Here is a 454,428-nt window from a genome sequence, read left to right as displayed (position 1 = left end):
GCGATGGCGTTCACCGTCACGCCGTAGCGGGCGAGTTCGGCGGCGGCGATGAGGGTGAGGCTGGCGATGCCGGCCTTGGCCGAGCCGTAGTTGGACTGGCCGGGGTTGCCGAAGATGCCGGACGGGGAGGTCGTGTTGATCACCCGGGCGTCGTTGTCCTGACCGGACTTGGCGCGCTCGCGCCAGTACGCGGCCGCGTGGTGCAGGGTGGCGAAGCTGCCCTTGAGGTGGACGGCGATCACGCTCTCCCAGTCCCGCTCGGTCATCGACACGATCATCCGGTCGCGCAGGATGCCGGCGTTGTTGACCAGCACGTCCAGACCGCCGTAGGTGTCCACGGCCTGCCGTACGAGCCGGCCGGCGCCCTCCCAGGTGGAGATGTCGTCCGTGTTGGCCACCGCCTCGCCCCCGGCCGCGACGATCTCGTCGACCACACTCTGGGCGGGCCCGGCCGAGGCGCCCGCGCCGTCCCGTCCGCCGCCCAGGTCGTTGACGACGACCTTCGCCCCGTGCGCGGCGAACGCCAGGGCGTGCGCCCGGCCGATCCCGTTGCCGGCGCCGGTGACGACCGCGATCCGGCCTTCGACCACTCCTTCAGACATGCTCAATTCCTCCATCAGAAGGGTCAGTTGGCCTCGGCGAGCAGGACTCGCGGGTTGTCGCTGCCGCAGCCGCAGCGGCCCGCGACGACGCGTCCGGGGATGCCGAGCGGTGTCTCGGGCAGCGGCGAGGTGCGCCCCTCCCCCGCGGCCACGGTCAGCCGTCCGTCCCGCTCGCCGAACCGCCATTCGGTGGCGTTGACATGGGCGCCGCTCCGTTCGGGGCACTCCAGCGCGAGAGCCGGTCCCACCGCCGAGATCACGGAGGCAGGCACTCCCACTGCTCGCAGCAGGGGTACCGCGGCGGGCCGGGCCAGCACGACGGGCGTGGACCGGAACATCTCGCCGATGTCGGCCGTGCCGGCGAGCCCTTCCAGCGTCTCCGCCGACAGGCCGATCACCGCGTGCGGGGTCAGTTCGCGGTGGAAGACGGCGGTGCGGCGGTGGTCCCAGCCCATCGCCTCGGCGATGCCGTACGGCACCTTCAGCGTGCGCAGGGCGCCGATGACCGCGTGCCCCCAGAAGCCCTCGAAGCCGGAGGCGGTCAGCAGGGCCCGCTGCCCGGCGGCGAGGCCGTGTTCGCGCAGCCGTGCGGTGGCCCACTCGGTGTCGCGGGCGAGTTCCGCCCAGGTCAGCTCCAGGTCCCGCATGCCGTCGGCGGTGGGGAAGCGCAGGAGGTAGGCGAGTTCGGGCCGGTCGAGCGTCCTGGCACGGGCCAGGGTGTCGGCGCGGGCCATCAGGTCTTCACCACCCGGGGGAATTTGGCGACGCTGGTCATGGTCTTCAACAGGTCCTCCTCAGTGCGCATGTCGAGCACCGGCTTGACTCCGGTCCGTTCGCGCACGGCCTCGCTCAGACGTCCGGCCAGGGCGTCGACGTCGCCGGTGAGATGGGGGTCGTAGCCGACGCGCAGCCGCAGTTCGTCGACCTCGCGCCGGTCCCGGACGATCTGGAAGACGCCCGCGACGGTCTCCGGCTGGTCCTCGACCGCCTGCCAGACGTCCCGCAGGACGACGGAGCGCCCCTGGACCACCGTCTCGTCGCCGCGCCGCCCGGCCACCCACATGCGTGCGTGGGTGCGGCCGCAACCGCAGGTGTCGCGGGAGAGGCGGACGAGGTCCTCGCTGCGGTAGCGGATCAGCGGCGCGGCCCGGTTGTCCAGGTCGGTGGCGACCAGTTCGCCGAGGTCGCTCTCGGGGACGTCCTGCCAGCCGTGCTCGTCGACCTCGACGCACTCGGCGAAGACGGTGTCCTCCCAGAGGTGGAAGCCGTCGTGCTCGCGGCACTCCCACGCCGTGCCGGTGTCGGCGGCGCTGGTGTACTCGTAGACGTCGATGCCCCAGTCGTCGCGGATCCGCTCGCGCATCTTCCGGCTGAGGGGCTGGCCGGCGCAGGAGGCGCCCTTGAGGGAGGAGAAGGCTTCCCTCAGGTCGGTCTTCTCGGCCAGGTGTTCCAGCTCCACCATCTGCGGATACATCATCTGCAGGTAGGCGGGTCGGTAGGTGCGCAGGGCCTCGACGACCTCGGTCATGTTGCCCATCCAGGTGTCGACCTCGATGACCACCGCACCCAGCGCCTGGAAGCCGGCGTCCATGAAGTTGCGGAAGGTGCCGGGCGGGCTCAGGACCCGGTCGCCGGGTCTCAGGCCCAGCTCCCACAGGTCCCGCACCTGTGCGGTCACCAGGGGCGGGGCGTCCTGCCAGATCTCGGCGAAGAACTCCGGGTCGCCGGTGGTTCCGGAACTGGAGGAGACCGAGGTCAGCTCCCCGACCGGGACGCAGAGCAGGCCGGCGAAGGGATCGCCGGTGCGGCTGCGGCAGGTGCGGATCATGTCCTTGGTGATGAACGGGATGCGTGCCCGGAAGTCCGCCAGGGACCGGATGTCGCGGGGGTGGACCCCGTGCTCGTCCCACAGCTCGCGGTAGAACACCGAGTTGGCGTAGGCGTACTCCACGAGCTCCAGGAGTCCTTCTTCCTGCCGCGCGCGCAGTTCCTGGCGCGGCATGGTCTCCACCTGGGGCTCGAAGTACCTGTCAGCGGTGTCCCTGTCACCGACCATGGCGCCTCCTCGCGGCTCAGTGCCCAGATCTTCCAGCTATCAGCGCAATCAGTCAACCAATTCGACGGATTGGGGCGCGGGGCTCGCGCTCCGCCGATCCATATAGTTAACTATTAGAACTCATTCAACCATAGGGGGCTGTCGTGAAGATCGTTGTCTGCGTGAAGCACGTGCCCGACGCCACGGCGGACCGCACCTTCACCGAGGACGGCACCACCGATCGGGCGTCGGTCGACTCGCTGCTGTCCGAACTCGACGAGTACGCCGTCGAGCAGGCGCTGCGCCTGGCCGAGTCGGACGCCGACGCCGAGATCAGCTATCTCACCGTCGGACCCGACAATGCGCGTGACGCCCTGCGCAAGGCCCTGGCCATGGGCGGTGACGCGGCGATCCATGTCAGCGACGAGGACATCGAGGGCAGCGACGCGTTCGGTACGTCACTGGTGCTGGCCAGGGCGATCGAGCGGCACGGCTTTGATCTCGTGCTGTGCGGGATGGCCTCGACGGACGGCACTATGGGCGTGCTGCCCGCGCTGCTGGCCGAGCGGCTCGGCGTCCCGGCCGTCACCCACCTCGAAGACCTGGCGATCGAGGACGGAACCGTCACCGGGCACCGCGAGGGAGACAGCGCGACCGTACGGATCCAGGGCGCCCTGCCGGCCGTCGTCTCGGTGACCGACCGCTCCGGGGACGCCCGCTACCCCTCCTTCAAGGGGATCATGGCCGCGAAGAAGAAGCCGCTGGAGACCTTCGGCCTCGCCGACCTCGGCATCGAGGCCGCACAGGTCGGCCCGGCCGGAGCGCGGTCGGCCGTGGACACCGCGACCCGACGCCCGCCGCGCACCAAGGGCGAGATCGTCGCCGACGAGGGGACGGGCGGCATCGCACTCGCCGCGTTCCTCACGACCAAGAAGTTCATCTGACCGCGCCCCCGCCCTGACAACCTGCCTGAAGGAGTTGCATCACCGTGGCCGAGATCCTCGTCCTCGTCGACCACGTCGACGGCGCCGTACGCAAGCCGACCCTCGAACTGCTCACCCTGGCCCGCCGCTTGGGCGAACCCTCGGCCGTCTTCCTGGGGCCGGGCGCGGACCGCGCGACCGAGGTTCTCGGCCGGTACGGCGCCCAGAAGATCCATGTCGTGGACGCCCCCGAGGTCGACGAGTACCTCGTCACCCCGGCCGTGGACGCCCTCACACAGCTCGCCGAGCGCACCGGCCCGGCCGCGGTCCTGGTGCCGTCCGGGCCGGACGGCAAGGAGATCGCCGCGAGGGTCGCGCTACGGCTCGGCTCCGGACTCATCACCGATGCCGTCGATGTCACCGCGGGACCCGAGGGGCCGGTCACCGAGCAGTCGGCGTTCGCCGCGACGTACCAGGTCACCGCACGCGTCACCCAGGGCGTGCCGGTGATCACGGTCAAGCCGAACGCCACCGCCCCCGAGGCCGCCCCCGCCGAACCCCTCGTCGAGAAGCAGGACGTCACCTTCGGCCCGCCCTCGCAGGCCGTCCGGGTCCTGTCCCGCACACCGCGGGAGCGCGGCGACCGGCCCGAGCTGACCGAGGCCGACATCGTGGTCTCCGGCGGTCGCGGGGTGAACGGCGCCGAGAACTTCGCCCTCATCGAACGGGTCGCGGACGCGCTCGGTGCGGCCGTCGGGGCGTCCCGCGCGGCCGTGGACGCGGGCTGGTACCCGCACAGCCACCAGGTCGGCCAGACAGGCACCCAGGTCTCCCCACAGCTCTACCTCGCCGCCGGCATCTCCGGCGCGATCCAGCACCGGGCGGGCATGCAGACGTCCAAGACCATCGTCGCCGTCAACAAGGACGCCGACGCACCGATCTTCGAGCTCGCCGACCACGGCGTGGTCGGGGACCTGTTCGCGGTGCTGCCGCAGCTGGTGGACGAGATCGAGCGGCGCCGGAGCTGATCTTCACGGCCCGGCCTTCCCTTCAGCCAGCCAAACAACTAAAATCGCTAACTGATTGCATCCATTGATGCGTGCAGCCTTGACCCGAAGGAGTGTCATGACGAAGATCTGGGTCAACTCCGGGGACTCCCACGTGATGGAGCCCGCCGACGTGTGGACCGCGCGGTTGTCCGCCCGGCTGGGCGCACGGGCGCCGCGCAGTGAGCGCGGCGAGAAGTACGAGATGCTCTACATCGACGGCGAGCGCATCGACCGCCAGCTCGGCGACTTCATGGACGCGATGCGTCCGCCGGGCGCCTGGGACCTGAACGTCCGGCTCAAGGACCTCGACCAGGAGGGCGTGTGGGGCCAACTGGCCTTCCCCTCCATGGGGTTCTGGCTCGTGTCGATCACCGACCGGGAACTCGCCCGGGAGACGGTACGGGCCTGGAACGACTGGGCCCACGACGAGATCCTCCGCAGGAACCAGCGCGTCATCACCACGGCATGCGTATCGACGGCCGACATCAACGACGCGGTCGCGGAGGTCGAGCGGGTGGCGGAACTGGGCTTCCAGGCGGTCTTCCTGCCGTGTTCGACACGACCGGGCGAGGAATACGCCCTGGACCGCTGGGAGCCGTTGTGGACCGCGGTCGAGCGGGCGGGCCTGGTGCTCGGCTTCCACATCGGCACCGGCGCGCAGAACGTCGTCTTCCGCGGACCCGGCGGCGCGGTCGTCAACTACATGGAGACCACCTACCCGGGCATGCGCGTCGTGTCCCACATGGTCGCCGGCGGCGCGCTGGACCGCCACCCCGACCTGAGGATCCTCATCGCGGAGGGCGGCGCGGGTTGGGTGCCGGCCATCGGCGACCGGATGGACGAGGCCTACCGCCAGCACGGCATGTTCGTCCGGCCGAAGCTGAGCCGGCTGCCCAGTGAGATCATCAGGCAGCAGGTGTACGCCTCCTTCCAGCACGACAAGAGCTCGGTGGAGATCGTCGAGTCGACCGGCTACCGCAACGTGATGTGGGGCGACGACTACCCCCATCTGGAAGGCACTTACGGCCACACCCAGTCCACGCTCCACGACCTGTTCGACGGCGTGCCGGACGACATCCGCGAGCGCGTCACCCGCGGCACCTTCAACGAGCTCTTCCGCCTGCCGGAGCAGACTCCCCAGGAGGCGGCCGTCTGAGCGGCGCCGGCGGAACCACTGCGGTGACCACTCCCCCGTACCCCTCGTATCCCTCCTATCCCTCATATCCCGAAGACCTGGAACGGCCCGGACTCGTCAGGACGGGGCGGTCGACCTTCGTCCGGCCCATCCGGCCGGAGGACGCCGACCGCCTGGTCGCCTTCGTCGGCACCCTGTCCCGGGCCACCCTGGCCTACCGCTCCCTCGGTCCGGTGGTCCGCGCCCGCGACGACGTCATCCGGCGGGGCGCCCACGTGGACTACCTCAACGAGCTGGCGCTCGTCGCCCTGGCAGGTGACGAGATCGCCGGCCTGGTGCGCTACGTCCGCGACCCGGAGGAACCGGAACACGCCGAGGTCACGTTCACCATCCGGGACGACCACCAGAGCGAGGGGTTCGGCAGGCTGCTCCTGGAGCACATCGCCGCCGCCGCGCGAGCACGGGGCATCCGGGTGCTGGAGGCAGACGTTCTCGCCGACAACACGCGGATGATCAACGTGTTCCTCGGCTCCGGCTACCGGACGGAAGCCGGTCCGCCGGGCCAGATCATCCACTTCGAGATCGCCGTCGACCCGCAGGCCCAGGCCGTGGCGCGGGCCGAGCGTCGCGAGCAGACGGCCGTACGGCGCTCGCTCAAACCCCTGCTCGAACCCCGCTCGGTCGCCGTCATCGGCGCCAACCGCGACCCGCTGACGATCGGTCACGAGATCGTCGCCAACCTGCTGCGGGGCGGCTTCGCCGGCAGCGTCTTCCCCGTCAACCCGCGGGCCGAGCGGATCGCCGGGGCGCGCGCGTACGCAAGCGTCCGGGACCTGCCCGAGCCGCCGGACCTGGCGCTGGTGGCCCTACGGGCCGAGGCCGTTCCCGGTGTCGTGAGGGAGTGCGCGGAGGTCGGGGTCAAGGCGGTGGTCGTCGTATCGACGGGCTTCGGAGAGACCGGCGTCGAAGGACGGGCCGGCGAGCTGGAGCTGGCGCGTTTCGCCCGCGCCTGCGGAATGCGACTGGTGGGCCCGAACTGCATGGGCGTGGTCAACACCACCCCGGCGGCGCGACTGGCCGCGACCTTCTCGCCCGCCCTGCCGACGCCCGGCCGGGTGGCGATGTCCAGCCAGTCCGGGCCGCTCGGGCTCGCGGTGCTCGACTTCGCCCGGCGGCTGCGGCTCGGCTTCTCCGGCTTCGTGTCGGTGGGCCACGCCGTCGACGTCTCCACCGACGAACTGCTCCAGTGGTGGGAGGAGGACCCGGGGACGTCGGTGATCCTGCTGCACGTCGAGACCTTCGGCGATCCGCGCCGGTTCGCCCGCGTCGCCCGCCGGGTCGCACCGCGCAAACCCATCGTCGCGGTCCATCCGGGCCACGCCGATTCGACCGTGAGCTCGCTGTTCGCCCAGTCCGGTGTGATCCGTACCCGCAGCCTCCAAGAGCTGTTCGACGTCGCCCTGCTGCTCGCCCACCAGCCTCCCCCGCCCGGCGACCGGGTCGCCGTGATCACCAACGCGGGCGGCCCGGCGGCTCTGACGGTCGGCGCGTGCGCGGCGAGCGGCCTGTGCGTGCCCGCGCTCGGTGAGCGCACCCGGCAGACGCTCCGTCCGGCCCTCGCGCCCCACGCCGACGTCTCCAACCCGATCGACCTGACACCCACCGCCACCGCCGCCCACTACCGGCAGGCGCTGGACGCCGCTCTGGCGGACGACGGCATCGACGCGGCCGTCGTCCTGTTCATGCCGCCGCTGGCGGACAAGCCCGACGAGGTGGCGTCGGCGATCCTCGACGCGGCCGCGGCCCGGCCCGACAAGCCCGTGCTGGCCAGCTTCCTGGGCGGTGCGGGCGTCGCCGACCTTCTGCACAGGGGCGACCTGGTGGTACCGACGTACACGTTCCCCGAGGCCGCTGCCACCTCGCTCGGACACGCGGCGGCCTACCAGACCTGGCGCAGCACCCCCGCGGGCGTCGTACCCGACCTCGCGGGAGTCGACGCCGAGCGGGCCCGCACGCTGATCGCCGCCTGTGCCCCCGGGCCGGTCCCCGCGGCGGTCGCCGCCGAACTGCTCGCCTCGTACGGGATCGCCGTACACGGGAGTGAACCGGGCCCCGGACCCGACGCGTTCCTCACGGTCCGTGCCGACCCGGTCTTCGGCCCGGTGGTCGCCTTCGGCCTCACCGGGGACTACGCCGACCTCATGGCGGACGTCGCCCACCGCGTCACCCCCCTCAGCGACCGCGACGCCCGCGAGATGGTCCGCTCGCTGCGGGCCGCCCCGCTGCTGGACGGCAGGACCGGGGGCCCGGGGGTGGACCTCGCGGCCCTGGAGGAGACCGTCCTGCGCATCTCGGCGATGGTCGAGGACCACCCCGAGATCGAGGCGCTCGAACTGCGCCCGGTACGGCTCCTGGCACCCGGGGACGGAGTGGCCGTCGCGCACGCGACGATCCGGCTGGCCGACAACACAGCAGCAGGAGGTTCCTCGTGAAGGTGGGCATCTACTTCGACCTGCGCAACCCGCCGCCATGGCGGCAGAGCTGGTCACGGGTGTACGGGTTCGCCCTGGAGATGTGCGAGGAGGCGGACCGCCTCGGCCTCGACTCGGTCTGGTTCTCCGAACACCACAGCTTCGAGGACGGCTATCTCCCCCAGCCGCTCACCATGGCGGCCGCGGCCGCCGCCCGCACCCGCCGGGTCCGCCTGGGCACCGCGGTCATCCCCGCACCGCTGCACGCGGCCCCCGAGATCGCCGAACAGGCCGCGCTCGTGGACATCATCAGCGACGGCCGCCTGGACCTCGGGCTCGGCACCGGCTACCGGGTGCCCGAGTACCGGCTGTACGACGCCGATCTCGCCAAGCGCTACACCACCACCGATCAGCGGGTACGGGAGATCCGCGGCCTGTGGGCCGAATCCCTGGTCACCCCGGGCCCGCTCCAGGATCCGCTCCCGATCTGGCTCGGCTACCAGGGCCCTCAGGGCGCCCGCCGGGCCGGCCGGCTCGGCACGGGGCTGCTGTCGCTCAACCCGGCCCTGCTGACGCCGTACCGGGAAGGGCTCGCCGAGAGCGGGTACGACGTGGCGGCGGGCCGTATGCAGGGCTCGTTCACCACGTTCGTCACCGAGGACCCCGACGGCGACTGGCCGGTGGTGCGCCAGCATCTGGCCTACCAGTGGGACAGCTACCGCCGGTACATGGTGGAGGGCACCGACCAGCCGCTCCCTGGCCCCATCGACCCCGAGAAGTGGCGGCAGACGGGGCTCAGCGCGACCGGTGTCGGTCAGTTCCTGTACGGCACCCCGCAGGACGTCGCCGACGCCGTCAAGGCGTACGTGGCAGGGTTGCCGGTGGAGGGCGTGTTCCTGTGGGCCTCGCTGGCCGGGATGCCCGAGGACATGGTGGCCCGGCAGGTTCAGCTCATCGCCGGGAAGCTGCGCCCGCTGCTCGCCGATGTCTGACACCTCGCTCTCCGACACCCCGATCTCTGAGCCCCCATGTCTGGACCCCCATGTCTGGACCCCATGCCTGCCACTCCGAGGCCCGACAAGAGGAGTCACACCATGTCCACCACGCCACCGACCGGGCCCTGGGCAGGGGTCGACTTCCAGGAGCCGCCCCGGACTCCCGGCGGAGTGGCCCTGTGCGGGGCGTGCCGCGCCGCCGGTTCCTGCCGGCTGGGAGTGGAGCAGGAGCGGCTCGACGAGGACGGGTCGGCGCGGTTCGAGCTGTCCTGCCCGCGAGACCAGGAGGGCGGGCCCGACGTGGCGCACGGCGGCTGGACCGCGGCCGTACTGGACGACTGCCTCGGCCATCTTCCGCTGCTGCACCGGGTGTTGAGCGTGACGGCGGAACTGACCGTGAGCTTCGTGAAGCCGGTGCCGGTGCAGCGGCCGCTGGAGGTCCGGGCCTGGGTGGAGAAGCGGGAGGGCAGGCGCTGGTACATCGCCGGCGAGATGGTGCTGCTGCCGACGCGGGCCGTGCTGGCCCGGGCCTCCGGGATCTGGGTGACCCGGGACCGGGGCCACTTCGCACGGCACCAGGAGTGGCTGGCCGGTCAGGACGGCGAGGCTCGGCAGGAACAACCGGCAGGCCGGGGCGGCGGGACCAGTAGGACCTGAACCAGGTTGGGGCAGCGGAGCTCAGTACGACCTGAGCCCCATGCTGCGGGCTATGCCGTTGCGCTGGATCTGACTCGTGCCCCCAGAGATCGTGGCCACGATCGACTCCCGGTACCGGAAGCTCATCACGCTCTCCGTCGAGAAACCGTGCCCCGCGCAGACCTGCATCCCGAGCCGGGCAGCCGCCACGTACGTCTCCGAGCCCTTCAGCTTCGCCATCGACCCCTCCCGTGTGCAGGGCTCGCCCTGGGCGAGCTGCCAGGCCGCCCGGTAGGCGAGCAGCCGGGCGGAGTCGATCTCGGTCTGCAGGTCGGCCATGGCGTGCGCGAGAGCCTGGAAGTTACCGATCGGCCGGCCGAAGGCATGCCGGTTACGGGCGTAGTCGAGCATCTCGTCGAGCGTGGCCTGCGCGGCGCCCAGATAGCCCCCGCTGATGATCACCTTCTCCAGCTCGATGTTGGAGAGCATCACCTTCCAGCCCTCGTCACGCGGGCCGACGAGGTTCTCCTTCGGCACCAGGGCGTCTTTGAAGAAGACCTCGTTGGTGCCCAGGATGTGCCGGGCCAGTGTCGGCGTCCGGCGCACCTCGACGCCCTCGGTCGCGGGATCGACGAGCAGCAGGCTGATGCCGCCGTGCTTGGGCTCGCGGGGCCCGGTCCGCACGTACGTGGCGATGGTCGTGTCGGGCAGGCCGCCACCCGTGCACCAAGCCTTCTGGCCGCGGACGAGGAAGTAGTCCCCGTGGTCCTCGGCGGTGGTCCGCAGCGCCGCGGCGTCGGACCCGCTGTCCGGCTCGCTGAGGCCGACGGCGAGCCGGTGGCGGCCCGTCATCACCTGCGCGCGGATGAAGTCGCGCTGCGCCTCGCTGCCCCAGCGGAACACCGTGATGCCGGGGATGAGCACCCCGATATAGCACATGGCCACGTCGAAGCTGGCCCTCCCGAGCTCCTCGGCGATGAGGATGAGCTCCAGCGGTCCGCCACCGTCACCGCCTTCGTCCTCGGCGAACGGGAGCGAGAACCACCCCAGCTCGGCCATGCCTCGAGACAGCTCGGGCGGTAGGACGCCCTCCTCGTCCCACTGCTTGGCCTTCTCGGCCGGGCACACGTCGGCGACGAACTTCCGAGCCGTCGCACGCAACAGCTCCTGCTCATCGGTCAGCCCGAAGTCCACGGCCACTCCTCGCCAATACTAGGCTATTCATCTATCTAATTGTTCTATGTTAGCGGATAGAGGGCAGTGGCGGTAGCGCCTCACCACGCGCGGCCGCAGTAGCGGGTCACGGCCAACCCGAAGCGCAGGGCGAGGACGACACCGGGCGCGATCATGCCCCAGCCCCGTCCCAGCCCTGCGTCGGCCCGGGCGCCGAAGGAGAGGATGGCCCGCACACGGTCGGCGGACAGCTGGTCGACGGCGCCGCCCCCCCTCCGCATGACCAGCGGAAGCGCGACGGCCCTCGGCAGTTGGATCCGTGTCACGCGGGGAGGGAGCAGCGCGCCGGATGATCCGTGCCTCGGGACCGTTTGTGGAGTCAGTGTCGCGGTTCGCGGCTGTCGGCGCCGGCGAAGCACCGTGAAGATCCTTTCCACGCTCATCACCGCGACGATCGAGACAGAGGGCGTCCATGCTCTCGTTAGAGAATTGGTGACGGGGGAAAGGCGATCCATTCGTCGTGGGGTTCGGCGAGGACCCGCGGTGGCCAGGCGGAGGCTCGCGCGCGGGTCAGGGAAGACCTGGACGACGTCGGTGCGGCGTTCGATCTCCCGGTTCAGCCGCTCGAGCGGGTTCGTGGACTGGATCTTCAACGGCATGGGGGCTTTGTGCGTTGCGGCCCTCACCTCGACCTCACCGGCGTCACCCGATCCGTGGCCACGCTGAAAACGCTCAGCCATAGCGAGCGAGGACGGGACGAGCCCGGGGAAGCAATGTCAAAACCTGTGGCTGGGAGCCACGCCGTCACGCACGAGCCCTGGGCGCAACCGCTGATGATCGTCCAGTGGCGTTTGGTCGATCAAGCGCGGTCGTGGAGCGTGACCTGGTAGCCGTCGGGGTCGGCGAAGGTGAAGGTCCGGCCGAAGGGACCGTCGATCGGTGCGGAGGCGATGGTGTGTCCGTCGGCGACGAGCGCGTCGTGGATGGCCTGGACATCGGTGGCGTGGAGCCAGATCGCGGCACCGATGCCGGGCTGAGCGACGGATGCGAGGTCTGTGCCGGGAATGACGTCGCGGAGTGCGAACGCGATCGGCTTCGTCTCGAAGACGACGGCGTGCGGTGGTCCGGCCGGCGAGCGGACGAGGCCCAGGTACTGCTCGTAGAACGCCTGTGAAGCGTCGAGGTCGTGCACTTGGAGCGAGATGAAGTCGGGGCCGGTAGCGGGCATGATGACGCTCCTTGCGTTCGTGTCAGTTTTCTGACACGAGGAACCTATGTCAGAATACTGACATGAGTCAAGAAGGTGTCGGCGTCGACCTGGAGACGTCACTGGGCTACCTGCTCAAAGAAGCGTCGAGTGCCCTCCGCGCGGCCATGGAGGAAGTACTGCGGCCGCTCGGGATGAGCGTGACGCACTACTCCTGCCTCGAGCTGCTGGCGCAACGACCGGGCTTGTCCAACTCCGAGCTTGCGCGGGGCGCGTTCGTGACACGGCAGACGATGAACGTGCTGCTCCAGGCCCTGGAACGAGACGGCTACGTGACCAGGCCCGCGGAGGCACCCGTCGGGAAGGTGCTTCCCACGCGGCTCACGCCTCGCGGCCGACGAAGCCTCGAGAAGGCGAGCGCGGCGGTCCGGTCCGTCGAGGCCAGAATGCTGGCCGACCTGACCGAGACCGAGCAGTCAGGCGCGTTCCGGGTCCTGCAAAGCATGATCCATTCCCTGCGCGGTGACAACGAAGGTGCATAGCTCGTTCCGCGGCGCACGTCTCGTCGCGCTCGGACAGGAGTGCATCCGAGCCTGAAATCCGTGAGGGCGACCCCGAAAACCGGCAGACCCCGACTACACCCTCTGCTGCGATGAGCCGACTATGAGCCGGGGCCGACTCGGCCCGGAAGCCGGGGCCGCTTCAAGCCGGAGTCTCCGCCCAACCGATCTTCGAACGGGGCCACTTCAAGCCGCAAAAACTGGGGCCAACTCAAATTGTGCTCAGATCCGGAGGACGCCGTCGCGCTCGGCCGCTACGCCCCCGTATCGACTGGGCGACCGCGGCACAGACCCGTTCGGAGTCGGTCAGTACGGGTGGTCTGCCTATCGCGGCCCTCCCAGTTCGTCGTCGATCCTCACTTAGAGGTTCCAACAAAGGCGTTGGACGTGTCGGTAGGTGATCAGGCAGACGGCGAGGCCGAGGAAGGCTTCGTGGATGTCGTCGCGTCGTTCCCGGCGGATACGCAGGCGGCGGAAGCAGTGGAGCCAGGAGATGGTGCGTTCGACGACCCAGGGAAAGATGCCCAGGCCGGAGCCGTGCGGCTGGCCGCGTTCGGCGATCACTGGACGGATACCTCGCTGCCACAGCAGCCGCCGGTACTTGTCGTGGCCGTAGCCGCGGTCCGCGAAGGGCGTGTCCGGCCGTCGCCGTGGCCGCCGACGGCGCCGGCGACTGGCGTGCGCTGTGGAACGATCGTCCGACACAAGAACACCGACGACGACGGTGAGCCGCTCCGGGATCGCGGAAGATGGCGCCCTTCTTCTCGACGTGCCGGAACAGCGACCGCAGCACGCTGACGGCGTGGTGCCGCTTCGAGCCCTCCAGCCGGTGACATGCCTCCCGGACCAGGTCGCGGTGTGCATCCGTCGACGCCGCGCGGGGCGTCGAGGAGACAGCCGTCGCGCCCCCAGGCCGGGAGAAGGTGACGCTCGCCGTGGGCGTGGAGGCGCTGTCGATGATCGCTCAAGACTGGCGGATATATTCCGTAGCTCGATATATACTCGATGCATGACCAGACGGAAGCCGCCTTTGACGGAATCTCAGTACTTCATCCTTGCTGCGCTCATGGACGGACCGTTGCACGGTTACGGCATCATCAAGGCTGCCGAGCAGGCCACCGACGGGCGGCTCCGGATCGCTGTCGCCACGCTCTACGGCGCACTGGAGCGGATGGAGGGGGCCGGGCTGGTGGCCGCCGGCCATGAGGAGATCGTGGACGGGCGGGCGCGGCGCTACTACCGGCTCACCGAGGACGGCACCGAGGCGCTCGGCCGGGAAGCGCTGCGGATGCAGCAGGCGGCGGCCGTCGTCATCGGACGCGCGCGGGATGCCGGAGCGGCCCCGGCATGAATCGCCTGCTGCTTGCTGCCTATCCCACGTCCTACCGTTCCCGGCAGGGCGAGGAGTTGCTGGCCTGCCTGGCCGAGGCATATCCCGGCCGTTCCTGGCCCCCGCCGCGGGAAGTTGCCGCCTTGGTGTGCGCCGGGGTGCAGGCCCGCGCCCGTGCCACCGTTGACGACATCACTCGGCCGTGGTGGCTGGACGGCATCCATCTGGCCGCCCTGGCCCTCGCCGCGCTGGCGCTGGTTCCGTACTTGCAGGATGTGTGGCACTGGGCACTGCACATCGACCCCGGACAGCACGCCATCGCCTTCCACTTCTCCGGCTGGTACCCGTGGGCCAAAGGACCCACACGGATACGGCTGCTGCCCTACGGGCTGCTCCCGCTGGGCTGCCTGATCGCTCTACTACGTGGCAGGGCATGGGTCGCGCTGCCGGCCGCGGCAGCCATGATCTGGGCCGGCGCTACGTCCCACGGCCGCACCCTCTTCGGCAGCGAGGGCAAGGCGGGCTTGAGCTACTACGGGTTGGGCGCCCCGCTGACGGCCCGTGACCTGGCGCTCTCGGGGGCACTGTGCGCCGCGTGCGCCGTGCTGGCGCTCTGCCGTCCCAGTCGTCTGCGACGTCGCTCGTACCGTTGGCTGGCCCCTGTCGTGCTCGCCATGTTCGTGGCCGGTGGCCTGCACATCATCTCTGTCAGTCCGGCTTTCCAGCGCGGCTTGTTCGTCCTCGAGGTCGCCGCGCTGCTCGGCGCGTGGGTGGCGACGGCAGCCACCGGCGACCACCGGTGGCTGATCCCCGTCTCGGCGGTCGCGATCGTCCGCACGCAGGCGATCGTCGTCCAGCCGGACGCGTTCATGCAGTCCCTTCCGGACGTGGTCGTACTCCTCCTGCTGATCGCGCCCCTCCCCGCCCTGGCGATCACCGCCCAGCGCCGACAGGGGCAGGCACTCCCCGAATAGGAGCGGACCCCTGGTGGGCGGCCGAGCCCGGCGGCCCACGTCGCGCCACAAGGCGTGCGTGACCTAACTCCCCTCAACGGAAGAAACAGAGCGATGACTCAGTTCGATTCTCCGACCCTGCCCACGCACCGTCCGGGGGCCTCAAGGCAGGCCCCCGACGCCCCCGGCCTGTCGCGTACGACACGGCCGTGGATGCCGGCTCTGCTGTACGCCCTGGGGTTCCTGACGGTCTACCTACTCGCCGTCTGCACCCCGTGGGGGCAACGAGCTGAGAACGCTCTGTTCGGTCTCGGCAAACAGGGCGGCGAAGAAGCATGGATCTACCCCCTGTCTGGAGCGGCCTACGGCTCGACGCCCCTGCCGCCGCTGGAATTGAGCGCCAAGCCCACCGTCATGGTGGGCCTGGCCGTCATCGTGGTCCTCACCCTGGTGCGGCGGTGCTGGTGGCCGGGGTGCGCGGCGCTCGGCATCGTCATTCTCACGACCGGAGGCAAGGATGTGCTCAAATCGACCCTGCCCCGCCCCGATCTGGTGGGCGCGCCCGAGAATCTCCTTGATCAGGGCTTCCCCAGCGGGCACACCGCCATCCCCGCTGCGCTGACTCTCGCCGCCGTCCTCGTGGTCTCCCCCCGCATCCGCCCGTACGTCGCCACGGCCGGTGTGCTTTGGCTCGCCTGCATCGCCGCCGCCAGCGCGACCATGGGCGGCCACCGGCCCAGCGAAGTGCTGGGGGCCACACTGCTGGCCTGTGCCTGTTACGGCCTCGCAACCTGGCTGCTGCCGCCGACCGCCGCGCCGGCCGCCACGCGGAGCACCCGTGCCCTGCCCGTCATCACCCTGACGGCGGCATTGGCCATTGCCCTCGTTTCCGGCGCACGCAACGACACCCTCACAAGGTCACTGGTCTCCGCGGCGACGGCCTTCATATGTGCGGCCCTGGTCTGGTACGCCGCAGTCGGGCGGCCCGCACGCACCGCACGCCGCACACGTCCCGCACTGGGCTGACCATGTGGCCGGCTCCGGGCGGGAACCGGCGCATCCCGGCAACGCGGCGATCGGAGCCACCGCCCAGCCGTAGAAGCCGTCGACGCCGAGCGGGGATGCGCTCCCGCCCGGCCTCTCCTCCCATAGTCCGGTCAACAGGTCTGCGACGCCCCCCAGCACACACAATGACTGCAACGACGCTTGGGGTCGACCCGGCCGACGTGCCCAGCGTCCTGCGGGCCGTCCTGGCACCATTCTGAGGCCGGAGCCCTTGACCGCCCGGGGACCGACCCCATCACCGGGGAGACCCGCGACGAGCGATGCGTCCGCCGGCGGACGGGCGACTGGCAGGCGCCCGCGTGGCTGCTCGTATGCCTCGACCTCAAGCCGAAGACACTCGACGAGCTGCTCGACGAGGAGGACGCCCGCATACGAGCACAGCGCGGCGAGACTCGGATGGAGAGGGTGCTCGGCCCACAGGGACATTCCGAGCCTCAAGAGGCGCGAGGTAGCGCTGTAGCAACTGCGCCTGATCGACGGGACTTTGTCCGGTGAAGCGGTGTTGTCCGGAGTAGCCGCAAACAGGTCACGGGCTACCAGCGGCTTGGGCCAGAAGGGGAGCCGTGGGGACAGGGATGCGGATGAGCGCTCGTTCGCCATGCGGGCGGCCGCAGACGCAGCCGACCGCGACAGTGAAGTCAGACGACTCCATCGTGACCAGCACCACCCAGCGCCAACCCGCGTACTGAGCTTGGCGTTTAACCTCGGCCGTTCACCTGACCCGCTGATCTTGGTTCGTTCCCGGGACAGCAGGGCGGCCGTTCTTCACGCTTCGAGGCGTCGAGCAACGTCGCGTGAGGGAACGGCCGCTGGTGAAGCGTCTCGCCCCTGAACAGTCCGCTGACGCCGCGTTGGGCGTCCTGTCCCACTTTCGTGTCCAGTTCTACGACTGCCTCTACACGCGGGCGGATGCGCTCTTCGAGCTCACCGACGCGGTGCTGTGCTCGGAGGGGCCGGTGACGTCGCTGGTCGAGTTGACGCTCACCGCCGAGCACAGGTCCCGCCGACGTGCCCCGACCCTCCAAGCCCGGACCCGGACGCCCACCCGGCTCGAAGAGCCGCAGGCCAGCCCTACGTCACGAGCCTGGGAAGACCGTGAAACGAATCGAATCCCTCACCGAACACGTCCGCCTGAAACAGCAGCGAGGTTAATGATCAAGCTCAGAAGCCGTTGCCATACCGATCATGGAGTCTGTCGATCGAACGGGAGTCTCGGACCGCGGGCCCTGCTCGGCATGAGAGCAGAGCCTGGCGGTATGCGGGGAAAATCCAGGGGAGCGGACGGCCGCGCGCTGCTACGGTCGAGCGCCATGAGCTGGCTTCCCGATGACTTCGTCCACCCCGCCCTGGTACCGCTGCCAGGCGGTGGTCATCACCTGCGGCCGATCCGGGAGGCGGACACCCCGCTCGACTATCCGGCTGTGATGGGTTCGCGCCAGCGGCTGTGGACGATCTTCGGCCCGGCCTGGGGCTGGCCCGCGGCCACCATGACCTACGAGGCCGACCAGGCCGACCTTTTGCGGCACGAGAAGGAGATCGCCGCGCACCAGTCCTTCAACTACGCGCTGTTCGACGCGGCGGAGACAGTTCTGCTCGGCTGTGTCTACATCGACCCGCCGGAGAGAGCCGGCGCGGACGGCGAGATCTCCTGGTGGGTGGTGGACGAGCTGGTGGGCGGCAAGGTCGAGCAGGCCCTCGACGCGCTGGTGCCGCTGTGGATCGCCGCCGAATGGCCGTTCGAGCAGCCACGCTTCCTCGGCCGCGAGATCTCCTGGTCGGACTGGCTCGCCCTGCCGCAGCATCCCGACACGTAAGCGGTAGTGCCCCTAACGATCTCGAAGGCTGTCGGTCGATCGGGTGACTGCGGCGGTTTCCGCGCGTGGGCCGCGCGAGCGGCAGGCGAAGCGGGCTGTGCAGCACCCTTCGGACAGGCGTGCTGTTCGACGTCGTCGGCGTCCGACCGGTGGGTTGGGGAAGGCTGCTGAGGGTCCGTCATGGGCCGGACTTTCGCACAATGCAGGTCTCAGAGGCGGGCCCGTCCCGCTCTTGAGTGAGAACGGGTTCTGCGAACGAATCCAGGTCCGGTGGCTGAGCGGTGCACGACTCACCGGCACGGCGGACGGCGCGTGGCGAGGGGACTTCGTCCGCGCGCTGCGCGCGGAGTGGACGAAGCTGCGCACCGCAGGGGAAGTGGGCAGGTTGCTCCTGCTCGCCGTCGCGCTGACCGTGGCCGTCGGCTGCGGCACCGCCAAGGCCGTGAAGTGCCCGGACGCGGGGTGCGGCCAGGACGCCGTCAGGCTCGCCCTGACCGGCGTAACCGTCGGGCAGGCGGTCGTCGCCGTCCTCGGGATCGTGCTCGGGCTCCTCTACCTCGTCCCGGTGGTCACCCGGGTGGTCAACGACCTGGAGTGGCAGCGCCACCTCCAGCAGATCTCGCCCATGACCGCCGGACTCGCGATCCAAGCCACCGTCAATCTGCAGGAGTTGCCCATCGGCCCATGGGCCGGCCCGGGCGTGCTCGCCACGTGGGCCGCAGCCGCGCTACTGGTCGGCAGCCTGCTGCTGCACAGACGCGACGCGCAGCCGAATCGAGCCGTCCGCGAGCCCGGTGGCCAGAGCCGGTCTGGGCGAAGGAGCAGCACCCACCGTCAGTTCGTCACATCTGCATGCTGACTGGACAGGCCCGCTGCAGCTGCCCAGAAGAAGACGTGCCCGCACCTGGGGGACGGCACTCGCGACCGTTCGGCGAGGACGTTCAGCGCACGACGCACTTCTGTGCTCAGTTGGACAAGCCGGAGGCTGTACAGCCCGTCCCTGTAGGTGTACAGCCTGAAGACCTTGACGGCCAGTTCGTCGCGGCCGTCGGCGAAGGTGTTCGGGAGCCCGGCGAGCAGCTCGAAGTCGCGTTTACCGGTCGCGGCGTCAGCCACCGCGCTCAGAGGCAGGACGTCAAGTTCTGCGGCAGACGCGGAAGTATCGACCGCGACGGCATGGGCGGCCAGGGCCGCGAGGACCTCGATCAGCCGCTCGCCTTCCGCGATGCCGATACCCCAGGTGCCCAGGCGCTCGTGACGGCGGGCCCGGCGCCATTTCTCCTCGTCCACCACCGGCAGCAGGAGCCGACCCAGGTGCGCGCAACGACGCCACAGCGTGTCGTGGTCGGAGGTCACGGTCGACTCCCTGGAGCGAGTGGAACACGTGCGGATCGAGGCCCGGCCCGTCCGTGTGCAGGCCTTCCAACTTCTCACTGCGCACAGTTCACGTACAGAGCGGAAGCCGAGATCCGCGAAAGTGTCGTGGCGGGAACCCGGCAGGCCGGTTGTCACGAACTACGCTGACATCCCCTTCCAACAGCCCAGGGAGCAGCGTGCCGCCGTCCTTCGCCTACCGGATCAAGTACAACCCTGCCGACCGCGACGAGCGTGGGCACTACAACGGCGCTGAGGACACGATGAGCGACCACGGGCCGGTCGAAGCGGCCTACTTGGAAGGGATCGCCGCCTTCGCGCAGAAGTCGGGCATCGACCGACTGGAGATCCGTGAACCGGAGGTCACCGGCTTCGTCAACTTCGGCCTGGAGGCGCCGGTTGACGGACACGGCCTCGCTGGGCTGTTCCCGCCCGACCACACCGGCTACTACGACGGTGCTGAAGTCTCGGTGCCGGTCGCGCTGGAGCTGGTCCGGGCCATGCTCCGTGACCAGGGCGCCTGGTGCCGACTGGAGCAGCAGGACACGTTCACCGTGCACGTCGGGTGGGATCAGTATGTGTACGTCTGCAGCGACCAGCCGTGCGAAGCAGCCATCGTCCGGACCCGCGAGCTCGGCCTGTTCGCGGAACCGATCACGTCCTCGCCCTACGCCGCAGACCTTGAGGAACCAGAGGCGACACAGGCTGCGGACGAGGAGTTCTGGGAACAAGTACGCGCAGAACTGGCCGCACCGCAGATGCTCCTCCTGGAGGAGACCTACCTCCGCAACGCCACCCGCTGGCACCGTCTCACCGAGAACAACCTCGATACCGTCCGCGCCGCGCTCGGCCCACGCGCGCTCCTGACCGTCTGGCCCGACCTCGACCCTGATGTCGATGCGGTCCTTGCCGCGCTGCCCGAGGACGAATCCGTGGACTTCGTCCGGGAGGCGGCGAACGGAACGATCCGCCATGTGACCGTCGATGGGCCCCACCACCAACAGCTCGCCACGTTGGCGGCCGGCGCGAGGGCAGCCTGCACCCTGCCCCTGGCCGTCGACGAGCGGTGAGACGTCGAGTCCTTGATCGTTGATCATGGTTGAGTGGTGGGGAACTCGACTCGTGCACTGGTCATCGGCAACCGACGGATCACGGGCTTGACGGCCGATGTGATTGCTGAACTCGTGCCCGAAGTGCGGCCGTTGTGGCATGAGCGCCACCAGGCCAGGCTTGCCTCCCGGCAGGGGAAGCGGGCCATGGGTGCCGGCGCGAAGCATCGGCTGGTGTTCATCGACCGGCTCCTGGCCACTCTCGTCCATCTCCGCCACGGGACTACCCACGACGTGCTGGCCTGCTGGTTCGGCGCGGACCGCTCCACCATCACCCGGGCCATCAACGAGGTGGTCGACGACTTCGGCCAGAGTCCGCAGCCGTACGTCGGGGCTGATGGTGCAGCCTCGCTCGGCGAGCCGTATCCGCGTCGAGCACGGCATCGCACATCTCAAGAACTGGCGGGCACTGGCCCGCCACCTCGGCCGCCGCGAGCACATGAGCGACACGGTCCAGGCCATCGCCAGCTGTCCCATCAGCAGATGTGAACCCCGGGCCCCACCAAAGTCCTCGACGTCTCACCGCCAACCATGCACGAGCTCGTTAGGCCCCGTCGTTTGGATCAGGCCGTGGGGTGGCGGCGGGCGCGGAGCCAGTGGACACCCTTCACGGCGTAGACGGCGGTCAGGAGTGGGAAGCCTGCGATGCCGAGCCAGAACCAGGATTCCCCCGCCAGGAAACTCAGCAGGCTGCCGCCGAAGAGCAGCAGGGAGCCGACGACCTCCAGCTGGTCAAGGCGCGCCTTGAAACTCAGCGCGGAGTTGGCTTCCCGCAGTCGATGGATGACGGGGACGAGACAGAGGACCTGCCATAAGAACAGAACGAGAAAGATCCAGACGAACCAGCCGGGAATGCCCACGGCGCGCACTCTATCGGCCGCCTGGAACCGTCCGGGGGAAGATCCAAAAGAAGCACCCCAGGTCTTGTCCGAGGGGTCAGGCATTCCCCGCCGGATGGTCAGCCGGCGTTGAAGCCGGCGAGGGTGCTTTGGAGCCGACGAACCGCGTCTTCGGCTTCCGTGGACGATTTCACCGCCACCGACCTGAGCAACGCAGACCTGACCGGCATTGACCTCGGCGGTGTCTACTGGTCCGAACACACCACACGGTGGCCGCCGGCCATCAACGTCGAAGACCTCAAGGCCCGCTCGAAAGAAACCCCGTCCGGCAGCGGCACCTGGATCGTCCGGTCAGGTACCGCGACCATCCGCGACCTCGCAGAACGGTGAGACGTACCGAAAGCTGGTCGTGCCCAGGGGCAGGCAGTTCACGAATGGCTTGAGCACCGTTGGCATGGCCCTCGTGCCCCACCACCGATAGCCAGCGCCGCCGCCCGCGGTGATCACCTCCCAGCGCCGCCGATCGCCCGGCCGGGCAGGGTAGTTATCGCCAGGCCAGACGATCGGCGTCGAGATGGGCACTCGGTTAAAGCAACAAGCTGTACGTCTGTCAGATGACGTACGGCGCGCCACCGAGAGCGTGCTCCTGGTGGCACGCCTCGCGTGAAGCCGCTGGGGCGTGCGCCTATCTCCGGAAAAGGCATTGCAGCCCGTCCCAGTTAATGGCAGGGGTTACAGGAGGGCGGCGCAGAGTTAAGGCTCAGCGGCTCGGCTTGGCTGAGACACGCTGGTCGCCGGAGACGTCCGGCGACCGGCTGGATCGCCCTCGGCAGGCAGAACGCGTACAGCAGCGTCGGCATCAGCGTCTACGCCATCTGACGACGCCTCCAGCCGCTCCAACGCCCCCGCCCCAGTCACCCGACGGCGGGGGCGCCTCTCATCCGCCTACTACCGCGAGATGTACGGCCAGGCACCGTCCCGCACCGCCGAAAGGCACTGAAGCCCACCGGATCGAGGCACACCCAGAACCGCTTCAGAAACCGACCCGGAAACCCGGGTCCGTTTCCAGGGGCATATCCGCCGGGGTAACGGATCCGGGCCTTCCTGGCTATCCGATACGCGCGGAGCACTCTGCGGGTAACGGATAGAGAGGTTGATCCGTAACTCATACGCTGGAACCGAACTCAGAGCACAATTTACCGACAGTCTTTCTCTTGACCGGAATCCCGAAAGGTGCAGCATGTCCTTGCAGGAAAACCAGAATCGGAAGACGTGGCGGAACCGGCTGACCCGACGCGGTCTCGCGCTGGCGGGAGCGGGGGCCGTTCTGGCCACCCTGGCGTCCGCCACGCCCGCCGCCGCCGCGATTGGCGGGGGCTGCACCACCATTCAGAACAAAACGGGTTTGCTGTGCGTCGGATGGGACGCCCAGACGACCAAGTACCTCAACACCATCAGGGGGAACTTCGATTCCCCCCTCTGGGGCGTGGGCAACCCGCGCATCGAAGTCCGGGTCCTGGACGCCCAGAACAGGGAGATGTTCAAAAGGGAACGCTCGTGGGGCGGCAACCGGCGCAGCGAGGACGCCGAATTCGAGGTCACGGTCCTGATGCCCCGCGACGCAGCGCGCGTCTGCGCCGCTCTCTTCGAAGGGGGCGGCTACATGGACATGGCCTGCAACCCGGTCTACACCTGAGCCGACACGCATCCGCCCAGAAACTCCGTATACCCTCTCCGAAAGGAAGTACAACAGCATGAAACACCGCATGGCCGCTGCAATGACCGCCGCAATGGCCGCAGGAACCGTCATGGCCGGAATCGCCTCCGGCCCCGCCTCCGCCTCCGCCTCCGCAGCGGCGGACAACGAGCGTTGCCAGTCGGCCAACTATCCCTCGGTTGCCTTTTCCCACACGGTGTGCGTGACCTTCCGAGGGAACGGGACCGGCGCACCCCCCAACGACGTCAGCAAAATGAACGTCCGTTCCTCCGGCAGAACGGGAATTGGCCACTGGGAGCTGTTCGGCCCGCACGGCACCGTCAGCAACAGCCTGGACGGGGAATGGAAAGACCGTACGCATGACTGGGCCGGATACCAGGACAGCTCGTTCGGTGACCGCTGGTGCGCGGTCTTCTGGAGGGACGGCGGCGGCGGATCCGGTTACTACCAGGCTACCCCGCCGCTATGCGTGACATCGTATTACCCCTGACCTGCCGCTCCCGGAGGTTCCCAAGGCTTCAGAAAGTACCGCCGGGGCCCTTGTCCGTTCCGTGAGGGCTAAGGGCTGTCCCGTAACTGGCGGGATAACGAGGTGCGTTGTCAGCCGGACATAGGACGTGGGTCTGGCGCGTTGATATTCAGGGCGCCGACTGAGGTAGCCGGTCTACGCTGGCCGAGTGATTGAGGACGGCTCCACTGACCGCGGGAGTGTCACGACGGTGCGACGGATCGGCGCGACGATCCGTAGGCCGACAGGCGCGTGGACACCTGCCGTGCACGCCCTGCTGAGACACCTGGAGGCGGTGGGATTCAGCAGGGCTCCGCGCGCGTTGGGCACGGACGGTGCCGACGAAGTGGTGTCGTTGCTCTATGGCGAGCCCGCATTCACGCCCTGGCCAGAGGCTCTGCGCTCCTCACACGGAGTCGGTGAGCTGGGTCGCTGGCTGCGGGGCTACCACGATGCCGTCCGGACCTTCCGGCCGCCGGCCGATGCTTACTGGCAGGGTCAGGAAGAAGAGTGGCGGCCAGGCATGGTGATCCGGCACGGAGACCTCGGGCCGTGGAACTCGATCTGGGACGGCGGCCAGCTCACCGGCTTCATCGATTGGGACTTCGCGGCACCCGGCCATGCCATCGACGACTTGGCTCAACTCGCCTGGTATGCCGTGCCACTGCGACCCCTGGAGCAGCAGCGAAGAGCGTCGGTCACTGGCTCCAGCACCCTGCAGGCTCGCCTTCATGCGCTCTGTGCTGCCTACGGGGAGCGGCCCGTAGCTGTGATCGAGGCGCTGGACGCCCTTCAATTCCGCGAGGCCGCGCGCATCGAACGCCTCGGCAGGCAGGGCACCGAGCCATGGGCGACTTTCCTCGCCCGCGGTGACGCGGCTGAGATGTTGGCCGAGCAGTGCTGGATCCGCTCGGAACGCGACGCACTCTTGGACGCTGGGCGCTAGTGACAACCACCTCCGGCCCGTAGACCACGGGTGAGATGATCTTGGTGTGGCTGGTGTGATCACGGCGTCGGAACCGTCTTGGATAGCCCCGTTCACCGGGACGAGCCCGCGATGCTTCGGAAAGTTGGTGACCGCGCTGCACCGCGAAGGAGCCGACGAGTTGCGCCGGGGGCGGCCGTGGGGCCTGCCCCTGGAAGACCGAGTTCTGCTGGTCACGGCGTACTGGCGAACCAACCTGACACTGCGTCAACTCGCGCCGTTGTTCGGCATCTCGAAGTCTGCCGCGGACCGCGTCATCGCCCAGCTCGGACCGATGCTCGCCCTACCGCCCCGAAAGCGGTTCCGCAAGGACACTGTGCTCATCGTGGACGGCACGCTGGTCCCCACCCGCGACCACGCGGTGGCCGAACAGTCGAAAAACTACCGGTACTCCACCAACCATCAGGTCGTCATCGATGCCGACACCCGTCTCGTCATGGCGGTCGGCCGCCCGCTTCCCGGCAACCGCAACGACTGTAGGGCGTCGGCGGAATCCGGTGCCAAGGATGCCGTCGGGGCCACCATGACTATCGCCGACGGCGGCTATCCGGGCACCGGCCTGGTGATGCCGCACCGCCGCCGCACGGGTGAGGAACTGCCCGCCTGGAAGGAAGCGCACAACAAGTCCCACAAACAGGTACGAGCCCGCGTCGAGCACGTCTTCGCCCGCATGAAGTGCTGGAAGATCCTTCGCGACTGCCGCCTCAAAGGCGATGGAGTCCATCACGCCATGCGCGGCCTTGCCCGCCTGCACAACCTCAACCTCGCGGGATAGGAGAGCGGTCCCGCCGCCCTCGACCACACCTTGACCGCACCAAAGATCATTTACGGGACAGTCCTTAGGGAGTGTTCTGGGTTTGGATCTGTAGTGGGTCGAGGCTTCGGATCCAGATGAGTGCTCCGCAGAGGTGCAGCCCGAGGAAGCTTTCGGGGGTTTTGTCGTATCGCGTGGCGAGCCCCCGCCATTGCTTGATCTTGTTGATGCAGCGTTCGACGGTGTTGCGGTCGCGGTAGAGGTCTTCGTCATGGGAGACGGGCTGGCCGCCTCGGCTGCCCTTGTTCTTGCGGTGCTGGGCTTGGTCTTGGCGGGTGAGCCGAAGCACGATGGTTGTCACCAAGGCAGGCGGGTTGTCACGTCGCGTCCGTGGCTGCCTCGGTGCGACTTCCGCGGTGGATAGCATCGGGTCGATCGAACGACACCGGCCTGCGCCTGCCGAAGGCGTCTGTACCCTTTACCCCGGGCCGCCGACCTGGCGGGCAGACTGCGTGCATGCAGCTCCCCACCGAAGCCGTTACCGCCACCGTGCTGATCGAGGTCGTACGGATCTCCGCCCTTCCCACCAGGCGGGACGTCCCGTACCCCGGCACGGCGGTTGCCCACTGGGCCGGGAGCGAGGCCGCCGCCGCCCTGGCCTTGATCGAGAGCCTGCCCGGCAGTGAACAACACCGCTGCGGCTTCTCACCAGGCTGGAGCGTCCGGGCATACGAGGACTCTCTCGATCTGGCGCTGTTCGAGGCGGCGTTCTGCTTCACCTGCCACGAGGTCCGCATGCAGGGAACGGCGGTGCCGCCCGCTCTGGCCACGCAGTTCTTCGACCCGGACACCCTGCCGGCCCGGACCCTGCTGTCTCTCTTCCGCAAGGCAGCTCCGTAGCCGACCGACCGGATGAGCGTCCGCGTCCCTCGACCTGGTGACAGTAAGGCTGCCGATTGAAACGTCTGTGACAAGTAGCCTGCCTCCTGGGTGACAACCAGGCTGCTTCGGCCTGCTTTCACCAGCCCATTCGGCTCTACCGGTGACAGGTGTCGTGCTTCGGCTCAGCGGGGATGACGGCTTTGATGCCGCAGCGGCGCAGCTACAGTCCAAAGTCGATGTAGTCGATGTAGTCGATGTAGTCGATGTAGTCGATGTCCGTGAACTCGTCGGTGAGCCCTCCGGCGCGGCGGCCGCCGTCTTTGAAGTACACCTCCTGCAGTCCTTCTGCGGCGATCCGCTCGAGCTCGCCCTCGGACGCGCCCTGTTCGCGGGCGAAGAAGAGCCGGCCCGGGTACTCGGAGGGGCCGGCGCAGGTCACCGCCGGGCGAGCAGCTGCACCACCACCACGGTGAGGCACGACGCACCGACGTGCGTGGCCGTCGACCTGACGGCCCGTACGGCGCGACGAGCCGTGCGCTTCGGTGCGGTGAGCCGTGCGCGACCGATGCTCACGACGATGTACGGGCGGCGCTCGGCTGGCTTCTCATCGCGGCGGGTGGTCTTCTTGGCGGGCATGTTCCTTCTCCTGTCTGTTCGCTGACAGACAGGACTTTGTGGGATGCGGGGGTTAGCGGCGCAACTCCGAAAATCTCACGCTCGGTCACGGGTACAGGTGGAACTCCGGTCGTATCTGTGAGGAGTGTAGATCCGGCTGGTCTGCCCGCTGGCTCTTCGCGCGCAAGGAAGAGCTCGGCCCGCACGTACGGCTCGCGGAGTCCGGGGCGCTGCGACACCGCCGGGTCGAGGGCGGTCTCCCGCCCACCTCGGTGGCGACCAACGAGATCTGCCGCCAGTGCGTCGACCTGTTACGCGAGACGCTGGGGATGCCCGCGCTGCGCCTGGGCGGCGGGGAGATCCCGCTGCAGCCCGCACCGAGGGCGGCCACCCTCTCGCCCTGGCCCGCCAGCTCGACCAGTACCTCGCGGGCCCTTGTCCCCGGCGCAGACCCGGCTGACGGCCGTGCTCGCGCTGGAGCTGGACACCGCAGCGGGGAGCTGGCCGACCTGCGCAGCACGGGCAGGCTCAGAACCGATTCACTGCGTAGATTCGCGAGGGCGTCGTCGGACGAGGTACAGGGGTCTGGGTGGGATCTGCCCTTGCAGCGGGTACGAGTGGTCCTCTGTGCTCGCCTTTGCCCTGCGGTGCCGATTCCCATCGGTGAGATCGGCAACCGAGTGTCCGTACTCGATCGTCTCTCGGGTATGTCTCAGCCCAACCCCAGCCCCAGCCCATCCCCACCTGGCTGGCCACACTGCGGCGAGGACGCCAGTGCGGAGAACTCAACCGGCTGCCCTGGCATCCACGTTGCCGGCCACACCACCTGCATCGCCCACCTTGGCGGACCCGAACGCGATGCCTACCTTGCGGGCCTGGCACCCGGCGCCCACATCGACCACCGCGGTACTCAATTCACCAAATCCCTCCTCGACGCCTTGCTCACCCCCCTCCGCGCCCCCGCAACCGGCCACCCACACCTGGGTCGTGCCCTGTTCGAGTCAGCGACCTTCAAGGACAACGCCAGGTTCGAGTCAGCGACCTTCGAGGGCGACTCCGAGTTCGAGTCAGCGACCTTCGAGAGGGCTGTCAGTGTGGGACCGTTGGTATGCGCGGGGCGGGTCGTGCTGTCAGGGGCGGTGTTCGGTGTCCCGGTGACTGTTTCAGTTGTCGCGCGTCGTCTGGAGTGCCGGCGGACCCGCTGGTCGTCGACGGCTGAGGTACGTCTGCGTTACGCCATGGTGGATTTCGCGCATGCGGTGTTCGAGTACCCCCTCACGATCGCCGCGGAGCCGGATCCCTTCGTACTCGCCGACGGCCGGCAACTCAACGAGTACCTTTTCGCAAGTGCGCCCAGCCCGCGGGGGCGACTGGTGTCGTTGCGCGGAGTGGTTGCGGCCCATCTAGGGCGTGTGTCGAAGTGGATCTTGAACGTGGGATGATCTTGGTTTGTGGCACGTGGAGATCTGACGGACGCGCAATGGGCAGTGCTGGAACCGCTGTTACCGAAGGGCAAGAAGCCCGGACGGCCGCCGACGTGGGCTAGGCGGCAGCTGATCGACGGCACACGGTTCCGGGTCCGCACCGGCATTCCGTGGCGGGACCTGCCCACCGAGTACGGGCCGTGGGGCCGGGTGTACGACCTGTTCCGCCGGTGGCAAGGGAAGGCACCTGGTATCGCATCTTCACCGCGCTCCAGGCCCGGGCCGACGCGAAAGAGCTGATCACCTGGGCCATCAACGTCGACTCCACGGTGTGCCGGGCCCACCAGCACGCCGCCGGTGCGAGGAAAAAGGGGAGCTGCAGAAGGAGCCCGCCCGGCGGCGTCAGCGTCGAGCCCGACGACCATGGCCTCGGGCGCTCGCGCGGCGGCCTGACCACCAAGCTGCACCTGGCCGTCGAACAGGGCCAAAAGCCCATGTCCATCGTGATCACGGCTGGCCAGCGGGGCGATTCCCCGCAGTTCGAGCCTGTCCTGAACAAGGTCCGTGTCCCGCGGCTTGGGCCGGGCAGGCCGCGCACCCGGCCAGATCGCGTGCGCGCCGACAAGGCGTACGCCTCCCGGAAGAACCGCGCTTACCTGCGGCAGCGCGGGATCCGCTGCACCATCCCGAACAAGGCCGACCAGGCCCGCAACCGTAAGAAACGCGGCTTCCGCGGCGGCCGGCCGCCGAAGTTCGACCCGCAGGACTACAAGGCGCGGCACGCGGTCGAGTGCGGCATCAATCGCCTCAAGAGGCACCGGGCCGTGGCCACGCGCTACGACAAGCTCGCGGTCCGCTACGAGGCGACCGTTCTTGTCGCAGCCATCAACGAGTGGCTGTGACCAGCACATTCGATAATGCGTCCTACGCGGGCAATGCCGTGCGGTCGAGGCGCTGCCGCTGGGATTCGGCCAGCTGGAGGTCTGCCGCGGCGAGATTTTCCTCCAGGTGGGTAAGCGAGCTGGTCCCAGGGATGGGCAGGACGACCGGGGACCGGGCGAGCAGCCAGGCGAGCATGGTCTGGGGTGCGGTGGCGCCGAGTTCGGTAGCGATGGCGTGTACCGCGGGTGCCGAGCCGGAGGCTGCGGCGGCGACTGGCTGCCAGGAGAGGAAGGCGATGTTCGCGGCCTCGCAGGCCTGGAGAACGGGCTCGTGCTCTCGGTCGAGGAGGTTATAGCGGTTTTGCACACTCGCGATCTCAGCGGTCTGCCGGGCCTCGGCAACCTGCTCGGCAGTGACCTCAGACAGCCCGATGTGCCCGATCTTTCCTTCCTGCTGAAGTTCGTGGAGCGCGCCGATCTGTTCGGCCAGGGGGACCGTCGGGTCGATCCGGTGCAGCTGGAGCAGGCCAACGCGCTCGGTACGGAGCCGGTGCAGGCTCCGCTCGACCTGCTCGCGCAGGCTCTTCGGCCGCGCATCGTGCGCCCACCCGTCAGGGCCGGACCGGGTGATCCCGGCCTTGGTGGCGATCAGCAGATCGTCCGGGCACGGGTGTAGGGCCTCGGCGAGGAGCTCCTCGTTGGCTCCCCATCCGTACATGTGGGCAGTGTCGATTAGGGTGACGCCCAGCTCGACGGCACGCCGGACCACCGCGACGGCGGTCCCTCGGTCGGAGCCGGGCCCGGTCGGCAAGCGCATAGCGCCGAAACCGAGCCGGGATACCCGGTACTCACCCCCGACAGAGAACGTGCTCGGCGGGCCGGACATGTTCGATGGACCTGACGTCATCGGATTCCCCCTCGACGGCCGACCACACCCGGCCGCTCACTGGCCAATTCAAGCACTCAGGCATATCACGCCCAAGATCTACTTTCGATACACGCCCTAAGGCGTGTTGTGCAAGTGCTGGTCACAGCGTCTCGTTGAGGACTGTGACCAGCACGGTCGCTTCTGTGGCGGCAAGTGGCTGGTCAGTTCACCAGCAGGTCGATCACTCCCGTCAGGTCCTCCTCGCCGCTGCCCTCGGCCAGGCGGCGGCGCATCAGCCCGAAGTACGGGCTGAGCAGTTCTGGGCTGACACCCTGCTGCTCGGCGGTGCTCAGGAAGGTAGGCGTGCCAGCCACCTGCATGGCGAGGTTGGAGACGACGCCCTTGGTGTAGTCGCCGCTCCGCAACTGGTCGGCGGTCTGGTGAACTGCCGGGGCCATCGCGACGAGCCAGTCGGCGAGCAGCGGGGCGAGCGCCGCGGGGTCGATGTCCTCCTTGCGGATCAGGGCGAAGGCGTGCGCGGCGCCTGCGAACATCCCGTACATGGCGCTGAGAAGGGCCACGTCGTGGAGGGCCGCGAAGCCCGCGTCCTCGCCGACGTAGGTAGTGCCGGCCGGGACCCTCAGGGTCTCCTGGTGCCGCTCGAACAGCTCCCGCGAGCCGCTGTAGAAGACGTAGCCGCCGGTTTCCGGGACGCCGATCATCGGAGGGACGGCCATGATCCCGCCGTCCAGGTAGCGGGCGCCGCGCTCGCGCGCCCACTCTGCGCGGGCGCGGGCCTGGGCGGGGGTGCTGGTGGTCAGGTTGACCAGGTCCCTGTCGGCCAGGTCGGTGCCGGCCAGCACCTCATCGACCGAGGTGTCATCCAACAGGCAAAGGAGGATCAGGGTGTTCGCTGCGACCGCCTCAGCGGCGCTGTCCGCGACCCTTGCGCCCTCGGTGGCGAGCGCTGCGGCGCGGGCTGGGGTGCGGTTCCAGACGGTTAGTGGGTGGTCGGCGGCAAGCCAGGTGCGGGCCAGCGCGGTGCCCATCGCACCGAGGCCCAGCATCGTGACGGGAGTTTTCTCAACAGTGTTCTGTGCCATGCCGATTAGGCTGGTCACAGCTCCGGAGGTGATCAAGTACGCACTTGGTAGTGGGTGGTTACCTCGGGGTGAGCAAGCACGTCAGAAGGGTGGGGCATGACGACGCTGAACCGGCCGGGCACACCAGACGGACACGTCTGCGGGATCGACACCGCGATGGAGGTGATCGGCGGCAAGTGGAAGGTGCTGATCCTCTGGGCGCTCCACGAGCATCCCCACCGTCGCTTCGGCGAGCTGCGTCGGCTACTTCCGGGGATCACCGAGAAGGTGCTGGCCTCTCACCTACGTGAGCTGGAAGCGGACGGCGTCGTGCACCGCGTCTCCTACGACGAGGTGCCGCCCCGCGTCGAGTACTCGCTTACCGAGGACGGCATGCGCCTCAATGACGCACTCCAGCCGCTGGCCGCCTGGGGCCGAGAGCGGCCGACCATTCGACGGCTAGAGGAGCAGGCAGGCTAGGGTCTGTTGTGAACGTGCTGGTCACAGCCACTCGTTGATGGCCGCGACCAGCACGGTGGCTTCGTAGCGGACGGCGAGTTTGTCGTATCGAGTGGCCCCGTCGGGGGCCTGGTTTGGGCAGATCACCCTGAAGGCGACGTTCTCGCGGCGGGGCGCTGGCTCCCGCGCGAGCGTCGTTGGCCGGCGCAATAGGAGTGGCGAGCAGGGGGACGATCGACTTCGGCTCGCGGGTAGCCCGGTCGTGCACCCTCCGAGCGATAGGCGAAGATTCGTGCGACAGCTTCCTTGAGAATCAGGCGCCAGAGTTGTCGACGAATCCTACGATGTCGAGGTACTCGATTTTGGGCGGGACGCCATCCATCTCCGTCACCTTGTCGACGAGCTCCTCCGTGAAGAAGGATCGGCCTTTCTCCTCGTCATCCCACACGTAGAAGTTCCTTTCCTGAACGCCGTCTTCGTCGAGCATGAAGCTCTTGACGCGAAGGCCGGTCGTGCCTTCGAATGGTCCGCGGAGTTCGCCAGCAATCTTTGCGACAGTTGAACGATCGAACTTTTCGGCAGCGATGCGGGCCAGGAGCGCGTCAAGATTTGCATGCATGAACGCCCGCTGGAGCGGGTGGGCGGTTTGGCGCGCATCATTCGGCCGATACTTGCGGCCGCACCTGCACGGCACGTATCGAGTCGTGTTTGAACGGGAACTGATGGAGGGTCTCTACAGCCTGCTGAGCCGCGTCCCCGAGCCTCCCCTTGACGCCTTCTACGACGGAAGCGCACGCTGAGAATACGAGGCACACATCGGACATACACCTACGTCGGCAAGTGCGTCGTCGAAACCGCCGAGGTGAGTACGACGGCGCCCGGAAAGTGGCCGCCATGTCCAGCGAGAACAGCACCCTCCGCGTCCGTGTCACGGCCGAGGACGCCGACACGCTGCGAGCACTTCTGCGCGAGGTCCGTCCCGACGTCGGTGGCGGCGTCCGCCGGAGTGAGGACGGCACCTTCGGCATCGACGCCTACGTGTCGCCCGAGCAGGCCGAGGCCCTCGACCGCGAGGGCGTGGTGGTCACCGTCCACGACGACGCCACGGCCACCGGCAGGGCCCGCCAGAGCGAGGTCGGCGAGGGAGACCGGTTCGCTCCCGAGGACGCGGTTCCGCACGGACTCGCCCTCAAGGCGACGCGCACCTAGGAGGGACACATGCAGTATCTGAACGTCACCGAGGTCGAGTCGGCCGTGACCAGTCTGGCCGCCGTCTACCCGGCCGCAGAGCTCACCGAACTCCCCGAGCCCTCCGTCGAAGGCCGGACCGCGCACGCCCTGCGGATCGGTACGGGAGGCCGGGACGTCAACGACGCCGTCGTGCTGATCGGCGGCGTGCACGCCCGCGAATGGGGCAGCTCCGAGATCCTGGTCGACCTTGCGGCCGACCTCCTGGAGGCCCACCGCGACGGAACCGGACTCGTCTACGGCGGCACCGCCTTCACACCCGCCCAGGTGCGTGACGTCCTCGAGAGGCTCGACGTCGTCGTCTTCCCGTTGGTCAATCCCGACGGCCGGCACTACAGCCAGACCGTCGACCCCATGTGGCGAAAGAACCGCAACCCTGCGCTGTCCGGCGGCGACCCGGCAGGAGTCGGCGTCGACATCAACCGCAACTACGACTTCCTCTTCGACTTCGGGACCGCGTTCCACCCGTCCGCTCCGGTGCGGGTCTCGACCGACCCGGCCGACCCCCAGCAGGTGTACCAGGGCCCCAGCCCCTTCTCGGAACCCGAGACCCGCAACGTCCGCTGGCTGCTCGACCGGTTCCCGCGCACCCGCTGGTTCGTCGACCTTCACAGTTACTCCGAGGACATGCTCTTCGTCTGGGGCGACGACGACAACCAGTCCCTCGACCCCAGCCGGAACTTCCAGAACCCGGACTTCGACCACAAGCGCGGACTGGCCGACGACCTGCTGTACGGGGAGTTCGTGCCCAGGGCCGACGCCGACGACTCCGTCGTCCTCGCGGAACAGTTCAGCCGGGGCGCGAAGGGCGTGCGCGGCAAGGACTACACCCCGATGCCCGGCTTCGACCTGTACCCGACCTGCGGAACCAGCGACGACTACGCCTACGCGCGCCATCTCATGGAGTCAGGCAAGGGCAAGGTCCTGGCCTTCACGGTGGAATGGGGCAAGAGCTTCCACCCGCCGTGGTCGGAGATGGAGCGGATCATCCTCGATGTCGACGCCGGCCTGCTGCAGTTCTGCCTGACCGCTGTCGCCTAGCCTCGCGCGCCCACGCCTGACCGCTCCCGCCGGGGGCCGGGTTGGGAAGCGGTCAGCGACGCCCAGGCCTACGCGGCGCGGTGGAAGAAGAACGGGTCGATCGACGGCGGCACACGCGTCACGTTGTCCAGGTCGAACAGCTGGTGGCTGACGAAGTCGGCGTGCCGTTGGTACGTCACTCCCTCGGGGAAGTCGGCGGGGTCGGGCGTGTTGTTGCCCGAGAACACCCCGTAGAAGTCCCGGCCGACCGAGAGCAGCCGGATGTAGTCGCCCAGGTACGGCAGGAAGTGCGCCCGCGGCACGTCCGCCGGCGCCTGGTGCAGCACGTGGCGTTCCGCCGGGGTCTGCCAGCCGTCACCGGTCAGCTCCAGCGTCGTCACCCATTGCCCTTGCTTGAACTGTTGGTACGCCAGCCCCAGCAGGGAGTCCGTACTGACCGCGAGCGCTGGGTTCTTGGCGTCGGTGACGGTGCGGGCATCGGCCGACCAGGTCTGCCCGTGGTCCGTGGAGTGGCGTACGTGCAGCGTGCAGCCGCCCCCGGGCGCCGCGCCGCCGCGGTCGCACCAGGCCACCCACACGCCGGCCGGGTCCGTCGGGTCCACCGCGATGGCGAGATCGCCGCCGAGGCGCTCCTGTCCCATGGAGGCGTTGAACCTCTCGGTGCGCTCTGCCACCACCCTCTGGCCGATCTCGGAATCCTCGGCGTCCTTCAGATCCTGGAACGGGTTCGGCCCTACGCCCCCCTCGTCGTCACGGGTGACCACGACGTCGAACGTGATGTTCAGGATGTCCCCGCCGGCTTCGCTGACGTCGCGCCAGCTCTCGAAGACCGCATACACCGTGCCGTCGGGATGCAGCGCGATCCGCACCGGCGGCCCGTCCTGGCCGGACGGCGCGCGCCGCTCGATCACGCTGGGCTTGAACCCGGCGGGCGCCGACGCCGTGCGAGCGTTGTCGGAGACGTCGACCGCAGCGGTCTGCGGCTGCCGACCCAGGTCGTTGTTGGCGACGTAGACGCGGTCGCGGGTGCCGTCGTGCAGCCGGACGCTGCCCGCCACCACCCACGGCTGGTCCGGCCTGTCCCGGGTGACGAGGACTTCCATGGGAGCCGTCGAGGAGATGCCCGGCGAGCGCAGGATCTGCATGCGGGTCACCTTGGCCGGGTGCCGTCCGCTGAGGATGCCCGCGTACAGGGCGCCTCCCTGGGACGCGAACCCGACCGAGATGTCCCCGGTGCCCGTGCCGGCGGCTGCGCCCGGGACGATGCTCCTGAGACCCCAGGTCTGCCCGCCGTCGGTCGACACGTAGATCGGGGCGAGAGGGCCTCCCATGGGGTCGGGCGTGAACGCGGTCGCGACGATCTCTGAGGGGCGTTCGGGATTGACCGCGAGGTTGGGCTCAGCGTCCTGGCTGCGGTCGCCGCTCAGTGCTGCGGGAGTGATGTTGACGACTTTGAGCGTGGGCATGCCCGCTCACCTCCGTGCCGCCTGCAGCGTCTGAAGTCTCTGCACCGGCTGGTAGTCATCGGGGTGAAGGATTTGGAACGGGGCCCACTCAGCCAGAGCTCCCTCGGTGGCGTGCAGCATCCACATCCCCTCCTGCGAGGGCTGTGGCTTGGGCGCCTGGTACCAGTGGAAGTCCCGGCTGTTGGGATAGAGCACCGTGATCCGCCCGGGAGCAAGCTCCCCCTGCTCCACATGAGACACGTCGAGCTGCGCGCGCCACCAGTCGGGGGCGTGCTCGCTGAACCTCTCGTCGGGGGTCCGCCCGCTGCCCGCCTGCTCCAGACCGACGACCACGGCGATCACGACCGCGTCCGCCTCGTCGGCGTGCGTGACCAGGCCCTCGTCCCCGATGTCGCGTTCGAGCGCGGAGAACGGCATCGCATCGGCGGTCCTGGCGACCCGGGAGACGTTCGGGGCCACGGCGTCGGCGGGCAGGCGTCCGACTTCCCGGACGGCGAGCCCTTCGCCGTAGGCCATTCCGTCGGTGAAGAACGCGGCCGCCTCGCCGACGGCCGGCAGATCGAGGTCGTCCGACAGCTGAATGGTGACCTCGCTTCCCCCGAGCCTCGTGAAGGCGTCGGGTGCGTGCAGCACCGTGTCCACCTTGACCACAGCCGTGCGTTCGCCGGCCGGCACCTCCGCTAGCCGTGTGTCACCGACGCGGGTGACCGTGCCCAGGAAGCTCAGCGGAGTCCGCCGGACCAGTCCCAGTACATCTTCAGGACCATCGGGCATGACGGCCCTCCTCTCGCCTCAGCCGGCCGCGCTACCGCGAGGCGTGCACCGCGGCCGGGTGGGTTCGCCGCCACTCCGTCCGGGCGCCGATTGCGCACAGGACGGTGACCAGGGCCGTGACGGCCACGATGAGCCACTCGACGGCTCCGCTCCCGGCGTCGGGCTCGACGCCGAAGAGTGTTTCGATCCAGTCGCGCCAGATGAGCGTGACGAGGAAGAGCAGTCCGGAGAGGGTTCCCAGGGCGATCTCCGCCCAGAAACGCCTGCGGACCGGCCGCCCCTCCTGGAAGGCATGGAAGCCCATTTGGAGCCTCCCTTCTCTGCCCCCGGGGACGACCCGTCAGGCCGCCCCGGGTGGATGCCGGGCTCGAGGCAAGGGCTCGGTGCCGGAGCCACCGCGGCGCCGGGCGCCCTCGGCGGGGCGAGCGGACGCAGCGGTACTCGACGTACACCTACGCTGCACACGTACTGCCTATACCAGCCTCCGCGCCCCCAACGCCCAAGTCAAGCGGGGCTCTCGGCGCACCGGGAGGCCAAAGGAACAGCCCTGCCGTCTGAGCCAGGGCACCACTCCACGCAGCGCCGCCACGGACCGGGAGCGATCTTCGCCGTGGTGACGACGGCGTCGAAGGAGCGGCCGCCGGCTGCTGTCACGACGCGTCGCCAAAACGAACCCGAACTCCTCCGAATCCTCACCGGGGTTTCGCCTCCGGGCGACGGGGTGACCTGGGACATCGACCTGGCCGACGGCGGGGCCGCCCTGGCCATCGCGATCCTCCTCGCCCACGATCAGCCGCTGCGCTGCATCTCCGGCCGGGCCATCCACCGCGCCTTGAGAGCTACCGCGGCGAAGGCAAGACTGACGCCGAGGACGCCGCCTTCATCGTCGACCAGGTCCGCATCCGCGCGACCTGCAATGCTTACGCACCGGTGACGAGGCGGCCACCGACCGCAAGATCCTCACCGGCTGACGCATGGACCTGGTCGCCGACCGCACCCGCACCGTCAACCCGCTCCGCACCCAACTCACCGACATCCTCCCCGGCCTGGAGACGGCTCTGGACGCGCCCAACACCGGCCCGCTCATGCTGCTGACCGGCTACCAGACCCCGGCCTCCCTGCGCCGGACAGGCAGGAAGACGCTCGAGACCCGGCTGCGCAACGCAAGGTCCTCCGCGCCGACCGGCTCGCCGAGACAGCCCTGGAGGCCGCCGGCGCCAGCACACAAGCCTGCCGACGGGAAAGTGACCGCCCGGATGGTGCACACGCTCGCGCGGGAAGTGATGGTCCGCGACCAGCAGGTCGCCGAGCTCGACAAGGCGATCGTGGTCGGCCTCGCGAACACCGCGACTTCGAAGTGAGCACCAGCCCTGAAGGCAAACGCCACATCCAGGAGCCGTCCTCGCCCTGGCCCGCCGCCGCGTCAACGTCCTCTGGGCACTCCTGCGCGACGGACGGACCTCCGAGGCCAGCCTCGCCAATTCGACGTAGGAGGGTCAGTACTTGGCGGCGAGACTTACCTGGGTGTCGCCGCCGGCCCCTTCGAGACGCCATCGCAGCCACTTGCGGTCCGGCGCGTTGGTGTTCACGGACAACCAGTGTCCGGGGACGACGGCGCCGTGCCAGTTCTCCACCCAGAAGCACTCGTGGCCGCCTACGCAAAAGGGGCCGACGCAGATGCACTCCCACACGTCGACGAACAGGGTGCCGTTGCGCGAACCTTCCGCTCCGACCATCGCGATCCCGGTCCCGTAGCCCACGGCGTGATCCGTGCCGCAGATGGCCCAGTCCCAACCCTGCACACAGGCTTGGGCACCGTTGCAGAAATTGTCCTTGAACCAGCGTTGTTCGTCCGTGGTACGGAGGATCCCCTCGCTGTAGCCGGCCGGTTCGCCTGCCGAATTAACTCCCGCCTCGGGCGGGGGCGCGATGTCGCCGGTGGTGGCGGGGAGTTGGTCGACGGCTCGTCCGCCTTCCACGATCGCCCGCACTCCGGAGGGAAAGTCGAGGATTTGCAAGGCGTGGTCGTCCCCCAGATCCATGATGGTGCTGGCTCGCGGCGGCAGTCCGCGCTTGATGCGGCTGTTGGTAGTGGTCATCGCAGCTTTCCTCCCTATGACACCGAAGCGCACCGATGATGCGATCCGATCGGCAAAGGCGGCTGTGCTGAGCGGAATTGGGGAGATCGTCAGGGGCCCGGTCGCGGACTCACGCCCGTTCGTCTCCATCACTCCTCAGTCTGGCACGTAGCACGCCCACTGTCGTGCCGGCCCGCAGCGCCTGCCCGCCAGCTCTCCACCAGGGCGTCCTGGCCAGCGGAAGGGCTCCTACTACATCGCCTACTGTCCCGCCGACACCACCCTGGATCAGCTGATCCGCGTCGCCGGCAGCCGCTGGGCGGTGGAGGAGTGCTTCCAGACCGCCAAACAGGAGTGCGGCCTGGACGACTACCAGGTCCGCCGCTATCCGGGCTGGCACCGCCACATGACCCTCGCCATGGCCGCCCACGCCTGCCTCACCGTCCTGCGGGCCCGCCCGCTGGACACAGGGAAAGCAGAACCGGATCCTCCCAGCTCATACAGCTGAGCCTCGCCGAAATACGACGACTGATCACCCGCCTCACCGACCGTCGCCCCACCCCCATCGACCACATCCTGCACTGGTCGACATGGCGCCGACGACGCCGACACCAAGCACGCACCACTCGCTACAAACGACGCGGGCACAGCCCCTGAAGACTGCCCCGCACTCAGGACAAACACCGTTGCAGCAATGGCACCGGCCTGCGACCGGGTACCCAGCCGCCCGGCCGTCACCGCTCTCGGACGGTGTGGGGTCAGGGGTCAGGCCCCGTGCGCCCTGCGTTGGCCCGTGTGACTGCCAAAAGGATGGGACTGATGTGCACGGTGATGGCGGTGATGCTCACTGCTGCTGTGCCGTCGGCTCACGCCTGCCCATCGGTCAGACGGTTGTGGAGGCCCCGAGCATGGCGGAAGCCTCCTGGTACGCGCTGAGCGGGCGCGTGGGTGCAGCGGCTTGGGGACGGTCGCGGCAGGTGAAGCCGAGCTGGGTCATGGCCCGCAGGACTTCTCCGGCGCTGAAGTCGCGGCGGTCCTGGCGGGTGAGGACCTGCCCGACCTGCTTGACGGGGTAGGTGCGACGGCCGACGACTACGGACGCCCCGGAGACTTCCTCGGGCTTGACGCCCTTCATCGATTCCAGGACGCCGCTCTTGGTGAGGTCGAAGGGGAAGCGGGCGATGACACAGCGCATGATGCCTCACAGGAGAGGAGAAGAACGAGGGGATGGTTCTGCCGCGGTTGGGGCGGTTCAGCGGGCCAGGGCGAGGACGCCCAGGGCGTTGCCGTGTTCGTCGACCACGGGCAGGGCACCGAGGCGGCGGCAGCGCATCGCGTGCTCGGCTTCGGCCATCGTGGTCAGGGGCGAGGCGAAGGGCCGCGGGTCGACGAGGATGTCCCGCAACTGGACCCGGTCGGTGTACAGGGAGCTGTCGCGGATCGCGGTGAGCTGGGTCCGGGTGACAAGCCCGGTGCACACGCCGTCGTTGTCGCAGACGAGCAGGTGTCCGGTGCGGGCGCTCGCCATGACGGACAGGGCCACCTCGACGGTCATGTCGTCGCAGACCTGTGGTCCGGCGGTCTCCATGGCGTCGGCCGCTGTCCTGGGCACGGGGGCGGCGCCCGTCGAGCGGGGCTGCATCTGAACCATCGTCACAACGTGCCTCCTGCAGAGGTGGGCCAGATTCCTGAACATGAAGTCCTTACGCCGCCGCGTCGAACGACGACTGCCGCCCGGTCCTGCGCCGGTTGGCCGAGGCGGGGCTGCGTCGGCCGCGTGAGGACGACGTGCTGCGCTGACGCCGCTCGGCGACCGGGGCGGTGATCGTCACGGGAATGCCGGAGGGCGTCTGAGCGCCGGTGATCTGGCTGAGTGCCTCTTCGCCGGAGCGGACCTGGGTGGTCCGGGGCACGATGCCGGCGGCGGTCATGAGGCGGGTCATGTCGCGGCGCTGGTTGGGGGTGACCAGGGTGACGACCCTGCCTGACTCACCGGCGCGCGCGGTGCGACCGCCACGGTGCAGGTAGTCCTTGTGGTCGGTCGGCGGGTCGACGTTGACGACCAGGTCGAGGTTGTCGACGTGGATGCCGCGGGCGGCGACGTTCGTGGCCACGAGCACGCTGACGTGCCCGGTCTTGAACTGGGTCAGGGTTCGGGTGCGCTGCGGCTGTGACTTGCCGCCGTGCAGGGCGGCGGCCCGCACCCCGCTGTTGAGCAGATCCTGCGTCAACCGGTCGACGGCGTGCTTGGTGTCCAGGAACATGATCACCCGGCCCTCGCGCGCCGCGATCTGCGTCGTCGTCCAGTGCTTGTCCGCTCCGTGGACGTGCAGCACGTGATGCTCCATCGTGCTGACGGCACCTGCGGACGGGTCGACGGAGTGGACGACCGGGTCGGTGAGGTAGCGGCGGACCAGCAGGTCGACGTTGCGGTCGAGGGTGGCGGAGAACAGCATCCGCTGGCCCTCGGGGCGGACTTGGTCCAAGAGCGCGGTGACCTGGGGCATGAAGCCCATGTCGGCCATCTGGTCCGCCTCGTCCAGGACGGTGATGGCGACCTGGTTCAGTCGGCATTGCCCGCGGTCGATGAGGTCCTTGAGCCGTCCCGGCGTCGCGACGACGACCTCGGCACCGCTGCGCAGCGCGTTGGCCTGCCTGCCGATCGACATGCCTCCCACGACCGTGGCAAGACGCAGCTGCACCGAGCGGGCGTAGGGGGCGAGTGCATCGGTCACCTGCTGGGCCAGCTCACGCGTCGGCACGAGGACCAGGGCCAACGGCTGGTGGGGCTCGGCGCGCTGTCCGGCGGTGCGGGCGAGCAGGGCCAGGCCGAAGGCCAGGGTCTTGCCGGATCCGGTGCGCCCGCGTCCCAGGGCGTCGCGGCCTGCGAGGGTGTTGGGCAGGGTCGCGCCCTGGATCGGGAACGGGACGCTCACGCCTTGCGCGGTCAGCGCGGCCAGCAGCTGCCCCGGCATGTCGAGGTCGGCGAACGCCTCGACCGCCGGCAGCGCGGGAGTGATCGTCTGCGGCAGGGCGAACTCGCCCTGCACCGCTGCGGGCCGCCGGCCGTAGCCGCCCGAACGGCTCGGACCTCCAGAACGGCTCGGGGCGGAGGATCCGAAACGGCTGCCCCGCTTCGAGCCTGCGCTGGAACCGAACGAGGGGCCTTCGCCATGGCTGCGGCGGGAAGAGCGGTCATTGGTGCGTGCGGAATTCATGGAGAACCTTCCTTGATACGGCACGGCACGCATCAAGGAATTCCCGCAGCGAAAGCAGCGCGGGGAATCTCAAGAACGGCCGAATGGAATACGGAAAAGAATCTGGCGAGTGCAGTGGATCGGGCGTCGGTTGCATCGACGGAATTTCTCACGCCATATGTAGCTGAATCTTCGGACGCCGGACGCCTACCGGTTGCGCCGTGGACGAGGCGCGCGGCCCTGGACGAGGGACTGCGGGCGCTTCTCGTCCCGCAGGTCGCACCACTGCGGGAAATGTCCGCAGCTGGGGCCCGCACCCCGAGGGATGCGGGCCCCAGCTACGAAGTGCGCGTCAGCGTCAGGCGAGGACGATGTTCTCGGCCGTCGGGCCCTTCTGGCCCGCCGCGATGTCAAAGGTGACCTTCTGGCCTTCGAGCAGCTCGCGGAAGCCCTGGGCGGCGATGTTCGAGAAGTGGGCGAACACGTCCACACCCCCACCGTCCTGCTCGATGAAGCCGAAACCCTTGGCCGCGTTGAACCACTTCACTGTACCTGACGCCATGTCATATCTCCTCTTGGGCAGTACGCCGGGACCCGCGATCCGCGGATACCGGGTCGCCGCGATGATGCCCCGTCCGGGAAACGACCGGCCATACGAAAGCGCCGCCGACGGCTGGAAACGTCGGCGAGGACGCTTGAAGTTTTTGGGAACCACAACTGCAACTGAGATCGACAGTAGCACGAGGCGATGGTCCGAGGGCGGAAAATTCCTCTACGCTGCCGATTGCGGCAAAAACACTTTCCGCGTGACGTGTCAAACCCTCACTTCGCGGCCATAGATATTGGCCCACCCGAAGCGCAGTGATTCAGGAACAGCGGCCGCCGTCAAGCGCTCAAAAGAGCGCATACGCCGGTGGAGATTTCCTGCCCGGCGTGCACCCCGGTGGCCCGCGCGCCCGTCTCGTTGCGGATCCGGGCCGCTGGTTCGAGCGGACCGAGAACCGTGCCCTGTCCGCAGCCCGGGCCATCACCAAGGCCGCCCTCACCCTGGAGAAGCAACGCTGAAAACGCAACGACTGATTCCGCTATGTCCGCCGGGTGTTCGCCGGGCGCCAGGCGAAGTCTCGAGTGGCCGCTTCCCGTCTCCCTCATACCCCCCTGGGTATACCTGCTAGGGTGAGGACCAGATACCCCCGGGGGTACATCGCCCGATAGGAGTCATGCGCCGTGTTCTTCATCGACACCTTGGAGTTCGAGGGCCTGGGCAACCGCAGTTACCTGGCCGGCGGGCCCGATGCGGCAGTGGTCGTGGACCCGCCGCGGGACATCGACCGGGTCATCGCCGAAGCGGCCCGCCGCGGGGTGCGCATCGCTTTCGTGGCCGAGACCCATGTGCACAACGACTACGTCACCGGCGGTCTGGAGCTGGCGCGCGTCACCGGCGCCCGGTACCTGGTGCCGGCCGGGGCGAACGTGTCGTTCGACCGCACCCCGGTTGCCGACGGCGACACCGCGACGGTGGACAAGGGTCTGGTGCTGCGCGCGATCGCCACCCCGGGGCACACCCCGCACCACACCTCCTACGCCCTGACCGAGGACGGGCGCGGTGTGGCGGCGTTCACCGGCGGATCGCTGCTGATCGGCACCGTGGGCCGCCCGGACCTGGTCGAGCCGCGGCTGACCGAGCAGCTGGCACGTGCCCAGCACGCCTCCGCCCACCGCCTCGCCGACGAGCTGGACGACGAGGTGCCGGTGCTGCCCACCCACGGCTTCGGAAGCTTCTGCTCCTCCGCCCAGGCCGAGGGGGACGCGACCACGATCGGCAAGGAGCGCGAGACCAACGAGGCGCTGACCCTGGACGTGGACACCTTCGTCGCCCAAACGCTCGCCGGGCTGGACGACGTGCCCGCCTACTACACGCATATGGGCCCGGCCAACGCCGAGGGCCCCGCGCCGGTCGACCTCACCCCGCCGAGGCGTGCGGACGCCGAAGAGATCGCCTCCCGGCTGGCCGCGGGCGAGTGGGTGGTGGACCTGCGCAGCCGCATGGCCTTCGCCGAGGGACACGTGGCCGGATCGTTCAACTTCGAGGGCGAGGGCAAGCTCGCCACCTACCTGGCCTGGCTGATCCCGTGGGGCAAGCCCGTCACTCTGCTCGCCGACATCCCGGAGCAGATCACCGCCGCGCAGCGGGAACTGGCGCGGGTGGGCATCGACCGCCCGGCCGCCGCCGCCACCGGCGACCCGGCCGGCTGGATCCGCGAGGGCGAGCGGCTCGCCTCCTTCCCCCGCGCCCGCTTCGCCGACCTCGCCGATGTCCGCCAGCGCGGCGACGACGTGGTCGTCCTGGACGTACGCCGGGACTCCGAGCGTGCGGGCGGTTACATCGACGGCTCGGTCCACATCCCGATCCACGAGCTGCACGGCCGCATCGGCGAGGTGTCGGACGGGGTGGTGTGGGTGCACTGCGCCGGCGGGATGCGCGCGGCGATCGCCGCCTCCCTGCTCGACGCGGCCGGCCGCGACGTGGTCGCCATCGACGACGGCTTCGGCGCCGCCACCGAGGCAGGACTGACCCTCACCCACCCCGGCCGCACCGACTGACACGCCCTACCGCGCCACCCGCACGAAAGTGATCATCCGATGTTGTCGCTTCTCCGACGCGGCCCCGGCCGCCTCACTCCCCAGCCGGCCCACCAGCAGACCAGCGACGGCACCGTCGTGCTGCTGGACGTCCGCGAAACCCCGGAGTGGAACGCCGGGCACGCGCCCGACGCGCTGCACCTGCCCCTTTCTCGTCTGGTGGCAGGGGTGTCGCTCCCGGCGGCCGCGCAGGGCAGGCCGGTGGTCACGATCTGCCGCTCCGGTCACCGCTCCCGGCAGGCGGCAAAGCTGCTGACCGTACGCGGCGTTCAGGCCATGGACGTCACCGGCGGCATGACCGCCTGGGCGCGTGCGGGACTGCCGGTCATCGGAGGTCGGGGCGGCAACGAGGGTGTCATAGCGTGAGTGCTCCGATCCTGGCCCTGCTCGCGGGGGCGGTGGTCGGGCTCGCGCTCGGCGCGCTCGGCGGGGGCGGCAGCGTCCTGGCCGTCCCGGCGCTGATCTACCTGCTCGGCTTCACTCCGGCCGCCGCCACCACCGCCAGCCTGATCATCGTCACGGCCACCTCGCTCACCGCCCTGTGCGCCCACGCCCGCACCGGCAACGTCCGCTGGAAAGCCGGCGCCCTGTTCGCCGCGGCCGGACTCCTGCCCGCGGCCGCAGCAGGAGCCGCCGCATCCCGCCTGTCCCAGCCCGCACTGACCGCCGCGTTCGCCGCCATCGCCGCACTCGCCGCCGTCAAGATGCTGCGCCCCAGCCGCACTGCCACCGGCCCGGCGGCCCGCGAGGCACAGCCCGCCCGGGCCGCAGGCGCCGGCGCCGGGCTCGGCGCGCTCACCGGACTGCTCGGGGTCGGCGGAGGCTTCCTCGCCGTCCCGGCCCTGGTCACCGTGCTGGCGTTCGAGATGCAGGCCGCCGTCGGCACCAGCCTGCTGGCCATCTCCGCGAACTCCCTGGCGTCCCTGGCCACCCGCGGCGCCACCACCGCCGACGTCAACTGGGCGGTCATCGGCCCCTTCACCGGGGCAGCCATCCTCGGCGCCTGGGACGGCAAACGCCTGGCCGCCAAGGTCACCGGCCTCCTGCTGCAACGAACCTTCGCCGTCGTGCTGCTGGTCGTAGCCGCCTTCATGCTCATCGACGCCCTCACCTGAGGAGCCGGAGTGATGATCGGCGCCGCAGCACCACGGCTCAGGCCAGAGACAGGAACAGTTTCTCCAGCCGGGCGCGCATCTGCTCCCGGTCGCCGGAAGCGGCCATGTCGGCGTCGGTCAGGCAGTGCTGCAGACCGGTGGCGATGATCGCGAAACCGGCCTTGTCCAGAGCCCGGGACGCCGCGGCGAGCTGGGTGACGACGTCCTCGCAGTCCCGCCCCTCCTCGATCATCTTGATCACACCCGCGATCTGGCCCTGCGCGCGGCGCAGCCGGTTGACCACCGTCTTGAGTTCCTCAGCCGCCATCGCCAGTTCCACAACCCACACTCCTTCGAGATACCCCCTTGGGTATCCTACCGAAGGGGTGACCCGAACCAAGCAAAGGAAAGTCCCGTGGCACCCACCACCGCCCTCACCGCCGACCAGGCCAACGCCCGCCTGCACGAGTTGACCGTCATCGACGTGCGCACCCCCGGCGAATACGCTTCCGGCCACCTGCCCGGCGCCCACAACATCCCCCTCGACCACCTCGATGCCGCCCTGCCCGCCCTGAAGACCGCCGCAGACCGCGGCGACCTCCTCATCGTGTGCGCCTCCGGCGCCCGCTCAGCCCAAGCCTGCCGGCGCCTGGCCGCCCAGGACATCACCGCCGCTACCCTCGACGGCGGCACCACCGCCTGGACCCAGCTGGGCCACGGCACCCACCGCCCGGCCGGCACCCGCACCCCCTGGGCCATGTACCGCCAAGTCCGCCTCGCCGCCGGATCGCTGGTCCTGACCGGTCTGATCGCCGGACAACGCTGGAATGCGGCCCGCTGGCTCTCCGCGAGCGTCGCGGGCGGTCTGGTCTTCTCCGCCCTCACCGACACCTGCGGCATGGCCCAGATCCTGGCCAAGCTCCCCCACAACCAGCCCAAGGCCACCGACCTGGACGACACCCTCGCGGCCCTGACCGACTGACCCCCTGGGCTCGGCGCGCCCCGCACCGCCACCGCGCTGGACCGGCCGATCGGGCAATGGCTGTCCAACCTCCGCCGACCCGGTGCCCTCGACGACCACCCCGAGTGGAAGACCGCGCTCGAGGAGGTCGCCGAGGACTGGAACCCGGCATGGCCGGCCGGCCGGCAACGCCACTACGCCGCACTGCGCGAACTCGTACGCGAGGAGGCCGGTCAGACCGAGGTCCTGCCCGGCGTCACCGTCCACGGGATGGACGTCGGCCGGTGGCTTCACAAACAGCGGCGCCCCACCGTATGGCAGGTGCCGAAGGACGGGCAGCGCGAACGTCTGGAAACCCTCGGCATCGAACCTCTCCCGGAGCAGAAGGCGGCCGCGAGAGCCCGTACGGGCGGTCCCAGTGCATTCGAGCGGGGCACGGTGGCCCTGGCCCTGGCCCCGTACCGGGCCCGCACCGGGTCGGGGACCTGGAGGCCTCTGCGCCCTGGCGGCCGATGTCCGCCGAGGATGCCCGGGAGCGGGATGCCGCCGGGCTTCCGTACGTGGTGGTGTACCGGGAGTCGGGTCGGAAGGCCCCGCTGGAAGTCCGGCTGGTGTCCTGGCGGGACACTACGTCGGGCTGTGGGTCTACGACGCCCAAGGTCGCCCGCACCTACGATCTGGACATGCGGCTGCTGGGCGACCCGTCGCGGCTGCTGCGCCGATACTCCGTCGGCTGGCACTACACAGGCCCAGAGATGGCGGAGTTCGACAAGGCGTGCCCACGCATCACGGTGGACCTCTTCCCGGACGGCAGGGGCCGACGGACGGAGGAGCGGCAGGGGCAAGGCGGCGGCTCCTACGTCACCTCGCCCAGGCTCCGGGACGACGAGCGCTGGATGGACCGCCGCGCGTTCGGGGAGTGGCCGCTGCTCTCGGCCCAGGTACACGGCCTCATTGAGCCGCCGGCCTTCGAGGCGGCCGAGGTGACCGAGGTGACCGAGGTAGCCGAGGTAGCCGAGGTAGCCGAGGTAGCCGAGGTAGCCGAGGTAGCCGAGGTAGCCGAGGTAGCCGAGGTAGCCGAGGTAGCCGAGGTAGCCGAGGTAGCCGAGGTAGCCGAGGTAGCCGAGGTAGCCGAGTGCGAATCCAGCCACTCCTCCTTCACGAAAAGCGGACGTGTCAGGCGCGCTGCGCCGACTTGCTGTCGAGCCCGCGGACTTCGTCGCCGGCCTCGGTAATCGGCTTCGGCCAGACCCTCGACCGGCCCGCCGCCCTCGTGGCAGCCGGTCCTCACACCACCGAATTCACCGAACACGACCCTGCCACAAGGAGCACGACCCCGCCGCGGTGCGCCTTCGTACAAGACCCGTGTCACTTGGATCTCCAGGCCGAGCGTGTCCCAGTAATCAACGCCGAGCCTGTCATCGGGCGACTGCTCTGCTCGCCGAAACTCGATGTCGCGTTACCGCCAGCGTTGGCGTCTCGCTCGCGAGAGAGTCAGCGACGGTTCGTGTGCCTGATCGCGGACCTGTCCGTCTGACACTCCCGCGAAAGGCACAGCGCATGCATGTCGTCCCCGGACTCAAGGTCCTGTACTTCGGAACGCCCGTGGTGCTGATCAGCTCACTCAACGAGGACGGCACAGCGAACCTCGCGCCGATGTCCTCAGCGTGGTGGCTGGACCAGTCCTGCATGCTCGGTCTCGGCAACAACGCCCAGACCACCGCGAACCTGCTGCGGGAAGGCGAATGCGTGCTCAATCTGCCCTCGTCGGCGATGGTCGATGCCGTCGACCGGATCTCGCTCACCACCGGAAAGCCCGCCATGCCCGACTACAAGGAGAAGCAGGGCTACCGATACGAGCCGGACAAGTTCTCGACCGCGCAGCTGACGGAGCAGGCATCGGACCTGGTCCGGGCCCCCAGGGTTGCGGAATGCCCGGTCCAGCTGGAGTGCAGGCTCCTCGCGGCCCATCCTTTCGGCGGTCCCGAACCGCATGCCACCGCCTTCGAGGTCGAGGTCCTTCGCGCCCATGTCGAGGAAAACCTGGTCATCCCGGGGACGCACTACGTGGACCCGCTCGGCTGGGACCCGCTGATCATGAAGTTCTGCGAGTTCTTCGGCGGGGGACGCAACGTTCACCCGTCGAGACTCGCTGAGGGCTGGAACATGCCGCACCAGCTCCGGTCGGCGACCGCCTGAACATGCATCCGGCGCCCTCGCCCACGTCTCGTGACCATTCATGCGGGATGATCACGGTAGGCGTGATGGGGATGGGCTGTTCGAGGTCGGGCCGGTCGGGAAGAAGCGGCCGCAAGGCCCTGCGACGGCGGTCGGCAAGACGTTCCGGGCGTTCGATCCGCATGGGGTCCTGCTCCTACCGCCGTCGCTGGACGACTGGCTGCCCGAGGACCACCTCGACCTCGGGCCGGTCCTGGCCGACTACACCGAAAAGTTCGGCAGCCCTCCCTACGACCCGCAGCTGATGGTGCGGCTGCTGATCTACGGCTACACCACCGGCGTCCGCTCCTCCCGGGCAATCGAGCGCCGCCTGGCCGACGACCTCGCGTTCCGGGAGACCGGCAACCTCGGCGAGATGGCCCTGGTCTACGACCGGCACCGCTGACCCTTGACGCGTTGGTGCTTGAGCAAAACCTCAGCGGCGGCCTGGAAGTGGAGCACTGCTCTTCTCCCAGATGCCGTCGAACGAGCACATCCGCAGCCCGTTGTGGGCTCCCTTCCACGACCCGAACCGCACGGGCAGGTCCGTCCAAGGACTGCCGGTGCGGTACTCGAACGCTGTCGCGTCGATCACCTGCCCGTGGTGCCGCCACCACCCGCTCGCCGGGGCGCCCGGTCCAGCAGCAACGACTCTATCCGCGTCAACTGGGCATCCATGGAAAGGCCGTCACGCTTCCAGGGGATTGACCGCATACTCCTGCCCTCCAAAGGGAGGCCCCCGCCGTCCAGAAGCGTGAAGGGCATCCGGACGGGCGGAGCTCGAGGGATGGAACGGCGCGTCAGGGCGCTTGCGTCGAGATCTCGAAGGGCTTGCCCTGCGGGGTCGATTCGGTGCCGTCGGCGGCCACGGCGGTGACGACGTAGTAGTAGTACGCCGGAGCCAGGCGGGGGTCCGCGTACGTCAGTTCCGTCACGCCCGAGGCGATGCGGTGCTCAGGGGCGAAGACGTCAGAGCCGGACATGGACCGGTAGACGTTGTACGAGACGGTGACACCCTGATCGCACGCTCCGACCTCCCAGTTGAGCCGTACGAAGTCCGCGCCCCTGCCGCCGCCGGTGATCCGGGGAGTGGCCGGTGCGGTCATGACCGGGCAGGGCACGGTGACCTCGGCCATCGGGGAGAAGTCGGACCACAAGCTGTGCGTGCTGACGGCGCGCACCACGTAGTGCCACGTCGTGCCGGCGGGCACGTTCTCGTTCGTGAACGTCGTGCCGGTGATGAGCGGGGAGACCGAGTAGGCCGACGCAGGGTCTGAAGAGGTCGTGCGGTACACGTAATAACCGGCCACATCGGTCGACGTGCTGGCGGTCCACTCCATCGTGACGTTGCCGTTCTGGGCCGTCGCGGTCAACGAGGCGGGCGCAGCCGGCTTCTCGTAGACCGGCAGGCGCTTGCCGTAGACGGTGCCGTAGCCGGGCTCGGGCATGGGCGAGACGTTGCCGACCTCGTCGACGGCGCGGACGGTGTAGCCGAACTGCTTGTCGACCTGGGCGCCGACGTCCAGGTACTTGACGTCCCGCACCGCGGCGATCTGCTCCCACGCGCCGAACATCGGCTTACGCATGACGAGGTAGTGATCCGTGTCGTCGGTGTTGGCCGTCCAGACGACGTGCACGCCATCAGTGCCGTTCCATGCGTCCAGGCCATACGGCATGCGCGGCGGGGTGACGTCGCCGGTGCGGGTGGTCGAGGCCGTCGCCGAGGGGTTCGACTCCGTGCCGCGCGTCGTGACCGTCCTGACCTGGTAGTGGCGCACCTGGCCGATGGGCGCCGTGAAGTCGTCGTAGCCCGGGCCTGTGACCGGCGTTTCGGTCAGCCGGGTCCACGGGCCGGCTGCCGACTCGGCGGCGTAGACGTGGAACCGGTGGGACGCGTCACCGTCGTACCGCCAGCCGACGGTGTTGCGGTCGACCCAGCCGTTGGCTGAGACGGCGGTCGGCGGCAAGGGCTTGAGGTCGGTCCCGTCGAGCTGGATGGGCGCGGAGTACGGGGAAGCGTTGCCCGCGGTGTCCAGGGCTCGCACGCGGTAGTAATAGGTCGTGCCCACGGCGGCGTTGGAGTCGGTCAGGACGGTGCTCTGAGTCGGGGTGGAGACGGAGGAGAACGGCCCCTCGGGCGCGATGGACCGCTGCACGTCGTAGGAGCTCGCCCCACTCACCGCAGACCAGGAGAGCCGGGCGCCGGACTCGTCGTGCGTGGCCGTGAGCCCGGTGGGGGCGGCTGGGGCCGTCTTGTCGGAGCTGACAACACGCGTCAGCGAGGACAGCGGGGAGGGGTTGCCGGAGCGGTCGAGGGCGCGGAGGGCGTACTCGTAGGTGGCGCCCGTGGGCGGGGGTGTGTCGGTGAAGGTGGTGCCGGTGATCGGGGTGCTGTTGCGCAGGCTCCAGGCACCGGTGCTGCCGGTGCGGCGGTAGAGGCGGTAGCCGGCCACGTCCAGCTCGTGGTTGCGGGACCAGGCCAGGGTCGTCTTCAGGGTGGCTGCCGCGTAGACGGCCTTCAGGCCGACCGGGGCCATGGGGGCGACCCTGTCGTAGGCGGCGCCGATGACAGGCTCGTAGGCGAAGGCGATGTTGGCTGTGCCGGTGAAGGCGACGAAGTCCACGCGCAGGGTGTGGACGCCGCGCGGGACGGTGAGGCGGAGGGTCTTCCTCTGGGTCCGGTTGACGTTTCGCCACAGATCGATCTTGCGGTAGCCGTCGAGGTAGACGCGGGCGCCGTCCTGGACGGCGACGCTGAGATCGAAGGGGCCGCCGGAGCCGAAATTGCGGGTGGTGCTCCACCGGACGCCGAAGTTGTCCCGCGGCAGGGTGACTCCGGCGGGGTCGCCGAGGCCGTAGTCCTCGGCGATGGAGGCATCGCAGGCGATGGCCTTCGGGGTTCCGGTGAGAGTGGTGTTGGCGTAGTACTGGGCCTTCCACACACCGGCCGAGCAGGTCACAGCCGCCTGCGCGGTAGCGGGGAAGGCGAGTCCGGTCAGGGCGGTGGCCAGGGAGAGCACGGCCGCCCCGGCGGTACGGCGAGCCATGCCGAGGGATATGCGCATCTGCTGACCGTCACACTTTCGATCGGGAAATGGGTACGGGGCGCGTACGCCGCCCCGATCGTGTCATTCCCAAGATCGCTCGCGAAAGAGAGCTGGTGCGGAATCAGGTCAACCACTTCTCCGCTGCCCGCGTGTCAGGCGGCGGACGTCGTGTCATATGCCCGCCGTGCCTCAGAGCGAGCATCTCGGCGCAACACGCCACCTGAGGGAAGCCATGGGCAGCATCGCTGAAAAGCAAGAAGGTCAGGCGGTTGCGATTGAGTCATCGGGCGCACCACCCCATCAGCTGGCCCCTGCCGACCGGACCAACCGACCAACCCACATGTCCATCAGGCGTACTCCTCCCCCGCGATCCGCAACCACCTGAGCAAGCGCCGCATCCGTGCGGTGATCCCGTACCGACAGACCAACGTGGCCACCGGCTGCGGCGGGGCAGCCGGGGCGGGAGACCGCCGGCGTTCGACCGCGAGACCTACGAACAGCGCAACACCGTCGAACGGTGCAGCAACCGCCTGAAGCAGTGGCGCGCCATCACCACGCGCTACGAGAAGACCGCGACCATCCACCTGGCCGGACTCCACATCGCCGGCGTCTTTCTCCGGTCCGCCGGCTGATGTGGAAAGCCGCGTGGTGCCAAGTGACGTGACTCGGACGCCCATTGTCAGACGTTGCTGGCAACATCCCCACCATGAACGCCACCTTTACCACCCCGCCGCGGCCGTTCGACGTCACCGCGCTCTTCCCTCGACTGGCCCCGCTGGCGCGGACGGCGACCCGGCTGCACCCGCGGCCGGGGGCGCCGACCGTGCACGACAGCTCCGTCGGCGGGCCACTCCTGTGGCCCGCCGACGAGCCGTGGCCGCACTGCGAAGAACCGCACGACAGGCATGCCGCGCTCAGGATCAACTCCCCGGACGACGTCCGGCTCCAGCGCCGTATCCTCGCCGCAGCGGCCGAGCGCGTTCACCTCGACCCCGAGGCATCCGAGCGGACCCCCGAGGAACAGGAGACCTTGGATCTGATCAGGGCGGGCCGCCCATGGTTCGACGGCCCGATCCCTCTCGTGCCCGTCGCCCAGTTGTACGCCCGCGACATTCCCTTCCCCTGCCCGCCCGACGCGGACCTGCTCCAAGTCCTGTGGTGCCCCTTCGACCACGAGATGGCCCACCCGAAGACCGCCCTCTTCTGGCGGACCTCCGTCACCGTCACCGACGTCCTCGACGCACCGCCCGAGCCGCCGATCGTCCAGGACGGCTGGTACCTCCCGGAGCCGTGCCTGTTCTCACCGGAGCAGGTCACCGAGTTTCCCAACCCCATGGAGCTGGACAAGGAGCTTCGGGACCAGCTGGACGACATGAGCCGCTGGGAGACGATCGACCCCGGGCAGTACAACGCGTACGCGGACGATCCGGGCGAGCTCTACCTGAACAACCTCTGCACCGCCCCCGGTTGGAAGACCGGCGGCTGGACCCGCTGGAGCCCCACCGACCCCGTCGACCGCGCCTGCCCGGAGTGCGGCACCGAGGAGGTCCCGCTCCTCACCATCGCCTCCTCGGAATGGGACGGCGGCAGCGCGACCTGGATCGCCGAGGAGAACCGGCCGGCCCCGGGCCCGCCGCCCCTGGGCGCTCGGAACGGCAACTTTACCTTGATCGACATCACCGGCGGCAACAACTTGCAGCTCCACGTCTGCCCGTCTTCTCCGTACCACCCTCACTTCGAACTGCTGCAGTGAGCTCGTGCGGAAGTCCTCCGCTCCGACGCCTACGCCACAATCGCCTCTCCCACCAGCCGCCTTGGCCAACTATCTGAGGCCCGGAACGACGGGCCCGGGCTCAGGCCCGGAAGCAGGGACTCACCTTGTCGTTCAACAGACGGCTGGTTCAGCCACGGGCATTGTCAGTGTCGACACGTAGGTCGGCCTGATGAGCCGGGATGTTTTCATCATGCGGTTTCCGCCCGATGCCGGGGCAGTAGACGAGATCGCAGACGACTGGGAGCCGCCGAGTCTGGGCTCGGGTCGAGACGTTCGTGCTGTCCTTGCAGAGGTGCTGCCGGGCATCGAGTACTCGAAGAGCGGTTGGGGCGACTACGAAGGCCCGGGCTTCTCCATCAGCACTCCGGTCGACGAGGCTGACGACGCGCCGGTCGCCGGAGTCAGCCTCTTCATCCACGGCGGTAGCGAAGCAGCAGCTCACGCTGCCCTCGCGATCGCCGATGCGTTGAAAGCACGGGCCTTCGACACCGGGTCGGGAGACTTCCTCACCGCGGACTCCGCCCGGTCGGCATTCGATGCCTGGCGTGCATACCGAGACCGTGTCCTGGACCAGCGCGGGCCCTGAGCTCCGCCGTCACTCTGTGCGCCGGGACTTGGTGCCGACCGTGTGGTGAGTGGACGGCCCGATGCCGATCCGGCCATCGACGTCCAGGCGGGACAGGGTGCGCACCCGCAGCATCTCCCTCAGTTGGCGGACGTCGGCACCGTGATGGCGCAGGGCGCCGTTCAGCCCCCTCAGGACTGCGCCGGGGCGGCGGGGGCCTACACGACGGGAGACAGGTGCGCCATCACCACGTGGTCCGCCGCTGGATCGAACCCGAGCACCGGGTTCCCCCAGTCGCCGCCCGCAGTCATCCGCACGGGCTTGCGCAGCCGACGTCCGATCGCCCCCAGGAAACCGCACAGGATGTCCACCCCCGCCTGGCCGTGTAGTTCCCGAAGGTCGACATCGAAATCGATCTCACCCGACGACATCGGCCAGAAGTTCACCAACACGTCCTCTGCAGGCCACACCCGCAGCACGGCCGTGTCCGCATCGGCAGAACGCGACAACACCACCTCCGCCGAGGGCAACGGCACCAAGACATCGCCGTCCCGGTACTCCCACACCCAGCCGCACGACCGGACCAGGTCGAACACCGACTGCCAGTCCTCGACCGAGGCGCCCTCCACGCACACGTCCGGCAAAGCGCCCATCAGGTCCGGGTCGAAGAAGTCCTTGACGTTGTCCCACAGCAGATCCGGCATGCCGCCATGCTGCCTGCCGGTGGCACCCGACCGCAGCCTGATTCCCCTGACGAACCTCATGGAAGCCCCCGCAGAAGCAACGGGCCTCTCAGCGCCGAGGTCACGTGTATGGCCCACCGCGGGGCCCCTCTACCGTCTGCTTGCTGCGCCAGGTATCTTGCATTACATGGAACCAGGTGATTCGACCAAGCAAGCTCGGGCAGCCGCCCAGCTGCGCAAGGGCGTGCTGGAGTACTGCGTACTCGCCCTGATGCGGGATCGCCCCCGCTACGGCGTGGAACTCCTGCACGCCCTGGAGGACTCCGGTGCCCTGGCCACCAGCCAGGGCACCGTCTACCCGCTGCTCTCCCGGCTCCGCCGCGACGACCTGGTCACCACCACCTGGCAGGAATCCGCCTCGGGGCCGCCTCGCCGCTACTACGCGCTCACCGACAGCGGCCGGTCCGCACTCGACGAGTTCACCCGCGTCTGGCCCGGCTTCCGCAACGCCGTCGATGCCTTCCTGGCCACCCCGCACCCCTCCCCTGGAGACCCCGCATGAAGACCTCTGCCGACCCCATACGCGACTACCTCCGCGCCGTCGAGCGCGAAGCCTGCACACTTCCCGCCGACCGACGTCAGGAACTCCTCGCAGACCTCGCCGAACACATCGACGTGACGCGCGCCGAACGCCCCGACGCCGCGATCGGCGACGTCCTGGCCGAGCTGGGGGACCCCCGCACGATCGCGGCGTCGGCGCTGACGGAGGCGGGGAACTGGGCCGCCGGAACCTCGACTCGGGACGGTGACGGAACGCCTGCCCGGCGCGGCAAGGTCCACCCCCTGATCCCGCTGCTGCTGCTCACCCTCTCGCTGCCCTTCATGATGGTCTTCCCCGACCTGCCGGGCCCGCTGTTCGGCGTCCTGTTCCGCGTCACCGGCGCGGTACTTCTGTGCACCTCAGTGCACTGGGGCGCCGTGCACAAGACCACCGGCGTACTGCTTACGGCCGTCCTGCCCAGCGCCGTCATCGCCACCTGGAACCTCTCCAGCGGCGGCCCGGCAGGCGACACCCCCGCCCTCTGGGCCAACCTGACGATGCTCACCCTGCTGGCCGCCACGACAGCGTGGCTCTGGCGCGCCCGCCGCCCCTGAGACCTCGACTCCAGTCTGCCAATTCCAGGCGGCTCATCGCGCGGGCCCCGGGCACTTGCTCACCGTCGGTGCACAGGCTCTGTCCACTGCCCGCAGCCCGAGCAGCGTCGCCGAAACCGCCGCGATCACGAGGCAGCCCGGACGTGAGGAGTCGCCAGGCCCGACACCCTCACAGCACACCCACAGCACAGGTTGCGATGACCCCCGACGCCGCCGTCAGCAGCAGCACGGCGACGCCGAGTCCGACGCCGACGGCCGCCAGGCGGACGACGTGGCGGCTACCCGCGGGGACGGCGGCGCGAGTTCCGGATTCCCGCATCGCCCTGTGACGTCGCGATGCGGTTCGTGCTGGCGTTGGAGATCCAAGACCGTCCACGCTGAGGATCCGTCCGAGCAAGAACGGGGCTTGGGCCTCGACGAACGACGCGCAGGGGCAGGGATTGGACGTGGTGGCTGGCAGAATCGGGGCATTGTCGAGCCTGTGGGGGCGTAATGGGTCTGGGAACGGTGGCGGTCACCGGTGCGGCAGGCAACATCGGGTCTGTGATCCGGGTGGCCCTACGAGACGATGCGGATCGGCTGGTCCTGTTGGACCGTGTTCCACTCCGGGCGGAGACGGAAACGGAAGAGGTGCACGTCGTCGATCTGCGGGATGCGGCAGCTGTGGAGTCGGCGCTGACCGGTGTCGATTCGGTGCTTCACCTGGGCGGGTTGCCGGATGAGGCGCCTCTTGCCGATCTCCTGCAAGCGAACGTGTCGGGCACCCACCATGTCCTGGAAGCAGCGCGGCGTGTGGGAAGCAGACGTGTGGTGCTGGCCAGCAGTAATCGCGTCACCGGCTTCTATCCCACGGGTCATTGCACACGTCCGCTGGATCCTGCGCGGCCTGACGGTCTGTATGGCGTGAGCAAGGTAGCCGTTGAGGCCCTGGGTCAGCTGTATGCCGACAAGTTCGGCCTCTCGGTCGTATGTCTGCGCATCGGCAGCTTCGAGGAAGCGCCCACAGAACCTCGGCATCTGGCGACCTGGCTCAGCCCGCGCGACACTGTGGGATATGTCCGGGCAGCACTCAACGCCCCGCAGTCCACCCGCTTCGTCACGGCGTATGCAGTCTCCGCCAACACTCGGCGCTTCTGGGAACTCCCCGACGAGTCAGTGCTGGACTACACACCTGTCGACAACGCCGAGGCGTATGCCTCGCGCGTAACCTACGCCGAGGTTCCCGCCGATCCCTCGGCGCCTCAAGCCGGACCGTATGCGACGCCTGAATTCACGCTCAAGCACATCTGGCCCTGATTCTGGCCGGCCTGACGGCTACCAAGACCCAACCGTCAACCGGTGCTGGAGTCCTGGGCGACTGTTCGGGCTTGGGTGATGGCGAGGCTGTAGGAGACGGTGCCGATCTGGAGCAGGTTGCCGCGGAAGGAGATGCGGTCGACCATGGCCGCGCAGAGCCGGGGGCGGTGAACGTCTTGGCCGGCCGCTGAAACTCTCGTTCGAGGCGATGGCGACGCTGTCCTTCTCCTCACGGCACGGCACACGCGAGAACCGCGCCGCCGACGCTCCGGCACCGACGTTCACCGCCGAGACGTACCGCTGGACCTGGTCCCTGCGCAGCTCCTTGCCGGTAGGCCGGACTCCTGTCGGTGGAGCGGCCGCCGGCCCTCGATCGGCGCCCCGGCAGCACCGCGCGTCGAGCGGGATCACGCACCGGATGCGGCCGTGGCCCCGGCCCGCAGGTCGATGCGGTGTTCGCCCGCGTACACGTTCATGGAGCCGCCGCGCAGGAAGCCGACCAGGGTGAGTCCGGTCTCCGTGGCCAGGTCCACCGCGAGGGAGGAAGGAGCGGAGACGGCGGCGAGCACGGGGATGCCCGCCATGACGGCCTTCTGGGCGAGTTCGAAGGACGCCCGTCCGGAGACCAGCAGGACCGTTCGGGACAGCGGGAGTTCGCCGGACCGGAGCGCGCGGCCGACCACTTTGTCGACGGCATTGTGCCGGCCGATGTCCTCCCGCAGGTCCAGCAGGTCGCCGTCGGGCGAGAACAACCCGGCCGCGTGCAGTCCGCCGGTCCGGTCGAACACCTGTTGCTCGGCCCGCAATCGGTCGGGCAGGAAGGCCAGCAGGTCGGGGGTGACCCGGACCGGGGGCGTGTCGGCGATGGGCCACCGCGCCGTGGTCCGTACGGCATCGAGGCTCGCCTTCCCGCACAGGCCGCACGACGACGTGGTGTACACGTTGCGCTCCAGCGTGATGTCGGGCAGCGGCACGCCGGGGGCGAGACGGACGTCGACGACGTTGTAGGTGTTCCGGCCGTCCTGGGTGGCACCGGCGCAGTACACGATGTTCGCCACGTCCGATGCCCGGCTCACGACGCCCTCGCTCACCAGGAAGCCGGCGGCGAGGGCGAAGTCGTCGCCGGGGGTGCGCATGGTGATGGCCAGGGGCCTGCCGTTGAGACGGATCTCCATCGGCTCCTCGGCGACCAGCGTGTCGGGGCGGGTGCTCGGCGCCCCGTCCCTGATCCGCAGCACGCGCCGTCGTTCGGTGACCCGGCCCATGGCCTCACTCCCAGTTCTGTCGTCGGGGCCGCAGCCGGTGCTCCGCGGTGCTCAGCACTCGATGACGTTGACGGCGAGGCCGCCGCGGGCGGTCTCCTTGTACTTGACCTTCATGTCGGCGCCGGTCTCCTTCATGGTCTTGATGACCTTGTCGAGGGAGACATGGTGGCGGCCGTCGCCGCGCAGGGCCATGCGGGCGGCGGTGACGGCCTTCACCGCGGCCATGCCGTTGCGCTCGATGCAGGGGATCTGGACGAGGCCGCCGACGGGGTCGCAGGTGAGGCCGAGGTTGTGTTCCATGCCGATCTCGGCGGCGTTCTCGACCTGCTCGGGGCTGCCGCCCATGACCTCGGCGAGACCTCCGGCGGCCATGGAGCAGGCGGAGCCGACCTCGCCCTGACAGCCGACCTCGGCGCCGGAGATGGAGGCGTTCTCCTTGAAGAGCAGTCCGATGGCGCCGGCGGCCAGCAGGAAGCGGACGATGCCATCCTCGTCGGCGCCCGGCACGAACTCCAGGAAGTAGTGGAGGACGGCCGGGATGATGCCGGCCGCGCCGTTGGTCGGCGCGGTGACGACCCGGCCCCCGGCGGCGTTCTCCTCATTGACGGCCATCGCATACAGCGTGATCCACTCCATGGCGCGGGGCAACGGGTCCCCCTCGCTGCGCAGGGCGCGGGCGGCCGCCGCGGCCCGGCGACGGACCTTGAGACCGCCGGGGAGGATGCCCTCGCGGCCCAACCCCCGGGAGATGCAGGCCTCCATGACGCGCCAGATCTCCAGCAGGCCCGCGCGGATCTCCGCCTCGGTGCGCCAGGCCCGCTCGTTCTCCAGCATCAGCGCGGAGATCGACAGCCCGGTCTCCCGGGCGAGCCGCAGCAGTTCGTCCCCGGTGCTGAACGGATGGGGCAGTACGGTGTCGTCGAGCTTGATGCGGTCCGCGCCCGCGGCCTCCTCGTCGACGACGAAGCCACCGCCCACCGAGTAGTACGTCTTCTCCAGCAAGGGGACGCCCTCGGCGTCGTACGCGAAGAGGATCATGCCGTTGGCGTGGTACGGCAGTGACCGCCTGCGGTGCAGCACCAGTTGGGTCGAGGCGTCGAAGGCGACCTCGTGGGCGGGTCCGATCTCCGCGCCGAGCAGCCGTAGGCGCCCGGTGGCGTGGACCCGCTCGACGTCCAGGTCGGCCCGGACGATGTCGACCGTGTGCGGCTCGTTGCCCTCCAGGCCGAGCAGCACCGCCTTGGGGGTGCCGTGGCCATGGCCGGTGGCACCGAGGGAACCGAACAACTCCGCCCGTACGGCGGCGGTCTGGGCCAGCATCCCGTCCTGCTTCAACCGCCTGACGAACATCCCGGCGGCGCGCATCGGACCCACGGTGTGCGAGCTGGACGGGCCGATGCCGATCGAGAACAGGTCGAAGACGCTGATTGCCACGCCACGCTCCGTGGAGTTGAAGGGGGCGTTCCCGTCGGTGACGGCATGCCCCCTGCGGGAGGTTGTCGGTTACAGCCCGGGGTAGAGCGGGTGCTTGTCGGCGAGGGCCTTGACCCGGTTCTTGAGGGCTTCGCCGTCGTAGGACGGCTTGAGGGCTTCGGCGATGACGTCGGCGACCTCGGTGAAGTCCTCGGCGGTGAAGCCGCGGGTGGCCAGGGCGGGGGTGCCGATGCGCAGGCCGGAGGTGACCATCGGCGGGCGGGGGTCGTTGGGGACGGCGTTGCGGTTGACGGTGATGCCGACCTCGTGGAGGCGGTCCTCGGCCTGCTGTCCGTCCAGTGCGGAGTTGCGCAGGTCGACCAGGATCAGGTGCACGTCCGTGCCGCCGGACAGCACGTCGACGCCGGCCTCACGGGCGTCGGGCGTCGTCAGCCGCTCGGCGAGGATCCTCGCGCCCTCGACGGTGCGCCTTTGGCGCTCCTTGAACTCCTCGCTCGCCGCGACCTTGAAGGAGACCGCCTTGGCTGCGATGACGTGTTCGAGCGGGCCGCCCTGGAAGCCCGGGAACACCGACGAGTTGAGCTTCTTCGCGAACTCCTTGCTCCGGGCGAGGATGATGCCGCCGCGGGGGCCGCCGAGGGTCTTGTGGGTGGTGGAGGTGACCACGTCCGCGTACTCGACCGGGTTGGGGTGCAGCCCGGCCGCGACCAGCCCGGCGAAGTGGGCCATGTCCACCCACAGGTAGGCCTCGACCTCGTCGGCGATCCGGCGGAAGGCGGCGAAGTCCAGCTGACGCGGGTAGGCGGACCAGCCCGCGATGATCACCTTCGGGCGGTGCTCCTTGGCGAGCTGCTCGACCTCGTCCATGTCGACGAGGCCGGCGTCGTCGACGTGGTAGGGAACGACGTTGAACTGCTTGCCGGAGAAATTGATGCGCATGCCGTGGGTGAGGTGGCCGCCGTGGGCCAGATCCAGGCCGAGGATGGTGTCGCCGGGCTGGGCCAGGGCGAACAGCGCGGCTTGGTTCGCTGAGGCGCCGGAGTGCGGCTGGACGTTGGCGTACTCGGCGCCGAAGAGGTCCTTGACCCGGTCGATCGCGATCTGTTCGGTGACGTCGACGTGCTCGCAGCCGCCGTAGTAGCGGCGGCCGGGGTAGCCCTCGGCGTACTTGTTGGTCAGCACCGTGCCCTGGGCCTCCATGACGGCCACCGGAGCGAAGTTCTCCGAGGCGATCATCTCCAGGGTGGACTGCTGGCGGTTCAGCTCGGCGTCGACGGCGGCGGCGACCTCGGGGTCGAGGTCGTGCAGGGACTGGTTGAGCAGGGTCATCAGCGGTCTCCTGTGCGGGTTCCGGAGGGAGGAGGGAGAGCGGGGACGTCACGAGCGGGCGCTCAGGACACGGCGACCGCGGCGGCGGGGACGAGCGCGTCGGCGTCGATGTCGCCCTTGAGGAAGTCCTTGGACAGCGGAGGGCGGTCGTAGGGGGTGTGGCGCTCCTCCCCCACGACGACGATCTCGCCGTCGTAGCCTTCTGCGCGCAGCGCGCGGACCGTGCTCAGGCCCGCCAGTGACGCACCGACGACGGTGATGCTCCTCATGCGGGCTCCAGACGAAGGGGTGTCTCACATGGCACAACGACACGCGTTATGTGCAACATGGTTTCGGTGGAATTCGGGAGTGTCAAGGGGGCGGACCACTGATCTGTTCCTCATGGCGACAGGGGTTGCGGGGAACACAACGACCCAGCCCGGGCCCGCCCACCTGCCGGAGGGACCGGAGCGGCAGGTGGACGGGAGTTCGGGAGACGGGACCGGGTCAGTGCGCGGGTCCGACGTCGAGCTTGTTCTGGAGCCAGGTGTGGAACTCGCCGATGTGGTGCTCGCTGGGCACCAGCACACCGCCCTTGGCGTACGCTTTCGAGCTCATCGCCGGCTGGGTGCGCTCACAGGCGTCGAAGTCCTGCTGGTTCACCCGGTGGAACAGCTCCACCGAGCGCTCCACGTCCTTGCCGCTTTCCACGACGTGCGGCAGATACAGCCAGTCGCACTCGACGATCGTGCGGTCGGCCGCCATCGGGTACATCCGGTGGAAGATCACATGGTCGGGGACGAGGTTGATGAACACCTGCGGCCGCACGGTGATCGCGTAGTAACGACGGTCCTGGTCCTCGGCCACCCCCGGAATACGGTCCAGACCCTCCGAGCCGTCGACCGTGAACCCCCGCACCTCCTCACCGAACTCCGCGCCGTGGCCCACGTAGTACTGGGCCGCGTAGCCGTCGGCGAACTCCGGCAGGACCTCGGTCAGTTCCGGGTGGATCGTGGCGCAGTGGTAGCACTCCATGAAGTTCTCGATGATGAGCTTCCAGTTCGCCTTCACGTCGTACGTGATCCGACGACCGACGGACAGATTGTCGATGTCGTACCGCTCGATCGACTCGACGTCGCCCAGGCGCTCGACGACCGCGCCCAGGACGTCCGCCTCGAAAGACGGCGGCTCGTCGGCGAGGCACACCCACACATAGCCGAGCCACTCCCGCACATGGACGTTGATCAGGCCGTACTCGGTCCGGTCGATGTCCGGCATCGAGGTCAGGTTCGGCGCGGCGACCAGCTTGCCGTCCAGGCCGTACGTCCAGGCGTGGTACGGACACTGGAAGGCCCGCTTCACCTCGCCCGACTCCTCGGTGCAGAGCTTGGCCCCGCGGTGCCGGCAGATGTTGAGGAAGGCCTTGACCGACCCGTCCCGGGAGCGGGAGACGAGGACGCTCTCACGTCCGACCTGGTACGTGCGGAAGGCGCCGGGTTTGGCCAGCTCGGAAGCGCGGGTCACGCAGAACCACATGGCTTCGAAGACCCGCTCCTGCTCCTGGGCGAAGACTCCGGGGTCCGTGTAGTACTCGCCGGCCAGCGTGGGGATGAGGCTGGGGGGCAGGTTCGTGAGGGTCATCGAGTCACCTTCGGGGAATTCGTGATGCGGTGGCGGGCGGTTCAGTGGCCGCGGGCGATCCAGTCGGCGAGGTGGGGCGCCTCGGCCCCGATCGAGGTGGTGTCGCCATGACCGGTGTGGACGGTCGTGGCGGCGGGGAGCGTGAGCAGCCGGTCCCGGACGGAGGCGATGATGGTGCCGAAGTCCGAGAAGGAGCGGCCGGTGGCTCCGGGGCCGCCCTGGAAAAGGGTGTCGCCGGAGAACAGGGCGTTCAGTTCGGGCGCGTGGAGGCAGACCGCGCCGGGCGAGTGGCCGGGGGTGTGGAGCACCGTCAGCTCGACGCCTGCGACGGTCAGGGTCTCGCCCGCGACCAGTTCCCGGAAGTCGGGCGCCCCCTCGCCGTGCGCCATCTTCCACAGCACCGTGTCGGCGGGGTGGAGCAGGATGGGCGCCCCGTGGCGAGCGGCCAGGGCCGGGGCGGCATTGACGTGGTCGTTGTGGGCGTGGGTGCACACGACGGCGACCAGGCGGCGGTCACCGACGGCGGCCGTGATGGCGTCCGCGTCGTGTGCGGCGTCGACGACGAGGACCTCCTCGTCGTCGCCGATCAGCCAGACGTTGTTGTCGACCTCCCAGGCGCCGCCGTCCAGTTCGAAGGTGCCGGAGGTGACGATGCGCTCGATGCGGGCGGTCACAGGACCACCACCGAACGCAGGACGTCGCCGTGGTGCATCTTGGCGAACGCGGCCTCCACGTCGTCCAGGCCGATGGTCTCGGTGACGAACTCACCGAGGGCGAAGCGGCCCTGGAGGTAGAGGTCGATCAGGGCGGGGAAGTCGCGGGAGGGCAGGCAGTCGCCGTACCAGGAGGACTTCAGCGCGCCGCCGCGCCCGAAAACGTCGAGCAGGGGCAGGTCGAGGGTCAGCTCCGGCGTGGGGACGCCCACCAGGACGGCGGTACCGGCCAGGTCGCGAGCGTAGAAGGCCTGCCTGAAGGTCTCGGGGCGGCCCACCGCGTCCACGACGACGTCGGCGCCGAAGCCGCCGGTGAGTTCACGGATCGCCTCGACGGCGTCGGTCCTGGAGGAGTCGACGGTGTCGGTGGCGCCGAACCGCTCGGCCCACTTCAGCTTCCGCTCGTCCACGTCGACGGCGATGATGCGGCCGGCGCCGGCGACCTTGGCGCCCGCGATCGCGGCCATGCCCACCCCGCCGCAGCCGATCACCGCGAGGGAGTCGCCGCGTCCCACGCCGCCGGTGTTGACCGCGGCGCCGAACCCGGCCATCACACCACAGCCGAGGAGGCCGGCGGCGGCGGGCGCGGCCATGGAGTCCACCTTGGTGCACTGTCCGGCGGCGACCAGGGTCTTCTCGGCGAAGGCGCCGATGCCGAGGGCCGGGGAGAGCGGGGTGCCGTCGGCCAGGGTCATCGGCTGGGTGGCGTTGTGCGTGGCGAAGCAGTACCAGGGCCTGCCCCTGCGGCATGCCCTGCAGGTACCGCAGACGGCGCGCCAGTTGAGGATGACGAAGTCGCCGGGGGCGACGTCGGTGACGCCCTCGCCGACCGACTCCGCCACGCCCGCGGCCTCGTGGCCGAGCAGGAACGGGAACGTGTCGTTGATCCCGCCCTCCCGGTAGTGCAGGTCGGTGTGGCAGACGCCGCAGGCCTGCACGCGCACCAGCGCTTCTCCTGGGCCGGGGTCCGGCACCAGGACGGTCTCCACCGAGACCGGGGCGCCCTTCTTGCGGGCGACGACGGCGCGTACCTCGTGTGTCACGGTCGATCTCCTCGTCGAGGTGCGGCCGAATCCGTGCTTCGGCCGGATGTGCGGGATGGCGGGAGGACGCCGATCGCTCCCCGAGAGCCGTCGGCGAGGTGGGGGGCGGGAGTGTCTTCGTCGGCCCCCGTAAGGATCCTGCGGCCGAGCCGCCGGCCAGAGTTTTATATAGCGCAACCGACATCGCTATGAGCAACGATGAGCAAACTGTCTCCTTGCGGGCACTCACTGTCAAGAGGTCGCCCTCGCCCACTTGCCCGCTCCCGTTCGGCGCCGCGGTCTTCCCCTGACGGGAGCGGCCGTGCGACCATGCGGGCGACCGGTTCCAGCCAGGGCCGCCCTGCACCGCGAACCCCTCGGGACCTCGGTGAGACTGCGTATAGTTGCACCATGAGCAACCACGCCGCAGAGGGCGCAACAACGGGCTCGGTGAACGGTGTGCAGTCCGTCGACCGCGCCGTCAGCGTTCTGGAGATTCTCGCCCGGCGCGGCGAGGCCGGTGTCAGTGAGGTCGCCGCCGAGATCGACGTCCACAAGTCGACCGCCTTCCGCCTCCTCGGAGCGCTGGAAGCACGCGGGCTGGTCGAGCAGAGCGTCGAGCGGGGCAAGTACCGGCTCGGCTTCGGCATCGTGCGGCTCGCCGGCGCCGTCACGGGCAGACTCGACATCACCCAGCAGGGCCGACAGGTCTGCGAGCGGCTCAGTGAGGAGATCGGCGAGACCGTCAACATCGCGGTGCTCCAGGAGCACTACGCGGTCAACCTCCACCAGGTACGCGGGCCGGGCGCGGTCGGTACCCACAACTGGGTCGGCCAGCTCACCCCCGTGCACGCCACCTCCAGCGGCAAGATCCTGCTGGCCCACCTGTCGGAGCGGCGGCGCGCCGAGGTGCTGGAGGCGTCCGGACTGCGCAAGCTGACACCGCACACCCTGACCGCCAGGACGAAGCTGGAGAAGGACCTCACCGAGGCACGCGAGCTCGGCTACGCGGTGACGCTGGAGGAGCTGGAGCTCGGGCTGCACGCGATGGCGGCCCCGATCCGCTCCCGCGAGGGCGAGGTCATCGCCGCGCTCAGCGCCTCCGGCCCGGCCTACCGCTTCACCGAGGAACGCATGCGCGAACTCGCGCCCGTGCTGACGCAGGGGGCCGAGGAGATCAGCCGCAGGATGGGCCATCTGGGCTGACCGCCCACGAAAGGACGCTCAGCCCAGCGGCACCCGCGCCGCCGTCGCCTCGACGCCCCAACGGGCCGTCACCCGCACCGCGTCCAGCGTCGAGGCGACGTCGTGCACCCGCAGGCACCAGACGCCCTGTGCGGCGCCGAGCACGGACACGGCGGTGGTCGCGGCGTCACGGTCCCGCGCCGGACGCGGTTCCCCGGTCGTCCGGTCGGCCAACAGACGCCCCAGGAACGCCTTGCGGGACGCCCCCAGCAGGACGGGACGACCCAGCGCGCGGAACTCCCCGAGACGGCCCAGCAGCTCCCAGTTGTGCTCGGGCGCCTTGGCGAAGCCCAGTCCGGGATCGACGATCAGCGATCCGGGCGGGACGCCCGCCTCCAGGGCGGCGTCGATCCGCAGCCGCACTTCGCCGAGCACCTCGTCGACCACGTCGCCGTAGACGGCGTTCGCCTGCATTCCGGCGGAGTGGCCACGCCAGTGCATCAGCACGTACGGCACGCCCGCCCGCGCCATCAGGGGCAGCATCCCGGGATCGGCGAGGCCCCCCGAGACGTCGTTTACCAGCCGTGCGCCCGCCTCCAGGGCGCGGGCTGCGACCTCGGCCCGCATGGTGTCGACGCTGACGACCGCGCCCTCCGCCGCGAGCACCCGGACGACGGGCAGCACCCGTCGCAGCTCCTCCTCGACCGGTGGGCGCACCGCGCCGGGGCGGGTCGACTCACCGCCGACGTCCACGATGTCCGCACCCTGCTCCAGCAGGGCGAGCCCGTGCGCCACGGCAGCGTGCCCGGCGAACGACAGCCCGCCATCGGAGAACGAGTCCGGCGTGACATTGACGACGCCCATGACCAGCGTCCGGCCGGGCCGGGGAAGCCCGTGCGGATGCCGATCCGGCGTGCCCGGATACGAGGGTCTGCCGGTGACGGGGGCCGTGACGATCACTGGTGTCCGACTTTCGACGCGCTGACAGGACGGCGCGGGCAGGACGTGGTCGCCTCCCTGCCGCACACAGCCCCGCGGGAGCCCCTCACCGGAGCTCCCGCGGGGGTGACGGGATCGCCCCCGCCGGGGTGACTCAGACGTACTCCGTCGCCGCGTCGAGCAGCCAGTCCGCCAGATACCCGGCGAACGACGAACGGACCAGGACCCAGAAACCGGCGCTGGGCTCCTCGCGCGCCACCAGGACGACCTGGGTGCGACCCAGGGTCGTCTGGGCGCAGCGGCCGGAACCGAAGGCCCTCGGATGCAGGTCCAGCGAGCAGCCATGAGCCAGCAGGCCACGGGCTCCCGCGCCGGCGACGAGGACCGTGGTGCGCTGCGCGGAGACGTCGGTGACCGAGACCGGCTCCTCTCCCGCGGCCTCCCGGATCCGGCTCTCCAGTTCGCGCTCGCCGCCCGGCGGCCCCACGAGCAGCCACTCGTCGGGGCCGAGCCACAGCGCGGTCAGCTCCCCCGCGCGGACGACGGTGTCGGGCTCCAGGGGAAGCTGGAGCCCCAGCGCGAGGCCGACGGCGTCGGCCGCCGCCCCTTTCGCGTCGAGACGCACGTCGAGCTGGGTGAGGAAGGGGAGTTCGGCCAGCCGGATCGTGCCCCCGCTGTCCCGGGTGGCGGTGGCCAGACGATCGGCGGCCTGGGACAGCGGGCTGCGGGGCCGGGAGGTCAGGGCGGTGTCAGCCATCGCGGCGGGCTCCCTCGGGGTCGTAGAGGACGGGGCTCGCGACGGTCACGGGGACCAGTCGGTCGCCCACGGGGGCGTACAGCCGCTCGCCGATGCGGTCCCGGCCGCCCTTGACCAGGGCGAGCGCGAAGGTCCGGCCGAGGGCGGCGCTGCGGTAGCTGGAGGTGACATGGCCGAGCATCGGGACGGGCGGGGCCGGCAGCACACTGTCGGCGACCAGATGGGTGCCCTCGGGGAGGAAGGCGGCCGGGTCCTCGGGAAGCAGACCGACCAGGTGCTTGCGGTCGGGTCGGACGGTGTCGGGGCGGGTGTAGGACCGCTTGCCGATGAAGTCGGGCTTCTTCTTGGAGACCGCCCAGCTCATGCCGAGGTCCTGCGGGGTGACCGTGCCGTCGGTGTCCTGGCCGATGATCGGGTAGCCCTTCTCGGCGCGCAGGACGTGCATGGTCTCGGTGCCGTACGGGGTGATGCCGTACGGGGCGCCGGCCTCGTACAGGGCCTCCCACAGGGCGAGGGCCTCCCACGGCGACACGTTGATCTCGTAGGCCAGTTCACCGGAGAAGCTGATCCGGCAGACCCGGGCCTCGATGCCCGCGACGGTCGTCTCGCGCCAGGCCATGAACGGGAAGTCCTCGTTGGCGACGGCGAGCCCCGGTGCGAGGGAGCCGAGCACCTCACGAGACCTCGGACCGACCAGGGCGACCGTGGCCCACTGTTCGGTCACAGAGGTGCAGTGGACTTTGAGTTCGGGCCACTCCGTCTGGAGCCACTCCTCCATCCAGTCGAGCACGGCGGCCGCGTTGCCGGTCGTCGTGGTGACCAGGAAGCGGTCCCGGTCGACCCGGATGACCGTGCCGTCGTCGAAGACCATGCCGTCGGGGCGGCACATGACGCCGTAGCGGATCATGCCGACCTTCAGGGTGCTCATCATGTTGGTGTAGAGCCGGTCGAGGAAGACACCGGCGTCCGGGCCCTGCACGTCGATCTTGCCGAGGGTGGAGGCGTCCATGAAGCCCACGCCCTCGCGGGTCGCGGCGCACTCGCGCAGCACCGCGGCCTCCATGTCCTCGCCGTCCTGCGGGTAGTACCAGGGACGCTTCCACTGGCCGACGTTCTCGAACAGCGCCCCGTGCCCGACATGCCACTCGTGGAGCGCGGTCGTGCGGACCGGGTCGCTCAGCACGCCCCGGTCGCGGCCCGCGAGGGCGGCGAACGAGACCGGGGTGTACGGCGGGCGGAAGGTGGTCGTGCCGAGGGCCGAGACGTCCACGCCGAGCAGTTCGGCGACGGCCCCGCTCGCCAGCACACCCGAGGTCTTGCCCTGATCGTTGGCGGTGCCAGCCGTGGTGTACCGCTTGGTGTGCTCCACCGAGCGCAGACCGGCGCCGGTCGCGCGGGCCAGATCGGCCACCGTGACGTCACGCTGGAGGTCGACGAACCGGGGAGCGTCCGACTCGCCCGGGACGACGTACACATGCATCGCCGGTGTCGGCCGCGGCTGCGCCGCCACGGCGGGGAGGCGCGGCTCCAGGGGCGTGTACCCCTCGGCCTCGATCGCGCGGGCGCCGGCGGCGGCGCCCTGGGCGAGGACGGCGGCCGGGTCGAGGACACCGCTCGCGCTGCCCACCACCTCGACGGCCTGGCGACCGGTGTCGGGCACGAAGGAGCCCAGCGTCTCGTCGTGGCGCAGCTTGCCGCCGGACTGGCTGAACAGGTGCGCCGCAGGGTTCCAGCCGCCCGAGACCAGCAGCAGGTCGGCGGCGAACTCCCGCCGCCCGGCGGACTCGCCGTACGGGGCGACGGTCACGGCGGTGAGGCGGGACCCGCCCTGCGTGCCGGTGACGGCGTGCCCCGCCAGGACCTCGATGCCGGCGGCCGTGGCGCGCTCGGCCCACTCCCCCGGTTCGGGGCGGGTGTCGACGATCGCCGCGACGGCCAGGCCTGCCGAGGCGAGGTCCAGGGACGCCGCGTAGGCACTGTCGTTGGTGGTGAACACGACCGCGTGGCGGCCGGGCAGGGCCCCGTGGCGGTTGACGTGGGTGCGCGCCGAGGAGGCCAGCATCACGCCGGGGCGGTCGTTGTCCGCGAAGGCCAGCGAGCGTTCGTGGGCGCCGGTGGCGAGGACGACGCGGCGGGCGCGGATGCGCCAGACGCGTTCCCGGGAGACGTTCTCGGGGGCCGCGCCGCCGAGGTGGTTGGTGCGGCGCTCCACGGCGAGGAGGTGGTTGTCGTCGTAGTAGCCGAAGACGGTCGTACGGCGCAGGACCCGGACCTCCGGGGCGGCGTCGAGCAGGTCGGCGGTCTCCCCCACCCAGTCGAGGTGTTCGGCGGTGCCGAGGAGGCTGCCGCCGAGCTCCGGCTGGTCGTCGGCGAGGATGACGCGGGCGCCGCTGTTCGCCGCCGCCGCTGCGGCGGCGAGGCCTGCCGGGCCCGCGCCCACGACCAGGAGGTCGCAGTGCGCGTGCACGGCGTCGTAGCGGGCCGGGTCGGGTTCGTTGGCGAGGCGGCCCTGGCCGGGGAGGCTGGTGGCGACCAGGCCGTCGTAGAGCTCGACGGTGGTCGCGGGGAGCATCGGCTCGGGGAACGGGGCCTCGATCTGGATGACGGCGTTGGGTTCCTCGACGCCGGCGGAGAAGACGCCTCGGGGGCGGCCGAGCTTGATGCTGGTGCCCGCCTGGATGACGCCGTTGGCGAGGAGGGCGGAGGCGAGGGTGTCGCCTCGGTGGCCCTGGTACTCCGTGCCGTCGAAGGTGAAGGTGAGGAGGGTGTCGCGGTCGATGCGGCCTCGGGTGGGGTGACGGTACGGCTGGGTCGTCTCGCCTCCGCTCCTGCACGTCCCGTCCGTGCGGGCTGCGCCCCAGGCCCCCCCTTCGGCCTGAACGGCCTCGCCCTCAAGCTCCCCCAGAGGGGGGACCCCCGTACGGGCTAGGACATCCCGACCGGCGTCAAGAGGCGCAGCCGAGATCGCCGGCCTCGGTTCCGGGGTTTCCGGGCGGTCCTCGCCCGAGCGGTACACCGACAGGATCTCGTTCGTCGAGGTATCGCGGACCGCGTTGAACCAGCGGCGGCAGCCCGCCGCGTGGCTCCAGCGCTCGGCGAAGGGGCCCTTGGTGTTGTCGCGGAAGAAGAGGTAGCGGGCCCACTCCTCGTCATGGAGGGCGGAGGGGGTCTCGGGGTAGGCCACGTGGGCCTGGCCACCGTAGTGGAACTCGGCCTCGTCGCGGGGCCCGCACCACGGGCAGGGGATGAGCAGCATGGTTGGGCTCCCTAGTGGGCCACCGCGGCCGCGCCGTGCTCGTCGACGAGCGCGCCGGTGGTGAAACGGTCGAGCGAGAAGGGGGCGTTGAGGGCGTGCGGGGTGTCGTGGGCGATGGTGTGAGCGTAGACCCAGCCGACGCCCGGGGTGGCCTTGAAACCGCCCGTTCCCCAGCCGCAGTTGAGGTAGAGGTTGTCGACGGGGCTGAGCCCGATGATCGGCGAGGCGTCGGGGCTGACGTCGACGATGCCGCCCCAGGTGCGCAGGACGTGCGCGCGGGCGAAGATCGGGAAGAGCTCCAGGGCCGCGGCCATCTGCTCCTCGATGATGTGGAACGCGCCGCGCTGGGTGTACGAGTTGTACGCGTCGATGCCCGCGCCCATCACCAGCTCGCCCTTGTGCGCCTGGCTGACGTACACATGGACGGCGTTGGACATCACGACCGTCGGGTGCACCGGCTCCAGGAGCTCGGAGACCAGGGCCTGCAGCGGATGGGACTGGACGGGGAGCTGGATGCCCGCCATGGCGGCGAGGACCGAGGTGTGGCCCGCCGAGCAGAGCGCGACCTTGCCGGCCGCGATGCGGCCCCGTGTGGTCCGGACGCCGACGACGCGGTTGTCGACCACGTCGAGGCCGGTGACCTCGCAGTTCTGGATGATGTCGATGCCGGCCGCGTCGGCGGAGCGGGCCAGGCCCCAGGCCACGTGGTCGTGCTTGGCGATGCCGGCGCGCGGCTGGTAGGTGGCGCCCAGCACCGGGTAGCGCACGTCCTGCGAGATGTTGACGATCGGGCAGACTTCCTTGACGCCGTCGGCGTCGAGCCACTCCGCGTCCACCCCGTTGAGGCGGTTGGCCTCCACGCGGCGGACGCTGTCGCGGACGTCCTGGAGGCTGTGCGCGAGGTTCAGCACACCGCGCTGGGAGAAGAGGATCGGGTAGTCGAGCTCCTCCTCCAGTCCCTCCCAGAGCTTAAGGGCGTGCTCGTAGATGCCGGCGCTCTCGTCCCACAGGTAGTTGGAGCGGATGATCGTGGTGTTGCGGGCCATGTTGCCGCCGCCGAGCCAGCCCTTCTCCAGCACCGCGACATTGGTGATGCCGTGGTTCTTCGCCAGATAGTGGGCGGTGGCCAGGCCGTGTCCGCCGCCGCCGACGATCACTACGTCGTACGACTTCCTGGGCTCGGGGTCACGCCACAGCCAGTCAGGGTGCTCGGGGAGTTCTGCGCCGGGGGTGCGGGGGCTCATCGGACGTCTCCGTCTTCCGAAAGGTACGGATACTGCGGGTGCTGGGGGACGTGCGCGTTCATAGGGCGGTGGCGTTCCTCTCGGCGGCCTCGACGACGTTGGCCAGCAACATCGCGCGGGTCATGGGGCCCACCCCGCCGGGCATCGGCGCGATCCAGCCGGCGACCTGGGCGGCGTCCGGGTGGATGTCACCGACCAGGCCCTGGTCGGTGCGGGTGATGCCGACGTCCAGGACGGCCGCGCCGGTGCGCAGCATGTCCTTGGTGATCAGCCCTGGCGAACCGGCCGCGGCGATGACGATGTCGGCCTCGCGGGTGTGCCAGGCCAGGCCCTTGGTGCCGGTGTGGCACAGGGTCACGGTGGCGTTCTCGGAGCGGCGGGTGAGCAGCAGGCCGATGGGGCGGCCGACCGTGATGCCCCGGCCGACCACGCAGACCCGGGCGCCGGCGATCGGTACCCCGTGGCGGCGGAGGAGTTCGACGATGCCGCGCGGGGTGCACGGCAGCGGGGCGTCGACGCCGAGGGTGAGCCGGCCGAGGTTGACGGGGTGCAGTCCGTCGGCGTCCTTGGCCGGGTCCATGCGTTCCAGCACGGCGTTGGCGTCGAGGTGGCGTGGCAGCGGGAGCTGGACGATGTAGCCGGTGCAGGCCGGGTCGGCGTTCAGCTCGTCGATCACGTCCTCGACCTGCTGCTGGGTGGCGTCGGCGGGCAGGTCGCGGCGGATGGAGGCGATGCCGACCTGAGCGCAGTCGCGGTGCTTGCCGCCGACGTAGGCGCGGCTGCCGGGGTCGTCGCCGACCAGGACCGTGCCGAGCCCCGGCGGGCGGCCGCCGGTGGCGGTCAACTTGGCCACGCGCTCCGTGAGTTCGCGGCGGATGTCGGCGGCGGTGGCCTTGCCGTCGAGCAGCTGTGCGTTCACCGGCGGTGTTCCTTCCCTCTTCGGTCGTGGCCGGGATCAGCCACGGAGGCGGGACATGGTGGGGTCGAACAGGGGCTCCTCGGTGACGACCGCCTCGACGCGCTGGTCGAAGTAGCCGATGTGCAGCACGGTCCCGGGAGCCGTGAGCTCCGTCGGGAGCCAGGCGTAGGCGATGCCCTTGCCGATGGTGTAGCCGTAGGCGGCGCTGGTGACGTAGCCGACCGGCCGGTCGCCGTCGAAGACCGGTTCCTTGCCCAGGACGACCGACCGGGGGTCGTCGATCACGAGGCAGGACAGCTTGCGCCGGACGTTCTCCTTGCGGCGCAGCAGTGCGGGCTTTCCGATGAAGTCGTCCTTGTCGAGCTTGACGGCGAAGCCGACGCCGGCCTCGTAGGGGTCGTGCTCGTAGGTCATGTCGGTGCCGAAGGAGCGGTAGCCCTTCTCCAGGCGCAGGCTGTTGAAGGCGCCGCGTCCTGCGATGACGCCGCCGAGGGGCCGGGCCGCCTCCCACAGGGTGTCCCAGAGCTTCTGGCCCTGGTCGGCGGTGGTGTAGATCTCCCAGCCGAGTTCCCCGACGTAGCTCAGGCGCATGGCGGTGACGGGCACCGAGCCGATGTAGGCGGGCTTGGCGCGGAAGTACTTCAGGCCGTCGTTCGAGAAGTCGGTGTCGGTGAGCGGCTGCAGGACCTTGCGGGCGAGCGGCCCCCACAGGCCGATGCAGCAGGTGCCGGGGGTGATGTCGCGGACCTGGACGGTGCCGTCGGCGGGGAGGTGGCGGGTGATCCAGTCCAGGTCGAGGTTGCCGTTGGCGCCGATCTGGAAGGTGTCGCGGGCCAGCCGGGCGACGGTGACGTCGCTGCGGATGCCGCCGTCGTGGTCGAGGAAGAGGGTGTAGGTCACCGAGCCGACGGATTTGGCGACCTTGCCGGTGCACAGGCGCTCCAGGAGGTCGGCGGCGCCGGGGCCGCTCACCTCCAGGCGCTTGAGAGCCGTCATGTCGTACATCGCGACGGTCTCGCGGGTGGCCTGGGCCTCGGCGCCGACGATCGGCGACCAGAACCGCGCGGCCCAGTCGCCCGGGGTCGGGATGCTGCGGCCGTCCACGAGGGGGGCGTTGGCCTCGTACCACTGCGGGCGCTCCCAGCCGTTCGCCTCCAGGAAGAAGGCGCCGTGCTCCTGCTGGCGGGCGTGGAAGGGGCTGGTGCGGATCGGGCGCGGGTCCCCGGACGGCTGGAGGGGGTGGAGGATGTCGTAGACCTCGACGAAGTTCTGGCAGTCGCGGGCCAGGACGTACTCCGGGGAGAGCTGGTGCGGCTCGAAGCGGTTGAGATCGCACTCGTGCAGGTCGAAGGAGGAGCAGTAGCCGTCCACCAGCCATTCGGCCATGGCGCGTCCCACGCCGGCGGAGTGGGTGACCCAGACCGCCTCGGCGACCCAGAAGCCCTTGACGTCCCGTGACTCGCCGAGGAGGGGGAAGTTGTCGGTGGTGAAGGAGAACAGGCCGTTGATGCCCTCCTCGATGTCCGCCTCCTTCGTGGCGGGAAGGAGCGCCTGGGTCTCGGTCCAGGCGTCCGCGAAGTCGTCCTCGGTGAACTTCAGGATCGACGGCATGTCGTCGGCCTCGTCCACGGAGAGAATCTCGTCGGCGGTGATGGGCATCGGGCGGTGGCCGTAGTAGCCGATGCCGATGCCGTCGAAACGGTCGCGGTAGTAGAGGTCGGCGTCCTGGTGGCGCAGGATCGGCCGAATCGCCTCCTCGGTCTGACCGGCGAGGGCCGGGATCGGGCCGGTCCAGGCGAGTTGGTGGGCGAGCGGGGTGAGCGGGAGGTTCATCCCGGCCATGCGGGCGATCTTCGGGCCCCAGATGCCGGCACAGCACACGACGATGTCCGCCGGGATCTCACCCTGGTCGGTCAGGACGCCGGTGACCTCGCCGTCCGCCTTCAGGACGTCGAGGACCTCGTGGCGGGGCAGGAAGGTCACGCCGCGCTCGGTGGCCCGGCGGATCTGGGCCTCGACGGCGAGGACGGCCTTGGCTAGGCCGTCGGTGGGCACGAGGAGGCCGCCGAGGATCTTGTCGGGGTTGACCAGCGGGTGCTGCTCGAGGCATTCGTCCGCGGTGAGCAGGCGGGCCTCGATGCCCCAGGCGGTGATCCAGCCGTGGCGGCGCCGCAGTTCGGTCAGGCGCTCGGGAGTGGTGGCCACTTCGAGGCCGCCGACCTGGAGGAAGCAGGGCTTGCCGTCCACGTCGAGGGAGCAGAACTTCTCGACGGTGTACTGGGCCAGCTCGGTCATCGTCTTGGAGGAGTTGGTCTGGAAGACCAGTCCGGGGGCGTGTGAGGTGGAGCCTCCGGTGGCGGGCAGCGGGCCCTGGTCGACCACGGTCACCTCGGTCCAGCCTCGCGCGGAGATCTCGTCCGCGAGAGCCGCTCCCACGACTCCCGCTCCGATGATGACCACTCGGGGTCCCGCCATCGCCGCACCTCCGGTCTGTTGATCAGCCGAGCCGATCGAGTTGCTGTTTACGCAACGCGGTTCAGGTTGCGCAACTCAATGTGCCTTCCGCGCAGGTGGGTGTCAAGGGTCCCGAGACCTCGGAAAACAGGGGGACGACAGGCCCAGGACACGGCGATGCCCGGTGGGCGGCGCGCATCCCGCGCACGCCGCCCACCGGGCATGGCCCGACCGGCTTCCCTCGCCCGGTCTGCGCCGCTACTTGATCCAGGCGTCCACCTTGGCGCGGTTGGCGTCGACCCACTTCTTCGCCGCGGCCTCGGGGGTCATCTTGTCGACCGCGATGTACTTGGCCACGACGTTCTGGTCGTCGTTCGTCCAGTTGAACTTCTTCACCAGGTCATAGGCGGGGCTGCCCGACTCGGCGAACTTCTTGGCCACGATCTTGTCCAGCTTGTAGACCGGGTAGTCGCAGGCGACCTTCTCGGCGTCGGCGTCGCAGCCCTCCTTGTAGTCGGGCAGCTTGACCTTCACCAGCGGCACCTCGGACATGAACCACTGCGGCTCGTAGAAGTAGCCGATCACCCATTCCTTGTTCTTCTCGGCCTTGCGGAAGGACTGGATGAGCGCCGTCTCGCTGCCGGCGTACACGACCTTGTAGCCCAGCTTCAGGTTCTTGACCAGCGCCTCGTCGTTGGTGACGTACGACGGGTCGCCGTCGAGGAGCTGGCCCTTGCCGCCGGACTCGGACGTCTTGAACTCGGCCGCGTATTTGTTGAGGTTCTTCCAGTCGGTGATGTCCGGGTGCTCCTTGGCCAGCCACGGCGGCACGTACCAGCCGATCAGGCCTTCGTTTCCGGTCGCACCGGCGTCCACGGCGGTCTTCTGGCCGGTGATGTACTTCTTCTTCAGGTCGTCGTGACCCCAGTTCTCGACGACCGCGTCGACCTCACCGGTCCCGAAGCCCTGCCAGGCGATCTCCTCCTTCAGATCCTTCTTGGTGACCTTGCAGCCGAGGTCGTTCTGCGCGACGTAGGCGATGACCGCCGCATTGGCCTCGTAGCCGACCCACGGGTTGACCGCGAGGTTGAAGGCCCCGCACTTGGCGGAGCTGCCCGAGCCGCCCGCATCCGAGGAACTGTCGCCGACCTTCGCGCCGCCGCAGGCGGTGAGGGTGAGACCGAGCACCGCTATGCCGGCCGCGCCGACTCTCCATCGTCTTGCTTGCCTTGCCATGGTCAGTTGCTCCTTACGCGCTGGTTCGCCGCGCCGCGGCCTGAGTGATGCGGTCGAACATGACTCCGAGAAGGACGATGGCGAGCCCTGCGGCGAGCCCCTTCCCGAACAGTTGGCCCTGCGAGAATCCGGCCACGACGTCGTAGCCGAGGGCGCCCGCGCCTACCAGGCCGCCCACCACAACCATCGACAGCACGTAGATCAGGCCCTGGTTCGTGGCGAGGGTCAGGGCGCTGCGTGCCATCGGCAGCTGGACCTTGGTGATGATCTGCCAGGTGTCGCACCCGGCGGCGGTGGCCGCCTCCACGGTGGTCGTGGGCACGTTCCGCACCCCGTCCGCGATGATCTTGATGGCGACGGGGGCCGCGTAGACGACGGCGGCGACGATGGCCGTGAAGCGGGTCGCGCCGAACAGCGCGAGGAACGGCACCAGATAGACGAACGGCGGCATGACCTGCGCCGCGTCCAGGCTCGGCCGCAGCATGCGGTCCACCAGCCGGTTGCGGCCCATCCACACGCCGAACACGACGCCCAGCAGCATCACGAGAAGGGTGGCGACCACGGTCGAGGCCAGCGTCGTCATGCTGTCCGACCACATCCCGGTGGCGACCAGCAGCCCCACGCACACCGCCGTGGTGATTCCGGCCCGGCGGCCGCCGAGCACGACGCCGAGCGCGATCAGCACGGCGCCGACGAGCCACCACGGCGAGTCGGTGAGCAGCGACTGGAAGGGGTTGAGCAGTGCGTTGGTGATGAGGTCGCGGACAGTGTTGGTGAGGCCCGACAGGTTGTCCTGGACCCAAGTCGTCGTGGTGTCCGCCGCCCTCGCGATGGAACTGCCGACGCCGCCGTCACCGGGGAACTCGGCCGCCCACAGATAGGTGTGCGACATGAAGACCAGGACGGCCGTGACGGCCGCGCCCGCGGCGAGCAGCGGGCGGCGCCAGGCGAGGAACCGGTTCTTGGAGCGCCGGGCTTCCTCCTCGCGCACGCTGGCCGCGGTGGTGACCCGGTCGAGGACGATCGCCAGGACGACGATGGACAGACCCGCGTTGAAGGCCGTGCCCACGTCGAGCGACTGCAGCGCCTGGACGACGGTCTTGCCGAGGCCCGGGGCGTCGATCAGGGCGGCGATGGTGACCATGGCCAGGGCGGCCATGATGGTCTGGTTGACGCCCATCACCACGGTCCGTTTGGACATCGGCAGCAGGACCTTCACCAGCGCCTGCCGCCGGGTCGCCCCGAGCGAGTCGGCCGCCTCCACCGTCGTCTCCGGCACGGTCCGGATGGCGTGCGCGGTGATGCGGATCGCCGGCGGGGCCGCGTAGATCACCGTGGCGATGCTGGCGGAGGCTCCGCCGATGAGGAAGAACAGCGTCAGCGGGGCGAGGTAGACGAACGTCGGCATCGTCTGCATGAAGTCCAGGAAAGGAGTCATGATCCGGTGGAAGCGGTCGGACAGCCCCGCCCACACCCCGAGCGGGATCGCGAACAGCAGCGCCACGAAGACCGCGGACAGGGTCAGCGCCAGGGTGTCCATGCTCTCCTGCCACAGGCCCTGCAGCCCGAGGAAGGTGAACCCGGCCACCGCCAACAGCGCCACCCGCCAGTTGCCGAAGGCCCAGGAGACATAGCCCGCGATGCCGACGACCCCGAGCCAGCCGATCTGCGGGACGGGCCGGGCGCCGGACGGCTGCGAGATCAGCTCCTGCACGAACGTCACCAGGTTGTCGATGACCAGGCGGATCTCGTTGAAGAAGTAGAGGAAGAGCGGGTTGGAGTCGCGGTTCGCACCGATCGAGTCGTTGACGTCGTTGAACCACCGGTGCAGATCGGTCAGGTCCGCCGCCGCGAGCGCGAGGGTCTGCTTGCCGCGCAGCACGGCGAACAGCAGCAGCCAGACGACCAGGATCGCGCCGATCACCAGGGAGCGGCTGATCCTGCGGGGTTCTGCGGCCGGGGCCGGCTCCCCGACGGGCCGTGTCTTCTCCGGTGGCCCTGGCGGCTCGGTCTTCTCCACGACTACGGTCATCGCAGGTCGCCTTCCTGTCCGGCGACCACGGCGAGGATCTCCTCGTCGCCGACGATGCCGAGCAGCTTGCCGTTCTCGACGACCTTGACGGGCTTGTCCGCCGCGAGCACCGCCCGGGTCGCCTCGCGCACCACGACGTCCGGGCCCAGCTCGGGGCCGTCCAGGGCGTCGCCGTCGGCCGGCGGGCGCATGATCCAGCGCAGGGTGAGCACGTCGGCGCGGGGCACGTCCTTGACGAACTCGCGCACGTAGTCGTCGGCCGGGGCGCCCACGAGCTCGTCGCCGGTACCGCACTGGACCGTCTTGCCGTCACGCATGATCAGGATCCGGTCGCCCAGCTTGAGCGCCTCGGACAGGTCGTGGGTGATGAACACCATCGTCTTGCCGACCTCGTGGTGCAGACGGATGACCTCGTTCTGCATGTCGCGGCGGATCAGCGGGTCGAGCGCCGAGAACGGCTCGTCGAAGAAGAGCACGTCCGGGTCGCCGGCCAGCGCCCGGGCCAGGCCGACACGCTGCTGCATGCCGCCGGAGAGCTGGTCGGGATAGGAGTTCTCGTAGCCGGCGAGGCCGACCAGCTCGACGACCTCCAGGGCCCGCTTGACGCGCTCGGCCCTGCCCATGCCGCGGATCTCCAGGCCGAAGGACACATTGTCGACCACCCGGCGGTGCGGCAGCAGACCGAAGTGCTGGAAGACCATGGAGAACTTGCGGCGGCGCAGGTCGCGCAGACGCCTGTCGTCGGCCTGACGGATGTCCTCGCCCTCGAAGACGATCTCGCCCGCGGTGGGCTCGATCAGCCGGGTGAGACATCGCACCAGGGTGGACTTCCCGGAGCCGGACAGCCCCATCACGACGAACACCTCGCCGGGCGCCACCTCGAAGTCGATGTCGCGCACGGCGGCGGTGCAGCCGGTGCGGTCCATCAGCTCACGGCGGGTGAGACCGCACAGCTCCTCGGACTCCGGCACCCGGTCGGCCTTCGGCCCGAACACCTTCCACAGATTGCGCACGGAGATGACCGGGGTGGGACCCGAGTCCTGGGGGGCGCCGCGCCGCTGCGGCACCTCGGTCTGGGTGGTCATGTTCGACCTTCTTTCGGCGTTCAGCCGCTGAACCAGCGCTGCGGCCGGGGTTGGATGTTCTGCCAGATGTGCTTGGGCTCTCGGTACTCGCTCAGGCCGGTCGGTCCCAGCTCCCGGCCCACGCCCGAATGCCCGAAACCGCCCCATTCCGCTTGCGGCACATAGGGGTGGTAGTCGTTGATCCACACAGTGCCGTGCCGCAGCCGCCGGGCGACCCGCTGGGCCTTGCCGGCGTCCTGCGTCCACACGGCTCCGGCGAGTCCGTACTCGGTGTCGTTGGCGATGCGCACGGCATCGTCCTCGTCGGCGAAGCGCTCCACGGTGAGCACCGGACCGAAGGACTCCTCGTGCACCACGCGCATGTCCTGCCGGCACTCGTCGAGCACAGTGGGCAGGTAGTAGTGGCCGCCCGCCAGCGCGGGGTCGCCGGGGCGTTCCCCGCCGCAGCGCAGGACGGCGCCTTCGGCGAGGCCCGCCGCGACGTACTCCTCGACCTTGGCCAGGTGCTGTGCGGAGATCAGCGCCCCGGTCTCGGCCTCGGGGTCGAAGGGACCGCCGAGGCGGATCAGCCGGGCCCGGCGGACGACCTCGTCGACGAAACGGTCGTGCAGGCAGTCCTCGACGATCAGCCGGGCCCCGGCCGAGCACACCTGGCCCGAGTGCAGGAAGACCGCGGTGAGGGCGAAGTCCACGGCCGTCTCGAAGTCGGCGTCGGCGAAGACGACGTTGGGGTTCTTGCCGCCCAGTTCCAGCGCCACCTTCTTCACGGTCGAGGCGGCGGTGGCCATGACGCCCCTGCCGGTGGCCAGGCCGCCGGTGAAGGACACCATGTCGACCGCCGGGTCCTCGCAGAGCGGTGCGCCGACCTCGGAACCGGCGCCGAGCACGAGGTTGGCGGCGCCGGCCGGGAGGCCGGCCTCCTCGAGCGCCTTCATCAGCAGGATCGAGGTCGAGGGGGTCAGCTCGCTGGGCTTCAGGACGATCGTGTTCCCGGCGGCCAGGGCCGGGGCGACCTTCCAACTCGCCTGCAGCAGCGGATAGTTCCACGGGGTGATCAACGCGCACACCCCGATCGGCTCGTAGACGACCCGGCTGACGGCGTCGTCGCGGCCGGTGTCGATCACGCGGCCCGCGTCGGTTCCGGCGATCCCGCCGTAGTATCGGAAGCACGAGACGACGTCGGCGATGTCGTACTCGCTCTCCACGAGCCGCTTGCCGGTGTCGAGCGACTCCGCGCGGGCGAAGGTCTTGATGTCGCGCTCGATGATGTCGGCAGTGCGCAGCAGCAGTGCGCCGCGCTCCCGCTCGGGGGTGTGCGGCCAGAGGCCGGCGTCGAAAGCCTCCCGGGCCGCGGCGATCGCCGCCTCGGCATCGGGACGCGTCCCTTCCGAGACGGTCGCCGTGAGCGTGCCGTCAGCGGGACATCGGATCTCCCGGCACCCGCCGGCCAGCGGGTCCCGCCATTCGCCATTCACATACAGGTCTGCCACGCGCCGAGCCTTCCGAACGAAATTCGTTGCGCATCGTGCACCCGATTGCTTGTGATGGAACACCCTGTCGGCTGGCCAGACGGGCGTCAAGATGTTGAGGGATGACGATTTGGACATGTGGTCACTTCGCCACCCACTCTTGACCGCAGGCGACACCGGGCTGACCATGTTGCGTATCGCTCACCTTGTTGTGCAATACGCACCGACGGAGGCCGCACATGTCCCCTCGACCGCAACCTGGCCGTGAGTACGTCCTGACACTTTCCTGCCCCGACAGTGCGGGACTGGTTCACGCCGTGAGCGGCTTCCTCGTCAGGAACTCCGGCAACATCCTGGAAAGCCAGCAGTTCGACGACCGACTTCAGGGCCGGTTCTTCATGCGGGTCCACTTCGACGTCTCCGACCCGAACGTCGACCTGGAGGGCCTGCGGTACCGCTTCGGCCCCGTCGCCCAGGCCTACGGCATCTCGTGGGCCCTCAGCGACGCCTCCACGCCGACCCGGACCCTGATCATGGTGTCCAAGTTCGGGCACTGCCTGAACGACCTGCTCTTCCGTCAACGGGCGGGCGCGCTCAACATCGAGATCCCCGCGATCGTCTCCAACCACCGGGAGTTCGAGAAGCTCGCGGAGACGTACAGCATCCCGTTCCACCACGTCCCGGTGACCCGGGACACCAAGCCGGAGGCCGAGGCACGACTGCTCGAACTCGTCCGTGACCTGGACATCGACCTGGTGGTACTGGCCCGCTACATGCAGATCCTCTCCGACGACCTGTGCAAGCAGCTCGAGGGCCGCGCCATCAACATCCACCACTCCTTCCTCCCCAGCTTCAAGGGCGCCCGCCCCTACGAGCAGGCCTACGACCGCGGGGTGAAGCTCGTCGGCGCGACCGCCCACTACGTGACGCCAGACCTGGACGAGGGCCAGATCATCGAGCAGGACGTGGTCCGGGTGGATCATTCGCTGGACCCCGGCGAGCTGGTCACGGTGGGACGGGACGTGGAGGCGCAGGTCCTCGCGCACGCCGTGAAGTGGCACAGCGAGAGCCGCGTGATGGTCGAGGGCAACCGCACGGTCGTCTTCCGCTGAGCGCTGCGACGTCCGTATACGAACGCCGGACGGGCCGAGGGCCCGTCCGGCGTTCCGCGTCCGGCGACAAGCGGCAGGAGCGGTGTGCTCAGCCCTCCAGCCGGTCCAGCAGGGCCCGGCGCCACCGCTCCGTCTCCGCGATCTGGTTGAAGGTGAACAGGTGCAGGCCCGCCACCCCCGCAGAGGGGGCGGTGAGGGCCTGCCCGGTGCCGATGAGCAGCTTCTCGGGCGCGTAGCCGCCGGGCGCGGCGAAGCGCAGGAACCACGACGGGTGCCGGGTCAGGAAGCGGGCCGACTCCCCCACCCCGATCTTCGTCGCCATGGCCAGCAGCTTCGCCCGCTGCACCGGCCCCGCGACGCCCACGTGGACCGGCAGGGTCACCTCCCGACGCCTGATTCGAACGAGCCACTCCCCCAGCACGCGCGGGTCGAAGCAGAGGTTGCTCACGATGTACGTAGCGTGCTCACGCTTGTCCCACATCGCCTGGACGGTGACGTCGTCATGGATGAGCGGATGGCTCTCGGGATAGCCGGTGACCCCGACACGGGCGAACGGCCCTCCGAGCTCGCTCAGGCGGCGGAGCACCGGCAGCGCCCCGTCGTAGGGCCCGGCCGGCGGGTCGGCGTCGCCCGCCGGGACGAACACGTCGTCCACGCCGGCCTCGCGCAGCCGGTCCACGACCTCCTTGAGGTGCAGGTCGTCCCGCAGAAGCCGGGCGGGGACGTGCGGAACCGTACGGTACCCGTGCGCGGCCAGCCGACCGGCCAGGTCGAGGGTCGGTTCCAAACCCTTGACCGGCGACGCCGTCACGGTGACGACGATGTCGCGCGGGACATGGGCGAGGACCTTCTCCTCGGTGGCCTTCGCGGGCAGCACCTCGTAGCGGACCGTCCTCAGCAGTGCGCGAAGCCCTGCGGCGGCCAACGTCTACTCCGCCTGGCTGTGGACGTCACGGTGGCGGTAGTAGGCGGCCTTCGAGGGTCCCTGCGGCTCCTTGCCGAGGATGAGGTCGGCGGCCTTCTCGGCGATCATCATGACGGGGGCGTAGATGTTGCCGTTGGTGACGTAGGGCATGACGGAGGCGTCCACCACCCGCAGTCCGTCCACGCCGTGCACGCGCATGCTGGTGGGGTCGACGACCGCCATCTCGTCGGTGCCCATCTTGCAGGTGCAGGACGGGTGCAGGGCCGTCTCGCCGTCCTTGGCGACCCAGGCGAGGATCTCCTCGTCCGACTCGACGGACGGTCCGGGGGAGATCTCCCCGCCGTTGTAAGGGGCGAGCGCGGGCTGGTTGAGGAGCTTGCGGGCCACCCTGATCGCCTCGACCCACTCGCGGCGGTCCTGCTCGGTGGAGAGGTAGTTGAAGCGCAGTGCCGGGTGTTCGCGGGGGTCCTTGCTCTTGATCTTCACCGAGCCGATGGCGTCGGAGTACATCGGACCCACGTGCACCTGGTAGCCGTGGCCGCCGGCCGGCACCGAGCCGTCGTAGCGGACCGCGATGGGCAGGAAGTGGAACATCAGGTTGGGGTAGTCCACGTCCTCGTTGCTGCGGGCGAACCCGCCGGCCTCGAAGTGGTTGGTGGCGGCCGGGCCCTTGCGGAACAGCCACTGGAGCCCGATGAAGGGCGCCCGCCACTTCGCCAGGTACGGCTGCATGGAGACGGGCTGCTTGCAGGCGTACTGGATGTAGACCTCCAGGTGGTCCTGCATGTTCTCGCCGACGCCCGGGAGGTCGTGGACGACGTCGATGCCGAGGGCGCGCAGTTCCTCCGCGTTGCCGACGCCGGAGAGCTGCAGCAGCTGCGGGGAGTTGATCGCGCCGCCGCAGAGGATGACCTCCTTGGCGCGGACCTGCTGCGGGGCGCCCTTGCCGCGCCGGTACTCGACGCCGACGGCCTTCTTGCCCTCGAAGAGGACGCGGGTGACGAGGGCGCGGGTGGTGACGGTGAGGTTGGGCCGCTTGCGGACGGGCTTGAGGTAGGCCTTCGATGCCGACAGCCGGCGACCGCGGTGGACGTTGCGGTCGAACGCGGCGAAGCCCTCCTGCCGGTAGCCGTTGACGTCGTCGGTGGGGGCGTATCCCGCCTCCTCGGTGGCCTTGAGGAAGGCCCCGAAGAGCGGGTTGGAGGCCGGCCCGCGTTCCAGGACGAGGGGGCCGTCGTGGCCGCGGAACTCGTCGTCGGGGTCGGCCGCGAGGCAGTTCTCCATCCGCCGGAAATAGGGCAGGCAGTGCGCGTAGTCCCAGGTCTCCATCCCGGGATCGGCGGCCCAGCGCTCGTAGTCCATGGGGTTGCCGCGCTGGAAGATCATGCCGTTGATGCTGCTGGAGCCGCCCAGCACCTTGCCCCGCGCGTGATAGACGCGCCGCCCGCCCATGTGCGGTTCCGGCTCGGACTCGTACTTCCAGTCGTAGAACCGGCTGCCGATCGGATAGGTCAGCGCCGCCGGCATGTGGATGAAGACGTCCCACGGGAAGTCCGACCGGCCCGCCTCCAGGACCAGAACCCGGTTCGCCGGGTCCGCGGACAGCCTGTTTGCCAGTGCACTGCCCGCGGATCCACCACCGACGATCACAAAGTCGTACTGCACAGGAGCCATGGTGCCTCGTCTCACTCGCGCCGTAGATATGCGTGGCATGCTAGACCGGTCGCGCTATACGCACCAGGTTGCGAACCGCGCAACTTAGGGAACTTCGTTTCAGGGCGGTTACTTGCAATCGCGTTGTTTACTGCGCGTATAGTTGCACTGTGAGCAACTACAGCCTTGACACAGAAACGTCGAACGCACCAGCGGGCGGGGTGCAGTCGGTCGACCGCGCCATCAGCGTCCTGGAGATCCTCGCGCAGCGCGGCGAAGCCGGTGTCAGCGAGGTGGCGGCCGAGATCGAGGTGCACAAGTCGACGGCCTTCCGTCTCCTCGGGGCCCTGGAAGCGCGCGGCCTGGTCGAGCAGGCCGGGGAGCGCGGCAAGTACCGGCTCGGTTTCGGCATCGTGCGCCTGGCCGGCGCGGTCACGGGCCGTATCGACATCACGCAGCAGAGCCGTCCCGTGTGCGAGCGGCTGGCCGAGGAGATCGGCGAGACCGTCAACATCGCCGTGATGCAGGAGCAGTACGCGATCAACCTGTACCAGGTACGCGGACCGGGGGCCGTCACCGCGCACAACTGGGTGGGCCAGTTGACTCCCCTGCACGCCACGTCGAGCGGCAAGATCCTGATGGCCCACCTGTCGGCGCAGGAGCGCGCCACGCTGCTGACGGCCGTGGGCATGAAGAAGGTCACCCCGCACACCATCACGGCGAAGACGAAGCTGGAGAAGAACCTCGTCGCCGCCCGGGAGCGGGGTTACGCCTTCACCTTGGAGGAGTTGGAGATCGGCCTGCACGCCATGGCCGCGCCGGTGCGCAACCGGGACGGCGAGGTCATCGCCGCCCTCAGTGCCTCCGGGCCCTCCTACCGGTTCACCGAGGAACGTCTGCACGAACTGTCCCCGGTGCTGGTCAAGGGCGCCGCCGAGATCAGTCACCGCATGGGTTTCCTGGGCTGATTCACCCCGAAGGAGTGCCGAGGCGCTCGTTCACCCAGTCGTGGAAGGCGCCTATGTGGTGCTCGCTAGGCACCAGCACGCCCCCCTTGGCGTACATCCGCGAACTCATCCCGGGCTGGGTGCGCTCACAGGCGTCGAAGTCCTGCCGGTTGACCCGGTCGAAGAGCTCCACGGACCGGCTGACGTCCTTCCCGCTCTCGACGACGTGCGGCAGATACAGCCAGTCGCACTCCACGATCGTGCGGTCGACCGCCACCGGATACATCCGGTGGAAGATCACATGGTCCGGCACGAGGTTGATGAACACCTGCGGCCGCACGGTGATCGCGTAGTAACGACGGTCCTGCTCCTCCGCGACGCCCGGGATACGGTCCAGACCCTCCGAGCCGTCGACCGTGAACCCCCGCACCTCCTCACCGAACTCAGCGCCGTGGCCCACGTAGTACTGCGCGGCGTACCCGTCCGCGAACTCCGGCAGCACCTCGGTCAGTTCCGGATGGATCGTCGCGCAGTGATAGCACTCCATGAAGTTCTCGATGATGAGCTTCCAGTTCGCCTTCACGTCATAGACGATCCGCCGGCCGACCGACAGATTGTCGATGTCGTACCGCTCGATCGACTCCACGTCGCCCAGCCGGGCGACGACCTCACCGATGACGTCCTCCTCGAAGGGCGGCGGATCCTCCGCCAGACACACCCACACATAGCCGAGCCACTCCCGCACGGCCACGCTCACCAGGCCGAACTCGGTACGGCCCACATCAGGCATCTTGGTCAGGTTCGGCGCCGCGACGAGCTTGCCGTTCAGGTCGTACGTCCAGGCGTGGTACGGACACTGGAAGGCCCGCTTCACCTCGCCCGACCCCTCGGTGCACAGCTTGGCCCCACGGTGCCGGCAGACGTTGAAGTACGCGCGGACCGAGTGGTCCCGGGCCCGGGTGACCAGGATGCTCTCGCGGCCCACGTCGACGGTGCGGAAGGCCCCCGGCTTCGCCAGCTCGGAGGCCCGCGCGACGCAGAACCACATCGTCTCGAAGATGCGCTCCTGCTCCTGGGCGAAGACCACCGGATCGGTGTACGAAGAGCCGGGAAGAGTGGCGATCAGGCTGTCGGGCAGGCCGGTCGAGGTCACGGGTCACTCCTCGGTGAACGTCGCGGAGGGGTCAATCGGACGCCGGGAGGAACGACTCCGGACGGCGTTGTGCATGGAGCAACGCTGCGTGCTATGGGCAACCGCAGCATGGGGTGACGCCGGGGTGCTGTCAAGACGTGGTGGCGGCCAGTTGTTTGCGCGCCCGCATGAACAGCCGCGGCTGGTTCATCCCGAGCACGGCGACCGGCCGGCCGTCACGCCGGTAGACGGCCAGGACGTCGCGGTCGCCTGCCGCGCCCGCCTCGACGGTGATGCTGTCGGCCTCGGCCGCGTGGCCGGCGAACTGGATGCGGACGCCGTACTGGTCGGACCAGAAGTACGGCGGCCTGGGCACACCGGGCTCGACCGCACCCCCCGCCAGCAGGGTGGCGACGGCGGCCTCCGGGCGCTCGCGCGCACCGGTCCAGTGCTCCACGCGGCGGTGGTGGCCGGCCCGGGGGTCGTACCAGTTGGCACAGTCGCCGACCGCGACCACGCCCGCCAGGCTGGTACGGCCGTCAGCACCGCACTTCACGCCGTTGTCGAGGGCGATGCCGGATCCCTCCAGCCACTCGACGCACGGGCGGGCCCCGACTCCGACGACGACGATGTCGGCAGGGACGCTTCGGCCGTCCTCCAGCAGGACGGCGTCGACCCGGTGCTCCCCGCCCAGCCCCTTGACGCCCACGCCGCACAACAGCCGCACACCGTGGTCCGTGTGGAGGCCGGAGACGATGGCGCCCATGGCGGCGCCGAGCGGCCCGGCGAGCGGGGTGGGGGCCGCTTCCACGACGGTCACGTCGAGGCCGAGGGCATACGCGGTGGAGGCGACCTCGGCGCCGATGAAACCGCCGCCGATCACAACCAGACGACCGCCGCCGGCCAGTTCGTCCCGCAGGGCGCGGGCGTCGTCCAGGGTGCGCAGAGTGTGCACTCCGGCAAGGCCCGCGGAGCCCGGCAGGGCGCGCGCCACGGCGCCGGTGGCGATGACGAAACCGTCGGCGCGCACCTCACGTCCGTCGGCGAGACGGACGGAGCGCGTGGTGTGGTCGAGGCCGGTGGCGCGGGTGCCGAGCAGCCACTCCGCCGCCAGGTCCTCGCCTTCCGCCTCCAGGGCGAGGTCAGCCTCGCCGAGGGCGCCGGACAGGAACTCCTTGGACAACGGGGGCCTGTCATAGGGGCGGTGCGGCTCGTCCCCGATGACGACCAGGCGTCCGTCGAAGCCCTGCTTGCGCAGCGAGCGCGCCGCCGACAGGCCGGCGAGGGAGGCGCCGACCACGGCGACGCTTCTCACGCGGGACCCCCGGCGAGCCGGGCGGAGATGCAGGGCGGCAGGTTGGGCGCCTCGGTGGAGAGCCGGACGTAGATCATGTCGTTCTCGACGACGACCTCGTGCGTCCGGACCGGCAGCTTCGCCGGCGGGGAGTCGACCGCGCCGGTGCGCAGGTCGAACTTGGAGGCATGCAGGGGGCATTCCACCTCGCAGCCCTCCAGCCAGCCGTCGGCGAGCGAGGCGTCCTGGTGGGTGCAGGTGTCGTCGATGGCGAAGACCTCGCCGTCGTCGGTGTGGAACACCGAGACCGGCGGGTCGACGTCGAGCCGGAAGGCCTCGCCTCGCGGGAGATCCGCGAGACGGCACGCGGGAATCATCATGACACCTCGGTGCGTATAACGAAACGGTTTGCGGTAAGCGCAACATCAGTTTGGAGTCGCCCAGAAACCTTGTCAAGGCATTCAGAGGCCCCACTGAAGCGGCCATAACGTTGCGATATACAAAACTCACCTCACATAGAACAACGAAAGCCCGTCTCGTCACCTCGCGGCAACCACACAGCGCGGGCAGGCGCATGAGCCCTGAGGGGGATGCGAAAGCTCTGCCGGGCCGTGGCCGCATCAGCGATGCCCGACCCCGCCGGGCGGCCGGTCCGCCCGCCTCAGGCGGCGCGGGAGGCGGACCGCGCAGGCGTCCCGGCCTGCCGGAGCCCTACGGCCTTCGCGACGGCCGTGGAGGTCGCGGAGCCGGCGCGGAGTTCGAAGTCCCCGTCGCACCGCTCGGGGTCGCGCCTTGGCGGCGCCCGCCGCCGACCGACGCCACCTGGAGCAGTCGGCGCGCCTTCAGGCAGGTCTCGTCCCACTCCCTTTCCGGGTCGGAGCCCCAGGTGATGCCCGCCCCCGTACCGAAGCGCAGGCAGGCTCCCCCATGAGCCGTGCGGTCGACCCAGAAGGTGCGGATGCCCACAGCCAGCTCGCCCGTGCCGCGATCGGCGTCGACCCAGCCGACGCCACCGCAGTACGGGCCTCGCGGCACGCTCTCCAGCGCCTCGATGACACGCAGCGCGCTGGATTTGGGGGCGCCCGTGACGGACCCGGGCGGAAAGGTCCCGTCGAGCAGCTCCGGCCATCCGACGTTCTCGGCGAGCCGACCGCGCACGGTGGACACCAGGTGTACCAGGCCCGGGTGCCGCTCCACCGCGCACAGCTCGGGAACCGTCACGGTGCCGGTCGCGCAGACACGCCCCAGGTCGTTGCGGACCAGGTCCACGATCATGACGTTCTCGGCCCGGTCCTTGTCCAGGAGGTCGTCGACGGTGCGGCCGGTGCCCTTGATCGGGCCGGACTCCACCGTGCGGCCGGTGCGGCGGAGGAACAGTTCGGGCGAGGCCGTGGCGATCTCCACCCCGTGCGCGGGGAGCCGGACCGTGCCGGCATACGGCGCCGGGTTGCCGTGCGCCAGCAGGGCCGTGAGCGCGTCCACGTCCGCGTTGTCCGGATCCGGCAGCGGAGCGGACAGGATCCGGCACAGATTGACCTGGTAGACCTCGCCGGCCGCGATGTGCGCGCGGATACGGCGGACTCCGGCGGTGTAGGCGTCCCGGTCGAGCGACGAGGTCCACTCGCGCGGGCCCGGTCCGTGCCACGCGCCCGGACGGACGGCCGGCACGGGCTCACGGCGTACGTCCCCGAAGCGCGCGCAGACCAGACGGCTTTCGAAGTCGGCGACCACGGCCCAGAAACCGACGGAATCCAGGGCCGCGGGATCGCCGGTCACGTCCCGGAGATCGGTGGCGACCAGAGCGCCGAAGCGGGCCAGCGGGGCGAGGAGGCGCCCTGTTCTCCTCATCGGACCTCAGACCCCGGTGGGCAGACCGGAGGGGGCCGGTTCCAGGCGGACGACGATCGACTTCGAGGTGGGGGTGTTGCTGACCGCCGCCGTGGAGTCCAGAGGAACGAGGACGTTGGTCTCGGGGAAGTAGGCGGCGCAGCAGTCGCGCGGCGTCGGGTAGGGCACCACGCGGAAGGCGGGCGCCCTGCGTTCCACACCGTCGTCGTACTCGCTGACGATGTCGACCAGGTCCCCGTCGGCCAGGCCCCGGTCGGCGAGGTCGTCGGGGTGCACGAAGAGGACCCGGCGGCCCTGGTGGATACCTCGGTAGCGGTCGTCCAGGCCGTAGACGGTGGTGTTGTACTGGTCGTGGGAGCGGAGCGTCTGGAGCAGCAGCCGCCCCGGCGGCACATGGGGCCGCTCCAGTGGGTTTGCGGTGAAGTTGGCCAGCCCGGTGGCAGTGGTGAACCGGCGTTCGTCGCGCGGCGGGTGGGGCAGCGCGAAGCCGCCCGGCCGTCGTACCCGCTGGTTGAAGTTCTGGAAGCCGGGGATCACGCGGGCTATGCGGGCGCGAATGCTGTCGTAGTCGCTCTCGAACTCCTCCCAGGGCACGTGGGAGCCCGCTTCCCCGAGCGCGGCCCGCGCGATCCGGCAGATGATCGCGACCTCACTCAGCAGGTACTCGGAGGCTGGAGCCAATCGCCCTCGGGAGAGGTGCACCATGCCCATGGAGTCCTCGACGGTGACCGACTGGGGCCCGGAAGGCCTCAGGTCGGCCTCGGTGCGGCCGAGACACGGGAGGATGAGCGCCTGCTCCCCGGCGATGACGTGCGAGCGGTTGAGCTTGGTGGAGATCTGCACGGTGAGGCGGCAGTTGCGCAGCGCCCGCTCAGTGAGGTCGGTGTCGGGGGCGGCAGCGACGAAGTTGCCGCCGAGGGCGACGAAGACCCGTACGTCGCCGTCGCGCATGGCGCGGATGCTCTCGACGGCGTCGTGGCCGTGGCGCCTGGGGGGCGTGAACGCGAACTCGGCGCCGAGCGCGTCCAGGAACGCGTCGTCCGGCTTCTCGTAGATGCCCATCGTGCGATCGCCCTGCACGTTGGAGTGGCCGCGCACCGGGCAGAGGCCGGCGCCCGTGCGGCCGATGTTGCCGCGCAGCAGGAGGAAGTTGACGACGTCCCGGATGGTGGGGACCGAGTGGCGGTGCTGGGTCAGGCCCATCGCCCAGCAGACGACGATCTTCTCGGCGGCCAGCACCTCGCGGAACGCGGCCCGGATCTCCTCCTCGGGCAGACCGGTGGCCTTCAGGATCTCGTCCCACGACACCTTGCGGGCGTGCTCGGCGAACTCCTGGAAGCCGTGTGTGTACCGGTCGATGAAGGGCGTGTCCAGACAGGTGCCGGGGGCCTCTTCCTCCGCCTCCAGCAGCATGCGGTTGAAAGCCTGGAACAGCGCCTGGTCCCCGCCCAGCCTGATCTGGAGGAACAGGTCGGCCAGACGGGTACCGCCGCCGAGGACACCGGACGGCCGCTGGGGATTCTTGAACCGCAGCAGCCCCGCCTCGGGAAGCGGGTTGACCGCGATGATCCGGGCGCCCCGGCGCTTGGCGGTCTCCAGCGAGGAGAGCATCCGGGGGTGGTTGGTCCCGGGGTTCTGACCGACCACGAGGATGAGGTCGGCGTCGTGGAGATCGTCCAGGGTGACGCTGCCCTTGCCGATCCCTATCGTCTCCGTCAGCGCCGAACCGCTGGACTCGTGACACATGTTGGAGCAATCCGGCAGATTGTTGGTGCCGAACATGCGAACGAAGAGCTGGTACGCGAACGCGGCCTCGTTGCTCGCCCGGCCGGAAGTGTAGAAGGCCGCCTGGTCAGGACAGTCGAGCGCAGCGAGTTCACGGGCGATCACGGCGAACGCGTCGTCCCAGGAGATCGGCCGGTAGCGGTCATCGCCGGCCGTGCGGTACATGGGCTGGGTCAGACGGCCCTGCTGGCCGAGCCAGTAGTCGCCGGCGGGGAGCAGGTCCTCCAGAGTGTGCCGGGCGAAGAAGTCAGGGGTGACCCGGCGCACGGTGGCCTCCTCGGCCACCGCCTTGGCTCCGTTCTCGCAGAACTCCGCCCGGTGCCGGTGCTCCGGCTCGGGCCAGGCGCAGCCGGGGCAGTCGAAGCCCTCCTTCTGGTTGACCCGGAGGAGGGTGAGCAGTCCCCGACGGGCTCCCATCTGCTCGCCGGCGTGCCGGAGAGAGGAGGTGACCGCGGGAAGGCCGGCGGCGTACTCCTTCGGGGGGCCGACCCGCAGCCGGGCGTCGCCGGGGTCGTCGACAGGTGCGTTGCGAGTCATCTGAAGCGCCACTCCGGGATATAGGGGAATCAGAGCCGTTCCGTCGAAGGACGGCCCGGTCTCTCGGGCGGGCCGCCGTCACGGGGCTCCAGGAAGTTGTGCAGCACACACAGTGCCGGGGCGCCGGGGCGTGGTCCCATGCATCCCCGTACCCCGTCGGACATCAACGGCCGGACATCACCGGCCGGACGTCAACCGTCGGACATGAACCGTCACAGGACCACGACGGAACGCAGGACGTCGCCCTGACGCATGCGCGCGAAGGCCTTCTCCACCTCGTCGAGCTGGACGGTCTCCGTCACGAAGGCGTCCAGATTCAGGCGGTTCTGGAGGTAGAGGTCGATGAGCATGGGGAAGTCGCGGGAGGGCAGGCAGTCGCCGTACCAGGAGGACTTCAGGGCGCCGCCGCGGCCGAAGACGTCGAGGAGGGGGATTTCGAGCTTCATCTCCGGTGTGGGGACGCCGACCAGGACGACCGTGCCGGCCAGGTCGCGGGCATAGAAGGCCTGCTTGTACGTCTCAGGGCGGCCCACCGCCTCGATGACTACGTCGGCGCCGAAGCCGCCCGTCAGCTCACGGATCGCCTCGACCGCGTCCGTCGCGCGGGAATTGACGGCGTGGGTCGCGCCCAGCTTCCGGGCGGTCTCCAGCTTGAGGTCGTCGATGTCCACCGCGATGATCTTCGCCGCGCCCGCGAGTTCGGCTCCGACGACCGCCGCCGCCCCGACTCCGCCGCAGCCGATGACGGCGACCGAGTCGCCGCGGCCGACGTTCCCCGTGTTCAGCGCGGCGCCGATGCCGGCCATCACCCCGCAGCCCAGCAGACCGGCGACCGCCGCCGACGCGGCCCGGTCCACCTTGGTGCACTGACCGGCGGCGACCAGCGTCTTCTCCGCGAACGCGCCGATACCCAGTGCTGGAGACAGCTCGGTGCCGTCGAGCAAGGTCATCTTCTGGGTGGCGTTGTGGGTATTGAAGCAGTACCAGGGGCGCCCGCGCCGACAGGCCCGGCAACTGCCGCACACCGCACGCCAGTTGAGGATCACGAAATCACCCGGGGCGACATCGGTGACCCCTTCGCCCACGGACTCCACCACACCCGCCGCCTCGTGGCCGAGCAAGAAGGGGAAGTCGTCGTTGATGCCGCCCTCCCGGTAGTGCAGGTCGGTGTGACAGACCCCGCAGGCCTCCACCTTCACCAGCGCCTCACCCGGGCCCGGGTCCGGTACGACGATCGTTTCCAGGCTGACAGGGGCGCCTTTGCCCCGCGCGACGACAGCACGGACCTGGTGAGCCATGGCCACTCCTCGGCTGGTTCGAGAGCTGATTAAAGTTCCTTATTGCGATACTCATCGCGTGTACCGCAACACAGCATGGTGGAGTGCCGACCCTGGGTCAAGGATCCGTCGCGAGCACGATGCGCAGCTCGTCGCGGGTGCCCGGCGCCGTCAGGCGCCGTCCCGTGGGCACATCGGCGACAGTGCTGTCCGACGCGGAACCGTGCGGGTCAGGGAACTTGCCGCGGACCGTCTCGATCCGGTCGCGGCCGATCTTGGCCCGCAGCGGACGGAAACAAGAAGACCGCTGCGCTGGAGGCACGGGGCGTGCAGACGTACTCCTTTGCCGACGGCGCCTGGGCCTTCCTGGAGCCTGACGTCGCCCTTTGGCAGCGGCACAACCGGCAACCACTTCCCGCCGCCCGTCACACCAAGGGCCCGGCGCGGATCTCCACCTCCGACGGCAGCGCGGTCCGACGCAGCCGCGGTTCCCGGCGCGAGCGTCCCACGCATGCGCGCGGTTCCCGAACTGCTCCTCAAGGCCGCGGCTACCTGGGGAGACGGCGTGTTCGGCTCGGTCTCCTACATCCGACGCCTTCGCATGTGGCGCCCGGTGACCAAGTGACGTCCAGACTCGACCGGCGCACCGAGTTGAAGAAGTTCCTGCGTTCGCGCAGGGCCCGGCTCAAGCCCGAGGGCGGGGGAATGCCCACGTACGGGCGACGGAGGGTTCCCGGACTGCGGCGCGAGGAGCCGGCGAGGGTGTCGTACGCCTACTACGCGCGCCAGGAGCAGGGATACGGCGAGACCATGCCGACCGGGGAGTTGGACGCCGTCGCCCGCGCCCTTCGGCTGGGCGAGGAGGAGCGGGAGCATCTGTTCCGGCCGGCCCAGCCGGAGCGGCAGAGAGCGACGGAGACCGTGCCGCCGTTGCAGCGACTTCGGCCAAGCGTGCAGCATCTGCTCGACGCCCTCGCCGTGCCCGCCTACGTCGTCGACCGGCGACTCGACATCCCGGCGTGGAATCGGCCCGTTCGCGACCCGACCATCTCGATCTTGACGTTGATGGCGGCCACGAACAGGACCGGGTAGACGCGGTCCAGCGGGCGGTTCTGCCATTCGACCATGCTCGCCATCACCTTGTCGGTGATCGTGGAGATGGCCTGCTTCGAGACCTCGACCCCTTTGACCCCGGCCGGGTGCGCGGAGACCTCCCCGTGCGTGAGGCCCTTCGCGGACAGGGACAGCACCATCTCGTCCACTCCGGTCAGCCGGCGCTGCCTCTTCATGACGATCTGCGGCTCGAAGCTGCCGGTCATGTCGCGGAACACCCTGACCTCGACCGGGTCGACGTCGGTCAGCATGTGGTCACACCGGGAAGGTCGGCGGACTAGACAGGGTTCCTCGCTCTGCGCGGCGAATGGCTCAGCAGGGCTTCAGCCGAGATTGCGGTGGGAGCGGCGTTTGCCGGGATGCGGGACGGAGGGGGTTACCGGATGTCCTCTCCGCCATGTGCGCGCGGTTGCCGCAGTCCCTGGAGGAGCAGTTCGATCAGCCGACGGGGGTCATAGCGGGGGTCGCTGTCCTGTCCGATGCAGAGGTTGCCGATACCGCGCATCAGCTCATAGGGCTGTACGCCGGGCCTGATATCGCCGGCATCGACCGCGACGTCGAGGAGTTCGGCACAGACGGGCATCAAGCGGTCAAGGAAGTGGGTGTGCAGCGCGGCGAAGCGGTCGCTGTCGGACTGCAGGGCGTCGGCGAGTCCGTGCTTGGTGACCAGGAAGTCCACGAAGAGGTCGACCCATCGGCACAGCGCCTCGAACGGGGAGGCGGCGTCGGCCAGCAGTTTCGGGCCGGCCTCGGCGCATGCCTCGATCTGATGGCGATAGACGGCGGTGACGAGGTCCGCCCGGGTCGGGAAGTGGCGGTAGAGCGTCCCCAGGCCGACGCCCGCCCGGGCCGCGATCTCCCGGATCGGTGCGTCGATCCCCGAGGTCACGAACACCTCCGCGGCGGCATCCAGCAGCGTCTGCTGGTTGCGCACCGCGTCTGCTCGCTTGCTGCGGGCGGACGCCCCCTTGGGCTGACCAGCAGTGGGCACCACACTCTCCTTCCGATCGACCGTTGACGAAACGGAACAGCGATCCGTATCGTAAGTGGAACAACGATCCGCTTTCAGTTTAGCTGAGTGCGGGCACTCCGCCATACCTACCGCCGGTCGCACGCAGCCGACGGCAGGGGCCATCGAAAGGCAGTCTCGTCATGAGTGAACCTGCTTACACAGCCGACACCTCCAGCGCACCGGCTGCGGTCGTCTCCGTCAGTCCGGTGGTGCTGCCGGCTGCCGACCGGGCAGTGGACTTGCAGGTGCGCGTCTCCGCTCCGATGACCGGGAGCGAGCTGCCGGTCATCCTCCTCTCGCACGGCCTCGGCTTCTCCAACAACCTCTCCTCCCTGAACGGCTACGCCCCGCTCGCGAACTTCTGGGCGGCACACGGCTTCGTCGTGATCCAGCCGACCCATCTGGACTCCAGGACGCTGAGCCTTGATTCCCACGCCCCTGGGGCTGCTGCGCACTGGCGCACCCGGGCCGAGGACATGACGCGCATCCTCGATCAGCTCGGCATGGTCGAGACCGCCGTCCCGCAGCTCGCCGGCCGCCTCGACCCCAGCCGAGTCGCTGTCGCCGGGCACTCGATGGGCGGTCACACCGCGAGCCTGCTCCTCGGCGCCCGGCTCACCGACCCCCACAACGGAACGGAACTGGACCTGTCCGACTCCCGGATCAAGGCCGGCGTACTGCTCGCCGCGCCCGGCCGTGGCGGGGATGCCCTGACCGAGTTCACCGTCGAGAACTACTCCTTCTTCCTGACCACCGACTTCTCAAAGATGACGACGCCCACGCTCGTAGTCGCCGGCGACAAGGACGACTCCGCCTTCCTCACCGTTCAGGGCCCCAGCTGGCACACCGACCCGTACGTCCTCGCCCCGGGTCCCAAGTCCCTGCTCACCCTGTCCGATGCGGAACACGGGCTGGGCGGGATCTCCGGATACGACGTCGCCGAGACCACCGACGAGAACCCCGAACGGGTCGCCACGGTCGCCCACCTCACCTGTGCCTACCTGCGCAGCGAGCTCTACCCCGGCAACCCCGCCTGGCAGACGGCACGTGACGCACTGCTGACCGGCACCGACCCACTCGGACGGGTCGAATCCAAGTAGACGCAGGAGCCCTCGATCCGTACTGTCCGGCGCGAGATGACCCCACCCCTCACGCCGGCCCTGCACTCCCGAAGCGACAGGGGCGGCGCACCCCGTCACTCGGTCTGTCCGGTGGGCCGAAGGTCGACACACATGGCGGACCCGGCGGTGCGCACCGCGATGACCTTCAGCCGTCACGTCACTCACGAGACCCGGGACCGGCTGCTCGCACTGGTCGAAGCCGAGAAGGCCGCCGGTAGCGTCGACGCCTGGGTCGCCCTCGACTGGTCCTTCAGGGAGCCGGAGCCGGCTGCTGTGTTTGTGGCACGGCCCAACCCTGTCCGTCTACCTGTCGCTTGACGCAGCTTCAGGAGAGGGTCTTGAAGGCGGGCGACGCTGAAGTAGGCTGAGATTGTTCTACTTCAATGAGAACAATGTTCCGAGGGAGAGTCATGACCGTCCTTCGCAGGTGCGCCCTGACGGCCGTTCCGTTCGGCGTCGCTACCGCCGCCTACGTCGGTGTCTTCCTGGCGAGCTACGACCGGCTGCCCGGACGGATCGCCACCCACTTCTCGGGGGATGGTGAGGCTGACGGCTTCACGAGTCGGACCGCCGCGCTATGGATCGGCAGTGGCCTGCTCGTTGGTCTCGGACTGCTTTTCACAGTGCTGGCCCTGGTCTCCAAGGAGAGCCCTGGGGGGAGGTTGACCGCCGCGGTCGGTGCCGGCACAGCTGTCACGCTCGGCTACCCGCTAGTCCTCACCGTCCTTTTCAACACGGACGTCCAGGATCCGGCCCAAGTACAACTGCCGATGTGGCACATGGCCGTACTACTGCTGGCGGGCGTGGCCACCGGCACGCTGGTCTGGTGGCTGACGAGTGGCGTCCCGGGCTCCGCGCCCGCGAGGCTATCCCCTGCGCTAGTGCTGACCGAGGGCGAAACCGCGGCCTGGAGCCGCACCGTAACCTCCCGCGCACTCCTGATCCCGGCCGGCGTCGTCGCCCTCAGCGGGCTGTTCGCCGTGACGTTCGGCCTGTGGCAGGTAGGACTGCTGCCGCTCCTCCTCGGCCTCACGTGCGCACCCTTCGCCGGTGTCCGGGTAACCGTCGACCGGCGCGGAGTTTCTGTTGCCTCGACGGTCCTGCCCAGGCCCCGGCTGGCCCTGCCGCTCCGCAGCATCGTCAGCGCAAGCAGCGTCCAGATCAATGCCATGGGAGACTTCGGCGGCTGGGGCTATCGGATACGACCGAACCGGCGGGGCGTGGTCCTGCGATCGGGGGAGGCGCTCTCGGTCCGCACGGCGGAGGGACGCGAATACGTGGTCACCGTCGACGACTCGACTACCGCGGCCGCGCTGCTCAACGGCCTGGTCGATCGCCACGCGGCGGGAGCGTGACGAGGAATGCTGTTTCGGGTGCTTTCGAGTTCTCCCGTGCCGCTGGGTGAGCAGATCGCTGCCTGTGTACGAGGGGCGATCGCCAACGGCACCGCAGCCCCGGGTGAGCGACTGCCGCCTGCCCGCGAGGTCGCCGAGTCGTTGGGCGTCAACGTGCACACGGTTCTGCGCGGTTACCAGCGACTGCGTGACGAGGGCCTGATCGAGCTGCGCCGTGGCCGGGGCGCGGTGATCACCGCGGCGTCCGGCGTCGCAGACAAGGCACGGCTCACCGAGGCCGTGCGCGGCCTCATCACCCAGGCGCGAGAGTTCGGTCTCACGGACCAGGAACTCCTGTCCATGGTGCACGACTGCATGTCCAGCGCAACCGTCACCGCGTCACCCTGAACACCTCGGGCTCGGGGGTTCTGCCTCTCCCTGGGCAAGGTGAGGGGTCGGGGCCGCGGTGGGAGGGACGGGCTCCCCCAAGACATTTTCTCGAGACAGGACGTGGTCCTGCTCCTCACTTCCCCCGTCGGAGAGCCACCAGCATGCAACCAGGGTGGCGCCTTGGGCTGAATGCGTCCTACGGCCGTCGAGAGGCGGGGTTCCGGTCAGGCGAGAACGATCTCCTCCGCCGCCACCCGTTGAGTGCATGCCGCTCGGTCCGCTCAGTCCTTGAAGCCGCGGCGGAGGTCACTGACGGCCGTGCCGAACTCGCGTTTCAGTGCCCTGCCAAGGTGCTTGGGGTCACGTATTCCCCATCGCGCTGCGATGACGGCTGTCGAGATGTCCGCGGCGGCCGGTTCGAGGAGGCCTCGGCGGATCCGAAGCAGGCGTTCATGTCGGACCCAGGCGGCGAAGGTCAGGTCGCCACTTTGAAGAGCGCATGGAGATGGCGGACGGAGATGTGGTGCCTGCGGGCCACGTGTTCCGCACCGAGACGGGGATCGTGCAGGTGCGCTAGCACATAGGCACGAACACGGTCGCCCAGATCACTGCCGACGGGGGCCCGCTCGGGGGTGGTGTCGGCGAAAGCGGCGAGCAGGAGTGCGGTGAGCGCGTCGCCCACGTGCGTCCGTGCCGGACTGTGCCGGACTGTGATCAGCGAGCTCTTCGGTGGCGGATGACAGCGCGTGGCCGACGAGTCTGCCGATCCCGATCCGGGCGCTGAGGGGGATTGCCGTGCGCCGGCTTACGGAGTTGATACGTCTCCCGAGACTCGCCCTGGGAACGCAGAGCACAGTCATGTGGGTGTGATCAACACCGATGAGCCGGTAGGGCCGGGTGTTGTCACAGGCGAACAGTTCACCGGGTCTGACCGTCGTTGTCCGGTCATCCTGGGTAGCCGGAGGCGCGTCCTCTCCGGCCCGCCGGCGCGCTACCACTGGACGGCCCTCGTCGGCATGATTTCCACGGTTCGAAGGTCGAGGGGACGCAGGTAGCACCTGGAGCAGTCGGCCTATGCGGCTGTGGCAGCCCCGGATGGCTGAACCACGACCTTCACTACCCCCTCACACCACTGCGCGGTCATCGTCGACCGCCTCGCCTTCAACGGCGCTGTCATGGAGTCCGAGACCGACTCCTACCGCCTCGCCACCACCCAGAAAGGTGCTGAGGCACCCGCCAAGGCCGGCTGACAGCTGCCCCTCCCCCGCCGAGACGCGGGAGTCACCTACGCCCCGGCACGGGCCACGAGCAGTGGCTGGAAGAAGCCCGTTGCCTGCGGCGTCCGCCACTCGAGGTCGACGAACCCGACCTCGGCGGCGAGACCGGCCAGCCGGTCCCCTCCGAGTGCCCAGTAGGTAGTACGGCGGGCCTGGACCCGCCATTCTCCGCCTGCCGGGAGGAGTTGGAAGTGCTCCAGGTCGTAGTGCTCGCCGTCGTCGTGCCAGTGCCAGAGCTGGAAGGTGACGGTGCATTCCTCGCCGTCGGCACGGTCGACGTTCCCGTGGACCTGTGGAGGCGTGTCGAAGACGGGCGGTCGCGCAGCAGGTCGTCGTAGGGGCGCGTGCTGACCAGCAGCAGGCCGTCGGGACGCAGCACTCGGCGCATCTCGGCCAGGGCGGCGTGCACATCCTGCTCGGTGAGCAGGTGAGGCAGTGAGTTGTCGGCGCTGACGACCGTGTCGAACCGGCCATCCGGAAACGGGAGGCGTCGCATGTCGGCGGCGGCCGTGCGCAGGCTCAGGTTCCGGCGGGCGGCCTCACGGGCAGCGCGGGCGGCGGCGCGGCGGCTGACGTCGGTCCCGGTGACCCGATGCCCACGCAGCGCCAGACCGATGGCCTGCGTGCCGATGCCACAGGAACAGTCGAGGACCGTCGCGCGATCCTGGCCGATCAAGGCGTCAAGGACGCGACCCTGCCGACGAACGCTCGCGTCCCAGTCTGCATAGATCAGGTGGTAGTCATCAGCCAGTTCGTCATAGAAGTGCGCCACCGATGCCTCGAGCATGGCGCGAGATTACCGTGCCTGGTCCCTTGGATGCGCCGGTCATCCCGGTCATCGTCGTGGTCGGCGCGAACGCCCTCACTCACGGCAGTATCGCCATTTCCCGTGCACTTCTGCGGATCCGTCGATCGCCAAATGCCGGTGAAATTGGTTCTGGGACAGACCTTGGGGAGCGTGACGACGTCGTTCGATCGAAGGGGTTCGTCGCGAACCGAGGTTCAGCGCCCCCGAGCCGTTCCCGACCTCGACACCCTCGCTCATACGCTCCGTGCGCTCAGGCGACCGACCGCCCACGGCAGGAGCTCCTTCGCCAACGCAAGGCTGAACGGCCTTACCAGCGAGCACAGTTCGTCGCAGGCCGTGGAACCGAGCGTGAGATACGGGAGGGCGGCCAGCCTGTCGGTGGTGTGCTCGATCTCCGCCCTGCGCCGCGCCCCCTCCTCGGTCAGGACCAGGTCCGGTCCGTCGTCGAGCCATCCACGCTCACGTAGGCCCTGGACGGCCTGGTCCCACTGGTGCGGTGTCCATGCTCGCGAGTCGCGAAGGACCCCGGCATCGACGTCGCCTGCGGCGGCATGCGTGACGAGAGCTTCGATCCCGCTCAGTCCGGCGGTCAGCAGTGCCCCCACATGGCCGTCGCCTCGGAACTCCCTCAGCAGAGTCTGCGCATGCCAGAGCACGAGGTGGGGCGCGCTCGGCCACGGCAGTGCGGCGTGCGCGGCAAAAAGAGGTCGGCCCTGTGGGTGATCAGCAGTCACTTCAGCTGCGGTACGGGCCAATTCCGCGGCGCGGGCCATCGCCGGCGAGGAGACGTCCGCGCCGAGGATGCGCCGGAGCGTGGCATCGATTCCTGCGAGCCGAGCAGCGGCGAACTGCTGCGGCGTAGCGACCTCCCATGCCGCGGGTACGGCCCGGCGCACCAGTTGTGGATTGAAGTTGTAGAACGTGGCGATGACCAAATCCGCCGAAGCCGCGCCGAGCGCGGCCGAACGGGACGCGAAGTACCCTGTCCTGGCGTCCACGCCCAACTCGCCATACCGGCCTGCGGCTTCGGGAGAGAAGTAGACAGCTCCATGGTAGGGCTCGAGGGTTCTCCAGGTCTCGCGCGCGAAGGCGAGGCTGTCGCGGTTCACGTTCTGCGTCATGATCGGCTCTCCGTCCCGTGGCGGATGAAACATTCGTATTCATCGAGCACATGACGGCGTACAAGACATCGCCAGACGTACCGCCTGGTCGGTACGCTACCGGAGAGCGGATCCGGCGACTACTGTCTTTCAGCCAGTTCTCCGCGCCGGACCACGATGACCACGCCTCCCATGCGCCTGCGAGACGGGCCCTGGGAGTGACGCACCGCACGGTCGATGCGAGCGTCATCCACAAGGCTCGTAGGCCGCCCGGTACTTGGGCACTCTCGCCATGCAGGCGTGGGAGATCCGCTGCAGGCAGCCTATGGAGCAGGACGTCAACCAGTCCTAGAACGCGGAGTTGGCGAACCAGTGAATCAGCAGGTCGTTGTCTCCGTCACGTGTGAAGACCGCCGCATCGTGGTGCAGTCGGCCGTAGACAAGCAGCAACAGGTCGGCCGCGGTTCCATGAACGGTTGCGTCGGCGGTTTCGGCAGCACCGGGATTGGCGTCGAGCCCGAAACCTTCGGACCGCAGGCGGACCACCCAGTTTCCCTCACCGTCGGTCGCGTGAAAGCGGATGGCCTTGTCGGGACCGCGTAGCTCGGCGACTCGGGGCGCGAAGAAGGTGGCGAAGGGCAGATTGACGAGGAACTCGTCGACCCCGTCCACCGCCAACGGGCGGTCCACGGTGGGTCGGCGACCCAGGGCCAGTTCGGCGTCGACCCGATGCAACAGAGTCTCGAAGAGCATCCGGCGTGCCCAGAAGCGGGCGTGCTGATCGACGCCCCAGGCCCACATGGGCAGGTCCGGCTCGGTGGCCGCGAAGGCCTCCGCGGCCACGGTCGCACTTTCGGTCAGCCACTCTGCGTACTCTTCCTGCCGTTCCGGGAGCCGCAGGTCCACCTCCCGCTTGCGCGGGGGCTCCTGGATGCGCGCGTGCAGAAGACTCGAGAACCAACGCTGGACGCTACCGGTGTGCTTGACCAGGTCTGCCAGTGTCCAACCTGGGCAGCTCGGCACGGCTGTCGTCAGGTCGGCGTCCTTGAGGGCTGCGACGAGTCGGGCGGTCTCCACCGCGATCTCGGCGCGGTGGTCGACCGGACCATGTCCGTGTGCGGGGCGGTCCAACGAGTTCATCGTGGGAGCCTTTCTGTGGGTGTGCTTGGGGAGCGGCGTGGCGGCCGCCGGCCGCCGGCAGAACTTGTCGCGCCGCAGACAGTCAGCGGCGGAGTGCTGGCTGCCTTCGGCCTCACGCACCTCCGATGGTCGCACCGCACACGCACCCCACCCGCACGGGACCCCTCCCCGTCCAGCTCATCACACGCGACCGTCCCCGAGCAGGCTGCCCGCCTGTGGACACTCTCGGTCGAGCTCACGGGCGTAGACGCATCCAGGGGCAGTGTAGGCCGGGTCCGCAAAGTCGGTTTGCGGGCTGGGGCTGAGCCGACGGACAAGTCCATTCAGGGTCAGACCCCAGCCATTGAAACCTTCTGTGAGCGTTCCTTGGTCTGCCAGGACGAGCTTTTGTGGTTCGTGGCTCTGCCCCGGCTCAGCCGCAGATCTGGCGTCCCCATTCCCCGTACGGGTAGGCCGTTCCGGAGCCGGTGTCGGCGTTGCCGGTCCCGCAGGAGCGGGTGTTGGGGGTGTAGACCATCAGGCTCCACTGATAGGGCTCGCCCGCGGCCACGCTGCCGCGGCCCACGGTCAGGGCCGGGCCGTCCGCCCCCGCGGGGCGGGTGATCTCCGCAAGGTTGCGGCAAGGCTCACCGCTACAACTGGTCCGGTTGGAGTGAACGCGGATCCATTGGGTCATGCAGGTGTTGCTGTAGCGCATCTCGATGGTGCCGGCCTGACTGGTCGTGTTGGGCAGATAGAGAGGCGCGGAGGCAAGAGTCTTGGCATTCGAGGAGCAGCCCGTGGCGGCCGGGTCCGCGCCGTCATAAGGGTTGGCGGCATGGGCAGCGGAGGCACCCTGCCACGTGAGAACCGTCGTGCAGACGGCTACGGCGAACACCATCGCCAGCGTTTTGCGGCGGCCGCCGCTGTTCACTGCAAGCATTCGTGTATCCCATTCTGATCGTCGTGTTCCTGCACATGTACTTACAGCCCTGGAATTACTGCGGACTTGAGCACAGGGAGACATCCGGCAACCGGGGGCAAATACGTCCACCAGTCGGCACGTCGTGGCCAGGTGCGTCGGCCGTGGTGCAGGTCTCCCGCTTGTCGGACACGTGCAACCGGGTGTTCTGCGACCCGCCAGGTGGGGCCTGGCGGGCCTGCTGCTTTTAGAGCCGCGCTTCCTGCCGGGCCCCTTCGCACTGGTGGATCGCAGTGTTCGCAGTGCTCTGCCACCCGCGATAGTCGGGATCCGCGTCCATCAGCCCCCGATTGGTAGCGTCCCAAACTGCTATCGGCAGTTCGTGATGGAGTTCACGGGATTCCAGTCAACGTGGTATCCCTGCATAGAGTACGCCGCAGGCATATCCCACCAGCTCAAATTCCTGAAGTAGAGCCTCGGAACGGTACCGGCGGTCTGGTTATTCATCCAGGAACCCTCGGAGACCCAGGGGATGAAGTAGTTATCGCAGTCATACATGCCGATAGAGTCACCCCCACCCCACTGGAACCTGTAGGCACAGAACCACCCGTAGGGCACTGGAGACCATGATGAAAAGTCCTTACACACGGTCGCCTGAGGAACGGCTTGACTGGGTTGCACGAGCTGTCGGGGCCGCGCTTCCCCGGGAACGGTCACGTTCAGGACTGCCCCCTTCATGCTGATCTGGTTCGGCGAGACCTGCTTGCCCCTCCCCTGCAGCCTGGCCAGGTAGTCGTCGACCTTGGCCTGCAGTGCCGCGGCCTTCTCGGCCGACACCCCCGCTGCTCGCGCCTGTGCCACAAATCCTGCGTCGGTCGAGGACGCGACCGCCGCTCCCTGCCCGGCTGCCCCTAAAAGGATCCCCATGACCAGAGCAGTCATGAACCACCTGATGCTCACTCGCAACTTCAATCCCCCTGTTTCTGACGTGCTGCCGTTGCCGCGCCCTCGCAAGTGCTGCATGCCTTCGCCGGGTTTGGCCGTACTCGCCGATCGAGTGCAGCATATGAGTGGCGGACGACCGCTCGCTATCCGTTCTCCGCCGGCAGATCCGCGCGTATCGGATTGCCGGGACGGTGCGGATCGGTCAAGGACCGGAGGACAAGTTCCAGCAGAAAAGGGATCCCGATCTCGAGGCCCTTTACTGAAACAGTCCAGGGCGCACCTCAAAATGAGAGCGCGATCATCAAAGGGAAGCAGAAGAAGCTCCCCAAGCAGCTCGAAACCCCTCCTCGGCAGGCCATCTGGCGCAACCTGACAACGGCTGACTCAATGAGCCGAGTTGTCGGTAAGTGATGAGGCAGCGGGCGAGTTTGAGGAACGCTTCGTGGATGCCGGCTCGCCGTTCCCATCGGATGCGCAGACGTCGGAAGCCGTGCAGCCACGCAAGACTTCGCTCGACCACCCAGCGGTAGGTGCCCAGTCCGGTGCCGTGCAGGGTGCCGCGGCGGGGCGATCACGGGCACGATGCCGCGGGCGCGGACCTGATCGCGGTAGATGTCGTGGTCGTAGCCGCGGTCGGCACATAGCGAGTCCCGCTTGCGGCGGGGCCGGCCGATCCTGCCGCGGACCGGCGGGATCGCGTCGAGCAGGGGCAGGAGTTGGGTGACGTCGTTGCGGTTGCCGCCGGTCAGCAGGACGGCGAGCGGGGTGCCGTGTCCGTCGGTGATCAGGTGGTGCTTCGAGCCGGCCCGGCCTCGGTCGACTGGCGAGGGGCCCGTGTGGATCCCCCTTTCAGCGCTCTGCCGTGGGAGGAGTCGACCACGCAGCGGGACCAGTCCCCGCAGGCTGCTGGACGGGCTGCCCGTCGCGCTGCACGTCGTATCCGGCGGCGGGCCCGACGCCGTACTCGACCACCTCGCCGCCGAGGTCGCCACCGACACCCCGGGCAAGCAGGTGGTCCTCGACCGGCTGCTGGACTGGAGGCCGCCGCGCGAGCGTCCTAGACCGTCGGCCTCGGGGGCGAAGCCGCCGGGCGGTTCCTCCTGCGGTGCGGCCGGATACGTCTCCTGACACTTTGCCATCTCTTTACAACACGGTGCGCGGCAACCCCGTCTCTCCATCCGGAGTCCAGGGCATCACAACCGCCTTGTTCGTGGTCTCCCGCGCCCGGGCACCCGGGCGCACCCGCCATCAACCCCCTCGGAGGGGCGCGCACCGATGCACCCGATCAGCACGCCAGGTCGCCGTACAGCCGGCCCCCGCACGCCCCGGCCCCGCGCATCCTCCCGCCTCCGCCGCGCGACCGCGGTCCTCGGCCTGTCTGCCGCCGTCGTGGCCGGCGCCCCCGCCGCCATGGCCGAACCCCGTACGGACGTCACCCCGCCCGTCGTCACCGCCGACCAGGTCATGCCGCACCTGGGCGCCTTGCAGCGGATCGCTGACCGCAACGGCGGCAACCGCGCCCACGGCACCCAGGGTTACCGCGACTCGGTCGCCTATGTGAAAGCCGCGCTGGACAGGGCCGGTTTCCGTACCAGCCTGCACCGCTTCACGCACAACGGCGCCACCGGCTACAACCTCATCGCGGACTGGCCCGGCGGCGACCCCGAACACATCGTGTTCACCGGGGCGCACCTCGACAGCGTGGAGACCGGCCCCGGCATCAACGACAACGGCTCCGGCTCCGCCGCCCTGCTCGCTACCGCCCTTGAGGTGTCCGAATCCGGCCTCAAGCCCAACAGTCATCTGCGTTTCGCCTGGTGGGGCGCTGAGGAGGCCGGAACGGTGGGATCCAGTGCCTATGTGCGGGAGTTGCCCGCCGCCGAACGCGACCGGATCGACGTCTACCTGAACGTCGACATGGCCGGCACCAAGAACAACCGGCCCTGGCTCGTCGTCCAGGACGACCCTGCAGCGGCCGAGGCCTTCAAGGCGTACTTCGCGGCCCGAAATCTGCGCACGGTGAAGATCGGCATCGGCGGCAGCGACCATGTCTCGTTCGGTGACGCGGGCATCCCGGTGGGCGGCTTCGCCACAGGGCTCGACGACTGCACTCACGAGGCGTGCGACCGCGTCGAGAACGCGGACCCGGTGACCGAGACGACCAGCACCAACGCGTTCATCAGCACGGTCTGGCAGCTCGCCGCGCGCCCCTGACCCAGTCCCGGCCTCTCGACACCTCCCCTGAACGCCCTGAACGCCTTGAAGGAGCTGACGCATGCCTGCCCGCTTGAAATATGGCCGCCGCACCACCCTGGCCACGGCCCTGGCCACCGGAATCGTGCTCACCGCCCTGCCCGCCTCCGCTGCTCCCGGCGACTCCGGCGTCGGTGACCCGTACTTCCCCGACGACGGCAACTCCGGCTACGACGTGTCCGAGTACGACGTCCGCGTGAACTACGACCCGGCCCGCCCCCGCCATCTGGAGGGCGACACCACGGTGCAGGCCGTCGCGACACAGGACCTGGACCGCTTTCACCTCGACCTGGAAGGCTTCCAGGTCACCTCCGTCACCGTGGACGGCACACCCGCCCGCGTGGTCTCCCGCGAGGGCGCGCACGAGCTCGTCATCACCCCCGCCCGACCGATGGCGAAGAACACGCGCTTCTCCGTACGCGTCCGCTACTCCGGCGAACCGGTCGGCGAAGGCTGGCACACCCTCGCCGACGGCGGCGCGAACGTGTCGGGCGAGCCGCACGCCGCCACGGCCTGGTACCCGGCCAACGACCACCCCTCGGACAAGGCGACCTTCCGGCTCACGGCCACGGTCCCCACCGGCTGGACGGTGGTCGGCAACGGGCAGCCCGGCGACACGACCACCCAGCAGGGCACGAGCACGTTCCGCTGGTACGAGGACCGGCCGATGGCCACATTCCTCAGCACCATCGCCATCGACAAGTTCACGATGCGCACCTCGAAGCTCTCCGACGGCACCCCCGTCATCAACGCCTACAGCCCCGGGTCCCGCATCGAGCGGGATAAGGAGGCGCAGCTGCCGGAGATCATCGACTTCCTGGCTTCGAAGTTCGGCCCGTACCCCTTCTCCTCGGCCGGGGCGATCGTCATCACCGGCAACGAAGACGACAACGGCCCACTCGCCCTGGAGACACAGAGCCGCCCGACGTACCACGGGGGGTTCTTCGACGTCTCCATGGTCCACGAGAACACCCACGCGTGGTTCGGCAACAGCATCTCCATCTCCGACTGGCGCGACGGCTGCCTGGCCGAGTGCTTCGCCCAGTACGCCGTCCAGCTGTGGTACGAGAAGGACGGAGACAATCTGGACGAGACCTTCTACCGCGGCATGGTGGAGGAGAGCACGGCGGACCCCGAGTTCTGGACGACGAAGCTGTACGACCCCGGCCAGGGCCGTGAACTGGACAGCGCCCTGTACTTCAAGGGGTCCATGATGCTGCACGCCCTGCGCCGTACGGTCGGCGACGCGGCGTTCTTCGGCACCCTCAAGCGCTGGCAGCGCGACCACCGCTACGGCAACGCGTCCTGGCCGCAGTTCGAGGCGCTCATCGAGAAGGTCTCCGGCAAGGACCTCACCGGCTTCTTCAGCTCATGGGTGCATGGCACCACCGTTCCGGAGAAGAAATACCTCTTCCCGGGATCCCTCGGGTCGCTCGACCCGGCAGCCGGACACGCCGGCGCAACGGCCACGGCGCGCACTACGTCGAGCGGGTCGTGAGATCACCCATGAGAATCACGACCCGTCTGGCCGCCGCGCTGCTACTCGTCTCCGCCCTGCTGTCGGTGGGCGTACAAGTGCCCGCCACGGCGCAGGACAGTGGCGGCTCGGTCGCGCTCGCCGAGTACGACCTGGGTGACACGGCGTTCACCGACTCCGAGTCCGGCACGGTCAGCGAGGTGCGCGCGAGGGTGCACTATCCGCGGCACCTCCCCGGCCGGCTCCCCCTGATCGTCATGGCACACGGCTCCTGGTGGGCCTGTGACTCCCAGGACGCCGTTTACTGGCCCTGCACGGAGGGCTCGCGCCCGTTCCCGAGTTACCGCGGCTACGACTCTCTGGGCTCCGCGCTGGCCGCCCGCGGTTTCGTCGCAGTGTCGATCAGCGTGGACGCCATCAACCAGACGTCCTTCGACTACGGCGACCGTGCCCGGCTGGTCAACGAACACCTGCGGCTGTGGCAGCAGTTGGCCGCGGGCAAGGGCGGCCCGCTGGCAGGACACTTCGTCGATCCGTCCGGGCGGCCGGTCGCACCGGACTTCACGGGCCATGTCGACATGACCCGCGTCGGTACCCTGGGACACTCACGTGGCGGTAAAGGCGTGATGTGGCAGGCATCGGACAAGCACCGGCGCGAATGGCCGGCCGGTGTGCGCGTCCGTGCGGTCCTGGGGCTCGCTCCCGTCAAGTTCGACGACCCGCAGGGCGACCACAGCGACACGCTCATCACCAAGCTGCCGTTCGCGGTGGTCACCGGCTCCTGTGACGGCGCCGTCCGCGAGGGTGGCCAGGAGTACCTGGACGACGTCACCGGGCTGAACACCACGACGGACTACTCGATTTCGCTGAAGGGCGCGAACCACAACTACTACAACACGACATGGACGCCGCCGTACCTGTTCGGTGAGGACGACAGCACCTGCCCTGCCCAGGAACTGTCCCCCTCCCGGCAGCAGGACGCACTGACCGCCTACGCGACCGCGTTCTTCCGTTATGAACTCCAGGGCGACCGGGACGGGTTGCCGGTACTGAGCGGCGAACGGGCCCTGCCGGGCGTGACCGCGACGACGCGGGTGGTGCCGGCTCGTCGGTAATGCCCCGGGCAAGCCGGACAGGACGCACCGCCGACCGGTCATCGCTCACCACCGGTCGGCGGTTGCACCGGCGATCCGGTCTCCGGCTGCTCGGCTCCGGCCACACCGGTGCCAACGCCGTCGTCACCGCGCGGAAACCGACTCCCTAGTGCCTGCAGGACGGCACAGACGCGGACACGGCAGCAGACGCTTCCTTGCCTTCGGCCTCCACCGCGACGGTGCTCTCCTCGGCAGACGCGGCCAGGGCATCGACGAGCCGGCACCACCCGCGTCGTCGCCACCGCGCACCCCTCGACGATCTAGCGGAAACAGAACGTCGAGACCATCCCTCAATCCGACCGAAACCATTCCTGACCAGCAGGAACTCAAAGCTCATGCCCGGTTCGACAACGGCTTCTCAGCGCACTGACGGGACAGCCTTTAGGCGCGGGCCCCTGTGCATCGCCGGCACCCAGAACGTCGTCGCCGCACTCCGGACCAACCCCCGCCACCCGAAACGTCCGCTCGCCCTACTCGGCCCTTCGCGATCACGAACGGGGTCGGGGCCAGCAGCGCGGCCACGACGGCGGCCCGGACGCGGGCATGGGCGAGCGGGTACGCGACAGCGGGACCTTCAGGAAGGCCGGGAACGGGGTGGGTGCGTCTGCCTGCAGAGTCGCAGAACGCCAGGTCAGCCGCCGTGTTGGCGTGTGACGGCGACTGGTGAGGAACGGTCATGGTTCCGTCACATTCGCCGCGCGGAGCGGTCATGGACCGCTGTGAAGCTCCTGTGTGTCCCCGCGACCGGTCCGGGGAGAAGGGGAGGTTCAGACCGTGTCAGCACTGCCCGTTCCGCCCAGCCACGATTGCCGAGCACGGGGCCAGGGCCCGGTCCTGCGAACCATCTCCGCAGAGACCTACCACGCCTTCCTCGCGCCCCCCGACGGCGCCGCGTTCGGCACCGCGTTCGGCGCCGGATTCCTGCAATGCCCGTCCTGGGCCGACGCGAAAGAGGGCTGGCACGCCCAACTGCTGGGCTGGGGGCCGGATCCGGAGGCAGGCGAGCTGACGGGCGTGGTCCTGGTGCTGCTGTGGCAGGTCCCCGGCAACAGCAAGTACTTCGCCTACCTCCTCCCCGAAGGACCCGTCACCGGCTGGACCGCCCCCGATGTCGACGGCCGGCTCGGTCTGCTGCTCGAACACCTGCGCCGCGCGAGCGCCCTTGCCTGCGCGGTGGTGGACAGCGCTGTAAGCACGCAGACCGGCGAACCACCCGCCGCCGCGCTGCGTTTCGCCCCCGCCCTCGCAGACGGCGACCCGGTGATGGCCGCGTGGCTGGGGACCGCGCGTACCCCCGCGCAGTGCGAACAGAACTTTGTGCACAGCCTGGCGGATCTCCATTCGCAGGACCACTCTGCCGCGCTGCCCGCGCACGCCCGACCTGAGCTGTCGAGTGCCGTACGACGGGCCATGGAGTATTGCGAGGAACACGCGGCTGAGCTCGTGTCGGTAGCGGACATGGCTGCGGCAGCGCGGGTCAGCCCCCGTACCCTCCAGGATCGTTTTCGGACCGACCTCGGGACCACCCCTGCGGCCCACCTTCGGCGCGTACGGCTGGACCGGGCACACCAGGACCTGCTGCGCATCGCGGACGGTTCCGCGTCCGGGACGGTAACCGACGTCGCGGCGCGCTGGGGCTTCACTCACCTGGGCCGGTTCGCCGCGTACTACCGCGAGGCGTACGGACAGGTGCCGTCCCGCACCGCAGAAAGGCGCCAGATGTTTTGACCGTCAGGGTTGTTCACACGGCTGATCGGCAGCCGACCTCCGAGGGCCATGTGGCACCGAAGGCATTTGTAGCCGTGAAGGAAGTCGTCCAGGGCGGTCGTGCGTACAGCTTCGAGATGTCGCCGACGGGCACGTCTCGGGAGGTGAACACGTCGGTCCGCCGGGCACACTCGAGGGTTATGTCGCCTTTCGGCAGCCAGTGAGAGGTGGCACAGCTCGGAGTCAGGCTGACTGACCGCCTTCGGGCTCCGCCGGTAGCTCGTCGGCGGGAAGGGCACCGGTAACACCGTCGCCGGCCCCAGCTCCATCAGATGCCACTCCGCCCAGAAATCGGAGGCATGGATGCTGATCGCGTCGCTCGTACGCTTCCGGCCGACAGGTGCCCGCCGGACGTCGAACCGATCCTGCGTCGGCACGCCCTCACTCCGCAACGGCATCCCGACCATTTGGTCCCGTCCACGAGTGCCGCCGTCATGCCAGTTCGTGAGGCAGGGCCGCATAGACGTACTCGCTGCCCCAGCCCGTCCGGTCGAGGTCGTTCTCGACAAGGTGTGCTTCGCGACGCATACCCAGGCGTTCGCACAGCCTGACGGAAGCGCTGTTTCGCGTGTCGAGGCGGGCAAAGAGACGGTGCGCGCCGAGCGGGCCGAAGGCTGCCGCCGCCGCTGCTCCGGCCGCCTCGGTGGCATAGCCCTGGCCGGCATGGTCCGGGTGGACGATCCAGCCGATCTCCACCTGGCGGGCATGCGCATCGGCGAGTTTGAGGACGATCTCTCCGATGACCTGCCGCGTGCTGCTGCGGCAGACGGCCAGCGTCAGGTTGTCGCCATCGTGTGCCCAAGGGGGAGCCGTCGAGATCTTGGCGATGACATCCGCGCATTCCTGGCGAGTGCGCGGTGGTCGATACAAGTATCGCGCAACCTCGGAAAGGCCTTGGTAGGCGTACATGGCGTCGATGTCATCGGAGGCGAACAGTCTCAGATGGAGACGGTCGGTACGGAGCGGCCGGAAGGCGCCTGTCGAACCGTTCGGCCACGCGGGGGACCGTCCGAGCAGGGCGACTATCTCGTTCAGCGGCGTCTCGCGGGAGTCTGAGATACCTGGAGCGAAGGCGGCGCCGGAGGCAGTGCGGGTGGAACCGTCGGGGACTGCCCGGGCTACGGCCGAAGCGGCGGCGAGCAGTGGAGAGCTGAAGTCCACCGCGACGTCCAGGCTCCTGGCCACGTCCCACGTGTGCACTACGTAGTCGACGAGATGGAATCCGACGGCCCGGGTTCCTGGGAACGGCCGCTCGCCGTCGATCTCGGGCAGCAGGAAGGACCGCTCGAGGACGTTCTCCTCGGCGAAGGCCGCCAGGACGTGTTCGGCCGAACGCCGGTAGACGCCGACAGGATCGGATTCGCCGGGCCGCGGCCGCCACGGCCCAAGGCTGCTCCCCCCTCGTGCCGCAGCCGCGAAGCCGTCGTGCTGGGCAGTCATATGGGCCAGAAGTTCACGTAACGTCCAGGCGGCACAAGGCGTCGAACGGCCCAGATCCTCTGCGGTCACCAGCGACACCACCTCCATGCTCGTGCGCACAGCCTCGGCATCCAATGCGAGCAGTTCCCTGCCTGTCGGCCATGACGAAGGACCGCGCCTCGTGGACTCGGCAGACCCAACGCCTTCCCCATTGATATGCATGCGCCTATGATCTGCTTCCGTTTACTATCTGTCAACGGACATACGATGTCGCCATGACCTTCAACGACAGGAGTCGCGACCTCGCTGCGATGCTCCAGCCCCTGCTCGACTCGTTGATCGAGGTGGAACTGCCGGTCCTTGCCGAGCACGGCCTTTCGATGTGGGGATACGCCGTACTCGGCGCCCTCGCCGACGGCCCGGTACGGACGCAGGCGGCACTGTCCGAAGCTATCGGTGCGGACAAGACGCGCATCATCACCACCTTGGACAAACTCCAGGCGGCCGGGCTCATCTCCCGCTTGCCTGACCCGGCCGATCGCCGGGTCCGACTCCTGTCCATCACGGAGGAGGGCCGTGCAGTTCAGCACTCGGTGCGCGCCGCCATCCGCGTCGGTGAGGACCGCATCCTCGCCATACTCCCGCCGGCCGACCGTCGCAGCTTCCTCAGAGCACTCAACGCCTTGACCGAGACAGCGAATGCCCAGCGCCGCGGATGAGACGTGGGGAGCCGGGACCCTTTCGCGCCCCTGACGCCCGCTGGGGTTCCTGCTTCACCGACGATCGCCCCGTCCGGGAGGACTCCCGTTGAGGTCTCACACCGTCTCCCCAGGCAGACGCCGCCAGCCCGGCGGCCAGAATGTTGCGTGCCGCGTTCACGTCGCGGTCGTGCACGGCGCCGCAGTGCTCGCACGTCCACGCGCGGACGTTCAGCGGCAGTCTCGCCGCGACCGTGCCGCAGGCCCCGCACAGCTTCGAGCTGGGGAACCACCGGTCGATCACGACAAGCTCGCGCCCGTACCAGGCGCAGCCGTGCGGGAGCGGACGCGACCAGCGGATGTCCAACGGCTCGGCCATCTTCGCCAGCGTGAGTTGCCCGTCACGGAACTTGAAGGCGGAGCGGGTGTACTCGGCGGACGCGCGGGACTTCTTCCGCGACTTGAAGCGCGGGTACTTGGCACGCTTGGCGAAGAAGTGGGCGAACGCCGTCTGAAGATGTCGCAGCGCCTGCTGGAGCGGCACGGAGGACACCTCCGTCAGAAAGGCGAGTTCCCCGGTCTTCTTCCACTCCGTGAGCGCCGCGGAGGACTGCACGTAGGAGACACGGCGCTGCTCGCTGTACCACGCGCGAGTGCGTTCCTCCAGCGCCTTGTTGTAGACGAGCCGGACGCAGCCGAACGTGCGCGACAGCTCGGCCGCCTGCTCGGCCGCCGGCGTCGGCGTGGTTCGAAGCCCGGCGCGGCGTAACCGCCGGCGTCCTCCTGACGCGGCTTGGCCCGATGCCGGCACGCCGATGAAGACTGGTGAGCTAGAGCGGAACCGCACCAAGAACCAGGTGCGGACGCCTTTCGGCTACCGGGTCCAGGTGAGGCCGGAAGCGGACACGACCCGCCACCGGCCCATCTGCCACATCCTTGACTCCACCAGTAGGTTTCCAGGTGGCCCCCGGGTCCAGGGACGGACCGCTCAGCCTCGCTGGGCGGCGTCGTAGACGGCCCGCGCGGTCTTGTCGAACGTCGGCCCGTACATCGGGGTGCCGCCGCCGTGGCCCTCGCCGTGGCTGTTGACCGACACCACCGTGCCCTTGCCGGTGGCGGAGTTGAAGCCGGCGAGCCAGGGACCGCCGCTCGCGCCGCCGCCGAGGTCGCACGGGACGCGGTGCTCGCCCCCGGGGGCGAGCTGAGAGGTACCGGCGCAGTACAGCAGTTCTTCGCCCCGCTGGGGAGTGGTCGCCGGATAGCCGAAGGCGGTGACCCGCTCACCGGCCGAACGGCCGAAGGCGATGTTCTGCGCCCCCACCGCGTCGGTAAGGCGCTTTCCGTACGCCGGGGTGGCGACGACCATCGCCGCTACGTCATTGACGGTGTCCTCGGCCCAGGAGCGCGGTGTCATGGTCGCCTTGACGGCATAACGGCCGTACGGCATCTTCCCCTTGGCGTAGCCGGGGACGAAGACGATGTCGCTGTAGGTGTTGACCGGCGAGGAGCCGAGGCGTGCGCAGTGGGCGGCGGTCATGATCACTGAGCGGTTGCCGCTGGTGACGGCGCTGGCGGTGCACCAGGTGTCCTGCCCGCTCGAGTCGACGAAGAAGAGCCGGCCGATGCTGGGGATGCCCGTTCCGGTCCAGGGCTTGCTGAGCGGACCGGTCGGCCCCAGGTCGACGGCGCCGCTGACCTGCTTCATGCGCGCGGGCGTCCAGTACGAGAGTGCCTCAGTGAGGTCCGCCGCCGAGTAGGTGACCGTACTGACCTGCCCGGTTGCGGCGGTTGCGGGCAAGGCCGGGGCCGCCAGGGGGCTGGCCAGGGCCAGCAGGGCGGTGGCCAGACCGGCGACGGTGCGGCTGGCGCCTCGGGACGAGCTGGGCGACATGAGTGTCCTCTCGGATGATCGGGATCGGGTCATCACCCGGAAGGATGCGATTCCGGCGAGTGGCGTGCATCCACCGTCTGATCTTGGTTGTCACGGCAGTCTCGGCACCCCGGTCCGTAGGGCCTCGGCACCCGCGTCCGGCCACCCCGAACGGTGTGGGCAATTCCCGGTAGTGCAGCATTTGCTCAGCTATCGCCTGCCCGTGAGGGGACGTCATGCGCTCCATCCGCTGCCTTGCTGCGCCCATGCTGCTCACCTGCCTGTTCCTGGCGAGCTGTTCGCCGCTGGGCGCACCGGACCCGTCCGTGTCTGACGCTTCGACGCCGTCAGCCTCCGCACCGGGCGCCGCCGGCGACGGGCGGTCTATCGCCGTCGGCGCCGGCCCGCAGACGAAGTACACGGTGCAGCAGCAGCCCGCAGCGGGAAGCTGCCACTACCGGTATGAGAAGGGGGAGCCGCTGGAGGACCCGAAGTGCACCCCGGGTGCGATCTCTCCGGCCGTGACGCAGGCGAATCTGAAGTCGACGATCTGTCGCAAGGGCGGCTACACCTCCGGCATCCGGCCCTCCGCCTACGTCACCGGCAAGGAGAAGAAGCTGAACTCGGCCTCCTACGGCTACACGGGTCGTATGGGGGACGCCGAGTACGACCACCTGATCAGCCTGCAGCTCGGCGGCGACCCCAACGACTACCGCAACCTGTGGGTCGAGCCCGCCGACCCCGGCCACCGGGCGGGCTCCGGGGTCAACAACCTGAAGGATCCGGTGGAGACGAAGCTGCATACGGCGGTCTGCTCGGGCAAGATAACCCTCGCACAGGCGCAGCAGGCGATCGTCACCGACTGGACCACCGCCCTGAGCACCCTCCACCTCAGCTGACAGCCCGCAGGCGGCCGGCGGCGAGCGCTCGTCAGGGCTTGTGGTTCGGGTGACGGGTGATCACCTTCGACGGTCTCCGGACGCTCGGCCAGGACGCCGTTCTCGAACTTCGCTCCGGCCTGGCCGTCCGCCGTGCGAGATCCCCCGACCTGGCAGGCATACGCTGACGCGCCCCTTCTTCGACGGAAGTCTCCGCGGACGGCGACGGGGCGACCGCTGCGCGTCCTGTTCCGGAGGGGTTCGGGGATGACGGCGCCGACACCGATCTTTGCGAGCATCATGGGTGCTCATGAATGAGATTTCCGAGCTGGTCGGTCTTCTGGGGCTGGAACCGCACATTGAAGGCGGATGGTTTCGGCAGACGTGGCGAACCGGGCCGACAGCGGTTCCGGACGGGTACGCGGGGCCCCGTCCCTTCGCCACGGGCATCTACTTCCTCCTGCACCCCGGCGAGATCTCCCGTTGGCACCGGGTGCGTTCGGACGAACTGTGGCTGTGGCACCGGGGCGGCCCGCTGACGCTGCGGCTCGGCGGAAACGGAGTCGCTCCGCAGGAGGCGGCCATCACGTCGATCGGGCCGGACGTAGAGCGTGGGCAGCAGCCTCAGCTCCTCGTGCCTGCCGGGGTCTGGCAGACCGCGCAACCAGCAGGTGACCAGCCGGTCCTGGTGTCCTGCATCGTCGCTCCGGGCTTCGAGTACGAGGACTTCGAGATGTTGTGACGCCGCACGAGCTCGGCTTGTCGAAACGCTCATCTCGACGGGAGTGGACGCCGTCCGGCCGTCTGGCCGCCCTCCGCATCTGGACAGGGCGCTGACGGCCGAAGGGAGGCAGAACCTAGCGGTGGGCGGCCGGGGGGCGGTAGGCGTCCGCGGTGGCGCTGAGCACCTCGGTCCAGGGGGTGGGCTTGAGGCCGAAGGTGGCGGTGGCCGCGGCTGAGTCCATCACGAAGGGCTTTTCGAACTGGTAGCTGACCTCGCGCAGAGCGCGCACGGTCGGGTTGAGCAGACCCAGCGCCGCCAGCATGACGGCCGGGATCTCGCCGACCCGGACCGGTGCCACCCCTGCCGCCCGGGCAAGGTCGGCGACGGCTTCGCGCTGGGTGCGGGGCGGGTTGGTGGGGACGTGCCAGGGCCGGCCCCAGGCCCGTTCCTCGCCGCCGACGGTGACCAGCAGGCGGGCGGCGTCCTCGGTGTAGGTCCAGCTGTGGGCGGTGTCCGCGCTGCGCAGCACCTGAACGCCGCGGCCGGCCAGCAGTCGCGGCACCACCCTGGCCCCGAGCGGGCTCTCGGCGTGCGGGCCGATGTAGTCGGAGCTGCGGATCTCGGTGGCCCGGATCCGTCCGGCCCGGTGCAGGGCGAGCGCGTCCTCCCACATGCGGGCACGTACCCCGCCCTTCACCGAGTTGGGGTCGAGCGGGGTGTCCTCGGTCATCGGGGCGGTGACCGCGCCGTAGCCGTAGAGGTTGCCGACCGTGGCCAGGACGGCGCCGGAGCGCTCGGCGGCGGCCAGTAGGGCGGCTGCGAGCGGGGGCCAGTCCGTGGCCCAGCGGTGGTAGGCCGGGTTGGCGCAGTTGTAGAGCACAGCCGCCCCGGCGGCCAGCTCGCCGAGCGCTGCGGCGTCGGTGGCGTCCAGCCGGACGAACCGTACGCCTGGCAGGTCGGCGAGTCCGGCTGTGGCCGGCGCGGAGCCGGAGCGGCTGACCAGGACGACCTCGTCGCCGCGCGCTGCGAGGAGTCGGGCGGCGGCCGAGCCGATGGGTCCCATGCCGACGATCAGGTGCCTGCTCACGGTTTCCTCCGATGCGCCAGAGAACAGTGTTCTCGTTTGGTCGATGTCGAGAGACTGGCGCAGCACCGGGGGCATTGTCAAGAACGGTGTTCTCGTTTGCGTCCGGTGTTCTCGTTTTCCATGTCGCATGACAGGATGGATGCATGTCCACCCCTGAGAAGCCCCGCACCGCACGGGAACGGGCCCGGATCGAGTTCACCGCGGAGATCAAGGCAGTGGCCCGCAAGCAGCTCGCCGAGAGCGGTGCCGCCGCGCTCTCGTTGCGCGCCGTCGCCAGGGAGCTCGGCCTGGCCTCCGCGTCCGCGCTCTACCGCTACTTCCCGAGCCGCGACGCCCTGCTCACCGCGCTCATCCTGGACGGCTACACCTCCCTGAGCGACGCCGCCGAAGCCGCGTACGCCACCCTGGACGTTGCGGACGCCGACCCGGCGGTCGCGCTGGAGCGCTGGGTCGGCGTCTGCCACGCGGTGCGGGACTGGGCTTTGGCGCATCCGCACGAGTACGCGCTGATCTACGGCTCGCCGGTGCCCGGCTACGCCGCCCCCCAGGACACGGTGGCGCAGGCGACCCGGCTCCCCTACCTGATCGGCGCCCTCTTCTCCGACCGGCTCGACCCGGACGGCCCCCGCCCCGCAGACACGTCGCCCGCGATGCCCGACGACGCCCGGCAGTCACTCGAGCCGCTGCTCTCCGCGCTTCCCCCGGACACCCCGGCCGACCTGGTCATGAGCAGCCTGATGGCGTGGACCTACCTCCTCGGCGCCATCTCCTTCGAGCTCTTCGGCCACCGCCGCGACATCCTCGCCGACCCCCGCGCCTTCTTCGACCATGAGGCCCGCCGCTTCGGCGCAGCCCTCGGCCTCACCAACTGAAGAAACGACCGGACGCGGGCCGGGGTGGGCCGAGCGGACTCGGCCCGCTGCTCGCAGGGGCGGCGAGGTCGGCAGCGGCCTGGTGGAGAAGCCGGATGCCGAATCTCCCCAGGAAGACCTGCCGGCGACGGTCGGCGTCGGTGCCGGTCATGCCCCTTCTTGGAGGACGACGGCCAGACTGTCGCTGAGTCACCCGCCGCCGGGCAGGCGGTCGCCTTGGAGGCGAAGCAGCCCGACACCGCACCGGCCGACGGAGTCGAGCGACGAAACGCGAGGGCTCGCCTCAAACGCCCGGCCGACGCATGCCCGGTACCCGCTGCGGCGAAGCGAGTTGCCACCCACGCTCCGCCGCGCTGTCCGCCGCGAGACGGTCCTGGAGTCCGTGGTCAGGGCATCATCTCGTACGTGCCCGACAGAGCCTCGACGCGCTGCCAGACGCGTTCGGAACGCGGCGCGTCGACCACCGGGCGCCTGACCGCGCCCAGCGCCCAGAGCTGCTGCCCCTCGGTCGCGGAGTCCTTGCCGTGCAGCTCCACCGCGTGCGCGGAGAAGTCGCGTACGAGGACGGCGAACAGCTCGTCGAGCACGTCCTCGTCGAGGCCTGTCAGGGCTGCCTGTTCCAGGACCAGCTGCCCGTGGACGACGAGCGCGAACAACTGCCCGACGGCGAGGAGCAGGTCGAGGTCCCGGCTCTGCTCCTCGTCAGGCGCGGCGGTGCGTACGAACTCGCAGAGGGCGTCGGCCTGTTCACGGAATCGGCTCACGTTGGAGAGGTGGGCGTACGTGTCGAAGGCAGGCCGCCAGTCATGGAAGCGGACCGAGCCGAGGCCGCGAGCCGGGCCCTGGCGGAAGAGGAAGTCGTCGTCAACCGCGTCGAGGCGGGTGAGGACGGGCGGGTAGGCGACCGGGTCGAGGAGGTGGTTGCGCATGAACTTCAAGATCAGTGCCAGGTTGACGTGGACGGTGCCCTCGAGCTTCGGCAGGCCACGTATCTCGACGGCGGCCTGGGCGAAGTAGTTGTCCTTCTCGAAGCCCTTGGCGGCGATGACGTCCCACATCAGGTCGATGACCTTCTCGCCCTCGGTGGTCACCTTCATCTTCGTCATCGGATTGAAGAGGAGGTAGCGGCGGTCGTCGGGGCCGGCGGTGCGGAAGTAGTCGACGGCGCGGTCGCTGAACAGTTTCATCCCGACGAGTCGGACGTAGGCGTCGGTCAACTCGCGCCGCACGTGCGGGAATGCGGTGACGGGACGGCCGTACAGGATGCGGTTCTGGGCGTGCGTGACCGCCTCGTACATCGCGTGCTCGCAGATGCCGATCGAAGCGGTGCACAGGTTGAACTTGCCCACGTTGACGGTGTTGAGGGCGGCGTCGAAGGCGGCGCGGCCGGTGTGCAGGACGTCCGCCTCGGCCACGGGGTAGTCCTCGAGGCGGAACTCGCTGACGAACTTCGACGAGTCGACGACGTTCTTGACCAGGTGGTAGGCCGGGTGTCGGCTGTCCGCCGCGAAGAACACATAGCCGTCGGGGCCCTCGACGTCGGTACGGCGGCCGAACACGGAGACGAGTGCGGCGGCGTTGCCGTTGCCGATGTAGTACTTCGACCCGGTGGCCCGGAAACCGCCCGCGCCGTCGGGCTCCAGGAGCATGTCGGTGGAGTAGATGTCGGCGCCGTGAGACTTCTCCGACAGACCGAAGGCGAATACCTCACCCTGGGAGAGGAGTTCCGCGGCGCGGGCACGGGCGGCGGCGTTGTCGCTCTGCCAGACGGGTCCGAGACCGAGAACGGTGACCTGCCAGGCGTACCAGTAGTCCAGGCCGTAGAAGCCCAGGATCTCGTTCAGGGCTGCGATGCGGGCGGTGTCCCAGCGCTTGTCGACCTCTCCCTCCGCGGCGGCGGAGGCGGGGGTGAGGAAGGACGCGAAGAGCCCCTCCTTGGCGGCGAAGGCGAGGAAGTCGCCGAGCCAGGCGCGACTGCGGTAGTCCTCGATCAAACGACTCTTACCGCGCTCCTCGAACCAGTCGACGGTCGCGCGCAGCAACCTGCGGGTCTCCGGGTCGAAGTGCGCGGGGTCGTAGGTGCGCGGGTTGAACAGCAGCGCGTCGGCCATGGATGCCGCCTTTCGGCTGGGAAGAGTGAGGGTGGTCTGCGGGCAGGGAGCCGGAAGGCTGTTCGGCCGGTCAGCGACCGGCAGCGAATCCGGCGAGTGTGACGAGGACGTCGTCGAGCCAGGCGATCATCATGCGCTCGTATGCGATGCCGCCGCGCAACACGACGTGCTGGAGCTCCTGTTCGGCGTCGGGTGCTCCGTCCGTCGTCGGCGGGAAGTCGCGGGCCTGGCCGGCGAGATAGCGGGCGAGACGTTCCTCGTGCGCCTGCCGGTGACGCTCGACCTCGCTGATGAGGGCGGCCGGGGCACCGAAGGCGGCACCGCGGACCTTCACCGCCAGGTCGTGCCGCACGCTCTCCGGTTCGGTGCGTTCCTCCAGCCAGGCGCGGAGCGCGTCCCGGCCCGGGCGGGCGACGGAGTACTCCTTCTTGTCCGGACGCCCCTGCTGCGGGACGTCCCGGACGTCGATCCACCCGTCGCTGCCCATTCGCTTGAGCACGCGGTAGATCTGCTGGTGCGTGGCCGTCCAGAAGTACCCGATGGACCGCTCGAACCGCCGGGCCAGCTCATAACCGGAACCCGGCTTCTCCAGCAGGGAAACGAGGATCGCGTGCTCCAACGCCATGCACACGATGCTGCTGTGCACCTCGTTGCATAGCAATGGCGTCACGATGAGAAAGAGGTCACCCGAGAAGCGTCGCACGGGTCACAGGTCACCGGGCACCGCACCTGGATCCGGAAGTCCAAGAGTGTGACCACCTCGGCCCGACGACGACTGTGCACTCGGTAGGTTGGCCGCATGTCTTCTGCACTCGTTGTCGGATACGACCCGCAAGCGATACCCGGCGTCGACGGAGAGGCCCTTCGCGCGGCGCTCGATGCGGAGTCGGCCCGATTCCGTGAGCACGGCATCGACGCGGCCATGACTCTGATCGTGTTCGACGAATCGGCCGAGTCCACCCTCGTCGCGTCGTTGACCAAGCAGCCGTGGGATGTGGTGGTCGTCGGCGGCGGGATCCGCAAGGCCGAGCCACTGCTTCCGCTCTTCGAACAGATCGTGAACCTGATCCGGCGCCATGCGCCCCAGGCGGCCATCGCGTTCAACACGAGTGGCGGGGACAGCGTCGAGGCGGCACAGCGGTGGCTCTAGTGCTGCTCCGCGGAAGTTCGCGGAGGGGTGTCGGAAGGCAGGTCTGGACACGTCGGATGTGTCAGACGAAGGAGAAGTGCGCGGCGGCTTCGACGGGCGCGGTCGCTTGGCGACGTCCGGGGACATCATGGACCGTGGTTGCGCCCTCATAGCGGAGCTGGTCGGCACCGGCGTTGCGGGTCATGGTGGCGGCGTAGGCACGGACGTCCGCTGCGGTGAGGTCCGTGCGGCCTCGCTCGGTGTACTGCTGGAGAAGGCCGGTGACGTCCGGGTTGAAGCGCAGCACGGTCACCGGGGCGTTGAAGCGCCTGGCGATGGCCATGAGCCGATCACGACCTCAGCCAGACCGTCCTGTCGAGGCCGGTGGGGCGCTTCCTCGTCGCCACCGTCGGCGCCACCTCGAACACCCTCGGCACCCTCGCCCTCCCGGGAGTCGCCGCCGTCGGACGCTCCCTCGCGGACCGACGACGTCGAGCGGACCATGGCCCGGAGCCGGCGTGACGCACGCGCCCGGTGTCGCGCCGGTGCGCCGCATCGCCTCGGTAACTGTGCGGCAGCGGAGGTGAGCGGTCGGCGTCCGGCTCGACGGAACGAGGGCGGAACCCGTGACTGGACGGGCCCAGCAGTGCTAGAAAGGCCGGATGGGAGACCGTTTTGCCAGCGTTCGACGCATATCACGGATTTGGTCACCGGCACGGAAGGGCACGCGGACCGTCGCGGGTCAGATGTTCCTCATGCAGGTGACCCTGGTGGTGCTGCTGGTGGCGCTGGCCGTCCTCGCGCTGGTCCTGCAGTCCGAGCGGCACACCAACGCCGAGGCCAGACGGAGATCCATCGCGGTCGCCCAGACTTTCTCTCATTCCCCGGGCGTGCTGGCCGCACTGCGGGCCCCCGATCCCTCGAAGATCCTCCAGCCGCTGACCGAGTCCGGGCGCAAGTCCGCCGGCGTCGACTTCATCGTGGTGATGGACACGAAGGGGATCCGCTACACCCATCCACTGCCGGACCGGATCGGCAAGCGGTTCGTGGGGGAGATCGAGCCGGCGCTGGCGGGAAAGGTCTACACCGAAAGCGTGCACGGCCCCCTCGGCCATGAGGTCCAGGCCACCGTGCCCATCCTCAATCCCCGCGGGCAGGTGGTGGCTCTCGTCTCCGCCGGGCTGAAGGTCAAGAACGTCACCGGGCTGGTGGAGCGGCAGATACCGATCATCCTGACCGCCGGAGCGGTCGCGCTCGCAGCGGCGACCGCGGCCACGGTGCTGGTCAGCAGGCGGCTGCGACGGCAGACGCACAGCCTGGCCCCGAACGAGATGACCCGCATGTACGAGCACCACGACGCAGTGCTGCACTCCGTGCGCGAAGGGGTGCTCATCGTCAATGACGAGGGGCGGCTGCTGCTGGCGAACGACGAGGCCGAGCGGCTTCTGGAACTGCCCCCGGAGGCGGAGGGACAGTTCGTTTCGCAGATGTCCTCACTCGAGCCCGAGATCCTGTCGTTGCTCAGTTCCGGCCGCGAAGCCAGCGACGAGGTGCACCTGGCGGGACCGCGGCTGCTGGTGGTCAACCAGAGGTCCACGGGTTGCGGTGCGGGCCCTCGGGGCACTGTCGTGACACTGCGCGACTCCACGGAACTGCAGGCGGTGTCGGGCAGGGCCGAGATCACCGGCGAGCGGCTGAAGCTGCTCTACGACGCCGGAGTGGGCATCGGCACCACCCTCGACGTCGTCCGGACGGCCGACGAACTCGCCCGGATCGCCGTGCCCCGCTTCGCCGACTTCGTCACCGTGGACCTGGCTGACGCCGTGCTGCGCGGCGAGGAGCCGGCCACCACGGCGAAGGGGATGAGACGTGTCGCCGTATGCGGCATCCGCGAAGACCAGCCGCTCTACGAGAAGGACCGGCTGATCGACTTCCTCCCCTCCACGCCCCAGGCACGCGGCTTCGGCACCGGCCGCTCGGAACTGGTGACCGACCTGTCCACCGCGACGGGCTGGCACCGACAGGACCCGGAACGCACCGAACAGATAGTGGACTACGGCATCCACTCGCTCATAGCGGCTCCGATCCAGGCCCGCGGCGTCGTCCTGGGCATGGTCAACTTCTGGCGCTCCGAGGAGCACGCGCCCTTCGACCAGGAGGAACTGTCGCTGGCCGACGAACTGGTGGCTCGCGCCGCGGTGAGCATCGACAACGCCCGCCGGTACACGCGCGAGCATGCCCTGGCGGTGACCCTCCAGCGCAGCCTGCTGCCGCAGGGCCTGCCTGTGCAGAGCGCCGTCGACGCCGGCTACCGGTACCTCCCGGCCAGGTCGGGCGTGAGCGGGGACTGGTTCGATGTGATCGCCCTGCCGGGCAGCCGCGTGGCGCTGGTCGTCGGTGACGTGGTCGGCCACGGCCTGCACGCCGCCGCGACCATGGGACGGCTGCGGACCGCGGTGCACAACTTCACCACGCTGGATCTACCACCCGACGAACTGCTGAGTCATCTGGACGACGTGGTCGGTCGCATCGACCAGGACGAAGCGTGCACGGACGAACCCGCCGTCGTGGGCGCCACCTGCCTCTACGCGATCTACGACCCCACGACGCTCCGCTGCACCATGGCCCGCGCCGGGCACCTGGCCCCCGCCCTGGCCGACCCTGAAGGGAACGTGGTCTTCCCGGACCTGCCGCCGGGCCCGCCGCTGGGACTCGGAGGCATGCCCTTCCAGGCCGTCGAGATGGACATCGCCGAAGGCTCCCAGCTCGTCTTCTACACCGACGGTCTCGTCGAGGATCGCCACCGCGACCTCGACGAAGGGATGGAAATCCTGCGCAAGGCCCTGGCGGGTCACCCGCAGCGCGCGCCGGAGGAGAGCTGCCGGGCCGTGCTGGGATCGCTGCTGCCCGACCACCCCACCGATGACGTGGCCCTGCTCATCGCCCGCACCCACGCGCTGCCACCGGACCGGATCGCCGACTGGGACGTGCCGCCCGACCCGGCCGCCGTCGCCGGGGTGCGTGCCGCGGCGACCGAGCAGCTCGACGCGTGGGGGCTGTCCGAGCTGGCCTTCGGTATGGAGCTGGTGCTCAGCGAGCTCGTCACCAACGCCGTCCGCTACGGCTGCGAACCCATACACGTGAGGCTGATCCACGACCGCACGCTCACCTGCGAGGTCACCGACGGCAGCAGCACCTCGCCCCACCTGCGCCACGCCGCGACGACCGACGAGGGCGGCCGGGGCCTCTTCCTGGTGTCGCAGCTGACCGAGCGCTGGGGAACCCGCTACACCCCCCGCGGCAAGGTCATCTGGGCCGAACAAGCACTGCCGGAAAGCTGAGCCACCGGTCCTCGCCGCCCGGGCGACCAGAACCGGGCGCAGAGCGGTACCCGCCGACGCGACGCCGGCCGTCATGCCAAGGATGCCGTGGGGGGCTGACCGGTCCCTGCGCGCACGAACCGCTGGGCGGCAGCGGCGCCCCGTTGCCACGCGGGAACATGGCGTGCATCAGCAGCCCGAACGATGTCACGAGGGCCGCCCCACGGCGGGATACGGGAAGTAGCCGTGGAAACTTCCCAGGTCGGGGCGGCACTCGCCCAGGGCCGTCCGCAAGGGCAGGAAACGCGCCTCGGTGAGCAGGTCATTCAGGGGGACGTCCCTGTCGGGGCACGGTCAGTCGGCCAGTGTCGCGAGCACCGGATCCGGATCCGTGGGGACGTCCCGTGGCTCGGGTAGCAGGACGACCCGCCCGTGTCGGTGAACCGGGCGGGTCGGCCGATCCGCGTCTTGCGGTGCTTCGCGTCGTGGACCGGGTTCCCGGTGCTCCCGCAAACTCCGGGCAGACGTCGGGCAGATCACTCGAAGCCGGACGTCGTGCGCGCATGACCCGGGCCTGGCGGCAGCAAGCGTTCCACCAGCGCCTCGCACTCCTCGACGAGCCGGGCGGTCACCTGATCCACCAGGGCGATCGGCTGGAGCCGGAGGGTGACTCCCGCCAGCCAGCCGGCCAGATCCGCGGCGATCACCGAGCCTGCGGGCCCGGTTTCGAAGGCAGGGACGAGGGCCAGCAGCATCCGGGCCCACGTGGCCCCGAAGTCGTGGAACTGGAAGCGCATGGACAGCACCTGGGCACGGGAGGCCGCAGCGAAGAGGTAGTGCGCCTCGCGCCCCAGGAGGCCGGCCTCCCGGGCACTGTAGGGGTCCGGATCGTTCAGGAGATCGACTGCGAGGCCGGCCAGCAACGTCGCGATGGCGGGTGCGATCTGCCCCTCGCAGCGCAGCGAGGGGACCATGGTTGTCGCCCCGTCCGCCGGATCGAAGGCGAGGTCTCGCAGTACCGACGGCACCCGGTCGTCCCCGAGTTTGCGTGCCGCGGCTGCCAGTGCGGCGGCGAAGGACATCGAAGGCGGTCTCGCGGCGCTCGCGGCACCCTGTGCGGTCAGGGACGCCCATGCCCGGGTCGCCTCGGCCGTGGCCAGGGGGTCGAGCTCGCGGCCCTCCCTGATGAGCTCCCCGCCTTCATCACTACGACCCGCTTCGCGAAGATTCAGTCCGTGGTGGACGAGCGCGGTCACCAGGTGCGCGAGATCCCCGGGCGCGTTCGTCCGGGCCATCGCCCTCGCGCTGTGCAGCTCCGTCGCCCCGACGGCGAGAGCGATGTCGAGCCGACCCTGCTGGGTGTGCACACGCGCCGCGATTGCGGCGGAGCCCCGCAGGTATCGCCCGTGCACGAAGGACTCCGCCAGGGGGGCGCGGTTGATCGCTTCGGCCTGGGAGAGGTAGAAGCGGACCGCCCAGTCCGCCGAGCAGACGGCGAGGTCTCGGTCGCCGTAGTCGTACAGGACGTTCGCGTTCAGGCTGAGCACCCGGGCCAGGTCGAGGACCAGGGGCGAGTCGCTGCTGCCCGCGCCGAGGTCCAGATACGCCATGACGGCTTGGTCCGCCTCGATGACGGCGGAGACCCCGCGCCCCAGCTCGGCCAGGACCTGCGCCTTGCGCGCGCGGACATCGGCAACGAGGGGTTGCATGTCGGGTTCGCCCAGCTCACCGAGCTGCTCGTAGACACCTGCGCACTCGGTGAGCGCCGCGAGAGACTCCTCCGGCTGCCCCGCGCCGACCAGCGTCGAACCCAGTCCGTACAGCACGCTGCCGAGCATCCGCTTGGTGTCCCGGTCGTCAGGGTGCCGCCCGACCAGCACGTACATCAGCCTTCGGGCCTCCTGCTGAAGCGGTGCCGCGTCTGCCGACCGCCCACCCACCATCAGCACCTGCGCCTCGGAGAACAGCTTCGCAACCCGTCGCTGCAGGTCCCCGGTCGCAGCGCCCGAGTCTGCGTCGCGGCGGGGGTCGGGGTCTCGGTCCGGGTCCTGGTCTCGGCGAGGGTTCGGGCCTCGGTCCGGGCCCGGACCCGAACCCGGACCCGGACCCGGACCCGGACCGTCAGATGATGAAGCGGACTTCGCCGTACGACGCCACTTCATGCGCCGCCCCCTCTCGAATGACAGGACACCCGTCTTCTCAGGCACGTCGAGAGACACGTCCGGCACCGGACCCCCTCTTCACGCCCCACCCCACCCCCTTCCTCCCCGGTCAACTGCACGCGAAACAAAGACCGTTGACGTCCAAGATGCCGCTCGAGCCGCAGCGTGCCCATGGTCGGCGACCATCACTGCACTGACGGCCCACCCACTTGAGCAGCCGGAATCCCGGATGCCGATGGGGCCGCCACCAGGACGACTGGAGGTATGTCGGCCTACTCCTCGCTCACCTGCCGCGAGGCGGGCGGGGACCTCCAGAGGGTGACCTGTTCGTGCAGGTAGCCTTCCGTCGCCCACTGCTTCAGGTGATCGCCGTCCAGCAGGTGCACGCCTTGACGGGCGGCCCACCGGACGTCCTCGTCGGTGAACGCGCCGCTACCGATCACCAGCCGGGCCGCGCGTCCAGGGCCGAACGGCACCGCATCCCACGGAGGGGCCGTGTCCCGCAGCGGGGCCGGACCGGTGTGAACGGCGATCTCGAGCCTCTCGTCAATAGGGTGCCAGGCGAACACGCGAGGTCTGCCCTCCTGGGTCTCGGATATCACGCGCCAGAAGCCCTCGCGCAGCAGTATCCGTTCTGCCGCCTTCGCCAGTCCCCACTCGTCCAGTCCCGCGAGTTCCCGCGGCTTGTACACGCCTTCGCGCCGGCGGAGATACCGCATGAAGAGCACCGACAGGACGACGCACGGCACGACGAAGAGTCCGGCGGTCAGGCGGCTGAACCGGGCTTCAATGCTGTTGAACGCCCCAGGGACGACGAGGGCGAAGGTCACGATGACGGTCCCGCCGACGAACTTCCCCACATCCCGCGAGGTGAGCCGGCTGTTCCCGCTCAGTCGCAACTCCAGCCGCTTCCGCTGACGCACGGCCCGGCGCGTCCCCGGCGCAGGCGGTCGCAGCCGTCTCAGCACCGCGTCCTTCACCCCGCACCACCGCCCCTCCGCCTGTCGTGCCCCTTACGCATACCCATGCGGGGCGCGGTGACATCGCTTCCCCCCGACCGGCGACCACCGGACCGTACGCGGCGGCCGCGCCGGGCCGGCCGCGGTGAGTGAGCCCCTCCGTGCGCAGACAGTCGGCCGGGAGGTCACACGCCGTCGCGTAGAGCCGCCAGAGCGACGTCATGCCGCCCGAGCCCTCGTCTCGCACGATGAATCCCTCCGCGGCCACGACGGCGAGCATCCGCGACAGCCGGGCTGCGGTCGCGACCCGGCCTTCAGGCCGGGCTTCGGCCGGGCTTCGGCCGGGTGCGAGCCGGAAGGCCGGGCAGCGGCGGGGCAGCGGGTGAGCGCCGACAGAGCGTCGAGGCTGTCCGCGACGCTTCGGTCCGCGTGTTCCTCCGCCGTGGCGACGCGTGCTTTCCCGGCGGTGCCGTCTTCGTCACTCTCGGTACGCAACGGCGCATGCACCTCCCCAGGCGCTCGAAGTGTGCAGCATTTGCATCTTGCCGTGCATTTAATGCGCGCCTAGCATCCTTGCATCACCCGCCGACGGATGCCGAAGGAATGAGACGCGCATGGCCACGACGACGATCACGCCGGAACCGACAGCAGAGGACCGGAACGGCGCCCACGCGTCCGTCCGGCGCCGGACGGTCCGGACGATCAAGGTGTACTGGCCGGTCGCGAGCGCGACCCTGACCGCGTGCGCGAAGGGCGACCTCGACGCCCTGCGGACCGATCAGTCCTTCGCCTCTCTCCTGCGCATCATGGAGACCTCCCCCGAGCTCGGCGACTTCGGCGTCTACGGCGATGTCTTCGAGGTCTCCCTCGGCGCCGAGGGATTCACCGTCCAGCCCGGCGCCCGCCCCGCCCTCGGCTCGATCGGCGGACGGTTCCTCTCCGCCACGCTCGCCGTGACCACGCATGTCGACGCAGCCGCGGACGACGACACCCTCACGCGGATCCTCACCCGGCTCGTCGACGCCCACCCCTGGGAGGTCCCGGTGATCGAACTCTCCGCCCCGCTGGACCTCGTCTCCCGGGCCTGACCCGTCGCCCCGTCCCCGTGAGCCCGTCGCCCGCACCGGGCGTCCGCTCCCCTCGGTCCGCGACCACCCCGACGCGCACCAGCAGCCCTCGAAAGTGGCCCCACCCCGCAGCCATGCCGTGCCGATCGCCCCCCACGCCCGTCCCCCTCTCCCCGCTCAGCTCCGCAGAGGAGACCGCCATGTCCGTCTCAGCAGAACCGGACAACGCTCCGGCCGCCGCAGACACCGTTCCCCGGCCGCCCGGCGACGGCCTGCGCCGCACCATGCGTTCCCGCCACCTCGTCATGATCGCGATGGGTGGTGTCATCGGCTCCGGGCTCTTCCTCAGCTCCGGCTTCACCGTCTCCCAGGCCGGCCCCCTCGGCGCCGTGCTGGCCTACCTCGTCGGCGCGTTCGTCGTCTGGCTGGTGATGGCCTGCCTCGGTGAACTCGCGGTCGCCTATCCCGTCTCGGGTGCCTTCCACGTCTACGCGAGCCGGTCGATCGGCCCGGCCACCGGGTTCGCGACCGCCTGGCTCTACTGGCTGACCTGGGCCGTCGCCCTCGGCTCCGAGTTCACCGCGTGCGGGCTGCTGATGCAGCGCTGGTTCCCCGGCGTCGGCGTCTGGGTCTGGTGCGTGGTCTTCGCCGCCGTCGTCTTCGGAGTGAACGCGTTCTCGGCCCGCGTCTTCGGCGAGACCGAGTACTGGTTCTCCCTGGTCAAGGTGATCGCCGTGGTCGCCCTCATCGTGTTCGGCGGCGCCGCGCTGGCCGGCTTCCACCCACTCGCCGAGGGCGGCTCCCACCCCCTGCTGCTGGAGAACTTCCACACCCCCGACGGCCTCTTCCCGAACGGCTTCTCGGGCGTCCTGGTCACCGTGCTGGCCGCGTTCTACGCCTTCTCCGGGTCCGAGCTGATCGGCGTCGCCGCGGGCGAGACCGAGAACCCCGCCGAGGCCGTGCCCAAGGCCCTGCGCGTCACCGTCATACGCCTGCTGGTCTTCTTCGTCGGCGCGATCACGGTGATCGCCGCGACCATCCCCTACGACGAAGTCGGCCTGGACGAGAGTCCGTTCGTCACCGTCTTCTCCTCCATCGGCTTCCCCTACGCGGCCGACGCCATGAACTTCGTGATCATCACGGCGCTGCTGTCAGCCGGCAACAGCGGCCTGTACTCCTGTGCCCGCATGCTCTTCTCGCTCGCGGAGGAGAAGCAGGCGCCGCAGGCACTGCGCCGCCTCAGCCGCCGTGGCATCCCCCTGACCGCGCTGTCGCTGAGCATGCTCGGCGGTCTCGCGTCCCTGGTGAGCAGCGTCGCAGCGCCCGAGACGGTCTATCTGGTGCTGGTGTCGATCGCCGGATTCGCCGCGGTGGGGGTCTGGATGTCCATCGCCGCCTCGCAGTTCTTCCACCGGCGGGCCTTCGTCCGCGCGGGCGGGAACCCGGACGCCCTGCCCTACCGGACTCCCCTCTACCCGGTCGTGCCGGTGCTCGCCTTCCTCCTGTGCCTCGCCTCGCTCGTCGGCATCGCGCTCGATCCCGCGCAGGCGACGGCCCTGTACTTCGGCGTTCCGTTCGTCGCGGGCTGCTACCTGTACCACTGGCTGCGGCACGGCCGCCGCCGCACCGCAGGAGCGGCCGCGTGAGAGCGCCGACCTGCGTACTGCTCGACCTGGACGGCACCCTGGTGGACTCCGCTCCCGGCGTGACCGCAAGCGCCGCCGAGGCTCTGCGCTCCGTCGGAGCCGCGGTCCCCGACGCGGCCACCCTGCGCTCCTTCGTCGGCCCGCCGATGCACGACACCTTCCGCCGCGTGGTCGGGCTCGACGAGCCCGTCGCACGGGCCGCCCTCACGGCCTACCGCGCCGCGTACGCCCGCGACGGCGCGACGGCCGCCGCGCTGTACGACGGTGTCCCCGAACTGCTCGACGCCCTGGCCGCACGCGGTCTGCCGATGGGCATCGCGACCTCGAAGGTGCAGGACCAGGCCGAACTGATGGCCCACCGCTTCGGTCTCGGCCCCCGGCTGCTGACGGTGTGCGGTGTGCGCGAGGAGGCAGGCCGTACGACGAAGCGGGAGGTGATCCGGGAGTGCGTGGCCCGCCTGCGGGCGGGCGGCGCCGACGTCCGCCGGCCGCTCATGGTCGGCGACCGCGCCTACGACGTCGAGAGCGCCGCCGCCGAGGGCATCCCCGCCGTCCACGTGCGGTGGGGGTACGGAGGCCCCGCGGAGTCGGCCCACGCGGTCGCCTCCGTCGGCCGGCCCGCCGAACTCGTCGACTGGATCGATCTGTTGGACAACGCCGGAAACGGCGCCGAGATGGAGGACGAACACGCATGACCCAGGACACGGCCGTCACGGCCGCACCCGCGACCGCCACCGAACCCCCGCTGTGGGCCCTGCACCGCGCACTGATCGGCGGAACGGTCCGCACCGACCTGACGCACGCCTTCCATCCCGGGCAGCCCCACTTTCCCGCCTTCCCCGACGAGAAGCGCGAGATGCCGTTCGACATGTCCCGCGGCGACGGTTTCAACGTGCACCTGTACACGATCGTCGGACAGTGGGGCACCCACGTCGACCCGCCGGTCCACTTCGTCGCCGGCGGCCGGACCCTGGACGAGATACCCGTCGACGAGATGATCCTGCCGCTCGTCGTCCTCGACATCACCGACCGCGTCGCCACGGACCCCGACGCGGTGCCGACCCTGGCGGACGTCGCGGCCTGGGAAGCCCGCCACGGCCGCGTTCCCCAGGGCGCGTTCGTCGCGCTGCGCACCGGATGGGGCCGGCGCTGGCCGGACCCTGCCGCCATGGCCAACAAGGACGAGGCAGGCGTCAGTCACTGCCCGGGCTGGTCCGCCGAGGTCCTGCGCTACCTCTTCGAGGAGGCCGGCGTCACCGCGATCGGGCACGAGCAGACCGACACCGACCCCGGACTGGCCACCTCCGCGGGCGACTTCGGCCTCGAGGACTACGTCCTGCGACGCGACCGCTGGCAGATCGAGCTCATGGCCAACCTCGACCGGGTGCCGGAGGCGGGAGCGCTGATCGTCGCCACCTGGGCCAAGCCACAGGGCGGTTCGGGCTTCCCCGCCCGCGTCTTCGCCCTGCACCACGAGAACTGAACGACGTCACGAGAACCGGCGTCACAGGGACGGACAGCGTCGTTGGGGACGGGGGACGGCGTCACAAGGACGAGACGACGTCGTAAGGGCAGACGGCGTCACGAGGACGAGACGGCGTCGTAAGGACGGATGACGTCGCGAACCGGCACAGCGGCTCCGGTGGTCCCTCGGCCACCGGAGCCTTCGCCAGTCAGGAGACACAGAGCGCCATGGACGCCATCGACGAGCGGATCATCACCGAGCTCACCCGCAACGCCCGGATCTCCCACGCCGAACTGGGCCAGCGCGTACAGCTGTCACGCAACGCCGTGCGCCAGCGCGTCGAACGGCTGGAGAGGCAGGGGCACATCGGCGGTTACACGATCGTCCGCCCGTCGTGCGGCGCGGACCGCGAGACGGTGGCCGCACACGTCCTGGTCTACCGGGAGGACCGGATGCGCGGGGCCGACGTCCTCGCGGCGCTCAAACGCATCCCCGAGGTGGTCTCGTGCGACGTCCTCAGCGGCCAGTTCGACCTGCTGGTCAGTGTGGAGGCGGACTCCCTGGAACGCGTACAGGGCATCTGGGAGCAGATGGCCCAGATGCCCGGTGTACGGGACACGGTGACGGCGCTGGCGCTGTCCCGGGTCGTCAGCCGGCCGCGGCGATGAGGCGCAGCGCGCTCTCGCGGTCCAGCAGCCCGCGCCGTACGACGACGTCCACCACGTCGGCGCCGGTGCGCGACGCGTCCCGGGCCACCTCCGTCGCGGCCTCGTGTCCGATGCGGGCGGCGAGCGCCGTCACCGCGCCGACCGCGCCGGCGCCCCCGCGCGCGAGTCGCTCACGGTCGGCGGTGATGCCCACCACGCACAGGGTGCGCAGTGCCGAGCAGCCGTGCGTCAGCCAGACGATGTGCTGCAGCAGCAGATGTCCGATCAGCGGTTCGAACGCGTTCAGCTGCAGCTGACCGTTGTCCGCGGCCATGGTGACGGCGACGTCCGCGCCGACGGTCGCGAAAGCGATCTGGTTGACCATTTCGGGGATCACCGGGTTCACCTTGCCCGGCATGACCGACGAACCGGCCTGCCGCGGCGGCAGGGAGATCTCCGCGAGGCCTGCCCGGGGCCCGCTGGCGAGCAGTCGCAGATCGCTGCACACCTTGGACAGCTTGACCGCCGTCCGCTTCAGCACCCCCGACACCAGGAGGAACACGCCCGTGTCCGACGTGGCCTCCACCAGGTCGGCGGCCGGTGTCACGTCGAGCCCGGTCAGCGCGCGAAGGTGGCGTACGGCCGCTGCGGCGTAGCCGGGTGCGGCGGCGATGCCGGTGCCGATCGCCGTCGCCCCGAGGTTGGTCTCGGCCAGCAGCGGCAGCGTCTCGCGGATCCTGCCGACGTCCTCCGCGAGCGTCACGCCGAACGCGCCGAACTCGCGGCCCAGCGTCATGGGCACGGCGTCCTGCAACTGCGTGCGTCCGACCTTGACGACGGTCGCGAACTCAGCGCCTTTGGCGGTGAACTCCGCTGCCAGCAAGGTCAGTTCGGTGCTCAGTTCGCTCAATGCGGCGCTGACGGCGATCCGTAGCGCCGTGGGGTAGGTGTCGTTGGTGGACTGGCAGCGGTTGACGTCGTCGAGCGGGTCCAGGTGCTCGTAGTGCCCGCGTGCGTGGCCCAGACGTTCCAGTGCGAGGTTCGCGATCACCTCGTTGGCGTTCATGTTGGTGCTCGTGCCGGCGCCGCCCTGGATGACGTCCACGCAGAACTGTTCGTGGTGGCGGCCCTCCGCGACGGCCCGGCAGGCTGCCGCGATCGCCCGTACCTTGTGCGGCTCGAGGACCCCGATCTCGCCGTTGGCCAGGGCCGCGGCGTGCTTGACCTGAGCCAGGGCCCGTACGAGGTGGGGGTGGACGCTGACGGGGACACCGCTGACGCGGAAGTTGTCCAGGGCGCGCGCGGTGTGCGCGCCCCAGTAGGCCTGCGCAGGCACATGCACCTCCCCCAGCGCGTCCGACTCGACCCGCGTCGGCGGACCGGCAGACGCCGGGGAGCCTGCGCCGGATCCGGCGTCGGAGTCGCTCACGCCGACTCCCTGTTGAGGCAGACGACCTTCGGCTGGGTCATCTCCTCGTAGGCGAACCGCACGCCTTCGCGGCCCATGCTGCCGTACTTGAAACCGCCGAAGGGCATGGCGTCGAAGCGGTAGTCGGAGGAGTCGTTGATCATGACGCCGCCTGCCTCCAGCAGCCGTGCCGCGGCCATCGCCCTTTCCAGCGAGCCGGTGAAGACTCCCGCGTGCAGGCTGAAGTCGATCTCGTTGGCCCGCTCCACGGCCTCCTCGAAGGAGTCCACGGCCTGGAGCACGACGACCGGCGCGAACACCTCCTCACGCCACAGGTCAGAGGTCTCCGGTACGTCCTCGAGCACGGTGGGGTCATACAGGCTGCCCTGCCGCTCGTGCCCGCACAGCAGCCGAGCGCCCTGCTCGATCGCTCCCGTGACCGTCTTCTCGGCGGCGGCCGCCGCCGGTTCGCCGATCATGGGGCCGACATCGGTGTGCCCGTCCATCGGGTCGCCGGTGCGCAGCCGCAGAGTCCGTTCGACGAAGGCGTCCCGGAACGCCGGGTACACCTCGCGTTCGACGAGGATCCGCTGGGTGCCGATGCAGTTCTGACCGGCCGCCCAGAAGGCACCGGACACGCAGGCCTCGACCGCCGATTCCACGTCCGCGTCGGCCAGGACGACGACCGGGGCGTTGCCGCCCAGGTCCATGGCGAGCTTCTTCAGCCCCGCCGAGCGGGCGACCGCCTCACCCGCGCGGAAGCCCCCGGTGAAGGACACCATGCGCACCTCAGACGCGGACACCACGGCGGCCCCCACGTCGGCGCCGCCGTTGACCACCGTCACCACCTCCTCCGGCAACCCGGCCTCCACCAGCGTGTCGACGAGCCTCAGCGCGGACAGCGGGGTGAGCAGGGAGGGTTTCAGCACGACGGCGTTGCCGCCGGCGATCGCGGGCCCGAGCTTGTGGGCGACCAGGTTGAGCGGGTCGTTGTACGGGGTGACCGCCACGATGACGCCCAGCGGCTCGCGTGTGAACCAGCCCAGCCGTCCCTCCGATCCCTCGTAGGCGTCGAACGGCACCACCTCGCCCGCGTTGCGGCGCGCCTCGGCGGCCGACAGACGCAGGGTGTTGACAGCCCGGGAGGTCTCCTTGCGGGCCTGGACCAGGGTCTTGCCCGCCTCGGCGACGATCAGCCGGGCGAAGGACTCGGCGCGCTCCTGGACCAGCCGCGCCGCACCGTCGAGCACGGCCGCGCGAGCGGCGCGGGAGAGACCGCGCGCTTTGGTCCGCCCCTCGCGAGCCCGCCGCATGACGTCGTCCACCGAGGAGACCGGGGTGACGCACACCGACCCGATGGCCTCGCCGCTGTAGGGGTTGCGCACGACGGCCATGCCGTCGCCGACCTGGTCGTGGCCGCTCAGGCCGGCCCCCGTCCCGCCGCCGGACGCGGTGTCCGGGGCGGCGTTCGTCAGGGGGGTGACGTTCAGGGCGGTGATGCTCAGGGCGGCGTCAGGCACGGCCGGCCTCCAGGAGGGTCTCGACGGACGCGGGCGTCGTGGTGCGTTCGTGGATGCCGATGACGTCCGACAGCAGGGCGTACGCCGTCTCGACGCGTCCGGCGCCGGGCCCGGCGATCGTGACGGTGCCCAGCAGGTCGGTGTGAAAGGCGACGGCGTTGACGGGCCCGGAGACTCCGGCGAGCGCGTGTTCGGTGGGCAGGGCGACCGGCGCGACCCGGGCCTCGACGGTGCCGTCCGAGCGCCGGGAGGCGGAGCCGACCAGCTTCCAGCGCAGGCCCTCGGCCGCGGCGCGGCGGACGTCGTCGGTGGTGAGGGCGGACAGTCCGGTGCAGGGCACGTCCGCGCGTCCGAGGTCGGCTCCGAGCACCTCCCCGGCGAGGATCATGACCTTCAGCTGGACGTCGTAGCCCTCGATGTCGGCCGTCGGGTCGGCCTCCGCGTACCCCAGGGCCTGAGCCTCGGCGACGGCGTCCGCGAAGGACAGGCCGGACTCCACCCGGCCGAGGACGTAGTTGGAGGTGCCGTTCATGACACCCTCGAAACCGTTCACGGCCAGCCCGCCGAACATACGGCGCGCGGTGCGCAGCACCGGGGTCCCCGACATCACGGTTCCCTCGAACTCGAAGCACACGCCGTGGCGTCGAGCCAACTCCTTCAGGGCGCCGCCGTGCAGGGCGACCGGCCCCTTGTTGGTGGTGCAGACGTGCTTGCCGGCCTCGACGGCCCATCGCACGTGGGACAGCGCGGGCTCACCGTCCGTGGGGTTGGTGAAAGTGGCTTCTGCCACGATGTCGGCAGGCACCTCGCGGATGACCCATTCGTTGCGGGGGTCCGGGCTGCCGCCCGCCAGCATCGAGAAGTCGAGCTCACCGGGCTCCACGGCGAGCAGCGGCGCCAGGTCTATCCCCGGGCCGTCCGTGCGCACGAGCGATCCGGCGCGCAGGTCGGTGATGGCCACCACCCGCAGCGTGAAGCCCAGTTCGGCCTCCAGGGTGTCTGCGCGTTCGGCGATCAGCTCGGCGAGCGCACGGTTCACACCGCCGAATCCGATGAGTGCGAGGTCGTATCGGGTCATCCGGAGCCTCCTCCTTCCGTGACGGCGCCACCCCCCTGGCGGCGCGACCCCCACAGCGTCACGCCTCGGGACGTCAGTACGGCCATGCCGAAACGTCCGGGAGGACTGCCGATGCGCACGGGCGGGTGCCGTTCGTCCTGCACGGGGGGGCGTCCTGCACGGGGGGCGTCCTGCACGGGGGCGGGCCTGGCCGGGGCCGCCCGCCGCGTCCAGGTACGGGCTCCGGCGGCTCCCGGACGAGTGGTCCTGGGGACCGCCGTGGCGTGGTGGTCGTACTCGGCGATCAAGACCTCGGGACCTCGATCACGGAGTTCCCGCTGCCGGCCGCGGCAACCGGACGTCCCGGCAGGCACTGCAGCGACGCCTGCCACCGGAAGGCCCATCGGCTGCGTGCTCACCAGGACCTGTCCTGGACGAATCGTCGCTCTGTCCGCCCGAAGCCCGAGGGTCGAAGGCCGGGCTTCACGCCGTCCGGTGCCTGTCGACGACACGACGACACGAGGCAGGGCTCACTCGTATAGTGCGGTCGTGACGACGAACGGCCCCGCCTCCGGACAGACCGGCCCTGGAACAGCCTCCTCGCTGCGTATGGCCCTGCGCGTGGTCAACGCCGTGCTGGACCGCGAGGGCTCCGGCCGTACCGGTTTCAACGTCAGCAGGCTCGCGAGCGAGGTCGGCATCGAGCGCAGCAAGGCGTCACGCACCACACAGGACCTGTGCGACAAGGGCTTCCTGCAACGTCTCGACGACTCGACGCTGCGCGCCGGTGACGCGTTCTTCACCGCCGCTGCGTCCCTGCACCCCGGACTGCTGCGCCGCAGCCGTCCACTGCTGCGTCGCATGGCCGTGGCACACGGGGCCGGCGCGCGGCTCTCGGTCCGCGACGGCGTCCAGGTCCGGCTGCTGCGCGCCGAATCCGCCGCCGGCTGGTCCCAGGAGTGGCAGGGCCGCGCGAGCCTCGTCACCCCGTGCTGGTGCACCGGCGCCGGCCGCGCACTCCTCCTCGACCACACCGCCGAAGACCTCACCGCCCTGCTCGACGACTACGAGCTGATCGGCGTCGGCGGCCCCAACGCGGCCCGCACCGCCGCAGAACTCGTCGCGGCCAACGACCACGACCGGCTGCGCGGTGTCGTCGCCGCACACGGGGAGTTCGAACACGGGGTCACCGAGTACGCGGTCCCGGTGCGTGACCCCGACGGACGCATCAGGGCCGCCGTGTCGGTCGTCGGCAGGGAGCAGGACCTGGTGCCGCACCAGCGGGCGATCCGCACGGACCTCGCCGCTGCCGCCGCCGCACTGACGGACGCCCTCGGCGGCAACGACGGCAACGACACCGTACGGTAGGGCCCTTCACTGTTCAGAGCATGTCGCGATGTGCGCCCGGTCCCACCCGAAGGTGCCGGACGACTGTGCCGTCGCAGGCCTTTCACCAGGAGTTGTAAGGCTGCCAGGACTCGGCCGCCTGCCATGTCGGAACGTCGGTTTCGGCGCCGTACGCCAAGGGTGCTGCCGGGCCGTCGTCGCCGAGCATCATGTCCGGGTCGAACATGACGATGACGGCGGCGACCAGGAGGACCACGAGCGGCCCCGCCAGCATCAGCAGGAGGAACGAGATCAGTCCGGTGGAGGACTGCGAGACGCCGGAACCGCCGGTGAGATGCACGGAGACCGCGGCCATGCCGGTGTAGTGCATACCGGTCACGGCCACCCCCATGACCAGGCTCGCTCCCAGGCTCGACCACAGGCCGCGGATGGATACAGCCGCCCACAGTGCCGCCGTGGCCGCCGCGACGGCGATCGCCACGGACAGCGCCACGGTCGGCGTGTCGTAGTGCAGGCCGCCGTTGGTGTGGATGGCGGCCATGCCGAGGTAGTGCATGGCCGCGACTCCGAGCCCGGTGATCGTGCCCGCGACGGCGAGGTTCACGGCCGAGCCGCCGCGATAGCCGACGAGGAAGACTCCGATGGCGACGACGACGATGGCGACGACGAGACTGAGCACGGTCTTCGTCGTGTCGTACTCGACCAGCGCGCCCTGAACGTTGAAGCCGATCATCGCGATGAAGTGCATGGTCCAGATACCGCAGCCGATGGACACGGCGCCCAGGGCCAGCCATCTGGCTCTGTGATGCGGGCGCCGCAGAGAGCGTGTCGTGCAGCGCAGACCGAGTGCCGCACCGAGACAGGCCATCAGGTAGGCCGCGATCGGCGTCGCGGCCCCGTAGTAGAAGTTGGAGACGGTGGCGGTCATCGGCGTTTCCTTCGGGGTGGGTGACGGGCGACGGCTCAGCCGAAGCGGTCCGGCGCACGCGTTCGCGCGCCGCCTGGCGCGGATGGCTCGACTCCCCGCGGTCCCGGCGTGCGGGCAGGCCGAGGGAGGCACCGGACGACCGGGCGACCGGATCAAGCCACTGACCAAGTTGTACACGATTCAATCACACAGTGCGCACCCCTCCTTCACGTTTTGCGCAATGATTCTCCGAATCGAAACGGCGCCGCACTTCACCCCAAATCACCCCGTTACGCGACGTGACAGCCCTACGGCCGGGCTCACCGACCCCGAAGGACCGGATGGGTCCGCTCCCCGATCAGGACCGTGGGCCGACCTCCTACAGCTGTTTCAGGACAGCAGTGCCTGCAAGCAGGGGCCGGTCCAGAGGCGTGTCCCGCGGAAGGCACCCCTGGCGCGCGGCCCCAGGCGCCGCCGCGTCCTCACCCATCCGCTCGACCGTCGCGAGGAACCGGCTGACTTTGTTGGTGAGTTGCAGGTGTTGGGCTTCTCCCGCCGCAGGTGGAAGCCGAACGCTGGATCGCCTTCCGCTCGCACTACGAGCTGGGGGCCTTCTGCTGCCGGCCCGGCATCCGCGGCGCCCACGACAAGGGCAGCATCGAGGGCCAGATCGGCTGGTTCCGCCCCAACCCTCTCGTTGCCGTCCACGGAGTTGACACGCTCGCCCTGCTCAACGCCATGACCGACCGGTGGGCCAGGAGGACGACGCCCGCCGCATCCGGCCCCGCCCCCGCACCATCGGCGAGTGCTTCGCGGCCGAGCAGGCGTTGCCGGCACCACTACCGGAAGATCCCTTCGAGACGGGCCGGCTCTCCACGCCCGGGTCGACCGATAGAGCCGGATCTGCGTCCGGATGAACCGCGACTCGGCCAAACTCGACACCGACGAAGCCAACCCCATCTCCGACGCGGACAGCGCGCGAACGCGGCTTGCGCAGTCCCTCGCCCCGGGCTTCGATCCATGAAGGGCGTCATGGACAAGTGATGTCGACCGAAGCAGCAGCACTCGCCCTGCAGGACCAAGCCGCACTCTGGAGCATGGGCGAGATCTGTGCCACCGACGTCGTCACCGCTGCCTGTAATGCGCTCGTCGCCGGCCTCGACAGTCCCGCCCTGCGGATGCTGGCCGCATGCACACGCGCCGAGGCGACTTACGACGTCCCCGATCTCCTTCCCCCAGCACTCGAGGAACTGGGACTCACCTTGCACCCGATGGGCAGCGTCGCCGGACAAGAAGGGGTGTCGTTAACGAGTGGCGAACCAAGTGACAAGTAACCCGCCGGTAGCTTTCAGGGTTTCGCCGAAGCGGTCTTCTTCGGCTGGCGGGGCACGGTCTTGGTCTTGTCGAGGTGTCCGTAGACCGTGGAACGAGGCACGTTGAGCATGTCGGCAATCTGCTGGACGGTCTTCTCCCGGGCGTCGTAGAGCTGCTGGGCGAGCTCGGCCTGGTCGGCCGTGAGCTTCGGTCGGCGCCCGCCTACCCGGCCGCGGGCCCGCGCGGAGGCGAGCCCGTCGTTCGTGTTCGCCACGATCAGCTCTCTCTGGAGCTCCGCGAGCACGCTGAGCATCCCGAACATGGCCCGACCTTCCATGGTGGAGGTGTCGATGCCCTGCTCGATGACGTGCAGCCCGATCCCGCGCTCGCGCAGCTCGGCGCCGAGGGTCACCAGGTGCAGCACGGAGCGGGAGAGCCGGTCGAGCCGGATGACCTTCAACGTGTCACCCTCGCGCATCAACTGCAGGACGAGATCGAGCTTGGGGCGGGAGGCTTTCGCGCCGCTGGCGACGTCGACGTGGATGTTGTCGCGGTCGACGCCGTTGCGGAGAAGTGCGTCGATCTGGTGGTCGGGGTTCTGGTCGGCCGTCGAAGTGCGGCAGTAGCCAAGAAGCGTTGTCGGAAACTACTCCGACGACCGTTCACCGACGTTGATTTCCGACGCGAGTTGTCGACAGCGCCCACCTGTGGGTTCGTGATCACGCGCATGAGTGTCGACAGACGTTCGTTTGCCGACACTTCGACCGGGGAGAGGCCCGCGATCGGCGCGGCGCGGATGCTGCCTCCTCCGCGCCGCTCGTCGACCCCCGGCCGTCTCTTTGCCCGCTGTCGTAGCTCCGCCTACCGCGCGGCAGCCGGGACTTCGGGGCGAGGGTCGATCGGCGTGAGCACGCCGAGGCGGTCCTCGATCTCCTGGGCAGCGGCCAGGCAAAGGTCTTCCCGGAACGCGCGCCCGATGATCTGTACGCCGGACGGCAGGCCGTCGCTGACTCCGGTCGGCACGGCGACGGCGGGAACGCCCACAAAGCTGGTCACCGTGCACAGGCGCATGCCCTCGGAGACCCGGTCCCGTCCCGCTTCATCGCGTGACTCCAGTCCCGGCTCGACGGGCGGCTCGGCGAACACCGGTCCAAGCAGCAGCGGGTACTCGTCGAGGAACTCCGCCCAGGAGCGGCGGATGCCGAGCCAGGTCCCCATCAGCTTCGTGAGCTCTGCGGCGTTCGCAGGCGGAGTCTTCTCCATGGCCATCTGGATGTAGCGGTCTCCGCCTTCGCCGAGCAGTTTCCGCACCGCTGGCCAGGTCGGCGCGAATTCGGTCACGGTGATCCGGCCGTATGCTTCGAGTGCCTCGTCCAACCGCGGAACATCCGCCATCTCTCGCACGTCGTACCCGGCGTCGCGCAACGCGTCGGCCGCGGCCGTGACAGCCGCGCGGACCGTGGGATGAACGCCGTGGCCTCCGGGGTCGGCCACGACCGCGACCTTGACCGTTCCCGGCAGGGGCTCGCCGTAGAGGGGCACGGGTACGGCCCGCGGGTCCCGCGGGTCGGTCCCGGCCAGCGCCTCGTACGCCAGCCGCAGGTCGGCGACCGTACGGGCCAGGGGTCCGTCGGTGACCAGCATCTGTGAGGCTGGTCCCGGGTCTTCGGGGCCGAGGACACGGTGGTCGGCTGGGAACCGCCCGGTGGTCGGCTTCAGCCCCGCCACGCCGCAGAACGAGGCCGGGATCCGCACTGATCCACCGGAATCATTGCCGAGACCGAGCGCGGCCATGCCGGTGGCGACGGCCACTCCGTCACCGCCACTGCTGCCGCCCGGGGTCCGGCTCCGGTCCCACGGGTTGACGGTGTCGCCGAACAACTCGCTGCGGGTGTGCATCCCGGCCAGGACCAGGGTGGGCATGTTGCTGTGGCCGATCGGTATGGCTCCCGCCGCGCGGAGCCGGGCCACCGGGGGTGCGTCGGCCGGAGCCACCAGGTCGTGGAAGCGTGCCGTTCCGAGTGTGGTCGGCACGCCTTCGACAGCGGTTGACTCCTTCACCGTGAACGGCACGCCGGCCAGCGGCCCGAGTTCTTCGCCCGCTGCTCGCCGCTGGTCCGTGTGTGCCGCGGCCTCGCGGGCTCGCTCGGCCATCAGCTGCGTGACCGCGTTGACCTGTGGGTTGACCTCGGCGATGCGTTCAAGGTGGCTGTCGACCACTTCGAGGGCCGATATCTCGCCGCCTCGTACGGCCTCCGCCTGGGCGGCGGCCGTCATTGCCCACAGGGCGTTCTGCCTGATCATCGTGCTTCCTATCCACATGCCGAAGTGCTTGTGTCCGAACCCTAGCCCGGAAGCGATACGATCGTATTGGAATAAGGAGGCTGACCGAGCATGCCTAAACAGGTGGACTACGAAAGCCGACGCCGCCGGATCGCCGAGGCCGTTTGCCTCCTCGCCGACGAACACGGACCGGAGGGAGTGAGCATGCGCGACGTCGCCGCCCGCGCGCAGGTCTCACTGGGCGCCGTTCAGCGCTGCTTCCGCAGCAAGGGGGAGATGATCCTCTTCGCCGTCGACCACGTCGGCGACCGCATCACCGAACGTGTGAGGGCACGCCTGGCCGCGAGCCCGGCCCAGTCGGCCGCCACCGCCCTGGGCCACGCGGCCAACGAGATCGCCCTGCTCCGCGAAGAGCACCGCGCCGAAGCACGGATCTGGCTCGCGTTCGTCGCTCAGGCCGCTGTCAGCGAGCCACTCGCCGGCCCGCTGAAAACCAGCTACGCGGCCCTCCAGAACCTCTTCGTCCGCCTCATCACGGAGGCCGCCGAGAGCGGATCGGCCGACGAAGGCGCTACGCCGCCCGACCCGCAGCACGAGGCTTGCACTCTGCTCGCCCTCGCCGACGGCCTCACCACCCATGTACTCATAGGCCACTTGACCGCAGAGGAAGCCGAGGAAGTCCTGCACGCGCATCTGGTCGGCCTCTGGGAACGCCTCGGCACCACCCGCCCCCGAAAGGCCGTCTGACACTCAGGGGTCATGTCCCGTGTAGTGGTGTAGCCGGGTCGGCGAACAGCGGCTGGGGCAGCTGCGGGTGGGCGAAACCGTCCGGCACCTCCGCCCGAACGGCTGCCCGGCCCCGCTCAGCTCTTCCGCTCACCCAGGACACAGAATTCGTTGCCCTCCGGGTCGAGGAGGGTCACCCAGTGCTGCTCGTCCTGCACGGTGTCGGCGCGCCGGGCACCGAGGGAGAGCAGCCGGGCGACCTCGGCCTCCTGGTCGTCGGGGCGGAAGTCGGGGTGGAGCCGGTTCTTCGACGTCTTGCCCTCGGGGACAGGCACGAAGAGCAGCCCCGGCATCTGGTCCGGCTCAGGCCGGATCTCGATGATCTCCTCGGATTCGTCGACCACTACCCAGCCGAGAGCCTCGGCCCACCAGCGCCCAAGGGCGATGGGGTCGGAGGAGTCGACGATGATCTGTTCCCAGTCGAGTGCCATGGGCGTGAGCATAAACAGGGTCGGCTGGTTGCCAGGGCTGGGGTGACTGCCTCGCATCGCGGCATGGCCTGACGGAGCGGGATCAGCTGCCCCCGGTTCCGGTCCGTGCAAGCCCGGCGGCGCCAGCAGGTCAGGCCTGGACCGAAGCCGAGTTGCTGCGGACGCGTTCCCAGGCGATCCCGCTGCGCGGCACGATCAGGATGCCTTGGGAGCACGCGTATCCGACTCCCCCGCCGCCGATGCCCTGCACCACCAGCTCCGGCCCGAGCGCCCCCGGATGCCGGGCGACTCAGCCACCCGCCCGGCCGATCTCGACCCGCTGCCCGCAGGTTCAGGTTCCGGACGCCACGGCATAGAACGACATGCCCGGGAAGAAGAGGAGCATGGCCAGGGCGGCCCCGCAGGTGAGGCGCCATCGGAGTCTGCTCCGCGCTCCGCCCGCCGGGCCCTCAGGAGTGTCGGTGCGCCAGACCGGCGGGATGTCGACGCGACCTTCGGCGATAGCAGTCGCGGCCCGCCGCGCATCGCCGGGGTGATAGGAGCAATAGGTCGGCGCCGCCTCGTACGTGCCCCGACTCTCCCCGCCGAACCGGCGGACGCCGACACCCGCACAACCAGCGGTCCCCGGCAGCCGATCCTCACGCACAGGCCACAACTTGGCGACCTCGGAACGGTCCAGCCAGGGCTCGTCCTCGTTCCCTGACTCGGGTACCTCCCGGATCGGGCATTCGCGAGCCTTACCGAAGTGGATGACGGAGGCAAGACGTGAACACCGACGCGGACCTGGATTCGCTTCGCTGGGCAGCGGGATGGATGTGCGTCACCTTCACCCGTGACCTCAGCCCCGAGGACGTCTTCACACGGTACGGGGCCGACCCGGACCAGGCCCACATACTCGACTGGGAAGCGGCCTCGGACCTGGTCTCGGACGATGCCGGTGACGGGATGGTGTCGTTGCTGCGGTCCGGAAGGATCGGTGAATGGGCCTTCTGCGTCGAGGAGGAAGGTGACATCGGCTCAGGCGGAGAATGCCTGGCGGAGTTGTCTCGGAACACCGAAACGTACAGTGTGTTGACGACCGAGGGGATCGACGTCTTCCAGCATTGGCGTGACGGTGAGTGCATCGAGTACTTCGAACCCGGTATGGAGCACACCCGGTCCGCACCGTTCGGCCCGTGGTGGGGACGGGTCGAAGCGGCGCTCGCCGCACACGAGGGCACTGACTCCGGGACGGCCCCTGTGGTGGCCCTTGTACTGGACCACCTCGGGATTTCCCTGGACGACGCCACCCTCGGCGGCCCATGGCCCAGCTTGACGCTCGTCGAGGATGACGCACCGTCGGAGCCACTGGGCGACACCTACGCGGGCGAAGGGCCGGTTCCGCCCGGCAGTGTCGTGATCTCGTAGGGCTTCGCAGCAGCCCGCTCACGGCACTCCCGATCCAGCGGGCATGTCACAGCACTCCCCCGTTGACAGTCGGTTGGGTTTGTGGCGGGGCCAGGTTGCCGGCTGGTGCCCTTACGGCCTTCGCAGGGGCAACGGCTGAAGCGTGGGCCATCGCGTGAGCACGGCCTCCTTGACGGCCGCGGCGAGTCGTCCCAGACCGTTGAGCTCACTGCCGTCAGCGGTCATCTCGCTGACCGTTCCGAGACGGTGGACAAGCCGCTGCCGGGCCGTTGCCGTGCCCCATTCCCAGTCCTGGTCCGGAATACGGGCCAGGTGCTCGACGGTTCCACGTTCGGCTCGCTGGACCAATGCGTCGCCTCGTAGCAGCCAGGCGGCACATGCCTCGGCGTCGACGCGGTCGCCCGGCACGTCGCTGAGCGCGACCCGGTTCGCCGGTGAACATCCACCCCCACGTCGTCAGCGAGATCCGGTAGATCCGCGCGGAGGACTTCGCGATGCCCGCGCCGGTGAGATACCGCTCGACCGCCGCGGTGTACGACGCCGGCAGGGCGGACAGCGGCACCACCCGGGCGCGCGGCACACGCAACGCGCCCCCGCTCCCGAGTTCGGTCACCGGTTCGATCGTCACGCCCCCCGCCCTCCCGGCACTGCCGCAGTAAATGCGTACACCTCGGCCGGGCGGGCGAAATGGCCCGCCGCAGGTCGCGATGATCACGGTAGAGGCTCCGCCACAGTAAATCCGGTATTTACTGCGGCGCCACCCTGACGAGCCAACAGGTGCGGGAGGTCTGGTAAGCAGAACCGCCGCTCATGCGTTCCCTGCACGGTGTCATACCGTCACGACGCGTGTGTGCTCCCATGGTTGGCGTGGCGTTGGCGGCACGGGAGTCGTCCTGGAACACTCACCGCCTTCGAAGCGCCACCGGCCCGCTGTGTCGTAAACGTTCACCACGCTCAGTTGACCCACTGTCGGATTCGATGAGATGCGGCATACCCGATATCAGGTCCGTCCGCGCCTCCGCCTATTCCAACAGGTTCGCCTTTCTCATCTTGTCAAGAAGTGCGTTGAAATCATCCTTCAGCTGGCCAATGTTCGTCGCATTCGATTTCGTCTGTTTTTCCGCGCGCTGTGGAAGCGGTTCAATGCACCATTTATTTGCGGGATCATCCAAGTCGTAGAGCGTCTGCCAAACTAGGTGATTGTCGGTAGTCAAGCTTCCAACGCTCTGGGTGTGATTGTCCCAGGGATCCTGCTCACCGGAGACATTGAGTCCCGGGTCCAACGGGCCATCGGTGATGTAGGCGGTCAGCCGATACAGGAAGTGATTGGCGTGCGTCGGCCTGACGGTTTGCCCTATGTGGTAGTGCGTCCCCCGAGTCCAGGCACGAGCCAGTTCCCCCTTTCCACACGCAGCCTGCACCGCCCACCCGATCGGGCCTCGGCGCGTTTTATTATCGAGGGCATTGAGGATCAGATCACCTGGGCTGTAGAAGTTGCAGCTACCCACAGAGGTATCGAAGGGAGTTCCGCTATAAACAACGCAGATTCGCCGCTCACCTTTATCGGTATCATATCTTCCAATCCATGCTTCCGGAAGCATCAGCTTGCCGGGAAGCGGACCGTTTTCGTACGCGGTTTGATAGTACGTATGGAAAGGCAACCCATGACTCAGAAGGGACGCTTCGACCCTGCCCTTGATACCCGGGGGACCTGTCTGGACTTGGGTGCGGAAGAGGGAGTCCCCCGCGAGTTGCAACTTGCCGTCCACCGTCACGATCTGAAAATCATGAATGATCGTGGGATCCTCACCATAGCTGCCGAGGGTGTTGGACGTTGTGACCTGAGGCTTATATTCGCCCTCACACTCCCACACCAAACCATCGAGCTCTTCCAGGTCTGTATCCGGCTTGAAGTCGGGCATGCCCTTCTTTTCGGGAGGTAGGCCGTTCACTCCAAAAGTACGCCCGGCGCGAGTTGCTCGATATACGTATCCGTTCCCGGGCGTCTGCACCTCGCCTTCCTCGATATCGACCCCCGTCTCGGCGATCCAATACTTGTGCACTTTGGAATAGTCATTTACCACGCGGAGTGCAGAAGGTCCCTTGCCGAGAGAGTTGAAGCCCCAAAACACTGAGTCGGAGGTGGTGTCTATATCGCCTCCAATGACAGCGATATTCCTACTCTTGAATACCGATGGTGCATCGATTTCGCCGTAGCAGCCGACGTACACGGAGGGCCTCGTTTTGCCGTCACAGCTATAGTTTCGGCGTCGGTTTGCTGCAGTGTGACACGAAACGAAGGTGGAGCCAAGTCGCGAATTGTCGCAAATTCCATCACGCCCATTTGCTGTGGCGGAAACGTTCATAATTAGCATGTTACTGGCGTTGTCGTTGCCCAGGCTGCCCATGTCGAGCCCATTTTGGCCGTTGCTGGTAAGAAGGCAATCACGTATCTGCACGCCGCTGGCGTCGACCGCCGGCGCGTCGAGGTTTGAGGATATCTCTATTCCGTTACGCCTAAAACTGACCACGCTCATTCTCTCGATGCATGCGCCGGTCGCCATAACTCGTATGCCATCCATCTGCGGAGCCTGGAAGGTGGCGGCAGGCATCCCTTGAGCGGGGATCGAATGGAGGGCGAGCTGACGAAGCACAGCATAGTCCGCACGGCCGCGAGGGGGCGTCATGGCCAATCCGGTTGCATAGCCCACCAGGGCAATTGCGCAATAAACGATCTCCCCGCCGACTGCACCTATGTTGAGATTGAAATTTCCGGATTCGACATCTGCGAGTATGCGACTGGTTTCGTCATGACGAGCAAGGCCGGCACCCTCCAGAATGCAACCCTTCGAGATAACGAGAGGCTTCTTAATACGGTAGTCTCCGGGCGGGAGGTAGACGACGCTGCCGTCAGTAGTGTCGAGTCGCATCGCGCAGTCCAGGGCGCTTTGGATCGCGTCCGCGTCGTCGGTGTTGCCGTTTCCCACTGCTCCGAAGTCGAGCACGCTCAGGCGCGTGTCGCGACGGGGGCGGATTGTCACCGTGCCTGAAGCATCGCAGTCGCCGATCCAGTTCGGAGCGCTCACGCATTCCTTACTTGCAGCGCGGACGAGCTGTCCCGAACTGTCGACGCCAACCGCGCCGGACTTACCACCGTCGGAGCCCAGGCTGCGAAGGGTGAAAACACCACTTATTTGAACTTTGACTTTGACGTTGTGCGGGGGATCCACCGTTTCCAGCGCGACCCCGAAGAACGGACTGGTATGCAACTTCTCCGTCTCGATAGCCGGGGTGACGGTGCCTGATCCTGTGGTGCGGACCGCCTGGCCGGCTGTGATGCGCTGTGCGGCTTTCATGTTTTCGATGTCCATCGGAACGTCCCTGCCGTCGAGGCTTCGTCGGTCGGACGGGTCGGCGTGAGCGCGGCCGAAGCGCGCGAGCACCCGACCTCGGGGGCGAAGGTCGGTATCCTTCGGCGGTGCACGCAACACAACACCGTTTGGGGCCTCTTGCGCTATTCGCCCTTTCCACGCTAGGCGTGATCACCAGCCTTCGCACTTCGCCAAGGCTCGATGGCCGTCCCGACAGCGATCATGTTGATCAGGGCCGAGTGCATCCACGGCCGGGAGTTCGCCACCAAGGGCCGGCTCCAACTCCCTGGCCAGTACCACACCGAAGCAGTTGGGAGCACGATGTCGATGTCGTCGACGTGAGCGTCCTCCTCGGGATGGACGTCCGCAAGACCGCTCACCAATGGCCACGGACTCATCCCGGCCGGCAATAAGGTCTTCGACAAGCAGCTGCCCAACAGTGAGCCGAAGCTGCGGGCCGTCTTCGACAAGGTGGTTGCAGAGCGCGCCATTGGAGCTCGGGTGCCCTTTCGGCTGTACTGGCGCAGTTCATGGCATGGATTGCACCGTCACGCGACCATCCGTAGCCGCCCTACTGCTTCGTTCTCGGGCGGCTCCATGTCCAGGTGCCAGGTACCGAAGCGGCGGGTCTTGCTGGTGATGTACGGGGTGACGGTGGCCAGGTCCACCGGGTCCACCTCCCACCCCTCGTCGATGAGGTCATTGGCCACCTTCGTAATGTCCACCGCGGTATGAAAAATGAGGCAGTTCGCCAGCAGCTCGTTGAACTTGATGGTCTTCTCCTGGTGGTCCGGGTCGTTGTCCTGGAGCACGTCGGAGGCGAACATCAGCCAGTTGCTGAACTTGTGGAACGCCTCGACCTTGTTCGTCATCGCCTGGATCGACTCGCGCAGCTCCGGTTCCGACAAGAACCTGAGGAGCACGATCGTCCTCATGACCCGACCGAGTTCGCGGTACGCCTGGTAGATGCGGTTGCGCCTGGACTCGTTGCCCAGCCTGCGCAGCAGCGCGGCCGAGGACAGCCGCCCCTCGCGGATCGACAGCACCACGCGCATGAGGTCCTGCCAGTGGTTCTCGATCAGCCGCCAGTTGATGACGTCCTTCTCCGGGTCGCCGAACAGCGGGTCGATGTGCTGGTACTTCATCATGGCGCTGGGCCGGTAGAAAGTCAGGTCCTTCCAGTTACGGATGCGCGGCAGCAGCTCCACCCCGAGCATGTGCGCGAGCCCGAAGACAGGCAGCGACTGGCCTTGCGTGTCCCCGTGGACGATGTCCACGGTCACCTCGGACTGGTTCTTCAACAGGCCCTCGAACAGATACACCGCCTCCCACACGCCACACGGGATGAAGTGGCTGAAGAGTGCGATATAGGTATCGGACACGTGCCTCATCGAGATGCCACCAAATCCCCCATACCGGATGTGGGACTCGGCCAGCATGTTGTTCTCCCAGGTGTCGTACTGGGAGCCGTCGATCCCGGCCTTGCCGACATCGCCCCACACGTGCGCCATGTCGATCTGAATGAACATGTCGATCACGTCCGCCGAGGCGGCGTTCAGCTTTTCCGCGGTGATGTGCTGATTGCCCGCCAGTGACAGCTCATGCACCGAGACCTTCTGCCGCATGTGCCGGGCGACCTGCGCGGGCCCCGCAGCGCGACCTGGTCGCGGTGGAGGACGTCGAGCACGTCGAGGATGTGCCCGGTGCCGCGTACGAGGCGGAACATCTCGGAGATGTGCACGGTGTCGCCCGGCCGCGCGTAGGTGAGGAGCTCGCGGAACTTCGGGCGCTGGAGGGGGTGGAGACGACTGGAGGTTCCCGGGTCCTCCTCGAAGACGACCGGGTCCTCGATGCCGGCCTCGTCCAGGACGAGGTTCTGCCGGGCGGTGGACTGCTGGTCGGTCGAGACCCGCTTGTCCTGTCGCACTGCGTCTGGCGTGTGGTGGGCTGCTGACCTGCGTGGTTGCCGGGTCGTTTGAGACCGCCGGTGACCAGCGTTGCGTTCTCAAACGACCCGGCTTTCGCGGAAGTCTCGTTCGCGATAGATGGAGGAGCCCACCAAAATCGCCAACCGTGTCCGCCGGAGATCGCCGCTCCTCATGGTGCTGTGATGTGGAAAGCCCCGAACCCGCCCTCGCCGCCTCGGATCTGCACGTGGTGATGTGCTGTGCGATGTGCACTGTTACCTGTACGCGGTGCTGAGCTGCACTGTTATATGGGGAGTCGAACCCCCGCGTTGCTCTTCACGCGCCAGGAGTGGGCTGGAAAACCACCAGCCCTCGGTGTGTGCACGCCTCCGAAGCTGCTACCTGCTCCACATCGTCCCAGCTTGCTGGACTACTCAGTCCAGCAGCTCGACCTCCCAGTTCGTACGCTGGATCCGCACATCGACCTCGCGGATCTCCCGAGCGAGCGCATCCGCCTGTCCCCGTAGTTCTGCGACCGGAAGCGCGGAAAGCATCATCAGCTCGGACCGAAGCTGCCGGCCGTATCCCCGATCGCCCTTACCCGCCGCTGCGTCCGCCGCCGCGGTGACCACAGAGTGACGCAACCGCAGGACATCCCGGCGTGCGAGGGCATCGGTGAGCGTGCCGTCCGGCCCCATCTCCACGGTGGCATTGGTGCGGTTGATCCGCCGGATCAACGTTTCCAGAGCGTCCAGCACCTCACCGGCCTCAGCCAACAGCTGAGCTGCATCCTCGGCGGGTGTCTCCCCCTCCTGGTACCGTGCACTGCTGACGACACGCGCTCGCAGTTGTTCTACACGGCGCGTCGCCTCCGCGCGTTCTGCCAGTGCCTCAGCAAGCTTCACCGTCTCCACCTCCCCCTCCATGAACTCGCACGAGTATACGAATGCGAACCGGCTCATACGCACCTGGATTTTGATCCGCCGGATGTCTGATCAGCCACTGGGTGAGAGCGGACAGCCGCTGTCCTGTCGAAGTGCATCTGTCAGATAGCGAGCCGTTGACCTGCTGGGATGCCAGGCCGATTGAGGAGACGGAGGCTCGGGCTTCTCAAACGACCTGGCTTTCACGCAGGAGTGGTTCACAGAACCACTCATGGCGGCAGCAGGTGAGACGTACGTGCGGAATCCCCCGGCACCCCGGCGCAACCGGTTGTCAGTGCTGTTCGGCAGGGTGTGCATGTGACGAATCGAGACGAGGAACGTGGCGCCGCCATCTGGTCTGGACTGCCTCCGACGGTCGCGTCGCGGTCACTGGCAAGCACGGCGAGGGCGAGGCCGTCCTGCGCCGGGTGCGGCACCTGTTCGTCAACCGCACCAACCTGCGCGCGGCGCTGGTGCGGCTGGTCAACGCCACCTTTGCCGCCCGCGATGCGGCGTGGTGGGGCGAGGGAACCGCCTGCACCAGCGACTCCAAGAAGTTCGGCTCCTGGTCCAGCAACTTCATGACCGAGTGGCACCAGCGCTACCGCGGCCCCGGGGTGATGATCTACTGGCGCGTCGAGAAGAAGTCGCTGTGCGTCTACAGCCAGCTCAAGTCCTGCTCGGCCTCCGAGGTCGCCGCGGTGATCGAGGGCGTGCTGCGGCACTGCACGGACGTGGAGATCGACCGGCAGTACACCGACACGCACGGCGCCTCCATCGTCGGGTTCGCCTTCGCTCACATGCTCGGCTTCGACCTGCTCCCGAGGCTGAAGAATGTCGGCTCGGCCAGGTTGTACCGGCCGGCGGCCGGGGAGGACGAGAAGTGGCCGAACCTGGCGCCGGTGCTGTCGACCAAGACGATCGACTGGGACCTGATCCGCCAGCAGTACGACCAGATCGTGAAGTACACCACCGCCCTGCGCCTGGGCACCGCCGAGGCCGAGCTGCTCCTGCGGCGCTTCACCCGCGGCGGACCCAAACACCGGACGTAACGGGCGATCGAGGAACTCGGGCGGGCGGTGCGTACGGCGTTCATCTGCGACTACCTCGCCGACGCGGACCTGCGCCGGGAGATCAGCGACGGGCTCCAGGTGGTGGAGAACTGGAACTCCGCCAACCATGACCTGTTCTACGGCAAGGACGGCGACCTGACCGGTTCCGACAAGGAGTCCCAGGAGGTGTCCATGCTCGCCCTGCACCTGCTTCAGTCGGCGTTGGTGCACGTCAACACTCTGCTCCTTCAGGACATCCTGAGCGAGGAGAAGTGGCAGAAGCGGCTCACCGACGCCGACCGGCGGGCCCTGTCCCCGCTGTTCTGGACCCACGTGAACCCCTATGGCCGGTTCGAGCTGGACATGAACAGCCGCCTCGATCTGGACCTGTCCATCCGGACGACGGTGCCCAGCCCCCGCACCCCGCAGGGAGAGACAGCCGCAGCCCCGGCATGACACCTCGGGCCCTGTGCCTGGTCGGATCCCGAGGCGCCTCGACCGCGTCCGTGTGAACCGCTCGCCACCCTCGCCCGCCCCGATGCGTTTCGGGTGATGTCGTCCGGGTGGTCAGTTGTGGTGTTCGCGGGCGGGCATGTCGCTTCGAGTGGCCCGTCGTTCAGTCGGGTGTCTCGGTCGAGTCGGCGCGTTTCGAGTCGTTGGCCGGCGCGGACCGCTCGATGTCCTCGTTGTCCGTGGCCCAGCTGGCCAGCAGGTTCAGGGCGTCCTGCGAGGGTGAGTGGGGCTCGGCGGTGTAGGTGAGGAGGAACTGGCTGGGGTCGCCACCCACCGGGAAGGTTTCGAACGGTAGGTCGAGGTCGCCGACGACCGGGTGGTGCAGAAGTTTCACGCCGGTGGTGTGCATGCGGACGTTGTGGGCGGCCCAGCGGTGACGGAATTCCGCGCTGCGGGTGGACAGTTCGCCGATCAGGTCGGTCAGCCGCCGGTCGTAGAGATCGCGGCCGGCCTCGGCGCGCAGCATGGCGACACAGTCGCCTGCGACCTGGTCCCAGTCGCGGAAGAATTCAGTCGCGTGCGTGTCGAGGAAGACGAACCTGGAGTTGTTGGGCGGGCGCACCGGGTCGGCGTAGACCGGGGAGTACAGGGCGCGCCCGAGGTGGTTGGCGGCCAGGATGTCCCCGCGTCCGCTGAGGATGAAGGCGGGTGTGCCGGTCATCGAGTCGAGGACGCGCTGCACCGTGGGCCGTACACGCTGCTGGGCCGGTCGGCGGCGGGGCGGACGGGTAGTGCCGGCGCCGCGCAGGAGGTCGAGCAGGTGGATGCGTTCGGCCTCGTCGAGCTGCAGTGCTTGCGCGATGCCCTCGATAACGCTCTCGGAGACTCCGGTGGCGTTGCCGCGCTCCAGCCGGGTGTAGTACTCGCTGGAGATGCCCGCCAGCAGGGCGACCTCCTCGCGGCGCAGCCCGGTGACCCGTCGGCGCTCTCCGCCGTACAGGGGCAGTCCGGCCTGCTCGGGGGTGACCCTGGCCCGTCGCGTGCCCAGGAATTCCCGGATCTCCGCACGGAAATCATCGCGGATATCGCGGATTGTGCCGTTGGGGTCGTTTCTGCCTGCCATGCGCTTCACTCTACGAGCGCGTCCGCCGGGTTGGGGGTCCCTGTCAGGGACCCCCTCAAGAGGGACTCCCACACTCTCGTGACAAGCGGTTTTGTTGGTGGTGCACCGCCCACGGCGGTGTGAACCGCCCGGACGGACGGCGCTCGTACCGCCGGTCCCAGCCCCCTCCGCGGCGCTGCATGCATCACCCCCCGCACACACCAGGTGCCGGATCACGGCGTCTGAAAGGAAAATCCTCATGAGCAAGGTCATTCTCGTCACCGGCGCCGGACGCGGCCTGGGCGCCGACATCGCCCGCGAGGCCCTCACCGCCGGCCACCAGGTCGTCGCCACCGGCCGTCGCCCCGACGAGGTCGAGAAGGCCCTCGGCGGACCGCAGGACAACCTGCTGGTCACCGAGCTGGACGTCACCAGCCTGGAAGACGCCGAGGCCGCCGCGCAGGCAGCCGTCGACCGTTTCGGCCGTATTGACGTCCTGATCAACAACGCCGGGTATCTTGTCGCCGGCTACTTCGAGGAGATCTCGCCCGCACAGATGCGCCAGCAGTTCGAGACCAACCTCTTCGGCCCGATGAACGTCACCCGCGCCGTCCTGCCCATCCTGCGCAAGCAGCGCGCCGGGCACATCATCACCATCACCTCGACCGCCGGACTGGTCGGCATGGAATTCACCTCCGCCTACGCCGCCTCCAAATTCGCAGAAGAGGGCTGGATGGAATCCCTGCGCTACGACGTCAAGCCCTACGGGATCCACACCACAGCCGTGGAGCCTGGTTACTTCCGCACCGAATTCCTCGTGGACGGGTCCCCCACCTGGCCCGAGCTGTCCATCGGCGACTACACCCCGCGCACCGCCCCCAGGATCGAGGGCATCAAGAGCATCAACGGCAAGCAGGCCGGCGACCCCGCCAAGCTCGCCCGTGCCCTGCTGATCATCGTTGACCAGGACAAGCCCCTGCAGCGCTTCGTCGCCGGCGCGGACGCCATCGAGGCCGCCGAGGCCAAGGCGAAGGAACTCCTCGCCCAGGCCAACGCCTCCCGCGAACTCGGCGACAACCTCGCCTACGACGACGCCCACGCCTGAGCACCACACCCGGATCCCGGCTGAGGCGCAGGGCCGCCCCGGGTGCGTTTCGACAGCACGGAGAGAGTCAACATGCCCCTCAAAGGCGAGTACGAGCCGAGCAAGGCGCAGTTTGTGCGGGACCAGGTGGAGCTGTACGAAAGCTCCGGCGGTACGCAGGGAACAACGCTGAGCGTCCTGGTCGCACGGAAGGAAGACGAGAGACTCCGGGACCTGCCCGTCGTCCTCCTGACCACCCTGGGCGCGAAGAGCGGCAAGATCCGCAAGACCCCGGTCATGCGGGTGGAGCACGACGGCGTCTACGCTGTGGTCGCCTCCATGGCAGGAGCCCCCAAGCACCCGGTCTGGTATCACAACGCGGTGGCCGACCCCCGGGTCGAGCTGCAGGACGGCCCGGTGCGCCAGGACATGCTGGCACGCGAGGTGACCGGGGACGAGAAGGCCCTGTGGTGGGCCCGGGCCATCGAGGCGTTCCCCGACTACGCGGAGTACCAGAAGAACACGGAACGTGAGATTCCCGTCCTCGTTCTGGAGCCGGCGGCCCACGAGCACTGACCCGACGCAGCCCGCGGGCCCACCGCAGCCTGGCCCTGGTAACCCCAGCGTCGGACCCCACCTGACAGCGGCCAGCTCGAATCCCCCGCGGTCGGCCCGCCCGGCCGCCTGGACGAAGCACATCACAGACGACCGCGGCATCGATGTCCTCGGCAGCCTGACTTTGAGACGACACCACGCCTGAGCACCATGCCCGGCCGAGGCCGGAAGCCGCCGGGTGCGCCCACGGCGCTGACCCGCTACCCGGGCAACGACGCCCGCGTCGTCAGCGCGCGGATCACCCCAGCACGGTCCGCCAACGAGTGGCGCCCCACTACTCACGACCACCGAACGGTCTGACGGCCGTCACGACAAGGAGTACCTGATGAAGCACGTATCCCTGGGCGGGCTCGATGTCTCCCGCATCGGCCTGGGAGCCATGACCATGGCCGGCATGTACACCACGGGCGGAGGGCTCGACGACGCCGAGTCGATCCGCACCATTCACCGTGCGCTCGACCTCGGGGTCACCCACATCGACACCGCCGAGATCTACGGCCCCTTCCACAGCGAGGAAATCGTCGGCAAGGCCATCAAGGGCCGCCGCGACGACGTCGTCGTGGCGACGAAGTTCGGAATCGTCTCCCACGGCGGCGACGGCCCCGGCGTCATCGACAGCAGCGCGGCCAACGTGAAGACCGCCGTCGAAGGCTCGCTCATGCGGCTCGGCACCGACCATATCGACCTCTACTACCAGCACCGTGTCGACCGGAACACGCCCATCGAGGAGACCGTCGGCGCGCTGGCCGAACTGGTCGCCGAAGGCAAGGTTCGCCACATCGGACTCTCCGAGGCCAGTCCCGAGACGATCCGCCGGGCACACGCCGTGCATCCGGTGGCCGCGCTGCAGACCGAATACTCCCTGTGGACCCGCGACGTCGAGGCCGAGATCCTCCCGCTGCTGCGCGAGCTCGGTATCGGATTCGTGCCCTACTCGCCGCTCGGCCACGGCCTGCTGACCGGGCAGATCCGCACCGTCGACGACTTCGCCGACGACGACTGGCGCAAGACCAACCCGCGCTTCACCGGCGAGAACTTCCAGCGCAACCTGCGCATCGTCGATGAAGTACGGGCCATCGGCGCCGAGATCGGTGCCACCCCGGCCCAGACCGCGCTGGCCTGGCTGCTGACCCGCGGCGACGACATCGCCCCCATCCCCGGAACCCGCCGGGTCTCCCGCGTCGAGGAGAACACCGCCGCCGACGGCATCGAACTCAGCGCCGCCCAGCTCGACCGCCTCAACAACCTCACACCGGCCGCGGGCGAACGCCACGACGAGGCGAACATGGCCACCATCGACCGCTGATCCGACGCCCCGGCGATGTGCTGACCCGTCGCATCCGACCAACCCGCATCCGCTCACCCATCTCCCTGATCACTGAAGAGGTTTTCTCATCATGTCCAAGGTTCTCCTTGTCGTAGCTCACCCCGACCTGTCCCAGTCGAAGGCCAACGCGGCTCTGGTGGAAGCCGTTCGCGATCTGCCCCATGTCACGGTGCACGATCTCTACGCCACCTACCCTGACTTCCAGATCGACGTCGACGCCGAGCAGGCCCTGCTGGCGGAGCACGACGTAATCGTCTTCCAGCATCCGGTGTTCTGGTACAACACCACCCCGCTGTTCAAGCTGTGGCAGGACAAGGTATTCACCTTTGGCTGGGCCTTCACCCTGGACGGTTCTGCCTCGCAGCTGGCCGGCAAGAAGGCCGTCGTCGCCGTCACCGCCGGTGTCCCCGCCGATCACTACACCCCCGAGGGCGCGAACAAGGCCACTCTGGAGACCCTCCTCAACAGCTGGGAGGCGACCCTGCGGCTGTGCCAGCTCGACTTCCAGCAGCCGATGGTCAAGGTGTACGGCACCGCCTTCGGGCTGTCCGACGAAGACCTGAACACCGCCGCCAAGCAGTACAACGAACTGCTCGCCTCCTTCGCCGCCTGACCGCACTCTCAATACAACAGCCGCCCTCGCTGATCGCAACGCCGCGGGCATAACCCTGCCAGTCTTCCGGTCACTCCTCGCCGGATCAGTGCCAAGCGACTGGAGACTGGTAGGACCACCCGCGCCGCGGAGATCTACGAGGAACTTGCGGCTCGCTGGTCGGCTGCTCGACTGGTCGGCTGCCCGGCTGCCCGGCTGCCCGGCTGCCCGGCTGCCCGGCTGCCCGGCTGCCCGGCTGCCCGCGAAGGATCTCGAAGTCGTGCCGCAAGCGAAAGCAGCATCGAGGCCCTCGAAGAACAGCCCCTCTCATAAACGGTCCTTTGCGCGAGCAAGATCAATACTGGGCCGCCGAACCCCTGTCGGTCCCGGATTCGTTCTCAGAACCCGTTCTCACTCAAAAGCGGGACGGACCCCCTTCTGAGACTTGCATGGTGCGAAAATCCGGGCCCATGACGGCCCCTCAGCAGCCCTCCCCGTCCGACCGGTCGGACGCGGGCGACGTCGAACAGCACGCCTGTCCGAAGTGTGATGCTCAGCCCGGCTCGCCGTGCCGCTCGCGCGGCGGCGCGGTCGCCTCCGCCTACCACACCCGCCGCTTCACCCAGGTGCCCCGGCTGAAGAAGGCGCTGCGTGTGCCGACCCCGGCCGACCGCGGACCGGGCCGGCCGTGGCGGCCGGGCACCCTGCCGCCGGCCCCGATCGACCCGGAGCTACCGAGCGGGGACATCCGCATCGGCTACGCCCGCTGCTCGACCCCCGGGCAGGAACTCGACTCCCAGCTCGACGCGCTCAGCAAGCACGGCATCCCGAGAGACAAGATCTTCAGCGAGAAGATCAGCACCCGCGTCCGGGTCCGCCCCCGGTTCGAGGAGGCGCTCCGTACAGCTCGAGAGGTCAAGGCGCACGCCCCGCACTGCCGCGTCATCTTCACCGTGTACGAGATGAAGCGGCTCGGCCGCGACGCCGCCGAATTCACCGCACTCGCTGACCACCTCACCGCGCACGGCCTGGTCCTGGAGATGCTCGCCGGCCCCCTGCCCGGCATCTACGACCCGACGGGGCCGGGGAAACTGCTGTTCGCGTTCTTCGCGGCGATGGCGGAGACCGAGCGGGAGAACATCCGGGAGTCGACGCTGGAGAGGCTCGACACCGCGGCCCGCAAGGGCAAGCACGGTGGCCGGCCGCCGGTCATCACCGATGACATGCTCCACACCGTGCTGAGGCGCCGTGCGGGCGGCGAGTCCGTCGAGCAGATCCAGCCCGACCTGATCATCCCCACCGGCAAGCGCAAGGGACACAACCCCTCCGTCGCCAGCATCTACCGGGCGCTCGCCGAACACGCCAAGCGCGAGGCATACCCCGAAGCCGTCGACCAGGCCCACGCCGACTTCGCCGCCCTTCAGGTCGGCGAAGTCCCCGGACCCCGCCCTGCTTTCCGCGACCGAGCGTCACTCTGATTACAGAGAGCTACTTGTCACTTCGCCGTAGCTTCGGGAGAACAGGGCCTTGTAGACGTCCTGTCGCATTGGATCTGTCGGCTTCCCACCCGTTCTCGTTCGTGCTGTCCGATTCTCATCCGGGCAAGTGCTGAGGGCCGCCGCCTGCTCCGTTCGTGGAACCTGTGCTCACCTCGCCGGGACCTGACGAAACGCAGACGGTGACGGCGGCAGGTCGGCGAACGAAGTCGGCCACGCGACGTCGTCGATCGCGAGCCACGGTGCAGCGGCCACGGCGGTGGGCGTCACCCCGGTGAACGCCTTGACCTCGCGGTGGAGGTGGGACTGGTCGACGTAGCCGCTTGCGGCCGCCACCCGAGCGGTGGCGTCACCCGCTGCGAGAAGGTGGGCGGCGTGGTCGAAGCGCACCAGCTGGGCGGCGCGCTTGGGAGTGAGGCCGATCTGGCACCGGAAGCGGGACCACAGGCGCTTACGGCTCCATCCCACCTCGTTCGCCAGGCTGTCGACCCGTACCCGTCCCCGGCTGGTGAGCATCCGCCACCAGGCAGCCGCGATCTCCGGATCGAGCGGCGGGCGGGCGTCCAGCCGTCGGCCAAGGACATCCGCCGCGATCGTGAACCGTTCGTCCCACGACGTGGCGGCGCGCAGCCTGTCCTCGGCTCGCCCGGCGTCGCGACCCCAGACATCTTCCAGGCAGACCACGGTCCCGACGAGCTCGGTCGATGCGCCGAGCACTGCAGCCGCCACGACCGGCGACAACCGAATCTGGAGGCACTGGCCTGCCTCGGCCGTCCGGCCGCTGATCCGAAGGTCGCCCGGGATCAGTCCTACGACCACGCTGCCGCGTTCGCGTCGGCCGTGGGCGTCGTAGACGAGACCGTCTCCTTCGCTCAGGTCCACGAACAGGGTGACCGAGGGGTGCGCGACCATGGCGATGTCCACGAGCGCCGGGACACGTTGACCGAACCCGGCCATGCTGATCCCGGGCAGTCGCTCTGACTGCCGCGGGATCGCGACCTCCACCGACGTCCAGTCAGGTGGTGACTCTGTGGCCCACACAGCACCAGGGTAGCGATCGGTGTCAACGGCCTGCCGCCGCGAAGGCCAGCAGCAACTCGCTTGTCGCCTCCGGCGCTTCGAACATAGGGAGGTGCCCGACGTCGGGCAGTTGCTCGACGCGCGCGTTCGGCACCGTGTCGTAGTGGTGTGCCGAAGACGGATCCCAGCGGCGGTCGGCAGCGCCGAAGATCACCAGGACCGGGACGTCGAGGGCGGTGAGGCGCTCGGAGACGCTCCGCTCGGCGATGTACGCGGTGTTTCGGCGCAGCACCGTCCTGAACGTGCGATAGCCGATGCCCCGGACCTCGGCGACCAGGTCGTCAGGGACGTCCACCGGGCGGTTGCATACCGCGGTCACCCCCCTGCGGAGCATCGCGTCCGAGCGGATCGACCAGAGGAGCGGGCCCAGCGGCGGGGCAATCAGCATCCGAAGGAGGACGGGCTGCGGAAGGAGCGCGTCGGGACTCGGACCGGTGCTGATCAGCGCGAGCGAACCAACCAGGTCAGGGCGCTGTTCGGCAAGCGCGGTGGCGATGTATCCACCGCTGGAGTGCCCGACCACGGTGACCGGACGAAGGCCGAGCTCGTCGAGCACCGCGGCCAAGCGGCTCGCCTGCTCAGGCACGTCGTACGACGGCGCGGGCGAGGACTGGCCGTGACCCGGGAGGTCGACTCGGATGACGTGATACTGGTCGGCGAGTGTCGGCACCACCGGGCTCCAGGAGCCGCCCGAGAATCCCGATCCGTGGATGAGCACCAGCGGCGGCGCCTGCAGCGGGCCATAGTGGACCACATGCATCCCGAGCAAGTGCGTGACGTCGTCATGTCCCATGTACGGGACGATGCCTGCGCTGCCCGCTATCAGTCTTGTACAAATGTCGTCGCGAGGCTGACGCTCGCCGGACACCTCTACCTCCACGGCGAGCAGGACTTCCACGAAAGCCAGGCCGTTTGAGAACCTCAGCCATCGGCAGTCTCCAACCATCTGGCATTCATGCAGGTCAACGAGTCGCTACCCGCCACCTACACCGCGACGGGACAGTAGACCAGGTTCGCCACCGAAGGGCCCCTTCCGTACGGAGGATCGGACCGTATCTGTCATCAAACCCTGTCAGCAATCACCAACGGATCTGATTGGATTCGCGCCGCCGCGAACCCCCGGATTGCACGGGTTCATTGGACGCGTCGACTGCCTGTCGTCAAACGATCGTCTGCCGACAGGCGCAAGCTGGCCGGCGATCAGCCTTGGGGAGATTGACCTGTGCCAGTGAACGTTGATCGATGGCCACTGACGGATGATCGATGGCTGTCTGTGTCAGTGAAGGACGACTTGCAGATTCGTGTCAGCCAAGGACAACCGTTCGGCTCTGTCGTTTCGCACTGACAGGTCTCGTTAGGATCTCCTGACCATGGACGTGATGACGGGGAACGAGATGATCGCCATCCCGCCGGGGCAGGTGACGCTGTCGGACCGGCGGACACAGCGCAGTTGGTCGGTCGAACTTGCGCCCTACCAGCTCGCGGCATCCCCGGTCACCCAGGCGTTGTACGCACAGATCACAGGCCAGCGGCCCAGTACCACCCCTGGGGACCAGTTGCCCGTCGAGTGCGTCTCCTGGTGGGACGCGACGCGGTTCTGCAACGCCCTGTCCCGGTGGGCCGGCCTCACACCGCGTACCACATCCGTGCCGAGGCTGAAGTCATCGAGTGGGACGCGTCCGCCGACGGGTATCGACTGCCGACCGAAGCCGAGTGGGAGCACGCCTGCCGGGCCGGGACGACCGGGCCGCACTACGGGGATCTCGACGAGATCGGCTGGTACCGCGGTAACTCGCACGAGCGCATCCACGAGGTGGGCGGCAAACGCCCCAACTCGTGGGGGCTTTTCGACATGCTCGGCAACGTCTGGGACTGGTGCTGGGACGTCTACGACGCCGAGGTCTATGGCGCCTACCGGGTGCTCCGTGGCGGTGGTTGGTTCGATGAGCACTGGAGTTGCCGGGCCTCCGCGCGGCGCCGCAGCCACCCGACTTTCCAGGTCGACGACGTGGGATTCCGCGTCGCGCGTTCCGTCGTACGTTGATCCACGTCGTGCGCAGGCCGCCCCGCGCGGGGTCGATCTGCCGATAGCGTGATCCTCATGACGGCTGAAGACGAGGCGCTGGTCGGCGGGATGGTGAACGTGGGGGCGGTCTTCCGCCGGAGGGAGTTGGTGGAGCGACCGGCACCGCGCAATGCACGCGCCCTGCATGCCTATCTCCTTGCGCTGAAGGAGCACGGCTTCGACGCGGCGCCGGCCCCTGTCGGTCTCACAGCGGATGGCCGTGAGCAGCTGACCTTCATCCCTGGCGACGTGGCTCTGCCGCCGTTCCCGGACTGGGCGATGAGGAGTTCTGCCCTCGAATCGGTGGGGAGCCTGCTGCGGCGTCTGCATGAGACCAGCGCGGCCGTCGCGGTCGACACCCGTGCCGAGTGGCCGCGGGACCTGGCCGACCCGGAGGGGGGAACGATGCTGTGCCACAACGATGTGTGCCCGGAGAACGTCGTCTTCCGCGACGGTCGTGCCGCGGCCCTGATCGATTTCGACTTGGCGGCCCCGGGCCGTGCCCTCTGGGACATCGCCATGACCGCCCGTTATTGGGTGCCCATGCTTGATCCCGAGTCCGCGGCTGCTCTCCATCCCCCTGGGCTAGAGACGGCCGCACGGCTGCGGATTCTTGCCGACGGCTACGGCCTCTCGGCGGAGGGCCGCGCCGAGTTGCCTGGCGTCGTCGAGCAGGCCACGGAGGTCTGCCGGGCCTTCGTCGCCCACCGCGTAGCCAGCGGAGACCCTACCTATCTCCAGGCGTTGGCCGAGCGTGGTGGATGGGATCGCTGGGACCGCGTGCAGAGGTGGCTGGTGGACCACCGCAAGACGTTCACAGCTGCCCTGCTGAACTGACCGGCCCGGCCCCGTTCGAGGACAAACTCAACGGGTGTCTCTTGGTGCCGCGTGCGGCAACGCTGGGAGCACATCCGGCTGCGGGCCGGGATCGAGGGCACCGCGTAACCCTTGAGCAGCGCCCTCCTGCTCACTCCTCGCCCTGTTCGTCCTCATCCAGTTCGTGCGCATCCGGGTCGCGAAGCGGACGCAGGGCACCGGCGGCCGGGACGCTGCCGGCGAAGTTGTAGCGGCCGAGCAGGTTCAGGTTGCGGTGCTTGAGCGGGGAAAGTCGGGCGATGTCCTCTTCCCGGATGTCGTGGCCCTCGGCTTGGAGCTGGGCGACGGCGGCGTCGATGTACTTCGTCGTCCAGAGCACGATGGCGTTGAGGACCAAGCCGAGCGCGCCGAGCTGGCCCTCCATCCCGTCCCGGTACGCCTGGTGGATGGTGCCGCGCTTGCCGTGGCACACGTCCCGGGCCAGCTCAGTGACTTGAGATCAACTCGCCTTATCCCACAGTTGGTTCGGGTCAATGTCGCGAGCCGTCCCGGGACCCGGGCGCGGCACATCCTCACACGCTCAGCACCCGCTTCGAGCGGGCGCTCCTCGTTGCCCGGTCGGGTGATCTCCACGATGCCATCCGCAGGCTCCAAGTCCTCCTCGGCGACCAGGAACGCATTCTCGGGCTGCACTCACGCACTCTGAGCAACCGCCACCAGCTCGGCAGACTCCTGGCACAGACCGGCGAACCGGGACAAGCCCTGCGAGCCCTGTCCGAGGTGCTCCGCGACCAAGAACATTTCCACGGCACCTCCCATCCCCGCACGCCGGCAACTCGGTACGACCACTTCCTGGAAAGCGCGGAAGGATGTGGCGGATGCGCGACCTTTCGCGGCGGCCGTACCGGCAGAGGTGAGCGGGTGAGCGGGTGAGCATCCTCCCAGCGCGATCCCGCCGAGGCGCAGGGTTGCCGCGTTCAAGGGACCCGTTCCGCGAGCCGAACCAGGAACGTGCTCATCCTTCGGGAACCCTGACGGCGCCGCTCAGGCGATCCATCCCTCAACGTGTCGGTGACGCTCCAATCCCAGAGCGGTGAACTCGTCCTCCCCGGCGCCCGCCACGACACCCAGCCGCCGAAGTGCCTGCGAGATGGCACTGCCGGCCGGCGGGAGAGGACGACCCTCCGGTACCCGGAGCGGTCCCAGCACGATGGCGCCGCCGTCCCACACGACAGCCTGCTGCTCGCCTACGCCGCCGAAGTACTCGGCTTCCACGTAGGCCACCGGTCCAGCGGTCGACCAGTCAGCGAGGGTCTTCGCGAACCCTCCGGGCAGCCGCCAGAACCCCAACGCGCCCGTATCGACGCCCTCCGAGAGGGAATCAAAGAGGGCGTCCGTCATCGGCAACAGCGACAGGCCTTGCCCGAGCGACGCCAGCCGAGCAGCGGACAGCACCCTCACCGCGGCGTTCAGCACCTCTTCTCCAGCGATCACTGCTTGCAGGTCGTAACTCATCCCCACGCCCCCTCGAACGATCGAATCCCCCCGTCTTGGGGCACACGTCGACACCGAACCCGCGCGGCACCAAACGTTCAGCGCCACCGAACACCCACGGACCCAGCCGGTCACCTGCACGATCACAAACGCTGTACCTGCACGTTGACAGCACGGTCCAGGCCCCTCACCAGCCGTGCTGGGCGTCCCCCAGCACGGTCCCGCCGAGGAACGCGGCGAGTTTCTCGGCTCGCGGAAGATCGCCCCACTTGCCGACGTGGACGAAAACCGTGTGATGGCCAGCCGGCTCAGACCAGTTGACGTCGTCGCCGTTGAAGACGACTTCGACGCCGTCGTACGCGGCAACACCAACCGAATCCGTCTCCGCGTCGTCCGGCCATCTGCCGGACAGGCCGATCGAGGCGATGCCTCGTCCCAACGCCCTGACGAACTCGTCTTCCACGGTGTCCGGCGGGACGTAGTGCAGGACCGACACGGGCAGCTCGGGTTCCAGCAGAGAGTCCTCCACCTTGACGATGTCCAAGCCGGCCTGCGCGAACCCACGTCCAGTCGTGTCCACTCGGGCTCTGTGGTGGCTGAACTCGGCCGAAGGCAGCACCGCTGCCATCATGTGCACATCCTCGACGGTCACCAGTTCGGCCATCAGGGCGACCTCGTCGTCGTGCTCCTCCAGCAGTGCGTTCAGGCGCAATGCCTGCGTCCATGCCTCGACGACGTCCGTGCTGCGAAAGACCGGATAGGCCCGTGAATTGCCCACGCGCCATACCCTCGCACACCGTGGTGCGGATGCTCCCGTGGATTTCGCCGGAAGCGCTGCGCCCGGCGGCGGGCTGCTGGGCGCAGCCTGCCCTCGAGCCGTGACGGGCACCGCCAGGACTCGCGGCCCGGTGCAGTGCTTCCTCGCGCGCCGGTTCTGCCGTGCGTTCAGTGCCTCCTGCCTGCGGTGGCGAACGTGCCCGTGCAGCGCCGACCAACTCGACGGTGAAGGCTACGTGTTCGGTGTCGTGCATCGTATGCAGCCGTGCGCCAACACCCCCGCGAATCGGAGCGTGTCACTCGGTCAGGAAGCGGTGGAGCAGGTCGACGACGGGCTGCACGGGGACGGTGGGGTCGAAGGCGCGCTGGACGCCGATGCCGATGCCGATGCTGAGCAGGATCAGGGCCGCGGTGTCCGCCGGCATGCCGGGCGTGACGTCCAGTTCCTGCGTCTGAGCCCGGATGAGGTCCGCGAGGACCCCGGTGACGGTGCGGCGTCGATGGGCGAGCTGCGCGCAGACCTGTGCGTCGTGGCGGTTGGCGGTGGCGAACTCGACCTCCAGGGCGGTCCACGAGCTGTCGCCGATGTGCTGTTCGGCCCAGCGGGCGAAGCCGGCGAGGCGATCCTCGACGCGTGGCTCATCGCCCATCGCGGCGGCTATGTGCGCGACTTGCTGCATGGCGATGCGGTCGAGGACGGCCAGGCAGAGCTCGTTCTTGGTCGAGAAGTTGGAGTACACCGCGCCCTTGGAGTAGCCGGCGGCCTCCGCGACCCGCTCGATGGAGGTGGTCGTGAAGCCGTCGCGCAGAAACAACTCGTGTGCGGTGTCGAGGACATGTTCGCGGGTGCGGGCCTGACTCTCGGCCCGGGTCAGTCTTGCCACCCCCGCAGAATACCGCTAGCTTCCAGATTCCCTTGATATCTGAATTCCAGGAGGATCTGTGACACGACGGCGTGCGCTCGTCATCGGGTGTGGCGGCACACTCGGATTCGCGTGGACCATCGCCGCGCTCGCCGCCGCCGAGGAACAGCTGAACTGGGACGCGCGCACCGCCGAGGTGCTGGTGGGGACGTCCGCCGGAGCGGAAGTCGTGTCCGCTCTCGGCTCCGGACGGTCCGTGTCCGACCTGCTCGCGGCGTTACGGGCCGAGCCAGACGCGGACCCTCTGCTGCGCAACCACATCCACACCCACCCCGGTGCGCTGCCTCCGGTTCCATGGCCCGGGCTGCCCGGCGCCGGGCTGGCCGCGGCCGCCGTCCGGGGCCGGATCTCACCGGGTTCGGGGCTGGTCGGGCTGCTGCCACGCGGTCGGGGCGATGCGCGCTGGCTGCACCGGTTCGGCGCCGCCCTGGCGGACGGCGGACCCTGGCTGGACTCCACGCGCACCTGGCTGATCGCGGCCGACGCGCGTTCGGGCCGACGGGTCGCGTTCGGCGCGCCGGGAGCCCCGGCCGCGGACCTCGGCAGCGCCATCGCAGCGTCCTGGGCGATCCCCGGCTGGTTTCCGCCGGTGCGGATCGGCGGACGGTCCTATGTCGACGGCGGAGTGCTGTCGCCTACCTCGGCGGACCTGCTGGTGCCCCTGGGGCTGGACGAGGTCGTGATCGTCGCGCCCATGTCGACCTCCGGGGGCGCGCCGGCCACCGGTCTGAGCCGTTTCGAAAGGGTTCTGCGCCGGTGGATGACCAGGACCGTCGATACGGAAGAGGCACGGCTGCGCGCGGCGGGATGCCGCGTGGTCCGCATCGAGCCCGGAGCGCAGGAACTGGCCGTGATGGGGCCCAACTTCATGGACCTGCGGCGGCGGCCGGCCACCCTCGACGTTTCCCTGCGCACGGCACCCGACCGCGTCAAGCGAGCCATCGACAGGAGCATCCAGGCATGAGCACACATCTCGAGGTCATCGTCGTCGGCGCAGGCATCTCCGGAGTGGGCGCGGGGGCCAGGCTGCGCGAGGCCGGCATCCGGGATTTCCTGATCATCGAACGGTCAGACGACTTCGGCGGCACGTGGCGTGCCAACACCTACCCCGGTTGCCAGTGCGACGTGCCGTCCCGCCTGTACAGCTACTCCTTCGCCCCCAATCCGGACTGGACACGGGTGTACGCCCACCAGCCGGAGATCCTCGCGTACGTGAAGCGGGTCGCCGACACCTGCCGGCTTCGCGAGCGCACCTTGTTCGGGGTGTCCGTGACGGAGGCCCGATGGCAGCCCGGAGAAGCCCGCTGGCTCGTGCGCACGGATGCCGGCGAGTTCACTGCCCGGTTCCTTGTGGCCGGAGCCGGCCCGTGGAACGAGCCCCTTCTACCGGACGTCCCCGGCCTTGACCGCTTTCCCGGCGAGGTGTTCCACTCCGCGCGCTGGAACCACGACTACGATCTGCGCGGCAAGCGGGTCGCGGTCCTCGGCACCGGCGCCTCCGCCGTGCAGTTCGTCCCGGCGATCGCGCCTGAGGTGGCCCGACTCCATCTGTTCCAGCGCACCGCCCAGTGGGTGCTCCCCAAGCTCGACCATCACATACCGAAAGCCGAGCGCTGGGCGATGCGTCGTCTGCCCGGCGCGCGGGCCGCGGTGGCGTCGCTGGAGTACCGGGCCATGGAGGCGCTCGGACGGGGGTTCAGGCGCCCCTCGCTGATGCGCGGCGTTCAGGCCGTCGCGCGGGCCCATCTGCGCGCGACCGTCCGCGACGCGGGACTGCGCCGCAAGCTGACTCCCGACTACACCCTGGGCTGCAAGCGCATCCTGTTCTCCAACCACTACTACCCGGCACTGAACCGGCCGAATGTCGCCGTGCACGCCTCGGCAGCGCAGGCCGTCGAAGACACCATCGTGCGTGGGGCCGACGGCAGTTCCGCCGAGGTGGACGCGATCATCCTGGGCACCGGATTCCACATTCTCGACACGCCGCTCTCGGGTCTCGTCCACGACGGAGCGGGCCGCTCGCTCGCCGACCACTGGCGGGGTTCCCCCGAGGCGTACCTCGGCACCGTCGTCGCGGGCTTCCCCAACGCCTTCCTGCTCCTCGGCCCCGGCCTGGGCACCGGGCACTCGTCGGCGTTCGCCATCCTGGAAGCGCAGCTCGACCTCGTCCTGAGCGCCATCAGGGCCGCGCGGGAGGGCAGTTGGACGGCCCTGGAGGTACGCGGCGACGTCCAGGCGGCGTACAACGCCCGACTGCAGGCCGCTCTGGCCGGAACCGTCTACAACTCCGGCGGGTGCAGGAGCTATTACCTGGACGTCAACGGTCGCAACAGCTTCAGCTGGCCCTGGTCCACCGACCGGCTCCGCGCCGAGGTCGGCCGGTTCGACGCGCGCGACTTCACCGTCACCCGTACCGCCGACGGCGTCACCGACCTACGGCAGAGCACCGCGTGACCGGAGCCCGGCATCCACAGCGCACCATCCCGCGACGTGTCACGGAACCCCCGGCTCGCCCTGCTGGTCCGCGAGCTCTGGGAGGCCCCGCTCGGCGGGGTTGAAGGCGTGCTGCTTGACCGGGCGGAGCCGTCCTGCCGCCCGCTGCCGATCGACCACATGTGGGTCTGTCCCGACCGGCTCGGACTCGGGTGGCCACGACGATCGGCGTGGCAGCGGAAACCTTCGACAGGGTGAAGCCGTCGAAGGATCGCGACACACGTTTCGCCTTCCGCGGCCGGCGCGGGTCAGCCGCTGCGTCGGCGGGCGCGGGTCGGCCGCTGCGTCGGCGGGCGCGCAGGGCGTTCCAGTGGCGTAGCCGTTCGCTGATCTGGGCTTCGTAGCCGTTGCGGGTGGGCTGGTAGTACGTCTCGTGGTCCATGCCTTCGGGGAGGTAGTCGGCGCCGGAGGAGCCGTCAGCGGTGTCGGGGTCGTACTGGTAGCCCTTGACGTAGCCGAGGTCCTTCATCAGCCGGGTCGGGGCGTTGAGGATGTGGGCGGGCGGCATGAGGGAGCCGGTGCGCGGGCAGCGCGGTGTGCGGCGTCGAAGCCGCGGTGGACGGCGATGGATTCGGGGGCGGTGGCGAGGTAGACGACGGCCTGGGCGATCGCCAACTCGCCCTCGGGAGAGCCGAGTCGCTCGTACACGTCCCAGGCGGCGAGGGCCTGCTGGACGGCGTGCGGGTCGGCCATTCCGATGTCCTCGTTTGCGAACGAAGACCTTCCGCAGGTCGGCCACGCCGGAGAAGGTGGCCGACACCGGTTCGAAGGCCAGGTTGCTGCCGTCGGCGAGGAGCCGGGCGATGGTCGTCTTCCCGATGCCGGGAGGCCCCCACAGGGCGGCCGAGCTGAGGTGCTGCTGGACGACCGTGCGGCCCAGCGGGGCGTCCGGGGCCAGGAGGTGGTCCTGCCCGACGACCTCTTTCAGCCGGGTGGGGCGCAGGCGGTCAGCGAGGGGCCCGGGCGGGCTCCTCGCCCAAGAGCGGGAGAGTCGCTTCGGTCGGTTCCATCGGTCTCGCGGGTGGTGGGAGGCGGGCGTCTGCGGATGTGACGAGCCTTGCACGGGACACTGACAGGCGTCGGCTCAGCCGCTCGCGGGGAAGCTCGCGGCGCTCATCGGGCACCGGGGCGGTCGCTTCGCGGCAGCCGCTCGGTGACCAGGTCGTAGGAATCCTCGACCGCGTCGGTGACCAGTCGATCGGTGATGCCGGGTCCCGGTCCCAGGGAGATCCAGTGGCGTTTGTCGAGGTAGCGGCCCGGTGTGATCGAGGCGTGGTCGTGCACGTACGTGCGGGCGTGTTCGGGTTCGCACTTGACCGTGATGATCTGCTCGTCCGGGTCGTCGGTGACGATCAGGAACACCTTCCCAGCGACCTTGTACACGTCGAGTCCGGGGGTGAAGGGGTATCCGTGGCTGACGTCGGGGAGGGCAAGGGCCGCCTGGCGAGCGGTGTCCTGGAGCCGGTCACCGGCCGCGCTCACCCGGCCGCCACCGTGCCGGTGCCGTAGGTGTGCGGGTCGACGGGCCGCTCGGCCTTGGGCAGGTGGGCGACGACGAGCCGGTAGGAGTCGGTGACGAGTTCCTCGACCAGCTTCTCGTCGACGCCTTCCCCGCCCTCCACGGTGATCCAGTGCCTCTTGTTCATGTGGTATCCGGGGGTGATGCGGCTGTACTGCCCGCGCAGGGCGTGGGCCTCGCCGGGGTCCGCCTTGAGGATCAGGACGGGACGCCCCGGGACCTCGGTCATCAGCATGAACACCTTGCCGCGCACCTTGAAGACCTCCCAGTCGGGGCCGAAGGGATGCTCCAGCGCTGCTCCGGGCAGTCCCTCGGCGCAGTCGGCGGCGGTCTTGTGCAGGTCCGTTCCGTTCAAGGGGCGGTGCCTTCCTCGAGAGGGGTCGCGGCGGCACATCCCATCCTTCCCTCGAACTCGGCAAGAACGGCGGTCGGCTGCGGACACGTGATGGTCGAGAGGCGACACTCCAGCCAGGCCCGCACCCCCGGTGCCGTCGGAGCCTTGGGAGCGGTGGCGGTCATGGCGTGTCCTTCCGACGCGGTTCGGATGCTCCGCGCGGTGTGTCGACGGCTGGTCGCTCGTGGTGCCGCTGTCCCATCGTTCCCTGGGATCCAACAAATCGCCCGGCGGACAATGGGGCTGGAACAACACCACAGGCGCGGCGAGTCGGGTGTGAGCGACGATCAGGGACCAAGTCCAACGGTCCGCCGCCTCGGAGTGGTCCAGCCCGGTTGACGGAACGGCCCCCGACTGACGGAACGGCGGTGGGACCGCCTTATGGGGCCGCCCTACAAGGCACATCGGGATCGGGTCTTGGACGTCCGTGCCGCTGGAAGCGCGTGTCGTTCGAGGGGGTCCGCGGTTACTTCGCCGCCCGGGGCGACCGACGCGCTCGTGGAGGTCGGACGTCCGCCTGACACAACGTCCGAACATGGTGCCCGCAGCGGACAGTTCACGCGTGGGCTCTGTGCGGCGCGTCGGAGAGACTCGATGGACCGGTGCCGTCGCACGCTCCACGCCGCCGGCGAAGGCCGGTTCCAGCATCATGCCCGGCCTGTGACGCCTGGTGCGCCCGCTCCCGGTTCTCGTCGTTGTCACATCCACTGAAGGAAAAGCATGTCTCTCCTGAAGACCATCGATCCCGCCCCCTCCTCCGCGCCCCAGGAGTCCGGCCCGCTGCCGGAACGTCTGATTTCCGGCAACCCTGCCTACAAGACCTGGGCTCAGGACGCCGCCCGTGGGGAGACGATCAAGACGGGCGTCTGGGAAGCCACGCCCGGTGAGACTCGCTCGATCAAGGGCGAGCTCTTCGAGTTCTGCCACATCCTTTCCGGCGTCATCGAAATCACGCCGGAAGGCGGCCAGCCGGTGATCTACAAAGCAGGGGACAGCTTTGTCATGAAGCCGGGCTTCGTCGGGGTCTGGAAGACCGTCGAAACCGTGCGCAAGATCTACCTGACCGTTTCGTAGACCCAGATCGGCGATGCAGGGCGCGGCGAAAAAAGTGCGCAGCGTGTGGCCCCGGCCGGTAGGAGTTACCGGCCGGGGCCACACGCTGCGCACCTTCAGGCGCGGTGCGTGTCGTCGACCACGTATCCGCGCCGCGTGTCCACCACGTTGCGCAGTGGCCGGCCCTCGAGGTGGCGTGCGAAGTTGTCGAGGAACACCTCGATGAGAGCCTCCCGCTCGCTGGTGGTCTCACCCGCCGTGTGCGGGGAGATCATCACCCCGGGCATGTTCCACAGAGGTGATTCGGCCGGCAGCGGCTCCCGGGCGAACACGTCCAGGGCCGCTCCGGCGAGCCGTCCGGCGGCGAGGTGGTCGACCAGCGCCTCCTCGTCGACGAGTCCGCCCCGGCCTACGTTGATCAGCCGTGCCCCCGGCTTCATGGCCGCCAGCACGGGGGCGTCGACCATTCCTCGGGTGCCCTGCGTAAGAGGAGCGGCCAGGACGACGTAGTCCGCTTCTGTCAGGGCCGAGCGCAGGGTCGCGGCGCCGTGGACCGTACCGAAGTCGGGATCGTCCGTGCGGGACGTGCGGCCGGCACCGCTCACCCGCATCCCGACGGCGCGCAACAGCCGGGCGATGGCCCGGCCGATCGGCCCCGTCCCCCAGACCAGCACGGTGCGTCCGGTGATGTCGTCACTGGGGCGTGGGCGCCACTCGCGGCGCCGCTGGTGCTCCCATGTGCCGGGGAAGTCCTTGGCGAGGGCGAGGATCAGGCCCAGGACGTACTCGGCGGTCGGCTGCTCGTAGACCCCGCGGGCGTTGGTCAGGACAACGTGCGGATCGTCCACCAGGGCGGGGAACAGGAAGGAGTCCACTCCCGCGGAGGACGCGTGCACCCAGCGGGGCGCCTTGTGCGGATCATCGGGCCATGCCTCCCGGATGGCCGGGGTGATGTTCACCCAGGCCAGGAGGACGTCGGCGCCGGGGAGGAGGTAGGGCAGTTCCTCCTCGGTGGCGTAGACGGTGTCGGCGAGGCTTTCGATGTGCGCCGTGGCGGGGGGCCGGTTTCCCCGGTACAGGACGACGAGTCGCTCACGCATGTCAGGCTCCGACGGGGACGGCCAGGTACTTGTACTCCAGGAACTCGTCGATGCCGACGCGGCCGCCTTCACGACCCAGTCCGGACTGTTTGACGCCGCCGAAAGGCGCGGCGGGGTTGGAGACCAGTCCGGTGTTGATGCCGATCATGCCGCTTTCGAGACGTTCGGCGACCCGCAGGGCACGGTCGAGATTCTGGGTGAACAGGTAGGCGGCCAGGCCGAACTCGGTGTCGTTGGCGGCGGCGACCGCCTCGTCCTCGGTGTCGAAGGTGCGGATCGCGGCCACCGGGCCGAAGATCTCGGAGTCGATGATCGCGGAGTCCGGGGCGATACCGGTGAGGACGGTCGGCGGGTAGAAACAGCCAGGCCCTTCCGGGAGTTCACCGCCGGTCAGGACGGTGGCACCGCGCTTGACGGCGTCCCGCACCAGGTCGTGTGCCTTGCTGCGGCCGACGACGTCGATGAGGGGGCCGACATCGGTGCCGGGTTCGGTGCCGGGCCCGACGGTGAGGGCGGCCATGCGGGAGGCGAGGCGGGAGGCGAACTCCTCGGCCACGGAGGAATGGACGAAGATGCGGTTGGCCGCGCAGCAGGACTCGCCCATGTTGCGCATCTTGGCGACCATGGTGCCCTCGACGGCCACGTCGAGATCCGCGTCGTCGAAGACGACGAGCGGGGCGTTGCCGCCCAGTTCCATGGAGGTGCGGATGACAGTGTCGGCGCACTGGGCCAGCAGGATCCGGCCGACCTGGGTGGAGCCGGTGAACGACAGCTTGCGGATCTGCCCGCCGCGCAGCAGGGGTTCGACGACGCCGGCGGCGTCGGAGGTGGTGACGACGTTCAGCACACCGGCCGGCAGACCCGCTTCGGTGAGGATCTGAGCCAGGGCGAGGCTGGTCAGGGGGGTCTGGGGGGCGGGTTTGAGGACGATGGTGCAGCCGGCGGCGATGGCGGGGCCGATCTTGCGGGTGCCCATGGCCAGGGGAAAGTTCCAGGGGGTGATGAGCAGACAGGGTCCGACGGGCTGACGGGTGACCAGCAGACGGTTCCTGCCGTCGGGAGCAGTCATCATGCCGCCGTCGATACGGACGGCTTCCTCGGAGAACCAGCGGAAGAACTCCGCGCCGTAGGCGACCTCGGCACGCGCCTCGGCCAGGGGTTTGCCCATCTCCAAGGTCATCAGCAGCGCGAGGTCCTCGGTGCGCGCGACGATGATGTCGTAGGCGCGGCGCAGGATCTCGCTGCGCACGCGCGGCGGGGTGGCGGCCCAGGCGGCCTGCGCGGCGACCGCGGCCTCGAGGGCACGGCTGCCGTCGCGGGGTGAGGCGTCGGCGACCCGGCACAGTTCCTCGCCTGTGGCGGGGTTGTCGACGGACAGGATCCGGCCGGACTCGGCGTCCTGCCAATCGCCGCCGATGAACAGCTGCTTGGGAACATCACGGACGACAGTCATCGTGGGTGTCTCCTTGTAGGTGTAGAGAGGCTGCCGACCGGTCAGCGAATGCGGTCGAGCGTCTTGTAATAGGCGCCCGCGAAGGGCAGGAACCAGGCGGTGCCGTTGTAGAGGGGGATACGGGGCGGGGCGATGTCGCGGACGGGGCTGACCTCGGGGTGGCCGTCCATCACCTCGGCCATGACCTGCCCCATGTGGGTGGCCATCTGCACGCCGTGGCCGGCGTATCCCATGGAGTAGTAGACGCCGTCCTCGGTCTGCCCGGCGTGCACGATGCGGTCCATGGCGAAGCCGACGGAGCCGCCCCACACGTACTCGATCCTGGTCCGGGAGAGCTGGGGGAAGATCCCGCACATCTCGCGGAACAGGACGGCCCCGCTCTTCTTGTCCGAGGTGGGGTCGGACGGTGCGAAGCGGGCGCGGCCGCCGAACAGGAGCCGGTTGTCCGGGGTGAGCCGGAAGTAGTGGCAGACCTTGTTGGAGTCGACGATGAGGCGTGCCTTGGGGATGATGTCCCGGGCGAGTTCCTCGCCGAGCGGCTCGGTGACGATGATGAAGCTGCCCACGCAGACCTGCTGGCGGCGCAGCCACGGGAAGTTCTTGTCGGTGTAGGCGTCGGTGGCCGTCATGACCTGCCCGGCACGGATCACACCGCGCTCGGTATCGACCTCGAACCGTCCGGCGGCGGTACGCCGTACGCCGATGGCAGCGTTGCGCTCGTGGATCTCCACACCGGCGCGCTCGCACGCCTCGGCCATACCCCGCACGAAGCGGCCGACGTGCAGGGCGGCGCTGAACGGGTCGAGGAGGCCGCCGTGGTAGGCGTCGGAGCCGATCTCGGAACGCAGCTCGGCCTTGCCGATCAGAGTGGTCTCGTGGCCGAAGTACTTGGCCAGGTCGCGCTGTTGAGCCTTCTTGCTCTCGAAGTGGGCAGGGCGGGACGCGACGCCCAGACGTCCGACGCGGCGGAACTGGCAGTCGATGGACTCCTCGCTCACGAGCCGCTCGACGGTGTCCACGGCCTCGCCGTAGGAGTTGTAGATCTCGCGGGCCCGTTCGAGTCCGTACCGGCGGACGGCCTGGCCCACGCCGATGGTGAAGCCCAGGTTGGCCATGCCACCGTTGCGGGCGGAGGCGCCGGAGCCGATCTGGCCCTTCTCGACGAGGGTGACGCGGGCGCCCTTGCGGGCGGAGTGCAGGGCGGTGGAAAGACCCGTCAGGCCGGCGCCGATGACCACCAGGTCGGTGTCCTCGGTCAGCGGCTTGCCGGATCGGTCGGGAAACGACCCGGCGGTGTCTATCCAGTAGGGAATCGTCTTCATCTCGGGTCCTCTGCGGGGGATCTCGTAGTGAGGGGCGGCCGGGCACCACCAAGGGCCCGGCCGACGACGCTGACAGCGCTGTGACGGTCGGATCGGAGTCGAACTGAAGGGCGTTGAGGACCGGGACCGGCAGGGTGCGGAAGCAAAGTCAGCCGCCGTCTTCACCAGACCCGCTGCCGGAGCCGCTTCCGCGAGTGCGGGCCGCTTCTACAGCACCCTTTCGAGGAAGGCCTGCGTTCGCTTTTCGCGTGGGTTGGCCAGCACTTCGCGTGCGTCGCCGCGTTCGACCGCGACGCCTTCGTCCATGAAGAGGATCTCGTCGGCGACCTCGCGGGCGAAGCCCATCTCGTGGGTGACGAGCAGCATGGTCATTCCGTTGCCGGCGAGGTCGCGCATGACGGCGAGTACTTCGCCCACGCGTTCGGGGTCCAGCGCGCTGGTGGGTTCGTCGAACAGCATGATGGTGGGCTCCATCGCCAGCGCGCGGGCGATGGCCACGCGCTGCTGCTGACCGCCGGAGAGCTGGGCGGGGTACTTGTGGCCGCACCCCTCCAGGCCGACCCTGGCCAGCAGTTCTCGTGCCTGCTGCCGGCAGGCGGCGCGGTTCTTCTTCTGCACCAGCACCGGTCCGGCCATGACGTTGCTCTCGGCGGTCATGTTCGGGAACAGGTTGAACTGCTGGAACACCATGCCGATGCGGGCGCGCTGTTCGGCCAGCCGTTTGGGGCGGACGGCGTGGTAGGCGTCGTCCTTCTCGACGTAGCCGAAGTCCTCTCCGTTGACCTTGAGGACTCCGCGGTCGACGGTCTCCAGCCCGTTGATGCACCGAAGGAGGGTGGATTTGCCCGATCCGCTCGGTCCGATGATGCAGGAGATCTCCCCGGCCGCGACGGTCAGGTCGATGTCACGCAGGACCTGGTGACGTCCGAAGCTCTTGCACAGCTTGCGTGCGACGATCGTTCCGTCCGGGTTCACAGCAGGGACTCCCTCGTGGTGGGAACGGGCTGACCGGCCCCGGTCTCGGCCGCGGTGGCGGCCGGGGTCAGCCGTGCCCGGGTGGAGCGGGAGAAGCGGCGCTCGATCATGGACTGCGGCACGCTCAGCACCAGCGTCATGATCAGGTACCAGAGGCTGGCCACGATCAGCAGCGGGATCGTCTGGTAGTTGCGGGCGTAGATCGCCTGGGCGCTCTGCAGCAGGTCGGCGACGCCGAGCACGCTCACCAGCGAGGTCTCCTTGAGCATGCCGATCACCTGGTTGCCGGTGGCCGGGATGATCGCCGGCATGGTCTGCGGGATGATCACGTGGCGGAGCTTGGTGAACCCCGACATGCCCAGGGACTCCGCGGCCTCGTGCTGTCCGCGGCTGACCGACGCGAACCCGCCGCGGATGATCTCGGACATGTAGGCGGCCTGGTTGAGCGTCAGCCCCACGATGGCCGCGGTCATCGGCGTCATGATCGCGTTCACGTTCACCGGCGTGGAGACGTCGGTGAACGGGATGCCTATCGAGAGATTCGGGTACAGCGCCGCGATGTTGAACCAGAAGACCAGCTGCACGAGCACCGGGGTGCCGCGGAAGAAGGCGATGTAGAGCTGGGCCAGCCCGGAGACGGGCCGCTGGCGCGACATGCGCATCACCGCCAGCACCAGCCCCAGCAGCGTGCCCAGACCCATGCTCGCCGCGGTCAGGAGCAGCGTGACCAGCAGGCCGTCGAGGATGGTCTGCGTGGTGAAGTAGCTGAACACCACGGGCCAGCGGTAGTTCTCGTTCGTCACCGCGGTCCACACCAGACCGGCGACGATCGCGATGGCCACGGCCCAGGCGACGTAGTCGCGCGGACGTTTCGGCGTGATCCGCTTCTTCTCTTCGGCCCGTAGTTGGGGCACCGGTCCGCTCCTGGTCGTCGTGGTCTCGATCACGTCCATCGGCGTCTCAGTCCTGCGGGACGGCCGCGGCCGCGGTCTTGATCCCTAGGTCCTGGAGTCCCCAGCGGCCCAGCGCCTGGGCGTACTTGGGGCTGTCGATGATCGACTGGAGGGCGGCCTTCACCGCGGGGGTCAGCGGGGAGTCCTTCTTCAGGGCGACGGTCACGGGCTTGGTGGTCACCAGGGGCTTGAGGACGTCGAACGTCTTGGGCTGCTGCGCGGCCGCCCACTCGAGCGCGATGAAGTCGTACATCACGGCGTCGATCCGCTTGGAGACCAGCTGGGTGAGTGCGTCGTTCACGCTGGGCAGGGTCACGGCCTTGATGGCCGGCTTGCCCTTGCTCGTACAGTCCTGTTCGGACAGCTGGGGCAGCCACTGCAGCTCCTGGGTGCTGCCGGAGGTGACACCGACGTGGTGCCCGCACAGCGTGTGGGTGCCCAGTTTCTGCGGGTTGCCGTAGGGGACGGACACTCCGGTCCCGGCCTTGAAGTAGTCGACCATGTCGAGCGCCTTCAGCCGGTCCGTCGTGGCGCCCATGGTGGAGACGGTGAAGTCGTACCGGTTGGCCTGCAGGCCGGTGATGATGGTGTCGAACTTGACGTTGTTGATCTGGAGCTTCAGGCCGAGTTCGGCGGCGACCAGCCGGGCCACGTCCGGGTTGAATCCGATCGGGGTCTTGTTGTCCGACGCCATGAACGTGGTGGGCGGGTACGACAGGTCCATGGCCACCGAGAGCGTGCCCTTGGCCTTCACCGCCGCGGGCAGCAGCTTCACCGCGTTCTGGTCGGGCTTCACACCGACCGAGATGTCGTCGGTGTGCTCGGCGGACGGGCCGGATCCTCCGCCCTGTGCCGTGCTCTTCGCCCCCACGTTCTGCCCGGCGGCGCCCGCCCCGCACGCGGCGAGCGCGAGGGCCAGGGCGGTCGTGACGATCGGGATGCTCAACTGCCTGTTGACATGCATGGCGGCAGCCACAGCGCCTGAGGTGCGACATACGGTTCTGCGGCCTGTCCGGTTGATTTCCATGGCGGTGCCTCCTGAGGAACGCGGGGATACGGGGAGCCTGTGATGCGAGGGATACGGGGAGCCTGTGATGCGGGGGACGATGCGTGGATCGGGCGGGGGGTGGGACGTCGTCGTAGCGCGTCAGATGCCCAGCATCTGGTTGAGCTCGTCGAGGGACTTGACGGTCACGTAGTCGTAGCCGTGGGTGACCGGGTCGTAGCCGCGGTCCAGGAGGACGAGGTTGCGGAAACCCAAGTCGTGCATCGGCATCAGGTCGTAGCGGGTGTGCGAGGAGACGTGCACGAAGTCCTCGGGGGAGGCGTCGAGCTGGTCGAGCATGTACTCGAACGCCGCGTAGCGGGGCTTGTAGTAGCCGGCCTGCTCCGCGGTGAAGACCGCGTGGAAGTCCGCGCCGAGCCGGGGCACGCTCTCCGCGAGGAAGGAGTCCTCGGCGTTGGAGAGGATCACCAGCTTGTAGTGCTCGCCCATCTTCTTCAGCGGTTCCGGCACATCCGCGTGCGGGCCCCAGCTGCGCACGCCGTCGGCCAACCGCTTGCCGGCGTCCGGGGCGGCCTTGACGCCCCACTTGCGGCAGACCGCCTCGAAGGCGTCCTGCAGCGTCTGCTCGTAGGGACGGAACGCGTCGAGGATCGAGTCGTAGCGGTAGCCGCGGAACTCCTTGACGAACCGGTCCCAGTGCTCGGCCGGGATCTGGTCACCGACGAGTTCACGGGTGATGGGGGTCATCGGCCACTCGATCAACGTGCCGTAACAGTCGAACGACACGTACTTCGGGCGGAACTGGAACGAGGGGATGGGCATGGAAGTACTCCAGTCTCTTGTGCGTCGGTAACCGGTCATGGCCGGCAGGACTTTTTGACATGCGCACGACAGATCGGTCGGAGCGCAGGGCGCTGCCGTGGACGATCGCCGGGGATCAGGCGGCGCCGACTCCCGCCGGAGCGAGGAAGGCGACGGGGTGCCGGGTGGTGCCGTCCAGCGCCAGGTCTGCCGCGATCTCTCCCATCGCGGGCGAGATCTTGAAGCCGCTGCCGGAGAAGCCGGCCATGACGATGATGTCGTCCTCGCCGGGGAGATGACCGACGAGCGGGTTTCCGGACTGCGTGTAGCCCTCCATGTAGGCCGACATCCTGATGGGGTCGGGGTTCAGGTCGGGCATGAGTTCATCGATGAGCTCGCGGAAGGTGCCGAGTTCCTCGGGGCGGACGGTACGGTCGAGCCGTTCGGGCTCGGGCACCGGCGCGTGGTACTTGAAGGAGAGACCGAGCTTGACGGAGATGCCGTCGGGCGACGGGATTCCGAAGCAGTCGTGCGGTACGGCGCGCACGAACGGAGGAGCACCGCCCGCGAACCAGTCGTGGCGGGTGGGCAGGTGCCAGGAGCAGACCACCCGGCGGACGTCGACGGCTTGGGGAAGGTCCGGGAGCAGGGTGTTGATCCAGGGGCCCACGGTCACCACGGCGACGTCCACATGGTCCGTGCCCTGGTCGGTGACGACCCGCACCCCGCCGCCCGCCGCGGGGACGAGCTCGCGCACCGTGGTGTAGCGGTGCAGTCGGGCGCCCAGCTGCTCGGCACGGCCGGCGGCGGCCTGGATGGACGCCTCCGGCCTGATGACGGCGCCCAACCGGTCCAGGACGGCGATGTGTCCGTCCGGGAGCCGGTGCTGCGGGTAGCGGCGGGCAAGTTCCTCCCTCTCCAGGACCTCGTGATCCAGTCCCTGGGCGGTGCTGGTGGAGAGGAGGAGGCTCATGGAGGGTGAGGAGGCCTCCCCCATCACCAGGCTGCCGCTGCCGCGTCGCAGCGACCGGCCCGTCTCCGCCTGCAGTTGCTCCCACATCCGGTCCGCCAGCCGCAGCAGAGGAATGTACGCGGGCTCCCCGAGGTGGACGGCTCGGTAGATGCGGCTCTCGCCCCCGGCCGCGCCGCGGTCGTGACCCGGTGCGTACCGGTCGTAGCCGATGACCTCGGCTCCGCGGGCGGCCAGTCGCCACATGGCCTGGCTGCCCATGCTGCCGGCACCGATCACGGCGACGCGCTTCGGGATGCGCATGAGGTCGCTCCTCTCGATGGTGTGGTCTGGGTGGCAGTCGGGCCCCAGCACGCTGCGGATACCGTGCGGACCTTTTGCAGTTCGGATCCTGCCGGGGATGGCGTTCACTTTCCGCCCGGCGGAACCTGCAGGTCAACCCACACTGTGTTCCGGCTTGGGGCCTTCTCGAGACGGTCTGTCACGGCGGACGACCGGACTGCCCGAATGACAGGCCGCCTCTTGTCACGATGAGTGGCCGGTGCCATGGTGAGCCGGATTCCCTCAGAAGAAAGACCCCCTATGCCACCCAGACACACCGCAACCGGGCACTTCCCCACCCTCAGGGAGGTACTGCTCCTGCCCGTGCTCGCCGAAGGGATGCCGCGCGTGCTGGCCGGGGAGTCACGGCTGGACAGCCCGGTGCGCTGGGTGCACGTCACCGAGCTCCTCAACCCCGCAGACTTCCTGGAGGGCGGCGAGCTGGTACTGACGACCGGCATGCCGCATCCCGAGGACCCCTCCGAGCTGCGCGGCTACGTCGACCAGCTCGCGGACGTCGGCGCGGCCGGCCTGGTCGTGGAGCTCGGTTACCGGTACCAGAAGGTGCCCCACGAGCTGGTGGCGGCGTGCCGCGCTCGTGACGTACCGCTGGTCGAGCTGGCCCGTGGCGTCCGGTTCATCGACGTCACGCAGACGGTGCACGCGCTCATCCTCGACGCCCAGGGATCCCTGCTGCGCCGCGGGAGGGACATCCAGGACATCTTCACCGCCCTGACGCTGCGGGGCGCGGACCCCGAGGAACTGGTGCACACCACCGCGGAGCTCACCGGAACCCCCGTGGTGCTGGAGGACCTCACCCACCGGGTCCTCATGTGCGAGCTGCTCGGCCGGCCGTACGAACCGGTGGTCTCGGCCTGGTCGCGGCGCTCACGAGCCACACCGACACCGGAGACGATCACGCCGAGCGGCCCGGAGGGGTGGCTGATCGCACCGGTGCAGGACCACCACGGGCCGTGGGGGCGGCTGGTCCTGCTGGAGGGCCGGCTCAACGCAGAGCCCGACCCCGAACACATCCTCGTGCTGGAAAGCGCGGCGGTCGCGCTGACCATGGCGCGCCTTGCGGGGCAGGCCTGGTGGGAGCGCCGGGCCCACCGCTCCGTGCTGCGAGACCTGTACGAACGGCGTTTCCGCTCCTCCGCCGACGCGCGTGCCCGCACCGAGGCACTGGGGCTGCCGACCTCCGGACACCGGCTCTTCGCCGTGGTCATCCGCCACCCGTGCTCCAGCACCGAGGACGAGCACGTCGACGAACGGATCGCGAAGGCGCTGACGCACACGGGCGTGCGCGCCCTGGTCGGCGAGACGGCCCCGGGCCGGATCGGCGTCCTCATGGCACTGGCACAGGCGAGCGCCTGGCAGCCGGTCGCCGAGCGGATCGGCCGGCTGACCCGGGAAGAACTCGGACCGCGGGCGGTCGTCGCCGTCGGCCCCGGCGTGACCGACCTCGGCGGGATCGCCCGGTCCTGGCAGGAGGCGGAGCAGACCGCCGAGGCCATCACCGCGGCCTCCCCGGAACGGTGGTTCTACGTACCCGCCGACGTCCAGCTGCCGGACCTGCTGGGCGTCCTGCGCGCGGACACGCGCCTTCAGCGGTACGCGGAACGGCAACTGACCCGCCTCATAGAGCACGACGACCGCAACAACGGCGACCTGCTCCCGGCGCTGCGCGCGTATCTCGCGGCGGCCGGGAACAAGTCGGTCGCGGCGAAACACGTCGGCATGTCGCGGCAGGCGTACTACCAGCGCCTGCACACCATCGAACGGCTCCTCGGCTGCGACCTGGAATCAGGTCTGCAGCGCACGTCCCTGCACGTCGCGGTGCTGGTCCTGGACGCGGGCTAGGCGCCTGCGGGGGCGGCGAGGGCAGGTACGCACACCCGGCGCCGCTCTGAAGAGCGTCGACGACGGTCCGGCCCCGTGGTGGGGGCCCGACTGGAGCAGGCGGGCCCCCACCACGGGGCCGGGCAGTCGGCATCGTCGATACCGCAGAGCGCCCCGCACCGTTCGAACGACCCCTGCCACGGGTGCCGGTAGGGCGCAGATCGGAAAGAGGCGCAGCGCGCCGGAGTGGCCCGGCGAGCGGCGGGTGGCGTCGTCACCGCCGCCCACCGCGGAAGCAGACGGCTCAGAGCAACTCGATCAGCTTGTCGGTGAACTCGGCGGTGGTCGCGGTTCCGCCCAGGTCACGGGTGCGGGTATCGCTCTTGGCCAGGACCGACGCGATCGCGTCCGTGATGTCCCCGGCCGCGGCGTGATGGCCGAGGTGGTCGAGCATCAGGGCCGCGGACCAGATCGCGCCCAGCGGGTTGGCGATACCCCGGCCCGCGATGTCGGGCGCGGAACCGTGCACCGGCTCGAACATCGAGGGGAAGTCGCGCTCGGGGTTGAGGTTGGCCGACGGGGCGATGCCGATGGATCCGGCGACCGCGGACGCGAGGTCGCTCAGGATGTCGCCGAAGAGGTTGGAGGCGACGACGACGTCGAAGCGGGCGGGGTCGAGGACGAACTTGGCCGCCAGCGCGTCGATGTGCTCCTGGTCCCAGGTCACGCCGGGGTGCCCGGCGGCCCGCTCCGCGATCAGCTCGTCCCAGAACGGCATGGTGTGGATGATGCCGTTGGACTTGGTGGCGGAAGTGAGCTTCCCCCGGCGGCGAGCGGCGAGCGAGAAAGCGAAGTCGGCGATCCGGGTGACCCCGGCCCGCGTGAACACCGATTCCTGGACGGCCAGCTCCTCGGACGTGCCCTGGTTCAGACGTCCGCCGATCTCGCTGTACTCGCCTTCGGTGTTCTCCCGCACGACGACGAGGTCGACGTCGCCCGGACGTGCGCCGCGCACCGGACTGTCGATACCTTCGAAGACACGGATGGGTCGGAGGTTGACGTACTGGCGGAAGCTGCGCCGGATCGGGATCAGCAGCCCCCACAGCGAGACATGGTCCGGCACTCCCGGGTAGCCGACGGCGCCCAGCAGGATCGCGTCCTTGTCGCGCAGCTGGTCGATCCCGTCGGCGGGCATCATGGCGCCCTCCCGCAGGTACCGCTCGCACGACCAGTCGTACGACGTGTAGGACAGGCTGAAGCCGTGGCGGCGGCCGAGAACATCGAGCACCTGCTGTGCTGGGGGCAGTACCTCGGCGCCGATGCCGTCACCGGGGATCAGGGCAATGCGGTGGTTCGTCGTCATGCCGTCGATTGCAGCAAGGCGGTCCGCTGGACGTCCAAGACGCAAAGCGGATATCCCTTATAAGCGGTGCCTATCAGCCGTCGGCGGCCGAGACGGCGGCCGTGACGAACGCGGCGGCTGCCGGCGACAGGCTGCCGCGGCGGCTGACGAGAGCGATGTCCAGGCTGGTCTCCGGCTCGATGTCCAGGACGCGGGCGCCCAGCCGCCGGGCGAGGTCCCGCCAGGAATCCATGACCACCGCGAGCCCGACCCCGGCCAGCACCAGCGGCATGAGCGACACGCGGTGCTCGGTCTCGGCGGCGACGGTGAACTCGATGCCCTGTTCCCGCAGCGCGTCGACGTAGGCGCGCATCCCGGTACCCGGCTGCCCGACGATCAGCCGCTGTCCCGCGAGCTCCCGGCACTCCACCGTCGTCCGATCAGCGAACGGGCCGCCGGCCGGCACCATCAGCACAAAGCGCTGCCGCCCCAGCGCATGGGAGACGACCTCCTTGTCGAAGAACGGGCCGACGGACGCCAAAAGCCCCAGTTCCACGGCACCCGTGCGCACCATGTCGATCACGTCACGCGAGGTGAACGCCGCTTTGATGGCCACGGAGACGCCGGGATACCGGTGGCTGAAGGCACTCACCAAACTCGTCAGCGGCTCCACCGCCTGCGACGGCACGGATGCCACGTCGAGGCGCCCCTCACGCAGCTCATGCACCGCCGCGACACTCGCCCGCGCCGTCTCCAGACTCCGCACAGCCTCCCGGGCGGGCTCGATCAGGGCCCGTCCGGCCTCCGTCAGCACGGCCCTGCGCCCGATGCGATGGAACAGCTCGGAGCCCAGATCACGCTCCAGCGCCCGCACGGCCTGCGACAGCGACGGCTGCGACACGTACAGAGCCGAGGCCGCACGGTTGAACCCACCACGGTCGACAATCGCGAGGAAGTACTCCAGCTGCCGAATGTCCATACCCGCCCTCTGCCCCTGGAAGGAATCAACCGACGACTCGATCGGTCCCGACCATGGCGGCCTCGAGGATCACCTGATCCTTCCCGGACGAGGCCTGTTCGTCGTCCGAGGCGTTCCGGCAGGCGCGCCGGGAGATCCCGGTCCGGATTCTGTCGACCATCCCGTCGACGGCCTGCCGGTTCCTCTTCGAAGGCGGACCCGGACGACGTCGTGCGGCTGCGGTGCTCAGCCTAGCGCGACGGCACTCCATGACACCGGTGGCAGTTCGACGGTGAGCACGCCGTCGGTGAGTTTCGCGGTCGTGTTCGGGGCCGGGGTCACGCGGTTCTGCTCCGTGAGCGTGTTCTTGGCGTACACGTCGGGGTCGGCGAGCGTGGCCGCCTCGGTGACGTGCGTCGAGCCGAGGCTGCGGACGTCGATCGTGACCTGTGCGGGCTCGTGCAGGTCACGGTTGACGAGGAAGACCGCGGCCCGGTCCTCGTCGGCGGTGGCGACCGCGTCGATGACGGATGCCTCACCGTGGCGTGCGGTGTCGTACACCGGCGCCTGGATCAGGGTCCTGATCACCTCGCCGGTAGCGAGCCGGCTCGTGATCGAGAACGGGTGGAAGGTCGTCTGCCGCCAGGCGGGGCCGCCGGGTTCGGTCATGATCGGCGCGATCACATTGACCAGTTGCGCGAGCGAGGCCGAGGTGACGCGGTCGCTGTGCTTGAGCAGCGTCATCAGCAGGTTGCCGACGACGACGGCGTCCGCCACCGAGTAGACGTCCTCCAGCTGCCGGGGGGCGTGCCGCCACTCGCCGTTGACCTCGTCGGACGCCTGGTGCTCCCTTTGGTACCAGACGTTCCACTCGTCGAACGAGATGTTGATCTTCTTTTTGGAGCGTTTCTTGTAGCCCACGTGGTCAGCGGTCGCGACGACGGTGTCGATGAAGTAGTCCATGTCGGTCGCCGAGGCGAGGAAGGAGCCGAGGTCGCCGTCGTGCTCCTGGTAGTAGGCGTGGCAGGAGACGTCGTCGACGTGGTCGTAGGTGTGCTCGAGCACCGTGCGCTCCCAGTCGCCGAAGGTCGGCATCCCGGAGTTGGAGGAGCCGCAGACCACGAGTTCGAGGTCCTCGTCGGCCATCTTCATCGCGGCGGCGGTGCGGGCGGCGAGCTTGCCGTAGTCGTCGGCCGTCATGAAGCCGGTCTGCCAAGGGCCGTCCATCTCGTTGCCGAGGCACCACATGCGCACGTCGTGCGGCTTCGGCGTGCCGTTGGCGATCCGCGCATCCGACAGCGCCGTACCGGACGGGTGGTTGGCGTACTCGAGCAGGTCCAGGGCGGGCTGGATGCCCCGCGTGCCGAGGTTCACCGCGAGCATCAGCTCGGAGTCGGTGAGCTTGAACCAGCGGGCGAACTCGTCCAGGCCGACCTGGTTCGACTCCAGCGAGTGCCAGGCGAGGTCGCGGCGCACCGGGCGCTTGTCGCGCGGGCCGACCGCGTCCTCCCAGCGGAAGCCGGAGACGAAGTTGCCGCCCGGGTAGCGCACGGTCGTGCTGCCGAGCTCCTTGACGAGCGCGACGACGTCCATACGGAACCCTTCGTCGTTCGCGCTCGGGTGTTGCGGCTCGTAGAGCCCGGTGTACACGCAGCGGCCGAGGTGTTCGACGAACGAGCCGAAGGTGCGGCGCCGGACGGGAGCGATGACGGTCCGCCGGTCGAGCTCGATGTGGGCGCGGGGCAATGCGGAGGTCCTTTGCAGTTCAGGAGGGGGTGGGGCAGCGAACGCGCTACTTGACGGCGCCTGCGGTCAGGCCCTTGCGCCAGAACCGCTGGAGGCTGATGAAGGCGACGAGGAGGGGAACCAGCGACAGGGCGGCGCCGGTGATCGACAGCAGCGGCGGCACGCCGTTGGCGAACTCCGAACGCCACTGCACCAGGCCCACCGTGACGGGCAGTCGTGAGGGGTTGTTGAGCATGAGCGAGGGCAGCAGGTAGTTGTTCCAGATGCCGACGAACTGGAACAGGAAGACGGTCACCAGCGCGGGGGCCATCAGCGGCAGGGCGATCCCGAAGAAGGTGCGCTGTTCGCCTGCTCCGTCGAGCCGTGCCGCCTCCAGCAGTTCGTCCGGGACGGACGCGGCGGCGAAGATCCGGCACAGGTAGACGCCGAACGGGCTGACACAGCTGGGCAGCAGCACCGACCAGTAGGAGTTGGTGAGGTCGAGCTTGGCCATGAGCAGGAACAACGGCAGGGCGAACATCGGCGCCGGAATGAGAACCGAGGCGAGGATGACGTTGAACACGCTTTCCCGGCCGCGGAAGCTGAACTTGGACAGCGCGTAGCCGGCCATCGCGGACAGCAGGGTGCTGACGGTCGCGCCGACGAGGCTGTACAGGGCGCTGTTGGCGAGCCAGGTGGAGAAGACGCCGCCCTCGAAGCTGAACACGGCTCTGATGTTGGCGACCAGGTCGAAATGGGAGAACCACAGCGGCGTACCGGTGTAGAGGTAGCCCGAGCCCTTGGTCGCGGAGACGAACAGCCACCACAGCGGGATCAGCGTGTACAGGGCCATCAGGCCCAGCACCCCGTTGACGGCGGCCCTGCTCGCGATCTCGGTGCCGCTGCGGGTCGGTCGGGTCGGCCGGCCGGCCCGGATCACGCTCATGCCATCGCTCCCTTGCGCTGGGTGTACTTGAGGAATCCGAACGAGAGCACGAGGGTGAGCAGCGCGAGCACGACGGACTCGGCGGCGGCCAGGTTCTGGTCGCCCAGGTCCATGGCCAGGGTCGTGTTCATGATCGGGGAGAACTTCGGCGAGACGCCGGGGACGCGCGAGCCGACCAGCACCGCCGGCTCGGTGTACAACTGCGCCGTCCCGATGATGGAGAAGACCGTGGTCAGCACCAGCGCGGGACGCACCAGCGGGACCTTCACCGCCCACGCCAGGCGCCATCCGGTGCAGCCGTCGAGCGCGGCGGCCTCCATCACCTCGGCGGGGATCGTCTGCAGCGCGGAGTAGAGGATCAGCATGTTGTAGCCGGTCCAGCCCCACGTGATCATGTTCCCGATCGAGATCGGCACCCACGACGGCGACAGGAGATCGATGTCGATCCCGAGGTGGGACAGCGGTCCGGTGAACGGCGACAGGCTCTTCGCCAGGAGGAAGGACCACATCACCGCGGCGATCGCACCCGGCAGCGCGTAGGGCAGGAAGAACGCGAGCCGGAAGGTCTTCCGCAGCCGTGCCGAGCGGGAGTCCAGCAGGAGCGCGAGCAGGAGGGCCAGGCCGAGCATGACCGGGACCTGGACGCAGCCCAGCAGCACGACCCGGATGATCGACGCGACGAAGTCGTGGTCGCCGAAGACGGTGGCGTAGTTGGACAGTCCCGCGAACTCCGTGGACTGCGCACCGCCGAACAGCCCGGCGCGGCGGACGGTGAAGAAGCTCTGGTAGATCGCGTAGCCGATCGGCGCGACCATCATGGTCAGGAAGAGCGCCGCGAACGGCGCCAGGAAACCCGACGCGGTCAACGCGGTACGGCGGCGGGCGCGCCGAGGCCTGCCGGCAGGGGGGACGCGGAGGGTGACCGCGGGCGGCCGGAGCGGCGGCGCGGTCCGGGCGCTGCTGGGACTGCTCATGGAAACCTCGCTGGGCGGTTCGTCAGGGAGCGGGGCCCGCGGCGCCGGGCAGGGGCGGCCGCGGGACCCTTCGGGGGCGGCTGGAGTCCCGCTGCCTCAGCGGTTGGTCACGGACAGTCCGAGCTGCTTGATCGCAGCGACCGTCGAGGCCTGGACCTTGGTGACCGCGTCCGGGATGGTGCCCTGGCCGATGGCTCCGGTGAAGTCCGTCTCGACCTGCTGATAGGTCGGCCCGTTGGTCCAGGTGGTGGGGACCTGCGCGGCGGAGGTCTTGTACAGGTCGCCGACCTTCTGTCCGCCGAAGAACGGGTCACCCCCCGTGAGCGCCGGGTCGTCCTGTCCGGCCTTCGACGCCGGGTAAAGGCCGCCCGCGATGCCCGTGCTCACGGCCTGCGGGTCGCTGGACAGGAACGCGGCGAACTGCTCGGCCTCGCGGGGCGTCTTGCATCCGGTCATCACCGAGGTGGCCGAGCCGCCGTTGCTGGAGCTCTTGCCGTCGCCGGCGCTCCAGGTCGGCATCGGGGCGACCCTCCACTTGCCGGACTGGCCCTTCAGGTCCGACTTCAGTCCGCCGGCGGCCCAGGACGCGTTGACGAACGTCAGCACCTTGCCGGCTTCGGCGGCCTTGTCGAACTGCGGGTCCCAGGCGTTGCCGGTCTTCGTCACCAGCCCCTTGTCCTTCATGTCCTGCCAGTAGGCGGCGACCTTCCGTGTGCCGGGGTTGTCGATGCCGACGGTCCAGCTGTCCCCCTGGGTCGAGTACCAGGACCGGCCGGTCTGCAGGCTGAAGGCCGCCAGATCGTTGCCGTCGCCGGGCGCGGTGCCGAACTTCACGCTCGGGTCGGCGGCGGCGACCTTCTCGGCGTCGGCCCTGTACTCGGCCCAGGTGGCCGGCGGCTCGGTGATGCCGTACTTGGTGAACAGGTCCGTGCGGTAGAAGAGGACCATCGGGCCGACGTCCACCGGGACGCCGTAGATCCTGCCGCCGACGCTGGACGCGGAGACGGCCGACGGGACGTACTTGGCCATGTCGGCGCTCGCGTACTTCGTGATGTCCATGACCGTGTTCTTCACGAGCATCGACGGGATGGTCTGGTACTCGATCTGGGCCAGGCACGGCCCCTTGCCGGCGGTGATCGCGTTGCTGATCTGGGCGTAGCCGCCCTTGCCGCCCGAGGGGACCTTCCTGAAGGTGACCTTGCCGTCCGGGTGGGAGGCGTTCCACTGGTCGACGATCTTCTCGTAGGGTGCCCAGCCCCAGAACTCCATGTTCACCGGCCCGGTCTGGCTCTTTTCCGCGTCGTCGGAGGTGCTCTTGGTGCTGCTGCATGCGCCGACGCCGGCCACGAGGAGCGCCGCGGTGGCGAACGTCAGGAGTCTGCGGGTGCGTATGGTGGTGATGTCCATGCGAGGAGACCTTCTGTGATGGGGGCTGACTTGCGGGACGGCCGGTGGGCGGGCGGGCAAGGCCCGCCTACCGGCTGGTGCCGAACTCCACGCCGAACGCGGTGGTGACCGCGGCCAGGACGTACGGTGCCGACAGGCCCGGGCCGCAGGCCGCGCTGCCCAGACCGTGGTGCGCGTGGTCCAGGTGCAGGTGGAGCCTGCCGTCGCGGACCAGGTCGTGCTGGTGGGCCGCGGCGGCCAGGGCTTCGGTGCTCCAGGGACGAACGGTCAGGTCGATGACCGGGTCGCCGGTGATGAGCAGGGTGCCGCGCGGGGTGGTGATCCCGGCGCGGCGGACCTGGTGGCGGTTGCCGTTCTCCTGCGGGCGGACCTGGGGGATCTGCATCGCAGCGACGGTCGACCGGTGGCGGCCAACGCGAGCGGCGGCGCGGGAGTCGCGGTACGCCTCACCGGGACCGGGGCCGAACCACTCGACTTCGGCGTCGGTGCCGGGCAGCGACATCGCGACGCCCAGTCGGGGCAGCGGCACCGACCAAGGGCCGTCGGGGGTGACGACGGTGTCCAGGCGGAGCCGGGGCTGGCCCGCTTGCGGTGTCTCGCAGGCCGTCCAGCGGTACACCACGGCGAGCCCGCAGGAGGACCCGGCGGCGGCCAGCCGGGCGGTGACCGTGAGTCCCGACGCGTCGGGCTCGACACCGAGGACGTCGTGGCGCATCCGGTGCAGTCCGGCGGCGGACCACGCGCTGGTCTGCGGCTCGCCGAAGGCGTTGAGCAGGTCGTTGTCGATCGGGGCCCGCCAGACGTCCAGTCTCGGACCGTCGAGCTCCAGGTCGCCGAGCCGTGTCAGCACCCCGGTGCGGGGGTCGAACCGCGCGGACCCCAGTGCGATGTACCCGTCGCGGGCGATCGCCGGCGCTGGCGTGAAGGGTACGGGCGAGGCCGCCGGAGCCACGGCCAGCCCCTGGGACCAGGCGATCTCGTGGCCGGCCCCGGCCCAGGTCTCCTCGGCGGCGAGCACCGCGGTCACGGTCAGCCACACCTCGTCGCCGGAGTCGTTCTTGCGGGCCGCATCGAGTGCGGCGGTGACGTCGGCGGGCCATGCGACGGTCGTCGTCGCGCCCGCAGCGGTCGCGGGCACGGTCAGGCCGCCGGAGCCCACCGGCTCGCCGCCGTCCTCGACGCTCCACCGGAAGTCCAGGTAGCCGCTGTCACGGACGTGGTGCAGGTTGTGCACGCCGATCCCCCGGGTCGCCGGGTCGATGTGGATCCGGACCGGCTCGATGACCTTCTTGTACTCGACCAGGCCCGGGGACGGTGTGCGGTCGGGGAAGAGCAGCCCGTCGGCGACGAAATTGCCGTCGTGGACCTCCTCGCCGAAGTCGCCGCCGTAGGCGTAGAACGAGCGGGGGTCCTCCTGCCCGGTGAGCCGGGCGATCCCGTGGTCGATCCACTCCCAGATGAATCCACCGGCCAGGCGCGGATGTGCCTCGATGACCTGCTGGTAGTCGGACAGCCCGCCGGGGCCGGTGCCCATGGCGTGTCCGTACTCGCACAGCACGGCCGGCAGGGCGCGGCGGTGTGCGTCGTCGGCCGGATCAGCCGTCGGCGCCTCCTGGCCGCGTCCCACGGCGGCCAGCTCGTCGATACCGATGTACATGCGGGAGTACAGGTCGACGTACGCGCAGCTCGCGAAGTCGCCCTCGTAGTGGATCGGGCGGCTGTCGTCGCGCCGGCGGATCCACTCGGCCGAGGCGGCCAGGTTGGCCCCGGTGCCGGACTCGTTCCCCAGCGACCAGACGATGACCGAGGGGTGGTTCTTGTCGCGTTCCACCAGCCGCTCGGCCCGGTCCAGGTAGGCCTCGCGCCACGCGGGGTCGTCGCTGGGGTTGCGCAGCCAGCCGCCGGGTTCGAAGCCGTGCGTCTCGAGGTCGCCCTCGCAGAACACCCACAGGCCGTGCTCGTCGCACAGGTCCAGGAAACGGTGGTCGGGCGGGTAGTGGCTGGTGCGCACCGCGTTGATGTTGTGCTGCTTCATGAGCAGCACGTCGGTCAGCATGGTGTCCTCGGTCAGGGTCCGCCCCGTCAGCGGATGCCATTCGTGGCGGTTGACGCCCCGCAGGGAGATCGGCCTGCCGTTCGCGGTCAGGACACCGTCCACGACGGCCACCGTGCGAAAGCCGATGCGCAGCGGTATCCGCTCCCCCGCTTCGGAGACCAGTTCTCCCGTGTACAGGCGCGGCTGTTCGTCCGACCAGGGCTCGACGCCGTCGATCAGGTGCGGGCCGGCCGGATCGGCGCCGGATATGCCGAGCTCGGGCACCGAAAGGGACACCCGGGTAGGGGCGGTGACGTCGACGGCCAGGGTGCCCTGCCTCGTCGTGTGGTCGTAGGCGGCGTGGACGAAGAAGTCCTCGACGCCTCGGGCGGCCACGGACACCGACCGGAAGATCCCGGACAGCCACCACATGTCCTGGTCTTCCAGGTAACTGCCGGACGACCACTGGTGCACGCGGACCGCGAGGAGGTTGCGGCCGGGCCGCAGAGCGGCGGAGGCGTCGAACTCGGTGGTCAGCCGGCTGCCCTTGCCGTCGCCGAGCCGGATGCCGTTGAGCCACACCGCGAACGCGGAGTCGACGCCCTCGAACCGGAGCACCGCGGCCGATGTCGGGAACCCGTCCGCAACGTCGAACTCGCGGCGGTACTCGCCGGTCGGGTTCTGCCTGGGCACCCGCGGCGGGTCGACCGGGAACGGGTACAGGATGTTGGTGTAGGCCGGGACGCCGTAGCGCGGCTCGCCGGGCAGGCCGGTCATCTGCCAGCAGGACGGCACGGCGAGCAGGTCCCAGGCGGTGTCGTCGAAGTCCGGCGCGGCGATGTCCCCGGTGAGGTCGTCCAGCCCTGACGCCAGTCGGAATCTCCAGTCGCCGTCGAGTGCGATCGTGGGCAGGTCGGTGGCGAACGCGGCGCGCGGCCGCAGCCGTCCGGTGCCCGGCGACCGGTCTTCGACGTAGGCGTGGAGGTCGAGGTCTCTCATCAGTGGAGGTGCTTTCTGTCTCAACGCGTGGCGGTGGCGGGAAGCCGGTCCGGCAGGACCGTTCCGGCCATTCATGGGGGTGACGTGACGTGCAGGTCGAGCGGCGCCCGGTGCTATCCGGTCGCCCGTGGCGGGGCGCTGCTGTCCCGGATGGTCAGGGTCGGGCGCAGCAGCGTCAGTACGTTGGTCGGCGGCCGGCCGGAGTCGACGGCGCGCAGCAGCAGCTCGACGGCCTGCTGGGCCATCTCCCGCTTCGGGACGGTGACCGTGGTCAGCGCTGGTTGGATCCGACCGACCTGGGCGATGTCGTCGAAGCCGACGACGCTGACGTCGTTGGGGACCCGCCGCCCGGACCGGACCACCGCCTCGACGGCGCCGAGGGCCAGGATGTCGTGGGTGGCGAAGATCGCCGTCAGTTCCGGATCCGCCTCCAGTGCCGCACAGCCCGCGTCGAAGCCGCCAGCGGCGTCGTCCGTGGTGCAGGGGAACACCTTGCGGTCGTCGATGGCCAGCCCGTGGTCGGCGAACGCCCGGCGCAACCCGACCACGCGCGGCTCGTGCGCGGGGAGATCGGCGATCACCGCGACGTTCCGATGGCCGAGATCCCTCAGGTAGCGCCCGGCCAGGAACCCGGCGTGCTCGTAGTCGATGGACACCACCGGCAGCATGGTCGGCGGGTCCCCCTCCCAGGCGAACAGCGCGACCGGGAAGGCAGCCTCGACGAGCATCGGCAGTTGCTGTGCGACGCCGTTGTCGCAGGCGACCAGCAGTGCGTCGACCGAGCGCGCGGCGAGGTTCTCCAGGTGGGCCCGGGTGTAGTCGGGATCGTTGCGCGTCGTGGCCAGCAGCAGGTTGTAGCCGTGGCCGACCAGCACGTTCTCCACCTCCTCGACCACTTCCGAATAGAACGGGTTGGCCACCGACGGCACGAACAGCCCCACGGTCGCCGTGCTGCCGGTTCGCAGTGAGCGCGCCACCAGGTTCGGCTTGTAGCCGAGTTCCGCAATCGCCGTGTTCACCTTCGCCAGAGTCTCCGGCCGCACCTTCTTGCCGGACACCACGTTGGAGACGGTCTGCTTGGTGACTCCCGCCCTCGCGGCCACATCCGCCATTGTCACCACGTAGGCTCCCCGAAACTTTTATCGATCCACGAAAGTGGCGTCAGCGTAAGGCGACCGTCGCAGGAGGGCAAGGCTTCGCACCGTGGCCGCGATTCAGCCGTTACGGAGCGCGGCGAGGGCGCCATGAAGAGGTCATGACTGTTTCCGCGACTTGACGTGCGCGGAGCATTGACGGTTCCGGAAATGCCGCAGTAACGTCCCGGCCACGCCAATCTCGTGGATCGATCAATGTGGTGGGTGTCACCCTGGCCCACCGCGCGTCACAACACTCGACGTCACCTCGCGCCCCCGCGCTCGGTGCGTCGGTTTGGTCCTCTCGGCCGCGACGGCCCCAAGGGCTGCGGTCCGGCCGCGGCCCGGCCGCGGCATCGCGCTCCGCGCCGTCTCCTGCAGACGGGGAGCGCCTGAACAGACCTGGAAAGGTCTCGTCCTGAGGAGAGACAGGCATGATCCGACCGGCCGGCGACGACGCCGACCCGAACCGCGCCCCGGCGCGACGCAGCTCGCGCGTGAAACGCATCATCGCGGCCGCTGCCGGCGTCACCATTGCGGCGGCGAGCCTCATGCTCACCGGCACCGTCCCCGCACAAGCCGCCACCACCGTCCACACGTACGCGCCGACGGGCGTGGGAGGCGGTACGACGACGTCCCCGGACCAGGCGTCCACCAAGTACCAGGTGCAGGTCGCCGGCACGCCCGTCCAGACCGTGCGGTACACCGCGAACCGCAACAACTTCGACATCGCGCGCTTCGCGTCGGACTCCCGGACACCGACGATCACGGTCACGCTGCCCAGCACCACGATCGACACGGTGAACGTCTACCCGGCGCGCTACTACCCGCCCGGCAGCGTCTCGGTGAGCACGGACAAGCACACCCTGACGTTCCAGATGTCAGCCGACGCCGGGTTGAACCAAGCGATCGTGATGGTCAACGGCGACTCGACCAGCGTGACGGGACAGCCCTACCTGGCGGTCATCAACGACCCTCTGGAAGACCCGGCGCAGCGTCCGAACACCACGAGCGCATCGGACGGTTCCGGCGTCAACCTGCAGACCGGCGTCCTCAACTTCCAGGAGTTCGCCGCGAAGTACCTCGCGGCGCACCCGAACAGCACGGCTCAGCAGGCTCCCGCCGCGACGACGAGCTCCATGGCCGGCAAGACCGTCAACGGCACCGCCATCCCCGCCGGTCAGCAAACCTCGGCCGGGACCCTGGTGAGCGCGAGCAGCGTCAATGTGCGGTACCCGAATGTGCGGGTCATGGCCGCCGACGACGTCACGTACGCCCTGCGGGCCGCCATCGGCACCATCAAAGCCAACCCCACGGCGCTCAACACGCTCTACTTCCCGAACGGCACGTACCTGTGGTCCGGTCTCCTGGTCAACGGTGTGGACGGCAGCAAGCTCAAGGGCGGCAAACTGAAGATCTACACCGACGAAGGGGCCCTGCTCAAGAACCGCATCCAGGGGTACATGGAGGCGTTCGAGCCGGCGGTCGGGATCATCAACTCGAGCAACATCGAAATCGACGGCCGCGGCGTCTTCGACGCCAACGGCGTGGCGAACTACCGCAGTGACTCGCACGACGCCTACCGCAGTCAGCACCAGGGCGGCGTCATGGTCATGCACTCGTCGGACATCACGTTCAACGACACCTACGAGCGTGACGCGAAGCAGTGGAACTACGAGACCCACAGCGCCAACAGGGTGACGTTCAACAACATCAAGGCCCTCACCCCGTACCCCCAGCCGTGGATCGACGGGACGGACTTCGCGAGCGGCCAGGACATCACCGCCAACGGCGTCTTCACCCTCGGCAACGACGACGCGTTCGCCTCCGGCCACTACAACCCCAGCGACGGATTCACCCCGCTGGCCTCCGGCGTGTGGGGCAACTTCCAGCTCGGCACCTCCACTCCCGACGTCCAGGGCTATGCCAACGCGGTGGGCGCCCACGACGCCGTCGCCGACGACCTCGGGTTCGACAACTACCACTGGGACAACGCGGACTCGAAGAACATCTCGGTCAGCAACACGTTGAACTGGTCCGCCGGTGCCGGCAACTCGATCCGAATCGGATGGAGTTCGTGGGGATACAAGCTCAACAACTACACGTTCGACAATTTCAACTCCCTCTCGCAGGGGGCCGGCGGCATCTTCACGCAGAACAGCCCCAAACCGTACCCGCGCATCTCGAGCATCGTGATCAAGAACAGCTCGTTCGACACCTCCCGGTACACGTCGGGACCGATCAGGCTCAACGGCGGCAACGGATCCACCCAGACCATCACCGCCGAAGACCAGGCGACCTACGGGCTCGCCCCCAACCCTGACGGGTCGGGCGCCACGTACACGTACACCAGGACCCCGATCAGCACCTTCAAGCTCGACAACGTGTGGTTCTCGCAGCAGAAGCCGAACAGCAGCCCGTTGAACGGCGCCACGAACGTGACGCTGAACAACCTCCGCGTCGCAGACCAGCTCGTCGAATACAGCAGTCAGTTCCCGCTGGCGCCGAGCGGGATCAGCACGCTGACGTCCACCTTCACGGACCCGAACGGCCAGACCCGGAACGTCAGGGCCGGCGCCCTCACCAGCGGCGACACCTGGGTGGGCGCGTGGACCGGCGACCAGACCAGGAACAACTCCTCGGACCTGACCCTCATCACCCGCAACACCGGGGTCGGCCTGATGGGCGAGCAGTACACCACCGGATCCGGCGACGGAAAGCTCTCCTACATCCAGTTCCCGCTCAGCAGCCTCACCAGGGCACCGAGCCAGGCGACGCTCCATCTCACCTACGTCGGCCACCGCTACTCGTCGGTCCCGTCGACCGACACCGACCAGCTCCTCGTGCAACCCGTCAGCGACACCGCCTGCACCGGCGGCGGCACGTCCTGCCCGGTCAACACGATGACCTGGCAGAACCGGCCGAGCTTCACCGCCACGACCTCATCCGTCGCGAAGTCGGCCACCTTCACCCTCGGTTCGACCGTCATCGCCGAGGGCGGCGGAACCCATCAGGGCAACGCCATCGACGGCCGCGACGTCACCGTCGACATCACCTCCTTCGTCCAGAACGCCTACGCGGCGGGCCGGTCCACGCTCGTGCTCGCCGTCGGCAACGCGGGGGGCACCAACCACGAGCTGCGCTTCGTCAGCTCCGAAGGCGCCGCCGGCTCCGGGAAGCTCGCCAACGGGACCGCCGACATGGCACCCGGGCTGACCGTGACCCCGTAGACACCGGAGGCACTCGAGGCCGGTACGTCCCCGAAGGACGCGCCGGCCTCGACCGTGCGTGTCAACCGTCGACTGCTCCGTCTCCGCAGTCGTCCTGCGCTGGGGGATCGCACGCCCCCCCGAGCCCTTCGGTCGCCGATGAGTTTCGGTGTGCTTCTATGACTGGGCCGTCATCGACCTGGCCGGCGTGATCTCGCGGCCCGGCCGCCCGCACCCGTGGGCCGCTGGAGACGACCCGGCGACGGGCCCGACCGGCCCGTCAGGCGCTGGACCGGGTGACCAGTCGGGTGGGCAGGATCAGCGGGGTGGGGTCCTGACCGTCGAGGAGTGCGACCAGCATGCGGGCCGTCTCCCGACCGAGGGCCGTGATGGGCTGATGGACGGTGGTGAGCGGCGGGTCGGCGATCCTGGCGATCTCCAGGTCGTCGAAGCCCACCACGCCGACGTCGGCGGGGACCAGCCGGCCGGCCCCTCGCAGGCTGCGCAGCGCCCCCGCCGCCATGTTGTCGTTGGCGGCGAACACCCCGTCCACATCGGGGTCGCTCCGCAGCAGGGCGGCCATGACGGCGGCGCCGCTGGGCTCGGTGAAGTCCCCCTCCAGCGGTGGGAACGGTTCGAGGCCGGCCGCAAGCACGGCGTCGCGGTATCCGCGGTACCGGGCGCGGCCGGCCCCGGTGTCGAGGCGCCCGCAGATCGCGGCGACACGGGTCCGGCCGTGGGACAGCAGGTACTCGGTGGCCTCGCGCGCTCCGCCGACGTTGTCGACGTCCACGTACCACCGCGGAGCCGGACCGACCGGGCGTCCGCCGAACACGACGGGTATCGCGGCCTCCTGGGCCATCCGGGCCAGCGGATCGTCCTCGCGCAGCGCCATCAGCATGACGCCGTCGGCGCCCCTGGACCGGAACAGCTCCTCCACCCGCTTGCGCCCCCGGTCGGAAGCGGCCAGGCAGAGCATCAGGTGCAGGTCGGCCTCCTCCAGGGCGGCCGACGCCCCCACGATCACCTGGGCGAAGAACGGGTCCGCGAAGATCGACGGATCCTCGCCGGAGACGACCAGGGCGGCCGCTCCCGTCTGACGGGTGGCCAGGGCACGGGCCCGCGGGTTCGGCACGTAACCGAGGTGCCGGACGGCCCGCTCGACTGCCTCCCGTTTGGCGCGGCTGACGTGCGGAGCGTTGTTGAGGGCGCGGGAGGCCACGGAACGGGAGACGCCGGCGAGTGCGGCCACCTCGTCGAGAGTCGGCTGCCGCCGAGGCGCGGCTTCTGCCATGGACCGTGAGCCTTTCCGTCATGGCCGCGAAGAGCCGGAGAACCGGGGAACCGGAGCCCTTCGGGGTCGGGACAGGACCTGGAAGCGCTTCCAGTTCCAGGACTCTAGATCCTCTTCTTCGCCCTGGGAAGGCGTCTGACGCTCCGCGACGGGCCGCACGAGCACGGGACCAGCGCCTTTCGCTCTGACGCTTGACAGTTCTGACGCCCCGCCACACCATACCGACCACACCCCAAGGCTCTCCGCACTGCTGGGAACGCTTCCAGTGGGAGCGCTCCCAGGGTCAGCACCTCCGCACCTCCGCACCTCCGCACCTCCGCAGCGCGTCGCATGCTCGGGACGAGCGCGTGCGACGCATCCCCGCCAGGAAACCGAGGTTCAGTCATGCGCCGCAGGCTCCGCGCCCTCGTGACAGCGTTCTTCGCTCTGCCGCTGGCACTCGCCGCCGCACCGTCGGCACACGCCGCCGACCCGACCACCATGACCAGCGGGTTCTACGTCGACCCCGACGCCAGCGCGAAACGGTGGGTCGCCGCCAACCCCGGCGACGGCCGGGCGCCCGCGATCAGCGCCTCCCTCGCCAACACTCCGGCCGCCCGCTGGTTCGGCTCCTGGAGCGGGGCCATCGGCACCGCCGCCGGCTCGTACGCGGGGGCGGCGGACCGTGCGGACAAACTGCCCCTCCTCGTCGCGTACAACGTCTACAACCGCGACTACTGCGGCGGCCATTCGGCGGGCGGCGCCGCCTCGCCGTCCGCGTACGCCAACTGGATCGCGCAGTTCGCCGGCGGCATCGCCAACCGCCCGGCGGTCGTGCTTCTCGAACCGGACTCCCTCGGGGACTACGGCTGCATGAACCAGGCCCAGATCAACGAACGGCAGGGCATGCTCAGCGGCGCCCTGAGCCAGTTCAGCCGACAGGCCCCCAACACCTGGGTCTACCTCGACGCCGGCAACCCGGGCTGGGCCGACGCTGCGACCATGGCCCAGCGGCTGCACAACGCCGGTCTGCGGCAGGCCCATGGCTTCTCGCTCAACATCTCCAACTACTTCACCACGGCCGAGAACACCGCCTACGGCAATGCCGTCAACCGCGAACTGAGCTCCCGCTACGGCTACACCAAGCCGTTCGTCGTGGACACCAGCCGCAACGGCAACGGCTCCAACGGCCAGTGGTGCAACCCCTCCGGTCGCCGCATCGGCACTTCCACCCGGCTGGGCGGAGGCGCCGAGATGCTCCTGTGGATCAAGACCCCGGGTGAGTCAGACGGCAACTGCGGCGTCGGAGGCGGCTCCTCGGCCGGTCAGTTCCTCCCGGAGGTCGCCTACAAGATGATCTACGGCTACTGATCCCCCGCCCCCGGTCCGTGGCCCGTTCCCATGGCCCGATCCCGGCGAACGGGCCACGGACCGCGGGCGCTCCCCCGTCCCTCCATCCATCCATCCCCCATCGATCAGGAGCAGCCATGACAACACCTCGTCCGCGGCGCCGCGCGGCCGCGGTCCTAGCCGCCCTCACCGCCTGCGCCGCTCTCACCACGACGCAGGCCCAGGCCCGGCCGGAGCCCCCGTCCCCGTCCCAGTCCCAGTCCCAGCCACAGCCACAATCTTCGTCACGGGACGCACCGGGGCAGGGCGCGATCACCTCCGGCACAAGGTTCTACGCCGACCCGCACGGCAAGGCCGCACAGCAGGCCCTCGTGGACCTCAAGCGGGGTGACCTCGCGAACGCCGCGAACATGGCCCGGCTCGCGAGCTGGCCCCAGGCGGAATGGTTCACCGAGGGCACGCCCGGCGAGGTACGCGCCAAGGTGCGCCGGCTCGTCCACCGGGCCGGCGCGGCTCACCGGACGCCGGTCCTGGTCGCCTACGACGTGCCCGGCCGCGACTGCACGCAGTACTCCAGCGGCGGAGCGGCGTCCTCTGCCGCCTACCGGCAGTGGATCGACGCCTTCGCCGCCGGCATCGGCGCCGGACAGGCGGTGGTCGTCGTCGAACCCGACGGCCTGGCCCTCCTCCCGAAGGACTGCGGCCCCGGCGCCGACCCGACCGGCGCGCTCACGGCCGCCCGGATCGCCGACGTGGCGTACGCCGTCAGGACTCTCAAGGCCCGGCCGCGCACCGCGGTCTACCTTGACGCGGGGAACGTCCTGTGGCGGCCGGTCGGCGACATGGCACAGCGGCTCCTGGACGCCGGGGTCCGCTCCGCCGACGGCTTCTCGCTGAACGTGTCCAACACCCTCCCCACCGCCCACAACGCCAGGTACGGCGCCTGGGTGGCGAAGTGCATGTGGTTCGCTTCCGAGGGACCGGAGCAGGCGCGCGGCCACACCGACTGGTGCGCCGGTCAGTACTACTCGTCGGCCGCCCCCAACGACGGCGTCCCGGGCAACGCCGTGGACTCCGCCGATCCCGCCACCTGGCGGTGGACCGACGCCTGGTTCGACCAGAACGTGGGCGCCCCGCCGGCCGGCCGTCTGCAGCACTTCGTGATCGACACGAGCCGTAACGGTCGGGGCGCCTGGGCCCCGGAGCCGGGCAAGTACAGCGGGGACCCGGAGGTCTGGTGCAACGCTCCCGGACGGGGTCTCGGGCCGCGTCCCACCGCGGCCACGGGCGTGCCCCTCGTCGACGCCTACCTGTGGATCAAGATCCCCGGCGAGTCCGACGGCAGTTGCACGCGCAACACCGGCGGCACGATCGACCCGGAGTACGGCATCGTCGACCCGCCCGCCGGCACCTGGTGGCCCGACCAGGCGCATGCGCTGGCCCGCAACGCGGCGCCCCGCCTCGCGTTCAACCGCTGAACGGCCGGGACCGCCCTGCGGCCGGCCGCAGGGCGGTCCGCTCACGCGCCGGGACGAGCTCCTTCCTCCAGCTTCTCGAAGAAGAACTCGTGTTTGAGGAAGGAGACGTCGTACTCGTGACCGGCCTGGGGTGGCAGCAGCTGGGAGGCCTGAAACAGGCGCCACCCGTCGCACAGCGCGGCGAGCCCGGTGGCGTAGGGCGGCTCGTCGCCGTCACCGGTCGTCGGGCGGGTCCGGCCGGTCCCGTCGTACCGGGACCAGCCGACGACGTCGGAGTCCAGCGCCGAGGTGGCGAGATAAAGGACCATGACCTGCTGCCTCATGCCCGGCTCCTCTGTGTCGGCCTGTTGGTGACGCGGGTGACCCAGTGCTCGACGTCGAACTGGTCGTCGCCGGTCAGGGCCCGCCACAGCAGGATGCGGTTGTACGTCTCCAGTCGGGCGGTGGCCTGCTCGTACCAGGGGAAACCGGCGGAGAGTTCCGCGGCGACGGCCGGGTCGTGCAGGTCGGAGGTGTCCCAGAGGCGGACCTGCGGCACCGTGGGATTGAGGCGGAGCTTGTACATGTGGCGGCGGTGCGCGGTGTCGTTGCGGCGCCCGCTGTGCCAGATGCCGTGGTGCAGCAGGACGACCGTCCCCGCGGGGCAGGTCAGACGCGTCTGCCCCCGGAGGTTCTGGACACGTCCGATGTCCGTCTCGTTGATCCTGCGCAGATGGCTTCCGGGCACGCTCAGGGTGCCGCCCATCGCGGCGGTCACCTCATGCGGGTAGTACATGAGCTGGATGTCGAACGCGTCCGGCCGTACGTCGATGATCGCGTCCGCGTGGAGGTCCTGCGCGTGTCCCTCGTGCGGCCGGCGGACGTGCACGGCGTGGTGGTCGACGGTCGGGCCGGGGCCGACCAGGCTTTCCACCGCGCCGGCGACGACCGGCAGGGCGAGCAGTTCGTGCACGAAGACGTCCGGGGCGAAGGCCTCGCTCAGCGGGGTGCCGTAGGGCACCTGCGGCAGGCCCTCGTCCAGGGTCGCGACGGCCCGTTCGTTGATCTCCTGCGGCACCGCCCCGTCCAGGCGCACGAATCCCTGCGCGACGAAGCGGGCCACCTGAACCGATGTCAGGAGGTGCTTGCTGGTTGACATGCGACGAACGTATGCGCCCGGTACGGCTGGGTCGTGGGCTGAATTCGTCCACTGCTGGTAATTTTCCACCCCATGAGGACCACGACGCTCTGGCTCGACGAACCGCCCACCGTGGTGGGCGCCGGCATCGGGGTGCACGGCGTCTCCACCGCACACGACGTCTTCCGCCTGCCCGACCTGTGGCAGCTGCACCTCTACCACTACGAGGGCGCCCTGACGCTGGGGCAGTCCGTCCACGCCATACGTCCCGGCCACGTCAGTCTGGTGCCGCCGGACACGGAGGTGCACTTCCACTACCGGGGCAGGTCGGAGCATCTCTACGTCCATCTGCGGCTGCGGGAGAGCGGATCGGCACGGGCGGTCCCGGTGATGCAGGACGCGGCGGCCGAGAGCGCACGCCTGGCCGATCTGCTCCGCCGTGCCGTGACGGCCCTGCCGGCCTCGCCCTCGCGGGCCACCGCCGAAGTGTGGGCCGCTCTGTGGCGCATCGCCGAGTTGCCGAGCGGCGAGGGAGAGGGACGCCGCCACCCGTACGTGTCCGCCGCGCAGGCCCACGTCGAGGAACACCTGGCCGACCCGCTGTCGGTGCCTGACATAGCGCGAGCCGTCGGGATCTCCCACACGCACCTGACGCGCCTGTTCCGTGCCGAGACAGGCCTCACGGTCGTCTCGTACATCCGGCGTCGGCGCCTGCAGCGCGCCCGTCACCTGCTGGCGTCCTCCACCCTGTCCGTCACCGCCGTCGCCGCGGCCGTGGGCATCGCCGATCTCCAGGCCTTCAACAAGGCCTGCCGTCGCGAACTGGGCGCGAGCCCGCGCGAGGTGCGTGCGACGGCCGGACGCCCCGGCCCCGGCGGCGAGAAAGGGTCATCGCAGGCGCCAGGGGCGCCAGACGCACCAGAGGCGCCGAAGGCGCCAGGACACCTCACCGGCCCCTGATCGAGGCCTCGTAGGGCCCTCCCGAGCGTTGACGGACCCTCACAGGGCGTCTCATCTCACTCGTCGACGGTCCCGATGCGCTCGGTTGCCGTGCGCCACGGACCCTCGTCCGCCGACTGCCGACCATCGTTCGGCATCTCGGACGCCGTGAGGGCTCGGCCGCCCTCGCCCCGTCGCTCCGACGGACGAGCTCCCGCACCCAGCGAAGGAGACGTCACGGACGACCGCGCTGCGCAGGGCCCGCGCTACCTGGCGGATGCATCGCGGGCGGACGGCGGCCCGGGTGCGGTACTGGCTCCTCGACGACTCCGGACTGGACTTCACGGGCTGCCACTGGCACTACTCGGCGCACGACGACCGGTCGTCGCCGACCGGCTCACCTCGTTCGTCGCCGGCCTCCCGATCGGCTGGTGACGACACCGGACGCCCCGCCAAGGGCGAGGGGCGCCTGTCCAACGTCCACAGCGGCAGGGTGCTCGACAACCCGGGCGCCTCCACCAGCGCCGGCACGGCCTTGGACCAGTGGCAGGACACCAACGCCGGCAACCAGTGGTGGAAGCTCGTGCCGGCCGCCACCAGCGGCTCCTACCACCTCGTCAACGTCAAGAGCGGCCTGCATGCGGACGTGCAGAGCGGATCGGCCGCTGACGGCGCCAAGGTCGTCCAGTGGCCCGCCGGCAGCGGCTCCCACCAGGAATGGCAGCCCGTCGGAGTCTGACGCCCCGGCCATCCCCCCGGGCCGTGTGCAGGTGCCGACTCATCATGCGCACGGCCTCGGCAGAGCAGTCCCCGGGGGAGGACAGGAGCTGATCACTCTGTTCGGAGTTCTCACCTGGGGCGGTGCAGGGTGATGACCGAGGGGGCGCTCGGGTCTCCCTTCACGACGAACAGTTGCGGCTGGTCGACCGTGCCGGCCGCCTGCCAGTCGCGGAGGGCACCGCAACCGGGGATCGTGAGCGTGATGCGGTCCCGCGGTCCACCGTGGGCTGGGCGGCCGGCCTCGGGCTGCGGCACGAAAGTCCATGTGCCGGTGCCTGAGCACGAGTCCCACGGCCCGGCGTTCTCGTCGACCAGCGGCATGTTGTCTCCCTCGGCTTCGCCGTTCGCGCCCAGCCGCAGCCGGTACGCGCCGCCACCGCCGAACCAGTCCCCGACGTAGCCTCCCCGCTCGAGCCGGGGCGGCTCGTACGTGTGCCAGCGGGTCCATTCCTGGAGGAGCCCGCCGACAGCGGTGAGGAGCAGGGCCACTCCGGTGACAGCGCCGATCCGGGACGCCATCGCCCCCCAACCCAGCGACCGGCGGTGCGCGTACCAGGCCGCTGTCACCGGGAGCAGCCCGGTGCCCGCGATCCAGGCCGCGGTCCACCCGACCGGGACGTCCCACACCGAGACGGCCCACGCCATGTGGGCCACAGCGACCGCAGCGGACCCGAGCACCGCTCGCAGCGCCGCCCACGGCGGAGCCGCCAGGAGCCGGGCCAGCGCCATGGCGGGCAGGGTGAACAGCAGCCAGTGCAGGTACCCGGCGAGGACCACGAGGAAGAGCACCCGGGGTGCCCAGGCGAGGGCGCCACCCGCGAAACCTGTGCCGTGATCGTCCCGCATGCCGGCCGTGGCAAGGAAAACCGCTCCCGCGACGACGAGCTGCGCCATGAAGGCCAGCTCCGCCCCGGTCGCCAGGTGCGACCACCTCCCGTCGGGCGCCGGAACGCTCGGCTGCGCACTCGGCCCCAGAGCCACTACGGGCACCCCCGATTCCTGGTCATCGGCCTGGCGGGAGCAGAGGAAGAGCTGTCCGATCTTCCGCGGTCATCGCCGCATCCCCCGCCATCTCCCACCGTGAACACGGCGTGTGCCGCAGAGCCCGTCCTCCGAGCCCTGACCGATCACCCGATTCACCTGAACACCCGAGAGTTTCCCGGACCGCCCCCCTTGACCACCTCGGGGGAACTACGCATTCGCGCACGTATGTCGGGCGGCTCGACGGCGAACTCAGCTGAGAAAGCCGGGTTGTCAGCGGACGCATCCGGGCCGCCGTGGGTCCGTGCTGCGGGCAGTCCGCAGCCGTCACTTCCTGCGGAGGACCACGAGCGCCAGCATCATGCCTGTCAGAAGCAGGAACGCCACGAGCGAGGCGAAGAAGACGACTTCGATCCAGTCGGCGTTCGCACCGGTGAGCGTGCCGTCGGCGTACGCACAGGCCACCTCCGGGGGGAAAGTCTGCCGACGCAGGTCACCGCAGGAGTTCGGCAGATCGTCATGGACGACGTAGGCGTTCAGCCAGCACAGCGCCCAACTCGCCACGGCGGCCGTCAGCGAGGCCCAGAAGGCGGCCCACAGTGCGGTCGGTCGGTTGCCTGCCTGGGATGCCGTTGGAGATGCCGTCATGATCGGAGCGTACCGGCCACCCTGCGGCCCACTCCCCCGCGGAGCGCACCACGCCCGGTGACACTTCCCGCGTTCCGTTCCCGCATTCCGTTCCCGCGTTCCGTTCCGGCGTTCCGTCGGGTTCGGTACCGTCCCCACGTCGATGCGATCATGAGGGGGACGGGTGAATAGTGCGGGCACGGAGACGGAGATGCCTGAGTCGAGCTGTCTGGTCGGCGGCTGGCTGGTCGGGCGCAAGAATCCGATGCCGGTCGTGATCAGCGAAACCGTGGCACTCGCCGAGGACGGCTGTCTGCGAGTGACGGCGTACGAAGACGGCTACGTGATACGTCCCGGCACCCGGTCCGCGGCGGGGCTTCCCCCGGACCGGGCCGCCCTGCTGGACGCGATCCTCGGCGGAGAAGGTGAGTTGCGGCTCCGGCGCGAATCCGGTCCGCCCGCCTCCCTCCGCGGTACCAGGATCAGCCTCGCGCAGATTCGGGTGAGCGTTTCCAAGGCTGCCCACGAGTGCGGCTACTCGGCCCGACCGTATTACGTGCTGTCCAGCATGACGATTGCCGTACTGGCCGGTGTGTTCCTGTTGTGGAGGGGGAACCCGTCCACGGCTCTCCTGCTGTGCGCGGCAGCGGCCGTGCTGGGCACGTGGTCGCTCCGCAAAGCTCGTGTCAGCGCGGCCGGCGCCGCCGAGCAACGTCGCCTCCTCGCGCTGCAGGACCGTCTCCGACGTCCCGGCCGGCCCGCACCGTCAGAGGCGGAATCCTCGCGCGTCCATCGTCTGCTGCCGTGGGCCGTTCTTCTGCTCGACGGCGAGGACTTCGGCCGTTGGTACGCCGACAACCTGCTTGACGTCGAGTTGCCCCGGTGGTGGGAGCAGGAACCAGACGGCCGGGACCCGAGCTTGCGGTTCGTCTCCCAGGAGGGGATGAAGGGGCTCCTGCATTCGCTGCTGCACCATGTCGGCCCGTAGCCGGATCCTCGCATCCCGGGACCCACACCCGCCTCCGAGCCGGTGCGCCGGCAGGCGCCGCCCGAAGTTCAGTTCACCCGGCGCCCGGCCATGTCGCCCTGTACAGCTCTGTGACGGGGCCGACGGGAGAGCCGGACCGACGCCGGGCTGCGCACAGCCACGGCGTCCGTGCCGGAGAGGGCGAGAACGGAGAGCAGGACGAGTGCGCCGGCCGGGCCGAGTACCGTCCAGGGCGCCAGTTCCGCGTATGACTGGTTCTCCGACAGCAGTCGGCCCCATTCGGCGGTGGGCGGCTGTTCGCCCAGACCGAGGAATCCGAGGGAGGCCAGTACGAGGACGGTGGTGGGCAGGCGCAGGAGGGCGTTGCGCACAACGGGGGGCAGTACGGCGGGCAGCAGGTGGCGGCGCAGGAGATGGCCCGGTCCGGCGCCGAGGGACAGGGAGGCGAGGATGTGCCCGCCGGCCCGCTCCTGTTCCAGCAGGGCCGCGGTCTGGGCTGCGTAGGGAGTCCAGCCGACCAGGCAGACCGCCAGGGCGGCGCCCGAGGCCGACGGGCCGGTCACCGCGGTGGTCAGCATGCCGGCCAGGACCGCCGGCATCGTCGACCCCACTTCCGTCAGGCCCGCGCCGACCTGCGTCGCCATGCCGAGCAGCAGCCCGGTGAGCGTGCAGACCGCGGTCACCGCGAGGGCCGTGCCCAGCGTCCGCAGCGCGCCGTGGCCGAGGCGGGCCAGCAGATCGCGGCCGAGCGCGTCCGAGCCCAACGGGTGTGCGGCTGAGGGCGGGAGCAGTCGGGCCGCCGTGTCCACATGCAGGGGGTCTCGGAACAGTCCGACGGTGACGAGAGCGAGCAGCGCGAGGGCGCAGACCGGAGTGGCCCACCGGGTGAAGCGCCCTCGTGGGAGGGCCTGTGCGTGCAGCGCGGGCAGGGCTCCGTCCCGCAGGGCCGGGCCGAGCAGCGCTCTGCGCAGGGCATGGATGAGGAAGCCGGCAGCGACGCCGAGCAGGATGAGGGCCAGGGTCGCGGTCTGCAGGGGCGGCAGGTCCTGGGCGATGGCTGCGTCCAGGGCGAGGCGGCCGAGCCCGGGGATGTTGAAGATCTTCTCCACGGCGACGGCACCACCGACCAGTGCCACCACGGTCGGCAGGAGCTGCGGCAGCACCCCTGCCACCACGCGCCGCAGCGCCTGCCGGGCGACCTGGTGGGGCGTGAAGCCGTGGGCGTGCCAGGTACGGGCCCATGGTTCGTTGAAGGCCGCGGGCAGTGACTGGTCGAGCAGACCCCCGATCATCGCCCCGGAGGGGATGCCGAGGGCGAGCGCGGGCAGCACCATCGACGCGGGCCCCTCCCACCCGCTGGAGGGGAACCAGCCCAGCCACACCCCGCACACGGTGGCCAGGAGCGAGGCGAGCAGAAACTTGGGCAACGCGGCGAGAACGGCGATGCCGATGGCGCCCGTCGCCCGGTGCAGGCGCCGCCGGGAGCCGAGGTGCAGCGTACGGGCGCTGAGCAGTGCGGCAACGGCGACCGTGACCACGAGGGCTCCGAGCATCAGCGTCACGGAGACCGCGAAGGCGCTCGTCACCTGGGGCAGCACCGCCTCACCCGACACCCAGGAAGTGCCCGCGTCGCCTCGCGGCAGACCGCTCAGCCACGACGCGAGATGCGCGAACGGCCCCTTGTCCAGACCCAGTTGCTCCCTTACCGCGGCAAGCTGGGCGGGCGAAGGGTCCTGGTCTGCGGAGCGTGCCCGCAGGACGGTCAGCGCGGGGTCGTTCCCGGACAGCCAGGGCAGCAGGGCCACCGCCGTCAGCAGCGCACCCCCGGCTGCGAGGCGGCCGAGGCCCGCGCGCCGACGCGACGGGCGGGCCCCGGTGCGGGGCGATGTCGCACTCATCTACTTCAGGTGGGTGTCGACGTCGATCAGGGAGCGCTCGCGCGGGTCGAGGAGCACGCCCTCGACGCCGGCGGCGATGCCCTGAACGACCTTCTCGTGGACGAGCGGGACGACGGCGTCGGTACGCAGAACCTGCGCTTCGGCGGCCATGATCTTCTGCTGCCGCTTCGTCACGTCGCCTTCCTCGGCGGCCGACTTGATGGCCTGGTCCACCTTGGGGTCCTTCAGACGGGCGATGTTGTACACGCCGTCGCTCAGGAAGTCGCTCGCCAGGTAGGCGACCGCGTCGCCGGTGTCGAGGAGTGTCACCCGGGAGAACACGAGGGCGTCGTACTTGCCGGCGAGGAGGTCGGCCTCCATCTGTGTGTACTCGCGTACGTCCTGCTTCACGGTGAACCCGGCCTGCTCCAGCTGCTGCTGGAGGACGGACGCGGCCTCGGGCAGTTCGGCGCGGTTGGTGTACGTGGCCAGACGCACGGTCCTGCCCTTCGTCTGCGCCTTCACCTGCGCTGCGGTCGCGGCTCTCGCCCGACCGGTGACGTCGACGCGCTTGCCGGCCGCCCAGGAGACGGCGGGCCCGAACAGGCCCTGCGCGGGGTCGGCGTACCCGCTGAAGACCGAGCCGACGAGCGGGGCGCCGTCCACGGCCCGGCGGGCCGCCGCGCGCAGCGCCGTGTCGGTGAACAGGCCGCCGCCGGTGTTCAGGATGAGGCTGTCGGTCCGTACGGACGAAACCTCGTGACGGGTTTTCGCCTCCAGCAGCTTCGCCTGTGACGTGGGGATCCACTCGGCGATGTCCACGTCGCCGCTGCGCAGGGCGTTGGCGCGGGCCGTGCCGTCGGCTGTCCAGGTCACGTCGATGCCGGACGCCTTGGCCTTCCCGCCCCAGTAGCCGTCGTAACGGTCGAGCGTGACCCTGGACTTTCCGACGAGCTTCGTGATCCGGAAGGGGCCGGTTCCGGTGCCGACCGGACTGGCGGTGCCGTCCTTCGCGTAGGCCTTGCCGGAGAGGATGGCCAGCGCCGGGCTGGCCAGACGCAGCGGGAGCACCGGATCGGCGGCCTTGGTGCTGATGGTGAGCGTGTCGACGTCGTCGGCCTTCGCGATGAGGGTGACGTCGCTGAGGACGCGGGGCTTGGGCCGTGCGGCGTCAGCGTGGCCGAGGGAGTTGACGACGGCTTCGGCGGTGAGCGGGGTGCCGTCCTGGAAGGTGGCCTTGCGCAACTCGAAGGTCCAGCTGGTCGGGTCGGTCTGTTTCCAGGACGACGCCAGCGCGGGGGCCGCGTCGCCGCTCCGGTCCAGGGCGGTGAGCCCTTCGGCGACGGAGAGCTTGCTCAGCACGGTCGCGTCGTTGCTGTACGGGGACAGCGCCTGGGCCGGCGGCACGGCGAGCGCGACTCTCAGCCGTCCTCCCGGTCCCCCGTCCGGGCCCGCGCCCGCGCCTTGCTCGCTGGACACGAAACATCCTGCGAGCAGCGGAGTGAGAGCGAGGGCCACGAAGGCGCCGCGGGGGGTCGAACGCATGGGAGGTCCTGTCACGCAGAGGGTGGGGTGAGCCCTGCGCCTGAGGCGGGCAGCGGGAACTCGATCACTTGTACTTAGGTAAGCCTAACTCGATCTACCTCGGTAGGTGAACCCTCAACTATGAGATCGTGTGCAGCTGCCCAGCCGCACACGAGGTGACGCCGGCCGGGGAAGAGGCGAGGGGCGCCGCTCACCCCGCTGCCGAGGAACTCCGCCGCTCCCATGGGCGATCGAGGACGCCGGACAGCGTCGTCCGGACCGATCAGGGCCTCATCCGGCCCCAGCGCGACCAGGACGCGCGGGAGTGAGCTGAGCGGCGGTGCGTCCTGATCGGGAAGGAGCGAGGCCTCCGGTCAGGGGTTCATCGACCAGGGCTCCCCGGCCCGACAAGTCGTCAGGCGTCCGCCAGGCCGGGAAGATGCTCGGCGAGATGCATGGCGTGCAGCCGTGCGAACTCGTCGTGCGTGCAGCGCCCATAGGCGGGGTGGGGGGCGTGCTCTGCGGTGTGGTTCGCGAACAGGGCCACCGCCTCCGTAAGACCGGCCGCGGCCTCGGTCACCGGCAGTTCCGGGTCCAGGGGCGGCGCTCCGTCGATCTCGGCGGCGAGCGAGTGCCTCATGGCGCCGCGGCGCAGGAAGACCCTCTTGGCGAGGGCGCCCGCCGTCGCCCGGAACAGGACGGGCTTCAGCGCGGGGTAGCCGGTCACGGAGTAGCGGACGGTCTGCGCACAGTGCTGCAGCGTCTGGGAGAGATTCCAGGAACTTCCCGGAGCCAGCAGCTCGCGCTCGGGCCTGCCGAGGTTCTGGTGCAACCGTTCGGCGAGCCGGGCGAGATCGATCGGGGGCATGTCAAGAGCTTACAGTGATGCAAACCGCAATCACTTCGCCCCTCCTGGCCGGTCGACCCGAGGGGGCCGACCGTGTCGTCGGCGACAGGCGTCCGTCGCCACATCACCCGACAGGTCGCCGCCTCGCCGCTCGGCCCGCGCACCGGCCCGACGCCCTGTCACGAGAGCGGCTCGCTGGGCGTAGCGCCGCGCCACGCATCCCACCCCACGCGCGTTCTTCACAACTTGCACACGACAGGATCACCCGTCGATCACTTCCGGTAGGCTCCAGGCGCTCCATTCGCACCACTGAGGGGGGATTTCCTCATGCGCATGCGCCATGCCCTGGCCACAGTCGCCGCTGCCGGCACGATAGCCGCGATCACCGCAGGACCGGCCCAGGCCACCGAGTACACGTCGGCGCTGAAGGTCAAGGGCGTCCAGTACGACGCACCCGGCAGCGACTCCAACCGGTGTTCCGGCGGCAACACCAAAGACGAGTACCTGACGATCAAGAACTACTCCCGCACCGCGACCGTCGACCTCAAGGGCTACGTGGTCAAGGACGCCACGGGGAACAAGTTCACCTTCGCCTCCAGCCACAAGCTCGAGCCCGGCGACTACGTGAAGCTGCGCGGCGGCAGGGGCACCAGCTCCGACGCCGGCAACGTCGTCTACCGCCAGAACTGCAACTTCATCTGGAACAACGACAAGGACACCATCTACCTGCTGAAGCCGTCGGGCGCCAAGGCAGACGTCCACTCCTACACCAAGCGCGCCAACGACGCCGACGGCAACGGATACATCAACTACCACGGCTGAGTTCCTACGGGGTCGCCCCTTGGCCCCGCGGGACGACGCGGACGCTGCCCCTTCCCTCCACACCGGGCCGGAAGGGTCAGCGATCAGGGGAAACGCCGGATGAAGACGTCCGACTTGCCGTTGGTGTCGCCGGGCACGATGTCATCGGCCGTGGAATGGAAGACCACCTCGCGCCCGCCGGCGCTGACCGCGTCGGTCCCGGCCGAGGCGGGCCGGGTGGAGACGATTTCGTCGGTGCCCGTCTCCAAATCGCGCAGCACGAGCGACGGTCCGTTCGCGTCGTATGGGGCGTACAGCAGATGGCGGCCGGTGGGATCGATGGCCAAGCCCCGTACGTTGGGCACCAGTTGGTCGGTGCCCGAGCTCTCGTCGTGGACGTAGGTGTCGGAGCCCGACAGGTAGACGACCTTGCTGCCGTCCTGGCTGAGCTGGACGAGTGTGGCCGCTATGGACGGACCTTCGATCGGGCCGGTGGAGATGTTGTCGGTGCGGTCCCAGACGAAGACGTCCTGTGTCCGGCCGTCCTGGTAGGCGACGAACCGGCCGTCGCCGCTGATGGACGGGCGGGCCTGAACGCTGTGATCGAACTCGGCGACGGTCCGCGTGGTGTCGGCGCGCCAGTCCCGCACCTCGATGCGCTGCCGGGACGGCGGTCGGCTGAAGGTGGCGACGTGGGCGACGTAGCGGCCGTCCGCGCTGAGCGAGGGCTGACTGCAGCTGAGGCCCGAGCAGTTGACGCCGATCGTGCTTGCCGAGCTCACCTGGGACAGTAGGACCTTCGTGTCTCGGAACAGCTGTCCCCACAGGGCGACGTACTGCCCGTCCCCGCTGATCACCGGGCGCTGGATCGGAGACGTGTTGGTGCTCATCTGCGTGGTCCGGCCCGCCTGCAGGTCACGGACGAACACCTTCTCGAACGTGACCGGGTTGGAGGGTGTCAGGTTCTTCGCCGACGACGAGAAGGCGATACGCAGGCCGTCGGCCGTGATCGTGGCGCCGGCGGAGTCACCGTCGCCCTCAGTGCCGTCGGGCGCGACACTGATCCGCTCGACCCCGGCCACGCTGTCGCTCGCGGCGCCCGGCACGGTCATCGGCTCAGCCGAAACCGCTCCCGGCAACGCCGTCGTGACCGCGCAGACCACGACCACGGCGCCTAAGACGGCACGCACACGTCCGGCGGCCTTCCGCTTCTTGAATTCCATTGTTTCCCCCAGCCATGACATCGGTCGCTGTCTCCGGCTCCCCACCGGAGGACCTCAAGCATGCAACCGCGATGACGCTGCGGGGTCAATGCGTCGCACGAAGGTCACGAGATACGTCACTGCATACCGGCTGCATCCCGTGCACACTCTCCGGCCACGCCGTGGAGGCGCCCGACGGCCACCCCTTACCGCGAGGCACGAGCACGCGGAACGCGGCCGGCCGCGGAATGCTCAAGGCCGTGTCGGCGTTCACGCAGCATGGGCGATGCATCCCGCGACAGCAAGGGCGAGCCCGGTACGTCCAGCCCCTCGGGCGCGCGTGCGCGCCTCGCGGCCGACCGGGCCGACACCCTCGCGCGTGCGGCCGCACTGAGCCGCGACTTCGACGGGATCGTCGCGGCGAATGCCCTGGTCGCAGTCGACGACGAGCACGACCCCGAGGGAGGCACCACCGCCTTCGAGCGGGCGCACGTCGCGGCTCTGATGGCGCAGGCGCGGGAGCACCTGGAAGAACTGGACCGGGCGCTGGAACGCCTCGAACAGGGACAGTACGGACAGTGCGAGAGCTGCGGCAGGACGATTCCGCCCGAACGCCTGGAGATACGTCCGGCGGCCACCACGTGCGTCAGCTGCGCCCGGGCCGGCCCGCGCCGGTCGCCGCCGCGCGCCTGACCCCGGCCCCCCGTGGCGGCGAGCCGGGCGGACCACTGGCGTTCGACGAGGCCGAGACTCCGCTCCAGTGCTTCGACAAGCGACGTCCGGCACACCGACACCGTCGTGGGCCCACATCGTGCCTCGGTGTTTCAGGCGATCCCCGGCCCCAGCGGCAGTCCCGGTGCCGGCGTCGTCGTACGTCCTGCGGGTCCATGCATCCAGCGACTTGCAGCCCGGGTGCTGGACTCACCCTGGCGTCGTCCCCCGGCAGAAGCGGTGGTCCCGCTCCGCCATCCGCGTCCGGGGTCCGGCTGAGCGCAGGACGACGTCCAGGACGCGGTCAGGATCCGCGGCGTAGCAGTTGCTGAACCACGCCATGTTCGCCTCGACCACCGCCCACCGGTCGGCGGTGCCGTGCTCAGGTGTGGCCAGGAGCCCGACGTCCACCACCACCGCGCCGGGCAGGCCACCGCCGCACGTGGCCAGCAGATCGTCCGCGAACTCCAGGACGTGGTCCTCGTAGCGGTGCCCGTGCAGGCGCTCGGCGTCGAGACGGCCGAAGGTCGCGTACTGCGAACCCGTGCGGACCTCGCCGTCCAGGATGTACAGGCGAAACTCGGCTGCCCAGGTCACCACGTCGCTGATCTGGACCGGCACGTCCGCCGACAGCTCCGGCCCCGTCGGGAGGCCCTTACCGCTGGAGTAGACGGCGGCCGGGAAGGTCTTGGCACTCGGCGGCTTGACGAAAGCCGGTCGGGACAGGGATCGCGCCTCGCCCAGGGTGGCCATGGCGATGCGCCGTCCCGTGTACGCGTAGGGCAACGTGGCCAGCCAGTCGTCAGACGGTTCCAGGAGTGCGACGTCGAGGGTGTCCACGACGCGTGCCGCGAAAGCGGGGCCGCCGAAGTAGTGACCACCACCCCTCGCGATGGCGGTGCCCACATCTGCGTGGGCGGGAAGCACTTCCACGTCCATCCCGCGCCGACGCGCCGAACTCGAGAGCAGCTCGGATGTCGTGGTGTATTGCGGCGCCAACGCCAGGAAGTCATGCTCCGTCACGATCGCTGACGATGGCACCGATCCGGCCGAACAGTCCACTCCTTTCGCGTCCACACCTCGGGGTCGACTGGCCGGCCGCTGGGTCCCGCACGCCGTCACCGGCATGGGTGGCTGTTGTCCGACCGGTTCGGCAGGCGGATCACCGTGGCAGGCGTCCGTGTCGGGGATCCCGGGGTCAGTGGGCGAATCCGCCGTTGCTCTTCAGCAGCTGCCCGTTGATCCACTGCCCCTGCGGTGAGCACAGGAACTCGACGAGGTGGGCGGTGTCCTGCGGGTTGCCCAGCCGTCCCAGCGGCGTCCGGCGCAGCACATGGTCCCGAATGTCGTCGGACATCCACCCGGTGTCCACCGGCCCCGGGTTGATCACGTTGGCGGTGATCCCGAGAGAGGCGAGTTCGTGGGCGGCGGCCAGTGTGATGCGGTCCAGCGCCCCCTTGCTGGCTCCGTAGGGCAGGTTGCCGACGGTGTGGTCACTGGTGAGGCTGATCACACGTCCCGTTCCGTGAGCGCCCTGGAAGCGACGACCGTGCTCGCGGATCAGCAGCCAGGTGGCGCGCGCGTTCACCGCGAAGTGGCGGTCGAAGCTCTCCAGGGTGGTGTCGAGCAGGCCCGAGTCGACCGACTCGCAGTGGCACATCACGAGAGCCGTGACGTCGCCGAGGCGGCGCCGGACCTCGTCGAAGACACGTTCCGGAGTGTCCGGGTCGGCGAGGTCCGCCTCGACGGCCGCCGTCTCGGCGCCCTCGTCCGCCAGGGACTTGGCGATGGTGTCCGCGGCGCCCGCCTCTGCGCCCCAGGACATTCGCGCGTCGTACGGCGTCCAGTACGTGAACGCGACGTTCCAGCCGGCCCGGGCCAACCGGCGGGCGACGGCCGCGCCGATCCCGATGGAGCGGCCGACTCCTGTCACCAACGCGATCGGCCGGGCGGTGCGGGGCATGGGCTGGGTTTCTGTGGTCGTCACAAGGTGTCATCGTTCGGCCCACGGCAGGGACTCGGCAACCGGTATTCGGGCAAGCAAGATCATCGCATCGGTCGGCTCGAGAGGACTGCTCAGGCGGGCAGGTTCAGCTGCCAGGAGACGCCGAACCGGTCGTTGACCCAGCCGAACTTGGGGCTGAAGCCATAGTCCCCCAGCGGCATCAGCACGGCGCCTTGCTCGGCCAGGGCCGCGAAGAGGCGGTCCAACTCGGCTTCGTCCTGACACTGGACGAAGAGCGAGACGGCGGGCGTGAAGGTGAAGTCGTGCTGCACAGGGCTGTCGATGCACATGAACTGCTCACCGGCGAGCGAGAACGTCGCGTGCTGCACACTGCCTTCCTTGCCGGGACCCTCGGCTCCGTAGCGACTGATGCTGACCACCTCGGCATCGTCGAACAGCGAGATGTAGAAGGTCATCGCGTCCTCGGCGTTCCCCTCGAACATCAGAAACGTGGTGATCTTCCGTGACGACACGATCTCCATGCGGGTGACTCCTTCGACGCTGTGAGGCGGTCGGTCAGCAGATGGCCAGGCTAGTGCCCGCAGCCAACAGGTCCGCCGAAGCTCGCCGCACCGACGCCATCCCCTGCCGGGCTCTTCTCCGACGGCACATGTTCCGGCGAACCCCGTGCGAGGTGCTGCGTGGAACAGTGCGGGTCGAAACCGGTTGGGCAGGCCGGCGAACTGGTCCCCCACCTCGTGCCCGCCGTCCTCGGCGCGGGAGAGCGTCTCTTCGACGACCTCGCCGAGCCGGCCTTCACGCCGCTCCCGGCCCCGGGTACGACGGTTCCGGCGACGAAAAACGTGCTCGCCGCCGGACAGCACATGGGAGTCTGTCGGGTACGTGCGGTGCTGGCGGAAGAGGGGAAAAGACTCCCCGTTACGAGGGGGTTCTCATGACGTCGACCACGTCGCCGCGGCGGAGGACTCGCCGCCTCCTCGCGGCCGTTGCGGCCGGAGTGGCCCTGGCCGGCGTCTCGGGGTGCACGGTGCCCGTCGATGCCGTCGCCGGCATCTCCGTGACCGACGACGGCCGTCTGCTCGGTGTCATGGCGGTCTGCGGGCATCGGATCGACGGCGCGACGCTCTACGTCGCCGACGCCGATCCCGACGAGGAGGCGACGGTCGGCTCATGGACAGTTGACAGCCCTCTGCACGCCGGTCTCACCACGTGGCCTCTGGATCCTCCCGCCGCCGGCTGGACCGCGACCACTCCCCTCGCTCGACTGACCGCCGGCACCCGCTACGCCCTCTACGGGTGGACCGAGGACAACTCATGGTCGTCCAGGAGCGTCACCTTCACGCTGACCGACCGTGATGGACTCACCCCGGGCAGGGTCCTTTACCAGAGCATCTCCGACGACGGCGTGGAGTCCACCGCCACCGTCCCCCTCGCCGAGTTCAAGCGCGAGGCCTGCCGGCACGACTGACCACTGACCGCACCGCGGTTGCGACCTCTCGAGGCGCGTTGCCTCAGTACCAGACGGAGAACGTGGCGTCGGCCCTGCCGAGAGCGGTGGAGATCGGATCGATGCGCAGCACGTAGTCGAAATGCCGGATATAGCGGTCCGGGTAGTTGTGAGAGCGGAACGACGACCACGAAGGGTCGGCGAGTCCGGCGGTCCTGTGGAAGGTGGCGTCCTGGGCGAACTTCGTGGTGCCGTCGTTGACGTCCAGTCGCAGCTGGTAGTACGCGTGTCGTAGGTAGCGGCTCGGGGAGTTGACGGACTGGAAGGAGACTCCCGAAGGATCGGCCAGTCCGGGCACCAGCTTCCATTCCGCATCGGTGTACGGGTCGAACGGGTACGGGTCGATGCGGCCGATGTCATCCGCATGCCGCCAGTACCTGTCCGGGAAGTTGAAGGATTTCAGCCGGTTCCAGGCGGGCTTGCCCCACTGGGCGACAAGGTTGTCGTACACCGTCTGGGGAATCGGCTGGATGGTGGCGTGTTTGGAGTTCAGAGGCTGGGTGCAGACACGCCGGTCGGTGGCGGTCCAGGTGCCGGCGGAGAGGTCGTCGGTCTGCCAGGTGTAGAACAGCGCGTTGGCGTCGCCCCACAGGTACCAGGTGCCGGAGGCCTGGGCGAGGATCGGGGCTTCGATGCCTCCCTGCGGCGCCAGGCCAGGGGTGTAGACGGTGAAACTGCCAGGGGTGAGGGAAGTGGACTTCGCACCCACGAGCTTGTTGTGGCCCTTGAAGTAGAGGTAGTTGACGCCGTTCACGCCCATGGCCAGGGAGCCGTCGATGACGTCGTAGCCCGGGTCGAAGAAGACCTGCGGCGGCGTCACGGTCTGGAAGTCCGTGGTGTAGTTCACCATGATCACGTTGTGTCCGCTGCTGTTGACGGCCGAGTAGATGATGGCGTACTGGCCGCGGGAGGCGTCCCAGAAGGCCTCGGGGGCCCAGCTGTGCGTGGCCATCGAGTGCAGCTTGAGCAGGCGGTAGTTGTCGAAGGAGCGCAGGTCCTTGGAGTCCCAGACGTGGATGACCTGGCTCTGCTCTGTCCAGTCGGTTCCCTTCAGGTTGGTCGCCATCACGACGTAGCCGCCGTCGTGCTTGGGCAGGATGAAGGGGTCGCGCAGACCGCCGTCGCCCCCGGTCGGGGTCACGACGGGGTTGTTCTGGTTCAGGGGCATCCACTGCAGCCCGTCGGTGCTGACCGCGAGGTGCAGGCCGTAGTCCGTACCGAGGTTTCTCGGTGACTGGGTGAAGTAGCCCATGACGAAGGGGGAGCCCGTCGCGGCGCTCGCGGACTGGCCGGCGACGGCCAGCGCGCCGGTCATGGACAGCGGCACCGTCGCGGCCATGCCGAGGAACAGCCGGCGCGACGGGAGGGGGGTTGCGCTCATCTGGTGCCTCCGAGAGGTGTGCGGAATCGGGACGCATGGCCCCGAACCCGCGGGGCCTGTGCCCAAAGGCCCCACGGGTTCGGTCACTCGGTCAGCTCCAGGGAGCCGCGGTCAGCCAACTGGTGTCCTGAGCCCACGACTTGGTGGCGTCCCAGGCGTTGGAGCCGCCGTTGTCGGCTATGTAGGCCGTGTAGTTGTAGTGGCGGAGGTACTTGGTCGGGAAGTTGACGGACTGGAAGGAGGTGCCGACCCCGCTGTTGCCCGCAGTGGGGCAGAAGGTGGCGTCCTTGGCGAACGAGCTGCCTCCGTTGTCGGTGTTCAGGTAGAGCTGGTAGTTGGAGTGGCGTAGGAACTGACCCGGCTTGTCGGTGGACTCGAAGGACAGGCAGGAAGTGTTGGCCAGGCCGGCGCGGACGATCCAGGTGGCGTCGGCCTTGTCGGTGGCCGAGCTGGAGGAGTTGATGCTGGAGATGACGACCTTGGTGTCGGCGTCGTTGTGGCGGAGGTAGTGCGAGGTGCAGCAGGGCGCGGTGGTGGCCTGCAGGGAGATCCGGGAGCCGGGGGTGAGGGTTGCGGTGCTGGTCGAGCCGCCGTTGTAGCCGGCGGCGGTGATGTTGGCCTGTACGGCGTTCTCGGTGGCGTCCGAGGGGTAGCCCGAGGTCATGACGCCTTCGTAGAAGGTGCCTTGGCCGGTGTTGCTGTTGTCGCCGCCGATGCCGAGGATGATCGCGCCTTGCTTCTTCATCGGGTTGTAGCCGGTGGCGTTGGGGCGTACGCCGTTGTAGAAGGTGGACAGGCCGCCCGACTGCGCGTCGCCGCCGCGGATGGCCCACTGGTTCGAGCCGCCCTTGAGCATGGCGGTCAGGAACCGGTTGTTGACACTGGGGTCATTGGCGTTGAATCCGCGGTTGACCCCGGAGAACAGGCCGTTCTCCAGGTCGGACATGACCCAGGGGCCGTTGCCGCTGCCCCAGCCCCAGCCCTTGCTGTTGCCGAAGTAGAGAGCCTCCATGGTGCCGTTGCCGTCGTCGTTGCCGGTCGTCTCGGCGTTGCCGTAGTCGAAGCAGCAGCCGCCGTTGAAGTGCGTGCCGTCGAAGATCGCGTACATGCCCTCCGGCTGGTCGCCGGTGGCGATGCCGTTGGTGTTGTTGTTGCGGTAGCCGGTGCCGGGTGCGACGTAGACGCCGTACGCCTTGTGCCCGCCGACGGTGACCGGCGCTTCGAAGGCGTTGGCCAGGTTGTCGTTCCCGCCCTCGGCCGGCCCGGGCCAGTGGCCCTTGAGCGCCTGGGTGAGGTTGTTGCCCTTGGGAGACTGGTCGTAGATGACGGTGATGACGCAGCTGGTGCCGGCACAGAAGGAGTCCTGCGCGGCGGCGTCGGCGCCACCTCCGGCGTTCAGCGGGGCGATGTCCTTGGTCGTGTTGTCGGAGGCGCGCCTGATCTGGTAGAGCGGGCCGTTGTACGCCCCGTACAGGGCCCGGGTGGTGCTGTGTGCCGCGACGCAGGGGGTACTGCCTGCGGCGTAGATGTCGCACGGCCCCTGGGTGGCGGCCTGCGAGGTGGTGGCCGTGGCGGTGAGGAGTCCTGCGGCGAGCGCGGCGGTGGCGCCGGCCGCCACCAGCGCGCGTCTGACGCTGCGTATCCAAGGTGGCTTGATCACGGAGAGCTCCTTCTCGAGATGGGGTGCGATGCGAGCGTCAAACCGACCCTCGATGACCGGCCTGCCGAACGATGTCCGACTTCACGGACGGCGTGGGTTGCGTCGACGCCCCCGTGCCGGTGCAGTTCCGTCGCCTTCGGCACGGCATTCGGGGGCTGCTCGCCAGCTCCGAGGGTGGACGGCGAGTCGGCGGGTGTCCTGGCGCACAGGTGAGGTGGTCCCGCAGAGAGGTGGCGTCACAGGCGCCGAGTGCCGCCGCGGCTTGCGGTGTGTGCGGTCGAGGCGTGCGGGCTGTCGGCAGGGGGCGCACGCCTGGGGACGCCGGCGTTCTCCCCGGAAGCGCCGGCATCCCTGTCGGTGTGGGGTCAGTTCGTCAGGCGGAAGGTGGCGTCGCCGCGTCCTGTCGCGTTGGTGATGGGGTCGAGGCGCAGCTGGTAGGCGTAGTGGCGGATGTAGCGGTCGGGGTGGTTGCAGGACTGGAACGACGACCAGGTGGAGTCGGCGAGGCCGGCGACCTTGTTGAAGGTGGCGTCCGCGGCGAACTGGCTGCTGCCGTCGTTGTGGACCAGTTGGAAGTCGTAGTTGGCGTGGCGCAGGAAGTAGCCGGGGAACTTGACCGACTCGAGGGAGACGGTGCCGGTGCCGGTGAGGCCGGGGCGCATCCGGAACTGGGCGTCGTCGGCGGGGGTCACGTTGGGGTCGATGCGCACGTCGAAGTTGGTCTGGCGCACGTACCGGTCCGGGAAGTTGTACGACTGCAGGCGCCGGGCCGGGGTGTTGGGCCAGCGGGTGAGGACGCGGCTCTCCTCGGCGGCGGTGAGGTTCATGATCGCGCCGTGTCGCTTCGCGGTGCCGCCCATGTCGTAGCCGGTCGACGGCTGAAGGCGGTAGGTGCTGACGTCGAACGGGTTGGTCGTCAGGATCGGCCTGTACTCGCGTACGCCTTGCGGGTTGTTGTAGTCGATGTAGAGGGCCCACTCGTTGCGGTCCTGGAACTTCATCCAGACCGGGCCTTCGACCACGTTGCCGGTGAGGCCGATGCTGGAGAGGTTGCCGAGGTTGGTCCACGTCCCCAGGATCGAGTTGGCCCCCTCGACGTTGTTCTGGCCGTCGCCGGAGACCCGCAGATAGCGGTAGGGGCCGGTGCCGGCGGGCACCTCGGTCATCTGGGTGTCGACGACCGGGGTGCTGCCGGGCGGGTCGATCCAGATCTGCGGGGTGGTGATGGTGTGGAAGTCCGTGGTGCGGGCGGAGTAGATGCGGTACTTGAAGATGCCGTTCACGGTGGCGTTCGTCGCCCAGTACAGGACGTAGTCGTTGGTCTCGGGGTTCCAGATCGCCTCCGGCGCCCACGCGTTCTTGCCGCCGGGGGTCAGTCCGGCGGCGCCGAGGAGCCACGGGTTCGACCAGGTCACCAGGTCGGTCGACTCCCACACCACGAAGTTGGGGCTGCCGTTGGCGTACGTCGAGCCGCAGCGGATGCACAGGTCGGTCGCGATGATCCAGTACTTGCTGCCGTCGGGAGAGCGCACCAGTGCGGGGTCGCGCACCCCCTTCGTGCCGATCATGGAGTTCAGGACCGGCGCTCCGCCGTTGAGGTCGCTCCAGTGCAGGCCGTCCGCGCTGTGCGCGACGTACAACATCTGGCCGGTCGCCGAGTCGCCGGTGAAATGCACCATCAGGTAACCGGGATCGGCGGCGGCGGCCCGCTGGGGTGCGGTCAGTGCCTGGCCCGTGAAGAGGAGGCATACGGCGAGCAATATCACCGACAGCCGGGCGCGGAGCGCGGTCATGTGGATCTCCTGTCGTTGTGCAGGCGCCACCAGGACGACGGGAGGGAGCGGGGTGGCGGGGAAAGCTCGGCACTTCGGGGCGAGCGGGACAAGTCGGGTACCGCACGATGCAGAAGGGCGGACGGGTCGACGGCGCGTTCCCTGTGCGCGACGCATGTCACTGTGATGACGGCAGGCTCGGGCACACGAGTGTGCTGATAGGTGTGGCGCCCCGGCGGGTTCCCTCCCTACGCTCGGCCGACGGGAAGCCCTCGTGGTCAACTCACCCTCCGACCCAGCAAGTTGTCCGGTATATCAGACGCCGTTCGCAAGATCGGGCAGACCTTAAGTCCGGCAAACAAGGGGCGTCAATACATCCCGCATGCACGATTACGCGAACTTGAAGACCACGAGGCCGACTGTCCGCCCGGTCGGACATGACGCGCGAGAGCAACCCTTCCCATCCCCTGATTCGGAACGGGGCCTACCTTCATATCGGTAGTTGCACTATGTTCCCGTCCGAAACGCCGCCGAGACATGTGATGTCTGGCGGGCTTCGTACCAGGGAATGGGTTCATGGACTTCACCAGACGACAGCTCGGCCGGCTCGCCGCGGTCGGCGCCGGGGCCCTCGTGTTACCCGGCCTGCTGCCATCGAGCAGGGCGGCGGCGGCCACACCCCCGGCCGGCACGTGGGGCGACCAGGGCGACGGCAGCTACGTCAACCCCGTCCTCCCGGGCGACTTCAGCGACTGGGACTGCATCCGGGTCGGCGCCGACTACTACGGCATCACCAGCACGTTCGGTTACTCGCCCGGCATGGCCGTCCTGCACTCCAAGGACCTGGTCAACTGGCGGACGCTCGGCGGCGTGGTCGACGACGTCACCCGCATCGGACCGCTGCTGAACTGGGACCGGATGAACCGCTTCGGCCGCGGCGTGTGGGCCGGGTCGATCCGTTTCCACTCAGGCCGGTACTGGGTGTACTTCAACACCCCCGACGAGGGCTTCTTCATGTCGTCCGCCCCGTCGCCGGCCGGGCCGTGGGAGCCGTTGACGGCGGTGTGGCGGACCTCCGGCTGGGACGACCCATGCCCGTTCTGGGACGACGACGGCCAGGGCTACCTGGTCACCACGCACTACTCGGACGGCTACAAGATCCACCTGTTCAAGCTGTCCGAGGACGGGAAGTCGCTGGTCGGCCCGTCCACGGTCATCCACCAGTCCCCGGGCAGCGAGGCCAACAAGCTCTACAAGATCAACGGCGTCTATTACCACCTGTTCAGCGAGGTGAAGCCGGAGGGCCGGGTGCTCATGATGAACCGCGGCTCCAGCCTCTACGGCCCGTTCGAGACACGGCAGTTGGCGCACGTCAACACCCCGGTGGACCGCGACCCCAACCAGGGCGGGCTGGTGCAGGCCCCGGACGGCAACTGGTACTTCGTGACTCATCACGGCCACGGCGACTGGGAGGGGCGACCACTGTCGCTGCTGCCCGTGACCTGGGTGGACGGCTGGCCGATCCTGGGCTCGGTGGGCGCGGACGGCATAGGCAACATGGCGTGGACGGGTCAGGTGCCTGTCGGCGGCACGCCCGGCTTGCCGGTCGACGCGCTGCCCCCCGTGGTGACCGGCGACCTGTTCACCGACACCCTCCTCAAACCGCAGTGGGAGTGGTACTACCAGCCGCGCGCGGACCACTGGTCGCTCACCGAACGCCCCGGCTTCCTGCGGCTGAAGGCATTCGCACCGCTGGCGGCCGACAACCTCACCAAGGTGGGCAACACCCTCACCCAACGGGTGCTGCGCACCGCGGGCGGCGCGACGGTGACGGTACGCCTCGAACTGGCCGGCCTCGCCGACGGCCAGCACGCGGGACTGTGCCACTACTCGGGGACCTACGCCGGGCTGGGCGTCCGACGTTCCGGGACCACCACCACGATCGCGCACAATGCCGGCGGCGCCCTGACCTCGGGACCGACGATCACGCAGAACGCCGTGTGGCTGCGCACCTCCTGGAACGTCAACGGAGTGAGCCAGTTCTCCTACAGCCTCGACGGGAACACCTTCACCTCGTTCGGCGGCACCTACCAGCTCACCTGGGGCGGATACCGCGGTGACCGGATCGGCCTCTACACCTACAACCCGAGCGGCACCGGCTACGTCGACGTGGAGTCGGTGCAATACACCGTCGCACCCGCCAGGGTGTACCAGTGCGTCAGCGTGCGCAGCGGCAAGGTCGCCGACGTCGCCGGCGCCTCGAACGCGGACGGCGCCACCGTGCTGCAATGGCGCGACACCGGCAAGCCGAACCAGCAGTGGGCCTTCCAGTCCACAGGGGACGGGTACCACACCGTCTCGTGCGTGAACAGCGGCAAGGTGCTCGACGTCGCGGGGTCCTCGACGGCGGACGGCGCGGCGGTCGTGCAGATGACCGCGGACGGCCGGACGAGCCAGCAGTGGGAGCTGCGCCCGCAGACCGGCGGCGAATTCATGCTGGTCAACCGGAACAGCGGCAAGGTGCTCGACGTCAAGGGGGGCAGTACGGCCGACGGAGCCGCGCTGATCCAGTACCGCGACGTCGGCAGCTCCAACCAGCGATGGACCTTCCGCCGGGTCACCGCCTGACGGGACGGCGGCCCGCGGTGCCTGGAGGTCCGGACGTGGGCGCCTGCCGGGGGCCGCCGGATGCTCGGCCGGGCCGGGAATCGCGCCGGACCGCCAGCGCGCCCGGCCGGCGTCGGACCGCCCCGGCCGCGGCACGCCGTGACCATCCGGGCACCTCGGACGCGTCAGTCGGAGCGCCGCCGAGCGGGGGCCGATCTAGGCTGGAAGCAACCGCTGGAATCCAGCCCTGACGGGCACGGCTGTCCGGACGGAGGCTTGGCGCGTGAAGATGGCCGACAAGCAGGATGCCCCTACAGCCGCTGTCGTGGTGGACCTGGACGGCAAGGTGAGCGGCTGGAGCCAGGGGGGTCGGCTGCTGCTGGGCTGGACAGCGGAGGACACTGTCGGGCGCCCCCTGACCGACCTGCTGGTGGCTCCCCCGCCACCCGGCCTCCTCGACGACCGGGACGCCGGCCCCGACGCCACGGGGTTCATCCCCTTGCGTCACCAGGACGGCTCCACGGTTGACGCCGTGGTGACCGCTCACGCACTGCTCGGCCCCGAGGGGCGGGTGCTGGGCCGCGTGGTGACGATGCAGCGTTGGGGACGCCGCCCGGTGATCGCCGACCGGGCCTTCGAGCAGTCCCCCTTCGCTCTGGGCGTCTACGACCCTGAGCTGCGGTTCCTGTGGATCAACGCCTCCTCGGGCCGGGTGATCGCGCACTCCGAGGAGCAAGTGCTCGGCAGGAAATACCGCGAAGTGCTTCCCGAGTTCGACCGCTCGCTGTTTCCCGAAAGGGACGACAAGCCCTACACCGACGCGCTCGCAGAAGTGGCGAGGACGGGCGAGGCCACGCGTCTCATCACCGTTTTCCGCCCCCTGGGCAGTCACTACGCCAATGCCTGGGCGACCAGCATCTGGCCCGTCCGGGATACCGAGGGCAGGGTCCGCGCGGTCGCCAACTGGGGATTCGACATGAGCGCCGAGTACTGGGCCCGGCAGCGCCTGCTCCTCCTCAACCAGGCCAGCGGTGGGATCGGACGGACACTCGACGTCATCGGCACCGCCCAGGAACTGGCCCGGACCCCGGTGCCGGGATTCGTCGACCTCGTCGACGTGGATCTCTTCGAGGAGGTGCTGCGCGGAGAGGAACCGCCCTCCGCGTCCGCGTTCACCCCCGCCGAGACGATCACGCTCAGCCGTGCCGGCCGGCACAGCGCGAAGGACGACGCCGAGCGGGCTCCCGGGCCGACGACACGCGTCATGCACGCTCCCGGTTCCGTGGCCGCCCGCTGCATGGCCACCGGCAGGTCCACGGTCGAGCTGGCGGTCGAGCCCGGCGAGGGCGGCGAGTGGGCCTTCGGGCCTGGGCTCGCCGCGGACCCGGCCCACTGGCCGCCGGGCAATCCGGTGATCGACGAGTCCATCGCCGCGGACGGCCTGACCGGCCGGATCACCGTGCCGCTCCGGGCGCGCGGCGCGCTGCTCGGCGTCGTCGCCTTCTCCCGGCTCGACCGACCCGAGGCCTTCACCGCCGACGACCTGATCCTCGCCGAAGAGCTGACCGCCAAGGCCGCCGTCGCCATCGACAACGCCCGCCGGTACTCGCGCGAGCGCACGACCGCGTTGACCCTGCAACGCAGCCTGCTGCCACAGGGGTTGCCGAACCAGGAGGCGGTCGAGGTGGCCTCCCGCTACCTGCCCGGCGGTACCGGCACGGAAGTCGGCGGCGACTGGTTCGACGTCATTCCGCTGTCCGGCGCACGGGTCGCCCTGGTCGTCGGCGACGTCGTGGGCCACGGTCTGCACGCCTCGGCCAGCATGGGCCGGCTGCGCACGGCGGTCCGCACCCTCGCCGACGTCGACCTGCCACCGGACGAGCTGCTGACCCATCTCGACGACCTGGTCCTCCACCTCGCCAGCGACCTCCGGCCCGACAGTCACTTCCAGCCCACGGGCGAGTCGGGCGCCACCTGCCTGTACACCGTCTACGACCCCGTTTCCCGGCGCCTCACGCTGGCGAGCGCCGGCCATCCCCTGCCGCTGATCATCTCCCCTGACGGCACCAGGACCCCGGTGCCCGCCCATCCCGGACCGCCGCTCGGCATCGGCGGGCTGCCTTTCGAGGCCGCCGAGTTCGAACTGCCGGAGGGCAGCCTGCTCGCCCTCTACACCGATGGACTGCTGGAGTGCCGCGAACGCGACGTCGACCAGCGAATCACCGAACTGCAGCGCGCCCTGAACCACACGGCAACCTCCCTGGATGCTCTGTGCGACACGGTGATCGACGCCATGCTTCCCGACCGCCGCACCGACGACGCGGCTCTGCTGCTCGCTCGCACGCACGTGCTGGCTCCCCGACACGTCGCCGACTGGGACGTCGAGCCGGACACCGAACAGGTGCCGCGCGCCAGGAAGTTCGCCGTCGACCAGGTGGATGCCTGGGGCCTGGAGGAGGCTGCGTTCGTCACCGAACTGGTCGTCAGCGAGCTGGTCACCAACGCCATCAGATACGGCGAGCCGCCGATCCGGCTACGGCTGATTCGCGACACTTCCCTGATCTGCGAGGTGTCCGACGCCAGCAACACCGCTCCGCACCTGCGCCGGGCCCGGGCGTTCGACGAGGGCGGCCGGGGCCTGCTGCTCGTCGCCCAGCTCACCCAGGGGTGGGGCACCCGGCACACCAGCAACGGCAAGACGATCTGGTGCGCGCAGACCCTCCCCGAGCATGAGCCGCACTGAGATCCGAGCCCGGGCGGGGCACGGAGTTCCTTCCGAGGACGGGACCGTGTCACCGCATGTCCGGCATGACGAACGTGTGTCGATATACGGAGAAGATCGCCTGAACTTAAAGGGCGCCCGGTGCGCAAGTCACCCCGGTCGCCACGGCATTCTCGAAAGCCGGGGCCGGCGCGGACCGTGCCGGAACGGAACCCGTCGGAAACATTGACGGAACCCTGACCCAATCCTATCTTTTGGTCGAACTGCCGCACATCGTTCGTCATCTCGAACAATACGTTCTTCAGCGCGGCGGTCGGCCCAAGCGGACAGGCCGAAGTCCGGAGGAAGAGTTGAACAGAACCGTCAGAGCCCTGCTTGCCCTGCTGGGCCCGCTCCTTCTCCTGTTGGGCTTCCCTGGCCTTCAGGGCACCGCCTCCGCCGCCGCCCCGCCGGCCGGGCAGACCACGCGGTACACCATGACCGCGTTCACGAACACCAGCGAGTCGAACCTGTACGTGTACGACTCGCCGGACGCCACCGCGTTCACCTTGCGGAAGGGCCCCGCCTACACCCCGCCGTCCGGTCTGATCCGGGACCCCAGCATCTTCAAGCACACCGACGGCTTCTACTACCTCACGTACACGACCAACTGGACCGGGAACACGATCGGTTTCGCCCGGAGCTCCGACCGGGTGAACTGGACGTTCCTGTACAACCACACGATCCCGATCAGCGGGCTGACCCGCACCTGGGCGCCCGAGTGGTTCATCGACACCGACGGCAGCGTCAACGTCATCGTGACCCTGTCTTCGGCGAGCACCGCCACCCACTTCACCCCCTTCAAGATCACGGCGACCGACTCCGCGCTGACCACGTGGTCCGCGCCCACCCAACTGGCCGGCATCGGGCCGAACAACATCGACACCTTCATCGTCAAGACCGGCTCCACCTACCACGCGTTCACCAAGAACGAGACGACGAAGTACATCGAGTACGCCACCGCCTCCAGCCTCGCCGGCCCCTACACCATCACGAGGACGGGCGACTGGGCCGGATTCGGCAGCTGGGTCGAGGGTCCGGCCCTGGTCCGGCTCGACGACGGCGGCTGGCGCATCTACTACGACGGCTACCGCGCCGGGAAGTACTGGTACAGCGACAGTCACGACAACTTCGCCACCTGGTCCACGCCCACCGAGGTGCCCGCGCTGTCCGGCTTCATTCGCCACGCCACCGTGCTGAAGGAGACGGTAGCCGTCTCCCTGCCCGCCAACACCGCCCAGTCGCTGCGTTCGGTCAACTTCCCCGACCGGTACGCCGTAGTGCGCTCCGACAACCTCGGCTACATCGACCCGGTCAGCTCCTCCAGCAGCGCCAACGTCAAGCAGAGCGCCGCCTTCACCGTCGCGCCCGGCCTCGCCGACGCCAAGTGCTACTCCTTCCGCGACTCCTTTGGCCGCTACATGCGCCACTGGGACTTCCGGATCCGCTTCGACGCGAGCAACGGCACCGACACCTTCGACAAGGACGCCACCTTCTGCGCCCGCACCGGCAGCACCGCCGGCTCCGTCAGCCTGGAGTCGTACAACTACCCCGGCCGCTACATCCGCCACTACAACTACGCGCTGCGCGTGGACGCCTTCCAGGACACCGCCACCTTCCGTGCCGACAGCTCCTTCACCGCGGTCAGCCCCTGGGCCTGACCTGTCCGACCCACCCCTGCAGCGCCGCCGCGGACCCCACCCGCGGCGGCGCGGTCCTTCGCGCCGCCCGGCGGGCATCCAATGTCCGACGGGTCGTCAAGCCAGTTGCGAGCACGGACCATTCGCGCAAGATCAAGGATTTCGTGTCACAAGACTAGACACAAGCGATGATCGTGCCCGTTAATCCATCCCATGTATCAGCAGTGCGGATCGATGGGAGCGAGACCTCTGACGCCTCATCGGCAGAAGACCAGTCCGTAACGTGCCGCATCCGGCCGCCGGACCCATGAGCCGACGCACCGACGACCAAGCTGCCGCTCTCTCTCCTCACTGAAGGGTGCATCATGGCCTCCTCCGTCAGCAGACGGCGCCTCCTGCAAATAGCCGGGGCCGCCGTCGCCGCCTCTGCCACCGGATCCCTCATCGGCGCCTCCCCCGCCCAAGCAGCCATCCCGGCCGCAAGGGCCGACATCGGGGTCTCCGCGTACCCCTTCGAACTCGGCCAGGTCCGGCTCACCGCGAGCCGGTGGCTGGACAACCAGAACCGCACGCAGAACTACCTGCGGTTCATCGACGTCGACCGGCTGCTGTACAACTTCCGCGCCAACCACAAGCTGTCCACCAACGGCGCGGCTGCCAACGGTGGCTGGGACGCGCCGATTTTCGGCTTCCGCACCCACATCCAGGGACACTTCCTCACGGCATGGGCACAGCTGTACGCCGTGACCGGGGACGCCACCTGCCGGGACAAGGCCACCTACATGGTCGCGGAGCTGGCCAAGTGCCAGGCCAACAACAGCGCCGCCGGTTTCAACCCCGGGTACCTCTCCGGCTACCCCGAGTCCAACTTCACTGCTCTCGAGCAGGGAACCAGTGGCGAGGTGCTGTACTACACGATCCACAAGACCCTCGCCGGCCTGCTGGACGTATGGCGCCACATCGGCAGCACACAGGCCCGGGACGTGCTGCTCGCCCTGGCCGGATGGGTCGACTTCCGCACCGGCCGGCTGACCAGCCAGCAGATGCAGACCATGCTGCGCATCGAGTTCGGCGGCATGAACACCGTGCTGACCGATCTCTACCAGCAGACAGGCGACGCGCGGTGGCTCACCGTCGCCCAACGGTTCGACCACGCCGCGGTGTTCGATCCGCTGGCGTCCAACCAGGACAAGCTCGACGGACTGCACGCCAACACCCAGGTACCCAAGTGGATCGGGGCCGCCCGGGAGTACAAGGCCACCGGCACCACCCGCTACCGGGACATCGCCACCAACGCCTGGAACTTCACCGTCAACGCGCACTCCTACGCCATCGGCGGCAACAGCCAGGCGGAGCACTTCCGCGCCCCGAACGCCCTCGCCGGCTACCTGGTCAAGGACACCTGCGAAAGCTGCAACACCGTCAACATGCTCACCCTCACCCGGGAACTGTTCGCGCTGGACCCGAACCGGACCGCGCTGTTCGACTACTACGAGCGGGCCTGGCTGAACCAGATGATCGGCCAGCAGAACCCGGCCGACGACCACGGTCACGTCACCTACTTCACCCCGCTCAACCCGGGGGGCCGACGCGGTGTGGGCCCGGCGTTGGGCGGCGGCACCTGGAGCACCGACTACGGCACCTTCTGGTGCTGCCAGGGCACGGGCCTGGAGATCCACACCAGGCTGATGGACTCGATCTACTTCCACAGTGACGACACGCTGATCGTGAACATGTTCGTGCCCTCGGTGCTCAACTGGTCGGAGCGCGGGATCACGGTCACCCAGACCACGTCGTACCCCGTCAGCGACACCACGACCCTGCAGGTCACCGGCAGCGTCGGCGGAACCTGGGCGATGCGCATCCGTATCCCGAGCTGGACCACCGGGGCCACCGTCAGCGTCAACGGCGTCGCTCAGAACATCGCCAGAGATCCCGGCAGTTACGCCACCCTGACCCGCTCCTGGACCTCCGGCGACACGGTCACCGTTCGCCTGCCCATGCGGGTCGTCATGCGAGCGGCCAACGACAACGAGAACGTCTCCGCAATCACCTACGGCCCGGTGGTCCTGTCAGGCAACTACGGTGACTCCACGCTCAGCTCCCTGCCGACACTGGACACCTCGTCCATCACACGGACCAGCAGCAGTTCACTCGCCTTCACCGCCACCGCCAGCGGCAGCACCGTCAACCTGGGCCCGTTCTACGACGCGCACGGCCACAACTACACCGTCTACTGGAACGTCGGCGGCACCTTCCGTCTCGCCAACGCGGCCAGCGGTCTCCTGCTGGGCATCCAGAACATGTCCACGGCAGACGGCGGCCGCGCTCTCCAGTGGTCGGACAACGGCACCGCCGACCACGACTGGTACATGATCACCGACGGAAGCGCGGTGCGCTTCCGCAACGTCAACAGCGGCAAGGTGCTCGGCGTCCTGAACATGTCCACGGCCGACGGCGCGACCGTCCTGCAGTGGTCGGACAACGGCACCGCCGACCACCGATGGACGCTGCTCGACCAGGGCGACGGGACCTACAAGATCCGTAACGTGAACAGCGGCAAGCTGCTCGCCATCGCGAACAGCTCCACCGCGGTCGGAGCGTTCGCCGTCCAGGACTCGGACGACGGCACCGCCGACAACCGCTGGCGCATCGTGCGGAACTGAGGTCCGCCTCCCAGCGGACCCTGATCGCACACCGCCCTTCACGCTGCTCGACGCTTCGACCCTCGTTCGATATGGCGAACATCAGGATCGAGTGCCGCGCATCAACAGTCCGGCCGGCCTCTGACGGGCCGGCCGGAGTCGCCCACTCGAAGAAAGCAGGCCCCCATGCACAGACGTGGATTCAGCCGCAGGCAGCTGTCCGTGGCGCTCGCGGCCCTGGTCGCCTCGGCGGCGACGCTCGTCGTCAACCCGGCTCATGCTGCCAGCAGTGGCGCCGTGCGCGGTACGGGCTCCGGACGGTGTCTCGACGTTCCGGGCGCCAGCCAGACCGACGGCACGAGTCTGCAGATCTGGGACTGCTGGAACGGTACCAACCAGCAGTGGACGGCGACGGACAGCAACCAGCTGACCGTGTACGGCAACAAGTGCCTGGATGCTCCGGGCCACGCCACCACGCCCGGTACCAAGCCGGTGATCTGGAGCTGTACCGGCGGTGCGAACCAGCAGTGGCGGGTGAACTCCGACGGCACGATCGTCGGCGTGGAATCCGGGCTGTGCCTGGCCACCACGGGATCCGGCACGGCCAACGGCACGGCGATCGAGATCGCGACGTGCAACGGCGGCAGCAACCAGAAGTGGACCGGCCTGGCATCGACCGGCACCACGTGCTCCCTGCCGTCGACGTACCGGTGGACCTCGACGGGCGCCCTGGCGCAGCCCTCGAACGGATGGTCCTCGCTGAAGGACTTCACCACCGTGACGTACAACGGCAAGCACCTGGTGTACGGGACGAACTATTCGACGGCCACCGGGAAGTGGGGCTCGATGGCGTTCGCCCCCTTCACGAACTGGCCGGACATGGCATCGGCCCCCCAGACCGGCATGAACGAGAACGCGGTGGCGCCCTCGCTGTTCTACTTCGCCCCGAAGAAGATCTGGGTGCTGGCCTACCAGTGGGGCGCGTGGCCCTTCATCTACCGCACCTCCAGCGACCCCACCAATGCCAACGGCTGGTCCGCGCCGCAGCCGCTGTTCACCGGGACCCTTCCCCGCACCGAGTCCGGCACCGGCCCGATCGACCAGACCCTGATCGCCGACGACCAGAACATGTACCTGTTCTTCGCCGGTGACAACGGCAAGATCTACAAGGCGACGATGCCGATCGGGAACTTCCCGGGCAACTTCGGCTCCTCGTTCACCACGGTCATGAGCGACACGGCCAACAACCTCTTCGAGGCGCCCCAGGTCTACAAGGTCAAGGACCAGAACCAGTACCTCATGATCGTCGAAGCGAAGACGTCCGGCAACGTGCGCTACTTCCGCTCGTTCACCGCCTCCAGCCTCAACGGTTCATGGACTCCGCAGGCCACCAGCGAGAGCAGCCCCTTCGCGGGCAAGGCCAACAGCGGCGCCACCTGGACCAACGACATCAGCCACGGCGACCTGGTCCGTAACAACCCCGACCAGACCATGACCATCGATCCCTGCAACCTGCAGTTCCTCTACCAGGGCCAGGCCCCCAACCCGCCGCAGGGCACCCCCTACGAGCAGCTGCCCTACCGGCCCGGCGTGCTCACTCTGCAGCGCTGACCGGCACACCCGTGATCACCGGCTGGTGACCGTGCCGGCGGGGCGCGCGAACGAGCGGCCGCCGCCCGGCCCGGGGAAGGCAGGACCTTCCTGTCTTCCCCGCGGTGGAGCACTTCTCACCCACCCTCGAGGCCGGCGCGGTCGGCGCCGGGGCGGGGCCGCAGGCTGTCGTGCCTGCGGCCCCGCCCCGGCGTTGCGGTCAGGACGGGTCGCCGTACTGGAGTCCGCGTCCGTTGGTCCGGAAGCCGCCCTGGTCGCCCATGGTGATCGACAAATTCTTTTGATCACGTGTCTACGCCCAGGGCAGGATCGGAGTGCTCAGGCGACGACGGGGCGGTCGGCGACGGCCGTACGCCGTCGGCCGCCGCGCATTCCAGCGCCTTGACGTGCCGACCTGTGCGGCAGTGCCGCACGGACCGTTCGTCGCAGGCGCCGTGGACGGTCATCGCTGTGCCGCTCCCGATGTGCCGGCCTCGACCGCGGCCGCCCACGCCCTCAGCCCCTCGTCCACCTCGCTCTCGTCGATGACGAGCGCCGGGATCATGCGGACGACCTGGTTCCAGGCGCCGCACAGCAGCAGGAGCAGGCCCTCGTCGACGGCGGCGCGCTGGACGCGGGCTGCGGTCTCGGGGTCGGGGCCGCCGTCCTCGGTGACGAACTCGGTGGCGAGCATGAGACCGAGGCCGCGCACGTCGCCGATGCCGGGCGTCCGGTCGGCCACCGCATCCAGGCCGTGCCGCAGCCGCTTGCCCATCGCTTCGGCGTTCTCGACGAGCTTCTCGTCGCGTACGACGTCGAGGGTGGCGCAGGCCGCGGCGCAGGCGACGGCGTTCGCGCCGTACGTCCCGCCCTGCGAGCCGGGCCACGCCTTGGTCATCAGCTCCTCGGGGGCGGCGATGCCCGACAGCGGGAAACCGCTGGCCAGGCCCTTGGCGGTGACGAGGATGTCGGGTGTGACGCCGAAGTGGTCGTGGCCCCAGAAGCGGCCGGTGCGGCCGACGCCGGTCTGCACCTCGTCGGCGATCAGCAGGAAGCCGTGCCGGTCCGCCCGCTCCCGCAGCCCCTCCATGAACGCGCGGTTCGCCGGCACGTAGCCGCCCTCGCCCAGCACCGGCTCGACGATGATCGCGGCCGTGTCGGCGGGCGAGGAGATCGTCTGGAGCGTGTAGTCCAGCTCCTTCAGGGCGAAGCGGGTGGCCGTCTCCTCGTCCCAGCCGTAGCGATGGGCCGACGGGAAGGGAGTGACGACGACACCGCTCATCAGTGGTGAGAAGCCCGAGCGGAAGCGGGTGCCGGAGGTGGTCATGGAGGCGGCGGCGACGGTACGGCCGTGGAAGCCGCCGTGGCAGACGATCACGTTCGGGCGGCCGGTGGCCTGGCGGGCGAGCCTGAGCGCGGCCTCGACGGCCTCGCTGCCGGAGTTGGTGAAGAACAGGCTGTCCAGACCGGCCGGCAGCACCTCGCCGAGCTTGCCGACCAGCCGGCGCAGCGGCTCGTGCATGACCGTCGTGTACTGACCGTGGATCAGGGTGCCCACCTGCTCCTGAGCCGCCGCGACCACCTTGGGGTGGCAGTGCCCGGTGCTGGTGACGCCGATGCCGGCGGTGAAGTCGAGGTATCGGCGGCCGTCCGCGCCGTGGAGATGGACACCCTCGCCACGGGTTGCCACCACGGGCGTGGCCTGGCGAAGGTGCGGCGACAGTGCGGTCATGTTCGTCTCCCGGCCTGGGTGTTCGGTTGCGGTGTGGGGCCGCCGCCTGCGGTCTGGTGTCTGCCGTCCGGGTCCGCGCCCTGCGGGGGCTGCGGTCAGCGGTCAGCGGCTTCGAGCATGTCCGCAGGCCGGAGGTGCGCCAACCCCCGATCTGTCCGTCCGGGCCGCGGCATCCGGACGATGTGTCAGCCTCCCCGGGGTTGCGTCCGCCGGGCGCCCCCACTCACGGACAGCTCTTGCGCCGGTCAGCGGCGCTTGTCACAGTGGCCGGGCACTCCCCGAACACCTCCCGGGCGCCGGCCGTGCCCGGCAGGGACCCCATGGAGAACACAGTGAACGACAACCACCCGGCCGGCCATGGGCCCACTCGTCCGCTCACCGTGGCCGACGTTTTGGCCCTTCCGGTCCTGGCCGCGGGACAGCCCAGGGTCGTGACCGGGGCGTCTCAGCTGGACCGACCGGTCGGATGGGTCCACATCACCGAACTCACCGACCCGGCGTCCTTCCTCAAGGGCGGCGAACTCGTCCTCACGACCGGGATGCCGCTCCCGGAAGACGCGACCGGCGTGCGCCGGTACGTCGACGAACTCGCCGACGTCGGGGCCGCGGCGCTGGTCATCGAACTCGTACGCCGCTACCACCGCCCGCCGGATGCGCTCGTCGACGCCTGCCGCGGGCGCGGCCTTCCCCTCGTCACCCTCGCCGAGGACGTCAACTTCCTCGAGGTGACCCAGGTCGTGCACGCCCTGCTGCTCGGCAACCAGACCGACGCCATGCGCCGCACCCAACGCATCCACGAGGCGTTCACCGCCCTGACCCTGCGTGGCGCCGGCCCGGAGGACGTGGTGCGCGCGGCGGCGGAGACGAGCTGCCGCACGGTCGTGCTGGAGAACCTGGCGCACCAAGCGCTGATCTGCGAAGCGTCCGGGCTCACCGTCGAGGAGGCACTCACCGACTGGGAACAGCGCTCCAGGGCGACCGGGCCCGGCGACCACACGGCGATACGCGGCCCGGAGGGCTGGCTCACCGCCTCGGTCGAGTACCGGGGCGAACGCTGGGGACGCGTGGCCATGCTCCCCGCGCGCACCGAAGGACCGGCGTTCGGCCCGGAGGACGTCACCGTACTGGAGCGGGCCGCGATGGCACTGACCGTGGCACGCCTCATCCACCCCACCCCGTGGGAACGCACCGCGCACCGCAACGCCCTCCTCGACCTCGTGGAACAGCGCCACCGCTCGGCCCAGGACGCCCGCGCCCGCTGCGCCGCACTGGGCCTGCCGGCCGACCGGGGCCGCTTCGTCGCCGTCATGGTGGACCTGGGCGCGCGGGCGGTGGTGGGGGCAGGAGGAACCGAGACCGAGTCCCGGCTGATGCGGGAGCTGAGCACGGTGGGCGTACCGGCTCTGGTCGGCGAACTGGCCCCCGAACGTCTCGGCGTCCTGCTGGGGCTGCGCGCCTCCCAGCCGTGGCGTTCCGTCGTCGAGCGCCTGTCGGGCACGGTGCTGGCTCTGGTCCCGGAGGCCGTCGTGAGCGTCGGCTGCGAGGTCGCGGACCTCACCGACACCGCCCGCTCGTTCCGGGCCGCGGCCCGCGTCGCCGAGGCCACCCCGCCCGGCCAGCGCCTCCCCCCGGATCGCTCCTTCCACGAGCTGTCCGACATCGGGCTGCGCCGACTGCTGTACGCCCTGCGCGAGGACCCCCGGGTCCAGGAGTACGCCGAAAGGCAGCTCCGACGCCTCGTCGAGCACGACATCCAGCACGGCACCGACCTGCTGACGACCCTGCGCCACTACCTCGAGGCGGCCGGCAACAAGACGACCGCCGCCCGCCGGGGCGGCCTCTCCCGCGAGACCATGTACCAGCGCCTGCGCACCGTCGAGCGTCTCCTCGCCACCGACCTCGAAGCAGGCGACCAGCGCACCGAGCTCCACGTGGCTCTCACGGCACTCGACGTGCTGCGCGCCGGCTGACGCGGGATCCTGGTGCGGCTGAGGGCGGGGACACTCCGCCGGCCCCGGACCGCACACCCTGCGTCTCGCTGGTGTCCCGTTGGTGTTCCGTTGGACGATGATCCACCGGAGGACCTCAAAACAAGCGTGCGCAGGCGGCGTTGGGGGGAGAATGGCCGCCATGACGTACGAAGGCTCCTCCATCGACCCGGCCAAGCCCAGCATCGCCCGCGTCTACGACTACCTGCTCGGCGGCAAGGACAACTACGCCGTGGACCGTGAGATCGGCGACGTGTTCAAGCGCGACCTGCCCGGTTCGGTCGCCATCGCCTTCGCCAACCGCGCGGCCCTGACCCGGGCGGTCAGGGAGATCGCCAAGACCACCGGCATCCGGCAGTTCATCGACCTGGGCAGTGGCCTGCCGACCGCGGACAACGTCCACCAGGTCGCGCAACGGCACGCCCCCGAGTCCCGGGTCGTCTACGTCGACACCGACCTCCAAGTACTGGTCCACGGCCGGGCTTTGCTGGAGAACAACGACCGGACCCGCGTCGTCGCGGTCGATGTGCGCAATCCCGAGGGCATCCGCACCCACCCCGACACGCTCGAGCTGATCGACTTCACTCGTCCCGTCGCCATCATCCTCAGCGCCATCCTCCACCACGTCAACGATGACGAGGACCCGGCCGGCATCGTCCGGTACTGGCGCGAACACGTCCCCTCCGGAAGCTACTTCTTCATCAGCCACTTCCGCTCCGGCAACAACCCGGAGACCGCGGAGGCCGAGAGGGTCCTCCAGCAGACGTTCGGCCGCGGACGGTGGCGCACGGACGCGGAGATCGCCTCCCTGCTGGACGGTTTGGAGATCCTCGACCCCGGCATCGTCCCCGCGTCCCTGTGGCGTCCCGACGAGACCGAGAACCCGTGGTCCAGAGCCGGAAAACGAGAACTCACCGTCTGGGAACACCTCATCGCCGCCGGACTGGCTCGGAAGGCATAGACGCGCGCCCCGGGCGAAGCCGGGCGACGAGAGGTTGCGGCACCGCAAGCTGGTGCGAGCGGCTGCAGCAGAGAGATCAACTACCGGCCATTGCACATGATTTCACGCGCCATTCAATCGAATATTCAACTGGCGAATATTCAACTGGTCCCGTGGGGCCGCCCGTGTCGAATTCTTCTCGGCTGTTCATTAGCATGGTCTGTATGAATGCGACACCGGAGTTCTATGTGGTAAGGGAGGGCGACACGCTCTCCGAAATCGCGGCCATGTTCCATGTGACACTGGCCCAGGTCAAGAAGTGGAACCCTCAGATCAAAAACGTGAACCTGATTCACCCGGGTCAGCGGGTCCGCGTGACGGAGCCGACCGCGGTGCCGGTCCACGATGACGAGCCCTTCCCGGGCAAGGACTTCTTCCAGTCGTCCGTGAGCAGCCCGATCATCGAGGTCATGGGCTGGCGCCTCATCGACGAGGGCTGCTCAGAGTATCCCGACGAACCCGACCTCCAGTGGAGCGAAGCCGATCGGAGATCCTACGCCAGGTGGCAGAGAAAACTCGGCTTCGTCGGCAGCGACGCAGACGGCATTCCGGGGCGTACTTCGTGGGAGAAACTCCATGTACCCGCTCTCCACATGAGCGAATAGCCCGCCCGGAACCCTGGCGAAGGAGGGTCGGCAATGGGCGACACCCTGACGGCCGAGGAAATAACCGCGGCCGATGCCCCACGGCCCTCCCTCGAATCGCCTGTCGGGCCGCCTCGGTCGCGTTGGCGAGCGCTGGCGAGAGCGCGACTGGCCTGTCTCGAGGTTCAGTTGAGACGTGAGGAGACCAGGCGGCCGAAAGACGACTGTCGCAAGGCTTACCTCGCCGGGGTGGAGGACCATCTCGAAAGGGCGCGTCGCGCGGCCGACGAGGACTTCGGGTGGCGCCGTCCCTGGTCCGGTTCGATCGCCCGAGAGGGCGTCTGGTCGAATCTGCGCGGCGCCGACGTCCTGCTGCTCCGACTGGTGCCCGACGCGGAGGCCGTCGGCCGCGCGAGCGAGGTCATGGCGCTGGTCGAACGGCATCTGAACAGGAACGACCCGCGGCGTGTCAGGCTCGCCCAACGGATCCGGTACATCGCCTCCGGGAGGCTGACACCGGAGGACCGCGAACTGCTGGCCCGGTCACTCGACAGCGCGTACGGCAACCTCGACGCCGAGCTGGCCCGGGTCCGCAGCCTGCGCAACATGCTCTGGACAGCGACTGTCCTCGTCTTCATCGGCGTGGCGGGTCTGGCTCTTTACGGTGCATTGGCCCCCCGCTCGCTCAGCCTGTGTTTCGCACCGAAGGCGAGCGCCGGTGACCCGAACCAGATGCACGTCGTATGTCCCAGCGCGGAGTACCACGACCTGACGGCGAACACCGTTCCCAGCGACCTCGCGCGGTCGCAGGACATCCTGACGGTCGAGATTGCCGGCCTGCTCGGAGCGGCGCTCACGGTCATCGCCTCACTGCGCCGTATCCGGGGCACCAGTGCGCCCTACATGCTTCCTCTGGCGTCGGCGGCGCTGAAGATCCCTACCGGGGCCCTGTCCGCGTTCCTCGGGGTGTTGCTGATCAGGGGCGCCTTCGTCCCCGGGCTCAGCGACCTGGACAGCCGGGCGCAGGTTCTCGCCTGGGCAGCGGTCTTCGGCGCCGCACAACATCTCGTGACGCGTCTCGTGGACGACCGGGCCCAGATGACGCTGTCGGAGGTGGGCGGACCGCCCGGCGCGACGGCCCATCAGGAGAACGCCCCCATCAGGAATGACGCCGGGCCGGAGGGCGACCGGCCTACCGGGCAACCGACTGCCATGGAACGGGCCATGACCGGAGCCCCGGATGTACCGGACGAGAACGCGGACCACAGCTCGGCGGAGGAGACGACGGTGACCTGACCCGGAGGGGAATCGACCGGTGAGCCGGGTCACCGACACATGTCCGCACCTACGGCATGCTCTGGGGCTGGGGGCGTCGCCGCCGCGATCCGGTTCCGAAGGCCTCGCGGGGGCGTACTACGGGGTGCCGGCGATACCCGCCCGCCGGACCCGACCGCTCCACGTCCCCGCCCCGGCTTCGACGGACGAGTCCTGCGCCTGCCGGATCTGCGCCGGCTCGCGCACCGCTCAGTGCTTCTTCAGCTCCTCGGCGAGCATCACGAGGATGCCGCTGGGGCCACGGACGTAGGTGAGCTTGTAGATGTCTTCGTAGGTCGCCACCCCGCGCAGCGGATGGCATCCGTGCTTCGCGGCTGTCTCGAGGGCTTTGTCGATGTCGTCGACCGAGAAGGCGACGCGATGCATGCCGATCTCGTTGGGACGAGTGGGCGGCGTCTCGATCGCTTCGGGGTGGATGTACTCGAAGAGCTCGAGGCGACCTTGGCCGTCCGGCGTCTGGAGCATCGCGATGTTGGCGTGATTGCCGTCGAGGCCGACTGCGGTGTCGGTCCACTCACCGCTGACCGTGTCACGGCCGAGGACCGTGAGGCCGAGGTCGGTGAAAAAGGCGATCGTCGCTTCGAGGTCGCGAACAGCGATGCCGACGTTCTCAAGTTTGATGGCCATGCACGGCATCGTATCGAGCCGTGCCTGTCGGGGCCTTCCGGCGAGGCCGCAGCCGAGCAGCGGAGCACCGTCGAGGTCGGCCGTGTCCCGTCCATGAGCGCGTCCGCGTCGGGAGGCGGTGCCAGGGGGACTCCCGTGCGCCCATAACGGTCCGGGGCGGGGCATGTTCACCACAACGAAGACGAAGAGACGACCAACGACCAGTGAGGCATAGGGGGTTCCCTCATGCTTCGGCCGGTCCGACACGGAACGCTGATCAGGCAATCTGCTGCCACGGCGGCGAACCGAACAGAAGGACACTCATGAGACGTCTCTCCGCAATCCGTACCGCAGGGCTCGCGTCGGGAATCGTGGCGGCGCTGCTGTCGGGCGGCGTCGCGCATGCCACGGACGTCGAACCGGGGCCGGTGGGCACGGCGCCGATCGGCAACTCCGCCACCGGTCCGTCGATCTCCGCCGACGGCCGCTACGTGGCTTTCGCTTCACTGGCAAGGGATCTGGTGTCCGGCGACACCAACCGAGTGGACGACGTGTTCGTGCGCGACCGGCAGACCGGCGCCGTCACCAGGATCAGCGTCGACTCGGCAGGCGGTCAGGCCAACAACGCGAGCCGAAATCCGTCGATCTCCGCCGACGGCCGCTATGTCGCGTTCGAGTCCGTCGCGACGAACCTGGTGGCCGGTGACACCAACCGCTACCGCGACGTTTTCGTCCACGATCTGCAGACCGGTGAGACGACCAGGGTCAGCGTCGGCAGGGACGGCGAGCAGAGCGACAGTGAGAGTTTCCATCCGTCGATCTCCGCCGACGGCCGGTTCGTCGCGTTCGACTCCCCCGCGTCCAACCTGGTGTTCGGGGACACCAACGACATCCACGACGTCTTCGTACGCGACCGGCAGTCCGCCGAGACCACCAGGGTCAGCGTCGATTCCAACGGCCGCCAGGGCGACGACATCAGCCAGGTGCCGTCGATCTCGGCAGACGGCCGCTATGTAGCCTTCTCCTCCGGGGCGAAGACCCTGGCCCTGTTTCCCGACAACAACCGCGCGGACGACGTGTTCGTGCACGATGGGCTGACCGGCCGCACCGACCGGATCAGCGTCGGTCCCGACGGCGCCGAAGGCAACTCCGCCAGTCGCACGGCGACCATCTCGGCCGACGGCCGCTACGTCGCGTTCGAATCGACCGCGTCCAATCTGGTGGCCGGTGACACGGGCGGTCCGACCGACACCGACATCTTCCTGTACGACCGGGTCACCCGGACGACGACGCAGGTGAACCTCGGCCCGGACGGCCTGAGCGACAGCCGAACCCCCGGCCAGGAGCGGACGACGCTCTCCGCGGACGGCCGCTACATCGCGTTCGTGTCCGGTGAGGACAAGCTCGTGGCCGGTGACACGAACGCGAGCTGGGACGTGTTCGTGCGCGACCGGGTGACGGCCACCACGACCAGGGTCAGCGTCGCCGGTGACGGCTCGCAGAGCGACGGCACCAGCTACGGCGCCTCGATCTCGGCGGACGGCCACCACGTCGCCTTCACGACCAGCGCGACGAACCTGGGCGGTGACGGCACCAGCCGGAGGTACAACCTGTACGTACGCGACCTCGGCAACTGAGGTCGGGCCACCGTGGCGTCCTCAGTCACGCGCCACGGTGGCCCACACGCCGGCCAGAGCCGTACGACCGGAGACGCCGACCTTCGTGTAGACGCGGCTCAGGTGGACCTCGACGGTCTTGGGGCTCAGATGCAGCCGGAGACCGACGTCCCGGTTGGTCAGGCCGTCCGATACCAGTCTGACGATCTCGACCTCACGGGCCGTCAGGTCGAATCGCTCGGCGCCGCTTTCGGGCCGGGGACCGCGCGCGTTCATACGCCGCTCCTCACGCGCGACCTGCGGCAGGAACAGTCGCGCATCGCACTGGGCGAACAGCGCGCGGGCGGACGCGAGATGTGCCCGGGCCTGGTCGGTCGCCCCGCAGGCGCCGAACGCCGTGGCGGCGAGCAAGTGCGCTCGCCCGGCCTCCACGGCCGCCCCGATGCGGCCGAACCCGGCGGCAGCGGTGACGGCGAGCGGTGCGGCCGCCGCCGGATCCGTCGGCAGCGTGGCGATCGCGCGGGCCTGCTGTGCCATGGCGGTACGCAGCGGGAGCTCCAGCCGACCGGCCGCGTCCTCCGCCCGGTCGGCCCAGGCGGACGCCGCGGCGATCCGGCCGGCCGCGGCTTCCGCCTCCGTGAGCATCAGGTACACCAACGGCCTGGTGCGCAGGCCCACCGCGGGCAGCTCGGCCCCTCCGCCGCGGGTGAGCAGCAACTCGATGCAGGCGTGCGGATCACCCGAGTGCAACATCGCCTGCGCCAGCATCGCCTCGGCCTGGCCACTGCGCCAGGAGCTCATGGCCGTCGCCTGGTCGTCGACGACGATGGCCTCCTCACCCAGCCGGACCGCCTCGGTGAGGTCGCCGCGCCAGGTGGTGATCCAGCACCCGAAGGTCAACGCCATGACGCGCAGTTCCTCGCTGCCGGTCAGTTCCGCCGACTCCAGGCAGTCGTCGAAGCAGGTCGTCGCCTCCGCCAGCTCACCGAGGTAGGCATGCACCATGCCGCGGATGGCGATCAGCAACGCGATCTTGTGGGACTGTCTGCTCGCCCGAGCCAGGTGAAGCCCGCGGCTCACGTGTCTGCTCGCCGCCGTGAGCCGGTCGGCGGAGATCTCCGACCAGCTCAGCCAGAACGCCGCGTCGATGTCGCGGACGAGATCGCTGTCGGGCAGCGCGTCCAGGAGTGCGGCCGCCTCGTCCAGCCGGTCCGCCCGCCGGTCTATGAGCGTCGCGGCCGACAACGCCGTCGCCAGCAGCAGCGGATCCCCGACTTCCCGCGCGGCGGCGATCGCCTCGGCCACCCGGCCATGTCCGTGCTCGCGCTCGACGCTTTCACCGGCGACGAGTGCGACGAGCAGGACGGCCGCCGAGTGGGCGTCGACGCCTTCGACGCGTTGCCATTCGCGGTGCAGCATCGCCCTGGCCTCGGTGTAGCGCCCGAGAATCTGCTCCACCGTCGCACAGGCCCGCGCTGTCTGCGCCCGGATCAGGGTGAGTTCGGCAGGCAGCAGCCGCAACACCTCGTGCATGGTTTCCCTGGCCTGCCGCAGGTCGCCCGTGGCGCCGAGTGCGTGGGCCAGCCGGCCGAGCAGGATCAGGCGCTGCGGTGTGGCCGACTCCGCGTCGGGCAGCAACCGGATGGCCGCCCGCAGGAAGTGCCCTGCCGTCGTCGGCGTGGTGTCCATCGTCGCCTCGGCCGCCTCGGTGAGCGCGGCGACCGCCTCGAGGTCACCGCGGACGGCGGATCGCTCCACGTGCCGGGCGAACTCGGCCGGCGGCGCGCCCCTGCTCCTCAGTACCGACGCGGCCCGGCCGTGCGCCTGAAGCCGCCAGCCGGGACCGGCATCCTGGTAGGCGATGCTGCGCACCAGCGGATGCCGGTAGCGGAACCGGCCGGTCGCGCCGTCCAGCCGTACCAGGTCGCGCTCGGCGAGCCGGTCGAGCGCGGCGAAGACGGATCCGACGTCCATCGCCGCCGTCTCGGCGAGCGACTCGGCCTCGAAGTCGTCGCCCACCAGTGCGGCGGCGTGCGCGACGACCCGCTCCCGCGGGGTCAGTGCGGCCAACTCGGCGGCCAGTACCCCGTGGACCGCGACCGGGAGCACCCCGTCGGGGTGGAGTGCCGCATCACCGACGGCGATGCCCCGTTCACCCGCCCGCACCAGGGCTTCGAGGTAGAACGGGTTGCCGCCACTGGCCTGGTAGAGCTCTTCCCGCCGCGAACGGCCCAGTCTTTCCGGCATGAGCCGGCCGGCATCGGCTTGGCTCAGCGGCGCGATCTCCAGCAGCTCGGCGACCCCGTCGGTCGCGGCGCGGGACAGCGCGTGCCACAGCCGCAGCGGCGTCTGCCGGGGCCGGGCCGCCAATGCCAGGACCAGCCGCGCCTGGGGCGGGTGGCGCAGGAGGTGGTCGAGCAGCTCGACCGAACCCTCGTCCGCCCAGTGCAGATCGTCGAAGACCAGCACCAGCCCGGACGGCTCGGCGAGCAGCTCCAGCAACGCCCGAACCGCGCGGTGCAGCCGGTAGCGCTCCGCGTCGACCAGGTCGGCGGGACCGGCCGCGGGGAGCGCCGGGAACATGGTCGTGAGAAGGGCGAGTTGCTGCCCCCCGAGGGTGGCGAGACGCTCGGGGCCCAGCGCGGCGAGCTGGTCGTCGAGCGCGTTGACGAACACGCCGAACGGGATGTGGGACTCGAACTCCGCCGCGCGGGCACTGCGGACCAGCCATCCTTCGGTGTCCGCGCGCTTTCCCAACTCCGTCAGCAGCCGGCTCTTGCCGATCCCCGGTTCGCCGGTGACCGCGACGCACCACGTACCGTCTTCGCCCGTCAGCACCCCGCGCAGGATCGCGACTTCTCGCGCCCGGCCGAGTAGAGCGCCGTCGGGCTTGGTTCTCACTTCGTCAGTCATGCTGGCGTCGACTCGCTTTCCGTCCGCGACCAGGCGATGGTAGCGGCGTCATGCGCGCTCGGCAGGCGGTCCAGCCGATCACCTCGGTCCAGGGGTGTCCCGGGCCGGTACGGGCCGGGACACCGGCGGCATCGCCGGTACGGTCCGGTGGTACCGGCAGCGTCCTCACGCCTCACGCCCCATTCCTCACGCCCACGCCCGCACGCCGACCGGACATGCCGCGGCACTACCCGCCTGTTCTCCCCGGCGAGTACGCTCCCCACCGCGCGCTCCTGCGACCGGTCGGGAACGGGAGCCGAAATGCCGCACCGCAACCGCAGCGGCCGAAATGGTGTCTCCTCACGCGTGGCTCGATGCTTCGGAGGGGCGGATGTCGGGCCGCACGACCGCCGTGGGGGGATGGAAAATGGACACATGGGCAGTGCCCGGATACGCCGAGTCGCTGGAACTCGGGGCCGGGGCGAGCGGACGGGTCGTCCTGGCCGTGCACGAGGAGACCGGCGTTCCGGTGGCGGTCAAGTACCTCAGCGAGTCCCTGCGCACCAGGCCCGGCTTCGTACAAGGGTTCAGGGCTGAGGCGCGGCTGCTCGGCGGGCTGGAGAGCCCTTACGTCGCCGACCTGTACGAGTACGTGGAGAGTCCGGACGGCGCCGCCATCGTGATGGAGCTGGTGGACGGCGTGTCGTTGCGAACCCTGCTGACCAGGGCGGCCCCGCTCGAGCCCGAGGCCGCCCTGGTGGTCCTCAAGGGCTCGCTGCTCGGTCTGGCCGACGCGCATCGCGTCGGGGTCGTCCATCGCGACTACAAGCCCGAGAACGTCCTGGTCGTGCCGGACGGATCGTCCAGGCTCGTCGACTTCGGGATAGCCGTGGACGTCGGCGCCAGCGCCGGCGCAGCCGGAACCCCCTCCTACATGGCCCCGGAGCAGTGGACCGGCTCCCCCGTCTCCCCCGCCGCCGACGTCTACGCGGCCACGGCCACCTTCTTCGAGTGCCTGACGAGCCACCGGCCGTACACCGGTGACAATCTCGCCGAACTCGCCCTGCAGCACGTCGACGGGCCGATCCCCGCCGACGAGGCACCCGAGGCGGTGCGGGACCTGGTGCGACGCGGCCTCGCGAAGGATCCGCTGGAACGTCCGGCACACGCCGAGGCGTTCGTCGCGGAACTGGAGGCGGCCGCCGGCGCCGCCTACGGGTCCGACTGGGAAGAGCGCGGGCGCGGCCGGCTCGCCGCGCTGGTGGCACTGGTGCCGTTGCTGCTGCCGTCGGCACGCAGTGCCCCGCCGAGCGGCACGACGGACACCGCACGCACGGTCCTGGGCGGCGAAGCGCACCCCGGCGGGGCACGGTCATGGCTGCCCGGCCGTGCGGGGATACTCGTCTCCGCTGCGGCCGTGCTCCTGGGCGTCCTCCTGACCTACAACCTGCAGCACGCTCCGGAAGCGGAGCCGCAAGAGGCGGCGCAGGCCCTGGCCACCAGCAGTGCCCAGGCCGCCGCGGGGCCGGGGGTCTCCGCCGCGCCCACCGCGTCGGCCGACGCCTTCGAGTCCCCGTCGTCCACCGCATCGTCCAGCGCGTCACCCGGCCCGTCGGCGTCAGCCTCGGCTTCGGTCTCGGCCCCGGTGACCGCCGGCCCCGGCGAACCCCCGGCGTCCGCCACCGCGGCTCCCACCGAGGAGGCGACCTCCAGCGGTCCGACCACCGGGGCCACGCCGACGACCGCCTCCCCGAGCCCGCCGTCGGCTCCCGCCGTGAAGGACGTCACGGTGACGGGTTTCCGGCAGACGGGTGCGACGACCGCCACGGCGACCCTCACCGTCACGACGGACGGAACCGGCCCGCTGTCCATCAACATCTCGTGGTACACGAGCGCCGGCGGCCGCGGACTCGGCACACCGGACGGGGCGTCCCAGTCCTTCGCGCGCAGCGGATCCACCCAGTACACCCTCGCCGTCGACCACACCTTTCGGGGCACCGGCTGTTACTGGGCCGTAGGGGCGACCACGACCCCCGCCTCCGCCGACGGCGGCGCCTCGCAACAACTTCTGACGAGGCAGTGTGAGATCCGATGACCGCTCACCACGACCGCACCCCGGTCCCCGCCGGGGACAGCGAGCCGACCCAGGTGCTCGGCGGCGTCACCGAGCACGCCCCGAGCGTCGAGCCCGGCCCGGAAGACGCCGAGTACAGCGCCACCGTGCTGGCGAGTCACTGGATCCAGCGGCCGCCCGACGCGGACACGACCCTCGTCGCGTCGCCCTTCACCGAGACTCCGGTGACGCCGACACCCGCACCGGATCGCGTCGAAGGCACCATGCTGCGCTTCGGCCCGGGCGTGACCGCAGCCGTCGCCGAGCGCACCCACCGGACCCTGCCTTCGGTCCCGACTCGTCCCGCGCCCCCGCGGCGGCGTCTGCGCAGACATGCCCTGCCTGCACTGGTGTTGATCGGCGTCATCGCATTCCTCGCCCGGCAGCGCCTCGGCCCGTCCCTCGAAGCGGGCGCGGTGCAGGTCGTGGCACGGCCGACGGTCGTGGCGTGCGACGACACGGCGGACGTCGTCGGCCTCGTCGCCACCAACGGCCGACCGGGCACGCTCTCGTACCGCTGGGTCCGAAGCGACGGGACGGCCTCGGGTGTCCTGCGGGAAGTGGTGGTCGCGGGCCAGCGTCAGGCACGCCTGCACCTGCTGTGGACCTTCCAGGGCAGGAGTCACTACGCGGCCCGGGCCGAACTGCATCTGCTCTCCCCCGTCGACCGCACGGTCGCCGCCGACCTCACGTACGACTGTCCCTGAGCGGTCGTGCCTGCCCCATCGGCCCGGCGCGCTGACCTGAGCGTGAGGGCATGGGAGACCTCGCCGAGCAGCCGGTGCAGTGCGGCCGGCCTCGCCCCCGACGACGACGAAGCGGCCGTCGTCAGGAACGAGGCTCGAGCACTTCCAGGGCGCCGGTCTCGGTGTCGTAGCTGCGCAAGGTGGTGAGCCTGACCGACAACGGCGGTGTCGGCAGCAGCTCGGGGATCCGCCGGTCGGCGAAGGCCCCGGCCCGCCGGGTCCGTCCGAGGGTGACGTGCGGGCTCCAGCGTCCGGGCTCGTGGAAGGGGTTGAGGGCTTCGGTCCGGCTGTCCGAGGCGACCGCCTCCCACACCCGGCGGTGCAGGGCGGCCAGTGCACTGTCGAGGTCCAACGCCCAGGCCAGCACCGATGTGGGCCGCTCGAAACGGACCACACCGGTGAACCTCACGGCCAGCGGCAGAGCGGCCGCCACGTCGGCGAGCTCCCAGCGAATCGAGGCAGTCAACTCCCCGCACGAAGCCAGCGTGAGATGCGGGCTGTTGGTCGGAGAGCGGTGGCGCGCCTGACTGGGCAGGCCCGCATCCGCGAGCCGCCGCCACGCCTCCCGTACGGCCGCATCCGTCGCCTCGTCCAGCAAAACCTCGACCGTGCGCACCACCGCAGCCTACCGGCGATCACCCGTGGTCCGCCGCGAGCGGCGCTCATGCCGAGGGTCCGGACAGTGCACAGGACCTGGGCGTCTTCCCGCCGGGGAACGGCCGTGTCACGCCGAGGCAGTCGCAGCGCGGAAGGAGCCGCGCCGCTCGCTGGGGGTGCTCACCGAACGCAACCGCGGCGGCGCCTACCTCTCACTCGGCGCATGCTGCGGGAGGTTCAGCGGGTAGCCACGGCTCGGGACAGTACGAGCTGTTGACGGCCCGCTCGACGGTGTTCCGTTCTTGTCGGCCGACCACAGCCGGTGCCGTTCACAGACCGTCTTGCGCGGTCCGAAACGCTCCGGCAGATCACGCCATTGCCCCTCGCTCCGCACTGCACTCGGTGAAGCCTCCCCGGCCCTAGGGCCTGTTCTGAGTTGAGGTCACGGGAGGGCTGGAAGGCTGCGTAACCAGAGGATGGACCCGCGCAGGTGGAGTCCTGCGGCATAGCTCTCGGGTGTCTTGTCATAGCGAGTGGCCAGCCCTGAGGCAGCCTTCGAGGCGCACGCCGTGTCGCCGGTGCACGCGGAGTCACCGAATGCCTCCGCGAACTCTGCGTCGCGGGGACGGAGGCGTACCGGCTCGGCCTGGTCGCCGGGAAGGGGCTCCCCGCGGCGTCTTGAGACAACGCGCGTCTCGACGGTCAGGCGCCGCAGGCCCCGTTTCCGCCGAGGCTGATCATGGCGCGGTACAGCTGCTCCTCGGTGAGCGGCGGCGCCGGTAGCGGGTGGGCGCGGTCGGTTCGGAAGCCGTCGAGCAGAAGGTAAAGGTGGCGGCGCCAGGCGTCCGGGGCGATGGCGTGGGTGGCCTCGGTGACGCGGCTGTGCGACCAGATGACGAAGGCAAGGTCCTCGGGGGTGAGGTCGGGGCGCAGGCTGCCCTGCTCCTGCGCACGCTCGACGATGTGTACACCGAGTTCGCGGATGCGGGTCTGGGCGCCCGCCAGGCAGGCGCTCTCCGGCAGCCGTATGGAGGCCAAGTCGTTGAACCCCCGGTCCTGTGACTGAAGTTCGCACATGGTCTCCAGGAAGTGGCACAGCCCCGCCCAGGCGTCATCCATGGTGACGGCCTTCTCGGCGGCCTCCCGCCAGACGGCCAGCTTCCCGGCGAAGGTTGCCTGCACCAGGTCCAGCCGGGTGGGGAAGTGCCGGTACAGCGTGCCGATGGCCACCCCGGCCCGCTTTGCCACCTGCTCCAGGGGTGCCTCCATGCCCTGCTCGGCGAAGCAGGAGCGGGCCGCGGTGAGCAGGGCCTCGCGATTGCGCTGCGCGTCGCGCCGCAGGGGGCGGTCGGGGGCCGGGTTCCCGGCGGAGGCGGACGGACGGTCGATGGCCATGTCACTCAGGCTACCAACCGGAGGGATGCCTCATTTTCTCTGCTACGATCCAAGAACATGAGGCTGCCCTCGATTTTCAGTCCTGACCGCTGTCGTGGCGGGAGGTGCGCCTCATCCATTCAGGCCGTCCGACCACAGGAGCACCACCCATGCCCGTCATCGCCGTCATCGGGGCAGGCCCCGGCCTGGGCCTGTCCATCGCCCGCCGCTTCGGAAGGGAGGGTTTCCAGGTCGCCCTGGTCTCCCGGACCCAGGACAAGCTCGACGCGCTCGCCGCGCGGCTCGCCGAGGAGGGCATCGAGGCCGCGGGCTTCGCCGCGGACGTGACGCGTCCCGACTCGCTGCAGTCGGCGCTCGCCGCGGTCGCCGACCGGTTCGGGGCCGTCGACGTACTGGAGTACTCGCCCGCCGACCCCACGTTCGACGGCGCCGCCGCCGTCGACGCCACGGCGCAGGACCTCCACAAGCAGCTCGACTACTACCTGTACGGAGCGGTTGCCGCGGTCCGCCAGGTGCTGCCCGCCATGCTCGAACGCGGCAGTGGCACCCTGCTGTTCTCCACCGGCGCATCCTCGGTCCGGCCGCTCGGCGGCGCGTTCGGCAGCATCGGCGTCGCGGCGGCGGCCCTGCGCAACTACGCCATGGCCCTGGGCATCGACCTCGCCGAGCACGGGGTGCACGCCGCGCACGTGGCGATCGGGGTGTTCATCGGCAGCGGTCCCGGCACCGAGCCCGAGACCATCGCCGAGCACTACTGGGACGCGTACACCAAGCGCGACCAGGCCGAGATCGTCCACACCGTCCCCGGCGGCATCTGGTGAGCACCTCCGGCACGCCCGCGGCGAACACGGCCAGGCCACCCTTGGTGAAGTTCTTCCGAGCCGCCAACAAGGTCGTACGGCCGCTGCTCGCCTCCCGCTTCCACAAGCCGCTGAGCGGGCGCCTGATGCTGCTCACGTACAAGGGGCACAGGACGGGCCGCGAATTCACGGTCCCCATCGGCTACTTCGACTGGGATCCCGGCACGGTGCTCGCCTTGTCCTCCCAGCTCGGCTGGATCCCCAGCATGCGCGAAGGGTCCGCCGTCCGGCTGCGCATCCGGGGCCAGGACCACGGCGCCGTCCCGACGGTCGTCGAGGACCCTGAGAAAGTCGCCGCCCTGCTGGGTGAGTTCGGCCGGCGCAAAGGGCCCAAGGCCGCCAAGGGGCTGATGCTCGGCCTCCCAGGCGACCGGCAGCCCACCGACGACGAGCTGCGCACGGCCGCCGCCAAGACCCGCTTCGTCTGCTTCCGGATGGAGCCCGAGCGGCCGGGCCGGTAGCACTCGACCGGCTGATGCGGTCGACGGAGGCCCTTCCCGCCCGCAAGCACTCCGACTATGAGCGCCAGGAGCGGATCATCACCGAGGCCCTGGCCGAACGCTGGCCGGACCCTGAACGGCAGCAGGCACTCCGGCTGGTCGCCATGGCCGGAGTCGGCACACTGCCCCTGGCCATCGAGATCTGGAGCTGCCTGGAACGCCGTGGGTCGCTGGCCGACCATCTGGACGAGGCTTTCGCGGCAGTGCGATCCGAGTTGATCCGGTGACTCGCCGACTGCGCCGGACCCGCGGCTCGCACTCCGGCTAGGGCCAAGTTCTGAGTGGAGGTCACGGGAGGGCTGGAAGGCTACGTAACCAGAGGATGGACCCGCGCAGGTGGAGTCCTGCGGCGTAGCTCTCGGGTGTCTTGTCATAGCGGGTGGCCAGCCCCCGCCATTCCTTGAACTTGTTGATGGCGCGCTCGACTGTGTTGCGATCTTTGTACAGCGTGGCGTCATGGCTGACAGGGCGGCCGCCGGAGCGTCCCTTCTTCTTGCGGTTGGCGGCCTGGTCGGTCTTTTCCGGGATCACCGCCTTGATGTTGCGTCTGCGCAGGTGGGCGCGGTTGGCACGGGAGGAGTACGCCTTGTCGCCGGCCGCTGCGTCCGGCCGGGTCCTGGGGCGGCCGAGGGGACCGCGCACCTTGATCTTCTTGAGGACCGGGATGAAGCGCGGGCTGTCCGCGGCCTGCCCGGGGGTGAGGATGATGGACAGCGGGCGGCAGCGCCGCTCGACGGCGAGGTGGACCTTGCTGGTGAGCCCGCCCCGGGAGCGGCCCAGCTCGGCGGCCCGTAGTCGGGCCCTGCGGCGTCGGTGCACGGCGCGGCGCTGTTCCCGCTCGGGATCCTCCCTGTTCGCGGACCCCTCGCCTACGGCGTCGTTTTGCCCCTTTGCCGCAGCCCCTTTCCTCCGCCACGGCCTTCTCCAAGTCCTCAAGGAGCTCCGGGGCGACGACCATGCCCGCCGCGTGGTGATGCGCGCGGGCAACGGTCGAGTCCACGCTGACCAGGCTGAGATCGACGTCGTCGCGGGCCGCTGCCTCGGCGATCACCGCTTCCATGAGGGTCTGGAAGACTTCGTCACGCGCCCACGTCCGGAACCGGTCATAGATCGTCGACCAGGAGCCGTAGCTCTCCGGCACATCCCGCCAGGGGCTGCCGGTACGGAACCGCCACATCACCACGTTGAAGTAGCTGCGCAGGTCAGGAATCGGTCCGAACGCCCCCAGCGGCAGGTGCGGCTCGATCAACTCCCACTCGGCATCGGTCAGATCACCACGAGTCACGCGACCGGTCTACCGCAGCCAGCACCCTCCTGAAGCGGGAATGACCGATCCCGTGATCTCAACTCAGAACAGGCCCTAGTCGTCTCCGGCGCTCTGCCGGGAGCGGGAGCTCCGGCGCGCGCTGCGCGCCAGTTCACTGCCGATCAGCGTCGCCTTCGCCACGCCACGTGCCCAGCGGGGGGCGTCACCCCGGGCCTCCCAGTAGACGCAGACGCAGCCGCCGACGAGGAGCAGAAAGACGACCGACAGTATGAGCAGGAGCACGCTCCACTCTCCGTTCCTGTGAGGGTTTCTGCCATCCTCTCAGGCGGGTCGCACCCGCGGCAGGCCTTTGGCGCCATCGCGGTCGGCCGGGCGCACCCGAGGTCATCGGCGGTTCACCGAGAGGGGGCGCTGAGCGTCGGTCGGGTGGTCCTCCGGGTCGGGTCGGGGCGCGGCCGCCTCCTGAGCGGTCACCTCGTGAGCAGTCGCCTCCTGAGCGGTCGCCGCCGTCCCCTGCCTCCGCGTCATCCCCACTCCCGCCAGCACCACGACCATTCCCAGCACCACCCGTACGCTCGGGTCCTCGCCCAGGACGACCGCGCCCAGCAGCACGGACACGACCGGCAGCAGATATCCGACGACCGCGGCGTTGGTCGCACCCTCGTCGTTGATGATCCGGTAGGTGAGGTGGAAGGTGATGGCCGTGCAACAGACGCTGAGGACGACGGCCGCGACCAGAACCGTCGGGCCGGGATCGATGGACTGCAGACCGCCGATGGGCACCGCGAGAGTGCTCAGTCCGCTCGCGGCGACGAGCTGGGCGGCGGACAGCGAGATCGTGGGGGTTCCCCTGCGGACCAGGGTGCGGCCCATGTACGTGAACGCCACGGCGTAGCTCGCGGCCGCGCCCAGGATGGCGAGGGCGCCCCAGCCGTCGGCCGCGGCCGTCTGCCAGGGGGCGAAGATGACGATCGTGCCGGTGAAGCCGAGCAGGAGACCCGCCAGCCGGACGGGCCGCAGCCCGCGCTCGGAGCCGAGGGCCAGACCGAGGGCGATCGACCAGAGCGGGGTCGTCGCGTTCAGGGCGCCCGCAAGCCCGGAGTCCACGCTCTGCTGGCCCAGGCTGAACAGGGCGAACGGCAGGGCGTTGCAGAAGAAGGCCGCGATGACGAGGTGCCGCCAGACGGCGGCTCCCTTCGGCAGCCGGTGCCCCGATGCGCGGCAGGCGACGACGAGGACGAGCGCGCCGAGGGCGCAGCGCGTGAACGTGACCTGGAACGGGGAGAGCCCGCGCAGCGCCAGCTCGGTCCAGAGGAAGGTCGAGCCCCAGAGCAGGGCGAGCACGGCCACCCGCAATCCGCCCCACAGACTCCTCGCCCCACTGCCGTCGTTCATGGTGCCTCCTCCTCTTCCGTCTCTTCGGTCCGGTGAACCGGTGGTCGTTCTCGTGCCGGCCTGCGTGATCCCTGCCAATGAAGGTGCCTCAGCCAAGCTTTGAGGACAAGCAAATGGTTCTACCCATACTGTTAAGCTGTGCTACATGCTTGATGTGAGGCGACTGCTGGTCCTGCGCGCGGTGGTCACCAGTGGCACGGTCACCGCCGCCGCGGCACACCTCGGCTACACCCCGTCCGCCGTCAGTCAGCAGGTGGCGGCGCTGGAGAAGCAGGCCGGTACGGCGCTGCTGGAGCGGGTCGGCCGCGGGGTGCGCCCCACGGCGGCCGGGTTGCTGCTCACCGAGCACGCGGCGTTGATCAGTGCGGCGGTCGCCCAGGCGGAGACCGCGCTCGCCGACCTCCGCGCGGGACGCACCGGCCGGCTGTCGGTCCGATACTTCGCCACGGCGGGCTCGACACTGGTGGCGCCCGCCCTGGCCGCGCTGCGCGCCGAGCACCCCGGTGTCCGTGTCGACCTCCGGCTGACCGACCCGCAGGACCCGTTCCAGGAAGTGGCGGAGGGCCGGGCCGATCTGGCGGTGGTGGTGCAGTCGCGGGACCGCGCCGGCGACGGCTTCCGGCTCGTCCACCTCCTCGACGATCCGTACGCGGCCGTACTGCCCCACGGCCACCCGCTTGCGGGCAACGAAGTCGTCGACCTGCACGAGCTGGCCGGAGAGCAGTGGGTCGGCAGCGAGCCCCCCGGTCCCTGCCTCGAACCGGTCATCGACTCCTGCGCGGCGGCCGGCTTCAGCCCCGACTTCGTCATCCAGAGCGAGGACTACGCCACCGCGCAGGGCTTCGTCGCGGCAGGTCTCGGCGTCGCCCTGATGCCGCGGCTCGGGCTGCGCAACCAGCACCCCGGCGTCGTCGTACGCCAGGTCCGCAACCCTGAGCCGGTCCGGGTGATCTCGGCGGCCGTCCGGGAGATCGCCCTCGAACAGCCCGCCCTGCATGGCCTGTTGGACGCACTGCGCGACGCAGCCGTCGCCGCCGCCGACGCGCAGGACGCGCACGGGTCCGCCGGGAACAGCTGAAGCGCCGGGGGTACGACGGCCGCGACCCGAGAGGGACGGGCCGTCTCGGATCGTCAGCCTCCTGCCGCCCAGGGCGGAGAGCCGACGCAGGGGGAAGCGGCAGTCGGTCCACGACCGGGCGCTCAGCCGTCACGGGCCTGAATGAGCCATGGCGTGGCCTTCGCCACAATTTACCCATTTATGGACATAGCCATGTCTATAAGTAGTCTCAAGGCTGGTTGCGCCTCTTGGGTGATCAGCGCAGACGCAGAGACAGTGCCATGGGAGATGTGTTTGATCATGCTGAGGAAACGACGCACCGGACTGGTGGCTACGACCGGCGTTCTTGGCGGCGTGCTCGCGGTCACGGCCCTCGGCGGTACAAGCATCGCTGCCACCGGCACCGACGACGCCGGGAACCACGCCACATCACCTGCACAGGCGCAGGCGAAGACACCGGCACCAGCACAGACACCGGCGAAGCAGGGCGCCGTGGAAGCCTCCGAGGCCCGCATAGAGATCACGCCCGGGCAAGGCAGTCACCACGTCGGCGTCGACGACCCGGTCGGTGTCACCGTCGGCAAGGGCACGCTCACCAAGGTGACCATGACCGCCGTCGCGACCGGGGCCGAGGTCCCGGGCACCGTGTCCGCGGACCGCACGTCCTGGAAGCCGGACGGCCCGCTGAAGCGTGCCACCGAGTATCAGATCGCCGCAGAGGCACAGGACGCCAAGGGCCGCTCCGCCAGCAATAACGCCACGATCACCACGGTCTCCCCGGCCAACGACTTCATCGGGCACCTCTCCCCCGAGGACGGCTCGACCGTCGGCGTGGGCATGCCGGTGTCGGTCACCTTCGACAGGGCGGTCGACGACCGGGCCGCCGTGCAGTCGGAGATCCAGATCAGCTCCAGCAGCGGCCAGCAGGTCGTCGGCCACTGGTTCGGCGACCACCGCCTCGACTTCCGCCCGGAGACCTACTGGAACCCCGGCTCCACCGTCACCGTCACGCTCACCAGGGACGGCATCCAGAAGACGGTCACGTTCACGATCGGCCGCAGCCAGGTCAGCACCGTCGACGCGAAGACGAAGCAGATGACCGTCGTCAGGAACGGCAAGACGATCAGAACCATCCCGATCTCGTCAGGCAGCGCCGAGCACCCGACGTACAACGGTCAGATGGTGATCTCCGAGAAGTACAGCCACATCCACATGAACGGTGCGAGCGTCGGCCTCAACGAGAAGAACGGCAAGCCCTCGTACGACATCAAGGCCGTGCCGCACGCCATGCGTCTCACCGACTCGGGCACGTTCATCCACGGCAACTACTGGGGCGCCGACTCGGTCTTCGGCAAGGTCAACACCAGCCACGGCTGCGTGGGGCTGAGGGACGTCAGGGGTGGCGGCAACGACAGGCAGCCCGCCGCGTGGTTCTTCGACCACTCGCTGACCGGTGACGTCGTGATCGTCAAGAACTCCAAGGACAAGACCAGGCTCGCCCCGGACAACGGCCTCAGCGACTGGAACATGCCGTGGAGCGAGTGGGTCGCGGGCAGCGCGACCGGCTGACACCGCGCTACGCTCCCGGCCTTCTCGTGAGTCCCGCTCACCGAGCCGGGCGATGCTCAGGCCGACCTCGAAGAGCCTTCACGTCGAGGAAGGCCTCGGCATCATCGACACCACGACCTTGCCGGCGCCGGTGCGGCCCTGCTCGACGTACGCCATCGCCTCCAGCATCCGGTCGAACGGGAAGATCCGGTCGACGACCGGGCGGAGCACCCCGTCGTCGTAGAGGGCTCCGAGCGTGCCCAGCCGGGCGCCGTCGGCCCGCATGAAGAAGAACTGGTAACGCACACCCAGCGACGCCGCCTTCTTGCGGATCCTGCGACTCAGCGCGTTCAGCAAACCCGGAGGGCCCGGCCGTCGAGGCACGGGACCGCGGATGCGGCTCGCCCGTACACGCCCAGATCCGCTGCGGAGAGGACCAACCCGTCCGGCCCGAGGACATCGAGAGCGTGCCCGGCCCCGGCTTCAGGAGGAAACCGGCGCAGTGAGGTCGCGCCCACGCGCTCACGGCGCGGGGCACCCCTGTTGCGCGGGGCATGCCTGTTGCCCGGGGCACCCCTGTTGCCCGGTGGCCGGCGACAGCAGACCGGATCGGGGGCCCGGGCGGCCGCCCGGGGCTTGTAGCCACCGGCCGGAGGCTGCGCGCGGGCGCCTCCGACCTCACGAGCGGCGCCGGGCCTGTCAGCCGAGGGGCAGCGCCGAGGGGCCCGGGCGCGTACGGGCTTGCGGCGGACTCAACGGGCCGTGCCCCTCGGCGCAGACGACCGTCGCGCGCAGCGGCTCACCGCAGTCCGCATGGCGAACCTCCAGGGGCGGCCCTTCCGGGTCCGCCGTGTACTGGTCGCCCCACTGTTTGAGGGCGATCATCGCGGGCCACAGATCCCAGCCCTTGCGGGTGAGCCGGTACTCGTGCCGGGCACGACGGCCCTGCTCACGGTAGGCGACTGTCTCCAGGATCCCGGCCGCCACCAGCTTGCGCAGCCGGTCCGCGAGGACGGCCTCGGACAGTCCGATGTGCCGCCGGAAGTCGTCGAAGCGCCGGACGCCGTTCATGGCGTCCCGAACCAGCAACAACGACCACTTCTCGCCGATCAGGTCCAGAGTGCGATGGACCGTGCAGTTCTCAGCGCTCGTCTCCAGCCACCTCATGCGCCCATCCTAGGCTGGCTTCGTCATTGACAGCCAGAGGATCGCAGAGCTAACTTCACCTACAGAAGTCAGCCATGCCAGGGAGTGGGAATGCGCAGGTCACGTACGTTCGAGTGGTCGGACCCGGCCCTCTCGGCCGGAGCCGTCGGAGATCACAGCGGCCTCGACTTCCTCCGCGAGATCGTGGCCGGACGGCTGCCCGCCCCACCCGTCGCCGCCACCCTGGGCTTCACCCTGGAGGAGGTCGAGCACGGCCGGGCGGTCTTCGTGCTGGTGCCGGGCGAGGAGCACTACAACCCGATCGGCAGCGTCCACGGCGGCGTCTTCGCCACGCTCCTCGACTCGGCGGCCGGCTGCGCCGTCCAGTCCGTGCTGCCCCAGGGCACGGGCTACACGTCGCTCGACCTGACCTTGAAGTTCCTGCGTCCGGTCACCGTCGACACCGGCAAGATCCGCGCCATCGGCACCGTCCTGCACAGCGGTCGCCGCACCGCGCTCGCCCAGGCGGAGCTGCGCGACTCCGAGGACCGGCTGCTGGCCCACGCCACCAGCAGTTGCATGCTGTTCCCCGTCCCGCCCCGCTGACGCCCCGCGCCGCCTTCCCCTGGGCCGGCCACATACCCACCCCGGCCCGATTTCCGGCCCCGCGGTCCGCGTCGGCGGTCACGGTGACCTGGGAGCCTCGACGGGGGCTGCGGGCGTCCATGGTCTCTTCTGCCTGGCGCCGGGCGACCGGTCTCCGGGCGCGGCCCCTTCGGGCCCGCCCACCATGCCGTTCCGCCCGCCCCGCTCGCCCGGTTGACGTGCGCCCCGCTTCGCACCTGCGCTTGCAGCGGCACGGCGCGGCCAGGGGCCGAGGTGAGCCGGAGCGGGTCGAGGGGAGACGGGAGTGGCAGCCCGACCACGGCGGTGGCCGTTCTGCCGGGCGGCCGGGCTGCCGGGAGCGCCATCAGCCGGGCCGTCACCGGTGCGGCGGGTCGGCCGACGACATCGGTCAGGATTCGAGAAGCAACGGCCGCGGAGGACGCCTAGCGTGAAGGACATGACCTCCATCGACTTCATCACCCTGGAAGTGGCCGACCCCGCGGCCGCCGAGCGCTTCTACTCGCAGGGCTTCGGCCTGGGCAAAGAGGTACGCCTGCGGGTGTCGGAGGAGCCGACCTCCGGCTTCCGCTGGTTCACGGTCTCGCTCGTGGTGTCCCAGCCGTCGATCGTCAACAGCCTCTTCGCCACCGCGCTCGACGCCGGCGCCACGGCGCTGAAGCCCGCCAAGAAGTCGTTGTGGGGCTACGGCGGCGTCCTCCAGGCCCCGGACGGAACCGTCTGGCAGATCGCGAGCTCCTCGAAGAAGGACACCGGCCCGGACAGCCGGCAGATCGACGAGATCGTCGTACTGCTGGGCGTGACGGACATGGCCGCGAGCAAGCAGTTCTACGTCGAGCGCGGTCTCAAGGTGGCGAAGAGCTTCGGCAGCAAGTACGTCGAGTTCGACGCCTCGTCGAGCCCCGTCAAACTGTCGCTGTACGGGCGTCGCGGCCTGGCCAAGGTCGCCGGCGTACCGCCGGAGGGGACGGGCTCGTCCCGGCTCGCGATCGGCAGCGACGCCGGGCCCTTCACCGACCCCGACGGGTTCGTCTGGGAGCCCATCGCCTGAGGTTCCGCGACCGCGACGCGCCTCGGACGCCCGTGACGGGCGGTTGCACCAGCGAGCGACTCCGCCCGCGGGACCGCCGCTGCCGGGCCGGGCGTCCGCCGCCCTCGCACCACGGGTGCCGGGCCGTTCCGCCTGTTCCTTCTCCGCTCGTGCGCAACCCGGAGTCGAGCCCCGTCGGTGGGCGCAGCCTGGCCGGACGCGTCGGCGATGTGCCCCTTCTCCGGCCGCCGGTACCGCTCGGTGCTCACCCCGGCGACGACCGCGGCCTCCGCGCGCCGCGCCCCTGGGACGTGAAGCAGACCGTTGGGTCGGCAGGCCGACCTGCTCGTCCAGGAGACCTTCGGTGACCGCGCATCGCTGCGGCGGGAGGTTGAGTCAACGCCTCCGGCAGTGACGACCTTCCGCGTGCCGGGCGGACAGGGCTTCGTGAGGCCGATGGCCGCCGCCGCACCACCCCGCCCCGCCCCGCCGATGAGACATGAGTACGCCCCTTCACCGCAGGACGTTCCCTCGGTGCGTGACGTCCACGGGTTCCCACGCTCGAAGGGATCGGCCTCAGCCTGCCCGGCGTCCTTCGGGCGAACTCGCGCCGCACACGGTCTTACACGCCGGCTGCCCGGCTGCCCGGCTGCCCGGCTGCCCGGCTGCCCGGAGAGGCGATGACACGTTGCGGGCCGATAAACCGCATTCAACTGATTGTCACCGCTTCGAGGTAAGCATCCCGTCTCACCTCTGAATGCGGCCGGTTCAGCGGCTAGCTTTCTGCAGGTGGACGGATACCCGTGATCCTGCCCGCTCGTTGCCCACCCTCCCTGTCTCCCGGCCGACGCACGCGTGTGCGCCGGACGGCCTGCCGTGCAAGGAGAAAGTCCCCGATGTCCGTCGACAGCGTCCCGGAAACCCACACCACACCCGCCGCGGCGCAGCAGTCCCTGAGTACCGCCGCCGCCCGCAACCTCGCCACCACCACCAAGTCCGCCCCGCAGATGCAGGAGATCACCTCCCGCTGGCTGCTGCGGATGCTGCCCTGGGTCGAGGCCAAAGGCGGCGCCTACCGGGTCAACCGGCGGTTGCGCCACACCCTCGGCGACGGGCGCATCGAGTTCGTCCAGGAGGGCGCCACGGTCCGGGTGATCCCCCGGGAGCTCGGCGAACTGGCCCTTCTGCGCGGATTCGAGGACGCGGACGTTCTCACCGTCCTCGCCGACCGCTGCACGCAACGCGATTTCACGGCGGGCGAGGTCCTCGTCGAGCGCGGCGACCCCGCGGACCGGATCCACCTGATCGCCCACGGCCGGCTCATCCAGACCTCCGAGGGCCCGTACGGAGGAGAGAACTCCCTCGCGGTGCTCGCGGACGGCGACCACTTCGGCGAGAACGCCCTGTCGGACTCCGACGCCCGTCACGACTGCACGGTCACCGCCCAGACCTCCGGCACCCTCCTCACCCTCTCGCACGCCGACTTCACCGCCGTCCAGAACCGCGCACCCCACCTACGGGCCCACGTCGACCGGTTCAGCTCCCGCGCGCGGCAGCGGCAGAACAAACACGGCGAGGCGGAGATCGCCCTGTCGGCCGGTCACGTCGGCGAGGCCGAACTGCCTGGCACCTTCGTCGACTACGAGCCGAAGCCTCGCGAGTACGAGCTCTCCGTCGCGCAGACCGTGCTGCGGGTCCACACCCGGGTAGCCGACCTCTACAACGGTCCGATGAACCAGAGTGAGGAGCAACTGCGGCTCACCATCGAGGCGTTGCGGGAACGTCAGGAACACGAGCTGATCAACAACCGCGAGTTCGGGCTGCTGCACAACGTCGACTTCAAGCAGCGCATCCAACCCCGCTCCGGGCCGCCGACCCCTGACGACATGGACGATCTGCTCTGCCGCCGGCGCGGCACCAAACTGTTCCTCGCCCATCCCAGGACGATCGCCGCCATCGGACGTGGCTTCAACGCCTGCGGTCTCTACCCCGACCACGTCGACCTCGGCGGGCAATCCGTCCCCGCCTGGCGCGGAGTCCCCATCCTGCCCTGCAACAAGATCCCGGTCAGCAAGGAGCAGACCAGCACCATCATCGCGATGCGCACCGGCGAGCAGAACCAGGGCGTCATCGGTCTGCGGCAGACAGGGCTGCTGGACGAGTACGAACCGGGGCTCTCCGTGCGGTTCATGGGCATCAACGAGCAGGCGATCATCTCGTACCTCGTCAGTACCTACTACTCCGCCGCGGTGCTCCTGCCCGACGCCCTCGGGGTGATGGAGAACGTGCAGATCGCCCCCAGGCCGCGCTGACGTCCTGACGCCCTGGCCCGCCGCAGGTCCACGTGTGACACGTCCGAGCACGACGGACCGCCCACCCCACCGCAGCAAGGAGCCGACGATGCCCGACTCCGGGCCCCTCGGATCACCCCCGCCCGAGCGGCGACCGAGCCCGCCCACGACCGTGCCCGACGCCCCCGCGCCGGTGGTCCCCGACCTTGCGGCCACGCGGGCCGCCTCCGGCTTTCTGGCAGCACTGCATCCGCCGGTCACGGCCCCCGACCCGCCACCGCCCCCGGCGCCCCCCTCCACCGCACGACACACGCCGGACACGACCGCGGCCGGTTCCGCCCTCCAGGAGGTCGCCCTCCAGGGGATCGCCTTCCAAGGAATCCTGCGCGGCCCCACCGGACTGGGCACGTCCTCCCTCGCACTGTCCGCCAGGTGCGAACCCCCGCCTGCGCAACCGGTGTCCGCGACACCCGCTCCGCCCGCCGCGGGCCGAGCCGTCCCCGGGCTCTACCACCATTCCGTCCCGGAGCCCGATCCCGTGCGCGTCGAGGAGGTCAGCCGCCGGATCAAGCACTGGGCCGAGGACGAGGTGCAGCTCTATCCCGAGGAATGGGAGGGACAGTTCGACGGCTTCTCCGTCGGCCGCTACATGGTGGCCTGCCACCCCGACGCTCCGACGGTCGACCACCTGATGCTCGCCACGCGGCTCATGGTGGCCGAGAACGCGGTGGACGACTGCTACTGCGAGGACCACGGGGGGTCACCCGTCGGTCTCGGCGGGCGTCTCCTCCTCGCGCACACGACGCTCGACCACCTCCACACCACGGCGGAGTACGCCTCGGCGTGGCAGGAGTCCCTCGTCTCGGACGCCCCCCGCCGGGCGTACCGCAGCGCGATGGGCTACTTCGTCCGCGCGGCCACACCCTCGCAGGCCGACCGCTACCGGCACGACATGGCCCGGCTGCACATGGGCTACCTGGCGGAAGCCGCCTGGGCCCAGACCGGCCACGTCCCGGAGGTGTGGGAGTACCTGGCGATGCGCCAGTTCAACAACTTCCGCCCCTGCCCCACCATCACCGACACCGTCGGCGACTACGAACTGCCCGCGGATCTGCACGCGCGGCCGGACATGCAGCGGGTCATCGCCCTCGCGGGCAACGCGACCACCATTGTCAACGACCTCTACTCGTACACCAAGGAACTCGACAGCCCGGGCGTCCACCTGAACCTGCCGGTGGTGATCGCGGAACGCGAGCGGCTCTCCGAGCGCGACGCCTATCTGAAGGCCGTCGAGGTCCACAACGAACTCCAGCACGCCTTCGAGACCGCCGCGGCCGACCTCGCGAAGGCCTGCCCGCTGCCCCCGGTGCTGCGCTTCCTCCGGGGAGTGGCCGCCTGGGTCGACGGCAACCACGACTGGCACCGCACCAACACCTACCGATACAGCCTTCCCGACTTCTGGTAAAGAACGGACTTTTCTGTGACGACTGAGACGACCTCCGCCGCCCCCGGGACCGCCGCCGCGAAGATCCCGGCCCCGGCGACCGCGTACCAGGAGGACATCGCCCGCTACTGGAACTCGGAGGCACGACCGGTCAATCTCCGCCTCGGTGACGTGGACGGGCTGTACCACCACCACTACGGCATCGGGGACGTGGACCACGCCGCGCTCGGCGACCCGGCGCACAGCGAGTACGAGAAGAAGCTCATCGCGGAACTGCACCGGCTCGAATCGGCGCAGGCGGAGTTCCTCATGGACCACCTCGGGGCCGTCGGCCCGGGCGACACCCTCGTCGACGCCGGCTGCGGGCGTGGCGGGTCCATGGTCATGGCTCACCGCCGCTTCGGCTGCAAGGTCGAGGGCGTCACCCTGTCCACCACCCAGGCCGAGTTCGGCAACAGGCGCGCGCGGGAACTGCGGATCGAGGACCACGTCCGCTCCCGCGTGTGCAACATGCTCGACACGCCTTTCGACAAGGGCAGCATCGCAGCGTCGTGGAACAACGAGTCGACCATGTACGTCGACCTCCATGACCTGTTCGCCGAGCACTCGCGCTTCCTGAAGGTGGGCGGCCGGTACGTGACGATCACCGGCTGCTGGAACCCCCGCTACGGTCAGCCGTCGAAGTGGGTCTCCCAGATCAACGCCCACTTCGAGTGCAACATCCACTCGCGCCGCGAGTACCTGCGCGCCATGGCCGACAACCGGCTCGTGCCGCACACCATCGTCGACCTCACTGCGGACACACTGCCCTACTGGGAGCTGCGGGCCACGTCGTCGCTGGTCACCGGAATCGAGGAGGCGTTCATCGAGTCCTACCGGGACGGCTCCTTCCAGTACGTCATGATCGCGGCCGACCGCGTGTGAGCCCGCGTCGCGGGGCAGGGGCCGCGTCCCTCGACGGCGGCCCCTGCCCCGCGAGGCGCAGGCCCCTCCCGGGGCGCCGGCCCGGGTCCGTCCCGGACCGTCCAGGACGGACCCGGGCAGTGGGAGCAGCGGCCCGCCTGCCGTCTGCCGTCGCGCCCGGCACGGGTCTACTGTCTGTCGAGTGAACGCAGACGACGCGAACCGGCGGTGGGCACGGTCCATGCCCGAGGCCTACGACCGGCACCTCGTGCCGGTCTTCTTCCGCCCGTTCGCCGCCGACCTGGCAGCCAGGGCGGCCACGCTACAGCCCCGAACGGTTCTGGAGCTCGCCGCAGGGACCGGGGCGTTGACCTCGGCCCTGCTCACCGCCGCGCCCACAGCCTCGGTGGTGGCCAGCGACCTCAACGAAGCGATGGTCGCCGCCGGGTCGGCACGCGAGCCGCGCGCCGCCTGGCAGCAGGCGGACGCCCAGGAACTGCCCTTCGAGGACGGCCGCTTCGACCTGGTCGTGTGCCAGTTCGGGGTGATGTTCTTTCCCGACCGACCTGCCGCCTACGCAGAGGTGCGCCGGATCCTGGCCCCGCGGGGACGGTTCTTGTTCAACAGTTGGGGCCCGCTGGCCACGCACGGGTTCGCGGCGGCCTTCCAGGACGCCCTGGAGGAGACCATGCCCGGCAGAGCGCCCGCGTTCCTCGGAGACGTGCCGCACGGTTACACGGATCCGGGTCTGGTCGCCTCGGACCTCGCGGCGGCCGGGCTGACCCTGGGCTCCACCGACGAGGTCACGCTGGACGGCGTCGCGGCGTCGGCCGGCTCCGTGGCCACCGGGTTCCTCACCGGCACACCGGTCAGCGCCACTCTGGAAGCCCGGGACGACGCGCAGTCCATCAGGGCCTCGGTCACACAAAAGATGACGGACCGGCTCGGCACGGGTCCTGTGACGGCGGCGATGACCGCGACGGTCTACACGGCTCACGATCAGGAGTGACGCTCTCCGACCGGTCGACACGGCGCTCACTGCCGCCGTCTTCCCCGGCTCCCGTCCGGCGTGCCGTCGCCCCCGCCGGTACGGCGGGTACGGACGGACTGGTCAGCCGGTGTTCCGCTCGGCCTTGACCAGCAGGTACTCCCACTCCATCGTCCCGTCCGCGAGATGCCGGGCGGCGAGTTCGGTGAGTGCCGCGTCGAGGGCGGACACCTTGTCGGGGTCGTCGGCGATGGAACGGTACACCGCGAGCGTCGGGCCGTAGCAGGACTTGAAGAACTCCCGGAACTCCTCGGCCCGGGCGAACCGGTCGACGCGCAGCCGCCGGCGATCGGCGTCGACGGCACTCACCCGGTCGCCGAACAGAGACCGCACGTGATCCTCGTCGCCCCACAGCGGCGGCGGCTGTGCTCCGGGCGGAGGCGGGGGCGCGTACGGGCGCATGACGGCGAACATCTGCCCGCTGAACCCTTCCGGGGTCCAGTTCGCCAGGCCGATGCTGCCGCCCGGCCGGCACACGCGGACGAGTTCGTCGGCCGCCCGCTGGTGGTGCGGGGCGAACATGACGCCGACGCAGGAGACCACCGTGTCGAATTCGGCGTCCGCGAACGGCAGTGCCTCCGCGTCGCCCTCGCGCCACTCCAGTCCGACGCCACGCTCGGCAGCGAGCTGCCGTCCGGCCTCCAGCAGTTCCGGAGTCAGGTCCACGGCCACCACGTCGGCTCCCGCGAGAGCGGCCGGGATGGCGGCGTTCCCCGAACCGGCGGCGACGTCGAGCACGCGCGTGCCGGGCTGCACACCGCTTCCCCGTATGAGCTCCGGCCCCAGGTCGGGGATCACGTCCGTGGCCACGAGGGGGTAGTCGCCCAGCGCCCACATGGCCCGGTGCTTCGCCTTCAGCGCTTGGTCCGCGCGGGTCGCTCCACTCGCCTCGGTCATGACGGATCCCTCCGCTGCCGCACCGTGTGCGTACGGTGCCGGGCGGTGGCCGCCGTCTCGGACCGGCGCGCCCGCGTTTCGCCGCCTCCTCCGACTGTCTCACGGTTCGACCGTCGGTGCCGGGCCTCGCACACGGCAGAGGGCAGCCGACCGCCGGCCGCCCTCCCGGGCCCCAGGGTTCACGACAATGCGCGCAGTCGCGGTGTCGACACGCCTCCTCCGGTGTGCAGGGAACTTGGCCGCCCGGGCGGTTCAGCGCACGTAGGAGTCGCAGAGGGTCGCCGCTCCGGCGGCTGCCGGCGCCTGACGGGCCCAGCCGCACACGGTGCGCAGGTCGTAGGTGGACGCCGGCCGGCCGGTGTGCGGCCGCGTCGGCCGGTGGTCGGGCACGGTGGGCGCGGTGCCGCGATGACGGGCGCGCGGCGCCGCGGGCCGGGTCGGCGCGGAGCGCACGGCTGCGTGCGGCCGCTGCGCGTGCGGGATGGCGCGGGAGCGCTCGCGCCCGGTGGCGTCCGAGGGATGCCGCGGTGCGGCACGGCGGTCCGTACGCCGCTTCGCCGTCCTGTGGACGGGGGTGGTGGCGACGAGGGCGGTACGGGCGGAAGCCTGGGTCGCCGGCGGCGCGGACGGCGTGAGCGCGGCGGCCGCGTCGACGCGCGGGACGGGCGGCGGGGCCGCGGAGGGGACGGAGGGGACGGACACGCAACCTCCGACGAGCAGGACGCAGGCCAGGACGACGGCGAGGGAGAGCGGGCGGCGCATGTACCCAGAATGGCGACGCCGGGCACCGCTGCGGGGCCGCCTCGCCGATGATCACCGGCACGGGTGACACCACGGCCCGCGCAGGTGACCTCAGGTGGACGGGACCCGAAGGCGCCTCCTCCCCCACCGCCTTGAGAGGGCCGGCCCGCGGACCTACGACGAGAAGCAGACCACCCGAGGCAGGCACCCGCGCCCGGGCGCCGCTCCGCCTCCGCGTGACAACGGGCTGACGCCCTCTCCGCCAGGCACCACGACGGCACCTCTCACCAGGGAGCCCGCGCACTCCGGTGCGGGTTCGTTAGCCTGTTCGCCGACTTCTGACGGTTCCTCCGTCATTCGACTCACACATCCCTGACCTGTGTGAATACCCGTGCCCTGACCATGAGTACGCCCGTCCGAGCGAGGCCCGTGTCGATCCGTCACGTTGCGGAGGTGACACAGCGTCGGTTGTCTCGAAGGTGGTGCGCACATTTCAGGCGCCGTGCAACAGACCGGACGCTGCTTCACTGAAGGGGTTCTTGTGGGCAATGCACGTGTGGGCATCGGCATCGGCCTGGTGGCCGGCATTCTGGCTCTTCAGGTTCCGGTCGCCGCTGCCGCCGGGGAATCGGGTCTCGACATCCGCTCGCGGCAGACCGCCGAGGGCTCCACGGTCACCGTGAGCACCACCGCATGCGGTCCGGACGTGACCTACGGCAAGGGCGAGTCCGGGACGGCCGGGGCGTTCCACCTCTTCGGAGGCGAGACCAAGGGTGTTCTCACCGGTGAGTTCACGGTGCCGGAAGGCACGTCGACCGACACCGTCCTGGTCAAGTGCCCGCCACGGATCATGATCACGGACTCGTACCGGCTCCCGACACGTCGGCCTGACGGGGCCGTCGAGGCCGGTTTCGGAGACACCGGGCAGGGAGCCTCGCAACTCGCCCTGGGCGCGGCGCTGGTCGGCGCGGCCGCCGCCGGAGTGCTGGTGCGCAGGCGTCACCGCGCGACCCCGAGAAGCGACTGACCGCCTGCTCCCGGCCACTCCCTCGCGCCCGGCGGCTCCCTGAGCCTGCCCAGGACCCGGGAGCCGCCGCGAGCACATTGCCTCCCTCGCCCCCTCTCCCCCGCTGCGAGGAAAGAACCCATCGCGATGGCTCCCAGGCAGACCGGCGACGCTTCCTCTTGCCCGTCGTCCTCCTCCTCGTTCATCCCTTCGGGCAGGCTCCTGGCCTGGACACTCGTGGCAGGGGCCCTGCTGGTGGCCGGCGCGCTACACGACGAGCAGCCACCGCAGCCTTCAGCAGGTCAGGCGTTCTCGCCACGTCCCGGAGCCACGGTCCACCGCACCGCCGCACCCACGCCGGACCCCGTCGTGACCCCCCTCCCGCCCGCGGAACCGCTCTGGCTCCGGATCCCCGCCGTCAACGTGAGCGCCCCGGTCACCAAGCTGCACCTCGACTCGTCGGGGGCGCTCGAACCCCCGCCCGCCGACCCTCCCCACCGCGCCGGCTGGTACAGCGAGGGCACGGCACCGGGATCCCACGGGACAGCCGTCACCACGGGCCACGTGGACCTGCCCGGCGGCGCCCCGGGCGTCTTCTACGAGCTCGGCGCGCTGACCAAGGGCGACACCGTGGAGATCGACCGGGCCGACCGGCGGACAGCCGTGTTCACCGTCGAAGCTCTCGAGGTCTACGACAAGAAGCGCTTCCCGAGCGAGAAGGTGTACGGGGGCTCCGAGCGGGCCGAACTACGGGTCATCACCTGCGGAGGCGGCTACTCCAAGCACACGGGCTACCAGGGCAACCTCGTGGTCTACGCGACGCTCACCGCGGTGCGGTGAGGCCGTCGCCCCGCCGTGCGGAGGTGCCGTGCGAACGACCCGCCCTCGCTCGTGACGGTCAGGCCCCTGTGAACAGCACCGTCAGCAGCACCAGCCCGACCGCCGCCGGGGCGATGCCCTCGTACGCCCAGCGCACCTCCGAACGGCCCTCGCCCTGTTTCGTCATGGCACCTGCCTCCTGGAGCGCCCGCAGACCGTCCATGAGTCTGCCGGACCTCGGCCGCAGGCGTCCCGCCTCCGCGCTCGGCGCGTCGGGCCGTCCCGCGTCGAACAGCCCGCGACGGTGCAAGGGCCGGCCACCCGCGCCCAGCGAGGACTCGACCGTCCTCATCTGCTCGTAACCCGCCTGCCGGACGCCCCGCGCGGAGACCGGGAGGGCCCACAGCCGGTACTTGGCGCCCATGAGGTCGAAGACCTCGTTCGAGTGACCGGCCCGCAGACCGGATACGGCGCCCCAGGGCAGACATGCGGGCGATCGTGCCTCACCGGGGTGCCTTACCGGGGTGCAATACGCATGACGGCAGGGGCGTCGATGGGGCGAGCCGGAAGGGGTGCGACCGACGTGGGGAGTGCGGTGACGCGCGAGACCGAGCGGCTCCGCCGTGCCCGGGTGCGATCTGCTTCGCGCCTGAGGGAATGGACGCGGCCCCCGGGCGGTTTCTCAGGACGCCCGGACCGATGCCGACGCACGTCGGTCCAGGTCACGGAGGGGACCTGCGTCGCGTTTCGCGCTGGACCGCCTTCCCAAGCGTGGTGAGTGTGCGGGCGACCGCTCAGCGGGCCGCCGCAGACTCCGACCGAAGCCTTACTCACACAGGAGGATGTTTCATGACGGACCGGCCCCTGACGCTCATGGCCGTACACGCCCACCCCGACGACGAGGCCACGGGAACCGGGGGCGTCCTCGCACGGTACGCGGCGGAGGGCATGCGCACCGTCCTCGTGACATGTACCGACGGCGGTTGCGGTGACGGACCAGGAGGTGTCAAGCCGGGCGATCCCGGGCACGACCCGGCGGCCGTCGCCCTGATGCGGCGTGCGGAACTCGAGGCGAGCTGCGAGGTCCTGAAGATCAGTCACCTGGAGACGCTGGACTACGCCGACTCCGGAATGATGGGCTGGCCGACCAACGACGCCCCCGGCTCGTTCTGGCGGACGCCTGTGGAGGAGGGGGCCGCCCGGCTCGCGGAACTTCTGCGGCGCTACCAGCCCGACGTGGTCGTCACCTACGACGAGAACGGCTTCTACGGTCACCCCGACCACATCCAGGCCAACCGCATCACGATGGCGGCGCTCGCGATGACCGGGTCGACGCCGAAGGTGTACTGGACGACGGCTCCCCGCTCGATGATGCAGCGGTTCGGGGAGGTCATGCGCGAGTTCGGAGGGGACCAGCAGGAGCCGGATCCCGCCGAGGCCGCCGCGATGGCCGAGATCGGGCTCCCCGACGAGGAGATCACCACCTGGGTGGACACCTCCGCGTTCGGCGGACAGAAGTACGATGCGCTGGCCGCACACGCCAGCCAGGGCGAGAACATCTTCTTCCTCAGGATGGGCAAGGAGAAGTTCACCGAGCTGATGGGCGTCGAGACCTTCGTGCGTGTCCAGGACACCACCGGCGCGGCCTCGCCCGAGAGTGACCTCTTCGCCGGACTCCGCTGACCCACCCGCCCACCGGACGCCCTCGCGGACCATCTCGGGCGCCGCGGCGCAGGACCCGGGCCGGCGCTGCGGTGCCCCGGCAGCGCCGGCCCGAGATGCCCTGTTCCACGTAAAAGCGGATATGGGTGTCGTCACTGGTCAGCTGGGTCCAGGCCCAGGCCTCGCCGTCCAGCGCGGAACCCGGCGGCGGGGTGGTCTCTCCCGGCGGCGGCGCGTCCCCGTACCCGGGCGGGCCCGTCGGCAGTGGCGGCACCGCGTCCCCGGATCCCGGCGGGGTTTCCGGAGCCGTCGCGCCGGCCGGAGCCGCCGCCCGCACACCCGCAACGGCAAGGCCGACGATGCGATGTCTCACGCTCACGTACCTCCGTCCGCGTGCCCGGACACCGGCAGGCGTCATCGCCTGATGGGCACACCTCCGACATCGTCGGCACCGCTGCGGGACGGCGCGCGACGACGACGGCGAACGGCCTGCACGGCCCCGGCCTGCGGACGGGGGCGGGTGGGAAGCAAGCAGCCGAACCCGTTCTCCCGTCGGTCAGGGCTCGGGGCGGGCGTCGACGAGTTCGGGCTCCAGTCCCTCGGTGACCTCGGTGCGTACCCGGCCGGCATCGGCGCGCCAGGCCTCGAAGGCCCAGGCGGTGAGGGCGACGACGGCCAGACCCAGCAGCCAGCCGCCGACCACGTCGCTGAACCAGTGGACACCGAGCGCGACGCGGGTGAAGCCGACGCCCAGCACGGAAACCACCGCGAAGCACCAGCACAGGGGCCGCCAGGCCCGGGGCACCAGCGGCAGCAGGACCAGCAGCAGGACGGCGAACGACGTGGTGGCCGTCATCGCGTGGCCGGACGGGAAGGAGAATCCCGGCGCGTGCGCCACCGGATCCTCGAGGGAAGGCCGGGCTCGCTCGACGACCGTCTTGACGACGAGTCCGATGACCCCGCCCGCCACCGCCGTCACGGCGGACCAGGCGGCCAGCCGCCAAGCCCTGCGGTACAGCAGCCAGACCGTCAGCAGTGCGACCACCGTCCGCAGCACGGCGGGGTCCCACACCCAGTCGGAGAGGAAGCGCAGGGTCCGGGTCCACGCCGGATGGGTCACGGCCGTCCGGTGAAGTCTCTCGGCGGCGCCCACGTCCACCCGGCGCAACGGCGTCCACCGGCCCTCGACGAGGATCAGCAGCAGGGCGAAGGGCACCGCGGCGACGGCGGCCACGACGGCCGCCCCGAGGAGTCGGACGCCGAATCTGCGGTCGGCCGCCCGGCGACGGTCTCGAAGGCGCAGGACCGAGGCTCGCACAGCCATTCAGACTCCAGGATCGGGTTCGACGGGGTCGGACCGCAGGGCGCGCGCGGCCTCCAGCTGCGCGGCGAACGCCAGCCCGAGGAAGAGGGCGATGGAGGTCAGATAGGCCCACAGCAGCAGGGACATGAATGCGCTGAGCGGGCCGTAGACCGTGTCGAAGGAGCCGCTGATGCCGAGGTACAGGCTCAGCAGCCAGGTGAGCGTCGTCCACAGCACCAGGTACACGGCGGCGCCGAAGGCCAGCCAGGTGTATCCGGGCTGTCTGCGGCGGGGCGCCCGGCGGAAGATCACGCTGGCCGAGATGAGCGCGAGCAGCAGTCCGAACGGCCATCGCAGTATCTGCCAGGCGGTCTGGGCGCCTCCGTCGAGCCGGTAGACGGTCACCGCCGCGGAGGCGAGGTCGCCGCCGGCCACCATCACGACGAAGCCGAGTCCGAGGGGCAGTCCGGCGGTGACGGACATCACGAGACCGCGCAGGTACTTCTGACCGAAGGGCCGGTCGCGTTCGTTGCCGTAGATACGGTTGGCTCCGCGCTCGACCTGGCACATCGCGGTGGTGGTGTTGACCAGCGAGAAGACCAGACCGAACCACAGCGCGACCTGCGCGCCGTCGCCCGCCGTGCGGCGGCTGCGGCTCAGCGCGTCGTCGACCACTTCGGCACTGGGCCCCTCGGCGATCCGGTGGATCGTCAGTTCGGCGATCCGGCCGATGCTCTCGGTGTGCAGCGTCGTGGACAGACCGACGAACGCGATGGCCAGCGGGATCACCGACAGAACGGTCTGCAGGGCGAGCGCGCGGGAATGGGTGAAGCCGTCGGCGTACCGGAATCGCACGAAGGAGTCGCGCAGCAGGGCCCAGCGTCCGTAGCGGCGCAACGCCGCCAGCGCCTCGTCCGCGGAGAGTTCGTCGCCCCTCATGTCGCGGGTCTCGGGAACCTTGGTCGCGGTGCCCACGTCACCGCCCTCCGGCGGGCAGGAGCACGGTCAGCGCGCCCGGCCTGACCTCGGCGGTGAGCCGCCGGCCCTGCGTCACCGGATCTCCGTCGAGCTCTCGGGACTGCGCGGAGTCGAAGGTCAGTTCGGCCCGCCGGAAGGTGAAGAACTCCACCGGTGTGCCGTCGCCGGCCTCCGCCGAGGCCGTGTCCGCGGCGGACGGCCGGGCCCCCTTCGCGCCACCGCGCACCAGCGTCGTCAGCGCGCGCGTCCAGCCGGCCACGCCCCGCGGGTCGAGGAGCAGCAGGTCGAGGAGGCCGTCGTCAGGGCGGGCGGCGGGCAGGAGCGTCGTGCCGCCCTGCACGGTGCCGACGTTGCCGACCAGCACCATACGGGCCGTGCGGCGCAGGGCGGGGGAGTCGTCGAGCCGGACGGTCAGGCGCATCCGCGGGTTGCGCAATGTGCCGATGCCGGCCAGTACATAGGCCGGCCAGCCCAGGAGGGACTTGGCGCGATCGTTGGTGCGTTCCATGATCGCCGCGTCGAGACCCGCCCCGGACATGGCGGCGAAGTGGGTGGCGGGGAGGGCGTCGCCCTCGATGCGGCCGAGGTCGAGGCGGTGTGGCGTGCCGCGCAGCGCGGCGTCGAGGGCGTCGGTGGGGGTCAGGGGCAGTCCGAGGTTGCGGGCCAGCAGATTGCCGGTGCCGCAGGGCACGACGGCGAGCGGTACCCCGCTGCCGGCCAGCGCGTCCGCGGCGGCACGCAGGGTGCCGTCACCACCGCAGACCACGACGAGACCCGCGCCGTCCCGTAGCGCGCCGGCTGTCTGACCGGTGCCCGGGTCCTCGGCCGTGGTCGCGATGAACACCGGTGCGCGATAGCCGTGTCTGTCCAGGACGCCGCGCAGCGCCTCTCGCTCGGCTTCGCCGGTCACCGTGGGGTTGAAGATCACCGCGGCTGGGCGGTCGTCCGGTGCGCTCCGGCTGGTTCGCTCGCTCGTCGAGGCCGGCGCCGGGCCCGCGTCGGCCGCGGCGGTCACGGTGGCGCCGGTGAGCAGGGTGCGGCCGACGATCAGCAGGGACAGGCTGCCGTTGACCAGCCCGCCGATGACGTCCGTGGGGTGGTGCATGCCCCGGTAGAGACGGGCGAGCGCGACCACCGACGGAACGAGCAGCAGCAGAGCGCCGACGATCCGCCGCCACGGCCCGCGCAGCCGGGACAGCGCGAGCACCGCGAGTCCGCCGTAGATCGCGGTGGCCGCGCCGGTGTGGCCCGAGGTGTAACTGGAGGTGGGCGGAGAGGCGTCGAGGCGGTGCACCTCGGGCCGGTCGCGGTCCACCGCCTCGGTGATGACCAGGAAGACCAGTGACTGCAGGGACACGGCGACGGCGAGAAAGGTCGCCTGACGCCACATCGGCAGCCGGGGTATCAGGATCAGTGCCGCGCAGGCCAGGACCGTGACGGCGATCACGGTGAGGGTGTTGCCGGCCTCGGACCCGAGGAACGACAGGGTGGTGAGGGTGCCGGTACGGGCGTGTTCCAAGCCCTCGTTGACGTCGTCCTCGACCGTCATCGGCCACAGTCCGCGAGCCGGTCCGGTGATCAGCAGTCCGCATCCCACCATGACCGCGCCCTGGCAGACCGTCAGTGCCGCGATGCGCGCGGCGGCCCGTCCCGTGCCCTTCGGCAGCGCGAGCGAGCGGCCGGTCCGGTCGGCCCCTGGTCTGCGGCCAGGAAGCCCGGCCGGTCTTTCCGGTGCGGCGGTCGGCATCAGTTCTCCCACGGGTAGGCACGGCACGTCGGCCCGAGGCATGGAGTCCGACGCACCGCCGTCTGCCCCCGAAAGCGCCGCGCAGACCTGGCGTCGGCGAACAACCGGCCCTCCGTGAGTCGCGTCCGGGCGCTGTCAGCCGTCGTGGCCGAGCTCCCTGAAGGCGCGGTCCAGCATGTCGGCGAAGAAGTCGACGGCGTCGTCGTCGATGCACAGCGGGGGTTTGATCTTCAGGATGTTGAGGTGGTCGCCGGTGGGCTGGACGACCACACCGAGGTCGAGGAGGCGCTCGCACAGTTCGGCGGTCTCCTGTGTGGCCGGCTCCAACGTGTCGCGGTCGCGGACGAGTTCGAGGCCGAGGTACAGGCCCGAGCCGTGGACGGCGCCGATGACGGCGTAGGTCTCCGCCAGCGCCTGGAGCCGGCCTTTCAGGCGGCCTCCGGCACGGACCGCGTTGCCCTGGAGGTCCTCGTCGTGCAGGGCGTCCAGGACGGTGAGGCCCACGACGCTCGAGACCGGGCTGCCCCCGGTGGACGAGAAGAAGTACCCCTGGTCGCGATACCGATCGGCGACCGCCTTGGACGTGATGACGGCGCCGAGTGGGTGACCGTTGCCCATGCCCTTGGCCACACAGACCACGTCGGGCACGACCTGCTGCTGCTCGAATCCCCAGAACCAGTGCCCCAGACGGCCGTAGCCCACTTGCACCTCGTCGGCGACGGCGAGGCCACCGTGGCGGCGGACGGCCGCGTAGACGTCGGCGAGATAGCCCTCGGGCAGCGCCACTCCCCCGGCGTTGCCGTAGAAGGTCTCGCTGACGAAGGCCCCGGCCGGGCGGCCCGACGCGGCCAGCCCATCGATGACCGCAGCGGCCTCCGGCCCGTAGCGCACGGCCTCCATCCCGCGGTGCCGCCCGCGGTACGCGTTGGGCGAGTCCACGGTGTGCACCCAACTCGGCCGGGTCGTCAGGGCGTTCGGGTTGTCCTGGAGCGACGTGGACACCGCGTCGGATGCGTAGGTCCAGCCGTGGTAGGCCTCTCGGACCGCGACGACGTCGTGGTGTCCGGTGGCTCCGACGGCGAGGCGCAGGCCGAGGTCCACCGCCTCGGATCCGGAGTTGACCAGGAACACCGTGTCGAGCGGCTCGGGCAGGAGAGCGGCGAGACGTTCGGTGAACTCCACGACCGAGGCGTAGTGGAACCGCGAGTTGGTGTTGAGCCGTCGCAGCTGGCGCGCGACGGCCTGCTCCACGCGGGGGTGGGCGTGCCCCAGCGGGGTGACGTTGTTCACGATGTCGAGGTACGAACGGCCCTCGACGGACAGCAGGTGGTGACGCCAGCCGCGTTCGATGCGCGGAGGGTCGGCGTAGTAGTGCCCCTGTACCGTCGCGAACACGGCCCCGCGCCGCTCCAGCAGGTCCACGGGCTCCGCGCGGCCGGCGGCCGGGAGCCCGAGGAGGGGGGCGGGATCGGCTGTGAGCGCGAGCCATCCGGCCGCGTACTCGGGACGGACCAGGCGCGGCACGACGAAGCCGTCGGCGGACGTCAGCGCCACGTGGACCGCTGCTCCGGCGGGCAGAACGGCGAGGTCCTCGCCCGCCCGGACCGTCGAGCCGGCGTCGACCGCCGGCCGGACCGTGTCCGGGAAGGACAGCGTCAGCACCATGGCGCCGTAGGCGATCCCGATGCGGCCCGGGGCCGCGGCAAGGACCTCTCCCCCGGCGGGAGCCTGCGCCACCACGGCCTGCCCGAGCCACAGGTCGACACCGGTGGGCACCGTGGCGGGCGACTCCGCCGACAGGGCCGGAGCCCGGGTGAGCCGTGCCTGCGCGTGATGCGTGGCGACCACGCAGGCTCCGTCCGCGAGCGCGGCGAGCGCCGGCCGGCGCTCGGCGTCCGCCGCGAGCCACGCCCCGTGATCCATGGAGTCCGCGCCGGTTGACAGGTCGAGGAAGGTGACGTCGGCGGCGGTCACGCCGCGCAGCAGACCGTGCGCGGGCGCGTCCGCTCGGGCCGGCACGCCGGCCGCGCCGATCGCCTCCCTGACGAGGCGGGTCATCACCTGATGGGGCAGCCGGGTGGCCTGCTCGAAGATGAGCCACTCGTGGTCGAGGGCGGCCGTGGCGTAGGCGTTGTCCTCGTCGACGGCGGCCTGGTGATGCCCGCTGGCCACCAGGACGGCGGCGCGCAGCACCACGAGTGGCCACAGCGCCTCCGCCTCCTGCACGGAGAGCGGCCGCACCGCATGGAAGGCCCGGACGGCGGCCAGCACGTGGTGGGGTTCGACGCCGTCGTGGTGGAGCATCGAGGACAGCGACACGGCAAGTTCGCTCACCGCCCAACTCGTCGTCAGGTCACCGAAGTCGATGATGCCGTCGGGCGTCGGCGGGTGTCCGACGAGGGAGCGGATCAGGTTGTCGTCCGTGAGGTCCAGGTGCACGGCCTGCGACGGCAGGGCGGCCGCGTGGTTCTCCACCGCGGCCCAGGCGTCGGCGGTCGCGGTGCGGACGGCGGCGCGCCGGTCCGGCTCGCCGATGTGGCCGGCGAGCTCGGCGACGACACGGGGTGCGTGCCGCAGGTCCCACTGGAGCACCCGCTCGAGGCCGGGGTGCCGGAAGTCCCGCAGGGCGCTGCTGACCTTCGCGGTGACGGCGCCCATGGCCGCCACCGTGACCGGGGACAGGTGACGGGAACCCGTGAGCGGCCCGCCGGGCAGGAACCGAAGGAGCCGGGCGACGGCCGGTCCGCCGTCGGCGTCGACCGTGGTGCGGCGCGGGGAGCCGTCGGGGTGGCGCAGAACGGTCGCGACGCGCAGTTCCGGGTGGGCCGCGGCGATCAGATCGGCGGCCGTGTCCTGGGCGTCGATCTCCACCGGACCGAAGGCGGGGTTGGCGATCTTGAGGATCGCCTGGGCCGTCCCGTCGTCTGCACGGAGCAGGAAATTGGCGTCCTGCTGGCTTCCCAGGGGCGTGGCACGAGCGGTGAGGCCGAGGTGGCGGTCGGCGATGCGCTCGGCCTGATCGGCGGTCACCCGCGGTGCCGGAAGGGCGCCGTGGGCGAAGAAGTCGACGGCGCGGTGTTCGTCGTGCGGCATGCGGGGTTCCTCGGCTGGCTGGACGGACCCGGGTTTCAGGGCGCTGACGCCCGGGGCTTCGGTGTCACTGGTCGACGTCCCACAGGAAGCGGTGGGTGTGGATCGCGAAGTAGGGGAAGCTCTCCACGGAGGCGATGCCGTCGACGGCCCGGACGACGTCGTTGATGAAGTCCAGGAGAGTGCTGGGGCTGCTGCACACGACCTCGGCGAACAGGTCGTAGCGGCCGGAGGTCAGGACCGTGTAGACGACTTCGTCGTGCCTGGCGAGTTCATCGGCCACCGCACGGGGGTCGCCCCCGATGCCCACGCCCAGAAGCGCCATCGTCTGCCGGCTCATGGTCATCGGATCGGTCACCCCGACGACCTGGACGACCTTGCTGTCGATCAGCCGCTGCAACCGCAGCCTCGCGGCCGAGGGCGACAATCCGACCTTGGGTCCCAGGTCGGCGTACGGGATACGTCCGTCGACCTGGAGCTCCCGCAGGATGGCCCGGTCGATGTCGTCCATCGAGCGCCTCCCCTCCGTCTGAAACAGCCGACCATGCTTGCGATTCCGTCACCATGACGCATTCGCACGCTTGAATCAAGCGTCACGACGAAGGAATCGAGTGTGGACGGTTCCGCGAGCGCGACCTGGGCACCTGCCGACCCGGCGCCGGCCGCGCCGTCACCCCGCGCCGCCCCAGGCGGCTCGTGCGCCTCACCGCGGAGAGGCCTACCCGATATAGGTCCGATGTATCAGCGACGCCGCCCTCCCATGTCCTTCCGCGTCAGATACAGCACCCCCACAAAGTGCACCTTATTTCCGCCCTCTTTGTCGCAAGCCTTGCCCACACCTAGACGCGACCACCACCATGCCTCTATAAATCCATCCGATGTCTCCTGACCGGGGCGGCGAAGAGACCGTGCCCCGGTCGGCAGTCCGCTCCCTCACGCCCTGCCCCCCGACACACGGAGCCGCACCATGTCCTCAGCTCGCCTCAGCAGACGCTCTCTGATGAAGGCCGCCGCCCTCGCCGGAGGGATCGCGGCCTTCGGTCTGCCGCAGGGCCTGTGGCCCACCGCCGCCCAGGCGTACACCGTCCCCTCGAAGATGGACTGGTGGTACCAGGCCAGGTTCGGCATGTTCATCCACTTCGGGTCCTACTCCTACCTCGGCCAGGGCGAGTGGGCCTTCGACAGCCAGCAGTGGAGCAAGGCGAACTACCAGACCCAGGTCACCCAGAACTTCGACCCGGCGCAGTTCGACGCCAACGCCATCGCCGAGCTGGCCGCGAACGCCGGCATGAAGTACCTCGTGATCACCGCCAAGCACCACGAGGGCTTCGCGATGTGGGACTCCGACGTGGCCGGCTTCACCGACACCACGGGCACCAAGCGCTTCAACCTGCACGACTACCACGGCGTTCAGACCGACCCGCTGATGGACCTCAAGGCCGCATGCGAAAGCCGTGGCATCAAGTTCTGCCTCTACTACTCGATCCTCGACTGGAACCACCCTTCGCAGACCGACCGCCACGAGGGCGGTCTCACCACGATGTCCTCGCAGGCCGCCCGCACCGCCTACATCGCCGACCTGAAGGCTCAGCTTCAGGAACTGCTGGATCGCTACGACCCGGCGCTGCTGTGGTTCGACGGCGACTGGTTCGACGAGCCGTCCAGCCCCACCCTCGAGGACTGGTGGCTGGCGTCGGACGGCGTCGACCTCTACAACTGGCTGATCGCCCGCAAGCCCGGCCTCATCGTCAACGAACGCGTCAAGCGGGACCACGGTCTCGGCGACTACGCCGTCGCGGAGTTCGGGATACCCGCCGCACCGATGAGCCGACCGTGGGAGCGGTGCGCCACCATGAACGGCGCCTGGGGTTACAACGCGTCGCGTGAGAACTCGTACCGATCCGTGAAGGACATCGTCCAGGAGCTCGTCACGGTCGTCTCCCGCGACGGCAATCTCCTGTTGAACATCGGCCCCAAGGGCGACGGCTCGGTGACCGCGGGAACCCGGACCGTACTGAACGGCCTGGCCTCATGGATGTCGACGTACGGCGAGAGCATCCACGGCACCAGCGGCAGCCCGTCGGCCACCGAACCCGCATGGGGCAAGCTCACCAAGAAGAGCGGCAAGCTCTTCGCCCATGTGTTCGCCTGGCCCACGGACGGCAAGCTCCAGATCCCCGCGATCGACAACACGATCACCCGGGTCTACCTGATGAACAACCCCTCGGTCGCACTGCCGTACACCGTCACCGACCAGATCAGCGTCACCGTGCCGGCCACCGCGCCGGACGCGAGGGTTTCCGTGGTGTGCGTCGAGGTCCAGGGCATGCCCGTGACCTTCTCCGCGCCGGCGGTCTTCCAGCACGTCGACTACCAGGGCACTCGCGCCGACCTGCCGCTCGGCAGCTACACGTCCGCCCAGCTGTCCGCCGCCGGCCTGGGGCCCGCCATGGCCTCCTCGCTCCGGGTGCCCGCCGGATTCCAGGTGACGGGCTACTCCGGCGACAACTTCACCGGCACCGCCTGGACGTTCGCCTCGGACGCCCCCGACCTGCGCGTGACCGGCAACAACGACGTCATCGCCTCCCTGAAGGTGACGTTCGCCCCCGCCACGTACTTCAGCCTGACCAACGTCACGAACAACCTGGTCCTGGACAGCGGCGGTAACGTCGCCGCCGGCTCCAACCTGAAGCAGTGGGAGGCGGTGAACTCCACCAATCTCCAGTGGCAGGCCGTCGAACTCGGCAACGGCTACTACAGACTCGTCAACCGCACCAACGGCATGGTCGCCGACGGCTGGGGCTCCACCGCCAACGGCGACCCCGCCCGGCAGAAGGCCTGGGACGGCGGCGACACCCAGCAGTGGCAGATCACCCACCGCGGCCAGGGCCGGTACTCGATCGCCAACCGCCGTACCGGACTGGTCCTCGACGGCGGTGGGAACGTCACCTCGGGGGCCGTGACCAAACAGTGGACGTGGCAGCAGAGCACCAACCTGCTGTGGACGATCAAACCGGTCGGCTGACCGTCGTCGTCAGGGCGCCGGGACCCGTCCGGTCCCGGCCCTGGCGTCGGCCCCCGACGACGCGATCAGGTCCGAGCCCCCGGCCCCGCGGTCCATGAGGCCCCCGAGAACGGCGAGCCCGAGGCCGACGGCGGCGAGAGCGGCGCCGACCAGAGCCGGCGAGGCCCAGCCCCAGCCGGCCGAGATGACCAGACCGCCGAGCCAGGCGCCGCCCGCGTTGGCGAGGTTGAAAGCCGAATGGTTGGAGGCCGCCGCCATCGTCGGAGCGTTCTTCGCCTTGGCCATGAGAAGCATCTGCACCGGCGTCGTGACGAGGGCTCCCATCGCGCCCATGACGACGAGCGTCACGAGTGCGGGGACAACGCTGTGGACCGTGAAGAAGAACGTCACGAGCGTCGCCCCGAGCAGCGCGAACCCTCCGTACAACGTGGGGCGCAGTGCGCGGTCCGTCAGCGGGCCCGCGACCAGCGTGCCCAACGTCATGCCGAGGCCGTACAGCGCGAGAACCCAGGTCGTCGAGGAGTCGGTGAAACCCGTCAGGTGCGTCAGCATCGGCACCAGGTAGCTGTAGACGGCGAAGAAGCCGCCGAATCCCACGACCGCGGTGACCAGACCGAGAGCGACCTGCCGGTTCCCCATCGCCCTCAGCTCGTGCCGGATGCCGGCCTGGCGGCCGCGCGGCTGATGCGGAACGAAGGCCGCCAGCGCGGCGAGGGCGACGAGGCCGATCACGGCGACCGCGCAGTAGGCGTATCGCCAGCCCAACTGCTGTCCGAGCGCCGTGCCGGCCGGCACGCCGACGATGTTCGCGACGGTGAGCCCGAGGAACATCCTGGAAACCGCCCGTCCGGCCCGCTCGGGGGCGACCAGACGAGAAGCCACGACGGCTCCCACGCCGAACAGCGCTCCGTGCGGCAGACCCGCGAGGAATCGCGCGGCGAACAGCAGGCCGAAGTCGGGCGCCAGCGCGGACGCCACATTGCCGACCACGAACAGCCCGGACAGCAGGAGCAGGAGGCGTTTGTGGGAGACGCGCGCGCCGAGGCCCGTCAGCACCGGGGCGCCGACGACGACGCCGAGCGCGTAGGCCGAGACGACGTTGCCGGCCTGCGGCACGGACACGCCGATCCCGTCGGCGATCTGGGGCAGCAGCCCCATCGTGGCGAACTCGGTCGTGCCTATGCCGAACGCGACGAGGGCCAGAGACAGCAGAGCCAAGGGCATGGAACGAGAACACCTTTCACCACGACGGGGGTTCGGACAGGCGGAGCAGAGCAGACGCGGGCCACGGTCCTACGACGGTCGTGGCCGGTCGCACCGGCCGTCATCGCCCGGCTCCCCCCGCGCAAGGGAGGCTCCCACAAGGGCAGCGATGACTGAGGTGCGGGCATTCCAAGATCGGCGCCCTGGGGGTATGGCACCTGTCACACCCGGGCGGGGCAGGCACCCCGTCGCCGTGCCTCCCGTTCCCCCGAACCGGGCGTCCGGCGCCGCTCCGCGCGATCAGAGACCCGCAGGGACGTGATCTACGCCACAAACACGGAGTCGCACGCGTACATCTCCCGATCGCGAGAATGCGTGTCGTACAGCTCGGAACAAGGCCCTCCCCCCGGCCACCGAGCTCCGTCGTCCCCACGCCCACCCCCCCAGGGCAGTGGGGACGACGCATGCCCGCCCAGGGCGTGTTCCGAAAGGGCCCTCCGCGCTTCGGGCAGACGACGTCACCTTCGGAACACGCCCTGGAACTCAGCCGCTCTTACGACGGAACGAGCGCTGACTGGCGGCCGGACCGTGCGTGCCGTGAACCTTCGACGTGTCGCTGTTCGCAGCGACGTCGGCGGCGTCCGCCTGCATCCCGCGCTTGCGCGCCAGAGCTTCTCGGAACTTGCGCTTCAAGTCGTCCTGACCGTCGGCGTCGGGCGCGGGGGCGCCCTTCTCGCCGTCGACGGGTTCCGCGTTCTCGGGCGGTGAAGACTCTCCAGCCATGGTGACCTCCTGGGACCGGGCAGTGGAAAGCACAGCTTGTCATGCCGGGCACCGCTCGTAGCTCCGTGTCCTGCATCGTCGGCGACGAGGTGACCGGCGCCTGCCCGGGCCGGCCGCCCGGCCCGGGCGTCCCCCGCTCACGGTCCCGTCGCGCCGCGCTTCCCACGGCGACGGACCACGTCCTCGCGCACCCTGCGCCAGCGTGAACGCGCCTGTTCCCGCAGCTCCTCCCACTCCCGGCGGACCTCGTGCTCGGAGGGGCGCCGTCCCTGGCGGATGCGCGCGAGCTCCTCGCTCACCTCACGTCCGAGCACCGCCGAGGCGACGATGACGAGCATGACGGCGAACAGGGCCGAGAGCATGGCGAAGACGGCGCCGACCACGCCGTAGCGGTCGGCGTAGGAGTTGAACAGACGCGGCACATAGAGGGTCGCCCCCCAGGAATACACACTGACGAACACCGCCCCCGTGATTCCGAACGGGATCAGCTCGACGGCCGGGACCCGCTTCGCCGACAGGAGCCGGCCGCTCCACACCAGGAACACCGCACTCACCGCAGCCTCGCACACCGCCGCCGGCAGCCCTCCCAGCCATCCGCCGAGCACCGCGGAGATCCATCCGCTGACGATGGCGTAGCCACCGAGGGAGAAGATCCACCACAGCCCGTTCCGTGAGTTGCGCACGCTGAGCGGTGCGAGCCCCCAGGTCTGCTCGATCAGCCGCTGCGCGGCGCGCGCGAAGCTCAGCACCGAGATCGTCAGGAAGAGCACACCGAGCACGCCGGTGCCGGCGCTCGTCTCCTGCGACGGCGAGAACAGGTACGTCACGGCCTCCGCGCCGGCCCCGTCCAGGTCGTACCGCTGGATGATCCGCTGCGCCGCGTCGATCTGGACCATGCCGCCCACCACGGCCCCGGCCAGGACCGTGAGCGGGACCAGCGCGGTGAACGCGCTCGACGCCAGCGCCATCGAACGGTCGAACCCGATGACCGCCTGGAACCGGCCGACGACGCGCAGAGCGAAGGCGGGTCGGAGACAGAAGGTCAGCGTCCTCAACAGACGCTCACGACGGAGCACTGCCTCTGCGTCCTCCTTCCCCGGCGGCCCCCGCACACGGCGTGAGCGTAACCGCCGGGGTCCTCCCGCTCGGGAACGCCGCACAGGCCACTCCCCCGACCAGCCCCCGCGACGGCGCGCCGCCCGCCTGAGCCGGCGCGCCCCCGCGCCGCGCCGGCGCCGTGCGGACGCGCCTACTCCTGATGGTGGCCGGCGGCGGGAGACCCGACGTGCGAGCACCTTCCTGCCGCGGCCGCCCGGGGGATGCGCAGCCGGTGCATCAGGTCACGCGTGAGGCGGGTGTCGAGCGTGGTGCGCCACGTGAGTTCGGGATACCTGGCGCGCAGGTGCGACAGGGCCCTCGTACCCAGCCCGCAGGTGCGGAACGGTTCGTCGAGGACGACCTCGGTGATCACCCCGTCCGCACACTCGCCGCACACCCGGTACGTCACCTGCCCGACCACCTTGCGGACGTGCACCAGCAGCAGGCACTCCTCGTCCGGACCTTGAGGAGACACCGCGGGCATCAGCCGAACGGCGCGATAGGCCAGAAGTCTGCGGTGCCACCGGCCCTCCCGCCTGCCGGAGCGCCGATGCCTGCCCCCGCCGCGCTGCGGCGAGGACTGCGCTCCGGGTCCACGACCGGCGTACGGGTGGCTCCTCACATACGTCTCGTCTCCTTGCATGCCGACGCGAGTGCCCCTCACCACCGGTCTCATGACACCGACTGCGCAATCGTCGCCCTGCGCGGGTCGGGAGGCGCCTCGCGGGATGCGAGCGCGTGGTGCGGGCCTCGTGGTGCGGGGCCGTGTGAAGGCGCGTGCCGTGGACGCTACTTCAGGCCGATGGCGGCACAGTCCGCCTTGTACTCGGCGGTGCAGATCTGCTTGACGGTGTAGACGCCGTCCCGGACGACCGTGTCCTCGATGTTGTCCTTCGTGACGGCGACCACCGGCACCAGGCTCGCCGGAATCCCCTTCCTGGTAGGGCTGTCGACCTTGTCGCGGGTCAGCGCGTCGAACTCGAGTGAGCGCCCCTGCACCTTGGCCACCGCCATCTTCGCGGCCTGCTCCGCCTCCAGGAGGAACGGCTTGTACACGGTCATGTACTGCTCGCCCGAGACGATCCGTTGCACGGCCGCCAGGTCCGCGTCCTGCCCGGTCACCGGCGGGAGGCTGGTGGCGCCCGCCTCCTTCATCGCGTCGATGACGGCTCCCGCCATGCCGTCGTTCGCCGAGTAGACGGCGGCGATGCCGTTCAGTCCGAGGGCTCGGATCGCCTTCTTCATATTGGCCTTCGCCACGCTGGGCAGCCATCGCGAGGTGGGGTAGGTCTCGGCGATGACGACGTTGCCCTTGAGCTCGTTGAGCGCGCCCTCCTCGAACAGGGCGGTGTTGGGGTCCTCCGGCGAGCCGTTCATCATGATGATCTTGCTGGTGGCCGCCTTGTCGCCGAGCGCCTCCCGGAGCGAGCGGCCCTGGACCTCGCCGACGAGTTCGTTGTCGTGCGAGACATAGGCGTCGATCGGTCCCTGGGCGAGCCGGTCGTAGGCGATGACGGGGATGCCGGCCTCCTTGGCCTCCTCGACGCCGCTCTTGATACTCCGGGCGTCCACCGCGTCCACGAGGATCACGTCCACCCTGGCGGTGATCATGTCCTTGAGTTGCTTCAGCTGCACGCCCGCGTCCGCCCCGGCGTTGGCGTACTTCACCGTGCCCTTGCCGTCGGTGAGGGCGGCGACGTCCTTCTTGATGAGCGGATGGTCGAACTTCTCGAAGCGGCTGGTCTCGGTGTCGGGCAGGAGGAGGCCGACCGTGATGTCGTCGCTTCTGGACGGCGTCTTCGCGTCGTCGCCGACGGAGTCGACGAGGCCGCAGGCGGTGAGGGAGAGGGGGGAGATGCAGGCGACGGCGGCTATGGCGAGGCGACGTGCGGGAGCGGAGGTGCGGGTGGTGCGGGTGGTCACGGCGGGCGCCTTCCGGGCGATGGGGGGGCGGGGCGGGGAGCGGTCCCCGTGCGGACGCCGCGCCGGCCAGGCCCGGAGGGGCGCACCGGCGTGTGGGGCGGCCGGCGCATTCCGGAACTGTGGCGACGGTGCGGGCACTCTAGCGGTCCGGGGACACGGCAAGGTGGCGTTGCGGGCCCGGTGGAGGGCCATGAACGCGACCTTCACCAACCGGGCACCGAACCCGAACACCCCGGTCACCGAACCCGAACACCGTCGACGACGTCACCACACGATCCGACGTCGTGGCGGCGGAGGTCCTGCCGTGGCCCGGCGGCGGTTCCGGAGTCCGTCGCGACGAAACCCCAGGTGCACGACCTGGGGTCCGTTCGTCCGCCGGACGCTCACACGAAGGCGCTCCGGCCGGTGATCGACTTGCCGACGATGAGGGTGTTCATCTCGCGGGTGCCCTCGAAGGAGGAGATCGCCTCGGCGTCGGCGAAGAACCGGGCGATGTCATGGTCCAGGAGGATGCCGTCGCCTCCGAACGTCTCCCGGCTCCAGGCCACGACCTCGCGCATCCGGGTGGTGACGAACGCCTTGGCCAGGGCGGAGTGTTCGTCGCGGAAGGAGTCGATGTGCTGCAGGCGGTCCGCTTCGGGGACCCGTACGTCAGCGGCGGGGCGTCTGCGGACCGACGCCCCGCCGAGGCCGGCGCCGCGGCGCCTACGCGGGCCCGGGAGACGCACTGGGCTGTTTGCAGCAACAGGAATCGGCGTCGGCGTCCGCGGACGGTGAGGCTTGAGCTGCCATGCCGTCGACCACCGTCAGGAGTCTCGATGTCACCACGCCCCGCTCGGCCTCCCCGTGCCTTCAGGCGATCACGTCGAAGGACCGTGCTCGTCGTCGCGGCCACCTCGTTGGCGGTACTGGCACCGGTCACCGCGGGCGCCGCCGCCGGCACGGCCGGACCGACGAACGACCGCACGCTCCAGCGTCAGATCGAGCAGTTCGTGAGCGCGCCGGGCGGTCCCCCCGCCGTCATCGCCGTCCTGCGCGACGGCAGGCGGACGCGCGTGTTCCGGGCCGGCGCCGCGGACCTCGCGACGGGCCGCCCTCCGCACGTCGACGACCACATGCGGATCGCGAGCACGGCCAAGGCCTTCAGCGGAGCAGTGGCACTGTCCCTCGTCGACCGTGGCGCGCTGCGTCTGGACGACACCCTGCGCAAGCGTCTCCCGCAGCTCCCGGCTGCATGGGGCCGGGTGACGCTGCGGCAGTTGCTGCAGCACACCAGCGGCCTGCCGGACTACTCGCAGTCCCCCGGGTTCACGGCGGAGCTCGCCGCCGATCCACGCCACCACTTCGACTCCCGCCACCTGCTCGACTACGTGGCAGGCGAGCCCCTGCTGTTCGCCCCGGGCAGCCGGTACGCCTACTCCAACTCCGACAACATCGCCGTCGCCCTGATGGCGGAAGCGGCCACCGGCACCCCGTACGAACAGCTCCTGCGACGGCTGGTCTACCGTCCGCTGGGGCTGCGCGACACCAGTCTCCCGCAGGGCTACCGCATGCCCGAGCCCTACCTGCACGGGTACGACGTGAGCGACCCCGCCTCTCCGGAGGACGTCAGCGAGCTGGTCAGCGCCTCCGGCGCATGGGCGTCCGGCGGCATCGTCTCCACTCCGCTCGACATGACCCGTTTCATCCGCGGCTACGCGTCGGGCGCCCTCTACGGCAAACGCGTCGTGCGAGAACAGCGCCGCTGGGTCGCGGGATCGTCCGTGCCCGCAGGCCCGGGACGCAACGCCGCGGGTCTGGCCCTCTTCCGCTACACGACACGGTGCGGTGTCGTGCTGGGTCACACCGGGAACTTCCCGGGCTACACGCAGCTGGTGGCCGCCACGCCCGACGGCCGGCGCTCACTGACGTTCTCGCTCACGAGCCAGATCAACGGGGCCGGCGATCCCGCGCGGCTCGAGCGGCTGCGCGCCATCGAGGAGAACTTCGTCTGCGCGCTGCTGCGCGACGGGCGCTGAGCACACTCGGCTCCCGTCCGAGGACACGACCACGGGACCCGGCCGACGGCATGGGCCCGTGGTCGCGGCCGGGACCGCCCGGCGCACTTACCTGAGAGGTCATCGACCGGGACACGCCGTGGTGTCAGGATCATCGGCACGAAGGACCGACGAACCCGGAGGACGCCATGTCTGCCTACGCGATCGCGCACCTGCAAGAGGCTGCTCCCCATGGGGAGATCGCCGAGTACATCGAGCGCATCACGGACACCTTCACACCGTACGGGGGCCGTTTCCTGGTGCACGGCGCACAGCACGAGGTGAAGGAGGGCAGCTGGCCCGGACACGTCGTGGTGATCGGCTTCCCCTCGCTCGCCCAGGCAAGGGAGTGGTGGGGCTCGGACGCGTACCAGGAGATCGCTCCGCTGCGGTCGCGGCACATCCAGGGCGACATCATCCTCGTGCCGGGAGTCGCCGACGGGTACGACGCGACCGCCACCGCGCGGGCGCTACGGGAGTCGCTCCCCGCTCGACAGCCCGCGTAGGCGGCCCGGGCCCTGCTGCACGCGGGCGAGATCGCCGACCACGGACGCGTCGGTCCCGCACAGCGTCGGCACGGCCCCCGGAACACGGTGGGAGGCCCTGCGTCCACTCGCCGTGATCCGGCTGCCGGTTCCCTCCCGGTCGTGCGACAGGGGTTCCCCGAGGCTTGACGATGCAGGGGGGTGCACCTACGGTCCTCTACACCGCTTGCTGCACGATCGGTCGACCTTCCGAAACATTCGTCGGGCAGGGAAGCTATGGGAGCGCTCCCACGTTCTCGCTGTCCCACCCTGCCTGAGCAGCCGACCGACCGACGCCCACATGCGCGCCGTTCCGGGCGACCACTCCCGATCAGCGCATGGGCGGCGAAATTTTCGGCACCGTGCACCGACACGGGCCGAGGCGCAGCAACCGACACGGGGACGAGAAGGCACACGTCAGCGCCGAGCCCAGGAGGAACCATGGCGTCACACGACCGCGCGTCCGGCAGCACCGGGCCGGAATTACCCAGCCGTCGCGCCGTTCTGGCGACGATGAGCGCGCTGCCCGTCCTCGTGGCCGCGACACCGGCTGCCGGGGCGTCCCGCACACCGTCCGCGGCAGCGGCCACGGTGATCGTCGACCCGTCGGCGACGCGGCAGACGATCCGGGGGTTCGGCGGCATGAACCACCCGCTCTGGATCGGCGACCTGACGGCTGCCCAGAGGGACACGGCCTTCGGCAACGGCGACGGCCAGCTCGGGTTCTCCGTGCTGAGGATCCCCGTCGCCGAGGACCGCGCGAACTGGAGCCGCGAAGTCGCGACGGCCAAGCGCGCCGTCGAACTCGGGGCGACCGTGTTCGCCTCGCCGTGGAATCCGCCCGCCGCCATGGTCGAGACGTTCGTCCGGGGCCAGCAGACCAACGCCAAGCGGCTCCGCTACTCCATGTACGGCGCCTATGCACAGCACCTGAACGACTTCGTCGCCTTCATGAAGAGCAACGGAGTCAACCTGTACGCCATTTCCGTGCAGAACGAGCCCGACTACGCCCACGACTGGACGTGGTGGACTCCGAGCGAGATGACCAGGTTCCTGCGGGAGAACGCCGGGTCCATCAGCACCAGGGTCATCGCCCCGGAGTCCTTCCAGTACGTGAAGAGTTTCTCCGACCCCATCCTCAACGACGCCGCGGCGCTCGCCAACGTGGACGTTCTCGGGGCACACCTCTACGGCACCTCGTTCTCGAACTTCCCCTACCCCCTCTTCAAGCAGAAGGGCGGGGGCAAGGAACTCTGGATGACCGAGGTCTACTACCCCAACAGCAGCGATTCGGCCGACCTGTGGCCCCAGGCTCTCGACGTCTCGGAGCACATCCACCGCGCGATGGTGGACGCCGAGTTCCAGGCCTACGTGTGGTGGTACATCCGGCGCGGCTACGGGCCCATGCGGGAGGACGGGCGGATCAGCAAACGCGGCGCCGCCATGGCGCACTTCGCCAGGTTCGTCCGCCCGGGACACGTGCGGATCGCCGTGACCGCCAACCCCCAGTCGAACGTCTACGTCTCCGCGTACCAAGGCGGCGGCTCCCGGGTGGTCATCGTCGCCGTCAACAAGGGCACCTCGGCGGTGAGCCAGCAGTTCACCCTGCGGAACAACAGCTCGTCCGGCGTGTCGTCCTGGTTGACCGACGCGAGCAGGAACCTCGCGTCCCAGAGCAGGATCACCGTGGCGAACGGCGCCTTCACCGCCCAGCTCCCGGCTCAGAGCGTGACGACCTTGGTCACTGGATAGCGCGGACCACCGCCGAGGACGACGCGCCCCCGTTCCCCGTCGACGTGACAGCCCCTCGAAGAGCGCTCGCTCCGATCGCGGGACGTCGGGCCGGCGCCCCGCCGGGAACCACGCGCCGCCCGTGGTCGTCTTCTGCGCCGACTGTGGACGAGGCTGGGATCTGGGGGACGCTGTGGCACGGAACATGACGAAGGCCGGTCTCGTGGCGGTGGCCATGGCGACGGTGCTCGGCGCCTCGGCCTGCGGCGGCGGGAAGGCGGGCGCGACGTCCGGGAACGGCGGCGCGCTTCCCGCCCGGGGCGAGGGGCGGTCCGTGGCGTCATCGGGCGACGCGGCGCGGTCCGGTTCGGCGCCGGCGTCTCCCGCCGCGGTGGAGAAGCTGTCCGCGAACGCGCAGGCCACGGCATCGTCCCTCACCAGGCACGTTCCGTGGAACCTGGACATTCTGGACCAGCGGTCACGGCCGCTGAACGGGAAGCTCACCACCACCGCCACGGGCAAGGGCGTCCATGTGTATGTGATCGACACCGGAATGGACATCACCCACAAGGAGTTCGGCGGACGCGCCCGCCTCGGCGCCGACTTCGTGGGCCCGAAGGACTCAGGCGACTGTTTCGGCGAAGACGGGGTCGGCCACGGCACGTTCGTCGCGGGTGTCATCGGCGGGGCGAAGTACGGCGTGGCTCCCAAGGCGGACCTGGTTCGGGTCCAGGGCATCGTGTGCGAGAGCGAGGGCGGCGGCGGCTCGCCCGCAGCAGCCGAGGCAGCGCTGGTGAAGTCGGTCAACTGGGTCACGGCTCACGCGCAGAAGCCCGCCGTGGTGAACATGTCGCTCAACCTCGACCACCGGTCGGCGGCCCTGGAGACCGCGGTGAAGAAGATGGTCGGCGCAGGCATTCCGACGGTCGTGTCCGCCGGCAACTACCACGACGACGCCTGCAAGCACTCCCCCGCCGGCGTCCCTGGCACGATCGTCGTCGCGGCATCCACCCCGGCCGACCGCACGTGGAACGACAGCGGCTCCTACGGGTCGGGGTACGGACGGTGCGTGGACCTGTACGCCCCCGGGCAGAAGGTGACCGCCGCTCTCTCCGGAGGCGGCACGGTGACGGAGGACGGCGGCGCGACGTCCTGGGCCGCACCCCATGCGACCGGCGTGATCGCCCTGTACCTCTCGGCGCACCCGCACGCCACGGCCCAGCAGGTCCACGTCTGGCTCGACCACACGGCCACCCGTGGCGTCCTGCGCGGCGTCCGCTCCGACACCCCCAACCGCCTGCTCAACACGGGCGGAATCTGACCGCCCCGCCGGGCCCGACCCCCGCGTCACCCGCCCACTCAGTCACGCACTGACGCCGTAAAGCCGTCGAGACGGACGTGGCCGCCGGTGACGACTCAGCGCACGTGCAGCCCGAAACCCGTGCGGCCCGCGGGCTCCAGTCCCTCCCTCAGCTGCAGCGAGGGGATGTCGTAGTCGCCGAAGTTCTGTCGCCGGTACGCGATCGGCTCCGTCGACTCCAGGGTGAGCAGGCGTCGTTCCCAGGCCTTGGCGATGTCCGGACGGTCCTCGTCGGTCATCCGGTCGGCGCCGTACAGCACGAACGGCGGCAGTGCCTCGATGCCCGGGTAGTACAGGATGCCGTGGTGGATCGGGAACAGCAGATCGTCGATGGGGCCGTTGATCCCGCGAGCCGTGTAGTGAGCCTCCGGGCCGCCGACGGTCACCGACAGCAGGGCCCTCCTGCCCGCGAGGGAGCCTTCACCGTAGCGCTCGCCGTACCGGGTGTCGCTGTGCTCGCCCACGCCGTACGCGAAGTGGCAGGTGAACACCCGGTCCACCCAGCCCTTGAGGATCGCGGGCATCGTGTACCACCACAGTGGGAACTGGAAGACGATCGTGTCGGCCCACAACAGCTTCTCCTGCTCGGCGACGACGTCCGCGGTGAGTGTCCCGGCGTCGAAGGCCCGGCCCGAATCCGCGACGACCCTCAAGGGACGTGAGGCGCCGGGGCCGTAGTCGTCGGCGTCCACGACCGCCTTCCAGTTCATCGCGTACAGATCGCTCACCCGTACCTCGTGCCCGGCGCTCTCCAAGGTGGCCACCGCGAGGTCCTTGAGCGAGCCGTTGAGCGACTTCGGCTCCGGGTGGGCGTAGACGATCAACGTCTTCACGGGAACTCCTTCGGATCGGGTGCCTTCGGATCAGGCGCCTTCGATTCTGGGCACCGGTGCGCCCCGCGTTCAGGGGCGCCCGATCCGTCGGACGGGACTTCCTGGTAACGGCAGGGCCACCTTCGCGGGCACCTCCGAGGCCATACTGGGGACATGGACGATCTTGCGGGCTTTCTTCGGACGCGGCGTTCCAGGGTCGACCCCGCCGTCGTCGGCATACCCGCCGACAGTCGCCGCCGGGTCGAAGGGCTGCGCCGGGAAGAGGTCGCGCACCTCTCCGGAGTCAGCGTCGACTACTACGTGCGTCTGGAGCAGGGCCGCGCGACGCAGCCCTCCGAGCAGGTCCTCGACGCGCTCGCCGGCGTCCTCGGCCTCGACGACACCGAACGCGGGCACCTCGGCCGGCTCGCCGGGCAGCGCCGCCGCCGCGCGAAGGCGCCGGGCGGAAGGCTGCGGCCGGAACTCCTCCGCGTCCTCGACCTGGTCTGTGACGCACCCGCGCTCATCGTGGACCACCGCCTGGACGTTCTCGCCGGGAACCGCCTCGCCCGCCTCCTCTACGGCCGGCCGACGGCGGGCCTGAACACCGCCCGTCACATCTTCCTCGAGGAGGCCGAGAGCGGCCTGTACGGGGACTGGGAGAAGTGCACCCTCGACGTGGTCGGGCACCTGCGCCTGTCCGTCGGCCAGTTCCCCGAGGATCCGCGGTTGGCCTCGCTCATCGGCGAGCTGGCGATGGGCAGCGAGCGCTTCCGCCGCCTGTGGGCCCGTGCGGACGTGCGCGCCCGCACCCACGGACGCAAGGCGTACCGGCATCCCCTGGTCGGACTGCTGGAGCTGCACCAGGAGAACTTCGCGCTGCCGGACGCGTCCGGGAGGGAGCTGCTGGTGCTGTCCGCGCCTCCCGGCAGCCCCACCGAGGACGGACTGCGCCTGCTCGCCGGGCTGGGCGCCGGCGGCAGCGAGGGGCCTCCCACGGCCCCGTAGCGGTGCAGGGGCCGCTCCACCCGGGTGCTGTCAGTGCCGGATGGCACCATCGGGGCATGAGCAGCGAGCCTTTCGACTGGCACGACTTCCTGGGACGTTGGCAGGCAGAGTGGGTCCCCGACGATCCCGGGGACGACGCCGGTGACGGCGAGCCCTTGGGCCGACCCGGGGCGGACGAGGCGGCGATCGTGGCGGCCGAGGAGCGGCTGGGGCGTCGGCTGCCGCCCTCTTACCGGGCCTTCCTGGCCGCGAGTGACGGGTGGCGCGTGGACCAGACGGCCGGCGTCTACACGCTCGGCGGCATCGCGGACATCGGCTGGTTCCAGGATCCGCACGGCCTGACCCCGCTGTACGAGGAGGAACTGGGCGACGCCCCGCGCGAGGAGGACGTCCTGCGGGCCGGGATGTGGCAACAGGCGCTGCGGCTGGAGACGGACTCGGACATGTCCCACGCCCTGCTCGACCCCGGCGACAGCGACCAGGACGGCGAGTGGGCGCTCTACGTGTACCAAGGGTGGAGCGGTGAGCTGCCCGAGCGCCACCGGTCGTTCCGCGCCTACATGGAGGCCGTGTACCGAGGCTTCCACGGCAGCCGGGCCGGCAGACCCGACTTCGTGAACGCGACCACGCGCGACCAGGACGCCCGGGTGGAGGAGGCCCGTCTGCTGGCCCTGCGCGGACGCCATGAAGAGGCCCTGCCCCTGCTCGAGGAGGCATTGTCCTTCGGACGGCCGCACAGCCGCATGCTGCTGCAGCAGTTGCAGCAACTGACGACACCCGGCCGCTCGCAGGACTACGGCTTCCTCGCGGCCGACCCGCGGTACCTTCCCGAGGTTCTCCCGCTGGAGGCAATGACGCCGGCCCGCGGCGAGTGGCGGCTGGGCGGGGACGACCACTGGCTCGGGATGATGGCCGCCCGCGGCGTGGACCGCAAGACCGCCGAGACCGTGCTGAGCGCGATGCGGGACGGAGTCCACCGCTACGCGCCGCCCGGCCCGTGGGGACGGGCCGTCGCCGATGCCTGGGAGGAGGCCCGCTGGGGCGCGACCGACGCGGCATGGCGGGTGCTGCGGGACGGGCTTGCGTCGTGGGAGGCGCCGGGGCCCGCGCTGATCGCCCCGATCGGGCTGCTCGCCGATCCGTTCCTCGGCCCGCTGATCACCCCCGAGCGCGGACGGGAGATCCTCTCCACACCGCGGGCCGGGGAGGCGGGCGCCGCTCGTGACACGGTGCCCGATCCGGTGCCCGATCTCGACCCGCCGGGCCTCGCCTGGCTGACCGGGCCCACGGTCGACGGGCAGCCGCTCGACGGGTACCGCTGTGTCTGGGTCGAAGGCGCGGACCCCGCCGCGCTGCCCGCCCTGCTCGGGCAGGAGGGCGCCGAACTGGACGTCCCCACCACCGCGCGCGAGCTGTCCTGGCGGGCCTTCAGGCCCCGCGAGCGCGACGGCGTGGAACAGGTGGAACATGGGGAGGACCGTGCTGTGGTCGCCGTCGGGCGCACCGCTCAGGCGTGGGCCTTCGCCTTCGACGGTCACTCCGGCCGTCATCTGAACGAACGGTTCACATCGCCCGCTGCGGCGGCCTCCGCGTCGGGCCGAGCGGTTGTGGTGTGGCGCGACCCGGGGGCGGCGTCTGCACGGCATCGCCGGGCCGCTTTCCATCTCTCGGTCGCCGAGCTGGGCCGGGAGCTCTACGCGTTCACCGTGCGCGGTACGGAGATCCAGCGCTCCGGTGAGATACCCGAGCGCCTGGACCCCGCACGGCTGTTCCGCCCGGAGACGAGTGAACTCGACGACGAGCTGCGTGTACTGGAGGCACTGCACCTCGAACTCGGGCTGTCGCTGCCCCGCTTCGCGCTGACACAGGGCAGGCTCCGCACCTTCACCACCCGGTCCTGGACCCGCGCGCCTCAGCCGGGCGAGCGATTCTCCTACCTCACCTTCGGGCGGAACCGGCACCGGCCCTGAGTTCGGGCGGAACCCAGCGGCGCCGGGGCAGGAAGCGGGCGGGCGGGCCGGGAGCGGATTGTCGGCCAATACCGCGCACACGCACCGCGGTCGCGGCCGATCGCGTCACGGGCCCGGGCGGCTTGTCGGCGGAGTGTCCCGGGGATCGTCGGCGTCGCTCGCGGGCTTCCTCGTTCGGCTGCGCAACCGTTGCCCGGACCGAGTGCTCCGGCCGAGCGGCTCACGGGACACCGCGAACACGGACACGTGCCGCGCGATGGACACGCTCCGCCCGGCGCGGTTCGCGTGACGCGCCGCCGGGAGGGCGACGCCGTCGATATGCGGATGTGAAGCGGAATCCCTCACCCCGGCGCGGCCCCCGCCCCGGGCGCCCGGCCCGCACCGCCTGCACGGGCGCTTGTTCCTGAACAGTCGGTCGTCGGCCATATGTCGCCGTATGAGACGACGACTGCGTACTGTGCGGCACTTGTCGCTGACGCTGAGCAATGGTTAGGCTCCCGCTCACTTTCACGACTCGCACACATTCGCCACCTGGATGCCGGCCGCACGGCACGGCGTCCCGGGCGCACGGGGGGGGTGGGGAGCGTCGACGCGTCACCGATCCGCCGGCCTCCCCGGGGGCCCGTACCAGCGCACGACGAGCACGCGCCCGCCGCGAAGCTGCCGCGGGGCCCGAAGCATCCGAGCCCGTCGGTCGATCAGCCCGCCCGGGTGCACCGGGACCTCAGGATCCTGTGGTGGGTCAACGGCGTCGACGCACTCGGCAGCCAGGCCTCCGGACTGGTCCTTCCGCTGCTGCTCCTGGAGCTCGGCCACGGTCCTGGCACCGCGGGCTCGTTCGCCGGCGTCGCCGCGCTCACCGGGGTCGTCCTCGGACCACTGCTCGCGATTCCCGCGGACCGCGGACGGCGAAGGCGCCTGATGACGGGGTCGGCGGCGCTCGCGGCCCTCGCGACGGGGGCACTGGCTCTCGCCTGTCTGGGCCGCCCCGCGCTATGGGTCGTGGTGTCCTTGGCCATGGCGGAGCGGCTGTGCGCCGTGGCCTACGAGGCGGCTTCGCGTGGAGCCCTCGTCCGTCTGGCCACCGTCGAGCAACTGCCGCGGGCGGCAGCCGGTATGCAGGTGGGCGACCAGGTGTCGCTCATCGCGGGTCCGGCGCTCGGCGGCGCCCTCTTCCAGCTCGCCAGGCCCCTGCCGTTCCTGGCCGACGCCCTCACCTACGCCGCGGCGGCGCTGGGCGTACGAGCCGTCCGCACTCCCCTCGACACCCCCGCCCCGGACGCGGCCCCGCACACGCCGTCAGGCACCGTAGCCCTTGCAGGTATTGCTGCCGGCACTGGTGCCGGTACGGACACCGGCCGGCGTGCCACGTGGACCGACCGGCTGGGCGCCGCGAAAGCCGGCGTGGCGACGGTGGCCGCCTCCCCCGTGCTGCGCCTCGTCCTGGTCTGGACGTCGACGGCCGGGGGCGCCCTGACGCTGCTGTTCTACACCGCGCTGTTCCGGCTCGGCGGCGACGCGCGAGGGGCTGCCGCCGGCCTGGTCCTCGCCGCGGCCGGAGCCGCCGGTCTGCTGGGCTCGCTGCTCGCCGTCCCCCTGGTGCGACGGCTCGGTGCGGTCCGCCTACTGGCCCTGACGGCCTGGCTGTTGCCCCTGCCCTGCGGCTCGCTGCTGTGGGCGAGGGGCGCGATCGGCTGGGGAGCGGCGTTCGCCGGGCTGTCCCTGCTCGTGCCGCTGATCACCGTGGTCCTGTCCAGTGCCGCCGTCGCGTGCACACCCGTCGCCCTTCAGTCGCGCACCGCGAGTGTGCTCGGCTCGGCCTCCGCGCTGGCAGCGGCGAGCGCGCCGCCGCTCGCCGGCGTCCTCGTCACCGCGGGGAACGCCCGCACGCCCGCACTGCTGTGCACCGCGTTGTTCGCCGCACTCGCTCTGTACACGCAGCTCAGAGCACCCGCCGTGCTGCGCGCGGGGGCGTCGGCCGCCGCGCAGAGCACGGCAGGGACGGGGGACGGCCGTGGGTGACGCGTTCAGGGTCTATCTCAGCGCTCTGCCGCACGTGTGCCCCCGCGACGCCCGGCGCATGGTGCTGACGGCCGACGCCGACGGCCGATGCGAGGTCTTCACCTGGGACGCGGCCACCCGACGCACACGGCAGGTCACCGACCGGCCCGGGGGCACGGTGCACTGCGCCGTCGACTCCGACGCGTACGTGTGGTGGTTCGACGAGGACGCCGACGGCCGGGGGCACTGGTGGTTCCAGCCGTTCGACGGGGGCTGCCGGCTGCCCGGCCTGCCGGGGGCGCCGGCAGGCCTTCCCCGCGGACTGGCGGTCACGGCCGACGGTACGGTCGCCGCGGCGCTCGCACCCCGCGACGGCGGCACCCGGCTGCTGCTGGGCCGGCGCGGCCGGGCTCCGCGCGACGTCTTCGGCGTCACCGGGGAGGGCCGGCTGGGCGGTGTCACACCGGAAGGCGACCTGGTGGCCCTCGCGACCGTCTCCGACGGCGACGCGAGCGTCAGCGTCGTCACCTCGACGGGCCGGCTCGTCGCCGAACTGCCCGAAGCGGACAGCCCCGAGGGAAGACTCTGGTGCCGGGGCTTCTCGCCACGGCCGGGCCGTTGCGAACTGCTGCTGGTTCACGAACTCGAGGACGGCTACCGGCTGGCCACGTGGACACCGCACCGCGGCCTCGTCACCCACCCCTGGTGCGACTTCGACACGGAGATCACCGCCCACTGGTACCCCGACACCGACGACGTGCTGGTGCGCCAGGAGCGCCACGGGCGCTCGCTGCTGCACCGGGTGTCCCTGCACCGCCGTACCCGCCGTGTCGTCCCGACCGCCCCGGGCACCCTGCTCGACGCGGCCCCGCGCGCGGGCGGGGCCCTGCACTACCTGTGGACGGACACCGCCCACCCGCCCGTGCCACGCGCCACCGACGGGGCCGCCCTGCCGACGCCAGGTCTCCTGCCCCGCGTTCCCGGACGGCACACCGAGCTGTGGACCCCGACGCCGCACGGCCCGGTCCACACCCTGCTCAGCCTGCCGCACTCCGACGGCCACCCGCCCGCCGACGGCCACGCTCACTCCGACGGGGGCACCTACGGCGACCCCGTGCCGCCGCCGGTCGTGTTCCTGGTGCACGGCGGACCCGCCGACCACGACCGGGACGCGTACGACGCCACCGTGCACTCCCTGGTGGCCTCCGGCTACGCCGTCGCACGGGTCAACTACCGCGGGTCGACCGGCTACGGCCCCCGCTGGCGGCGGGCGCTCGCAGCCGGCGTCGGTCACCCCCAGGTCGACGACCTGGCCGCCGTACGGGCCGACCTCGTCCGTCGCGGGCTCGCCGACGACCGCGCCACGGCCCTGTGGGGCGTCTCCTGGGGGGCGTACCTGGTGCTGCTCGCCCTCGGCACCCGCCCTGGGCTGTGGCAGGCCGGCGTCGCCGTGAAACCCGTCGCCGACTGGGTGACCGCCCACCGGCTGACCACACCCGCGCTGCGCGCCCTCGACGTGCGCTGGTTCGGCGGCACTCCGCAACAGGTGCCGGACCGTTACGCCCACAGCTCACCCCTCACCTTCGCGCCGCAGGTGACGGCGCCTCTGCTCGTGGTCGGCGCGGACAAGGACGTCAAGTGCCCGCCCGAACAGATCCGCAGCTACCTCGACGCCCTGACCGCCGCGGGAGTGGCTCACGAGCAGATGTGGCTCGACACCGGCCACGACGGCTACGACGGGGCGACGCACGTCGCCGTCCTGCGCCGTTCCCTGGTCTTCCTGCGCACGCACCTGCCCGCACCGGCGCCCCGCGCCCCCTCGCGTCCCCCGGCACAGCCGGGTGGACCCCGGTCCCGCTGCTGACCGACGCAACGGGACCGGGCTGTGCACAGCACCACCCGCCCGAAGCACACGCCGTGAACCCGAGAAGGAGGACGACCATGCAGAAGGACATCATCCACAACGATCCGCTCGCGGGCGACGAGGAGAACCGCAAGCCGGGCATCGGCATCACCATCACGATCCCGTTCCGCAACGCCGCCGAGAGCGACGACGAGGAGTGACCCACGGCCCGGCCGGCCCGACGCGACATGGGCCGGCCGGGCTCCCCCGCACCTCCCGTCCCGCCAGCCGCCCGTGCGCAAGGAGCCCACCGTGCGCGTTCTTCTCGTCAACATGCCCTGGTCCCCGATCGACCTGCCCTCACTGGCGCTCGGCATCCTGAAACGAAGCGTCGACGACAAAGTCCGGGACGCCACGTGCGAGGTGCTGCACGCCAATCTCGAGTTCACCGACTGGATCACCAGCCGCACCGAGTTCACCGCCGAGGACTACGAGTACTACGCCCTGTCCTCCTACTTCCTCGGCTGCGGTGACTGGGTGTTCTCCTCGGCGCTCTACGACGACCCGGAGTGGAGGGAGTCCGAGTTCGTCGACGTGATGACGTCGAAGCTGCGCCGCTCCAGGATGCGCATGACCCGTGAACTGCACCGCCTCGTACCCGAGTTCGTCGCGGACGTGGCCCGACGTGTGGTGGATCTGCAGCCCGACGTGGTCGGGTTCACCTCCACCTTCCAGCAGAACACCGCGGCGCTGGCGGCGGCCCGGCAGATCAAACGCCTCGCCCCGCACGTCGTGACCGTCATGGGCGGGGCCAACTGCGACGCCGAGCAGGGCGCCGCCGTGCACCGCAACTTCCCCTTCGTGGACTACGTGGTCCGCGGCGAGGGCGAGGACGCCTTCCCCCGGCTGCTGTCCGCACTGCGCGACGGCGACCCGACGGCCGCGGCGGCCGTCCCGGGGCTGTGTCACCGCACGCCGGACAACCGTCACACTGCCAACCCCATGCCGACCGGACCGCTGCCGCCCGCGGCGATCCTGCCGCCCGACTACAGCGGCTACTTCGAACGCCTCGCCGCGTCCGTGGCACGCAACTGGGTGGAGCCGAAACTGGTCGTGGAGGGTGCGCGCGGCTGCTGGTGGGGAGAGAAGCACCACTGCACCTTCTGCGGTCTCAACGGCTCCTTCATGGAGTTCCGCAGCAAGAGCCCCGACACCTTCTACCAAGAGATCATGGACCTGGCGGAGCGCCACCGGGTGCTCGACATGTACGTGGTCGACAACATCCTGGACATGCGCTACCTGTCCACCGTCCTGCCCCGCATCGTCGACAGCGGCTACGACCTGCGCATGCACATCGAGATCAAGGCCAACATGCGGCGCCCCCAGCTGCAGGTGCTGGCGGACGCCGGGCTCATCTACGTCCAGCCCGGCATCGAAAGCCTCAACAGTCGCGTCCTCGACCTGATGGACAAGGGCGTCAGCGGCTGCCAGAACGTCCGCATGCTCCGCGACGCGGCCGAGACCGGACTGTCGGTGTCCTGGAACTACCTGCACGGTTTCCCCGGAGAGACCGCGGACGACTACGAGCCCGTCATCCGTCAGCTCCCCGCCCTGGAGCACCTCAACCCGCCGGTCGACCTGTCCGCCCGCATCGCGATCGAACGCTTCAGCCCGTACTTCAAACGCCCGGAACTGGGCTTCACCGGGCTGCGGCCCGAGGAGCACTACCTGTTCACCTACGACCTGCCCGAGGCGGAACTGCACGATCTCGCGTACGTCTTCCAGGCTCCGGAGCGCGGCATCGGCGAACCGACGGTCACTCTCCTCAACGACGCCATCGCCGCGTGGAAGAAGCACCACGCCGACGCCCGCCTCACCCACACCGACCTTGGCGACCGGATTCTGCTGGTCAGCAGGCGGCCGTCCTTCCCCTGGCGGACGATGCAGCTCACCGATCCGTTCGAGACCGCCGCCTTCCGCCTCCTGGACCAGCCGCACACCGTCGCGGCGCTGCACCGCAAGCTGACCTCGGCCGCCGGCCCCGCCGGAGGCGCCTCGTGCACCTCGCCGGACGTGGAGGCGCTGCTCAAGGAGTGGGTCGCCCACGGTGTGGTGTTCACCGACGCGGGCCAGTACGTGCACATCGCCCCCGCCGCCGTGAACCAGGACCTGCTGCGCCTGGACTACATGCGCCACACCCACACCCGCGGCGAGACCACGGCGCCGACCGGAGCCGGGACGCGGCCCGCGCCCGTCCCCTCCTGAGCGCGGTCCGCGCCGGTTCCCGTCCCCGATCACCGGACGCCCGCCGACCGCCTGCTGCCCCCTGCCCGCCGCCCGAACCGCACGAAGGACAACGCATGACAGCCACCGCACCGGAGTTCGCGATACGCGCCTGGCGCGACTTCGACCCACAGGCCCGCCGTCTGCCGGGCATGTCGCTGGGATCCCTCCCGGTGACCGCGCGGACCCACGAGGTCGACCGCCTCTGGGACCTGGGTGTGCGCCACGCCGAACTCGACACGGACGTCGACCTGTCCACCGGCGATCCGGCGACCCATCGCCGGGCCGTCGACCGGCTGTGCCTGGTCCGCGACCTCACCGCGCGCGCCGTCTCCGTCGACTGGGACCTCCGCCTCTCGCCCCGGGAGTCCGCCCACCACTGGAAGGTCCTGTCCCACCTGCAGCCGCCGCGCACCATCACCGGTCTCGAAGACGCGCAGGAGGCACTGCACGCCTGGCGGACCCGGCACTACCTGTGCAAGCTCGTCTGGCGTCAGGGGCCGGGGTTCGTCCAGATCCGGGACCGGCGTTGGGGGGACCTGCGCCGCTTCACCGCCGACGAACCCCGCTACCGCGAGGCCATCGCCCTGCTCGGTACGGGTGTGCACCACACGGAGGTGGACGCCGGCGTTCTGAGCGAGTTCACGGCCGAGCACCTCGTCCTGCGCGTCGGCGAGCTCGCCTGGTGGCTGCCCTACCGGGTCTCACGCTGGCTCCAGGAGGCCATGGCCGTGTGAGCCGCTCCAGCCCCAGTCACCGTCACCGTGTCCTCCGCGACATGACACTTGTCATGCGCGTCACCGGACGGTCGGCACTGACACCTCGAACCCCGCTGTCAGTACGGTACTTCGCATGACGAAGAACAACGCAGAGGGCCCGCAGAAGACCGACGTCAAGGTGAGCCTGATCGGCGGTCACCGTCTGGAGGGAGCCACACTCCACGAGCGGACCGTCACCGCCTCCCTCATCGGCGGCGCGGACATCGATCTGACGGACGTCGACATCCCCGACAGCGCCGAACTGCGGATCACCAAACTGAGCCTGATCGGCGGCGTCAGCCTCAAGGTCCGCCGCGACGTGAGGGTGGAGGTCCACGGGCTGCGTCTGGGTGGAGTCAACGACGACGGGCCGAGTGAGCCGGGCGGCCCGACGGTGCGGATCGACGCGTGGGGTCTCGTCGGCGGCGTCACCGTCCACCGCTCGTAGCCGCCGACAACTCCTTCTCCGCCGGGCACTCCCCACCGGTGATCGCCGTGGTGGCCGCGATCGCCGCGGTCCTGCACCCGGGACGTGCTCGGGTTGATCACCAGCGATCAGTCGGCGATTCGTCAGCGACGCATTGTGCTCGAGTGCGCCCCGCGACGACGGATTCGTCCGGCCTCCGGCTGGGCAGGGGACTCGTGAATGTCATGAGCACGACTGCCCTTCCCCCACGAGGAGGTCGATCATGCACGTCCGTACGCTCACCGGCAGCCTGACCGCTGCCTGCCTGATGTCGCTGGCCCTGGCAGGCGGTCACGCCTCGGCCGCCCCACACGTCACGAGCGCCCCGGCCGCCGCCGCCCGTGTCCTGACCTACGACGCCGGCGGCTCCGCGGAGTTCCGCAGCGCCGTCGACCGCGGCGCGGCCGTCTGGAACGAGAGCGTCGACGCCGTGGAGCTCCGGCCCGCTGCCGCCGGGCAACGGGCGAACATACGCGTCCTCGCGGACAACGGCTGGCCGCGTGCCCTGCCCACCACCCTGGGCAGCGGCACGGTGTACATCGGGCGCCAGGCCGTGGACCAGGGCTATGACACGGTCCGCATCTCCGCCCACGAACTCGGGCACATCCTGGGCCTGCCGGATCGCAAGCCGGGTCCGTGCTCGAGTCTGATGTCCGGTTCCAGCGCCGGCACCTCATGCACGAACCGATACCCGAACTCCGCGGAGAGGGCAGAGGTCGAGGGGAACTTCGGCGGCGCCCTGGCCGGCCGGGCTCCGGCGGCGCGCGGCGAGGTGATCGTGGACTGACGTACCCGCAGGCGGTCGCCGACCGCCCGTCGTAGTCCGGCGCGTCGGGGCTGCGACAGGCGGTCGGCGTCAGTCCGCCGTCTGCGCCGGGCCCTGCGTCACCTTGCGCCGCAGCAGCGGCATGCTGCCGGTGATCGCAGCGAGCATGGCCGGCCATCCGACGGCCAGGCAGATCACCAGTTGCACGGCGCCGGAGGTGCTCACCGTGGTGTCCGCCGCCTTGTTGACCTGCACAGCGCCGAAAACGCCCGCCGCGGTGGCGCCTCCGGCCAGCACGGCCAACGGGATGACGGTCTCGCGGATCCGGGCCCGGTCCAGCATCTTGAGCGGGACCCCGGACAGTCGCAGCAGGCCGTACACCCGGCGCCGGTCCGAGACGTTCGCCGCGCCCGCCAGCCCCGCGGTGGCGGCGGCGACGAGGAAGCCCAGCACCAGAGTCGTGGTGCTGACGGCGGCGACGCGGGCGGTGACGATGCCGCAGCTCAGTGCCGGGACAGCCCGTCCGCTGACGGCGCCGGACCGGTAAGGGTTCATCCGGCAGGGTGCGGTGTTCCTCACGGGGCACAGTCCGGCGATGCGGTTCCGGGATCACTCCAGAGCCACGTAACATTCAGGCCGAATCAGTCAACTGCCGTGGTTGCCCGCCTAGTTGGAGAAACTCCACACCACGACCAAGGGTGACCGCGCAAGGGGGAAGGAAAAACCGAGATGACGTCATCCAGTCTGCGTCGACGCGTCGCCGGAACCGCAGCCACCGTTCTTCTGCTCGGTGCCGGCGCCCTGGCGACCGCGCCCGCCGCGGCGGCCAAGGCCAACCTGCTGTCCATCGAGAAGGTGTCCCTGCGCGCCCCCGGCCTGCAGGTGAAGGTCACCTACTCCTGCGACGTCGGCATGGACCACGAACTGGTGGCCAACGCGAAGACGCTCAACCACAGCCCCCACGACCAGTCCATCGCCGCGGGCACCATCAAGAAGGACCAGTTGGTCTGCGACTACAAGGACCATGTCGCGCTGGTGAACCTGCGCCCGGCCGCAGGCTCGCACTTCGACAAGGGGGACAAGGTCGAGGCCACCGTCTTCTACTTCGACAACGACGGTTTCAGGTACGGCGACAACGTGGCGACCGCCGTCCTGTAGGGAGAGGTTCGAACCGCGGGTCTGCCCGCGGTTCGAACGTCCACCGCCGGGGGCCGGCCTGTCGTCCGGGGACAGGCCGGCCCGCCTCGCCGGGAGCATCCCTTGCGAACCTGCGGGTCAGCCGGTGGCGCAGGACACGGTGGGCCAGGTCCAGTTGCCGTTGGGCTGGACGGTGACGCCGAAGGTGTTGCCGCTGCCGTCGGGTTTGGCGTTCAGCACCTGGGAGCCGGGATAGGTGACGGTGGCGTTCCAGGTGGAGAGGACCCTGGCGGGTGAGGCGATGTTCATCGTGACGACCCAGTTGGCGGCTCCCGTTACGGACACATTGAGGTTGTACCGGTCACTCCACTGCTGACCGGCGGAGAGGGTTGCGGTGCACTTGCTGCCGCCACCGGAGCCGCCACCGTCGGGGGCGACGGCCCGGCCGGTCTGCGGGGAGATCATTCCGGCGCACAGGCCACGAGCGGCCAGCCCCTGTGCGATGCGAGGGACCGCGGCCCGGGTGTTCGCCGGCCAGTCGTGCATGAGGATGACCTGGCCGTTGGTGAGCCGGGCGGCGGCCTGCACGATCGCGTCGGTGCTCGCGCCGTTCCAGTCCTGCGAGTCGACGTCCCAGATGATCTCGGTCAGACCGTACTTGGCTTCGACGGCCCGGACCGTCGAGTTGGTCTCGCCGTAGGGCGGCCGGAACAGTCTCGGGGTCCCGCCGCCCGCGTTGGTGACGGCCTGCTGGGTCCGGGAGATCTCCGAGTCGACCTGCGCCTGGCTCTGTTGGGTGAGGTGGGGGTGCGTGTAGCTGTGGTTGCCGACCCACATCCCGGCGTCGACCTGGGCCCGCACCAGGGACGGGTTGGCCGCGGCGTACTGGCCCTCGTTGAACATCGTGGCCCGCAGCCCGTTCTGCCTGAGGGCGTTGAGCAGTGCGGAGGTGTTACCGGACGGGCCGTCGTCGAAGGTGAGCCCGACGTACCCGTTGCAGGTCGCGGCCTGCGCCGGGGCGGCGGCCTGGACGGCCAGGGTGCCTGCGGCAGCCATGGCGACGACGACCAGCCTGACGACCAGTGCGCGTAACGAGCGGGGTGGTCTGGCGCTCATGAGAAGTGGTCCTCCAACCGGGGGGCAGGGGTGGGGACATGCTGCGATGGCGGGAGCGGGATCGTCGTGACGGACGGGATCAGCCTGCGGCGCAGGAGACCGTCGGCCACGTCCAGTTGCCGTTGGGCTGGACCGTCAAGCCGAAGGTGTTGCCGCTGCCGTTGGGTTTGGCGGTCAGCACCTGTGCGCTGGGGTAACTGACGCTGGTGTTCCAGGTGGAGAGGACCTTCGCGGGCGAGGGCACGTTCATGGTGACCGTCCAGTTGCTGGATCCGGAGACCGAGACGTTGAGGTTGTACCGGTCGCTCCACTGCTGACCCGCCGACACTGTCGCGGTGCACGCGCTGCCGCCTCCGCCGCCGCCCCCGCCGCCGCCGCCGCCCGAACCGGTCCCGCCCACCGTGATGTTGGAGCTGCCGCTGCTCTGGTAGCCCTCGGTCGCGAGGATCATGTAGTAGTTGAAACTGCCGAGCGGCATCCCCGCCCGCGCCCAGGCGTCGAAGTGGTTGCCGGTGGTGATGGTGCCGCCGGTCCGCTTCGACTGCCGGACGCTCCAGTACTGGTCGAAGGTCCGGTTGCCCTCGACGGAGGGGGCGTTGTACCGCGTCGTCCGGTAGATGTCGTAGGTGCCGCCGTCGCTGGTCACGGTGCCCTTGTACGTGCCCGTGGGCCGGTACGTGCCCCAGTTGTCGACGATGTAGTACTCCACGAGCGGATTGGACGTCCATCCGTAGAGGGCCAGGTAGGCGTTACCGGACGGATTGAAGGTGCCCGAGTACGACACACTCCGCCGTCCGCCGTTGCTCCAGCCCTTGCCGGCGACGAAGTTCCCGGTGTTGCGCCAGGAAGTGCCGTAGTTGCCTGCGGAGCCCAGGTTCATGGAGACCGAGCCGGGCGAGTCGGTCCAGAACGAGTAGTAGTAACCGTTGTTGGTGCCGGTCTGGTTGCTGGTGACGACGGTGTCGGCGTGGGCGGCGCCGGGCGACGTCAGCGCGGCGACGGCGACCAGGACCGTGGTGCAGACACCGCTCATGAACAGCCTGAGACGTGCGGGTGCGTTCATGTCGCGCTTCCTCCTCGTCCTCGTGAGGTCGACGGGGGCCGACGGACGCAGGAAGCCCCCGGATTGACCGACAGTTTTAGTATGGGCATGCCAACTGTCAATCCTTTCGGCAATGATCCCGAAACATTCGCCAGCGTCGCGGCCGAGCCAAGTGCGTGTATCCGCAGGTCAATCAAATCGCCTGGAAGAACAGACAGAGAAAATCGTCCTGCGCCTCAAGCTTCAAGATCTAGATCTCTTTCAGCGAATCTCGAATGTTTCGAAAGGCTTCCGGTCCGTGTACCGACACCACCGACTGGTGGATCATGGTGATCTTCCCGACTCCACGGATCCGGACTGCCGAGGTGCTCCCCACATGGCCGAGCTGTACCCACCGATCGAGCCCTACGAGCACGGCACTCTCGATGTCGGCGACGGCGACCACGTGTACTGGGAGACCTGCGGGAATCCCGCGGGCAAGCCCGCCCTCGTCCTGCACGGTGGGCCGGGCTCCGGCGCGGGGCCGTTCTGGCGCAGGCTGTTCGACCCCGCGGCCTACCGGATCGTCCTCTTCGATCAGCGTGGCTGCGGGCGGAGCACCCCCGATGCCGCTGATCCTCAGACCTCGCTCGCCGCAAACACCACACCACACCTGATCGCCGACATCGAGCTGCTGCGGCAGCACCTGGGCGTTGAGAGGTGGCTGATCGTGGGCGGCTCCTGGGGTGTGACCCTCGCGCTGGCCTACGCCGAGCAACACAGGTCACGTGTATCGGAGTTGGTGCTCTTCAGCGTCACCAACACCACCCGGAGCGAGGTGGAGTGGATCACCCGGCACATGGGTCGGGTCTTCCCCGAGGAATGGGCACGCTTCCGTGACGCCGTCCCGGAGCCGGAGCGCGACGGCAGCCTCGCGGATGCGTACGCCCGAATGCTCGCCGACTCCGACCCGTCCGTACGGGAGCGTGCAGCCCGGGAGTGGTGCCGCTGGGAGGACGTGCACGTGTCCACGCGCCCCGGGTCGAAGCCCGACCCCCGTTACGAGGACCCGCACTTCCGGCTCCGCTTCGCCCGCCTCGTCACGCACTACTGGCGGCACGCCGGTTTCCTGGAGGACGGCGTGCTGCTGCGCGACGCCGGAAAGCTCGCCGGCATCCCCGGCGTCATGGTCCACGGACGCTTGGACATCAGCAGTCCCCCGGACGTCGCGTGGCAGCTGGCCCAGGTCTGGCCGGACGCGGAGCTCGTGCTGATCGGCGAGGAGGGACACGGACTGTCCGGGGGAGGCACCATGGAGGCCGTCCTGACGGCCACAGACCGCTTCCGGCCTTTCTGAAGTCCTTCGTTCGAGACCGCCGAGGACGTTGCCCCGAGGCCGCGGGTGCCGGAACAGGACCGCGATCGGACCTGCGGACGCCTCGACGGCACCACGAAACGCAGAAGGCAACGGCGTCACCCCTCCCCCGGCCGCCCGGCTTCAAGGTTGTCCTGCCCCCCGTGGCGGGGCAACCCTGAAGCCGGACGAGCGGCCGAGGACACCGGCTGTGCGGGTCAGAGCCTGACGGCGGCGGAACAGTTCCCGATTCCCGTCCGGCAGATACGGACGGACCACAGCGACCGGGCTCCCGTCACGTACTGGTCGGCGGAGGAGCAGACCATGTCGCCGTACCAGCGCCAACTGGTGTCGTCCGTGTCCTTCACCTGGAAGCGGGCGCAGTGGCCGTCGGTGAGCGGGTCATGGGCGTGGAGCGACCAGTCGCCGTTGCCGACATAGGTGGCCGTGCCCGCGGCGCCTGTCGTACTCATGTTGTAGGTCAACGCCTGGGCGGGACCTGCCGAGAACCCGACGAGGGCGGCGGCGGCCGACACGGCGACGACGGCCAGCCGTTTGGGCGTCGATGCCTGCGTTCTGAATGTCATATGCGTCTCCTTCACATCGCGAGCAACCGCACGCACCTGCACGCTTTCGGCCGGTCGCGGCTCCGGGGTCCGACCCACGACCCCCGGACGACCACCGCCCGGACGAAGCCCCCCGACGGACGGGGAGCTCACGGGCGGAGGGGGCGCCTGTAGCCGGACAGGGGCCGGACGCCTTTCCCGGCCGAGGACATGCGCGTCAGCCCACGACAGCGGCGCCGCCCGGCGCGGCGACGACGATGACCGAGCGGACCCGCCCGGCGCCGAGCCGCTGAGCACGCCATCTCATGTGCAACTGCACGCACCCTCCCTGTCGGGCGGCGACCACCCGGGGCCCGACCCGTCCACGTGTTCGTGACGCCAACGCTGGACCATCGACCTTGCGAAAACCTTGCGGCGCCTGCCGGACACCGTCTCGGGCCGGCGACGGCCTCACCACGAGGACGAGTGCACGCCCGCGTCGGCGCATCATGGTCCGGACGATGCGAACCCGCACCGTGCGGACGCGCCTTCCCCCTCTCGCACCTGGAGCCCGTGTGCCCTCGCATTCCCCCGTAGCGCTGCGCCGCAGGAACATCGCACGGGTCGCCACGACCATCGGTACGGCGACCGTACTGGGCGCCGGTCTGCTGTCCTGCCAGGCCGTCACCTCGGACGGCCCGCAGTCGGACACCCGAAAGTCCACCACGGCGAAAGTCGCCCTGCCGACGCCGAACCAGCAGTTCGACTACCAGATCGGTCGCCCGTACACCCCGCCGAAGGACGTCGAGGCAGTCTCCCGGGACCGCACCGCGAAGCCCCGACGCGGCCTGTACAACATCTGTTATGTCAACGCCTTCCAGGCCCAGCCGGACGCCCTGGACTGGTGGCAGACGAACCATCCCGACCTGCTGCTGCGCGACGGTTCCCACGAGCTCGTCGAGGACGAGGACTGGGGCGAGGCGCTGCTCGACACCTCCACCGCGAGCAAGCGGACCCGGCTCGCGAAGATCGTCGGCGGCTGGATCGACGGCTGCGCCGCGAGCGGTTTCCAAGCCGTCGAGCCGGACAACCTCGACTCCTACGAGCGTTCCGGCAACCGGCTCACCAAGCAGCACAACGCCGCGTTCGCCAAGCTCCTGGCCCAGCGCTCCCATACGGCCGGGCTCGCCGTCGGCCAGAAGAACACGGTCGACCTGCTGCCCGAACGCACGGCGATCGGCTTCGACTTCGCCGTGGTGGAGGAGTGCGGTCAGTACCACGAGTGCGGCGACTACGCCGAGGCGTACGCCGACCGGGTCTACGCGATCGAATACACCGACAGCGGCTACCGACAGGCCTGCGCGGGCTGGGGCGCCACGCTGTCGATCGTCCAGCGGGATCGGGGCGTGAGCGCGCCCGGCAGCGGCGCTTACCGCCACCGTGCCTGCTGATCACACCGGCGTCGGCCGTGTCCCGTGTGCACGGCGGGTGAGACGGCCCACGGCGCCCGGGTCACCCACGCTGCCCTTCGCGGAACGCGCATGCCTCGCGTGCACCGGTGCCGTATGAGGGCGTGGGATGTCCGGGTCACCCCTGCTGTGCTTCACCCAACAGGAGTCCCGAATCGCGGCGCCAGGCTTCACCCTCGGAATTCCAGGCGACGCGGGGGCCAAGGGCGATCCAAACGCCGAACTCACCGGGAGACGGCTCGGCTGCCTGATCCAGCCAAACGCTGTTCAGGGAGAGTTTCACACCGCAGCCTTTGAATTCGGGCAGCCCGCGCCAGCCGCAGTGCCAGGAGGCCGTCATCATCAGCGGGCCGAGCACGGCCACCATCCTGTCCAGTTCCTCCTCGGTGCAGTCGTCCTCGGGCTCGCTCTCGGGCCCGCCAAAGGGCGGCGTCCGGTTCAGAGTGAGGGTCACGCTCTCAGGCAGGGGCCAGAGATCGGCCAGGTCAGGGCCCAGTCGCAGGTCCGCCGTGAACAGCCGGGCATACCGCTGCTCCGCGTCGAACGTGACGACACCGCGGCGCCCCAGCTCATCCAAGAACGGTACGGCGTCGGGTTCCCGGTCCCCGACGACGCGGGCGGTGCCGAAGGAACGCAGGGCGTGTGCGTACTGCTCCGCTGTGATGACCGGCTCCAGTTGAGGCCAGGGGATGCTCTGCCAGTCGGCAAGATCACGCATGATCGCACGCGCCCGCGCCAGCGCGCTCCGTGCGTCGGCAAAGGACTCGCGTACTCGGTAGAGCGTCGAGTACAAGAAACGTGCCTTTCGGACGAGGACAGGGGCGGACGCGCCTTCACGGTACGCATCCGCCGCTGTCCTGGCTCAAAGCCGGCGGTCAGAGAACAGCGGGCGATTCAGTACGAGTACCCGTTCGACGAATAGTAGGTATGCGTGCGTTCGTCGTAATGGCCTTCGTCGGCGTCGTTGCGCGACCAGGACCGCCCAGCTGTACGTGAACGGCGCCCCGGCCGGGACCGCCACCGGCGTCACCCCGTGGGCCGCCACCGGAAGCCTGGTCCTCGGCCGGGGTCTGTACAACGGCAGCCAGGACGACTGGACGAACGGTTCCGTGAGCGGTGTCCAGGCGTACGACTACGCTCTGACGGCCAATCAGGTCGCCGCGCTGTATCAGAGCATCCCGTGAGATCCACCGGCCTGACGGACTGACAGCGTCCCGGGGCGGTTCACCCATGTGGGCCCCCCGGGACCGCCGCTCTCACAGCACGGATCGGTGGCCCACACCCGCGCGCCCGTGCAGGCGCCGCCGTTCGTTCGGGCCGGCTCACGCCCGACGGCGTTTCGCTCATGGGCGGTCCGGCGCCCCGTTCTAGGCTCGGTCCGTGGGGCAACCTGAGCAGCGCGCCGACGGCGCGGGACCGTTCACCACCCGGCTCACCTGGCACCTTCCCGACGGCGGCACCGCGGTCTGGGAGTCCCGGCTCGCGCGGCGGCGTGGGGTGCTCGCCGTCCGTCCCCTGCACGCCGAGGCCACGCATCACATCCGTGCTGACGCCGTCTCCCGCACCCGTCTGCGGAGGCTCAACGCCATCGCCGCGATCGCGTTCGTCCTCGGCGGCGCCCTCTTCACGGCCGGCGCGGCCGTCGCCCAGTTCGGCGCCGCCGACGCCACCGAGTGCGCCTCGATCTACTTCGCGGGGGGCCTCTTCTTCACCACCGGCGGGTATGCCTCGCTGCTCCAGGCGATCAACGCGCCCCGCCACGTCCCCGGCGGCGAGGGACACCTGATCACCCACCCCTGGCGGTGGTGGAGCTACGAGCCTGCAACGGTGGGCTGGCTGAGCACCTTCGTCCTCTTCTCGGGCACACTCGTCTTCGCCGTCGACCTGCTGGACTCCTTCCTGCAGGGCCTGACCGCCCAGCAGGTCAACCGGCTGATCTGGGCGCCCGACGTGATCGGCTGCGTCCTCTTCCTGATCTCCGGCCACCTGGCCTTCGTCGAAATCTGCCACGGACGGGTCCGCGTCCGGCCACACGATCTCGGCTGGTGGATCGTCGCCGTCAACCAGCTCGGGTCCGTCCTGTTCATGGTCTCGGCGGTCGCCGCCTACACCCGCCCCGCCACCGGCAGCCTCGTCAACGCCGACATCGCCAACTGGGGCACTCTCACCGGTGCCCTGTGCTTCGCCCTCGCAGGCTTCCTCCAACTCGGCGAACACTCGTAGAACCTGATCCCCGGCCATCGTCGACAGCGAGAGCACCGTCGCCGAAGCCAGGGAGCCACACGCCCCTCACCCGCCTCCCGAGCGGCTCCGGCCGCCGTCTCCAGTTCGCCCGTCCGGGATATTGACGTGTTAGCGACAACGATGGCTTGATGGGCGGTACGTGAATGTGGGAGCGCTCCCACATTCGTCCGCACCGCCGATCCCACTCCCGCCCCCGATCCGGGAAGGACATCCCGTGCGCAGCAGAAGACGTCACCCGCTCCTCGTCACGTTCCTGGCCGCCCTGCTCGTCGTCGCCGGTCTCGGCCTGGTCGGCGCCCCGTCCGCCGCCGCCGCGACCCCCGTACGGATCATGCCGCTCGGCGACTCCATCACCGGCTCCCCGGGATGCTGGCGCTCTCTGCTCTGGAACCAGTTACGGAACGCCGGTTACACCGACATCGACTTCGTCGGCACATTGAACGCCCAGAGCTGCGCCCTCACGCACGACGCCGACAACGAAGGCCACGGCGGCTTCCAGGCCACCGCCACCGCCGACCAGAACCTGCTGCCCGGATGGCTGGCGGCGACCCGACCGGACATCGTTGTCATGCATTTCGGCACCAACGACGTCTGGAGCAGCATCGCACCGGACACCGTCCTCACCGCGTTCACCAAACTGGTCGGCCAGATGCGGGCCTCCAACCCGTCGATGAAGGTTCTGGTGGCCCAGCTCATCCCGATCGATCCGAGCAGCTGCGCCGAGTGCGCCGCCCGGACCGTGGCCTTCAACCAGCGCATCCCGGCCTGGGCCCGCGGCATCACCACCGCGCAGTCGCCGGTGACCGTCGTCGACCAGTGGACGGGCTTCGACAGCGCCGCCGACACCTACGACGGCGTCCACCCCAACGCCTCCGGCGACGCCAAGATGGCGGCCCGCTGGTACCCGGCGCTGTCGGCCCTGCTCACCCCGGGCGACCCCGGGGATCCCGGCGATCCCGGGAGCGGCGGCTGCTCGGCGGCGTTCCGGGCCGTGTCGGTGTGGCAAGGCGGCTACCAGGGCGAGATCACGGTCACCAACACCTCGTCGACGGCGGCGATCTCCTCCTGGGCGGTGAACCTGACGCTCCCGGCGGGCAGCCGGCTCACCCAGGTCTGGAACGGCGCGCTGACCGGGACGACGGTGCGCAACGCCGGGTGGAACGGCACGGTGACGGCGGGGGCGAGCACCACGTTCGGCTTCCTCGCGAGTACGTCGACCGCGGCGGACCCGCCCTCGGCGGCGACCACGTGCTCGGCGTCCTGAATCCTGTGCGCCCAGACGGGCGCGAATCGACCGTGGCGCCGCCCTCGGGATGCGGACGAGACGGCCGTGGAGCCGGCGCACACAGCGCATGCCGACGGCAGCGGCGCCGACGACGGCAGCGGGCGGCGCCCGGTGTCGGGCGCGCAGAGGAGCGCACCGGCCGAGGCCGGCGCTGAGGTTGCCCTGCCGAATCAGGCAGACGGCTGATCGAACGCGGTGTCAACACATGCTCGGGGAGGGGCTTTTGAACCCGGACACAGGTGTGCTGACACCGCTTCGCCGCGTCTCGTCAGTAGCCGGTGCCCCGCTTGACCTGGTTCCGCTCGATCCCGTGGGCCGCGCCCTTGTCGTCCAAGGTGCGGCACGCGTCGGCGATGTCCTGGCTCAGGCGGTCGACCTGCTCGCGGCTCAGCGTCTCCTTGACCAGGGCCCGCAGGATCTTCACCCGCTCGGCGTTGGGCGGGAGCGTGTACGCCGGCACCATCCATCCGCGCTCGGCCGAGAGCTGCCAGGCGATGTCGGACTCGTCGTAGGAGTTTTCGCCGGCGAGTCGGAAGGCGACCAGCGGCAGTTGCTCCAGGTCGCTCCCGATCACCTCGAAGCGGCCGCTGCTGCGCAGGTTGTCCGCCAGTGCCCGGGCGTTGTCCTGCATCATCTTCATGATGTACGTGTAACCCTGGCGCCCCAGCCGCACGAAGTTGTAGTACTGCGCGAGCACCATCGAGGAGCCGGTGGAGAAGTTGAGCGTGAACGTCGCGTCGGTCTTGCCCAGGTAGTTCTCGTAGAACACCAGGTCCTCGGCAAGGTCGGACTCCTCGCGGAAGACGAGCCAGCCGATGCCGGGGTAGACCAGGCCGTACTTGTGGCCGGACACGTTGATCGAACGGACCTGCTCGAGCCGGAAGTCCCATTTCGAGTCGGGGTAGAGGAAGGGCCACACGAACGCCCCGCTGGCGCCGTCGACGTGGATCGGGATGTCGAGGTCACGCTTGGTGCGCACGTCCCTCAGGAGTGCGTCGATCCCTACGACGTCGTCCTTGTGGCCGGTGAACGTGGTGCCGAGGACGGCGACGACGCCGATCGTGTTCTCGTCGATGCGGGGCTCCACGTCCTCCGGACCGATCGTGTACTTGCCCTCGGCGAGCGGCACGATCCGCGGCTCGACGTCGAAGTAGCGACAGAACTTCTCCCACACGACGTGGACGTCGCCCCCGAAGACCAGGTTGGGCCGGTCGGCCGACAGACCGGCTGCCTGGCGGCGCTGGCGCCACTTCCACTTCAGCGACAGCGCGCCGAGCATGATCGCCTCGGACGATCCCTGGGTCCGGCAGCCGGTCGTCCTGCCCGGCGCGTGGAAGAGATCGGCGAGCATGCGCACGCAACGCTGCTCGATGTCCGCGGAGATGGGGTACTCCGCGTGGTCGATGAAATTGCGGTGCAGGTTCTCGGCGATCAGCCGCTGCGCCTCCGGCTCCATCCACGTGGTGACGAAAGTGGCGAGGTTGCGCTGCGGGTCGCCCTCCATGGCGAGATCCACGTCCACGAGCCGCATCGCGTCTGTCGCGGTCATGCCCTGTTCGGGGAAGGTCTGCGAGGGAGCGGGCATAGTCAGGAATCGGTTACCGAAAAGAACCGAATCATCGCTGTTGGCCATACGACGATTCAAACAGCGTCGGGCCCTGCCGCGGGCGAGAGACACACGGAACACACCCGCGCTCACCGACCGGTGCCGGACGGGTGCCCCTGCGGGCCGCCCGGTCGTCGTACCGTCCCGGTAGCCGCCCCCGGCCACCCTCGGGCCGCCGTCTCCGGCACGGAGCATCAGCCGCGCGCACTCGGCCACGGAATACCGCCGGTCGCCGATCCGGGTCTGCGACGTGCGTCGGGCAGGGCGGCTGGCGCGGCGTGGTCTCACCGGCCCGGGACTGGGCGCCGTGGCCGCTCCCTCACCAGCCCGCCGTGCCGGACGACGCGCGTGAACAGCACTTCCTTCCTCTTCGCCTCTTCTCCGCCTGCGCGTCCGTGAGTCTCGCTTCAGCGGTGCTCGGGGTTGTCGGCGCCCGCGTGGCAATTCGCGTCCCACTGTGAACGCTGGTTGCCCTGCGCGGGGAAGCCCCCGGCGCGTTTGAGCAGGGCCGCCATGTGCATGAGGTTCCAGGTCATGAAGGAGGTGTTGCGGTTGGTGAAGTCGTTCTCGGGGCCGCCCGAGCCGGGGTCGAGGTAGGACGGGCCGGGGCCGGCCGCGCCGATCCAGCCCGCGTCCGCCTGGGGCGGGATCGTGTAGCCGAGGTGCTGCAGGCTGTAGAGGACGTTCATCGCGCAGTGTTTGACGCCGTCTTCGTTGCCGGTGATCAGGCAGCCGCCGACCCGGCCGTAGTAGGCGTACTGGCCTTGGGAGTTGAGCAGCGAGGAACAGGCGTAGAGGCGCTCGACGACCTTCTTGGTCACCGAGCTGTTGTCGCCCAGCCAGATCGGTCCGGCCACGACCAGGATGTCGGCGGCCATCACCCTCGCGTAGAGCGCCGGCCACTCGTCGGAGGCGAAGCCGTGCTCGGTCATGTCGGGATACACGCCGGTGGCGATGTCGTGGTCGACGGCCCTGATCTCGTCCGTCGCCACTCCCTGCGCCTCCATGATCGCGCGGCTCCTGTCCACCAGCCCCTGCGTGTGACTGAGCTGGGGAGACGGCTTGAGGGTGCAGTTGATGTAGAGCGCGGTCAGGTCGTCGAACCGGTGGGGAGAGGGGGTGTTCATGACGGGCAGCGTCTCGCGGTCACGCGGTTTTGTCCCGGTTCGACGCGCCCGTGAGGCCTTACGAAGCGGTGACGTGTCCGGCGGATCGAGGGATTCCGTTACGCCTGCCGCCCTGGCGCGGCGGTGCGCACATTCACCCGACGGCGGCACCGGGCCCACGGGCCCGACCCGGCGCGCGGCGCCTGCCGGCCGATCGACCAGGGCGGACGCGCCAGGCCTCGCCGGGCGGACGGGACTTTCGAAACCCGCCTAGAGCCCCAGGTCGAGTGCGAGGCAGGAGAAGAACTTCCACGAACCGTCCGGGTCGTAGGGGTCGTTGCGCCCTTCCGGCGCGGTCGCCACTCCCTCCGTCATGTCCTCGAAGCGGATTCGCTCAGGAAGGCTGCCGTAGCGCACATGACGTGCGTCCGCGGCGGCGTCGGTCGCGAGTTTCTCGTTCATGGCCGGTCCTCACTTCTCCATCGGGGTCGCATGACCCCGGCGCTTCGCTCGGCCACCAGCGTGCGCGCAGCGCACGTCACCTGTCAAGCAGGTGACGCAGCGGGATCAACCCCAAGCGGTCCCACCATCATCGGGATCTGCACACAGGAGGCTTCGCCCGCTCCAGCAGCTCAACACGCTTTTCGGCAGTGCGTGTTCTCCGACCTGTGCCCGCACGCCCGTGACGCGACTCCCCGATCTCCCTTCGACGAAAAATGAGCATCACCTGTTTGACTGGTGACGATTGTCGTGCGAGTGTCGTCGCATCCAGGCCGCGGAGACCGCATACGGCCCGAGCCGTCGACATCCGGCGCCGAACCGTCGTCGGCACCCGGCGGATCGGCAGCGGGCGCGTTGATCCCGGCGCATCGGCTCTTGGCCCTTGGCGCTTGGCCCTCAGCAGCGGCGCGACGAAGGAGTACAGATGTCCAACAGGCGCACTTTCGGCAAGACCGTCGGACTGGGCACCGGCGCGGCAGCGGTCTCGCTGTCAGGTCTGCCGGCCAACGCCTCCGCCGCGACCACAGCGGCCAGGACGCACGGCACGACCGTTCCCGCCGTGCCTGCGGTCACCCCCGCAACCCACACCGGCTTCAGTGCGCTGAAGCACGTCAGGGCGGGTCTCCTGGAGATGGCCTACGCTGAGGCCGGGCCTGCCCACGGACCCGTCGTCATCTGCCTGCACGGCTGGCCCTACGACATTCACAGCTTCGTCGACGTCGCCCCGCTCCTCGCCGACCGGGGCTATCGCGTCCTCGTGCCGTACCTTCGCGGTCACGGCGACACCCGCTTCCTCTCCCGGCACACCCCGCGCACCGCGGAGCAGTCCGCAGTCGCCCTGGACATCGTCGCCTTCATGGACGCACTGAAGATCGACAAGGCTGTGCTGGCGGGCTTCGACTGGGGTTCGCGGACCGCCGACATCATCGCCGCCCTGTGGCCGGAACGCGTCAAGGCCCTGGTGTCCACCGGTGGATACCTCATCACCGACCGCAAGGCGCAGCTGGAACCCGCAGCTCCCGCCGTCGAGCACAACTGGTGGTACCAGTGGTACTTCGCCGGCGACCGCGGCAAGAAGGCGATGGAGAACGTCACCGAGCGCATCGCACTGTGCCGCTACGTGTGGACGCTCGTCTCCCCCAACTGGGCTTTCGACGACGCCACCTACCAACGCACCGCCGAGGCCTTCACGAACCCCGACTACGCCGCCGTCGTCCTGTTCAACTACCGCTGGCGCATCGGTCTCGTGGAGGGCGAGCGGCGCTACGACCGTTACGAGCGGCAGCTCTCCGCCCAGCCCTCCATCGGCGTCCCCACCCTCACTCTCGACGCGGCCCTGGACCCTTTCACCCCGCCCGGCGACGGCTCCGCCTACCGCCACCGCTTCACCGGCCGCTACGACCATCGCGCCCTCGCGGACGTCGGCCACAACGTGCCTCAGGAAGCACCCAGCGCGTTCGCGCAGGCCATCGTGGACGCCGACCGCCTCTGAGCGACCACGCCTACCCACGACCGTACGTCACCGACCAGAACGGTCACGCATCAGTGAGGAAGACCCCATGCCAGTCATACGCCTCCACCTCGTCTCCACGCTCGACCCGAAGGGCGTGCTCGACGTCCTGACCGACTTCAGCCCCTCGCGCGCCCGCGTCTGGCCCACCATCGACGCCGACCACTTCGAGGTGCACGGACTCGGAGACACCTGGGCCGAGGTCACCGAGGGAACGGCCGCCGCCTGGGAGCGGGCTCGCTACGAGTGGGAACCGGACGGCGACACCGTCACCGTCACCACGCTCGACTCCAGGCTCTTCGGAGCCGGCGGCGGCTGGGTCTTCCGGACGACGGCCGAGGCGGACGGCACCCGGGTGGACGTGGAGCTGACACGCCGGCCCAGCACGCTCAAGGGCAGGCTGCTGGCAGCGCTGCTGCCGGTCGTCGCTCCGGCGTCGCTGCGCAAGTCGTTCGCCGGGCCCCTGCAGGCACGATGACGCCCTGAGCGTGACAGCCACCCGCCCGGGCGCGTCACGACAGGCGGGGCCTGTCCGGCCGACCGTCGCGACCCGCACGGGGGCGGAGCGGCGAGCTCCAGCCGGAGGCGGCCTCCGAGCGAGCGGGGCACGGGTACTTGCCCACCGGACTGTCACCCGTCAGAATGGTGACGTGAATCTTGATCACGTCTTCGTGTGCGGACACCCTGCCCTCGACTTCGCGGCCACCCTACGGGCCCGGCGCTCGACCCGTTTCGAGATGTTCGCGACGCCGGAGCGACTCAATGCCTGGTACCTGGAATCAGGGCTCGTCGACGTGATCCCCCCTGCGGACGAGGACGACGTCCGCGAGGCGATCGCCCTGCGCGAGGCCTTGTACCGGCTGATCACCAACCGTCGCCTCCGCGAGGATTTCGACCGGGGGTCACTGGCCGTGGTCAACGCCGTCGCACGCAAGCCCCCCGCGACACCGCAGCTCACCCTGGCCGGGCGGCACACCGACGCGACCCCCGGACAGGCGCTGGCCACCGTGGCCCGGCTGGCCGTGGAACTGCTCAGCGGCCCCGACGTCCCGCTGATGAAGGAGTGCGGCAACCCCGAGTGCACGCGCGTCTACATCGATCGCTCACGCGGCATGCGCCGGCAGTGGTGCGGCATGGATTCCTGCGGCAACAAGATCAAGGCCGCCGCCTACCGTGCCCGCAAGAAGACCACGCCCGCGGCGACCACGCACTGACGCAGCGACGGCGTGCCGCCCTTCGCGCGACCGGGCGCCCTCCTCCGCGATCGGGTCGGCTGTTTCCGCGGGCTCGCCACGTGCGGACTGCATATACGGGTGAACGATGCAGGCGAGCGCAGGAACGGCAGGGGCCGGCGCCCGGAGGACCGGCCTGCGGCCGTGGCCCCTCCCCCGCGCCGTGGTCGTCTGCACCACCCGGAGCAGGGGTCCGGCACATTGATGTCGTGGGCACTGTGTGCCAGGTGGAGGTCCTTCCAAGGGGAGGGGGCCGGTCGGCAGGCTCAAGGGTGTCGACCACTGCGGGTCGTCTCCGTCGAGTCCCTCCGGGAGAGACCAAAATGGACATCCGGCAACTCCGAACCTTTCACCGCGTGGCCGCGCTGGGGAGCTTCACCCGGGCCGCGGCCGAGCTGAACTACGCACAGTCCTCGGTGACCGCACAGATCCAGAGCCTCGAAGTGTCCCTGGGGGGCGAGCTGTTCGAGCGGTTCGGGGGCAAGGTGAAGCTGACCCCGGCCGGGACGCGGCTGCTGCCCTACGCGGGACAGATGCTGGCCCTGGCGGACGAGGCACGCGGCGCCGCGTCCCCCGACGCACAGCCCGAGGGTGTGCTGACCATCGGCACGATGGAGAGCATCACCTCCTACCGGATGCCGCCGGTGCTGGAGTACTTCCACCACCGCTACCCCCGGCTGCAGATCGCGCTGCGACCGAGCCTGTGCGCGGAGACGCTGCACTCGTTGCGACAGGGACTGTTCGACGCGGGCTTCCTGATGGAGGCCGAGACGCAGCACTCCGGGGTGCACAGCGAGGTGCTCGGCGTGGAGCCGCTCGTCGTGGTGGCGGCGCCGGGGCATCGCCTCGCGGGAGCGTCGAAGGTGGAGACCGACGAACTGCGTCAGGAGTCGGTACTGGCCCCGGAGGCGGGGTGCGCCTACCGGGAGCTGCTGGAGGCGGAACTCAACGAAGGCACGGGCGAGCCGGTGCCCTTCCTGGAGTTCGGCAACATCGAGGCCATCAAGCGCGGTGTCGGCGCCGGCCTCGGGATCAGTCTGCTGCCGCGGATGACTGTCGGTCAGGAGCTTTCGGCAGGGACGCTGGTGCCGCTGGCGTGGGAGCCGCCCTTCGAGCTGTTCACCCAGCTGGCCTGGCGCAAGGGGGCGCAGCTGTCGCGGGAGCGCCGGGTGTTCGTGGAGCAGGTCATCGACTTCCTGAGCCGGGAGTACCAGGAGTCCTGACGGAATCCGCGGGAAACGGTGGAGTGCCTGGAATTCATGAGCGGCCCGCATGGTGCGTATGAACGTATCGGTTTTATCGATCGATGAAGTCGATAAAGGTCATCTGCAGAGCCGAATGGGATTTCTGGACTTCCTTCTCGGGCCGCCTGAAGAATGTTGTGCAGTCCCAGTAATACGGCAAGGAGAGTTCCTATGTCCCCACAGGTCATGCTCCCGGCTAAACGGTTTGTCGTGTCGAGCGTTTCGTCCGATGCCCATATGTGGAATCTCGTTTTCCTTCAGCTGCTGCTGGAGGAGCAGGGCGCGCAGGTCACCAATCTCGGCGCGTGCGTGCCCGACGACCTCATCATCGAGGAGTGCCGCAGGTCGCGGCCGGACGCGCTCGTCATCAGCACGGTCAACGGACACGGCCATCTCGACGGCCTCCGGCTCATCCGCCGTATCCGCAGCGAGCCGGACCTGGTGGACCTGCGTGTGGTGATCGGGGGGAAGCTCGGCGTCCGGGGCGCGGAGAACATCGTCTTCGCCGAGGAGTTGGCGCTCAGCGGCTTCGACGCGGTGTTCGAGGCGGACGGCGGGATCGACGCCTTCCAGGACTTCCTGGGATCACTCGACAGTGCCGAGCGCCCCGCTCTGGAGCCCGCGAGGGCAGCCGCATGAGCAGTCTCGCGAGGATTCCCGAGCGGTATGTGCCCCAGATCCCTCCGCGAGGACGCTTCTCGCGTCACGTCCGAGGGGCGCATGCCCGCGGCCGGCTGGTGGTGCAGCCTCGTATGGGGTTCGCGGACCTGGCCACCATGCGCGAAGGGCTGATGGGCGTCAGGGGCGCCCACGCGACGGCCATCGGCACGATCACCCTGGACAGCTACACCCGGGTCAACGACCACGACTCCGCCCGTCAGGCGCTGCGCACGGGAGCCGAGCTGAACGGGTTCCCGTTGGTCGCCCATGGCCCGGAAGCCACCCGGGAGTTACTGGGTTCGGTGTCGGGGCCGGACTTCCCGGTTCAGGTGCGCCACGGTTCGGCGTTGCCGTACCCGCTGTTCCGGGCGATGGTCGAGGCCGGCGTGGACGCCACCGAGGGCGGGCCGGTGTCGTACTGCCTGCCGTACAGCCGGGCGCCGATCAGTGAGGCGGTCAAGGCCTGGGCGCAATGCTGCGAACTGATAGCGGCGCAGCCCGATCCGATGCATCTGGAGAGCTTCGGCGGCTGCATGCTGGGGCAGTTGTGCCCTCCGAGCCTGCTGGTGGCGCTCAGTGTGCTGGAGGCGTTGTTCTTCCGGGAGCACGGCCTGAGCGACATCTCGTTGAGTTATGCGCAGCAGACGCATCCGGGGCAGGACATGGAGGCGATCGCCGCGCTGCGCCGGCTGGCCGGCGAACGGCTGGCGCGGGCCGACTGGCATGTCGTGCTCTACACCTTCATGGGGGTCTTCCCCCGCACGTCGGTGGGTTCGTACCGGATCCTCGAGGAGAGTGTGCGGCTCGCCGTGCGCACCGGCAGCGAGCGGCTGATCGTGAAGACGCCGGCCGAGGCGCACCGCATCCCGACGATCACCGAGAACGTGGACGCGCTGGAGTTCGCGGCTTCCATCGCGCGGGACGAGGCGGAGCGTGCGCCGGGGGCCGTGGCGACCGACTCGGGGATCTACGAGGAGGCGCGGCTGCTGGTGGACAGCACACTGGAGATGGCGCCGACGGTCGGCGAGGCGTTGGTGCGGGCCTTCGGCCGCGGTCACCTGGACGTGCCGTACTGCCTCCACCAGGACAACGCCAACAAGTCCCGGGCCTACGTCGATCCGGCGGGCATGCTGCAGTGGGCGGAGCCGGGACGGATGCCGCTGCGGGTCGAACGCGGCGCCTCCAGGCGGCCGGTCAGTGCGCGGGGCCTGCTGACGATGCTCGGGTTCAACGAGCGGCGCTTCGACCGGGAGCAGATGACACAGGGTCATCTGCGCGGGCTGCAGTACGCGGCGCCCCAGAGGCGAAGGAGCCTGCCGTGACGCCCCGACCCGATGACGCCCTGCGCGCCCGGCTGCCCGCTCCGGCTCCGCGCCGTGTCCGCGGTCCGCGCATCCGTGCCCTCGACAGTCTCGTCCGCCGTGCCCGTTCTCGACCGAGGAGCGTCCTGTGACCATCACTCCCACTCTCGACGCGGTGCGGCAGCACGGGGCCCTGCGCGCCGTGGTGAGCCGCGGTATCCGTGGGTTGTCGCTGCGCGGTGACGACGGCCGCTGGCGTGGGCTGGACACCGACGTCGCCCGGGCCGTGGCCGCCGCCGCCCTGGGCGACGGTGAGGCGGTCGAGTGGGTTCCCTCGGACCCGGCGGACCGGCTCACGCGGCTGGTCGGGGGCGATGCGGAGCTGACCGTCGCCAACGTGAGCTGGACGCTGGGCCGCGAGGCGTCCCTGCCCGTGCTGTTCACCGGCGTCACCTGCTACGACGGCGAGGGTTTCCTCGTCCCCGCCGACAGCGGCGTGACCCGGCCCGAGCAGCTGGCGGGGCGGCGGGTGGCCGTGCAGGCGGGTACGACCAGCGCGGCCAACCTTGCGGCCTGGTACGGCGGTCGGGGCCTGTCCGTCGAGCCGGTCGCCCATGCGACGCCGGCCGAGACGCTCGCGGCGTACGCGGCCGGTGAGTGCGCCGCCTACGTCCTGGACCGGGTCGCCCTGGCCGGGGAGCGGGCCGCGCTCGGCGCCCCGGCGGCGCACCGGATCCTCGACGAGGCGATCTCCCGCGAGCCGATGGCGGCCGCCGTGCGCGACGGTGATCCGGCCTGGTTCCGGCTGTGCCGATGGGTGCTGCAGCTGCTGGTCTCCGCCGAGCAGCACGTCGTCGAGGTGGGCGAGCGGGACAAGGCGCTGGCCCAGGCGGCGGAGGCGGCGGGCGCCCACGGACCGGCCGTCGGCCTCGACCACGACTGGGCGGCCCGGGTCCTGGCCGCCGTCGGCACCTACGCGGACGTGTACGACCGCAACCTCGGGCCGGCCACGGGTCTGGACGTGCCGCGAGGACTCAACGAACTGTTCACGCGAGGTGGTCTGCAGTACGCCGTCCCCCTCCACTGACCCGTACTTCCCTCCCCCTAGGAAAGGCATCCCACCATGAGTACTGACACCCGGCCGGCGAACACGGAGACGAAGGGAGCGATCGAGCTGACCCTCGCCATGGTGCTCTCCGGCACCCTCGGCGTCTTCGTCATCGAGTCCGGCGCGTCGCCGTTCAACGTGGTCTTCTTCCGCTGCCTGTTCGGCACGGCCACGCTGGGCCTCTACTGCCTGGCGCGCGGTTTCTTCAAGAACCACAACTTCACCCCGAAGAAGCTGGGCCTGGCCGCGCTGGGCGGTGTCTTCATCGTCTTCAACTGGGCGTTCCTCTTCGAGTCGTACGAGGACACGTCCATCTCCGTGGCGACCGTCGTTTACCACACGCAGCCGTTCTACGTGATGCTGCTGGGCGCCGTGCTCTTCCGGGACAAGCTCACGGCGGCGAAGTTCGGCTGGCTCGGTGTCGCCTTCGTCGGTCTGATCCTGGTGGCGGGGGTGTCCGCGGCCGATCTGACCGGCAGTGGGGACAGCGCCTATCTGACGGGTCTGGGCTACGCACTGCTGGCCGCGGTGTTCTACGGGATCTCGACGGTCATCACCAAGCGGGTCACCGGCGTGCGGCCGCATCTGGTCGCGCTGGTGCAGCTGGTGCTGGGCATCTTCCTGCTGCTGCCGTTCACCCAGCTGAGCGAGATGAAGGGGCTCGGCGGCGACTGGGGCTGGCTGGTGGGCCTCGGGGTGATCCACACCTGCGTGATGTACGTCCTGATGTACTCCGCGTACCAGAAGCTGCCGACCCCGAAGATCGCCGTCCTGGCGTTCGTGTACCCGGCGGTCGCGATGCTCATGGACTGGGCGGTGTACGGCCACAGCGTGAGTCTGCTGCAGGCCCTGGGCATTCCCCTGATCGTGGCGGCGAGCCTGGGCATCAACCTCGGCTGGTCCTTCGCCGGGCGCCGGGCGCCCGTCGCGCCCGCCGCGGAGCCCGCACCGGCCGCCGGTGCGGTGGCCGCGTCCAAGACCGAGATCAAGACCGGAGGCACCCGATGACCCTCGTGACCGACCCCGCCGCCCCGCGGATCGCGATCGTCGGCGCCACCGGCGCCGTGGGCAACACCCTGATCGAGCTGATCGAACAGCGGGGTCTGCGCTACCGCGACATCCGACTGGTGGCGTCGGCGCGCTCGGCCGGCACGGAGTTGAGCGTGGACGGCGTGGCCTACCCGGTGCACGCGGTGGAGGAGTTCGACTTCGCCGGCGTAGACCTGGCCTTCTTCTCTGCCGGCACCGAGGCCAGTGAGAGTTGGGTGCCCAAGGCCACCGCGGCCGGCGCCGTCGTCATCGACAACACGATCGCGTTCCGCATGGACCCGGACACCCCGCTGGTGGTGCCTCAGGTCAACGCCCATGTGCTGGACGCCCGTCCGAAGTCCGGCGTGATCGCCAATCCGAACTGCTCGACGATTCCGCTGGTGCGGCTGCTGGACGGCGTCGAGCAGCGCTACGGCGTGCGCCAGGCCGTGGTCAGCACCTACCAGGCGGCTTCGGGTCTCGGGCATCCCGGTGTCGAGGAGCTGAGGGAAGCCAGCCGTGCGACGCTGGACCATCCCGAAGAGGTGTATCCCGGCAAGGAGTTCTCGCCGTCGCTCGCCTTCAACGTCATTCCCAAGATCGACCGTTTCCTGGAGTCCGGCTTCACGCTGGAGGAGCAGAAGATGCTCCAGGAGTCCCGCAAGATCCTCGGTCTGCCTCATCTGGACGTGACCACCACGTGTGTGCGGGTGCCGGTCGTCAACGGCCACTCGGAGGCCGTGTGGATCGAGACGCAAGGTGTCGTCGACCGGGCCGAGCTGGTGGAGTTGCTCGCCGCGCTGCCCGAGGTGACGGTGCACGACCGCCGCTCGACGCACGAGTTCCCCACTCCCGCCACGATCGACGACCCGTACCGGGTGCACGTCGGCCGGGTCCGGGTGAACCCGAACAACCCGCGCGCCTTCTGGCTGTGGCTGGTCGCCGACAACCTCACCATCGGCGCGGCGCTGAACGCTGTCCAGATCGCCGAGGAGCTCATAGCCCGGGGGACCCTGTGACGCGACCGTCGCTGGACCCCTCGCAGCGGCCGCCGGCGGTGGTGAAGTTCGGGGGTTCCAGTTTCCGGACCCTGGCGGCGTACGGGCAACTCGCCGAGGCGCTGTCCCGGCGGGTCGAGGAGGAGAACACCCGCCTGGTGGTCGTGGTGAGCGGTCAGCCGGGTGAGACCGAGCAGTTCCGGGACCGTCTGAGCAAGGTGAACCCGCATCCCGAGGACGAGACCGTCGCGGGTCTGCTGACCCTGGCCGACACGGTGGGCGCGCAGTTGCTGGCGACGGCCCTGCACCGGGAGGGTCGTACGTCCACGGTGCTGGCGGGGCACCAGTTGGGGCTCACCACCGACTCGTCGTTCATGTGGGCCCGCCTGGAGCACACCGATCCGGAGCCGCTGCGCTCGGCCGTGCGTGAGCACGACGTGGTGGTGGTGCCGGGCGGCCAGGCCGCCGACAAGGAGGGCCGGCCGACCTGGCTCGGCAAGAACAGTTCGGACCTGTCGGCGGTGGCCGTCGCGGCGGCGGTCGGTTCCCCGCGCTGCGAGATCCACTCGGACGTGGACGGCATCTACAGTTCCGACCCGCATCTGATCACCGGATCGCGGCTGCTGGGCGAGGTCTCGTACAACACGGCGGCGCTGATGTCGTTGTACGGCGCGAAGGTGCTGCACCGGCGGGCGGTGCGGTTGGCGCAACGCAACCGGATCGAGATCGTCTGCCGTTACAACAGGCCGCCGTTCCCGGCGGGTTCGGTCATCGGCAGCGCGGGTTCCTCGGTGGCGGCGGTGGTGCTCAACCAGCGTTCGGCGGCTCTGCGTTATGAGACGGAGGAGCTCGCCGACCGCGCGTACACGGCTTTCCACGGCGCCAACATCGATGTCGTACGTCTGACCGCGGGGCCGCTGGTCGCGGTCACCGGGGGATTCGTGGACCTTCCGGAGTTCCAGCGGCGCAACGGGCTCACGCCCGGCGAGTACGCGGGGGTGCCGGTGACAGCGGTGCGGGGCAGCCAGGTGGTGACCCAGCTGGCGGCCGACGAGGAGGACGCGCTGCATCTGACGCAGCGTCTGCACGACCACGTGAACCGTCCCGGCGCGGGCACCGATCCGAACGCGCCACTGCTCGAACTGCAGGGAGTGTGAACCCCATGACCGCCACCACCGACCACGGTGTGCCCACCCCGGCCGGCCTCGCCACGCCGACCTTCAGTGAGATCGCCCTGCCCGACGCGGTGCGTGACGCGCTCGGCGAACAGCTGCGCGGCCTGCCGGATCCGAACATCGACATCGACCGTTCGTCCGCCCGGCTGCTGCAGATCTTCGCTACGCTGCCGACCGAACTGCTGCAACAGGTACTGGACTTCGGCCGCCACATCGACACGCCGGGGGTCAGCCTCGTCAGCAACCTGCCGGTGGACCCGGTGATGCCGGACACGCCGTCCGACGGCGGCCCGAGCGCCGAGAAGCGGTCGTTCGTCGCCGAGGGGGTGCTGCTCGGGCTGAGCGGTCTGCTCGGGGAGCCGATGGGGGTGCTGACGGAGAAGGCGGGGCAGCTGATCCACGACGTCATCCCCGTCGCGGGAGGCTCACGGACCCAGACGAACCAGGGGTCGGAAGTCTTCCTCAACTTCCACAGCGACATCATGCACGACGTGATCGGCCGCTACGACGTCGCCAACCCCGACTTCCTGGTGCTGTCCTGCCTGCGGGCCGACCACGAGGGCATCGCCGGCACCTACTACGCCGACGCCCGCGACGTGTCGGCCGCGCTCCCGCCCGGCGTTCTGGACACACTGCGCAGTCCGGTTTTCCGGCTCAACGCCCCCGGCAGCTACGTCCGCGACGTCGCCGGCGGCCTGGACGTGCTGTCGGAGCCGGTGCCGCTGATCAGCGGTCACACCGACTATCCCGAGATCGCGATCTCCGCCAACGGGGTGCACCCGCTGACCAGCGGCGCCCGCACGGCGATGGACACCCTGCAGACGGTGTGCGGCGAGGTCGCGCACAGTGTCCGGCTGCGTCCCGGCCAGGCCCTGCTCATCAACAACCGCAAGGGCGTGCACGCGCGGTCCACGTTCACCGCCCGCTACGACGGCAGGGACCGCTGGCTGCAGCGGACCTATGTGCGCCGCAGTCTGTGGAACGTGCGCTACCGGGTCACCGAGGACAACCGCCGGGTGCACTACTGACCCGCCGCCCCGGCCCTGACCGCCCCGCGTCGCCGCAGAGATCCGGTGACGCGCCGGCGCCCGCGGAGCCCCGTGTCACGTCGAGCGACCCTCGGCGCGGCACGGGGCTCTCGTCTGCCCGGACCGCCGTCGGCCGGCACGACGCGTCCGCCCGCCGGCCGACGGCTGCCGCGGCGGGCCGGAGCCCGTGTGGGGACGCCGGATGGCCCGGACCGGTCAGGCCCCTCGTGGCCAGCCGCAGGCCGGTGCCCGCGGGGTCCGCGCGTCCGATGATCGACGTGTCGGGCAGCAGCCCACAGCGACGTGAGGGAGACCATGGGCAGGACACTGGCGCAGAAGACGTGGGACGCCCATGTCGTGCGGCGCTCCGGTGGCGGCGACGATCTGATGTACATCGATCTGCAGCTGCTGCACGAGGTGAACACGCCCCAGGCGTTCGACCGGTTGCGCGCGGCGGGCCGTACCGTCCGCCGCCCGGACCTGACGGTGGGCACCGAGGACCACAACACGCCGACGCTGGCCCTGGACCGGGTCATCAAGGACCGTGAGGGCCGCCGGCAGGCGGAGCTGATGCGCTCCAACTGTGCCGAGTTCGGGATTCCGCTGCACCGCTTCGGGGACCGCGACCAGGGCATCGTGCATGTCATCGCGCCCGAACTGGGTCTGGTGCGACCGGGGATGACGATCGTGTGCTGCGACTCGCACACCACCACGCTCGGCGCCTTCGGCGCCCTGGCGTTCGGCATCGGGTCGAGTCAGGTCGAGCATGTGCTGGCCACCCAGACGCTCCCGATGCGGCCGCTCGGGCAGATGTCCGTGACGGTGGACGGTGTCCTCCCGACGGGCGTGAGCGCCAAGGACCTGGTGCTCGCGCTGATCGCGGAAGTGGGCACGGCCGGCGGGCAGGGGCACGTCATCGAGTACCGCGGTGAGGGGGTGCGGGCGCTCTCGATGGAGGCGCGGATGACGTTGTGCAACATGTCGGTGGAGGCCGGGTCCCGTGCCGGGATGGTCGCGCCGGACGAGACGACCTTCGCCTACCTCGCCCGCTGCCCCGGGATGCCGCGGGGCGCCGACTGGGAGCGGGAGGTCGCGTACTGGCGTGCGCTGGCCGGCGACGCGGACGCCCGCTTCGACAGGTCCGTCACCCTGGACGCGCGAACCCTGCGTCCGTACGTGTCGTGGGGCACCAATCCCGCGCAGAGCGTCCCGCTGGACGGGCGGGTGCCGGCGCCCGCGGACTTCGCGCCGGGCGCACAGCGGGACGCGGCACGACGGGCGCTGGCCTACATGGGTCTCGAGCCGGGGACGGCGCTGCGCGACGTCGCCGTGGACACCGTGTTCCTCGGGTCGTGCACCAACGGCCGTATCGAGGACCTGCGGGCCGCCGCGGACGTCCTGCGGGGCCGGAAGGTCGCGGACGGCCTGCACATGATGATCGTGCCCGGCTCGGCGCGGGTACGGCGGCAGGCCGTCGTGGAAGGCCTCGACCGGGTGTTCGCGGAGGCGGGCGCCGACTTCCGGGCGGGCGCCGGCTGTTCGATGTGCGCGGCTCTCAACGAGGACCGGCTGCTGCCGGGGCAGCGCGCCGCCTCCACCAACAACCGCAACTTCGAAGGCCGGCAGGGCCGCGGGTCGCGCACCCACATCGTGTCCCCCGCGGTGGCCGCGGCCACCGCGGTCACCGGACGCCTGTCCTCCCCCACCGACCTGTGAGACGAAGGGCCCGCGATGGAGAAGTTCACCGTGCACACCGGGACGGCCGTCCCGTTGCGCCGCACCGACGTCGACACCGACCAGATCATCCCCGTCCGGTTCTGCGCGAGCACCCGCCGTACCGGACACGCGGACGCGCTGTTCGCCGACTGGCGGGCCGGAACCGGCTTCGTCCTGGACCGGCCCGAGCATGCGGGCGCCAGCGTTCTGGTGGCCGGTCAGGACTTCGGGACGGGTTCGTCGCGCGAGTACGCGGTATGGGCCTTGCAGGATCACGGGTTCCGGGCCGTCGTCGCCCCTCGCTTCGGCGACATCTTCCGCGGCAACGCCCTGATGAACGGCCTGCTCACGGTCGTCGTGCCGGCGGAGACGGTGGAGCGCCTGTGGGAGCTCACGGAGAGCGATCCGCGCGTCGGGGTCACCGTCGACCTGAAGCGCCGGGAGGTGCGGTGCGCCGGCCTCGTCCAGGCCTTCGACATCGACCCGGAGGTACGGCGCAGGCTGCTGGGCGGCCTGGACGCCATCGCCGACACCCTGCGGCACGAGGCGGACATCGCCCGCTACGAGGCCGGACGCCGGCCCGCGCTGCCGGTGACACGCCCCGCGGTGACGGTGGCGTCGTGAAGCTCAACCAGTGCGCGGCGTTCGTCGCGATCGCCGACACCGGGACCTTCACCAACGCCGCGCGTGCGCTGGGCGTCAGTCAGTCCGCCATCAGCCACGCCATCGCCGGCCTGGAGAGCGAGCTGGGGGTGACCCTGATGGTGCGGGACCGCTCCGGCGTGGAACTCACCGATGCCGGACGCCGTGCCCTGGAGCCCGCGCGGGGCGTGGTGGCGCAGGCGGACCGGGTGCGGCGGGCGGTGCGCGGCGCGGACGCCGAGCCCGAGGGCACCTTGCGCATCGGCACCAGTCAGAGCTTCGCGGCGCGGCTGCTCCCGGCGTTGATGTCGGAGCTGCACATGCGTTATCCGCGCCTGCGGATCGAGTTGCGCGAGGGCGGCGACGCGCAGATCGCCCAGTGGCTGCGCGCCCGTGGCATCGATCTGGGCATCGTGTCGCTGCCCAAGCGGGGTCTCATCACGGCGCCGCTGCTGCAGGACGAGATGTTCGCGGTGCTGCCGGCGCACCATCCGTTGGCCCCCCGGCCGGAGTTGCGCATCGTCGAGCTGGCCGGGGAACCGTTCCTGATGCCGGTCGGAGGGGTCGAGACGATGGTGCGCGCCGCGTTCCGCACGGCCGGCCTCGAGCCCGAGGTCACCCATCAGGTGCGGGACATCAACGCGCTGCTCGCGATGGTCGCCGCCGGGCTCGGCACGACGGTCATTCCGTGGCTGGCCCTGCCGCCGGCGCTGCCGGAGGTGCGGCTGGTGCCGCTGTCCCCGGCGGTGGTGCGGCATCTGGGCATCGGTACGCGTCCGGGCGCCGAGGAGTCCCCGGTGGTGGGGGCGTTCGTGCACGCGGCGCGGTCGCTGGCGCTGCGCAGTGACTGGAGGAGGCTTCCCGTTGCCGGGTGACCGGGGTCCGCGCGGGCCGCAGGGTTCGGGGCCGTGGGGCGGGGCGTCAGGTCACGAGGCGGGTCGGCGCGTGCCGGACGCCGAGCACGGTGCAGCCGGTCTCGGTGCTGACCTGGTGGACGCTGCCGGGCCGCTCGATGACGAGGTCCCCGGTGCGGTAGCAGTCGCCGTTGTCGTTCAGGAGCTCCCCCTCGAGGACGAGGATCACCTCGTGGCCGAGGTGTTCGTGCAGGTCGCCGTGGGCTCCTGGGGCCATGCGGGTGATCATCGCGGCGCCCGGGTCGGCGCCGTCGGTCAGGTAGAGGCGGTGCACGTCGACGCCGGCGCGACCGGGTTCCTCCCAGCGCTCCCAGGGCAGGGCGTCCAGTCCGACGGGGTCGAAGATGTCGCGCAGGACGGTCACTTCGCGCTGCTGGGGCGAGGCGGCGGGGGCGGCGGAACGGGTGACGACGGACATCGTGGGGCTCTCTTTCCGGGTGCAGGGGCGGGATGTCGGGCGGGGGCGAGGAGGGGGCGTGCGGCGGGTGCGCTCAGGCCGTGTGTGTCAGCCGGTTCGGGCCGGGAGCGGCGGCGTGGGGGCCGGCTTCCGGGCGGTGACGCGGGAGGCGATGACGTCCGCGGCGATGGCGTCGGCGTTCTGGACGAAGTCCGTCCAGAAGCCGGGCCTGCTGCTGCCGCCCTGCATGAACCAGCGGGTGTGCTCGGTGGGGATGCCGAGGACGTACAGGCCGCGGTCGGGCCGGCCGGTGCGGTCCACGGGGTGGAAGGGCGCACCGGTCACGGCGACGCCGCCGGTGTCGAAGCGGTCTCCGTCCGTGCCGTGGTTGACGTACGACGTCCAGATGCCCTGCTCGCGCAGGCTGCGCGTGAGGGGGTGGGGGTCGAGACGTATGTCGGGGGTGGGGACGCGGGCGTCGACGACGGTGTCCACGAGGACCTCGGAGCCGCTCACGTAGGGCGAGTGGACGCCGAAGCGTCCCGAGGGATGCGGACGGATGCGGGTGTCGGGGCCCACGACCCGCAGGACGCCGCTGCGCAGCAGGGCGTCGACCTGCCGCAGCCGCGAGCGTGGGGGCCCGGCGGCGAGGAAGGAGCTGCGCGGGACGTACCAGCCGAGGAACTCCTCGCGGTGCGAGGCGGGGGTCAGGCCCGCGTAGTCGACGAGGGAGCGGATCACGGCGCGGGAGTCACGGATGACGTCCAGGGCGGCCTTGAGCGGGTCGTCGACGTTGCCGGCGTCGGCGTGCGCCAGGTCCTCGGCGAGCGCTTCGCTCAGCGCCCGGGTGAACTCGTCGGGTCCGGCGAAGTGCCGGCCGGCGAAGGGGCGGGCCTGGGCGTCCAGGTCGATGCGGGGCGCGTCGGCGAGGCCGTGTCCGGCGGCGACGGCGGGGACGTCGGGTACGCCGCTCTCGGCGGCGGCGACGACCTCCGCCTCGAACGCGGCGGCCCTCCCCGGTTCTCCGCGCACGGTCAACATCGTCGCGTAGTAGACGAGTTCGACCTCGGCGAGCAGCCAGGGCAGGGCGTCGTCGGCGAACGAGAGGGCGCCGTGTCGGCCGCGGGCCAGGACGCGTTCGGTGGTGAACAGCACGTGGCGGTGGCGGTGGTCGTGGTGCTTCTGGTTGCGGCCGCGGGCGGGCAGCGGCATCCCGCTGCGGGAGCCTGCCACGATGACGGGTTCGCCGCCGCTGGGCCGGTAGACGAGCCGGTCCCCGTCCTCTTCATAGCATCCGCCGCGGCCCTCGGTGAGCGCGGCCATCACGTCGTAGAAGGACAGGCCGAGTCCGAGGACGCCGACGGCCGACCCGGCGGGTATCTCGTCCAGGGGCATGTCGGCGGCGCTGTCCCCCGCGATGTGGCGCAGGCCGGGACGACCGGCGGCGTGGGCGGCGAGGAGCCGCTGGTTGCCGGTGAGTTCGGGGCGGGTGTGTCCGGTGGTCAGCACGACGCGGTCGGCGGTGAGGCGGTTGCCGCCGCGCAGGGTGAGCCGGTATCCGTCGCCGGTGCGCTCCAGCGCGTTCACAAAATCATGGACGGGGATCAGCCGGACTTCTTCGGGGAGATTCCTTTCGATCGTTTCGAGAAGAAACCGCATATAGCGTCCGTGGAGGGCGCGCGGTGCGTAACTGTTGGGCCCCGGGTATTCGCGGTCGACGGAACTCCACCACTGGGCGAGCGAAGGTCCGGCACCCGGTCTGGCAGGGCCGCCGTCGGGTGGGCCGGAGAACGCCGAGACCTCGTCGGCGACGGTGTTCATCAGGAACCATCGCGGCTGGTCCGTGCGCCAGATCCGGCCGGTGCCCACCCGGTGGGAGTCGATGAGGTAGATCTCCACGGACTCGGGGACCGGCCCTTCGGCAAGGCGCGCCGCCATGCGTTCGAGGACGGACACTCCGCGCGGACCACTGCCGACGATTGCCACCTTCACGTGTACCCCTTCCAGGAATCAGTTGTCCTTTCTCTTGCATTTCGAAGGTAGGAGTTCCGACTTCCGCGTTCAACACCGATTCACTGATTCATTGCATGAGGGTTCCTCATGCAATTCACGAGCGAAAAAGGAGAGAGAAGCGAATGGACTGGGCCGGAACACCGCAGCGGGGCCAGGGCGAGCGTCCCGCGCTGCTCGTACTGGACCTCATCAACGAGATCGTCCACCCGGACGGCAGGTACGCCGCCGACGGTTACGGCGCGCAGGCGCGTGAGCGGCGTGTCCTCGACACGGCCGCCGACGCGATCCGGCGGGCCCGCGCCGCGGACATCCCGGTGATCTACGTCGTCGTCGGCTTCTCCCCCGGCCATCCTGAGTGGCCGGCCGGGTCCCGGGTCTTCGAGAAGGCGAAGGAGGACGGGCGTCTCGTGCTGGGGTCCTGGGCGACGCAGGTGCACGACGCACTCGCGCCGCGGCCCGGGGAGCCCGTGGTCGTCAAGCACCGCATCAGCCCGTTCCACGGCACGAACCTGGAAGTGCTGTTGCGCACGGCGGGCATCGACACGCTGCTCCTCACCGGCGTCTCCACGGAGCTGGTGGTGCTCGGCACCGCGCAGGCCGCCCACGACCGGGACTACCGCGTACGGGTGCTCGAGGACGCGACGCTGGCGGGCGACGCCGAGATCCACGACGCAGCGCTGAAGATCCTTTCCCGCATCTCGACGGTCACCACGGTCGCCGAGGCGCTGCCGGCCGCCCCGTCGACGCCCGCCGCCGAGCGTCAAGGCGTCCGGTCATGAGGGCGCGGGCCGCGGCCCGTTTCCACGCCGTCGAGGAGTCGGCGACGTACGCCGTCTTCGACATGGTGGCGCGGATGCGCGCACAGGGCCTGGAGGTGGTGGATCTGGGCGGCGGTGAGCCGGACTTCGACACCCCCGGCCATGTCGTGGACGAGGCGGTGGGCGCCCTGCGTGACGGGTTCACGCACTACACGCCGAGTCGCGGGCTGCCCGCGCTGCTGCGCGCGGTCTGCGCGAAGCTCGCCGAGGACAACGGGATCGTGGCGGACGCGGCCACCGACATCGTCGTCACGCCGTCGGCGAAGCACGCCCTGTTCGCCGCGCTGGTGACGGTGCTCGACCCAGGTGACGAGCTGCTCGTGCCGACGCCGAGCTGGGTCAGCTACACGGAGATGGCGCGGCTGATCGGCGCGCGGCCCGTGCAGGTCGCCCTGGACGGCGCGGACGGCTTCCGGATCACGGCGGAACTGCTGGAGCGGCACGTCTCCTCGCGGACGAAGGCGCTGCTGGTCAACTCGCCGAACAATCCCACGGGCCGGTCGCTGACCGCCGGGGAGGCGGCCCTGATCGCCCGGTTCGCGCAGGAGCACGACATCCTGCTGATCTCGGACGAGATCTACGAGAAGATCCTCTACGGCGGCCGCCGCCATCTCAGCCTGGCCGCGCAGCCGGGTTGCGCCGAACGCACCATCACGGTGAACGGCTTCTCCAAGGGTTATGCGATGACCGGCTGGCGCCTGGGCTATGCGGCCGGGCCCACCGATCTGATGGCGCAGCTGGTGAAGGTGCAGCAGCACACGGTGGGCTGCACTGCGTCGTTCGTTCAGCGGGGCGGGATCGCCGCGCTGTCCGGCTCGCAGGAGCCGGTCGAGTGGATGACCGCGCAGTACGCGGCGCGCCGGGACCTCGTCGTGCGGGGGCTGAACTCGCTGCCGGGGGTGTCCTGTTCGCCGCCCGACGGTGCGTTCTACGCCTTCGCCGACATTCGCGGCACGGGCTTCGCGGACTCGGCGGCCTTCGCGCAGTGGCTGCTGAGGGAGGCGGCGGTGGCCGTGATGCCGGGTTCCGCGTTCGGGCCGGGCGGCGAGGGCTTCGTCCGGCTGTCGTTCGCGACGTCGCCCAAGGTGTTGCGGACGGCGCTGGACCGCATGGCCGCGGCGCTGGCCGGCCGGGGCTGACACCGGCGCACGGACCGGGGTCACGTGGTGCGTCCGGCAGCGCGGCGCCGGACGCCCACCGCCAGCACGGCACCGACGGCGAAGCCGGCCGCCGCGATGGCCGCCGACAACCGCAGCCCCGAGGTGAAGTCGCCCGCCGCGGCGGCGAGGGTGCCGAACAGGGCCACCCCGACGGCGCTGCCGACCTGCCGGGCGACGTTGAAGACGGCGGAGGCGATGCCGGCGCCGGAGGCGGGCGCGGTCTCGATGATGGCGGCGGTGGCCGCGAGGGCGGTCATGGTCTGCCCGAGACCGGTGGCGATCAGGGCGAACAGCAGGACGGGGTAGGGGGTGTCGGGCCGGGCGGTCAGCCAGCCGAGGAAGCCCACGGCGCCCAACGCGAGCCCGCCGGCCATCGGGACGTACGGGCCGGTGCGGGCGGCCAGGCGGCTGAAGAGCGGGGCCGCGACGAGCCCCATGCACACCGACGGCAGCAGGGCGAGACCGGTGTCCAGGACGCTGAAGCCGCGTTCCTGCTGGAAGTAGAGGGTGGTCAGGAAGAGCATGCCGTAGTAGCCGAGGCTGATCAGCAGGCCGATCGCGGCAGTCGCGGTGAACGCGCCCGAGCGGAACAGGGACGGCGGCAGCAGTGGCGCACGCCGACCGCGTCCGGCCCGTTCGCGTGCTTCCAGGCTGCGTTCGACCAGCGCGAAGGCGGTCAGGCAGGCCGCGCCCGCACCGAACGCCGCCAGGACCGGCGGGGAGGTCCAGCCGTGTGAACCGGCCTCGTTGAGGCCGCCCGCCAGGGCGACGAGGCCGACGATGCCCAGCACCTGGCCGGCCGGGTCCATGCGGCGGGCGGGCTTCTTGCGGGCGGTGGCCGGGATGTGCCGGACGGTCAGGACGACGGCGAGTGCGGCGACCGGCAGGTTCAGCCAGAACACGGAGCGCCACTCGAGCCCGGAGACGAGGAGGCCGCCCACCGCCGGTCCGGCGCCGAAGGCGATCGAGGCGACGGCGCCCCACACGGCGATCGCCCGGGATCGCACCGCGCGGTCGGGGTAGGTGGCCTGCAGCAGCGCGAGCGAGGCGGGCACGAGCAGCGCTGCGCCCGCGCCCTGGGCGAGCCGTCCGGCGATCAGGGCGCCGGGGGTGCCGGCGAGGCCGCAGACCAGGGAGGCCGCGGTGAAGACGCCGAGCCCGGTGAGGAACATGCGCCGGTGGCCGAGCCGGTCGGCGAGGCCGCCGCCCAGGAGCAGCAGCCCGGCGAAGACGGTGCTGTAGCCGTCGACGATCCACTGGAGGGCGGAGGGCCCGGTGTCGAGGGCGGTGCGGATCTCGGGGACGGCGACGTTGACGACGGTGACGTCCAGCATCACCAGGAAGTAGCCGAGGCTGAGGGCGATCAGCGGGGGCAGGGTGAGCGCGGGTCGGCGGGCCGGGGCGGCCGCACGGGGCGGGGCGGCGGCCAGGCCGTCTTCCGGAGCGAGGTCAGCGGTGGTCATGTCACGAGCATCGACGCCGGACACTTCGTCACCGGGCGAAGTGTCGTTGTCGTACGGTGGGGTCATGCCGAACAGCAGCACCACGAGGGCGTCCGCCCGCGACGCGGGCGCGTCGCGGCACCCCGGCCGCGCATCCGGCGAACAGCCGGGTGCGCCGCTCAAACACCAGACCGACATCGCCCGCGCCGCGGCCCTCGTCGCCGATCCGTCGCGCGCCCGCATCCTGAAGTGCCTGGCCGACGGCCGCGCCCTGCCGGCGAGCGCGCTGGCCGGCGAGGCGGGGGTCGGCGCCGCCACGGCCAGCGCGCACCTCGCCAAGCTCGTCGAGGCGGAATTCGTCACCGTCGAGGCGCGGGGCAGGCACCGCTACTTCCGCCTGTTCGGGCCGGACGTGAGCGCCGCGCTGGAGGCGCTCGCCCTGATCGCCCCGCCGCTGGCCATCACCTCCCTCAAGCAGAGCAGCCGCACCAACGCCCTGCACCGCTCCCGGACCTGCTACGACCATCTGGCCGGGCGGCTCGGCGTCGCCCTGATGCAGTCGCTGCTCGACCACGGGGTGATCACCGGCCACGACGGCATCCACCGGCCCGCCGAGGCGGTACGGGACAGGCCGTCGTCGTACGGCCGCGACCTCGTCTACGAACTGTCCGACGAGGCGCCGTCGGTTCTCGCCGAACTGGGCGTCGACACGGGCCGGTTGCCGCCGCGCCGCCCGGCGGTCCGCTACTGCGTCGACTGGAGCGAGCACCAGCACCACCTCGCGGGCGGGCTCGGCGCGGCGCTCAAGGCGCGTCTGTTCGCGCTCGGCTGGGTGAGGTGGGGCGCCGCGCCGCGCGTGGTGCATCTGACGGACGAGGGCGCGGCCGGCCTGGAGCGGACCCTCGGGCTCGTGTTCGTGTGACCGGGCAGCCTCCACTTCGGTGGAGGCGCGACGCCACAGGGGCGGAGGCGGTGGAGGGGGCCTCCTCCGACGGCCGATGTGCGACGGCGCGGCGACGGCGAGGCTCGGGGCATGGAACCCATCTACGAACTGTCCGGGCCGGAGCGCGAGCAACTGACCGCGGTGCTGCGCTCCGTGGTCAAGAGCCCCTACGAGGACTACGAGGCGTTCTCGCGCGCCGTCGGCGACGTGATCGCGCGCGGCGAGGTGCCCGCCTTCTTCGCCGGCGTCTGTGCGCGCGTCCGGGCCGACCGCTCGACGGGCGTCTCCGACGCCCACGTGCTGCGCAACTGCCCGCTGGACGAGGACATCCCGCTGCTGGACCTGGACGACCCGGTCGCGGACAAGCACGCGCGGAAGAAGACGTTCGTCGGCGAGGCGTTCCTGGAGCTCTTCGCCCAGCTGGTCAAGACGCCACTGCTGTCCTACGCGACACGTTTCGACGGGGACTTCTTCACGGACGTCGTCGCCATCAACCGCTACAGCGGGATGCAGACGGGGTTCAGCGACAGCGAGCTCGTGTACCACAACGACCGCACGGCCCATCCCGTGCGGGCCGACTTCATCTCGCTGCTCGGCATGCACTGCCCCGAGGGCGAGTTCATCTACACCGGGTTCGTCGACGGGCGCGACCTGCTCGCGCATCTGACGGACGAGGAGCAACGGCAGCTCAGGACGGCGCAGTTCGTCACGCCGTTCGACGTGTTCTCACGGGACAACAACAAGGAGCTGACGGTCTCCGAGGTCCACCCCATCCTGGAGAACCACCACAGCTTCCGCTACCTGGACACGTGCACGACGGCCGCGCCCGGTGCTCCCGAGTCCGCGAAGGACGCACTGCTCGCGCTGAAGGACGCGCTGGTGCGGGCCGACAAGACCCGTCACCGCATCCGGACCGGCGACCTGTTCGTCTTCGCCAACCAGGACGGCCTGCACAGCCGCGACAAGATGGAGATCAACGATGCGGCGCGGGCGCGGCAGCGCTGGCTGCTGAAGACGTACGCCTTCCGCGACGAGGCGGCTGCGGAGCGGCACGCGGACCGCTGGCTGGACGGCGTGCGCGGGCGCGTGGGCGACTGACGTCACCGGGCGCGCCGGTCCCCCCGCGTACCCGTCACGACCAGGGTGGGCGGTCCTCGTCGAGTGCCTGGCGCATCAGCAGGACCGCCTCCAGGCGGTTGCGCACGGACAGTTTGGCCAGCGCGTGCGACACATGGCTCTTGACGGTCGCCGGGGTGACGTCGAGCCGCCTGGCCGCCTCCCGGGTGGACAGGCCCTCCGCGAGCACCGTGAGCACCTCGCGCTCGCGTTCGGTCAAAGAGCGCAGCCGCAGGCCGACCGAGCGGTCGCCGCGCGGGCGCGCGGGCGGGATCGTGGTCGCGCGACCCGGCGGCGGGCACAGGCCCACCAGCTCCGGCGACACCACGACGTATCCGGCGGCCGCCGCCCGTACGGCGGCCGCGAGCCGGCCGATCTCCGGGTCCTTGACCAGTACTCCCGCGCAGCCCGCGGCGAGCGCGTCCCCGACGGTCCGCGCCGTCCAGCGTGTGTCGAGGAGCAGCACGCGCACCCCCTTGTGCACCAGGCCGGGGACGAGCGAGGCCGGCCGGGGCCGGAAGGCGTCGGCGAGCACGACGACGTCGACGCCGTCCAGGGGCCAGCGATGCAGCGGCCGGCCGCTGTCGGCGGTGCCCAGCACCGTGATCCCGTCGGCTCCGTCCAGGGCGCCCGCCAGGACGTGCCGGGAGACCGGATCGGCGTCGGCGAGCAGGACGCTGACATCGGAGGCCTCCGGTTCGTACAGCAGGACCCGGCCGTTCTCGGTGCTTCGCACGGTCATCTCCACGCGCTGTCTCCTTTCTCACTGCGTGCGCCGCGTGCGCCTTTCTCACTGCGTGCGCCGCAAGACGCCCGGGCCGGGGCCGGCGTGCGACCGGCCCCGGCCCGGACGTCGCTCAGGCGGCAGCGGGCAGCCGTGTCTTCAGTTCGCGGGCCAGGCGGGCCTTGACGACGGAGATGTCCTCGCAGTCGCCGCCGGTGCGCTCGGCGATGTGCGTCCGGTAGAGCCCCGCCAGGTCCTCCTCGCTCACGACGATCTCCAGCTCGTCGAGGATGTGCCGCAGCACGGCCCGGCCCGAGTGCCGTCCGATCAGCAGGGAGCGCTCACGGCCGAAGCGTGCCGGCTCCACGTACTCGTACGTCGCCGGGTTGCGCAGCATGCCCTGCTGGTGGATGCCGGCCGCCGTCCCGAAGGCGTACGTCCCGAAGATCGCCTTGTTGCGGGGTTCCTCCAGTCCGATCGCCGCACGCAGCGCGGTGTAGGCCTCGTACATGGCGGCCACGTCGATGTCGGTGTGCAGACCGAGCAGGGCGCCCTTGTAGGTCAGCAACGCGGCCACCTCCTCGAGCGGGGTGTTGCCCGCGCGTTCGCCGATGCCGCCCAGCGTGACCTGCACCTCGTGGGCGCCGGCCGTCAGGCCCGCGACCGCGTTGGCGAGGGAGAGCCCGAAGTCGTCGTGGCAGTGGGTGGCGACGCGGACGCCGTCCGGGAGCCAGGAGCGGAACTCGGTGATCAACGCCCCGTACTCCTGGGGGAGGTGGCATCCGGAGGTGTCGGCGACGGCGAAGCACACGGCCCCCGCCTCGACGGCGCCCAGGGTGATGGCGCGCAGCAGGTCGAGTTCGCCGCGGCTGGCGTCCTCGATGCCGACGGACACCTCCTCGACGCCGAGGGCGTAGGCGTGGGCGACGGTGTCGGCGACCTCGTGGACCGCCTGGTCACGGCTGATGCCCCGTTTGTGGGCGAGGTGCAGGTCGCTCCCGGTGGCCATGACCTGCACCTGGTGGCGGTCGGCGCCGCCCGCCTCGACGGCCGTGTCCACATCGGACCGTACGGCACGGCAGAACGTGGTGAAACGCGCGGAGGTCAGGTTCCGGGAAATGAGCCGGGTGGCCTGGAACTCGCTGGGCGAGGAGGCCGGAAATCCCGATTCGATGTAGTCGGCGCCGAGCGTCTCTATGCGCAGTGCTATTTCGAGTTTCTGACGTGGAGTCATCGCGTTTCCGGGTGCCTGCTCGCCGTCCCGGAGGGTGGTGTCGAAAATGGAGACCCGGCGTGATTCCTTTTTCACTGACATCGTGTCCTCTTTCTCGCCCGATGCTGCTCGCGCAGCTCAACACCGGTGAGGTTAGGCGGAGTCGACGTCGTGGAGGGCCGGTTGCGCTGGCCCCTGGGGGCCATGACCCGTATGCGTCGGCGGCCTTCGGGGAATCACGGGAACGGCGACCCGTGGCCGGTTCGGGCCACGTCACTTCTGGGTCAGCTCCACCGCTTGCCGTGGGGTGGAGGTGGAATGCGAAAGTTTTGACGAAGACGCTGCGACGCGTCCGGACTTCCCTGATGAAAGGTCATCCCTGTGCGTGATTCCATGGTCGAACCGACTGCCGTCGTCATCCGCCGGCTCAGCGACGACGATCTGATCTGGGGTTGAGGAGCGGCCCGCGGGCAAGGGCCTACCCCCACAGCGCAGGGGAGGGCGGGATCAGCATCCCGCCCTCCCCTTGCAGTGTCGGGGCACCGGCTCCCGAGGCGTCCAGCCACCGCGGCAGGGTGACATGGTCGGCGCCCGCCGCCGCGTGCAGCACGGGCGCGCAGGAGAGGGAGGTCGCGGGGGGCGAGTCGAGCAGCACGGCAAGACCCCGTTGACCGGCCTGTTCCATGATGCCCAGGGCCGCCGTCAGGCCGCCCACGGCGTCGAGCGAGAGGTTGACGCCGTCATAGCGCTCCCCGAGACGCCCCAGGTCGGTGCTCTGCTCGTGGGTCAGGGAGGCGATGATCGGGAAGGGGCGCGGCAGCGCGGCGAGAACAGCGGACCGGGTCTGCGGCAGCGGCTGTTCGAGCATGCGCACGCCGTGGGCGTGGAGGATCGGCAGCATCACCTGGAGCCGGTCGGCGTCCCAGGCCCCGCGGGCGTCGACCATCAGCCACGCGTCGGGCCGCAGTCGGCGTACGGCCGTCAGCCTGGCCAGGTCGTCGGCGAGACCGCCCGCGCCGAGCTCGAGCCTGAGGGAGGCGAAGTCCTCGCCGTCCTTCAGCTCCCGCTCCAGCAGTTCGGTCGCCACCGGGGAGACCGTGCGGACGGCGGGCACCGGTCGTGGCGGCGGCATGCCCAGCAGCTCCCACGCGCGCTGTCCGCTGCGCTTGGCGAGCAGGTCCCACAGGGCGGAGTCGAGGGCGCTGCGCAGGGGGCCCGGCGCGAGCAGCCCGGGCAGTTGGAGGGGGCTGATCATCCGTTCCAGGCCGCCCCTGGCGGAGGCGAACTGGTCGCGCAGGACGTCCGGTCCGTGTGCGTCCAGGGAAGGCCGCAGGGCTGCCTCGCCCTGTCCGACGCTGCCCGCGTTGCGCACGGTCACCCGCAGTACGGCCCACCCGCTCGCGCCCGGCACGGCACCGGCGGCGGACAGCCTGGCGGGCACGACGGCGCAACGGACCTGCATCGGGGTGCCCGTGAGGGACCGGAGGAGTGCGGGGTCGAACACGAGGGCTCCTGACTCACGGACGTTGTGCCGGAACCCCATCGTGTGAGCGGCGAAGGCGGGCCGCCAGAGCGCAGGCGCGGCACCCTGCGGCGTGGCCGGTAGCGGACAGGGCGACGCGGGCAGGGCGCGGAGCCGCACGCCGGGCGCGGTGCGGCACGGAAGTGAGCGGCGCCGGGCCACGGGGCGGGCGGTGGCCGGCCGAGCGGCGCCCGTCGCGCGCCCCTTGCCCGGGGCCGGCGCGCCCGCCCCCACCACGTTCCCTGCCGGGGGCCCGTCGTTCGGATCGCGCCGCGGCCCTGCCCCGCGGCCTGGGCGTGTTCGACAGTCCCGTCCGCCGGGCGACGCCTGCCCGCGCCCTAGTCGAGAAGGCCCGTCCGCGCTGCCCTGACTCCCGCCTGGAAGCGGCTCTGCACGCCGAGCTGCGCCATCAGGTCGGCCATGACGCGACGCAACGTCCGTACGGACACGCCGATTTCGCGGGCGATGGATTCGTCCTTGCGTCCGGTGGACATCAGCCGCAGCACGCACAACTGCTGGGAGGTGAGCCCGGGTTCCTCACCGGCGCCGGTGTCGTCCAGGGGCACCGAGGAGGCCCAGCACATCTCGAAGACCTTGACCAGCAGGGCGGTGACGGCCTCGCCGCGCAGCACCATCATGGCGTTGGCCGCGTTGGTGTGGAGCGCGGGCACCAGGGCCTGCACCCGGTCGACGAGGATGAAGCGGAACGGCACGATGTTGGCGATCCTGACCTGGGCGCCCGCGGAGCGCAGTTCCTGCAGATGGTTCATCGAGTGGACGATGCGGGTCATCGGCCGCAGGTGGATGCAGCGCATGGTCACGCCGCGCTCCAGGACCTGCACGTCGCGACGCAGTCCCTCGGCGAGCACCTCCGACGGCCGCACGGGCCCCGGATGCATGCTGAGGATCTCCGAGGTCGCGATGTCGGCGGTGTCCCCGAGCACGCGCGCGATCCGGTCGGCGCCGGTGATCACTTCGTCGCCGAGCGTGCCGCTGCGGGCGACGTGCAGCGGCAGGAACACCTCGCGCATCGCGTCGATCTGCTCGCGGGTGCGACGGATCCGGTCGGCCAGGCGGGCGGTGGCCTCCTCCTCGGCGGTGAGCAGCCGCAGCAGCGCGGCCTCGGGAGCGGTGGCCTTGGCCGCCGGTGCGCCGTCGGGCGACTCGACGAGGAGGCCCAGGCCGATCAGCTGACCGCGGGCGTGCTCGATCTCGTCGACGGTGGTGTCGAGTTGCTCGCAGGCACTGCGGACGGTCCAGTCGCTGCGGGCCGAGGCGTACTGGAAGAGTCTCAGGGCCTGTGGCCCGATGCTCGGTGCGCTCATGTCCGTCTGCTGCCTTCCTACGGGGAACGTGGTGGGGTCGGGGACGGCGGTGGCGGGTCGTCGTATCTGCCGCTGCTGAACAAAAAACCCTCCCAAAGGTATGTTTCTCTCCCTGTCCGATCCCGGCCGGCCCATGGCCGACCGGGCGAGGACGAGTCAGCTCACGTGCAGCAGCGCGCTCCGCCCGGAGCGCGGACGGGTTCGGATGCCGAGGGAGCGCCTGCCCCGCGCGACGCACGACGGGGCGAGGACCGGATCGTCGCCGACCGCCACCCGGGGCCCACCGGGCACATCGATGCGCGGAGGTGTCCGGCGGGTCATCGGGCCTCCTCCCCCACGCGCGCGGCGAGCAGAGCGTCGGCGTAACCGGAGGCCGCCGAACCGACGTTGAGGGTGCCGTGGGTGCGGGCCGCGGTGATGTCGCGCCAGTGGCGCTGGAGTGCGTCGTCCTCCTCCAGCGCGCGGAGCCCCGCCGCATGGAAGAGCTCGTCGACGGCCGCGCCGCAGAGTTCCACGGCCACCGTGACGTCACGCTGGTTCTCGGCGACGAGCACGGGCGTCACGGGCGCGTGGTCGGCGCGCTGCGCGACACGCTCGAGGAGCAGTCGCGCCGCCTGGATGTGCGCCGACGCCCTGGCCAGCACCAGGGGCTGGACGGCGGTGCCGCCGCCGGGGCGCACGCGCCGGATCTGCGTCTCCCACCAGGTGCGCAACGCCCCTTCGGCGGCCCCGAGCACCGGCGCGGCGAAGATGAGGGACGCCACCAGGGAGAACGGCACGCTATGACAGCGGGCGGCGTGCGGCCGGACGCGCCCCAGGTCTTCCAGCGTGAAGGTGAGGTGGTCGGGGACCAGGACGTCGCCCTCCACCGTGTTGCTGCCGGTGCCGCGCAGTCCCACCGGGCGCCAGGTGCGCAGCACCTTCATCTCGTGGCGCCGCACGGCGAAGATCCGGTGCTCCCGCGTCTCGCCGGCCGGGTCGCGGTCCTGCGTCACCCAGGAGGCGAGCAGCAGCCACTCGGCCTGGTCGACGCCGCTGGCCGTGGCCCACCTGCCCGTCAGACGCCAGCCGCCGTCCGCGCGGACGGCGCTGCCCTGGGGCGGGACGACGGACGCGGCCACGCGCACGTCGGGGCCCTCGCCCCAGATCTCCCGCTGCCCGGCTTCGGGCAGATAGCCGGCGAGCCTGCCGTGGGCCGCGTACAGCGCGGCGCACCAGGCGGTGGACGCACAGGTCTCGGCGAGCTCGGAGACCGCGTCCAGGAGCGCGGTGAAGGTGCCGGCGCCGCCGTTCCAGCGCTCGGGCACGAAGTGCCGGGCGAATCCGTTGTCGGCAAGGGAGTCAGCGAGCCGGTCGGTGAGCCGGCATGTCTCGTCGAGGAGGAGGCGGTCCTCGCGGGCGACGTCCAGTGTCTTGCCCAGGTCACTCAGCACGCGACAGCACCGGCCCCGGCGAGGAGGCCGTCCAGCGGGGCGGCGGCTGCGCCGATGGTGGCGAGTGCGGTGGCCAGGGTGCGCGTTCCCTGGCGGGCGGCCAGCAGGTAGGCGCCGGCGCTCTCGGGCTCCGCGGTGATGGTGACGGGCTGTCCGAGCTCGCCGAACGCGAGGAACGACGTCTGCAGCGAGCCGAGGGCCCGGGCGTCCGCGGCGTCCGCGGCGGCGCGGACGAGGACGGCCTGCCGGAACCCCTCGACGATCACCATCCCCGGGACGTGGTCACTGCCGTGGTCGAAGAGGGCGGGATGCCCGGTGTCCTCTCTGAGCTGCCATCCGGCCGACGCGTCGCCCAGACTCGCGAGCAGCACGGCGTCGTCGTGGTCACGGCCGACCGCGGCCGGCGGCAGGATCCGGGCCTCTGCCGTGAGGTCGGTGACGTCGAAGGGAGCTGCCACGGCGGCGCTGCGGCTGCGTACGAGGGCGTACTGCGCGGGCGGCAGCGCGTCCCACCGCATGCTGGCGTGGCCCGCCGGGCGGCCGCCGACGAGGAGGTCCGCCTCGGCCGTCAGGCGGAAGCGGCGCGGGCTGCCGGGCACGCGACGCAGGACGACGTCGAACACGACGTCGGCTCCGTCGCCGCTGTCGCGCAGCGGCGCGTCGAGGCGGAAGTCGAAGCCGTGCAGGACGAACGCGTGGTCCGCCGGGACATCGTGGAAGCGGTGCGAGAGGTAGATCCCCGCCTGCCGCATGGTCTCGACGACGACCAGGGAGTCCCGAGTCCCGTCGGCGGCGCAGTGGTGCAGCAGATGGTCGTGCGGCCAACGCGGTCGGACCGCGAAGCGGTCGTCGCCCAGTGGACGCACGGTCGATAACAGGACCTCACGGTCCGCGCTCTTGTGGACCAGAGCACGCGGAACATGTACATCGGCACAGTGCCTGGCGGTCGTGTCGCCGGGCGCTATGTCGGTGTCATACATGAATTTCCCCCTCCGGAAGCGGCTGTACCGCACAGCCGTGACCTTGCGTGGTGGTCGGTCACCGGCTGTTCGGTGAAAAATATACCTGCGGGAAGGTATATTGCAACGGGGGTTGGACGCGACCGTGAGCGGAGACATCGTGGAACTGAAGAAGCACCGGGCCACCTTCCCGGTACCCGAGCGCAGCCCGGGCAGCATCGCCCTGCACGGCCGCAGCCCTGAACTGCAGCAGGAGCGGGCCGCGCACACCCGCAAGCAGATCCTGGACGCCGCCGCGCAGCTCTTCGACGAGCGCGGGTACGGCAAGACGTCCGTCAAGGACGTCGCCGACCATGTGGGGATGACCAAGGGCGCGGTGTACTTCCACTACCCCACCAAGGAAGCGCTGACGATCGCGGTCGTCGAGGCGCACTACCACCGCTGGCCCGCACTGCTGCAAGCGGCCCAGGCCAAGGGGCTCGGCCCGCTGGACACCGTGGGTGAACTGCTCGACCGGACCGCCCAGGCCTTCCAGGACGACGTGGTCGTGCAGGGCGGGGCGCGACTGCAGATGGAACAGCCCCTGCCGGACGGCCTGTTGCCGCAGCCCTACATCGGCTGGATCAGCCTGCTGACGGAGCTGCTGGTGGAGGCGGCGGAGGCCGGGGAACTGCGCGAGGGCGTCTCGCCCGACGCCGCGGCCCACACGCTGGTCTCCGCGTTCTTCGGCACCCAGCACATCTCCGCGCGGCTCACCCGTCGCGCTGATCTCGTACAGCGCTGGTCCGACTCCCGGGACCTGCTTTTCGCGGCCCTGCGGGCGTAGGAGGCGCGGCCCCTGCGCTCTTCCGAGTGGCTATGGGCAGGGGCTGCATCACTGCGGCGGGCGCCGGCGCCCCCCACGACGGCCCCCGTGCGGCACACCGTCCATGAACGGTGTGCCCGCGTGCCGCGACTTCCGGGGGCGCTAGACGACGCCCTGAGCCGTCATCGCCTCCGCCACCCTCAGGAAGCCCGCGATGTTGGCGCCCAGGACGTAGTCGTCGGGGGTGCCCCCGTAGGTCTCGGCGGTGGTCCGGCACTGGGCGTGGACACTGCGCATGACAGCCGCCAGGCGGGTCTCGGTCTGTTCGAAGGTCCACACGTCCCGGGAGGCGTTCTGCTGCATCTCCAGCGCGGAGGTGGCCACGCCGCCCGCATTGGCGGCCTTGCCGGGACCGAAGAGGACGCCCGCCTCGCGGAAGACCTCGATCGCCTCAGGAGTGCACGGCATGTTGGCGCCTTCGGCGACGGCCAGGACACCGTTCTTCACCAGCGCCCCGGCTTCCTGTCCGCCCAGTTCGTTCTGCGTGGCACACGGCAGCGCGATGTCGCAGGGCACCTCGAAGACCGAGCCCCGGTCGGAGAACCGCGCTCCGGGCTTGGCCTCCGCGTAAGCCGACAGCCGGGCCCGCCGCACCTCCTTCACCGTTTTCAGCAGCTCCAGGTCGATGCCGTCCGCGTCGACCAGGTATCCGGACGAATCCGAGCAGGCCACCACGGACCCGCCCAGGGCGTGCACCTTCTCGATCGCGTAGAGCGCCACGTTCCCCGAGCCGGAGATCACGGCCTTGCGGCCGTCCAGACCTTGTCCGCGCGTGGCCAGCATCTCCTGCGCGAAGTACACCGCACCGTAGCCGGTGGCCTCGGTCCGGGCCTGCGAGCCGCCCCAGGAGACCCCCTTGCCGGTCAGAACTCCCGCCTCGAAGCGGTTGGTGATCCGCTTGTACTGGCCGAAGAGGTAGCCGATCTCACGCCCGCCCACCCCGATGTCGCCGGCGGGGACGTCGGTGTGCTCGCCCAGGTGCCGGTACAGCTCGGTCATGAACGCCTGGCAGAAGCGCATGACCTCGTGGTCGCTGCGACCCTTGGGGTCGAAGTCCGAGCCGCCCTTGCCGCCGCCGATCGCCAGTCCGGTCAGCGCGTTCTTGAAGATCTGCTCGAAGCCCAAGAACTTCACGATGCCGAGGTTCACGCTCGGGTGGAAGCGCAGGCCACCCTTGTAGGGGCCGAGCGCGCTGCTGAACTCCACCCGGAACCCGCGGTTCACCTGCACCCGCCCGGCGTCGTCCACCCACGGCACCCGGAAGATCAGCTGCCGCTCGGGCTCGCACAGCCGCTCGGCGATCAGCGCGTCGACGTACTCCGGATGCGCCTGCAACGCCGGCGCCAGCGTGTGCAGCACCTCTCCCACCGCCTGGTGAAACTCGCTCTCACCGGCGTTGCGCCGGCAGACCTGTGCGTAGACGGCCTCGATGTGAGCACTGGGGTTCATGCGCGCCTGCTCTCCTGTGTTCCGCCAGGCACTCACCTTGTCCAGCGTGCCTGGCCGCTGTTCTGACAACGAATACGGACGCCAGGAGTCGCTGTGTCAGCGAAGAAGGCCACCGATATCGGAAGACGGCTCCGTTCGGGCACGGCATCCTGCAGCGGCCCGTCCTGACGGACCGGCACACCGCCCCCATCGGGACGGCGCCACCGCAGCGGATCCGTCTCCGCCCGCGGACGCGACATCCCTGATCCGGGTAGCCGGCGCCTGTGCGCCGTCAGCGACCCGGAGAGCAGCCTCCGCCACCGGCCTTAAGCACGGACAAAGCCACGAAGCCCCGCGCGGGTGAGGCGGAGAACACATCCGCTTCCCGTCCCGCACCCGCGCGTCCCGCCGACCCGCGGACGAGCCAATCCGTTCGACACCGTGCGCGATCGCAGCAACGATGTGCGGCATGACGACGAACCGAAAGGCCCATGCCGCGTAGACGGTCGACACGCATCCGGGCCGGCGCTCCACGCCACCGGACACGGGAAGCGACGACGGTCATCGACGGCTTGTCCTCGCGCGCGCTGTCCCTGATCCGCGACCTCGAGCACAGCCGCAACTACCTGAACCCCGGAGACGTCGGCGCGGCCCTGCGCCTGTGGAAGGCGTACGTCCACCGCCCCGAGCGCCAACTGTGGCACGACCACGAGTGGGGCAACGCCCACGCGGACTGCTGCGACGACCCCTTCGAGGCCCGCGCCCTCCTCGATGTCGTGATGCAGGCCATGCCGCCACGGCAGGCCCGCGAGCTCCGACGGATCGTCAGTCGGTCCGACGCCGTCTGGAACGCACCCTCACCGCCGTGACCGCCGTCACCGCCGTGACCGCCGTGACCGCCGTGACCGCCGTGACCGCCGTAGGAAGCGTTCGAGGCCCGGGAACGAGCACCCGCTGGACGAAGTGCGACGACGCCGCATACCGAGATGACGCGTAGACCCCCGTGGACCGGACACGGACGGGAACCGATCCGGCGCGGACGGTGTACCCATGCTGTGAGAACGCGGGAGGGGGGCCGCACCGTCGACGAGGCCGCGGTGATCGCACGCGTACGCGCCGGCAAGCCGGAGGCGTACGCGGAGTTGGTGCGCGCCCACACGGGCATCGCACTGCGGGCGGCCCGGGCACTCGGCGCCGGGGCGGACGCGGAGGACGTCGTGCAGCAGGCCTTCTTCAAGGCCTACCGGTCACTGGGCCGCTTCCGGGACGGCTCCGCGTTCCGGCCGTGGCTGCTGTCGATCGTGGCCAACGAGACGAGGAACACGGTGCGGACGGCAGGGCGCCAACGGTCTCTGGCCGACCGCGAGGCGGCCTTCATCGAGGCCGAGCCACTGAAATCGTCGTCGGCCGACCCTGCCGTCGCCGCGCTGGCGGGCGAGCGCCGCGTCGCGCTCCTGGGCGCCCTGGAGAAGCTGAGCGAGGATCACCGACTGGTCGTCACCTACCGCTACCTGCTGGAAATGGGCGAGCCCGAGACAGCGGCGGCCCTGGGCTGGCCCCGGGGCACGGTGAAGTCCCGCCTGAGCCGCGCGCTGCGCAGACTGGGCCGCCTGCTGCCGGAGTGGGAGCCGGGCAGGTCCCTCGGGGAAGAGGGAGGAGGTGAGGAGGATGAGTGAGCCGGGCAGGCCCCACGGGCCGGACGGAAACGGGAAGCGGACGCGGCATCGGGGCGGCGGCATCACGCAGGGCGGAGGTCGTGCCACGCGCTTGCCCGAGGAGTTGCGGGCGCTCGGGCGGACGCTGGACCGGCCGGGGGGCGACGAGGGCGAGACCATGGCCGAGCGGGTCCTGCAGCGGATGGTCGCCGAGCGGGTAGCGATCCCGGTGGCCGTGCCACGGGGCGCCGGCGAGCGGCTGCGGGCACTGCACCGGTGGGCCGGGCTCCGCCGGCGCACGCTGACGGCCGCACTGTGCGGACTGCTCACCGTGCTCGTCCTGACCCCTCCGGTGCGGGCCGCGGTGGCGGACTGGTTCGACTTCGGCGGGGTCCACGTGCGGTACGACCCGTCGGCGACGCCTTCGCCGGGCGCACGAGCGCCGGGCTGCCCCCACCCGGTCCCCCTCGCCGAAGCCGGCCGGCAGGCGGGGTTCGTTCCGCTCGTGCCGAGTGCGCTGGGCGCCCCGGACGCGGTGTCCGTGACGCGTGCGCCGAAGGGCCGCTTCGTGATCACCCTCTGCTGGGACGAGCGCGGCCACACCGTCCGTCTCGACGAGTACGCGGCCCGGCTGGCGCCCGAGTTCGGCAAGACGGTGGCGGGTGAGCAGGCGGTCGAGTGGATCGAGCTGACCGGGCGGACGCGCAGCGCGTTGTGGTTCCCGCAGCCCCACCTCCTGCGGTTCTGGATGACGTCCGCGGACGGCTCCCGCCTCACCCGCTCCGAGCGAACGGCGGGGCCCACCTTGCTGTGGGTCCACGACAACGCGCTCACGCTGCGGCTGGAGGGCGTGGCGTCGAAGCAGCGGGCCCGGGAGATCGCCGAGTCATCGGGCTGAGCGGGCGCCGCCGGGGTGGGAACCCCGGCGGATCGAGCGGTGTACCCGGAGTGGCACGGTGAGTGCGGACGGCCCGCACGGGACGGATCGGGGTGTCGGATGCGTGGACTGCGACAACTGGCGGCGGCCACCGGCGCATTGACGACCGCTCTGGTCCTGCTCCTCCTGACGGCTCCACCGTCGGCTGCGGGCGGACCGGCCAGTGTGCTGCTGGTGTCACCGACCAGCTCACGAACGGCGTCGTTGTACGGCACGGCCGAGGACTACGCCCGCCTGGAAGGACTCCTCCCGCAGACGGGCGACGAGCTCGGCGAGCGTCCGGAGGAAGCTCCGGACCGCGGAGCGGAGGACACCTGGATGGACCAGGTCCGCGACCTGGTCACCGTGTCGTGGATGCTCCCCGACACGAGGCCGTGGCGGACGGACCAGCTGTACACGTTCGCGTCCGGCACCAAGGACATCTGGGTCCACACGACGCTCGATGTCCCGCAGGAGACCACCTCTTCGGGCGTCGGAGGCTGGCACAAGGCGCAGCGATCGGAGGAGCTGCGGGCGCTGCTCGACGGCCTCGGAGTGTTGCGCGCGGCCTCCGGGGAACCGCGGGAGTCCGTGGCAGGGGCCGGCGCACTCCCGGAATCCGGGGTCGGCGCCGGGGCTACGGCCACCGACCCGCGCGCCACGGCAGACCCGCCCGACCTGATCGACCGGGCCGGTTGGGCGGCTCCCGCCCTGGCCCTCGGACTCCTCCTCGGCTTCGAGGGCGCCGCGCTCCGCCGCCGCGTGGCGGCTCGACACGGGTCGGCACTCCTACGAGAGCCCCGTCAGGAGCTGCTGGATTCCTGACCGGATGCACCGACGGGATCAGTCGAGCCGGCCCCGACCTCAACCGGACTCGAGCTTGCATCGGCTCGCCGCAGCCGGAGCCCGGGCGCATCACGTCGATGACGTGATGCGCCGTCGGGTGGGCGACTGCCGGCATGAAGGAGGCGGGGCGCGCGGATCACCGGTCGGGCCCGCCGACGTTCGCGCAGGAGAGCAGAAAGTCGAGGAAGTGGTCATCGAGCGGTTCCCCGAGCAGCGGTTGCAGGAAAAGGAACTGTCCCTGCGGGTTGACCTCCAGCCAGACGGGCTCGCCGTCCGGGGTGAGCTTGAGGTCGATGGCGCCCATACGCAGCCCCAGGCGCCGCAGTACCTCCACCACCCGACTGCCGACGTCGGGCGGCACCTCCCACCGGGAGATGGGCACGTTGAGGTCGGGACGCCAGTCGAGGCGGTCGCTCTCGATGAGGGCCGCGTACATCTGCTCGCCGAAGCAGTTGAGCCGCACGTGCCTGCGGCCGGGGATGTACTCCTGGTAGACGGCCGGGCACACGTTGAAGGACTCCTCGGGGATGGCCTGCGGATCGTCGATGTACTGGGTGAACATGAGCGGGCCGGTCGCGCCCACCACCGGTTTGACGATCACCCGGTCCACGGTGCGGGCGAACTCCGCCACCTCGTCGCGGGATTGGGAGACGAGCGTGCGCGGCACCCGGAAACCCGCCTCCCGCGCCACGGACAGCTGGTACAGCTTGTCCGCAGCGCGGTCGGTCGCTTCGGGAGTGGAGATCCACTGGCCGCGGAAGGACGCCGCGAGGATGCCGCCGAGGGCTCCCCGGCTGTCGTTGTCGACCAGGCGCTGCTGGTGGTCGCTCGACGCGCGGGCGGACGCCTGCTGGTTCGCCCGCATCCGCCGCCACCACAGCACCGACACCGCGTCGAGGGGGATGGTGCGCCCCTCGGACGTGAGGACGGTGCTGGATGCGTCGCCGTGCGACCTCCACGTCAGGCCGGGACGGCCGCTGATGCGGTCGCACTCGAGGACGTGGAAGTCGCGGAAGCCGCGGCGGACGGCTGCGTCCCGGATGACGTGGGTGTGGAAGTCGTCCTCGACGGACACCGTGAGGATCATCAGACGGGGCAGTCCACGCAGCAGTCGTCGGAGCAGCCGCACGAGCACGACTCCGACGCCGAGCCTCCCATCCGGGTGGCGTCGATGCGCATCCCTGTGGTGGCGCGGACGGCCTCTTCCCAGTCCCGCAGCTCTTCGGGTGTGTTCAGGCGTACGAACGATTCGGGTTGCGCCCTGAGAATGACCGGAGGAGCCAGGTCTGTGGAGATCGCCGACTGGGTCTGCGCGTCCTCGGCCACGGGGTCACCGAGTTTGAACGATGCCATGGTGAGTCACCTCCATGGAGGGTCTGGTCAGGTGTGGGCTCCCTACCAGCACAGCACCGTTGACGTGTCGCCGCACATCGAACAACTTGACGACTCAACATGGCCGGGACTTCGATCGCTCTCGCGTATGCGATGAGGGAGGTCTCCCTCCATGCCCTCGCCTCGCCGCGCCTCGCAGTCACGGTCCGGTCGAAGTCGTCCTGTCCCGGTGAAGGTTGACCGTTCGACGGCTCGACGGCTCGACGGCTCGACGGCTCGACGGTTCGTCAACGGTAGGGCTGCCAGTCGTCCCTGTGGACAGCGGCACTCCCAGCTGTTCGCCAGGATCGGCTACGTCGCGTCAGGGTCCAGCCCTCCGGTGCGCGCTGCGCCGCCCTGATCCATGCGGCGAGTTCGGGCAGGGCCTGCTCCTGCAGAACGCGGCGGACCGCGGCCCGTTCCGCAGACGGAAGTGGCGCGACACGGATGCGAACGCTGTACCACAGGGAAGGGTGGATGCCGCTGCCGTAGTTGGAGGAGATCGGCGGGACCCACTCGACGTGCAGAACGGTTCCGTCGCTGTGTGGGTGGTCGCCGAAGCCCAAGTCGGCGCCCTCGCCCACCTGTTCGCCGAGAGCGGCGCGGATGTCCGATGCGGTGAGCGGCCACGACAGGCCGCGCGGCAGTCTGCGGTTACGGGCCGGCACGAGCTCAGGATGCCAGGCGCCCTGGTGGAGGCGCATGTTCGTTTTTCGGTGCTCCGGCCTCCGCCTCCGCGGCGACACCGGCCGAACACCTGCAGTAGGCGTCAGACCTCGAAGCGTTACCGTGCGCTCCCCCATGCCGATCGGCGAACCCGTGTGCCCGTGCCCCTCGCACACCGCGCGGCGGACGGTCCGCTCCCGACGCCGGGCGCAGCCGGCCCCTTGCCTCTTCTCCCCTCGTCGGAGTCACCATGGCCCCGCCCGCACACTCGCCCCGACCACGTCGTCCGCGTCGTCGTTTCGAGGCGTCGATTCTGCCGATCCTGCATTTCCTTGCGGTTTTGATCCTGGTGGCGGCGTCCGTGGGGTCGTGGCTGCAGTTCACCGAGCGGCAGGCGACCCACAGCGCGTCCTGCACGCCCTTGGGCGCGAGCAGCTCGCTCTGTGCCTGATCACCGTGGTCACCACCGGCGTGCGCTCCGCGCTCCGAGCCGCCCTCCTTTCGGGTGCGGCGCCTACCGATGGAGGAACACCGACCAGTACCCGTGAGAACGGTGAAGAAACCAGGCGAATCGGCTGCGTGTTCTTCGATTCGCCGGGCACGAGGACCAACGGAGGTTGATAACTATGGTTCCCCTGCTTCTCGTTCTTCTGCTGGCCCTGGTCCTCTTCGGTGCGGGATTCGCGCTGAAGGCACTGTGGTGGATCGCCGTCATCGTGCTGGCGGTCTGGCTGCTCGGCTTCGTCATGCGCAGCGCGGACACCGGTGGCCGCAAGGGCCGTTGGTATCGCTGGTAACCCGTCGACAGCTGCCCTGTGGGCCCCGGGAACAACCTCGGGGCCCACAGGCATGTCCCGCCGACTCGAGGACCTCCGGTCGGGGGCCGGTCGTCCAGGGCGGCGGCCCGCGCCGGACGGCACCTCACCGGGATCACACGGCGTAACGGCCGGCGATCGCGACGGCCCGCTCACGCAGGGAGTCGCGCAACCAGTGCGGGGCCAGGGCCTCTGCGTCCGTGGCGAGCTGCCACAGCGCCCATTCGGCGTGTCTCGAATCCTGGAAGGTCGCCTCCAGCCGCAACCAGCCGTCGGCGTCCGTCACTTCGGCGACTACGGCCAACGCGGTGCCCACCAGCTCCTCCCTCCGCGTCGGGCTCACCCGGACCAGCACGGTGACTTGATCGCCGCCGGTGCGAAACCGTGTGCTGCGTTCCTGCCACACACGGTTCAGGTCGATCCGGTCGGACCGTTGCGCCGGTTCGGCGAGTTCCTCGGCGGCCAGAATCCGGGACAGCCGGTAGGTGCGCTCCGTGCCGGATCGGTCGGCCAGCAGATAGCCCTGGCCGCGTACCGTGACCAGGCCGATCGGGTCCACCGTGCGCCACTTCGGCCTCTGGTCGACCGCCGCATAGTGGATGCGCAGCTTGTGTCCCGCGAACACCGCGCGCCGGACCTCGGCGACCACGGTGTCGGGCACCTCCTCGGCGTCCAGCCGACGCGAGAGGAGGTCGGTCTCCGGATCGACGAGCACGCGCCGAGCCGCCCCGGCCGCGATGGCCTGATGGCTTTCGGGCAACGCGTCGACCACCTTGCGCATGGCTGAGGCCAGCGCCGAGCCCAGGCCGAACGCCTGTGCCCCTGGGCGGGACCCGGCGACCAGCAGGGCGAGCGCCTCGTCATGGTTCAGTCCGGTGAGCTCGGTCTGGAAGCCGGGCAACAGCGTGAAACCGCCGTGTCGACCGCGCTCGGCGTAGACCGGAACGCCGGCTGCGGACAGCGCCTCGATGTCGCGCAGCACAGTGCGCGTGGACACCTCCAGCTCACGGGCGAGCGTGGCCGCCGACAGTCGACCGTGCTGCCGTAGAAGCAGCACCAGCGATACCAACCGGTCGGCGCGCATACGGAAACGCTACAGGAATACGTGACACACGATGTCGTGTATTCGTTGCGAGGCTTACCGGCATGACACAGATCCGTCGCCCGCAAGAGGCGATCCGCACATCCCCTGTCCTGGTCGATCCGGAAGGACTGCACGACCCGATCCCGTTCGGGTACAGCCACACCGTCATCATCCCGGCGGAGACCGAACTGGTGCTGGTGTCGGGTCAGTACGGGTCCGGCCCGGACGGCGCGGTCGTCTCGGCCGACTTCACCGAGCAGGTACAGCGGGCGTTCCACAACATCGGCGTGGCTCTTGCCGCACACGGGCTCGACCTCGGCCACGTCGTCCAGCTCAGGACGTATGTGGTGAACCATGACGTCAGCAAGCTGGGGCCGATCGCCGCGGCCGTACGGGCGGGTTGGGGTGCGAAACCGCCCACACAGACCCTCGTCGGTGTCGCGAGCCTGGCTGCACCCGACGTCCTGTTCGAAGTGGAGGCACTGGCCGCCCGACCCTGACCGGGCGCCCTCGCCCGGTCGACTCGACCCTGAGCACCCGTGCGGGTCCGAGCGGCCGGGCGGTGGCCGTCGGCGGACCTGCCGCCGGCGATGCGGGAAGCGGCGGCCGCGTCCAGCCGGGTCGACCCCGCGGTACGACACCGTGACGCGCCCCGGGCGGCGTATGCCGACGGTTGCCGGAGTTACGCCGCCCGGGGCGGGACGAGCCTCGAGCGCGACGGCCCGGACGCTCATGGGCCACTACTTCGGATCGCGGTTGAACTGCGCCGTGGACCAGCGGTAGCCGAGCACGGTCAGGCCGACGCACCAGGCGATCGCGATCCACCCGTTGTCGCCGATCTCGGTTCCGAGCAACAGGCCGCGCAGGGTTTCGATGGCCGGGGTGAACGGCTGGTACTCGGCGATCGGCCGGAACCAGCCGGGCATCGTGTCGGCCGGGATGAAGGCGCTGGAGATGAGGGGCAGGAGAATCAGCGGCATGGCGCTGTTGCTGGCCGCCTCGGGGTTCGGGCTGGCCATGCCCAGCCCGACCGCGATCCAGGTGAGCGCCAGGGCGAACAGGGCGAGCAGCCCGAACGCCGCGAGCCACTCCAGGACGGTGGCGTCCGTGGACCGGAAGCCGATGGCCACGCCGACGGCTCCGACGAGGATCACGCTGGCGAGGCACTGCAGCACACTGCCGACGACGTGCCCGACGATCACGGAGCCGCGGTAGACCGACATGGTGCGGAAGCGGGCGATGAGACCCTCGGTCATGTCCATCGAGATGTAGACAGCGGCCCCGATCACCGTGCTGCCGACGGTCATCATCAGAATGCCCGGGACGATGTAGGCGATGTAGTCGGAGCGGTCCGCGCCGCCGCCGCCGATCCCCGCGCTCATCACGTCGCCGAAGATGTACACGAAGAGCAGCAACATCATGATCGGCGTGAGCAACAGGTTCAGGGTCGCGGACGGGTACCGCCACGCGTGCAGCAGATTCCTGCGCAGCATCGTGGTGGAGTCGCGGACGGCGAGGGTGAGGGTGCTCATCGGACGGTCTCCTCGGACTGGGTGGGCCGGCTGGACCGGCTCGGCTGGGTGGGCGCCGCGGCGGGGCCGGTGAGGGCGAAGAACACGTCGTCGAGGTCGGGGGTGTGCACGGTCAGCTCGTCCGCCTGGATGCCGGCCGAGTCGAGCCGGTCGAGGATGGAGCGCAGTGCGCGCTGGCTGCCGTCGCTGGGGATCCGCAGCGCCAGTGCCTCGTCGTCGCGAGTGATGTCGGACAGTGCCGCGGCGGCGGACCGGTAGGCGGCCGGTTCGGTGAAGCGGAGCCGGACGTGACCGCCGGGGATCATGCGCTTCAGTTCGTCGGCGGTGCCTTCGGCGGCGATCCCTGCGTTGTGCAGCACGGCGATGCGGTCGGCGAGTTCGTCGGCCTCCTCCAGGTACTGGGTGGTGAGGAAGACGGTGACGCCATCGGTGACGAGTTCGCGGATGATCTGCCACATGGTGTGGCGGGAGCGCGGGTCGAGGCCCGTGGTCGGTTCGTCGAGGAAGATGATCCGCGGGTTCCCGACCAGGGTCATGGCGATGTCGAGCCGGCGTTTCATGCCGCCCGAGTAGGTGGAGGCGGGCTTTTTCGCCGCCTCGGTCAGGTCGAACCGCTCGAGCAGCTCGGCGGCGACCCGCCGCCCCTCGCGCCTGGGCAGGTGGTGCAGGTCGGCCATGAGGAGCATGTTCTCCTCGCCGGTGATCAGGCCGTCGACGGCGGAGAACTGTCCGGTGACACCGATCGCCGCGCGCACCCCGTCCGGTGACCTGGCGACGTCGTGGCCGGCGACCTGCGCCTGCCCACCGTCGGCGGTGACGAGGGTGGACAGGATCTTGACGGCGGTGGTCTTGCCGGCGCCGTTCGGTCCGAGCAGTGCGAACACCGAGCCGGCCGGGATGTGCAGGTCGATTCCGTCGAGGACGACCTTGTCGCCGTAGGACTTGCGCAACCCGGCGGCGGAGATGGCGGCCGAGGGTGTGCGACCGTCACTCCCGCTGGATGTGGACATGACAGACGTAGGCATGCGGCCCTCCCGGGCGAAGGATGAAGTGGTTCGGGGAGTCGGCGAGTCGACGAGGGGAGCAGCAGGGAGGCGCAGGTGCTCAGACCTTGGCGCGGAGGACGTCGATGTTGCCCCAGTTGGTCCGTGCGTGAACCTTGACGACGTCCGCCGCCTGCTCCGGGGGCTCGGACGCGGCCAACGCGTTGCGCACCTGCCCGCGGTTCGAGCTGACGTCGAGCCAGGCGGCTGCCCCCTCGCGGATGCCGACCTCGATCGAGCCGTTGGAGGTCTCCAACCGGACGCTGCCGCGGCTGACTTCGGCGACGCGGAGGAGGCCGTTGGTGGTGGTGCCGGTGACCGACGACTCGGCCCGCCGGATGTCGATGGCACCATTGGCGCCGTTGACCTGCAGCTCGCCGGTCACGGCGCCGACGGTCAGGGTGCCGTGCGAGTTCTTCAGGGCGGCGGGGCCGTCGACGAGGCCGACGCGTACGTCTCCGGTGCTGCTGGTGATGTCGGCCCTGCCTTCGACCCGGTCGACGATGGTCGAACCGTGCGACGCCTTCAGGTGCAGCGGGCCGGTGGTGTCGAGGCGGACGTCGCCGGCCGAGGTCTTCACGCGCACCTCGCCGAGCCGGCCCTCGCTGAGCACCCTGACCCCGGCGCCGGTCACGTCGATGCCGGAGCCCGTGGGCAGTTCCACCGTCACGTCGACGGTGCCGCCGCGTCCGAGCAGGTTGGCCTTGGGGGTGGTGACGGTCAGGGCGCCGCCCGTGCAGCCGACCTCGGTCTGTTCGGCCGTGCGTACGTCGAGGTCCTTCTTCGGGTCGCGGGGCCGCACCTCGACGACGGTGTCGAGGCGGTCGCCCGCGGTGAACTGGATGGAACCGGCGTACACGTAGGCGGTCACCGAAATCGGTTCGGGAGTGTCGAAAGAAGGCATGGCTGTCCCGTCCTCTTGGGTCCTCGGACTGTCCCCGCCGATAGAACGGGGTGTGGGTTGAGTGGCGCGAGTGAAGTGGTGCGGGTGAAGCAGCACGGCTGAGGTGGTACGGCTGAGGCGGTAGGGGCTGGGTGGTACGGGTGGGGACGCTGTCAGCGCACCCATCCCGTGAAGCTCTGCCCGACGGTCTGGGTCCTCTCCGGCGTACGCGACCGGACTCCGCCGTCGAGCGCGACCGCCACGGTGCGCACCAGCCATGCGTTGACCGACAGGCCGTCGCGAGCCGCGGCCTCTTCGGCGCGGGCCTTGAGGTGGGCCGGCAGGCGCAGGTTGACGCGGGCCGTACCGCCCTCGTCGAGGTCGGCCGGCGCCGGAGCGCCGAGCGGCTCGGCGGACATGACCGGCTCCGCGGTGGCACCGCCATAGGTGGGCGGCGGCGTGACCACGAAGTCGGGGTCGAGCCCGCGCAGCCGTACGTCGACCGACCCCGGGGCGAGGTCTCGGGTGATCTCGTCCATCGCGGCCGAGAGCACGTTGAGCATCGTCAGCCGGGTCGCGGACTCCAGAGGTGCGGTGAGCCTCTCGGCCAGCTCGCGGGCTTCGTCGCCGCCGGCTTCGGCGGCCACCGCCAGTTCACGACGGAGGGAGTCGACGTAAGGGGTGAGGTCCATGACGCCATGATGGCACCACCATGACGCCACACGCAAGCCACAAAGTGGCACCCCTTTGATCGACGGCCCACAAGAGGCTTCTGACCTGCATAAACCAGCCGACACCACGTCTGAGCCACGGTGACGCCACAGGCGCCAGAACGCATTCGGGGGCACCTGGTGGCACCGAATGGCACATGGTGGTGCCAGATGCCGCCAGGCCAGACCCCTGCCAGACCCACTGCCTGACCACGGCCCTACCCCTGCCGGATCACTGCCTGATCACTGACACTTCGTCATCAGTTCTTCGCGAGGAGGTCCTTCAGCGCGATGTTGAGTTCCAGGACGTTCACCCGGGGCTCGCCGATGAAGCCCAGGGTGCGGCCGACGATGTGCTCGTCGACCAGCTTCTGGACCTGGTCGACGGACAGGCCGTTCCTCTCGGCGACCCGGTGGACCTGGATGTCCGCGTACTGCGGGGAGATGTCCGGGTCCAGGCCGGAGCCGGAGGAGGTGACCGCGTCGGCGGGAACGTCGGAGGGGCTGACCCTGTGGTCGGCCGTCGAGTTGTCCCTGACGACGGCCGCCTTGGCCGCGGTGACCCAGGCGATGAGGTCCTCGCTGTCGGCGGACCGGTTGGTGGCGCCGGACAGGATCAGTCGGTAACGCGTGTTGACGCTGTTGACGCCCAGGCCGTTCTGCGGGCGGCCCTGGAACCATTTCAGATCGGGCTCCGGGCTCTTCTGGCCCTTCTTCGGCGGCAGATCGTACGCCTGGCCGATGAGCGAGGAGCCGACGACCCTGCCGTCCGCCCTGATCTCGGATCCGTTCGCCTGGTTCGCGAACAGTCCCTGGGCGACGCCGGTGACGGCCAGCGGGTAGAGGACGCCCGTCACCAGGGTCAGCGCGAGGAGGGCTCGCAGGCCCGCTCCGAGCAACCGGAGGGTGTTGGTCACGGAGTTGTTCATGCCTTCAGCACGCTTTCAGGAGTTACAGCCCGGGGATGAGGGAGAGGAGCATGTCGATGATCTTGATACCGACGAAGGGCGCGATCAGGCCGCCGAGTCCGTAGACCGTCAGGTTGCGCCGGAGCATGCTGTCCGCGCTCACCGGCCGGTACCGCACGCCCCTGAGGGACAGCGGAACCAGGGCGATGATGATCAGGGCGTTGAAGATGACGGCGGACAGGATCGCGGAGTCCGGTGACGACAGGCCCATGACGTTGAGCCTGTCCAGGCCGGGGTAGACGGCCGCGAACAGCGCCGGGATGATCGCGAAGTACTTCGCGACGTCGTTGGCGATGGAAAACGTCGTCAACGCGCCCCGGGTGATGAGGAGTTGCTTGCCGATCTCGACGATCTCGATGAGCTTGGTCGGGTTGGAGTCGAGGTCGACCATGTTGCCGGCCTCCTTCGCGGCGGACGTACCCGTGTTCATCGCGACGCCGACGTCCGCCTGGGCGAGCGCGGGGGCGTCGTTGGTGCCGTCGCCCGTCATCGCGACGAGCTTGCCGCCCGCCTGCTCGCGCTTGATCAGCGCCATCTTGTCCTCGGGGGTCGCCTCCGCCAGGAAGTCGTCGACACCCGCCTCCTCGGCGATCGCCTTGGCGGTCAACGCGTTGTCGCCCGTGATCATGACGGTCCTGATGCCCATGCGGCGCAGTTCGTCGAAGCGCTCCCGCATGCCGTCCTTGACGACGTCCTTGAGGTGGACGACCCCCAGCGCCCTCGCCCCTTCCGCGTCGTCGACGGCCACGAGGAGCGGCGTGCCGCCCGTCTCGGAGATCCGGTCGGTGAGCGCGGCGGCGTCCGCGGACACCTCGCCGCCCTGCTCGCGGACCCAGGCGACGACGGAACCGGCCGCGCCCTTGCGGATCCTGCGCCCGTCGACGTCGACGCCCGACATCCGCGTCTGGGCGGTGAAGGCGATCCACTCGGCACCGGTGAGTCGGCCCCGCTCGCGCAGTGCGTACCTCTCCTTCGCGAGGACGACGATCGAGCGGCCCTCGGGCGTCTCGTCGGCCAGGGACGACAACTGGGCCGCGTCGGCGAGTTCGGCTTCGGTGGTGCCGCTCACCGGCACGAACTCCGACGCCTGCCGGTTGCCGAGCGTGATGGTGCCGGTCTTGTCGAGCAGCAGCGTCGACACGTCACCGGCGGCCTCGACGGCACGCCCGGACATGGCCAGCACGTTCCGCTGCACCAAGCGGTCCATGCCGGCGATGCCGATCGCCGACAGCAGCGCGCCGATCGTGGTGGGGATGAGGCAGACCAGCAACGCCACCAGCACCACCATCGTGAGGCGGGTGCCCGCGTAGTCGGCGAACGGCGGCAGTGTGGCGACGGCCAGCAGGAAGACGATCGTGAGCGAGGCGAGCAGGATGTTCAGCGCTGTCTCGTTCGGCGTCTTCTGCCGTGAAGCGCCCTCGACCAGGTTGATCATGCGGTCGATGAAGGTCTCGCCGGGTTTCGTCGTGATCCTGACGACGATGCGGTCGGAGAGGACCTTCGTGCCGCCGGTGACGGCGGAGCGGTCGCCGCCGGATTCCCGGATGACGGGCGCGGATTCGCCGGTGATCGCCGACTCGTCGACGCTCGCGACGCCCTCGACGACGTCCCCGTCGCCCGGGATGACGTCTCCCGCCTCGCACACCACCAGGTCGCCGATGCGCAGCCCGGTGCCCGGCACCTGCTCCTCCCGGTCCCCCACGAGACGCCGGGCCACCGTGTCGGTCTTGGCCCTGCGCAGGGTGTCGGCCTGCGCCTTGCCCCGGCCCTCGGCGACAGCCTCCGCCAGGTTGGCGAAGACGACGGTCAGCCACAGCCAGGCGCTGATGGTCCAGCCGAACCAGTCGCCCGGGTCCTTGAAGGAGAAGACGGTGGTGAGCAGGGAACCGATCCACACCACGAACATCACCGGCGACTTGACCATCACCCGCGGGTCGAGCTTGCGGAATGCGTCCGGCAGGGACTTGAGCAGTTGCCCGGCGTCGAAGAGGCCCGCTCCCACGCGGCCCTCGTCGGGACGGCGCCCGGTGGGTACGTCGCCGTGCGGCGCCCGGGTCGCAGTGGCTGTGAACATCGAGGCCTCTTGCTTCGTCGCGTTCGTCGTGGTCGTCGCGTGGTTCGCGTTCGTCGTGTCGGTCGTCATGACGCCAGTCCCTCGGCCAGCGGGCCCAGCGCGAGCGCCGGGAAGTAGGTCAGACCGGTGACGATCAGGATCGCGCCGACCAGCAGACCGGTGAACAGCGGCTTCTCGGTGCGCAGGGTGCCCGCGGTGACCGGCACCGGCTTCTGCTCGGCGAGCGAGCCGGCCAGTGCCAGCACGAACACGATCGGCAGGAAGCGGCCCAGCACCATGGCCAGCCCCAGTGTGGTGTTGAACCACTGGGTGTCCGCGTTCAGCCCGGCGAAGGCCGAGCCGTTGTTGTTCGCGGCCGAGGTGTAGGCGTAGAGGATCTCGGAGAATCCGTGCGCGCCGGAGTTGGTCATGGAGTCGACCGGGGTGGGCAGGGCCATCGCGGCGGCGGTGAGCACGAGCACCAGCGTCGGCGTGATCAGGATGTAGCAGGCGGCGAACTTGATCTCACGGGTGCCGATCTTCTTGCCCAGGTACTCGGGCGTGCGGCCGACCATGAGGCCGGCGATGAACACCGCGATGATCGCCATGATCAGCATGCCGTAGAGGCCGGAACCGGTGCCGCCGGGCGCGATCTCGCCCAGCTGCATGCCCAGCATGGCGATCCCGCCGCCCAGACCCGTGTAGGAGGAGTGGAACGAGTCCACCGCGCCGGTCGAGGTGAGCGTCGTCGACACCGCGAAGATCGACGAGGCGCCGACACCGATGCGGGTCTCCTTGCCCTCCATGGCTCCCCCGGCGATCTGCAGCGCCGGGCCGTGGTGGGCGAACTCGGTCCACATCATCAGCGCGATGAAGCCGACCCAGATGGTCCCCATGGTCGCGAGGATCGCGTAGCCCTGCCTGAGGGAACCGACCATGATGCCGAAGGTGCGGGTCAGCGCGAACGGGATGACGAGCAGCAGGAAGATCTCGAAGAGGTTCGTGAAGGGGGTGGGGTTCTCGAAGGGGTGGGCACTGTTGGCGTTGAAGTAGCCCCCGCCGTTGGTGCCGATCTCCTTGATGGCCTCCTGGGAGGCGACCGCACCGCCGTTCCACTGCTGCGAGCCGCCCATGAACCGGCCGACCTCGTGGATGCCGGAGAAGTTCTGGATGGCGCCGCACGCGACCAGGACGATCGCGGCGACGACGGAGAGCGGCAGCAGGATGCGGAGCGTTCCGCGGACCAGGTCGGACCAGAAGTTGCCCAGCTCGCCGGTACGCGACCGCGCGAACCCCCGTACCAGTGCCACCGCCACCGCGATGCCGACGGCGGCGGACACGAAGTTCTGCACGGCCAGTCCGGCCGTCTGCACGACGTGGCCCATGGCCTGCTCGCCGTAGTACGACTGCCAGTCGGTGTTGGTGACGAAGGACGCGGCGGTGTTGAACGCCTGGTCCGGGTCGATCGCCCTGAAGCCGAGCGAGCCCGGCAGATGGCCCTGGATCCGCTGGAGCAGGTACAGGAAGAGGACCGAGACGGCCGAGAAGGCGAGGACGCCGCGCAGATACGCGGGCCAGCGCATCTCGGTGTCCGGGTCGGCGCCGATGCCCTTGTAGATCCACTTCTCGACGCGCCAGTGCCTGTCGGAGGAGTAGACCTTGGCCATGTGGGTGCCGAGGGGGACGTAGGCGAGCGCCAGGGCCGCGATGAGCGCGAGCAGTTGGAGCACGCCGGCGAGTACGGGACCCATGCCGCTCAGAACCTCTCCGGGAAGATCAGGGCGAGGACGAGGTAGCCCAGCAGGGCGACGGCCACGACGAGGCCGACGATGTTCTCGGCGGTCACAGCTTGGTCACCCCCTTGGCGACGAGGACCACCAGCGCGAACACCGCGATCGTGGTGAGGACGAAGGCCAGATCGGCCATCGCGAACTCCTAGGACTGGGGAAAGGGTCTGAAGAGAAGCGGACACTCAGAGGAAACCCGCCCCTGGCCGGAATCGGTCGACCGTTGACGACTCCCTTACGGCGGGCGGCGGCCCCTTGACGGGACTCTTACGGCGGCTGCCCGGAGGCCCCTGCCGACGGTTGTCCCGGTCGTCCGGATCGCTCCCGATCGCTCGGGTTACTCGGGTCGTCCCAGGCCGTGAACGAACGCCACCAGCAGCGGGAGCGCGACCCCGACCAGCGGCCGGGCGTCCCCTCGCACCCACTCGCCCACACGACGATCGGCGCTTCGCCGGTCGCCTGCGCGCCCGGAACAGCTGCCGCGTGAGGGGGCGCTGACGTGCCACGGCCGGTCTTAACGCAACCCTGACGCCGGTGTGTGATCCATCCCTCGGCCTTCACGTCACTCTCTGCATACGCTGGTAGCGCCGTCCGCGTGATGGCCGAAACCACACGCCGAACCGCACACCGGGAGCGCACGCCGATGGCCACCACCGAACACCCGCCGCCGAGCCGTCTGCGGATGTGGATGCTCCAGGGCCTGTCCGACATGGGCAGGTCCGGCGGCCACACCGGCCCGCACGCCGCGCCCGAGGCCCCGCACAAGGGCCAGCCCTGGTACCGGGTGATGTGCCTGACCGGCGTCGACTACTTCTCCACTCTCGGCTACCAGCCCGGTATCGCCGCCCTCGCGGCCGGCCTGCTCTCCCCCGTCGCGACCATCGTGCTCGTCATGGTCACTTTGGCCGGCGCCCTTCCGGTCTACCGCCGGGTGGCGGAGGAGAGTCCGCACGGCGAGGGCTCGATCTCGATGCTCGAGCGGCTGCTGTCCTTCTGGCAGGGCAAGCTCTTCGTCCTGACCCTCCTGGGCTTCGCCGCCACCGATTTCCTGATCACCATCACCCTTTCGGCGGCCGACGCCTCGACGCATCTCGTCGAGAACCCGCATCTGACCAGCACGCTGCACGACAAGCAACTGCTGATCACGCTGATCCTGGTCGCCCTGCTCGGCGCGGTGTTCCTCAAGGGCTTCCTGGAGGCGATCGGCGTCGCGGTCGCCCTGGTGGGCGTCTATCTCACGCTGAACGTCGTGGTCGTCGTCGTCGGCATGTGGCACGTCGCCACGGCCGGCCATGTGATCACCGACTGGTCCAGCGCGCTCACCGCCGAGCACGGCAACGTCTTCGCCATGGTCGGCGTGGCGCTGCTGGTCTTCCCCAAACTGGCGCTGGGCCTGTCCGGCTTCGAGACCGGAGTCGCCGTCATGCCCCATGTGAAGGGGGACGACGTCGACACGGAGGAACACCCCCGGGGGCGGATCCGCGACACGAAGAAGCTGCTGACGACCGCCGCGCTCATCATGAGCGTCTTTCTGATCGCCACCAGTTTCATCACCACCCTCCTCATCCCGGAGAAGGACTTCGAGTCCGGAGGCCCGGCCAACGGGCGCGCCCTCGCCTACCTCGCCCACGAGTACCTGGGCAACGCGTTCGGCACGGTCTACGACGTGTCGACGATCGCGATCCTGTGGTTCGCGGGCGCGTCGGCGATGGCCGGCCTGCTGAACCTGATGCCGCGCTACCTGCCCCGCTACGGCATGGCCCCGCACTGGGCGCGGGCCGTCCGCCCGATGGTCATCGTCTTCACCCTCATCGGCTTCCTCGTCACGTGGATCTTCGACGCGGACGTAGACGCGCAGGGCGGGGCGTACGCGACCGGCGTCCTGGTGCTCATCAGCTCGGCGGCGATCGCCGTGACCATCGCCGCCCGCAAGGCCGGCCAGCGGGGCTGGACGATCGGCTTCGCCGTCATCTCGGCCGTGTTCCTCTACGTCACCGTCGCGAACGTCATCGAGCGCCCCGACGGCGTCAAGATCGGCGCCTGCTTCATCGCCGGCATCATCCTCGTCTCGCTGCTGTCCCGGCTGGCCCGGGCCTTCGAGCTCCGCGTCACCAGCGTCACGCTGGACGCGATGGCGGAACGATTCATCCGGGACATGGCCAGCCGCAGGATACGGTTCATCGCCAACGAGCCCGACCAACGCGACAAGGCCGAGTACCGCGACAAGATCGAGCAGATCCGGGCCGACAACGACATGCCGGAGCAGGAGGACTTCGTCTTCGTCGAGGTGACGGTGACCGACCCTTCCGAGTTCGAGTCGGGCCTGACGGTACGCGGCGAGGTCCTGCACAACCGCTACCGCGTGCTGACCCTGGAGTCCTCCTCCGTCTCCAACGCCCTCGCAGCCCTCCTCCTCCACGTCCGCGACCGGACGGGCTGCGTGCCGCACATCTACTTCGAGTGGACCGAGGGCGGCCCGTTCGCCAACTTCCTGCGGTTCTTCCTCTTCGGCCAGGGCGAGGTCGCCCCGGTCACCCGCGAGGTCCTGCGCGAGGCCGAGCCGGACCGCGCCCGCCGCCCCCGCGTCCACACCGGCTGAGCCCGCCGGCGGCCGGCGCCACGGGACCGCTCACGTCCCGCGGCGCACCCGTCCGCTCCCAGCGCTAGCGATTGACGCTTCGCATCCCTGCCTCGTCGTAGCGCTGGCCCGACGCCTCGGGCAGCTCCGCGTCGATGCGGGCCAGGTCGTCCTCGCTCAGCGCGATGGCGGTCGCTGCGGCGTTCTGCTCCAGGTAGGTGCGGCGCTTGGTGCCCGGGATGGGCACCAGGTCCTCGCCCTGCGCCAGCACCCAGGCGATGGCCAGCTGGGCCGGGGTCACCTCCTTCTCGGCGGCGATCTCCTTGACCTTCTCCGCCAGCCGCAGGTTCGCCTTCAGGTTGGCGTCCTGGAAGCGCGGGTTCTCGCGGCGCCAGTCGTTCGCGTCCAGCTCGTCCAGCGAGGCGAACCGCCCGGCGAGGAAGCCGCGGCCCAGCGGCGAGTACGGGACGAACCCGATGCCCAGCTCACGGCAGGCGGGCAGCACCTCGGCCTCCACGTCCCGTGACCACAGCGAGTACTCGCTCTGCACCGCGGTGACGGGGTGCACGGCGTGGGCGCGCCGGATGGTCTCCGCGCTTGCCTCACTCAGGCCGATGCAGCGCACCTTGCCCTCGGCGACCAGCTCGGCCAGCGCGCCGACCGTCTCCTCGATGGGGACGTTCGGGTCGACCCGGTGCTGGTAGTAGAGGTCGATGTGGTCGGTGCCCAGTCGCTCCAGGGAACCGTGGACCGAGCTGCGGACGTGCTCGGCCGAACCGTCCTGCGGGCCGACCGTGCTGATGTCGCCCGGTACCGCGTCGTCCATCCGGTAGTTGAACTTCGTCGCGATCACGTACTCCTCGCGATGCCCCCGGATCGCCTCGCCCACGAGTGACTCGTTGGTGAGCGGCCCGTACATCTGCGCGGTGTCGAGGAAGTTCACCCCGAGCTCCAGGCCGCGCCGGATGGTCGCGATCCCCTCGTCCTCATCGGTGGATCCGTAGAAGGCGGACATGCCCATGCACCCCAGGCCGACGGCCGATACCTGGAGGTCCCGCAGACTGCGCTTCTGCATGTCGTATCCCAGCCTTTCCCTGCAAACTCGTTCGTCGTTCGTCGTTCGGACGCCACGAGGCCCACGCCCTCGTCCATCTAGCGACGGATTCCACCGTTCGGCATCCTGTGAGAGGTCCGGGTCGCATGGGTCCCGTGTGCCGCGGTGTCCGCGACGCTACGCCCTGGAGCGCACTCCAACGCAAGTCGCCGTCCGGGGACCCCTTCCCGTCCCGATCGCGTCTCACGACGGTGCGAAACCGTCGTCCACCCACCCGCAAGGCTTGCTCAACCTATCGATTATCGATAGATTTCCATCGCAACTCGATGGAAGGACGGGCCGTGGGAAAACTGACCGTCGGTGCGCTGCGCGCCGTACTCGTGGTGGTGCTCGCCGGCACCGTGTTCGTACAGGCGTCGATGGCGTGGGCACTGGCCACCGACCCGGAGGACGGGTCCCTCCCGCTGACCCCGCTGCGCGTGATCACGATCCTGGGCATGGTGTCGGTCCAGGTCGCCGTGGTCTGCGTGGGGCGGCTGGTGACGATGGTGCGCCGCGGAACCGTGTTCTCCCACTCCGCCTTCCGGTACGTGGACGGAGTGATCGGCGCGATCGTCGCGGCCGGCCTCCTGTGGTTCGCGGTGACGGCCGTCAATGCGCCCGGCCAGCGGGACGACCCGGGCGTCACCGTCATCATGGGCGGGGTCGGCGTGGCCATCCTGGGAATCGCGCTCATCGTCCTCGTGCTGCGGATGCTGCTCGCCCAGGCCGTCGCACGCGACGTCGAAGCGGTGAAGATGCAGGCCGAGTTGGACGAGGTGATCTGATGCCGATCACCGTCGACATCGACGTGATGCTGGCCAAGCGCAAGATGTCCGTGGGCGAACTCGCGGACCGCATAGGGATCACGCCCGCCAACCTCGCGGTACTCAAGAACGGCCGCGCACGGGCGGTGCGCTTCGCGACGCTCGCCGCGCTCTGCGAGGCGCTCGAGTGCCAGCCGGGCGACCTGCTGCGCTGGGAGGCAGAAGGCGCCGGAGGCGGATGACACACCTCGGGGCGCCCTTGAAAGATCCCTCCGGTTGCGTTCCAACTCAGCCAATCACAGTACCAGTTGTGACCGAAAATGCCATTGGGTCCGGCACAACCATCCGTAGGCCACGCCCGTCACATAAGGCAGGAGTAATGAACTCCTAAGCACACAAGGGGGAAATATGCGCTTCACTCACTCCATGCTGGGCGCCGCCGCACTGGCGGCTCTGTCGCTGGGGGCCACGACCGCCCTCGCGGCGCCCGCGTCCGCCGCACCCAACACCACACCGCAGAAGGTCTGCGGAAGCGGCTACAAGACGGTGAACTCCGCGCCCGTCGGCTCGCTGGGCACCGTCTACCTCGCCTACAACGCCTCCAACGGCAACAACTGCGTCGTCACCATCCGCAACAACCCCGGCGCCGCGGTGGACATGACCGCCTGGATCTACGTCCCCGACACCAACGAGGGCGACAGCGACAACGGGTACTACACCTCGTACGCGGGGCCCTCCTACGTCATCGGCAAGGGCCACTGCGTCGACTGGGGCGGCGGGATCGCCAACACCTACGTACAGGTGACCGGCTCCAACTGCGCCTCGCTCACCGAGCACCGGACCACCCACACCCGCTGACGCGTCCGCCCACCACACCGGGCAGTCCGCCGGCCCCCGCCTCACGACCACCGACCGCAAGGTCGGCGAGGTGGGAGCCGGCCGGAGAGCACGGTGGCGCACGCGACACGCGGTGGCCCCGAAACGGTCCGGGCGCCGGCCTGCAAGAGCGCCCGTTCGACCGCTTCCGGCGTGTCTCGGACAGACGGCGCAGCCACGGTGGCGCGGCGACGCGACCGTGCCGCACCGTCACGGTCGCGTCGCCCTGTGGCCAAGGCGGCAGGTCGGCTGTGTTCGATCTGCCTGGTAGGAAGGTTCACATGGAAGGTGCCTTCGCCACGACAGTCCGGCGGTTCCGGTTACGCGCGGGACTGACCCAGGAATCCCTCTCCGAGCGTTCCGGCGTCTCGGTCAGCACCATCCGCGGCATGGAGACCGGCAAGCGGCGCAACCCACAGCTTGCGTCGGTACGTCAACTGGCCTGCGCGCTCGACCTACGGCCGGCCGAACTGGACGAACTGCTGGCCGCGGCGGCGGGAGCGGCGTCGGGCGCGGCGTCGGGCGCGGCTGAACGCCCGACGATGCCCGTACCGCGCCAACTGCCCTCCCCACCGGTGCCGTTCGTGGGTCGCCGTCACGAACTCGACCGCCTGGACGCCGCGCTGCGCTCCGGTTCGGGCGCGGCGGCCCCCGTGGTCATCTCCGCGATCGCCGGAGCCGGCGGGGTCGGCAAGTCATGGCTCATCCTGCACTGGGCTCACCGCAACGCCGACCGGTTCCCCGACGGGCAACTCTTCGTCGACCTTCGGGGCTTCAGCCCCGACGGCGACCCCATGGACCCGGCCGTGGCGGTCCGCGGCTTCCTCGACGCCCTGGGCGTCGACCCCGGACGCATCCCCGTCGCCCCACACGCTCAGGCGGCGCTGTTCCGCAGCCTGGTGGCGGACAAGCGGATGCTGCTGGTGCTCGACAACGCCGCGGACACCGCCCACGTCACGTCTCTGCTGCCGGGCGGAGACACCTGCACCGTGGCGGTCACCAGCCGCAACCGACTGTCGGGCCTGATCACCGGGCACGGCGCCCGCCACCTGTCCGTCGGCACGCTCACCGACGCCGAGGCCAACGCGCTCCTCGTGGCCCGACTCGGCACGGGACGCGTCGACGCCGAGCCCTCGGCGGTCGAAGACCTCGTCGGTCTGTGCGGCGGGTTCCCACTGGCACTCAGCATCGTCGCCGGCCGCGCCCACACCCATCCCCACATGTCCCTGGCCGATCTGGCCGGCGAACTGCGCGAGGGCGCACTCGACGTACTGGACGACGCCGACCCCGCCGCGAGCCTGCCCGCGGTGCTCTCGTGGTCCCACCGGGCGTTGACCGACGAGGAAGCCGAGGTCTTCGCTCTGCTCGCGATGGCACCCGGACCCGACATCAGCCTGCCTGCCGCCACCAGCCTCACCGGCCTCGGCAGGAGCCGGACCAGGGCCGTGCTGCGCAACCTGGAGCAGGCGTCCCTGGTCGACCAGGACGCCGTCGGCCGCTACCGGATGCACGACCTCATCCGCCGTCACGCCGCCACCGCCCACCAACTGTCCGACAGCGCACGCGAGACGGCGTTGCGGCGGGTGCTCGACTTCTACACGCACACCGCGTACGCCGCCGCCCGTCTCCTGGACTCCCATCGCGACCCCATCGAGCTCGCCCCGCCGCTGCCCGCCTGCAGCCCACAGCCGCTGCCCGACATCCCGGCCGCGATGGACTGGTTCGACACCGAGCACAGGAACCTGCTCGCCGCCCAGCGCACCGCCGTCGCGCATGGCCTCCACCGGACGGCCTGGCAACTGGCCTGGACACTGTACGACTTCCACTACCGGCGAGGTCACCGCCACGATCAGCTCGGCGCGTGGCAGATCGCCGTCGACTCCGCCGGCCGCCTGCCCGACGTCGGCGCCCAGATCCTCACCTATCGGCTTCTGGGCCGCGCCCACGTCGTACTCGGGCACCATCAGGAGGCGATCGCCGCCATGAACCAGGCGCTCGCCCTCAGCGAGCAGCAGAACGACCGCGCCCTCCAGGCCAAGGCGCACTACACACTCGCGTCGATCTGGCCCGACGGCAGGCGCGCTCTCGAGCACGCCAGACGTTCGCTCGACCTGTATCGCGGCCTGGACCAGCCGATCGGTGAGGCCAACGCACTCAACGCCGTGGGCTGGTACGCCGCGCGTCTCGGGGATCACGACACCGCCCGCGAGCACTGCCGGGCCGCCCTCGCCCTCTACCACCACCACCAGGACGTGAACGGCCAGGCACAGACGCTGGACAGCCTCGGCTACATCGACCATCACAGTGGCCGGCATGACGACGCCGTCCGGCACTACCTCCAGGCCATAAGCCTCTACGGCGACCTCGACAACACCTACGAAACCGCCGACACGCTCGACCGGCTCGGTCACGCCCACGCCGCGCTGGGCCGCGACGACCAGGCCCTCGGCGTATGGCGGCAGGCGCGGAATCTGTACCGGCAACAGGGACGAGATCAGGAAGCCGAAGAGGTGGACCGCCGGCTCGACGGGCTGGGCCGAGGAAGCGACCCGGACGGCACCCGCTGACGCCACGCGCCGCACACGCCCGGCCCCTGCGTCATGCGGCATGCGGCGACCGGCCGCCGGCCGACCGGTCACAGGTGAACGGTTCGTGACCTGTTCGCCCGTCCGGCACGTCAGCACGATGGTTCCAGTGACAGCACGGCGTGCGGTGCACAGCACGCCACTGTCGAACTCCGCGTTCCAGCGTTCCACCTGCTGAATGGATCCGACATGCCCCACTCCGCGAACACCCGCTCTCGTCCGCGTCTGACAGCGCGCGGCCAGGCCGGCATCGCCACCGCAGCCGCCGCCCTCTCCGTGCTCGGCGCGTTCGCCGCACCGGCCCAGGCAGCCGACGCCGTCGAGCATTACGGCAATGCCGCCACCGGCTCCTGTCTCGACGACTCGGCCGCCGGGCTGCGCGGCTTCAGCTGCAACGGTTCGAACTACCAGAACTGGCGCGTCCACGTGTGGAACGACGGCACCCGCCAGTTCCGCAACGTCGCCACCGGGCGCTGCCTCTACGACGACGGAGTCACCCTCGCCACCAGGCCCTGCAACTCCTCGACCCAGCAGAGCTGGTGGGTGTGGCAGCGCGGCGGCGGCGCGATCTCCCTGGAGAACCAGGCGACCAGCGAATGCCTGGACGACAGCGAGTTCGGCCTGCGCACCATCGGATGCGATCCAGGCAACCGGCACCAGAACTGGCGGTGACCGCTCGCCGACCGGCGAAGGCCGACACCCTCCGGGCCAGGCCACAGACGGCAACATCACACGACATTCGAGGTGATTCACCATGCGTATCCGTAGAGCTGCCGCCGCGACGGCCGCCGCGATGATGCTGGCCGGTGGAGGTGTGCTCATCAGCTCCGGTGCGGCTCACGCCGCCCCCGCAGCCTGTCACACCGAGATCCGCTACGTCCCGATGAATGTTCTCCGCACCGTGCAGGTCTTCGAGAACGGACACTGGGTCACCAAGACCATCACGGTGACGGTCATCATGCCGATCTCCACCGTCGTATGTGATTAGGGTCCGTCTTCGGACGGACAGCACCTGAAGCAGGAACGACGCACGAGAGACCGCCGCTTCGCAGGAGGCGGCGGTCTTGTCGGTTCGGCTCGGCTCGGCTCGGTTCGGCTCGGCTCGGCTCGGCTCGGCTCGGAGCAACCGGGTCCGTGCCGTCGGAGGCGAGGGCTGTGACGCGAACTGCGCCTCACGCCTCGCTGGAGGCCTCGGGGACGTCGTCGGCGCGGGCCGCTTCGTCCTGCGCCATCCCGAGAAAACGCAGAATCGCTTCGGCCGGCATGTCCAGCCCCTCGGACGCCGCGTGCTCGTCGCCGAACACCTGCACCGCCTCGGTGACGGCCACGGCCAGTTCGAGCTCGGCCTTGCGGACCTTGGCCTCGGCCTTGTCCACGGTGTCCACCACCGCGAGCTGGCGACGCTGCTTCTCCTGCAGCCTCTGTTTGCGGGAAAGGGTCTTCTCGGAGTTCTGCACAGACATGACCAAGATCATAATCTGTGGACCGGGTTTCCCTGAACTCCACCGCTCACGCGGGCTGTTGGGGCGGGCCGATCGTCGCGGGAGGTGGAGATCGTGGTGGTCCCCACCCCGCCTGGGCGATCCTGTCCGCCCGGCTCGCCGCAGCCTTCGCGCCGGCCCGCCAGTCTGTCCCGGGCCGGGCCCCGACCGACCGACACGGACGCCGCCCCGGGACGCACGCCTTCCGGCTGAACGGTCAGGCTGCGCGGCAGAGCGCCGCGCGGTCGGTCGGGGTCACGCCGCGGGTCGTCGCCGGGTGCACGGGACGGCCCGCGCCGGCGGTGTCGACGCCCCCTGATCCGCAGTTCGCGGGGCCCGCGGCCTCGGAACGGCTGCGCGCGAAGACCACGAGGCGGAGCACCGCGAACCGCGCGACGCCGGCGAGTCCCATGGCGGACAGGTACACGACCTGTTCGAGCACCGCACCGGGCGTCGCCACCAGTTGCCTCAGAACGACCATCGCCACACTGGTGACCGCGTAAGCGGCCGCCGCGGAGCCGGCCGACTGCGCGTGCTGTCGCCCTGTGGCACGCCCGCCGGCGCCGAAGGTGAATCGGGCGTGCAGCTCGGTGGCCAGGAGCGTGGAAACCGCGGTCGTCAGGGCGTTGGCCAGGACCCACGGCGTCCAGGAGGCGAGCGCCGCCACTGCGAAGCTCGAGGCGATCCCCACTCCCCCGCCGCAGAGCACGAAGCGGGCGAACGAGGCGATGGCTCCGGACGCCCGCCGCCGCCCGCCCTGCACTGATCCCACGGCCCCCCGCCCCGTCGTCCGATCACCGTTGCGTAACGCGCGCTTCCCGGCCCTCACAGCCTCTGCCCCCTCGTTCCTCATACCGGAAACGCTACGTTGCATTCATATTTTCGGCAACTGATTTACCGCAAGGAAGCGCGGTACGCGCAGGTGAACGTGATGAAAATGTTGCAATGGCACCGCACTAACGCAACCCTGTCCGCCATTCGTTGCAACGAGCGAGGATGAACGCTACACCGAGGGTCCGACGGGGGCAGGCAGGGCAGTCGCCGGTCCCACCCAAGCTGAACCCACTCGTGTTTCACCTGAGGCGCGCTTGCGCGTCGCCGCGGGCGGGTGTCGGAGGCGTCGGGCGCCGGAGGCGGACGGTTGTCGGCCGACCGCAGTGCTGACGCGAAGTTTCCCGAGGGTTTCCCGTTGCCCGCTCGGTCGGGCAACGTCCGTACGTCGACAGGACGGCCGCGCCGCCAGCAGGCTGCTGTGGAGCACCCCTCACGGCGCCACCGACCGCCGTGGTTGCTTCACCCACGCCGACAGCAAACGGCCGGCCGGCCGTGCGACGACCGACCACGGCCGGAGAAACGGGGAACGACATGAGAAGACAGAGACAACGCGACCGCGAACGTGACGGAGGAAAGCCGCACGGCCGCCTCCGACCGCTGCGGCTGCTGCTCGCCGCCGCCGTCGCGGTCGCCTGCCTGGCCCTGCCGACAGCCGCGCCGGCGACCGCCGCACCGGCCGCACCCGCCGCCGACACCTGTGCGCCGCTGAAGGCGGGAGCGAGTATCGCCGCCCAGGACGCCGTCAACGTCGCCTGCCGGTACGTCGGTTGGATGTACGCCTGGGGCGGCGGCCACGCCGGGGGCCTTCCCGGCCCCAGCCAGGGCATGCTGGACACGGACGACCTGGCGAAATCCATCAACGATCCGACGTACTGGAGCTTCGACTGCATCGGCCTCGTGCGCTGGGCCTGGTACAAGGCCACCCGTCAGGACATCATCAGCGAACGCACCACGCAGGCCACGTGGCAGAACCCGGGCTACGCGCACACCCGGTTCACCAAGGCGCAGGGGGAAGCCCCGCTGCTGCCCGGCGACATCATGTACTTCGGCGAGGGACTCAGCCACGTCGCCCTCTACCTCGGTAACGGCAAGCGGCTCGAATCGCCCCAATCGACCGAGGTCGTCAGAGTCTCGGACATCCCCTGGGCCAGCTATCAGGGTTCGCTGCGACCCAACGTCTCGGGCGTCTTCCCGGTGTGGGAGTACGACGGTCTCGGCAAGCAGGTGAAGACCTGGGGCCAGCCGAACCTGCGCAACGACTCCACCACCGGCAGCAGCGGCGGCATCAACTGGACCATCGACAACGGCATCTCCGTCGCCGTGCGGGCACTGTGCCAGCGCGTGGGAGAACGGGCCACCGTGGACGGCATGGTCAACAACGTCTGGACCTATCTGCCGGACTACCGCAGCTGGATCAGCAACCTCTTCATCCAGGGCCCGGCGATCACACCTGGTGTGCCGTCGTGCGGGGACTACTCGAGAATCGGCGGCACGCTGGAGGGCGCCTCCTCCAACACCTCGTGCGGTGACGGCACCCCACCGGACTCCGCAGGGGCCTGGTCGGCCAAATCCGCCACCGTCTTCGGCCGCACCGTGGAGCTGCGGTACAACAGCACGACCGCCTGTGCCTGGGGCCGCATCGTCGGCGGCACGGTCGGTGACGAGATCTGGGTCGACCGCAGCAACGACGGCGGGGACACCTGGGAGCCGATGCTCGGCTACACGACCGTCACCTCGGGCGGCGACGCGTACACCACGCAGTGGAACGACAACGGCCTCGTGATGCGCGCCTGCGGCACCAACGGCAAGGGCGGCTCGATCGTCTGCACGGGCTGGTTCTGACCCCGTCGCCTCACGCCGACGGCCGTCCAGGGCCTCGGCCATGACCACGACCTGGACGTGGACCTGGACCACGAAGCCGACCGGGGGTGACGGCGTGCCCGTCTGCCGTCGATCACGCCTCCCCCACATCGAGAACGAAGGAGAAACATGTTCGGGAAACACGTCAAGGCAGCCATGATCTCCACCGCGCTGGCCACCGTGCTGGCCGGAACCGTGGCCGCCCCCTCCGCGCAGGCGGCTCCGTCGGCGGCGGCCGCCGAGTGCGGCGTCCGGGCCCACGACGGCCGGCTGTGGTGCGGCAACCGCGGAGACGCACCGACCCGGCTCCAGCCGTTTCACGAGAGCCCTTTCAACGGTCTGCTGAAGTCGACGTTCAGCTACTTCACCTGCTGGTCGACGGGCGGACTGCACGGCGGCGGGAACACCACCTGGTACCGCACGGTGCCCGACTGGATCAGTGAGGGGAGGGAGGGTTACGTGCCGGCCGACTGGGTGTTCACTCCCAGCTGGTTCGACGCCGACCCGAGCAGGTACGGCCTGCGGCACTGCTGACGACACGCCCCCTGCCCACCTCTCACCTCGACCGGTGATGTCTCAGTCGGATGCGGCACGGCTGCGCCGGGCGTCGAAGAGTTCGACGGGGTGCGCTGTGGTGCCGGTCAGGGCGAGGTCGGCGATGATCTCCCCGACCACCGGGACGAATTTGAAGCCGTGGCCCGAGAACCCGCAGGCGACGGTCACCTGGGGATGGGCGGGGTGGATGGACAGCACGAAGTGCTCGTCCGGGGTCAGTGAGTAGGTGCAGGCGGCTCCCTTGAGGAAGGGACCGGCCAGCGCGGGGATGCGCGGGCGCAGATACGCGCGCATCGCCTCCACCTCCTGCGGGTGGATCTCCCGGTCCAGCTGGTCGGGGTCGGCGGCGGCGCCCTTGTCGTGGAAGGCGACCTTGGCGCCGCCGTCCGGGCCGTCCAGGGCGGGAAAGCCGTAGATGTCGGTGCCGGTGCGGTCCTCCCACACATACACGGGGTGCCGGTCCGGAGTGAAGGGGGCGGTCCCGCCGCGTGGGGCGAACCAGTACATGACGCGGCGTTCCACGCGCACCGGGACACCGATGTCCGCCAACAGCCGGGGCGCCCACGCGCCTGGGGCGATGACCAGCCTGTCCGCGACGTACGTCCCGCGGGAGGTGACGACCCGGGCCCCGCCGTGGGCGTCGATCTCCCACCTCGAAGCCGGCTCGTCGAAACGCAGCTCGGCACCGGAGGCCGCGGCCAGGTCGAGGTGGGCGCGGACCGTGAGTTCGGGCCGGACCACACCCGCCCCGCGCTCGTAGAAGGCCACCTCGTCGTCGGCCGGCGAGAAGGTGGGAAAGCGCCGACGGATGTCCGCGCTGTCGAGGACCTCGTGCTCCAGGCCCCACACCTCGGCACTGTGGACGCTGCCGGCGACCATGGGACTGTCCTGCGGCCCGATGACGAGGCCCCCGGTAGGAGTGAACACCTCGCGCCCCGACTCCGTGGCCAGCCGGTCCCACAGCTCCTGTGCGCGCAGCAGCAGCGGCACGTACGCCGCGCCCTCGGCGTAGCCCTGCCGGTAGATGCGCGAGCCGCCGTGGCTGGCGCCGAGAGCGTGGGCGGGCCCGAAGCGTTCCAGGCCGAGGACCCGCTCACCGCGCCGGGCGAGGTGGTACGCGGCAGAACTGCCCATGCCCCCCAGACCCAGCACGATGACGTCGTAGGAACGGGACACCATCGCCTCCCGGCGCTCGGATACGCGGACGGAAGCCCGAGGCTGCCGGACGGAGCCCCGAACGCCTCAAAGGTATCCCGCGCGGCGCGCGGAGGTCAGACCGTGCGGGAGGAGGAGGCGGGACGCCAGATGCGCAGATCAAGCTGTGCGGCTTCCTTGTCGCATCCCCGCTCGAGGAATCCGGCGTGCATGAACAGTCCGATGGCCGGGGCGGGTGCACCTGCACAGGGCCACAGGGCAAGCCGGTGGGTGCGGAATGTGAGGCCGCGGTTCTCCTCGCGCCAGCTCTGCCACCGCTTCGGGAAGCGGGGGCTCCCGGGTTCACCGCAGTATCCGGGCTCGCCCAGGATCTCGCGCGCCGCTGACATGCAGTCCGTCCAGAGTGCGTCGGCGGGCTCGAGCACGTTGCGATGGAAGGACGACGACGGCCTGGAGGTGATCCGCCAGAGTTTGGACTCCAGCCAGTTCACCCGGGCGGGGTACCGCAGCAGCGGAGGCAGCCAGACGGAGTGGCCCTCCTGCGTGATGACGGAGACGCAGCCCGAATCGTCGACGTCGGCGACGGTCCAGCCGAGCCGCCGGGCCCAGTGGGCCAGTTCTTCCGCCGAGGCGAACGCCCGGTTCCACGGGTGAGGGCCGAAGATCGTGTCCCAGTCCCATGCGGAGACCGCTTCGAGTCGTGCGGCCACGTCCTGCCAGGTGGTATCGGGTTTGTCCACGGGCTCCGGGTCGCCGTAGAGCCGCGGCGGCCCCGGAGCCTCTCCGCGTGAGCTGACGGCACGGACCTTCGACTCCAACTCGGCGTCGGATTCGTCCAGCACGATGAGCGCCGGGTCGTGCAGCTTCAGATCGACGCAGTGTCCGCCGTGGATGCCCGCATGGATCGTGAGGACGATCACCGCGCCCTCGGGCCCTCGGGGATTCCACACCGCGAGCCGGTACGGGTTGAACTCGCGCCGCTGCTCGAGCGCGCCGGTCCGGTCGCCGAAGCCGACGGGGAAGCCGGGGTCGTCCCAGGCGCCCGACCACGTCGGTGCGCCGAGAACGCCCTGCGCGGATGCCAGGTATCCCTCCCAGGCGGCGGCCGCTTCGGCCGCTTCCCTTTCGTGTGTCCCTTCGTGCCCCTCGGCGGCACTGCCGACCCACAAACGGTGGGAGGCGTAGGCGTACTCCATCGAATGGGACGTCGTGGCCGACAGGTGATGCCGCTTGCCGGTGCGCGTCTGCACCGTTATCGGGCCCCAGTCGTTGTAGCGCCACTGGAAGTCGACGACCTGCCAGTCGAACAGGGCGAGCCACGCGGGGTCGGGTTCGTGGCCTCCGCCCGCGCCGGGCCAGACCTTTCGCCAGTCGATCTCCGTCAGCACCGCCAGCTCCGTCGCCAGGTCCTGCGGCGTCGTACGGACCGTGCAACCCGGTGCCGGCCCATCGTCCACACCTGACATGTCGATCAACTCCCTTGACGCGCGGGTCCCGTTCAGCGACCAGTCCCGCACGCGCGACCCTCCCGCATTATCGTCCTATCGACGATAACCATAGATCATGGAGACTCCGCCGGTGACCGAGGGCGAGAGCGACGACGACCAACCCCGAGATCGTGTCCGCGGCGCGACGGGGTAGGCGCAGGGGAAAGCGGAGAAGGGAACATCATGACGACGTACGTGATCACCGTGCCCGGCACCTTCACCACCACCGTCGGGGACGACACCCGGACGCGACTGGGCCGTGCCCTGCGCCCCGCCGATCCGCATCACACGCGGATGGGAGACGCGCAGGACCTCGACCCTCTCACCGTGAACGAGGACGACACGTTCACCATCCGGCTCGCCGTCGAGGCGGACAGCGCCACGCACGCCGAGGAGGACGCACGCCGGCTCGCGGACTCGGCCCTGCACGACGCGGGGCTCGACGAGACGAGTGCGCCGCTCGGACCGGCGGTCGTCACCGGCATCGACTCCGAGGTGTAGCCCTCCCACAGGACGACGCGAGGCGGCCCGAGCGGGACCGATGGAGCGCCTTCGGTACGGAAGTCCCGGGCGGAACCGATGAGGCGGCTTCGGTACGGAAGTCCCGGCGCGGCGCAGACGGCGAAGGCCGGCCCGAGGCCGGGGGACGCGCCACGCTCCGGGGCCCGCCTGCCGCCCGGCGCCGCCCTCCCCCGGTCAGTGACCGCCGTGCCGGTGCGACAGGCGCTCGAGCACCGCACCCGCCATGGCCTCCTCACCCTTGGCGTTGGGGTGCGCGGGTGCGGCGGGCGAGGCGGGCTGCAGCGGCTCGATCCACCGCTGGGCCGCGGGCTTGCACATGTCGTGGCCGACGGTCGGGCCGTAGGTGTCGACGTACTCCGCGCCGCTCCGGCGCGCCACCAGACGCAGCATCAGGTTGAGGCGCTTGCCGGTGTCCCGCAGGTAGGGGAAGTCGCGCGTCGCGAAGGGCACCGAAGGTGCGCAGCCGCTGCCGTCGTCGGGCAGCAGGTCCGGGTAGCCGACGACGAGGACGCGGGCATGCGGCGCCCTGTCGTGCACGGCCCGCAGCACCCGGGCGACCTTCGGAGCGGTCTCGGCGATCGCCACGGTGAGCTGGTCCACGCCCGAGGCGCTGTAGTGGCGCTGGCACGGGTTGCCGGTGGGATCCTGCGGGGCCAGCTGGGCGCAGGTGCCGATGATGGAGCCGAAGCCGATGTCGTTGCCGCCGATCTGGACGGACACGATGTCACTGCCTCGGCCCACCGCGTCGAGCTGGGGAACCTTGGTTCCCTGCGGCTTCCACATGTTCTCGGTCGTGGCCCCGCCACAGCTGACGTCGTTCAGGACGGCAGCCCGCAGCCGACCGGCCACGACGGACGGGTAGTTGTGGTCGGAGCGGGCGCAGTAGGCGTCCACCTGCCGGGGGATGAGAGGGCCGGAGGTGTAGGAGTCGCCGAGCGCGACGTATCGCGTCTCGCCTTTGCCACCGTGCGCGGCGACCGGCGCCGCGGAGGCTGCCACCAGGGCGCAACTGCCCAGCGCCGCGAGCAAGGTGACGCCCTTTCTGCCACGACCGGCCGATCTCCGCGTACGCACGTCGTGCTGCATCGAGTCTCCCCCTCGTCACCCACGCCCACCGACGACGCCGCCCGGACGGCCGACGTTCCGTTCGACCAGGCTTGTATACCGCCGAGTAGGCCATGGGGGCCAGAACCGGGAACGAAACAAGCAGGGTATTCACTCGTGATCACGCAGGAAGGCGGGGATCCCGTCGCGGGTCGGGTGGTCGGGCAGCGGCGCGGGCCGGTCTTCGAGGAAGGCGGTGATGACGGCGGCGGCTCGCTCGTTGTTGTCGTCCAAACCGTTCCACATGTGGTGTCCGACCCCGCGCATGAACTGGGTGCTCCGGACGGCGGGGTCGTTGCCGAGGACGGCGGTGGCCCATTGGCGGAGCTGGGAGGAGCATTCGGCGATCATCAGCATGGCGGGGACCTGGGAGCGCCTCAGCTCCGGGGCGACGGAGGGCGAGTCCTTGATCGTCTCTTGGATGCGGAGGCTCGCGGCGGGACTGAAGGAGAAGTTCTGCGGGGTGTCCTCCTGCGGGATGCGATGCGCGTCGCGTGCGCAGTAGGCGGATGCGGTGTCGCCGCCGAGGTCGGCCGCGGTGAACGCGTTGTCGCCTTCGGCCTGTCCGATCAACCCGGTGCCAGGGGTGAGGAGTCCGAGTCGCATGAGGCCGAAGGCTGTGGCGTACCGCGGGACGCGCGTCGACCGCGGTCCGGAGACTGCCGGCGCGAGGCCACGCGCGGAGGGTCGGCCTTTGTGCCCGCCGGCCTGCGCGGTGGGACCGTCCATCGGTCCGGGCTCCGCGACGATCGCCCGGTGCAGGCGTGCGGCGACGCGAGGGTCGGCGAGGGCTCGCGTGAGGACGACCCCGCCCGAGGAGAAGCCGAGGATGTCGACCTCGCCCTTTCCCAGCCGGTCGACGAAAGCGGCGAGGTCGCGGACCGACCGGGAGATCGTGTACTGGTCCATGGGCAGCAGATCGCTTCGTCCGCCGCCCGCCTGTTCGTAGGCGTAGACGTCGTAGCCCTGTCGCGCGAGGAGTTGCAGGAAGCGGTGGTCGAGAACCGAGATGCCGCGGACGGGCCCGCCGTTGAGATACACCAGCGGAACGGGGCGTCGAACGCCGTTGTTCGCGGGCGCGTGGTGATAGACCGCGACCCGGCTGCCCGTGGCCAGGTTCCAGTGCTGTGCGGCGACGAACGGCAGAGCGGGCGGGTACTGCCGGGCCGTGGGCACGCTGGGGACGCAGACCGAGCCCGTCAACGCCGCCGCGACGACCAACGGCAGGAACGCCGCGAGACGTGCGGCCCGGGCGCGACGCCACCCACGCCACAGCGCCCAGGCCGTCCCGGCCCCCAGGGTCGTCAGCCATGCGCCGAGCCCTGATCCTGCCCCGTCGGTCAGGACGAGCGTGACGAGGAAGACGGCGACCAGTGCCGCGACGGCTGCCGTGGCCGGAAGCAGGCGTCGGGCGAAGCGTGCGGAGCGTACGGCGAATGAAGACACGGCTGGATCCCCCAGTTTCGGAACACTGTTTCAAAACAACGTTACCAAAGAAGGTAGACTCCGCGTCATGGGTAGGCCGAGGACGAACGACACGACCGTCGGAGAGCGACTCGTGGAGTGCACGACCGAACTGCTGGCGACTCGCCCCCAGGAGTCGGTCACCATCCGTTCCGTGGCCGCGGCCGCCCGGACGTCGACGGCGGCGGTGTACTCCCTGTTCGGCGACAAGGAAGGGCTGATCGCGGCGGTGCGCGACAGGGCCGTCGCCGGACTCTTCCAGGCGCTGACGGCGGTGCCGGCCTCCGAGAACGCCCTCGTCGACCTCTACGCGCTGGCCGCCGCGTACCGGCGATGGGGCCGGGAGCACAGCCACCTGTACGCGACGCTGTTCGGCGGCGTGCAGTCCTTCGAGCCGTCCGGGACGGTCGGTACCGGCGACCCCGTTGGGCCCCTCCTCGCGGCCATCGACCGCGCCGTGACCGAATCCGTCCTCGAGGGCGAAGCGACGTCGATCGCCGTCTCGCTCTGGGTGACCCTGCACGGAGTGGTGACGCTCGAACTCGCGGGGGCCCTCGAAGGCCCCACCGCGGACGTCACGTTCCGGTCGACGATCCACGCCGCGCTGCGTGGCTGGGCGACCCCCGCGGCCTTCCTCCGCCTTCGCGACGGCGACCTCTCCCCCGTTTTCGGAAGTGAGCGATGAGTCCGGGCGACGGATCGGGTCTACCCTGTATGACCCGCATCATCGCCGACATCTCGGTCTCCCTCGACGGCTTCGTCACCGGGCCCGACCCCGGTCCGCACAACGGTCTGGGCACCGGTGGCGAGGCCCTGCACACCTGGGCGTTCTCCGACGACCCCGACGACCGCCGGTATCTGCGCGAGGGGACCGCCCGCTCGGGCGCCGTCGTCCTCGGCCGTCGTCTCTTCGACCTGGTCGACGGGCCGGAGGGCTGGGACGACACCACCGGCTACGGCGCCGGCGAGGTCGGCAAGCCCGCGTTCGTCGTCGTGACGAGCTCACCACCGGATTCGGTACGGCTCGCCGACCTCGACTGGACGTTCGTCACCACCGGTCTGCACGATGCCGTCCATGCCGCGCGCGAGCGCGCCGAGGAGGCGTCCCAGCGCAGCGGAAAGGTCCTGGACGTCGTGCTCATGGGCGGTGGCGCCCTCATCGGCTCGGCGCTCGGCGCAGGGCTGGTCGACACGCTGACACTGCACCTCGCACCCGTCGTCCTGGGCGCCGGGACACCGTTGTTCACCGGCGGTGCGCCGCGCACTCTCGTCCAGCGGAGTGTGGAGTCGACATCGACCGCGACACACCTGACCTACGACGTCCTGTGACGTCCGCCTGAGCGGCTGCTCCCCGGGACCCGGACCAGGTCCCGGGGAGACAGTGCCCGGGCTCCCCGTCGTGGACGCCCCCGGTCACGGGAAACGCCGCGACCGGGGGCTCGGTGTCAGCTGCCGGAGAAGGCGCCGACCGGCCCTTAGTTCCGGTACCGGAACACGATCCGACCGCGTGTCAGGTCGTACGGCGGGAGTTCCACCAGCACCCGGTCCTCCAGCAGGATCTTGATGTAGTTCTTGCGGATCTTCCCGCTGATGTGCGCGAGCACCTGGTGGCCGTTGTCCAGCTCCACGGTGAACATGGCGCTTCGAAGGCACTCGACGATCTTGCCCTCGACCTCGATGACGTTCTTGTTCTTCGTCATCGGACCAACTCCAGGTTGCTGCTCACCGGTCGGGCGCCGACGCCCTCGAACAGCGCCGAGGCCGCCCGGTTGGACTCGTGCACCTCGGTCCAGGCCGCTGCGAACCCGGAACGGTGCTGTGCCCGCAGCGCGTGGGCCAGCAGCGCCCGGGCGATGCCGCGACGCTGATCTCCGGCCCGGACCGCGACCAGCCCGATGCGCGGCCGGATCGCCGTCACCACGCGGATCAGCCCCAGATACCGGTCCGGCGCCGCGGCCACCGCGTACTTCGACGGGTCGCCGATGGTGTCACCTGCAGGGAGGTGGACGACCTCCGCCGGCATCGACTGCCATCCGACGGCCGCCTCGACCTCGTCACGGATCGCCCGGTCCGCCGCCCGCAGCAGACGCTCGTCGGCCTGTCCGGCGGGCACGATCGTCACGCCCACAGGCGGCAGTACCGCATCGAGCCCGGTGACCCGCGGGTCGGTCGGCACGACGTACTCCCACTCGCGGCGGCGGACCGTGAACCCCGCACGCCGCCAGCCCGCCGTCAGCTCGACGTCGGCCTCGTCGACCACCGTGTACAGCGGCGAGGGCAGTTCCGCCAGCATCGCCTCGGCGAGCCGGTCGAAGACGGCCCCGTGCCAGGCGTCGACGCTCACGAACAAGCGTCCGTCGGGCCGATGCCCGGCATGCCCACGACCGACCACCAGGTCGTCGTCCAGTGCGTGCCATTGCCGTTCAGCGACGCGCGTGATCAGCACCGCGTTCTCGCCCAGGCCGGATGTGAAAGGCTTTGTGTTCATCGGAGTCTCCCTCCAGGAGTGCCTCGATCTCAGGCGCTCCTGGCGACACCGAACGTCAGCCGCCGGACCGTGACGGGTTGAGGGAGCACCCATGGGTAACTGTGTTCACGGGTCTCACCTCCATACGACGGTTTCACGGTCCACCGCGAAAGTAGCAGCGGGTCACCGCCTCGCTCAAACCCTTTTCCCGCCCGATCGCGGCTGCGCTTTTCGGACCGGGTGCGTGCCGGGTCTTGGCACACGTTTTACGCGGCACGTGCAACTGGGGACCACGTCGCGTCTGTCTCACCATGCGTCGGGCCTGTCAGGGCCGAGGACGAGAGAGCGGGGCAAGTCGTGGGACGGCGCAAGAGCGGCATAGGGATCGCACTGGTCACGGGTGTGATGCTGGTGGGCGCAAGCGCCTGCGGCGGGGGCGGAAGCGACAAGGCGAGCGGGGGCGACGCCAAGGCGTCGGGAGGCCCGAGCGCGAGTTCCTCGCCCTCGCCGAAGAAGCCCGCGGGCCCGCCGATGCTGCTGGAGACGATCACCCCGCAGACGGGAACCACGGTCGGCGTGGCCATGCCGATCTCGGTCGTCTTCACCAATCCGGTGGCGGCCAAGGCACGGGCCGCGGTCGAGAAGCACATGAAGGTGAGCACCTCGCAACCGGTGGTGGGCGCCTGGCACTGGTTCGGCGACAAGCGCGCCGACTGGCGCCCGAAGGCGTACTGGCCCTCGGGGACGACTGTGAAGATCAACGCCGACATGAACGGCGTCGGCAACGGCAACGGACGCTTCGGGGTGCGCAGTTACACGCACACCTTCAAGATCGGCGACGACGTGCGGGCGGACGTCTCGGTGACCGGCCACACCATGAAGGTGACCCGGAACGGCAGCACGCTGCGCAACCTGTCGATCAACGCGGGCAGCGCCCAGTATCCGACGTGGAACGGCACGATGGCCGTCATCGACAAGCAGGAGAAGGTCCACATGACCTCCTGCAGCGTCGGCATCAGCTGCGACAAGGGCAGCCCCAACTACTACGACCTGACGCTGCCCTGGGACGTCCACCTGACCCAGTCCGGCACCTATGTGCACTACTCGACCGGTGACCCTAATCCGGGCAGTGGAAGCGCCCGCGGCTCGCACGGCTGCGTCCACCTGTCGCTGTCGGACGCCAAGTGGTTCTACGACCAGGTCAAGCAGGGTGATCCGGTCACCATCACCGGATCTCCGCGCGCCAAGGCCTCGGCGGACAACGGGTACGCCGACTTCAACCTGGGATGGGACCAGTGGCTCGCCGGCAGCGCCTCCGGAGAGGGGACGACGTCCAGCGCGAACGGCGCCTGACCTGACCGCCGGGCGTCCGCGGCGGCGCACATCGTGCTCCCCGCGCCGCCCGGACATGCGCCTTGCCTTATCGTCGTCATGACGATAATCTCGGGATCATGAACGACACGCCTTCACGGCAATCCGCCGGACCCGTTGAGACGACCTGTGAGGAACTGGCCCAGCGGGCGGCGGAGATGGCCACGGGCTGGGTCTGTGCCGACAACCCCTTGTCGCAGGACCGGAGATGGGAACTGGTCGGTCTGCAGAACCCCGGATCCGCGCAGGGCGAGATGCACGCCTTCGACCGCCTCGGCGCATGGCAGCGGCAACTGGTCCGGGTCCTGGCGTCCGCGGACGACTCCGAGGAGGGGCGCGACCGCGTCCGCGTGGCGAGGAGCGAGGCGGTCGCACAGATGCGCGACCTGCTCCTCTGCGGCATCCCCTCGGCAGAACGGCTCCACAGGCCCTGGAGCACCTCCACCGATCCGCGCGCACAGCTGCGCTCGTTCATCGGCCGGCACCGGCGGGACCCCGAGAGCGGCGGAGCGGGCAGCGCTCCCGAATCGCACCACGGAACCGCGGCGGCGGAGGAGCGCCCATGAGCTACCCCTGGATCGTCGAGGGAACCGTCGAGCTGTGCCCGCCCGTCCCGTTCGCCCGGCTGCGGGAACTGCTCGACCAGGCCGCTCCCCGGGGAGGATTCGAAGTCGCGCCGCACGGATCGGACGAGTCCGAACTCACCCGGCTGGTGAACCGCGCCCGTTGGGTGCTCGTTCCCGAAGCGGACGCCGATGCGGGCACGGACGACGGCCGGGACCGTCCCCGGGCCGTCAAGTACCTTCGCGTGAACGATCCGGGGATCGAGGCGCACGACGTCGACGAACGGATCCGGGGCCTGTCGGCGTGTATGGGCGCCGCCCACGAATTCCGCGGGCGCCTTCGCTACTGGGGCGACATGGGGGGCGAGGACGGCGAGATCGTGCCCTCAAGGGAGGGCGGGGCGCCGTACTGGCGTCAGATCGGCGGCCGGTACTGGTGACGACGGGCACGTGAAGGCGGGCACGTGAAGGCGGGCAGGGAAAGGGATGCTGGGCGTTCTCAACGGCTTCATGGTGATCGCCGTCGTCGTCGGCGTCGGATACGTCATCGGCCGCCGCGGGTACCTGGGCGACGAGGGCCGGCACGTCCTGACGAGGCTCGCCTTCAGTGTCGCCACCCCCTGTCTGCTCTTCACCACCCTCGCGCGCGCCGACCTGTCGATCCTGCTGTCGACGCGGCTGCTCGTCACCGCCGTCAGCACGTCTGCGGCGGCCTTCCTCTTCGCCGCGATCGGCCTGCGCAACGGCTGGCGGGCGGGTCAACTCACCATCGGGGCCCTGTGCTCCAGCTATGTCAACGCCGCCAACCTCGGCATCCCGATCGCCGTCTACGTGCTGGGCGACGCCTCCCTCGTCGCGCCGGTCCTGCTCTTCCAGCAGATCGTCATCACCCCGCTCGCCCTGACCGTCCTCGACCTGACCCGGCCCGGCGAACGCCAGACCCTGGCGCGACGGCTGACCACGCCCCTCCGCAACCCGATGGCGGTCGGCACACTCGCGGGAGTGACCATGGCCGCCACCGGCCTGCCCCTCCCCCGGCCCGCCCTGGAGCCCCTCACCCTCATCGCGGACATGTCCGTCCCGGCCGTACTGCTGGCCTTCGGCATCTCCCTCTGCGGCAGCGGCCTGCCCGCCCGGGGCGACAACCGTCCGGCGATCTGGCTCTCCGCCGCCATCAAGACCGTCGTCCAGCCCCTCATCGCCTGGACTCTCGCCGTCGCCGTGTTCCGTCTGCGCGGCGACGCCCTGCTCGACGTCGTCGTGGTCGCCGCTCTGCCGGCCGCCCAGAATCTCTACACCTACGCCTCCGAGTACCGGGTCGGCGAGCAACTCGCCCGCGAGTCGATCCTGTTGTCCACCCTCCTGTCCGTCCCCGCCCTGACCGCCGTCGCGGCGCTGTTGGGATGAAGCGGAACCACCGACGTCCGGCACAGGGGCGTTCGGCGATGAGGCACCGGTCGGCCCACGGACAACCGACGAGATCCATCCCGGCGCCGGCGAGCGACGCACGGTACATGACGGAGCCGTCCTGCCCTTCGCCCACGTCGAGGAGGACCTCCTCGCCCGCCGGGTGCAGCAGTTGCCGCCCCCCGGGCCCGGCGGTCCGCAGATCGGTTTGTGCGAGGACCGCGCCGGTCGCGGCGTCCAGAGCCGCCCACTGGTCGGGGCGGTTGCGGCCGGCCATGGCGTCGGGCCGGTACACCCACAGCACGAGTCCGTCCGACGACAGCACACAACCGGGCCGGTGCCCGTGCCGCCGGGCAGACCGTGGCTCGAACCGAGACCGCCAGACCTCGTCCCCGTCTGCCGTGGTGCAGACGACCGCGTCGAGGGTCGCGCAATAGAGGCGCGCGAGATCGTCGGCGACGGCGTGGTCGACGACCTCGTCCTCGGTGGAAGGCCGGCAGACCAGGACCGGCGACAGCACGCCCCGGTCGCCGGCCGCCAGGTCGTAGGCGCAGACGCGTCCGCCGACGAGCCGGGTGATCATCTGCGGGGGACGAAGGGGTTGTTCCACGCCTCGCAGGTCAGCCGGGAAGTCCCCGGCTTCCGGCAGACGGCCGATGAACTCCGCACCGCCCGGGCGCGACGAGACGCCGGGGCCCGGAGAGGACACGGTTCAGGCGACGCGGCGGGCGTGCACGCTGACGGCGTAGCCGCCGCCCGGACGGTAGGGGTCGCCGGACCAGGTGGCGAAGCGCTGCCGCAACGTCAGTCCTGCCTGAGCGCACCAGTCGTCGAACTCCTCCAGCGTCACCGTCGGTTCCGGCAACGGCAGGTGCTCCGCGTCCAGCCCCATTCCGGTGACCAGCAGTCCGCCGGGGCGCAGTGCGGCGGCGAGCTGCCGCACGACAGTCGGCTCGGTGCCGGGGGCCAGCAGGGGGATGACGTTCCCTGCCGCGAGCGCCAGGTCGAAGCCGGCTTCCAGGCCGAGGCCGTCCAGGTGCGCCAGGTCGCCGTGGAGCCATTCCTGCCCTGGGGCGACACGGCGGGCGACGGCGAGCATCGAGCCGTCGACGTCCACGCCCGTGCAGCGGTGACCCAGCTCGGTCAGTCGGACGGCGATCCGCCCGGTGCCGCAGCCGGCGTCGAGGACTCGGGCGGCGGGCTGCAGCAACGCGTCGCAGAAGGCGGCCTCGCCGTGGACGTCCTGGCCCGACTCGGCCAGCCGCGCAAACCGCCGGGCATACTCCTCCCCGGCCTGCCCGCCTGTCAGCTTCGCCCAACGGTCGTCCTGGCTGCTCATGGTCTGCGTACCTTCCGGTGGAGCCGAAGAGAACGGTGCTACCGCGCATTCTTCTTCCTCGACACGGTCCTCGGCGTCCCGACGCGCGACCGGCGGCCCGACTGCCGCAAGCGCCTCCGGTTGCGTCCCAATTCGGTCTATCGTCCAGCGAGTTATGGCCGAAAACCCCAGCTAACCCGGCACAACCATCCAGATGGCCCGCGGGTCACATAAGGCAGGAGTAACCAACTCGTAAGATCACAAGGGGGAAAAATGCGCTTCACTCACTCCATGTTGGGCGCCACGGCCCTGGCGGCTCTGTCGCTGGGGGCCACGACCGCCCTCGCGGCACCCGCCTCCGCCGCACCCAACACCACACCGCAGAAGGTCTGCGGAAGCAGCTACAAGACCGTGAACTCCGCGCCCGTCGGCTCGCTGGGCACCGTCTACCTGACGTACAACGCCGCCAACGGCAAGAACTGCGTCACGACCATCCGCAGCAACCCCGGCGCCGCGGTGGACATGTCCGCGTGGATCTACGTCCCCGCCACCGACAACAGCGACGGTGACTACGGGACGTACACGTCCTACGCGGGACCGACGTACATCTACGGCAAGGGCCAGTGCGTCGACTGGGGCGGCTACATCAAGAACGTCTACGTCCAGGTGTCCGGTTCCAACTGCGGTTCCCTGCGGGAGCACCGGGTCACCTACACCCGCTGACACCCGCTCCTCCTGCCCGGCCGCACCGGCCGGTGTGCCGTCCGCCCCGTCCTGCGGGGAACGCCCGTCCCCGGTCGGCGGGACGACGACGTGCCGCGGGCCGCACAGGAGGTGGTGTCGGCTCGGCTCGCCCTGGCGGAACGCGCGCGGTTCCGCCAGGGTGGCACACATGATCCGCACGCCGGATCCTCCGTGGCTGGCGCGCCCGTAGGACGGCTCCGTGCCGAGGTCGCTCGCGATGCGGACCGGTCCGACGGGTGCGCCCGGACTCGCGAAATCCAGGGCGTCGGGCCAGCGAGACGAACAGATCGTCAAAGCATGCCGCGTATTATCGAACCTGCGGCCATGGTCAGCCGCCGCCCAACGGTGAAGCTTGGTCTGCATCCCCGATACCCGCTGGTGAGACCCCAACGGGGCCTCGGGAGCATCACTGTTCAGCGGTGCGTCTTTCGGCATTGCAGCCTCCTTCCCTTCTCGAAACCGCTGCCGCCCTTCCCCATGTGCCGGGCTCTCCCCGGCTCGGAGTACTACGGCGGCTCCGCCCCATCCCGGCCCGATCGGCCGACGATGGACCCAGCCCTCCGCCCGAACTGGATGCGCGGCAGGAGGGCGGAACCGGGACGGTTCCCGTGTTCGCTCGCTGTTCGATCGTCGGAGTAGGAGCCCGGCTATGCCCCGGCGGCCTCGCCACGGCTACCCCGCAGCACTTCACCGTGGCCTCCCCGCGCGACCGAAATAGACCACCCGGGGAGTTCCCCGCCAGCCGAATATCCAGCAGGGACGCACCGCATCCAGCCCTCATCCACCAGGTTCGAGCTGGTGTGCCTCAAGGAGGCGTGGACGCCGGTTCCTCGCGTGCTCCTCTCCGTCTCGCTTGCCGGACCCGCACCACCTGGCAGTACTGGCACGTCCCGGCTTTGTCGGGGCTGCTTCCCGCCGTCCCCGGCACCTCCCGGTTCTGGCTGCCCCCAGCTTCAACCGCCCTGCTGCGACAGGACGATGGCGGTGGTCTTCCACCTCCACTCGAACAACCAGCGCCTCACGGCGCACACTCCGGCAAGCACAAACACCATGGCCTGCTGGTCATCGCGCTCACCGACGACAAGGGCCGACTGCTTCGGGTCTCGGCGGCACGGCCCGGACGCACCTCGGAGATCACCGCCTGCCGTCACGACCGGCTCACTGGCAGAGCACCGCGGTCAGCGCTTCCCGCAGCAGCCGGGTCGCCTCGGTGATGTCGGCGGCTCCACTCGGCCGACGCCAGGCCACGTACCCGTCGGGGCGGACGAGCAGCACGCCCTCCTCGTCGATCTCCGCACGGCGGCTCCACTCGCCGTACGCGTCGTGCGCGTCGCGGTCGATGACGACGCCGCGCAGGTCGAGGCCGAGTTCCCCGGCCAGGATGCCGGCGGCGTCGGCCCATGGGGCGCCGGCCAGGCCGGTCAGGACTGTGAAGCCACCCTTGCCGACCAGGTCGAGAGTCGAGATCCGCCCGCCCTTGTCGTCGACGAGCCAGGCGTGCGGCAGCTTGGCGCCGGGGCGGGAGGTCGGGCGTCCGAAGAGTTCGTCGTCGCGGGTGACCGTCTCGGCGGTGCCGTCGGGGATGACGGCCGCGGACGTGTAGCGCTGGTTGTGCTCGACGCCGTGGGCGTTGAACTCGTAGTGCTTCAGCTCGATCGCCTCGCGGATGGCCCGCCGTTTCCCGGCGCCTTCGGCGTCCGGCCGGCGGGCCGCCTCCAGGGCCTCGGATATGCCCTTCTCGCCGCCGCCCACGACGCCGAGGGCCTCGAACAGGGGGAGGAACTGGTCCCGGGAGAGATTCGCGCGTTCGACGATCTGCCGGGCGACGGGGGCCCGTTCGTCGGTGTAGGTGTCCAGCAGTTCAGGACCGGCGTGCCCGTTGAGGACGGCCGCCAGCTTCCAGGCCAGGTTGTAGGAGTCCTGGACGGAGGTGTTGGAGCCGAGGCCGTTGGACGGCGGGTGGCGGTGGACGGCGTCTCCGGCGCAGAAGACGCGTCCGCTGTGCAGTCGTGTCGCGTAGGCGTGGTTGACGGTCCACAGGGAGGCGCTGTCGATCCGCACGTCGAGTTCCTCGTCGCCGACGAGGTCGCGGACGATCGCCGCCGCCGCTTCGTCGGTGACCTCCGGCGGGGGGTTGTCGATGTCGTAGCCCCAGACGATGAGCCACTCGTTCCAGGGCCGGACCATGCGCAGCAGACCCATGCCGATGCCGCCGACGTCGGCGCCCGGCCGCATGATCCAGTACAGGACGCTGGGACGGTGCTCGACGTACCGGGCGAGGTCGGCCCTGAAGACGATGTTCATGCTTCCGGCCTTGCCCATCCGCCCCTCCATGGGCAGTGCGAGCTTGTCGGCGACGATGCTGCGACCGCCGTCGGCGCCGATCATGTAGCGGGCCCGGACGGTGTGTTCGGTGCCGCTGGGCCGGTCGCGCAGGCGCGCGGTCACGCCGTCAGCGTCCTGTTCGAAGTCGATCAGCTCGGTGTTCAGCCGGATCACGGCGCCCCGCCGGGCGGCGTTGGACAGGAGGATGGGTTCCAGGTAGGTCTGCGGGAGGTCGATCATCCCGCAGGGGCTCTGGGCGGCGTACTCGGTCAGGCTCTCGTCGCCGGTGCCCCAGGTGCGGATGCGGCCGATCTCGTCGCCGAGGAGTGAGGTGGCGAAGACGGTGTCGCCCATCAGGTGGCTGGGGGTGCCCTTCTCCAGGGCCTCCCGCTCGATCCCGAGGTCGCGGAAGACCTCCATGCAGCGCTGGTTGGTGATGTGGGCGCGCGGCGTGTCGGCGAGCCATCCGTACTTGGTGACCAGCTGGGTGCGTACCCCGTAGGTGGCCAGCAGCAGGGCCGCGGTGCCGCCGGCCGGGCCGCTGCCGATGACGAGGACGTCGGTGTCGTAGTGCTCAGGGGTGCTCATGCTGTCTCCGTGGAGTCCGTGGGAAGGCCGTCGCGGGGTCTGGGGGTGAGCCGGCGTGCTCAGTGCCCGGGGCGCGCGATGCGGAAGGTGAACTCGAGCAGGCGCCACTCGCCGTCGACCCGCCGGCCGTCGGGCGTCGGGCCGGTGTGCCGGACGAAGTCGGTGATGAGGTCGTCCTTGACGCCGAAGACCGCGTCGCGCTGCCCGGGGGCTCCGTCGAGGTAGGCGCCGCCGCGGACGAACAGCTGGGTCACCAGCGGCTGGTGGCCTGGTGCGTTGATCAGGAAGTGCACGTGCGGTGCCCGGTAGGGGTGGCGGCCCACGGCGGACAGCATCCGGCCGACCGGGCCGTCGTCCGGGATGGGGTACTCCGACGGGAGGATCGACCAGAACGTGAACCGCCCGTCGGCGCCGGTGGTGAACCGGGCGCGCAGTACCGGCCCGTCCAGGTCGGGGAGTTGGACGTCGTAGAAGCCGTCCTCGTTGGACTGCCAGACGTCCACCACGGCATCGGCGACCGGTTCCCCCTCCTGGTCGGTCACCGTGATGTCCGCCCACATCGGCGTGCCCGTCAGGCCGCCCGCGATGTCGCTGCCGTGCCCGGCGGCGGGCGGCCCAGCGACGTAGAAGGGCCCGAGGATCGCGGAGGAAGTCGCTTCCGGCGTGCGGGAGTTGGCGAGGGCGTCCACGACGCTGGACACGCCGAGGGTGTCTGAGAGGAGGATGAACTCCTGCCGTGTGTCGGTGGTGATGTGGCCGGCCTCGGTGAGGAAGTCGACGGCCCGCTGCCACTCCCGCGGGGTGAGGTCGTTGCGGATCGTGTAGGCGTGCAGGGTGCGGGCGAGATCGGTGAGCAGATGCCTGAGGCGCGGGTTCGCGCAGCCGTCGAAGCTCGCCACGACCTCGTCGGTCAGCGCGCGCAGGTCGGGTGCGGAGCCGGTCGCCGTCTGCGGGCGGCGACCGTGCCAGGCGTCCCCCAGCAGATCTGCGAGGCCGCTGCGGGTCAGCTCGCGCGGGTTCGGATACGGCTGTGCGGTGGCCAGTTCCGCCGCGCGGTCCAGGTCGGCCTCCGCCATGCCGAGATCGCGCAGCGACGTCGGGCCGCCGACCCGGTGGATCAGGTCGAAGACGCCGGTGGGCGCATCGGGTACGCCCAGGGCGCGCGCGACGCGGTCCATCGCGTCCGGGGCGGCGGCCGCGTTGTATGCCATGGCGTGCGGAAGGACCACGGTGTGGGTTTCGGCGTGCGGCAGTCCGAAGGTGCCGCCCAGCGTGTGGCAGAGCTTGTGGTGCAGTCCCATGCCGACGGCACCGAGGCAGGTGCCCGCCAGCCACGCCGCCTGGAGCAGTTCCGCCCGTGCCTCCAGGTCGGAGGGATCGTCGTGGAGGGCGGGAAGAGCACGGGCCACGGCGGCGACCGCCTCCAGGGCCATGGCGTCGGTGACCGGAGTGGCGTCCGGTGAGTAGAGGGCTTCCACGGCGTGGGCCAGTGCGTTGACGCCGCTGGTCACCGATATCGGGACCGGTAGCCCGAGGGTGAGCTCGACGTCGTACACGACCGTTTCCGGCAGGATCCCGGGGGCGGACCGGGTGACCTTCCGGCCGTCCACCGTCTCGCCGAGCACGGGGGTGGCCTCGGAGCCGGCGTAGGTGGTCGGCACGATGATCTGGGGCAGGTCCGTGCGGACGGCAAGGGCCTTCGCGAGGCCGGTCGTCGAGCCGCCGCCGATCGCCACCAGACAGTCCACGCGCTGCTCGCGCACCGTTCCCAGGGCCTGCTCGGTCACCCCGACGGGGGTGTGCATGGCCGCGCCGTCGAACTCGGCCACCGCCAGGTCGCCCAGGGCTGCGCGGAGCCGTTCGACGTCCTTGCGCAGGGCCGGTGATCCGTCGGAGAGGAGCAGTACCCGGGCCCCGCCGAGACGCTCGACCTCATCGCTGACCTGCGAGAGCGTACCAGCGCCGAAGACCACCCGGCTCGGGCCGGTGGTGTGCACAAAACTCCTCATGAAGCTGCTCTCCGTGCTGCGGGGCCAGTGGGTCTCCCGCAGTATTCGAGGCCGTGCGCCGGCCGTTCCTGCATAATCTCCGCATCGTCTTGCACAAAAACGGCGTCGGCCGCGGCTCGGTCCGTGCTTGCCCGCCTGTGCCGGAGGGCAGCAGGACTGTGCCCCGAAGGAGGGCCTCATGAGCGAGATGGGCCTCGGTGACACCCACGGCATCCTGACGCGGCCCGGGGTGCGTCCCGTCCGCACCAGCACGGGACTAGGCTGGGAGCAGTTGTATCTGTCGACGCAACGGGAACTGCCGTATCGGGACGCCTTTCAGGGAGCCGGCAGCCACTTGGTGATCCTTCACCTCGACGGCCCCGTCACGGTCCGGAGGGGACGCCGGGGGTTGACGGCCGCACGGCAGGTTCCGCCCGGTGGCCTGTTCCTGCATCCGGCCGACACGGAGCTGGACGTGGAACTCGGCGGTCATCTGAACACGGTGCACGTCTACCTGTCGGACGCGGCCCTCCAAGCGACGGCAGAGACGGCGCAGGACGGCCGGCCGGTGCGGCTGAAGGAGGAGTTCGGCACCACGGATCAGCTGCTGGAGCAGCTCGTTCTGGCGCTCGATGGTGTGGTACGGCACTGGGAGCCCAGCGGGAGCACCTATGCGGATCAGCTCGCCCTCATGACCGCCGCCCAGCTGGCCCGCCGCCACAGCGTGCGGCAGCGCGTCGCCGAGCCGACGCAGTGGCAAGTGGGTCTGAGCGACCGGCAGTTCACGGCCGTTCGGGAACTCATGGACGCCCGGCTTTCCGAGCCGCTGTCGCTGGAGGACCTCGCCTCCGCCGCGGGGCTCGGTGTCAGCCAGTTCGCCCGGCGTTTCGGGGCTCGCACGGGGTGCCCTCCGCACCGGTACCTCGTGCGGCTGCGCGTGGAGCGGGCCGCCCGCCTCCTGCGCGCCGGATCCATGCCCATCGCCCAGGTGGCAGCCGCCTGCGGCTTCTCCCACCAGGAACACCTGACCCGGGTGATCCGCTCGCACCTCGGTACGACGCCGGCCGCGCTGCGCCGCGAGGGCTGACTCACTCCGGTGATCGGCGCGGCTATAGTTCCCCGGCACCGAACGAAGGGAGCGACGATGGTCGCCCGCCTGGCCGGATTCCTTCCCGGCGATATGAGCGAGGAACAAGCCGCCGTCTACCGGTCGATATCCGGAGGCCCACGTGCCGCCGGTCCTCAGCTCTTCGCCCTCACCGACAGCGAGGGACGGCTTCGGGGGCCGTTCAACGCGATGCTGCTCAGTCCTCCGGTCGGAGCCGCGCTACAGACCGTGGGTGCGGCGGTGCGCTACCGGTCCTCTCTCAGCGACCGCGTCCGTGAAATGGCTGTGCTCCTCGTCGCCACGCACTGGGGCAGCGCGTTCGAACGAGAAGCGCACGAAGCCGTGGGGCGCGCTTGCGGTCTGACCGAGGAGGAACTCGCCTCACTGCGCTCCGGTGTGCTGCCGGACGTGACCGACCCGCACGAGACGACCGCCCTGCGGACCACGGCCTCGCTGCTGCGCTCCGGCAGCCTGGACGACGACGAGTACCGCACGGCGGTGTCGGCGATTGGTGAACGCGGCCTGTTCGAGCTGACGACCCTGGTGGGCTACTACTCCACCCTCGCCCTGCAGCTCCGCGTCTTCGCAGGTGAGGAAGGCAGGCCAAGGCCCTCGGCGCGCTGAGGGCAGCATGGTCACCCCTCCGGTGGGCGCTCTGCCATCCGTTTCGCGACGCGCGCGATGGTCTCGCGAAGCCACATGTGCGCCGCGTCGTGCGTGTGTACGGGGTGCCACCACAGGGCTTCGTGGAGGGGCACCATGCCGTGCGGCGGCTCCATGACGCGGATGCCGGCCGTTTCGCGCAGTCGCTCGGCGAGCCGGTTCTGGACGAGGGCGATTCTGCGGGTTCCGGCGACGAGGAAGCACAGTGCCTGGAAGGTGTCGGCGGAGACCTCCGAGCGGGGCTCGATGCCGAGCATGCTCAGCTGCCGGGTGGACGTCGTGTCGTACAGCCGCCGATACGTCACCCAGGGCAACCGGTTCAGATCGTGGGACGTGAGCGCGTCCCCCACCTCGGCATTGTCCCGTGAGACCACGAAGACCCAGCGGTCCTGGAAGACCTCGACCGCCGGGTAACCGCTGATGAAACCGTGTGGCAGGAGCATCCCGTCAGTGGTGCTCAGCAGTGCGGCTGTCTCCTCGGTGACCGTGGCGGGAGTCAGCTCGAAATGGAGCCGGACGCCGGGCGCCTCCGCGTGGAGGATGCGGGTCAGTTCGGTGCCGAAGACCGTCACGGCGTAGTCCGAAGCGATGATCTTGAACTCGTGGCCGTCCTGGACGGGATCGAACTCGGCCTGGCTGCTGAAGACCCGTTCCGCCATGTCGCAGGCCCGGGCCGTCCGGTCCAGCAGCGCCTGGCCGAGGGCGGTCAGCTCGTAGTTGTTGCCGGTCCTGAAGAGGAGCTCGTCGTCGAAATGCCGGCGCAGTCGCGCGAGGGCGCCGCTCATCGCCGGCTGGCTGAGCCCGATGCGCTGCCCGGCCCTGGTGACGTTGCGTTCCTCCAGCAGAGCGCGCAGAGCCACCAGGAGATTCAGGTCAAGGCTGGCCAAATGCATGACACTCCCGAGCGCTGATCGGCCGTCGGAGACGAGACCTGAAGCTCATCGGTGACACCGATGAGCTTCATCCGGCGAATCGATTTCCCCAATCGATTCGGGACGGCCAGATTAGTCGCACCGCCACTGAGAGGACACATCCGTGAAACGTGATGTTGATTCACCGCTCTTCTCCGGCTCCTTCGCCCTCGGTACCGTCAGCGCACCAGGCAGGACGCCCTTTCCCGCTCTCGTCCTGTCGGACGCCCGCGTGCTGGACCTGCGTACCGCGCTGGCCGCACCGGAACTCACTGTGCGCACGCTGCTGGAGCGCTGGAACGAGGTCCTGCCCCGTCTGCGCAGTCTGGCGGCGGATACGGCCGGTGACTGGCTGCCGCTGGACGGTCTGCGGATACACGCCCCCGTGGAGCCGCGCCAGATCTTCCAGTCCGGTGCCAACTACCGGCAGCACGTGATCGACCTGGCAGTCGCCCACCGCTCCCCCGACGACCCGCGCACCGTCGAGGAGGCACGTGCGGAGATCGCCGCGGTCATGGACCGGCGGGCAGCCGAGGACCTGCCGTACGTGTTCATCGGCCTGCCCAGCGCGATCACGGGCCCGTACGACGACGTCGTACTCCCCGCTTGGGCCGAGAAGCCGGACTGGGAACTGGAGTTGGCGGCCGTGATCGCCAAGCCCGCCTACCGGGTCTCCGTCGAGGAAGCCCTGCCGTACGTCGCCGGGTACACGATGGCCAACGACCTCACCGACCGCGCCACCGTTTTCCGCCAGGACATGCCCGCCATCGGCACCGACTGGCTGCGCAGCAAGAACGCCCCCGGCTTCACCCCGCTCGGCCCGTGGATCGTGCCGACCGAGTCGATCGCGGACTCCGGTGATCTGCGGGTCACGCTGAAGCTGAACGGCGAGACCATGCAGGACGAGTCCACCAAGGACATGATCTTCGGTGTCGCACGCATGGTGTCCTACGCCTCCCAATCGGCCCAGCTCCTCCCCGGCGACCTGGTGCTGACCGGCAGCCCGGCCGGCAACGGGATGCACTGGGGGTGGCTGCTGCGTGACGGCGACGTCATGGAGGGGACCATCACCGGCCTCGGTGCCCAGCGCACCCGATGCGTCGCGGAGAAGCCGTCATGACCTTGGACCACACCGATCCCGTGGGTGCCATAGCCGAGGCCGCCAAGGCGTACAGCAACTGGGGGCGTTGGGGCGACGACGACGTGCTGGGCACCCTGAACTTCCTCGACGAGGCCAAGCGCCGCGAGGGCGCGGCCCTCATCCGGCGGGGTATCAGTTTCTCCCTCTCGCAGCGCTTCGACATGGACGGCCCGCAGAAGGGCTGGCGGCGGCGCACCAACCCCATCCACACCATGCTGACCACCGGCACCGACGCGGCCCTCGACAACCAGGGCTTTCCGCACGGCATCGGCGGCGCCGACGACGTCATCACCATGCCGTTGCAGTGCTCCACCCAGTGGGACGGGCTCGGCCACATCTTCGACCACGGCAAGGCGTGGAACGGGCGCGACGCGGAGAAGGTGGTCACCGCCGAGGGCGACATGGTGACCGGTATCGAGCACATGGCCCCGCATGTGGCCGGGCGCGGCGTCCTCCTCGACGTGGGACTGGTGCTGGGCCGGAACGGCGAACTGCCGGACGGCTTCGCCATCACCGAGGAGCACCTGACCGCCACCGCCGATGCGCATGGCGTCGGTGTCGGCCGCGGTGACATCGTCCTCGTCCGCACCGGCCAGCTGGCCCGGGTCCGCCGCGAGGGCTGGGGCGACTACGCGGGCGGTGACTCGCCCGGCCTCTCCTTCACGACTGCGGGCTGGCTGCACCGCACCGAGATCGCCGCGATCGCCACCGACACCTGGGGCTTCGAGGTGCGGCCCAACGAGTTCGACCACGCCTTCCAGCCCCTGCACCAGGTCGCCATCCCCCACATCGGACTGCTCATCGGCGAGATGTGGGACCTCGACGCCCTCGCCGCCGACTGCGCGGGCGACGGCGCGTACGAGTTCTGGCTCACCGCCGCACCCCTGCCCATCACCCGCGCCGTCGGCTCCCCGGTCAACCCCATCGCCGTCAAATAGCCCGTCCCCCGCAGAACCCGCAGTCCCACCCAATCCGCGTCCAACAAGGGAGTTGGTCATGAGCAGCGACGCCCGCAGCGTCCTCGTCGTCGGCGGCGGTACCGCAGGAAACGGCCTGGCCGTCCTGCTCCGCAAAGCCGGCATCGACGTCGACCTCGTCGAAATCAGACCCGACTGGAACGTCTCCGGCTCCGGAATCACCACCCAGGGCAACGCTCTGCGCGTCCTGCGCGAGATCGGAGTGTGGGAGGAAGCCGAGAAGCACGGCTTCGGATTCGACACCCTCGGCCTCACAGCTCCCGACGGGACCGTGCTGCACGTCCAGCCGGACCACCACACCGGCGGCCCCGACCTTCCCGCCGTCGTCGGCATGCAGCGCGCCGACCTCCAGCGCATCCTCACCGAGGCGGTACGAGGATCCGGCGCCCGGGTCCGGCTCGGCACCACCGTCCAGAGCCTGGAGCAGGACGGGACCGGGGTCGACGTCGGTTTCAGCGACGGCACCACCGGACGGTACGACCTGGTCGTCGCCGCCGACGGGCTGCACTCCGCCACCCGCGCACTGATCGGTATCAGCGAGCGGCCCGAGCCTGTCGGCATGGGCATCTGGCGCGTCTCCGCCCCGCGTCCCAAGAGCGTCGAGCGCACCGACCTCACCTACGGAGGGCCCTGCTACATCGCCGGCTACACCCCCACAGGCCAGAACACCCTCTACGCGTACCTCGTCGAACCGAAGCGGGACCGGGCGAGCCTCGACCCCGACACCCACGCCCATGAGATGCGCCGTCTCGCCGAGGGATACGGCGGCGCCTGGAACGAGATCCGCGAGTCCATCACCGACCCGAAGAAGGTCAACTACACCTGGTTCACCCGGCACCTGGTCGAGGGCTCCTGGCACCGGGGCCGCGTCGTCCTCGTCGGCGACGCCGCGCACTCCTGTCCTCCCACGCTCGCCCAGGGCGCCGCGATGTCCCTGGAGGACGCACTGGTCCTCGCGGAACTGCTCGCCGCCCACGACGTCTGGGACGACGACCTGCTCACCGCCTACCACGAGCGCCGCGTCCCCCGGGTCCGGATGGTGGTCGACGGCTCCGTCCAGATCTGCCGGTGGCAGCTGGACGGGGTCCGCGACGCCGACGTGCCCGGTCTGATCGGCCGCACGATGACCGCGCTGACGGAGCTGCCGTGACAACGCCGACCATCGACGTCCACGCCCACGTCCTGCTCCCCGAGGTCGAGGAAACCGTGGCCGGGCGGCCGGAACGGGCCGCCGCCCGCGAACTGGACGCCCGCCGGGCCGGCCCGCAGGCCCTCGCCGTCAACGGACCGATGATCCGCGACCGCATCCCCAGGCTGACGGATGTCAAGGCCCGGCTGGCCGCGATGGACGCCTGCCGTGTCGACGTACAGCTGGTGTCCCCTGTCCCCGACTACCACTACTGGGCCGACGAAGACCTCGCCCGCACCGTGTGGGAGCTGGCCAACACCGGTACCGCGGCGCACTGCGCCCAGGCCCCGGAGCGACTGCGCGGACTCGGGCTGGTCCCGCTCCAGCACCCGCGCCTGGCCGTCGAAGCTCTCGAACACGCCCTGGAGCAGGGCCTGTCGGGCGTCGAGCTCTCCTCGCACGCACCCGGCCTCGAACTGTCGGATCCGGCGTACGAACCCTTGTGGACCCGCGCCGAGGAGACCGGGGCGCTGCTCTTCCTCCACCCCTACGGCTGCACCCTCGACGAGCGCCTGGACCGCTGGTATCTGTCCAACACCGTCGGCCAGCCCACCGAGAACGCCGTCGCGCTGTCTCATCTGATCTTCTCCGGGGTCCTGGACCGGCACCCGGAGCTGAAGCTGATCGCCGCGCACGGAGGCGGATACCTCCCCGGCCACATCGGCCGCTCCGACCACGCCTGGCGGGTCCGCCCCGACGCCCGCGGCTGCGCCCACCCGCCCAGCAGCTACCTCAAGCGGCTGTACTTCGACTCGCTCGTCCACGAACCGTCCGTCCTGCGGGAGCTGATCCGCAGCGCGGGCGCCGACCGAGTGCTGCTGGGCTCCGACTTCCCCTTCGACATGGGCACCGACGACCCGCTGGCCGCACTGCGCGACGCCGACCTGCCCGATCTCGACTACCACGCCGTCCGCGGTGCCAACGCGGCATCGCTGCTGCGCCTTGTCTGAGGCCACGAGAACAGGAGCCCCACCCATGAGCGACCGCCTGCTCACCCACCTGCGCCACGTCGACCTGGCCGTTCCCGACTACGACAAACAGCTCGACTTCTACGCCGGCGTCTGGGGCCTGACCAAGACCGGCGAGGACTCCGGGGTCTCCTTCCTCGCCGCCGAGGGCAGCCCCGAGCAGTACATCGTGCGGCTGCGCAAGGCCGAGGAGAAGCGCCTCGACCTGGTCTCCTTCGGAGCGGCCACCCCCGCCGACGTCGACACCCTCGCCGAGCGACTCCTCGCCGACGGCGCCCGGTTGATCTCGCGGCCCGGCAAGCTCGACACCCCCGGCGGCGGCTACGGCTTCCGCTTCTTCGACATCGACGGCCGCACCATCGAGGTCTCCGCGGACGTGGCCGTACGGCAGCACCGCAAGATCGAGGAGAAGGAATCGATCCCGGTCAAGCTGTCGCACGTCGTCCTCAACTCCCCCGATCTCAACGCGACCAAGGAGTGGTACGAGCGGCACCTGGGCTTCCGCCTCTCCGACACCCTCTGGCACCCGCGCATGGGCGAGGCCATGCACTTCATGCGGATCAGCAGCCAGCACCACTCCATGGCCATCGCCCAGGGCCCGCACACCTCCCTGCACCACATCTCCTTCGAGATGCGCGGCATCGACGAGTACATGCGCGGCACCGGCCGTCTGCTGCGGGCCGGCGTGCACAAGGTGTGGGGCCCCGGTCGTCACCTGGCGGGCGACAACACCTTCTCCTACTTCCACGACCCGCACGGCAACACCCTGGAGTACACCACCGAGCTGGAGCAGCTGGACGAGGACACCTGGCACCCCCACGTCTACGACTTCTCCACCGAACAGGTCTCGGACCAGTGGGGCACCGCGAACCCCGTCAACGAGATGGTCGCCAAGGAGTCCTTCAACGACGTCGACCGCGGCTGCTTCGTCGCCCCGCCGGTCTGATCCTCTCCCACTCCGGGGGCGCGGTGACGCCCCGCTCCGGGCCTGAGTGCCCGCAGCGTCCCCGGTCCAGCCCAGACCCTTGGAGTTCCCCATGCGCTTCGCCACGTACGAGCACCGAGGCCGCCGTCGCTGCGGCGTGGTCGACGGTGCCGCCGTACGCCCCTTCCCCGACGGCACGACGCTGCTCGGCCTGATCCACTCCGGTCTCCCACGGGCAGCCACAGAGCTCGCAGCCCTGTCGGACCCGGTGTCGCTGGACGCGGTACGACTGCTGCCGCCCCTGGAACCGCCGTCGGTGAGAGACTTCGTCACTTTCGAAGAACACATCGAGGGCGTGCGGCGCTCCCGAGAGCGCACTCAGGACGTACCGGAGGCGTGGTACGACGCGCCCACCTTCTACTTCACCAACCCGCACGCCCTCATCGGCGCACACGACGACGTACCGTACCCGCCAGGCAGCCGGCTGCTGGACTTCGAACTCGAGGTCGCGGTCGTCATCGGCCGTGAGGGCCGCGACCTGACCCCCGAGCAGGCACGTGACCACATCGCCGGATACACCCTGTTCAACGACTGGTCGGCCCGCGACCTCCAGATCCGCGAAATGCAGGTCGGACTGGGTCCCTGCAAGGGCAAGGACACCGCCACCACCCTCGGCCCCTACCTCGTGACCCCGGACGAGGTGGAACCGTACCGGGACGCCGACGGATTTCTGCGACTCGCCCTGACCTCGGAGATCAACGGCGAGGTCGTCGGCAAGGACCTGCTGTCCAACATGAGCTGGACCTTCGAGGAGATGGTCGCCTACGCCTCGCGCGGCGCCGTCGTCCGCCCCGGCGACGTACTCGGCTCGGGCACCTGCGGCAACGGCGGCTGCCTGGCGGAACTGTGGAGCATCCGAGGCGAACGGGTCCCGCCTCCGCTCAAGCCCGGCGACACCGTCACTCTCACCGCGGACGTCCTCGGCTCCGTCCGCAACACCGTCGTCCCCGGCCCCGAGCCGGTACCCCTGCCGACCGGCCGCCGACGTCCCCGCAGCCGCCCCTGAGCAGATCCTGGCGCAGCCGGTCGGGGCCCGGTTCGTGCCCTGCCCCCGACGCACGTGCCCTGCGCGCCCGGGCCTTTCGGGCTCCCCGGAACTGCTCACATGTCACAGCCCGACCTGCTCAGGCCGCCACACCCCATTCGTCGCGCGGATGCGCCACATCCGGGATACCGATCGCACGGAGGGTGGGCGGCTGCCCTCGGAGACCGCACAGTCGTCCCACCCGCACGCCACGTCCCCGATCCCGCGTCGGCGTGATGTCCTCCGCTGCATGCCGAGCGCCGCCCCGCGCCGGTGCGGCATGCCCGCTCCCACACATCGTCCCCTGGAGTCACCATGCCCGCTTCCCTGCCCTTGTCCTCCCCCGCGATCGATGACTCCGCCCCGCCGCCTGTGAGCGTGTCGGGCCCGGCGCACCGGCTGAGGGTGACCGCGCTGATGGCGGGCAGCTGTCTGCCCGTGCTGGGGGCGGTACTGATCGCTCCTGTGCTGCCGAAGATGCAGGACCACTTCGCGTCGGTCCCCGGCGCCAAGGCGCTGGTTCCGCTGGCGCTGACCGTTCCGGCCTTGGCGCTGGCGCTGCTGGCCCCGTTCGCCGGGGTGATCGTCGACCGCTTGGGCCGCAAGCGTCTGCTGCTGGTGGCGACCGTCCTGTACGCGCTGTTCGGCACAGCACCGCTCTGGCTGGACTCGCTGGGCGCGATCATCGCCAGCCGAGCCTTGGTCGGCGTCACCGAGGCCGCCGTCATGACCTGCTGCACCACCCTGATCGGGGACTACTACTCCGGTCACCGGCGGGTGAAGTACCTCGCCCTGCAGACCATGTGCGCCTCCGCGGCCGCCACGGCCTTCTTCGTGCTCGGCGGCGCTGCCGGCGCGGCGGGCTGGCGAGTTCCGTTCTGGGTCTACGCGGTGAGCCTGCTGCTCGCCCCGATGCTGGCCCTCGCCCTCCCCGGTCCGGCGGTGCACGAGGCCACGGAGAGAGCCACGGAGGGTGTCCAGCCCGCACGTCGCCCGTTCCCTTGGCGGCAGATGGCGGGCATCTGCGCCTTGACCTTCTTCGGGGCGATGGTCTTCTACACCGTCCCGGTGGAGATGGCGTACCTGCTCGACGGCCTCGGGGTGGAGAACACCGGTGTGATCGGTCTGGCCACTGCGGTCGCGAGCGCCGCCACGGTGGCCGGAGCAATCACCTTCACGCGTCTGAAGCGCTCCCCGGACCCGATGATGCCCACCGTCCTCGCCATCTGCGCGGCCGGCTTCGGCGTGATGTTCCTCGCCGGCAGTGTCCCCCTGTTGGTGGTCGGTGCGGTGATCAACTGCCTGGGTACGGGGATGCTGTTGCCGGCGCTCCTCACCAGTGCCATGTCCCGGCTGGAGTACAAGGACCGCGGACGGGGCACGGGGCTGTGGATGGCGGCCTACTTCGGTGGCTGTTTCGTGTGCCCGCTGGTGCTGCTCGCCGTGGAATCGGCGGTCGGCACTCTGGTCGGCGCCGTGGGACTGCTGGGGCTGGCAACCGCGGCGGTCGCGCTCGGACTGCTGGTGGCCCGGCGGCGGGCCTGGAACCCGGCCCACACGACATCCGCCTGAACTCCGCTCCGCTCCACGCCAGCCACACCGAGACCGACGTGACCGCATCCGCCCCGCCCGCCTTGCGCAAGGCGGGCGTCCAGAAGCCGCTGCTCGGCCGCACCGGCACGGTGGACACGGTCACCCCCACATCGAGCAGCATCAACCCACGACAGAAAGGTGCCTCCTGCCATGGACAAGGTCTGTGCGAGCGCCGCCGAGGCAGTCGCCGGCATCCCCGACCACGCCTCGCTGGCCGTCGGCGGCTTCGGCCTCAGCGGCATCCCGGCCGTCCTCATCCAAGCCCTGTACGGCCAGGGCGCGACCGGCCTGAGTGTCGTGTCCAACAACTGCGGCGTGGACGGACAGGGTCTGGGCATCCTGCTCGCCGCGGGCCGGATCGCTCGCGTCGCGCTCCACCGCGTCCAGGCGAGCCGGCCACTCGGCGCTGTCCGGCATCCGGAACGGCACCCCGGAGTCCTTGATCCGATGCTTGGCCCGGCTGATCCGCTGGCCCATGGTGGCCTCGGGGACGAGGAACGCCGTGGCGATCTCGCCCGTGGTCAGCCCGCCGACCGAGCGGAGCGTGAGTGCGATCGCCGAGGCCGGCGACAGTACGGGGTGGCAGCACAGGAACAGCAGCGTGAGGGTGTCGTCCTGCGCGCCCTCGTCCCCGGCGTCGGCTCCGGGTGCGGACCGCCGGTCGGCCGGGACCTGACCGGCCACCAGCTCCTCACGCCTGCGGCGAGCCTGCTCGCTGCGGACCTGTTCGGTCATCCGGCGGCCGGCGACCTGGATCAGCCAGCCGCGCGGACTGCGCGGCACGCCCTCGGCCGGCCACTGCCCGGCCGCGTCCACCAGGCGTCCTGGACTGCGTCCTCGGCGGCGGCGAAGTCCCCGTAGCGGCGGGTGAGCACGCCGACGACCTGCGGCGCGAGCGTGCGCAGCAGGTCGTCGACGGGTGGTTCCAAAGTCGTCACAGAAGCATGTTCACAGCTCGGTGGGCGGGGTCGCCATGACCTGGCGAACCTCGATCGGCATGTCGAGCGGCCGTCCGCCCGGGCCGGGGGGCGGCGGAGACGGCGGCGGAGACGGCGGCGGCGATGTCGATCGCCCGCTGCTCGGTGTCGCAGTCGACGATCCACCAGCCGGCCACCCACTCCTTGGACTCCGGGAAGGGGCCCTCGGTGACGACCGGCGCACCGCCGCTGTGGGAGCGCACGATGCGGGCGGTCTCCGGCATGGCCAGGCCCTGGGCGTCGACGAGTTCGCCGGCGGCGGCGAGGCCGGCGTTCGTCTCCTTCATGAACCCGATGTGCGCCTGGATCTCCTCGGGCTTCCACTCGTCGAGCTTGGGGAAGTCGACGTTCTTCTCGCTGAACTGCATCAGCAGCATGTACTTCATGGCTCTGCTCCTCGATCGCCGTGGCCGCCCCGGCGGGGGCTTCATGGGTAGGTAGAAGCACGCTCGGCGTTTTCGACATCTTCGACAGGATTCCGCGAGAAGACTTCTTCGGCCGCCGGAGGACGGGCCCCGCAGCAGCCCGGCGACCTGATGATCCACAACGAAAGGGCCTAGCCTCGCCGTTTCGCTTGGGCATGGCGGATGGTGGGGCGGAAATACGAAAGTGCCTTCCTGACCTGGGACGATGAACCTTGCTGAGGGGTTCTGTCGGTCCAAGCGGAGGGCACTTTCTACGTGCAGGCAATCTTGCGTCTACAGGTTCATGTCAATACTGATGGTTCGGGTGTGGTAGGTCGTGCCGGGGCACGGTTGCTGGCGGATCTTGCTGATGCCACCGGGCTGACCGACGCATATTCCACCGCGTTGCGCTCGCTTCGCCCGCGCGGGACCGGACATGATCCGGGCAGGATCGCCACCGATCTCACGGTGATGCTCGCCGATGGCGGCGAGCATCACAGATCTGGCCGTACTGCGTGACCAGGCCGAGGTGTTCGGCCCCGTCGCCTCGACACCGACGGCCTGGCAGCTGCTCGCCGACGTTGACGAGCGGCACTGGCTTCTCTGCGCTCGGCCCGAGCCCAGGCTCGGGAAGTCGCTTGGCTGCAGGCCGCGGAGCACGTCACCGAAGAACGGTCTCGTCGCACTGCCGAGGCCCGATGAGAGCGTCCTACTGCTGATCGACCATCAGCCGCTCCGATACCTGTACAGCCACAATTCGCCGGTCGTCTCACGTAACGCCCTGGCTCTGGCCAAAGCGGCCAGGGCATGCGGCGTTCCCACGGTTCTGACGACCGTAGTGGAGGGGCACAACTGCCAGCTGCTGCAGCCCCTCCAGGACCTCTTCGCCGACCAGCAGCCGATCAACAGGCACCTGATCAACCCTTGGGACGACCGGCGCGTGACTGATGCCGTCAAGGCCACCGGGCGCACGAAACTGGTCATCGCCGGCCTGCATACTGCTGGATTCCGCTTTTGGTGGGTATAGGTGCTGGTAGCGGGGTGGTTGCGGGTGTTCGGGGGCGGGTGCTGGGTGATGGTGCTGATGGCGCGGCCGGGACGTGACGAGGGCGAGCAAGCGGTGTTCCACCGTCTGGCGTCGGCCAGGAAGGCGCCGAAGGTTGTGGTGGAGCGGTGCCGGATGGTCGAGCTGAGCTGAGACGGCTGGCTGGTCCCGCAGATCGCGGACGAGGTGAGGTGCAGTCAGAAGACGGTGCGTCGCTGGCTGCACCGCTTCAACCGCTCGGGGCTTGAGGGCTTGGAGGATCTGGGCGGGCAGGGCCGCAAGCGAAGGATCACCGAGGCCGAACGCTCCCGGATCATTGCGATGGTCAAGCAGACCCCACCGGGTCGGCTGGAGGTGCAGCCGTCGAATGAGATGTGGGCCGCGGACGAGTCGGGGCCCTCGGAGTGGACCTTGGACACACTGGCTGCCGCGGCCCAGGACCTGGGCATCGAGGTCAGTCGCTCCCAGGTGCGCCGGATCCTGCTGGCCGAGGGCGGGCGGGGCGGTGGCGCCCCGTCTGGTCGAGCGGGCACGCATCGTCTTGGCATGCGCGGACGGGAAGCCGAATACACGTGTGGCGGCGGAGTTCAAGGTAACGACCTTGGGAGCGATACCAGCTCCCGGATCTGCCTGGCGGTCTGGGCCCCTGCGCGATCAGGACGCCGCTGAGGAGGAGTGGTGCCGTCAGGCGGGTCGCGGTCGCCGCTGTCTTGACCGGCGCGTCTTGGTCAGGGAGTGGACCGCAGCGGCGGCGCCTGCCACGTCATCCCCGGGGGCTGGAGTAGGGGCGAGGGCTCGGGGCCGGGGTCATCGGTGTCGACGACTCCGGCGGCCGTGTGGTCGAAGTCGGCGGGCCAGAGGGTGCGCTCGCTGGCCACGGCGCCGGTCAGGCGTGCTTCGACAAGGTTGGCGGTGCTCAAGTCGGTGCCGCGCAAGTCGGCCATGCGGAGATCGGCGCGTTGGAAGACCGCGCCGTGGGCGACGGCCTTGCGCAGGTTCGCCTCGCGCAGGTCGGTCTCAGTGAAGTCGGCGTCACGCAAGTCGGTTTCGACCAGCTTCGCGCCCCGTAGGTCGGCCAGAATGCAGCGAGCCCGGCGGAGAATCGCAGTCGTGAGGTCGGCGTGCCGCAGGTTGACCGAGACCAGGGACGCCTGGGTCAGATTGGCGTGGTACAGGCCTGCGGCCTCCATGCAAGCGCGGTCGAAGTTGACCTCGGGGAACCAGAGTCCGTCGCAGTCGGCCCGGCGCAAGTCGGTGATGCTGAGATTGACCCAGGACTGCTCCCGGTGCTGGCACAGCACGCCGAGCGCGGTCAGCGCCACCTGGGCGTCGGCGGCGCGAGTCTCCAGGGGTGCGATGTCGTTGATGGGCACGTCTGCCGCCGGTGATTCCGGCCCGGCGGGTGGCCAGGGCAGGTGCGTACGCAGATACGCGGCCTGGATGGAGATGATGGCCTCCCGGTCGCGGGCGGACTGCTCCGCGATCCGCCACAGCGCGTGCAACCCGCCGATGCGCACATCCAGCTTGTCGCTGCCGAGCTGGTCGACGGCCCGGCTGAATCGGTCGGTGACGTAGCCCTCCTGGGTGGCGCGCAAACCGTCCTGACTCACCCGCAGTTGCCGCCAGGTGGCGTACGCGCCGAAGAGCACGACCAGGCCGCCGACCACCTGCAGAAGCGTCGTACGGACATCGTTCACCGCCTTCAGTCGATCCTGTGCGGCGACGCTCGCCCCGGCGAGATCGTGGTCGACCACCACAGCCGGCAGTACGACGAACACCGTGCCTAGAACGACCAGCCCCGCCGCCCCGGCCAGCGGAGCCACGGCTGCACGACGCCTGACCAGTCCGTCGCGCCATGCCCGCCGCCCGCGGTCCGGTTCCCCCATCTCCATGGGCACAGGAGCCTAAGCTCCACTCAGTAAACGATCAAGAGTGCTGTGGCACTGGCCCGTGACATGAGAACGGCCTTACGGGTTGGGCAAGTTGTGAGGTTTACCTGGGCCCGTGCGGCCTGTTCCCATCCTGCCCTGTCCGGGGTCCCGCGCGCACACTTCGGCAAGTTGCTCAAAGAACTCGCGCCCCGATGGCAGGCCGCGCGGGAGTCGGCGCTACACGAGCGGCGTGGCGGAGACCGGAGACGGGCGGCCGGCGCCGGGCCCAAGCAGCGCCTGGTCTTCGTCGACCGGCTCCTGGTCACGCTGGTCCACCTGCGGCTTGGGATCCCGCACGCCGCTCTGGCCGAGTTGTACGCAGTGGACCGCTCCACCGTCTCCGGAGCGATCCGCGAGGTCCGCCCGCTGCTGGCGGCCCGCGGCTTCGCCGTCCCGGACCGGCCGGGGGTGCGGCTGCGCACGCTGGAGGATCTGTTCGCCTACGCCGGCACGAAGGGCGTTGACCTGCGCATCGACGGCACCGAAGTGCAGGTCCGCCGCCCCCGCGCCCACCGCCCCGGCCGCAAGGCGTTCGTCTCCGGCAAGAAGAAGCAGAACACCATCAAGACCACCACCTTCAGTGACCCGCAGGGTCGCACCCTGTTCAGCGGCGTGGTCCGGCCGGGCCGCATGCACGACCAGACCGCCGTGCGCACCGAGGGCATCGCCGAGCAGTTCCTCCGGCACCCCAAGGTCAAGGCTGTAGTCGACGAGGGCTACCGGGGCCTGGCCAACGAGTTCCCCTGCCAGGTCAGCGCCCCGCCGAAGAAGCCGAAGGACGACGCGCCGCTGGGCGAGCACCATGCCTGGCGCGAGCAGCGACGCCGCCAGTCCTCCGCGCGGATCTGCGTGGAGCACACCAATGCCGAGTACAAGCAGTGGCGGCCCCTGCAGCGGTTCACCGGCCGCCGCGAGACCTACGCCGAGACCCACCTCGCGATCGCCACCCTGGTCTCTGACCGCTCCGCCCGGCGGGCGACCCGCCGCAAGGCGAGCACCGAACTGGTGCTCGCCCGGCAGGCCGCCTGCTGATCACCCACCAGCCAACACGCCAGGCCAGCACGCCCCGAACTCAATCGCTCCCAAGGTTGTAACCGCGGACATGGTGAGGAAGTGGCGCTCGCGGTTTGCTGCCCGGCGGATGGCCGGACTTGCGGATGAGCCACGGTCGGGCCGGCGCAAGTCGGAGCTGGTGCTCAGCGAGGCCGAGCGGGCTCAGCTGACGCGTTGGGCGAGGCGCGCGAAGACCGCCCAGTTCCTGGCCCTGCGCGCGAGGATCGTGCTGCGGTGCGCGGAGGTCGGGACGAACAAGCAGGTGGCGGCCGAACTCGGCGTGAGCGAGCAGTAGGTGAACCGCTGGCGGGCCCGTTTCGTCAAGCGGCGGCTGGACGGTCTGGTCGACGAGCCGCGGCCCGGTCGGCCACCGTCCATCCTGCTCGACCAGGTCGAAGACGTCATCGTCGCGACGCTGGAATCCACTCCGGGCCAGGACACCCACTGGTCGCGGGCCTCCATGGCCGCCCGCACCGGGCTGTCGAAGTCCACCATCGGCCGGATCTGGAAGAAGTTCGACCTCAAGCCGCACCTGCAGGATGCCTTCAAGCTCTCCACCGACCCGCAGTTCGTCGCGAAGGTCGTCGACGTCGTCGGCCTATATCACAACCCGCCCGAGAAGGCCGTGGTGCTGTGCGTGGACGAGAAGAGCCAGATTCAGGCGCTGGACCGCTCCCAGCCGGTGCTGCCGATGATGCCCGGCATGCCCGAACGGCGCACCCACGACTACCTGCGGCACGGCATCACCAGCCTGTTCGCCGCGTTCAACATCGCCGACGGCACCGTCATCGGTGAACTGCACCGTCGCCACCGGGCCGTCGAGTTCAAGAAGTTCCTGGTCACAATAGACAAGGCGGTTCCTGCGGGGCTCGATGTGCACCTGGTGTGTGACAACTACGCCACCCACAACACTCCCGAGATCAAGACCTGGCCCGGCAAGCACCCCCGCTTCCATGTCCACTTCACTCCGACCGGCTCCTCCTGGATCAACCAGGTCGAGCGGTGGTTCGGCCTGCTGACCGACAAGCTCATCCGCCGCGGCGTCCACACCTCGGTGAAGGCGCTGGAGGACGACATCAAGGCCTGGATCCACTCGTGGAACGAGAACCCCAGGCCCTTCACCTGGACCAAGACCGCCGACGAGATCCTCAAGTCCCTCGCCGACTACCTCACCAAGGTCACTCCACCAGCCACCGAAAACCAGCAAGAGACTTAAGCCTGTGATTTCAGGCGCAGCACACTAGATGGTTCGACCGTCAGGAGGGCTGTAGATGCCGAGGCAGCCGCCTCATGTCGGTCCCGGCAGGTTCATGCTGTCGGCCAGCCGGTTCAGGAACTCCACGACGTCCCGGACGCTCCCCCGCTCGGCAACGGGCAGGACGTTCTCAATGGCATCGGCAAGCGCACCGGATCGTATGCGCCTTGCCTCTTTCAAGGTCGAGATCCCAAGCTCGGATGCTTCGACCACGATCCGCCGCCGATCTTCTTGATCTTGGCTGAGGGACACCAGCTTCGCAGAATCCAGCAACGCGACTGTCCGCGCCATGGACTGGTGCCGCACACGTTCCCGTCTGGCCAGTTCGACGATGGGCAGAGCCCCGTCGCGAACGAGGTGGCCGAGCACCGCGGCCTGGTTGGACGGCAGGGTCTCGCCTTCCCGCACCAGCCTCACAAGTCGCCCGATCGCCCCCCGCAGGTCCTCCGCATCGGCGAGAGCCTGCTCCCTCAGCTCTTCGGTCTCCTTCAACGTTCCTCCCCTTGCAGGCATGTGCAGCCTTGCTGTACTTTTCACATTGTGCAGCACGGCTGTATTTATCCATGAGTGTGGCTGTCGACACCTGCCCGCTCAATCTCACTCCTTCGACAGGAGCATCACCATGTCGTACGAGCCCTACCAGCGCACCGTACCGGCAGCGCCGTTTCAGCTGACCAGTGCCGACTTCGAAGCCTCTGGCCCGCTGCCGACGGAGAGCTACGCGCCTGAACACGGCAAGGGCCTGTCCCCCAGCCTCTCCTGGAGCGGAGCTCCGCAGGGGACCCAGAGCTTCGTCCTGACCGCCTATGACCCGGACGCCCCCATCCCCGGTGGACTCTGGCACTGGCTGGTCAAGGACCTGCCTGCGGATATCGACTCCCTGCAGGCGGGGGCTGGATCCGAGGGCGGTGTGCTGCCCGGCCGCGCCGTCAATCTGACCAACGACCTGGGTGTGGCCGCCTACAGCGGAGTCCAGCCGCCGCCCGGGAGTGGCACGCACCGCCTCTTTCTCTGCCTCACCGCGCTCTCGGTGCCCGTCCTTGAGGTTCCCCCCAACGCCAGTGCTGCTCTGGTCAACATTCTCATGATCCAGCACACCCTCGGCCGGGCTCTGCTGGTCGGCACCAGCGACCCCGCCTGACTGTCATCGAGTAAGCCACTCCAGCGCCTGCTACGACGACAGACGCCCTGTGATCGCGGAAGTACGGATGCCCGCTCTCACGCTCGGGACAGCCGATGTGTCGGCAGGTCTGTGAGCCAGCCACGTCGGGATAGCGCTGGCCAGGGCATTACCTCTCGAAGGCGCCCGCATCCCTACAGCCGGCCCGCTCGGCTTGAAGCCATCCGACTCGATGCAACCGACTCGGCTGGCGGCGGGTGGCGCGGCGCATCAGGCACTGTTCCTGCTCTCGTTGGCGATGCCCCGGCACCGTGGGGCGGTTGACCAACCAACACATGGCAGCCAGCTGCCATCCCGATCGGGTCGAATGCGCCCAGCAGTCCCGGTGAACCCTGTCCAGGCGGTGTGGAAGTCATACGCCATCGCTGGGTGGATCCATTGGGGTTCGCACCAACGGTGTTGGGCGGACACTCACGATTCCACCCCCCGTTGCCTTGGGTCGATGGTGATGCGCAGCATGACTGGCTCGGTTCTCCGGCGCTGCTGGGGCGCTCTCCTGCCGGCGCCGCCCGGACAGGGCTGGCGAAGCTGCGGCTGGTCAGCGATACCGTCGCGGACCAGCCGCACCGTGCCTAGATCGGCTGCCTGCTGCCGGACAAGTTTCACGGGGCTCGACAGTCACTTCCAGGGCGTACTCGTCCCGCGTGATCAATTCCCCCAGCTGGCTGGGCACACGCCCCGAAGCGCATCTGTTTGACCATCTATGAGGAGAAGTCCATGACGAAGACCACCCGAAAGTACGCTGCTGCTCTGGTGGGCACGGCCGCGCTTATCGCTGGTGCGAGCGCGGTGGCGTCTGCCGAGAGTGGCGAGCACCACAAGAGCACCACCCATCAGACGGCCCCTCACCAGCATGACTCATACGGCCGTATCAAGGTGCGGTCCGGCATTCCCGCCGCAGCCCACGTATTTACGCTTACCAGCCCGGACCTGAGCGAAACCCACAAGATCCCGGCCAACGCCTGGGCCAACGGCTTCGGCTGCACCGGAGGTAACAAGCAGATCCGCCTGAAGTGGAGCGGCGCACCAAGGACTGCCCGCAGCTACGCGGTGTCGATGCAGGACGTTGACACCACCACCGGCAGCGGATTCTGGCACTGGATGACTTGGGATATCCCGGCTTCTCAGCACAGCCTGGGCCGGACGCTGCCCTCGGGGGCCGTGGCAGGCACCAACGATGCGGGTGCGCCCGGTTACCTGGGACCCTGCCCGCCCGCCGGGGACATCACACATCACTACAAGATCACTGTATATGCGCTGGACACGGCCAATCTGAAGCTGAACGCTGCCACCACGCCGGCGGTCGCCGCTGTCACGATGAGCAACCACATCGTCGGCTATGGTCGCATCACCGCCACCGCACATCGCTAACCGCGTGAGGAAGCTGGCCGTCGTGGCTGCGACCCTTAGTGGTCCGCTCCGGAAATCCTTCGGGGGTTGACTCTGGAGCCGATCGTGGGCATGTCCGCCGTCAGGTGTTGAGGGTGGTGAGGTGGAATCGGTAGCGCATGACGAGGTTCAGGACAGCGTCGCGCGGGCCTCGCCGATCCACGTGAGGTCCGCCTCGGCGCGGTTGATCGCGAACCGTGCGGTCAGGCTGCGGCCGGCGTGGTCCGTGTACTCGTCGAGGAGTTCCTGGCACAGCACGAGAGTGTTGCGCAGCTCCGCCTCCCATTGATCGAGCTGTCCGAGCAGGTGCTCGGTGCTGGTGTGCTGGGCGAAATGCAGCTGGATCTGCAACGGTTGACGGGCGCGTTCGGAGACCGTGTTGAAGCCGTCCAGCCACCCTCGGAAGGCGTGCAGGCCGGCGTCGGTTGCGGTGTAGACCCGCTTGTCTGGCACCGCCTCCTGGACGACGTGCTGCACCGTGGCATGCCCGCGATCCACCAGTTTGGGAAGCTCGGCATAGATGTGCGACCGAGTGATCGGCCAGAAGTAGGCCACTGCCCTGGACGCCCGCGCGCCGAGCTCGTAGCCCGAGGCGGGACCGTCCAGCAGTAGGCCCAGTACGAGATAACCACCGACTGACATGGGCACCACCCTAGTCCGGTCTTGACTATCTGCCCAGTAACGGCCTACCGTCCAGGTGTATTCAAGTCTGGACTAGTCAGGAGTGGACATGGAACGACAGCAGGCGATCGCCGACTACGCGGCGGCGTGGAGCGGGGACGATGCCGAGACCATCGCGGCGGCCTTCGCCCGATGCTGGACCAAGGACAGCACCTACACCGACACGATGACCGACACCGTCATGGGCATCGAGAGCATGGTCCGGCTCGTCCTCGGCACGGCCGAACGGTATCCCGGCTTCACCCTCCGCCCCACCAGCGGCCTGGACACCCACCACGGCGTCGGCAGGTTCAGCTGGCTGATGACCGCGCCCGACCCCATCGTCGCCGCAGGTGTGGACCACGGCCGGGAGCTTCCCGGACTCGACTTCGTCGAGTTCACCCCGGACAACCGGATCGCCCGGATCGTGGGCTTCTTCGGCTGAGCGAGCGGGATCAGCCCCAGCCGACGGCCCAGGCCGTCTATTGCGCTCCAGGCGGTCATGGTGCCGTAGGTCGGCGGGCTGGGCGAGGATCGACCACATCGACTCCAGCACGGGCGCGTGGCCGACGATGGAGCGGTTGTTGCCGGGCGTCCCGGACACGGCGTATTGGCCTACCCCACTTGCCTGTTGCCCCGGCTGTCGAGAAAGCCCTGAGCACCGCCGAGCGTGCTCAGTTGAAGAAGATGGCCAACGGCCACAGGACCGAGCACCGGCTGCGGGTGCGAGCTCAGGTGGTCCTGCACGCGGCGCGCGGGCGTTCCAACGCGCGTATCGCCCGGGAGACCGGCCTGCACCTGGACACGGTCCGGACCTGGCGGGGCCGGTTCGCCGAGCGGGGCCTGCCCGGGCTGTCCGACCGCAAACGGTCCGGTCGGCCGCCGTCGTTCACTGCGCTCCAGGTCGCCGAGGTCAAGGCCCTGGCCTGCCAGTTGCCCGCCGAGACCGTTACGCCGTTATCGCGCTGGTCGTGTCCGGAACTGGCCCGCGAGGTGGTTGCCAGGGGCATCGCCCGGTCCATCTCCACCTCCACCGTGCGGCGCTGGGTCAAGCAGGACGCGCTCAAGCCCTGGCAGCACCAGTCCTGGATCTTCGTCCGCGACCCGGACTTCCGCGCCAAGGCCGCCCGTGTGATGGACCTGTACGCCCGCACCTGGCAGGGTGAACCGCTCGGCGAGGACGAGTACGTGGTCTCCGCGGACGAGAAGACATCCAGGCCCGCTGCCGCTGCCACCCGACCCTGGCACCCGGGCAGAACCGGGCGATGCGCGTCAACCACGAGTACGAGCGCGGCGGCGCCCTGGCCTACCTGGCGGCCTACGACGTCCATCAAGCCCGCGTCTTCGGCCGCTGCGAGCCAACCACCGGGATCGTGCCGTTCATGAACCTGGTCGAGCAGGTCATGACGCAGGAGCCCTACGCCAGCGCAAAACGCGTCTTCTGGATCGTCGACAACGGCTCCTCCCACCGAGGAAAGAAGGCAATCGACCGCCTGACCAGCAGGTTTCCGAATGCAGTCATGGTCCACACCCCCGTCCACGCCTCATGGACGAACCAGATCGAGATCTTCTTCTCGATCGTCCAGCGCAAGGTTGTCTCGCCCAACGACTTCACGGACCTCAACGAGGTCCGGGACCGGCTCCGAGCATTCGAAGACCGCTACAACGCCACGGCACAGCCATTCCAGTGGAGGTTCACCACCTCCGACCTGGACGATCTGCTGGCCCGGCTCGACCGAAACACCGCCGTCCGACATGAAGAATCCTCGATCCCACAGGCCATGTGATCAACCCCCGAAGGACTTCGAGCGTCGACCACTTAGCCTCGCCGTTTCGCGCGCCCAGCAGACTCGGAGGTCTTCGTGACGTAGTAGATCTTGAGTCGTAAACTCGTTGTCGCCTGCCGGTGGAAGTCCGGTCCGGGTAGCTGCCAGGAGGCCCGGTAGCAGACTGGCGGCGTCGGGGGGAAACGCCCGGCGTGTCGAAGCCCAGTGTCGAAAGCCCTGTAAGGGGGAGCAAAGCAGCGGTCCGTAGCATCACGCGAAGCCTGCGGCGTCGTTAGAGGCCTGCCTCTCGGGGCGGGGACAGGGAGTGCCGAGCCCCCGAAATCAGGGCGAAGGCCATGGAAGCGGCGAAGATCCTGGAGATGCAGCCGTGAGGGACTCCCCGGTGTATGGGGCATGGAACGTTGCGACGGTGACAGCGGGAACTGGGGAGGCCCTCCCCGGCCCGGCGGCCTGCGGACAGGTGCTGCCGGAAGCTGCGCGTCCTATAACCGGGTGATCCCCGGGAAGTGGGCGCGGGCCGGGTGGGCGTCGGAGGCGGCCGTAGTACCGCGATGAGCCGGCGGACAACACAACCGCCGGCCAGGGAAGGGCCGCTGCTTCGTCGATGTGCAGGTTGTCTGGAGGGGCTTGGTGAGTGCCGTTTCGGCTAGTTCCACCACGTCGGGATTCCTGAAGCTGGATCCGGTCCGAGCCTTGCAGCATGCGCTCTACCGGGCGGCCAAGGCCGGTCCCGGACGGCGGTTCCACGCGCTGGGGGACAAGGTCCACCGCAGGGACGTCCTGAGGCGCGCGTGGGTGACGGTGCGTCGCAACAACGGCGCTCCGGGCATTGACGCCACCACTCTGGCTGAAGTTGAGGAGTACGGTGTCGACCGACTCCTCGGCGAGCTGGCCGCGGAACTGCGGGAAGGCCGCTGGCGGCCGTTGCCTGCGCGCCGGGTGTTCATTCCGAAGCCCGGCGTGGCGGAGTAGAGGCCGTTGTCGATTCCCTCGGTTCGCGACCGGATCGTGCAGGCCGCGTTGAAGATCGTGCTCGAGCCGGTCTTCGAGGCCGACATGCTCCCGTGCTCGTTCGGGTTCCGGCCGAAGCGCGGAGCACACGATGCCCTCCAGGTCCTCGTGGATGAGGCGTGGCGGGGCAGGCGTTGGGTGGTGGAGACGGATATCGCCAACTGCTATGAGGCGATTCCGCATGAGAAGTTGATGCAGGCGGTCGAGGAACGCGTCATGGACCGGTCGGTCCTCAAGCTCCTGCGCGCGATGCTGCGGGCCGGGGCCATGGAGGACGGGCAGGTCCGTCGGCCGGTGTCCGGCACTCCCCAGGGCGGGGTCATCTCCCCGCTGCTGGCCAATGTCTATCTGCACCGGCTGGACCGGGCGTGGGCGACACGGGATCACGGGGTGCTGGTGCGATATGCCGACGATGTGGTGGTGATGTGCGCCAGCCGCGCGCAGGCCGAAGCCGCTCTGGAGCGGCTGAAGGGCCTGCTGGCCGAACTCGGCCTGGAGCCGAAGGCGGCCAAGACCAGGATTGTGCACCTGCGGGTGGACGGCGAGGGGCTCGACTTCCTCGGGTTTCACCATCGGTGGGTGGCGTCCCGGCCGCGCGGCAACCGGCGTCCGGTTGCCTTCCTCGCCCGCTGGCCCTCGGCAAGGGCGATGCAGCACGCCCGCGACCGGATCCGTGAACTCACGGACCGACGCAGGCTGTTGCGGCCGGTCAAGGTGATCGTGGAGGACGTGAACGCGTTTCTGCGCGGATGGGCTGCGTATTTCCGGTTCGGGAACTCGGCCCATGTCTTTGACCAGATCGGCTCGTACGCACGGATGCGGATCGGCGGGTTCCTCGCCAAGAAGCACCGGCGCACCAGGAAGTTCGGCTGGGCGGTGGTTTCCTTCGCCGCCCAGGACTCACTGGGACTGATCGCCCTGCACGGAACCGTTGTTGCACCCAGACCCTTTCGGGACTGGCGGGGCAGGCCGAATGCCGGCGGTGAACGGCGTCGGTGAGCCGTGTGCGGGAGAACCGCACGCACGGTTCGATGCGGCGGGGGCTGGAAACGGAGCGTACGTACTACGCCACCGCGCCAGCCCCCGACCCTACACTTGGGTACGGTTGGCTTTGGGGCGGAAACGCGAAAGTGCCTTCCTGACCTGGGACGATGAACCTTGCTGAGGGGTTCTGTCGGTCCAGGCGGAGGGCACTTTCTACGTGCAGGCTATCGGGTTGCGTCCCAAGGTCCATGTCAGTGCTGATGGTTCGGGGGTGGTCGGGCATGCCGGGGCACGGTTGCTGGCGGATCTCGCTGATGTCACCGGGCTGACCGCCGCGTACTCCGCCGCGCTCAGGTCGCTTCGGCCGCGCGGGACCGGGCATGATCCGGGCCGGGTTGCCACCGACCTGGCGGTGATGCTCGCCGACGGGGGTGAGGCGATCGCGGATCTGGCCGTGCTGCGGGACCAGGCAGGGGTGTTCGGCCCGGTCACCTCCACGCCTACGGCTTGGCGGTTGCTCGCCGACACCGACGAGGCTGCACTCGCTTCGCTGCGGGCGGCCCGCGGTTCAGCCCGGGAAGTCGCCTGGATGCAGGCCGTTGAGACCGGCGAGGGCATACCTGCTGCTCGGGCCGGCGGACGAGAACTTCCCGGCCTGGTTCTGGACCTCGACGCCACGCTGGTCACTTGCCACTCCGAGAAGGAGCAGGCCGCACCGACCTATAAGGGCGGCTTCGGCTTCCACCCGCTGCTGTGTTTCCTCGCGAACACCGGCGAGGCCGTGTCGGGGCGGCTGCGGCCCGGGAACTCCGGAGCCAACACTGCCGCCGATCACATTGCGGTGCTCGACCAGGCGCTCGCGCAGATCCCCGACGCTCACCGGTACGGCACCGACATCCTGGTCCGCGCCGACAGTGCCGGATCCGCGAAAGCCTTCCTCGCCCACGTCCGCGACCTGCGGGAACGAGGAATTCGTACCTTCTTCTCGGTCGGCTACGCCATCACCGAGCCGGTCCGCCGAGCTGTCCGGGCCATGCCCGACCGCCTCTGGCATCCCGCCCTGGACCAGGACGGGACGCTGCGTGATGGCGCCGAGGTGGCCGAGCTGACTGGCATGGTCGATCTGGGCGGCTACCCGACCGGCACCCGCATCATCGTGCGCCGGGAGCGGCCGCACCCGGGAGCCCAGCTGTCCCTGTTCGACCAGGACGAGGGCCTGCGGCATCAGGTGTTCCTCACCGACACCCCGTACTCCGGGGGCGGATCCGCCCAGTTCCTGGAGGTCCGGCACCGGGGGCACGCATGCGTCGAGGACCATATCCGGTGCGGCAAGACCACCGGCTTCGGCCGCTTCCCCTCCCGCGACTTCACCGTCAACGCCGTCTGGCTCGAACTCAGCCTCGCAGCGATCGATCTGCTGGCCTGGACGCGCGTCCTGCTGCTGGACGGGGAACTGGCCACCGCCGAGCCGAAGAAGCTCCGCTACCGGCTGCTGCACGTCGCCGCCCGCCTCACCCGCGGCGGCCGACGCCTGCGCTTGCGGATATCGGCGACCTGGCCCTGGAGAAACGAACTGGCCACGGCCTTCCATCGCCTCGCCGCACTGCCCCGTCCCGCGGGCTGACCGGCAAACCCCTGACCGCCCGCAACCCCAAGGACCCCGGAGAACCCGACCACCGCGCCGGGTCTCCACCATGTCCGAACACCGAAAATGCGCCGGCCACCCGACAGTTACCCCTCAACGACGCCTCATCGCCCCAACCGAAACGGCGAGGCTAGTCGGCCGTCACGGACAGGAGCATCTTGCGTGTCTCCTCCACGCGTGGCGAACCCAGCGCGGTGTACAGGGACAGGGCCTCGTGCAGGTGGTCGACGGCCTGTGCCCGCTCTCCACGGCTCTGCCGGACGAGCGCCGCGCCGATGTGCGCGCGGGCCTGCTCCTCCTGCTCGCCGATTCCGCAGGCCACGTCCAGTGCCGACGCGTGGGCCTCCAGGGCCTCGGTGTGCCGTCCGGCGCCGTGCAGTGCCTCGCCGAGGCCGTTGAGGGCGCCCGCCTCGCCGTAGGGTTCCCCGGTCCGCCGGAAGTGGCCGAGGGCCTGCCGCTGGTGCTCGGCGGCCTCCTCGTACTCGCCCTGGTGGCACAGCGCGTCCCCGAGGTTGGACAGGGCGTGGGCCTCTCCGCCCGTGTGCCCGAGCCGCCGGAAGAGAGCGAGCGTCTGTTCGAAGCGTGAGGCCGCGGCCGCGTGGTCGCCGAGTCGCGCCAGCACGATCCCGAGGTTGCCGAGGGCACTGGCCTCCCCGACCGTGTGACCCGTCTGCCGGTACAGCGCCAGCGCCTGCTGATACCGCTCGATGGACGCCTGGTAGTCCTCGAGCAGCTCCTGGACGATGCCGAGGTTGTTCAGCACGTCGGCCTCGCCGTGGACGTCACCGACCGCGCGGAACAGCTCGACGGCCTGCTCGTGGCGGTCGGCGGCGTCCTGGTACCGGCCCTGCAGCTCGTGCAGGACGCCCACGTTGGTCAGATGGCGCGCTTCCCCGGCCCGGTATCCCACCCGACGGCACAGGCTCAGTGCGTCGGCGTGGTGCCGGTGGGCGCTCTCGTAGTCTCCGAGCCGCCGGTGGACCGCGCCCACGCACACCAGGACGTCGACCTCGCCGACGACGTCTCCCACCGCGCGGGCCGCCCGCAGGGCATGGGTGTGCACGGTCAGCGCGTCGGCGAAATGCCCCGAACGCTCGTAGTGGCGGTGGAGCGTGGTGGCGATCCGCACGGTGTGCCGGGAAGGCCCCGGCTCCTCGGTCCTGGAACACAGGGCCACCAGGGTGTGCTGCGCGGCACGCAGCCAGGCCCGGCACTCGTCGGCCGTGCGCAGCGGCGGCAGAACGGTGTCGGACGCCTCGACGACGGGCCGCAGGTGCCGTTCGGCGGGATACAGCACGTCCATGGCCGCCGCCGACGCCGCCAGGCAGTGGTCGAGGAGACGGGTGAGGGCCGCGTCGCGCTCCGCCGTCCCCTCATGCCGGCTCGTGAGGTCCGTGGCGTAGGCGCGCAGCAGGTCGTGCATGCCGTGCCGGCCGGGACCGCTGCGGTGCACCAGGTGCGCGCGGGACAGGACGTCCAGGGACCGCCGTGTCCGCTCCACGGTCTCGCCGGACAGGGCGGCGGCCGAGTGGGCGTCCACGTCGGGCCCCGGGTGCAGGCCCAGCAGCCTGAACAGACGTGCCTCGGGCTCGGGAAGACGGTCGTAGGACCACGAGAACACGGCTCGCACGGCCGCCCGGGGATCTCCGTCGCCGGAGTCCAGCACGTCCAGACGCCGACGGCGATCCCGTAGTTCCTCCACCAGATGGACCAGGGGTTCCCCGGGACGTGACAACACCAGTTCGGCCGCCACGCGCAGGGCCAGGGGCAGTGAGCCGCACTGCTCCGCCAGGGCGGTCGCTGCGGCGCGGTCGGTGTCGACGCGCGGTCCGATCAGGGCGCGCAGCAGGGTGTGCGCCTCGTGCGGGGCGAGGACGTCGAGGACCACGCGGTGCGCCCCGTGGACCGACACCAGGGACGACAGGGAATCCCGGCTCGTGACGACCACTTTGCACGTCGGGCTCCCCGGCAACAACGGGCGCACCTGCGCGGCGGAGGCGGCGTTGTCGAGGAGGACGAGCAGACGCCGTCCGTCGACCGCTGTGCGGTAGCGTGCCGCCCGGTCGTCGAGCCTCAGGGGTATCTCCTGGCCGGGCACGCCCAGGGCGGTGAGGAACCCGGCGAGGGCCTGGGCGGCGGAGACCGGCTCGTCGGGATCGTAGCCACGGAGGTCGACGTACAGCTGTCCGTCGGGGAAGGCCTGACGGACCTGGTGCGCCCAGCGCACGACCAGCGCGGTCTTGCCGACGCCCGCGGTGCCGGACACGGCGGAGACGACCACGGCCGCTCCGGACCCTGCCGCGTCCGGAGCGTCCTTGCCGAGCAGGCACCGTGTGAGCTCGGCCAGTTGCTCCTCCCGGCCACTGAAGTGGCTTATCGCCATGGGCAGTTGTGCGGGTACGGGGACGGGGGCCGCGCCGGGGGCCGGGACGGGCGCGCCGACGGCGTGCGGGGCGGATCCCGTACCCGGCGGCTCCGCCCGTCCGGCGTCGCGCAGCGTCTCCTCGTACACCGCCTGCAGTTCGGGGCCAGGAGCCACACCCAGCTCGGAGCGGAGCTGCCGGCGGATCACCGTGTACGCCTGCACCGCCTCGGCGGCTCTGCCCGCGGTGGCCAGGCTTCGGATCACCGCGGCGGCGAGCGGCTCGCAGAGCGGGTGATCCGCCAGCAACGGCTGCAGGACGGCGGGTACTTCCTCGGGCTTCTCCTGGCGCAGCAGGGTCCGGGCCCAGGCGAGCGCCGCCTCCACGCGTTCCTGGGTCCAAGCGTCCCTCGTGCGCTCCGCCCATGCACCGGGCAGCCCGGCCAGGGGCACACCGCGCCACAGCCTCAGCGCCTCCTCCAGAAGGCGTGCGCGGCGGGTGTCGGGCAGATGCGGCTCGCGGCCCTGCGCGACGAGCGAGCGGAACCGGAGCAGGTCGACGGCGTGCTCGTCCGCCTCCAGAACGTAACCACCGGCAGTCCGCCGGATGTGAAGCGGCGTGACGGGCGGCTCGGCCCCGGCACAGCCCGCCGTGGGTTCCGCGCTGTCGAGGAGCCGCCGCAGACGGCTGATGTGCGAGTAGAGGACCGACCGGGCTCCGTCGGGCGCGGCGGTGTCCCAGACCCGGTCCACCAAGGTGTTCACGGACACGGGCCGGCCGGCGTCGGCGGCCAGCGCCGCGAGAACGGCCCGCCGACGCGGCTGCCCGACGTCGACCACACGCCCCGCGATGCGCAGTTCAAGGGGTCCGAGCAGGTGCAGGTTCATCGTGCCTCACGCGGAAGAGGTGGTGGAACGGCCCATCGGCGGCGGGGACTTCCTCCGCCGAGCGGGAGCCGCGGCTCCGACCAGCTCTCCGTCATTCGCTCCGGGGCCGTCACAGGAAGGCCGTCACAGGGTTTTCGCAAGGTTCACCGTAGATCCTCATCTCACGTGCCGTCAGGCGGATCGCAGCAGGTGTGGTGCCCGCCGAGACCGCCGACGCCGACCCGCCCACGGCGCTCGTCAGGGGTCGGGCCTCCGCGCCGGAGGCCGGACAGGAACCTGAGCGTGGCCGGAATGCAACCGACCTCGGCCTAAACTCGTCCCTCCACTCGAGCCGGTCGGGCTCACCGAGATCTCGATCTCGAACGCACTAGACGGGGGACGCAGCATGCATCTGAAGCCGAGGAAGAGCCGCCGCAGACCGGGCGCGGTCCGAGCGGTCCTGATGGGCGTGTGCGCCGCAGCGGCGCTGGGCCTCACGGGCTGCTCCGGTGGCGGCGGCACCGCGGATGCCGGCAGCGGTCCGACACCGGGTGCGACGACGGCCGGCGGCACGGCGGGCAAGGCGGCGGCGAGCGCGGACACCTCGGCCGAGAAGCCCGCCGCGACGGCATCCTCGGACGCGGGCAGCGGCGCCGAGCCCCCTACCGTCGTCCCGGCCGCCTCCAAGTCCCCGGTCTCCCCCGCGACCGGCTCACCGGGCGGCGGTGGCGACGGCGGTGGCGGCGACTGCGACCACAAGATGCCCATCTCCCCCGATGAGGTCGCGGTCTACCGCTACACGCCGGAAGGGGGTTCCCTGAGCCTGATCGTCAGACACGGCAACTGGGGGTGCGGCACGCCCGACTCCGACGGAGCACCCTTCGAGACGGTGGGCAAGGAGACCTACATCCCGATGGACCAGGCCGCGGACATCACCGTGACCAACCCCATCGTCGAGAGCACCGAGAATCAGCCCATCGGCGTCCAGGAGTTCCTCGACTGGCTCGAGGCCCACCCGGACTCCGGGCTGGTCTTCACCTACCACCTCGGCGCCGACGGAGCCATCGACCGCCTCGACGAGGTCTTCACCCCCTAGCGAAGATCACTCACGCGCAACCGCCGCCCCGGATCATGCGTCGCACCTGACATGGAACGTGCATGGCTCTTCTCTCTCGTCCCGCTCGCGCTCGGAGCGGCTTTTCTCGGCATCGGCGTGTACGGACTCCGGCGCGCCGACGCACTCCGGCGCACCGGTCTCACCGCCCAGGGGCGGATCGTCCGCCATGAGGTCGGTCGAGGCGACGAAGGAGCCACCTACTACCACCCGGTCGCGGCCTGGACGACCCACGACGGCCGGGAGTGCGAGTACTCGTCCAGGTTCGGACGCGGCTCACTCGCGGGCGCCTTCGGCGTGGGCGCCCGCGTGGTGGTGCGGTACGACGCCGACAACCCTCGCCGGTTCGCGATCGAGGGCTGGGACGCGACGACGGTCGACCGGGTCTTCGCCGTCGTGGGATCGCTGCTCATAGCCGGCACGTCGCTCGCGCTGCTCGTGCGACTGGTCACCCTCTGACCGCTTCGGCCGGCAGAACCTGGTGCGTCCGGGCGGGTCAGAACTCGTCGTGCCAGTTCGTCGGCGTGACCGTGCCGGTGGCCCAGTCCCGGCGCAGTATCGCGTACCCGACCGCGTCGTACCGGCGCCCACCGGCTCCGGGCCAGGCGTCGCGATAGTGGGCTTCCTTGACGTAGCCGCCCTTGCGGAAGGTTCTCCGCATGGCCGCGTTGTCCTGCCGGGTGGTGCCCTCCATCCGTTCCGCGTCGGGGAACTCGGTGAACACGTACCGGGTGAGCCAGGCGAGAGCGAGGGGACCCAGGCCCCTGCCGCGGTGACGCGACGCGATCCTGAGGTCGAACAGCGGAGTGCCGTCGCCGAGGTCCATGAGCCTGATCAGGCCGACGGCTTCGCCGTGCACGGTGATCCAGAAGGTGCGGGTCTCCTCGCTGTCGAACACACCGTCGGCGGCCCACGCGCGGACTTCGTCCCGGCTGACGGTGGCCGAGACGTGGAACGGCCAGGTGTCCCGCGCCAGGAAGTGCGCCAGCGAGTCGACCTCGGAGGCGACGAACCGTCGGTACCCGATCTCTGTCACCGGCTCAGTAGTATCCCTTGTCGCCGTCGAGCAACTCGCGCACGATGTCCAGATGGCCGGCGTGCCGACCGGTCTCCTCGATCATGTGCATCAGTATCCAGCGCAGCGTCGCGGCTCCGGCCCGGAACTCCTTCTGGCGCCCGGCGTCGTCGAGGTGATGGTTCGCGATGATCTCGTCCGAGACGGCACACTGCTCGGCGTATTCGCGCAGCAACTGCTCCAACGGCACACCCTCGACGCGCATGTCCGCGTCCTCGACCGACTCGTCGAACTGCGGGCCGGTGGCCGGACGCCCCATGAGCATGACCTCGAACCAGCAGTGCTCGACCCACCGCATGTGGGAGACCAGGCCCGCGACCGTCATGAGCGGTGATGTCGGGATCACGACCCGGTGGGCGCTCTCGGCCGAAAGCCCCTCGCACTTCCAGTGGATGATCGCCCGCTGCATGTCCAGCCAGGCGATCAGTTGAGTCCGCTCATCGGCATCGTAGGCGGGACGCGTACGGGAAGGGAGCACCATGGCGTCGACAGTAACGACAACCGCCGCACCGTGCTCATCATTTTGTCGCGGGTGCGGCAGTCGCCGCGACGCCCCGGGTGACGTCCAGGTCGGTGTCGAGCAGATGGTGGTCCGAGAACGACGAGGGGTGCACGTGGTGTTCCAGCGCGGTGACCCCTCGCAGGAAGACGTAGTCGAACTTGCTGTGCCAGTCGGTGGTCGTCTGGCAGCCGTCCGCGGGCGAGGGGTGGCACCGGGGGTCGGTGTCCGCGGCCAGCGCCCACATCGGGGCCAGTTCGGGAGCGTCGGGCACGGCGTTGAAGTCGCCGAGGACGATCGCACGGTCGTACCGGGCCACCTCCGCGGCGAGCACGCCGACCTGGCCCGCCCGGACCGATTCCTGACGACGTTCGGCGAGGTGCGTGTCGAAGACCCGGACGAGTCGGCCGCCCACCGAGGTGGTGACCGCCATGTACCCACGGTCCTCGGATCCGCCGTCGGGGTATTCCACAGTGACCCGGTCGGTCATCGGCGCCGCCGAGAGCAGCGCCTGGCCGTAACCGTCCGGGCTCCACGGCACTCCCCCGCAGCGGCCCCAGTCCTGGAGAACCGTGCCGTACGCGACGTGGTAGACGAGCCCGTAACGTCTCTCCAGCTCGTAGCGAATCCTCGCGACGTCACGCGCGCACGCTTCCTGGAGGGCGATCACCTGGGGCGCGTACGCGGCGATCTCCGCAGCCCGGTCGGCGTTGCTCTCCTCGCAGGGGTTGCAGAGGTTCCACGTCATGACCCGATGGGGTACGACCTCCCGGACGGCGTCGGGGGGCAGTGACCCGCCGACGAGGGCGTCACTCGCCACGCTGGGGCCGACGAGCACCGCGCAGGCCACGGTCATGACGCCCGCGAGCCATCGCATGCCCCGTCCGAACACCCTCGCCTCCTCGATCTCGATCGTCTCTCAACTGACGTCTGCACGCCCGAGGTTACGGGACGGACCTGTGAGCCACAGCTGCCTCCCGCCCCGCACCGGATCCCGGGTCGTGCCCACGCAGCCCCGCCGGCGCGCGGCCTTCAGCTCGGCACCACCCAGTCCGGCGTCCAGGTCCCGGCGCTGTCGTGGCCGGTCGCCGTGGCGGCGAGGTGCGCGCGCAGGGTGGTCAGCGCCCGGTGCGGGTTGTCACGGTGCCACAGGAGTGAGTGCGGGTAGACGGGTGTCGGGTCGGTCACCGGGATGCGGCGCAGGCCGTGGCCGGCGGGCCAGATGAGGCGGGTGTGCTCGCCCATGAAAGTGGCCAGGGCCGGGGTGTCGGCGATGGTGTCGAGGAGTGCGTCGGAGCCGAAGTTGGGGCCGGTCGCCTCGATGGTGAGGCCGAACTCGGCGACGAGATCGTCGTAGTAGGCGGCCCACTCGGTGCCGGGGGCGATGCCGGGCATCCAGATGCGATGTCCGGCGAGCTGGGCGACGGTGACCGATCTGGCGCCCGCGAGGGCGTGCGCGGGGCCGGTGAGGAGCTGGAGCGGCTCGTCGAGCACCCGGACGGACTCGATGTCGTCGGGCAGGGGCCGGCCGGGCACGGCGACCGCGCGGAAGGACGCGTCGATGGCGCCGGACCGAATGGCGGCGACCGCGGTCTCGACGTCGAAGAGCATCATCACGTCGAGCTCGATGTCGGGGTGCGCACGGTGGAAGCCGCGCATCAGGCCCGACTGCGCACTGCGGGAGGCGAGCACGTCGACGCGCAGCGGACGGCGGCCGGTGCACACGGACGCGACCGCACGCTCGGCGACGCGCAGCAGCTCGCGCGCATGGGGCAGGAACGCCTGTCCGTCGATGGTGAGCCCGGCGCCCCGCGGGGTGCGGGTGAACAGTCGCACGCCGAGATCGCGCTCCAGCGCGGCGATGCGCTTGGAGACGGCCTGCTGGGTGACCGCGAGTTCGGCGGCGGCCTCCTGGAACTGCCCCGCGTCGGCGGCGGCGACGAACGTGCGCACGGTGTCGAGGTCCATGGCCGACACCCTACGGACACAACTGTCGGTTGTGGGCGATGGCCCGAAGGTTGTTTGCCTCGCAGGTGGGACGCTCGCTTTGATGCTTCCGATCACGGATCGGTTGTGCAGGGCGAGGGCCAGGGGGCGTACATGCGGAGCAGATACCGGCTGGGACGGCGGTTCGGGTGGCTCTGGGGAGCGTATGGGACAAGCGCCCTCGGCACCTGGCTCGCCTTCGGCGCGTTCCCACTGATCGCCATCCAGGTGCTGCACGCCGGTCCGGCCGAGGTCGCCGCGCTCTCCTCGGTGGGGGCCGCGGTGGGCGCGGTCGTGGCGGTGCCGCTCGGCCCGTGGGTGGAGTTCCGCCGAAAGCGGCCGGTGCTGATCGGCATGGACCTGGTGCGGTGCGCGGCGCTGCTGACGATCCCGGCCGCGTTCGCGTTCGGCGTGCTCACCTTCCTCCAGCTCCTGCTGGTCTCCGTCGTCGTCGCGGCGGCCGACATCACCTTCCGTGCCGCGTCCGGCGCGTACCTGAAGTCCCTGCTGCCGGCCGAGCACCTGCTCGTCGCGGGCGCCCGGTTGGAGTCCACAACCTGGACGACGACGATCGTGGGACCACCGCTGGGCGGCTTGGCGATCGGGCTCCTCGGCCCGGTGGCGACGGTGCTGGCGGACGCGATGAGCTACCTGCTCTCGGCCCTGGGCATCCGCGGGGCGGGCGGACACGAATCGCCGCCCGAGCGCCGGGCGGACACGCGCGTGCGGGCCGGGGACCTGCTCGACGGCTGGCGGTACATCCTCGCCGACACCACCCTGCGACCGCTGTTCTTCAACACCGCCCTCTTCAACGGTTTGGTGATGGCAGCGCAGCCGCTGCTGGCCGTCCTGATGCTCGGCCGGCTCGGGTTCACCCCGTGGCAGTACGGCCTCGCCTTCGCCGCGCCCTCGATCGGCGGGCTGCTCGGTTCGCGGCTGGCCCGGCCACTCGTCACCCGGTTCGGCGGGCACCGGATCCTGGTCGCGTCCGGGGCGGTTCGCGCGCTCTGGCCGGTCGGCCTGGCCTTCGTGGGGCCGGGCGCCGGTGGGCTGCTGCTGGTCGTCGGCGTCGAATTCGGGCTCATCTTCTGCTGCGGGGTCTTCAACCCCGTCTACGCCACGTGCCGGCTCGAGCGCACCGCGACCGACCGGGTCACCCGTACGCTGTCCGCCTGGGCGGTGACGACGAAGGCCTCCACTGCTCTCCTGACGGCCCTCTGGGGCGTGCTCGGCGCCCTTCTCGGCCCGCGTACCGCCATCGGTCTGGCCGGCGTGCTCCTGCTGGCGACCCCTTGGCTGCTCCCCCGGCGCGCCGGTGTGCTGCCGTCCGAACCGAAGCCGGAGACGGAGCCGGAGTCGGCACCGAGCGGTGGGTGACCGGCGGCGCCCGGGCCGGCCGGCCCGCCCGCCGGGCCGCCACCCCCGGGTCCGTGGTGTGCCGGTGACCTTCGTGGCTTCCTGTGCCGCCGCAGGCGGCCCGTCCGGCCGCCCGCGGCGGCACAGGTCCGCGTCACTGCGGTCCGTCGCCCCCGGCCAGAGCCTCGGGTTCGTCGGACTCCTCTTCCACGAGCCTGGCCGGTCGCCGCACCACGAGGCCCTGCACCTCGTACGTCATCTCCTTGACCTGCGCAGCCGGCGCCGGGTGATAGCGGCCTGCGCAGACCGACAGGTTGACGATGAGGTAGGCGTGCCAGGTGCGTCCCACGCCACGGCGGTCGGCGAACACCTTGCTGCCGTTCACCCACCAGACCACGGACCGGGAGCCGAACTCGACGCGCAGGTCGATCCACGCACCGGGGCGGACGGCGGGGTCCCGGTAGTAGAGGTTGCCGCCGCGAACGTGGTTGGTCAGTTCCAGGAGATCGGGGTTGTCGGGGTGGTACTCGAAGACGTCGATCTCCTGGCCGCCGTCCCGCCAGGTCCAGATGGCCGGCCAGGCGCCGACCTCGCGCGGCAGCCTGACCCGCGCCTCGAGCACGTCCCCCGTGCGGACGGTGAAGTCCTCCTCGCTCCCCTCCGTGGTGAGCAGGCCGGTTTTCCAGAAGCCGTCCGCGCGGCGGGTGGCACGGAAGGTGCCCGAGCGGCTGTAGGAGGGATCAGCGGTGAGGTGATCGAGTTTGTTGTCACCGGGGTTGACCGGTCCGCCGTTCGGATACGCCCACGAACGCCCCGCCACCCATTGACTGGTGGAGGTGAAGTCCGCCGTGAAGACGATCTCGGGTCCGGACCGGATCCCCTCTGCCGACGGCGTTCCGTCGCATGCAGGATTGTCCATGCGCGGAGGCTGCACCGCATATGACGTCGGCATGCAGATGGCGAGGAATCCGGCAGGAAGGACAACTCGCACGAGTGAACAACTCGGTTGAACCTCGGATTTCCGTCCCCCCGGGCGATCCCTCCGTCGGCGTAGGAGACCCGCCCGCCGCCCCGCCGCCGTTCGTCGACCGACGCATGGTCAGGACGGCACCGCGGTCGTCCCGGTGGGGTGTCACCGGCCCGGCGACTCCTGGGCACAGTCCTTCGACGATCTCGTTGCCGGGGCCCGCACGGTGACCACGGGCGGTTGAGTTCCGCTCGTCCCGGCCTCGTCGGTCGGACGGGTCTCGCGAGCCTGCCCGTCCGGCAGCCGTCGGCGGTTTCCCGCACCCCTGCCGGCCCAGTGGGAGCGCCCCGCTTCGACCATGGAGTTCCAGGATCTGTTCCGCTTGAAAGGCAGTTCGAACAGCCGGGAGAAGAGCCATGCCGCGAGCAGTGACACCGGGAGGGCCAGGACGAGGGTGAACCAGAAGGTGGACAGGCCCGGCGCCACGTAATGCGGGGCCACGCGCCGGATGACGGCCAGGACGATCGGCAGATGGATCAGGTAGAGGCTGTAGGAGAACTCGCCGAGACTCCGCACGGGGCGCGCGGTCAGCAGTCGTACGAGAACGGCTGGTCTGCCGGTGGCCACGGCGACGATCAGCATCGTCATGGCGGGGGCGACGGCGAGATCCACCCAGAAGTAGTGCGTCAGCGTCCACACGGAACCCTTGATGACGCCGAGCGCGAGAACGGGCACGGCGGCCAGGACGGCGAACCATCCCCACGGCAGGCGTCGAACCCTCTCCGACGCGACGACGACTGCGGCGCCCACCATGCCGGCGACGAACACGGGCGCGAGATGCGGAGTGAGCCAGTTGTCACCCTCCACCGGAGTGCCGCCGGGCGCCGTCAGGCCACGGACCACCACCGGAAGTGTCACCAGGACGACCAGCACCGCCGCGCTCGCCCGGCGCCGCACGAACAGGAGAAGCGGGAAGACGACGTAGAGTTCCGCCTCCACCGCGATCGACCAGAACGCGCCGTTCGGCGTCGGCGCGGTGAAGACGTCCTGACCGAGGAGACCGTAGACCGCCATCGACCATCCGGTGGGCGGTCCGGAATGCGAAGCCGGTACCACGAACCAGGCGATGACCAGACTCATGCACAGCGCCGCCCAGTACGGGGGCAGGATCCGCCAGGCACGCCGACGCAGGTATTCGGCGACGCCCTCCGACCGCCAACCGTGACGCGCCGGGGAGATCGCCAGGGAGAATCCGGACAGCACCAGGAAGAAGACGACCGCCAGGCGGCCGTACATCAGGCCGTCCAGCCATCGGGGGGCCGAGCTGTCGGGATAGCCGGGGAAGGTGTACAACCAGCAGTGGAACAGCACCACATAGAGGGCGGCCAGACCCCGGAGACCGTCGAGGCCCTGCACCTGCCGGCCGACGGGCGCCCCGCTCACCTTGTTCTCCTGCCCCGGCGGGACGGCTGGAGCGAGAGCGCCACGGACCGCACGGCTCGAATCCACTGAAATCCTTCAACTCTTTCCTCGGACACCGCATTGTCGCGCGCCGGCACGCCCCCGCCGTCGCCGCGTACCGCAGCCGGCGCGACGGGCGGACGTCCCATCGACCCGCTCTTCCCGTGCACGGGGCGACGCAGCGCCCCCGCAGTGGACTGGTACGCGGGGTCCCGCCCAGCCGTTCAACGGGCGAGTCGGCGAAGCATTCAGATGGGCTCATCATCGGGATGTTCAAGGTATCGTCGTTCTCCGACGGCGACGCCGACGGCAACGGGAAAGGGAGGGGTGGCGGATGGTCCGGTTGTCCCGGGCTCAGCGGCAGGAGCGCACGCGTGCGACCGTGCTGGCCGCGGCGAGGGCGGAGTTCACCGAGCGCGGGTACGCGGCTGCGAAGGTCGACGAGATCGCCGAACGGGCCGAGTTGACCCGTGGCGCGGTGTACTCGAACTTCCCGAGCAAACGCGCGCTCTATCTGGCGGTGCTGCTCGACACGGCCGACACGGCCGGGTCCGGCGTCACCGGGGAGGGTCCGCCGGCGGTGCCGTCCTCTCCCCCGTCCCTGGCCGAGGCGCTCGGCGCGTTCGCCCGCGCCCGCCTGCAACGACTCCCCCTGGTCGACGACGCCCCCGCCCTCGGTCAGGTGCGGCTGCGCTCCCTGGCCGGCGTGCTCGACGACGAACCCATCCGCACCGCGTTCGCGCAGCTGACCCGGCTGGAGGCGCTGTTGCTGGCGCTCGCGCTGGAATCGCGGACACCGGCCGGGCGACCGTGCTCCGTCCGCCAGGTGAGGCGGGCGGAACTGGTGCTGAGGCTGCTGGACGGGCCGGGCGCGTCGGTCGATCCGGGGCTCGTGTCCGGCGATCCCTTCGACCTCGCCCAGGCCTGCGCGCATCTGGGCGACCTCGCACTCGCCGACACCTGGGATCCCCCGCACCTGCCCTACATCCGGCCGGCGCAGACCTGCCTGGAGCCGTGGACCCCGCCGGGCGAGCTGCGGGATCTGATCACCGGCCGCCCGGTCGGGTTCGACGAGGACGGCGTGGTCGTGGTCCTCGGCAGCCACCGCCTGGAGGCCGTCGAGGAGAGCGTCCGTGCCGCACGGGCCGGCGACCGCGTCACGGTGGCCGTGGCGACGGCCGACCCGGCCGAGACCGGACGCCTCGTAACGCTGCGGATCGACGACTTCGCCCGTTGCCTGCGAGGGGTGTTCGCCCAGGACGGATGGCCGCGCCTGCGTGTCGTCCTGGACGACGGCGGTCTGCTGGCGTCCGCCATCGGTGTCGCCGACGCCGACGACACCGCCGAACACGCGGTGCGTGTACAGCAGGGCACGCTCGTCGCCCGGGCCCACGGCCGGGGCGCGGGACACGCCGCCGCCGGCGCACCCTCCCCCGAGCTCTCACCCGCACCCGCAGGCCACGCACGCACGCACCTCTCCGACGCCTCACCCGATGGGACCGCACCGTGACGCAGCATGTTTCGTCCCACCCGTCCGGCACCGACCTCCTGGTGCTCCACGCCCTTCGCTGCGCCGGGTTCTCGGGCCGGGCGGGCCTCGCCGCGGTGACCGGGCTCAGTGAGTCCGACGTGGAGTCGGAGCTGATCGACCTCGCCGTCGCGGGGCTCGTCACCCATACCGCGGGCGACTTCGGCGGATGGGGCCTCACGGAGGCCGGCCGGGCCGCTGACGCGGAGCGGATCTCCGACGAGCTGGCGTCGGCCGGCGCCAGGGCCACGGTGACCGCGGCCTTCGAGCGGTTCCTCGTCCTCAATCCCGAGCTGCTCGACCTCTGCACGGCATGGCAGATGCGTACCGCCGACGGCGCCATGACGATGAACGACCACACCGATGCCGCCTACGACGCGCGGGTCCTGGACCGGTTCACGGACTTCCACCGGCGTGCCGAGCCCGTCTGCGCGGAGCTGTCGGCGGTGTTGCTGCGGTTCCAGCGATACCCCGTCCGGCTCGCCGAGGCGCTCGCGCGCGCGAAGGGCGGGGCGCTCGAGTACGTGGCGGACGGCACGACCTCCTATCACAGCGTCTGGTTCCAGCTCCACGAGGACCTGCTGGCCACGCTCGGCCTCCCCCGCCACTGACCCCCCGTGGACCCGAACCCGACCGTGGACCCGAACCCGACCGTGGACCCGGACCAGCGCCCCAGCCACAACGACACGAAGACGACGACATGACGACGTGGATTCACCCGCTGTCACCAGAGGTCGAGGAACCGGCGGAGGTGCTGGGCGGCAAGGCACACGGCCTGGTCGTCCTCAGGCGTCTCGGGCTGCCCGTCCCTTTGGGGTTCGTCATCAGCACACGGGCGTGCCGCGCCTTCTTCCGGGACGGGCGGCTCCCCAACGGCCTCGACGCCGAACTGGCGGCCGCCGTCGCCCGCCTCGAGGCCACGACGCACCGCAGACTCGGCGGGGCCGAACGGCCGTTGGCGGTGTCCGTCCGCTCCGGCGGCAGCGAGTCGATGCCCGGCATGATGAGCACCGTCCTCAACCTCGGACTGACCGCCGAGGCCACCGCGGCACTGGCCCACGAGACGGGCGACCTGCGCTTCGCGCTCGACTCCCGCCTGCGGTTTCTTTCCTGCTTCGCCACCGAGGTCCTCGGCGTCGGCCGGGAAAGCCTGGCCGCCGTCGACCGTGCGATCGTCGGACGGAGCACGGACACAGACCGGATCGCCGAGGCGATCCGGGACGTCGAGCAGCTCATCCGGGAGCACGGCGGCGCGCCCCTGCCCGGCGAGGCGACACGGCAGCTGGAACTCGCGATCGCCGCCGTCTTCTCTTCGTGGCACACACCGCGTGCGAAGACCTACCGCGCACTGCACGGCATTCCGGACGACCTCGGCACGGCTGTGACCGTGCAGGCGATGGTGTACGGAAACCGGGACCGGCACAGTGGAACGGGTGTCGCGTTCAGTCGCGATCCCAACACCGGTGAGGACGTTCCGTTCGGTGAGGTCCTGTTCCGGCGCCAGGGCGAGGACGTGGTCGCGGGACGGTCGCTGACCCGACCCCTGCACGAACTGGCCGACCGGGAACCCACCGTGTGGGAGGGGCTGCTGAACGCCCTGGACCGGGTCGAGGAGCACTACCGCGACGCGTGCTACGTGGAGTTCACCTTCGAGGAGGGCGAGCTGTGGGTCCTCCAGGTGCGCCCCGGTCGGTTCGTGGGACGCGCGGGGGTCCGGGTGGCGGTCGACCTCGCCGACGCCGGCGTGATCGGGCGCGACGAGGCGATCCTGCGGGTGTCCCCCCGGCATCTCCGGCACGTACGCACGCCGCGGATCGCAATCGACGACGCGCTGGACGTCCTCACGCGCGGACTGGGAGCGTGCCCCGGCGTCGCGGTCGGCAGGGTGGCGACGACGGCCGACAACGCGGTGCGGCTGGCCGCGCAAGGCCCGGTCGTCCTGGTACGCCCCGAGACCTCACCGCTCGACATGCACGGACTCGCCGCCGCCGCGGGAGTCGTGACCGCTCGAGGCGGGCCGACGAGCCATGCGGCCGTCGTGGCGCGGGCGTTGGGGAAACCGGCCGTCGTGGGCGCCGCGAGCCTCATCGTCGAGGACGGGATCGGCGTTCGGGCGGGGAGTCGCACCCTGCCCGAAGGCGCCCTCATCGCCGTCGACGGCACCGGCGGCGAGGTCGTCGTCGGTGACCCTGCCGTCGTCTCGGACGCGACCGACCCGCGACTGCACCGCCTGCTCACCTGGGCCGACGAGATCGCGGGCCGTGCCCCGGACGGCGACGAAGCAGGGCGTCTCACGTCGGCGCGGACCGTGCTTCTGCGGCGCCAGGGGGTCTCTGAGCCTGAGGGAGAGAGCGCCTGAAGCTCTGGTCGCAGACGGGCCGGTGGTTCTCCTGGTCCTGCGGTGGGCGCGTTCCTGCGGCAGCCGGCCACCCGGCGGGCAGGCAGCCAGTCGATCAGTCAGCGGGCAGGCCGAACCAGCGGAGGAGTACGGGTCGCGCGTCGTCCGGCGCGTCCTCGGGCCCGCGGGCATAGCGTGCGAGCAAGGCCAGATAGTCGTCATGGAACGCGTCCAGCTCACCCTTCGTGAGATGGGTCAGACTGCGTGAACCCCGCATCCAACCCTGGGACTCCGCCTGCCCGGCGGTGAACTGCCGGGCGAGTTCGACGTCCTCCTCCATCCTCAGCCGGTCCAGCTCGGCCGCCATGGCACGCTCGACCTCCGTCAGCTCACCCTGCGGCGGTCTGCGGATGTCGAGGCCGCGCACCCCGCGCCACCAGCGCTCACGCCCGGTGGACCGCTCGGGGATGTCCTCGATGAGGCCGCTGCGCTCCAGCATGCGCAGGTGGTAGCTGAGGGTTCCGGTGTTCTCGCCGAGGGCGGCGGCCAGCGTGGTCGAGGTGGCCGGACCCGATGTTCCGAGGTGGCGCAGGATCCGCAGGCGCAGGGGGTGCGAGAGGGCCTTGAGCACCTCCGGGCTGTCGACCGTGCGGCGCCCGGCGGCTTGTGCTCTGTGCTCTTCCGTCATGGCGGCATTCTATCCACACGACAGAGATTTCTCTGCAGACCTTTCTCTGCAGAGAAATCTCTGCAATGCTGGGGTCATGACGCCGAACCGAGTGACCTTGAATCGCGCAGCCCGTCGCTTCACCAGTGCCGTCGCGGGGGCGCTGCTTGCCGGTCTCGCCCTGGGCGGCGCCCCCGCACACGCTGCCGAAGGGGCTGCGGCCCTGCCCGAGTTCGACTTCTCCGCCTGCCCGACCGTCGACGAACTGCCCGCAGGCGCGGACCCGGGCACCTGGCGCTGCGAGGTCATGCACGCCACGGGACATCTCCGCATGGGCGCCGTCGACGAGCCGATCGCCGAACCCCTGAAGATCACCTTCGCCGAGGGTCGTGTGAACGGTGAATTCCGCCAGGTCTTCGGGGAGATGACCGCAGCGCCCGTCCGGGTCCGAGGCACCGCGTTGGCCCTGACTCCGCAGTACGGCGGCTACTCGGACTTCCTGTCCGACAGCACCCGGCGCGGCGAGTTCGACATCAGATTCGCCGTGGGCCCGGCGCACGGACGGCCGGTCCTGCCGGCGTCGGGCTGCTCGGTGGGCGGCGGCCAGGGCGCGGTCCATCTGATACTCAAGGACACCGAGCCCACCCGGGTGGTGTCCAAGGATCCCCTGATCGTCTCCTTCGGCACCCGGGACGCGGAGTTCGCCGCGCCGCGCACCAGCGGGTGCGGCCCCCTGAGCCGCGTGCTCGACCGGGTCCTGGGACTGCCGTCCCCGGCGGGAGCGAACGCCTTCGACATGGCGGTCACGGTGGCCATCCGGCCCTACCTCTAGGCCGGCGGCCCGCACCCGCCGAGGGGTGCGGGCCGACTGTCAGTGCCCGGCTCCGTGCCGACCGCCCAGTTGGTCGCGGTGCCGCGGATCGCCCAGGTGCGTGGCTTCGTCGAAGACGGGCGCCGACTTGGCCTGCGCCTTCGTCCTCGACAACTGCACGATGCGGGCGTCGTGGTCCACGCCCATGACGGCGTCCGAGGGGAGCACCACGTCCTTGCCGAGAACCCACGGGCCGGTGTGCACCACGAGGAACCGCGGGCCCAGGTCCCTGGAGTACTTGCTGACCTTGCCGAGGTGACCGTCCGTGGCGTCCACCTGGTATCCGGTCAGGTCGTCGTCCGCGGTGTGGCCTGCGGTCGGCACGCGGTGTGCGCCGTGTTCGCTCACGATGTCCTCCCTGTCGTCCTGGCCTTTCGGGTGCCCACCGAGACGCACCGCAGACGTGCGGGGCCGTACCGACGGGTGCGAGACCCCCGAGACGCCCACCGACAACCTCAAGCCACCCGTCCTCCCCCACCCCGTCTCCCGTCCACCGACTCCCGACCGCCCGTCTCCTGTCCGGCCGGCGTCGACGCCGGGTGGCGGGAGGGTGGTTCGGGGTGCAGGCGGTCGTCGTCGGCGGGGCCTGCTAGCCTCCGGGCTCACCCCAAGCCCCGCCGCCGGACCAGCGGCCGGTGGCCATCGGCCCACTCTCGAAGGACCACGTCACCGACATGCTCGACGGCACGCGCTCGACGACCGCGCCCAGCGACTGGACCGACCGTCTGCGCCGGTTCGGGTATGCGGCACGTCCCCGGAGCGACGTCCGTGAGCGTCTGGTTGCGCCGTTCCCGGAGCCGGGCACGCGCGTCTGGGAGCGCCTGGGTCTCGGCCCCGCACGGGCGTACCGTGCCGCGAAGGCGATGGGCTGGGTGGGGCCCGTGCTCGTCGCGCTCCTCGCCGGGGCGATCCGCTTCTGGCGCCTCGGCCGGCCGCACGATCTCGTCTTCGACGAGACCTACTACGCCAAGGACGCGTGGGCCATGCTCCGGCTCGGCTACGAGGGCACCTGGCCGGACCGCAAGATCGCCGACCCTCAGATCCTGGCCGACCCGCAGACGATCCCCCTCGGCGACGGGGGCGCGTTCGTCGCGCATCCGCCGACGGGCAAGTGGGTGATCGCCCTCGGCGAGGGGGCGTTCGGTCTCGATCCGTTCGGCTGGCGCTTCATGACGGCGGTACTGGGCACGCTGTCGGTGCTGATGCTGTGCCGCGCGGGACGGCGTCTGTTCCGTTCGACGGTGCTGGGATGCCTGGCCGGCGTCCTGATGGCGCTGGACGGCCTGCACTTCGTGATGAGCCGTGTCGCTCTGCTCGACCTCATCGTCATGTTCTTCGTGCTGGCGGCCTTCGCGAGCCTGCTCATCGACCGGGACCGGGCACGGGCGCGGCTCGCGGCAGCCCTGCCGATGGGGCCTGACGGCCGTACCGGACCGGACCAGGACGCCGCTGCCGGGGCCGGGACGGGCCTGCGTCCGTGGCGCCTGGCAGCCGGCCTCTTCCTGGGACTGGCGGCCTCGACGAAGTGGAACGGCCTGTACTTCCTCGTCTTCTTCGTCGCCCTGACCGTGTTGTGGGACGTCGGCGCCCGCCGTACGGCGGGGGCCCGGCGCCCCTACCGCGCGGTGCTGCGCAAGGATCTGGGCTGGTCGCTGCTGTCCCTCGTTCCCGTCGCCGTGGCGACCTATCTGGTGACCTGGACCGGCTGGTTCTTGTCCGACGACGGCTACGGACGGCACTGGGCGGACGGCCGCGGCGGCACGTGGTCGTGGATACCCGCCCCCCTGCGCAGCCTCTGGCACTACGAGCATGCCGTCTACCGGTTCAACGTGGGACTGGACACCTTCCACAAGTACGAGTCCAATCCGTGGAGTTGGCTGGTCCTCGGCCGTCCCGTGCTGTTCTCCTACCAGTCGCCGAAGGCCGGCCGGGACGGTTGCCCAACGGCGTCCGACTGCTCGCAGGCGGTTCTCGCTCTGGGCACCCCGCTCCTGTGGTGGTCGGCCTGCTGCGCGCTGGTGTATCTCCTCTTCCGGTGGGCGCTGCGCCGCGACTGGAGGGCGGGTGCCGTCCTGTGCGCGGTGGGGGCCGGTTACCTTCCGTGGTTCCTCTACCAGGACCGGACGGTCTTCGCCTTCTACGCCGTCGTGTTCGTGCCGTACCTGTGCCTGGCCGTGGCGATGACGGCGGGCGCGCTGATGGGTGCGCCGGGCGCCGACGAAAGGCGGCGCACGTGGGGCGCGGTCGCCGCAGGCGTGCTGGTGCTGCTCATCGCCTGGAACTTCATCTACTTCTTCCCGGTCTACACGGGTCTGACGATTCCGTACGCCGACTGGCACGCCCGTATGTGGCTCGACACCTGGATTTGAGCGCCGTACCGATCCGGGCCGGGCGCCCGGCCGTTAATCGGCTTGACCTGGCGATGGGTGGAGGCTGCACTGTGGCGGGACGCCATGGTTCGTGGTGTCGACGTCACGGGGAGGCTGCGGCTGCGATGGAGATCCGTCCTACGAACGACCAGGACCTCGACGTCTTCGTCGACACGCTCCATGCCGCGTTCGGGCGTTTCCCGGAGACCCCGGCCGAGGGCCGCGGTGTCTGGTGGTCGGCGCTGGAGTTGGACCGCAGCCTTCTCGCCGTGACAGCGGACGGGCGGCCGGTCGGCACCGCCGCGGCGTACTCCTTCGAGCTCACCCTGCCCGGTGAGATCCTCGTGCCGGCCGCCGGAATCACCGCCGTCGGGGTCCTGCCCTCGCACCGACGCCAGGGCGTGCTCAGCGCCATGATGCGCCATCAGCTCACCGAGCTGCGGGGCCGAGGGGAGTTCCTCTCCGTACTGCTGGCCTCCGAGGCCCTGATCTACCGCAGGTTCGGCTACGGGCCCGCGACCTACACGCAGCGGTTGACCGTGCCGCGTCACCGGGGCGCGCTCGCCCTCCCGCGGGCGCGTGCAACGGCCGACGGTCCGGTGACCGGCGCACCGGCCGGTCCGGACACCGGCTCGCTCGAGGTGCTGCGAAGTGCCGAGTGCCGCGAGATCCTGGAAGAGGTGTACGACCGGTACCGCCGCGGGCAGCCCGGCGCGCTGTCCCGGCCGCACCGGTGGTGGGCCCTGGGTGCGGGGCAGCCCCCGATCGCTCCGGCGGCGCGCCATGTCGCCGTCCACCGGGACGCCGACGGCGTCCCGGACGGGTACGCGAGCTATGCGGTCGACGACTCCCAGACCCTGACGGTCGACGAGATCATCGCCGTGGACGACGCGGTCTTCACGGACCTGGCCCGGTTCGCGCTCGGACACGACCTGGTCTCCGAGGTGGTGTTCAAGCACTTCCCGCCCGGGCACCCGCTGCGCTGGCAGTTCTCGGACTTCCGCGCGGGCCGGGTCAGCGACGACACCGACTGGCTCTGGGTGCGGCTGCTGGACGTCCCGCGTGCGCTGACCGCGCGCGGCTGGTTCATGGACGGCGAGCTCGTGCTGGACGTCGACGACCCCTTCCTCGGCGAGCGCGGCCGCTACCTGCTGACCGTAGAGAACGGCAAGGCCGACTGCGTCCCCACGGACCGGGAGCCCGACCTGTCCCTGGACGTGAGCGACCTGGGCTCCGTCTACCTCGGCGGCACCGCCCCGAGCACGCTGGTGCGTGCCGGGCACATCCGGGCCCGCACGTCGGGCGTGGCCGCCCTCGCCGACGCCCTGTTCCGCGCCGACCGCTCCCCGCACTGCCTGCACTGGTTCTGACGGCGCGCCCGTCTCCGGGAGGGTCTCCGGGAGGATCAGCGCCGGCCGGCCGTCTCCCGGCCGACGCGGTACAGCTCCTGCGAGGTGGCGATGAGTTCGCGGCGTTCCTTCTTGGATCCCACCATGGGCTGGGAGCCGTGCAGGGACACCTGGGCGCTCTCGGGCAGGAAGCGCACCGTGATCAGCCCGATGACGCCGGCCGCCATGAGGTAGAAGGCGGGCATCATGTCGTTTCCGGTGAGGCTCACCAGCGCCTCGGTGACCAGCGGGGTGGTGCCGCCGAACGCCGCGACCGCGAAGTTGAAGCCGATGCCCATCGCGGCGTAGCGGACGGCCGTCGGGAACAGCGCGGGCAGCGTCGCGGCGCTCGGCGCGGCGAAGCACGCCAGCAGGGTGGAGAGGATCAGCACCCCGAAGACCGGCGGCCAGGTCCCGTCCATCTTGATCAGCAGGAAGGAGGGAACGGCGAGGACGATCATGCCCGCCGCCGCGTAGCCGTACAGGGGGCGTCGGCCGACGTGGTCGCTGAGCCGGCCGAGGAAGGTGATCAGCAGCACGATCCAGACCATGCCGGTCAGTACGAGGACGTCCGCGGACGTGCTGGAGCGGCCGAGGGTCTCCGTCTGGTAGGTGGGCAGGAAGCCCGTGACCATGTAGTTGGTGACGTTGTAGAGCAGTACCAGGCCCGTGCAGATGAGCAGGCCGCGCCAGTGGTCCTTGACGATGGTCTTGAACTCGGTGCCCGCCGACTCCTTGGCGAGGCTCTGCTCGTGTTCGTCGAGTTGCTGCTGGAAGGCGGGCGACTCCTCCAGCTTGAGCCGCATGTAGAGACCGATCACCCCGAGCGGGCCCGCGATCAGGAAGGGGATGCGCCAGCCCCAGGAGAGCATCTGCGCGTCGCTGAGGGCGAGGTTCAGTGCGGTGACCAGAGCGGAACCGAGCGCGTAGCCGACGAAGGTGCCGAAGTCGAGCCAGCTGGAGAGGAAGCCTCGACGGCGGTCGGGCGAGTACTCGGCGACGAAGGTGGTCGCGCCCCCGTACTCGCCGCCGGTGGAGAACCCCTGCAGCATGCGGGCGAGCAGCAGCAGGACGGGCGCGGCGATGCCGATCGTGGCGTAGCTGGGGATGAGGCCGATGGCGAACGTGCCGACCGCCATCATGATCATGGTGGTGGCGAGCACCTTCTGCCGGCCGAGGCGGTCTCCGAGCGGGCCGAAGACCAGGCCGCCCAGGGGGCGTACGACGAACGCCGCCGCGAAGGTGGCGAAGGACGATATGACCTGCGCCGCGGGCGACGCCCCGGGGAAGAAGACCTTGCCGATGGTGGCCGCGAGGTAGCTGTAGACGCCGAAGTCGAACCACTCCATGCAGTTGCCGAGCGCCGAGGCGCCCACCGCTCGCCGCAGCAGGGGGGGTTCGACGACCTGCACGTCCTCGTCGCGGAAGGGACGCTTGTTCCGCTTCAGCCTGCGCGTCAGGTCCTGGCGGACCTGGGCGGGCAGACCTGCCGTATGGAGTTCCCCGGACCTTGATGGTTCGCGCTGCCCGTCGGTCTGTACGTCAGCCACTGCAGTTCCTTACCCGTCGTGCGTGAGCGACCCGTGCGCAGCGTTGGGCACTGGGTGACTTCTGTGCGTATAGAGGCTGCTGCCCCCTTTCACACAGCTCATGCGGTGACCGCGGCCACATCACCGCGTCCGAGTGACGCCCGAGGCTCAGGTGGCGGTCGGCCAGGTCCGCAGCAGCGCGGCGATCCTTCCGGCGGTGCAGGCGGGGTCGAGGAGCAGGTCCTTGAGGGCGACGGCGTCCTCGCGGGCGGGTTTGACGGGGATGCCGGCGGCCTCGAGGTACATGACGCCGGTGGCGGCGGCCACCGCCATGTTGGAGCGCTCCAGCCAGCGGCACCGGCCCAGCGTGTGCACCAGCGCGGCGGCCTTGGCGTAATGGCCGTCGTAGAGGGGTCGTTCGAACAGTTCGGCCCGGTGCCGGGCCACCGCGGAGACGGGGACGCCGTAGTCGTCGGGGGCCGGATCGTCCGCGCCGGCGGCCTCGGCGACCTGCAGAATCCACGGAACGTCGATGTGCAGGTCCATCAGGCGGCGCGCGCTCCGGGAGACGGACGCCGGGCCGCGTGCTCGGCGTCCTCGGCGTCGTCGAAGACCGACTGGTGCTCGGCCAGGAAGCGGGCAGCCGCGTCCACCGCACGGGCCCGCAGACCGCTGGCGTCGTCCTGGACGAGCCGGGCGAGGTAGTCCCCCACGCTCAGCCCCAGATCAGCGGCGCGCTTCCTCGCGAGTTCCGCCACGTCCTCGTCCACGCGCGCACCCAGCTGCGTCTTCGCCATACACGCATGGTAACACTCGTTACCACCCCTGTCCGACCCTGCCGGCGAGGGTCGCCGCCCCTTCGGCCCGGCCCCCGGCGGCGGACGCATAACGACCGGTCGGTAGCGTGCCGGGCATGACTACTGCCACCCTCGAACCGCGAGCCGGCCGCCGCTGCCAGTCACCGCTCAACTCGCTGCACGCGGCACACTACTTCTCGCCCGAACTCGGACGGGAGTTGGGCGCTCTCGGCATCACGCATCCCCGGGCCGTGAACTTCGCCGCGCGCGCGGCCGCGCTCGGGCCCGTCGGGGCCGGTGCGGTGACGGCGGCCTTCTACAACTACAAGCACGAAGTCGTGGCCCGTCACGTGCCGGCGGTGTGGTCGGTCGCCGCCCCCGCGGAGATCCTCGCGGCTCGCCTGCGTGCCGTCGACGCGATGCTGCGGCGGCTGCTGGGCGAGGAGGCCCTGGGGTCCGCGGAGATGGCGGAGGCCGCGCGGCTCGCGCTGCGCGCGGCCGAGGCCGGAGGGCGTGGCGCCCGGCCGCTGTACTCGGCGCACGCCGACCTTCCCGTTCCCGACGAGCCGCACCTCGCGTACTGGCACGCGGCGACACTGCTGCGCGAGCACCGCGGCGACGGGCACCTGGCGGTCCTGATGTCCGCCGGTCTGGACGGCCTGGAGGCCACGGTCACCCACACCGCCACGGGCAGGGGCATGACCCCGACGTGGGTGTCGAACAGCCGCGGCTGGAGCCCGGACGACTGGAGCGCGGCGGCCGACCGACTGCGGGCCCGCGGGATCCTGGACCGCGACGGGGAGCTCACCGAGCGCGGCGTCGCCCTCCGCGAGGACATCGAGCAGGAGACGGACCGCCTGGACCAGGCCCCGTACGAGCATCTCGGTGCGGAGGGCGTGGCACGGCTGACGGTGCTCGGCACGGCTTTCGCCCGGGCCGCGCTGGCGGCGGGGGCGTTCCCGGCGGACCTGATCGGCAAGGGGTGACACGCCGGCACGCGTGACCCACACCCGGATCAGGCTCGCGGGGGTGAGTGCAGCGGAGAGGGGCGAACAGGAGTCGACGCCGCAGGAAGGCGAGTCAGCAGGGCGCGGCGTGAGCGCCTTGCCGGTCCCGGTGAAGCGGAGCGGGGGATTCACCCGGCTGTGGGATCATGCGCCCGTGAACGCACCCTCCACCCCCGCTCCGGGCGGATCATCCGCCGAGCGCGAGCCCAAGTCATCCGGTTTCGCTGCCGAGTTCAAGGACGCCGTCACCCTGCGGGCCTTCGGCCTCGTGCTCGGCGGCCTGCTCGTCCAGCTCGCCTTCGTCGTGTCCTACGTCGGCGCCTTCCACTCCCCCACGCCGCACCGGATACCCGTGGCGGTCGCCGCCCCGCAGCAGGCGTCCGCGAAGATCGTCGCCCAGCTCAACGCGCTCGCCGGCGACCCGGTCGAGGCGACCGCGGCCCCGAGCACCGCCGCCGCCCGGCAGTGGGTCCTCACCAGGAAGGCCGACGCCGCCTTCCTCTTCGACCCGACCGGCACCGAGGACACCCTCCTGGTCGCCTCGGCGGGCGGGCCGTCGGTGTCGCAGACCGCCACCCAGATCGCCCAGAAGATCGAGGCCGGGCAGAAGCGGCAGATCACCGTCACCGACATACGGCCCCCCAACACCGGGGACGGGCGCGGGATGACGTCCTTCTACCTCGTGCTCGGCTGGGTGATCGGCGGCTATCTGACCGCGACGATCATGGGCATGGCGGCGGGCGCACGCCCTGCCAACCGACAGCGCACCCTGATCCGACTCGCCGTGCTCATGCTGTACGCGGTCACGTCGGGGATTGCCGGAGCGGTCGTCGTGGGGCCCGTCTTCGACGCGCTCGGGGGCCACTTCTGGGCTCTGAGCGGCATCGGCACGCTGGTCGTCCTCGCCTCGGCGGCGACCGCGCTCGCACTGCAGACCCTGCTGGGTCTCGCGGGCACCGGCCTGGTCATCCTGCTCTTCGTCGTGCTGGGCAACCCGAGTTCCGGCGGCGTCTACCCTGCGCCGCTGCTCCCCGCGTTCTGGAGCGCGATCGGCCAGATCCTGCCTCCGGGAGCCGGCACCACCCTGGTCCGCAACACGGTGTACTTCTCGGGACACGCCGTCACCACGGCGGTGTGGGTGCTCTGCGCCTATGCGGTGGGCGGCGCGGTGCTCGCCTGGGCGGCGTCCTGGCGGAACGAGAAACGGCCCGTCGAGGCCTCCGCCACCGAGGCCGAGACCCCGACCCCGCCCCAGGCCTCGCCCGCCGTCTGACACGACGTCCGGCCGTGCCCGCTCCGGCGCCGGCGCACGGAACCCCGCCGGCACCACGGCCGTCAGGGCCCGGGAGCCTGCCGTCGTCGCGCGGCCGTCAGGCAGTCGGCCGCGTGACGACGGGCATCACCGTTCCACGGCGGCAGGGCTTCACGGCTGCGGGGCGGCGGCGCTGCGGGGCTTCGGGGCCGCGGTCAGGGGGACCGCTCCCGGCCCGGCCGGTCAGGCCGCGCAGGTTCCCGAGTACGCGTACCCGGGCAGCAACCGCCGCCATCGTCCGCGGTCGACCGGGCCCACCACACGGCACAGGGCCGCCACGCGGTCGGTGATGCCGAGGTCCCACAGCCGGACGGTGCCGTCGTTGCCTGCGCTGGCGACCCTCCTGCCGTCCGGGGCGTAGGCGACGCTCCACACCGCGCGGGTGTGCCCGGTCAGGGTCGCGACGAGCCGTCGCCGCGCGGGGTCCCACAGCCGTACCGTGCGGTCGTTGCCGCTGCTGGCGAGCGAGCGCCCGTCGGGGCTGAACGCCAGCCCGCGCACCGAGCCGACGTGCTCGCCGAGCAGCCCCGTCACCCGGGCCCCGGCCACGTCCCACATCCGGATGACGCCGTCGTTGCCCGAGCTGGCGAGGGAGCGCCCGCCGGGGGCGAACGCCACGGCGCGCACCGAGCCGCCCTTCGCGGTGAGGACGGTGGTGAGACTGCCGCGCGAGACGTTCCAGAGCCGCAGGGTGAGGTCGTCGCTGCCGCTCACGAGAGTGGCGCTGTCGGCGCTGAAGGCCAGGCAGTTCACGAAGTCGGTGTGCCCGGTGAGCACCGTGGCCCGCGTCCCCGCCGGACCGCCCGTGGACGACATCCTCCACAGCCGTAGGGTGCGGTCGGCCGAGGCGGAGGCGAGCCATCGGCCGTCCGGACTGAACGCCACGTCGAACACGGCACGGGTGTGACCGCCGAGCACGATCGGGGCGCCCCCGTCGGCGGCGACGGGCCACAGCCGCACGGTGTGGTCGGCGCCGGCCGAGGCGAGCCATCGGCCGTCCGGACTGAACGCCACGGCGTAGGCCGCGCCGCTGTGGCCGGTCAGGGTCCGGACGAGGGTGCGGCGCGCCACGTCCCAGAGCCGCAGGGCGCCGTCCGTCGCCGCGGAGGCGAGCATCCGGCCGTCGGGGCTGAAGGCGGCCTTCCACAGTTCGCCGACCGGGTAGGCGCTGAGTGTGTGGCCGGTGAGATCCCACAGGGCCACGGTTCCGTCGAAGCCGGCGGTGGCCAGCAGGTCGCCCTTCTCCGCGACGGCGACGGCCATCACGTAGTCCGTGTGCCCCGAGAAGGAGTCGACCGCGCGGCGGGTGTGGACGTCCCAGCGGACGATCGTGCCGTCGCCCCCCGCGGAGACCACCGTGTGGCCGCCGGGGCCGAAGGCGAGGCCGTTCACGTCGTCGTCGTGCCCCGCGAGAAGGCCCGTCTGCCGGTGGGTGGCGGGGTCCCACAGCCGTACGGTGCGGTCGGCGCCGCCGGTGGCGAGCACCCGGCCGTCGGGGCTGAACGCCACGGCGAGGACATCGCCGCTGTGACCGCTCAGGACGCCGACGTCGCGGAGGGTGTGCGGATTCCACAGCCGTACGGTGCGGTCGGAGCCCGCGCTCGCCAGGCGGGAGCCGTCGGGAGCGTACGCCAGCGCGAGCACGTCGCCCGAGTGCCCGGGAAGCCGCCCGGTCTCACGGTGGGTCCGGGTGTCCCACAGGCGCACGGTGCCGTCCTGGCCGGCGGAGGCCACCGTGCGGCCGTCGGGTGAGAAGCTCACGGCGCGGACGGGGCCGCGGTGCCCCGTCAGGACGGCGATCTGGCGCCGGTCGGAGACCGACCAGAGCCGGATCGTCGCGTCCGAACTGGCCGAGGCCAGGGTGCGCCCGTCCGGCGAGAAGGACACGGACCGCACGGGCCCGTGATGACCGGCGAGCTCCCCCACGGCCCGTCGGGCGGCGACGTCCCACAGCCGCACGGTGCCGTCGGAACTCGCCGAGGCCAGCAGCCGCCGGCCGGGGCCGAAGACGACGCTGTTCACCGCTCCGTGATGGCCGGTGAGCCGGCCCGCGAAGGCGTTGGCCTGCGTGCTGAGCAGGGCACTGCGCGCCTCCGTGGTCCGCGAGGTGCGATAGGCGGACTCCGCCAGCAGCATCGAGGCCTCCGGCCGCCCGAACGCGAGTTGGGCGGAACTGGCCGCCATGGCCTGTGACAGCGCCGTCCTGCGCTGTTCGTCCGCGGAGGTGCGCTGCTCGAAGACCGTCGCGCCGGCCAGGAGGGCCAGGGCGAGCAGGACGGTCAGCACGACGACCCCCGTCCGTTGCTGGCGCACCCGGCGTCGCGCCAGGCGGCGGCGCAGGTCCTCCTCGTGGTCGGAGGCGCGCAGGAAGTCGGCCTCCACGGGCGTCGGCACGCTGTCCCGGCCGCTGGGACCGGCTGCCCATTCCCGGGCGGCCGTCAGCCGGGCGCCGCGGTAGAGCAGACTCGGGTCGCGGTTCTCGCGGTCCCATTCGCGGGCGGCTGCGCCCAGTTGCTGGTGCAGGAGCAGATCGGCGCGCGTCGTCCTGACCCAGGTGCGCAGTCTGGGCCACGCCCGCAGCAGGGCCTCGTGCACGATCTCGACGCGGTCGGCGTCCACCGTCAGCAGACGGGCCGTCACCAGTGCGTCGAGCGTGGCGCGCGCGGCGGCCGGGTCCCGCAGCCCGTCGAGCAGTTCGGACGTGGTGCGCGGCCGCCGGGAGGCCTCGTTGTCCTCGCCGACGCGCACCAGCCGCAGCAGCAGCCGGCGGGCGACGTCCTGCCGGACCGGTGACAGGGCGGCGAAGAGGTCCTCGGCCGCGGTGGCGACGGAGCCGTGGATCCCGCCCGTCGCCAGGTAACCGGCCACGGTCATGGTGGAGTCGGTGCGCCGCTGCCAGGTCTCCCGCAGGGCGTGTCCGAGCAACGGGAGGGCGCCGGGCCGCCCGATCGGGACGGCCGGGTCCGGGCCGCTGCCCCCGGGGTCCGGAGTGTCGGCCGCGCCCAGGTCGCGCAGCAGCAGTTCGACGAGTCCCGGCTCCAGGGAGGTGCCCGTCGCGATGGCCGGACGGACGATGCACTCCCGCAGTTCGTCGGTGGTCATCGCGCCCAGCGCGAACAGCCCGTCGCTGACGACCGGGACCAGCGGCGGGTACTCGAGGCAGCGTCCGGTGACGTCGGCGCGCACACCCAGAACCACGGTGAACGCCGGTCCGCCCGCATCGGGTCCGTCGTCGCCGCCGCCGGCGAGTGCGGCGAGCGCCGCGACGTAGGCTCCGCGTTCCGTCTCGTCGTCGCAGAGGGTGAAGACCTCCTCGAACTGGTCGACGATGACGACACAGCCTCGGGGTCGCCGCGCGGCGACGGCCCAGGAACGCAGGGCCGCGACGAGCCGGTCGGCCCGTTCGCCGGGCGGGCCGTCGTCGTACAGGTGGTCGAGCACTCCGGCGGGCAGTGCGGCGCGCAGCGCGTGCAGGAGAGCGGGCAGCGGACGTGCCGTGGGGGTGCACATGACGATCGGGGCGTCCGCCACGGCGCCGGCACCGGCGGCTGCGGCGGCTGCGACTGCGCCGTCTGCGGGTGCGGAGGCGTGCGGCACGCGGTCTGCGTCGACGTCTACGGGGAGCGGCCCGTCGGGACCGGCGCCGAGCCCGCCGTCCGCGAGAGCGGGGACGAGGCCCGCACCCAGCAACGAGGACTTGCCCGACCCGGAGAGCGCGACGACGGCCACGGGCCCCTTGCCGAACCGCTGGGCGAGGCGCTGGAGGAGCGCGACGACCGCCTGTTCCCGGCCGAAGAACCGCCCGGCGTCCCGCGGACCGAAGGCCGACAGGCCCGGGTACGGACAGCTCTCGCCGTCGCCCTGCCCCGACGGCCCCTCGCGCAGGGCCGGCGGCAGCAGGGCGAGCAGGGCGCCGTCGGCCGCCAGAGCGTCGTCGCACAATCGCGCGACATCGCCGTTGACCGGCTTCCTGCCGTTCTCGATCTTGCTCAGATAGCCCTTGCTGTAGTGCGTGATCCGCGCCAGGTCGGCCAGTGACAGGCCGCGTTCCAGGCGCAGTTCGCGGAGCGCGACGCCGAACGACGGGTGCTGCGGCCGCCGTCGAGCGGCGGTCGGCGGGTGGGCCGACCCGCCGTCCTTGTGGTCCATGAGTGGTGTGCCCCCGAGGCCAACGGCGCGCGGAGCGCCGTTTCTGACGCCGACTGGTCAGGTCGGCGACCGTGTGTCTGGGGGATGGTAAGCCCGGACGGGAACGGGGGATCTGAGGCATGACGGGAAGTGACGAGTGTCACAAAGACCGGTCGATGTGCGGCAGATGAGGATTCCGGCCGGTTCGGGAAACCGCCCCGGTACGCGGGCCCCCCGTGAGCCTGCCTACCGGGGCGGTGGATGTGGGATCAGCCGACGGGGCCGATCAACTGATGCCCGGAACAACGCAGTTCCGGACGCCGTCCAGCCATGCGTCGCCCTGCATGTAGATGTTGCTGACCCAGCCCTGGTACTCGGGCAGGTACGACCAGGTGTCGTTGGTGCATCCCCCCGATCAGGCCCCCGTGTGGCTCAGGGACGGGACAGGCCTCACGGTCGCCTCGGCGGGCGGCCGGGGCCAGGGGTTTCCCGTTGCCTCTTGGCGCGACGGCCGGGAAACCCCCGATCCGACCGGCTCCGCCTCGTGCCGGCCCGGTCAGCCGCGCCAGATCTTGACGTACGTCACCGCGTCGTTGAGCGTGTCGCCGACGTAGGACACGGAGCGGCCGAACGTGCCGTTGCCCCTCGGGCCGCTGAGGAAGGCCTTGGTGCATCCACCGTCCACGAGGAGCGACGACAGGTGCGTCGACCACCAGCTGTTCGGGCTGAAGCTGTAGCCGGCCGCGTCGCAGGGCCCGGCGTTGCCGTAGACCTTCGTGTACGCGCCGCCCCAGTCGGCGTCCTCGGCCCAGGTCATCAGCTCCGTCTGCGCCGCCGCTCGCGGTACGGCCGCCGTGGCCCGGGCAAAGGCGTCGGGACCGTTGAAGCACTGGTGCAGGCTGACGTGGGAGGTGCTCTCGCCGGCCTTCATCCCGTCGAGGACGAGGACGCAGTGGGCGGGCCCGGCGCCCTTGCCGGCGACGGGGGCAGGGGCGGCGACGGCGGGACTGCCCAGCGCCACCACGAGGGCGGCCGTCGCGAACGCGAGCACGGTGCGTGACTTGTTCATGCGCGTCTCCAGAGGGATTTCGTCGTCACGGTTCTCGGACGGAGGTCGTGCGGAGCCGCACGAGGGTGCGGGCGTGCGTGCGGACCGGGGCCGGACTACCACCACGGGTCCGTGCAGTGAATGCCTGACCGGGTCGAACCGCACGCGCGGAACTTCCAGTTGGCGTCCGAGCTGGTGCGCTGGGCCGCGCTCGTCTTGTTCTCGCCGCCCCGCGAGGTGAACGGCCCGCACTGGATCCAGGTCCGGCCACCGTCCCGGGTCCAGTCCAGCCACACCTGGTTGCCCGGCTGCACGTCACCCGCGATGAGAGCCCAACCGCGCTGGACGCCGCGGATGTTGCCGTACTGCAGGCTGATGTTGATGCCCTCGCTCCACAGCGTCACCTGGCGGGCGGTGGTGTCGTAGGCGTTGTCGGAGATGTCGATGAACCCGTTCCTGCCGCCCTCGCAGTCCGAAGCGGCGGCCTGCGCCGAGCCCGCGGGCCCGAGGAGCGTCATGCCGCCGGCGAGCAGCGCCGCGGCCGCAGCCGTGGACAGGACCCTGCCGCGGACGGACCGCCGCGCGGCGGACGAAACACGATTCCAACTGATCACTGGCCCAGTTCCCTACGTGAGTTCAGCCCCGGGGCCGACGCACCGTGCGACGGCGCTCCCTGGAGGTCGACGATGCTCACGTTGTCGTCGGGAGCCCGGGACGACCAGGCGTTTCCCGGGGTTGTCCCGTTGCCCGTGCCGTGGGAAACGCCTGGCCGGCGGCAGCCTGCGACGGCGCCGTGGGACCCCCCCGGCCACGTCGGCCCGCTCCTGCCGGACCTGAGCCGCTCGGCGTGGGCCCGCGGGACGGTGCCGCCCCGCCAAGCCGCGGGTCACCTGGACGTCGACCGCCGAGACACCGTGGCGGCCGGTCCCGCACCCCTCAGTCGTCGCGCAGCGCCTGGTGGATCCGGCTGAGCGAGCCGGTCAGTCGCGGGTAGTCCCCCGGGGGCACCGGCGTGACGAAGTAGCGCTCGACGACCTGCGCGTGCACCTCGGCCGCCCGCAGGAAGACGGAGCGACCGTGGTCGGTGACCTCGACCAGCACGCTGCGACGGTCCTCGGGGGACGGCACCCGGCGGGCCACCGCGGCCTCTTCCATGCGGTCGATCAGACGAGTGACGCCGCTGCTGGTCAGCGTCAGGTCGTCGGCCAGCACGCGCTGGGTGACCTCTTCGCCCGGCCGGCGACTGAGCCTGATGAGGACCTCGAACATCGTGTGGCTGATCCCGCACTCCCGCCTGAGGGCGCTGTCGATCCGCTGCTCCAGCCGGGTGGCGGTCTTGATCAGCAGCCCGAAGTCGTGCACCAGCGGGCTGTCGGCGGCGCGGGCGGCCTCGTCGCCCGGTCGGTCGGCCGTATCCACGTGTTGACGTCCTCTCCTGCCGAAGGCTCCTGGCGAAGATCCTCCACGCCCTCGACTTTACTGCCTGGTCACCTACCGACGTCTCAATTGCTGAGCAGTCAATTGCTGATCAGTCAGCTAAAACCTAGGATGGGCGCCACCACGCCGCAGCGGTCGCGGAAACCGAGGGAAGGGACGTGTCCATGAACCTGCAGCACTGGCTGGGCCAGGCCACCCACGCCATACAGGAGTGGGCCGACACCTACGGCCCCTACGAGCCGCACCCGTCCCTGCACGTCGACGACGAGCGCTTCGCCGCCGCCTTCGAGGAGCTCACCGGCCGGCTGACGACGGACAACTACCCCTTCTTCCACCCGCACTACGCGGGCCAGATGCTGAAGCCCCCGCACCCCGCCGCAGTCGTCGGCCACCTCACCACCATGCTGATCAACCCCAACAACCACGCCCTGGACGGCGGGCCGGCCACCGCGGCGATGGAACGCGAGGCCGTCGCGCAGCTCGCCGCCATGTTCGGATACGACACCCACCTCGGCCATCTCACCACCAGCGGCACGATCGCCAACCTCGAAGCCCTCTTCGTCGCCCGGGAACTCCACCCCGGCCGAGGAGTCGCCTACAGCGCCGAAGCCCACTACACCCACGGCCGCATGTGCCACGTCC

405 protein-coding genes and 31 pseudogenes (2 of these 436 only partly in view) are annotated in these 454,428 nt (G+C 70.1%); 218 read left to right on the top strand and 218 right to left on the bottom strand.

The genetic code is table 11. The features are described 5' to 3' along the window. The 3 genes in view from OHS82_RS42540 to OHS82_RS42530 are tightly spaced (at most 23 nt apart) and all read right to left on the bottom strand, a layout consistent with a single transcriptional unit that may run on beyond the window. Window positions 1-602, bottom strand: the 5' portion of a protein-coding gene (locus tag OHS82_RS42540) for an SDR family oxidoreductase (protein ID WP_057582371.1). 310 nt of this gene lie to the left of the window's left edge; 602 of the gene's 912 nt are visible here — the first part of the coding sequence; the start codon lies at window positions 600-602; its stop codon lies off the left edge, out of view. A gap of 23 nt (window positions 603-625) precedes the next feature. Beyond that, complete coding sequence (locus tag OHS82_RS42535) at window positions 626-1,336, bottom strand: hypothetical protein (RefSeq protein ID WP_057582370.1); 711 nt, start codon at window positions 1,334-1,336, stop codon at window positions 626-628. Further along, entirely contained in the window at window positions 1,336-2,658 is a 1,323-nt protein-coding gene (locus tag OHS82_RS42530) for a phenylacetate--CoA ligase family protein (protein ID WP_328435955.1), read from the bottom strand. Before OHS82_RS42530 ends, OHS82_RS42535 begins: the two co-directional genes overlap by 1 nt. 161 nt (window positions 2,659-2,819) lie before the next feature. Between OHS82_RS42530 and OHS82_RS42525 the strand changes: the two genes are divergently transcribed. The 6 genes from OHS82_RS42525 to OHS82_RS42500 all read left to right on the top strand — a co-directional run bounded on the left by OHS82_RS42525 (window position 2,820) and on the right by OHS82_RS42500 (window position 9,867). Next, window positions 2,820-3,581 (top strand): electron transfer flavoprotein subunit beta/FixA family protein, encoded by a 762-nt coding sequence (locus OHS82_RS42525; RefSeq protein WP_057582368.1) that lies wholly within the window; start codon window positions 2,820-2,822, stop codon window positions 3,579-3,581. Between the two features lie 44 nt (window positions 3,582-3,625). After that, window positions 3,626-4,588, top strand: coding sequence for an electron transfer flavoprotein subunit alpha/FixB family protein (locus tag OHS82_RS42520; protein ID WP_057582423.1), 963 nt, complete (start codon window positions 3,626-3,628; stop codon window positions 4,586-4,588). Between the two features lie 97 nt (window positions 4,589-4,685). After that, the gene (locus OHS82_RS42515; RefSeq protein ID WP_057582367.1) at window positions 4,686-5,765 is read left to right on the top strand and encodes an amidohydrolase family protein; all 1,080 of its coding nucleotides are present in this window, start codon (window positions 4,686-4,688) and stop codon (window positions 5,763-5,765) included. Between the two features lie 23 nt (window positions 5,766-5,788). Beyond that, window positions 5,789-8,236, top strand: a complete 2,448-nt coding sequence (locus OHS82_RS42510; RefSeq protein ID WP_057582366.1) for a bifunctional acetate--CoA ligase family protein/GNAT family N-acetyltransferase — start codon at window positions 5,789-5,791, stop codon at window positions 8,234-8,236. Next, window positions 8,233-9,207 (top strand): LLM class flavin-dependent oxidoreductase, encoded by a 975-nt coding sequence (locus tag OHS82_RS42505; protein ID WP_328435954.1) that lies wholly within the window; start codon window positions 8,233-8,235, stop codon window positions 9,205-9,207. Before OHS82_RS42510 ends, OHS82_RS42505 begins: the two co-directional genes overlap by 4 nt. 102 nt (window positions 9,208-9,309) lie before the next feature. Beyond that, window positions 9,310-9,867: a PaaI family thioesterase gene (locus tag OHS82_RS42500; RefSeq protein WP_242433352.1), complete on the top strand. Its 558-nt coding sequence runs from the start codon at window positions 9,310-9,312 to the stop codon at window positions 9,865-9,867. 21 nt (window positions 9,868-9,888) lie between these two features. On the opposite strand, the gene OHS82_RS42495 is transcribed toward OHS82_RS42500, so the two are convergent. The 4 genes and pseudogenes from OHS82_RS42495 to OHS82_RS42480 form a co-directional block, all read right to left on the bottom strand. Continuing rightward, complete coding sequence (locus OHS82_RS42495) at window positions 9,889-11,040, bottom strand: acyl-CoA dehydrogenase family protein (RefSeq protein ID WP_328435952.1); 1,152 nt, start codon at window positions 11,038-11,040, stop codon at window positions 9,889-9,891. 80 nt (window positions 11,041-11,120) lie between these two features. Then, on the bottom strand, window positions 11,121-11,345 hold the full coding sequence (locus OHS82_RS42490) for a hypothetical protein (protein ID WP_443061823.1): 225 nt from the start codon (window positions 11,343-11,345) through the stop codon (window positions 11,121-11,123). A gap of 185 nt (window positions 11,346-11,530) precedes the next feature. Continuing rightward, window positions 11,531-11,669, bottom strand: a pseudogene (locus tag OHS82_RS42485) (transposase); the annotation flags it as partial. A 209-nt stretch (window positions 11,670-11,878) separates the two neighbouring features. After that, window positions 11,879-12,247, bottom strand: coding sequence for a VOC family protein (locus OHS82_RS42480; RefSeq protein ID WP_057582363.1), 369 nt, complete (start codon window positions 12,245-12,247; stop codon window positions 11,879-11,881). A gap of 62 nt (window positions 12,248-12,309) precedes the next feature. On the opposite strand from OHS82_RS42480, the gene OHS82_RS42475 reads away from it, so the two are divergent. Then, window positions 12,310-12,768 carry a MarR family winged helix-turn-helix transcriptional regulator gene (locus OHS82_RS42475; protein WP_057582362.1) on the top strand — a complete coding sequence of 153 codons (459 nt, stop codon included), beginning with the start codon at window positions 12,310-12,312 and terminating at the stop codon, window positions 12,766-12,768. Between the two features lie 378 nt (window positions 12,769-13,146). Here OHS82_RS42475 and OHS82_RS42470 read toward each other — a convergent pair. Further along, window positions 13,147-13,458, bottom strand: a pseudogene (locus OHS82_RS42470) (transposase); the annotation flags it as partial. Between the two features lie 337 nt (window positions 13,459-13,795). On the opposite strand from OHS82_RS42470, the gene OHS82_RS42465 reads away from it, so the two are divergent. The 6 genes and pseudogenes from OHS82_RS42465 (at window position 13,796) to OHS82_RS42440 (ending at window position 18,807) form a co-directional block, all read left to right on the top strand. Further along, window positions 13,796-14,137 (top strand): PadR family transcriptional regulator, encoded by a 342-nt coding sequence (locus tag OHS82_RS42465; protein WP_057582360.1) that lies wholly within the window; start codon window positions 13,796-13,798, stop codon window positions 14,135-14,137. Beyond that, a complete protein-coding gene (locus OHS82_RS42460) occupies window positions 14,134-15,090 on the top strand; it encodes a hypothetical protein (protein WP_328435950.1) in 957 nt (318 codons plus the stop codon). Before OHS82_RS42465 ends, OHS82_RS42460 begins: the two co-directional genes overlap by 4 nt. A gap of 192 nt (window positions 15,091-15,282) precedes the next feature. Next, on the top strand, window positions 15,283-16,095 hold the full coding sequence (locus OHS82_RS42455; RefSeq protein ID WP_328435949.1) for a phosphatase PAP2 family protein: 813 nt from the start codon (window positions 15,283-15,285) through the stop codon (window positions 16,093-16,095). Window positions 16,096-16,985: 890 nt separating this feature from the next. Beyond that, a pseudogene (locus OHS82_RS42450) lies at window positions 16,986-17,132 on the top strand (NF041680 family putative transposase); the annotation flags it as partial. 312 nt (window positions 17,133-17,444) lie between these two features. Continuing rightward, window positions 17,445-17,948, top strand: coding sequence for an N-acetyltransferase (locus OHS82_RS42445; protein ID WP_328436176.1), 504 nt, complete (start codon window positions 17,445-17,447; stop codon window positions 17,946-17,948). Window positions 17,949-18,180: 232 nt separating this feature from the next. Next, on the top strand, window positions 18,181-18,807 hold the full coding sequence (locus OHS82_RS42440; protein ID WP_328435948.1) for a hypothetical protein: 627 nt from the start codon (window positions 18,181-18,183) through the stop codon (window positions 18,805-18,807). Here the strand turns inward: OHS82_RS42440 and OHS82_RS42435 are convergent. Beyond that, window positions 18,783-19,304, bottom strand: a complete 522-nt coding sequence (locus OHS82_RS42435; protein ID WP_328435947.1) for a hypothetical protein — start codon at window positions 19,302-19,304, stop codon at window positions 18,783-18,785. The two genes, OHS82_RS42440 and OHS82_RS42435, sit on opposite strands and share 25 nt — an antisense overlap. Window positions 19,305-19,501: 197 nt before the next feature. Here OHS82_RS42435 and OHS82_RS42430 point away from each other — a divergent pair, with 197 nt between their 5' ends. Next, window positions 19,502-20,392: an RNA-binding protein gene (locus OHS82_RS42430; protein WP_328435946.1), complete on the top strand. Its 891-nt coding sequence runs from the start codon at window positions 19,502-19,504 to the stop codon at window positions 20,390-20,392. A gap of 87 nt (window positions 20,393-20,479) precedes the next feature. Next, complete coding sequence (locus tag OHS82_RS42425) at window positions 20,480-20,920, top strand: helix-turn-helix domain-containing protein (protein WP_328435945.1); 441 nt, start codon at window positions 20,480-20,482, stop codon at window positions 20,918-20,920. A gap of 74 nt (window positions 20,921-20,994) precedes the next feature. Here OHS82_RS42425 and OHS82_RS42420 read toward each other — a convergent pair whose 3' ends face one another. Continuing rightward, complete coding sequence (locus tag OHS82_RS42420) at window positions 20,995-21,291, bottom strand: hypothetical protein (RefSeq protein ID WP_057582422.1); 297 nt, start codon at window positions 21,289-21,291, stop codon at window positions 20,995-20,997. 159 nt (window positions 21,292-21,450) lie between these two features. Between OHS82_RS42420 and OHS82_RS42415 the strand changes: the two genes are divergently transcribed. The 5 genes from OHS82_RS42415 (at window position 21,451) to OHS82_RS42395 (ending at window position 25,255) form a co-directional block, all read left to right on the top strand. Further along, the gene (locus OHS82_RS42415) at window positions 21,451-21,660 is read left to right on the top strand and encodes a hypothetical protein (protein WP_328435944.1); all 210 of its coding nucleotides are present in this window, start codon (window positions 21,451-21,453) and stop codon (window positions 21,658-21,660) included. Between the two features lie 850 nt (window positions 21,661-22,510). Then, entirely contained in the window at window positions 22,511-22,966 is a 456-nt protein-coding gene (locus OHS82_RS42410) for a hypothetical protein (protein WP_057582355.1), read from the top strand. Window positions 22,967-23,024: 58 nt separating this feature from the next. After that, window positions 23,025-23,477, top strand: coding sequence for a hypothetical protein (locus OHS82_RS42405; protein WP_157876433.1), 453 nt, complete (start codon window positions 23,025-23,027; stop codon window positions 23,475-23,477). 187 nt (window positions 23,478-23,664) lie between these two features. Then, a complete protein-coding gene (locus OHS82_RS42400) occupies window positions 23,665-24,441 on the top strand; it encodes a phosphotransferase (protein WP_057582354.1) in 777 nt (258 codons plus the stop codon). Window positions 24,442-24,487: 46 nt separating this feature from the next. Beyond that, the gene (locus tag OHS82_RS42395; protein WP_328435943.1) at window positions 24,488-25,255 is read left to right on the top strand and encodes a transposase; all 768 of its coding nucleotides are present in this window, start codon (window positions 24,488-24,490) and stop codon (window positions 25,253-25,255) included. A gap of 64 nt (window positions 25,256-25,319) precedes the next feature. Here OHS82_RS42395 and OHS82_RS42390 read toward each other — a convergent pair. Next, window positions 25,320-25,568, bottom strand: a pseudogene (locus OHS82_RS42390) (IS5/IS1182 family transposase); the annotation flags it as partial. Window positions 25,569-25,750: 182 nt separating this feature from the next. Here OHS82_RS42390 and OHS82_RS42385 point away from each other — a divergent pair. Further along, window positions 25,751-26,134 (top strand): hypothetical protein, encoded by a 384-nt coding sequence (locus OHS82_RS42385; RefSeq protein WP_328435942.1) that lies wholly within the window; start codon window positions 25,751-25,753, stop codon window positions 26,132-26,134. Between the two features lie 202 nt (window positions 26,135-26,336). Here the strand turns inward: OHS82_RS42385 and OHS82_RS42380 are convergent, their stop codons facing one another. Then, entirely contained in the window at window positions 26,337-26,555 is a 219-nt protein-coding gene (locus tag OHS82_RS42380) for a hypothetical protein (protein ID WP_328435941.1), read from the bottom strand. Then, a complete protein-coding gene (locus OHS82_RS42375; RefSeq protein ID WP_328435940.1) occupies window positions 26,552-26,752 on the bottom strand; it encodes a hypothetical protein in 201 nt (66 codons plus the stop codon). The genes OHS82_RS42380 and OHS82_RS42375 overlap by 4 nt, the downstream gene beginning before the upstream one ends. A gap of 1,430 nt (window positions 26,753-28,182) precedes the next feature. Between OHS82_RS42375 and OHS82_RS42365 the strand changes: the two genes are divergently transcribed. Next, window positions 28,183-29,057, top strand: a protein-coding gene (locus OHS82_RS42365) for an IS5 family transposase (protein ID WP_328435939.1) whose coding sequence is annotated in 2 segments (ribosomal slippage) — window positions 28,183-28,393 and window positions 28,393-29,057 — 876 coding nt in all. Because the reading frame shifts where the segments join, the coding sequence is not laid out codon by codon here. Window positions 29,058-29,079: 22 nt separating this feature from the next. Here the strand turns inward: OHS82_RS42365 and OHS82_RS42360 are convergent. Both OHS82_RS42360 and OHS82_RS42355 read right to left on the bottom strand, forming a co-directional pair. Continuing rightward, window positions 29,080-29,922, bottom strand: coding sequence for an aldo/keto reductase (locus tag OHS82_RS42360; protein WP_328435938.1), 843 nt, complete (start codon window positions 29,920-29,922; stop codon window positions 29,080-29,082). A 203-nt stretch (window positions 29,923-30,125) separates the two neighbouring features. Then, a complete protein-coding gene (locus OHS82_RS42355) occupies window positions 30,126-31,007 on the bottom strand; it encodes an NAD(P)-dependent oxidoreductase (protein ID WP_328435936.1) in 882 nt (293 codons plus the stop codon). A 96-nt stretch (window positions 31,008-31,103) separates the two neighbouring features. On the opposite strand from OHS82_RS42355, the gene OHS82_RS42350 reads away from it, so the two are divergent. After that, complete coding sequence (locus OHS82_RS42350) at window positions 31,104-31,466, top strand: winged helix-turn-helix transcriptional regulator (protein ID WP_057582348.1); 363 nt, start codon at window positions 31,104-31,106, stop codon at window positions 31,464-31,466. Window positions 31,467-31,758: 292 nt separating this feature from the next. Here the strand turns inward: OHS82_RS42350 and OHS82_RS42345 are convergent, their stop codons facing one another. Next, window positions 31,759-32,064, bottom strand: a complete 306-nt coding sequence (locus tag OHS82_RS42345; protein WP_328435935.1) for a hypothetical protein — start codon at window positions 32,062-32,064, stop codon at window positions 31,759-31,761. 275 nt (window positions 32,065-32,339) lie between these two features. Between OHS82_RS42345 and OHS82_RS42340 the strand changes: the two genes are divergently transcribed. Both OHS82_RS42340 and OHS82_RS42335 read left to right on the top strand, forming a co-directional pair. Next, complete coding sequence (locus OHS82_RS42340) at window positions 32,340-32,654, top strand: hypothetical protein (protein ID WP_057582347.1); 315 nt, start codon at window positions 32,340-32,342, stop codon at window positions 32,652-32,654. 9 nt (window positions 32,655-32,663) lie between these two features. Then, complete coding sequence (locus OHS82_RS42335; RefSeq protein WP_328435934.1) at window positions 32,664-33,734, top strand: M14 family metallopeptidase; 1,071 nt, start codon at window positions 32,664-32,666, stop codon at window positions 33,732-33,734. 68 nt (window positions 33,735-33,802) lie between these two features. Here the strand turns inward: OHS82_RS42335 and OHS82_RS42330 are convergent, their stop codons facing one another. The 3 genes from OHS82_RS42330 to OHS82_RS42320 are packed head-to-tail and all read right to left on the bottom strand — an operon-like array spanning window position 33,803 to window position 36,278. Next, entirely contained in the window at window positions 33,803-35,200 is a 1,398-nt protein-coding gene (locus tag OHS82_RS42330; protein ID WP_328435933.1) for a hypothetical protein, read from the bottom strand. A 6-nt stretch (window positions 35,201-35,206) separates the two neighbouring features. Beyond that, complete coding sequence (locus tag OHS82_RS42325; protein WP_057582344.1) at window positions 35,207-35,974, bottom strand: hypothetical protein; 768 nt, start codon at window positions 35,972-35,974, stop codon at window positions 35,207-35,209. A gap of 31 nt (window positions 35,975-36,005) precedes the next feature. Further along, entirely contained in the window at window positions 36,006-36,278 is a 273-nt protein-coding gene (locus tag OHS82_RS42320) for an ABC transporter permease (RefSeq protein ID WP_328435932.1), read from the bottom strand. A gap of 331 nt (window positions 36,279-36,609) precedes the next feature. On the opposite strand from OHS82_RS42320, the pseudogene OHS82_RS43665 reads away from it, so the two are divergent. After that, a pseudogene (locus tag OHS82_RS43665) lies at window positions 36,610-37,465 on the top strand (IS110 family transposase); the annotation flags it as partial. Between the two features lie 5 nt (window positions 37,466-37,470). Here the strand turns inward: OHS82_RS43665 and OHS82_RS42310 are convergent. Next, window positions 37,471-38,073: a hypothetical protein gene (locus OHS82_RS42310; RefSeq protein WP_107105321.1), complete on the bottom strand. Its 603-nt coding sequence runs from the start codon at window positions 38,071-38,073 to the stop codon at window positions 37,471-37,473. 226 nt (window positions 38,074-38,299) lie between these two features. Here OHS82_RS42310 and OHS82_RS42305 point away from each other — a divergent pair. Further along, window positions 38,300-38,560: pseudogene (locus OHS82_RS42305) on the top strand (IS701 family transposase); the annotation flags it as partial. 375 nt (window positions 38,561-38,935) lie between these two features. Here the strand turns inward: OHS82_RS42305 and OHS82_RS42300 are convergent. The 4 genes from OHS82_RS42300 to OHS82_RS42285 form a co-directional block, all read right to left on the bottom strand. After that, entirely contained in the window at window positions 38,936-39,247 is a 312-nt protein-coding gene (locus tag OHS82_RS42300; RefSeq protein WP_057582340.1) for an SCO5918 family protein, read from the bottom strand. A gap of 57 nt (window positions 39,248-39,304) precedes the next feature. Then, on the bottom strand, window positions 39,305-39,709 hold the full coding sequence (locus tag OHS82_RS42295) for a CBS domain-containing protein (RefSeq protein ID WP_328435930.1): 405 nt from the start codon (window positions 39,707-39,709) through the stop codon (window positions 39,305-39,307). 46 nt (window positions 39,710-39,755) lie between these two features. Then, window positions 39,756-41,270, bottom strand: a complete 1,515-nt coding sequence (locus OHS82_RS42290) for a DEAD/DEAH box helicase (protein ID WP_057582338.1) — start codon at window positions 41,268-41,270, stop codon at window positions 39,756-39,758. 337 nt (window positions 41,271-41,607) lie between these two features. Next, window positions 41,608-41,811, bottom strand: coding sequence for a cold-shock protein (locus OHS82_RS42285; RefSeq protein ID WP_057582337.1), 204 nt, complete (start codon window positions 41,809-41,811; stop codon window positions 41,608-41,610). Window positions 41,812-42,182: 371 nt separating this feature from the next. Here OHS82_RS42285 and OHS82_RS42280 point away from each other — a divergent pair, with 371 nt between their 5' ends. The 4 genes from OHS82_RS42280 (at window position 42,183) to OHS82_RS42265 (ending at window position 45,007) form a co-directional block, all read left to right on the top strand. After that, window positions 42,183-42,314, top strand: a complete 132-nt coding sequence (locus OHS82_RS42280) for a hypothetical protein (protein WP_277922414.1) — start codon at window positions 42,183-42,185, stop codon at window positions 42,312-42,314. Between the two features lie 162 nt (window positions 42,315-42,476). Continuing rightward, window positions 42,477-43,853, top strand: a complete 1,377-nt coding sequence (locus OHS82_RS42275; RefSeq protein WP_057582336.1) for an MBL fold metallo-hydrolase — start codon at window positions 42,477-42,479, stop codon at window positions 43,851-43,853. Between the two features lie 39 nt (window positions 43,854-43,892). After that, window positions 43,893-44,258 carry a rhodanese-like domain-containing protein gene (locus OHS82_RS42270; RefSeq protein WP_057582335.1) on the top strand — a complete coding sequence of 122 codons (366 nt, stop codon included), beginning with the start codon at window positions 43,893-43,895 and terminating at the stop codon, window positions 44,256-44,258. Further along, window positions 44,255-45,007 carry a sulfite exporter TauE/SafE family protein gene (locus OHS82_RS42265; protein WP_057582334.1) on the top strand — a complete coding sequence of 251 codons (753 nt, stop codon included), beginning with the start codon at window positions 44,255-44,257 and terminating at the stop codon, window positions 45,005-45,007. Before OHS82_RS42270 ends, OHS82_RS42265 begins: the two co-directional genes overlap by 4 nt. 37 nt (window positions 45,008-45,044) lie before the next feature. Here OHS82_RS42265 and OHS82_RS42260 read toward each other — a convergent pair whose 3' ends face one another. After that, on the bottom strand, window positions 45,045-45,326 hold the full coding sequence (locus OHS82_RS42260; protein WP_018845516.1) for a metal-sensitive transcriptional regulator: 282 nt from the start codon (window positions 45,324-45,326) through the stop codon (window positions 45,045-45,047). Between the two features lie 75 nt (window positions 45,327-45,401). Here OHS82_RS42260 and OHS82_RS42255 point away from each other — a divergent pair, with 75 nt between their 5' ends. The 5 genes and pseudogenes from OHS82_RS42255 to OHS82_RS42235 form a co-directional block, all read left to right on the top strand. Further along, on the top strand, window positions 45,402-45,968 hold the full coding sequence (locus OHS82_RS42255; protein ID WP_328435929.1) for a rhodanese-like domain-containing protein: 567 nt from the start codon (window positions 45,402-45,404) through the stop codon (window positions 45,966-45,968). Window positions 45,969-46,004: 36 nt separating this feature from the next. Beyond that, a pseudogene (locus OHS82_RS42250) lies at window positions 46,005-46,298 on the top strand (helicase associated domain-containing protein); the annotation flags it as partial. Between the two features lie 161 nt (window positions 46,299-46,459). Further along, a complete protein-coding gene (locus tag OHS82_RS42245; RefSeq protein WP_328435927.1) occupies window positions 46,460-47,182 on the top strand; it encodes a hypothetical protein in 723 nt (240 codons plus the stop codon). Window positions 47,183-47,507: 325 nt separating this feature from the next. Next, complete coding sequence (locus OHS82_RS42240; RefSeq protein WP_057582332.1) at window positions 47,508-48,146, top strand: flavin reductase family protein; 639 nt, start codon at window positions 47,508-47,510, stop codon at window positions 48,144-48,146. A gap of 76 nt (window positions 48,147-48,222) precedes the next feature. Then, window positions 48,223-48,519: pseudogene (locus OHS82_RS42235) on the top strand (transposase); the annotation flags it as partial. 81 nt (window positions 48,520-48,600) lie between these two features. Here the strand turns inward: OHS82_RS42235 and OHS82_RS42230 are convergent. Both OHS82_RS42230 and OHS82_RS42225 read right to left on the bottom strand, forming a co-directional pair. Then, window positions 48,601-48,759 carry a transposase gene (locus OHS82_RS42230; protein WP_157876431.1) on the bottom strand — a complete coding sequence of 53 codons (159 nt, stop codon included), beginning with the start codon at window positions 48,757-48,759 and terminating at the stop codon, window positions 48,601-48,603. A gap of 205 nt (window positions 48,760-48,964) precedes the next feature. Then, complete coding sequence (locus OHS82_RS42225) at window positions 48,965-51,229, bottom strand: fibronectin type III domain-containing protein (RefSeq protein ID WP_328435926.1); 2,265 nt, start codon at window positions 51,227-51,229, stop codon at window positions 48,965-48,967. Window positions 51,230-51,917: 688 nt separating this feature from the next. Between OHS82_RS42225 and OHS82_RS42215 the strand changes: the two genes are divergently transcribed. Beyond that, on the top strand, window positions 51,918-52,964 hold the full coding sequence (locus OHS82_RS42215; RefSeq protein ID WP_328435925.1) for a hypothetical protein: 1,047 nt from the start codon (window positions 51,918-51,920) through the stop codon (window positions 52,962-52,964). A 190-nt stretch (window positions 52,965-53,154) separates the two neighbouring features. Continuing rightward, on the top strand, window positions 53,155-53,571 hold the full coding sequence (locus OHS82_RS42210; RefSeq protein WP_057582328.1) for a hypothetical protein: 417 nt from the start codon (window positions 53,155-53,157) through the stop codon (window positions 53,569-53,571). 197 nt (window positions 53,572-53,768) lie between these two features. Here the strand turns inward: OHS82_RS42210 and OHS82_RS42205 are convergent, their stop codons facing one another. Further along, the gene (locus tag OHS82_RS42205; protein WP_328435924.1) at window positions 53,769-54,254 is read right to left on the bottom strand and encodes a hypothetical protein; all 486 of its coding nucleotides are present in this window, start codon (window positions 54,252-54,254) and stop codon (window positions 53,769-53,771) included. Between the two features lie 166 nt (window positions 54,255-54,420). Here OHS82_RS42205 and OHS82_RS42200 point away from each other — a divergent pair, with 166 nt between their 5' ends. The 3 genes from OHS82_RS42200 to OHS82_RS42190 all read left to right on the top strand — a co-directional run bounded on the left by OHS82_RS42200 (window position 54,421) and on the right by OHS82_RS42190 (window position 56,684). After that, a complete protein-coding gene (locus OHS82_RS42200) occupies window positions 54,421-54,795 on the top strand; it encodes a PadR family transcriptional regulator (RefSeq protein WP_057582327.1) in 375 nt (124 codons plus the stop codon). After that, window positions 54,792-55,388 (top strand): HAAS signaling domain-containing protein, encoded by a 597-nt coding sequence (locus OHS82_RS42195; protein ID WP_057582326.1) that lies wholly within the window; start codon window positions 54,792-54,794, stop codon window positions 55,386-55,388. The genes OHS82_RS42200 and OHS82_RS42195 overlap by 4 nt, the downstream gene beginning before the upstream one ends. Before the next feature lie 492 nt (window positions 55,389-55,880). Continuing rightward, a complete protein-coding gene (locus tag OHS82_RS42190) occupies window positions 55,881-56,684 on the top strand; it encodes an NAD-dependent epimerase/dehydratase family protein (protein ID WP_199863933.1) in 804 nt (267 codons plus the stop codon). A 35-nt stretch (window positions 56,685-56,719) separates the two neighbouring features. On the opposite strand, the pseudogene OHS82_RS43660 reads toward OHS82_RS42190, so the two are convergent. The 8 genes and pseudogenes from OHS82_RS43660 to OHS82_RS42155 all read right to left on the bottom strand — a co-directional run. Beyond that, window positions 56,720-56,918 (bottom strand): annotated as a pseudogene (locus tag OHS82_RS43660) (IS21-like element helper ATPase IstB); the annotation flags it as partial. A gap of 173 nt (window positions 56,919-57,091) precedes the next feature. Next, window positions 57,092-57,949, bottom strand: coding sequence for a formate dehydrogenase accessory sulfurtransferase FdhD (gene fdhD / locus OHS82_RS42185; RefSeq protein ID WP_328435923.1), 858 nt, complete (start codon window positions 57,947-57,949; stop codon window positions 57,092-57,094). 51 nt (window positions 57,950-58,000) lie between these two features. Continuing rightward, window positions 58,001-59,383, bottom strand: a complete 1,383-nt coding sequence (locus OHS82_RS42180) for an L-serine ammonia-lyase (RefSeq protein WP_057582323.1) — start codon at window positions 59,381-59,383, stop codon at window positions 58,001-58,003. A 69-nt stretch (window positions 59,384-59,452) separates the two neighbouring features. Beyond that, complete coding sequence (gene glyA, locus OHS82_RS42175) at window positions 59,453-60,712, bottom strand: serine hydroxymethyltransferase (protein WP_057582322.1); 1,260 nt, start codon at window positions 60,710-60,712, stop codon at window positions 59,453-59,455. Between the two features lie 92 nt (window positions 60,713-60,804). Next, window positions 60,805-60,981 (bottom strand): annotated as a pseudogene (locus OHS82_RS42170) (FAD-dependent oxidoreductase); the annotation flags it as partial. 217 nt (window positions 60,982-61,198) lie between these two features. Further along, the gene (locus tag OHS82_RS42165) at window positions 61,199-62,332 is read right to left on the bottom strand and encodes an aromatic ring-hydroxylating oxygenase subunit alpha (RefSeq protein ID WP_057582320.1); all 1,134 of its coding nucleotides are present in this window, start codon (window positions 62,330-62,332) and stop codon (window positions 61,199-61,201) included. Window positions 62,333-62,373: 41 nt separating this feature from the next. Further along, a complete protein-coding gene (locus OHS82_RS42160; RefSeq protein ID WP_057582319.1) occupies window positions 62,374-63,006 on the bottom strand; it encodes an MBL fold metallo-hydrolase in 633 nt (210 codons plus the stop codon). Next, on the bottom strand, window positions 63,003-64,088 hold the full coding sequence (locus OHS82_RS42155) for an S-(hydroxymethyl)mycothiol dehydrogenase (RefSeq protein ID WP_328435922.1): 1,086 nt from the start codon (window positions 64,086-64,088) through the stop codon (window positions 63,003-63,005). The genes OHS82_RS42160 and OHS82_RS42155 overlap by 4 nt, the downstream gene beginning before the upstream one ends. Window positions 64,089-64,478: 390 nt before the next feature. Between OHS82_RS42155 and OHS82_RS42150 the strand changes: the two genes are divergently transcribed. Beyond that, window positions 64,479-65,273: an IclR family transcriptional regulator gene (locus OHS82_RS42150; protein WP_057582317.1), complete on the top strand. Its 795-nt coding sequence runs from the start codon at window positions 64,479-64,481 to the stop codon at window positions 65,271-65,273. A gap of 18 nt (window positions 65,274-65,291) precedes the next feature. Here OHS82_RS42150 and folP read toward each other — a convergent pair whose 3' ends face one another. The 10 genes from folP to OHS82_RS42100 form a co-directional block, all read right to left on the bottom strand. Next, window positions 65,292-66,116, bottom strand: coding sequence for a dihydropteroate synthase (folP, locus tag OHS82_RS42145; RefSeq protein WP_328435921.1), 825 nt, complete (start codon window positions 66,114-66,116; stop codon window positions 65,292-65,294). A gap of 229 nt (window positions 66,117-66,345) precedes the next feature. Then, window positions 66,346-66,948: a sarcosine oxidase subunit gamma gene (locus tag OHS82_RS42140; RefSeq protein WP_328435920.1), complete on the bottom strand. Its 603-nt coding sequence runs from the start codon at window positions 66,946-66,948 to the stop codon at window positions 66,346-66,348. After that, window positions 66,941-70,204, bottom strand: a complete 3,264-nt coding sequence (locus tag OHS82_RS42135; protein WP_328435919.1) for a sarcosine oxidase subunit delta family protein — start codon at window positions 70,202-70,204, stop codon at window positions 66,941-66,943. Before OHS82_RS42135 ends, OHS82_RS42140 begins: the two co-directional genes overlap by 8 nt. Before the next feature lie 11 nt (window positions 70,205-70,215). Continuing rightward, window positions 70,216-71,448 carry a sarcosine oxidase subunit beta family protein gene (locus OHS82_RS42130; protein WP_057582314.1) on the bottom strand — a complete coding sequence of 411 codons (1,233 nt, stop codon included), beginning with the start codon at window positions 71,446-71,448 and terminating at the stop codon, window positions 70,216-70,218. Between the two features lie 58 nt (window positions 71,449-71,506). Beyond that, complete coding sequence (locus OHS82_RS42125) at window positions 71,507-72,367, bottom strand: bifunctional methylenetetrahydrofolate dehydrogenase/methenyltetrahydrofolate cyclohydrolase (RefSeq protein ID WP_057582313.1); 861 nt, start codon at window positions 72,365-72,367, stop codon at window positions 71,507-71,509. A 36-nt stretch (window positions 72,368-72,403) separates the two neighbouring features. Next, a complete protein-coding gene (locus OHS82_RS42120) occupies window positions 72,404-74,842 on the bottom strand; it encodes a GcvT family protein (RefSeq protein ID WP_328435917.1) in 2,439 nt (812 codons plus the stop codon). A gap of 237 nt (window positions 74,843-75,079) precedes the next feature. Further along, a complete protein-coding gene (locus tag OHS82_RS42115) occupies window positions 75,080-76,057 on the bottom strand; it encodes an ABC transporter substrate-binding protein (protein ID WP_328435916.1) in 978 nt (325 codons plus the stop codon). Between the two features lie 13 nt (window positions 76,058-76,070). Next, entirely contained in the window at window positions 76,071-78,089 is a 2,019-nt protein-coding gene (locus OHS82_RS42110) for an ABC transporter permease (protein ID WP_328435915.1), read from the bottom strand. After that, on the bottom strand, window positions 78,086-79,174 hold the full coding sequence (locus tag OHS82_RS42105; RefSeq protein WP_328435914.1) for a quaternary amine ABC transporter ATP-binding protein: 1,089 nt from the start codon (window positions 79,172-79,174) through the stop codon (window positions 78,086-78,088). The genes OHS82_RS42110 and OHS82_RS42105 overlap by 4 nt, the downstream gene beginning before the upstream one ends. A gap of 20 nt (window positions 79,175-79,194) precedes the next feature. Next, window positions 79,195-80,664 carry an aldehyde dehydrogenase family protein gene (locus OHS82_RS42100; RefSeq protein ID WP_328435913.1) on the bottom strand — a complete coding sequence of 490 codons (1,470 nt, stop codon included), beginning with the start codon at window positions 80,662-80,664 and terminating at the stop codon, window positions 79,195-79,197. A gap of 218 nt (window positions 80,665-80,882) precedes the next feature. Between OHS82_RS42100 and purU the strand changes: the two genes are divergently transcribed. Continuing rightward, entirely contained in the window at window positions 80,883-81,755 is an 873-nt protein-coding gene (gene purU / locus OHS82_RS42095; protein ID WP_057583926.1) for a formyltetrahydrofolate deformylase, read from the top strand. Between the two features lie 88 nt (window positions 81,756-81,843). Here purU and OHS82_RS42090 read toward each other — a convergent pair whose 3' ends face one another. Both OHS82_RS42090 and betA read right to left on the bottom strand, forming a co-directional pair. Continuing rightward, a complete protein-coding gene (locus OHS82_RS42090; protein ID WP_057583925.1) occupies window positions 81,844-82,680 on the bottom strand; it encodes a hypothetical protein in 837 nt (278 codons plus the stop codon). Window positions 82,681-82,683: 3 nt separating this feature from the next. Then, window positions 82,684-84,354, bottom strand: coding sequence for a choline dehydrogenase (gene betA, locus OHS82_RS42085; RefSeq protein WP_328435911.1), 1,671 nt, complete (start codon window positions 84,352-84,354; stop codon window positions 82,684-82,686). Between the two features lie 200 nt (window positions 84,355-84,554). On the opposite strand from betA, the gene OHS82_RS42080 reads away from it, so the two are divergent. Further along, entirely contained in the window at window positions 84,555-85,301 is a 747-nt protein-coding gene (locus OHS82_RS42080) for an IclR family transcriptional regulator (RefSeq protein WP_057583911.1), read from the top strand. Between the two features lies 1 nt (window position 85,302). Here the strand turns inward: OHS82_RS42080 and OHS82_RS42075 are convergent, their stop codons facing one another. The 7 genes from OHS82_RS42075 to OHS82_RS42045 form a co-directional block, all read right to left on the bottom strand. Further along, window positions 85,303-86,433, bottom strand: coding sequence for an aromatic ring-hydroxylating oxygenase subunit alpha (locus tag OHS82_RS42075; RefSeq protein WP_328435910.1), 1,131 nt, complete (start codon window positions 86,431-86,433; stop codon window positions 85,303-85,305). Between the two features lie 130 nt (window positions 86,434-86,563). After that, on the bottom strand, window positions 86,564-87,727 hold the full coding sequence (locus OHS82_RS42070) for an NAD(P)/FAD-dependent oxidoreductase (protein ID WP_057577363.1): 1,164 nt from the start codon (window positions 87,725-87,727) through the stop codon (window positions 86,564-86,566). After that, window positions 87,724-88,086 carry a bifunctional 3-phenylpropionate/cinnamic acid dioxygenase ferredoxin subunit gene (locus tag OHS82_RS42065; protein WP_328435909.1) on the bottom strand — a complete coding sequence of 121 codons (363 nt, stop codon included), beginning with the start codon at window positions 88,084-88,086 and terminating at the stop codon, window positions 87,724-87,726. The genes OHS82_RS42070 and OHS82_RS42065 overlap by 4 nt, the downstream gene beginning before the upstream one ends. 331 nt (window positions 88,087-88,417) lie before the next feature. After that, the gene (locus tag OHS82_RS42060) at window positions 88,418-89,554 is read right to left on the bottom strand and encodes a chorismate-binding protein (RefSeq protein WP_328435908.1); all 1,137 of its coding nucleotides are present in this window, start codon (window positions 89,552-89,554) and stop codon (window positions 88,418-88,420) included. 6 nt (window positions 89,555-89,560) lie between these two features. Further along, window positions 89,561-91,876, bottom strand: a complete 2,316-nt coding sequence (locus OHS82_RS42055; RefSeq protein WP_057577362.1) for an FdhF/YdeP family oxidoreductase — start codon at window positions 91,874-91,876, stop codon at window positions 89,561-89,563. A 212-nt stretch (window positions 91,877-92,088) separates the two neighbouring features. Then, complete coding sequence (locus tag OHS82_RS42050; RefSeq protein ID WP_057577361.1) at window positions 92,089-93,174, bottom strand: S-(hydroxymethyl)mycothiol dehydrogenase; 1,086 nt, start codon at window positions 93,172-93,174, stop codon at window positions 92,089-92,091. 97 nt (window positions 93,175-93,271) lie between these two features. After that, on the bottom strand, window positions 93,272-93,475 hold the full coding sequence (locus OHS82_RS42045; protein ID WP_057577360.1) for a hypothetical protein: 204 nt from the start codon (window positions 93,473-93,475) through the stop codon (window positions 93,272-93,274). A 189-nt stretch (window positions 93,476-93,664) separates the two neighbouring features. On the opposite strand from OHS82_RS42045, the gene OHS82_RS42040 reads away from it, so the two are divergent. Both OHS82_RS42040 and OHS82_RS42035 read left to right on the top strand, forming a co-directional pair. After that, window positions 93,665-93,778: a DUF3455 domain-containing protein gene (locus tag OHS82_RS42040; protein ID WP_242433076.1), complete on the top strand. Its 114-nt coding sequence runs from the start codon at window positions 93,665-93,667 to the stop codon at window positions 93,776-93,778. Window positions 93,779-93,858: 80 nt separating this feature from the next. After that, window positions 93,859-94,146 (top strand): annotated as a pseudogene (locus OHS82_RS42035) (transcriptional regulator); the annotation flags it as partial. 30 nt (window positions 94,147-94,176) lie between these two features. Here the strand turns inward: OHS82_RS42035 and OHS82_RS42030 are convergent. Both OHS82_RS42030 and OHS82_RS42025 read right to left on the bottom strand, forming a co-directional pair. After that, window positions 94,177-94,499 (bottom strand): annotated as a pseudogene (locus OHS82_RS42030) (transposase); the annotation flags it as partial. 143 nt (window positions 94,500-94,642) lie between these two features. After that, on the bottom strand, window positions 94,643-95,257 hold the full coding sequence (locus tag OHS82_RS42025) for a TetR/AcrR family transcriptional regulator (RefSeq protein ID WP_057577359.1): 615 nt from the start codon (window positions 95,255-95,257) through the stop codon (window positions 94,643-94,645). Between the two features lie 161 nt (window positions 95,258-95,418). On the opposite strand from OHS82_RS42025, the gene OHS82_RS42020 reads away from it, so the two are divergent. The 4 genes from OHS82_RS42020 to OHS82_RS42005 all read left to right on the top strand — a co-directional run bounded on the left by OHS82_RS42020 (window position 95,419) and on the right by OHS82_RS42005 (window position 98,141). Next, entirely contained in the window at window positions 95,419-96,378 is a 960-nt protein-coding gene (locus tag OHS82_RS42020; protein WP_057577358.1) for an alpha/beta hydrolase family protein, read from the top strand. Window positions 96,379-96,510: 132 nt separating this feature from the next. Further along, the gene (locus tag OHS82_RS42015; protein WP_328435907.1) at window positions 96,511-96,717 is read left to right on the top strand and encodes a hypothetical protein; all 207 of its coding nucleotides are present in this window, start codon (window positions 96,511-96,513) and stop codon (window positions 96,715-96,717) included. A 92-nt stretch (window positions 96,718-96,809) separates the two neighbouring features. After that, window positions 96,810-97,754, top strand: coding sequence for a DUF1648 domain-containing protein (locus OHS82_RS42010; protein WP_328435905.1), 945 nt, complete (start codon window positions 96,810-96,812; stop codon window positions 97,752-97,754). A 6-nt stretch (window positions 97,755-97,760) separates the two neighbouring features. Next, on the top strand, window positions 97,761-98,141 hold the full coding sequence (locus OHS82_RS42005; protein WP_057577355.1) for a GntR family transcriptional regulator: 381 nt from the start codon (window positions 97,761-97,763) through the stop codon (window positions 98,139-98,141). Window positions 98,142-98,404: 263 nt separating this feature from the next. Here OHS82_RS42005 and OHS82_RS42000 read toward each other — a convergent pair whose 3' ends face one another. Genes OHS82_RS42000 through OHS82_RS41990 form a run of 3 tightly spaced genes read right to left on the bottom strand, consistent with a single transcriptional unit; the run spans window position 98,405 to window position 99,121 of the window. Beyond that, complete coding sequence (locus OHS82_RS42000; RefSeq protein ID WP_328436174.1) at window positions 98,405-98,560, bottom strand: hypothetical protein; 156 nt, start codon at window positions 98,558-98,560, stop codon at window positions 98,405-98,407. A gap of 38 nt (window positions 98,561-98,598) precedes the next feature. Further along, the gene (locus OHS82_RS41995) at window positions 98,599-98,805 is read right to left on the bottom strand and encodes a hypothetical protein (RefSeq protein WP_057577354.1); all 207 of its coding nucleotides are present in this window, start codon (window positions 98,803-98,805) and stop codon (window positions 98,599-98,601) included. Next, window positions 98,729-99,121 (bottom strand): hypothetical protein, encoded by a 393-nt coding sequence (locus tag OHS82_RS41990; protein WP_328435904.1) that lies wholly within the window; start codon window positions 99,119-99,121, stop codon window positions 98,729-98,731. Before OHS82_RS41990 ends, OHS82_RS41995 begins: the two co-directional genes overlap by 77 nt. Before the next feature lie 105 nt (window positions 99,122-99,226). On the opposite strand from OHS82_RS41990, the pseudogene OHS82_RS43655 reads away from it, so the two are divergent. Beyond that, window positions 99,227-99,373, top strand: a pseudogene (locus OHS82_RS43655) (IS21-like element helper ATPase IstB); the annotation flags it as partial. Between the two features lie 35 nt (window positions 99,374-99,408). On the opposite strand, the pseudogene OHS82_RS41985 reads toward OHS82_RS43655, so the two are convergent. The 6 genes and pseudogenes from OHS82_RS41985 to OHS82_RS41960 all read right to left on the bottom strand — a co-directional run. Continuing rightward, window positions 99,409-100,187 (bottom strand): annotated as a pseudogene (locus tag OHS82_RS41985) (class I SAM-dependent methyltransferase). A gap of 254 nt (window positions 100,188-100,441) precedes the next feature. Beyond that, window positions 100,442-101,329 carry an SCO6745 family protein gene (locus tag OHS82_RS41980; RefSeq protein ID WP_328435903.1) on the bottom strand — a complete coding sequence of 296 codons (888 nt, stop codon included), beginning with the start codon at window positions 101,327-101,329 and terminating at the stop codon, window positions 100,442-100,444. A gap of 327 nt (window positions 101,330-101,656) precedes the next feature. Then, window positions 101,657-102,448 (bottom strand): maleylpyruvate isomerase family mycothiol-dependent enzyme, encoded by a 792-nt coding sequence (locus OHS82_RS41975; RefSeq protein WP_057577405.1) that lies wholly within the window; start codon window positions 102,446-102,448, stop codon window positions 101,657-101,659. Window positions 102,449-102,860: 412 nt separating this feature from the next. After that, window positions 102,861-103,370 (bottom strand): DUF2690 domain-containing protein, encoded by a 510-nt coding sequence (locus OHS82_RS41970; protein ID WP_157876319.1) that lies wholly within the window; start codon window positions 103,368-103,370, stop codon window positions 102,861-102,863. A gap of 348 nt (window positions 103,371-103,718) precedes the next feature. After that, a complete protein-coding gene (locus OHS82_RS41965) occupies window positions 103,719-104,291 on the bottom strand; it encodes a hypothetical protein (protein ID WP_063894238.1) in 573 nt (190 codons plus the stop codon). 391 nt (window positions 104,292-104,682) lie between these two features. Next, window positions 104,683-105,189 (bottom strand): annotated as a pseudogene (locus OHS82_RS41960) (IS5 family transposase); the annotation flags it as partial. On the opposite strand from OHS82_RS41960, the pseudogene OHS82_RS41955 reads away from it, so the two are divergent. From OHS82_RS41955 to OHS82_RS41935, 5 genes and pseudogenes are all read left to right on the top strand, one after another. Continuing rightward, window positions 105,171-105,332, top strand: a pseudogene (locus tag OHS82_RS41955) (cupin domain-containing protein); the annotation flags it as partial. The pseudogenes OHS82_RS41960 and OHS82_RS41955 overlap by 19 nt on opposite strands. 351 nt (window positions 105,333-105,683) lie before the next feature. Beyond that, the gene (locus OHS82_RS41950; RefSeq protein WP_328435902.1) at window positions 105,684-106,508 is read left to right on the top strand and encodes a M20/M25/M40 family metallo-hydrolase; all 825 of its coding nucleotides are present in this window, start codon (window positions 105,684-105,686) and stop codon (window positions 106,506-106,508) included. 61 nt (window positions 106,509-106,569) lie between these two features. After that, window positions 106,570-108,045 carry a M1 family metallopeptidase gene (locus OHS82_RS41945; protein WP_328435901.1) on the top strand — a complete coding sequence of 492 codons (1,476 nt, stop codon included), beginning with the start codon at window positions 106,570-106,572 and terminating at the stop codon, window positions 108,043-108,045. Window positions 108,046-108,053: 8 nt separating this feature from the next. Beyond that, complete coding sequence (locus tag OHS82_RS41940) at window positions 108,054-109,139, top strand: alpha/beta hydrolase (protein ID WP_328435900.1); 1,086 nt, start codon at window positions 108,054-108,056, stop codon at window positions 109,137-109,139. A gap of 813 nt (window positions 109,140-109,952) precedes the next feature. Continuing rightward, a complete protein-coding gene (locus OHS82_RS41935; RefSeq protein WP_328435899.1) occupies window positions 109,953-110,906 on the top strand; it encodes a helix-turn-helix transcriptional regulator in 954 nt (317 codons plus the stop codon). A 471-nt stretch (window positions 110,907-111,377) separates the two neighbouring features. On the opposite strand, the gene OHS82_RS41930 is transcribed toward OHS82_RS41935, so the two are convergent. Both OHS82_RS41930 and OHS82_RS41925 read right to left on the bottom strand, forming a co-directional pair. Beyond that, a complete protein-coding gene (locus OHS82_RS41930; RefSeq protein ID WP_057577404.1) occupies window positions 111,378-111,962 on the bottom strand; it encodes a GNAT family N-acetyltransferase in 585 nt (194 codons plus the stop codon). Then, window positions 111,963-112,586 (bottom strand): annotated as a pseudogene (locus OHS82_RS41925) (TIGR03086 family metal-binding protein); the annotation flags it as partial. Between the two features lie 53 nt (window positions 112,587-112,639). Here OHS82_RS41925 and OHS82_RS41920 point away from each other — a divergent pair. Then, window positions 112,640-113,083, top strand: a complete 444-nt coding sequence (locus OHS82_RS41920; protein WP_328435898.1) for a MarR family winged helix-turn-helix transcriptional regulator — start codon at window positions 112,640-112,642, stop codon at window positions 113,081-113,083. Here the strand turns inward: OHS82_RS41920 and OHS82_RS41915 are convergent. After that, complete coding sequence (locus tag OHS82_RS41915) at window positions 113,040-113,873, bottom strand: RNA-guided endonuclease InsQ/TnpB family protein (protein ID WP_328435897.1); 834 nt, start codon at window positions 113,871-113,873, stop codon at window positions 113,040-113,042. The two genes, OHS82_RS41920 and OHS82_RS41915, sit on opposite strands and share 44 nt — an antisense overlap. Before the next feature lie 177 nt (window positions 113,874-114,050). Continuing rightward, window positions 114,051-114,953 carry a trypsin-like serine peptidase gene (locus OHS82_RS41910; protein WP_328435896.1) on the bottom strand — a complete coding sequence of 301 codons (903 nt, stop codon included), beginning with the start codon at window positions 114,951-114,953 and terminating at the stop codon, window positions 114,051-114,053. Between the two features lie 215 nt (window positions 114,954-115,168). Here OHS82_RS41910 and OHS82_RS41905 point away from each other — a divergent pair, with 215 nt between their 5' ends. Beyond that, window positions 115,169-115,831 carry a hypothetical protein gene (locus OHS82_RS41905; protein ID WP_057577343.1) on the top strand — a complete coding sequence of 221 codons (663 nt, stop codon included), beginning with the start codon at window positions 115,169-115,171 and terminating at the stop codon, window positions 115,829-115,831. 289 nt (window positions 115,832-116,120) lie between these two features. Beyond that, window positions 116,121-116,552, top strand: coding sequence for a cupin domain-containing protein (locus tag OHS82_RS41900; RefSeq protein WP_328435895.1), 432 nt, complete (start codon window positions 116,121-116,123; stop codon window positions 116,550-116,552). A 115-nt stretch (window positions 116,553-116,667) separates the two neighbouring features. Here the strand turns inward: OHS82_RS41900 and OHS82_RS41895 are convergent, their stop codons facing one another. Beyond that, window positions 116,668-117,621, bottom strand: a complete 954-nt coding sequence (locus OHS82_RS41895; protein ID WP_057577342.1) for an NAD-dependent epimerase/dehydratase family protein — start codon at window positions 117,619-117,621, stop codon at window positions 116,668-116,670. A gap of 143 nt (window positions 117,622-117,764) precedes the next feature. Here OHS82_RS41895 and OHS82_RS41890 point away from each other — a divergent pair, with 143 nt between their 5' ends. Continuing rightward, entirely contained in the window at window positions 117,765-118,493 is a 729-nt protein-coding gene (locus OHS82_RS41890) for a TetR/AcrR family transcriptional regulator (protein WP_057577341.1), read from the top strand. 386 nt (window positions 118,494-118,879) lie between these two features. Here OHS82_RS41890 and OHS82_RS41885 read toward each other — a convergent pair whose 3' ends face one another. Then, window positions 118,880-120,604 (bottom strand): acyl-CoA dehydrogenase family protein, encoded by a 1,725-nt coding sequence (locus tag OHS82_RS41885; protein WP_057577340.1) that lies wholly within the window; start codon window positions 120,602-120,604, stop codon window positions 118,880-118,882. 70 nt (window positions 120,605-120,674) lie between these two features. Next, a complete protein-coding gene (locus OHS82_RS41880) occupies window positions 120,675-121,229 on the bottom strand; it encodes a PadR family transcriptional regulator (protein WP_057577401.1) in 555 nt (184 codons plus the stop codon). Between the two features lie 174 nt (window positions 121,230-121,403). Between OHS82_RS41880 and OHS82_RS41875 the strand changes: the two genes are divergently transcribed. Beyond that, window positions 121,404-121,754, top strand: coding sequence for a hypothetical protein (locus tag OHS82_RS41875; RefSeq protein ID WP_328435894.1), 351 nt, complete (start codon window positions 121,404-121,406; stop codon window positions 121,752-121,754). A 61-nt stretch (window positions 121,755-121,815) separates the two neighbouring features. Here OHS82_RS41875 and OHS82_RS41870 read toward each other — a convergent pair whose 3' ends face one another. Further along, window positions 121,816-122,076 carry a hypothetical protein gene (locus OHS82_RS41870; RefSeq protein WP_242433074.1) on the bottom strand — a complete coding sequence of 87 codons (261 nt, stop codon included), beginning with the start codon at window positions 122,074-122,076 and terminating at the stop codon, window positions 121,816-121,818. Between the two features lie 403 nt (window positions 122,077-122,479). Between OHS82_RS41870 and OHS82_RS41865 the strand changes: the two genes are divergently transcribed. Then, complete coding sequence (locus OHS82_RS41865) at window positions 122,480-125,074, top strand: SpoIIE family protein phosphatase (RefSeq protein WP_328435893.1); 2,595 nt, start codon at window positions 122,480-122,482, stop codon at window positions 125,072-125,074. Window positions 125,075-125,589: 515 nt separating this feature from the next. Here the strand turns inward: OHS82_RS41865 and OHS82_RS41860 are convergent. Further along, entirely contained in the window at window positions 125,590-126,939 is a 1,350-nt protein-coding gene (locus OHS82_RS41860; protein ID WP_057577338.1) for a hypothetical protein, read from the bottom strand. A gap of 548 nt (window positions 126,940-127,487) precedes the next feature. Then, complete coding sequence (locus tag OHS82_RS41855) at window positions 127,488-128,138, bottom strand: hypothetical protein (protein WP_157876317.1); 651 nt, start codon at window positions 128,136-128,138, stop codon at window positions 127,488-127,490. Between the two features lie 650 nt (window positions 128,139-128,788). Here OHS82_RS41855 and OHS82_RS41850 point away from each other — a divergent pair. From OHS82_RS41850 to OHS82_RS41830, 5 genes are all read left to right on the top strand, one after another. After that, window positions 128,789-129,262 (top strand): hypothetical protein, encoded by a 474-nt coding sequence (locus OHS82_RS41850; protein ID WP_063894229.1) that lies wholly within the window; start codon window positions 128,789-128,791, stop codon window positions 129,260-129,262. A gap of 179 nt (window positions 129,263-129,441) precedes the next feature. Next, window positions 129,442-130,887 carry an amino acid permease gene (locus OHS82_RS41845; RefSeq protein WP_057577336.1) on the top strand — a complete coding sequence of 482 codons (1,446 nt, stop codon included), beginning with the start codon at window positions 129,442-129,444 and terminating at the stop codon, window positions 130,885-130,887. Next, complete coding sequence (locus OHS82_RS41840; protein ID WP_057577335.1) at window positions 130,884-131,582, top strand: HAD hydrolase-like protein; 699 nt, start codon at window positions 130,884-130,886, stop codon at window positions 131,580-131,582. The genes OHS82_RS41845 and OHS82_RS41840 overlap by 4 nt, the downstream gene beginning before the upstream one ends. After that, window positions 131,579-132,370 carry a cyclase family protein gene (locus tag OHS82_RS41835; protein ID WP_057577334.1) on the top strand — a complete coding sequence of 264 codons (792 nt, stop codon included), beginning with the start codon at window positions 131,579-131,581 and terminating at the stop codon, window positions 132,368-132,370. Before OHS82_RS41840 ends, OHS82_RS41835 begins: the two co-directional genes overlap by 4 nt. A gap of 209 nt (window positions 132,371-132,579) precedes the next feature. Next, window positions 132,580-133,020: an Lrp/AsnC family transcriptional regulator gene (locus OHS82_RS41830; RefSeq protein ID WP_057577333.1), complete on the top strand. Its 441-nt coding sequence runs from the start codon at window positions 132,580-132,582 to the stop codon at window positions 133,018-133,020. Here the strand turns inward: OHS82_RS41830 and OHS82_RS41825 are convergent. From OHS82_RS41825 to OHS82_RS41815, 3 genes are read right to left on the bottom strand one after another with little or no spacing between them, the layout of a single operon-like run. Continuing rightward, entirely contained in the window at window positions 133,001-134,428 is a 1,428-nt protein-coding gene (locus OHS82_RS41825; RefSeq protein ID WP_328435891.1) for an aspartate ammonia-lyase, read from the bottom strand. The two genes, OHS82_RS41830 and OHS82_RS41825, sit on opposite strands and share 20 nt — an antisense overlap. Next, window positions 134,425-135,927 carry an aldehyde dehydrogenase family protein gene (locus tag OHS82_RS41820; RefSeq protein ID WP_328435889.1) on the bottom strand — a complete coding sequence of 501 codons (1,503 nt, stop codon included), beginning with the start codon at window positions 135,925-135,927 and terminating at the stop codon, window positions 134,425-134,427. The genes OHS82_RS41825 and OHS82_RS41820 overlap by 4 nt, the downstream gene beginning before the upstream one ends. Next, window positions 135,920-137,005 (bottom strand): homoserine dehydrogenase, encoded by a 1,086-nt coding sequence (locus OHS82_RS41815; protein ID WP_057577331.1) that lies wholly within the window; start codon window positions 137,003-137,005, stop codon window positions 135,920-135,922. Before OHS82_RS41815 ends, OHS82_RS41820 begins: the two co-directional genes overlap by 8 nt. Window positions 137,006-137,533: 528 nt before the next feature. On the opposite strand from OHS82_RS41815, the gene OHS82_RS41810 reads away from it, so the two are divergent. Further along, window positions 137,534-138,352: an IclR family transcriptional regulator domain-containing protein gene (locus OHS82_RS41810; protein WP_328435886.1), complete on the top strand. Its 819-nt coding sequence runs from the start codon at window positions 137,534-137,536 to the stop codon at window positions 138,350-138,352. Between the two features lie 82 nt (window positions 138,353-138,434). Here the strand turns inward: OHS82_RS41810 and OHS82_RS41805 are convergent, their stop codons facing one another. Then, window positions 138,435-139,259 carry an MHYT domain-containing protein gene (locus tag OHS82_RS41805; RefSeq protein ID WP_079041128.1) on the bottom strand — a complete coding sequence of 275 codons (825 nt, stop codon included), beginning with the start codon at window positions 139,257-139,259 and terminating at the stop codon, window positions 138,435-138,437. Window positions 139,260-140,281: 1,022 nt separating this feature from the next. Between OHS82_RS41805 and OHS82_RS41800 the strand changes: the two genes are divergently transcribed. Further along, window positions 140,282-140,572 (top strand): hypothetical protein, encoded by a 291-nt coding sequence (locus OHS82_RS41800; RefSeq protein WP_242433071.1) that lies wholly within the window; start codon window positions 140,282-140,284, stop codon window positions 140,570-140,572. Window positions 140,573-140,586: 14 nt separating this feature from the next. Here OHS82_RS41800 and OHS82_RS41795 read toward each other — a convergent pair. Then, window positions 140,587-141,171 (bottom strand): annotated as a pseudogene (locus tag OHS82_RS41795) (recombinase family protein); the annotation flags it as partial. Window positions 141,172-141,413: 242 nt separating this feature from the next. Then, entirely contained in the window at window positions 141,414-142,856 is a 1,443-nt protein-coding gene (locus tag OHS82_RS41790) for an amidase (protein WP_328435882.1), read from the bottom strand. Window positions 142,857-142,946: 90 nt separating this feature from the next. On the opposite strand from OHS82_RS41790, the gene OHS82_RS41785 reads away from it, so the two are divergent. Continuing rightward, complete coding sequence (locus tag OHS82_RS41785; RefSeq protein ID WP_057577327.1) at window positions 142,947-143,582, top strand: TetR/AcrR family transcriptional regulator; 636 nt, start codon at window positions 142,947-142,949, stop codon at window positions 143,580-143,582. Between the two features lie 116 nt (window positions 143,583-143,698). Here OHS82_RS41785 and OHS82_RS41780 read toward each other — a convergent pair whose 3' ends face one another. Next, window positions 143,699-144,052, bottom strand: coding sequence for a VOC family protein (locus tag OHS82_RS41780; RefSeq protein WP_328435879.1), 354 nt, complete (start codon window positions 144,050-144,052; stop codon window positions 143,699-143,701). A gap of 765 nt (window positions 144,053-144,817) precedes the next feature. On the opposite strand from OHS82_RS41780, the gene OHS82_RS41775 reads away from it, so the two are divergent. After that, window positions 144,818-145,459, top strand: coding sequence for a DUF6461 domain-containing protein (locus tag OHS82_RS41775; protein WP_328435877.1), 642 nt, complete (start codon window positions 144,818-144,820; stop codon window positions 145,457-145,459). A gap of 494 nt (window positions 145,460-145,953) precedes the next feature. Next, window positions 145,954-146,118, top strand: a complete 165-nt coding sequence (locus OHS82_RS41770; protein ID WP_328435875.1) for a hypothetical protein — start codon at window positions 145,954-145,956, stop codon at window positions 146,116-146,118. Between the two features lie 363 nt (window positions 146,119-146,481). Here OHS82_RS41770 and OHS82_RS41765 read toward each other — a convergent pair whose 3' ends face one another. Further along, window positions 146,482-148,830 (bottom strand): right-handed parallel beta-helix repeat-containing protein, encoded by a 2,349-nt coding sequence (locus tag OHS82_RS41765; RefSeq protein WP_328435873.1) that lies wholly within the window; start codon window positions 148,828-148,830, stop codon window positions 146,482-146,484. A gap of 356 nt (window positions 148,831-149,186) precedes the next feature. Here OHS82_RS41765 and OHS82_RS43650 point away from each other — a divergent pair. Next, window positions 149,187-149,313 (top strand): annotated as a pseudogene (locus OHS82_RS43650) (IS110 family transposase); the annotation flags it as partial. A 65-nt stretch (window positions 149,314-149,378) separates the two neighbouring features. Here the strand turns inward: OHS82_RS43650 and OHS82_RS41760 are convergent. The 3 genes and pseudogenes from OHS82_RS41760 to OHS82_RS41750 form a co-directional block, all read right to left on the bottom strand. Then, entirely contained in the window at window positions 149,379-150,437 is a 1,059-nt protein-coding gene (locus tag OHS82_RS41760) for a transposase (protein ID WP_328435871.1), read from the bottom strand. Window positions 150,438-150,478: 41 nt separating this feature from the next. After that, window positions 150,479-150,757, bottom strand: a pseudogene (locus OHS82_RS41755) (recombinase family protein); the annotation flags it as partial. Between the two features lie 414 nt (window positions 150,758-151,171). Next, window positions 151,172-151,642, bottom strand: a complete 471-nt coding sequence (locus tag OHS82_RS41750; protein ID WP_057577396.1) for a DIP1984 family protein — start codon at window positions 151,640-151,642, stop codon at window positions 151,172-151,174. 101 nt (window positions 151,643-151,743) lie between these two features. On the opposite strand from OHS82_RS41750, the pseudogene OHS82_RS41745 reads away from it, so the two are divergent. Next, window positions 151,744-153,168 (top strand): annotated as a pseudogene (locus OHS82_RS41745) (transposase). A 160-nt stretch (window positions 153,169-153,328) separates the two neighbouring features. Here OHS82_RS41745 and OHS82_RS41740 read toward each other — a convergent pair. Next, window positions 153,329-154,288 (bottom strand): helix-turn-helix domain-containing protein, encoded by a 960-nt coding sequence (locus OHS82_RS41740; RefSeq protein WP_328435869.1) that lies wholly within the window; start codon window positions 154,286-154,288, stop codon window positions 153,329-153,331. 238 nt (window positions 154,289-154,526) lie between these two features. Here OHS82_RS41740 and OHS82_RS41735 point away from each other — a divergent pair, with 238 nt between their 5' ends. The 5 genes from OHS82_RS41735 (at window position 154,527) to OHS82_RS41715 (ending at window position 159,363) form a co-directional block, all read left to right on the top strand. Continuing rightward, window positions 154,527-155,372 (top strand): SDR family oxidoreductase, encoded by an 846-nt coding sequence (locus tag OHS82_RS41735; RefSeq protein ID WP_328435867.1) that lies wholly within the window; start codon window positions 154,527-154,529, stop codon window positions 155,370-155,372. A gap of 72 nt (window positions 155,373-155,444) precedes the next feature. Beyond that, a complete protein-coding gene (locus tag OHS82_RS41730; protein WP_328435866.1) occupies window positions 155,445-155,927 on the top strand; it encodes a nitroreductase family deazaflavin-dependent oxidoreductase in 483 nt (160 codons plus the stop codon). Window positions 155,928-156,291: 364 nt separating this feature from the next. Then, window positions 156,292-157,272, top strand: a complete 981-nt coding sequence (locus OHS82_RS41725) for an aldo/keto reductase (RefSeq protein WP_328435865.1) — start codon at window positions 156,292-156,294, stop codon at window positions 157,270-157,272. A 91-nt stretch (window positions 157,273-157,363) separates the two neighbouring features. Beyond that, on the top strand, window positions 157,364-157,906 hold the full coding sequence (locus tag OHS82_RS41720; RefSeq protein WP_328435864.1) for an NAD(P)H-dependent oxidoreductase: 543 nt from the start codon (window positions 157,364-157,366) through the stop codon (window positions 157,904-157,906). Window positions 157,907-158,355: 449 nt separating this feature from the next. Continuing rightward, window positions 158,356-159,363: a recombinase family protein gene (locus tag OHS82_RS41715; RefSeq protein WP_328435863.1), complete on the top strand. Its 1,008-nt coding sequence runs from the start codon at window positions 158,356-158,358 to the stop codon at window positions 159,361-159,363. Between the two features lie 168 nt (window positions 159,364-159,531). On the opposite strand, the gene OHS82_RS41710 is transcribed toward OHS82_RS41715, so the two are convergent. Further along, window positions 159,532-160,338 (bottom strand): helix-turn-helix domain-containing protein, encoded by an 807-nt coding sequence (locus tag OHS82_RS41710; RefSeq protein ID WP_328435862.1) that lies wholly within the window; start codon window positions 160,336-160,338, stop codon window positions 159,532-159,534. Between the two features lie 106 nt (window positions 160,339-160,444). Next, entirely contained in the window at window positions 160,445-161,254 is an 810-nt protein-coding gene (locus OHS82_RS41705; protein WP_328436173.1) for an alpha/beta fold hydrolase, read from the bottom strand. Between the two features lie 577 nt (window positions 161,255-161,831). On the opposite strand from OHS82_RS41705, the pseudogene OHS82_RS41700 reads away from it, so the two are divergent. Then, window positions 161,832-162,505 (top strand): annotated as a pseudogene (locus OHS82_RS41700) (formylglycine-generating enzyme family protein). Window positions 162,506-162,562: 57 nt separating this feature from the next. Further along, window positions 162,563-163,363, top strand: coding sequence for an aminoglycoside phosphotransferase family protein (locus tag OHS82_RS41695; protein ID WP_328435860.1), 801 nt, complete (start codon window positions 162,563-162,565; stop codon window positions 163,361-163,363). Between the two features lie 130 nt (window positions 163,364-163,493). Here the strand turns inward: OHS82_RS41695 and OHS82_RS41690 are convergent. From OHS82_RS41690 to OHS82_RS41675, 4 genes and pseudogenes are all read right to left on the bottom strand, one after another. Next, window positions 163,494-163,829 (bottom strand): annotated as a pseudogene (locus OHS82_RS41690) (Tn3 family transposase); the annotation flags it as partial. 557 nt (window positions 163,830-164,386) lie between these two features. Beyond that, complete coding sequence (locus OHS82_RS41685; RefSeq protein WP_328435858.1) at window positions 164,387-164,857, bottom strand: hypothetical protein; 471 nt, start codon at window positions 164,855-164,857, stop codon at window positions 164,387-164,389. Window positions 164,858-165,023: 166 nt separating this feature from the next. Then, complete coding sequence (locus tag OHS82_RS41680) at window positions 165,024-165,614, bottom strand: hypothetical protein (RefSeq protein ID WP_328435856.1); 591 nt, start codon at window positions 165,612-165,614, stop codon at window positions 165,024-165,026. Window positions 165,615-165,909: 295 nt separating this feature from the next. After that, window positions 165,910-166,497 (bottom strand): TetR/AcrR family transcriptional regulator, encoded by a 588-nt coding sequence (locus OHS82_RS41675; protein WP_328435855.1) that lies wholly within the window; start codon window positions 166,495-166,497, stop codon window positions 165,910-165,912. A gap of 58 nt (window positions 166,498-166,555) precedes the next feature. On the opposite strand from OHS82_RS41675, the gene OHS82_RS41670 reads away from it, so the two are divergent. Together OHS82_RS41670 and OHS82_RS41665 are read left to right on the top strand one after the other, a co-directional pair. Further along, window positions 166,556-167,500, top strand: a complete 945-nt coding sequence (locus OHS82_RS41670) for a patatin-like phospholipase family protein (protein WP_057577311.1) — start codon at window positions 166,556-166,558, stop codon at window positions 167,498-167,500. Beyond that, entirely contained in the window at window positions 167,497-168,990 is a 1,494-nt protein-coding gene (locus OHS82_RS41665) for a flavin-containing monooxygenase (RefSeq protein WP_057577310.1), read from the top strand. Before OHS82_RS41670 ends, OHS82_RS41665 begins: the two co-directional genes overlap by 4 nt. Here OHS82_RS41665 and OHS82_RS41660 read toward each other — a convergent pair. The 3 genes and pseudogenes from OHS82_RS41660 to OHS82_RS41650 all read right to left on the bottom strand — a co-directional run bounded on the left by OHS82_RS41660 (window position 168,962) and on the right by OHS82_RS41650 (window position 170,903). Next, window positions 168,962-169,722, bottom strand: a pseudogene (locus tag OHS82_RS41660) (hypothetical protein). The gene OHS82_RS41665 and the pseudogene OHS82_RS41660 overlap by 29 nt on opposite strands. 420 nt (window positions 169,723-170,142) lie before the next feature. After that, a complete protein-coding gene (locus OHS82_RS41655) occupies window positions 170,143-170,511 on the bottom strand; it encodes an MmcQ/YjbR family DNA-binding protein (RefSeq protein ID WP_328435853.1) in 369 nt (122 codons plus the stop codon). Beyond that, the gene (locus OHS82_RS41650; RefSeq protein WP_057577305.1) at window positions 170,508-170,903 is read right to left on the bottom strand and encodes an MmcQ/YjbR family DNA-binding protein; all 396 of its coding nucleotides are present in this window, start codon (window positions 170,901-170,903) and stop codon (window positions 170,508-170,510) included. The genes OHS82_RS41655 and OHS82_RS41650 overlap by 4 nt, the downstream gene beginning before the upstream one ends. Window positions 170,904-171,662: 759 nt before the next feature. On the opposite strand from OHS82_RS41650, the gene OHS82_RS41645 reads away from it, so the two are divergent. Further along, window positions 171,663-172,016 (top strand): cupin domain-containing protein, encoded by a 354-nt coding sequence (locus tag OHS82_RS41645; protein WP_057577304.1) that lies wholly within the window; start codon window positions 171,663-171,665, stop codon window positions 172,014-172,016. A gap of 95 nt (window positions 172,017-172,111) precedes the next feature. Here OHS82_RS41645 and OHS82_RS41640 read toward each other — a convergent pair whose 3' ends face one another. The 8 genes from OHS82_RS41640 to solA (OHS82_RS41605) form a co-directional block, all read right to left on the bottom strand. Continuing rightward, window positions 172,112-173,095, bottom strand: coding sequence for a D-2-hydroxyacid dehydrogenase (locus OHS82_RS41640; protein WP_057577303.1), 984 nt, complete (start codon window positions 173,093-173,095; stop codon window positions 172,112-172,114). 1 nt (window position 173,096) lies between these two features. Beyond that, on the bottom strand, window positions 173,097-174,548 hold the full coding sequence (locus OHS82_RS41635) for an NAD-dependent succinate-semialdehyde dehydrogenase (RefSeq protein WP_057577302.1): 1,452 nt from the start codon (window positions 174,546-174,548) through the stop codon (window positions 173,097-173,099). Window positions 174,549-174,589: 41 nt separating this feature from the next. Further along, window positions 174,590-175,870, bottom strand: coding sequence for an NAD(P)/FAD-dependent oxidoreductase (locus OHS82_RS41630; RefSeq protein WP_328435848.1), 1,281 nt, complete (start codon window positions 175,868-175,870; stop codon window positions 174,590-174,592). Between the two features lie 207 nt (window positions 175,871-176,077). Beyond that, entirely contained in the window at window positions 176,078-176,845 is a 768-nt protein-coding gene (locus OHS82_RS41625) for an amino acid ABC transporter ATP-binding protein (protein ID WP_057577300.1), read from the bottom strand. Continuing rightward, the gene (locus OHS82_RS41620; RefSeq protein ID WP_328435845.1) at window positions 176,842-177,798 is read right to left on the bottom strand and encodes an amino acid ABC transporter permease; all 957 of its coding nucleotides are present in this window, start codon (window positions 177,796-177,798) and stop codon (window positions 176,842-176,844) included. The genes OHS82_RS41625 and OHS82_RS41620 overlap by 4 nt, the downstream gene beginning before the upstream one ends. A gap of 7 nt (window positions 177,799-177,805) precedes the next feature. Beyond that, window positions 177,806-178,762 (bottom strand): ABC transporter substrate-binding protein, encoded by a 957-nt coding sequence (locus tag OHS82_RS41615; RefSeq protein ID WP_328435844.1) that lies wholly within the window; start codon window positions 178,760-178,762, stop codon window positions 177,806-177,808. Between the two features lie 183 nt (window positions 178,763-178,945). After that, the gene (locus OHS82_RS41610) at window positions 178,946-179,626 is read right to left on the bottom strand and encodes a haloacid dehalogenase type II (protein WP_057577297.1); all 681 of its coding nucleotides are present in this window, start codon (window positions 179,624-179,626) and stop codon (window positions 178,946-178,948) included. 115 nt (window positions 179,627-179,741) lie between these two features. Next, on the bottom strand, window positions 179,742-180,878 hold the full coding sequence (gene solA / locus OHS82_RS41605) for an N-methyl-L-tryptophan oxidase (protein ID WP_057577296.1): 1,137 nt from the start codon (window positions 180,876-180,878) through the stop codon (window positions 179,742-179,744). Window positions 180,879-181,157: 279 nt separating this feature from the next. On the opposite strand from solA (OHS82_RS41605), the gene OHS82_RS41600 reads away from it, so the two are divergent. Next, complete coding sequence (locus tag OHS82_RS41600; protein WP_328435843.1) at window positions 181,158-182,759, top strand: PucR family transcriptional regulator; 1,602 nt, start codon at window positions 181,158-181,160, stop codon at window positions 182,757-182,759. Between the two features lie 283 nt (window positions 182,760-183,042). On the opposite strand, the gene OHS82_RS41595 is transcribed toward OHS82_RS41600, so the two are convergent. The 8 genes from OHS82_RS41595 to OHS82_RS41560 all read right to left on the bottom strand — a co-directional run bounded on the left by OHS82_RS41595 (window position 183,043) and on the right by OHS82_RS41560 (window position 194,236). Further along, a complete protein-coding gene (locus OHS82_RS41595) occupies window positions 183,043-184,101 on the bottom strand; it encodes a tartrate dehydrogenase (protein ID WP_328435842.1) in 1,059 nt (352 codons plus the stop codon). Between the two features lie 73 nt (window positions 184,102-184,174). Continuing rightward, on the bottom strand, window positions 184,175-185,059 hold the full coding sequence (locus tag OHS82_RS41590; RefSeq protein ID WP_057577293.1) for a LysR family transcriptional regulator: 885 nt from the start codon (window positions 185,057-185,059) through the stop codon (window positions 184,175-184,177). A 225-nt stretch (window positions 185,060-185,284) separates the two neighbouring features. Continuing rightward, window positions 185,285-186,784, bottom strand: a complete 1,500-nt coding sequence (arfA, locus tag OHS82_RS41585; RefSeq protein WP_328435839.1) for an arabinosylfuranosidase ArfA — start codon at window positions 186,782-186,784, stop codon at window positions 185,285-185,287. Between the two features lie 46 nt (window positions 186,785-186,830). Then, entirely contained in the window at window positions 186,831-187,709 is an 879-nt protein-coding gene (locus OHS82_RS41580; protein WP_328435837.1) for a carbohydrate ABC transporter permease, read from the bottom strand. Next, a complete protein-coding gene (locus OHS82_RS41575; protein ID WP_328435835.1) occupies window positions 187,706-188,683 on the bottom strand; it encodes a carbohydrate ABC transporter permease in 978 nt (325 codons plus the stop codon). Before OHS82_RS41575 ends, OHS82_RS41580 begins: the two co-directional genes overlap by 4 nt. 96 nt (window positions 188,684-188,779) lie before the next feature. After that, on the bottom strand, window positions 188,780-190,090 hold the full coding sequence (locus tag OHS82_RS41570; RefSeq protein WP_328435833.1) for an ABC transporter substrate-binding protein: 1,311 nt from the start codon (window positions 190,088-190,090) through the stop codon (window positions 188,780-188,782). A gap of 67 nt (window positions 190,091-190,157) precedes the next feature. Beyond that, window positions 190,158-193,124: a glycoside hydrolase family 2 TIM barrel-domain containing protein gene (locus OHS82_RS41565; RefSeq protein ID WP_328435831.1), complete on the bottom strand. Its 2,967-nt coding sequence runs from the start codon at window positions 193,122-193,124 to the stop codon at window positions 190,158-190,160. A 113-nt stretch (window positions 193,125-193,237) separates the two neighbouring features. Next, window positions 193,238-194,236: a LacI family DNA-binding transcriptional regulator gene (locus OHS82_RS41560; protein ID WP_242433079.1), complete on the bottom strand. Its 999-nt coding sequence runs from the start codon at window positions 194,234-194,236 to the stop codon at window positions 193,238-193,240. A 455-nt stretch (window positions 194,237-194,691) separates the two neighbouring features. Between OHS82_RS41560 and OHS82_RS41555 the strand changes: the two genes are divergently transcribed. Next, window positions 194,692-197,487: a DNRLRE domain-containing protein gene (locus tag OHS82_RS41555; RefSeq protein WP_328435829.1), complete on the top strand. Its 2,796-nt coding sequence runs from the start codon at window positions 194,692-194,694 to the stop codon at window positions 197,485-197,487. Between the two features lie 259 nt (window positions 197,488-197,746). On the opposite strand, the gene OHS82_RS41550 is transcribed toward OHS82_RS41555, so the two are convergent. Continuing rightward, window positions 197,747-198,760 carry a LacI family DNA-binding transcriptional regulator gene (locus OHS82_RS41550; protein WP_328435827.1) on the bottom strand — a complete coding sequence of 338 codons (1,014 nt, stop codon included), beginning with the start codon at window positions 198,758-198,760 and terminating at the stop codon, window positions 197,747-197,749. Window positions 198,761-199,144: 384 nt separating this feature from the next. Here OHS82_RS41550 and OHS82_RS41545 point away from each other — a divergent pair, with 384 nt between their 5' ends. Continuing rightward, window positions 199,145-200,110: a glycoside hydrolase family 6 protein gene (locus OHS82_RS41545; RefSeq protein WP_057577285.1), complete on the top strand. Its 966-nt coding sequence runs from the start codon at window positions 199,145-199,147 to the stop codon at window positions 200,108-200,110. Window positions 200,111-200,226: 116 nt separating this feature from the next. Beyond that, window positions 200,227-201,567 carry a glycoside hydrolase family 6 protein gene (locus OHS82_RS41540; protein WP_328435824.1) on the top strand — a complete coding sequence of 447 codons (1,341 nt, stop codon included), beginning with the start codon at window positions 200,227-200,229 and terminating at the stop codon, window positions 201,565-201,567. Between the two features lie 41 nt (window positions 201,568-201,608). Here OHS82_RS41540 and OHS82_RS41535 read toward each other — a convergent pair whose 3' ends face one another. Together OHS82_RS41535 and OHS82_RS41530 are read right to left on the bottom strand one after the other, a co-directional pair. Further along, on the bottom strand, window positions 201,609-201,890 hold the full coding sequence (locus OHS82_RS41535) for a hypothetical protein (protein ID WP_057577283.1): 282 nt from the start codon (window positions 201,888-201,890) through the stop codon (window positions 201,609-201,611). Continuing rightward, window positions 201,887-202,705 (bottom strand): phytanoyl-CoA dioxygenase family protein, encoded by an 819-nt coding sequence (locus OHS82_RS41530; protein WP_328435821.1) that lies wholly within the window; start codon window positions 202,703-202,705, stop codon window positions 201,887-201,889. Before OHS82_RS41530 ends, OHS82_RS41535 begins: the two co-directional genes overlap by 4 nt. A gap of 72 nt (window positions 202,706-202,777) precedes the next feature. On the opposite strand from OHS82_RS41530, the gene OHS82_RS41525 reads away from it, so the two are divergent. Further along, window positions 202,778-203,644, top strand: a complete 867-nt coding sequence (locus OHS82_RS41525; RefSeq protein WP_079041124.1) for an AraC family transcriptional regulator — start codon at window positions 202,778-202,780, stop codon at window positions 203,642-203,644. A gap of 283 nt (window positions 203,645-203,927) precedes the next feature. Continuing rightward, the gene (locus OHS82_RS41520) at window positions 203,928-204,362 is read left to right on the top strand and encodes an RICIN domain-containing protein (protein ID WP_328435818.1); all 435 of its coding nucleotides are present in this window, start codon (window positions 203,928-203,930) and stop codon (window positions 204,360-204,362) included. 110 nt (window positions 204,363-204,472) lie between these two features. Here OHS82_RS41520 and OHS82_RS41515 read toward each other — a convergent pair whose 3' ends face one another. Both OHS82_RS41515 and OHS82_RS41510 read right to left on the bottom strand, forming a co-directional pair. Further along, a complete protein-coding gene (locus OHS82_RS41515; RefSeq protein WP_328435816.1) occupies window positions 204,473-205,393 on the bottom strand; it encodes a hypothetical protein in 921 nt (306 codons plus the stop codon). Window positions 205,394-205,711: 318 nt separating this feature from the next. Beyond that, the gene (locus tag OHS82_RS41510; protein WP_328435814.1) at window positions 205,712-206,032 is read right to left on the bottom strand and encodes a hypothetical protein; all 321 of its coding nucleotides are present in this window, start codon (window positions 206,030-206,032) and stop codon (window positions 205,712-205,714) included. A 244-nt stretch (window positions 206,033-206,276) separates the two neighbouring features. Between OHS82_RS41510 and OHS82_RS41505 the strand changes: the two genes are divergently transcribed. Then, the gene (locus OHS82_RS41505) at window positions 206,277-206,999 is read left to right on the top strand and encodes a hypothetical protein (RefSeq protein WP_328435812.1); all 723 of its coding nucleotides are present in this window, start codon (window positions 206,277-206,279) and stop codon (window positions 206,997-206,999) included. A 68-nt stretch (window positions 207,000-207,067) separates the two neighbouring features. On the opposite strand, the gene OHS82_RS41500 is transcribed toward OHS82_RS41505, so the two are convergent. The 3 genes from OHS82_RS41500 to OHS82_RS41490 form a co-directional block, all read right to left on the bottom strand. Beyond that, the gene (locus OHS82_RS41500; RefSeq protein WP_328435810.1) at window positions 207,068-208,897 is read right to left on the bottom strand and encodes an ABC transporter permease subunit; all 1,830 of its coding nucleotides are present in this window, start codon (window positions 208,895-208,897) and stop codon (window positions 207,068-207,070) included. Continuing rightward, window positions 208,898-210,421 (bottom strand): ABC transporter substrate-binding protein, encoded by a 1,524-nt coding sequence (locus OHS82_RS41495; protein WP_057577276.1) that lies wholly within the window; start codon window positions 210,419-210,421, stop codon window positions 208,898-208,900. Window positions 210,422-210,815: 394 nt separating this feature from the next. Beyond that, complete coding sequence (locus tag OHS82_RS41490; RefSeq protein WP_057577275.1) at window positions 210,816-211,268, bottom strand: DUF1569 domain-containing protein; 453 nt, start codon at window positions 211,266-211,268, stop codon at window positions 210,816-210,818. Between the two features lie 306 nt (window positions 211,269-211,574). Between OHS82_RS41490 and OHS82_RS41485 the strand changes: the two genes are divergently transcribed. Next, window positions 211,575-212,069 carry a lamin tail domain-containing protein gene (locus OHS82_RS41485; protein ID WP_328435807.1) on the top strand — a complete coding sequence of 165 codons (495 nt, stop codon included), beginning with the start codon at window positions 211,575-211,577 and terminating at the stop codon, window positions 212,067-212,069. Between the two features lie 83 nt (window positions 212,070-212,152). Here OHS82_RS41485 and OHS82_RS41480 read toward each other — a convergent pair whose 3' ends face one another. After that, window positions 212,153-213,271 (bottom strand): TolB family protein, encoded by a 1,119-nt coding sequence (locus tag OHS82_RS41480; RefSeq protein WP_057577273.1) that lies wholly within the window; start codon window positions 213,269-213,271, stop codon window positions 212,153-212,155. A 258-nt stretch (window positions 213,272-213,529) separates the two neighbouring features. Here OHS82_RS41480 and OHS82_RS41475 point away from each other — a divergent pair, with 258 nt between their 5' ends. Beyond that, on the top strand, window positions 213,530-213,943 hold the full coding sequence (locus OHS82_RS41475) for a TraR/DksA family transcriptional regulator (protein ID WP_057577272.1): 414 nt from the start codon (window positions 213,530-213,532) through the stop codon (window positions 213,941-213,943). 228 nt (window positions 213,944-214,171) lie between these two features. Here OHS82_RS41475 and OHS82_RS41470 read toward each other — a convergent pair whose 3' ends face one another. From OHS82_RS41470 to OHS82_RS41460, 3 genes are all read right to left on the bottom strand, one after another. Next, window positions 214,172-214,984, bottom strand: coding sequence for an ATP-grasp domain-containing protein (locus OHS82_RS41470; RefSeq protein WP_328435804.1), 813 nt, complete (start codon window positions 214,982-214,984; stop codon window positions 214,172-214,174). 175 nt (window positions 214,985-215,159) lie between these two features. Continuing rightward, entirely contained in the window at window positions 215,160-215,924 is a 765-nt protein-coding gene (locus tag OHS82_RS41465) for an SDR family oxidoreductase (RefSeq protein ID WP_328436172.1), read from the bottom strand. 113 nt (window positions 215,925-216,037) lie between these two features. After that, window positions 216,038-216,448 (bottom strand): VOC family protein, encoded by a 411-nt coding sequence (locus OHS82_RS41460; RefSeq protein ID WP_057577269.1) that lies wholly within the window; start codon window positions 216,446-216,448, stop codon window positions 216,038-216,040. Between the two features lie 413 nt (window positions 216,449-216,861). On the opposite strand from OHS82_RS41460, the gene OHS82_RS41455 reads away from it, so the two are divergent. Further along, window positions 216,862-217,395, top strand: coding sequence for a hypothetical protein (locus OHS82_RS41455; RefSeq protein WP_242433068.1), 534 nt, complete (start codon window positions 216,862-216,864; stop codon window positions 217,393-217,395). A gap of 43 nt (window positions 217,396-217,438) precedes the next feature. On the opposite strand, the gene OHS82_RS41450 is transcribed toward OHS82_RS41455, so the two are convergent. The 3 genes from OHS82_RS41450 to OHS82_RS41440 form a co-directional block, all read right to left on the bottom strand. Further along, window positions 217,439-218,815, bottom strand: coding sequence for a glycoside hydrolase family 43 protein (locus OHS82_RS41450; RefSeq protein WP_057577268.1), 1,377 nt, complete (start codon window positions 218,813-218,815; stop codon window positions 217,439-217,441). A 91-nt stretch (window positions 218,816-218,906) separates the two neighbouring features. Then, window positions 218,907-220,475, bottom strand: a complete 1,569-nt coding sequence (locus OHS82_RS41445) for an alpha-L-arabinofuranosidase B (protein ID WP_328435800.1) — start codon at window positions 220,473-220,475, stop codon at window positions 218,907-218,909. Between the two features lie 365 nt (window positions 220,476-220,840). Beyond that, window positions 220,841-222,268: a glycoside hydrolase family 43 protein gene (locus tag OHS82_RS41440; RefSeq protein WP_328435798.1), complete on the bottom strand. Its 1,428-nt coding sequence runs from the start codon at window positions 222,266-222,268 to the stop codon at window positions 220,841-220,843. A 555-nt stretch (window positions 222,269-222,823) separates the two neighbouring features. Here OHS82_RS41440 and OHS82_RS41435 point away from each other — a divergent pair. The 5 genes from OHS82_RS41435 (at window position 222,824) to OHS82_RS41415 (ending at window position 233,511) form a co-directional block, all read left to right on the top strand. Then, window positions 222,824-224,875 carry a family 43 glycosylhydrolase gene (locus OHS82_RS41435; protein ID WP_328435796.1) on the top strand — a complete coding sequence of 684 codons (2,052 nt, stop codon included), beginning with the start codon at window positions 222,824-222,826 and terminating at the stop codon, window positions 224,873-224,875. A 268-nt stretch (window positions 224,876-225,143) separates the two neighbouring features. Continuing rightward, window positions 225,144-227,597, top strand: coding sequence for a SpoIIE family protein phosphatase (locus tag OHS82_RS41430; RefSeq protein ID WP_328436171.1), 2,454 nt, complete (start codon window positions 225,144-225,146; stop codon window positions 227,595-227,597). A gap of 329 nt (window positions 227,598-227,926) precedes the next feature. Beyond that, window positions 227,927-229,276, top strand: coding sequence for a glycoside hydrolase family 43 protein (locus OHS82_RS41425; protein WP_328435794.1), 1,350 nt, complete (start codon window positions 227,927-227,929; stop codon window positions 229,274-229,276). Window positions 229,277-229,620: 344 nt separating this feature from the next. After that, complete coding sequence (locus OHS82_RS41420) at window positions 229,621-231,921, top strand: beta-L-arabinofuranosidase domain-containing protein (protein WP_328435792.1); 2,301 nt, start codon at window positions 229,621-229,623, stop codon at window positions 231,919-231,921. Window positions 231,922-232,086: 165 nt separating this feature from the next. Next, on the top strand, window positions 232,087-233,511 hold the full coding sequence (locus OHS82_RS41415) for a non-reducing end alpha-L-arabinofuranosidase family hydrolase (RefSeq protein ID WP_328435791.1): 1,425 nt from the start codon (window positions 232,087-232,089) through the stop codon (window positions 233,509-233,511). 442 nt (window positions 233,512-233,953) lie between these two features. Here the strand turns inward: OHS82_RS41415 and OHS82_RS41410 are convergent, their stop codons facing one another. Beyond that, on the bottom strand, window positions 233,954-235,222 hold the full coding sequence (locus OHS82_RS41410) for an aspartate aminotransferase family protein (RefSeq protein ID WP_057577263.1): 1,269 nt from the start codon (window positions 235,220-235,222) through the stop codon (window positions 233,954-233,956). 320 nt (window positions 235,223-235,542) lie between these two features. Here OHS82_RS41410 and OHS82_RS41405 point away from each other — a divergent pair, with 320 nt between their 5' ends. The 4 genes from OHS82_RS41405 to OHS82_RS41390 all read left to right on the top strand — a co-directional run bounded on the left by OHS82_RS41405 (window position 235,543) and on the right by OHS82_RS41390 (window position 240,090). After that, complete coding sequence (locus tag OHS82_RS41405) at window positions 235,543-237,192, top strand: PucR family transcriptional regulator (protein WP_328435789.1); 1,650 nt, start codon at window positions 235,543-235,545, stop codon at window positions 237,190-237,192. Between the two features lie 160 nt (window positions 237,193-237,352). After that, window positions 237,353-238,171, top strand: a complete 819-nt coding sequence (locus tag OHS82_RS41400) for an SAM-dependent methyltransferase (protein WP_057577388.1) — start codon at window positions 237,353-237,355, stop codon at window positions 238,169-238,171. Window positions 238,172-238,374: 203 nt separating this feature from the next. Next, window positions 238,375-238,815, top strand: a complete 441-nt coding sequence (locus OHS82_RS41395) for a peptidoglycan-binding protein (protein ID WP_328435788.1) — start codon at window positions 238,375-238,377, stop codon at window positions 238,813-238,815. A 228-nt stretch (window positions 238,816-239,043) separates the two neighbouring features. Further along, complete coding sequence (locus tag OHS82_RS41390; RefSeq protein ID WP_199863731.1) at window positions 239,044-240,090, top strand: hypothetical protein; 1,047 nt, start codon at window positions 239,044-239,046, stop codon at window positions 240,088-240,090. A 228-nt stretch (window positions 240,091-240,318) separates the two neighbouring features. On the opposite strand, the gene OHS82_RS41380 is transcribed toward OHS82_RS41390, so the two are convergent. Beyond that, window positions 240,319-240,756 (bottom strand): VOC family protein, encoded by a 438-nt coding sequence (locus OHS82_RS41380; RefSeq protein WP_057577261.1) that lies wholly within the window; start codon window positions 240,754-240,756, stop codon window positions 240,319-240,321. A 302-nt stretch (window positions 240,757-241,058) separates the two neighbouring features. On the opposite strand from OHS82_RS41380, the gene OHS82_RS41375 reads away from it, so the two are divergent. After that, the gene (locus OHS82_RS41375) at window positions 241,059-242,372 is read left to right on the top strand and encodes a TolB family protein (protein WP_107105162.1); all 1,314 of its coding nucleotides are present in this window, start codon (window positions 241,059-241,061) and stop codon (window positions 242,370-242,372) included. A 21-nt stretch (window positions 242,373-242,393) separates the two neighbouring features. Here the strand turns inward: OHS82_RS41375 and OHS82_RS41370 are convergent, their stop codons facing one another. Then, complete coding sequence (locus OHS82_RS41370; RefSeq protein ID WP_079041122.1) at window positions 242,394-245,264, bottom strand: helix-turn-helix transcriptional regulator; 2,871 nt, start codon at window positions 245,262-245,264, stop codon at window positions 242,394-242,396. A gap of 406 nt (window positions 245,265-245,670) precedes the next feature. On the opposite strand from OHS82_RS41370, the gene OHS82_RS41365 reads away from it, so the two are divergent. Beyond that, window positions 245,671-247,338, top strand: coding sequence for a serine/threonine-protein kinase (locus OHS82_RS41365; RefSeq protein WP_057577258.1), 1,668 nt, complete (start codon window positions 245,671-245,673; stop codon window positions 247,336-247,338). After that, window positions 247,335-248,063 (top strand): hypothetical protein, encoded by a 729-nt coding sequence (locus OHS82_RS41360; protein WP_057577257.1) that lies wholly within the window; start codon window positions 247,335-247,337, stop codon window positions 248,061-248,063. Before OHS82_RS41365 ends, OHS82_RS41360 begins: the two co-directional genes overlap by 4 nt. A gap of 121 nt (window positions 248,064-248,184) precedes the next feature. Here OHS82_RS41360 and OHS82_RS41355 read toward each other — a convergent pair whose 3' ends face one another. The 3 genes and pseudogenes from OHS82_RS41355 to OHS82_RS41345 form a co-directional block, all read right to left on the bottom strand. Beyond that, window positions 248,185-248,718 (bottom strand): 2'-5' RNA ligase family protein, encoded by a 534-nt coding sequence (locus OHS82_RS41355; RefSeq protein ID WP_328435785.1) that lies wholly within the window; start codon window positions 248,716-248,718, stop codon window positions 248,185-248,187. Window positions 248,719-248,991: 273 nt separating this feature from the next. Beyond that, window positions 248,992-249,087: pseudogene (locus OHS82_RS41350) on the bottom strand (IS5/IS1182 family transposase); the annotation flags it as partial. 314 nt (window positions 249,088-249,401) lie between these two features. Further along, window positions 249,402-250,094: a TetR/AcrR family transcriptional regulator gene (locus OHS82_RS41345; protein WP_328435783.1), complete on the bottom strand. Its 693-nt coding sequence runs from the start codon at window positions 250,092-250,094 to the stop codon at window positions 249,402-249,404. A gap of 149 nt (window positions 250,095-250,243) precedes the next feature. On the opposite strand from OHS82_RS41345, the gene OHS82_RS41340 reads away from it, so the two are divergent. From OHS82_RS41340 to OHS82_RS41330, 3 genes are read left to right on the top strand one after another with little or no spacing between them, the layout of a single operon-like run. Then, on the top strand, window positions 250,244-250,915 hold the full coding sequence (locus OHS82_RS41340) for an SDR family NAD(P)-dependent oxidoreductase (RefSeq protein WP_266405025.1): 672 nt from the start codon (window positions 250,244-250,246) through the stop codon (window positions 250,913-250,915). A gap of 44 nt (window positions 250,916-250,959) precedes the next feature. Then, window positions 250,960-251,415, top strand: coding sequence for a hypothetical protein (locus OHS82_RS41335; RefSeq protein WP_242433066.1), 456 nt, complete (start codon window positions 250,960-250,962; stop codon window positions 251,413-251,415). A 14-nt stretch (window positions 251,416-251,429) separates the two neighbouring features. Continuing rightward, window positions 251,430-251,681, top strand: coding sequence for an acyl-CoA-like ligand-binding transcription factor (locus OHS82_RS41330; RefSeq protein ID WP_328435780.1), 252 nt, complete (start codon window positions 251,430-251,432; stop codon window positions 251,679-251,681). Window positions 251,682-251,742: 61 nt separating this feature from the next. On the opposite strand, the pseudogene OHS82_RS43645 reads toward OHS82_RS41330, so the two are convergent. The 3 genes and pseudogenes from OHS82_RS43645 to OHS82_RS41310 form a co-directional block, all read right to left on the bottom strand. Further along, window positions 251,743-252,739, bottom strand: a pseudogene (locus OHS82_RS43645) (IS5 family transposase). 75 nt (window positions 252,740-252,814) lie between these two features. Next, a complete protein-coding gene (locus OHS82_RS41315; RefSeq protein WP_057577251.1) occupies window positions 252,815-253,003 on the bottom strand; it encodes a hypothetical protein in 189 nt (62 codons plus the stop codon). A 102-nt stretch (window positions 253,004-253,105) separates the two neighbouring features. After that, entirely contained in the window at window positions 253,106-254,116 is a 1,011-nt protein-coding gene (locus tag OHS82_RS41310; protein ID WP_328435779.1) for a DMT family transporter, read from the bottom strand. A 145-nt stretch (window positions 254,117-254,261) separates the two neighbouring features. Between OHS82_RS41310 and OHS82_RS41305 the strand changes: the two genes are divergently transcribed. Both OHS82_RS41305 and OHS82_RS41300 read left to right on the top strand, forming a co-directional pair. After that, window positions 254,262-255,194 (top strand): LysR family transcriptional regulator, encoded by a 933-nt coding sequence (locus OHS82_RS41305; RefSeq protein ID WP_328435778.1) that lies wholly within the window; start codon window positions 254,262-254,264, stop codon window positions 255,192-255,194. Between the two features lie 279 nt (window positions 255,195-255,473). After that, window positions 255,474-256,742 carry a L,D-transpeptidase gene (locus OHS82_RS41300; protein WP_328435777.1) on the top strand — a complete coding sequence of 423 codons (1,269 nt, stop codon included), beginning with the start codon at window positions 255,474-255,476 and terminating at the stop codon, window positions 256,740-256,742. Window positions 256,743-256,820: 78 nt separating this feature from the next. Here OHS82_RS41300 and OHS82_RS41295 read toward each other — a convergent pair whose 3' ends face one another. Both OHS82_RS41295 and OHS82_RS41290 read right to left on the bottom strand, forming a co-directional pair. Next, entirely contained in the window at window positions 256,821-257,078 is a 258-nt protein-coding gene (locus OHS82_RS41295) for a zinc-binding dehydrogenase (RefSeq protein ID WP_057577248.1), read from the bottom strand. Between the two features lie 342 nt (window positions 257,079-257,420). Further along, entirely contained in the window at window positions 257,421-257,888 is a 468-nt protein-coding gene (locus OHS82_RS41290) for a winged helix-turn-helix transcriptional regulator (protein ID WP_057577247.1), read from the bottom strand. A 90-nt stretch (window positions 257,889-257,978) separates the two neighbouring features. On the opposite strand from OHS82_RS41290, the gene OHS82_RS41285 reads away from it, so the two are divergent. The 6 genes from OHS82_RS41285 (at window position 257,979) to OHS82_RS41260 (ending at window position 265,168) form a co-directional block, all read left to right on the top strand. Further along, window positions 257,979-258,473 carry a PaaI family thioesterase gene (locus tag OHS82_RS41285; protein WP_057577246.1) on the top strand — a complete coding sequence of 165 codons (495 nt, stop codon included), beginning with the start codon at window positions 257,979-257,981 and terminating at the stop codon, window positions 258,471-258,473. A 457-nt stretch (window positions 258,474-258,930) separates the two neighbouring features. Continuing rightward, a complete protein-coding gene (locus OHS82_RS41280) occupies window positions 258,931-259,542 on the top strand; it encodes a hypothetical protein (RefSeq protein WP_057577385.1) in 612 nt (203 codons plus the stop codon). Window positions 259,543-260,417: 875 nt separating this feature from the next. Beyond that, a complete protein-coding gene (locus OHS82_RS41275; RefSeq protein WP_057577245.1) occupies window positions 260,418-261,833 on the top strand; it encodes a family 2B encapsulin nanocompartment shell protein in 1,416 nt (471 codons plus the stop codon). Window positions 261,834-261,921: 88 nt separating this feature from the next. Further along, window positions 261,922-263,277 carry a family 2 encapsulin nanocompartment cargo protein terpene cyclase gene (locus OHS82_RS41270; protein ID WP_328435775.1) on the top strand — a complete coding sequence of 452 codons (1,356 nt, stop codon included), beginning with the start codon at window positions 261,922-261,924 and terminating at the stop codon, window positions 263,275-263,277. Between the two features lie 15 nt (window positions 263,278-263,292). Beyond that, a complete protein-coding gene (locus OHS82_RS41265; RefSeq protein ID WP_328435774.1) occupies window positions 263,293-264,180 on the top strand; it encodes a geranyl diphosphate 2-C-methyltransferase in 888 nt (295 codons plus the stop codon). Window positions 264,181-264,400: 220 nt separating this feature from the next. Continuing rightward, window positions 264,401-265,168 carry a class I SAM-dependent methyltransferase gene (locus tag OHS82_RS41260; RefSeq protein WP_057577242.1) on the top strand — a complete coding sequence of 256 codons (768 nt, stop codon included), beginning with the start codon at window positions 264,401-264,403 and terminating at the stop codon, window positions 265,166-265,168. A gap of 102 nt (window positions 265,169-265,270) precedes the next feature. Here OHS82_RS41260 and OHS82_RS41255 read toward each other — a convergent pair whose 3' ends face one another. Both OHS82_RS41255 and OHS82_RS41250 read right to left on the bottom strand, forming a co-directional pair. Continuing rightward, window positions 265,271-266,104, bottom strand: coding sequence for a class I SAM-dependent methyltransferase (locus OHS82_RS41255; protein WP_328435773.1), 834 nt, complete (start codon window positions 266,102-266,104; stop codon window positions 265,271-265,273). Between the two features lie 252 nt (window positions 266,105-266,356). Then, entirely contained in the window at window positions 266,357-266,866 is a 510-nt protein-coding gene (locus OHS82_RS41250) for a hypothetical protein (protein ID WP_328435772.1), read from the bottom strand. A gap of 520 nt (window positions 266,867-267,386) precedes the next feature. Here OHS82_RS41250 and OHS82_RS41245 point away from each other — a divergent pair. Together OHS82_RS41245 and OHS82_RS41240 are read left to right on the top strand one after the other, a co-directional pair. Then, window positions 267,387-267,872 (top strand): hypothetical protein, encoded by a 486-nt coding sequence (locus OHS82_RS41245; RefSeq protein ID WP_057577239.1) that lies wholly within the window; start codon window positions 267,387-267,389, stop codon window positions 267,870-267,872. Window positions 267,873-268,073: 201 nt separating this feature from the next. Continuing rightward, entirely contained in the window at window positions 268,074-268,691 is a 618-nt protein-coding gene (locus OHS82_RS41240; RefSeq protein WP_443061842.1) for a class F sortase, read from the top strand. A 58-nt stretch (window positions 268,692-268,749) separates the two neighbouring features. Here OHS82_RS41240 and OHS82_RS41235 read toward each other — a convergent pair whose 3' ends face one another. Continuing rightward, on the bottom strand, window positions 268,750-269,094 hold the full coding sequence (locus tag OHS82_RS41235; RefSeq protein ID WP_328435770.1) for a hypothetical protein: 345 nt from the start codon (window positions 269,092-269,094) through the stop codon (window positions 268,750-268,752). A 425-nt stretch (window positions 269,095-269,519) separates the two neighbouring features. On the opposite strand from OHS82_RS41235, the gene OHS82_RS41230 reads away from it, so the two are divergent. Continuing rightward, the gene (locus OHS82_RS41230) at window positions 269,520-270,353 is read left to right on the top strand and encodes a PIG-L family deacetylase (protein WP_057577237.1); all 834 of its coding nucleotides are present in this window, start codon (window positions 269,520-269,522) and stop codon (window positions 270,351-270,353) included. Window positions 270,354-270,888: 535 nt separating this feature from the next. Here the strand turns inward: OHS82_RS41230 and OHS82_RS41225 are convergent. The 5 genes from OHS82_RS41225 to OHS82_RS41205 all read right to left on the bottom strand — a co-directional run bounded on the left by OHS82_RS41225 (window position 270,889) and on the right by OHS82_RS41205 (window position 277,961). Next, the gene (locus OHS82_RS41225; protein WP_057577236.1) at window positions 270,889-271,656 is read right to left on the bottom strand and encodes a phosphatase PAP2 family protein; all 768 of its coding nucleotides are present in this window, start codon (window positions 271,654-271,656) and stop codon (window positions 270,889-270,891) included. Next, window positions 271,657-272,610: a YihY/virulence factor BrkB family protein gene (locus OHS82_RS41220; RefSeq protein WP_057577235.1), complete on the bottom strand. Its 954-nt coding sequence runs from the start codon at window positions 272,608-272,610 to the stop codon at window positions 271,657-271,659. A gap of 1 nt (window position 272,611) precedes the next feature. Continuing rightward, window positions 272,612-274,360, bottom strand: coding sequence for a diacylglycerol kinase family protein (locus tag OHS82_RS41215; RefSeq protein ID WP_328435769.1), 1,749 nt, complete (start codon window positions 274,358-274,360; stop codon window positions 272,612-272,614). 135 nt (window positions 274,361-274,495) lie between these two features. Further along, on the bottom strand, window positions 274,496-277,453 hold the full coding sequence (locus OHS82_RS41210; RefSeq protein WP_328435768.1) for an aminotransferase: 2,958 nt from the start codon (window positions 277,451-277,453) through the stop codon (window positions 274,496-274,498). A gap of 64 nt (window positions 277,454-277,517) precedes the next feature. Then, a complete protein-coding gene (locus OHS82_RS41205; protein WP_057577232.1) occupies window positions 277,518-277,961 on the bottom strand; it encodes an Lrp/AsnC family transcriptional regulator in 444 nt (147 codons plus the stop codon). 456 nt (window positions 277,962-278,417) lie between these two features. On the opposite strand from OHS82_RS41205, the gene OHS82_RS41200 reads away from it, so the two are divergent. After that, entirely contained in the window at window positions 278,418-280,475 is a 2,058-nt protein-coding gene (locus tag OHS82_RS41200) for an alpha-L-fucosidase (RefSeq protein ID WP_328435766.1), read from the top strand. 9 nt (window positions 280,476-280,484) lie between these two features. Here the strand turns inward: OHS82_RS41200 and OHS82_RS41195 are convergent, their stop codons facing one another. The 6 genes and pseudogenes from OHS82_RS41195 to OHS82_RS41170 all read right to left on the bottom strand — a co-directional run. Beyond that, window positions 280,485-281,699, bottom strand: coding sequence for an MFS transporter (locus tag OHS82_RS41195; protein ID WP_328435764.1), 1,215 nt, complete (start codon window positions 281,697-281,699; stop codon window positions 280,485-280,487). A 522-nt stretch (window positions 281,700-282,221) separates the two neighbouring features. Continuing rightward, window positions 282,222-282,461 carry a DUF5302 domain-containing protein gene (locus tag OHS82_RS41190; RefSeq protein WP_057577229.1) on the bottom strand — a complete coding sequence of 80 codons (240 nt, stop codon included), beginning with the start codon at window positions 282,459-282,461 and terminating at the stop codon, window positions 282,222-282,224. A gap of 137 nt (window positions 282,462-282,598) precedes the next feature. Continuing rightward, a complete protein-coding gene (locus OHS82_RS41185; RefSeq protein WP_328435763.1) occupies window positions 282,599-283,537 on the bottom strand; it encodes a hypothetical protein in 939 nt (312 codons plus the stop codon). Between the two features lie 173 nt (window positions 283,538-283,710). Next, a complete protein-coding gene (locus OHS82_RS41180) occupies window positions 283,711-284,034 on the bottom strand; it encodes an N-acetyltransferase (protein ID WP_242433063.1) in 324 nt (107 codons plus the stop codon). 314 nt (window positions 284,035-284,348) lie between these two features. Continuing rightward, entirely contained in the window at window positions 284,349-285,482 is a 1,134-nt protein-coding gene (locus tag OHS82_RS41175) for a sugar ABC transporter substrate-binding protein (RefSeq protein WP_328435761.1), read from the bottom strand. 383 nt (window positions 285,483-285,865) lie between these two features. Continuing rightward, a pseudogene (locus tag OHS82_RS41170) lies at window positions 285,866-286,111 on the bottom strand (acyl-CoA dehydrogenase family protein); the annotation flags it as partial. Window positions 286,112-286,300: 189 nt separating this feature from the next. On the opposite strand from OHS82_RS41170, the gene OHS82_RS41165 reads away from it, so the two are divergent. The 4 genes from OHS82_RS41165 to OHS82_RS41150 all read left to right on the top strand — a co-directional run bounded on the left by OHS82_RS41165 (window position 286,301) and on the right by OHS82_RS41150 (window position 291,094). After that, window positions 286,301-287,500: a serine hydrolase domain-containing protein gene (locus OHS82_RS41165; protein ID WP_328435759.1), complete on the top strand. Its 1,200-nt coding sequence runs from the start codon at window positions 286,301-286,303 to the stop codon at window positions 287,498-287,500. 167 nt (window positions 287,501-287,667) lie between these two features. Continuing rightward, a complete protein-coding gene (locus OHS82_RS41160; protein ID WP_057577381.1) occupies window positions 287,668-288,024 on the top strand; it encodes a DUF1330 domain-containing protein in 357 nt (118 codons plus the stop codon). A gap of 459 nt (window positions 288,025-288,483) precedes the next feature. Continuing rightward, on the top strand, window positions 288,484-289,794 hold the full coding sequence (locus tag OHS82_RS41155; protein WP_328435758.1) for a glucuronoxylanase: 1,311 nt from the start codon (window positions 288,484-288,486) through the stop codon (window positions 289,792-289,794). Window positions 289,795-289,978: 184 nt separating this feature from the next. Beyond that, window positions 289,979-291,094 (top strand): S8 family peptidase, encoded by a 1,116-nt coding sequence (locus tag OHS82_RS41150; protein ID WP_328435757.1) that lies wholly within the window; start codon window positions 289,979-289,981, stop codon window positions 291,092-291,094. Between the two features lie 95 nt (window positions 291,095-291,189). Here OHS82_RS41150 and OHS82_RS41145 read toward each other — a convergent pair whose 3' ends face one another. Beyond that, on the bottom strand, window positions 291,190-291,966 hold the full coding sequence (locus OHS82_RS41145) for an NAD(P)H-dependent oxidoreductase (protein ID WP_328435756.1): 777 nt from the start codon (window positions 291,964-291,966) through the stop codon (window positions 291,190-291,192). 153 nt (window positions 291,967-292,119) lie between these two features. Between OHS82_RS41145 and OHS82_RS41140 the strand changes: the two genes are divergently transcribed. The 9 genes from OHS82_RS41140 (at window position 292,120) to OHS82_RS41100 (ending at window position 303,061) form a co-directional block, all read left to right on the top strand. Then, window positions 292,120-292,953 carry a helix-turn-helix transcriptional regulator gene (locus OHS82_RS41140; protein ID WP_057577224.1) on the top strand — a complete coding sequence of 278 codons (834 nt, stop codon included), beginning with the start codon at window positions 292,120-292,122 and terminating at the stop codon, window positions 292,951-292,953. Between the two features lie 56 nt (window positions 292,954-293,009). Next, complete coding sequence (locus tag OHS82_RS41135; RefSeq protein WP_328435755.1) at window positions 293,010-294,923, top strand: SMI1/KNR4 family protein; 1,914 nt, start codon at window positions 293,010-293,012, stop codon at window positions 294,921-294,923. Between the two features lie 711 nt (window positions 294,924-295,634). Further along, entirely contained in the window at window positions 295,635-296,945 is a 1,311-nt protein-coding gene (locus OHS82_RS41130) for an MFS transporter (RefSeq protein WP_328435754.1), read from the top strand. After that, entirely contained in the window at window positions 296,938-298,788 is a 1,851-nt protein-coding gene (locus tag OHS82_RS41125) for a S9 family peptidase (RefSeq protein ID WP_328435753.1), read from the top strand. The genes OHS82_RS41130 and OHS82_RS41125 overlap by 8 nt, the downstream gene beginning before the upstream one ends. A 77-nt stretch (window positions 298,789-298,865) precedes the next feature. After that, window positions 298,866-298,988: a hypothetical protein gene (locus tag OHS82_RS41120; RefSeq protein WP_266720057.1), complete on the top strand. Its 123-nt coding sequence runs from the start codon at window positions 298,866-298,868 to the stop codon at window positions 298,986-298,988. A 91-nt stretch (window positions 298,989-299,079) separates the two neighbouring features. Then, window positions 299,080-301,032, top strand: a complete 1,953-nt coding sequence (locus tag OHS82_RS41115) for a RiPP maturation radical SAM C-methyltransferase (protein WP_057577220.1) — start codon at window positions 299,080-299,082, stop codon at window positions 301,030-301,032. Window positions 301,033-301,127: 95 nt separating this feature from the next. Beyond that, complete coding sequence (locus tag OHS82_RS41110; protein WP_057577219.1) at window positions 301,128-301,787, top strand: DUF5825 family protein; 660 nt, start codon at window positions 301,128-301,130, stop codon at window positions 301,785-301,787. Between the two features lie 115 nt (window positions 301,788-301,902). Further along, window positions 301,903-302,256, top strand: coding sequence for a hypothetical protein (locus tag OHS82_RS41105; RefSeq protein WP_057577218.1), 354 nt, complete (start codon window positions 301,903-301,905; stop codon window positions 302,254-302,256). A 241-nt stretch (window positions 302,257-302,497) separates the two neighbouring features. After that, the gene (locus tag OHS82_RS41100) at window positions 302,498-303,061 is read left to right on the top strand and encodes a snapalysin family zinc-dependent metalloprotease (protein WP_328435752.1); all 564 of its coding nucleotides are present in this window, start codon (window positions 302,498-302,500) and stop codon (window positions 303,059-303,061) included. Window positions 303,062-303,130: 69 nt separating this feature from the next. Here the strand turns inward: OHS82_RS41100 and OHS82_RS41095 are convergent, their stop codons facing one another. Next, complete coding sequence (locus OHS82_RS41095; RefSeq protein ID WP_328435751.1) at window positions 303,131-303,619, bottom strand: hypothetical protein; 489 nt, start codon at window positions 303,617-303,619, stop codon at window positions 303,131-303,133. Between the two features lie 150 nt (window positions 303,620-303,769). Between OHS82_RS41095 and OHS82_RS41090 the strand changes: the two genes are divergently transcribed. Beyond that, window positions 303,770-304,198: a hypothetical protein gene (locus tag OHS82_RS41090; protein WP_057577215.1), complete on the top strand. Its 429-nt coding sequence runs from the start codon at window positions 303,770-303,772 to the stop codon at window positions 304,196-304,198. A 117-nt stretch (window positions 304,199-304,315) separates the two neighbouring features. Here OHS82_RS41090 and OHS82_RS41085 read toward each other — a convergent pair whose 3' ends face one another. Together OHS82_RS41085 and OHS82_RS41080 are read right to left on the bottom strand one after the other, a co-directional pair. Beyond that, window positions 304,316-305,293: a polysaccharide deacetylase family protein gene (locus OHS82_RS41085; protein ID WP_328435749.1), complete on the bottom strand. Its 978-nt coding sequence runs from the start codon at window positions 305,291-305,293 to the stop codon at window positions 304,316-304,318. A 79-nt stretch (window positions 305,294-305,372) separates the two neighbouring features. Beyond that, window positions 305,373-306,356 (bottom strand): glycoside hydrolase family 11 protein, encoded by a 984-nt coding sequence (locus tag OHS82_RS41080; protein ID WP_328435747.1) that lies wholly within the window; start codon window positions 306,354-306,356, stop codon window positions 305,373-305,375. A 355-nt stretch (window positions 306,357-306,711) separates the two neighbouring features. On the opposite strand from OHS82_RS41080, the gene pip reads away from it, so the two are divergent. After that, the gene (pip, locus tag OHS82_RS41075) at window positions 306,712-307,671 is read left to right on the top strand and encodes a prolyl aminopeptidase (RefSeq protein ID WP_199863728.1); all 960 of its coding nucleotides are present in this window, start codon (window positions 306,712-306,714) and stop codon (window positions 307,669-307,671) included. A 215-nt stretch (window positions 307,672-307,886) separates the two neighbouring features. On the opposite strand, the gene OHS82_RS41070 is transcribed toward pip, so the two are convergent. Next, the gene (locus OHS82_RS41070) at window positions 307,887-308,255 is read right to left on the bottom strand and encodes a hypothetical protein (RefSeq protein ID WP_057577212.1); all 369 of its coding nucleotides are present in this window, start codon (window positions 308,253-308,255) and stop codon (window positions 307,887-307,889) included. 533 nt (window positions 308,256-308,788) lie between these two features. On the opposite strand from OHS82_RS41070, the gene OHS82_RS41065 reads away from it, so the two are divergent. Beyond that, window positions 308,789-309,664 carry an endo alpha-1,4 polygalactosaminidase gene (locus tag OHS82_RS41065; protein WP_057577211.1) on the top strand — a complete coding sequence of 292 codons (876 nt, stop codon included), beginning with the start codon at window positions 308,789-308,791 and terminating at the stop codon, window positions 309,662-309,664. A gap of 136 nt (window positions 309,665-309,800) precedes the next feature. Here the strand turns inward: OHS82_RS41065 and OHS82_RS41060 are convergent, their stop codons facing one another. Then, window positions 309,801-310,475, bottom strand: coding sequence for a hypothetical protein (locus tag OHS82_RS41060; RefSeq protein ID WP_328435742.1), 675 nt, complete (start codon window positions 310,473-310,475; stop codon window positions 309,801-309,803). Window positions 310,476-310,539: 64 nt separating this feature from the next. Here OHS82_RS41060 and OHS82_RS41055 point away from each other — a divergent pair, with 64 nt between their 5' ends. The 3 genes from OHS82_RS41055 to OHS82_RS41045 all read left to right on the top strand — a co-directional run bounded on the left by OHS82_RS41055 (window position 310,540) and on the right by OHS82_RS41045 (window position 313,190). Then, entirely contained in the window at window positions 310,540-310,866 is a 327-nt protein-coding gene (locus OHS82_RS41055) for a LamG-like jellyroll fold domain-containing protein (protein ID WP_328436170.1), read from the top strand. Window positions 310,867-311,062: 196 nt separating this feature from the next. Then, a complete protein-coding gene (locus OHS82_RS41050; RefSeq protein WP_057577208.1) occupies window positions 311,063-311,905 on the top strand; it encodes a hypothetical protein in 843 nt (280 codons plus the stop codon). Between the two features lie 235 nt (window positions 311,906-312,140). After that, a complete protein-coding gene (locus OHS82_RS41045) occupies window positions 312,141-313,190 on the top strand; it encodes a GDSL-type esterase/lipase family protein (RefSeq protein ID WP_057577207.1) in 1,050 nt (349 codons plus the stop codon). Between the two features lie 289 nt (window positions 313,191-313,479). Here OHS82_RS41045 and OHS82_RS41040 read toward each other — a convergent pair whose 3' ends face one another. The 3 genes from OHS82_RS41040 to OHS82_RS41030 form a co-directional block, all read right to left on the bottom strand. Beyond that, complete coding sequence (locus OHS82_RS41040) at window positions 313,480-314,844, bottom strand: glutamate decarboxylase (RefSeq protein WP_057577206.1); 1,365 nt, start codon at window positions 314,842-314,844, stop codon at window positions 313,480-313,482. Window positions 314,845-315,224: 380 nt separating this feature from the next. Further along, entirely contained in the window at window positions 315,225-315,944 is a 720-nt protein-coding gene (locus tag OHS82_RS41035) for a flavodoxin family protein (RefSeq protein WP_057577205.1), read from the bottom strand. 249 nt (window positions 315,945-316,193) lie between these two features. Beyond that, entirely contained in the window at window positions 316,194-316,385 is a 192-nt protein-coding gene (locus OHS82_RS41030) for a hypothetical protein (RefSeq protein WP_057577204.1), read from the bottom strand. A gap of 463 nt (window positions 316,386-316,848) precedes the next feature. On the opposite strand from OHS82_RS41030, the gene OHS82_RS41025 reads away from it, so the two are divergent. The 14 genes from OHS82_RS41025 (at window position 316,849) to OHS82_RS40960 (ending at window position 330,942) form a co-directional block, all read left to right on the top strand. After that, on the top strand, window positions 316,849-317,916 hold the full coding sequence (locus OHS82_RS41025) for an alpha/beta fold hydrolase (protein ID WP_328435738.1): 1,068 nt from the start codon (window positions 316,849-316,851) through the stop codon (window positions 317,914-317,916). A gap of 67 nt (window positions 317,917-317,983) precedes the next feature. Next, entirely contained in the window at window positions 317,984-318,412 is a 429-nt protein-coding gene (locus OHS82_RS41020; protein ID WP_057577202.1) for a hypothetical protein, read from the top strand. A 172-nt stretch (window positions 318,413-318,584) separates the two neighbouring features. Then, the gene (locus tag OHS82_RS41015) at window positions 318,585-319,148 is read left to right on the top strand and encodes a CGNR zinc finger domain-containing protein (protein WP_057577201.1); all 564 of its coding nucleotides are present in this window, start codon (window positions 318,585-318,587) and stop codon (window positions 319,146-319,148) included. A gap of 341 nt (window positions 319,149-319,489) precedes the next feature. Continuing rightward, on the top strand, window positions 319,490-320,389 hold the full coding sequence (locus OHS82_RS41010) for a LysR family transcriptional regulator (RefSeq protein ID WP_057577200.1): 900 nt from the start codon (window positions 319,490-319,492) through the stop codon (window positions 320,387-320,389). Window positions 320,390-320,542: 153 nt separating this feature from the next. After that, window positions 320,543-321,049 carry a cobalamin B12-binding domain-containing protein gene (locus tag OHS82_RS41005; RefSeq protein ID WP_370444086.1) on the top strand — a complete coding sequence of 169 codons (507 nt, stop codon included), beginning with the start codon at window positions 320,543-320,545 and terminating at the stop codon, window positions 321,047-321,049. Beyond that, complete coding sequence (locus tag OHS82_RS41000) at window positions 321,046-322,392, top strand: methylaspartate mutase (protein WP_057577198.1); 1,347 nt, start codon at window positions 321,046-321,048, stop codon at window positions 322,390-322,392. Before OHS82_RS41005 ends, OHS82_RS41000 begins: the two co-directional genes overlap by 4 nt. Window positions 322,393-322,519: 127 nt before the next feature. Further along, on the top strand, window positions 322,520-323,458 hold the full coding sequence (locus OHS82_RS40995; RefSeq protein ID WP_242433057.1) for a transporter substrate-binding domain-containing protein: 939 nt from the start codon (window positions 322,520-322,522) through the stop codon (window positions 323,456-323,458). Window positions 323,459-323,494: 36 nt separating this feature from the next. Next, complete coding sequence (locus tag OHS82_RS40990; RefSeq protein ID WP_057577197.1) at window positions 323,495-324,487, top strand: DMT family transporter; 993 nt, start codon at window positions 323,495-323,497, stop codon at window positions 324,485-324,487. Continuing rightward, window positions 324,484-325,527, top strand: coding sequence for an aspartate-semialdehyde dehydrogenase (locus tag OHS82_RS40985; protein WP_328435733.1), 1,044 nt, complete (start codon window positions 324,484-324,486; stop codon window positions 325,525-325,527). The genes OHS82_RS40990 and OHS82_RS40985 overlap by 4 nt, the downstream gene beginning before the upstream one ends. Further along, window positions 325,524-326,663 carry an amino acid kinase family protein gene (locus OHS82_RS40980; RefSeq protein WP_057577195.1) on the top strand — a complete coding sequence of 380 codons (1,140 nt, stop codon included), beginning with the start codon at window positions 325,524-325,526 and terminating at the stop codon, window positions 326,661-326,663. The genes OHS82_RS40985 and OHS82_RS40980 overlap by 4 nt, the downstream gene beginning before the upstream one ends. 5 nt (window positions 326,664-326,668) lie before the next feature. Next, entirely contained in the window at window positions 326,669-327,709 is a 1,041-nt protein-coding gene (locus OHS82_RS40975; RefSeq protein WP_057577194.1) for a TauD/TfdA family dioxygenase, read from the top strand. Window positions 327,710-328,024: 315 nt separating this feature from the next. Then, entirely contained in the window at window positions 328,025-329,425 is a 1,401-nt protein-coding gene (gene leuC, locus OHS82_RS40970) for a 3-isopropylmalate dehydratase large subunit (protein ID WP_057577193.1), read from the top strand. A 15-nt stretch (window positions 329,426-329,440) separates the two neighbouring features. Further along, entirely contained in the window at window positions 329,441-330,049 is a 609-nt protein-coding gene (gene leuD, locus OHS82_RS40965; protein ID WP_328435732.1) for a 3-isopropylmalate dehydratase small subunit, read from the top strand. After that, window positions 330,046-330,942 (top strand): LysR family transcriptional regulator, encoded by an 897-nt coding sequence (locus tag OHS82_RS40960; RefSeq protein ID WP_057577191.1) that lies wholly within the window; start codon window positions 330,046-330,048, stop codon window positions 330,940-330,942. The genes leuD and OHS82_RS40960 overlap by 4 nt, the downstream gene beginning before the upstream one ends. 46 nt (window positions 330,943-330,988) lie before the next feature. Here OHS82_RS40960 and OHS82_RS40955 read toward each other — a convergent pair whose 3' ends face one another. Then, window positions 330,989-331,399 (bottom strand): cupin domain-containing protein, encoded by a 411-nt coding sequence (locus OHS82_RS40955; protein ID WP_057577190.1) that lies wholly within the window; start codon window positions 331,397-331,399, stop codon window positions 330,989-330,991. A gap of 87 nt (window positions 331,400-331,486) precedes the next feature. Next, the gene (locus tag OHS82_RS40950) at window positions 331,487-333,370 is read right to left on the bottom strand and encodes an FAD/NAD(P)-binding protein (RefSeq protein ID WP_328435731.1); all 1,884 of its coding nucleotides are present in this window, start codon (window positions 333,368-333,370) and stop codon (window positions 331,487-331,489) included. A 143-nt stretch (window positions 333,371-333,513) separates the two neighbouring features. On the opposite strand from OHS82_RS40950, the gene OHS82_RS40945 reads away from it, so the two are divergent. After that, the gene (locus OHS82_RS40945) at window positions 333,514-334,170 is read left to right on the top strand and encodes a cysteine hydrolase family protein (protein ID WP_328435730.1); all 657 of its coding nucleotides are present in this window, start codon (window positions 333,514-333,516) and stop codon (window positions 334,168-334,170) included. Further along, window positions 334,167-335,348, top strand: a complete 1,182-nt coding sequence (locus tag OHS82_RS40940; RefSeq protein ID WP_328435729.1) for a pyridoxal phosphate-dependent aminotransferase — start codon at window positions 334,167-334,169, stop codon at window positions 335,346-335,348. The genes OHS82_RS40945 and OHS82_RS40940 overlap by 4 nt, the downstream gene beginning before the upstream one ends. 20 nt (window positions 335,349-335,368) lie before the next feature. Here the strand turns inward: OHS82_RS40940 and OHS82_RS40935 are convergent, their stop codons facing one another. Further along, on the bottom strand, window positions 335,369-336,832 hold the full coding sequence (locus OHS82_RS40935; protein ID WP_328435728.1) for an MFS transporter: 1,464 nt from the start codon (window positions 336,830-336,832) through the stop codon (window positions 335,369-335,371). Between the two features lie 64 nt (window positions 336,833-336,896). On the opposite strand from OHS82_RS40935, the gene OHS82_RS40930 reads away from it, so the two are divergent. Then, complete coding sequence (locus OHS82_RS40930) at window positions 336,897-337,733, top strand: ArsR/SmtB family transcription factor (RefSeq protein WP_328435727.1); 837 nt, start codon at window positions 336,897-336,899, stop codon at window positions 337,731-337,733. Window positions 337,734-337,844: 111 nt separating this feature from the next. Beyond that, window positions 337,845-338,852: a TauD/TfdA family dioxygenase gene (locus tag OHS82_RS40925; protein WP_328435726.1), complete on the top strand. Its 1,008-nt coding sequence runs from the start codon at window positions 337,845-337,847 to the stop codon at window positions 338,850-338,852. 34 nt (window positions 338,853-338,886) lie between these two features. Here OHS82_RS40925 and OHS82_RS40920 read toward each other — a convergent pair whose 3' ends face one another. The 6 genes from OHS82_RS40920 to OHS82_RS40895 all read right to left on the bottom strand — a co-directional run bounded on the left by OHS82_RS40920 (window position 338,887) and on the right by OHS82_RS40895 (window position 346,067). Continuing rightward, the gene (locus OHS82_RS40920; RefSeq protein ID WP_328435725.1) at window positions 338,887-339,612 is read right to left on the bottom strand and encodes a response regulator transcription factor; all 726 of its coding nucleotides are present in this window, start codon (window positions 339,610-339,612) and stop codon (window positions 338,887-338,889) included. A gap of 115 nt (window positions 339,613-339,727) precedes the next feature. After that, complete coding sequence (locus OHS82_RS40915; RefSeq protein ID WP_328435724.1) at window positions 339,728-340,909, bottom strand: LeuA family protein; 1,182 nt, start codon at window positions 340,907-340,909, stop codon at window positions 339,728-339,730. A 376-nt stretch (window positions 340,910-341,285) separates the two neighbouring features. After that, a complete protein-coding gene (locus tag OHS82_RS40910) occupies window positions 341,286-342,311 on the bottom strand; it encodes an enolase C-terminal domain-like protein (RefSeq protein ID WP_057577181.1) in 1,026 nt (341 codons plus the stop codon). Window positions 342,312-342,667: 356 nt separating this feature from the next. Further along, on the bottom strand, window positions 342,668-343,654 hold the full coding sequence (locus OHS82_RS40905) for a helix-turn-helix transcriptional regulator (protein ID WP_057577180.1): 987 nt from the start codon (window positions 343,652-343,654) through the stop codon (window positions 342,668-342,670). Between the two features lie 317 nt (window positions 343,655-343,971). Continuing rightward, window positions 343,972-345,087: an acyl-CoA dehydrogenase family protein gene (locus tag OHS82_RS40900; protein WP_328435723.1), complete on the bottom strand. Its 1,116-nt coding sequence runs from the start codon at window positions 345,085-345,087 to the stop codon at window positions 343,972-343,974. Beyond that, window positions 345,081-346,067, bottom strand: coding sequence for a ScbA/BarX family gamma-butyrolactone biosynthesis protein (locus OHS82_RS40895; RefSeq protein ID WP_328435722.1), 987 nt, complete (start codon window positions 346,065-346,067; stop codon window positions 345,081-345,083). Before OHS82_RS40895 ends, OHS82_RS40900 begins: the two co-directional genes overlap by 7 nt. Window positions 346,068-346,191: 124 nt before the next feature. On the opposite strand from OHS82_RS40895, the gene OHS82_RS40890 reads away from it, so the two are divergent. Then, complete coding sequence (locus tag OHS82_RS40890; protein ID WP_242433053.1) at window positions 346,192-346,872, top strand: ScbR family autoregulator-binding transcription factor; 681 nt, start codon at window positions 346,192-346,194, stop codon at window positions 346,870-346,872. Window positions 346,873-347,013: 141 nt separating this feature from the next. On the opposite strand, the gene gdhA is transcribed toward OHS82_RS40890, so the two are convergent. Beyond that, a complete protein-coding gene (gene gdhA, locus OHS82_RS40885) occupies window positions 347,014-348,360 on the bottom strand; it encodes an NADP-specific glutamate dehydrogenase (protein ID WP_328435721.1) in 1,347 nt (448 codons plus the stop codon). A gap of 551 nt (window positions 348,361-348,911) precedes the next feature. Between gdhA and OHS82_RS40880 the strand changes: the two genes are divergently transcribed. From OHS82_RS40880 to OHS82_RS40865, 4 genes are all read left to right on the top strand, one after another. Continuing rightward, window positions 348,912-349,208, top strand: coding sequence for a hypothetical protein (locus OHS82_RS40880; protein ID WP_328435720.1), 297 nt, complete (start codon window positions 348,912-348,914; stop codon window positions 349,206-349,208). Window positions 349,209-349,394: 186 nt separating this feature from the next. Beyond that, a complete protein-coding gene (locus tag OHS82_RS40875) occupies window positions 349,395-350,015 on the top strand; it encodes an RNA polymerase sigma factor (RefSeq protein WP_057577177.1) in 621 nt (206 codons plus the stop codon). Next, on the top strand, window positions 350,008-350,892 hold the full coding sequence (locus OHS82_RS40870) for a hypothetical protein (RefSeq protein ID WP_328435719.1): 885 nt from the start codon (window positions 350,008-350,010) through the stop codon (window positions 350,890-350,892). The genes OHS82_RS40875 and OHS82_RS40870 overlap by 8 nt, the downstream gene beginning before the upstream one ends. Before the next feature lie 99 nt (window positions 350,893-350,991). Beyond that, complete coding sequence (locus OHS82_RS40865; protein WP_328435718.1) at window positions 350,992-351,735, top strand: hypothetical protein; 744 nt, start codon at window positions 350,992-350,994, stop codon at window positions 351,733-351,735. 157 nt (window positions 351,736-351,892) lie between these two features. Here the strand turns inward: OHS82_RS40865 and OHS82_RS40860 are convergent, their stop codons facing one another. From OHS82_RS40860 to OHS82_RS40850, 3 genes are all read right to left on the bottom strand, one after another. After that, entirely contained in the window at window positions 351,893-352,885 is a 993-nt protein-coding gene (locus tag OHS82_RS40860) for an ATP-grasp domain-containing protein (RefSeq protein WP_328435717.1), read from the bottom strand. After that, window positions 352,843-353,109, bottom strand: a complete 267-nt coding sequence (locus tag OHS82_RS40855) for a hypothetical protein (RefSeq protein WP_057577174.1) — start codon at window positions 353,107-353,109, stop codon at window positions 352,843-352,845. The genes OHS82_RS40860 and OHS82_RS40855 overlap by 43 nt, the downstream gene beginning before the upstream one ends. 266 nt (window positions 353,110-353,375) lie before the next feature. Next, window positions 353,376-353,795: a hypothetical protein gene (locus OHS82_RS40850; protein WP_063894234.1), complete on the bottom strand. Its 420-nt coding sequence runs from the start codon at window positions 353,793-353,795 to the stop codon at window positions 353,376-353,378. A 624-nt stretch (window positions 353,796-354,419) separates the two neighbouring features. Between OHS82_RS40850 and OHS82_RS40845 the strand changes: the two genes are divergently transcribed. Continuing rightward, on the top strand, window positions 354,420-354,590 hold the full coding sequence (locus tag OHS82_RS40845; protein WP_057577173.1) for a hypothetical protein: 171 nt from the start codon (window positions 354,420-354,422) through the stop codon (window positions 354,588-354,590). A 133-nt stretch (window positions 354,591-354,723) separates the two neighbouring features. Here the strand turns inward: OHS82_RS40845 and OHS82_RS40840 are convergent, their stop codons facing one another. Continuing rightward, entirely contained in the window at window positions 354,724-355,692 is a 969-nt protein-coding gene (locus OHS82_RS40840; RefSeq protein ID WP_057577172.1) for a helix-turn-helix transcriptional regulator, read from the bottom strand. A gap of 62 nt (window positions 355,693-355,754) precedes the next feature. Here OHS82_RS40840 and OHS82_RS40835 point away from each other — a divergent pair, with 62 nt between their 5' ends. Next, entirely contained in the window at window positions 355,755-356,192 is a 438-nt protein-coding gene (locus tag OHS82_RS40835; protein ID WP_057577171.1) for a RidA family protein, read from the top strand. A 240-nt stretch (window positions 356,193-356,432) separates the two neighbouring features. Here the strand turns inward: OHS82_RS40835 and OHS82_RS40830 are convergent, their stop codons facing one another. The 8 genes from OHS82_RS40830 to kdpF all read right to left on the bottom strand — a co-directional run bounded on the left by OHS82_RS40830 (window position 356,433) and on the right by kdpF (window position 364,727). Next, window positions 356,433-357,224, bottom strand: coding sequence for an ABC transporter permease (locus tag OHS82_RS40830; protein ID WP_057577170.1), 792 nt, complete (start codon window positions 357,222-357,224; stop codon window positions 356,433-356,435). Beyond that, window positions 357,221-358,249: an ATP-binding cassette domain-containing protein gene (locus OHS82_RS40825; protein ID WP_199863725.1), complete on the bottom strand. Its 1,029-nt coding sequence runs from the start codon at window positions 358,247-358,249 to the stop codon at window positions 357,221-357,223. The genes OHS82_RS40830 and OHS82_RS40825 overlap by 4 nt, the downstream gene beginning before the upstream one ends. A 79-nt stretch (window positions 358,250-358,328) precedes the next feature. Beyond that, window positions 358,329-359,171 carry a DUF4097 family beta strand repeat-containing protein gene (locus OHS82_RS40820; protein WP_057577168.1) on the bottom strand — a complete coding sequence of 281 codons (843 nt, stop codon included), beginning with the start codon at window positions 359,169-359,171 and terminating at the stop codon, window positions 358,329-358,331. 152 nt (window positions 359,172-359,323) lie between these two features. Next, window positions 359,324-359,842 carry a toxin-antitoxin system HicB family antitoxin gene (locus OHS82_RS40815; protein WP_328435716.1) on the bottom strand — a complete coding sequence of 173 codons (519 nt, stop codon included), beginning with the start codon at window positions 359,840-359,842 and terminating at the stop codon, window positions 359,324-359,326. A 278-nt stretch (window positions 359,843-360,120) separates the two neighbouring features. Beyond that, complete coding sequence (locus tag OHS82_RS40810; protein ID WP_057577166.1) at window positions 360,121-360,789, bottom strand: potassium-transporting ATPase subunit C; 669 nt, start codon at window positions 360,787-360,789, stop codon at window positions 360,121-360,123. 22 nt (window positions 360,790-360,811) lie between these two features. Next, window positions 360,812-362,902, bottom strand: coding sequence for a potassium-transporting ATPase subunit KdpB (gene kdpB, locus OHS82_RS40805; RefSeq protein ID WP_057577375.1), 2,091 nt, complete (start codon window positions 362,900-362,902; stop codon window positions 360,812-360,814). Between the two features lie 65 nt (window positions 362,903-362,967). Next, window positions 362,968-364,632, bottom strand: a complete 1,665-nt coding sequence (gene kdpA / locus OHS82_RS40800) for a potassium-transporting ATPase subunit KdpA (RefSeq protein WP_057577165.1) — start codon at window positions 364,630-364,632, stop codon at window positions 362,968-362,970. Between the two features lie 5 nt (window positions 364,633-364,637). Next, window positions 364,638-364,727 (bottom strand): K(+)-transporting ATPase subunit F, encoded by a 90-nt coding sequence (gene kdpF, locus OHS82_RS40795; protein ID WP_016434100.1) that lies wholly within the window; start codon window positions 364,725-364,727, stop codon window positions 364,638-364,640. A gap of 584 nt (window positions 364,728-365,311) precedes the next feature. On the opposite strand from kdpF, the gene OHS82_RS40790 reads away from it, so the two are divergent. Continuing rightward, window positions 365,312-367,267: an amino acid transporter gene (locus OHS82_RS40790; protein ID WP_328435715.1), complete on the top strand. Its 1,956-nt coding sequence runs from the start codon at window positions 365,312-365,314 to the stop codon at window positions 367,265-367,267. A gap of 64 nt (window positions 367,268-367,331) precedes the next feature. On the opposite strand, the gene OHS82_RS40785 is transcribed toward OHS82_RS40790, so the two are convergent. Continuing rightward, a complete protein-coding gene (locus tag OHS82_RS40785) occupies window positions 367,332-368,321 on the bottom strand; it encodes an aldo/keto reductase (RefSeq protein ID WP_057577164.1) in 990 nt (329 codons plus the stop codon). 320 nt (window positions 368,322-368,641) lie between these two features. On the opposite strand from OHS82_RS40785, the gene OHS82_RS40780 reads away from it, so the two are divergent. From OHS82_RS40780 to OHS82_RS40755, 6 genes are all read left to right on the top strand, one after another. Beyond that, the gene (locus tag OHS82_RS40780) at window positions 368,642-369,127 is read left to right on the top strand and encodes a DUF2975 domain-containing protein (protein ID WP_057577163.1); all 486 of its coding nucleotides are present in this window, start codon (window positions 368,642-368,644) and stop codon (window positions 369,125-369,127) included. Further along, the gene (locus OHS82_RS40775) at window positions 369,127-369,348 is read left to right on the top strand and encodes a helix-turn-helix domain-containing protein (protein WP_057577162.1); all 222 of its coding nucleotides are present in this window, start codon (window positions 369,127-369,129) and stop codon (window positions 369,346-369,348) included. The genes OHS82_RS40780 and OHS82_RS40775 overlap by 1 nt, the downstream gene beginning before the upstream one ends. 166 nt (window positions 369,349-369,514) lie before the next feature. Further along, window positions 369,515-369,964 (top strand): hypothetical protein, encoded by a 450-nt coding sequence (locus tag OHS82_RS40770; RefSeq protein ID WP_057577161.1) that lies wholly within the window; start codon window positions 369,515-369,517, stop codon window positions 369,962-369,964. Window positions 369,965-370,263: 299 nt separating this feature from the next. Beyond that, a complete protein-coding gene (locus OHS82_RS40765) occupies window positions 370,264-372,549 on the top strand; it encodes a tetratricopeptide repeat protein (protein WP_079041112.1) in 2,286 nt (761 codons plus the stop codon). A gap of 207 nt (window positions 372,550-372,756) precedes the next feature. Then, window positions 372,757-373,239, top strand: coding sequence for an RICIN domain-containing protein (locus tag OHS82_RS40760; protein WP_057577160.1), 483 nt, complete (start codon window positions 372,757-372,759; stop codon window positions 373,237-373,239). Between the two features lie 82 nt (window positions 373,240-373,321). After that, window positions 373,322-373,555: a hypothetical protein gene (locus tag OHS82_RS40755; protein ID WP_157876312.1), complete on the top strand. Its 234-nt coding sequence runs from the start codon at window positions 373,322-373,324 to the stop codon at window positions 373,553-373,555. A 184-nt stretch (window positions 373,556-373,739) separates the two neighbouring features. Here OHS82_RS40755 and OHS82_RS40750 read toward each other — a convergent pair whose 3' ends face one another. After that, a complete protein-coding gene (locus tag OHS82_RS40750; RefSeq protein ID WP_242433049.1) occupies window positions 373,740-374,030 on the bottom strand; it encodes a hypothetical protein in 291 nt (96 codons plus the stop codon). A gap of 235 nt (window positions 374,031-374,265) precedes the next feature. Further along, window positions 374,266-374,820, bottom strand: a complete 555-nt coding sequence (locus OHS82_RS40745) for a hypothetical protein (RefSeq protein ID WP_328435714.1) — start codon at window positions 374,818-374,820, stop codon at window positions 374,266-374,268. 593 nt (window positions 374,821-375,413) lie between these two features. Here OHS82_RS40745 and OHS82_RS40740 point away from each other — a divergent pair. Together OHS82_RS40740 and OHS82_RS40735 are read left to right on the top strand one after the other, a co-directional pair. Further along, window positions 375,414-376,724: an NlpC/P60 family protein gene (locus OHS82_RS40740; protein ID WP_328435713.1), complete on the top strand. Its 1,311-nt coding sequence runs from the start codon at window positions 375,414-375,416 to the stop codon at window positions 376,722-376,724. A 147-nt stretch (window positions 376,725-376,871) separates the two neighbouring features. After that, a complete protein-coding gene (locus tag OHS82_RS40735; RefSeq protein ID WP_057577155.1) occupies window positions 376,872-377,276 on the top strand; it encodes a hypothetical protein in 405 nt (134 codons plus the stop codon). A gap of 42 nt (window positions 377,277-377,318) precedes the next feature. On the opposite strand, the gene solA (OHS82_RS40730) is transcribed toward OHS82_RS40735, so the two are convergent. Together solA (OHS82_RS40730) and OHS82_RS40725 are read right to left on the bottom strand one after the other, a co-directional pair. Further along, entirely contained in the window at window positions 377,319-378,473 is a 1,155-nt protein-coding gene (solA, locus tag OHS82_RS40730; protein WP_057577373.1) for an N-methyl-L-tryptophan oxidase, read from the bottom strand. Window positions 378,474-378,568: 95 nt separating this feature from the next. Then, entirely contained in the window at window positions 378,569-379,918 is a 1,350-nt protein-coding gene (locus OHS82_RS40725) for a hypothetical protein (protein WP_242433048.1), read from the bottom strand. Window positions 379,919-380,122: 204 nt separating this feature from the next. Between OHS82_RS40725 and OHS82_RS40720 the strand changes: the two genes are divergently transcribed. Continuing rightward, window positions 380,123-380,440 (top strand): hypothetical protein, encoded by a 318-nt coding sequence (locus OHS82_RS40720; RefSeq protein WP_057577154.1) that lies wholly within the window; start codon window positions 380,123-380,125, stop codon window positions 380,438-380,440. A 195-nt stretch (window positions 380,441-380,635) separates the two neighbouring features. On the opposite strand, the gene OHS82_RS40715 is transcribed toward OHS82_RS40720, so the two are convergent. Beyond that, window positions 380,636-381,547 (bottom strand): SGNH/GDSL hydrolase family protein, encoded by a 912-nt coding sequence (locus OHS82_RS40715; protein WP_328435712.1) that lies wholly within the window; start codon window positions 381,545-381,547, stop codon window positions 380,636-380,638. A 129-nt stretch (window positions 381,548-381,676) separates the two neighbouring features. Beyond that, complete coding sequence (locus OHS82_RS40710) at window positions 381,677-383,011, bottom strand: alpha/beta fold hydrolase (protein WP_057577153.1); 1,335 nt, start codon at window positions 383,009-383,011, stop codon at window positions 381,677-381,679. Window positions 383,012-383,078: 67 nt separating this feature from the next. On the opposite strand from OHS82_RS40710, the gene OHS82_RS40705 reads away from it, so the two are divergent. Then, a complete protein-coding gene (locus OHS82_RS40705) occupies window positions 383,079-383,714 on the top strand; it encodes a TetR/AcrR family transcriptional regulator (RefSeq protein ID WP_057577152.1) in 636 nt (211 codons plus the stop codon). A 29-nt stretch (window positions 383,715-383,743) separates the two neighbouring features. Beyond that, window positions 383,744-384,358 (top strand): dihydrofolate reductase family protein, encoded by a 615-nt coding sequence (locus OHS82_RS40700; RefSeq protein ID WP_328435711.1) that lies wholly within the window; start codon window positions 383,744-383,746, stop codon window positions 384,356-384,358. Between the two features lie 146 nt (window positions 384,359-384,504). Here the strand turns inward: OHS82_RS40700 and infA are convergent, their stop codons facing one another. Both infA and OHS82_RS40690 read right to left on the bottom strand, forming a co-directional pair. Beyond that, the gene (infA, locus tag OHS82_RS40695; protein WP_057577150.1) at window positions 384,505-384,729 is read right to left on the bottom strand and encodes a translation initiation factor IF-1; all 225 of its coding nucleotides are present in this window, start codon (window positions 384,727-384,729) and stop codon (window positions 384,505-384,507) included. Further along, on the bottom strand, window positions 384,726-385,517 hold the full coding sequence (locus tag OHS82_RS40690; protein ID WP_057577149.1) for a GNAT family N-acetyltransferase: 792 nt from the start codon (window positions 385,515-385,517) through the stop codon (window positions 384,726-384,728). The genes infA and OHS82_RS40690 overlap by 4 nt, the downstream gene beginning before the upstream one ends. A gap of 336 nt (window positions 385,518-385,853) precedes the next feature. On the opposite strand from OHS82_RS40690, the gene OHS82_RS40685 reads away from it, so the two are divergent. The 4 genes from OHS82_RS40685 (at window position 385,854) to OHS82_RS40670 (ending at window position 388,837) form a co-directional block, all read left to right on the top strand. Continuing rightward, window positions 385,854-386,849, top strand: a complete 996-nt coding sequence (locus OHS82_RS40685; RefSeq protein ID WP_328435710.1) for a L,D-transpeptidase — start codon at window positions 385,854-385,856, stop codon at window positions 386,847-386,849. Between the two features lie 98 nt (window positions 386,850-386,947). Continuing rightward, entirely contained in the window at window positions 386,948-387,433 is a 486-nt protein-coding gene (locus tag OHS82_RS40680; protein WP_328435709.1) for a hypothetical protein, read from the top strand. After that, window positions 387,430-387,870: a hypothetical protein gene (locus tag OHS82_RS40675; RefSeq protein WP_328435708.1), complete on the top strand. Its 441-nt coding sequence runs from the start codon at window positions 387,430-387,432 to the stop codon at window positions 387,868-387,870. The genes OHS82_RS40680 and OHS82_RS40675 overlap by 4 nt, the downstream gene beginning before the upstream one ends. Before the next feature lie 46 nt (window positions 387,871-387,916). Then, a complete protein-coding gene (locus tag OHS82_RS40670; protein ID WP_057577146.1) occupies window positions 387,917-388,837 on the top strand; it encodes an AEC family transporter in 921 nt (306 codons plus the stop codon). A gap of 712 nt (window positions 388,838-389,549) precedes the next feature. Here OHS82_RS40670 and OHS82_RS40665 read toward each other — a convergent pair. After that, a complete protein-coding gene (locus OHS82_RS40665; RefSeq protein WP_057577145.1) occupies window positions 389,550-390,176 on the bottom strand; it encodes a class I SAM-dependent methyltransferase in 627 nt (208 codons plus the stop codon). A 252-nt stretch (window positions 390,177-390,428) separates the two neighbouring features. On the opposite strand from OHS82_RS40665, the gene OHS82_RS40660 reads away from it, so the two are divergent. Then, a complete protein-coding gene (locus OHS82_RS40660) occupies window positions 390,429-390,878 on the top strand; it encodes a hypothetical protein (protein WP_057577144.1) in 450 nt (149 codons plus the stop codon). 1,179 nt (window positions 390,879-392,057) lie between these two features. Here OHS82_RS40660 and OHS82_RS40655 read toward each other — a convergent pair. Together OHS82_RS40655 and OHS82_RS40650 are read right to left on the bottom strand one after the other, a co-directional pair. Continuing rightward, window positions 392,058-393,812: an FAD-dependent oxidoreductase gene (locus OHS82_RS40655; RefSeq protein ID WP_328435707.1), complete on the bottom strand. Its 1,755-nt coding sequence runs from the start codon at window positions 393,810-393,812 to the stop codon at window positions 392,058-392,060. Window positions 393,813-393,871: 59 nt separating this feature from the next. Continuing rightward, the gene (locus OHS82_RS40650) at window positions 393,872-395,821 is read right to left on the bottom strand and encodes a maleylacetate reductase and hydroxyquinol 1,2-dioxygenase domain-containing protein (RefSeq protein ID WP_328435706.1); all 1,950 of its coding nucleotides are present in this window, start codon (window positions 395,819-395,821) and stop codon (window positions 393,872-393,874) included. A gap of 178 nt (window positions 395,822-395,999) precedes the next feature. Between OHS82_RS40650 and OHS82_RS40645 the strand changes: the two genes are divergently transcribed. Beyond that, entirely contained in the window at window positions 396,000-396,887 is an 888-nt protein-coding gene (locus OHS82_RS40645; RefSeq protein ID WP_328435705.1) for a helix-turn-helix domain-containing protein, read from the top strand. A gap of 57 nt (window positions 396,888-396,944) precedes the next feature. Then, window positions 396,945-397,532 (top strand): carboxymuconolactone decarboxylase family protein, encoded by a 588-nt coding sequence (locus OHS82_RS40640; protein WP_328435704.1) that lies wholly within the window; start codon window positions 396,945-396,947, stop codon window positions 397,530-397,532. A gap of 11 nt (window positions 397,533-397,543) precedes the next feature. Here the strand turns inward: OHS82_RS40640 and OHS82_RS40635 are convergent, their stop codons facing one another. Continuing rightward, window positions 397,544-398,464 carry a LysR family transcriptional regulator gene (locus OHS82_RS40635; protein ID WP_328435703.1) on the bottom strand — a complete coding sequence of 307 codons (921 nt, stop codon included), beginning with the start codon at window positions 398,462-398,464 and terminating at the stop codon, window positions 397,544-397,546. A gap of 142 nt (window positions 398,465-398,606) precedes the next feature. Here OHS82_RS40635 and OHS82_RS40630 point away from each other — a divergent pair, with 142 nt between their 5' ends. The 8 genes and pseudogenes from OHS82_RS40630 to OHS82_RS40595 form a co-directional block, all read left to right on the top strand. Further along, window positions 398,607-399,602 (top strand): fumarylacetoacetate hydrolase family protein, encoded by a 996-nt coding sequence (locus OHS82_RS40630; protein WP_328435702.1) that lies wholly within the window; start codon window positions 398,607-398,609, stop codon window positions 399,600-399,602. Next, a complete protein-coding gene (locus OHS82_RS40625; protein ID WP_328435701.1) occupies window positions 399,599-400,561 on the top strand; it encodes a cyclase family protein in 963 nt (320 codons plus the stop codon). Before OHS82_RS40630 ends, OHS82_RS40625 begins: the two co-directional genes overlap by 4 nt. 58 nt (window positions 400,562-400,619) lie before the next feature. Further along, window positions 400,620-401,750 carry an FAD-dependent oxidoreductase gene (locus OHS82_RS40620; protein WP_328435700.1) on the top strand — a complete coding sequence of 377 codons (1,131 nt, stop codon included), beginning with the start codon at window positions 400,620-400,622 and terminating at the stop codon, window positions 401,748-401,750. Next, window positions 401,747-402,739, top strand: a complete 993-nt coding sequence (locus OHS82_RS40615; RefSeq protein ID WP_328435699.1) for an amidohydrolase family protein — start codon at window positions 401,747-401,749, stop codon at window positions 402,737-402,739. The genes OHS82_RS40620 and OHS82_RS40615 overlap by 4 nt, the downstream gene beginning before the upstream one ends. Window positions 402,740-402,764: 25 nt before the next feature. Further along, window positions 402,765-403,703, top strand: a complete 939-nt coding sequence (locus OHS82_RS40610) for a VOC family protein (RefSeq protein WP_057577133.1) — start codon at window positions 402,765-402,767, stop codon at window positions 403,701-403,703. A gap of 91 nt (window positions 403,704-403,794) precedes the next feature. Continuing rightward, the gene (locus OHS82_RS40605) at window positions 403,795-404,748 is read left to right on the top strand and encodes a fumarylacetoacetate hydrolase family protein (protein ID WP_057577132.1); all 954 of its coding nucleotides are present in this window, start codon (window positions 403,795-403,797) and stop codon (window positions 404,746-404,748) included. Between the two features lie 333 nt (window positions 404,749-405,081). Continuing rightward, window positions 405,082-406,338 carry an MFS transporter gene (locus OHS82_RS40600; RefSeq protein ID WP_328435698.1) on the top strand — a complete coding sequence of 419 codons (1,257 nt, stop codon included), beginning with the start codon at window positions 405,082-405,084 and terminating at the stop codon, window positions 406,336-406,338. Window positions 406,339-406,509: 171 nt separating this feature from the next. Next, window positions 406,510-406,728: pseudogene (locus OHS82_RS40595) on the top strand (CoA-transferase); the annotation flags it as partial. A 6-nt stretch (window positions 406,729-406,734) separates the two neighbouring features. Here OHS82_RS40595 and OHS82_RS40590 read toward each other — a convergent pair. Continuing rightward, window positions 406,735-407,288: pseudogene (locus tag OHS82_RS40590) on the bottom strand (RNA polymerase sigma factor); the annotation flags it as partial. Window positions 407,289-407,293: 5 nt separating this feature from the next. Beyond that, complete coding sequence (locus OHS82_RS40585; protein ID WP_328435697.1) at window positions 407,294-407,722, bottom strand: YciI family protein; 429 nt, start codon at window positions 407,720-407,722, stop codon at window positions 407,294-407,296. Between the two features lie 264 nt (window positions 407,723-407,986). Here OHS82_RS40585 and OHS82_RS40580 point away from each other — a divergent pair. The 4 genes and pseudogenes from OHS82_RS40580 to OHS82_RS40565 form a co-directional block, all read left to right on the top strand. Then, window positions 407,987-408,397: pseudogene (locus OHS82_RS40580) on the top strand (IS1380 family transposase); the annotation flags it as partial. A 28-nt stretch (window positions 408,398-408,425) separates the two neighbouring features. Further along, window positions 408,426-408,767 (top strand): isochorismatase family protein, encoded by a 342-nt coding sequence (locus OHS82_RS40575; protein WP_328436169.1) that lies wholly within the window; start codon window positions 408,426-408,428, stop codon window positions 408,765-408,767. Beyond that, on the top strand, window positions 408,768-408,938 hold the full coding sequence (locus tag OHS82_RS40570) for a hypothetical protein (protein ID WP_328435696.1): 171 nt from the start codon (window positions 408,768-408,770) through the stop codon (window positions 408,936-408,938). It abuts the gene before it with no gap. A 9-nt stretch (window positions 408,939-408,947) separates the two neighbouring features. After that, a complete protein-coding gene (locus OHS82_RS40565; protein WP_328436168.1) occupies window positions 408,948-409,454 on the top strand; it encodes a helix-turn-helix domain-containing protein in 507 nt (168 codons plus the stop codon). 59 nt (window positions 409,455-409,513) lie between these two features. Here the strand turns inward: OHS82_RS40565 and OHS82_RS40560 are convergent, their stop codons facing one another. Next, window positions 409,514-410,677 carry a pentapeptide repeat-containing protein gene (locus OHS82_RS40560; protein WP_328435695.1) on the bottom strand — a complete coding sequence of 388 codons (1,164 nt, stop codon included), beginning with the start codon at window positions 410,675-410,677 and terminating at the stop codon, window positions 409,514-409,516. Between the two features lie 63 nt (window positions 410,678-410,740). Between OHS82_RS40560 and OHS82_RS40555 the strand changes: the two genes are divergently transcribed. Further along, the gene (locus OHS82_RS40555; RefSeq protein WP_443061822.1) at window positions 410,741-411,748 is read left to right on the top strand and encodes a transposase family protein; all 1,008 of its coding nucleotides are present in this window, start codon (window positions 410,741-410,743) and stop codon (window positions 411,746-411,748) included. 70 nt (window positions 411,749-411,818) lie between these two features. Beyond that, a pseudogene (locus OHS82_RS40550) lies at window positions 411,819-412,985 on the top strand (IS630 family transposase). A 72-nt stretch (window positions 412,986-413,057) separates the two neighbouring features. On the opposite strand, the gene OHS82_RS40545 reads toward OHS82_RS40550, so the two are convergent. Then, window positions 413,058-413,516, bottom strand: a complete 459-nt coding sequence (locus OHS82_RS40545) for a MarR family winged helix-turn-helix transcriptional regulator (protein WP_328435693.1) — start codon at window positions 413,514-413,516, stop codon at window positions 413,058-413,060. 130 nt (window positions 413,517-413,646) lie between these two features. Here OHS82_RS40545 and OHS82_RS40540 point away from each other — a divergent pair, with 130 nt between their 5' ends. Together OHS82_RS40540 and OHS82_RS40535 are read left to right on the top strand one after the other, a co-directional pair. Further along, window positions 413,647-414,165 (top strand): YbhB/YbcL family Raf kinase inhibitor-like protein, encoded by a 519-nt coding sequence (locus OHS82_RS40540; protein ID WP_328435692.1) that lies wholly within the window; start codon window positions 413,647-413,649, stop codon window positions 414,163-414,165. A gap of 756 nt (window positions 414,166-414,921) precedes the next feature. After that, a complete protein-coding gene (locus OHS82_RS40535; RefSeq protein ID WP_328435691.1) occupies window positions 414,922-415,575 on the top strand; it encodes a YbhB/YbcL family Raf kinase inhibitor-like protein in 654 nt (217 codons plus the stop codon). Between the two features lie 147 nt (window positions 415,576-415,722). Here OHS82_RS40535 and OHS82_RS40530 read toward each other — a convergent pair whose 3' ends face one another. Then, entirely contained in the window at window positions 415,723-416,235 is a 513-nt protein-coding gene (locus OHS82_RS40530) for a PadR family transcriptional regulator (protein WP_328435690.1), read from the bottom strand. A gap of 88 nt (window positions 416,236-416,323) precedes the next feature. Between OHS82_RS40530 and OHS82_RS40525 the strand changes: the two genes are divergently transcribed. The 6 genes from OHS82_RS40525 to OHS82_RS40500 all read left to right on the top strand — a co-directional run bounded on the left by OHS82_RS40525 (window position 416,324) and on the right by OHS82_RS40500 (window position 421,659). Beyond that, entirely contained in the window at window positions 416,324-416,698 is a 375-nt protein-coding gene (locus OHS82_RS40525; RefSeq protein WP_328435689.1) for a hypothetical protein, read from the top strand. A 242-nt stretch (window positions 416,699-416,940) separates the two neighbouring features. Further along, on the top strand, window positions 416,941-417,639 hold the full coding sequence (locus OHS82_RS40520; RefSeq protein WP_328436167.1) for a helix-turn-helix domain-containing protein: 699 nt from the start codon (window positions 416,941-416,943) through the stop codon (window positions 417,637-417,639). Further along, window positions 417,555-418,040, top strand: a complete 486-nt coding sequence (locus tag OHS82_RS40515) for a transposase (protein ID WP_328436166.1) — start codon at window positions 417,555-417,557, stop codon at window positions 418,038-418,040. Before OHS82_RS40520 ends, OHS82_RS40515 begins: the two co-directional genes overlap by 85 nt. 630 nt (window positions 418,041-418,670) lie before the next feature. Then, window positions 418,671-419,012 carry a hypothetical protein gene (locus tag OHS82_RS40510; protein ID WP_328435688.1) on the top strand — a complete coding sequence of 114 codons (342 nt, stop codon included), beginning with the start codon at window positions 418,671-418,673 and terminating at the stop codon, window positions 419,010-419,012. Between the two features lie 6 nt (window positions 419,013-419,018). After that, window positions 419,019-420,050 carry a group II intron reverse transcriptase/maturase gene (gene ltrA, locus OHS82_RS40505; RefSeq protein ID WP_328435687.1) on the top strand — a complete coding sequence of 344 codons (1,032 nt, stop codon included), beginning with the start codon at window positions 419,019-419,021 and terminating at the stop codon, window positions 420,048-420,050. A gap of 202 nt (window positions 420,051-420,252) precedes the next feature. Then, window positions 420,253-421,659, top strand: a complete 1,407-nt coding sequence (locus OHS82_RS40500) for an IS1380 family transposase (RefSeq protein WP_328435686.1) — start codon at window positions 420,253-420,255, stop codon at window positions 421,657-421,659. 151 nt (window positions 421,660-421,810) lie between these two features. Here OHS82_RS40500 and OHS82_RS40495 read toward each other — a convergent pair whose 3' ends face one another. Further along, window positions 421,811-424,930 (bottom strand): AfsR/SARP family transcriptional regulator, encoded by a 3,120-nt coding sequence (locus OHS82_RS40495; protein WP_328435685.1) that lies wholly within the window; start codon window positions 424,928-424,930, stop codon window positions 421,811-421,813. 385 nt (window positions 424,931-425,315) lie between these two features. On the opposite strand from OHS82_RS40495, the gene OHS82_RS40490 reads away from it, so the two are divergent. Both OHS82_RS40490 and OHS82_RS40485 read left to right on the top strand, forming a co-directional pair. Then, window positions 425,316-426,005 (top strand): hypothetical protein, encoded by a 690-nt coding sequence (locus OHS82_RS40490; RefSeq protein WP_057577126.1) that lies wholly within the window; start codon window positions 425,316-425,318, stop codon window positions 426,003-426,005. A gap of 51 nt (window positions 426,006-426,056) precedes the next feature. Then, window positions 426,057-426,482, top strand: a complete 426-nt coding sequence (locus tag OHS82_RS40485) for a DUF3592 domain-containing protein (protein ID WP_328435684.1) — start codon at window positions 426,057-426,059, stop codon at window positions 426,480-426,482. 37 nt (window positions 426,483-426,519) lie between these two features. Here OHS82_RS40485 and OHS82_RS40480 read toward each other — a convergent pair whose 3' ends face one another. The 4 genes from OHS82_RS40480 to OHS82_RS40465 all read right to left on the bottom strand — a co-directional run bounded on the left by OHS82_RS40480 (window position 426,520) and on the right by OHS82_RS40465 (window position 429,565). After that, window positions 426,520-427,059 (bottom strand): GNAT family N-acetyltransferase, encoded by a 540-nt coding sequence (locus OHS82_RS40480; RefSeq protein ID WP_057577124.1) that lies wholly within the window; start codon window positions 427,057-427,059, stop codon window positions 426,520-426,522. Between the two features lie 4 nt (window positions 427,060-427,063). After that, window positions 427,064-427,579 carry a DinB family protein gene (locus OHS82_RS40475; RefSeq protein ID WP_057577123.1) on the bottom strand — a complete coding sequence of 172 codons (516 nt, stop codon included), beginning with the start codon at window positions 427,577-427,579 and terminating at the stop codon, window positions 427,064-427,066. Between the two features lie 37 nt (window positions 427,580-427,616). Further along, entirely contained in the window at window positions 427,617-428,474 is an 858-nt protein-coding gene (locus OHS82_RS40470) for an endonuclease/exonuclease/phosphatase family protein (protein WP_057577370.1), read from the bottom strand. Window positions 428,475-428,629: 155 nt separating this feature from the next. Next, complete coding sequence (locus OHS82_RS40465; RefSeq protein WP_328435683.1) at window positions 428,630-429,565, bottom strand: LysR family transcriptional regulator; 936 nt, start codon at window positions 429,563-429,565, stop codon at window positions 428,630-428,632. Window positions 429,566-429,697: 132 nt separating this feature from the next. On the opposite strand from OHS82_RS40465, the gene OHS82_RS40460 reads away from it, so the two are divergent. After that, a complete protein-coding gene (locus tag OHS82_RS40460; protein ID WP_057577369.1) occupies window positions 429,698-430,960 on the top strand; it encodes an MFS transporter in 1,263 nt (420 codons plus the stop codon). 133 nt (window positions 430,961-431,093) lie between these two features. Here the strand turns inward: OHS82_RS40460 and OHS82_RS40455 are convergent, their stop codons facing one another. Further along, complete coding sequence (locus OHS82_RS40455; RefSeq protein ID WP_057577121.1) at window positions 431,094-431,858, bottom strand: family 16 glycosylhydrolase; 765 nt, start codon at window positions 431,856-431,858, stop codon at window positions 431,094-431,096. A 213-nt stretch (window positions 431,859-432,071) separates the two neighbouring features. Next, a complete protein-coding gene (locus OHS82_RS40450; protein WP_079041108.1) occupies window positions 432,072-433,349 on the bottom strand; it encodes an acyltransferase family protein in 1,278 nt (425 codons plus the stop codon). Between the two features lie 352 nt (window positions 433,350-433,701). Here OHS82_RS40450 and OHS82_RS40445 point away from each other — a divergent pair, with 352 nt between their 5' ends. The 3 genes from OHS82_RS40445 (at window position 433,702) to OHS82_RS40435 (ending at window position 437,254) form a co-directional block, all read left to right on the top strand. After that, window positions 433,702-434,877 (top strand): TetR/AcrR family transcriptional regulator, encoded by a 1,176-nt coding sequence (locus OHS82_RS40445; RefSeq protein ID WP_057577120.1) that lies wholly within the window; start codon window positions 433,702-433,704, stop codon window positions 434,875-434,877. Then, on the top strand, window positions 434,874-435,506 hold the full coding sequence (locus OHS82_RS40440) for a hypothetical protein (protein WP_057577119.1): 633 nt from the start codon (window positions 434,874-434,876) through the stop codon (window positions 435,504-435,506). Before OHS82_RS40445 ends, OHS82_RS40440 begins: the two co-directional genes overlap by 4 nt. A gap of 89 nt (window positions 435,507-435,595) precedes the next feature. After that, window positions 435,596-437,254 carry a pyruvate, phosphate dikinase gene (locus tag OHS82_RS40435; protein WP_328435682.1) on the top strand — a complete coding sequence of 553 codons (1,659 nt, stop codon included), beginning with the start codon at window positions 435,596-435,598 and terminating at the stop codon, window positions 437,252-437,254. A 94-nt stretch (window positions 437,255-437,348) separates the two neighbouring features. On the opposite strand, the gene OHS82_RS40430 is transcribed toward OHS82_RS40435, so the two are convergent. Further along, entirely contained in the window at window positions 437,349-437,921 is a 573-nt protein-coding gene (locus OHS82_RS40430) for an ArsR/SmtB family transcription factor (RefSeq protein WP_328435681.1), read from the bottom strand. 76 nt (window positions 437,922-437,997) lie between these two features. On the opposite strand from OHS82_RS40430, the gene OHS82_RS40425 reads away from it, so the two are divergent. Further along, the gene (locus OHS82_RS40425) at window positions 437,998-438,732 is read left to right on the top strand and encodes a hypothetical protein (RefSeq protein ID WP_328435680.1); all 735 of its coding nucleotides are present in this window, start codon (window positions 437,998-438,000) and stop codon (window positions 438,730-438,732) included. Between the two features lie 39 nt (window positions 438,733-438,771). Here OHS82_RS40425 and OHS82_RS40420 read toward each other — a convergent pair whose 3' ends face one another. Beyond that, window positions 438,772-439,119, bottom strand: a complete 348-nt coding sequence (locus tag OHS82_RS40420) for a hypothetical protein (RefSeq protein WP_057577115.1) — start codon at window positions 439,117-439,119, stop codon at window positions 438,772-438,774. Window positions 439,120-439,445: 326 nt separating this feature from the next. Here OHS82_RS40420 and OHS82_RS40415 point away from each other — a divergent pair, with 326 nt between their 5' ends. Together OHS82_RS40415 and OHS82_RS40410 are read left to right on the top strand one after the other, a co-directional pair. After that, window positions 439,446-441,140, top strand: a complete 1,695-nt coding sequence (locus OHS82_RS40415; protein WP_328436165.1) for a dolichyl-phosphate-mannose--protein mannosyltransferase — start codon at window positions 439,446-439,448, stop codon at window positions 441,138-441,140. A gap of 125 nt (window positions 441,141-441,265) precedes the next feature. Further along, the gene (locus OHS82_RS40410; protein ID WP_057577114.1) at window positions 441,266-442,510 is read left to right on the top strand and encodes a GNAT family N-acetyltransferase; all 1,245 of its coding nucleotides are present in this window, start codon (window positions 441,266-441,268) and stop codon (window positions 442,508-442,510) included. A gap of 35 nt (window positions 442,511-442,545) precedes the next feature. Here the strand turns inward: OHS82_RS40410 and OHS82_RS40405 are convergent, their stop codons facing one another. From OHS82_RS40405 to OHS82_RS40395, 3 genes are all read right to left on the bottom strand, one after another. Next, entirely contained in the window at window positions 442,546-444,078 is a 1,533-nt protein-coding gene (locus OHS82_RS40405; RefSeq protein WP_057577113.1) for an MFS transporter, read from the bottom strand. Window positions 444,079-444,225: 147 nt separating this feature from the next. Continuing rightward, window positions 444,226-444,603: a hypothetical protein gene (locus OHS82_RS40400; RefSeq protein WP_057577112.1), complete on the bottom strand. Its 378-nt coding sequence runs from the start codon at window positions 444,601-444,603 to the stop codon at window positions 444,226-444,228. Then, the gene (locus OHS82_RS40395) at window positions 444,603-444,854 is read right to left on the bottom strand and encodes a hypothetical protein (RefSeq protein ID WP_057577111.1); all 252 of its coding nucleotides are present in this window, start codon (window positions 444,852-444,854) and stop codon (window positions 444,603-444,605) included. Before OHS82_RS40395 ends, OHS82_RS40400 begins: the two co-directional genes overlap by 1 nt. 116 nt (window positions 444,855-444,970) lie before the next feature. Between OHS82_RS40395 and OHS82_RS40390 the strand changes: the two genes are divergently transcribed. After that, entirely contained in the window at window positions 444,971-445,840 is an 870-nt protein-coding gene (locus OHS82_RS40390; RefSeq protein WP_328435679.1) for an SCO6745 family protein, read from the top strand. Between the two features lie 175 nt (window positions 445,841-446,015). Continuing rightward, window positions 446,016-447,134 carry a DUF3533 domain-containing protein gene (locus OHS82_RS40385; RefSeq protein WP_328435678.1) on the top strand — a complete coding sequence of 373 codons (1,119 nt, stop codon included), beginning with the start codon at window positions 446,016-446,018 and terminating at the stop codon, window positions 447,132-447,134. A 222-nt stretch (window positions 447,135-447,356) separates the two neighbouring features. Here OHS82_RS40385 and OHS82_RS40380 read toward each other — a convergent pair whose 3' ends face one another. The 4 genes from OHS82_RS40380 to OHS82_RS40365 form a co-directional block, all read right to left on the bottom strand. Then, entirely contained in the window at window positions 447,357-451,322 is a 3,966-nt protein-coding gene (locus OHS82_RS40380; protein WP_328435677.1) for an nSTAND1 domain-containing NTPase, read from the bottom strand. A 535-nt stretch (window positions 451,323-451,857) separates the two neighbouring features. Then, a complete protein-coding gene (locus OHS82_RS40375) occupies window positions 451,858-452,370 on the bottom strand; it encodes a hypothetical protein (RefSeq protein ID WP_057577109.1) in 513 nt (170 codons plus the stop codon). Window positions 452,371-452,465: 95 nt separating this feature from the next. Beyond that, entirely contained in the window at window positions 452,466-452,963 is a 498-nt protein-coding gene (locus OHS82_RS40370; RefSeq protein WP_057577108.1) for a hypothetical protein, read from the bottom strand. 322 nt (window positions 452,964-453,285) lie between these two features. After that, a complete protein-coding gene (locus tag OHS82_RS40365; protein ID WP_057577107.1) occupies window positions 453,286-453,768 on the bottom strand; it encodes a MarR family winged helix-turn-helix transcriptional regulator in 483 nt (160 codons plus the stop codon). 182 nt (window positions 453,769-453,950) lie between these two features. Between OHS82_RS40365 and OHS82_RS40360 the strand changes: the two genes are divergently transcribed. After that, on the top strand, window positions 453,951-454,428 hold the 5' portion of the coding sequence (locus OHS82_RS40360; RefSeq protein ID WP_328435676.1) for a pyridoxal phosphate-dependent decarboxylase family protein. The gene runs 890 nt beyond the window's last position; 478 of the gene's 1,368 nt are visible here — the first part of the coding sequence; it begins with the start codon at window positions 453,951-453,953; its stop codon lies beyond the right edge, outside the window.

The sequence above is a fragment of the Streptomyces sp. NBC_00425 genome, from assembly GCF_036030735.1.
Taxonomy (GTDB): Bacteria; Actinomycetota; Actinomycetes; order Streptomycetales; family Streptomycetaceae; genus Streptomyces.
The sequence above is the reverse complement of the archived record's forward strand: the minus strand, read 5'-3'. Positions and strand labels throughout refer to the sequence as shown.

Bases quoted from the DNA above. Each gene is read 5' to 3' on its own strand.
- OHS82_RS41455 (WP_242433068.1), top strand. From the start codon at position 216,862: ATGACGTCGACCACGTCGCCGCGGCGGAGGACTCGCCGCCTCCTCGCG.
- OHS82_RS40530 (WP_328435690.1), bottom strand. From the start codon at position 416,235: ATGTCAGTCGGTGGTTATCTCGTACTGGGCCTACTGCTGGACGGTCCC.
- OHS82_RS40410 (WP_057577114.1), top strand. From the start codon at position 441,266: ATGGAGATCCGTCCTACGAACGACCAGGACCTCGACGTCTTCGTCGAC.
- OHS82_RS42150 (WP_057582317.1), top strand. From the start codon at position 64,479: ATGAGCAACCACGCCGCAGAGGGCGCAACAACGGGCTCGGTGAACGGT.
- OHS82_RS41615 (WP_328435844.1), bottom strand. From the start codon at position 178,762: ATGCATGTCAACAGGCAGTTGAGCATCCCGATCGTCACGACCGCCCTG.
- OHS82_RS41910 (WP_328435896.1), bottom strand. From the start codon at position 114,953: ATGTCGCCCAGCTCGTCCCGAGGCGCCAGCCGCACCGTCGCCGGTCTG.
- OHS82_RS40525 (WP_328435689.1), top strand. From the start codon at position 416,324: ATGGAACGACAGCAGGCGATCGCCGACTACGCGGCGGCGTGGAGCGGG.
- OHS82_RS42330 (WP_328435933.1), bottom strand. From the start codon at position 35,200: ATGCCCACGCTCAAAGTCGTCAACATCACTCCCGCAGCACTGAGCGGC.
- OHS82_RS41685 (WP_328435858.1), bottom strand. From the start codon at position 164,857: ATGAGTTACGACCTGCAAGCAGTGATCGCTGGAGAAGAGGTGCTGAAC.
- OHS82_RS41230 (WP_057577237.1), top strand. From the start codon at position 269,520: ATGACGGACCGGCCCCTGACGCTCATGGCCGTACACGCCCACCCCGAC.
- OHS82_RS41620 (WP_328435845.1), bottom strand. From the start codon at position 177,798: ATGGACGTGATCGAGACCACGACGACCAGGAGCGGACCGGTGCCCCAA.
- OHS82_RS41850 (WP_063894229.1), top strand. From the start codon at position 128,789: ATGGCCACGACGACGATCACGCCGGAACCGACAGCAGAGGACCGGAAC.
- OHS82_RS40610 (WP_057577133.1), top strand. From the start codon at position 402,765: ATGAGCGACCGCCTGCTCACCCACCTGCGCCACGTCGACCTGGCCGTT.
- OHS82_RS42210 (WP_057582328.1), top strand. From the start codon at position 53,155: ATGAGCCGGGATGTTTTCATCATGCGGTTTCCGCCCGATGCCGGGGCA.
- OHS82_RS41260 (WP_057577242.1), top strand. From the start codon at position 264,401: ATGCCCGAGGCCTACGACCGGCACCTCGTGCCGGTCTTCTTCCGCCCG.
- OHS82_RS40830 (WP_057577170.1), bottom strand. From the start codon at position 357,224: ATGAGCACCCTCACCCTCGCCGTCCGCGACTCCACCACGATGCTGCGC.
- OHS82_RS42165 (WP_057582320.1), bottom strand. From the start codon at position 62,332: ATGACCCTCACGAACCTGCCCCCCAGCCTCATCCCCACGCTGGCCGGC.
- infA (WP_057577150.1), bottom strand. From the start codon at position 384,729: ATGACGAAGAACAAGAACGTCATCGAGGTCGAGGGCAAGATCGTCGAG.
- OHS82_RS42340 (WP_057582347.1), top strand. From the start codon at position 32,340: ATGTCCAGCGAGAACAGCACCCTCCGCGTCCGTGTCACGGCCGAGGAC.
- OHS82_RS40640 (WP_328435704.1), top strand. From the start codon at position 396,945: ATGGTCGCCCGCCTGGCCGGATTCCTTCCCGGCGATATGAGCGAGGAA.
- OHS82_RS41155 (WP_328435758.1), top strand. From the start codon at position 288,484: ATGGCGTCACACGACCGCGCGTCCGGCAGCACCGGGCCGGAATTACCC.
- OHS82_RS42065 (WP_328435909.1), bottom strand. From the start codon at position 88,086: ATGATGATTCCCGCGTGCCGTCTCGCGGATCTCCCGCGAGGCGAGGCC.
- OHS82_RS41870 (WP_242433074.1), bottom strand. From the start codon at position 122,076: ATGGCCATCGCCAGGCGCTTCAACGCCCCGGTGACCGTGCTGCGCTTC.
- OHS82_RS41510 (WP_328435814.1), bottom strand. From the start codon at position 206,032: ATGACGGCATCTCCAACGGCATCCCAGGCAGGCAACCGACCGACCGCA.
- glyA (WP_057582322.1), bottom strand. From the start codon at position 60,712: ATGACCCTGCTCAACCAGTCCCTGCACGACCTCGACCCCGAGGTCGCC.
- OHS82_RS41890 (WP_057577341.1), top strand. From the start codon at position 117,765: ATGTCCACCCCTGAGAAGCCCCGCACCGCACGGGAACGGGCCCGGATC.
- OHS82_RS42530 (WP_328435955.1), bottom strand. From the start codon at position 2,658: ATGGTCGGTGACAGGGACACCGCTGACAGGTACTTCGAGCCCCAGGTG.
- OHS82_RS41575 (WP_328435835.1), bottom strand. From the start codon at position 188,683: ATGAGCAGTCCCAGCAGCGCCCGGACCGCGCCGCCGCTCCGGCCGCCC.
- OHS82_RS41140 (WP_057577224.1), top strand. From the start codon at position 292,120: ATGGACGATCTTGCGGGCTTTCTTCGGACGCGGCGTTCCAGGGTCGAC.
- OHS82_RS41485 (WP_328435807.1), top strand. From the start codon at position 211,575: ATGCGCATGCGCCATGCCCTGGCCACAGTCGCCGCTGCCGGCACGATA.
- OHS82_RS41710 (WP_328435862.1), bottom strand. From the start codon at position 160,338: ATGGCCGGGTTCGGTCAACGTGTCCCGGCGCTCGTGGACATCGCCATG.
- OHS82_RS42110 (WP_328435915.1), bottom strand. From the start codon at position 78,089: ATGACCGTAGTCGTGGAGAAGACCGAGCCGCCAGGGCCACCGGAGAAG.
- OHS82_RS41330 (WP_328435780.1), top strand. From the start codon at position 251,430: ATGCGGTCGACGGAGGCCCTTCCCGCCCGCAAGCACTCCGACTATGAG.
- OHS82_RS40430 (WP_328435681.1), bottom strand. From the start codon at position 437,921: ATGACGGAAGAGCACAGAGCACAAGCCGCCGGGCGCCGCACGGTCGAC.
- OHS82_RS42015 (WP_328435907.1), top strand. From the start codon at position 96,511: ATGGCGGACCCGGCGGTGCGCACCGCGATGACCTTCAGCCGTCACGTC.
- OHS82_RS41770 (WP_328435875.1), top strand. From the start codon at position 145,954: ATGCCCGCGCCGGTGAGATACCGCTCGACCGCCGCGGTGTACGACGCC.
- OHS82_RS41410 (WP_057577263.1), bottom strand. From the start codon at position 235,222: ATGACCGCACTGTCGCCGCACCTTCGCCAGGCCACGCCCGTGGTGGCA.
- OHS82_RS40915 (WP_328435724.1), bottom strand. From the start codon at position 340,909: ATGTCAGTGAAAAAGGAATCACGCCGGGTCTCCATTTTCGACACCACC.
- OHS82_RS42300 (WP_057582340.1), bottom strand. From the start codon at position 39,247: ATGCGCTGTGTCATCGCCCGCTTCCCCTTCGACCTCACCAAGAGCGGC.
- fdhD (WP_328435923.1), bottom strand. From the start codon at position 57,949: ATGGGCCGGGTCACCGAACGACGGCGCGTGCTGCGGATCAGGGACGGG.
- OHS82_RS40715 (WP_328435712.1), bottom strand. From the start codon at position 381,547: ATGCAGCACGACGTGCGTACGCGGAGATCGGCCGGTCGTGGCAGAAAG.
- OHS82_RS40935 (WP_328435728.1), bottom strand. From the start codon at position 336,832: ATGACCACCGCTGACCTCGCTCCGGAAGACGGCCTGGCCGCCGCCCCG.
- OHS82_RS41965 (WP_063894238.1), bottom strand. From the start codon at position 104,291: ATGACTGCTCTGGTCATGGGGATCCTTTTAGGGGCAGCCGGGCAGGGA.
- OHS82_RS40555 (WP_443061822.1), top strand. From the start codon at position 410,741: ATGAGAACGGCCTTACGGGTTGGGCAAGTTGTGAGGTTTACCTGGGCC.
- OHS82_RS40675 (WP_328435708.1), top strand. From the start codon at position 387,430: ATGAGCTACCCCTGGATCGTCGAGGGAACCGTCGAGCTGTGCCCGCCC.
- OHS82_RS40955 (WP_057577190.1), bottom strand. From the start codon at position 331,399: ATGTCCGTCGTCACCCGTTCCGCCGCCCCCGCCGCCTCGCCCCAGCAG.
- OHS82_RS42350 (WP_057582348.1), top strand. From the start codon at position 31,104: ATGACGACGCTGAACCGGCCGGGCACACCAGACGGACACGTCTGCGGG.
- OHS82_RS41415 (WP_328435791.1), top strand. From the start codon at position 232,087: ATGCACAGACGTGGATTCAGCCGCAGGCAGCTGTCCGTGGCGCTCGCG.
- OHS82_RS40465 (WP_328435683.1), bottom strand. From the start codon at position 429,565: ATGGACCTCGACACCGTGCGCACGTTCGTCGCCGCCGCCGACGCGGGG.
- OHS82_RS40495 (WP_328435685.1), bottom strand. From the start codon at position 424,930: ATGAACCTGCACCTGCTCGGACCCCTTGAACTGCGCATCGCGGGGCGT.
- OHS82_RS41475 (WP_057577272.1), top strand. From the start codon at position 213,530: ATGGGCGATGCATCCCGCGACAGCAAGGGCGAGCCCGGTACGTCCAGC.
- OHS82_RS40375 (WP_057577109.1), bottom strand. From the start codon at position 452,370: ATGAACAAGTCACGCACCGTGCTCGCGTTCGCGACGGCCGCCCTCGTG.
- OHS82_RS40625 (WP_328435701.1), top strand. From the start codon at position 399,599: ATGACCTTGGACCACACCGATCCCGTGGGTGCCATAGCCGAGGCCGCC.
- OHS82_RS40445 (WP_057577120.1), top strand. From the start codon at position 433,702: ATGGTCCGGTTGTCCCGGGCTCAGCGGCAGGAGCGCACGCGTGCGACC.
- OHS82_RS41970 (WP_157876319.1), bottom strand. From the start codon at position 103,370: ATGCTTGCAGTGAACAGCGGCGGCCGCCGCAAAACGCTGGCGATGGTG.
- OHS82_RS40485 (WP_328435684.1), top strand. From the start codon at position 426,057: ATGGAACGTGCATGGCTCTTCTCTCTCGTCCCGCTCGCGCTCGGAGCG.
- OHS82_RS40475 (WP_057577123.1), bottom strand. From the start codon at position 427,579: ATGGTGCTCCCTTCCCGTACGCGTCCCGCCTACGATGCCGATGAGCGG.
- OHS82_RS40520 (WP_328436167.1), top strand. From the start codon at position 416,941: ATGGCCAACGGCCACAGGACCGAGCACCGGCTGCGGGTGCGAGCTCAG.
- OHS82_RS40380 (WP_328435677.1), bottom strand. From the start codon at position 451,322: ATGGACCACAAGGACGGCGGGTCGGCCCACCCGCCGACCGCCGCTCGA.
- OHS82_RS40765 (WP_079041112.1), top strand. From the start codon at position 370,264: ATGGAAGGTGCCTTCGCCACGACAGTCCGGCGGTTCCGGTTACGCGCG.
- OHS82_RS41665 (WP_057577310.1), top strand. From the start codon at position 167,497: ATGAGCACACATCTCGAGGTCATCGTCGTCGGCGCAGGCATCTCCGGA.
- OHS82_RS42130 (WP_057582314.1), bottom strand. From the start codon at position 71,448: ATGAGCCCCCGCACCCCCGGCGCAGAACTCCCCGAGCACCCTGACTGG.
- OHS82_RS41365 (WP_057577258.1), top strand. From the start codon at position 245,671: ATGGACACATGGGCAGTGCCCGGATACGCCGAGTCGCTGGAACTCGGG.
- OHS82_RS41880 (WP_057577401.1), bottom strand. From the start codon at position 121,229: ATGGCGTTGGAGCACGCGATCCTCGTTTCCCTGCTGGAGAAGCCGGGT.
- OHS82_RS41360 (WP_057577257.1), top strand. From the start codon at position 247,335: ATGACCGCTCACCACGACCGCACCCCGGTCCCCGCCGGGGACAGCGAG.
- OHS82_RS42240 (WP_057582332.1), top strand. From the start codon at position 47,508: ATGCATGTCGTCCCCGGACTCAAGGTCCTGTACTTCGGAACGCCCGTG.
- OHS82_RS41340 (WP_266405025.1), top strand. From the start codon at position 250,244: ATGCCCGTCATCGCCGTCATCGGGGCAGGCCCCGGCCTGGGCCTGTCC.
- OHS82_RS41900 (WP_328435895.1), top strand. From the start codon at position 116,121: ATGAATGAGATTTCCGAGCTGGTCGGTCTTCTGGGGCTGGAACCGCAC.
- OHS82_RS41035 (WP_057577205.1), bottom strand. From the start codon at position 315,944: ATGAACACCCCCTCTCCCCACCGGTTCGACGACCTGACCGCGCTCTAC.
- OHS82_RS40620 (WP_328435700.1), top strand. From the start codon at position 400,620: ATGAGCAGCGACGCCCGCAGCGTCCTCGTCGTCGGCGGCGGTACCGCA.
- OHS82_RS40455 (WP_057577121.1), bottom strand. From the start codon at position 431,858: ATGGACAATCCTGCATGCGACGGAACGCCGTCGGCAGAGGGGATCCGG.
- OHS82_RS41980 (WP_328435903.1), bottom strand. From the start codon at position 101,329: ATGACGCAGAACGTGAACCGCGACAGCCTCGCCTTCGCGCGCGAGACC.
- OHS82_RS41830 (WP_057577333.1), top strand. From the start codon at position 132,580: ATGGACGCCATCGACGAGCGGATCATCACCGAGCTCACCCGCAACGCC.
- OHS82_RS40855 (WP_057577174.1), bottom strand. From the start codon at position 353,109: ATGGCATCGTTCAAACTCGGTGACCCCGTGGCCGAGGACGCGCAGACC.
- OHS82_RS41540 (WP_328435824.1), top strand. From the start codon at position 200,227: ATGACAACACCTCGTCCGCGGCGCCGCGCGGCCGCGGTCCTAGCCGCC.
- OHS82_RS40600 (WP_328435698.1), top strand. From the start codon at position 405,082: ATGCCCGCTTCCCTGCCCTTGTCCTCCCCCGCGATCGATGACTCCGCC.
- OHS82_RS40760 (WP_057577160.1), top strand. From the start codon at position 372,757: ATGCCCCACTCCGCGAACACCCGCTCTCGTCCGCGTCTGACAGCGCGC.
- OHS82_RS41210 (WP_328435768.1), bottom strand. From the start codon at position 277,453: ATGCCGCACGACGAACACCGCGCCGTCGACTTCTTCGCCCACGGCGCC.
- OHS82_RS42060 (WP_328435908.1), bottom strand. From the start codon at position 89,554: ATGAGGAGAACAGGGCGCCTCCTCGCCCCGCTGGCCCGCTTCGGCGCT.
- OHS82_RS40560 (WP_328435695.1), bottom strand. From the start codon at position 410,677: ATGGAGATGGGGGAACCGGACCGCGGGCGGCGGGCATGGCGCGACGGA.
- OHS82_RS41570 (WP_328435833.1), bottom strand. From the start codon at position 190,090: ATGGACATCACCACCATACGCACCCGCAGACTCCTGACGTTCGCCACC.
- OHS82_RS41885 (WP_057577340.1), bottom strand. From the start codon at position 120,604: ATGGCCGACGCGCTGCTGTTCAACCCGCGCACCTACGACCCCGCGCAC.
- OHS82_RS41595 (WP_328435842.1), bottom strand. From the start codon at position 184,101: ATGACGACGAACCACCGCATTGCCCTGATCCCCGGTGACGGCATCGGC.
- OHS82_RS42195 (WP_057582326.1), top strand. From the start codon at position 54,792: ATGAAGACCTCTGCCGACCCCATACGCGACTACCTCCGCGCCGTCGAG.
- OHS82_RS42050 (WP_057577361.1), bottom strand. From the start codon at position 93,174: ATGGCTCACCAGGTCCGTGCTGTCGTCGCGCGGGGCAAAGGCGCCCCT.
- OHS82_RS41725 (WP_328435865.1), top strand. From the start codon at position 156,292: ATGAAGCACGTATCCCTGGGCGGGCTCGATGTCTCCCGCATCGGCCTG.
- OHS82_RS41215 (WP_328435769.1), bottom strand. From the start codon at position 274,360: ATGCCGACCGCCGCACCGGAAAGACCGGCCGGGCTTCCTGGCCGCAGA.
- OHS82_RS41010 (WP_057577200.1), top strand. From the start codon at position 319,490: ATGGACATCCGGCAACTCCGAACCTTTCACCGCGTGGCCGCGCTGGGG.
- OHS82_RS42020 (WP_057577358.1), top strand. From the start codon at position 95,419: ATGAGTGAACCTGCTTACACAGCCGACACCTCCAGCGCACCGGCTGCG.
- OHS82_RS41865 (WP_328435893.1), top strand. From the start codon at position 122,480: ATGTTCCTCATGCAGGTGACCCTGGTGGTGCTGCTGGTGGCGCTGGCC.
- OHS82_RS41560 (WP_242433079.1), bottom strand. From the start codon at position 194,236: ATGGCGGATGTGGCCGCGAGGGCGGGAGTCACCAAGCAGACCGTCTCC.
- OHS82_RS41440 (WP_328435798.1), bottom strand. From the start codon at position 222,268: ATGACCGCGCTCCGCGCCCGGCTGTCGGTGATATTGCTCGCCGTATGC.
- OHS82_RS41975 (WP_057577405.1), bottom strand. From the start codon at position 102,448: ATGAACTCGTTGGACCGCCCCGCACACGGACATGGTCCGGTCGACCAC.
- OHS82_RS41640 (WP_057577303.1), bottom strand. From the start codon at position 173,095: ATGCGTGAGCGACTCGTCGTCCTGTACCGGGGAAACCGGCCCCCCGCC.
- kdpB (WP_057577375.1), bottom strand. From the start codon at position 362,902: ATGTTCACAGCCACTGCGACCCGGGCGCCGCACGGCGACGTACCCACC.
- OHS82_RS42455 (WP_328435949.1), top strand. From the start codon at position 15,283: ATGCCGGCTCTGCTGTACGCCCTGGGGTTCCTGACGGTCTACCTACTC.
- OHS82_RS41080 (WP_328435747.1), bottom strand. From the start codon at position 306,356: ATGAACGCACCCGCACGTCTCAGGCTGTTCATGAGCGGTGTCTGCACC.
- OHS82_RS40865 (WP_328435718.1), top strand. From the start codon at position 350,992: ATGCGTGGACTGCGACAACTGGCGGCGGCCACCGGCGCATTGACGACC.
- OHS82_RS41525 (WP_079041124.1), top strand. From the start codon at position 202,778: ATGAGGACCACGACGCTCTGGCTCGACGAACCGCCCACCGTGGTGGGC.
- OHS82_RS41430 (WP_328436171.1), top strand. From the start codon at position 225,144: ATGGCCGACAAGCAGGATGCCCCTACAGCCGCTGTCGTGGTGGACCTG.
- OHS82_RS41290 (WP_057577247.1), bottom strand. From the start codon at position 257,888: ATGAGGTGGCTGGAGACGAGCGCTGAGAACTGCACGGTCCATCGCACT.
- OHS82_RS40395 (WP_057577111.1), bottom strand. From the start codon at position 444,854: ATGGCGAAGACGCAGCTGGGTGCGCGCGTGGACGAGGACGTGGCGGAA.
- OHS82_RS40930 (WP_328435727.1), top strand. From the start codon at position 336,897: ATGCCGAACAGCAGCACCACGAGGGCGTCCGCCCGCGACGCGGGCGCG.
- OHS82_RS42360 (WP_328435938.1), bottom strand. From the start codon at position 29,922: ATGTCCGGCCCGCCGAGCACGTTCTCTGTCGGGGGTGAGTACCGGGTA.
- OHS82_RS41405 (WP_328435789.1), top strand. From the start codon at position 235,543: ATGGAGAACACAGTGAACGACAACCACCCGGCCGGCCATGGGCCCACT.
- OHS82_RS41505 (WP_328435812.1), top strand. From the start codon at position 206,277: ATGCCGGTCGTGATCAGCGAAACCGTGGCACTCGCCGAGGACGGCTGT.
- OHS82_RS40825 (WP_199863725.1), bottom strand. From the start codon at position 358,249: ATGCCTACGTCTGTCATGTCCACATCCAGCGGGAGTGACGGTCGCACA.
- OHS82_RS41285 (WP_057577246.1), top strand. From the start codon at position 257,979: ATGCGCAGGTCACGTACGTTCGAGTGGTCGGACCCGGCCCTCTCGGCC.
- OHS82_RS41070 (WP_057577212.1), bottom strand. From the start codon at position 308,255: ATGACATTCAGAACGCAGGCATCGACGCCCAAACGGCTGGCCGTCGTC.
- OHS82_RS41790 (WP_328435882.1), bottom strand. From the start codon at position 142,856: ATGATCAGGCAGAACGCCCTGTGGGCAATGACGGCCGCCGCCCAGGCG.
- OHS82_RS41400 (WP_057577388.1), top strand. From the start codon at position 237,353: ATGACGTACGAAGGCTCCTCCATCGACCCGGCCAAGCCCAGCATCGCC.
- OHS82_RS41020 (WP_057577202.1), top strand. From the start codon at position 317,984: ATGCCAGTCATACGCCTCCACCTCGTCTCCACGCTCGACCCGAAGGGC.
- OHS82_RS40635 (WP_328435703.1), bottom strand. From the start codon at position 398,464: ATGCATTTGGCCAGCCTTGACCTGAATCTCCTGGTGGCTCTGCGCGCT.
- OHS82_RS40690 (WP_057577149.1), bottom strand. From the start codon at position 385,517: ATGAACACAAAGCCTTTCACATCCGGCCTGGGCGAGAACGCGGTGCTG.
- OHS82_RS41500 (WP_328435810.1), bottom strand. From the start codon at position 208,897: ATGAGTGCGACATCGCCCCGCACCGGGGCCCGCCCGTCGCGTCGGCGC.
- OHS82_RS41040 (WP_057577206.1), bottom strand. From the start codon at position 314,844: ATGGCCAACAGCGATGATTCGGTTCTTTTCGGTAACCGATTCCTGACT.
- OHS82_RS41085 (WP_328435749.1), bottom strand. From the start codon at position 305,293: ATGAGCGCCAGACCACCCCGCTCGTTACGCGCACTGGTCGTCAGGCTG.
- OHS82_RS41490 (WP_057577275.1), bottom strand. From the start codon at position 211,268: ATGCCCCCGATCGATCTCGCCCGGCTCGCCGAACGGTTGCACCAGAAC.
- OHS82_RS40400 (WP_057577112.1), bottom strand. From the start codon at position 444,603: ATGGACCTGCACATCGACGTTCCGTGGATTCTGCAGGTCGCCGAGGCC.
- OHS82_RS41800 (WP_242433071.1), top strand. From the start codon at position 140,282: ATGTCGACCGAAGCAGCAGCACTCGCCCTGCAGGACCAAGCCGCACTC.
- OHS82_RS42055 (WP_057577362.1), bottom strand. From the start codon at position 91,876: ATGACTCGCAACGCACCTGTCGACGACCCCGGCGACGCCCGGCTGCGG.
- OHS82_RS40435 (WP_328435682.1), top strand. From the start codon at position 435,596: ATGACGACGTGGATTCACCCGCTGTCACCAGAGGTCGAGGAACCGGCG.
- OHS82_RS41630 (WP_328435848.1), bottom strand. From the start codon at position 175,870: ATGAAGACGATTCCCTACTGGATAGACACCGCCGGGTCGTTTCCCGAC.
- OHS82_RS40725 (WP_242433048.1), bottom strand. From the start codon at position 379,918: ATGTCAGGTGTGGACGATGGGCCGGCACCGGGTTGCACGGTCCGTACG.
- OHS82_RS41205 (WP_057577232.1), bottom strand. From the start codon at position 277,961: ATGGACGACATCGACCGGGCCATCCTGCGGGAGCTCCAGGTCGACGGA.
- OHS82_RS41250 (WP_328435772.1), bottom strand. From the start codon at position 266,866: ATGCGCCGCCCGCTCTCCCTCGCCGTCGTCCTGGCCTGCGTCCTGCTC.
- OHS82_RS42290 (WP_057582338.1), bottom strand. From the start codon at position 41,270: ATGAATTCCGCACGCACCAATGACCGCTCTTCCCGCCGCAGCCATGGC.
- OHS82_RS41860 (WP_057577338.1), bottom strand. From the start codon at position 126,939: ATGTACGTGCTGGTCGGGCGGCACCCTGACGACCGGGACACCAAGCGG.
- OHS82_RS41105 (WP_057577218.1), top strand. From the start codon at position 301,903: ATGACGAAGAACAACGCAGAGGGCCCGCAGAAGACCGACGTCAAGGTG.
- OHS82_RS42385 (WP_328435942.1), top strand. From the start codon at position 25,751: ATGCAGCTCCCCACCGAAGCCGTTACCGCCACCGTGCTGATCGAGGTC.
- OHS82_RS40680 (WP_328435709.1), top strand. From the start codon at position 386,948: ATGAACGACACGCCTTCACGGCAATCCGCCGGACCCGTTGAGACGACC.
- OHS82_RS42245 (WP_328435927.1), top strand. From the start codon at position 46,460: ATGTCCGCCGAGGATGCCCGGGAGCGGGATGCCGCCGGGCTTCCGTAC.
- OHS82_RS40895 (WP_328435722.1), bottom strand. From the start codon at position 346,067: ATGTATGACACCGACATAGCGCCCGGCGACACGACCGCCAGGCACTGT.
- OHS82_RS41300 (WP_328435777.1), top strand. From the start codon at position 255,474: ATGCTGAGGAAACGACGCACCGGACTGGTGGCTACGACCGGCGTTCTT.
- OHS82_RS40870 (WP_328435719.1), top strand. From the start codon at position 350,008: ATGAGTGAGCCGGGCAGGCCCCACGGGCCGGACGGAAACGGGAAGCGG.
- OHS82_RS41120 (WP_266720057.1), top strand. From the start codon at position 298,866: ATGCAGAAGGACATCATCCACAACGATCCGCTCGCGGGCGACGAGGAG.
- OHS82_RS41270 (WP_328435775.1), top strand. From the start codon at position 261,922: ATGCCCGACTCCGGGCCCCTCGGATCACCCCCGCCCGAGCGGCGACCG.
- OHS82_RS41275 (WP_057577245.1), top strand. From the start codon at position 260,418: ATGTCCGTCGACAGCGTCCCGGAAACCCACACCACACCCGCCGCGGCG.
- OHS82_RS41815 (WP_057577331.1), bottom strand. From the start codon at position 137,005: ATGACCCGATACGACCTCGCACTCATCGGATTCGGCGGTGTGAACCGT.
- OHS82_RS41435 (WP_328435796.1), top strand. From the start codon at position 222,824: ATGGACTTCACCAGACGACAGCTCGGCCGGCTCGCCGCGGTCGGCGCC.
- OHS82_RS41195 (WP_328435764.1), bottom strand. From the start codon at position 281,699: ATGCCCTTGGCTCTGCTGTCTCTGGCCCTCGTCGCGTTCGGCATAGGC.
- OHS82_RS40425 (WP_328435680.1), top strand. From the start codon at position 437,998: ATGACGCCGAACCGAGTGACCTTGAATCGCGCAGCCCGTCGCTTCACC.
- OHS82_RS40810 (WP_057577166.1), bottom strand. From the start codon at position 360,789: ATGAACAACTCCGTGACCAACACCCTCCGGTTGCTCGGAGCGGGCCTG.
- OHS82_RS41135 (WP_328435755.1), top strand. From the start codon at position 293,010: ATGAGCAGCGAGCCTTTCGACTGGCACGACTTCCTGGGACGTTGGCAG.
- OHS82_RS42135 (WP_328435919.1), bottom strand. From the start codon at position 70,204: ATGCTGCTCATCCCCTGCCCGTGGTGCGGGCCCCGCGACGAGGCCGAG.
- OHS82_RS42205 (WP_328435924.1), bottom strand. From the start codon at position 54,254: ATGCCGGATCTGCTGTGGGACAACGTCAAGGACTTCTTCGACCCGGAC.
- OHS82_RS41310 (WP_328435779.1), bottom strand. From the start codon at position 254,116: ATGAACGACGGCAGTGGGGCGAGGAGTCTGTGGGGCGGATTGCGGGTG.
- OHS82_RS42480 (WP_057582363.1), bottom strand. From the start codon at position 12,247: ATGCCCGCTACCGGCCCCGACTTCATCTCGCTCCAAGTGCACGACCTC.
- OHS82_RS41875 (WP_328435894.1), top strand. From the start codon at position 121,404: ATGTCTTCTGCACTCGTTGTCGGATACGACCCGCAAGCGATACCCGGC.
- OHS82_RS40670 (WP_057577146.1), top strand. From the start codon at position 387,917: ATGCTGGGCGTTCTCAACGGCTTCATGGTGATCGCCGTCGTCGTCGGC.
- OHS82_RS41940 (WP_328435900.1), top strand. From the start codon at position 108,054: ATGAGAATCACGACCCGTCTGGCCGCCGCGCTGCTACTCGTCTCCGCC.
- OHS82_RS41025 (WP_328435738.1), top strand. From the start codon at position 316,849: ATGTCCAACAGGCGCACTTTCGGCAAGACCGTCGGACTGGGCACCGGC.
- OHS82_RS41565 (WP_328435831.1), bottom strand. From the start codon at position 193,124: ATGAGAGACCTCGACCTCCACGCCTACGTCGAAGACCGGTCGCCGGGC.
- OHS82_RS42345 (WP_328435935.1), bottom strand. From the start codon at position 32,064: ATGCATGCAAATCTTGACGCGCTCCTGGCCCGCATCGCTGCCGAAAAG.
- OHS82_RS41480 (WP_057577273.1), bottom strand. From the start codon at position 213,271: ATGGAATTCAAGAAGCGGAAGGCCGCCGGACGTGTGCGTGCCGTCTTA.
- OHS82_RS41200 (WP_328435766.1), top strand. From the start codon at position 278,418: ATGTCCTCAGCTCGCCTCAGCAGACGCTCTCTGATGAAGGCCGCCGCC.
- OHS82_RS41460 (WP_057577269.1), bottom strand. From the start codon at position 216,448: ATGGAGATCGTGTCGTCACGGAAGATCACCACGTTTCTGATGTTCGAG.
- OHS82_RS41765 (WP_328435873.1), bottom strand. From the start codon at position 148,830: ATGGACATCGAAAACATGAAAGCCGCACAGCGCATCACAGCCGGCCAG.
- OHS82_RS42040 (WP_242433076.1), top strand. From the start codon at position 93,665: ATGCGCGCGGTTCCCGAACTGCTCCTCAAGGCCGCGGCTACCTGGGGA.
- OHS82_RS41255 (WP_328435773.1), bottom strand. From the start codon at position 266,104: ATGACCGAGGCGAGTGGAGCGACCCGCGCGGACCAAGCGCTGAAGGCG.
- OHS82_RS40665 (WP_057577145.1), bottom strand. From the start codon at position 390,176: ATGAGCAGCCAGGACGACCGTTGGGCGAAGCTGACAGGCGGGCAGGCC.
- pip (WP_199863728.1), top strand. From the start codon at position 306,712: ATGGCCGAGCTGTACCCACCGATCGAGCCCTACGAGCACGGCACTCTC.
- OHS82_RS42190 (WP_199863933.1), top strand. From the start codon at position 55,881: ATGGGTCTGGGAACGGTGGCGGTCACCGGTGCGGCAGGCAACATCGGG.
- OHS82_RS42445 (WP_328436176.1), top strand. From the start codon at position 17,445: ATGAGCTGGCTTCCCGATGACTTCGTCCACCCCGCCCTGGTACCGCTG.
- OHS82_RS42410 (WP_057582355.1), top strand. From the start codon at position 22,511: ATGTCCTTGCAGGAAAACCAGAATCGGAAGACGTGGCGGAACCGGCTG.
- OHS82_RS41780 (WP_328435879.1), bottom strand. From the start codon at position 144,052: ATGGCACTCGACTGGGAACAGATCATCGTCGACTCCTCCGACCCCATC.
- OHS82_RS41645 (WP_057577304.1), top strand. From the start codon at position 171,663: ATGTCTCTCCTGAAGACCATCGATCCCGCCCCCTCCTCCGCGCCCCAG.
- OHS82_RS40975 (WP_057577194.1), top strand. From the start codon at position 326,669: ATGACCGCCACCACCGACCACGGTGTGCCCACCCCGGCCGGCCTCGCC.
- OHS82_RS40790 (WP_328435715.1), top strand. From the start codon at position 365,312: ATGGCCACCACCGAACACCCGCCGCCGAGCCGTCTGCGGATGTGGATG.
- OHS82_RS41610 (WP_057577297.1), bottom strand. From the start codon at position 179,626: ATGCCCATCCCCTCGTTCCAGTTCCGCCCGAAGTACGTGTCGTTCGAC.
- OHS82_RS41450 (WP_057577268.1), bottom strand. From the start codon at position 218,815: ATGAGCGCAACCCCCCTCCCGTCGCGCCGGCTGTTCCTCGGCATGGCC.
- OHS82_RS40785 (WP_057577164.1), bottom strand. From the start codon at position 368,321: ATGCAGAAGCGCAGTCTGCGGGACCTCCAGGTATCGGCCGTCGGCCTG.
- OHS82_RS41545 (WP_057577285.1), top strand. From the start codon at position 199,145: ATGCGCCGCAGGCTCCGCGCCCTCGTGACAGCGTTCTTCGCTCTGCCG.
- OHS82_RS41535 (WP_057577283.1), bottom strand. From the start codon at position 201,890: ATGAGGCAGCAGGTCATGGTCCTTTATCTCGCCACCTCGGCGCTGGAC.
- OHS82_RS40940 (WP_328435729.1), top strand. From the start codon at position 334,167: ATGAGGGCGCGGGCCGCGGCCCGTTTCCACGCCGTCGAGGAGTCGGCG.
- OHS82_RS42270 (WP_057582335.1), top strand. From the start codon at position 43,893: ATGTTGTCGCTTCTCCGACGCGGCCCCGGCCGCCTCACTCCCCAGCCG.
- OHS82_RS41225 (WP_057577236.1), bottom strand. From the start codon at position 271,656: ATGGCTGTGCGAGCCTCGGTCCTGCGCCTTCGAGACCGTCGCCGGGCG.
- OHS82_RS41345 (WP_328435783.1), bottom strand. From the start codon at position 250,094: ATGGCCATCGACCGTCCGTCCGCCTCCGCCGGGAACCCGGCCCCCGAC.
- OHS82_RS40470 (WP_057577370.1), bottom strand. From the start codon at position 428,474: ATGCGATGGCTCGCGGGCGTCATGACCGTGGCCTGCGCGGTGCTCGTC.
- OHS82_RS41160 (WP_057577381.1), top strand. From the start codon at position 287,668: ATGTCTGCCTACGCGATCGCGCACCTGCAAGAGGCTGCTCCCCATGGG.
- OHS82_RS41920 (WP_328435898.1), top strand. From the start codon at position 112,640: ATGACCTTCAACGACAGGAGTCGCGACCTCGCTGCGATGCTCCAGCCC.
- OHS82_RS40720 (WP_057577154.1), top strand. From the start codon at position 380,123: ATGACGACGTACGTGATCACCGTGCCCGGCACCTTCACCACCACCGTC.
- OHS82_RS40740 (WP_328435713.1), top strand. From the start codon at position 375,414: ATGAGAAGACAGAGACAACGCGACCGCGAACGTGACGGAGGAAAGCCG.
- OHS82_RS40585 (WP_328435697.1), bottom strand. From the start codon at position 407,722: ATGAAGTACATGCTGCTGATGCAGTTCAGCGAGAAGAACGTCGACTTC.
- OHS82_RS42115 (WP_328435916.1), bottom strand. From the start codon at position 76,057: ATGGCAAGGCAAGCAAGACGATGGAGAGTCGGCGCGGCCGGCATAGCG.
- OHS82_RS40845 (WP_057577173.1), top strand. From the start codon at position 354,420: ATGGTTCCCCTGCTTCTCGTTCTTCTGCTGGCCCTGGTCCTCTTCGGT.
- OHS82_RS40815 (WP_328435716.1), bottom strand. From the start codon at position 359,842: ATGGACCTCACCCCTTACGTCGACTCCCTCCGTCGTGAACTGGCGGTG.
- purU (WP_057583926.1), top strand. From the start codon at position 80,883: ATGTCCCCTCGACCGCAACCTGGCCGTGAGTACGTCCTGACACTTTCC.
- OHS82_RS40835 (WP_057577171.1), top strand. From the start codon at position 355,755: ATGACACAGATCCGTCGCCCGCAAGAGGCGATCCGCACATCCCCTGTC.
- OHS82_RS42405 (WP_157876433.1), top strand. From the start codon at position 23,025: ATGAAACACCGCATGGCCGCTGCAATGACCGCCGCAATGGCCGCAGGA.
- OHS82_RS41375 (WP_107105162.1), top strand. From the start codon at position 241,059: ATGAGACGTCTCTCCGCAATCCGTACCGCAGGGCTCGCGTCGGGAATC.
- OHS82_RS42325 (WP_057582344.1), bottom strand. From the start codon at position 35,974: ATGCCCGATGGTCCTGAAGATGTACTGGGACTGGTCCGGCGGACTCCG.
- OHS82_RS41580 (WP_328435837.1), bottom strand. From the start codon at position 187,709: ATGAGCGTGATCCGGGCCGGCCGGCCGACCCGACCGACCCGCAGCGGC.
- OHS82_RS41530 (WP_328435821.1), bottom strand. From the start codon at position 202,705: ATGTCAACCAGCAAGCACCTCCTGACATCGGTTCAGGTGGCCCGCTTC.
- OHS82_RS41305 (WP_328435778.1), top strand. From the start codon at position 254,262: ATGCTTGATGTGAGGCGACTGCTGGTCCTGCGCGCGGTGGTCACCAGT.
- solA (WP_057577296.1), bottom strand. From the start codon at position 180,878: ATGCGCATCCCGAAGCGCGTCGCCGTGATCGGTGCCGGCAGCATGGGC.
- OHS82_RS41735 (WP_328435867.1), top strand. From the start codon at position 154,527: ATGAGCAAGGTCATTCTCGTCACCGGCGCCGGACGCGGCCTGGGCGCC.
- OHS82_RS42105 (WP_328435914.1), bottom strand. From the start codon at position 79,174: ATGACCACCCAGACCGAGGTGCCGCAGCGGCGCGGCGCCCCCCAGGAC.
- OHS82_RS40920 (WP_328435725.1), bottom strand. From the start codon at position 339,612: ATGACCGTGCGAAGCACCGAGAACGGCCGGGTCCTGCTGTACGAACCG.
- OHS82_RS40735 (WP_057577155.1), top strand. From the start codon at position 376,872: ATGTTCGGGAAACACGTCAAGGCAGCCATGATCTCCACCGCGCTGGCC.
- OHS82_RS41905 (WP_057577343.1), top strand. From the start codon at position 115,169: ATGCGCTCCATCCGCTGCCTTGCTGCGCCCATGCTGCTCACCTGCCTG.
- OHS82_RS40925 (WP_328435726.1), top strand. From the start codon at position 337,845: ATGGAACCCATCTACGAACTGTCCGGGCCGGAGCGCGAGCAACTGACC.
- OHS82_RS41695 (WP_328435860.1), top strand. From the start codon at position 162,563: ATGACGGCTGAAGACGAGGCGCTGGTCGGCGGGATGGTGAACGTGGGG.
- OHS82_RS41805 (WP_079041128.1), bottom strand. From the start codon at position 139,259: ATGACCGCCACCGTCTCCAACTTCTACTACGGGGCCGCGACGCCGATC.
- OHS82_RS40660 (WP_057577144.1), top strand. From the start codon at position 390,429: ATGCGCTTCACTCACTCCATGTTGGGCGCCACGGCCCTGGCGGCTCTG.
- OHS82_RS42535 (WP_057582370.1), bottom strand. From the start codon at position 1,336: ATGGCCCGCGCCGACACCCTGGCCCGTGCCAGGACGCTCGACCGGCCC.
- OHS82_RS42335 (WP_328435934.1), top strand. From the start codon at position 32,664: ATGCAGTATCTGAACGTCACCGAGGTCGAGTCGGCCGTGACCAGTCTG.
- gdhA (WP_328435721.1), bottom strand. From the start codon at position 348,360: ATGAACCCCAGTGCTCACATCGAGGCCGTCTACGCACAGGTCTGCCGG.
- OHS82_RS41030 (WP_057577204.1), bottom strand. From the start codon at position 316,385: ATGAACGAGAAACTCGCGACCGACGCCGCCGCGGACGCACGTCATGTG.
- OHS82_RS42005 (WP_057577355.1), top strand. From the start codon at position 97,761: ATGCTGTTTCGGGTGCTTTCGAGTTCTCCCGTGCCGCTGGGTGAGCAG.
- OHS82_RS40945 (WP_328435730.1), top strand. From the start codon at position 333,514: ATGGACTGGGCCGGAACACCGCAGCGGGGCCAGGGCGAGCGTCCCGCG.
- OHS82_RS40705 (WP_057577152.1), top strand. From the start codon at position 383,079: ATGGGTAGGCCGAGGACGAACGACACGACCGTCGGAGAGCGACTCGTG.
- folP (WP_328435921.1), bottom strand. From the start codon at position 66,116: ATGGGCGTCGTCAATGTCACGCCGGACTCGTTCTCCGATGGCGGGCTG.
- OHS82_RS40390 (WP_328435679.1), top strand. From the start codon at position 444,971: ATGACTACTGCCACCCTCGAACCGCGAGCCGGCCGCCGCTGCCAGTCA.
- OHS82_RS41555 (WP_328435829.1), top strand. From the start codon at position 194,692: ATGATCCGACCGGCCGGCGACGACGCCGACCCGAACCGCGCCCCGGCG.
- OHS82_RS41395 (WP_328435788.1), top strand. From the start codon at position 238,375: ATGAATGCGACACCGGAGTTCTATGTGGTAAGGGAGGGCGACACGCTC.
- OHS82_RS41785 (WP_057577327.1), top strand. From the start codon at position 142,947: ATGCCTAAACAGGTGGACTACGAAAGCCGACGCCGCCGGATCGCCGAG.
- OHS82_RS42375 (WP_328435940.1), bottom strand. From the start codon at position 26,752: ATGCCCGCCAAGAAGACCACCCGCCGCGATGAGAAGCCAGCCGAGCGC.
- OHS82_RS42310 (WP_107105321.1), bottom strand. From the start codon at position 38,073: ATGACCACTACCAACAGCCGCATCAAGCGCGGACTGCCGCCGCGAGCC.
- OHS82_RS41945 (WP_328435901.1), top strand. From the start codon at position 106,570: ATGCCTGCCCGCTTGAAATATGGCCGCCGCACCACCCTGGCCACGGCC.
- OHS82_RS42320 (WP_328435932.1), bottom strand. From the start codon at position 36,278: ATGGGCTTCCATGCCTTCCAGGAGGGGCGGCCGGTCCGCAGGCGTTTC.
- OHS82_RS40700 (WP_328435711.1), top strand. From the start codon at position 383,744: ATGACCCGCATCATCGCCGACATCTCGGTCTCCCTCGACGGCTTCGTC.
- OHS82_RS40820 (WP_057577168.1), bottom strand. From the start codon at position 359,171: ATGCCTTCTTTCGACACTCCCGAACCGATTTCGGTGACCGCCTACGTG.
- leuD (WP_328435732.1), top strand. From the start codon at position 329,441: ATGGAGAAGTTCACCGTGCACACCGGGACGGCCGTCCCGTTGCGCCGC.
- OHS82_RS41635 (WP_057577302.1), bottom strand. From the start codon at position 174,548: ATGACTGTCGTCCGTGATGTTCCCAAGCAGCTGTTCATCGGCGGCGAT.
- OHS82_RS41380 (WP_057577261.1), bottom strand. From the start codon at position 240,756: ATGGCCATCAAACTTGAGAACGTCGGCATCGCTGTTCGCGACCTCGAA.
- OHS82_RS41005 (WP_370444086.1), top strand. From the start codon at position 320,543: ATGTTGTGCAGTCCCAGTAATACGGCAAGGAGAGTTCCTATGTCCCCA.
- OHS82_RS41720 (WP_328435864.1), top strand. From the start codon at position 157,364: ATGTCCAAGGTTCTCCTTGTCGTAGCTCACCCCGACCTGTCCCAGTCG.
- OHS82_RS41845 (WP_057577336.1), top strand. From the start codon at position 129,442: ATGTCCGTCTCAGCAGAACCGGACAACGCTCCGGCCGCCGCAGACACC.
- OHS82_RS41495 (WP_057577276.1), bottom strand. From the start codon at position 210,421: ATGCGTTCGACCCCCCGCGGCGCCTTCGTGGCCCTCGCTCTCACTCCG.
- OHS82_RS42460 (WP_328435950.1), top strand. From the start codon at position 14,134: ATGAATCGCCTGCTGCTTGCTGCCTATCCCACGTCCTACCGTTCCCGG.
- OHS82_RS40905 (WP_057577180.1), bottom strand. From the start codon at position 343,654: ATGAGCGCACCGAGCATCGGGCCACAGGCCCTGAGACTCTTCCAGTAC.
- OHS82_RS41705 (WP_328436173.1), bottom strand. From the start codon at position 161,254: ATGGGACATGACGACGTCACGCACTTGCTCGGGATGCATGTGGTCCAC.
- OHS82_RS42355 (WP_328435936.1), bottom strand. From the start codon at position 31,007: ATGGCACAGAACACTGTTGAGAAAACTCCCGTCACGATGCTGGGCCTC.
- OHS82_RS41740 (WP_328435869.1), bottom strand. From the start codon at position 154,288: ATGGCAGGCAGAAACGACCCCAACGGCACAATCCGCGATATCCGCGAT.
- OHS82_RS40650 (WP_328435706.1), bottom strand. From the start codon at position 395,821: ATGAGGAGTTTTGTGCACACCACCGGCCCGAGCCGGGTGGTCTTCGGC.
- OHS82_RS41420 (WP_328435792.1), top strand. From the start codon at position 229,621: ATGGCCTCCTCCGTCAGCAGACGGCGCCTCCTGCAAATAGCCGGGGCC.
- OHS82_RS42120 (WP_328435917.1), bottom strand. From the start codon at position 74,842: ATGGCGGGACCCCGAGTGGTCATCATCGGAGCGGGAGTCGTGGGAGCG.
- OHS82_RS40655 (WP_328435707.1), bottom strand. From the start codon at position 393,812: ATGAGCACCCCTGAGCACTACGACACCGACGTCCTCGTCATCGGCAGC.
- OHS82_RS40840 (WP_057577172.1), bottom strand. From the start codon at position 355,692: ATGCGCGCCGACCGGTTGGTATCGCTGGTGCTGCTTCTACGGCAGCAC.
- OHS82_RS42500 (WP_242433352.1), top strand. From the start codon at position 9,310: ATGTCCACCACGCCACCGACCGGGCCCTGGGCAGGGGTCGACTTCCAG.
- OHS82_RS41235 (WP_328435770.1), bottom strand. From the start codon at position 269,094: ATGGGCGCCAAGTACCGGCTGTGGGCCCTCCCGGTCTCCGCGCGGGGC.
- OHS82_RS42200 (WP_057582327.1), top strand. From the start codon at position 54,421: ATGGAACCAGGTGATTCGACCAAGCAAGCTCGGGCAGCCGCCCAGCTG.
- OHS82_RS40490 (WP_057577126.1), top strand. From the start codon at position 425,316: ATGCATCTGAAGCCGAGGAAGAGCCGCCGCAGACCGGGCGCGGTCCGA.
- OHS82_RS40645 (WP_328435705.1), top strand. From the start codon at position 396,000: ATGAGCGAGATGGGCCTCGGTGACACCCACGGCATCCTGACGCGGCCC.
- OHS82_RS40415 (WP_328436165.1), top strand. From the start codon at position 439,446: ATGCTCGACGGCACGCGCTCGACGACCGCGCCCAGCGACTGGACCGAC.
- kdpA (WP_057577165.1), bottom strand. From the start codon at position 364,632: ATGGGTCCCGTACTCGCCGGCGTGCTCCAACTGCTCGCGCTCATCGCG.
- OHS82_RS42475 (WP_057582362.1), top strand. From the start codon at position 12,310: ATGAGTCAAGAAGGTGTCGGCGTCGACCTGGAGACGTCACTGGGCTAC.
- OHS82_RS41165 (WP_328435759.1), top strand. From the start codon at position 286,301: ATGTCACCACGCCCCGCTCGGCCTCCCCGTGCCTTCAGGCGATCACGT.
- OHS82_RS41835 (WP_057577334.1), top strand. From the start codon at position 131,579: ATGACCCAGGACACGGCCGTCACGGCCGCACCCGCGACCGCCACCGAA.
- OHS82_RS40540 (WP_328435692.1), top strand. From the start codon at position 413,647: ATGTCGTACGAGCCCTACCAGCGCACCGTACCGGCAGCGCCGTTTCAG.
- OHS82_RS41550 (WP_328435827.1), bottom strand. From the start codon at position 198,760: ATGGCAGAAGCCGCGCCTCGGCGGCAGCCGACTCTCGACGAGGTGGCC.
- OHS82_RS40985 (WP_328435733.1), top strand. From the start codon at position 324,484: ATGACCCTCGTGACCGACCCCGCCGCCCCGCGGATCGCGATCGTCGGC.
- OHS82_RS42515 (WP_057582367.1), top strand. From the start codon at position 4,686: ATGACGAAGATCTGGGTCAACTCCGGGGACTCCCACGTGATGGAGCCC.
- OHS82_RS41000 (WP_057577198.1), top strand. From the start codon at position 321,046: ATGAGCAGTCTCGCGAGGATTCCCGAGCGGTATGTGCCCCAGATCCCT.
- OHS82_RS41590 (WP_057577293.1), bottom strand. From the start codon at position 185,059: ATGGACATTCGGCAGCTGGAGTACTTCCTCGCGATTGTCGACCGTGGT.
- OHS82_RS40990 (WP_057577197.1), top strand. From the start codon at position 323,495: ATGAGTACTGACACCCGGCCGGCGAACACGGAGACGAAGGGAGCGATC.
- OHS82_RS41715 (WP_328435863.1), top strand. From the start codon at position 158,356: ATGACGGCCCCTCAGCAGCCCTCCCCGTCCGACCGGTCGGACGCGGGC.
- OHS82_RS41600 (WP_328435843.1), top strand. From the start codon at position 181,158: ATGCCACCCAGACACACCGCAACCGGGCACTTCCCCACCCTCAGGGAG.
- OHS82_RS42010 (WP_328435905.1), top strand. From the start codon at position 96,810: ATGACCGTCCTTCGCAGGTGCGCCCTGACGGCCGTTCCGTTCGGCGTC.
- OHS82_RS41150 (WP_328435757.1), top strand. From the start codon at position 289,979: ATGACGAAGGCCGGTCTCGTGGCGGTGGCCATGGCGACGGTGCTCGGC.
- OHS82_RS41190 (WP_057577229.1), bottom strand. From the start codon at position 282,461: ATGGCTGGAGAGTCTTCACCGCCCGAGAACGCGGAACCCGTCGACGGC.
- OHS82_RS42140 (WP_328435920.1), bottom strand. From the start codon at position 66,948: ATGGCTGACACCGCCCTGACCTCCCGGCCCCGCAGCCCGCTGTCCCAG.
- OHS82_RS42215 (WP_328435925.1), top strand. From the start codon at position 51,918: ATGAACGCCACCTTTACCACCCCGCCGCGGCCGTTCGACGTCACCGCG.
- OHS82_RS41280 (WP_057577385.1), top strand. From the start codon at position 258,931: ATGACCTCCATCGACTTCATCACCCTGGAAGTGGCCGACCCCGCGGCC.
- OHS82_RS41090 (WP_057577215.1), top strand. From the start codon at position 303,770: ATGACGTCATCCAGTCTGCGTCGACGCGTCGCCGGAACCGCAGCCACC.
- OHS82_RS40605 (WP_057577132.1), top strand. From the start codon at position 403,795: ATGCGCTTCGCCACGTACGAGCACCGAGGCCGCCGTCGCTGCGGCGTG.
- OHS82_RS42465 (WP_057582360.1), top strand. From the start codon at position 13,796: ATGACCAGACGGAAGCCGCCTTTGACGGAATCTCAGTACTTCATCCTT.
- OHS82_RS41100 (WP_328435752.1), top strand. From the start codon at position 302,498: ATGCACGTCCGTACGCTCACCGGCAGCCTGACCGCTGCCTGCCTGATG.
- OHS82_RS40755 (WP_157876312.1), top strand. From the start codon at position 373,322: ATGCGTATCCGTAGAGCTGCCGCCGCGACGGCCGCCGCGATGATGCTG.
- OHS82_RS41110 (WP_057577219.1), top strand. From the start codon at position 301,128: ATGACAGCCACCGCACCGGAGTTCGCGATACGCGCCTGGCGCGACTTC.
- OHS82_RS41370 (WP_079041122.1), bottom strand. From the start codon at position 245,264: ATGACTGACGAAGTGAGAACCAAGCCCGACGGCGCTCTACTCGGCCGG.
- OHS82_RS42285 (WP_057582337.1), bottom strand. From the start codon at position 41,811: ATGGCGTCAGGTACAGTGAAGTGGTTCAACGCGGCCAAGGGTTTCGGC.
- betA (WP_328435911.1), bottom strand. From the start codon at position 84,354: ATGGCTCCTGTGCAGTACGACTTTGTGATCGTCGGTGGTGGATCCGCG.
- OHS82_RS40750 (WP_242433049.1), bottom strand. From the start codon at position 374,030: ATGTCTGTGCAGAACTCCGAGAAGACCCTTTCCCGCAAACAGAGGCTG.
- OHS82_RS41465 (WP_328436172.1), bottom strand. From the start codon at position 215,924: ATGCCCCGCACCGCCCGGCCGATCGCGTTGGTGACAGGAGTCGGCCGC.
- OHS82_RS40770 (WP_057577161.1), top strand. From the start codon at position 369,515: ATGCGCTTCACTCACTCCATGCTGGGCGCCGCCGCACTGGCGGCTCTG.
- leuC (WP_057577193.1), top strand. From the start codon at position 328,025: ATGGGCAGGACACTGGCGCAGAAGACGTGGGACGCCCATGTCGTGCGG.
- OHS82_RS42225 (WP_328435926.1), bottom strand. From the start codon at position 51,229: ATGCGCATATCCCTCGGCATGGCTCGCCGTACCGCCGGGGCGGCCGTG.
- OHS82_RS40535 (WP_328435691.1), top strand. From the start codon at position 414,922: ATGACGAAGACCACCCGAAAGTACGCTGCTGCTCTGGTGGGCACGGCC.
- OHS82_RS41730 (WP_328435866.1), top strand. From the start codon at position 155,445: ATGCCCCTCAAAGGCGAGTACGAGCCGAGCAAGGCGCAGTTTGTGCGG.
- OHS82_RS40775 (WP_057577162.1), top strand. From the start codon at position 369,127: ATGCCGATCACCGTCGACATCGACGTGATGCTGGCCAAGCGCAAGATG.
- OHS82_RS40460 (WP_057577369.1), top strand. From the start codon at position 429,698: ATGCGGAGCAGATACCGGCTGGGACGGCGGTTCGGGTGGCTCTGGGGA.